Raw genomic sequence first — 442867 nt, 5'->3', positions numbered from 1 at the left:
TATGCGAAGAAGGCCGCAGGCCGGTGAGCTGCGGGGTTCGAGCGCGCATTGGTGGCACGGGCTCGCTGCTGGGTTTCACGTTGCTGGTTACGCTTTTGGCCGCCTTCGATCTTTCGGGGCTGATGCCCTGAGCGTGGCTCCTGGACGCCGCTGAGTTTCTTCTCGGGCCTCCCTTTCAGCCTCCCGAGCTGCCCGCTTCTCGGCCCGTCGCTCCTCCAGCAACTCCTTGAAGTCGATGATCGCGACTGTGGGGGCCGCCGGAGGGCGTCTACGATTGCGTGTTGGTTCAGGCGAGCGCTCCATTCGTCGCTGCCGATCCCGAAACTGGTCTATGTCGGCGCGGTCGAAGCGCTTGCGGATGCGCTTCTTGCCCATGCCGATCGCTATGTAGGCGATGTCTCCCCGGGCTACGTGCGCGTCGAAGGTCCGGCGCCCGATCCGCAGCAGCTTGGCCGCCTCGTCAGGTGTGAAGAGATCGGTTTCGGGCATAGGATCCTCCCAGCGGGATGGCCAATGCCCCGCACTCCAGCACAAGTGACCCAGGCTGACATCGCACGGGCGATCCGATCCCAAACAGCCTGCGAAGCCGTCCTGGCATCGTCAGCGTCGAGGACGTGGACGGCCAGCTCTGACCGTCATCCACGGCGATCACCGCGCAACTGCTCCACACGCCACCCGTTATCAGACACAATCAGAAACGGAGGCGGCTAATGAAATGGACGGCACTCATCTCCTTTACATTGGTGGCGACCCTCGGGCTCGCGGGCCCATCTCTAGCGAAAGAGGACAAGCCCGGCGCCGACTGGATCCCAGCCGATCAGGTCAAGCAGAAGCTCATGGGTGCAGGCTACTCCAGCATCACGGAGCTGGAAGCGGACGACGGGCACTGGGAAGGTGAGGGCATGAAGAACGGCGTGAAGATGGAGTTCCACGTCGATCCGAAGACCGGTGAGATCACAAAGGAGAAGCCCGATAAGGATTGACCCAACGGTCGGCGCTGACCGGAACCGGATCAAGGCAGGTCGGTGACGAAGTCGGCGAAGCGCACGGCTTACCTGATCGCGGTGCATCAGAAACGCGAGACTGTCCGCGTCTACGCCGTGCTTGCCCAATCCGCGGCGGCGGCTCTGGCGCTGGTCGGCAACTCAGCAACCGAGGACATGCAGGTCGAGGTGGTGGGCTCGCTCGGACGCGACATTGCCCGCCGCCTCGGCCTCAAGCCGGATGAAATGCGGCTCGTATAAGAAGCCCTTGCGACTCCCCCTCCTGCGCCGCACAGGGGCGAGGGTCAGGGCGCGTCACGTGGAAATCGGATCCTGGTCGCGGAGCGCCAACTCTCGACGCAGCTGCTCCTTCACAGCATCCCGCACAGCTGAACTATCAAGCTTTCTCTGAAGGCTTTCCTTCGTGTGCCCCTCAAACGGCCGCTCAGCCTGCCAACGCCGCCTCGTCATGCCGATAATAGACTCTGTCAGCATCCCGCTCCCCTCTCGCGAGCGCTGCTACTGCAACAGCCGGCGACCAGCCAGGACCGGCAGGCCACACAACACGATCGTGAGGACGTAGCCCCTACCCAACTCGGCCCCGCGCGCGTGTTTGGCCGGGCGGCCATACCATCACGGCTCGCCCGACCGGCTCATGATTGGATTGGGCGACGGGGCTCTTCAGCCTGCTCGCTTGGCACTCCAGCTGCCGCTGCACGCGACCAGTCCGCCGGACGTGCGCCATGTACCGCTGCCGCTGCCCTTTGCGGTCAGACTGCCGGCGATCGGCACCTTGTTCGCGCCGCTTGTAATCGTGGCCTGCACGGTCCCACCCGCCGACACGCCGCCGTCGATGTCGACCTCTTCCCCGGGGATTGAGGCGTCGCTTTCCTTGATCTGCACCTGATAGCTCGTGCTGGCCGAACAGGGCCCCTGAGCCGTAGTGGCGACGATGGTCCACGAGCCATCGTATTGGTTCGGCACACGCACCTTCTTCGTCGCAGCATCGGCTGGGCTCAGAACGACTGCCGTCAGGCTGGCGACAAGGATCAGGAGAGGGGTACGCGCCACGAACAGCTCCGACGGTTGCGCCGCCGGGATTGACCACGCCTCCGCAGAACGGAGGCATCGGCTGAATAGTTTCAGAGGTCGGCCAACGCGCGATCGAGCCGATAGATGGTTTGAAAACAGGACCTGGAACGGTACGAGGCATCCTGAGCAGCCGCGCATGGAAGCTGAGTGCTGGGATTGGCCGACGACGATGCACTGCGAGGGCTGCTCGCTCAGGTCGGCCGCGGCGATGCGGCAGCGCTTGCCCAGCTCTACGACCTGACCAGCCCGAAACTCTTCGGCGTCATCCTGCGTATCCAGAGGGATCGAGGCTTGGCTGAGGACGTCCTGCAGGATGTGTATTTGCGGATCTGGCAAGCGGCTGGACGCTACGATCCTGCGACCGGGCGCCCGCTTTCGTGGCTGTGTACCATCGCGCGCAACCGGGCGATCGAGGGTCGGTGCCGGAAAGGTACGGCCGAGGTCCAGGGGTCCCAGAAAGACGACGGCGAGGATTGGGTGGCGCGGCTGATGGACCCGCACGACGACGCGGCGGCGTTCATGGATCGGGACGCGCTCGGCACCTGCTTTGGCCGACTGGAGCCGATGCACCGGGACTGCGTGGTGCTGGCTTACTGCGAGGGCTATTCGCGGGAGGAGTTAGCTCTGCGCTACGACCGCCCAGTCAACACGATCAAGACCTGGCTTCACCGCGCGCTCGCGGCGCTGAAGTCCTGCTTGGAGACTGTGTCGTGAGCAGCGGCAACGGCGAGCCCGGCCCAGATCCCGACCTGCGTGCAGCCGAATACGTGCTCGGTACCCTTGATGCGGTCGAGTGGGCAGAGGTGGAGCACGAGATCGCCGTCGATCCTAGCAGGGCGCGTCAGGTAGAGATCTGGGAGCGACGGCTGGCGCCACTCCTCGATACAATCCCATCCACGGAGCCACCGCCGCGGGTGCGAGAGGCGCTGCTGCAGGCACTGCCGGTCAAGTCTAGCGGATCGCCCGACCCTCTCGCCCGCGACCCCCTGGCTCATCTGCGCCGACAGGTCCGGCGCTGGCGGATCGCCACCGCGGGGACCGGGTTACTGGCCGCAGGGCTAGCGCTGTTCGTGGCGGTCGGATCGCGGCTGGAGCCACAGGGCGGCCGCTACCTCGCAGTGGTCCAGGGCGGCGGAGCACTCCCGGCCTTGATCGTTCGCGTCGACACCCGCACCGGCACCGCGCAAGTCAGGCTGGTCGGTGCCGAGGCCCCCGCGGGACGAAACCTGGAACTTTGGTATGTCGGTGCCGAGGGGCCAAAACCGCTCGGCTTGGTGGGCGCGGCTGTGGGCCGAGTGACACTCCCGCGAGGAGCGTCGCCGGACGGGGTGATTGCCGTCTCTGTGGAGCCCCCTGGCGGTTCGCCGAGCGGCCTGCCGACCGGGCCGGTGGTCTATACCGGCAAGCTGCTCGCCGAGTAGCTGGAGGCGACGCAGTCAGAACCGCGCCGCCAGCAGCATCAGGGCATCAGCACGCCGTTGACGACGTGGATCACGCCGTTCGACTGCATCACGTTCGGAATCGTCACCGCGACGGTGTTGCCCTTCACGTCGGTGATGTAGACCTTCTTGCCCTGCGCCGAGACGCCAAGCGGCTCGCCCTCGACGGTGGTAATCTGGTTCTGGCCCTCGGGCTTCTTGGCCAGCGCCATCAGCTCCTTGGCCGTGTAGACGCCCGGAACCACGTGGTAAGTCAGGATCTTCGTCAGCGTCGGCTTGTTCTGCGGCTGCACGAGGCTCTCCACCGTGCCCGGCGGCAGCTTGGCGAAGGCGGCGTTCGTTGGCGCGAACACCGTGAAGGGACCTGGACCCGACAGGGTGTCCACGAGGCCGGCCGCCTTCACGGCGGCCACCAGGGTGGTGTGGTCCTTCGAGTTGACCGCGTTCTCGACGATGGTCTTGCTGGCGTACATCGGCGCGCCGCCCACCATTGGGTTCTTGGCCTGGGCCGCGCCGGCAGCCGTCAATGCGAGCGAAAGGGCGATGATCCGAGCGGCGGGACCGTGTGTGATTGCCTTGAGCATGCGAGGGTTCCTTCACATCGGCCCTTCGGAGCAGGGCCTCCCCGCCCTCTACGGGGCCACCTCGCGAGAAGTTTCGCTTAGGTGATCTGCTCGGAAAGCACCCCACCGAGATGGGTGCCAATCGGCGTCTCATGCCGACGCTGCTCTCCCTGAAACTTTGGCCGGACCTGTTCCGTAACGGACGTTGACGCCCAAACGTGGGTGCCGCGTGAAACGTCTGTTTCGCGGCACATATACTTGCGATTTATATTATTCTAAATAAAATAATAGATATTTAATGGGAACATGAAGACATAGTACTTGTTTTAGTGGCTAGTCCGGGCGCCAAGTCCGTTCGTAATAGGAGATTTCATATGAACAAGATGAAACTTGCCCTTGCCACTTCGGTCCTGCTTGGCGGCTTCGCTTTCGCCGGTTCCGCCTCGGCTACCCCGATGACCCCGAGCGGGATGCAGACCGACCAATCCGGCATCACCCAGGTCCGTATGATGCACGGCGACCGGATGATGATGAAGAAGCGCATGATGCATAAGCGGATGATGCGCCCTCACATGATGAAGAAGCGGATGATGCACCGCATGTGAGGCGCTCACCTTCAGCATCGGGAGGGCTCCTGTCGGAGTCCTTCCACCATCTACCGCTCTGCCGGATGAGACCGACGCCTTGTCCCGTACCTATAGGCTCGCGGTGAAGCCGTGCCCTTTGTACGGGGGTTGTTTCCGCTGGATCATCTCGTCCTCAGACGGCATCTTCTCTGAGCAGTCGGCCTATCGCTATGCAACTCGGGCGGCTGCCATGATCGTGGGCCGGATCCGGATGGCTGATATGAGTAGCGGCCAACAGGGAACGGAACCGCTGAACCTTCGATCGAAAATCTTTCGACGACCCCGGTCATGACCATGGTCCGGCGCAGGCCCGGTGTGGTGGCCTTGTTAGCCAGGAGCATCTTGGCCTACGGGTGCATCTCGATCGCCTTGGCCACGTCGATCCGGTGGCCGGACTTGAACGCGAACGGCTTGGCGCCCTCGTCCTTGAGGGAGGCATCCGTTGCAGCCTGGATCTCGTCGTCCGTGATTTCGGCCCTGCGGCGCAGGTCGCCGACGCTTGGAATTTCTTTCACCATGCCGGGGGCTATCGCGGCTCCCCTGCCCCGTCCATCACGCTTCCGGTAAAGCCCTCGCGCACTCTTCTAGGCACCACAGCCGGATCAGCCTTCTCGGCGAGCGTTCCAAAAAACAAACTGATCCTGGACGATATCGCGGATTTCTCGCCGGTAGGCGGTCCGGTAAAAGTATTGCCCCGTGGGCAAGAACGGCACCTGCGTCATGGCCGCCCCCTGCAGATCGCGAGCGATCCTCTGGCGAGCGGCATCGTCGGGTGCCTCGATCCAGGCCTCGCGCAGGGCTTCGATCTGCGGGATATCGGGCCAGCCGAAGAAGCCCTTCTGGCCGCCGCAGCGCAGGACCTGCTCGGCAACCGGGTTGGTCATGTCGAGCCCAGTCCAGGTGGTATTGAAGATGTTCCAGCCGCCCTGGTCTGGGGGCGCCTTGCTGGCGCGGCGGCTCACAAGGGTCCCCCAATCCGACACGGCGTATTGGACGTTCATGCCAAGGCGCTTGAGTAGATCGTTCATCACCGCGCCCAGCGCACCCAACACGGGATTGTCGCTTGCCGACATCAGCACCACGCGCTCGCCCTTGTAGCCCGCCGCGATCAGATCCTTCGTGGAGCGCGCTAGGTCGCGCTTGCGCGTCAGCACGTCGAGGCCCGCCTCGCTGGCCATCGGCGTTTCCGGGGTGAAGATGCCAACGCCGGTGCGCCAGAGCTTCGGGTCATCGCCCCCCGCCGCGGCCATGAAGTCTTCCTGCGACAGAGCTTCGAGTAGCACCCGCCGGACCGCCGGCTTGTCGAAGGGCGGGTAGAGGTGGTTCATCACCGCGGTGCCGAGATTGCCCAATCGGCCGGCGAGTTGCGTCACGATCTGCGGGCTGCCCTGGAGCGTTGGCAACAGGTCGTTAATCGGATTCTCCCACCAATCGACCTCGCCGTTCTGAAGTGCGGCGGCGGCGGTGCCGGGATCGGGCATCACCTGCCACTCGACCCGCTCGAAATAGACCCGCTTCGGCCCCGCGGCCCAGGAGACGACGCCGTCCTCCCGCGGCCGGTAATCCGGATTGCGGTCGTAGACGACCCGGGCACCAACCAGCCGTTCCTTGGTGTTGAACCGGAACGGTCCAGACCCGATCACCTCCGGGATCTGCTGCGCAGGATCGGTGCCGGCGAGGCGCTCCGGCATGATCACCAGGGCGGGCGGGCCGAGCTTAGCCAATGTCTCAAGCATCAACCCGTAGGGCCGGTTTAGCCGGATGACGAAGCTGCGGTCGTCCGGCGCGCTCATGGCGTCGGTGCGGGCCATCAACGCTTGGCCGAGGCTGTCGCGCTGGGCCCAGCGCCGGATCGACGCGATACAGTCGCGGCCTCGGACCGGCTCGCCATCGTGGAATTTCAGCCCCTCGCGAAGCCGGAAGCTCCAGAGCCGGCCGTCATCCGCGACAGTGTGGCCCTCGACCATCTGCGGCTGCGGCTTGAGCTGCGCGTCGAGCCCATAGAGCTGGTCGAACACCATCAAGGCATGATGGCGGGTGATGTAAGCGGTAGTGGTCACCGGATCGACGATGGTCAGGTCGGATTGCGGGACGAAGCGCAGCACGGTGGCGCGGCTGCCCTGCGCGTGCACGGGGCGCGGCGGCAGGAACGGCAGGGTGCCGGCCGCCGCCGCGCCGCTGAGAAAGGTTCGTCGCAGCATGGTTTCGAACTCCGAACGCGGCGTGCCGGCGTGGCGTCGGATCAGACTGCAAGAGACGTTCCCAATACGCCTCGAAGCGGTCCATGCTCTTCATCGGTCGCGTCGAGCTCAAAGCATCCACTGCACCGGCCGGGCGGCCATATCATCACGGCTCGCTCGGCCTCGCGCAATTCCGCTCGCATCTCGACTGGAAGCGATGCAGATCGGATGTGCGATCAAGAGCTCGTTTCCTTGAGACCGAACTTTGGTGAGGGGCCGCTCATCGCTCCAGCGATCTGCATCGCGACTCGGTCCGCTGCGGCGAGCAGAACCGCGTCGAGGTGGTGGATGTACCGCGACGTGACGCCAGGACCAGCATGACCGAGCATCGCGCCGATCGTCGAGTCGCTGTAGCCGAGGTCGCCGGCCGTCGAGGCGAACGAATGCCGAATGGTATGCGCTGTGACGCCCTCCAGCCCAGCCTTGCTCACGATGCGCTCCAGCGCATCGTCGAGGCTGGCGAAAGGCCCCTGCCCTCGTCGCGCTGTTGGCAGGACGTAGATCGAGCCAGGAACCCGCTGGAGACCGTCTAGGATCAACAGGACGGCTCGGCTGATCGGTCGAACGGAGGCGCCCTCCTTAGTATCCTCCAGCCGCAGGCAGGGTTCCGCCCAATCGATCTCGGACCACCGCAGCTTCACAATCTCGCTAAGCCTGCAACCGGTCAGCGCCAGCAACCGGATGCCGGCCACAGCCTGCCAGCGTTCCGCCCTGCCCTCTTCAATCTTGACCAGCGCTTGGCCGAGCAAGCCATACTCCTCAGGCGTGAGCCGACGCTTGCGCTTCTTGTCTGCGGGGCGCCTCACCCCTGCGGCCGGGTTTAGAGCGATGATCTGCTCACTGACTGCATAACTCAGGATGCCGCCGAGAAGCCCGACCGTGCGCGCAGCCGTGCCGGGCCCACCTTCGACGACCGCCTTGCCGCGGAAGCCGGTCTTGACCACGCCAGCGGTCTTTCCGGCCTGAACATCTCGCACAAAGCGCTGGATATCTGGGGCCGCCAGCTCAGCGACCAGCCTGCGGCCCAGGAGCGGCTTGATGTGTCGCTCGACCCGGCCCTTATCGACGTACAGGGTAGAGGCTTTCTTAGCTTGGCCGCCCTTCCCCATGATCAGGCCTTTGTCGGCTGCGGTGAGATAGGCGTCGCACAACTCGGCTACGGTTATCGAGCCGCGGCGTGTCGCGCGCTCCTCCGCCGGGTCCTCGCCTCGGGCGACTTGGCCGAGCAATGCCTTGGCCTCACGCCGGGCCTCCTCGGCAGTCAGTGCGCCGTGCAGCCCGATCGTGACGCGGCGGGACCGTCCGGCCGCTCGATACTGTACGAGGTAGCTGCGGCGACCGGAGGCGAACACTCGCAGGCCGAAGCCAGGCAGCTCATCGCACCACAGGAAGTAGTCGCGTCCCCGGGGTTCGGCCGCGTCTACCGTGCGCTTCGTGATCTTCGCCATGCCTGCCATCCGGCCTTGCGGAAGCACTGCGGAAGCATGCGGAAGCAAGCTCCGTCAATACCTGGTAATCATGGGAGCGCTCATTATAAGGATAAAACGTTTGCGTTCAGTACCTTGGTGGCGATTGGCTATCTCGGGTAATCACCGGAAAACATGCAAGGGTAATCCTCCGAAGGCAAAGGTCACACGTTCGAATCGTGTCGGGTGCGCCATTTTCTACAGAAACGCGAACACCGGGTGTCGCGGCTGAGCCTGCGTCAAGGCTGGCAGTTTCCAGGGCTGCCTTTCCGCCGACGATGCGGATGACATCCGCCCCGACCTCGACCCGGTCGACGATTGCCTGAAGCCGAGCCTTCCGGAACGGGATCTCTCCCGTCGTCACGGCCTCGCGCATCAGACGGCCGACTCGTTCGATGAACTCCGGAGCGATTTCCGCCGGCGGACACGCGTTGACGTGGATCCGGTCCATCGCCGCTTTGGCGCGGTCCCGCTCCTGTTTCAGCGCTGCAAGACGGTCTCTCAGGATGTCGTCGAGATCGGTCATCCCTTCCTCGATCATTCGGTACAGGCGCTTCAGCTTCTCCTCAGCGCCGGGGATCTCACGGCGCAGTGCCGCCACCCGCCCGTCGACCTGGATCGCCTTGTCCGCCCTCCCCGACCACAGCGAGGCGAGCGTCGCCCGCAGCCGGTCAGGGTGCAACAGCTCAGCCACGGGGTGGTCTGTGACCAACGCGTCGAGGGTGTCCATCCGGATCGATCGGCCGGTGCAGCTGGTCTTGCCTTGCCGGCCGTGGGTCGAGCAGCTGGAGTAGCGGTGGATCTTGCGGCTCACCGACGAGGGACTGCGGTTCTGGGAGCGAGTCGGTCCACATCTCGACGGGATCGAGGCCGCAGCACTGGATGCTGCGGGCAGCGCTCAGGCGGTGCGAGGCCGCCTGAGGGTGAACGTCGATCCGTTCTTCTCGCGCTGGGTCCTGTCACGGGAGCTGGCGCGCTTCCTCGCGCTCCATCGAGCCGCCAAGGTCCGTGCCTTCACCGAATGGTGCCTGCAGCTGCTCGGCGGCGACAACGATCTCGATGCCGCCGGGACGCGTTGAGCGGCGTCCCGGTGCTACAGCGCCGCCCGGCCGATCGAGGCGCCGCCATCGACGTAGAGGGTCTGCCCCGTCATGAACGCCGCCCCGTCCGACATCAGGAACGCGATGACGGCGGCGATCTCCTCCGGCCGGCCGAAGCGGCCCATCGGCACCCCGGCGCGGTAGCGCGTCTCGCCCTCGCTGCCCGGCGGGTTGTTGGCCCGGAACAGCTCGGTCTCGGTCGGCCCCGGCGCGACCGCGTTGACGGTGATCCCGGTCGTGGCGAGTTCGAGCGCCCAGGAGCGGGTGAAGCTGACGAGCGCGGCTTTCGCGGCCGCGTAGGCCGTGCGTTCGACGCTGCCGAGGACAGTCAGGCTGGCAATGTTGACGACCCGGCCCCAGCCGCGTCGGCGCATGCCGGGCAGCGTCGCCTGCACGGCCTGAAGCGCCGGATGGAGGTTGACGCGCAGGACCTCGTCGAGCGCGGGGATCTCGACCGCCCCGAGCCGCTGCGGCCGGACGAGGCCGACATTGTTGACCACGCCGTCGAAGGCGAAGCGTCCGGTGAGCTCGGCGAGGACCGCGTCGGTCGCCGCACCGTCGGCGAGGTCGACCGGCACGAGCGTGCCGGGGAAACCGTCGAGGCCACCGCGCGCGAGGCCGACGACGTGGTGGCCCGCGCCGGCGAGGTGGTATGCGAGGGCCAGCCCAATGCCCTTGCTGGCACCGGTCACGAGAAAGGTTCGGGACATCCTGGATCTCCTTGAGATTGCGCGGCCGGGAAGCCGTGTCCGATCAGGCGGGAACGGAGGCAGTGCGGCGGAGCGCCGGAAGCATGTCCGCGGGCTCGGGGCGGCGGGTGTAGTCCGGGTTCACCTCGGCGTAGCGGATCACGCCATCCTGTCCGACGACGAAGCGTCCCGGCATCGGCAGGGTCCAGCTCGGGTCGCCGTTGAACGCCGGCAGGTCGTTGTTCAGGCCCCGGTAGAGCTCGACCAGGTCATCGGGCAGCGCGAAGCGCAGGCCGAACGCCGCCGCGACAGCATTGTGCAGGTCCGACAGAATCGGGAAACCGAGCGCGTTCTGGCGGACCGACTTCCGGCTGTTGGCCGCCGTCTGCGGCGAGATGGCGATGAGGCCCGCCCCGAGGCTCTCGAAAAGCGGCACCATCCCCTGAAGCGCCTGGAGCTCCAGGTTGCAGTAGGGGCACCACACGCCGCGGTAGAAGCTGATCACGAGCGGCCCGCGTTTCAGCAGGGCCGCGGAGGAGATGCGCCGCCCCTCCGGATCGGTGAGCGTGAAGCTCGGCGCCCGGTCGCCAGCCTTCAGCGTACGGGTGGCGGCGCCGGAGGCGATCAGCTCCGCGGTAGCCCGGTGCATCGTCCGGATCACCGAGGGCGGGACGTTGTAGGGGGGCTTGCCCGCCTCGAAATCAGCTTTGAACGCGTCGAGCTTGGATTGCAGGGTCATGGCGCGGTGTCCCGAGACATAATCGCGGCAATGCGGTGACGACGGCCGGAGTGATGCGCCCCTCCCGATGGACAGGGCAGGCAGCACGAGGCGATAACGCTCATTCCAGGGAGGAATGGCGTGGACCGGTATCAGGCGATGGCCACCTTCGTGCGGGTCGTGGAGGCCGGCTCCTTCTCGGGCGCCGCGCGGCTCCTGCACGTCGGCCAGCCGGCCGTCTCCAAGACGATCGCGCAGCTGGAGAACCGGCTGCAGGTCAGCCTGCTCGTCCGCTCCACCCACGGCCTGAGCCCCACGGAGGCGGGCCTGCGCTTCTACGAGCGGGCACAGGCCGCCATCGCCGAGGCGGACGAGGCCGAGCGCGCCGCCCGCGGCGCGGGCGCCGGGCTCTCGGGGCGGCTGCGCGTCTCGGCGGCGACCACCTTCGCGCGGCTCCACGTGGTGCCGATGCTGCCGCGCTTCCTCGCCGAGCACCCGGACCTCGACATCGAGATCATCCTCGACGACCGGGTGATCGACCTCGTCAGCGAGGGGATCGACCTGTCGCTGCGCATGGGCGCTCTGCCGGATTCGGCCGCCGTCGCGCGCAAGATCGCAACGGGCAGCCGCTCGGTCCTCGCCAGCCCCGGCTATCTCGCCCGCGCGGGCGAGCCGCGCAGTCCCGCGGACCTCGCCGGGCACGAGGCGGTGATCTACAGCCAGCAGCCCGATGCCTGGTCCTTCACCCGGGACGGCGCCGAGGTCTCGGTCGCGGTGCACGGCCGCGTGCGGGTGAGCGCGGCCGAGGGCCTGCGGGCCGCGGTCCTGGCTGATATCGGCCTCACCGTCACGTCGGACTGGATGTTCGCCCCCGAACTGGCGAGCGGCGCGGTGCGGCGCCTGCTGGAGCCCTGGACGCTGCCGACGATCGACCTCTGGGCGGTCTTCCCCACCGGCCGCATGGCCAGTGCCAAGGCGCGGCTCTTCGCCGGCTTCGTCGAGGCGGCCCTGGCCGAAAACCGGGCGGCCCATTCCGCGCCGGCATAACCCTTATCGCCTCGGGCCATCGTCCGTCGCCGGTCGGAACTGGCTAACTCGTCCCCACGCCGACCGAACGGGGCCGGCCAGCACGAGGACAGCACCGATGGCCCGTTTCGAGACCTACCGCGACGCCTTCCCCAACGCCCGCCTGACCCGCAAGCCGAACGGCGTTCTGGAGGTCATGCTTCACACCGAGGGTGGCAAGCTCGTCTTCAACGGGCACACCCACGAGCAGTTCGTCGACCTGTTCCACGCCATCGGCGAGGACCGCGGCAACCGGGCGGTGATCCTGACCGGGGCGGGCGACGCGTTCATGGACGCGATCAGCCCCGAGGGCTTCGACTTCTTCACGCCGCAGGGCTACGACAAGATCCTGCGGGAGGGTCGCAAGGTGCTCGGCAACATCCTCGACATCGAGGTGCCGATGATCGCCGCGCTGAACGGCCCCGTCCTGCTGCACAGCGAGTACGCGCTGCTCACCGACATCGTGCTGGCGACACCCGAGACGGTGTTCCAGGACAAGCCCCACTTCGAGTTCGGCATCGTGCCGGGCGACGGCGTGCACATCCTGTGGCCCGAAGTGATCGGCTCGATCCGCGGCCGGTACTTCCTGCTGACGCGGCAGGTGCTGGACGCGCAGACCGCCAAGGATTGGGGCGTAATCAACGAGATCGTGCCGCGGGACCAGTTGCTGGCGCGGGCGCACGAGATCGCGGACGGCATCGCCGCTCTGCCGCCGCTCACCGGCCGCTACACCCGGATCGCGCTCACGCAGCGCCTGCGCCGGCTCGTCGAGGAGGGCACCGGCTACGGCCTGGCCCTGGAGGGCATCAGCGCCGCCGACGTGGCGCGGAGCATGGCGGCGCAGACCTGAGCCGTCAGCACCCGATCTCACGGAGAGTCCCATGGCCCAGATCCGTTACCGAACCGCCGACGTCGACGGCTTCACGATCTTCTACCGGGAGGCCGGAGACCCCGCGAAGCCGGCGCTTCTGCTGCTGCATGGCTTCCCCTCGTCCGGCCACATGTTCCGCGACCTGATCCCGCTCCTGGCGGACCGGTTCCACCTCGTCGCCCCCGACCTGCCGGGTTTTGGCCTGTCGGAGATCAAGCCGCGCGACGCCTTCACCTACAGCTTCGACGCGCTGGCGAAAGTGATCGGCCGCTTCACCGAGGTGATCGGGCTGGAGACCTACGCGCTCTACGTCTTCGACTACGGCGCGCCCACCGGTTTCCGGGTGGCCCTGGCGCATCCGGAGCGGGTGACGGCCATCATCTCGCAGAACGGCAACGCCTACGAGGAGGGGCTGAGCGCGGGCTGGAACCCAATCCAGCGCTACTGGCGGGACCCGAGCGACGCCAACCGCCAGGCGCTGCGCGAGTTGCTCACCCCGGCCTCGATCCGCTGGCAATACGAGCACGGCGTGCCGGATACGTCGCTGGTCTCGCCCGACGGGAGTGCCCTCGACGCGTGGTACATCCAGCGGCCCGAGGTCGACGAGATCCAGCTCGATCTGTTCGGCGACTATGCCAGCAACGTGGCGCTCTACCCCGCCTTCCAGGCCTATTTCCGGGAACACCGGCCGAAGCTGCTGGCGATCTGGGGGAGGAACGATCCCTTCTTCCTGCCCGCCGGGGCGGAGGCGTTCCGGCGCGATTTGCCGGATGCGCAGATGCGTTTCCTCGACACGGGGCACTTCGCCCTGGAGACCCATGCCGCGACCATCGCGGGGGCTATCGCCGGCTTCCTGAGTGCCTGAGCCGAAAGCATATCCAGGCCCTCCAGCGGGGACGGGCCCGGTGGGCAGGGGCTGCGCGCCACATCGTGCCGGCCCAGGCGCCCGCACTCGTTCTCTCGACCGCAGCATCCCATCTCACCTCTGAAGGAGCGGGACCATGCCGACACGGACGCTCCTGGCCGCAGCGACTGCCCTGACGGTCGGGCACGGGACGCCGCAGCCGCTTCCCTCGGTCTTGGCCACGACGACCTATCATCGGGTCGCGATCAACGGCGTGGGCATCTTCTACCGCGAGGCCGGCCCGCGGGACGCGCCCACGGTCCTGCTGCTGCACGGCTACCCGTCGTCGTCCCGGCAGTGGGATCCGCTGCTGCCGCTGCTCGCCGACCGCTACCACTTCATCGCCCCCGACTACCCGGGCTTCGGCCAGAGCGATGCGCCGTCCCCCGCGCAGTACACCTACACCTTCGACAACCTCGCCCAGACCATGGAGGCGTTGGTCGCCCATCTCGGGATCGAGCGGTACACGCTGGTCATGCAGGATTACGGCGGCCCGGTCGGCTTCCGCATGGCGCTGGCCCATCCCGAAAGGGTGAGCGCGCTGATCGTCCAGAACGCCAACGCCTATGCGGAGGGCCTGGGTGCCAAGTGGCAGGGCATCGCCCGGTACTGGGCCGACCCGGCGGCGCATCCCGAGCAGGTCGACGCCTTCACCGCGCTGGAGAGCGCCAGGCAGCGCCACCTCGGCACAAGCCCCAACAGCGAGCGGTACAATCCCGACACCTGGACGGACGAGTACGCCATCCTCGCACGGCCGGGCGAGCGGGAGATCCAGGCGGCGCTGCTCTACGACTACCGCACCAACGTCGCCGCCTACTCGGCTTGGCAGGCCTGGATGCGTAGCCATCCGCTGCCGACGCTCGTGCTGTGGGGCCGCCACGATCCCTCCTTCATCGTGCCGGGCGCGGACGCCTACCTGCGCGACATGCCGAAGGCGGAGCTGCACATCCTAGAGGCCGGGCACTTCGCCCTGGACGAGGCGACGGACGAGGTCGCCCGGCTCACCCGCGACTTCCTCGGCCGCGTCGAGACATCCGTTCCACCATCATCGGCCCGTCGCTGAAGCTCCGCCTGCATCGTCGAACGCTCGGTTCTCGCCTATCGACCGGGCTTTTGATCGACCTTTGCCGGCTGTCCGCTTCCGAGATGCCGCTGACGGCTGCCGCATAACCGGAATGGACGCAGTGCTGTCCGGCTGGTTTGACGTCCCTCGACGCGGAAGCCGAAGAGCCGAGGGCTCAAATCTCAGTCCCGTCCGTAAGCGTCAGCGCATCCTCGACATCGATGCGGAGGTCCCTAACCGTGCTCTCGATCTTGAGCCGGCGCGTCGCGATCTCGCGTGGCGCCTCGGCCCAGACGATCAGGTCACGGCGCAAGACAGCCGGCAGATCGAGATCTGCACCGTCATCGCGCGGATCATCCCGACGCGGAACGGAAGGCGCCGACACGACCGTGAGGCCACGGAGCGGCTCCGGATCGCGCGGCGAACCCGCCTCACGACGAATTGGACGGACCGGGTCGTACCGAATCGTCGTGGAGGGCGTTGCCCTCACGTCGAACCATCCGATGCAGCGGAAGAGCGCGCATCCGCCAAGACAGGCGGGATGGGGGAACGGAAGGAAACGAGATGTCCGAACACACGTTCGACGAGACCAACATCACTTGGCGGACCCTCGACTGGCTGCCGCACATCGCCTTCTTCGTCTACAAGGTCGACGAGGAGAACCGCATCGTCGACGTCGTGTTTAAGTTCGCCGCGAACCAGCGCGTGATGCTGCATCGCCATAAGAGCCCCTACGTCACGCTCGTCATGCAGGGCGAACTCAGGTTCTATCGACAGGACGGGTCCCTCAAGGAGATCCGTCCGACGGGCAGCTACGTCTCGGGCGTGGCGAACGGCGAACCGCACACGGAGGGCGGCGGCGACGAGGACGCCATCGTGTTCTTCAGCAACCGCAACATCGAGGATGCGCTTTACGAGTTCCTCGACGACGCGGGCAATCCCGTCCAGGTCCTTGGCATCGCGGACTTCAAGGCGCAGCTCGAAGAGCAGGTCGCGACGGGCACCTTCGAGAAGGTCACCGCCCGGGCGGCGTAGCGCTCGAAAGCACCGCGGATGCTTCAAGCCACCCCGATGCTCGCGGAAGTTCGAGACCCAGCGCTGCCGGAACGAACCTGCCCGGAAGCGATGGGATGCCGCGGATGTCCCACCCGTCGGCGCCCGGCATCCATGTCCTGAAGGACTCGGGGTGCTTCTCGTCGGGCCAGGTCTTACGGACAGGGTGCCGGACGATCTCGGCGCCGAACGGCTTGCCGATGAACGTCGCCCCCTCGGGCAGGTCGCCGGGTCCAGGCCTCGCCCGAAGCGCCCGCGATGTGCGGCCATCGCTCCGCGGTCTGCCGGGCCAACGCGAAGCCATGCCCATCCCCCGGCATGGGCACGTCGGTGAACAGCAGTTGCACCGCCTCGTGATTGCGTTCGAGGACCACCACGGCCTGGGCGATGCTCATCGCCTCCAGCACCCGGAACCCCGCATCCGCAAGGATGCTGGTCGCACCCATCAGGATCAGGGCGTCGTCGTCGACGACGAGGGCGTGGGGTGCATCGCCCTGGGCCTCACGGGTCACGGGGGTGAAATGGAGTTCGCGCGGGAAGGTTTCCCGTCGATGGATTCGCGATCGTGCATCTCGCGACCGGTCGGGCAACATCCGCGAGTCGCCCCCCGTTTGAGGGCATGACACAGCCTGCCCCGCTTCGGTTCGACCCGTCCTTCGAAACCATTCCAGCGGACGCGCAGGAGGTCCGGCTGGGCCTGACCGCGGCCAGGCTCTCGATCCAGGGGAAGACGCATGCCGATTCCGGCTACGCCCACGGGGCCGTCCACGCCAAGGCGCACGGCTACCTAGAGGCACGGTTCGAGGTCCCTGCCGGTCTTCCGCCGGCCCTCGCCCGGGGCTTGTTCGCGTTGTGGACAGGGTCGGCCGCGCATCGGCCGCTCCGCTCGATCATGCCCGCCCGTCGCCCCGCCTCCGCCGCAGCCCGCGAATACCGCTTCCGGGGGAACGAGGTCGATAGCCGCACGTCGGAGGAGTTGCCGATCCGTGCCGACCGATCAGCCGGCCAGCATGCGCTTGCGCCGGCGCCAGGTCGCGGCCTTGCGCAGGACACGGGAGAGCTGGTCCACGGAGTACGGCTTGTGCAGGAGCTCGAAGCCGTAGGTGCCATTCTGGGCGAGGACATGGCTGTAGCCTGAGGTCAGTACCACCGGTAGGTCGTGGTACAGACGCCGGATCTCCTGACCGAGCGCGATCCCGTCCATGCCGGGCATCACGACGTCGGAGAACACCACGTCGAAGCGGGCGGCGCTCCGGGCGAGTTCGGCGAGCGCCGCCTCGGCGTCGGCCGCCCAGACCGTGCCGTAGCCGAGCTCGGTCAGGGCCTGCGTGGCGAAGGTGCCGACGTCGACGTTGTCCTCCACCACGAGCACGCTTGTGCCGTGGCCATCCACCAGCGGTTCCGGCTCGCTGTCGACGACGCCGGCCCGGCTCATCCCCGCCACGCGCGGCAGGGACAGCGTGAAGGTCGTGCCCTGGCCGACTGTGCTCGCGACACGAATCTCCCCACCCGACTGCTTGGCGAAGCCGAACACCTGGCTGAGCCCGAGCCCGGTGCCGTGGCCGACACCCTTGGTGGTGAAGAACGGCTCGAAGATCCGCTCCAGGTCGGCCGGGATGATCCCGCAGCCCGTGTCCGTGATCGCGACCGTCACGAAGCCGCGGCTCGCAATTCCCTCCGCCACGCCCGTCACGACCGTGACCGCCAGCTCTCCCTCTCCCGCCATCGCGTCCCGGGCGTTCACCGCCAGGTTGACGATAGCGGTGTCGAACTGGCTGGGATCCGCGTCGATGAAGCAGGGCTCGTCGGGTACCCGGGTGGTGATCCGGATGCGGGCGCCGGTGAGCGAGCCGATCATGTCGGCGATGGCGGTCACGCTCTGCCCGACGTCGAACACCTCGGGCTTGAGGGCCTGGCGCCGCGCGAAGGCCAGGAGCTGCCCCGTGAGCTTGGCGGCGCGGGCGGCGGTGTCGGCGATGGCCTCGACGTAGCGCTGTCGCCGGTCCTCGGGCAGGTTCGGGCGGCGCAGGAGTTCGCTCGACGAACGGATCACGGTGAGAAGGTTGTTGAAGTCGTGCGCAACGCCGCCGGTCAATTGCCCGATGGCCTCCATCTTCTGGGCCTGACGCAGGGCATCCTCCGCCTGCATGCGCTCGCGCGTCGCCGCATCCAGGGCGGCGGCGCGCATGGCGAGGTCGCGTTCAAGCTCCGCGCTCGCGTGCGACAGCACCGCGTTGCGGGACCGGCGCTCCCGGTCGAGTTCGTCCTGGATACGCCCGTCGCGCAGGACCATCAGGCCCAGGCAGATGACCGTCAGCGAGACGAGGAGCGCCATCGCCATGCCGGGCCCGACGTGCCGGGCATCGGTTGTACGCAGCAGCACGGCGCCGGCCACGGGGATGAGCAGCGTCAGGCCGAGTTGGCGCCGGGTCGCGCCACCGCCCGCGAGGTCGGAGGCGATCACGGCGCCCCAGCCTCGGTCGGCACGCGCGACCACGGCGGCGAGTCCGAGCAGGAACAAACCGGCTGCGGTGTGCAGGGCCATGGTGCTGAAGGGGCTGAGGGCATAGAGGTCCTGCACGCCGTAGGCGTAGCCGACGAGCGCCAGGCCGCCGATGCCGGCGCCGATGACCGCACAGGCGTTGCTGAGGCTCACGCCCCGAATGTCGAGGCGTCCGTCGAACTGGAGGCTGGCGGCGACCAAGAGCAATCCGGCCGCCGTCGCGATGGACGTCCGGCCGGCGAGGTCCGGGTCATAGCCGAACAGTCCCTGCGCCAAGGGGCGGTTGATGATGTCGCCTCCTGCGAGGGCATAGCTCGCGAGGACCGCCAATGCCGTCAACGAGACGAAGCCGCCGATGGCGCGTGCCAGTCGGCGGCGTCCGAAGGTCTCGACCACGAGCGCGGCGCCAAGCAGGCCGAGTCCGCCGGCGGTCAGCACGGACATCGCCTGCAGGTCGGGAAGGAGCCGCGTGAGCACCAGCAGATGGAAGGTATAGCCGCACAGAACCGCGGATCCGGTCAGGATACCGAGGAACCCGGCGGTCCGGACGCCCCAGGCAAGCCGGCGCGCGAAGCTACCCGCTGCGGTCGAACCGGGCGCGTCGGGCAGCGGAAGCATCGTCACAGCGGTGACGTTCCTGCTCGTCTCGGCAAAGCGATCCTAAAGGCGGCCGCCGGTCTGGAACGGCTCATCGATGGGTCTCCGGGACGCCGAGCCGTCGCTTCGCGACGACGGCTCGTGGAACCCTAGCACCTTTATACCCGGGCGCGTCCGAATTCCGTTGTCGGGCGCGTCTCGATTGCATCCCACTCCCCCAGGGCCATGTGCTCATGCGTTCCGCAGGGCCGAAAAGTCTTCGCGCGTGGACGAAAACGGCCGAGGCGGTGTGGCCTCTCGGGGTTCACGCGTGGGTTACGCTCTGACTCAAGGCTGTCGTCCGGTGCTGCCGACGCAGCGGCCGAGCTTGATCGCATCGATGGTGCCGCGAACACGCAGCGGTGCCTCGCGCAGTGCTGGGGATGTGGTGAGAATGACCGCCGCGATGGCGACAGCGACGGAGCCATTGGAAGGCATGAGATACGTTTCTGCGAACTCACGTCGAAGAGCCATCCATCGATGAGCCCCAGGGAGAATGGGCTCACCTCTGATCGCTGCCCTGGCGTGTCGAGACGATAGGATCAGAGCTGCCGAGGGCAGGTTGCTAAAGCGGCGGTCAGCTCTCGTCTAGAATATTCAAAACAAAGACAAGTCATAACCAAGGTTCGCCCTTGCCAAACGACCAGTCTTCACGGGCAACGAACACCATTTTGATCATAATATCGTCCGGGCGAACGGACAGTTTGCTCCCGAGTTCGTCGGCGACGAACCGGTAGAAGTCGCGCTTCGAAGCCTGGTCATTGCCGACGGTGCTGGTGACCTGGATCAGGATGAAATCCGCGGAGCGGCTGGAGCCGAGGAATGTCGGATCGTAGATCAGATTTTCGGGGTCGTGCTCGTTGATGACAATGAATCGGTCGCCATCTGGGGCTTTTAGTACTTCGACAATGCCACTGTAGACAATGTCGGCCACGGCGGCGCGATACGCGGTGGATTTTCCTCTGATTAGATCGATGCGCGCAAATGGCATAGGGATCTCCATTTTGAGGGTTAGGATTAAACGAGCATGGCTCTTTGGGATCGGTATTTCACCGACAAGCTGCTCCCGGCGTCAAAGGGTCGGGTGCAGATCTCGAACTGGACTCTTGCCTTCCAGTAAAGCAGCGACGTGCAGGATCGTCGCCTCGGCCTGCCAGCTCCCCACCAGCTGCACGTTGATCGGCAGCCCCTCGCGGCTCGTCCCGAAGCGCATCGACAGACCTGGCAGGCCCGTCACGTTCAACGGCACGGTCGCGCCCTGGAGGTAGGTCAGGTCCACCGTCTCGCCGTTGACCACGAGCTCGTCGATGCCGTGCTTGTGCGCCGGGACCGGCAGCACCGGGGGCAGGAGGACGTCGTGGTCCTGGAAGTAAGCGGCATAGCCGTCCCGGAGCCGCTCCGCCGCCTGCTCGGCCGCGATGTACGCCTCCATCGACGTGTCGGGCAGCGACAGCATGGTCTTGGCCATCTTGTACATCTGGTCCTCATGCCCGGCGGTCGCCTCCCGGAAGGCGGGCTTCATCTCCATGACGTGGAGCTTGTCGAACACGTCGAGGGCGAAGTCGCGCTCCAGCGCCGGGATGCGCACCTCTTCGACGCGGTGGCCCGCATCCCCGAGGGCCTCGGCCGCCGCGCGCACGGTCGCGGCGACCTCCACGTCGATCGGGCCGAAGCCCGGACCGACCATCCAGCCGACCCTGAGCATGCGGTCCGGCGCGCCGCCCATGCCCGCGTCGAACGGGACGGCGCTCGACGCGAAGGCGTCGAGGCCGTCGGGACCGGCGAGCTGCGCGAAGGCGAGTGCGAGGTCGCGGATCGAGCGCGCCATCGGGCCGACATGCCAGAACCGGCGCGGTACGCGCGGCCAGATGCCGGTCATCGGCACACGGCCGTGGGTGGCCTTCAGCGAGACGATGCCGGTCTGCGCGGCCGGGCCCCGGATCGAGATGGCGAGGTCGGTGCCGAGACCGAGCGGCGACATGCCCGCCGCGATGGCCGCGGACTCGCCACCGCTCGACCCGCCGGGCGTGCGGGTCAGGTCCCAGGGATTGTTCGACCGGCCGGAGAGCAGGTTGTCGCTCTCGATCCAGTAGGAGAATTCGGGGAGGTTGGTCTTGGCCAGCAGGATGCCGCCGGCCTTCTTCATGCGGGCGACGCTGGTGGCGTCGGCATCCGGTATCCGGCCTCTGAAGATGGGCGAGCCGCGCTGCGTGAGCACGCCCGCCGTGTCGATGGAATCCTTCACGGTGAAGGGCACGCCGTGGAGCGGCCCGAGTTCCCCGCCCGCCATGACCACCGCCTCGGCCTCCCGCGCGGCGGCCAACGCCCCCTCGGCGACGGTGACGATGGCATTGACCTTGGGGTCGACGGCTTCGATGCGGTCGAGATGCGCCCTCACGACCTCCACCGGCGAGAGTTCCTTGGTCCGGATCAGCTCGGCCAGTCCGGTGGCGTCGGAGAAGACGATATTCTGGGGCAAGTGGCGTGCCTATCTGTCGTTAGGTCGCTCAGGGGCAGGTCTCAACTTTTCGGCTTTCAATGCCGAACTGACGATCGGTAAGCTTTCGTTTGGCCGTGTGAGGCAGTGATGAGCGTGAGTTCCAAGGATAGGATTTGGGCGCCGCACGGAGGACGGCTCAGGCGCACGGTTACGGGGGCTTGAGCTGCCGCGATCTCGCGGCTGACGTCGGCATCAAGGCGGCGAGCATCGACCACCACTTCGCCAGCAAGGCTGATCTCGGCGCGGCGGTCGCGCGGCGATACTGGCAGGATACGGCGGCCGAGCTCGACGCCATCCTGGCCGAGACCGGTGACCCGGTCCGCAGCCTGCAACGCTACCCCAACACCTTCCGGAGGTCGCTCGCCGACGGCAACAGGCTCTGCCTGTGCAGCGTCATGTCGGCGGAGTACGCCACCCTGCCGGACGTCGTGCAGCGGGAGGCGCGGGCCTTCGCCGACGTCAACATCGCGTGGATCGGCAAAGCGCTGGTTAACGCCAAGCTGGTCGATCCCAAGGACAGCGAAGCGCGGGCGCCGGCCATCTTCGCCGCGATTTCCGGCGCCCGGCTGTTGGCGAGGAGCCGCGCCGACAGCGCGCTGTTCGACACGCCGATCGAGCGTTATCGCGCTTCGGGCCTGCTGCCGGCTTGAGGCCGACCGCGCCGGACCGGATCGGGCGTCAGGCCGCCTACCTGAGCTTTTCGCGCAGGGCGCTGGGCAGGGATGCGAGCCACTGCTCCTCCTCACCCGGCTCCGGCAGCACGGTGCCGAACTCCAGGACGCCGATGGCCGGGATGTCCGAGATGTAGACCCAGACGTCCTGATCCGAGACGGCGAGGATCGCGCCGGTCTCCTGCATGATGCGCGTGAGCATCCTGGCCTTCTGCTCCCGGGTCCGTCCCGCCCGGATGTCGGCGCGTACCCAGACGTGGTCGGGTGAGGCCGGCGCGCCGCCGATGAACATCGCCCCGGGCTCGACCCTGTGGAAGATGACCTGCACGAAGTAGCGCGGCGCGGTCGCCTCGACCGCGTGGATGGCGGTAACGCTCTCGACGATCCGAGCGCGCTGCTCGGGCGTGATGTCCTTCGCGGTCGTGATGGCATAGGTCGGCATGTGCGTTCTCCCTGTCCGATGGCGGTCCGCGGGACTTTGACGGGGTTCCAGGCGCTATGACCGGTCATGGTCCCGCGCGAGATCTTCGCGTCGGCATGAGCTAAGCTGGAGGCCGGCTGGCCGTTCCCTCCCCGGCAGCCAATCGACCGACGCGTCCGACCGGCAATGTTCGCTGTCATGGAGGCGTCCCGTATCGGGTTGCTACTTCGGGCAGGCAGCACCGGTCTCGATCCACGCCTGCGTCAGTTCGCCGAGGATCTCCTGGGTCCCGGGGGCCGGTTCTCGACCCTTGCCGGGGTGCCAGCCCCAGCCGACCAGACCGTCAGTCGCGAGATGCTTATGGATGTCCGCCAGCGAGCGGTTGCCGTTCCGGGCCGGGTCCTTGAGCTGTACGCAGATCTCGGGCACCGACAGCCCGATCCAGGCCATGCTGGCTGGTGCCAACTGCCATGGATCATGGCCCGGTATGTCCCGGTCGTGGCCGACGACCGCCACGTTCTCAGACCCGTGGCACGAATTGCAATGCAGGCCGGCGGGGCCGAAGCTGGCCTCGTCGCCGCGAACCATCGGGGGATGATGAAGGCGCCGCTCGTCTCCCTGCCTGGGGATGTTATCGGCGGGATGGCAGTTCATGCAGCGCGGGTGCGTGATGACCTTCGCCATCTCCTCAAACAGGGCGACGGACCGTTCGGTCCTGTCTGGGATCACGTCGAAGGTCTCCGAGCGGCGCAGCTCGGCGCCGGCCGCGAGGGCCACGGTGGCGGACAGGGCCGCGGCCGCCGTCAGGATCACGACGCGCATGATCAGGCTCCCATCGCGGCGCGGACCGCCTCTGGGCGGATGGGAAGGTCGCGGACGCGAGCCCCGACGGCGGCGAAGATCGCGTTCCCGATGGCAGGCGCAATGGAGATGACCCCGGGCTCGCCCAGGCCAACCGGCATGTGGTCGTTGCGCAGAAACTCGATGTCGAGCTCGGGCACGTCGGTCATGCGCAAAGGCGTGTAGGTGTCGAGATTGAGGTCCCGGGGTACGCCGTTCTCGTACTCCGTGCCCTCGAACAGGGCGAGCGACAGGCCCCAGAGCATGCTTCCCTCGACCTGGGCCAACGCACCGTCCGGATGGGCCAGCGTGCCGGCATCGACGACGGACGTCAGCTTCTCGACCGTGACCGCACCGCTCGAGACGTCGACGAAGACATGCGCCACCGTGGCGATCCAAGTCGGCATCTCGCGCTCCTGTCCGGTTCCGAGTGCGAGACCCATCCCTCTGCCCGGCGGCAGCGCTTCCCGGCCGGACCACTCGGCCTTCTCCATGACGCGCTGCAGAACCGCCCGGAGGCGGTTGGCCCCGCCAACAGCGTGCGGGGCAACGCCTCCGTTACGGCCCGTCCCACCGAGCAGGGCAAGGCGGTACTCCGCGGGATCGCGACCGAGCTTATGGGCGAGCTCATCGATATGCGTCTCGACCGCCCATGTCGTGTACCCGGATGAGACCGACCGGAGGTAGCCAGGAAGTAGCGTCGCATGGACGAGGGCGTTGCGAATGGCCCGGATCCGCTGGCTCTCCGTATCGTACCAGTGGTCGGCACTGTTGATGGCGAACAGGTCGATCTTCCCCTGGCCGTCCAGGCTCGGCGCCAGAAGCTCCGGGGAGATCGAGTCGGTCGGCCATCCCGACGCGCAAGCGTGGTCGTAGGCGAGAAGTGCGCCCTTCTCGTCGGTCACTGAGCGCACCCTCTGCACGGTCGGCGAGCGCGGCTGGTCGAACTTGGTGTCATCCGACCGCGCGAAGATCAGTTTGACGGGTCGGCTCATCATCTGCGCGGTGAGCGCAGCCGGGACGATGTACTCGCAGTACAGGCGCCGGCCGAAGCCGCCCCCGAGGTAGGAGGTCTCGAACACGAGGTTGGCCTGATCGATCCCCAGCGCCTTGGCCACGAGCGGCAGCGTGACCGACTGCCACTGGTTGCCGGCGTGCACGCGCCAGGTATTCCCGTCCTGCCAGGCCAGGGCGTTGAGCGGTTCGAGAGGCATGTGCAGGGCTGAGTGCGTACGGTATGTGCCCTCGTGGACCTCGCCGGCACCGGCGCCGGCGATCCGTGTGAGGGGGTCACCCTCCTGGTAGAAGACACCGCCCGCATTCGGCTCTTCGACGAGGCGTGCACCTTCCGCGAGCATCTGCGCGTCGCTCGCCGCGCCGCCATCGGATTTGTACCTGACCTCGATGAGATCGGCTGCCTTGGCCGCGATGGGCCAGTTCTCCGCGACGGCGATGAGCCAGCCCTGGCAAGTCTTCGTCGGATCGACGATCTCGACGGTTCGGAGATAGCCCGGAAGCTTGCGGGCGGCCGTGTCGTCCCAGCTCAGGATGCTGTTGCCGTAGCGGGTCGGCGGCAGGACGGGCCGCGCGAACACCATGCCGTCGACCTTTCGATCGATGCCATAGACGGCGGTGCCGTTCACCTTCGACGGCACATCGCGTGCGACGGTGTCTCGGTTGAGGAACCGGCGCTCCGATGCCGGCTTCAAGGTTATCGCCTTGAGGTCCGCTTCCGTGAACTGGCGGGTGACCCTGCCGGAGGAGACGATGGTGGCGTAGCTGACCGCACGCGTGCCGTGCCGGACCTCGCTGTCGCGGGCGACGCACTCTTTCAGGGGGGCCCCGAGCATCCTCGCGCCGGCCTCCAGCAGCGCGATGCGGCCGGCGGCTCCGGCCCGGCTCAGCTGGTCGAAGCTCTTGTGCACGGACCAGGAGCCGCCCGTGATCATGACCCCCCAGCGCGGATCCGTGTCGACGTGGACGACCTCGACATGGTCCCAGTTCGCCTCAAGCTCCTCGGCGACGACGCGCGCGAGGGCGGTGCCGATGTGCTGGCCCATCTCCGCCCGGGTGACGTGAACCAGGATGCGCCCGTCACCGACGATCTCGTACCAGATCGTAGGATCGTAGCCCCCGGACGAGACACCGCCGAACAAGGGGCCGGCTTGCGCGCCCGCCGGGAGGAAGCCTGTCGCGACGGCTGCGCTTCCCAAGGAAGCGAGGAACCATCGTCGGGTGACGTCGACCCCTATCATTTCCGGCCCCCGTTCTGGGCCCGGACGGCCAGCTTGATCGCCTTCTTGATGCGTATGTACGCCATGCAGCGGCACAGGTTGGCGGCCATGCCGTTCCTGATGTCGTCGTCGGACGGATCGGGATTGTCACCCAGAAGTGCCGCGGCCTGCATCAGCTGGCCCGATTGGCAATACCCGCATTGCGGGGCCTGAGCCTCGATCCAGGCGGCCTGGAGGGGGTGGAGTTCACGCCCATCGCCCACAGTGGCGGCAAGGCTTTCAATTGTCGTGACAGCCGAGCCGGCGACGCTCGCCACCGGGGTGACGCAGGAACGCCGCGCCTGGCCATCGACGTGGACGGTGCAGGCCCCGCACTGCGCCACGCCGCATCCGAACTTGGTGCCCGTCAGGTTCAGCCAGTCCCGCAGGATCCAGAGAAGGGGCGTGTCGCCGGGCGCATCGACCTGGACGTCGACGTTGTTGACCGAGAACGAGATCACCGGGGACCTCCCACCGCGGCTCAAGGGCTTGCCGGAGACCCGCGGCAGAGCATCCTGAACCGTTCGCGGATCACTATAACCAACGCCACGCTTCAGTTTTGCCTGTTCCTGCCAAATTAAAGCCGGATCCTGCCAAAATCAATCGACATGCGGGTGGGTAGAAGTAACCGCGGCGCGTCAGGATTGCCGCCGCGCTTTGACATCCGTCGGGGTTACGTGGAAATGACGTTTGAATTCTCGGCTGAATTGCGAGCCGCTCTCGTAGCCGACCTGTCGCGCGACCGCACTGACATCGCGCGCCTCAGATTGAAGCAAGCTCATCGCCATGTTCAGTCGGACGATTTTGATGTATTGCAGCGGCGTTTTGCAGGTCGCCGCCTTGAACGCGCGATGGAAACTCCTGACGCTCATGCCTGCGACGGTCGCAAGCTCATCCACCGCGAGCGGTCTGGCAGGACTCCGATGGATCCTCGCGATTGCGCGGGCGATGCGTGCGTGCTGACTTGCCGGCCTCGTCAAGGCCAAGAGGGCGGCCCCATGCGTACCCTTCAGCGCACGGTACACGATCTCGTCGGCGGTCGAGGCGCCGAGCGCCAGCGTGTCGCTCGGTGAGCGAAGCATGCGAACGAGACGTCGGACGGCATCCGATAGCGCCGTGTCGACCGGTGCCGGTTGCAGGCCCGGCGGCAGAAATGTCGGCTCCTCCGTCGCCTGCGGGGACACCGCGCCTGGTATGTTCGCGAACCGGTTGAGAGCCGGGAGGTCGATGTCGATGGACATCCCGAGCAAGGGGTCACGCTCGGTGGCATCGCTGGCGCACTCGAACGGGACCGGCATGCTGACCACGAGGTAGTTGTCCTGGTCGTAGTTGATCCGCGCGCCGTCGAGATGCGCCGTCTTCCGGCCGCTGATCATGATGACGATGCTTTGGTTCGGGAGCGTTGGCGTCCTCTCGGTTTTCTCCGTCGACCAAAACAGCTTCACACGCGGCACCAGCGTCTGCACGGTCCCGGAGCGCGCCGGAAAATCGTAGACCCGTTGCAATCCTCTGAAGGTCTCTAAGGCGTCAGACATGGGAGTGCCTCTCTGCGTTGATGGGGCTGCCCGCGTGAGTCCCAGGACTCGGATCCGGCCGAACCTTCGTCGGCGCGTGCCGTGGGTCTGATGTGGGAGAGCCTCTTGGCAGCGGGGCGTTGCGAAGGTTTCGATGCAGCCGTTCAGTGGTTGGTTCTAGAAGGGCGTTCGATGGCTGCGCCGAGGGACAGCCGCGTCTCCGATGGCACCACGCCTTCGGCCCTCAGCGGTTCGCAAGCCGTTCGAGCAGACGCTCGGCCGCCGGTCCGGAGGAGGCCGGGTTTTGGCTGGTCATCAGCAAGCGGTTAACGAGCTTTACCGGTAGGCACTTGCCTCGGTAGTCGATACTGCCTTGTGATGTCTGCCACTTGCGCCAATAGTTCATCAATCGTTCGGCGTAGTTCAAGACAGGTTCAGCGAGATAGTCGGCGAGGGGCGTCTCGACGCACGCATTCCTCGAACCGAAATGGTGGTCGAACGCCCCCTTCAGGACCTGAGCCGCGACTAGAGTCTCGTTGAGCCCGACGTCCGAGAATCCCTTTGCACCCACGATGCCGGGTCCAGGATGCCCTGCCGGACGGCGATGTTGCCACTCTCGCGTGCCATGAGACGCATATAGCCCAAATTAGACCGGTCGTCTAGAGTGGCTGGTATTTTTTTCGGAAGCGGTCGTGAAGCCGCTCGATGACCGATGCACCCATGAGATCGCAGCCAAGCGAAGCTGCGCTAGACGAGGCGGCTTTTGCGCGCGCGATGACGTGATGGTTCGGTGGATGAACCAGGCCAAATAAACCGCAGCGACGATGTCTGCCCTCGGACGATCCCTGCACCGAGGCGGGCGGACGACGAACCATCCGACTCGGCGGTACGACTCCAGCTCATCGAGCTTCTGCGATGGATCGGAACCGCAATGGCTGTTCAAGGTGGATTTCTGCCGGTCTGCTTTGGGGCGGCTAAGCGGTATAATCAGAGGTCTTATACGATGAGGCAGTACAGCAGGTTGTCTTAGTTCATGGAGGGTGAGGCCCTACAGAAGAACCTCACCCTTCTAGTCGATAATAGAATTTCGATTAGCTTTGCTTCAGCTTCGTGATCGTCTCGGCCGGTACGCCGACGAAGTTGTTGGACACGAGATAGTTCGGGCTGGCTTTGATCCAAGCATCGAGGTCGATCTCCTCGAACTTGCCATTGTCCCAGGTCTGGATGATCTCCAGATCCTCGTCACCGACATTCTTGATCGCGTGGCCGAAGCCCATCGGGATGTAGGCCACATCGCCCGGATTGAACTCTGCGACCTTGCCGCGACCGCCCGAGCCGAATAGCGCCACTTGGCCCTTACCCTTTAGGTAGAAATGCCACTCGTTGGCATTCACGTTCCAGTGGAACTTGCGCATCTGGCCGGGCCGGATCGTCATGACGCCGCCCGACATCGACTTGGAAACCGGCCACTCGTCGACGGTCGCAAGACGGAAGGTCCCCCCGTCGAACTCGCGCACGGCGCGTGGGTCCTTCAGGAGCCGGAACTTGTGGGTGGATTCCTTCGGCCAGGGAGCATCGAGCGCCTGGGAGAGCGGAATGACCGGTCCGGCTTGGATGTAGGCCTCGCCCTTCGGGAAGGCGTTGAGCGCTTCCTTCGGAAGTCCAAAATTCTCCGCCAGCATGTCCTTCGGGGACACGTCGACCCAGTCGGTGATCGAGAAGGTGCCGTGCTCCGAGAAGGCGCCGTTGTCGAACGACAGGATGAAGTGGCAGGGCTTGTCGCCGATCGTCTGGATCGAGTGGCCGTGGCCCTTCGGGAAGAACCAGAGGTCGCCTGGCTCGTAATTGTTGATCTCGCTCGCCCCCGACGGATCGAGCACAACCGTCTGGCAGCGGCCGTCAATCACGTAGGCCCACTCGGCGGCGATGGCGTGCCAGTGCAGCTCGCGCGAAGCGCCGGGATCAAGGAACATATGGACGCCCGCGATCCCCTTGCTGATGGGGAACTGGTGAACGGTCGCTTCCTTGGCCCAGCCGCCCGACGTGATTTTCGGGACGTTGCCGTCGAGGGAGAAATGGAAATCGGGCATGGCGCCGACATCCTTAGGGTCGTGGTAGGCGACCTGCGCGCCCGGGGGGAGCTGCTGAACGTCACGGCCGAAGCCGCCCGCGCCCGGCGCGCCGTGATCCGTGGTCACTGCAGCAGCCTGCTGCGTCAGCGCCACTAGGCCACCGGCTCCAAGGGCGGCGGTTCCTAGGAATGCGCGTCGGTTAGCGTCCATCTTTTGTGTTCCCAAATTTCGCTGCAGCGAGCCCGACAGAGCTGGGTCCCTGCTGCGTTGCCGTACGTGAAATTTTGTATGCCAAAAACTCACGTAGTCGTGATGGATGATTACGGAGGATCGAACGTACGGGCGTGCCGTATGGCTGCTTTCGAGAAATGTCCGGCATGGTGCGAGCGGCTGGCATGGGTCGGGAGCGGGATGACCGCTCAGCGCCCATCCCGGTAATTCAGTGGGCTGAAACTGCATCTTGTCAGCGGACGCACCCGGCGCGATAGGCCATTCGCGCGCTTAGCCACCCACAACCGCGCCAATCGCTTCGCGACGTTCGGTTTCAGGCCGCTTCCTGACCACTTCCGCTCACCTAAGGACCACCTGGCCTATCGAACGATGCGCCGAGGCGAATTCAACGCGACGGCATCTGATTCAGGCCCACCCCACTCCGCCCGGGTCAGCGCGGCAGCAGCCTCTTCTTCAACACAAATTCAGCGGATCCAGCCAAGACAGCCCTTAACGGCGCAGCATCGGGGATTGTTCATGGGGCCTCCCCCGAGTCCGGATCGCGTGCGGACTAGCAGACTCGATTTCTGGCTCGCCCGGGGCGCCGTCGCCTGCATCGCCGGGTTGCAATTGCTCGTCGTCAACGATCTGTCGCTAGGGCCGCGATGGCTTGCCCCCGCCCTCGAAGTTGCGCTGCTCGTGCCGCTCACAACGATCACAGCCTGGAACCAGGGCCGTGCGCGGCGTGCCACAACGGACGCGCATTGGGCCGAGATCCACCATTTCCATCGCCGGATCCGACGGCTTGCCGTGGTGCTGACCGCGCTGGTCACCGTGGCCAACACGGCCGCCCTCGCAGCCCTGGTGCGCGCCCTCCTGAACGGCAAGGCGGCTGGCGGCTCTACCTTGCTTGTCGATGCCCTCAACATTTGGGGCACCAACGTCATCATCTTCGCCCTGTGGTTCTGGACCACAGACCGCGGCGGCGCGGCGTTGCGCGGCCATCCCAGGGCGCAAGATCCAGACTTCTTGTTCCCGCAGATGACGATGGCGCAAGACGATGCACGGGCGCGGTTCGTACCGGGCTTCGTGGACTACCTATTTTTAGCCTTCACCAACGCCACCGCCTTCTCGCCCACCGACACGCTGCCGCTGACGGCGCGCGCCAAGCTCCTGATGATGACGGAGGCGCTGATCTCGCTGTTGACCGTGGCGCTCGTCGCTGCCCGGGCCGTCAACATCCTGGCATAAGTCCGGGCAAGGCACCGGAGAACGGAAGAGTGCGTCCCGTATGCCCGCATGTACCATCACATGTACTACGAGCAGTCGGACCCGGATGCGTGTCTCATGACGGGATCGGTCGCTCCATCTTTCACACCGATGCGGTCGCTGGACGGTATCGGCCGGACACGCGCCAGTGTCGCTTCTTCCGTCGAATGCGTGTCACTATGGTAGCAGTCGATGTACGCACCACGAGTTCTGGCGAGCCTCATGCCTGTGCGACTGACCTTTGGGGGCGGAACGTTTGCCGCGCGCCGCTGACGGACCGTACGCGGCGATAATCGCATCCGCCCGGTCACGAACCGCAGGTCATCGCCCCTGGGCGGCGCATGCGATCCGCGCCGCATGCGCGGTCGACCTCGCACTTCGCTGCCTGACGCCGGCGACGTGCGCCGCGCAAAACGCGAACACGGGTGCGGGCGGCGATCCGCGCACGTCGGTGGCCCAGCCGGAGGTCTCGGGCAAACCGTCCGCCGTTGCAACCACCTCCATCCAGGCGACGCTGGGCGACGCGGCGGACCCGACCGGCCTTCGCCGTTTCCTGGCAAATCGCGGGATCGTCCTCAGCTTCAACGCCATCGCCGACATCCTCGGGGACACGAATGGCGGCACGCGGCGGACCGCGACGGTCGTCGGCCGCATCGACATGCAGCTCGACGTGGATCTCGACCGGCTGGCGGGGTGGAAGGGCCTGGCGTTCCGGGCCGAGGCCTATCAGATCAACGGAGCGGGACTGACCCGGGCGGCGGTGAACGACCTCGCCGTGGTGAGTGAGTTGGAGGCGCTTCCCTCGACCCGCCTGTACGAGTTGTGGGTCGAGCAGCAGGTCTTCGACAGCCGATTGTCGGTCAAGATCGGGCAGATCGCGGCCGACACTGAGTTCCTCGTCAGCCAGACCGCGACCTTGTTCATCAACTCGACCTTCGGCTGGCCGACCATCGCGGGCACGAACCTTCCGAGCGGCGGACCCGCCTACCCGTTCGGCGCGCCGGCCGTCCGGGCGAAATATCTCCCGACCCCCAACCTCTCCTTCCAGGTCGGATTGTTCGACGGTGACCCGGCTGGGCCGGCGCAGGCGTGGAAAGACCCGGACCCGCAACGACGCGATCGGACGGGGACGAACTTCCGGCTGTCGGACCCGCCGTTCCTAATCGCGGAGGCCGCCTACGCCTACAATTTCGAGGCGCGGGACCGATCCGGCCAGATCCTGGACGAGCCCGGGACGGTCACCTTCGGGGGCTGGCATCATTTCGGCCGGTTCGATTCGCTGCGGATCGACAGCACGGGGCGCTCCCTCGCGGATCCGTCGACAACCGGCATCGCGCGACGCTTCAGGGGCAACGACGGCCTCTACGCGATCATCGACCAGACCATCTTTCGCGAGCCGGGCAAGGATGACGAGGGCGCGAGCGCGTTCGTGCGCGCCGTGGGCTCCCCCGGGGACCGGAACCTGGTCGATCTCTACGTCGATGCGGGCATCGGCTACCGCGGCCTCCTTCCGACCCGTTCGAACGACACAGCCGGCGTGGCCGTGTCCTACGCGCGCATCTCCCCGTCGGCGCGGGGCTTCGACGGCGACACCATCCTGGCGACCGGCACCGCGATGCCGCGGCGCCGGTTCGAGGCCCTCGTCGAAGCGACATACCAAGCGGTCCTGGGGCCGGGCGTAACCGTGCAGCCGAACCTGCAGTATGTCTTCCATCCGGGCGGCAACATCCCCGATCCGCGCGATCCCACGGGACGGCCTATCAGGAACGCCACGGTTGTGGGTGTCCGGGCGACATTAACCTATTGAGGGACGTCGAAGGCCGGGCGGAACCGGCCGCATTGCGCATGGCGGTGTTCCGAGGGGCGGTCGAGGGCTTCACGGTCGTAAACGGACGGCACTCCAGCACGGAGACCGCGCCTTAACCGACCGCCTCCAGCGTGACGCGATATCCACCCCGGTGGAATCGGCCCGCCCGATGCGGTCCCGGCGACCCGGATCGATAGGATGACGCATGATAGACGGCGGCTCGTTCACGAGGCCACGGTGGCGACGTGGCGGCCAAACTGCGCTGTAAGCTGCGTCGGCTCGATGCCCGAGGCCGGACCTTCGGCTCTGCGCCTATTCCAGCCAGTCCCTGGCAGGCGGTTTGGCTCCAAGGCGGACGCTGCCGCTCTGGGCACGATCCGCTCCTGTTGGGTTGCGCGTCGCGAGCGGCGGCGTCCTTGTCTGGTTGCAGGGTACGATCAGCGCGCAGAAACGTTTGACCAAGCGACAGTATTTCGCTCTCAGGCCGGGAGTTCCTTGCCGGCGGTCTCAGGGGCGAGCCAGATTGTCGGCAAGCCGATCAGGTAGATCAGCGAGATGATCGATAGGGCCTCCGGGTACGATCCCGTCACGACCACGAGGGTGCCGACGATCGTCGGCCCGAGCGCGCCGAGGAGCCGTCCGAAGCTGAAGGCGAATCCGGACCCGAACGCCCGGCGGCTCGTCGGGAAGAGTTCAGGCAGCCAAATCGTGTAGAGCGAGAACACCGCGTTGGTGAAGAACCCGACGAGCGGCAGCAATGCGATGAACAGCGTGACGCTGTCGAGCCAGATGGCGGCGCCGAGATAAGCCACGAGGTTGATGGTGAACGCGCCGAGGAAGAAGGCGGTGGCCGTCCGGCGCCGGCTGCCGAACCAGGTCGCGATGAACGGCATCGCGAGGCAGCCGACGAGCGTGCCGATATTGGTGATGATGCCGCTGATCGCCGCCACCTTCTGCGCCGCGGCCGACGTTGATCCGGCTGCGACGAGCTTGCTGATCACCAAGGTTGGCGCCCAGTAGGTCGAGGACCACAGGCCCAGGATGATGCAGGACATCATGAGTCCGGCCGCCCAGGTCGTGCGGGCCTGCGGCCCCACGAACATCTCGGCGATGCTGGGCTGGGGGAGCCCGGATCCTGTTTGTGCGCGGCGCGCCCGGTCGGGCTCCGACACGGTCGCTCGGATGGCCACCACCAGGAGGGCGGGGAGAACGCCGAGCATGAACATGCCGCGCCAGCCGATCACCGGCGCAAGCAACGACGCCGCGGCGCCGAGCAACAGACCGGTCGGGGTCGCGGTGTGGAGCCAGCCCGCGAGCCGCACGCGCTGATGCTCGCTCACGGATTCGTGGAGCAACGGCGTGCCCGCCGCCCACTCGCCGCCGACGCCGAATCCCGCCAGGAACCGGAACACCGCGAAGGACGCGAGCCCGCCCGCGAGGCCGCAGAGTCCGGTAAAGATCGAGTAGACGAGGATCGTCAGGCACATCACCTTCACGCGCCCGATCCGGTCGGCGAGCCAGCCCCAGAACATCGAGCAGGCCCAGCCCAGCATGAAGATCGAGAAGAAGTAGCCGCCGTAGAGCGCGATCGTGCCGCGGGCGGGCTGGATGCCCCCGGCCGCGAGGAGTTCCGAGACCGCGGGGACCAGCACGAAGATGTAGATGGCCGAGTCGAAGCCATCGAGCATCCAGCCCGCCCAGGTGATCCAGAAGATCCGGGTGCTGGACGTCACCCCTCCGGCTGCGGCGCGGTCCGGAACCGCGGCGAGGCTCACGCGGTCCATGGGCGTCTCCGATCCGACATGGTGTCCCCCTCCTGACCGCCCGGTCTCGAGGCCGGGCTCGCAACCCTTCAGATCACCCGCTTCTCCCGCAGCTCCGCCACGGCGCCCGCGTCGAAGCCGAGATCACCGAGGATCGCGTCGGTCTGCGCACCGAGATCGGGGGCAGGCGTGCGTACCTGCCCGTGCGAGCGGGACATCCGGATCGGTTGCGCGACCAGGCCCAGCCGTCCGAGGCGCGGGTGCTCCACCGTCTCGGCCATGGTGAGGTGCTGGACCTGCGGGTCGGCGAAGACCTGATCCATCGTATAGACCGGCCCGCAGGCGACCTCGGCCGCGTTGAGGGCCTCGACCCAGTGGACGGCTGTTCGCGTGCGCGTCACCGCGGCGATCGCCGCCGCGAGGGCGTGGCGGTTCCGGCTGCGCGACGGCTGGTCGGCGAAGCGCGGGTCCTCGGCCCATTCGGGATGGCCGAGCACGCCGCACAGGCGCCGCCACATGGCCTCGCCGATCGGCGCGATGTTCACGTGCCCGTCGGCGGCCGGGAAGGCGCCCATGGGGCTGGCCGTCGGGTGCTGGTTGCCGATCTGGGGCGGGACCTCGTGGTCCATGGTCCAACGCGCCGCCTGGAAGTCGAGCAGCGCGATCTGCGCCTGCAGGAGTGAGGTCTGGACCCATTGCCCCTGGCCCGACTGCTCCCGCTCCAGGAGCGCCGTCAGGATCCCGAGGGCGCAGTACAGGCCGGCGCTCGAATCGGCCACCGCGATGCCGGCCCGCACCGGCCCCCCGCCGGCCTCCCCGGTGATCGACATCAGCCCGCCCATCCCTTGCGCGATCTGATCGAGGCCGGGGCGCATGCGGTAGGGGCCGTCCTGCCCGTAGCCGGAGATGCTGGCGTAGACGAGCCGGGGGTTCTCCGCCGCCAGCGCCGCGTAGCCGATGCCGAGGCGGTCCTTCACGTCCGGCCGGAAATTCTCGACGAGCACGTCGGCCGAGTGCGCGAGCCGCTTCAGCACCGCGACACCCTCGGGCTGCTTGAGGTCGAGGGTGAGGCTGCGCTTGTTGCGGTGCAGGTTCTGGAAGTCGGACCCGTCGCGGTTGCCGCCGATCCGGTCGCCCCCGGGCGGCTCGATCTTGATGACGTCGGCGCCCCAATCGGCGAGCTGGCGCACCGCCGTCGGGCCCGAGCGCACGCGGGTGAGATCCAGCACCGTGAAGCGGCTCAGCGCGGTGGCAGAGGGCATGGGCGTCTCCCGGTTTCGCGTGGCGTGGCAGGTCGGGGGCCGCTCAGCGGCCCTTGAAGTTCGGCGGCCGCTTCTCGCGGAAGGCGATCGGGCCCTCCCGGTAATCCTCGCTGGCGAAGCAGGCCTTGATCGCCCGGTCGATGGCGGCGAGGGCGTCCGGGCCGGGCTCGGTGGCGGCCGCGTCGATGGCGAGCTTCGCGGCCGCGATGGTCAGCGGCGCGTTGGCGGCGACGCGGGCGCAATAGGCGCGGACCTCCTCTTCGAGCGCGTCCTTGGCGACGACCCGGTTGATGAGCCCCATACCCAGCGCCTCGGAGGTCTCGAACTGGCGCGCCGAGTAGAAGATGTCCTTGGCCCGCGACGGGCCGACCACGTCGACCAGGCGGCGCATGCCGGCGTATCGGTAGCCGAGGCCGAGCTTGGCCGCCGGGATCGCGAACCGCGTGCCCTCGGCGGCGAAGCGCAGGTCGCAGGCCAGCGCGAGGCCGAGCCCGCCGCCGATGCAGTAGCCGCGGATCATGGCGAGGGTCGGCTTGGGACAGGTCTGGATCACCGCGGTCGCCGCGTCCGCGGCGGCGTTGTAGGCCGCCTGGGCCTCCCCCGAGCCGCGTTTCGTCTCGAACTCGGAAATGTCGGCTCCGGACACGAACGCCTTCTCGCCCGCCCCCTTCAGCGCCAGGATCCGGATATCCGGATCCTCCGTGAGGCCGGCGACCGCTTCGGGCACGCCGCTCCACATCTCGAAGGTCATGGCGTTGTGCTTGGCGGCATTGCTGAAGGTCAGCCAGCCGATCGGGCCGTCCCGCTGCACGATGAGTTGGGGGTCTGCCATGGGCTATCCTCTGTCGGCTGGGAGGGGTCGACGCCGCGCGCGCTGTCGGTCACGAGCCCCACGTGGCGGTGGGCTCGCTCTCCACGCGCTCCGAATCGAGGCTCGCCGTGCCGCCCTCCTTGAGGAAAAGCGTCGTGACGAGCGTGCAGGCGATGCAGGCACTGACGTAGTAGAAGAACAAACTCTCGTGGCCGAGATGCTTGAACCACAGGCCGACATACTCGGCGCTCCCGCCAAAGAGCGATGTCGCCAGGGTATAAGGAAGACCGACGCCGAGGACACGCACGCTCGTCGGGAAGAGTTCCGCCTTCACCACCGAGTTGACCGAGGTGTAGCCGGACACGATGACCAGGGCGATCATCAGCAGGATGAACGCCGACCACGGATCGTGCACCCCCGTCATCGCGCTCATGAGCGGCACGGTGCCGAGGGTGCCGAGCACGCCGAAGGCGAGGAGCAGGGGCTTGCGCCCGATCCGGTCCGACAGCGCACCGAGCACCGGCTGCAGCAGGGCGAAGATCAGCAGCGTCGCGCAGGAGACGAGCGTGGTCTGGTCCCGCGTCAGCCCTGCCGAGTTCGACAGGAAGCGGTGCATGTAGACGGTGTAGGTGAAGAACGCGACGGTGCCGCCGACGGTCATGCCCGCCACGAGAACCAGCGCGCGCGGATGGGCGAGGAGGCGCAGCGTCGGCCGCTCCGCCGTGCCCCGCCGCTGGAGCGCCTTGAACTGGTCCGTCTCGTCGATGTTCCGGCGCAGGGCGTAGCCGACGACCGCGCAGGCGGCGCCGATGGCGAACGGGATGCGCCAGCCCCAGGCGGCGATCTGCTCGGCGCTCAGCAGCGCTCGCATCACGACCAGCAGGAAGGTCGCGAGCAGCTGTCCGGAGATCAGCGTCACGTAGTTGAAGCTGCTGAAGAAGCCGCGGCGGCGGGCATCCGCGATCTCCGTCAGGTAGACCGAGCTCGCCCCGTATTCGCCGCCCAGGGACAGACCCTGCAGCATGCGCGCGAGCAGGAGCGCCGCTGGCGCCAGGATCCCAGCCTGCGCGTAGGTCGGGCAGACCGCGATCAGCAGTGAGCCCCCACACATCAGCGTCACGCACAGACTCAGCGCGGTACGTCGCCCGTGCCGGTCGGCGTAGATTCCGAAGATCCAGCTTCCGAGGGGCCGCAGCAGGAAGCCCAGGGCGAAGATCCCGGCCGCGTTGAGGAGCTGCACGTTCGGCGAGTCGCCGGGGAAGAATTGCGGCGCGAAGTAGAGGGAGAACGCCGTGTAGATGTGGAGGTCGAACCACTCGATCAGGTTGCCCACGGAGCCACCGAGAATCGAGGCGACGCGGCGATGGAGGGTGGGTCTCCCGGTCCCGAAGGCGGTGTCCGTGGCGAGCATCGCGGTCCCTCCCGTTATCGCGGCGCAGCGGCGGTGAGGCGCCGCTCGAAGGCGGGGGCGAGCAGGGCCTGCACGCCGCCCAGGAAGGCGACCGCGGCCAGGAACAGGAGGCCGTAGGAGAATTGGCCGGTCGCGTCCTTGATCCAGCCGACGAGGTAGGGGGGCAGGAAGCCGGAGAGGTTGCCGAGCGCGGTCACCATGGCGATCGAGCCGGCCGCCGCCGGCCCCGGGAAACGCTCCGTGTAGAGTGCCAGCGAGGGGCCCTTCAGCCCGTAGATCCCGATCATCACCACGCAGATCGCCGCGAACTGCGCCAGCGGCTCGGCGAGCCAGACCGAGACGGCGAGGCCGGCAGCGACCAGGAAGGTCATGGCGGCGGTCGGCACGATCCGGTCCGCGTGCCGGTCCGACCACCAACCGCCCAAAACCATCGCCAGCGTTCCGAACGCGTAGGGGATCGCGGTCACGAAGCCGGTTTGGGCATTGGTCAGGCCGGCGGACTTGATGATCTGCGGCAGCCACAGGCTCAGGCCGTAGCTCGCCGTCGTGACGTCGAAGAACAGCAGGGCGTAGAACAGCACCCTCGGATCGCGGATCGTCGCCCAGATGCTCGGCGCCGCGTGCGCGCGGGCGGGCTCGGCGGCCAGAGCCGTCCGCAGCCAGTCCCGCTGCTCGCGGCTGAGCCACGCGGCCTTCTCGGGATGATCTGTCAGGACGAAGAGCAGCAGCACGCCGAGGAACACCGCGGGCAGCCCTTCGAGGATGTACATCCACTGCCAGCCTGACAGGCCGAGCCACCCGTCGAGCCCGAGCAGGAGCCCGGAGATCGGCGCGCCGACGAGGCTCGAGACCGCCATGCCCACCAGCATGAGGCCGATGCAGCGGGCCCGGTACGCCTTCGGGTACCAGAGCGCGGCGAACAGGAGCAGGCCGGGGAAGAACCCGGCCTCCGCGACGCCGAGCAGGAACCGGGCGACGCAGAACGAGACGGGCCCGGTCACCAGCGCCATCCCGGCCGAGACGAAGCCCCAGGTGATCATGATGCGGGCGAGCCAGAGGCGCGCGCCGACCCGGCCCATCATCACGTTGCTCGGGTACTCGAACAGGAAGTAGCCGAGGAAAAAGATGCCCGCGCCCCAGCCGTAAGTCGTGGCGCTGAGGCCGAGGTCCTTGTTGGCCGTCAGCGCCGCGAAGCCGACATTCACCCGGTCGATGAACGAGACCATATAGGCCACGACGAGGATCGGCATGAACCTCCGGTTGATCCGGCGGATCGTGGCACTCTCCAGGTCCATCTCCCGAGCCAGCCGCGTGCCATCGTGTGTGGCGAGGCCGACGGGGATTGCCCGCGTGTCCATGCGCTGTCCTCCCTGGAGGCCGCCGGCCGATCTTGCGGCTCTGGCGGGTGTGTTGGTGCGGCCCGGCCGCCTAGTCCGGTACCGGCGGACCGACCCCGAGCCGCGCCACCGCCTCGGCCGACGCCGTGTCGAGGGTGCGCAGGGACGCGAGCAGATCGGCCGCCGCCGCTGCGCCGACCGCGGGCGCGGCGAGTTCGCGGAACTTGTCGGCGAGCTCGTCGTCGGTGAGCGGCGCGTCCGGGTCACCCTTGCGGGTCGGCTGCCGCTGCGTGAGGCGGCGCCCGTCCGTCAGCGCGACCGTCACGACGGCCGAGCGCCGGGCCGGGAACGCCCCCTCGCTCTCAGGGTCGACGACCATCTCCACGCGCCGCATCAACGCCTGGACCCGTGGATCGGCGAGACGCTCCGGGCTGAACGCATCCAGCCGCACGCTGCCGTGCACGAGGGCGCTCGCCACGGTGAAGGGCGTCGAGAACCGCCCCTCGAAGGGCGTCGCGACCGCGCGCCGGTCGGTGACGTCGAGGGCCGTCCGGTAGGTCCCGACCGTAATGTCCGCGATGGCGTCGAGGTCGAGATCCGGTCGCAGCACCAGGGCGGCGTCGATGGCCGCGAAGGCGTGGCCGCAGCAGCCGTGGTTCTTGAAGGTCATGGCGCAGATGTTGTAGCGGCGCCCCAGCTCATCGACGGCGTGGTCCCACGCGGCGCCCCGGCTCATCGCCGCCCCGAACCCGGCCTCCCCCTCCAGCACGTCCAGGGCGCCGGTGACGCCGCGGCCGGCCGCTAGGGCGGCCAGCGCCCCGGCCTCCGCGGCGTGACCGGCATGCAGCGGCTTCGACATGGCGTCCGAGCGGAAGGCCTGCTGCAGCCCGGCCGCCATGGTGGCGGCGGTGGCCAGCGCGTGGGCGGTGCGACCGGCATCGAGGCCGAGCAGGCTGGCGGTTGCGGCGGCCGCCCCGAACGTGCCGATCGTCCCGGTCGTGTGCCAGTAGCGGTAATGCGACGGCTGCACGGCGACGCCGATGCGCGTCGAGACCTCGTAGCCGACAACGATGGCCCGCAGCAGCGCCGCACCGTCCGCGCCCAGGGTCTGCGCGGCGGCGAGCGCCGCGCCGATCACCGGACAACCCGGATGGTAGATCGCATCGCGGAAGATGTCGTCGAACTCGACGATGTGGGAGGCGGTGGCGTTGATCAGCGCCGCCGTCCGCAGGGGCGCCCGGAGCCCGGTGCCGTAGACCACCGCGCGGCCGCCACCCGCCGCACCCCCGAACTCGTCGGCGAGCGCCGCGGCCAGCAGCGTCGCGGGTGGGAGGCGCGCGCCCGGCAGGAGTGCGGCGAACCAGTCGATCAGGGCGCGCTTGGCGTGGTGCAGCACGGTCTCCGGCAGCGGGTGCGCCCGCTCGGAGGCCGCGTAGGCCGCCAGCACCTCGATCACCGTGCCCGGGTGAGCCATGGTCACGGCGGTCAATCCCGGTAGGTCGGGTCGATCCGGTCGAGCTTGCGCAGGAGCGCCGGCCATTCGAGGACGCCGAACGGGCGGCGCACCTCGGGCCGGTAGAGGTGGTTGGTTTTGGCGATGACGTCGTCGGAGGGCAGGACCAGATCGGTGCTCGCCGCCATCGCCATCAGCTGCGCCTTGCAGGCCAGTTCCGCCCGGTAGATGTTGCTGAAGGCCTGCGGCACGGTCGGCCCGACCACCAGCAGGCCGTGGTTGCGCAGGATCATCAGATCCGCGTCGCCGAGGTCGTCCACGAGGCGCTTCTGCTCGTCGAGATCGACCGCCACGCCCTCGTAATCGTGGTAGGCGACCGTCGAGAAGCGCATCGCCGTCTGGGTCATCGGCAGGAGGCCGCACTTCATGGCGGAGATCGCCATGCCGGCCGGCGTGTGCGTGTGGATGACGCAATCGACCGCGTGCCGGGCCCGGTGGACCGCGCTGTGGATCACGAAGCCGGCACGGTTCACGCCATAGTCGAAGTCGGGCTTGTCGACGATGTTGCCGTCGAAATCGATCTTCACGAGGTTCGAGGCGGAGATCTCCTCGTAGAGCAGCCCGTAGGCATTGATCAGGAAATGCTCCGGCTCACCGGGGACGCGCACCGAGATGTGGTTCGCGATCATGTCGGTCATGTCCCAGAGGGCGACCAGCCGGTAGCAGGCCGCGAGGTTGATCCGCGCCTCCCACTCCTCCGGCGAGACCCGATCACGCATCGAGGGCAGATCGAGATCGTAGCGCTTCCCCCGAAGCTCGGCGATGCCGCTCGTCATCCGTCTCCTCCCGTCTTCGGCGCCGGCGCAGGCCACAGGGGTCCCGAAGCACCGGCGCGTCTTGACCGGAGGGTCGCTCAACTCCGAAAAATTTACAACCGTGAATTTTTCAGATCTGCGACCGGCGGGCCGACGATGCCGCGCAGGCCCGCGAGGATGCGCGCCCGGTTGGGTTCCAGGCGCGACAGGGGGCCGGCGACTCCGAGGACCGTGGCACGCCCGTCGGCCATCTTCGGCGCTAGCACCGCCATGGTCCCGGCGCCCTCGGTGACCTGATTGGCCGACCACGCGTAGCCGGCGGCGCGGACTGCCTGGAGGCCGTCCCAGAAGGCGTCGAGGTCGAGGGTCACGCCGCCGCGCCGGTCGAGCTGACGCACGAGGCGGGCGATCGCGTCGCGGGACTGGTGCGCCAGCAGCATTCGGCCGGCGGCTGTGGAGTGGATCGGCCGGAACGTGCCGGGATGCAGGTGGTAGCGCAGGAGGTGGCGAGCCTGGACGACGTGGATGTACTGGACGTGGAGGTCGTTCTGCATGCCGAGCACGACCGTTTCGCCGGTCGCCTCCTGCAGCGCCTCCATCAGCCGGATCAGCACCCCGTCGCGGAAGACGCAGGCCTGCACCCAGGCGCCCAGCATGGCGACCCGCATGGTCGGGCTGTAGGTGCGCCGCTCGAAATCGTACGAGAGGTAGTCGAGGGCGAGCAGGCTCTTGAGCAGGGCCAGGGTGCTGGAGGCCGGGTAGCCCAGGGCCCCCGCGATCTCGGTGAGCGATTGCGGGCATTGGACACGGTCGAAATGCTCCAGCACCTCGACCACCCGGCGCGCCGACTTCACGGCCGCGCCCTGCGACTCGGTCGGGACGTCCGCGCGCACCGTCACGGCGCCAGCACCGCACGAACGATATTCACATCCATGAAACACATGACCCGCATCGGTCCGGCTGGCCCGCCTCTTCGTCTGACCGGTCGGTGATACCGGAAGGCGGAGGGCGCCGGTAGCGCGGAGACTCACGGGAATCCGTAGAGCGCGGCCGGGTTGTCCACCAGGATGCGATGCAGGGCGCTGTCGTCCGTCCAGCGCCGGAGCGTCCGCAGCAGATCCGCGTCGGACGGGACGCCGTGGTCGCTCGCGCCGCCGAAGTAGTTGATGTGCGGCCAGTCGCTGCCCCAGACGAGGCGCTCCGGATTGGCCGCGATGAGTGCGGCGGCGAAGGGATCGACATCGCCGTAGGGCGGACCGGCTTCGGTGAGGCGGTCGGCACCCGAGATCTTGGTCCAGGCCGTGCCGTCCGCCACCAGCCGGCAGAGCAGCGCGAAGCCCGGATCAGCGACGCCCCGCGCCGTACTCATACGGCCCATATGATCGATCACCACCGGCATGCCGCAGGCTGTCAGGCTCGGCCAGAGCTCGGGCAGGTCCGGTGCGTGCAGCCACGCCTGGAGGTGCCATCCCCGCGCCCGCAACCGGGGCGCGAGCGTCCGCAGGGCGTCCAGCCCCATGCCGTTGCGGTAAACCTGGCGTCCGTTGCGGCGGAACAGGTTGACGCGTACGCCGCGCACGCCCGCCTCCGTCATGGCGTCGAGGTCGGCCTCGCCGACGCCTTCGGACAGGACCGCGACGCCGCGCAGCCGGTCCGGAGCCACCGCGAGCGCGTCCAGCATGGCGCGGTTGTCGTCGCCGTAGGCACTGGCGGTAACGATCACGCATCGGGCGAGGCCCATCGCGTCGAGCTGGCGCACCAGGGCGGCGCCGTCATTCTCCGGGGGCGTGTAGCTGCGGTCTTCCGCGAGGGGGGAGCGCGCATAGGGCCCGAAGACGTGGGTATGGCTGTCGCAGGCACCGTCAGGGAGCGCGAAGCCCGGGGGCTCGGGCGCCTCCGGAGGTAGGCAGTCGCGGCTCATCGGCATCCTCCGGCTCGTATCCGGTGCCCGTGATGGCCTGCTGCGGATTCGATCGCAATGCACAGATATGAAATAGTTCGATGCCGGCCCCGTACCGTTCAAGGATCAGATCTCAGGGTTCGCCAAGCCGCTCGTCAGTCCCAAGGAACGCTGGTTCGGTCCTCTCAGAGGGCGATGCGATCGGTCGTGCTCCGGCATCCGCCGCGTGCCTCGATCTGTGTCGCCCGTCGATGCCTATGGACAGCGAGCATCCAATCTTACACACTTGTGAAAGATACGGGCGTAACCCCGCCGCCCCCCGGTGCGGGGACGTCCAGCCCATCACCGGAATGGAGAGCGATGGCGTCAGGCGCCAAGAGACTGGCCGGCCATGCCGAGGCTGTCCCCGGAACGGCGGCGACCGAGACCGCCGCGGGGACGCGCCGGCCCGGCAAGCCGATCGCGCTGGCCCTGGCCGATTACGAGGCGGCGGCGCGGCGGCATCTGCCGCGGCCGGTCTTCGGCTACATCGCGGGCGCCGCGGAGACCAATGCCGCGATCGACGACAACCGGCAGGCGTTGCGCGAAGTTGGGTTTGTGCCGCGCGTGCTGGTCGGGGTCGGCGCGCGCACGACCGCCGCCACACTGTTCGGCCGGGACTATGCCGCGCCGTTCGGCATCGCCCCGATGGGCCTGAGCGCCCTGGCCGCCTATCGCGGGGACATCGCGCTGGCCGCGGCCGCGCGGGCGGCCCGGTTGCCGATGATCATGAGCGCGTCCTCGCTCATCCGCATGGAGGACGTGATCCCCCACAATCCGGAGGCGTGGTTCCAGGCCTACCTGCCCGGCGAGCCCGACCGGATCGTGGCTCTGATCGACCGGATCGCGGCCGCGGGCTTCAGCACGCTTGTGGTGACCGTCGACACCGTGATCTCCGGCAACCGCGAGAACATCACCCGCACCGGTTTCTCGACCCCGCTCCGGCCGAGCCTGCGGCTCGCCCTCGACGGGCTCCTGCGCCCGCGCTGGACCGTCGGCACGTTCCTGCGCACGCTGGCGTGCCACGGCATGCCGCATTTCGAGAATTCCCACGCGGCGCGGGGGGCGCCGATCCTGTCCGCCTCGGTGCTGCGGGATTTCGGCAACCGGGATCACCTGTGCTGGGATCACCTGCGGCTGGTGCGGGATCGCTGGCGCGGCCGGCTGGTCGTCAAGGGGATCATGGCGGCGGCCGACGCGGTCGCGGCCCGGGATCTCGGCGCCGACGGGGTGATCCTGTCGAACCACGGCGGCCGGCAGCTCGACGGGACGGTGTCGCCCCTGCGCACCCTGCCGGCGACGGTGGCTGCACTCGGCGGCACGATCCCGGTGATGATCGACAGCGGCTTCCGCCGCGGCACCGACGTGCTGAAGGCACTGGCGCTGGGCGCGTCTTTCGTCTTCGTCGGGCGGCCCTTCCTGTACGCCGCGTCCCTGGGCGGCAGCCCCGAGGTCGAAGGCGCGATCGCGATCCTGAAGGACGAGGTCGGGCGCAACATGGGCCTGCTCGGCGTGAACGCCCTGTCCGAACTCGGGCCTGACCGCCTGCACCGGATTCCGGCCGCGGCGAACACTTGACCCCTGCGAGGAAGGAGCGTGCATGAGCGATGAGGCGTCGCGGTCCGGCGGAGCGGGCGGGCCCAAGCCGGACGTGCTTCTGGCGATCGACCTCGCGCCCTTCGCCCTCGACCGGCTGCGGGCGCACTTCACCGTGCATCAGGCCCTCACGCCCGACGCCCGCGCAGAGGTCGCCGCGCGGGCCGGCGAGCGCGTCCGGGCGATCGTGACCAATGGCACGACGCTGATCCCGGCCGCCCTGATCGCGGCCCTGCCGAATCTCGGCATCATCTGCGCCCAGGGCGTTGGCTACGAGGGCGTCGACCTCGCGGCGGCCCGCGCGCGCGGGATCGTGGTCACGCACGGCACCGGCACCAACGCGGATTGCGTGGCCGACCACGCGCTCGCCCTGTTCCTGGCGGTGCTGCGCGACATCCCGCGCTTCGACGCCGCCGTGCGGGCGGGCCGCTGGCGGGAGGGCGGCACGGCCCGACCGGGCGCGCACGGGAAGCGCGCCGGCATCCTGGGGCTCGGCGGGATCGGGGGCCGGATCGCCAGGCGCTGCGCCGGCTTCGACATGGCGGTGCGCTACCACAACCGCCGGCCTGTCCCGGACGTCCCGTGGGACTACGCGCCGAGCCTCAGCGACCTCTGCGCCTGGGCGGACGTCCTGTTCGTGGCGCTGCCGGGCGGGGCTGCGACCCGCCACTGCGTCGGGGGCGCGGCCCTCGACGCGCTCGGGCCGGCCGGCTTCCTCGTCAATGTCGGGCGCGGCTCCGTGGTGGACACCGACGCCCTGGTCGAGGCCCTCGGTGCCGGCCGCCTCGCCGGCGCGGGGCTCGACGTGATCGAGGGCGAGCCCGTGGTGCCGGCGGCCCTGCGCGCCCTGCCCAACATCGTGCTGTCGCCCCATATCGCCGGCCGCTCGCCCGAGACCATGGAGGCGACGATCGGGCAGGTCGTCGGCAACCTCGCCGCCTTCTTTTCGGGCGCGGCCGTGCTCTCGCCGATCCCCGACCGCGCCTGAACCCCCCCCCCCGCTCCACCCGCCGTCCGGAGAACCGATGTCACACCGAGGCCACCTGATGGGACCGAGTCGCCGGGCCCTGCTGCAAGGCGCCGGTACCCTGCTGGGGACCGTGCCGCTGCGCGCCTCCGCGGCCGAAGGCACTGCCGGTGGGACCGTCAGCCCAATCATGGCCAAGCTCAGCGCCTATATGGGCGCGGCCGGAGACCGGGCGCTCCCGGACGCGGTCGTCGAGACGGCCAAGCACCACATCCTCGATACCTTCGCCGCCATGGTGTCGGGCTCCGGACTCCTACCGGCCAAGGCCGCCTACGGCTTCGCGGCCTCCTACGGCGGCTCCGGTGATGCGACGCTCGTCGCCTCCAGGGCCACGGCCGATCCGCTGGTGGCGGCCCTGGTCAACGGCATGCTGGCGCATTCGGACGAGACCGATGACTCGAACGAGTTCTCGCAGTCGCATCCGGGCGCGCCGATCGTGCCGGCGGCGCTGGCCGCCGCCGAGAAGTTCGGGATCGACGGCACGCGCTTCCTGCGCGCCGTGACGCTGGGCTACGACGTCGGCCCGCGGGTCACCCTCAGCTTCGACGCGATCCCGTTCCGCAACACCAGCCACAAAAGCACCCACGCCATCGCGGGCGCCTTCGGGGCCGCGGCGGCCGCCGCCTGCGCCGCCGGGTTCGACGCGCAGCAGATGCGCTGGGTCCTCGACTACGCGGCCCAGCAATCCTCCGGCATCGGCGCCTGGACCCGCGACACGCAGCACATCGAGAAGTCCTTCGTGTTCGCCGGCATGCCCGCGCGCAGCGGCCTCACCGCGGCGCTGATGGTGAAGGCGGGATGCACCGGCCTCGACGACATCTTCTCCGGACCGGACAATTACTTCCTGGCCTACGCGCCCGATGCCCGCCTGGACGCGCTGACGGCGGAGCTGGGCGAGCGCTACGAGATCGCCCGTACCAACATCAAGAAGTGGACGGTGGGCTCCCCGATCCAGGCGCCGCTGGATGCCCTGAGCAACATCCTGCAGCGCCGGTCCGTCGACGCCGAAGCCATCGAATCGGTCACCGTCCGCGTGGCCCATACCGAGGCGCGGGTCGTCGACAACCGCGACATGCCCGATATCTGCCTCCAGCACATGGTGGCGATCATGCTGCTCGACGGGACGGCCTCGTTCCAGGCGGCGCACGACAGGGACCGCATGGCCGATCCGACCGTGCTGCGGATGCGCGCCAAGGTCCGGCTGATCCCGAGCGACGCGCTGGAACGCCTCGAACCGGCCCGCGCCGCCATCGTGGAGATCGCGTTGAACGACGGGACAGTCCTGTCCGACAAAGTGCTGGCCGTCCGCGGCACGGCCGACAACCCGATGCCGCGCGCGGAGGTGGTCGCCAAGTGCCGCGACCTGATGGCGCCGGTCCTCGGCGCGGACAGGACGTCCCGGCTGATCGACGCCGTCCTAGCGATCGAGACGGTCGGGACCATGCGCGACGTCGCGGGCCTGCTGCGCCTGAGCTGAGCGAACTCGGGGACGCGTCGGAGACGGTGCGTCCCGCGCCACGCGACGAGACCCGAGCCGGGAGGATCCGATGATGACGTTGAGCCGCAAGCGATTTCTGTCCGGTCTGGCGGCGCTCGGCGCCGGGATGAGCCTCCTGCCCGGCGCGCGCCGACGCGCCTTCGCCGCGGATGCGCCGGCCGGCACCGCCGGGGTGACGGCGGAGATGGCCGCCTTCGTGGTCGCGGCCCGCTACGAGGACCTGCCGCCAGAACTCATCGCGCTCGGGAAGCAACACATCCTCGACGCGTTCGGCCTCGCCATCGCCGGCGAGAAGGCCGAGACCGGTCCGATCGTGCGCCGCTACCTCGCCGATCTCGGCGTGCTGAACGGTCCCTCCACCGTGCTCGGCACGACCCTGCAGGCCGCCCCGCGCTTCGCCGCCTTCGCCAACGGCGTCGCCATCCACGCCGACGATTTCGACGATACGCAACTCGCCGTCGCGAAGGACCGCGTCTACGGCCTGCTGACCCATCCCACGGTGCCGACCCTGCCGCCCGCCCTGGCGCTGTCAGAGGCCCTGAACAAGTCCGGCCGCGACTTCATGCTGGCCTATCATCTCGGCGTCGAGGTCGCCACGAAGCTCGCCGAGGCGATCGCGCCCCGCTCCTACGAGGGCGGCTTCCACTCCACCAGCATGTGCGGGGTGTTCGGCGCGGCGGCGGCCGCGGGGAAGCTGCGCGGCCTCGACGCCAAGCAGCTGCGCAACGCCTTCGGGGTGGCCGGCGCCGAGGCCGGCGGCCTGCGGGAGAATTTCGGCACGATGACCAAGCCGTTCCAGGCCGGCCATGCCGCCGAGGCGGGCATCGTGGCGACCGACCTCGCGGCCCTGGGCTGGACGGCGGCCGAGGACATCCTGGAGGCCAAGCGCGGCTTCTTCGCCGCCTTCGGGGGCGGCTGGGATCCCGGGGCGATCGTCGGCCGCCTGGGTCGGCCGTGGTCGCTGCGCTCGCCCGGCGTGTCGATCAAGCCCTATCCCTCGGGCTCGCTCACGCACCCCGCCATGGACGTGATGGCGGAGCTCATCGCGCAGCACGGCATCCGGGCGCAGGATGTGGCGCAGGTCCGGGTCGGCACCAACCGGCAGATGCTCAACACGCTGATCCATCACCAGCCGAGGACGGGCCTGCAGGCCAAGTTCAGCATGGAGTACTGCATGGCCGTGCTGCTGGTGCTCGGCAAGGCGGGTCTCGGGCAGTTCCAGGACGACGTGGTCAACCGGCCGGAGCTGCAGGCCATGGTCGAGCGGGTCGATTTCTACAACAACCCGGACGCCGACGCGGCCGGCGCCGACAAGATGCGCAGCTACGTCGAGGTCCGACTGACGGACGGGCGCTCGGTCTCGGGTCAGGGCGACTTCGCCCGCGGCAGCCCGGAGAAGCCGATGAGCTTCGACGACACCGTGGCCAAGTTCGAGGGCTGCGCCGACTTCGCCGGGCTGCCGCGCGAGCGGGCCGGGCGGATCGTGTCAACCGTCCGGAACCTGGAGGCGGTCCCCGACATGCGCGTGGTCCTCACGAGCCTCTTCGCCTGAGCCTCGGCGGCATCCGCGGCCTCGCCTCGCAGTCGGCTGGCAGCGGGCCGATCCGTAGCGGCGGCCTCTCCGTCCGTGCGAGTGCTGGCGCCGCGTTTCGACGGCGAGGGGTGATGGAGCGGATCGACTTCCTGGGCCTGCAGGCCTTCCTCAGCATCGCCAACTGGGGCAGCTTCAACCGGGCCGCGGCCAGCCTCAGCCTGTCGCAGGCGGCCTTGAGCCACCGCCTGAAGAAGCTGGAGGACGAACTCGGCGTCAGGCTGGTCGCCCGGACGACGCGGCAGGTGACGCTGACGCCCGCCGGCGTCGAGCTCCTGCCGAGCGTGCAGCGCATCGTCGACGAGCTGTCCCAGATCTTCGGGACGCTGCGGCGTCAGGGCCGCGAGAGCCAGGACGTCGTCCGGTTCGGCTGCCTACCGACGATCGCCGGGCACCACCTGCCCGTCATCCTGCAGGGGTTCAGCGCCGCTCACCCGGGCGTGCTGGTGCGTGTCCTCGATCAGTCGGCCACCGCGATCATCGAGCGCGTGCGGGCGGGCGAGGCCGAATTCGGCATCACCATCATGTCGGCCCAGCACTACGACCTCGATATCACCCCGATCCACCAGGAAGCCTTCGTGCTGGTGTGCCGGGCCGATCACGCGCTCGCCGACGCGAAGGTGGTGACGTGGTCCGCGCTGGACCGGGAGATCCTGATCAAGATCGGGGAGCAGACCGGCAACAACCTGCTCATCGCGGCGGGGCTGGGCGGACGCTACGCGGACGTGACCTGGGCCTACGAGGTGCACCGCGTCGCCACCGCCATCGGCATGGTCCGCGGGGGCCTGGGTGTGACCGTCGTGCCGCGCCTGGCCTTTCAGGCCGCCGACGAGGCAAAGATCGTCGCCGTGCCGCTCCGGGCGCCGAGCATCGCGCGGACGATCGGCATCGTGACGCGCCGCCATCACACCCTGTCAGCGGTGGCGGAGAGCCTGGCCCGGATGATCCAGGCCTACTTCAACGCGCTCTGACCGCGCAGCCTCCCGGCAGAACCGGGTGGCGGGGCATCGCGCCGGACCGTTCCGAACCGGCAGGTATTATTCGATCACGTGCATCAATAGCTTCAATCTAATCATTTGTTTGCTCGGGCGGGGGGCGCTAGCGCTGCATGCACAATAGTGCGCGCGAGGGGCGACGCACGCTTCGGGAGGGATGAGACATGGCGGCCGCAGCGCGATCGGGTCTCGTCGTGACAGCCCATCCGGGCGACTTTGTCTGGCGCGCCGGCGGCGCCATCGCCCTGCACGCGCGCAAGGGCTACCGGATGAAGATCGTCTGCCTGTCGTTCGGCGAGCGCGGCGAGAGCCAGTGGGCCTGGAAGAAGGCCGGCGTGCGCCTCGAGGACGTGAAAGCCCAGCGCCGCGCCGAGGCCGAAAAGGCGGCCGGCATCCTCGGCGCCACGATCGAGTTCCTCGACGTCAGCGACTATCCCCTGCGCGTCGACGAGGCCGTGCTCGACCGGCTGGTCGACGTCTACCGCGAGGAGCGTCCGGCCTTCGTACTGACCCACGCCCTCGAGGACCCGTACAACTTCGACCATCCGGTCGCCGCCCACGTGGCGCAGGAGGCCCGGGTGATCGCCCAGGCCGCCGGGCACAAGCCGGACCCGGACCGCAGCTACGCCGCGCCGCCGGTGTTCCTGTTCGAGCCGCACCAGCCGGAGCAGTGCAACTTCAAGCCCCAGGTCATCCTGAACATCGATGCCGTGTGGGAGACCAAATTCCGCGCGTTTCAGGTGCTCGCGGCGCAGAAACACCTCTGGGAATACTACACCCGCGTCGCCCTCAACCGCGGCGTCCAGGGCGGCCGCAACTCCGGGACGGCGATGACCTATGGCGAGGCCTATCAGCGCCTCTTCCCGATGACGCTGGAGGAGCTGGCATGAGCAACGTCGTCGTCCGCAACATCCCCCGCGTCGCGCCGGCCGTCGCCGCGACGCTCGCCGGGCACGGCGTCTCCACGGTCCACGAGGCGCAGGGGCGTACCGGCCTCCTGAAGACCTACATGCGCCCGATCTGGGAGGGCGCCGCGATCGCCGGCAGCGCCGTGACCGTGCTGGCGCAGCCCGGCGACAACTGGATGCTGCACGTGGCGATCGAGCAGTGCCGCCCCGGGGACGTCCTGGTGGTGGCCTGCACGACCGACAACACCGACGGCATGTTCGGCGACCTGCTGGCCACCTCGCTGAAGGCGCGCGGCGGCGTCGGCCTGGTGATCGACGCGGGCTGCCGCGACGTGCGCACGCTCAAGGCGATGGGCTTCCCGGTCTGGTCGCGGGCGATCTCCGCCAAGGGCACGGTCAAGGCGACTTTGGGCAGCGTCAACGTCCCCGTGGTCTGCGCGGGCGCCCTGGTCCGGCCGGGCGACGCGATCGTGGCGGATGACGACGGCGTGGTGGTCGTGCCCCATGCCGAGGCCGAAGCCGTCGCCGCGCAGGCGGAGGCGCGGGCCGCCAACGAGGTCGCCAAGCGCGCCCGGCTCGCGGCCGGGGAACTCGGCCTCGACCTCTATGCGATGCGCGACGCGCTGGCCGCCGCGGGCCTCGAATACGTGGACGATCGGCAGGACTGACGAACGCCGAAATAGAAGCCGGCAGACCGTCCGCGAAGAGACGGCACCGGTTCAACCGTGCAGCCCGCCCGGCCGGCAGCCCGAGCGGCGCACGATCCCGGATGGCCGGAGGAGACGCGTCATGAGGAAGCTCGGCTGGTACCACACGCTCGATCAGACCGAGCGCCGAACCTACTGGGCCTGCTTCGCAGGATTCGGTCTCGATGCCATGGACACGACGATCTACGCCCTCGTCATCCCAGCGCTGATCGCGACGCTCGGCCTGACGCAGGCCGAGGCCGGATACCTCGCCACGGCCTCCCTCGCCGGGGCCGCGGTCGGCGGCTGGGCCGCCGGCATCCTGGCCGACCGGATCGGTCGGGTCAGGATCCTGCAGGTCACCATCCTGATGGTCGCGGGTTTCACCTGCCTGGCGGCGTTCATGAGCGACTTCTGGTCCCTCGCCCTCGTCCGCTTCCTGCAGGGCCTCGGCTACGGGGGTGAGGCCGCGGTCGGCGGCGTCCTGATCAGCGAGGTGATCCGGCCGGCCCTGCGCGGGCGCGTCGCGGCCTCCGTCCAGAGCAGCTATGCGGTCGGCTACGCGATCTCGGTCAGCCTGCTGCCGGTCCTTGCGTCCCTGTTCTCCGAGGAGACGGGCTGGCGCGTCTTCTTCGCCATCGGCGTCATCCCGGCCGGGCTCGTCTTCTTCATCCGCCGGCTCGTCCCGGAATCCGGCATCTACGCCGAGGCGCGGGCTGCGCAGCGCGACGGCGCCGTGCCGCCGCCGTTCTGGACGATCTTCACCGGCCGGCACCTGCGCCGCACGGCCGCCGCCGCGATCATGTCGACCGGCATCTTCGGCGGCGCCTACGTGATGATCACGTGGCTGCCGACCTACCTGCGCACCGCCCTCGGCCTCTCGATCAAGTCGAGCACCGGCTACCTCGCGATGAACATCCTGGGCTCCCTCGTCGGGCCACTGCTCTACGGCTGGCTGTCGGACCGGATCGGCCGCCGCCCCGCCTTCATGACCTTCCTCGCGCTGCAGTCCGGCAACGTCGCGATTCTCCTGCTCGCGCCGATCGGCCTCACCACGACCATCGTCCTGAGCTTCTTCCTGGGCGCGTTCCAGGGGGCCCTGGCCTCGGGCATGCTGCCGACCTTCGCGGAGCTGTTCCCGACCGCGATCCGGGCGAGCGGCCAGGGCTTCTGCCTCGGGGGCGGCCGCGGCTTCGGCTCGGTCGTGCCCGCCACGGTGGGCATCCTGGCCGCAAGCCTGCCGCTCGGCACGGCGATGGGAGCCTGCGCCCTCTGCGCCTACGGGGTCGCCTTCTGCGCGGCCCTGGTCCTGCCCGAGACCGCCGGAACTGACCTCCATGAAACGGCCGGCGGCTCGGCGGCCGGGACGGGTCAACACAGACAGCCATCGGACATCGTGTCGGCATAATCGCGCCGCCGAGCGGCTGCTGATCCGTCTTTGCACCCGAAAGCGGCCATTCCGCTTTCGGCCACATGGCGCGATCGATGCAACTTGAAATAAGCGCAATATGTCGCAACTCAAGCGGATATCTGCGTCACGCCGGCATAATGGTGCGGCACATCAATGCATTCCGGGCTTTGGCCCTTTGCGAAAAATGCTTCGGCCTCGGAATACTGGTCTATTTTGATCAAGGCGGGCGCCTTCCGAAAACGTAACCGGCGGTTGTGAAATCATCAAACCCTAATCCAAATTAACGCGTTAGCGAATTCAATTTTGCCGATCTTAACCTATTATACGCCAGGCTGACCCGACCGAAAACAGACATACCATAGTGCAAAAGGTCAAAGCCATGCGCTTTATTTCCGATCTCAAGATAACGACCAAGATGACGGCCGCCTTCTTATCCCTCACCGCGGTCACGCTCGGAAGCAGCGCCTTGGGCTATGGACGGCTGAAGTCGATCGACGCAAACATCCGCATGACGGAACACACGTTTCAGGTTCTGCGGTCACTCGATGCTGCGACGACCGCTATGGTCAATCAAGAGACCGGTGTCCGCGGCTACCTCATCTCGGGCGACGCAAAGTTTCTAGCTCCGTATCGGTCAGGTCAGACTGAGTTCCGCGAGAGCTTCGAGCGGGTCAAGCAGCTAACGTCTGACAATCCCGACCAGCAGGGCCGACTCGTCAACCTGAAGCAGGCCGCGGACGCGTGGTCGGACGGGGTTGCCGCCCGAGAAATCGCCAGCGCCGAAGCTGGGCATCTCGAGAAGGCCCGGGAGATCGAGGCGAGTGGAGCTGGGAAGTCCTCTATGGATGCCCTCCGCGCCCGTGCCTCCGAAATTGCGCAGACGGAGCACGACCTCCTCGCTCGCCGCAGTGCCGAGCAGCAGCAAGCGTTCGATACGGCGTATTTCACCAGCATCGCTGGCAGCATCGCCAGCGTCTTCATCGCGCTGCTGCTGTCAGCCCTCGTGTTCGTCCTGATCGCCCGCCCTCTGGGCCGTCTGGTGTCGGTGCTGCAGCGGATGGCGCAGGGCGAGACCGATGCGCCCATCGCCGAAGCCCAGCGCGGCGACGAGATCGGCGCGGTCGGCAAAGCCGTCGAAGGTATCAAGGCCATGGTCGCCAAGACGGCGTCGGAGCAGGCCGATCTGCAACGAAGCGCCGACGCGGTAGCGGTCGCGGAGCGACGCCGGACGATGATCGAGCTCGCCGACAGCTTCGATCGTGCCGTGGGGGGCATCGTGGGCATGGTCTCGTCGTCCGCGACCGAATTGCAGGCCACCGCACAATCGATGACCGCGACGGCCACGGAAACTGCCAGTCAGTCCACGACCGTGGCGGCCGCGGCCGAAGAGGCGGCATCGAACGTCAATACCGTTGCGGCCGCGGCGGAGGAGCTTGGCTCGTCGGTGCAGGAAATCGGACGCCAGGTGAACGGCTCGGCCGAGCTCGCGCGCGTCGCCGTGGGTGAAGCCGATCAGGCCGGAATGCTCGTCCGCGAATTGAGTGCGTCGGTGGGTGAGATCGGCGATGTGGTCGGCCTGATTTCGAGCATTGCCAGCCAAACCAACCTCCTCGCGCTGAACGCGACGATCGAGGCGGCGCGGGCGGGCGTCGCCGGCAAGGGCTTCGCCGTGGTCGCTTCTGAGGTCAAGGCACTCGCTGAGCAAACCGCCAAAGCGACCCGCGATATCGCCGGGCAGATCACAAAGATCCAGAGCTCCACGGGTCATGCAGTCTCGTCGATTGGCGAGATCACGGGTCGGATCCGCGAAATCAGCGGTGTCGCGACGTCGATTGCCGCCGCCGTCGAGCAACAGGGGGCCGCGACGCAGGAGATCGTCCGCAATGTCAGCCAAGCTTCGGCGGGCACCTCTGAGGTCACGAGCAACATCAGCGGCGTCGCCGGCGCCGCCGAGGAAACCGGCGCCGCCGCCAGTCAGGTCCTGAATGCGGCATCGGAGTTGTCTCGCCAGTCCGAGAGCCTCAACGCCGAGGTCGGACGGTTCCTCGCCTCGATCCGCGCAGCCTAAAAAGGCATCCCGCGAAGACCGCGTGCGGACCTGCTCAAATCCGCACTGCGGCTCTCGCGCGGTATGGTGGCGCTGATTGCACCCAGCATGAGCAATAATACAGTTGCAGGGAATCGTCCGAGAGCGTTTGACGGCTGTACATCCATACGATTCCAATGCACGTCCGTCATGTGCGACCGCCCTTTGGATGATGCAAGAGAGAAAGACACCCCGTCGACACAACCCCATTATCCGCAGATCATGGGCGCCTGCGGATGTCCGAGATATGGCTTGATCAATCACACATATTCAAGTCGTCATTTTCGGATCTCGGAAGGACGGAGCCCGAGGGTGTGAACCGCATCAAGCATTTGCAGGCTCTGTGATGGTGTGACTCAGGGCCGCCGCGTGCAGCGCGTAGGCGGCAATGGCGGACCTGCTCTGGCTCTCGGATGGGCAGTGGGCGGTGATCGAACCGTTCCTGCCGAAGGATCAAACCGGACCGGCGCGCAAGGACGACCGGCAGATCATCTCCGGCATCCTGCACGTGCTCACCTCCGGCTGCCGCTGGCGCGACTGCCCGGCCGCGTATGGCCCACGCACCACCGTCTACAACCGCTTCGACAGGTGGTCACGGCGCGGCTTCTGGAGGGCCATGCTGGCGGCGTTGGTCCGAGCCGGATGGTCGGGCGAGGCAACGGCCATCGACAGCACCTCCGTGAAGGCGCATCGCTCCGCCCACGGCGGTGAAGGGGGGCGCGTGCGCAGGCCATTGGCCCGTCGCGCGGCGGCCGGACGACCAAGATCCACGCCCTCACAGATGTCCTCGGCCGGCGCGGCGTCCGCCTGCTGACGCCGGCAATGCCCGCGATGTCACCACCGCCCCCGCCGTCCTGGCCGACGCGCCCGGCCGGATCCGCCGCCTGAGCGCCGACAGGGGCTACGCCGCCGATCGGCTGCGCAAGGATCTGCGCGTGCGGAGCATCACGCTGATCATCCCGGGCCAGCGCGGCCGCAAGAGAAGGATCCGCCACGACAAAAGGCGCTATCGTGAACGCCGGCGCGTCGAGGCCCCTTCAATCGCCTCAAGGACCTCCGCCGCATCGCCACCCGCTACGACAAGCTCGCCCGCAACTACGCCTCAGCCGTCGCTCTGGCCGCCGTCATCGCCTTCGGGTGCTGATCGGGTCCAGACCCGAACTCGGGCGTCTCTCAAAAGGTCCCTTCCCCGGTCCGCAGCGGTCACGCATTCTGCCAACGCGATGTGACGTCCCGGAGCGCCGCATCGCCGTTCGCCTCCGAAGCCCCTTCCGAACCAAAGGAGCGAACCGACTGGCGCACGATCACGTCGTCACGCGTGATCGACCAATCAAACCGACCGGGCTCCTTCGTGGATGGTGTGACCCGCAGCTTGTGGGGGTTCGGTTTGAAGGTGATCATCTCTCTTAGTTGGTGAGCCGTGGGGCCATCCGTGAGAGGGTGGCCAAACAGCCGCGACCGCAATCGGCACGGTCGCCCGAGAAAATCCTGATGCCCCGGTCTGGACGGGTCTGCATGAAACCGTCTCGCGATGAAATCAGCCCCGGCAGCCCGTGATCAGATCGGGCGGCGGGGCTAACAGCCCGGCGAGGACGCCTGCCGGAGGCAACGATTCGTTAATCATAAGCACCGATACAGCTGTCAGCGATCGGCTGGGGGCTGAGCGCCGAAGGTGCAGCGCCGCGACCCGGAGATACGGTCTCGCGGTGCGGCTTCGTCGGCGCAGTCGCAACAAGCCCACACCTGGAACACCAGGGTGGGCGCTTTTCATCGCTTTCAGCGGCGGGATGTTCGGTTCCGGCCTGTGGTGCGCGGCAGGCTCGGCGGCAGCGCGTCGAGGCCGTCGTCCAGCGGCAGCAAGGTCTGCCGCTGGAGGCGACGATAACCGCCTCGTCTTCCAGGCTGAGCACCTTCGAGCGGGGCTCCTTCGGCCCCATCGGCGCTCTGGCTGGTCTGGCGTGAGCGCCACCTCTGCACCATCGTGGCGCTGTCGCGCTTGGCGGCGGCCCTCACCCTCTCTTGACCAGCTGGGATTGCCCGCCGGACCGTCTCAGGCGTCGTGGCGCTGCCGTGGAGAACCTGTCCCATGGCGCGTCCGTTCAAGCGGCATCGGTCGCACCACCACACAGCGGGACCGAACATCCAGGCAGATCCAGGGCTATGCCCGCATCTATGGCTGCGGTCCTACGCCGAGGCGGCAATCGGCCGATCGCATGCCTCTATCAGGCGTTCCTCGTCGGATCGCTCCGGCATGTCAGCAGCGACCTTCTCGACGCGGCTGCACTCTGGGGAGCGCCGGTGGCGGCTCGCGATCAATCCGCACGGTATTCCGACCAGCCGCTTTGGCGGCGTAGAGGGCCGCGTCGGCCCGGGTAAAAAGCTCGGCTGGAGCACCATCGCCGGAGCTGGCCTCGTTGTACGCGATGCCAACCGACGCGCCAGCGCGCAGCTGGCGCCCGCCGTCCGGGATCGGATGCCCGAGCGCTGCACGGATGCGCCAACCCAGCGCCTCCACCGCCCACCGATCAACGGGTTGAGCGATCAGCACCGCGAATTCGTCGCCGCCGATGCGGGCCACGAGCGCGGCATCCGGACAGGTTTCCTTGAGCCGTGCGGCCGAAACCTGGATACAAAGGTCGCCTGCTACGTGTCCGTAGGCATCGTTGATACCTTTGAAGCCATCGAGGTCTACGAGCAGCAGCGCGCCGATCGGAGCACGCCCAGCTGCCTCCGAAAGCCGCTGATCGAAGGCACCCCGATTGGCCAGACCGGTCAGGGCATCACGCTGAGCCTGCCTGCTGAGTTCGGCGAACCGAGTGATCTCCTCGGTGACGTCCTGCTTGAGCCCGAAAATCCGGACTGGCCGGCCACCCTCCGTCTCGACGGACGCCGTTATTCTGATCCAGCGGTGTCGCCCGCGGGCGGTGACGATCTCTGCGTCGAGGCGGAAATCCGCCCCGGTCGCCAGCGCCCGCCTCCGGATTGATGACAACAGGCGGAACGAGGCTGGTTCGTAGAAGTCGAGGATCCGTGCGCGCTGCAAGCGTGTACCACGCGGGATGTCGAACAGGTCGTAGACACCGCCCGTCCATTCGAGCGCCTCGTCGCGCAGACGGCACTCCCATAGACCCGCTGACGCTCGCGCCAGGGCTTCCTCGCGGCGCGACAGAAGGGCGGTCCGACGCAGCGGTAGGGCGTTCATTAAGAAGGTTCCGACGCGATCGCACACACGCGTGCTGTTCTTGCCACACCGGTCTTAAGCAAGCCTTAACTATGGCCTGCGTGGCAGCGATCCGGGTACGGCGCAAAGCACCAGGCCTTGCCCCCCTGCAAGATCAGCAAACCGTGATGCATCATACAGATAGCAAGGGCGTTGGTGTCGCGTGACAGGAGTTTCATCCCATGCCTTACAGCCGACCGACCGCTCGCCTCCTTCTGGCAGCGACCCTCTCGCTTGCTGGGCTCGTAGCCGCCCGAGCTGCGACTGTATCCGATGAGGACAAGGCCTTCGTCGCTAAAGTCTCGCAGGGTGGGATGTACGAGGTCGAGCTTGGAAAGCTCGCTGAGGGCAAAGGCGCTCGGCAGGATATCAAGGACCAGGGTAACACCGAGGCGCATGACCATGGCCTCGTGGGCGACAAGCTGAAGTCGATTGTCACCGGCGCCGGGCTCTCAGTTCCGGATACGTTGAACGCCGAGTTCCAGGGCCGGCTAGACCGGATGAAGGGGCTGTCGGGTGCGGCCTTCGACGCCGCCTACGTCAAGGACATGAAGGCGATCCACGATGCGGATGGTGCCGCTTTCGCCAAAGAGGCCAAATCCGGCACCAACCCGGATCTGAAGGCCTTCGCCACCGAAACCCATCGCATCGTCCAACGCCACCTCGGTGAACTCGGCGCCAAGACCAACTAGGGTCGCTTCGGCCTTGGTGGACGGTTGGGGGCTTGGCTGAGCAGAGCTTCGGATGACAGTTCACGATCTGTCTCCTGCTCGGAGACGGCGGGGGAGCGGTAGCCGAGCGCTGAGTGTCGGCGCAGCGGATCGTAGAGGCGCTCGAAGTCGCTGAACCAGGCCCTCCGAGCCTCCGCCTGTGAGCGGAAGCGTCGGTGGGCGAGCACTTCGCATTCGCGCGTGGAGAAGAGGCTTTCGGCCATGGCGTTGTCGTAGGCGCCGCCGACCGCGCTTATGGACGGGCGCATGCCTGCCTCACGGTATCGGTTGCCGATGGCGAGCGACCTGTCAGGCCTGGAACGTTCGGGTTCTGGGATGAACGGGGTCTATGCCCCTGTCGCCGCCCGCTCCTGCCATCGCCGCGCATAGGCTGCAATCCGCGCATCGGGCGCGGCGGCGCGGGTGGAAACGGCGCCGTCGGACATCCGGCCGAAATCGCCGGGTCGTGTCGCCAGCTGTGCGCAGCCCGTCGTGGTCCCGGCAAAGCCTGTCGAGGCCGTCACCGGGCGACCGGTGAGCGTCGCGAGCGCATCGAGGAAGACGTGGTTGCGGGCAAAGGGCCCCTCGACGACCGTGCCGCCCCCGGCATCGAGGATCTCCAGCATCCGCGCCGTCATGAGCGCGCAATAGAGGCTGGCGGCGGCCGTCCGCTGGCCGAGGGTGAGCTGGGCGGGATCCTGCGTCCAGGTGCCCGCGGCATCGGGATAGGGGCCCGTTCCGGGCGCGAAGCTCGGCAGCGCCATCACGGCGCCATCCAGCACCGCGGCGATATCGGCCGGCGTCGGAGAGACGGTGCCCGTGATCGTGAGCGCGTCGAACTCGCGCCCGCCCATGAAGCGGGCGGACGGCACGGCCCGGGCGAACGCATCGACATTGGCGAGGGTATCGCGGCGCGGATCGAGACGCCGCGTCGCGCCGCCCACGGCGAGGGCGATGATCCAGGTCCCGGTGGAGAGGACCGTGACGGGCGCCGGCGTGGCGCGCAGATAGGGCAGCAGCGAGGCGTTGGAATCGTGGATCCCGCAATGGACCGGGATCTTGCGCCCGCTCATCCCGATCGCATCGGCCCATGCGGGCTTCAGCGGACCCAGGACGTCGAAGGCGCTGCGCATCGGCGCCAGCAGCCGGTCCCAGCCGCGCTGCGTCGCGAGGGCGGAGACGCCGCCCTCCACCGGCATCCACAGATCGGTGTGGCAGCCGAGCGAGGTGACCTCGCAGGCGGCGACGCCGGTCAGCCGCCAGGCCCAGTATTGCGGATAGAACAGGATCCGGCGTGCGCGCGCGAAGGCCTGCGGGAACGTCTGTTCCTGCCAGTAGAGCTGCGCGCCGACATTCAGCCCGTTGGGCAGCCGGGGCGAACAGGTCTGCGAAAACGGCGGCCGGAGGCGGTCGTAGTCGGCCCGCAGGCTTTCGGGCGCGGCGCTCTCGTAGTCGAGGATCGGCAGGACCAGACCGTCGTCATCGACCAGGGCGACGCAGGCGCCATGGGTCGTGATCGAGATCGCGTCGATCGCATGGCCGCGCGCGCACTCGGCGAGCGCGGCCAGCAGGAAGCGCCACAACCGCTCCGTGTCGGCATGGGGATAGGGCCCGTCGCGCAGAACCGTGTTCGGCGTGGTCGCGACGAAGATGTCCTGGCCGGCCGCGAGATCGTGCAGCGCGAGCTTGGCGTTGGTCTTGCCGACGTCGATCACGGCGACGAAGCGCGGAGGATGCGCGCTCATGCCAGATGGAACAGGGTTTCGAGCGGCACCGCCACCGGCGCGTTGCCGGGCCCGACCGCCATCAGGTCGGCCATCGCGTCCCACCAGCGCTGCATGATCGCCGCCGTGGGCAGCGCGTCCATGCCGTGGTCCACGGGCCGCCAGAGAACCGCGAAGAGGTGGTTCGTCTCGGCGTCGAGATGAATCGAATAGTCGCGCACGCCCGCCTGGCGCAGCAGGGCGACGAGGTCCGGCCAGATCGCATCGTGCCGGGCGCGGTAGGCGGCCTCCGCCCCCGGCTTCAGGATCATGCGAAAGGCGATCTTCTCCAGCGCGGGAGTCGCGAGCGCGGGGGTCATGGCCGGCCCGCGGACACGCGGCGCCCGATGCCCCCGACGATGACGGGCAGCGCGATCACGCCGATGAGGAGCAGGCCGATGACGATCGACATGATGATGCCGGGCACGTTGAGGAGGCCGAGGCCGAAGGTGATGAGCCCCATGACGAAGGCCGCCAGGACGACGCCGACGATCGAGCCGGAGCCGCCGGTGATCGACACGCCGCCCAGAACCACCATGGTGACGATGTCGAGTTCCCAGCCGAGCGCGATGGAGGGTCGCGTCGAGCCCAGCCGGCTCGTCAGCATCACGGCGGCGAGCCCCGCGGCCAACCCGGTCACGACGAAGGCGAGGAACGTGATGCGCGCGACCCGGAGGCCGGAAAAGCGCGCCGCCGCCGGATTGTAGCCGATCGCCCGGACGCTCCGCCCGAGCGCGGTCCGATGGAGCACGAGACCGGCGGCGATCGCCAGGACGAGGAACGTGGCGAACTCGAAGGAGAGCCATTCCCAGACATAGCCCTGGCCGAAGAACGCGAAGCCGGCGGGATAGGCGGTGAAGGCGCCGTCGCCCAGGATCGCGTAGGCGAGGCCGCGGAACAGGCTCATCGTCCCGATCGTGGCCACGATCGAGGGCAGGCCGAGCGCGGTCACCAGCGCGCCGTTGACGATCCCGCAGAGGAGCCCGGTGCCGAGGCCGGCGAGCGCCACCGCCGGCATGGAGGCGCCCGTGCCGGCGAGCCAGCCCATGACGGTCGAGGCGAGCGCGATGGTGCCGGCCACCGAGATATCGATCTCGCCGCAGAGGATGACGAAGGCCAGCGCCAGGGCGACGATGGCTTTTTCGGTGACATTGAACGTCGCGTCGGAGATGTTCCAGATATCGAGGAAGTAGGGCGACGCCAGCGCGTTGGCGCAGAAGATCGCGACGAACAGGACGAAGAGCAACGCGTCCCAGCTGGTCGCGCGTTCGGCGAGCCGTGACCGGCCCCGGTCCGGCAGGCGGCGGAAAGCCGGCGCGGCCGGCGGGTCGGCCCGGACGGGCGAGAGGTCGGCGATGCTCATGCCCGAACCCCTTCCAGGCGATCGATCCGCTTGAGGATCACGCGGCCGCGGCTGCGCTCGGTCCGGGTGTTCAGGATGACGGCGGCGATGATGATCACGCCCGATATGGCCATCTGCCAGAACGGCGAGACGCCGAGCACGGGCAGCGCGTTCTTGAGGATGCCGAGGAATAGGGCGCCCAGGACCGCGCCGCCGACCGACCCGATGCCGCCGGCGATCGAGACGCCGCCGATGACGCAGGCCGCGATCACGTCGAGTTCGAAACCCGCGGCGACGTCCACATAGGCGACGGCGAAGCGCGAGACCCAGAGATAGCCGCAGAGGCCCGCCAGCATGCCCGAGAGGCAGAAGGCCAGGCAGGTCGTGCGCCCGGTGTCGATGCCCGCATAGGTGGCGGCGGTCGGATTGCCGCCGGTCGCGTAGAGCGCGCGTCCGAAGGTCGTCCAGCCGAACAGGATGGAGGCGCCGGCGATCGTGGCGATCGCCAGCCATGCCAGAACCGGCAGGCCGACCAGTTCCGTCCTCGGAAACGCGAGGAAGCGTTCCGACATCTGGAACGTGTTGATCCAGGCGCCCCCCGACAGGACGAAGGCGAGGCCGCGATAGATGCTGAGCGTGCCGAGGGTCACCACGATCGGCGGCAGCTTCAGGAGCCAGACGAGAAGCCCGTTCACCGCCCCCAGCGCGAGCCCGATCGCGAGGCAGGCGCCGACGACGACGCCGATCGGCAGGCCGGGATGGGCCGCGTTCAGCATGGCGGCGGCCATGCCGGTGAACGCCAGATTCGCCGCGACCGACAGATCGACCGAGCGCGTCATGATCACGGCCGCCTGTCGTTCGGAACCGGCGTCATGCGCAGCGGCACGGTCGATTCCCTGACGTAGCGGGCCACGTCCGGGGCGAAGGCGACGCCCACGGCGGCCCTGTCGGTGGCGACCTCGCTGACGAGGCGGGCGGGGTCGATCTGGGTGTACTGGTTGCGCGGCGCGCGGAAGCCCACCAGCCCGTAGAGGTAGGCCATGTCCTCCTCGTAGCGGCCGATATCCTTGAGCATCGCCTCGGCGGGCGACCCGAACGGCACGACCATGTGGTCGACGGTCTTCAGGCGCGGATCGGACCAGGACGTCACGTCGAGGCCCCTGTCGGCGCGGGTGATGAAGACGTAGCCGCTGCGATAATACGGCCGGGTGGCAAGCACCCGGGGATCGTCGCTGTCGAGGCCGACGACCACGTCGCAGAGGCCCTTCTCCAGCCCGTCGCGGACGAGGTAGATCGCGGGTTTGCTGAGCCAGACGAAGACCGGCTTCCGGCCCATCGCCTCGGCGACCGCCGCGGCGATCCGGTTCTCCAGGCCGGAGCCGTCCCGCAGCGACAGGGGGGGCTGCCTGTCGGAGGCGCAGATCCTCAGGGTCGCGGGATCGGCCGCCGGCGCCGCGGACGCCGTCGCGCCGTCGGACTGGATGGCCTGTGCCTCCGAGTCCTGGGCGCGGGGCTGCGCGCCCAGGGGCAGCAGGGCGAGGAGGGCTGCGGCGCAGGTCGCCGCACGAAGGGATCCGCCGAGGAGCGGCATGCGCGTCTGTCCCTGATGCTGTTCTGATTGTCGGCGCACCGGCCCGGACAGGGCGTGTCCGCGGGTTGTCGGCGTCACCCCGGAGACTTCGCCGGCCCGGAGGCCGGCGAAGTCCTGCGTCGCGGCTTACTTCGCAGCCTGCTGGTACTCGCCGACGTTCGGGTCGTCGTAGGGACCCTTGCCGTCCAGCGAGAACACGATCACGCCGCCGCCCATCTGGGTGTAGTTGGCGAGCTTCTTGAAGGCGCCGACCGCGCCGAGGCCGGCGGTCGGATCCTGAAGGTCGAACACCAGACCCACGCCCGGCCAGCCGCCCACGCCGTAATTGATCGCGACGTACTGCGTGCCCTTGTGGGTATAGGTGATCGGATACCCGATCGCCCCGGAGGGAAGCTTGAACTTCCACAGCAGGTCGCCGGTGTCGGAGTCCCGCGCCTTGATGAACCCGTCGAGGGTTCCGTAGAGCACGAGGTCGCCGGCGGTGGCGGTGGTGCCGCCCCAGACCGCGAAGCGCTCCATCTTCTCCCAGTTGAACTTGCCGGTGATGGCGTTGTAGCTCTTGATCTGGCCGAGGCCCTCGTAGTTCTGCCGGTCCCCCTTCGGGCCCGGATACATGTTCAGCGTCGCGCCGACGAAGAACTGGCCCGCCCGGTAGGGCAGCATGAACGGCTCCCAATCCATGCAGATGTGGTTGATGCCCATGAAGAAGGCCTGACGCTTCGGATCGTACGAATCGTGGCCCTGGTTGTGGTAGCCCATCGCCGAGGGGCAGATGTCCTTGGCGAGGTGATCCATCCGGGTGCCGTATTCCGGATCGCGGACCGGGGTGCCGGACTTCAGGTCCACCGACTTGAACACGTTGACCGTGTCGTCGATCTTGTTGGCCGAGACCAGGGAGCCGTCGGTCCGGTCGAGGGTGTAGACGATGCCGTTGCGGTCCGGATGGGTGAGGAGCTTGCGCAGCTTCCCGTCCTTGTCCTTCTGCTCGGACAGCATCATCACGTTGACGCCGGCATAGTCCCACTCGTCGTGGGGCGTCTTCTGGTAGCCGAAATGGGCCTCACCGGTATCGGCGTCGCGGCCGAAGATCGTCATGGTCCACTTGTTGTCGCCCGGCCGCATGGTCTCGTTCCACGGTGCCGGGTTGCCGGTGCCGAAGTAGATCATGTTCGTGCCCGGGTCGTAGGCGTACCAGCCCCAGTTGGTGCCGCCGCCGATCTTCCAGGCGTCGCCCTCCCAGGTCGCCGTGCCGAGGCCCTTCTGGCCGTAATGGGCGTTCCGGATGTTGAAGTCGTCGGCGAGCAGCAGGTCCTGGTCCGGCCCCGTGGCGTAGGCGCGCCAGACCTGGGCGCCGGTCTTCACGTCGTAGGCCGTGAGGTAGCCGCGCACGCCGAGCTCGGCGCCCGAAGAGCCGACGATCACCTTGTCCTTCACCACGTAGGGGGCGATGGTGAGCGTCGAGCCGACCTTGATGTCGGAATTCTCGATCTTCCACACCGTCTCGCCGGTCTGGGCGTTGAGCGCCGCGACATGGCCGTCGAGCTGTGTCTTCAGGATCAGCGGCGGCGTCTTGCCGTCGCCGGGCCAATAGGCGAGCCCGCGGTTGACGAGGTCGCAGCAGGCGACCGAGCGCGCGGCCGGGTTCTGCTTCGGCTTGTCCTGCCAGAGGATATGGCCCGGATCGTCGAGGTCGAGGGCGAAGGTGTAGTTCGGGAACGCGGTGTGGACATACATCTTGCCGTCCACCACCAGCGGCGCGCCCTCGTGGCCGTTGAGCAGGCCGGTGGAGAACGTCCAGGCCGGCTTCAACTGCTTGACGTTGGTTTTATTGACCTGCTTCAGATCGCTGAAGTTGTTCGAGTCGTAGTTCTTGCCGGGCATCACCCAGTTTTCGTCGCTCTTCGACAGGTCGCCGAGCTTGTCATCGGCGGTGGCGATGCCCGCCAGGCCGATCGGCGCAACCGCGACCATCGCCAGGATCGACGCCGATCGTGAAAACCTTCCCAATCTCATTGTGCATCTCCTCGCCGGGCCGCCGCGCCTTCTGGCCTCGCGGCAGGTGATTGTGCGACGCGAGATAAACGCCAAGTCTATCCCGATGAGCGTTCGCCTGATGCAAGAGCTTGACATTCAAAGCTTCTTAAAAAAGGCTTATTACGACCGGCATCGCTCACCGGTTTTACAGAAATTTTTTGCGGTATGTCTCCGGGATGTCGGTTATTTGTTTGCGGGACGTTTCGGCAATCGGCCATGGATCGTGTGGAACCTGCGCGCTGTGCTTGACGGGGCGACCCGCGGCGCTCACTCATGGTGGACATCAGCGAGGGCGCTCCCCGCCGAAATGGACGCCGGTTCGGCGGCAGGGGGCGCGTCGAAACACGGTGTCCGCGAGCCGTGACCGGGATGGGGGCGGGATGGGGGCGGGATGGGACGCGTGCGAGCGTGGCTGCGGGGCATCCGGCACCTTCCGATCCCCCTCGCCTTGGCGCTTGGCCTCGCGCCGTCGGCCCTCGCCGACGCCCGCTGGGCAGCGCTCTATCCGCAGGATGGCCGGCGGGACCTGACCGGCGCCGATCTCGACCGCTACAGGGGCGCAGGCGTACTCTGGTGCCGCCGACCGGACGGGGTTCCCCAGAAAGCCGCGGCCGCGTGGCTGGTGGCCGATCCATCCGTGGTCGTCCTCAACGCCCACAACTTCCGCGACCGGCGCCTCGAGCCGACGCGGGCGGTCTCGGAATGCTATTTCCAGATCGGGGGGCGCAACTACGCCTTCGCCCCCGACAGCCTCCTGCTCGGGACCGCCCCGGATTCCCGTGCCCTGCACATCACGGACGATTGGGCCATCCTGCGGCTGGCCAGTCCGGCGGACGCCGTGCCGCAGCCCCTGCCGGAACCGTCCGGCCTGCCGACCGGGGACGTGTCCGTGCGCGTGACCATGGTGTCGCCGGCCGGACACGAGAATTATCGAGGCCCGAGCAGCCTCGAAGGTTGCACCATCCGGCGGATCGATCCGCCGAGCGAGGACGACATCCGCCGGGCCCGCCACGATTGCAACGACGGCTACGGGGGATCCGGGTCGGGCCTGTTCGATGCAGCGGGCCGCCTGATCGCGCTGCAGAGTGCGTCGTCGGTGATGAATGCCAAGCGTGCGTTCGACCCCGAGTCCCACTACGGATCGGCGCTTCTCTTCGAAGGCCGGCTCGCCGCGGCGCTGAAGGACGTCCTGCACAGGCACGGCGATTGAGCTTCGCGGACCCACGACGGCGCGGTGGCGGCCCGCCGGCCGATCCGGGGGCGGCGGGCCCTCCGAGATCGGTCGCGTTCTGATGTGACGATTGTCGCATTCATCGAAGCGTCAGGTTCTGACCTCGATTGAGGCACGGCTGTCGAACCGAGCAGACCGCCCCGCTCAAAATCTCGATCCCTGTTTTGCAATGTTCGTCGAAGATCCCCGGAAATATCACCGTCGTTCTGTTCTCTTGGGCGGCCTGCGTCGTTGGTACGAAGCATTGACCCCTGCGACTGCGCTTTCCGTTCGCGTCAGTGCGATCTTGCTGAGTTCGCTGCTGGCGACATCGCTCTCGTATCTGGTATTTCTGCTGGTGCTGAGTTGAGCCCCCGGTCGTCGAACCCGGACGCGATGGCGCGCACGACCTTCGCACGGCTCACGGGCCTCTTTCCCGCCTCATTTGGACTGCGTAAGTAACAAGCTGGCAACAAATTAGAACCGGCGAAGGGGGGGGATATGGTTTTCGTCTTGATCGCGGCCATCGGCCTGGTCGCCGGACGCTGGCTGAACTGGTTCAGTGTCGCCGCCATCGCGATCATCCTCGCCGTCGCGGTCGGGATCGAGGGTGCGGTCCATGCCCGGCCCTTCTTGAAGGTGCTCCGGCGCTGCTTCGAGATGAACAGCGTCTTTCAGGGCGCTTACCTCGCCCAGGCCGTCTGCCTCGCCTACGGGCCTTACTGGCTCAGACGGCCGAGCAAGTAGCGCCCGCCGGCAAGCGCGGACGCGTGCCTGCATCGGGGTTCCCGCGCCGCGCCGTAACCTTTCGTTAACCACTTCGCGGTCCCCTGCCCCTCTGTCCGTCTGAGGGGTAAGCCCATGCCCGATCTCGATCTCGATCTCGATGTCCGCGCCGCGTTCGCCAAGCTGTGTGCCGATGCGCCCGCAGGTGATGCGGGCGGGGCGACCTATGAGGACACGCTCGGTCTCGCGGTTCAGCGCTTGGTGCGCCGGACCCGTGGGCCCCAGGCCGGTGTCTCGGCCCGCCCCCTGCGCGAGGCCGGTCCGCCCGAAACGGACTGCCCCTTCATGGTCACGGTGACGGCCCTGTCCTTCGAGAGCCTGACCCAGGGCTTTCATTGACGCGACCCTGCTCCCGCTGAGCGGCCCTCCGGCGCAGGGCAAGGGCTGCGGCGGACCGCGCTGTCGGGCACCATGAGGCCGACACGGGCGGTTACGGTCGCCCGGGACGGTAATGCGAGGGGCTCCGCGGGCGGAGACCGGAGGCGGCCTGCCGGCCGCGCCGGGCCGCCCGACATCCGTCAGCAACGCGGGCGGTCGACATCGCGTCCATGAGACCGATCCTCACTCCGGAGCGGCGCGGTACGAGCCGGCCGCCCGCAGCGCGTCGGGCCGTGTGCTGGTCCGTTCTGGCATGCCTGCTCCCGGCGCCGCAGCCCGGCCTGGCGCAGGGCATGGCCACGGCACCGCCCGTTCTCGGCATGGCGGTGGATCCGCCCGAATCCGGGATGGCGAATGCCCCGCCGGCGCCCGTTCCCGAGCCGCCCTCCGGCGGTGCGCGACCGCCATCGATGGACGCGCAGGCGCCGACGGCGGGGCCCGGCCGCAGGCGGTTCCGGGGGCCCGGAAGTGGGTTCGCGGAGGCCGAAGGCCGACTGCCGAACCAACGGACCGGCCGGCGCCACACGCATGTCGTGCGCGACATCTGCATCGGCTGCTAGGACCGGGCCCGATCGCAGGGCGACCGCCCTCCTCCCGGGACCGCCCTGCACCGTCAGCGTGTCCTGGACCGAGCCCTGGCAATCGCGACCTCGGCCTGACCGCAAGGGCGCGCGAGGCCCGGTGAACCCAGGGCGCGTCGGCCGACCGGCCGCGCCGTCCGGGCGGTCGGCGTGGCGGCCCTGCATCCCCGGCAAGTGTTGGCCTGTAGCAGTGTTCAAACTGGAACCATAAGCTCAGCCGTTCGTTCCTCGGCGATGGAACACTATAGGTCCACGCTGGCGATTGCTGGAGTTGCTGCTTTCGGTCTCGTGGCCGCGGCGCACATCCTCCATCCGGGTAATTACGAGGACCTTCCGCGGGGCGTGCAGGCGTCGGTCCCGCGGGCGGAGGCGCCCGTGCGATCGGTCGCGTGGACCAGCCCGCCGGCCCGTGCGGACGCCCTCAGCGCCTTGTCCAACGCGGTCGTTCCCGTGGCCCAGGCGGCGGAGACAGCGTCGCCTGGAACCGCGTCCCTCGCGTCGCGCCGCGCGGCCTTGAGCGATCCGGCGACCCCGGGGCGGCTGTCGGGCATCGAAGCGACGCGGCGGCGCAGGATCGCGCAGCGCCGATTCAAAGTCTACCAAGTCGCTTTGACGCAAAGACTTTCTGCCAATACCGCCAAAGACCGGCGGATGGCGGCACATGGTCGACCCGCCAGGTCTGTCGAAGGATTCAACCCGATCCGCACGTTGATCCACGGCCTGGGCCTGGATGGCTGAGCCGTGCCCCGCAGCTTCACGCATTGCTCAGGAGCCCCAATCATGATCCGGCCCATCCTGTTGATCACCGTCCTGGCCCTCGGGGCCACCGCCACCCCCGCGGCCGCGCTCACCACCAAGGACTGCTCGGTGAAGTATCAAGCAGCCAAGAAGGCCGGCACGCTCAACGGGCAGACGTGGAACGACTTCCGCAAGGCCGCGTGCGGCACGGCCCCGGATGCCGCCAGCAGCTCCGTACCGAATCCGGTCGCGCCGGCCCCCACGAAGACCGCGGCTCCGGCGCCGTCATCGAGCGCGGGCGCTCCGCCGCCGTCCCTCGGATCGGCGGCCTATCCCCGCGCGATCGACCCCAAATACGCCAAGGAGTCGGTCGGCAAGGCCCGGATGCATACCTGCCTGGACAGCTACAACGCGGCCAAGGCCGCGGGCACGCTGGGCGATGCCAAGTGGATCCAGAAGGGCGGTGGCTACTACTCGGCGTGCAACAGGCAGCTCAAAGGGTGAGGCCGAGCGGCTCGGGGCTTCCCGGGCCGCCCCCCACGCGACCCCGGCCAGATCCGCCCCGGGGGGCGCCGATACACGACGTGGTCCGACAGCCCGTGGCAAAAGTCCCTTCAGTGCGCCGTCGCCCGGGCCGGCCGGGCGCCGCGCCGGAACAGGCCGCGCAGGATCCGGAACGGCAGGAGCAGCAGCTTCAGGACCGCACGAACCGCCAGTACGGCGACGACGGTCAGGACGGCCAATCCGGTATTGAGCAAGGCGAGGCACTCCGCGGCGACATGAATACGGCGGCCCGCCACCGCCATCGGTGACAGGAAGCGCGTCGAACGCGGCGGCAGTGTGATGCCCCCGATCAGGCCCGCGTAACCGCGCGGCCTGGGCGGCCGTGATCCGGGCTGCGCCGGCCCGGGATCGGGCGCCCGGGCGGGAGACGGTCGCAAACAGGGCTACGCGCGAAACCGATTTATATATCCGCGTCTGCATCGAAGTTTTGAGCCATATTAACCTTTCCGGATCAGGTTTGACCCCGGTGGCTTCAGGCATTCCCGGCTCGATGGCTGCCGATCGAGGTACGCCGTGTCGCTTCACCCCCTGTCGATCCGCAACACGCTGATCCTGGCCTTCTCCATCCTGTCCCTGCTTCTCGTCGGGGTCGGCCTGTTGGGGCTCACAGGCATGCAGACGATGCGTGACCAGATCGTCGAGGTCGAGACGAACTGGCTGCCGAGCATTCGCGTGCTCGGCGAGATCGACACGTTGACCGCGCGCAGCTCCGCCCTGATGCTCCGCCACACCCAGGCGACGGATCCGACGCTGCTCGCGGGGATCGAGAAGGATTTCGGGCGCTTCGGGCAGCAGCTGCGCGAGAAGAGAGCCCTCTATGAGACGTTGATCAGCTCGCCCGAAGAGCGCGCGGTCTACGAGACATTCGCACAGCAGTACCGCGGCTTCGAGACCATTCGCGACGCGGTTCTCGACCTGTCGCGCAAGGGGCAGAAGGCCGAGGCGTTCGCCCTCTACGAGACCCGGGGCATCGTCCCGCGTCGCGCGGCTTCGGTCGCCCTCGACAGGCTGGCGCTCATGAACAACGAGGGGGCTGCGCAGGCGCAGAACCAAAGCAAGGCCACGTTCGAGACCACGCGGGCCTGGGGTCTGGCCGCCATGATCCTCGGCCTCGCCCTGTCCGCCATCGCCGCACTCGTGATCGTCCGCGGCGTGACGCGGGGCATCGCCTCCGTGGTGCGGCCGATGCAGGCGCTGATCGCCGGCGATCTGGGGGTCGAGATCCCGCATCGGGGCCAGAAGACCGAGATCGGTGCGATCGCGGACGCCGTCCAGGTGTTCAAGGAGGGCCTGATCCGCATGACGGCGCTGGAGGCTGAGACCGCACAGGCCCGCCTCGACGCCGAAGCGCAGCGCAAGGCCGGGATGCGCCAGATGGCCGATGGCTTCGAGCAGGCGGTCGGCGGTATCATCGGCATGGTGTCGTCGTCCTCGACCGAGCTGCAGGCCACCGCCCAGACGATGACGGCCACGGCGACCGAGACCGCCAGCCAGTCGACGACGGTCGCGGCGGCGGCCGAGGAGGCCGCCTCCAACGTCAACACCGTGGCCGCGGCCGCCGAGGAGCTGGGCTCGTCGGTGCAGGAGATCAGCCGCCAGGTCGCGGGCTCCGCCGAACTGGCGCAGCTCGCCGTGCGCGAGGCGGATCACACCGGCGCCCTGGTGCAGGAGCTGAGCGCCGCGGTCGCGCGCATCGGCGACGTGGTCGGGCTGATCTCGACCATCGCCGGGCAGACCAATCTCCTGGCGCTCAACGCGACCATCGAGGCGGCGCGGGCCGGCGAGGCGGGCAAGGGGTTCGCGGTGGTCGCCGCCGAGGTGAAGGCGCTGGCCGAGCAGACCGCGAAGGCGACGAGCGAGATCTCGGCGCAGATCACCCGAATCCAGGCCTCGACCGGCCAGGCCGTCACATCGATCGGCGGCATCACCGGGCGGATCCGCGAGATCAGCACCGTGGCCTCCTCGATCGCGGCCGCCGTCGAGGAGCAGGGTGCCGCGACGCAGGAGATCGTCCGCAACGTCGGCCAGGCCGCGATGGGGACCGGCGAGGTCACCAGCAACATCGCGGGTGTGGCGGGGGCGGCCGAGGAGACCGGCGCGGCGGCGAGCCAGGTGCTCGGGGCGGCCTCGGAACTGTCGCGTCAGTCCGAGCACCTCGCGGCCGAGGTCGAGCGCTTCCTCGCCACCGTGCGTGCGGCGTAAGGACGACGACGGCATCAGGAGGACGCTTCCCCATCGTCTGTCCGGCGGCGAGGGGGGGCGTTGGGACGGACCCTATGTCCGATTGACGCGTTGACGCGGATGAACGCCGAACCATCACCCCTGCGCGACCCCGCCCGCCTCGCCCTGACCGAGTCGGCTCTCGCGGCGGCGGATAGTCTCTGGCGGGCCGAGATGCGCCGAAACTACGGGCCGGACGGGGTGCTGCACTACGGCTACGCTCCGGAGGGTCAGGGCGGCCTCGGGACATCGCTGCGGCGGACCTATGAGGCGCGGCGCGTGGCCGTCGCGCTCTGGCGTCACGAGCGGAACCGGGCGACGTCGCGGCCCTGAGCGGCCGGATATCCGAGGCGCCGACCGCGACGCCGCATCGTCCGGCAGGATCAGGGAGCTGGACGGAACCCGTGCCGATACCGGCGGCCCGGATACCGCAGGCCAAGCATTGTCGCCCACGCAGACGACATCGTCTCTCCGATCATCTTGATTTCATCACCGTGATCCTGATGTACGCGTGACGCTCGGCGGATTCGAGCGGGTTTCAGGATCAAGGCAGGAATAAAGTGACAGAGACAAAATTTGGATACGCCCCAGATTTGACCGAGCTGACCGGCGGGATTGTTGCGGCGTACATTTCGCACAATCCGGTGCCGGTGGCTGAGCTTCCCAAGCTGATCCACAGCGTGCACGGGGCGATATCTCATCTGGTTTCCGGTGGCGCCACCGTTGCGGTCGCCTCCGAGATCAAGATCGACCGGCCCAACGCGGCCCAGATCCGCAAGTCGGTCCGGTCCGACGGGATCGTCAGCTTCCTCGACGGCAAGACCTACAAGACGCTCAAGCGCCACCTGACCAGCCACGGGCTCGACCCGCGCGGCTACCGCGACCGCTACGGCCTGCCAGCCGATTACCCCATGGTCGCCCCGAGCTACGCCGAGCAGCGCTCCGCCCTGGCCAAGGCGATCGGCCTCGGCGTCCCCGGCGGGCGTGTGGATCGGCCCAGGACCGGCACCAGGGGTTGAATGCGGGTCCGGCACGGCGCGGGCGACGGTGTCGGTCGGCGGGGCGATGCCGGAACTGCGCGCCCCGTGGGCCGGCCGAGCGCCGGGATATCGGTCCGGCTCGGCCATTAAGGGTCCGGATCCGGCTCGGGCGGGCGGTCACGTCGGCCCGGCCTGCCTGGATTGGCGCTCCGCGCCGAGACAGTGCATAAGGCGCCATCCCTCCGCGCAATCCCGTGCACTGGGCCACGATGCGGAGGCCGAGATGGCACGCGAACTCACGACCGGCAGAGCGCAAGCGGTCACACCCGAGGACTTCAACGAGCGCGTGAAGCGCCTGCTCGCTGACAAGCCGGATCCGCGCAAGGCGGAGCCGAGGGCCAAGGGCTTCAAGAACAGCAAGCCGCCCAAGAGCGACTGAGCCCCTGGGGGGGGCGTCGACCTCCCCCGCGTCGAGATCGACGACCGTGGATCGCCAGGACCTGCTTCCACGGCAGCGCAGCGGAACTGTATCGGGTCCTTACGGGTCCGGAGCCGGATTTCACCGCTGCTGCGCCCTAGTGCGGGGCGGTGCCGCAGAGGCTCGTCCCTCGCCTTCCAGACGGCTGTGGCGTGCGTCCAGGGCTGACGGGCCGGCGACGGCGCTTCCGCGCGAGGCGATCCGACGACGACCGGTGATGCGATGCGCTTCGCAGGACCGAGTGGCGCGGTCCAGGACGTACAGGCTCGCATGGCCGAGCAGGTCGACGCCCCGCAAGGGCTTCCCGGATCGCCCGACGGAGCGAGCCAGAGGGCTCGTGGATCAGGCTCGGCATGAGGCCTGCGGGGGCGGTTCAAGCCCTGCAACCGGCCGTCTTCGAGACGGACGCGCCCCCGCTGCCGCCGATCGCATTGGGCTCGGTGTCCAGGGGAAATGGATCTGAATCCCCCGCCTCCGGCCGAGGCGCCGGGGGCGGCGTATCGCGCGTGGTCAGGTCTCGCCGTCGTTCTCCGTGTCGGCGTCGCTGACCGGCGGCATCGCCTGCTGGGCAAGCTGATCGCCGATCAGCTTCAGGAGAATGCGAGCGGCCAATTGCATCTCGCGCGTTCCAGATTCCTGCACGGTCTCATAGGCGGCGATGCAGGCCCGCACCATCGCCTCATGCCTTTCGGTCGCTGTCATCTGGTCCGTCGGTCTTGGTTTTTTCAGCGCACCTATCATGGGTTGTATATTGGGGACAGCCGTCAATCGCAGAAGTCATCTGCCCTGCCTGCGTTTATGCATGCAAGGGTTGTGCTATCTCTATTGTGCGCAATCGAAAGCGAGCGTTACCATCGGGTCCTCCAGGATGAGGTGCGCCTTGCATACGAAGAGTCCTTCGCCGTTGCACGAGATTGCCCAGGCCTTGAATCTCCCTGTCGAGGCGTTCTTCGCCACCGCGCGGAGTGCCTTCGACCCGGCCGGGGGCGCCGAGCTGATACGGTGCTGGCAACAGATTTCCGACGCCGATGATCGGGAGCGGCTGCTGCGACTGGCACGGGAGCTCGCCGGCCGGTCGGAGAATTTCCGGCGCATGGCCGAATAGTGCCTGCCGCCTCGGACCGAAGGTCCGCTCTCGGCCGCCATCGCGTGGGGCGGTGAGCGCGACCAATGGGCTGCGTCGGCAGCCTCCGTCATCGAGCCGCGTTGAGTGGGTCACGGAGGACGACATGCTCAAGATCTTCACGGCGGGCGCCATGGTCCTGCTTCTCAGCCTGCCGGTGGCCGCACAGGGTAGCCGTGCGGGGAACGTGACCGCGACCGGGCAGACCAGACCGCCGAGCCGAGACGCGAGCCCCACCGCGCGCGACAACCCGAACCGTCGCACCAAGAACGATGAGCAGCAGGACAAGCTCAGCCGCGGCATCTGCATCGGGTGCAATGCGAAGTAGATCGCCGACTATGCCGGACCGTGATGAGCCCGACCCCGGAGTCGGGATCGGCGGGACTCTGCGGGGCAGAAAAAAGCCCGCCACGGCGTACCGGGCGGGCTGAACAGGTTCCGGTCTCGCTGTGGACCCGGTTACTTCCCGCTGGGCGCCGCCCCGCTGCCGGTCGCGCCGTTGCCCGTGCTGCTGTCACCCGCCGGTGCGCCTGACGTCGTCGTGTTGCTGGTGCCCGACTGGGCGATCGCCATCCCGGCGCTGGCGGCGACCAGCGTGAGGGCGAGAAGGGCGGACTGAACGCTTCGGCTGGTCATGGCACTCTCACATTACGGAAAACCGGTATACACCGGTATACCTCGGCCAACGTGGGCTCGGGGTCGTCGTTCCTGGCGTTGCCCTGGGTGATTGCGTCACCCCCCTGCGCCGGTTCCGCCGGCCGCCGGGACGTCCACGCGATCTGGCCGCTGAGCGGGACCTCCAGAGGTTTGAAGCGTCCCGTCATCGCCATCGCAGCGTGTGGGCGTCGGCGGCATCCACGACGTCGATCGGGGTCGCTCAGGGAGCGGGTTCCTCTGGGGGGCGGTCGCTGGTATCGGCATCACCGCGGTCACGAGTCGCTTTGCCGCGCAAGTCCGCGTGCGGGACCGGGCCGGGATAGCTGACCATGCCGAACACGTTTGGCCTGAACCGCACGCTGGGCAGCGCCATCGGCGTCATCGCGCTGGTGACGGTTCTGAGCAGTGGCGCGGTCCTGCTCACGGACAACCAGCTGCAGGAGGCGACCGATGCGCGCGACCGGTCCAGCCAGCTGATCCGGGCCCTCGACGGCTTCCGCGCGGCCATGCTCGACCAGGAGACAGGGCTGCGCGGCTACCTGCTCACCGGACGCGACGGCAGCCTCGAGCCGTATCGCGCCGGTCGCCCGGCTCTGGACGAGGCGATCAGCCGTCTCAGAGCCATGATCGGCGCGGATGCGGAGCGCACGCGCCTCCTGGCCGACGCCGCGGCGGCCGCGCGCAGTTGGCAGACCGATATCGGCGAGGCCGCCGTCCGGAGCGCGGCCGATCCGGCGACCCGCGCGGACGCGGTCCGGATTGAGGCGGACGGCAAAGGCAAGCAGTTGTTCGATACCTTCCGCGAGAAGCTCGCGGCCATCGAGAGCCTCGAGGAGACGGGCCGCACGGTCCAGGCCGGACGGGTCGCCCAGGCCCAGCGCGACGTGCGTGTCGCGCTGTGGGGCGGGACCCTGCTCACGCTCCTGATCTGCGCCGGCATCGGGGTCGCCATCAATCGCCTGATCGTCGGACCCCTCCTGCGGGTGATGGCCTTCGTCGCGCGCGTCGGCGGGGGCGACTTGTCGGGGCGGATCGAGGCGGGTGTCGGCGGAGAGGTCGGTCGTCTAGCGGGGACGCTGAACGCGATGGTTTCGGGGCTTTCGGAGCTTGCGCGGACCAACCGGGCGGCGACGGCCGACCTGAACGCGGCGGCGGCGGAGATCCGGGCGTCGGCGCAGGAGCAGGCGGCCTCGGTGGAGCAGCAATTTGCGGCCGTTCAGGAGACCGCCGCCACGGTCGACGAGATCACGCATTCGGGGGCGCAGATCAGCAAGCGGGCGACCGAGGTGATCGCCACCGCCCAGGCGACCGCGCAGACCTCGCGGCAGGGCCTGCGCGCGGTCTCGGACACCGCCCGGGCGATGGAGGCGATCCGCGAGCAGGCGGAGGCTGTGGCAGGCAACATCGTCGGCCTGTCGGAGAAGACCCAGACGATCGGGGACATCATCGAGACGGTCAACGACATCTCGGAGCGCACGCACCTGCTGGCGCTCAACGCGGCCATCGAGGCGGCCGCGGCCGGGGAGAGCGGGCGCAGCTTCGCGGTGGTGGCGTCCGAGATGAAGCTTTTGGCCGACCAGGCGAAGGCGGCCACCGGGCAGGTGCGCGGGCTTCTGGGGGAGATCCAGCGGGGGATCAACACCTCGGTGATGCTCACCGAGGAGGCGGTCAAGCGGGCCGCGTCGGGCAAGACCCGCTCGGACACGACGCAGCGGACCATCGAGGAGATCACCGCCCGGGTGGAGGAGAACGTGCAGACCTTCCAGCAGATCGTGGCCTCGACCAACCAGCAGCAGCTCGGCATCGAGCAGGTCATGGGCGCGCTCCAGAACATCCGGCAGGCCAGCCAGCAGACCGCGACCGGCACCCGCCAGGTCGAGACCGCCTCGGCCAACCTCACCGAACTCGCCCAGGCGCTCATGGCGCTCGCCGAACGATACCGCCACTGAGGTTGGCCGCGCCTTGCCCGACCCGTACGGCCCACCCGGCCCGGCAATCCGCGCTCGCCCCGCCCGAGGCCGAGCGGAACTTGCGCTCTGTGTGCGAAATGTCGCATTCATCCGGTCATCCGGACGATAGTGTTGGGACTGGCCTAAGCTGCTGGAAACACTCTGTTACGTCAGCGCTGCCGTCGAGTTCGCGCCAATGATCGACAGGGCATGGCACAGTTCAATTTCAGGATCGTTCCGCCGGGTCCGGAACTGGTACGCACATTTGCCCGTGTCGGCCGCATTCTCGTTCCGGACCTGTTTTCTGCTTGTCTGGACCATGATTGTCACCGCGGTGACGTATGGCCTGGTTGACCTGATGCCGTCCTGATGGTGCGCTGCAGTATTGGACCTGCTTGCTAAGCTTCAGCGGAGTAGTCTACCTAAGCAGACCGAATCGGCAGTCCGGCGGCCCGCATGCTCTTCATCGTGATCGCGTCTTTGGGCCTCGTCGCCGCCCGTGAGTTCTCGTGGTTCGGCGTGTTCGCCATCAGCACGGTCCTGGCCGTCGCTCTGGGTGTCGAAGGCGCCATCCATGATCGGACTATCCTAAAGGTGCTGCATCGTGACTGGGAGGTCATCGTCACCTTCCAGTCCGCCTATGTCGCGCACATCGTGTGGGACGCCTACGGTCCGCGTCTGATGGCCCGCCTCGGCCGGTAAAGGGCCCGGGACCGAGATCCATCTGCGCGAACCGCGCCGTGTGCGGGCGGTCGCCATCCGGCGCGGTGCGGTCAGGAGGTCTTCACCAGCTGCAGAGGGCCCCGCTGGGACGGCGCCGCCGCGGCCTGCGCGGCGGCCATGCGGGTCTGGTTGCGACCGCCGTGCTTCGCCTCGTAGAGGGCGCCGTCTGCCAAGCGGTACAGGTCCGGCGGCGCCGCGCCGCGTCCGCCGTCCGGCCCCGTACAGGCGAGGCCGATGCTCACCGTGACGGCGCCCGCTCCGATCCCCGCCGACCCGACCGCCAGCGCGGCGACCTCGGCATGGACCCTGTCGGCGATGCGCCCGGCGCCGGCCGCGTCGGTATCCGGCAGGAGGATGGCGAATTCCTCGCCGCCGATGCGGCTGACGAGATCCTGGGGACGGTGCACGCTCGCGGCGAGGCTGCGGGCCAGACCCTTCAGGATCTCGTCGCCCACCGGATGCCCGTACCGGTCGTTGTAGCGCTTGAAATGGTCCGCATCGACGATGAGCAGCGACAGCGGCTGGCCGCCGTGTCGCGCCGCCTCCGCGGCCCGGGTGAACCGGTCCTCGAAACAGCGGCGGTTCGGCAGGCCGGTCAGGGGGTCGGTGCGCGACAGCGCGGCCAGGGCGTCCTGCGCCGCCTCGCGGCGGCGCAGCTCTCGCCCGAACAGGAACGAGAGCGCGATCGTGAGGCCGCACAGCACCAGGACGATGCCGCCGATGACGACCGCCTTCGTCAACCAATCGGCCTCCACGTCCTGGGTGGCCAGGGCGACGTTCAGGATCAGCGGGAGGGCGCCGATCCGCGTGAAGGTGTAGGCGCGCTCGATCCCGTCGCGCACGGAGGTGCTGACGAAACGGCCCTGCCGCTCGCGCATGAACCGCTTGAAGGTCGCAGCCTTCGCGATGTTCGCCCCGAGGTCCGCGGCCTCGTAGGGATAGCGCATCAGGCGGGTGCCGTCGGTCAGGTACAGGTTGATCGCGCCGCGCGGACCGAGGTCGATCTCGCTGAACAGATGCGTGAAGTAGGACAGCTTCACGCTGCCCAGGACCACGCCTCCGAAGCGCCCGTCGGGCTTGTTGATGCGCCGGCTGAACGGGAGCATCGGCTCGCCGGTCAGGCGCGAGACGATCGGGCGGCCGACATAGAGGCCCAGCCCATCATGGTCCTCGTGGACCTTGAAATACGCGCGGTCCGCGTAGTTGCCCTGCCGCGGCGGCACGGCGCCGATGTCGTCGAGGATCTGGCCGTGCTCGTCGATGACCAGCATCACGCCCATGTCCCGGGCGGTCGCGGCGCGGTCGAACAGGATGAGCTGGCGCAGCCGCGGGCCGGCCTCCGCGAGACCGGGCGCAGCCAGGTTCTCCACGGCGGCCCGGAGCGAGAGATCGTAGATCTCGATGTTGCGGGCGATGTCGCGTTCCAGGACCTGCACGAGGTTCCTGGACGTCTGCTCGGCCCTGTCCCAGGCATCCTGACGCAGGTCGGCCAGCATCACCCCGGAGAGCGCGACCATGCCGATCGGCGCCAGAATGCCGAATGCGAGCCACGTTCGGGCTGAGCGGAGCCAGCCATGGAGGCGTCCCAACGAGATCATCGGCACGTCCACGTGAATTCGTCGTCGGACACCAGTATATGTCCAAATGTGACTTAAACGTTACTTTTATACCGCTACGGTTGATGAGCATTCTCGGGCAAAGCTCTGCCGTGCCGCGGGGGCCCCGCGAAGCGTCGGATTCCCGCGGGCCGCGATCAGTGACCCTGGAAAGGTTCGGCAATCCCGCGATCCGGCGGTGCAAGTATCCACAGTCAATGCGCGGGCGCGCAAGTCTGTACCGATACCGGGAAAGGCCCCGCGGACTTATGCTGCTCCGCATCGAAGTGGGAGAGTGGCATGTGGGATGAGGATGCTTTCGCCCAGGAGATCGCAGCCCTTCTGATCGCCGACATCAAGACGTCCGGCGCACGCAGCCGGGCCGAACTCGAGGAGGCCTGCCGGATCTCGCTCAGGAGCCTCCTGGGCGACGCCGAGGTACCGCATCAGATCGCCGTCCTGATGCCCATCGGCCTGGATCGCTGGCCGCGGGTGGTCGTGAAGGGGCGGCGCATCCCGGACCTCTGAGCGCTTGCCCTCCCGGCAGGATTGTTGAGAGCGTCGGTGGCCCCGCGACGGGCGATGCAGCCGAGGCGTCCGGCGCACTCGCGTAAGAGCCCGCTCCGATGGCTGAGTCAGCCGGATGCGCGTTCGATGATCGCCCGCCGTGGTTCCGGCCGGCGTCCGCAACGCTGTCGCCGGGTCGGAACCCGTATCAGATCCGCGAACGGACTCGTGTCGATCCAGCGCCGCGGACAGCCCGCAGGCAACGCCCGCCGAGGGCCGCCGACCCGCAGGTGCCAGGCACGCGCCCGGCCGCGGCAGGTGCGCCCGGACGGCCGGGTGGAATTCGGGCTCGCACGCGCGACAGATCGGGACGGCTGTTTGAGACGCTCAAATAGGCTCCTGAATAATTGAACTGTTGCTTGCAATGTTGAGTGAAATACGCAATATGCTGCCTCTTATGTCCGATGCTGTAACTGAGGCAAGATGCGAATGCTGGAGGTGATTTATAGAAATGCTCCCTTCGGAAAGAAAAATTTATATCTACTGATAAACTATTTTCTTAAAAGAACAGGAATATCATTTATAACACAAACAAGATATGGTTTCAAAATATATACTAACACAACTGACTTCATTCAGCGGGCGATATTTAACTTTGGCGTTTGGGAGCCGGATGTCTCGGCAGCCATTTCAAAAATGCTGAAACCGGGCGATTTGTTTGTCGATGTTGGTGCAAATATTGGATACTATACATTGCTTGCAAGCAAGATAGTTGGACGAACTGGAGAAGTTATTTCGATCGAAGCGCACCCTAATATATTTCGGCTGCTAAATAAAAATGTCGAACTCAACTCTGTCGACAATGTTACGACAATAAATATCGCGGTCAGTGATCTAGAGAAAGAGATCGAATTTTTTACAGGCCCTCAGAAAAGCCTCGGTGAAAGTACAACAGTCAGCAAAAGGGGATTTACGTCGATCGGCAAGGTGGCGGCCAAGCCAATCACACATATTATTTCTCACGATAAACTAAGCAAAATATCATTGATCAAAATTGATATCGAGGGAGCGGAAGCCGAAGTTTTGCGGGATATAATGTCAAATATAGAATTATTTCCCAAAGATCTCAAAATTATCTGCGAGATAGCGTCAGAATCAGAAGACCGGAACTACATTTTCGACACGTTGAAATCGCACGGGTTTCTGGCATACGCTGTGCACAACGACTATAGCGAGACATACTATTTCAACTGGGCCGCTGGTAAGGTTCCAGTCAGGATTTCCGAAATCCCCTTGGAACAGTGTGATATCATATTCAGCCGAAACGATATCTCAGGATTGATCGGAAGTAATCGCAAAAATTGAGTTCACGATGAAAGCCCCGTGCGATGCGTATGGCGACGATCATCGCGTCCGCCGGGGCCGACAAAGCGGGCGCAGAGGAGACGGTTACTTTTTGCCGGCCAGGGCAGAGTTTCATCAGCACGAAGATGGCCCCTGACGGGACGCTGCAGATCCGCGTCGGACGGGACGTCGTCCGGGCACGGGAAAGCGTGTTCCGCCCTCCCGTTGAGACGCCGACCGCGCGCAAGGTCGATGCGGGGTTGATGTGTGCGTGCGGCATCTCCGTGACTGAAGCACGCCGATCCAAGCCTCTTCAAAGCCAATCTGCCTGCCGATGGGGCGAAGCCGTGCCGCCCATCCGCCCTCCGATCCGCCCCGTCAGGCGGATGCCGTGGTTGCACCCGAGACAGAGCGGGACGGCCGGCTGAGGCGCCCGCCCCGGAGCCGGCTTCCCGAGGGCGCGGCCCTTACCGTCCGATCACCCCCGTACGGCCGATGGGGCCGATCGCGTTCGGGCCGGTATTCGGGGCCGGCTCCGCGGCCAGGTTCCGCTGGCTGTCCATGCGGAGCATGTCGGTCTGGGTGGTCTGGTCCTGCTGCAGGGCGCGCAACTGGCTGGTGCGCTCCATCGATTGGTTCGCGCCATTGGGATTGTTCTGCTGCACCTGAGCCAGGACGGGCGTGGCGACGGCCGGTGACAGGCAAAGGGCGGCGGCGATGAGGATGCGCATGGCGATGCTTCCACGGTGGAGGGTGTCATGGGTCCGACGGATCGAGGGCCCGCCGCGTTCCACGCGATCGCCTACGCGACGCGCTCCGGCAAGTTCGGCCATGCGACGACGTAACCCTGCCGCCGGCGCGACGCGGCCGTGCTCCGGAGACAGTCCCGTCGGGCGCATGGCGCACCGGCATGGTTAGCCGATCCCGCCCTCCCGGCCCGCCCCTTTACGTCTTGTTAACGGCTCCGGGCGAGTCTCTCGGCGACGAGCGGGAGAGTCGCCTGATGCGTGTCTTGACGGAGGAGGACGAGCAAGCGGTCGAGCGCCTGACGCTGCAGCTTCTTCACGACGCATATTGCGACCTCGCGGCCGTGCTCCGCGGTGCGCAGCCGCAGGCGGCCGCGGCGATCCTCGGTGCCATGGAGCAGCGGGTGACCGACGTCCTCGGCCGGATCTGCCGGCAGGGTTTGGAAGGGCCGGCCTCGGTGGCGATCGCGATCGCCGTCGGCGAGCGGATCGGCGCCATCATGGATCAGGCTCACGGTCGGGACGGGCGGCCGGCGCTCGCGGCATGAGGATCGGCGCGTCGGAAGGCCCTGAACGTCGGATCTCTTTGCGGGGCTGAGCCGAACGCGATCGCCGGGTTCGGAACGAGGTTCGAGAGACCTGCCCGGTTCGGCCGCGCGCGGCGGCGCCTCCGGCGGCCGGGTGGCCGGGAGATGATGTGCGGAGGGTCCGGGCCGCGCGCCCGTCCATCCGACGCTCGCATGCGACGCGGGGCGAAGCCGGTGCGTGACTTCACAGGAAAGCCGTGTGCGCCCATGCAACGTTCCAATGCTGATCGGTTGGTCGTCGACCTGGGCATGAACAACGGCGACGACACCGCCTACTATCTCAGGCAGGGCTTCAGAGTGGTGGCTGTCGAGGCCAATCCCGCCTTGGTAAAGGCCGCGGAGCGGCGCTTCGCGGCCGAGATTTCGGCGCGCAGGCTTGCCGTTCTGAATCGCGCGGTCTGGGACGAGCCGGGGTCGGTGACGTTCTACGTGAATGCCGACAACGATCACTGGAGCAGCATCGACGCGGGCTGGGCAGGCCGCGAGGACAGTCGCGTCGAAGCCATGCCGATCGAGACGATCAACCTCCGGGATCTATGTGCGGCGTTCGGAGTGCCGTACTATCTCAAGATCGATATCGAGGGCGCCGATCTGACGGCCCTTTGCCAGCTCGACCAACTGGCTGAACGTCCGGCTTTCGTGAGCGTCGAAGATTGCCGCTTCGGATTTGACTACATTTCCACATTGGGCGCCGCCGGGTACACGGCCTTCAAGCTGTCCGATCAGTCGATCGTCCCGAGCCTCCGCGATGAGACCACCGGGGCGAACTTTCCGCCGGGCGCGTCCGGCCCCTATGCCGATGCCCTTCCCGGCCCGTGGCGACCGAAGGACGACTTCATCGAGCACTATGCGCGGACCGTGCGGGATCGAGCCGGCCGACGTCTCGCGCCTCGGACGCAGTGGTGGGATATCCATGCGGCCCTGTGAGGCCGCCGCGTCGCGCGGATCGACTTTGCATTGAGTGCCAGGGCATGACGATTTCCGAGGTCGCGCTGAAGCGCACGTTGCGGGGCGGGCGTTATGCCCTCATCGGCGCCGGGCAACTCTGTGAGATGGCGCTCGATCTGTGGCCCGATCACGTGGCGCGCCCCGAATTCATACTGGATTCGCACAAGACCGGGACGCTGCGCGGTATCGCCATACGCGATCTGGCCGGACATCATCCCGTCGCGGGCGTGGCCTATCTCGTCAGTGCCTTCAAGATGTCCGCCCGGGATATCCGCGCCTGCCTCGAGCAGGTCGGCCAAGCCGAGATTCTGACGGCCTACGACCTGCTCGAAGAGTACACGCCCGAGACATTCACCAACGGCTGGCGCAACCTGTCCCCGCCGCCGGACATCCTGGCCGACGTCGCCCGGCTTCCGGACGCTTACGCCGATGCGGTCTCCCGCGGCATCTGCGAGGCGGCGAGCGCCTGGCGCTACGAGCGTCGTCTGGTGAGCGATTACCCGATCTGTCGGGAGGACGGGAAATACGATCTGCGCCTGCGCGGGCGGGCCGGCACGCATTACCGGTGTGTCTACGATTGCGGCTCCTACGATCTCAGCCTACCCGCCAGCCTTGCCCGCTCCGGCGTCACCTTCTCGCGTTTCGTCGCCCTGGAGCCCGATCCGAGGCGCTTCCAGGTCTGCGCCGCGCGGATGCCGGAGGTCGACACTGGGGCGGATGGCGTCTTCGATCTGCGCCGGGAGGCCGTCAGCGATCGTGAGGGGACCGAACCGTTCCTGGCCAATGGCCTCTTCTCCGCGCGCCTGGTGGACGCCCGTGTCGCCCACCCGGCCGTCATGCCGGTTCAGACCTGCACGTTGGACACCCTCGACGAGACCCTGTTCGGTCGGGATGCGGCCGGCGGCGGTCGGGTCCTGATCAAGCTGCACGTCGAGAGCGCAGAGTTCCCGGCCCTGCGCGGTGCCGAGCGCCTGTTGCGCGACGTGCCCTGCGACCTGCTCGTGAACCTGTCGCATGACGAAGTTTCGTACCTGAAGATCCCGCCTTACCTCGCATCGTTCGGCTGCTTCGATGTGACGTTGCACGCGCATGCCCTATTCGGCGAGGGCCTCACGCTCTTCGCACGTCACCGGCTCTGATACGCCGCAGACCGCGTGTCGCTGGTCCCGGCCGATGGCCGGGATCGGTGAGGTCCGGCGGACGGCCCCCGCCGCGCCGTCGCGGGGGCGGACCTCGATGAGCCGGGCGCATCAGGGTCCGGTATAAGCACCGCTCCGGACCGGGATGCGTCCGGAGCACCGGTGCCACGGGGTGCCGATGTCCGGAGCCGCTCCCCATCGACACGGCCGAGCGCTTCGCCGGCGCTGCGGCGATGCCGATCACAGGGACACGCCTTCCGTCCATCGTATCCGCCGCGCGGCGCGCGACTGCCGCCGGAGGGCCGAAGCGTTCATCAAGGACGCGCGACGGGCCTCCGGTCGGCGAGGCCAGGTTTTGGCCGTCCACGCATCGCGATCGCGCCGCCTCATAAAATTCGTCTGTTCCGGCGGAGCGGTAACGATTCGGTAACCGAATTTATACGAAATCAATGGGTTTAGCCGTGGTGCCTATTGGATTTCGGCTGTGCGTAGTGGTGGCTGGGTGATCTAGCCGCAATCATCGGGATCTGCGACGTCGAGGCCCGGTCGGGAAACAAGGTAGAGCGCTCATGAAAGCCCAGATCAAGCCGCGCATCAATCTTGAGGGACGCACGCCGCTCGAGACGGTTATTCCATTGGCGACCCCGTTCGTGGTCTTCGTTGATCCGGCGAGCGCCTGTAACTTTCAGTGCACGTTCTGCCCGACCGGTCACCGTGACATGATCCGCGACACGGGGCGCTATCAGGGCGCGATGCGCTACGAGGTCTTCACCAAGATTATCGACGATCTCAGCGAGTTCGAGAAGCCGATCCGGGTGCTGCGCCTATACAAGGACGGCGAGCCCTTCCTGAACAAACGGCTCGCCGACATGATCGCCTACGCGAAGGCGAGCGGGCGGGTCGAGTACATCGACACGACCACGAACGGGACGTTTCTGACGCCGGACCGCGTCGGCCCGGTGCTCGAAGCGGGGCTCGACAAGATCAACATCTCCGTCGATGGGATGACGAACGCCCAGTATCGCACCTTCACGGGCTTCGACTTCGATTTCGATCGCTTCGTCGAGAACATGAAGTGGCTCTATGCCAACAAGGGTCAGTGCGAGGTCGTCGTCAAGATCCCCGGTGAGTTGATCACGCAGGCGCAGCGCCAGGAATTCTACGACACCTTCGGCGACCATTGCGACCGCATTTTCATCGAGAACTTTGCCCCGTGCTGGCCGGAATTCGACATCGAGGCCCATACGGGTATCAAGATCACCGGCGGCATCTACCAGCAGCCGATCTCCCAGACCGACACCTGTCCCTACATCTTTTACAGCATCTCGGTGAACGCCGACGGCTTGGTCAGCTCCTGCTTTCTCGACTGGGGCCGTAAGCTCGTCGTCGGCGACGTGCGGCGGGACTCGCTGCGGGCGATCTGGTCATCGGATGCCCTGAATGACCTGCGGTTGCAGCATCTCGAAGGCCGGCGCTGCGAGAACGCCGTCTGCAACGCGTGCGGGCAATTGAGCCATTGCCTGCCCGACAACATCGACGCGCATCGGCCCCAGATCCTCGAGCGGTTCCGGGCTGCTCTGGCCGTGTCGGGCCCGCCGCCTGTGATCGCCGCGTGAGGATCCTCCACATCGCGCCCCATCTCGGCGGCGGCGTCGGCAAGGCGCACGCGACCGTGATGGAGGCGGAGCGGCGGGACGGGTCTTCGATCCGGCGCAGCTACGTCCTCTTGGAGGCGCCGCGCGACACGACCTATGCCGAGCGCGTCCGGGCGAGTGGTTGCGAGCTCCACGTGTCGCCGGCTCCAGCCGAGATCGCCGCCCTCGCCGCCGAGGCGGATATCGTCCAGATCGAGTGGTGGAACCATCCGCGCCTCTACGGTCTGCTCGCCTCCGAGGTTCTGCCGGCGCTGCGGCTCGTGCTCTGGACACACATCTCCGGGCTCGCCGCACCGCTCATCCCCCGACGTCTGGTCGAGACCGCGGACCACGTGCTGTTCACGTCGCCCTGCTCCCTCGACGCGCCGAACCTCAAGGGCGAGATCCGGGCGAGGCCCGGTGCCTTCGGCGTCGCCAACAGCGGCTTCGGCTTCGACGGCATCGTGCGGGCGGACCGGACGCCCGGAACGCCGCTGCGCTGCGGGTATATCGGGACCCTCGACTTCGTGAAGCTGCATCCGCGGCTCTTCGATTTCCTCGACGCGGTCGAGAGCCCGATCAATGTCGGCCTATGGGGGGAGCACGATCCGCAGGGTCCCGTCGCCGCCCGGGCGGCCGCGATGCGCCGACCGGGGCGCGTGCGTTTCGAAGGCTATGCCGACAGGCCGGCCAATGTGCTGGCTGACCTCGACCTCTTCGTCTACCTCCTCGCGCCGGGGCATTACGGCACCGGCGAGAACGCCCTCGTCGAGGCCATGTCGGCGGGGGCCGTCCCGATCGTCTGGGGCAATCCGGCCGAGGCGGCGATCGTCTCGGACGGTGAGACCGGCCGCGTCGTCCGGTCGGGCGAGGACTTCGTCGCGACCATCGCCGAACTGTCGGCCGCGCCCGCCCGCCTCGCGCGGTTGAGCGCTGCGGCCCGGATCGAGGCGGCCCGGCGCCATAGCCCGGCGGCCACCGCGCTCGCTTTGGCGGATGCCTACCGGGCCGCTCTGTCGGGCACGAAACGCAGCCGCCCGTTTCACGAGATTCTCGGCCTCGACGCGCGGGCCTGGTTCGAGTCCTCGGTTGCCGAACTGATGAGCGAGGGGGCCGTGCGGCTCGTGGCCTCGCTGGCTGCCGCCAAGGGCAGCCTCGCGCATTTTCGCGCCTGTTTTCCGGCCGATCCCAGCCTCGCCGGCTGGATGCCCGCCGGTTCTCAGGCCGGCGGGTACAGCCCCGTCAAGAGTTCGGGCTCGCTGATCACGAGGTTCGGCGCGTAGCCCCGATCCAGGCAGGTCTGCCGGTCCGAATCCCGGGCCAGGAAGACGATGGTGTGCTCGGGCAGGGCATCCTCCGGCGGGCTGGCGCCGGCGTTCAGCGCGATGCGCTCTTCGAGGCCGGCTTGGCGCAGGAGCGGCATGAGGTGAGCGGCCTCGGCGACCCCGACGAGTTCCAGGCGCTCGACCCCGCCGACCGCGTTGGCAAAGCGTGCCAGCTTCTGCATGACGAGCATCAGGGGCAGGCGCTCCATCCCGGGTATGTCGCGCACCAGGGCAGGGTCGCGATAGGCCAGGCGGCAGGCGATGTCATGCGCGTTCATGTAGTCGCCGCGCTCCAGCCAGAGCCGCAAGGCGACCTTCATCCGTTCGGCGATGAACTGGTCGATCATCTCCTGAACGGCTTTCCGGTTCTCATCCGCGAGCGACACGCCGTTGCGCTGGAGTATCGTGTAGACAAAATATTCGAGGCCGCCGCGATAGGTGTCCCATCCGGTCATCACCTCCTCGATACCGGCCTGATCCCGGTTCGCCCGGACCGACGTGTTGACCACCGAGCGATAGTAGGGCGCCTTCAGGAAGGCGATCTGTCCCTGTCCGATCGTGCCGGCAAGGAATACGAACGCCCAGAAACAGAAACGCGGCCATGCCATGATGCGGCGTACGGCGTCGGCACGGTAGATGACGATCTCCGGAAAGATGTGGCGTTCGATGATCAGGTTGAGGAGTTCGCCCTCCTGGCCAGGTCCGTAGAGCACGTCCCTGTCGATGGTGAAGAAGTCGCCGACGGCCCGCTTAGCGACATCGTCGTAGAGCTGCCACGGGGCATACGCGGCCCGAACGTCCGGATGGGCTGTCAGGAAGGCCATCGCCTCCTCGACGGCGGCCGGGTCCAGGAGATCGTCGTCGGCGAGGTACAGGACGTAGCGCCCGCTGGCGCGATGAAAGGCCGTGAGCAGGTTCGGGCCGCCGCCCTTGTTCTCGGTTTGACGATAGTAGCGGATCGGTAGACCGAGACCGGCGTGCTTGCGCACGACCGCCTCGGTATCGTCGGTCGAGGCGTTGTCGGTGATGAGGATCTCGTAGGGAAAGCTGAACGTCCAGGTCTCGGCGGCTTGGCCGAGCAGATACGCGAGGAAGTCTGCCCGGTTGTAGGTTGGCAGACAGATGCTGAGGAGAAGATCGGACATGGGCAACTCGTATTAGCCGGTCCCGACCGTCGCTCACGGGGCCCGCGGGCGAGGGATCGGGTTCTCAACCCCTCGATCTGGTCTCCCCGGCGCACCAAACGGGCGACTTACGCGCCGGAGACCTCGGATATCGTCGCGGAAGAGGCTCCTTGCGATTCGAGGGACGGCACGCCACGCATCAGGGAGATGATCGTGGACTGCGCACGATCTGTCGATGCGAAATCATGCGCCTGCGCTGGACGAGACGATCCGTGTATCGCGGCGCCGCAACGGCCTCGGAGGATGCGTCGAGAACGGTATCGGTGCCGCTCCGATTCTGACCGCACCGTTGCGCAACCCGCGTTCGGGTGCAGGGTCGGGACCTGCCCGACCGGCCCTCATGCGACAGAGGCGGGAGGGGCCATGACGGGCGCGATGACATCGGCCGCGCGATCGGATCCCTGCCGGTGCAGCCCGCGGAACGGCCCGACCCGGGCTGCGCGCGCTCAAGCCGGCCGCGGGGCGGGGACCGCCTATGCGGCCATGCCCCGGACCGGACCGGCTGCGGCCGTCACGTCCGCCCGGCCCGATCCGCCATCGCGGCGGCGGCGGCCCCGAGCCCCCACCGGACGAGATCCTGGGCGTCCCGCGCCGTCCTGGCCTCCGCGTAGCAGCGCAATTCGGGCGCGTTGCCCGACGCGCGGAAATGGATGGTCCGGCCCTGGTCCAGCCCGATCCTGATCCCGTCCTGCTGGTCGATGTCCTGCGGCACGCCAACCGGTCGCAGGAAGTCGGCCCGGAACGCGGCCTCGCGGAGCCGTTCGAGGAAGGCGCCGCTCCGCTCCGAGGGCGTGTCGGGCAGCCGGTCGCTCGCCATCTCGCCCGCATCGAGCGACGTCACGAGATCCGCCAGCGACGTCCCAGCCGCGCGCGCGGCGGCGAGCGTGGCCAGGATCGGCAGCATCGCGTCCCGCGTCGGCAGGGCGGGGAGGATCCGGCCGTCGCGGGCGACATCCGCGCCGAGCAGGAAGCCGCCATTCGCCTCGAAGCCGACAATGGTCCCCGCCCCGGCGGCCCTCGCCTGCTCCATGCCGGCGATGACGTAGGGCGACCCCACCCTGGTGCGCACGACCTGCCGGAAGCCGCCCGACCGCTCGAGGGCCGAGCCGGCGGTGACCGGCACCACGACCGCATCGGCATCGAGGAACCGCGCCGTGATCAGCCCGAGCACGTCGCCCCGCAGGATCCGCCCCGCGCCGTCCGCGATCAGGGGCCGGTCGGCGTCGCCGTCCGTGGTCACGAGGGCGTCGTAGGCGCCGGCCGCCATGACCTCGGCGATGAAGGCGATGTCCTCCGGGCGATGCGCCTCGGTGTCGATCGGCACGAAGGTGTCGGACCGGCCGATCGGCGTCACCCGCGCCCCGAACCCGGCGAGCAGGTCGGCCAGCAGGTCGCGGGCGACCGAACTCTGCTGGTAGACCGCGATGCGCAGGCCCTCCAGGATATCGGGCGCGAAGGCTTCGCCGTAGCGCTGGCGGTAGCGCGCGACGGCGCCGGGTTCGGGCGCGGCCGGGGGCGAGTCCGGCACCGCGCCGACGGCCGCGACGTCGCCGAGGGCCGCCAGGATGGCCGCCTCGTCGGTCTTGGTGATCTCGCCGTCGGGCCGGTAGAATTTGAGGCCGTTGCGGTCCTCCGGGATGTGGCTGCCCGTGACCATGACCGCGCAGGCGCCGCGCCGCATCGCCTCGAGGGCAAGCGCCGGCGTCGGCAGCGCGCCGCAATCGATCGCCGTGAAGCCGGCCGCCGCCGCCGCGGCCGCCACCGTCGCGGCGATGCCCGGACTGCTGTCGCGCAGGTCGCGCCCGATCACGACTTCGCGACGGCCGCCCTCGGCCGGGACCGATCGGAAGAACGCGCGGGCGTAGGCGTAGCTCGGCCCGCCGACGAGATCCGTCACGAGGCCGCGCAGGCCACTGGTTCCGAATTTCAGACTGCTCACGGCGATTCCAACGGCCCGGACTGCGATGGTCTTCCGCGACTGATGCCGCGAATCACCCCCGATCACAATGCCCGATCCGTGGCGGCGCGGCCTCGCCCGGGCAGACATATCATTGCCCCATGGACCGGCAGGGCCCTAGACCAATCTCCGCGCACGCCCCGCGCCGGGAACAGGTTGGCATGACGGTCGAGATCAAAGGCAACCTCAGCGCCAACACCCTCGTGCTGTCCGAGAAATTCCGGCGCTACTCCACGGGCAGCATCCTGTTCACCGGCGAGGGGGGCCGCGTCGAGATCGACGGGCCGGTGACCAGCGGCGACATCGCCCTCGCGGTCGGCTCGCACGCCACGGTCACGATCGGTCCGGACTGCGTCATCGGCCGGCTCAGCCTGAACGCGTTCGGCGAGGGCGCACGGATCGACATCGGACGCGAGGTCGGCTTCGCCGGCATCGTGAACCTCAGCACGCACGAGGGCGGCCGGATCAGCATCGGCGCGCGCTGCCTCATCGCCGGCGACACGGTCTTCAGCGCCTCGGACTTCCACGGGATCTTCGACGTCGCCACCGGCGAGCGCATCAACCTGGCCCGGGATATCCGGGTCGACGAGCATGTCTGGGTCGGGGCCCGGGCGATGGTGCTGAAGGGCGCGAACATCGGCCGCGACTCGGTCGTCGGCGCCGGCTCGATCGTCACCGGCAGCTTCGGGCCCAACAGCCTGATCGTCGGCAACCCGGCCCGGGTCGTGCGCGCGGGCGTCTGCTGGCGGCACTGACGCCCGGCGCCGGGCCGTCGGACGCACGCACCGCCGCCGGGCCGGTTGCCACGTCGGCGGAGCGCGCTTTAAGGACGTTCGAGACTGCTACGGGTGTTGTCCGGCCTCCGCACAATCGCACCGAGAGATTTCGTGAGGAACGGCCGCGGTTCGACGCCGTCGGTCCGGCCTCGGCGACAGGGGGAATGCGTGCGCCGCCAACAGGATCGGAGAGGGGCCGCCCGGCCCGGGATATCGGCCCCGGCCGGCGTTGAAACCGGGGTGGCCCGATGATCCGCCACACCCTCCTTCTGCGCTTCGACCACCGCACGCCGCCGCCCGCGTGCGATGCCGTCCTCCTGTCGCTGATCGCGCTGTGCGACCAAGTCGGGGAGGTCGACTCGATCGCGTTCGGTCCGGAAGCGGATCCGCAGGTCCGGGTGCAGGGCTTCACGCATGCCTTCACCGTCGTTTTCGGGAGTGAGGCGGCGCATGACGCGTTCCACGCGCTGCCGGGATACGCGGCCGCGCTCGAGCCGTTGCGGGCCGCGGAGGCCGTACAGGTCGCCCCCCCGGACTTTGGTGCGGGACGGTGAGAGGCCGTTCCGGCCGGGGCCGTCCGGGCTGCGCGGGCGCCGTCCGATTGTTGCCCGTCCTCGCGCAGACCGATTGACGTTGCGAACGGCTTATGGCCAAGCCCTTCTCCGCTACAGCTTTTCGAGAACGGGACGATGGCAGGAGACGACACGCTGGCGAAGGCCCTGGCTGATGTGCGTCAGCGGCGGGCTGATCTTCAGGCCGAGTACGAGCGCATCCAGACCGAGCTGAACAAGCTCCGGACGGCGGAGCGATCCCTGGCGGTGATCGTCGAGGGCGCCGTGCCGGAGGAGACGGACGCCTTTTCCGGTCCCGAGCCCTCGGACGAGGCCCCCGGCCGCCCCCGGCGGGCCACCGGCCGCGGCAGCCGCGGGCCCCGGACCAACTCCGCGAAGGGGCGGTTGAAGGCGCTTCTGGAAGAGACGGGGGCGCAGGGCCTGTCGCACGCCGAGATTGAGCGGCGCCTGCCCGACGTGGCGGCGAACACGCTGAACACGTATCTCAGCATGATGGTCACCGGGGGCGAGGCGGTGCGCAGGGGCGACTTCTACGTCATCGCCACGCCGGCCCAGTCGGACGACGAAGCCCCGACCGACGACGCATCGGACGAGAGCTAGGGCCTCGTCCCGACTATCGGGTACGGTCGACGCCGCGCGGACGGATAGGCCGGCCCGTCCGGGGCGGAGGGTGATCCGAGCCACTGCCTCATCCCGAGAGGCCCGCGCCGGCCGGCCGGAGGGTTCCTTCGAGGCCGCCGCTGCGCTCGGGCGCCTCAGGACGAGGGGGATGCGTGGGATCGTCCGGGGGCGACGTCAGGCCGCCAAGCCGGTCGATCCGGGGAGTCCTGCACCGGCGTCCGTGGCCGGACGCGGGCGTCGCAGGCGCTGGCGGAGCACCAGCAAGAGGAGAGCGGGCACGGCCAGGATGAGCCCGACGCCGAGGATGCCGACCTGGCCGGCGAGGTATCCGTAGAGGCCGCCCGTCACGCCATCGCGCCACGACGCCGCCGCCATGCCGACGGTCGCCAGGAGGAGACAGAGGGGGGCCTTGAACCACCAGGGCACGGCCTTGGCGGGGCTCCGCTCGGCGGCCGGAGCGCCCCCAGCGGGGATGGCCGTCTCCTGGCTGAGGAGCATGGCCATCTGGTCCTCGAAGTCCTGCTGCGCCGAACGGCCGCGCTGCAACGGCGTCGCCGGCGTCTCATCCCGGCCGCCCTGGGGCGCTGCGGAAGCCGGCGTCGACCCCTCCGTGAGCGGGCCCGGGATCGCGGCCTCGGCGGCGACCATCAGGCGGGCCTCGTGCCGGCGCATGAACAGCCACAGCGCCACCGCCCCGAGCAGGACGAAGGCCAGCAGGCCGAGGCCGACCGGCCCCATGACGTTCTCGATCGACCGTCCGCACAGGTAGGCGCCGAAGCCCATGATCGCCGCCCAGGCCACGCCGCCCAGGGCGTTGAAGGCCATGAAGCGGCGCGCATCGAGCTTGTTCACGCCGGCCAGCACCGCCGCGTAGGCACGCAGCATCGCGGTGAAGCGGCCGAAGAACACGATCTTCCCGCCGTGCCGGCGGAAGAGATACTGGCCGAGCTTGAGCCGGCCGTGGTCGAGGCCGATGAGGTGGCCTTTCCGGAGCAGCAGCGGCAGGCCCCAGCGGCGGCCGACCCAGTAGCCGGCATTGTCCCCCAGGATGGCGGCGGTCGCCGCGATCGCCACCACGGCGGCGATGTTGATGTTGCCGGTGCTGCCGGCATAGGCCGCCGAGGTCAGCAGGACCGTCTCGCCCGGCAGGGGCAGACCGGCGCTCTCCAGCGTGATGATGATGAAGATGGCGAGATAGCCATAATGCGCGATCAGGTCGGTGATCGGCAGATCGTGCAAGAAAGCCACCGGCGTCCCTTCGGTTTGCAGCGCGGAGACGGTTGGCCCCGGGAAGGTGGCGGTACTGAGGCGTGGCGGCCGATCGGTCCGGCCTCAGATCAGATCGTTGCGCCACGTCACGTTGCTGCGCAGGACCTTGGCCGGAACGCCGCCCACGAGCACGTTGGCCGGGACCGCGCCGCTCACCAGGGCATTGGCGGCGACGATCGAGCCGTCTCCGATCGTCGTGCCTTTCAGGAGCGTCGCCCGGGTCCCGAGCCAGACCCGATGCCCGACATGGATCGGCCGGGGCGGGTTCACGCGCTCGCCGGTATCCACATCGACGATCGAATGCATGTCGCTGACCGTGAAGCTCACCCCGCCCGCGATCAGGCAATTGTGGCCGATGGTGACGTCCCGCGCCTCGTGCGCGGCGATCGAGGCGTCACCCACGAAGGCGGTGTGTTCGCCAATGATCAGCTTGGCGGTGGCGAGCAGATAGACCCGGAGCGTCTCCAGGCGGACATGGTCGCCGACATGGATCGTCCCGTGCGACCGGCACAGGATCGCCAGGCCGTTGCCACTCGACCCACGCCCGATCGCCACGTGGTTGTGGTGGCCCTCGAACGTGATCGTTCCCTCGTAGGTCTCGAGGAACCCATCCGGTGCATCGACCTGATTGTTCGCACCGCGGTCGTCGATCGTGACAGGCATGGCTCTGAATGTTCTCGCGCCGAGGTCGCTGCGAACGGACGCCGGAGCTGCGCCGCCCGCGAGCAGCCGTCCCCGCTTGTCCGATACCGGCCAGGCCCCTCTCTGTGTCCCGGCCTTGATGATCCGATCCGGGGCAGCGGTCCAGATGGGGCCGCCGATCGGTCAGGGATACCGTGGGCGATCGGTCCCCTCCCCTCCGGGGGACGGCCGGGATTGGGCTCGCCGAACGCACCGCATCGCCAGCGGCCTTGCCCTCGCCCCAATGCCGGGGCACCTCGCCGGTTCGCGACGAACAGTTTCAGGATTGGCCATCAAGGCTACGAAAACAGGCTGATGCCTTCTAATAGCGTGCTCGGCGACGGCGTCGCTCAGCACGATTGATGTCGTATCCGCTACTGCGAGTGAACTATGCTGGAAGCCCTGGAACAGATGAACCACAACGGCCACTGGGTGGAGAGCATTCTCCACGTCGGGGCCAACGAGGGCCAGGAGCGGAACGACTACGAGGCGAGCGGCGCGAGCCCGTGCCTGTACGTCGAGCCCGTCGATTCGGCCTTCGCCATCCTCGAGGCCAACCTCGCCAGCATGCCGTTCCACCGGCCGATCCGTGCGGTGTGCGCGGAGCGGGCCGGTGACGAAGTCCTGTTCAATGTGGCCAGCAACGGCGGCCAGTCGTCGAGCCTGCTCGCGCTCGGCGCCCATGCCGAGCACCACCCGCACATCGTCTACACCGGTGCCCAACGGATGGTGACGACCACCGTCGATCGGATCGTCGCCGAGCACAGCCCGGACCGGGTGCCGAACCTCCTGGTGATCGACGCGCAGGGCTCCGACCTGCGGGTGCTCCAGGGGGCGACGCGGACCCTGACGGCCCTGGACGGGGTCTATATCGAGGTCAGCGAGACGCCGCTCTACGAGGGCGGGTGCACGCTGGACGAGGTCACCGCCTTCCTGAAGGGCTTCGATCTGCGCCTGCGCTGGCTGCGCCTCGACGGTGCGGGACATGGCGAGGCGTTCTATTGCCGGCCGAAGCGGGGCGGCATCAACCTGCCGGACTATGAGGGCGTGATCAGCGCGGGTAAGCCGGCGGCGCAGAGCAGCCTGTGCGAGTGGTCCTACTTCGACGTGGCGAACGGGCCGCAGGGCGGGGTGAACGGCCCGTTGACCGGTCGGCCCGGATTTCACACCGACATCGAGGACGCCCCCTGGTGGCAGGTGGATCTGGAGGCGATCCAGGCCCTGAACGAGGTGCGGGTCTACAACCGCATGGACTGCGCGCGGGAGCGTTCGCGGACGCTGCAGGTACTCCTGTCGAACGACGGAGAGACCTGGCGCCGCGTGCACGATCAGGCCGGCCGCACGTTCGGGGGCGCGGATGGCCGACCGCTGCAGGTTCCGCTCGCGGGTGAGCGTGCCCGGTACGTGCGCCTGCAATTGGCGGAGCGCGCATTCCTGCACCTCGATAAGGTGCATGTCTTCTGAGGGCCTGTGCCGTGACCGGGTGAGCGACGGGCCGGCGCGAGGGCCCCGCGTCCGGGGATTGGCGTTTGGCCCGGGAGTCCGGCGGAGCGCTGCGCCTGTCCCGCACCAGCCGTCGTGCGGCCCGTGACCCCGAAAGGGGGCGCCCCGATTGGGAAACGCGGAGGTGCCAACGAACGGCCCGGCTGCTACACTCTCGCCCTGCCCGAATGGGCCCTTGGACCGGTCGCCATGCGCCTGCTTCTGCTCGGCTGTTCACTCCTTCTCCTGCCGACGCCGGCCCTGGCGCTCTGTCGCTGCACCTGCGTCGAAGGCGTCTCGAGGCCGATCTGTCAGCCCACCGACCTGATGGTACCCCTCTGCCAGGATCTGTGCATGGACAGCGTCCGGCCGGAGCGGGTCACGCGTCCGCTGGCGGGCGGTCGCCCGGCCACGGAACCGATCCAGCCCTTCAATCCGGCCCCCGGCGGTCTCTCCGATCCGCAGCAGAATCTGGATACCGACGTGAACGGGTTGCCCCTGGGGACGTCCAGTACGTTGTCGGGCAATGTCGGCGGGTTCTCCGGAGGGGGCGGCCGCTGAGGCCGTTCCCGGACCCTTCGGTGCTGCCGGATCGGTCGAGGCGCCGGCCGGATCCTGACGGACGCGGCGCCGCTCGGCCCGGCCGTCGCGCGGCGCCGCGATGCCCGGCCCGCTACCCCGGCAGGCCGTGCGCGGCCTCGATCGCCTGGAGCCGGGCCGCATAGCGGCGCGCGATCGCTGCGACGCTGAAATCCTCCCGCACCCGGAGCCGCGCAGCCGTCGCGCGCGCCTGCCGCTCCGCGGGGGCGCTGTACACGGTCCGCATCGCCGTGGCCGCCGCGTCGATCGACGGCTCCGCCCAACGGCTCGCACGCTCGACATAGACGTAATCCGTCGGGAGCGGACGTTCCAACGTGTAATCGACCAGAAAGGCCGTCTGCGGCGAGCAGAAATCCATGTTGCCCGAATAGCCGGTCGCGATGACCGGCAACCCGATCTGCATGGCCTCCAGGAGGCCGAAGCCCCAGCCCTCGGAACGGTGCAGCGAGACATAGGCGTCACTGGACCTCTTGAGGCCGATGAGGGCGTCGTAGCTCAGCGTCTGATCGAGGATGGTGATCCGGGGGTCGCGGGCAGCGAGGGCGTCGATCGACGTCCAGGTCCGCAGCTGCTCGGCGCTCACGATGCGGCTCCGGTTCTGCGTTTTCAGAACGAGCGCCACCGGCTCGCCGGCGGAGGCTGGGAAAGCGGCCTGGAACGCCTTGAGCACGCCGAGCGGGTTCTTTCGCTCGACGAACGAGAACGAGTCGAACGTGGCGAGGAACACGAACGCCTCATCCGGTAATCCGAGGCCGGCGCGCGGCATGGGAGACACATCGGCGACCGCTTCCACGGCCATGCCGACGTTGTAGACGGGTGTCGCGGTCGCGCGCGCGTACGTCTCGCGATTGTATTCCGACGACACCCAGATCTCGTCCAGCAGATCGAGGGCGAGGCGGTGGCTTTCCGGAACGGTGTCGAGCTCCCAGAAGAAGTAGCCGATATTGTACGAATCCTGGGTGATGCGGCGATCCAGGAGGGCGAAGGCGTGGGGGACGACCTCTGCGTTGAGATGCATCAGGTTGATCCGACGCGGTCGTTCGAGACGGGGCGCTGGCGTCGCGCGGGCCGTGAACCCGATTGGGGCGGGATTGCCGGGGAAGAAATCGAGCTGTGCCGGTGATCGGCCGGCGCTCGCGAGGATCTCGAGGGACAGCCGCATGGCCTGGCCGAGCCCCGACGTCGCGCGTGTCGGGCCGATCACCGCGACTCCGGCTTCCGGACCGTCGCTGAACCGGGGATCGCGCAGAAACGGCAGGCCGGCCCCGCCTTCGAGGGGCGCAGGCCGGAGGGATGCGCGGGCATTCGGGCCGTGATCCCCGTATCGGGCGCGGATCCGGGCGCTCAGGCCTTCGGCGCGCGCGGAGTCCGGCGAACCCGGCTGTCCCAGGGCCACCGCCAGCAGATCCGTGAGGAGGGGGCTCCGATCGCGCTCAATGCTGTGCAGCAGGGGTGATACGGTGTTCCAGGGCAGAAGGCGCACGAGATGCGGCTTCTCCAGGGCGCGCAGCAGGACGATCGCCACCAGCGTCGCGCGTCCGGCGTCGGAATTCAGGTCCAGGGCCTGGAGGGCCGCGTCCGACGCGTGGTAGGTGCGCAGGAAATAGGTCAGCGCGAAATCGCGGGCTGCGGTGCTGTCGTCGGCGGCGCACAGCATCCGGACCTGGGCCGGCGTGATCAAATCGCCGCCGGGGCAGATCTGCGCTGCGCGCTCGACGGCCCACCAGTAGAGTGCCCGCCTCAGCGCGGCGACATCATGGAGATCGATGCCGGGCTCGAAGTCCTGCGTGATGAAGGCGTACGCGGCGATGCTCACCTCCGCGGCCAATCCGAGCAGCGGCATCGGCGCGTTGAGAAAGTCGATCTGGCTTCGAGAGAGCGGTACGGGCAGGCGGTGGTAGACGTTGCTCTCCGTCAGATACCAATACAACACCCGCATCCGCTCGATCAGGTCGCCATCCGGAACGAAGTCCCGATGGCGTTCCGACCGCGCCACTTCGAAGGCGACGTAGCGCGTGATCAGACCCTCGGGGTCCTGATCGGGCCGCGCCGTCTCGAGGAGCCGATCGAGCTGGCGCCGCGACCGATGTCGTGAACCTTCGGCGCTGCCTCCGCCGTCGCAACCGCTCACGACCGGCCTCCGGAGGCGGTCGAGAGGATGCGCACCGCTTCCGTGCGGAGCAGGTCGAGCGCCCTGCCGTTGCCGAGCGTGGCGATGCGGTTGAGCAGATCCGGCCGGAACGGCGAGCCGCCGAGTTCGAGTCCCAGGGAGACTTCGCGAACGTGGATCAGGCGTCTTCCGACGGCGCGACGGTCGAAGGCGAACTCGAAGCCGCAATAGCCGTCGTTCAGGCCGCTCGCGGCGACGTCCTGGCGGAACTGGTCGGCGACGAGCGTGGCCGTGAGATCGCCGGCGCTGACGGCGACGTGCAGACGCCGCCCCGGGATCGTCCGATCGTGGATCCAGCCGACGATGCGATTGCCATCCACGAAATCGATGTAGCCCTCGATCCCGCACGGGATCGGCGGGGCGGGCGCTCTGTCCGCTGCGGGATCGATCGGCGATCCCGCGAGCGGGGTTCCGGTCGAGGCCTCCCGGACGTGGATCAGGTCGCGCCCGGCGGCATCGAGATGCAGGGCTGCCGAGAAGCCGCAGAAGCCGTCGTTTCGGCCCGCCGCCGCCACGTCCTTGCGCTCCTCGTCGGCCGTCACCCTGAGGACGTCGTCACCGCTGACGATCTCGATACGGAGACGGCGCCCCGGTGCGCTGCGATCGTGGGCCCAGCCTGCAAGACGATGGCCGCTGAAGGTGTCGACGAAACCCTCGATGTCGCCGCCCGCCGATCCGGACGCCGCGCCGTCTGTGCTCGCGTGTTGAGGGGGGGGCGCTTGGATCATCGGGTCTGCTGCGGCGCGGCCTGGGGACTTGGAGGGATGCGACTGCGGCCAGGGATATGGGGGCGTATGCGCGTCGCAGGGGCGGCCCCGCCCGGGCGCTGAGCGCCGGTGTCCACTCCGGCGGAGGGCGCCCTAGCGCCCGTAGATATCCTCGACGCGGATGATGTCGTCCTCGCCGGTGTAGGAGCCGACCTGGACCTCGATCAGCTCCAGGGGGATCTTGCCCGGGTTGGCCAGGCGATGCATCGAGCCGATCGGCAGGTAGATCGCCTCGTTCTCGTGGACCAGAACCACCCGATCGTCGATCGTCACCTCGGCGGTGCCGCGCACCACCACCCAGTGCTCGGCCCGGTGGAAGTGCTTCTGCAGTGACAGCCGCCCCCCCGGCACCACCTGGATCCGCTTCACCTGGAACCGCTCGCCGATGTCGATCCGCTGGTACCAGCCCCAGGGCCGGTACATCCGCAGATGCGCGTCCGCCTCCGGTTCGCCGGCCGCCCGCAGCGCGTTGACCAGCTCCTTGACCTGACCCGAATGCGCCTTGGACGCCACCAGCACCGCGTCGGGGGTGGACACCACCACCACGTCCTCCAGGCCGACCACCGCGGTCAGCCCGCCGCCCTCGCTGTGCACGAGGCTGTTCCGCGTCCCGATCAGCGAGACCCGGCCGCGCACCGCGTTGCCGGCCGCGTCATGCTCCAGCACCTGCCAGACCGCGTCCCAGGTGCCGACATCCGACCACGGGAACGACACCGGCAGCACCCCGGCCCGGGCGGTCCGCTCCATCACCGCGTAGTCGATCGAGATCTTGGGCGCCTTCGCGAAGGCCTCGGCATCGAGCCGCACGAAGTCGAGGTCGGTCACCGCCGCCTCCAGGGCCGCGCGGGCGGCCGCCAGCACCTCGGGGGCGAACGCCTCGAGCTCGGCCAGCATCAGGTCGGCGCGGAACAGGAAGTAGCCGGAGTTCCACAGGGCACCCTCGGCGATCAGCGCCTCGGCGCCGGACCGGTCGGGCTTCTCGACGAAGCGGGCAACCCGGGCCGCGCCCGGGGCCTCCGGGATCGGCTCGCCGCGGCGGATGTAGCCGTAATCGGTGGCCGGCCGGTCGGGCTCGATGCCGAGCGTCATGGTGTAGCCGGCCCGGGCCCCGGCGGCGGCGCGGGCGACCGCCTCGACGAAGGCGGCGGTGTCGGGCACGACGTGGTCGGCGGCCATGATCAGGACCACGGCCTGCGGGTCGCGCGCCCCGGCGTGGAGCGCGGCCACCGCCACGGCGGCGGCGCTGTCGCGCCCCTGCGGCTCGAGCAGGATGTCGGCGGAAAGCCCGAGCTGGTCGCGCTGCTCGGCGACGATGAACCGGGCCTCGGCCGAGGCGATCACCGTCGGCCGGGCGAACACCGCCGCGTCCGACACCCGCGCCAGGGTCGCCTGGAAGGTCGAGGCTTGCGCATCCACCAGCCGGGCGAACTGCTTGGGCATGCTCTCCCGCGAGGCCGGCCACAGCCGCGTCCCCGTCCCGCCGCACAGGATCACGGGCCTGACAGTTTCGGTGGATCGGGACACCTGAAGGACTCCAGGATTGGGCGTCGGATCCCGCCGCCCGCGCTGGACGGGTGCAGGATCCGCCGCAAGACGGCAAGGGTGGATCGGTTCAGGCGTTGGCGCTGAGGCGCTTGATGTCGGCGTCGACCATCTCGGTGATGAGATCCTCGAGGCTGGTCTGCGCCGCCCAGCCGAAGGTCGCCTTCGCCTTGGCCGGGTCGCCCAGCAGCACCTCGACCTCCGCCGGACGGAAGAAGGCCGGGTCGATCACCAGGTGGTCGTCGATGTTCAGCCCGACATGCTTGAACGCGATCACGCACATGTCCCGCACCGTCGTCGTGCGGCCGGTGGCGATCACGTAATCGTCCGGCTTCTCCTGCTGCAGCATCAGCCACATTGCCTGCACGTAGTCCCGGGCGTGGCCCCAGTCGCGCTTGGCGTCGATGTTGCCGAGCCGCAGCTCCTTCTGCCGGCCCAGCTTGATCCGCGCCACCGCGTCCGTGACCTTGCGGGTCACGAACTCGACGCCCCGCAGCGGGCTCTCGTGGTTGAACAGGATCCCGTTCGAGGCGTGCAGCCCAAAACTCTCGCGGTAGTTGATCGTCATCCAGTGCGCGTAGAGCTTGGCCACGCCGTAGGGCGAGCGCGGGTAGAACGGCGTCGTCTCGCTCTGCTGGGCCTCCTGGATCAGGCCGAACATCTCCGAGGTCGAGGCCTGGTAGTAGCGCGCCTGCGGGGCGACCGAGCGCAGGCATTCGAGCATGTGCACCGCGCCCAGGCCGGTGACCTGGCCGGTGAGCAGCGGCTGCTGCCAGGAGGAGGTGACGAACGACTGCGCGGCGAGGTTGTAGATCTCGTCGGGCTTGGCGGTCTGAACGATGCGCAGCAGCGCCGACTGGTCGAGCAGGTTGCCGTCGACCAGCTCGACATCGTCGAGGATGCCCAGCCATTTCAGCCGGTGGTCGAACACGCCGGCATGGCTGGAGCGGCGTACGATCCCGGTGACCGCGTAGCCCTTCTGCAGGAGCAGCTGCGCCAGATACGCGCCGTCCTGGCCCGTGACACCCGTGATCAGCGCGCGCTTGTTGTTGGCCATGCTGTCGTCCATTCGCTCCAATGTCTACGATGCGGGCGCATCGAACGCGGCGCCGAACCTTGAAGGCTGCCGGGTACGCGCAGGAAACCGGCCTTCCGGCGCAGCGGCCAGCACCGCTCGTATCCTGTTGCGGACCGCAATAACGTCTGCGGCCGCGCAGGTCGAGGCTGCCGATTCTGCAAAGTCTCTATCGCACCGCGCTGGATACCGGAACCGGGACGATGCGCCGGCTTTTCGATTCGGATTGTCTTTCGTCCGAAGTCCCGCAGCCGCTCTCCGTTCGGGGCAAAGCCTCGATCGGGGCGCGGCCTACGGCGCGGCGACTTATCCAGCCCGTGAGCGTTCGGCGTCGGCAGGTCCTGGACCCGTCTCGGGCGCCGCGCCCGAACGCGGGGTCGCGCGCGCGTGCGGTTTGCCCCCGGGAGCCGCCCGATCTCAATCACCGTCGCCTTCGGGGAGCGGCATCGCCACGTCGCCCGGCATGAATCGGATCGCCCCGATCTCGACATCCTCGCCGGCCTCGACCGGCAGATCCAGCTTCGGCGGCTGTCGACCGGTCAGGATGGCGTGGACCGTGATCGCCCGGGAGGCGGCCGTGGGCTGCCCGCACACGGCCTGGAGATAGGCGATGTTCAGCCAGACGCCGCTCTCGCGCGGGACCGTCGATTTGAGGACGTCGAAGGCCCGGAAGGCGAGGCTGACGTTTCGGGTCAGCCCGAGGAAGAGGCCGTACTGGGCGAGCGCCGCCACATCGAGCTCCGGGTGCTGGCGGCAGAGCTGCGCGACCTCGTTCAGCCGGTCGGTCGCGACGAGATGCATCGCGAGGAGCAGCGTGTCCTCCGGCGTCCGAGTCCATGTCGCGTCGCGGGACGAGACAGTTTCGCCCCCATGCCCGACGAGGCCGCACAGGAGCGCGTTCCGGATCGACATCGCAGATGTCTCCTCTAGAGCATCATCCCGAAAGGTGGGTTCCGGCTTTCGGAAAAAATGATGCCAACCCAAAGACCTGGCGCATTGTCCTGATGCCGATGTTCAGGACGATGCGCGCGAGCGCCCGCCCGCCGAAGGGGATACCGGTTCGGCGGGCGCGCGCGTTGACTCACCGGCTCTCGCGGCGCAGCGGATCGAACTGCCACGTGCCGGCCATCTCCATGATCAGATCGACGACGGCAGCGCTGGTGTTGATCTGGTAGCGATGCGCCACCGTCGTCGTGTCGTGCGCGAGGCCGCGCCCCTCGGCATAGGCGAGGTAGCGCTGCGCCAGGGCCTGCGTCGCGGCGATGCCATCCAGCGCCGGCAATTCCGGCGCCCGGTCCGAGCGCCGCAGGGCCTCGAAGCTGGGGGCGAACCGCTGCAGGAACGTGTCGTGGAAATGCCTCCAGCTGCCGAAGTCCCAGCCCGCCCGGTGGGTGAGATGATGCATCGGGAAGCCGTCGATCCAGGCGGCCGTGTGACCCTCGGTCATGAAGGCCAGCGGCAGCATGTAGTCCCACCACGGCAGGCCGATCGTGAACGGGTCGCAGGCGAGCGCCGAGGCCTTGGCGATGTCGAAGAAGAACGCGTCGAAGCCGTTGTTGTACAGGACCCGCGGCCGTCCGAACGGGTGCTCGACCTCGTAGCGGCTGGCGAACAGGAGCGCGTGGCGCCCATCGAACGCCATCCGCGCGCCTACGTTCGAATCCGCCGCGTAGACGTCGGCGTTGACGATGCCCCCGTGGGGGGCGCCCGTGGCGCGCAGCGCCTGGATCATCTCGGCGAGGGGGATCAGCGGCTTGCCGCAGAGGGCCGCCATGTCCCGCTCGGCGGTCACGACCTCGACGTCCGGGAAGGCCGCCTTGACGAGGTCGACCTCGGCGGCCGCGTTGACGCTGAAGATCTCGAAGCCGTTCTCGCGCCAGCTCTGGATGCAGCGGTGCTGATAGAGGTGCCCGATCTCGCAATCCTCACCGACGTAGCGTTTGATGAACGGGGAGAGCGAGGTCGCGAGGGGGATGGATCGGGCCATGGAACACTCCGTCAAGCCGCGCCGGACGGCGTCGTGGTGAGGGCGGTGTTCAACTCCCGGGCGAATCGCCGGGCGTACAACTCGGTGTCGAAGAACGGGGCGTCGTGCAGCCCCTTCGCGATGCCGATCTTGTAGCTGGCCCAGTCTGCCGGGTCCTGCGCCAGCCGGCGCGCGGTGTCGACATAGCCGTCGATCGTGTCGGTCACCTGGTCCCCGAGGCCGAGCAGTTCGAGCAGGTCGGCCGACTGGTTCTCACGCTGGGTCAGCCCGCGCTTCGTCACGACCGGGATGCCGAGCCGCAGGGCGTCGAGGGACGACAGACCGCCACTGTGGGGAAAGCTGTCGAGGTAGATGTCGACCGTGGCGAGCAGCGTGCTGATGACCGAGGCCTCTTTCCAGGGCCCCGCGATCGTGACCCGGGCGGGGTCGACCCCGTGGGCGATCAACTGGCGGCTGAGCCGCCGGCAGAACCGCGCGATCGGGTAGGACGAATCCCAGTTGGGGTTGAACGGGTAGAGGACCAGCCGGCTGTTGGGCGTCGCCGCCAGGACGCGCGCCCAGGTCTCCGACAGGACCGGGTGGATCTTGTAGAAATTGGCTCCGCTGGCGAACAGCGTCGTGGTCGCCGGCGTGCGCAGCTCGGTCATGTCGAGCCACTGGCGGGACGGGCCGGTGCCGGCGTCCCGATCGAACACGAGGCAGGAGCCGGGCAGCCGCACGAGGCGCTCGGTGTATCCCTCCTGCGGGTCGGACCCGCTCTCCGAGATCTCGCCCGAGACATAGAGGTCGATCGCCGGAAACCCGGTCGTGAAGACGGCGCAGAAATTCACCGCCTGCCAGCGGGCGAGCCGGAGCGTGGCCAGCGCGACGTACTCGTTGTAGCCGAACGTGATGTTGTTCATGAAGATGAGGCAGTCGAGATCGAGCGCCCGGATCGCCGTCACCTTGTCCTTCAGGGCCGGCTTGCCGTTCAGGTTCTCGATGTCGTGGCTCAACGCCCGGATCGGGCCGATCAGCGTATCGGCATCGTCCGCCGGGGCGCCGAAATAGCCGTTGTGATGGATGATCGAGACCACGTGGAAGCCGTGCGCCTTGAGCCGGCGCGAGGACGCGACGCCGACGAAATTCTCGGTGCGGGCGTCGACGTCGTTCCAGAGCAGGCCGAGGCGGATCGGTCGGTCCGGGGGAAGCGGCTCGGGGCGGCCGGACTCCACCGGGTCGAGGCCGTGCTTGCGCCGGATATAGGCTCGGATCAGGCGGCTCTTGGCCTGCGCGAACGGCACGAGGTAGCCCTCGCACGAATAGATCGCACCGCTCTTGAGGGAGGCGACGCCGTGCTCCAGGAGCGGCCGGATCTGGCCCGGAGGCGATCGCTCCATCAGATCGGCGATGAGATTGTACAGCCTGACCGTATAGTCGAAATAGACCGTCCGCTCCTCATCCGTCCCGAAGCACTTCGGGTGCCAGGCGATGTAGCGCAGCAACAGGTCGTCGAAGCGCTGCTGCTCGATGAACAGGGTCAGTTCCGGCAACGCGTGCGGCGGCACGAGGAACAGGCCGGCGAAGAGCCGTCGCGCATCGCCCCTGGGCAGATCGTTCCAGGTCGCGACGATCTCCGCCGGGGCCGCCGGCAGTTCCAGGACGAAATCGATCAGCTTGGCGTCCTGCACCACCGCGTGGAACAGGGCGGACGAGCCGGTGCTCAGGAGACCCGCGGTCGCGTCCGGGTCATGGTGCAGGACGAGATGCACGAAGCGGTTCCGCGCCAGCGTGGCGAGGCTCGCATTGGCGGGGCTCGGTTCCTCGAAGGCGAGATCGACGCAGGCGCGGAGATGCCGGATCGCGTCGAAGACCGCGTCGGATGCGAGGCGCGTGCTCATGGGACCGCCGTCATGCCACCACGCGCACCGGCGCGTGGTCCGCGAGAGTGTGCAGGTAGGCCGCCACGGCCGCGTCGAGGCTCGCCCGGGCCCGCTCGACGCTCGGATGTGGCGAGGGCCGGGCGCTGACGCGACAGACACCGATCGACAGGCGGCGGGGATCGCCCAGACTCGGTCGGCCACCGAACGGCGCGTCGATGCGGAGTTCCGTGACACCCTGGTGATGGGGGGCCGCCGGGACCCGAAGCGTATAATAGTTCATTTCGACGGATTGCTGAACGGCCGTATTCTCCCGGACGAACGGCGTCGGGACGCCATCGACGGCGAAGCTGAGCGCATCCCACTTGTCGAAATCGATGATGTAGGGGACGTAGACCAAGATCTCTAAAGCGGCGCGCCGATCAACCGACAGCTCGATCGTCGCGCTCGACTCGCCACTCATCCAGCGGAAGTAATATTGGGGCGTCTTCTCAGTCGGAAACCAGCCCTTGCCACGGAAGCTGCCGTCGAAGAGCATGTCGCACTGGCGCGGCCGGCGCGTCTCCGGGCTGCCCCCGCGCTCCCTGTCCGGATCCCTCATCGCGTCATCCAAGCTCATCCGAGTTCAAACGGCGTACCGTCAACCCTGCCGACCGATCAGGACCACGCAGGTCCGCCCCGGGTGTCGTCAGGTTCGCGAAGCCGGATCAGCGATCGACCGGCGCATCCCGCCTGTCCATCCACGCGGTCTGTGGAACAGGGGGGCGCAGCGGCAGCGTGCTATAGAGCCTCGTTCTCATCCGGTCTACAGCCCCGAGGCACCCGACCCGTCCGCGGGGGCCGCGAAAGCCTCGAGGCGGTGCAGATAGGGCAGAGCCGGGGCCGTGAGGATCACGCGCTCGCGGTCCGGCGCCGCGTCGCCGAGGGGGCGAACCGTCAAGCGCGAGACCGCCACCGACAGGCGGCGCGGGTCGGCCGGGCTCGGCTGGACGGCGAAGGGCGCGGTGATGCCGACATCGAGGATGGAGCGGGCGAGGCCGTGACGGGACTCGGCCGCGGCGTTGGGGAACCGACCTTCGGCTTGGCCGTACAGCAGAAAATGCTCCCGCGGATCCTTGCCCGCGGCGGCCACGTCGGCGTAGCGGGCGAGGTACCACGCCGCGTCGATCTGCACGGCGAGGCCGTGGCGGGCCTCGGCGGCCGCGTTGGGGAACCGGTTCTCGGTGCGCCCGTACAGATCGTAGTGCTCGACCGGATCCTTGCCCGCGGCGGCCACGTCGGCGTAGCGGGCGAGGTACCACGCCGCGTCGACGGTGTCGGACGACGGATCCAGAGCCCCCGCCCCTGCCGCCCCCAGGGCCGGCGCGCGCATCACGAAGTGCCGTCCGCCATCGGTCCGCGCCTCGGCCTCGACCGGGCGGTCGTCGACGTGGAACGCGATCTCGCCCCAGCGGCCCGCGTCGATGATGTGCGCGACATGCACCCCGATCTCGAGGTCGGTGCGCCGGTCGATGACGATCCGGACCGTCGCCGTCGCGGTCGCGCCCATCCAGCGGAAGCCCGCGCCGTCAGCCTCGACGTCATGCCAATTGTGTCCGACCAGCGTGCGGTCGAATACGATATCGGCCTCGGTCGGGACGGCGATGCCGGTCAGAAGGTTCAAGGATGGTCGTCCCGGCGCGTCGCTGGGGCGGAGGGTGATCATACGGCTAACCCGGACCTCGCGGATGAGGCCTCGTTCTAGAGCCGTTCCCGATCGTGTTGCAATCGGGACCGGCTCCAAGTCCTTGTTCGGGTTCGCGCCCGCGCGCCGGGCCGGTTCTCGCTCCGGCGGGACGCCCTCACGGGCACCCCCACGAAGGCACGGCGGAACGGCCCCGGGGGGGGTCGGAACGCAGGCCGGGCGGTGTAAGCCAAGCCCACCGGGGCGAGCCCGGCGCGCGGGCCGCATCCCCGTCACGCCGCACCGCGCACCACCGCGGTCAATCCCGCGAAAACCTCGACATGCCGCTCGGCACAGGCCGCCCAGGTGAACCGCGCCGCCTCGGCCTCGGCCTCGGCCGCCAGGCGGCGACGCAGGGCGGGATCCGTGGCGATCGCCGTGATGGCGCCGGCTATGGCGGTCGGGTCGAGGGGATCGACCAGCACGGCCCCGGCCCGGGCGATCTCCCGCATGCTGGAGCGGTCCGATGTCACCACCGGCGTGCCGCAGGCGAACGATTCCACGATCGGGAAGCCGAACCCCTCCGCCAGCGACGGGAACACCGTGCAGACGGCGTTGGCGTACAGATCCCAGAGCTGCGCGTCCGGGACGCGACCCAGGAAGCGGATGCGCTGGCTCTCGCCACCCGCCAGAGCCGTCAGGTCGTGCGACGTGACCGACCAGCCCTCCTGACCGACGACCACCATCTCGAGGTCCCGCACGGCCGGGTCGGTGAGGCGGGCCATGGCGGCAATGACGGTGCGCAGGTTCTTGCGGGGTTCGATCGTCCCGACGCAGACGAAGTAGGGCCTGCCCTCCCGGCCGGCGCGGGGGCTGCGGCCCTGGTCACGGCCGGACTTGGCGCCGTCGACGCCGAGATGGGCCACGGACGAGGCGGCTCTCAGGGTTGGGAACGCCGCGTGCAGGGCGTCCTCGGTCGCCTTGGAGATGCACAGGACATGGTCGGCCCGCACCAGATTGTGCAGCTGCCTGCGGAAATTCGCGACCGCGACGGGCGAGAACCAGTCCGGATCGGTGAGCGGGAAGACGTCGCAGATCGTCAGGACATGCGGGCGATCGCGCAGGCGCGGATCGAGGCCGGCATAGGGGAAATAGGGATAGAACGCCACGCCGTCCGTGACCTGCGTGCCGGGCGCGAGGAACGCGGCGTCGGGCAGGGCACCGCTGTCGCGCAGCCGCGCGCCGCTCTCCGCCAATTCGGGGGCGTAGAAGAGGCGCAGGTCCACCCGAGGATCGCGGAGCAGCGCGTCGAGGACGTTCACCACGTAGCGGTGGACGCCGGTCGCGGCCTTCGGATCCGTGACCGCCATGCAGGGGACATCGACGTTCATGTAGACCGTCGTGCGCCCTGCCCCCGCGATCGCCGTCGTGCGGGCCGCGGCCTCGGCACGGGACCGGGCGCGCACGAACGCCCGCGACGGCCTTCGCCCGTCCTCGGCGATCCGCTGCAGCAGCCAGCGTTCGGGATCCGTGAGATCCGTGGTCGCCCGCGCGACGGCCTCCGGCGTCGGGTGTCGCAACAGCAGCGCGAGGAAATCCCGCCGGATCTCCGGCCGCGCGCGTACCTCCGCCCGGCGCAGCGCCTCGCTCAGGATCTCGGCGCGTCCGCGGCCGGCGCGGAGGGCCGCCGCCTGCGCCGCATGCTCGCGATCGGAGCCCGCCCGGCGCAGGATCACCGGGTAGAGCATGACCACGAAGTCGTCGTCCGGCAGGCCGAGGAGGATCTCGACATCCTCGGCCGCGCAGAGGGCGGGCTCCAGCGGCGGGAAGAAGTCGGCGTACGAAACGGTGCGGGGCCTCGCCTGGCGCAGGAACGCGACCGACCGGAGCAGGCGCGACCACGTGCGAAAGTCCGGCCGTTCGACGTGCTTGGCGAAGTAGCGAACCAGGGCGGTCGGAACCAGTTCCGGCGGGCAGTACCGGTCGAGGATCGACAGCAGCGGACGCGCGTAGTTGGCGGATCGGAGCGAGAACAGCCGCTGGTTGCGGGCTGCGAAGATTCCGTCCCCGGTCTCGGTGAAACGGTTGTAGAGCCGTGCCCGCGGGGCGATCCAGCGCGGGATGCCGGCCCGCTCGGCCCGCATCGTGAACTCGCTATCGGCATGGTAATGCGGCGTCGCCTTCGCGTCGTACAGGCCGATCCGCTCGAAGACGGACCGGTGGATCAGGGTCCCGTTGCCGCACAGATAATCCGCCGCGATCAGGCCGTTCGACTGTGCGGGCTCGGCGTCGACGGCATCGTCCCAGCGACTGGCCAGGCGCAATTGAAGGAAGGCGCCCGAACGCCACGCGTTATAGGCTCCGACGCCCCAGAGGCGGCCTGGATCTTCGACATACGCGATGACGCTGCCGACGATCTCGGCGGCGGCGGATACGGCGGCGTGGACGATGCCCGTGACGTAATCGTCGGGGACGATGGCATCATCGTTGATCGTGAGGATGTATTCGCAGCCGTCCTGCAGAGCCCGCGCGACGCCGAGATTTGTCGCGGCTGTCCAGTAGGCGGCGTCCGACGCGTCGAGGATGCTGACCTCAGGCAGCCCCAGCGCCCTGAGCGCGTCCGGCGTGCCGTCCGTCGAGGCCGAATCGACGACGTAGAGCCGGAAGACGGGATAATCTTGCCGGCCCAGCATCTGCGCGAAGCCGAGGGTCCATTTCCGCCGGTTGCGGACGGGCGTGACCACGCCGACGAGCGGATAATAGGGAAGGCGCTGTCGAGCGCGGGCGGGCGGGCGCGCGACCGGACCATTGATCGGCACGCACGCGGCGTTGGGGTAGCGGCCCTCGGCATATCCGCGCACCGCATAGTGCTCCGCCGCGTCGAGCCCGGTCCCGGCGATGTCGGGGTAGCGCGCCCGGTACCATTCGGCGTCGACATGCTCGGCGCGCCGGTGCCGGGCTTCGGCTTCGGCGTTCGGGAAGCGTCCCTCTGTGTGGCCGTAGAGCGCGTAATGCTCGCCGGGATCGGCCTCCGTCTCGGCGACATCGCCGTAGCGCGTCAGGTACCAGGCGGCGTCGACCGACAGGGCGCGCCGGTGCTGGGCCTCATGCTCGGGACTGGGGAAGCGCCCCTCATCCCGGCCGACGCGCGCGTAGTGCTCGCCGGGCGACAGGCCGGACGCCGCGACGTCGGGGTAACGCTCCGCGTACCACGCCGCATCGATCTCTCGATCGAGCGCGTCCCGGGCTTCGAACGCGGCGTTGGGGAAGCGCCCCTCGGCGTGCCCATACAGCACGAAGTGCTCGACCGCATCCGTGCCGGTCTGCGCGACATCCTCGTAGCGCGCCAGATACCAGGCGGGGTCGACCGAACGCCCGAGCGCGCCGGACTCCGACCCGGCACCCGCGCCCGGAGGATGTTCTTCTTCTTCGGCCATCTGACGCGTCGTTGCGAGCCCGGGCGTGCATACCTTGGGTGACGGTCGGCGGTCCACCCTTCGACCCCCGCGGGGTCAAACCAAGGCGGGGCTCGAAGAACCTCGGCAGCCCTGTACCTTCGGGAGTGCGTTCGCGCCGCCGCCGGCGCCTCCCGATGGGGGAACGCGATGGGCGCCGGATCTGTCAGGCCTTTGGTAAGCCGGCTGGGTCGGGGCCGTATGGTGTCTGTCGCCGGCTCAGGATCGCCGCGCCCCCGCTCAGCTCCGCAGGGTGGCGTGGTTGTCGAGGAACCAGGCGTAGGTCTGGCGCAGGCCGTCCTCCAGGCCGACCTCCGGCCGCCAGCCCATGGCTCTGAGCCGCGACACGTCCATCAGCTTGCGCGGCGTGCCGTCGGGCTTCGACGCGTCGAACTCCAGCGCGCCGTCGTAGCCGATCACCCGCGCCAGCGCCTCGGCCAGGTCCCGGATCGTGCAATCCTCCCCCGTGCCGACATTGATGTGCGACAGGTCCGGCCGGGTGTTGGCCGCGTAGACCGCGTCGTCCATCTCCATCACGAACACGCTGGCCCGCGCCATGTCGTCGACGTGCAGGAACTCGCGCATCGCCCGGCCCGTGCCCCAGACCGTGACCGCCGGGCGGCCCTCCGCCTTGGCCGCGTGCAGCCGGCGCATCAGCGCCGGCAGGACGTGGGCGTTCTCCGGGTGGAAGTTGTCGTTGGGCCCGTACAGGTTGGTCGGCATCACGCTGCGGTAGCGCCGCCCGTACTGGCGGTTGTAGCTCTCGCACATCTTGATGCCGGCGATCTTGGCGACGGCGTAGGGCTCGTTGGTCGGCTCCAGCACCCCGGTGAGCAGCGCGTCCTCGCGCATCGGCTGGGGCGCGTGCTTCGGGTAGATGCACGAGGAGCCCAGGAACAGCAGCCGGTCGACCCCGTTCCGATGCGCGGCGTCGATGATGTTGGCCTGGATCAGCAGGTTCTCGTGGATGAACGCGGCCGGATAGGTGTTGTTGGCGTGGATGCCGCCGACCTTGGCGGCGGCAAGGTAGACCTGATCGATCCGGTTCTCGGCGAAGAAGCGCCGGACCGCGGCTTGGTCGAGCAGGTCGAGGGCCTGCCGGTCGGCCGTCAGGATCCGCGCGCGGTCCCGCAGGCGGCGCACGATCGCCGAGCCCACCATGCCCCGGTGGCCCGCCACGAAGACCGTTCCAGCGCTGCCGGTCGCCATCCCATCCATTCCTTGCGAACATTTCTGGAAACGGCGCAAAAAGCGTGAGGCTGACGGCGAAAAGATGGCCAGGGGTTGCCGGGGTCGACGGGCCAGAGTGTCGGGCCGCACCCGCTCAGCCCGTTGCGGGTGATACTGGCTGGGCGACCATCCGTTCGCGCCAAGCCCTCACGGCAGTGTTGCGTTGAAGGGTTCGGAGCGGCCCGTTTCAAGATCTCGAGTCGTGTGTCCGAGTGGACGGGATCGACAGGGAGTGCCGCCGCCGATCGGGCCTCCGTCAGGAGCCCCAATGTTTATCGACAATATCTTTGATGGCGTCTGATATGGCGACGTCGAAGATGAGCATTTCTTCCACGGTCCGAATGGCACGTAGATGCTGAGCCAGGTCACGCACGGCGGCGGACGGCTCGGGGATCTCCGGGAGCGGTACGTCGAGGCCGAGCTGATCGAAGAGCGTCCGGGCGAAAGCCCCGAAGCGCGCCTTGTGCCCGACGATGCCGACCCGCGACAGGACCTCGATCGCCGCGATCGAATTGCCCGGATGTAGCCGGTCCTCCGGCATACGGGTTCCGAGCTGGCGGGTCAGCGGATTGTAGAGCAGCCGGTAGGCCGATTCCGGCAGCATGCGGAAGAAGCGCTTGAGGCTCTTCAAATCCGTGAGGTCGTAATCGTTCGTGAAGGCCGCGGCCTCGGCGAGCCCCGCGAGACGCCACCCGCGCGCAGGGTCGGCCGCATCGGCGGCGCGCGCTTTCAACCAATGCAGGCGCGTCGCCATCTCAATATAGGGATCCTGCACCAAGAGTGCCGTGAGCATCAGGTCCGGCGTCATGAAATTCTCGTACCGGGGGATCACCACGGCACCCGACAGGAGCACCGACCGCGCCGCATTCAAGAAGAGGCTGGTCAGGATCTCGTCCGACATTCGGTGCAGGCCGAAATAGCTGCGCTCGAAATGGGGGAAGAGGGCACTCTGAAGCACCGTCTCAGGATCGATCCCGGTGTTGATCAGGCACATGCGCATCTGGAGCAGGCTGTCCATGGGGACCCGCCGATGCACCAGCACGTTGGTGTCTGCATCGTACAATTCCAGCCGCTCCAGACCGGAGAGACCCGGTACGTCGGCTTCGGTCACGACGAAGATGCATTGACCCGTCGCGTGCCAACCGTTGTTCTTGAACGTTGGATCGGTCAGGCTCGCCGCGACCTGGGCAACGCGGCGCCCCTCGACGGACACGACCACATGGCTGGTCGCAAGCTGATTATCTGGCACGATCCAGCCACGGATCGAATGGCCGTCATCGTGATCGATGAAGAAGCGCACGGTCAGACTCTAATCATTTCTGCGTCGCGGGCGACTTTGGATGATGTGCGGGCGTGGTCCTATAGCTACTTTGGGTTCCAGTTGCGAGGGGGGAGCTCTCGGGCCGAATTGTAAACACGCGCGCTGCGCCGAAGCCGTTGCCGCGTCGGTGGAAATCACTTCGGTGCAGGTCCATGAACCCGATTTTTTATGACGGCATATCTATGGTGCTGATCAGAGGATGCGTTTGCTAAGCGCACCACGCACGGCGCTGATCGGCGTGTCCCGGGTTGAAATTTTGCTCACGCGGCTCGACAGCCTCAGAGGCTGAAGACCGTTGTGCCGGAGATTTATGCCGGCCGCTCTGTCTGAGGCTTGACGAAGCCCATCGTCAGAACGCTGTGCAGCCGCATCTCCTCGACGGGCATCGGGATTGCGGGATCAAGCCAATCATGGCGCTGGCGCACCGCGGACAGGTCATGCAAGCATTCGTCAACGCTTGGCAGCTCGTCGTTTCGGAGCAGTTCAAAGCCGGCATCCGTAAAGTTTTTAAGATAGCTTCGATTGCGCGGTGCGTGGTCGATGCTGTGTATCGTCACGCCGCCGGGCCGCATGACCCGAAATAATTCATTGCAAAAAGCGTCGCGGGGCTCTTCCTGCTCCTTTGGCCGATGATCCAAAGGCTCGCAATCAAAGTTCGTTTCAGACTGCCCGATATGCTCTATCACCGAGACCGTGAAAACGTAGTCGAACAGGTCTCCGGGGATGTCGCCGCTATCGACCCCCAACGCGCATCGGAAAACTTCGCACCGGTCTGGAATGTCGGGGGGAAGAATCGCGGCACCCATTCCTTCGAGTCCGTCGTAGGGATCGATGATGTACTTGTCTCCAGGAAATTGCTTTAATATTTCAAGATAATCGTTGGCGCCGACTTCGCAGAAATTTTTGCGATCATGGTATGATGCGCACAAGCGCATCATGTGGATGCGCTGAAACCATTTGGCGTATCCACTTGCGGGATGGTCAAGTTCATCTTTGGAAAAAATGTCGCTGCGAAGTAATTCTAGCATGATAGCACCGATTGAAGCTTCGTGGACTCGATTTATGTGACGCGCTTTGATTCGGCGCGCCCAGCTTCTGACAGGGCCCTATGCTTCTCCGAAACGGGTATTAAGACCTTTATCCTACGCCGGGGTTTCCTTCGGCGTCGGATCTTCCCATCTTGTGCTCGGTGAGATCTATACGCGCAAATGAGCGGCGGCGCGAGGGTTGTGGCCGGGACGGCGAAGACTCGATCCGGCCCACAGGTCTGACCGCGGCACGGCCTGCGGATCACGGAGGCGGTGACTTGGCTGGCAGCGACGCTGCCGATCTGTCAATCTGGCGGAGCGACGGTCAGCTCGATCCGTAGCGTTGTCGTGCGTAAAGCTCCAGATCCCATTGATCATCCGCGGGCCGGAACACGAAGCGTTCCGACATTTCCGCCAGCACGAGATCGGGGCGCACGCGCGCGATATAGCCGTAATCGAGCTGGGTGCTCCAGATGAAGTGCAATTCACGGAACGTCTCGGCCAGCAGAATAGTGAGGCCGATCGGCATGAAGTTGGCGTAACTGTCGCCGAACAGGACCACGCGTCGGGGGTCCGGTGCGCGCGCATTCTGATAAACAACGTGGGCGCCCGTGTGGAGCGATCCTTCCAGCCCACGTCGTTCCATGTCTTCAACGATCGGACTGGCATACACGCGTACGGCATCGCGCTGAACGTGATGCAGCGTGGTCCCTTCATAGCGGGGCGGAACGAAGGGCATGCCCAAATCCCCGGCCCAACCGGGGTGATAACTCGTTGGTCGCTCCCAGAAATCGCGGACGGGCTTTGCACCGATCGCGCGGCAGATCTCGCGATAGGCCACCAGCCGCCCGGCAAACGACAAGTGGCTGTCGGTGCGATAGAACAAGTCTTGCTCGTCCCTCCGGCGCCGCATCGGCCCGATCAGATCGATCATCGTGGCACGCCAGCGGGCGCGGCGCTGCAGATAACGGTTCACGCGGAGGCGACGGAGGGGGAATTTTTTATAATATTCATCTTCATGATATAGTCTAAATGCTAGCGAAAGACGCCATTCTATCTCGAAATCGATGAGAAGATTATCGTATATTGTAATTTTCTCGGGCATCAAGACATGTTTATAGGGTATGCCCAAGCTGCGGAGGCGGCGCGCTCGTTCAGAGATAACCAAGCGCCAATGGATCAGAAAGAATTGCGACTCGGGAGATCTGACATATTGGGAACTGACGTTGTTCGTTCCCTGCAGCAAGAATAGGAAATCATCTTTTCCAGTATGGATTTCCTCGATCGCGGCCATGAGGGCTTCCAAATTTCCGAGCGGATCACGGGTCCGTCGGGGCATGTCCCGTCGAGGCGTTCCGTGCACCGGATCCGGCGCCCCGAGGCCAGTGACCGCCCAGCCGTCACGGAGCCGTCCCGATCATCGGGGCACGCCCGCTCGGCGCGACGGCCGAGCGGGCGTGCCGTTTGGGGCTGTCACGACATCGATGCGGAGATCGCTGCGATCACGCGTTCGACGTCGGTGTCCGTCAGCTCGGGATACATCGGCAGCGACAGGATGACCCGCGCGCTGGCCTCGGTGTTCGGGAGTTCGCCGCCGGCGAGCGCGATGCGTCCGGCATAGGCAGGTTGGAGATGAACCGGGACGGGGTAATGCAGACCGGTCCCGATACCGCGTTCGGCCAGCCGCGCCTTGAGATCGTCCCGTCCCTCGGCGCGTATCACGTACTGATGGAAGACATGACCCGCCTGTGCGCGGCGTTGCGGACGCTCGATCGGAGCGGTGGCCAAGCCCTGATCGTAGAGCGCCGCAATGGCGCCGCGCCGCGCATTGTCCTCGGACAGGGACGCGAGCTTCACGCGCAGGATCGCCGCCTGCATCTCGTCGAGCCGAGAGTTCCGGCCGGCACTGGCGCTGACGAACCGCTCGCGCCAGCCGTACTGGCGACAGGCACGGCACTCGTCAGCGCGCGCCGCGACATCCGTGGTGATCATGCCGCCGTCGCCATAACCGCCGAGGTTCTTGGTGGGATAGAAGCTGTAGACGGCGGCCTGACCGTAACGGCCGACCTGTCTGCCCCCGAGGGTCGCGCCGTGCGCCTGCGAGCAATCTTCGAGGACCGGGACGGCGGCACGGGCGGCGGTTGCGCAGATCGGCTCCAGATCCGCCGCCTGACCGTACAGGTGGACGGGGATGACCGCGCCGACGCGCCGGCCCTCGCGGAGGCACGCGTCGAGGACGTGACTGAGCCCGGACGGATCCATGCCGTAGCAGGCATCGGTATCGACCAGGACGGGTACGGCACCGATCATCTCGATCGCCGAGACCGTCGCCACCGCCGTGTGCGAGACCGTGATCACACGATCCCCCGGTTGCACGCCGAGGGCGAGCAGACCGATCACCAATCCGTCCGTACCGTTGCCGACCGCGATCGCCTGCTCGGCCTCGGTCCACGCGGCGAATTCCGCCTCGAACGCCTCCATCTCGGATCCGAGGATATATTGTCCCCCCGACAGGACCCGCGTCACGGCCGCATCGATCTCGGCCTTGCGCCGGAGGTAGCCGGCACGCGGGTCGGTCTGGGGAATGGGTGGCGACTGGCTCATCGGAGAGGTTCCAGATAGGGGCGCCGATGCGCGTGGTAGAACTCGAGGGTCTGACGGAGCCCGTCCTCGAAGGACAGGCGGGGCGCCCATCCGGTCGCCGCCCGGAAGGCGGTGTCGTCGGCGCTGTAATCACCGACATCGATCAGGCTGCGGTCGGCGGGGAAGTCCTTGATGGCGAAGGCGGCCCCGGGCGTCGCAGCGACGAGGCGCCCGGCGAGGTCCTTCAGCGAAAGCCTGATCTCGCCGCCGACGTTGTAGATCTGCCCGATCGCCGGTTCCGCGACGGCCGCGATCAGCGCGTCGACGACGTTCTCGACGAAGGCGAGTTCCCGGATCTGGTGTCCCCCCCACACCTCGAACGGAACCCCCGAGAGCGCTTGGGCGATCCACCAGCCGAAGAACATCTGCCGGGCGTCTCGCACGCGCATGCGCGGGCCGTAGATGTTGGTCAGCCGGAGCACCGTCGGCCGTGATCCGTAGATCCGGCCATAGAGCAGATGATAGAACTCGCCGGAGATCTTGTTGATGGCGTTGACGTCCGGGGGCGCCAGCGGGTGGGACTCGTCGACCGGAATCTTGCCGGGGCGGCCGTAGACCTGGCGCGTCGAGGCATGGACCGTGCGGATCCGCGGGGCCACGCTCCGGCAGGCTTCCACGATGGCGAGCTGCGCGAGGGCGTTGATCTCGATGTCGGTGCGCGGATCGCGCATCGATTCCACGTGGGAGGTCTGCGCCGCGAGGTTGAACAGGACCTCCTGTCCCTCGAGCGCAGCGGTGATGGCGGGGGTATCGCGCACGTCGCCGCGCACGACGCGCAGACGATCGAGGTAACCGTCGAGGTTGAACAGCTCCGCCCCGTCGTTGGGCACGAACGCGTCGAAACAGGTGACCTGCGCGCCCGCATCGACGAGCCGGCGGGCGAGGTTCGATCCGACGAACCCGACCCCGCCGGTGATCAGCACGCGCCGTCCGGTCCAATCCAGGGGCTGCGGCGGAGGCAAACTCGTCATAGTGGAGGTTCCGAGGGCCATGCAGCCGGGACGGACGCATATGCACCTGATAAGGGTTTCGACCCGACTCCGGGTGGATCCCGTTCTCCCAGCACGCCGTCCACGAGGGGCGCTCTTAGCCTTTCGTGGACGATCAGGACAAGCGCGTCCGCCATGCCCGCTGGAGCCGGTACCGACGTCATGTGATGTCGGATCGCTCCGGCGGAAGCGGGGGATCCTGCGCCCCTCGACCTCAAGGGCTGCTTCGCGGGCGATCGAACGCCCATCGACGGGGCGCATTGTCGAATGATGTGGCACGGGCTCAAGCGCAAGTCCGAACCGTGTATCGAATCCCTGGCGGATAGGGCGCCCTCCCCCGGCGCATTCGGGTCACCTGGGCCAGCGTCACAGCAGCCGGGCATAGCGTTTGTCCCGTCGAGCCCGAGAAACCGTCCATGAAACCCTCGTGCCGCCGAGGGCGATGCCGGATCGGTCCAAGCGCGCGCGTCGGGTCAAGGGTTCTGGGCGCCGGTGAAGACCAGCCGTCGCGCGCATCACCAAACCCGGCCTGCGAGCGACGGCGAAAGGCGATGCGCTCGACACCGGCTCGGCACTGCCGTAGTGGCCCACGGAGGCGCCCGCCTGCCGGGCCTCGCTCCAGCGACCGAACAGAGGTTGTGCGATCGTGACGACGCCCGATGACCCGCTGATCGCATTCCGGGCGCGCATCGCCGCAGCGCCGAAGCCCGTCGAGCCGCGCACGGACGCCGAGATCTACGACGAGATCCGGGCCGCTTTCGCCGCGCTGTGGGGCACGATCGACGCCATGGATGCGATCGTGCGGGCTGGCTATCATCCCGAGGCGAAGGTCTACATCTGCATCCCGTTCGTCAATCGCATCAACGAGACGATGGTCGGCGAGTTTCGGGCGGAGCGGCCAGGCCACTCGCTGCAGGAGACACGCACGCGCGCGATCCCCTTCACGTTCCAGGGCAACGAGGTATGGATCAGGGATGGTGCCTTCAGCGATGTCGCCGACCTGCGCGGAGAAATGGGCGCGCGCTTCGCGGCGGCGTCACAGGACCGGCTGGCTGCCCGCTTGGCTGAGGTCGTCTCCGATTTCTTCGAGACCGGCTTGTGAGCGCGGTGTGACCTCTGAATCCACCCATTCGGTCCGCAATCGACCCCCGTCGCCCGGACGACCGGTTGAGCGGACATGCGCCTGACGATCCGGCCGCTCCACGACCTGCAGCGCGACGGCGATTGGTGGTTGGCAACGGGCGATGATCCTCAACTCCTGCTCGCACGCCCCTTCGGCCGCCAGATCGCGGCGGGCCGCTACCGGTTGACCGCCGAGCCCGGGCCTGGCCTGGAGGAGGCCGCGGGCGCCGAACTCTACGCGGATACCGGTCAGGGTTTCCGTGCCGAGGAGTGCCAGCCGATCCGCTTCAATCGGAGGGACGGGGAGACGACGGCCGTCATTGTCCTGGACCGGCCGGTCCGTCGGCTGCGCCTCGATCCCTTCGAGCGTGCGGGCCCCCGCTTCCGCCTGCGCCGGGTCACATTGCAGGCGGACCCTGCGGAGGTGCGTACCGCGCGTGCGGAGGACCGCACGGCGCAGGCGCCGTTGCCGCATCGGCGCCTGCGCGTGGCGCTGAACCTCGTTCGCCTCCTGCCGGAGAACCGGGGTTCCGGCGGTGCGGGCCGCCTCGCGCTGGCCCTCCTCGCCCATCTGCCCCGGCGGGTGGAATTGCGAGCCGCGATCCCCCCCTATTGGACGGATCTGATCGCGCGTTTTCCGGAGGTCGGCTTCAGCGTCGTCCAGTCGGACAACAACGTCGACCTGCGCCAGCTGATCGCGTGGTGCGAGTGCTACGTCGATCCCCTGAACGGCCTGCGGCCGACGACGATCGACCCGCGCGTCGCCGTGATCAGCCTCGTCCTCGACCTGCAGCACCTGCGCATGCCGTGGTTGTTCGCGCAGGCCGACATGAAATCCCGCGTGGCCGAATACAGCTACGCCATCGACCGCTCGGACCGGCTGGTGGCCATCTCCGCCTACGAGCGGGACAACCTGACGGCGTTCTACGGGGCAGACCGGATCACGGTCGCCCACCTCGCCGGTTTCATGGCCGAAGACAGCGGCCTGAGCGAGGACGAGGCGCGGAACCGACGCGCCGGGATCGGCGAGGGCGACCCCTATCTCGTCTATCCGGCCGTGCCATGGCCGCACAAGAACCACGAGATCCTCGTCCAGGCCGTGGCCGTTCTCGCGCGCCGCGGCGTGCGGATCCCCCTCGTGCTGACCAACACGGCGAGCCGGCCGGCGGCCCGCGACCGGCTCGCGCAGGTCGCGGCCGCCCTCGGCGTCGGCGACAGCGTCGATCTGCGCCCGTTCATGTCGGAATCCGAGCTGCTCGACCTCGTCACACGGGCGCGGGGCCTCGTGTTTCCGAGCCTGTACGAAGGGTTCGGCATCCCCCTCGTCGACGCGATGGCGCTGGGCGTCCCCGTTCTGACCACTCGGACCTCCGCGGTTCCGGAGATTTGCGGCGACGCGGTCGCCTATTTCGCCACCGCTGCGAACGCGGTGGCGATGGCCGACGATCTGGAGCGGTTCTGGACCGACGCGGAGGGCCGTCGCCACCTGGCCGCGAAGGGCTTCGTCCAGGCCCGACACTTCTCATCGGCCGCCATGGTCGGCAAGCTCGCCGAGGCGATCGAGGCGGCGGTGTCCGCCAAGGCCTCGGCGCCCGGAGGCCTGCCGGTTCCGAGCCGGTTCTCGCCCCCCCGCTATGCGGGGCTCGCGGTGTTCGTGATCTATGCCGACCTGACGCCGGCCGATCGGGCGGCACTGCGCGAGGCGGGCGACATCGACGCCCTGCACGCGGCGGCGTTCGGCGGTGAGGCCGATGTGACCGTGGGTCTGGAGATCGGCCTCGTCGACGACCCGGACCTTCGCGCCCTGTTCGCCCGCACGCGCAAGCTGATCTGCTTCGATCCTGCCCAATCTTCCAGCCGCGAGGCCGCGGTCGAGGATTTCAGCCTTCGCTACGATCACCGGGAATTCCAGCTCATCACGGCCTTTCGTGACGGGCGCCCCGGCTTCCATGGCGCGGCGGCGGTCGAGTCGGCCGTCATGGCGCTCCGGCTGTTCGGCGACGCCGATTACGCCGAATTCGACCCGCGCATCCAGGATTGCGCGGTCGACGCCGTGCCGGACGAGGGCGCCGGCGTGCTCGCCTACGATGAGCGGCGGCGGGACGGCCTCGTCGTCGCGGACGCGATCCTGCGGCGCAGTTCGGCCGACGATCGCCGGAACGGAACGGTGCCGTTCCTGTCGCGCTTCTGCACGGGCTACCGCCGGCTCCGGGTCCCGATCCCGCGCGTCTAGCGCGGGGCCGGGCCTCGCGACCGGCACCCCGCGCCGAGTCCGCTCGGGCTGCGTCTTGCCCTGAGAGCCTGCGCGACCTGTCTCAGGGGGCAACGCGTCCCGCAACCGGATACCTCCGATCGCCCCTCCCCCGGGGCCCCGCGTCTTTGCCGTTCGCGTGCCCTTCATGATAGGCGGCCGGCCGGCGGCGGACGGTGCCGCGATCGACCGCGCAGGATCTCCCGGATGACGCCCGTCCCCCCGCAACAGACCGACTACGAGAACCAGCTCCTGGTCGACGTCGTCTTCGAGAAGAGCCGCCGCGTCACCCCGGAGATGCTTTCGAGCTTCCCGAGCGATGCTTCGGCGCGCCGGGCCGTGGTGCTGGCGCAGGAGATGCTGGGTAAACCCGCCGCCGTGCGCGTCCTGGACTTCGGGGGCGCCTGCGGGTTGCACCACAGGATGGCCCGCGCGACGGGGATCGCCGTGAAATGGGCGGTCGTGGAGACGCCCGCGATGGTGCGGAAGGCCGCGAGCGCGGGGCTCGACCCGGATCTGCGCTACTTCGATACGATCGACGCCGCCCGCCGATGGCTGGGAGGCGTCGATTGCATCTACTCGTCGAGCGCCCTGCAATACGTCCCCGACGCGAAGGACACGGTGGCGCGCCTTCTCGCCCTGAGGGCTCCCGTCGTCGCCTGGGCGCGCCTCAACCTCACGGACGGGGTCACGCACAGTTTCGAGCAGGTCTCGCGCCTGGCCGACAACGGCCCCGGGCCGCTCCCGCCCGGATTCGAGGATTGCGAGATCCGCTACCTCTGCACGCAGATCGCCGAGCGCGACTTCCTGAGTTGGCACACCGGTTACGCGATGATCGAGCACCTCGGTCCGCTCGACAACGCGACCTACGTCTTCCGGCCTGTTCCGGAGCGGAAGACGGCCGGATCCCGCCTCTGGCCGTTCAGCCGCTGGTTCGCCGGGACCCGCTGAGCGTCGCGAGGCCCGCGCCACGACGGGGCCGCGGGCCGGGATCCTGCCGGCGGACGGTCAGAGATAGCGTTCGGCCACGGCGATCAACTCCTCGACGCGGTGATGGTAGGTGTGCTCGCGCATTACACGGGCTGTCCCGGCCTCGGCGATCGACCGGCGCTCGTCGTCGTGGGTGAGGTAGTGCCGCGCGAGCTGCACGGCGTCCTCCGGGCCCTCGAAAGCGAGGCATTCCCGACCGGGCACGAGGATGCGGTCCATGTTGACCTTGGCGTCCGTCAGGAGCAGCGCACCGCTGCCGCTCGCCTCGTAGAGGCGCAGGTTGTTGGCGAATTCCCCCGCGGCGTCGATGTGGCAGTTAAACACCATCCGGCTGTCGCGCATCGCCTGATACATCTCCAGACCCCACAGGGCCGGATGCAGGCGGGCCCGGGTGTCGGTCCCGAGCGCCTCCGCGCTGTCGCTGAACACGTCGATCTCCATGGCGGCGGCTAGGGCCCGCAGGGTCCGCGCGCGACCGCCATGCTCGTCCGTGACCTGCCCGGGGAAGATCAGACCGAAGCGGTCGCTCCCGGGCTTGAGATGGCGCAGCAGGCGCCGGTCGAAGGCGAGGCGGACCTCGTAGGCGTCGAGGCCGAGCCCCGCGAAGTAGCGCACTTGGTTGGGCAGCGACGAGATGATCGCCTGGTAGCCGGAATGGTCGCCCCACGGGATGGCCGCCGCGTGCTGGCCGATCGCCACGCCGTAATGGCCGGCGATCGAACGCAGGAAGGCCGTGTCGAACTCGAACAGGTTGCCGATCACGAGCACGTCCGGCCGGAAGCGGCGGATCTGCTCGCGCAGGATCCCGACGAAACCCGATTGCGCCCAGGGTTGCAGAAACGCCTCCGGTGTCGCATCCAGGGTCGCGTCGATCGGCGGGTTGGCGTCCGCGAACAGGTCGAGGGCGCCGTTCTCGACGCACCAGCGATGCTGGAGCGGCATGTAGTTCGCCCACACGTCGAGCACCGTATGGCCTTTGGCCTCGAGCGGCTCCGACCAGGAACTCAGCGTCGGGAAGCCGCCATCGACGGTCGCCCGGTACTGCGAAGCCCAGTCGCGGCGGTGGAGGCCGGTACCCTGATAAAGGTGGTTGACGTAGCCCTGATAGACGGTGTCGACGACGGCGTATTTCATGCGCGATCACTCCCCTCGCGCCGGAGCACGATGGTTCGGTGGTCGATACTCTCGACGCACCCCTGGATGTAGACGGAATCCGACCAGACGTATTCGTCGGCGACCGCCAGCCCGAGCCGGCCGAAAGCCTCGGCCAGTTCCCGCCGCTTGTGGACCCAGATCGGCCGCACCGAAGCGGATCCGCAGACGCGTCGGCGCGCCTGTAGGCCGTCATGGTCGGTGGTCGTATGAACGTCGAGGACGATCCAGGCCACCCCGCTTCCCCGGAGCAGCGCAAGGATCGCGGGCCAGTCCGCGCATTCCGACACGCGCGCGCCCGCCAGGATCACGCGAGGCGGCTCACGCAGGGCGTCGGCGAGGCTGCGGACGATCTCCAGACCGGGATAGGCCTCCGCGAGGTCTTCGGCCGGCACCGGCGCATCGAGCAGGCGGTAGCGCAGCGTCCGCGTTCCCCGGCGCCTGCGCGCCAGCGACAGGGCCGGCAGGCCGGCGCGGGCGCCCCCCCAATCGAGGACGTCGAGCGGGCCGCCGTCGACGGCATCGCGAAAGACACGGTCGAGGATCAGCTCGCGCACGGCGTCGGCATCGAGGAGGCGTCCACCGGGATCGACACGCCGTGCGGCGCCCGCGTCGCGTTCGGCCTCGGCCCTGGCGTCGGCCCGGCATGCCAGGGCGCGGTGCGGATCGATCTCGGGCGGCCGGTTCCACGCCGGCGCCTCCGAGACCTGATGCGACCAGGCGAAGCTATCGCGCCAGAGCGGCACCTGAACCGCGGCCTCGACCGTCTCGGGCTCCGCAAAGCCGAGGGTCTCGATCTCGGCCCGCGCATCCGCCAGGGCCAGGAGATACGGCAGGTAGATTGACCCGAAGATGACCGTACGGTCGAGGCCGGCCAGGTTCGGCACGTACTCATCGATGCCCATGCCCGACAGATCGAGTTCGGTCGTGCTCTTCAGCGCGTGGAAGTGATAGAAAATCAGCCGATCGTCATCGACGAAGACTTGACCGTCCCGCAGCGTGAGCCGGTCAGTGTCGATGTTCCAGGGCGCCACGTTGCAGCCGCGGTGACGCGCCTCGACCAGACGGCTGAACGTCTCGGGCCAGGCGTCGAGGTAGCGCTGGTCGGCGAAGCGGCCGTTCTCCAGGAAGGCGTAGCACCATTCGAGGCACCGCTCGCGGTACGTGTCGAGGCAGGCGCGCCCCTGGCGGTCGTTCCGCCATGTGACCCATCCAACGTTGTAGCGCCCATATTGTGCCCGATGTGCGTTGCGCTCGGAGAAGCGGTGTCCGATGATCAGTATCGACCGATCGCCGAGCTCGGAATACATTGGCTCTGGACTGCTGAAGAAAAGTATATCAGCATCAATATAGGTTATGAGATCAATCTCGGGATCGGCGGCGAGAATGAAGAGCGGCAGGGACGGTGTCAGGGTAAAATAATATTCGACGCGGCGGCGTCGGGCCCGGACCGCCGCCAGGGCCGGATCGAACCGCTCCAGATCAGGCAGCCGGATCGGCACGAGATGCGGCAGCGCCGCCCGATTGAGAGCGTCGTAGCAGGTGTCGTTCAGGCAGAGGACGTAGAGCCGGAACGCCGGGCAGTGACGGGCGAGCGAGCGGTACATCGCCAAGCCGCGCGAGAGGTAGCGCGCATCGAAGTAGGTGCAAAAATAGCGCATGGCTGGTCGGCTGATGAACCGCGCGGACCTTCGCCCACTGCGTGCGCTCCCTTTAATCCAGTCCGAGAACGGCGTCGATGCGAGCGCTGCCGATGTGACCGTGTCCAAATCATCCGTCGTGTCGAACGGGATGCTCCCGCGCGACGCTGGCCCCGGAACGCCGCCGCTTCGGAGTCGGGGTGGGAGTGCCTGACAGAACGGGCCCGCAATGGCACAGGCTAGAACAAATCATCAACGGCCTGCCCCTGTGGACAAGCGCGTGCGACGGCTCTGCGCACAACCGGCTTCGCCGCGACAACGGCTGACAACCGACTGCAATCCGATCAACGCCTTAGCGAAAGCTTGGCTGGGGCGCCAGGATTCGAACCTGGGAATGGCGGTACCAAAAACCGCTGCCTTACCACTTGGCGACGCCCCAATGCAGGCGGTCGCTGTCTAGACGGCGCGCTCCTGCCTGGCAAGCCGTTCGGCGGGCGCCTCAGCGGCGGTCGGGGACGCCGTCGATCCGGCGGGGCAGGCCCAGCGGATTGGCCGCCTGGAGCGCCGGCGGCAGCAGGGCGTCCGGGACGTCCTGATAGCTCACCGGGCGCAGGAACCGGTCGATCGCGAGGCTGCCCACCGAGGTCGTGCGCCCGTCCGAGGTCGCCGGGTAGGGGCCGCCGTGGACCATGGCGTGCGCCACCTCGACCCCGGTCCCGAAGCCGTCCACCAGGATGCGCCCGACCCGCCGCTCCAGGAGCGGCAGCAGGTCGCGCGCGGCCGCATGGTCCCCGGGGGCGAGGTGGAGCGAAGCGGTGAGCTGGCCCTCCAGATGCGCCAGCACCGCGCGCATCGCGGCGAAATCCGGGCAGCGGACGACCAGCGCCGCGGCGCCGAACATCTCCGCCTGCAGCGCCGGATCCGCCAGGAAGGCATCCGAATCGGTGGCGAACAGGCTGGCCCGGCCCTGCGTCGCCGTACCGTCCGGCCCTTCGGCGAGGCGCGTGACGCCCGCGTGCCCGGACACGCGCGCGACACCCTCACGATAGGCGCGCTGGATGCCCGGGGTCAGCATGGTCGCGGCCGGGCTCTCCCGCAGGGCCGCCCCGGCGGCCTCCAGGAAGGCATCGAGGCCTGGCCCCGGCAGCGCCAGGACCAGGCCTGGATTGGTGCAGAACTGCCCGGCGCCCAGCGTCAGCGAGGCCGCGAAGGCCCGCCCGATCGCCGCGCCGCGTTCCGCCAGCGCCCCCGGGAACAGCAGCACCGGGTTGATGCTGCTCATCTCGGCGTAGACCGGGACCGGTGTCGGGCGTCCGGCCGCGATCGCCATCAGGGCCGTGCCGCCCCGGCGCGAGCCGGTGAAGCCCACCGCGGCGATCCGGGGATCGGCCACCAGCGCCTGCCCGATCGACTGGCCGGCATCGAACAGCAGCGAGAACACCCCCTCCGGCAGGCCGCAGGCGGCAACCGCCTTCTGAACGGCCCGGCCGACCAGTTCCGAGGTGCCGGGATGGGCCGGATGCGCCTTGACGATCACCGGGCAGCCCGCCGCGAGCGCCGAGGCGGTGTCGCCGCCCGCCACCGAGAAGGCCAGCGGGAAGTTGCTCGCCCCGAACACCGCCACCGGGCCGACCGCGATGCGTCGCAGGCGCAGGTCCGGGCGCGGCAGCGGCGTGCGGTCCGGCAGGGCCGGGTCGATGCGGGCCTCGACGGCGCTGCCTTCGCGCACCACGCCGGCGAACAGGCGCAGCTGCCCGGCGGTCCGGGCGCGCTCGCCCTCGATCCGCGGTCGGGGCAGACCGGTCTCCGCCATGCAGCGGGTGACAAGGTCGTCGCCGATCGCCAGGATGTTCGCGGCGATCGCCTCCAGGAAGCCCGCCCGGGTCTCCGGATCGGTCTCGCGGTAGGTGTCGAAGGCCGCCTCCGCCAGGGCGCAGGCCCGGTCGAGGTCGGCGGGGCCCGCCCCCGGGAAGTCCGGCTCCAGGGATTGCCCGGTCGCCGCCTCCACGGCCCGGAAAGCCGCCTCGGTTCCCGGCCGGGACTCGGCGCCGATCAGGTTCTCGCCGCGCAGGGTCATGGGCTGGTCCTCTTCGTCTGGCATACGGGCCGGCAGTCAGCCCCGCTGGGCCGCCTGGGCCTTCGCGCGGATCGCCGCGAGGGTCATGGTCGGGGTCAGCGCCTCGGGGTCGACGCGGCAATGGATCATCGCCGGCAGGCCCGAGGCGAGGCTGCGCTCGAAGGCCGGGGCGAAGTCTTCGGTCCGTTCGACCGTCTCCCCGTGCCCGCCGCAGGCCCGGGCGAGCGCCGCGAAGTCGGGATTGCGCAGCTCGGTCGCCGAGACCCGGCCGGGATACTCACGCTCCTGGTGCATCCGGATCGTGCCGTACATGCCGTTGTCGAGGATGACGACGAGGATCGCGACGCCGTACTGCACGGCGGTGGCGAATTCCTGCACGGTCATCATCACGTCGCCGTCGCCGGCGAGCGCGACGACGATCCGCTCCGGATGGCTGCGCTTGGCCATCACGGCGGCCGGCAGCCCGTAGCCCATCGAGCCCGAGGTCGGCGCGAGCTGCGTGCCGTAGGCGCGGAACCGGTAGTAGCGGTGGATCCAAGTGGCGAAGTTGCCGGCGCCGTTGCAGATCACCGCGTCCGGCGGCAGCCGCTCCCGCAGCCACGTGATCGCCGCGCCGTACTGGAACGCCCCCGGCTTCGGCTCGGGCGTCTCCGACCACGCGCGGTAGGCGGCGTGGGCCTCGGCGGCGCGGCCGCTCCCGGTGGGCGAAAACTCTGGCAGGGCCGCGCAGAACGCCGCCGGGCTCGCCTGGATCGCCAGGGCGGGCTGGTAGACCCGGCCGAGTTCCTCCGGGTCCGGATGGACGTGGACCAGCGGCAGGCCGGGATCGGGGATGCCGAGCAGGCCGTAGGATTGCGCCGGCATCTCGGAGAGGCGCCCGCCGACCATGAGCAGGAGGTCGGACTCCTTGATCCGGGCGAGGAGCGCCGGGTTCGGGCCGATCCCCAACTCGCCGGCGAAGTTCGGGTGGTCGGCGGGGAAGAGCTGCGCCCGGCGGAACGACACCGCCACTGGCACGTCGTGGCGCTCCGCCCAGGCGGCGAGCGCCGCGCAGGTCTCCGCGCTCCAGCGCGCGCCGCCCAGCAGCGCCACCGGGCGCCGCGCCTCCGCCAGCATCGCCCGCAGGCGCTCCGCGTCGGCCTGGGACGGGGCGGGCTCGGCCGGGACCACGTGGGGGGCGTCGCCGACCGAAGCGACGTCGTCGAGCATGTCCTCCGGCAGGGCGATCACCACCGGGCCCGGACGCCCTTGCATGGCCACCCGGAAGGCCCGGGCCAGGATCTCCGGGATGCGGGCAGCGTCGTCGATCTCCACCGCCCATTTGGCGACGCCGCCGAACATCTGGCGATAGTCGATCTCCTGGAACGCCTCGCGGTCGCGCATGCCCCGGGCGATCTGCCCGACGAACAGGATCATCGGCGTCGAATCCTGGCGGGCGATGTGGATTCCGGCCGACGCGTTGGTGGCGCCGGGACCGCGCGTGACCATGCAGATACCCGGGCGTCCGGTGAGCTTGCCGGCCGCCTCCGCCATGATCGCGGCGCCCCCCTCCTGGCGGCAGACCAGGACGTCGATGCCGCTGTCGCGCAGCGCGTCGAGCACCGCGAGGTAGCTCTCGCCCGGGACGCAGGTGACGCGCGTGACCCCCTGCGCCAGCAGCTGATCGACCAGAATGCGCGCGCCGGTGCGTGGGGGCAATCCGCTCAAGCCGTCCTCCCTGGGGATCCCACCGTCCGGCCATCGGCCGAACAGGGCCCGTCATCCGGTCTGAGATGCCGGTGATATCTCAGCTGAGGATAGAGACCACCGGATCGCCGTCAACCTGTCAGACCAGCGGCCGGCGGTCGAGGGCCCTGCGTGTCATCTGGTCGAGAAAGTCGAACAGCGTCCCGATGCCGGAAAGCGCCGTATCGGCGTCGCGGGCCACGACACCCGCCACGATCCCCGCATGGATCCGGGCGCAGTCGAGGAAGCTCGCGGTCGGCTCGTAGGTGTACCAGAAGCGCCGGGACTGGGCGTGGAGCGCCGCCATGGTGCTGGTCAGGGTGGCGTTGTGGGCGGTCTTGACCATCGCCTCGTGCAACACCCGCTTGGTCCGGAAATAGGTTTCCCGATCCCGGGCCCCGGCGGCGGCGAGCAGCCCGGCGACCCCCTTCTCCAGCGCGGCGAGATCCTGGTCCGTGCCGCGCGCGATCACGCAGCGGGCCACCGTCTCGTCCAGGGGGCGCCGGACCTCGAGCAGTTCGAGATGCGTGATGATGTCGACGGGGGTGACCAGCACGCCGCGGCGCGGATGGACCTCGACGAAGCCGATGGTCTTGAGGCGGGCCAGCGCCTCGCGGACCGGGGTGCGGCCGAGCGCCAGCTCCTCGCCCAACTCGCCCTCCGAGACCATCGCCCCCGGGGCGAGGCGGCGGCTGATGATCATCTGCTCGATGGCGTCGTAGGCGGTCTCCGCGAGGGAGCGCGGACGTCCCGTCGCCGCGAGGCCCGTCTCGCGCGTTTCAATCGACACCAGTTCCGATCCCGCCAATACTCGCCCCGTCGGTTTCAGGATTGATCTGACGCCAAGCCGAGGAGTTGACAATGGCGAGGAACGGCGTGCTACTCAACCCCTGAGATATCAGTCGGCGCTCACGGCGGTTCCCCGGGAACCCGCGGCCGGGCGACACGACCATCGGGGAGGACGAGCGGATGTCGGGGCTGTCCGAGGAGACGCGCGCCAAGCTCAAGACCGTCAGCACGGCGACGCTGATGACCGCCCTGTACAAGCGCGGCTTCCGCAATCAGATGATCCAGGGCGTCCTGCCCCTCAAGAAGGGCGGCGCCACCATGGTCGGCGAGGCCTTCACCCTGCGCTACATGCCGGCCCGCGAGGACCTGAACCCGATCACGGTGTTCCGGGACCGGGCGCACCCGCAGCGCAAGGCCGTGGAGGAATGCCCGCCCGGCGCCGTGTTCGTAATCGACAGCCGCAAGGACGCCCGCGCCGCCTCGGCAGGCTCGATCCTGGCCACGCGCCTGATGGTGCGCGGCTGCGCCGGGCTGGTGACGGATGGCGGCTTCCGGGACGCCGACGAGATCGCGGCGCTCGCCATGCCGAGCTACCACGCGCGGCCCTCGGCGCCGACCAACCTCACCATCCACCAGGCGATCGACATCAACGTGCCGATCGGCTGCGGCGACGCCCCGGTCTTCCCCGGCGACGTGATCGTGGGTGACGGCGACGGCGTCGCGGTGATCCCGGCCCATATCGCCGACGAGGTCGCCGCCGAGGCGGTCGAGATGACCGCCTACGAGGATTTCGTCACCGAGGAGGTTCGCAAGGGCCGCTCGATCCTCGGCCTCTACCCGGCCACCGACGCGCAGAGCCTCGCCGACTTCGCCGCGTGGCGGACGCAGACCGGCCGCTGAGGGCGGGCCCCGGCCCCGGGCCGACACACGCACGATCAGAACAGGGAGGGCGCCATGGCGGCGGGCATTCCAGCGGTCCCGGCTTCGCCGGAGATCGAGCGGCGGACCATCTCCAAGGTCTCGTGGCGGCTCCTGCCGCTGATCGTGGTGATCTACTTCATCGCCTACATGGACCGCACGAATGTGGGCTTCGCCTCCTTCGGCCTGAACCGGGAGTTCGGCTTCTCGGCCACCCTGTACGGCTGGGGCGCGGGGATCTTCTTCCTCGGCTACTTCTTCTTCGAGGTGCCGAGCAACGTGCTGCTGGAGCGCACCGGGGCGCGGATCTGGATCGCCCGGATCATGATCACCTGGGGTCTGGTCGCGGGCGGCATGGCCTTCATCGCCGGCCCGGTGAGCTTCCTGGTGATGCGCTTCCTCCTCGGCGTGGCCGAGGCCGGGTTCTTCCCGGGCATGATCCTGTACTTCACCTACTGGTTCCCGCGGAAATACCGGGCCCGGGTGGTGGCGGCCCTGTTCCTGGCGGTGCCGGGCTCCAACGCCCTGACGGCGGTGATCTCCGGGGCGCTGCTCCAGCTCGACGGGGTGATGGGCGTCCACGGCTGGCAGTGGCTGTTCCTCGTCGAGGCCGCGCCCGCGATCGTGCTGGCCTTCGTGGTGCTCGCGCTGATGACCGACCGGCCCGCCAAGGCGACATGGCTCGCCGAGGACGAGCGCCGCTGGCTGGAGGACACGCTGGAGGCCGAGCGCCGCAGCACCGTCAAGACCCACGGCCATTTCACGCTCCGGCAGGCGCTGACCGACTCCCGCGTGCTGACGCTGGCGGCCCTCTACTTCACCATCGTCACGGCGACCTACGGCATCACCTTCTTCATGCCGCCGATTCTCAAGAGCCTGAAGCTCACCGATTGGGAGACGGGGCTCGCCACGGCTTTGCCCTACGTCATCGGCACCGTCGGCATGATCGCCTGGAGCTGGTCGTCGGACCGGCGCAACGAGCGGCGCTGGCACTTCGTGATCGCGGCGATCGTGGCGGCGATCGGGCTGATCGCCTCCGGCCCGCTGCTCGGCAGCCTCTGGGCGCTCGCGGCGATGTCGGTGGCCACCGTCGGCCTCTACGGCACCAAGCCGGCCTTCTGGCCCCTGCCGGCGGAGTTCCTGTCCGGACCGGCGGCGGCCGGCGGCATCGCGCTGATCAATTCGGTGGGCAATCTCGGCGGCTTCGTCGGCCCCTATGTCCTGGGCTGGCTGAAGGACACCACCGGCACCTACGAGGCCGGGCTCTACTTCCTGGCGGGCTGCGCCCTGGCCTCGGCGGCCCTCGCCTTCGCGACGGTTCGCGGGCAGGCTTCCGCCGCGGGCACGGCCGGCGCCGTCCGCCCCGCCCGCCCGAACGCGTGACACCGGAGAGATCGCGATGACCGCGCGCAAGAAGACCCTCGGCGAGCTGCGCAGCCAGCGCTGGTTCGGCGCCACCGACCTGCGCAGCTTCGGCCACCGCTCGCGCATGCTCCAGATGGGCTACGAGCGCGCCGACTTCAGCGACAAGCCGGTGGTCGGCATCATCAACACGTGGAGCGACATCAACCCCTGCCACCAGCACTTCAAGGCGCGGGTCGAGCACGTGAAGCGCGGCGTCTGGCAGGCGGGCGGCTTCCCGATCGAGTTGCCGGCGCTGTCGCTGTCCGAGAACTTCGTCAAGCCGACCACGATGCTCTACCGCAACCTCCTGGCCATGGAGGTGGAGGAGCTGCTGCGCCAGCATCCGGTCGACGGCGCGGTGCTGATGGGCGGCTGCGACAAGACCACGCCCGGCACCGTGATGGGCGGCATCTCCATGAACCTGCCGATCATCTTCCTTCCCGCCGGCCCGATGATGCGCGGGCATTCCGGCGGGACGATCCTCGGCTCGGGCTCCGACGTGTGGAAGTACTGGGCCGAGAAGGAGGCGGGCAATATCACCACCCAGGAATGGAACGACATGGAGGCCGGCATTGCCCGCTCGGCCGGCACCTGCATGACCATGGGCACGGCCTCGACCATGACGTCGATCACCGAGGCGATGGGCCTCAGCCTGCCGGGCGCGGCCTCGATCCCGGCGGCGGATGCCGACCATCCCCGCATGGCCGGTGCCTGCGGCCGGCGGATCGTGGAGATGATCTGGGAGGATCTGAAGCCCTCCGACATCCTCGACCGCCGCTCCATCGACAATGCGCTGGTGGTCCACAATGCGCTGGCCGGCTCGACCAACGCGATGATCCACCTCGTCGCCATGGCGGGCCGGGCCGGAATCCCGGTCAAGCTCACCGAGTTCGACGAGTTCGCCCAGCGTGTGCCGGTGATCGCCAATCTCCGCCCCTCCGGGCAGTGGCTGATGGAGGATTTCCACATCGCCGGCGGGATCCGCGCCCTGATGGCGCGCCTGTCCCCCCTCCTCCACCTCGACGCCCGCTCGGTGACCGGCGGCACGATCGGCGATGGGCTCGCGGGTGTCCGGGTCTACAACGACGACGTGATCCGACCCCTGGACCAGCCGATCGTATCGACCGGCGGCACCGCGATCCTCTACGGCAACCTCGCCCCGGACGGCTGCGTGATCAAGCCGCCGGCCGCCGACCCGCGCTTCCTGCAGCATACCGGCCCGGCGCTGGTCTTCGACGATTACGATTCCATGAACGCGGCGGTGAACGACCTCGACCTCGACGTCACCCCCGACCATGTGATGATCCTGCGCAATGCCGGCCCGATCGGCGGCCCCGGCATGCCGGAATGGGGCATGCTGCCGATCCCGAAGGTCCTGCTCCGGCAGGGGATCCGTGACATGGTCCGCATCTCGGACGCCCGGATGAGCGGCACGAGCTACGGCGCCTGCATCCTGCACGTCTCGCCGGAATCGGCCGCCGGCGGGCCGCTCGCGGCGGTGCGCAACGGCGATCTCATCACCGTCGACGTGCCCGGGCGGCGGATCCACCTGCACCTCGACGATGCGGCGATCGCCGAGCGGGTGACGGCGTTCCGGCCGCCGGACCGGGCCTATCCGCGCGGCTACAACCGGCTGTTCGCCCAGCACGTGCGGCAGGCCCACGAGGGCTGCGACTTCGATTTCCTGGAGGGCGCGGGCGGCATCCCCGAACCCGAGATTCACTGACAGGCCGAGCCGTCGAAGAACGGCGGGCCGACACGATAGGGAGGCCACATGGCGATGATCGCACGCAGGGGGCTGCTCGCCGGAGCAGCCCTGCTCGGAGCCGCGCGGGCGGCTGGGGCGGGTTGGGAGCCGTCCCAGCGCGTGCCCGACCCGGCCGTGGAGGTGCTCGATCCGGCGTTTGCCAAGTACCGCCTCGCCTCGGCGACGGTGGAGCGCGTCGCCACCGGCTTCCGCTGGGCGGAAGGGCCTGTCTGGTTCGGCGATATGGGCGCGCTGCTGTTCAGCGACGTGGTCAACAACCGGATCATGAAGTGGGAGGAGGCGACCGGCACGCTCTCGGTGTTCCGCAAGCCGTCGAACTACGCCAACGGCAACACCCGCGACCGGCAGGGCCGGCTGATCACCTGTCAGCACACGACGCGGAGCGTCACCCGCACCGAGCATGACGGCAGCCTCACCACGCTGCTGGACCGGTTCGACGGCAAGCCGCTCAACTCGCCGAACGATGTGGTCTGCCACTCCGACGGGGCCGTCTGGTTCACCGACCCGGCCTTCGGGCCGAATCCGCACGAGGGGATGGCGGCGCCGGAGCTGCCCGGCAACGTCTACCGGATCGATCCGAAGACCGGACAGGCCAGCGTCGCAGTCGAGGGCGTGGCCGGGCCGAACGGGCTCTGCTTCTCGCCGGACGAGACCAAGCTCTACGTCATCGAGGCCCGGGCCAAGCCCAACCGCCTGATCCGCGTCTACGACGTGGTCGAGAACGGCACGAAGACCGCCAACGGGCGCGTGTTCTACGACGCCGGCACCGGCACGCCGGACGGGTTCCGGGCCGATAGCGACGGCAATCTCTGGTGCGGCTGGGGGATGAGCGAGGCGGAGGACGGGGTGATCGTGCTCTCGCCGCAGGCCAAGCTGATCGGCCGGATCCGCCTGCCGGAGCGCTGCGCCAACCTGTGCTTCGGCGGCCTCAACCGCAACCTGTTGCTGATGACGGCCACACACTCGGTGTACGCGCTGTACGTGAATACGCGAGGCGCGGGGACCTGCTGAGGGCCAGTTTTGCGACCCGGATCATCGCTTCCGCGAAGGCTCCTGCGGGAGGCCAGCTTCGCCTTCTGCCAGCGCTGCATGCGCCGGGGAAAGGACCCCCGCAGGTTCAATCTGAGCCCGACCTCGTCTCTACGAGCGGAGCGAACCAATCCAGTTGCACCATGCCTTTCGGCGTCGCGCTTCCCTGGGTCGCTTCGCTGCGCTCGCGATGACGGGTCGCGGGGTCGACGCCCCCGCCCCTACTCGGCGGCTTCCACCAGGTACCGCGCCGGGTCATAGTTCAGGATCGGGCCGAGCCAGCGCTCGACCTCCCGGAGATCCATCCCCTTGCGGACCGCGTAATCCTCGACCTGATCCCGCTCCACCTTGGCGACGCCGAAGTAATGCGCCTGCGGGTGCGCCAGGTAGAGGCCCGAGACCGAGGAGCCCGGCCACATGGCGTAGGATTCGGTCAGCTTCACCCCGATCCGGCTCTCAGCCTTCAAGAGATCGAACAGCTGCGTCTTCTCCGTGTGGTCGGGCTGGGACGGGTAACCCGGGGCCGGGCGGATGCCGGCATAGGGCTCGGTGGCCAACTCCGCCGGCGTGTAGCTCTCCTCCGGCGCGTAGCCCCAGAACTCCCGGCGCACCCGCTCGTGCATCCGCTCGGCGAAGGCCTCGGCGATGCGGTCGGCCAGCGCCTTCACCAGGATCGCCCGGTAATCGTCGTTCGCCCGCTCGAAGCGTTCGGCGATGCGCACCTCCTCCAGCCCCGCCGTGACCACGAAGCCGCCGACATAGTCGGCGATGCCGGTCTCGGCCGGGGCCACGAAGTCCGACAGGCAGGTGTTGGGCCGGCCGTCGCGCTTCGAGAGCTGCTGGCGCAGGCCGTGGAAGGTCGCGAGCCGCTCCTGCCGGCTCTCGCCCGTGTAGAGCGCGATGTCGTCGCCGACGCTGTTGGCCGGCCAGAAGCCGATCACCGCCTTCGGGTTGAACCAGCGCTCCGCCACGATCTGCTTCAGCATACCTTGGGCATCCTCGTAGAGGGCGCGGGCGGCCGGACCCTGATCCGGGTCGTCCAGGATCGCCGGGAAGCGGCCCTTGAACTCATAGGTCTGCAGGAACGGCGTCCAGTCGATGTAGGGGACGAGGTCGGCGACCTCGTAGGAGCCGTAGACCCGGGTGCCGGTGAAGCTGGGCTTGGCCGGCGCGTAGCCGGACCAGTCGATCTTGAAGGCGTTGGCCCGGGCCTTCGTCAGGGGCAGCCGCTGCTTGTCGAGTTCCGAGCGGGCATGGGCGGCGGAGACCTTGGCGTACTCGGCCCGGACCTTCTCGATCGTGGCGCCGCGGGTCTCCTGGGAGATCAGGCTCGACACCACGCCGACCGCGCGGCTCGCGTCGGTGACGTAGACCGCCTGCCCCCTTGCATAAGCCGGGTGGATCTTCACCGCCGTGTGGACGCGGCTCGTGGTGGCGCCGCCGATCAGGAGCGGCACATCGAGGCCCTCGCGCTCCATCTCGCCGGCCACATGGACCATCTCGTCCAGCGACGGGGTGATCAGGCCGGACAGGCCGACGATGTCGACCTTCTCGCGCTTGGCGGTCTCCAGGATCTTGGCGGCCGGCACCATGACGCCGAGATCGATGATCTCGTAGTTGTTGCAGGCGAGCACGACGCCGACGATGTTCTTGCCGATGTCGTGGACGTCGCCCTTCACGGTGGCCATCAGCACCTTGCCGGCGGCCTGGCGCTTGCCGTCGCCGCCGTTGGCCAGCTTCTCGGCCTCCATGTAGGGCTCGAGATAGGCGACCGCCTGCTTCATCACCCGGGCGGACTTCACCACCTGCGGCAGGAACATCTTGCCGGCGCCGAACAGGTCGCCGACCACGTTCATGCCGGACATCAGCGGGCCCTCGATCACGTGGAGCGGCCGCGCCACGCCCTGCCGCGCCTCCTCGGTATCGGCGACGATGTATTCGGTGATGCCGTTGACCAGGGCGTGCTCGATGCGCTTGGCCACCGGGGCCTCGCGCCAGGTAAGGTCGGCGGTCTTGGCCTGGGCCGAGGCCCCGGTCTTGAACCGCTCGGCTGAGTCCAGCAGGCGCTCGGTGGAATCCTCGCGGCGGTTGAGGACCACGTCCTCGCAGAGCGCGCGCAGTTCCGCGGGGATCTCGTCGTAGACGGCGAGCTGGCCGGCATTGACGATGCCCATGTCCATCCCGGCCTGGATGCAGTGGTACAGGAACACCGCGTGCATCGCCTCGCGCACCGGCTCGTTGCCGCGGAAGGCGAAGGACAGGTTCGAGACGCCCCCCGAGATGTGGACGTGCGGCAGGGTCGCGCGGATCTCCCGCGTGGCCTCGATGAAGTCGACGCCGTAGTTGTTGTGCTCCTCGATGCCGGTGGCGACCGCGAAGATGTTCGGGTCGAAGATGATGTCCTCGGGGGGGAAGCCGACCTGCTCGGTGAGGATCAGGTAGGCGCGGGTGCAGATCTCGACCTTGCGCGCCTGCGTGTCGGCCTGCCCCTTCTCGTCGAAGGCCATCACCACCACGGCGGCGCCGTAGGAGCGGCAGATCTTGGCATCGTGGATAAACTTCGCCTCGCCCTCCTTCATGGAGATCGAGTTCACGATCGGCTTGCCCTGGATGCACTTCAAGCCCGCCTCGATCACCTCGAACTTGGAGGAATCGACCATCACGGGCACCCGGGCGATGTCGGGCTCGGCGGCGACGAGGTTCAGGAACTCGACCATCGCCTTCTGCGAGTCGAGCAGGCCCTCGTCCATGTTGACGTCGATCACCTGGGCGCCGGCGGCGACCTGATCGCGCGCCACATCGAGCGCGGCGGCGTAGTCGCCGTTGGTGATGAGCTTGCGGAACTTGGCCGAGCCGGTGACGTTCGTGCGCTCGCCGACGTTCACGAAGGGGATCTCCTTCGTCAGGACGAAGGGCTCCAGCCCCGAGAGCCGCATCAGCCGCGGGATCTCGGGGATCGGCCGCGGCGCCTTGCCGGCGACCGCCTCGGCTATCGCGCGGATGTGGTCCGGAGTCGTGCCGCAGCAGCCGCCGACCATGTTGACGAGGCCGGATTCGGCGAACTCGCCGACCAGCTTGCCCATCGCCTCCGGGCTCTCGTCGTAGAGGCCGAACTCGTTCGGCAGGCCGGCATTCGGATAGGCGCAGACCAGGGTGTCGCAGATCCGCGACAGCTCGGCGATGTGGCCGCGCATCTCGCGGGCGCCCAGCGCGCAATTGAGGCCGAAGGTCAGCGGATCGGAATGGCGCAGGGCGTGCCAGAAGGCCGCCGGGGTCTGGCCCGACAGGGTGCGGCCGGAGAGATCCGTGATCGTGCCGGAGATCTGGATCGGCAGGCGGATGCCGGTCTCGTCGAAGACCTGCCAGGCCGCCGCCACCGCCGCCTTGGCGTTCAGCGTGTCGAAGATGGTCTCGATCAGGATCAGCTCGGCGCCGCCGTCGATCAGGCCGCGGACCTGCTCCACGTAGGCCTGCTTCACCTGATCGAAGGTGACGGCCCGGAAGCCGGGATTGTTCACGTCCGGGGAGATCGACAGGGTGCGGTTCGTCGGGCCGATGGCGCCGGCCACGAAGCGGCGGCGGCCGTCCTGCTTTTCGGCAAGCTGGGCCGCTTCCCGAGCGAGCCGCGCGCCGGTGGCGTTCAGCTCGTGGATGATCGATTCCATGCCGTAATCGGCCTGGGCGATGGTGGTACCCGAGAAGGTGTTGGTCTCGCAGACGTCGGCGCCGGCCAGGAAGTAGTCGAGGTGGATCTGCCGGATCGCGTCGGGCTGGGTCAGGATCAGGAGGTCGTTGTTGCCCTTCTGATCGTGGCTATGATCCGTGAACCGGTCCCCGCGAAAGTCCTCTTCCGAGAATTTGAGGCGCTGGATCACCGTGCCCATCGCCCCGTCGAGGACGAGGATTTTCTCGGCCGCGCGCTGGCGCAGCGCCTGCGCGATCTCGGTGCCGTCGACGGGGGGAAAATCGGTCATCGGGTCATCCCATCGGCCACCTCGCCCTGAGGTGCCGCAGCGGAGAAGGCCTCGCAGGAGGTCTCCAGATGTCGTGTCGATCCCTGGAGCTCTCCGTCGAGGCCGCTCGCGCGGCACCTCAGGATGAGGTTGAGGGTGGGTTCTTCGGTCTCTCGTGCGTGCCCGGGCGGTCGGCCCGGGCACAGTTCCGTTTCTGCAAGCGGAGCGACGCCGCCTGGACGGTGCGCCGCTTCGACGTGGCCTCGTCGTGCGGTCAGCCCGTCTTTTCCAGGGCCGCGAGGCGCTTCTCGATCGCCTCCAAGCGCTCCTCCACTTCCGCAGCGGCGTAGCGGCCGAGGATCGATTCGCCGTTCACGGCCTGGCGTAGATTGTCGAAGCGCCGCTCGAGCTTATCGAAGCGCACGTCGTGGTCTTCAAGTTTCCTTGCGACGCGTTCGAAACCTGTATGCATCTCCGTCCTCATCTCCCGAAGGAGCGGAAGAATCATATCCTGCGGCTCGGCCATCGCGAACAACCCCATGCCGCGCCCGCACGGTGCGCGCCGCCTGAGTTTAAGCCGCCGCCTTGGCGGCCGCCAGCTTCGGCGCCTGCGCGCGCAGGCCGAGCAGGTGGCAGATCGCGTAGACGAGGTCGGAGCGGTTCATCGAGTAGAAGTGGAAGTCGTTGACCCCCTCGTCCACGAGGTCGAGCACCTGCTCGGCCGCCACCGCGCCGGCGACGAGGCGGCGGGTCTCGACGTCGTGCTCCAGCCCCTCGAACCGGGCGGCCAGCCAGTACGGGACCGAGGCGCCGGTGCGGCGGGCGAAGTTCGCCGCCTGCTTGAAGTTCTGCACCGGCAGGATGCCCGGGATGATCGGGATCGTGATCCCGGCGGCCCGGACCTTCTCCAGGTAACGCAGGTAGATCTCGTTCTCGAAGAAGAACTGGGTGATCGCCTGGTCGGCCCCGGCATCGACCTTGGCCTTCAGGGCGTCGATGTCGGCGTCGAGGGAGGCCGCCTCGGGGTGCTTCTCCGGGTAGGCCGAGACCGAGACCTTGAAGTCGCCGATGCGCTTGATCCCCTCGACCAGCTCGGCGGTCGAGGCGTAGCCCTCGGGATGGGGCCGGTAGGCGTGCCCGACGCCCTCGGCCGGATCGCCGCGGAGCGCCACGATGTGGCGCACGCCCGCGTCCCAGTAGGACTGCACCACCGCGTCGATCTCCTCGCGGGAGGCGTCCACGCAGGTGAGATGGGCGGCCGGCTTCAGGCTGGTCTCGCCGACCATCCGGGCGACCGTGTTGTGGGTGCGCTCCCGGGTCGAGCCGCCGGCCCCGTAGGTCACCGAGACAAAGCTCGGCTGGAGCGGCGCCAGACGCTCGATCGAGGCCCAGAGGATCTTCTCCATCTCGTCGGTCTTCGGCGGGAAGAACTCGATCGAGACGCGGATCGGGTGGTAGCCGTCGCGGCTGGCGCGGTGGGTGGAGCGGCGCATCGGATCTCGTCCTCTATGGCGATCGGTTCAGACGAAGGGTCTGCGATGAGGGGTGGGTCTCAGGCGACGGCGCGCCGGGGCTGTTCGATGTCGTCCTCGGCCAGCCCATCATCGGCGAGGCCGTCTTCCGCGCATCGGTCCTGGGCCAGCCAGAGCGTGACGGTGAGCTGACCCGATTCGCGCGGCGCGAGATCGCGGGTCGTGATCGTGGCGAGTCCGGCCTCGGCGAGCCAGCCGGAGACCTGCTCGGCCGAGAAGCCGAGCCGCCGGTGCGCCTGGCCTGTGCGCAGGAATTCCAGCTCGTGGGGTGCGAAATCCACCACCAGGAGCCGCCCCCCCGGGGCCACGAGCCGCGCGGCGCCGCGCAGGGCCCGGGCCGGGTCGTCGAGGTAGTGCAGCACCTGATGCACCAGCACGAGGTCGAAGCTCGCCCGGGCGAAGGGCGGCGCGTGGATGTCGCCCTGCCGCAGGTCGACCCGCGACAGGCCGCGCCGCTCCAGGTTGGCCCGGGCGACCGACAGCATGGCATGGCTCGAATCGAGCCCGGTGGCGCGCCCGGCGAGGGGCGCGAGCAGGCCGAGCATCCGCCCCGTGCCGGTGCCGAGATCGATCAGGCTGCCGATGGGGCGCTCGCCCAGCGCGTCGAGCACCGCCGCCTCGACGATTGTCTCGCAGATGTGCAGGGAGCGCAGCTCATCCCACTTCGGTGCCAGCCGGGCGAAGAAGGTCTGGGCCGTCTCGGCCCGCTGCGCCCGGACGGCGTCGAGCCGGGCGCGGTCCTCCGAGAGGGGCGGTGCCGCCCGGTCGAGCCCGGACAGGAGCGGATCGGCGAGCTCGGCCCGGGCTTCGCAGAGACGGAAGAACGCCCAGGCCCCCTCCCGGTGGCGCTCGACGAGGCCGGCCTCCACCAGCAGCTTGAGATGGCGTGAGATCCGCGGCTGCGACTGGCCGAGGATGTCGGTGAGGTCGGAGACCGACAGCTCGCCCTCGGCGAGCAGCGCCAGGATGCGCAGCCGCGTCTCCTCGGCGGCCGCGCGCAGGACGCCCAGGGCCTCGGAAAAAGGGATCGATCCCGTCTGCTGCCGACCTTCGATAGACATAAAGATATGTTTATGTGCGTTTCGACCGCGGCGCAAGCGCGATCTTGCGATCCGCGGCGGGGCCTGCGGACAGCCGGGCCGGTCGGCTGCGGGCAACGCGCGTGCCTCACCGCAGCCAGTACCCCTCCGGCGCCAGCGGCTCCGGCATCGGCTCGCCCAGGGCGTGGTGGACGATCCGGTCGACGGTGCGGACCATCGCGTCGAGGGGCAGGTCGTTCGGCTCGGTGCCGAAGGGCTCCTCGAGCTCGTCCCCGAGGGCGTCGAGGCCGAAGAACGTGTAGCCGACCAGCGCCACCACGATCGGCGTCCCCCAGCCCAGGGAGCCCGCGAGCCCCACCGGCAGGAGCAGGCAGTAGAGCCAGGCGGTGCGGTAGACCAGGAGCGTGTAGGCGAAGGGCAGCGGCGTATTGGCCAGCCGCTCGCAGGCGGTGTGGACCCCCGACAGCGCCTCGATCCGGGCTTCCAGGATCCCGAACTGGATGTCGCTGAGCCGACCGGCCTGTGTCAGCACGGCGAGGTCGCGGGTGATCGCCGCCAGGACCGCATCGGTGGGGTGAGGGCCGGACAGGTCCGCGTCGGGGGCCTTCGCGCGCACGGCCGCGGCCTCGTCGCGGTCTTGCAGGCGCGCCCGCAGGCCATGCGCGAAGGCCGACAGGCGCCGGAGCTGGATCCCCGCCTCCCCCTCCGGCAGCAGCGCCGGCAGGATCCGGGCGAGGTTGCGGACCTCGCCGATCAGGCTGCCCCAGTGCTTCCGGGCCTCCCACCAGCGCTCGTAGCAGGCGTTGTTGCGGAAGCTCAGGAAGATCGAGAGGGCGAGGCCGACCACCGTGAACGGCGTGACTCCGGCGCTCACCGGGAACAGAGCGGGCCAGCGCGCCTCCGCCCAGACCAGCGCGCAGGAGACCGCGACGATGCCGGCGAGTTTGGGCGCCACCCGCGGCAGGACCGAGCCGCGCATGGTGAACAGCAGGGTCAGCAGGTTGGGCCGGGTGCGGACGATCATCGGGGGCTCGGGGCTTGGGCGTGCCCTCCTGCCCCGCGCCCCCCGTCCCGGCAAGGACCATCTTGGTGACGGATCGCTCCGGCTCTGCGCCCCGCGGGAGCGATCCCCGGAATCACTCCGCGGCGGTTGCGAGGCAGACGCCGCCGGGTGCCGGGAGCGGCGACGCGCCGGTCTCGTTCGCCGCCGTGCCGGCCAGCATGGCCACCGAGGCCGGAGACCAGCAGGCGGGCCGCTTGTACACGAAGGCGCTGCGGGCCCGGTGATACGGTGAATCCGGCTGGTAGAAGTTCCTGTACATCTGCGTCAGCTCGGCGCGCCGATAGTGGGCGAGCGGCCGCTGCGCCTCGTCCGCGGCGCGCGCCGCCTGTTTGCGCCCGGTGATCGCGGCGTGCTCCCCCGCCCTGGCGGCGGCGAAGGCCTGCACGGCCCGGTCGAACGCCGCCGCGTCGCCGGCGAGCGCCTCGTCGGCGAGGCCGATCTGCGCGGCCCGCCGGGCGCTGATCGGCAGGCAGGCCTCGGTGAGCGTGACGGCCCGCTCCCATCCGACCCGGCGAGGCAGCAGATAGGTCCAGTATTCCGAGCCGTACAGCCAGCCGATGTTGCGGTAATGCGGGTTGAGCACCACGCCCTCGCGGACCAGCACGAAATCCGCCGCCAGCGGCAGGATCGCCCCGCCGGCGCCGACGTTGCGGCCGACCGCCGCCACCACCACCGTGTCGGTCGCCAGGATGATCTCGCGGATCAGATCGTCCATCGCCACGATGTTGGCCCAGGATTCCGCCGCGGCGTCCGCACTCGCCTCGATCTCGTTGAGGTGGATCCCGTTCGACCAGAGATCGTCGCCGCCCGCGAGTACGATGACCTTGGGCGCGTGTTCCCGTGCCTGGCGGAATGCCGCCTGGAGCGACCGGCACTGCGCGGAGCTCATCGCGCCGTTGTGGAAGTCGAAGCGCAGGCGGAGGACGTCGCCGTCGCGGTCGCTCCGCACCTCCGCGACCGGGTTCGGATAGGGGAGCTTCTCGGAGACGGCGGCGACGGGGAGGTCCGCCGGGAGCGCATCGCCCAGCACCTGGACGGCGGCGCGCTTGATCCCGCCACCCTCCTGCTTCGGCTTCAGCCGGCCGATCCAGACCGCCCCGTCGACCGTGGCGCGACAGAGGGCACCGCTCTCGGATCGGGCGATCACCTGGCCCGGCTCACCCCGCAGGCGCGGCTCGGCGCAGGCGGCATGCAGGTAGACGGCTCTGCCGAAGACCTCGTCGAGGACGCCCGGCACCCCGTCGGCCGCGTGGATGCGCGCGAGCACCTCGGCCGTCGCATGCCGGCTCCAGTCGATGCGGCGATCCGCCTGTTTCATGGACGGGCGCAGGCGGCCGAGGGCGGTCGGGGCGGAATAGTCGAGCGGCCGCGGTGCAAACCCGGACGTCTGAACGTTGGCCATCGCCTCCCACAGGCAGGCCACCGCACCGTCGATCACCTCGCGGCGGTAGACGCTGCTCTTGGGCGCCTGACGCAGCGGGAACGTCCGCGTCGCCCAGATCGGGCCGGCATCCATCTCGGCCTCGGCCTGCAGCAGGGTGACGCCCCAGCGGTCCCAGTGCTCCTGGATGGCCCAGTCGAGCGCCGACGGCCCGCGGTCGCCCTCGACGCCCGGATGCACGATCAGGGTGAGGTACGCGCGCCAGAGCCGCTCGGGGATCGCACGCGTCAGGAACGGAGCGATCGTCAGGTCCGGCCGGAAGGACACGAACGCCCCCTCGAGACGGCCCTCGTCGCCGGCGTAAATCTCGACCGCAACCTCATGGCCGGCGTCGGTCAATTCGACGAAGAACCGCTGCGTCATGCTGTTGAAAGCAGACGACACTAAAAGAACCCGCATCGACAATCCCCGAGAGGCGTTTTTCCTAAACCCGCTCGGATTTCCCCCTCATAAGGTTTTGTTTTTGTATTTTTAAGTCGTTATAAGACAAATAGTATCGAGACTGACTATTTTACTCGAATTTGTTTGTTGTCGAATCGACGGAAAACGCATGCGAATCGGAGCAACGAGGATTTTTACTCCGCGTTGCATCGACGCGCAAGAAGATGCGTGGAACTGTGTTTCAAAAGATCTTGGAAGGTCTGGCGGGGGCGTCGTCCTGAACGACGGCCGGCCCTGTCCCTGGCGGGTGCCCGCCACCGACGGGGCGGCCCCTCTCTCAATCGGCGTCCCACAGCCACGCCGCCCCGCGCACGCCCGAGGCATCGCCGTGCAGGCTCGCCCGCACCGGCGTGTCGAAGGCGTCGGAGAAGACGTGGGGGGCGATCGCGCCGGGCAGGCCGGCGATCAGTTCCGGGATCCGCGACAGGCCGCCGCCGATCACGATCACGTCCGGATCGAGGAGATTGACGACCTGCGCGGCCGCGCGCCCGAGCCGTTCGAGGTGGATCGCGAGCGTCGCCTGCGCGTCCGGCTCTCCCGCCCGCGCCGCGGCGACGACGGCCTCGGCGGTGAGGCCTGCGCCGGACAGCCGGGCGTGGTCGGCCGCGAGGCCGGGGCCGGACAGCCAGGTCTCGAGGCAGCCGCGCCGGCCGCAATAGCAGGGGGGACCCGGGCGCTCGTCGTCGCGTGCGCCGGGGAGCGGGCCGTGGCCCCACTCTCCCGCGATGCCGTTGCGGCCCGTAAGCACCCGCCCGTCGACGGCGATGCCCGAGCCGACACCGGTGCCGAGGATCACCGCCCAGACCACCCGCGCGCCGGCCCCGGCGCCGTCGATCGCCTCCGAGACCGCCAGGCAGTTGGCGTCGTTCTCGATCCGCAACGGCCGCGCCAGAAGCCGCGCGAGATCCGCCCCGAACGTCTGGCCGTTGAGCCAGTGCGAATTGGCGTTGCGCACGAGGCCGGTGGCCGGGGACAGGCTCCCCGGCATGCCGATGCCGACGGTGCAGGCCGTCCCCGCCTCGGCTTCGAGCCGCAGGGCCAGGGCGGCCACGGCCTCGACGGTGGCCCGGTAAGCGCCGCGCGGGGCGGCGACCCGCGCCTCGGCCAGCGTCGCGCCGTCACGGCCCAGGACGATGCCGGCGATCTTGGTCCCGCCGAGATCGATGCCGAGGCGCGCCCGACCCCTGGGCGGTCCCATCACTCGGCGGCGGCGACCTTGCCGTCGGTCGCCATCGGCTGGGGCGCCTCGTCGGCGATGTGGGTGCCGATGGAGATCGGGTGGGCCATGACCTCGTTGAGCTTGGCCACGTCGAGCTCGCCCTCCCAGCGGCTGACCACCACGCAGGCGACGCCGTTGCCCACGAGGTTGGTAAGCGCGCGGCACTCGGACATGAACTTGTCGATGCCGAGCACCAGGGTCATGGCGGCGACCGGGACCGGGCTGTTGGGGATCGCCGAGAGCGTCGCCGCCAGGGTGATGAAGCCCGCGCCGGTGACGCCCGAGGCGCCCTTCGAGGTCAGCATCGCCACCAGGATGATCGTCGCGTATTGCGCGAAGGTCAGGTCCGCCCCGACGGCCTGGGCCAGGAACAGCGTGGCCAGGGTCATGTAGATGTTGGTGCCGTCGAGGTTGAACGAGTAGCCCGTGGGCACCACGAGGCCGACCACCGAATCCGAGGCGCCGAGCCGGCGCATCTTGGTCATGAGCTGCGGCAGCACCGTCTCGGAGGAGGACGTGCCGACCACGATCAGGAGTTCGTCCTTGATGTAGGCGAGGAAGCGCAGGATCGAGAAGCCCGCCACCCGGGCGATCGCCCCGAGCACCACCAGCACGAACAGGATGGCGGTGGCGTAGAAGGTGCCGACCAGCCAGGCGAGGTCGTAGACCTTCTGGATGCCGTACTCGCCGATCGTGAACGCCATCGCGCCGAAGGCGCCGATGGGCGCGAGCTTCACCACGATGCCGATGATCTTGAAGAAGATCTGGCCGGCGGTGTCGATCACGTGGTTCACCGCGGAGGCGCGCTCGCCCAGGCCGGTCACCACGACGCCGGTGAGGATCGAGATCAGCAGCACCTGCAGCAGGTCGCCGGTGGCGAAGGGATCGAAGAAGCTCTTCGGGATGATCGCCAGGATGTGGGCGACGGTGGAATCGGCCGCGGCCTTGTTGGCGTAGGAGGCGACCTTGCTGGCATCGAGCTTCGACGGATCGGCGTTGAAGCCGGCGCCGGGCCGGATCACCTCGCCGACCAGCACGCCGACCAGCAGGGCCAGGGTGGAGACCAGCTCGAAATAGACCAGCGCCTTCACGCCGACGCGGCCGACTTTCTTGAGGTCGCCCACCGACGCGATGCCGTGCACGATGGTGCAGAAGATGATCGGCGCGATCATCATCTTGATCAGGCCGATGAAGGCGTCGCCGAGCCACTTCATCGCCTTGCCGGTGGCGGGATCGTACCAGCCGAGCAGCACGCCGAGCGCGATGGCGATCAGCACCTGGATGTAGAGGACCTTGTACCAGGGCTCCCGGGGCGCTGCGGCCGAACCTGTCGCGTGGATTGCCTGTGCCATATCCATCCCGTGCGACTGCCGCGCACCCTCCCGCTGTGCCGGCACGCTAGCGACTATCGTCCCGCGCCTCAACGGTCGCTCGGTAATCTGCGGGGAACCAATCGTGACAAAAACCTGTCGATTCCCGCCGCGAAGTACTTTTGCAATTCGATAATCGCGCTCATCCCGGAAAGCGCGGTTATTTTTCCAACTCCGCCGGATTTGGCCGTCCGTCCAGCGGCTTTCAGAGGCTTTTCGGAGGTGTTCCGTGGCTATGCGTCATTGGGCCGGGACCGCGTTGCTCGGCGGCCTCCTGGCCTGTGTCTTGTCCGCTCCGGCGACGGCCGGGGTCGTCGCGCGGATCGACCAATCGAACCAGCGGATGCGCGTCTTCGTCGACGGCTATCCCGCCTATGACTGGCCGGTCTCCACCGCCCGGAGCGGCTACGTCACGCCGAACGGCCGGTTCCGGGTCGGGCTGATGGCGCCGATGTGGCGCTCGCACAAGTATCACGGCTCGCCGATGCCGCACGCCATGTTCTTCCGCGGCGGCTACGCGATCCACGGCACCTACGCGACGGGTGCCCTCGGGCGCCGGGCGAGCCACGGCTGCATCCGCCTGTCGCCGGGCCACGCGGCCGCCCTGTTCCAGCTCGCCCGCAACCGCGGCGGGGCGGCGGTGGTGATCCGCAACTGAGACGGTTGCGCCGGCGGCCCGAGCGCCGCCGCCGATCCGGCACGAAAAAGGGCTGCGGCGCATCGTGCGCCACAGCCCCGATAGCGGCATCCGCGCCGGCCCGAGGTTCAGGTCTGCTGCTGGGTCCGGCGGGGACGCACGGTCCAGCGCTCGAACATCGACCCGGCCTCGTCACCCTTGGCGTCCTTGGACTCGGCCCCGTGCTCCGGCTGCTGATGGATCGCCGCGCCGAGCGCCTGCGACAGGCTCTCGATCACGTCGTCGATGCGGGTGTCGCCGTGCAGGGCATCCCCGCGCGGCATGTCCGGAGGGGCGGCCTGGGCCGCGGGGGCCTCGTGGTGGAGGGGCTCCGGGGCGGGCGCCGGATGCGCCTCCGGCTCGACATGGGGCTCGGGGATCGGCTCGGCGGGCATCGCCGCCACGGGCATGGGCGCGGGCTCCGCGGGTTCCGGTGCGGGGGCTGCCGCCGCGACGGCGGGGGCGGCCTGGACCGGGGCGGCCGGGGGCGGCGTCACGATCCGGCGCATCGCGCCGAGGGCGCCCTCGTCGGATTCCGCGGACCGGGCGCTGCTGCCGTAGCGGCCGAAGCCGAAGCGCGGCTCGATCAGATCGAGCACCGCGTCCAGGGCGGCGTTATTCAGGGGGATCTCCTCGGCGGCGGGGACGCCCTGGATCGCCAGGGATTGCCGCTCGAAGCTCGGATCGGCGCTGACCTCGCGCCCGAACCAGTTCGGCGCGTGGAAGCCCGCCGCCTCGCCGTCGTTGTCGAAGGCGATGCTGATCAGATCCAGGCTGCCGGGGCTGACATAGCGGTCGATGGCGATCTCGCGCCCGCCGACATTCAGGGTGGTGCGGTCATAGGCGGCCTTGCCGGGGCACACGTCGAGCAGCGCGTCGCCGTGGGCGCGCGGCACGTCGGTGCGCTCCTCGACCGGGATCCCGTCGGGCCCCTTGTTGACCAGCACCAGCTGGCATAGCTGCCCGTCGACCCGCACGAAGGAGGCCCGGCCGCCCTGCGGCGCGAAGTGCCCCTCGGTGATGCGGGCGCCGCCGCGCTCCTTGCGGATCAGGCGGACCAGGGACGGGGCGACCAGAAATCGGCGAACGGTGCTCATGAACTCAATACCCCTCCCGCTTGGTCGGCGGCGCGCCGATCCGGCGGACACCCTCCGGGCCGCCAGCCCGGGCTTGAGGACGCAAGTGGAACGGCAGCGAGCGGCGTACAAGCTGGACCGCAACGCCGTATTCGCCCGTACCCAACCGCTTCCTTCGCCAAACTCCGAGCGGCGACAACATGAGAGAATAGAGCGCTAAGCAAAAACGCGACGAAATCAAGACCGGACCGAGGCCAGGACTCGGTCAGGCCGATTCCTATCCCCGATATCCCGCATCCGCGCCCGGTTTTCTCAACCCAGGTTAAACCGGATCCGTATCCTTGCCTCGACGCGCCCGCTTGCGCCCCACCGGTCTCCCCTTCGGTGGCCGGCGCTCAGGCCGCCGGCTCGAAGGTCATCGCCGCGCCGTTCATGCAGTAGCGCAACCCGGTCGGGGCGGGGCCATCGTCGAAGACGTGGCCGAGATGGCCCTGGCAGCGGGCACAATGCACCTCGGTGCGGACCATCCAGTGGCTGCGGTCCACCGTGGTCGCGACGGCCCCGTCGAGGGGCTCGAAGAAGCTCGGCCAGCCGGTGCCAGACTCGAACTTGGTGCCCTGCTCGAACAGCGGCTGCCCGCATCCGGCGCAGGTGAAGGTGCCGGGGCGCTTCTCGGCGAGCAGGCAACTCGTGCCGGCCCGCTCGGTGCCGTGCTCGCGCAGGACCCGGTACTGCTCCGGCGTGAGGACGTCGCGCCACTCGGTGTCGCTGCGGGTATCGGGGCTGGTGGTTGGCGTATCCGCCATGGCAATCTCCCTTTTCGCGCCCTCATATAGGCGCGCGACGGGCCGTTCGGCAGTCCCGGCGCGCGCGGTCAGGCCGCCGCACCCACCGTATCGGCCATCCTGGCCCGCCGCCGCCCGATCGGCTGGGGCGCCCCCGTGGTGGTGTCGCGCCCGGTCTGATGCTCCAGCTCCGCGTTGATCTCGCCGCCGAGGAGCACGATGGTCGAGGAGATCCAGATCCAGGTCATGAAGCCGATGACCGCGCCCAGCGAACCGTAGGTCTCGTTGTAGGTGCCGAAATTGGCGACGTACCACGAGAACAGCAGCGAGGTGACGAGCCAGAGAAGGCCGGCGATGACGCTGCCGACCCCGACCCAGCGCCAGCGCGCACGCTCCCGGCTCGGACCGAACCGGTAGAGCACCGAGAGGCCGCCGAGCAGGACGACGAGGATCGCCGGCCAGCGCAGGGCTGCGAGCAGCCATGCGGTCGAGCCCAGGCCGAGGAAGTTCAGCACCACCGGCACCACCACGATCACGTTGAGCGCGATGATGATGAACAGCAGGGCGCCGATGGTGAAGGTCAGGGACCGGAGGTTCAGCCAGAAGAAGTTGCGCTTCTCCTCCTCCTCGTAGACGACGTTGAGCGCGTCGAACATCGCCTTCATGGCGGCGTTGGCGCTCCAGATCGACAAGAGCAGGCTGGAGAAGAACGTCACGCTGAGCGAGCCGCTGCCCCTGGCGGCGATGCGCTTGACCTGATCGCCGATCAGCTCGACGGCCCCGGTGGGCAGCATCGCGTGCAGCTGGGCGAGGTGGTCGTTGATGACGTTCACGTCGGCGAACAGGCCGTAGCAGGTCACGAGCGCGGCGATCGCCGGGAACAGCGACAGCAGGGTGTAGAAGGTCACGCCGGCCGCGACCGCCAGGACCCGGTCCTTGTTGAACTCCAGGTAGACCCGGACCACGATGTCCTTCCACCCGGCCCGGGTCATCTCGGTGGGGTCGTCGGCGGCGCGGCCACGCTCGGCCTGCGTCGCCACGGTGAACTGGGCGGCCCGCCCGGAGATCGAGCGTGCCCCGGGGGCGACACCCTTGCGCAGCGCCACGTCCCTCTCCGTGGATTCGGGATCGAGCGGCGGTTCCGCGGGGGGATGGAGGCCCGGCACGCCCCGCCGCGCCGGCGCCGCGGCGAGGGCGACCAGCGCCGACCCCAGCATCAGGATCCACAGGATCGAGCCGGTCTCGGCGGGTCCGGTCGAGCGCGAGGGCGACGGAGGCATGGGTCGGGGACGGCCGTACGCGCGGAACGGCCGCGCTCTCGGGTCTCAAACGTCGTCGCGCAGCGGCTGTTCCGCGCTTCGGTCGCGGGCACACCGGCGGCGCGGGCGCGTTCTGCCTCCTATGCGCGATCAGCCCCGCCTCGGATTCTGCTGCAAGTTCGTCCTGGACGAGCCGCCCGGCACCCACGCCACCCTGAAGGCGGAGCGCGCGGCGACGCTCCACATGAACCTGACCAGCGTGACGATGGCCCATCTCGCCAAGCTGGAGCCGGCCGCCCGGCGGGCGAAGCTCTCCGGTCTCGTCGCCCACAATCTCGACGCGCTGGCCCGCCAGATCGCCTGGGTCGGGGCGCGGCCGCCGCTGGAGCGCCTGCTGCGCATGGCGAGCAACGTCCTGCCCGGCTACACCCACCCGGTCGCGCAGGCCATCTACGCGGAGCCCGGGATGGCGGCCCTGGTCGAGCGCGGCCTCGCGGAGGCCGGGGCGCTGGCGCGCCGGCTCGGGGTGCGCCTGAGCTTCCATCCCGGCCCGTTCTGCCTGCTGGCGAGCCGGAACGCGGCGGCCGTCGAGAACGGCCTGTCGGAACTCGACTACCACGCCGAGATCTTCGACCGGATGGGCTACGGCGGCGGCTGGCACCCGCATGGGGCGCACATCAACATCCATGTCGGCGCGGGGGACCCGGGCGTTGCCGGCTTCCGCGCCACCCTGCCCCGGGCGAGCCGGGTGGCGCGCGACCTCGTCACGGTGGAGAACGACGAGAACGTCTTCGGCCTCGACGCCGTGCTGCAACTCGCCGACCTCGTGCCGGTGGTGCTCGACCTCCACCACCATTGGGTCCAGAGCGGCGGCGCCTATCTCGAACCGGACGAGCCCCGCATCGCCCGGGTGCAGGAGTCCTGGCGCGGGGTGCGGCCGGTCGCCCATATCAGCGTGTCGCGCGAGGCGGTCGCCGCCGAGTCCGACCCGGAGGCCCTGCCCGACTTCCCGGCCCTGCGCGCCGCCGGCCACGCGGTCCGGGACCTCGCCGCCCATTCCGACCTGATGTGGAACCGGGCGGTGAACGACCTCGTCGCCCGTCACCTCGCCTGGGCGGATTTCGAGATCGAGGCCAAGGCGAAGAACCACGCCTCCATGCAGATCGCCCGCTACATCACCGGGCTGGAGCGGGCGGATCCGATCGCGGCGGAATGACGGGTCTCGACGCCTCCGCCGGACCGCTTTAGGCATCCGGCCATGAAGACCGCCGATTGCGACATCCTCATCGTCCCGGGGCTCGGGGGGTCCGGGGAGGACCACTGGCAGGCCCGCTGGGCGGGCCGCCTCGCCACGGCGCGCGTGGTCGCGCAGGACGATTGGCACGCGCCGACCCCGGAGGCGTGGTGCGGACGGATCGCCGGGGCGGTCTCGGCCGCGACCCGGCCGGTGATCCTGATCGCCCACAGCCTCGGCGTGGTGGCGAGCGTCAAGGCGGTGCCGCGCTTCCCGGCGGGCGTGGTGCGCGGCGCCCTGCTGGTGGCCGTCCCCGACGTGGAGGAGGCCCCCGACCTGCCCGAGGCGGCGCGGGCCTTCGCGCCGCTGCCCTGGGATCCCCTGCCCTTCCCGTCGCTGCTGGTCGCCAGCCGGACCGATCCCTATTGCCGCTACGACCGCGCCGACGATATCGCCCATGCCTGGGGGGGCCTGACGGTCGATGCCGGCGAATCCGGCCACATCAACGCGGCGAGCGGGCACGGGCCGTGGCCCGAGGGGCTGATGCGGCTCGCGGAATTTTTGAAGGGGCTGTGACGCCTGCGGGATCCGGTCGCGTTGCACGGGATGGGGCCGCCGGCCTTCAGGTCGCGGTGGATCGGCCCGCCGCCGCGACGCGAGGCGCGCCAGGGATATCCGCACGCTGATTCAGGAGGGGCAGGCGGCGCCGTCAGCGACGCGAGCGTGGCTCTGGCCGGCCGGATGCTGGGCCCGGCTCCGGCTCGGGTCCGGGGCTTGAGACGCACGCCGCGTTAACGCGCCGTTTACCACGGCTGCCGTCAGTGGAGGCACGGGCGGTCCTTCGGCCCGAAGGCGCCCCTGGAGAGCACCGTGACGCGCAAAGAGCTTCTGGAACGACTCGACGCCGTCCAGGCCGCCCTCGGGCCCCGGGCGCAGGCCAATTTCAACAGCTCGCTGTTCAACGATATCGCGCTCCTCAAGCGCATCGAGGCCTTCGAGGCGAAGGTCGGCGAGGTCGAGAAGCCGAAGGTCGCCGACTACACCGGCAACATGTTCACCCGCATCGCCAACCGCCGCGCCGCGGCCGGCAAGTAAGCGCGCGCCGCATTCCTCTCCGGAAGCTGGCGGCGTCCTGCGGGACGCGGCCTCATGGCGTTTCGGCCTCGGCCGTGCGCAGCAACTCGCCGGCGACGTCCGCGAGCCGCGGCGGCGCCTGCCGGACGAAGGGCAGCGGCCGGCAGACATTGATGGCGGCGAGCCCGAACCGGGCGGTCATCAGCCCGTTGAGGACGCCCTCCCCCAGCTTGGCGGAGATCCGGGCGGCGATCCCGAGGCCCAGCACCTGCTGCATCACGCTCTCGCCGACCGCCATCCCGCCGGTGACGGTGAGGTGCGCCACGGCCGCCCGCGCCAGCCGCAGGAAGCCGAGGAAGCCCGGCCGCCCGCCGTAGATCGCCGCGATCCGGCGCAGCAGGCGCACCGCCGCGTAGACCACGAAGGCGACGTCCACGATCGCCCGCGGGCTCAGGGCCGTCACCGCCGAGACCTGCTTGGCCGCCGCCGCGACGGCGTTGCAGGCCTGCCGGTCGAGGCCCGCGAGCAATTCGTACTCGGCGAGCCCGATCCGATCGTCGACATCGAGGATCGCGTCGGCGGCGGCATCGATCCGGGCGCGGCCCGCCGACAGCGCGTCCCGATCGGCGTAGAAGGCCGAGAGCGCCTGCACCACCGCCTGCGCGCCGGTATGGTCGCGGCTGCCGAGGGCGTCGACGGCTGAATGGCGCAGGCGCTCGATCTTGCGCTCGCGCCGCAGGCCGGCGAGCTCCCGCACGACGATCGCCAGGAGCGCCAGGGCGGCGACGGCCAGCAGGGCGAGCGCCACCCAGCCGAGCCAGGGCGCGGCCTGAAAGAGATCGGCGATCATCCGCTCGACCGAGAGCCCGATGCCCAGCGAGACCAGGCCCCCGACCGCCGACAGGAACAGCGCCATCCAGGGCGACCGTCGCCGCGGCGCCACCGGCACCGCGACCCCGTCGGCGGCATCGACGATCTCGAAGGGCTCCTCCACGATCCGGGTCTGCGGCCGGGCCGAGAGGGGCGTGGTCGTCACGCGCGAGTCCGGCGGCGGCTCGGGGGTGATCCGGAAGGCGCGGGGTTTCTGTCCCGAGGTCATGGCTGAGGGCTCCTCAGGAAGCAGTGGCGCCCTCGCGTTCCGACGAGCGCGTTCGGCGATCTCTTGTGGATCTGAGCAAGAGCCGGATGCCCGCCTTTCCCTCCCCCGCAGAGGGGGGGAGAGAGAGACCGCGCGTCTGCGAGCGCCCCTCCGAGATCTGCCATCACGCCAGCCTGTCGCCGATCAGGAACTGCATCGCCCGGTCCAGCCGGATCTGCGGCAGGTGCCCGGGGCGGCCGAGGCCGTCGGGCCGCACCAGCGGCGGCCGGAACCGGGGGAAGCGCAGGGAGCCCGGCTCCACCGCCCCTTCGAGCACCGCCTCGGCGCGGGCGGGCAATTCCCCGGGGAAGATCGCGGCCTCGCCGTTGCCGTCGAACACCTCGTCGCCCACCACCTCGCCGGCCTCCGGGGTGCCGGCCACCGCCCGGAGGGTCTCGGCGCCGTCGTGGACCGTGGTCTCCCGGGTGGCGCGCACGGAGGCCAGCGCCACGGTGCCGACCCGGGCGCCCGCCGCCTCGGTCCGGCGCATGGCCCGGGACACGAGCAGCCGCAGCAGCGCCTCGAGCCGGTCGTGGCTGGTCTGATGGAGATGGTCGGCCTTGGTGGCGGCGAACAGAACCCGGTCGGCCCGGGGGGCGAACAGCCGGGACAGCACCGTGTTGCGGCCGATGTTGAGACTGAGCAGCACCGCGTCGAGGGCCTCCTCCAGCTCCGCCAGGGCCGCAGGGCCGGCATCGACCGCCGAGAGCACGTCGACCAGGACGATCTGCCGGTCGACCCGCTGGAAATGCTCGCGGAAGAACGGCGTCACCACCTTGGCCTTGTAGGCCTCGAAGCGCCGCTCCATCAGCCCGGCGAGGCTGTCGGGGGCGATGCTCTCGGAGAGGCGGTCGAGGGGCGCGAAGGTCAGCGCCGGGGAACCCGCGAGGTCGCCGGGCATCAGGAAGCGGCCCGGGGGCGTCGTGGCCACCGATTCCGGACCGGCCCGCAGGCCCGCGAGGTAGGCCTTGAACGCGTCGCTGGCGCGTTCGGCCGCGATCTCGTCGAGGGGGCCGTTCGGGTCGAAGCCCGTGAGCGCGTCGAGCCAGGGGGCCGCGACGGCGGCGCGGCCCGGCCGGCGGGTGCCGTTGATCGTGGACCGCGACCACGCCGTGTAGCTGGTCTCGATCAGGGCGAGGTCGAGGAGCCACTCGCCCGGATAGTCGACCACGTCGAGCATCAGGGTCGCCGGGCCCGAGCGCCACGCGGCGGTGCGCTCGTAGGCGATCTCCAGGCGGAACTGGCTGATCCGGTCGGTGGAGCGCGGCCAGCGCCGCGCCTCGGTGAGGGTGCCGAAATGCTCCTCGAAGGGGAAGCGCGGGACGTCGTCGTCGGGCTGCGGCACGAGGCGGGCGCGGCGCAGGCGGCCCTCCTGGGCGGGCGCGAAGGCCGGCAGGGCGTGCGTCTCCACGAGGTGGTGGATCAGCGCCGTGGTGAACACCGTCTTGCCCGAGCGCGCGAGCCCGGTGACGCCGAGCCTCAAGGTCGGCTGGACCAGCAGGTCGTGCGAGGCTTCGGCGAAGGCTTTGACGGCCGAGCCGGCGCGCGCGGCAAGGTCGGTCAGGGGCACGGGCGGGCTCGTCGTGAGGGGAACAGGCCGGGCACAGGTGGCGCGATTGCGGCCGAACCGCAAGGCTTGCGGCGCGGGCATCGTCCCGGACCGCACGGCGGCGGCTGTCTTTCGGGGCGATGCGCTACGGCGGCGCGCCCTCGGCGGCCGGCGTGAGCGGGCGCAGCCGGGTGATCGCCCCGGCGACGAGGTCGGGGCTGGCCCGGAGCGTGCCGAGTTCCACCGCCGACATCGCCAGCATGACCGGCGCGAGATGGGGGCGCGGCGCGCCGTCAGGCCCGAACAGGTCGAGATCGTCGCCGGGCTTCAGCCCGACGCTGCCGCTGATCCGGGCGGCATAGGCCTGGATCCGGCCCTCGTCGCCGCTGCAGAGCGGCGCCGGCAGGCGCAGGTCGAGGATGGGCATCCCGGCCGCGATGGCCGGCAGCAGCGCGGATTCCGCCACCATCCGGTCGGGGCTCGGAACGGGGCGGTCCGCCGCCCGGTCGAGGAGGGCGGCGGGGTCGGCGGCGCCGCGGACCGGGCGCGCCGGGCCCGCCGACGGGGCGATGCCGGCCGCGATATCGGGCACCGGCTGAAGCGCCGCCACATGCGGCACGGCCGGGCGCCGGGCCGGCCGCCCGGCCATCCGGGCGAGGGGTGACCAGGGCTGTACCCGCAGGGCCGACGCCCGGCGCCGGGGCGCTCCCCCGGGCCGGTGCGCCGCGAGGAAGCGGGCGCGGAGCGTCCGCCCGAGCCCCCTTGGCGCCAGGGCCGCCGAGATGGCGGGCGCGGCGCCCCCCCGGGCCGGTACGCCGCCGACGCGGCATTCCGCCGGCGCCCAGCGGCGCACGATGGCGAGCGCGGTCCGCCGCCCGTAATCGCGATAGTAGCGCCGCAGCAGGCTCGCCGCCGCGTCGGCGCCGTCGTCGAGGGTGGCGAAGGCGGTGTGGCCCTCCCCGTCGGCACCGATCTCGCCGGGCCAGCGGGCGGACTTGATGCACCAGCCGTTGTTGAGCCGCACGCAGCGGGCGACGTAGGGCGGGTCCGCGCTGAGACGGGCCGTGACGGCCAGCGCCCGCGGCAGCAGGTGCGTGCCGGTCTGCGCGTGCCAGTTGGAGACCGAGCGGGTGGCGGGGTCGAAGCGCGGCGGCGCCTCGACGGCGACGGCCGGCTCCGGGGGCGGCACGGCGTGCAGGAGCGCGTCGACGCCGGTCTCGGCGCGCGGGATCAGGCCCGTGAGCAGGACGAGCGCGTTCAGCAGCACGCGGACGGGCCCTCGCCGGCGTTCGCAGCGGCCTTCCCGTGTGGGCGATCGGAGGCGGAAACCCTCATCAAGCCACCCGACTGCCGGAACCCGGGCGTCTTCCGTCCCCCTGTCCTCCCGAGTTCATAAAGCGCGGTCGGAGACGGGGAGCAGCCGGCCGCGCGCCTCTCGCTTCCTGCTCTGCAGGCTACGGGATCCGCAGCTTTGACGCTGACCTCGATGGCGGAGCGCGGCAGGCTCCCTCTGCGGCTCGGGAGAGGGGTGGGGTGAGGGGCGGGAAGGATCAGGATCGGGCACACCATCGAGGCATGTTCGGGCCTGTCCGCCTCCGGTGAGGTCCCGCCTTTCACCCTGTCCACCGACCGTTCGTGACTGCACCGCGCCCCAAACCTGTGGAGGCCGTAGCTCCGCGTGGGAGGGAGGGCGCGGGGCCGGGTCCGCTGCTCCACCCTCACGGGTTCAGCACCTTCAGCGCCGCCGCGTGCAGCCGCGGATCTCCGGCCGCCACGATGCGCCCGCCGCCGGCCGCCGGGCCGCCGTCCCAGGCCGTGATCCGGCCCCCGGCCCCCTCGATGATCGGGATCAGCGCGACGATGTCGTAGGGCTTCAGCCCGGCCTCGACCACGAGGTCGATCTGGCCGGCCGCCAGCATGCAATAGGCGTAGCAATCGGCGCCGTAGCGGGACATCCGCACCCGTCCCTCCAGATCCCGGAACCGCTCGGCCTCCGCGCCGGCCGCGAACAGCCGCGGATCGGTGGTGGCCAGGATCGCCTGGGCGAGGTCCGCGCAGCGCCGGCTGCGCAGGGTGCGCGTACCGGCGGGTCCGCGCAGGCGGGCGCTGCGCCCGTCCCCGGTGAAGCGCTCGCCGAGATAGGGCTGGTGCATCATCCCGCGGACCGGCACGCCGGTGCGGGTGAGCCCGATCAGGGTGCCCCAGGTGGGCAGGCCCGCGATGAAGGCGCGGGTGCCGTCGATCGGGTCGAGCACCCAGACGCACTCGGCGTCGGTGCGCTCCGCGCCGAATTCCTCGCCCAGGATGCCGTGGCCCGGAAAGGTCTGGCCGATCATGGCCCGGAGCACGACCTCGGCCGCCCGGTCGGCCTCGGTGACCGGATCGAACGGCGCGCCGCCGCGGGCCTTGTCGTCGAGGCCGAACTGGGCGCGGAAGAACGGCAGGATCGCCTTGCCGGATGCGTCCGCGAGGTCGTCCAGGAATCGCCCGAGTTCGACCACGCTCATCGGATCACGTCCCCGTTCCATCTGCGGCCGGCCCGCTCGAGCGGCCGATGCGCGACGAAACCGGTGCGCCCCCCCGGCCGTCAAGTCCCCGGAGCGGTCCGGATTCATGCCTCGGCCGGGGCCGGCGCGCGGCTGGCCCCGTCGCGGCTCTCCGGACGGCGGGCCGCCCCGGCATCCGGCGCCTGCGCGGCGGCTAGGACGGCCTCCACCATCGCGCGCAGCGAACCGGCCTGCCGGTCCGCCTCCGTCATCGGCTCCGCCGCACCGGGTGCGGCCCCGTCGCCGGTCTGGGCGAGCCAGAGCCCGAGCAGCACCGGCACGCCGGGCATCCGCGCCTCCAGGCGCTGGACCAAGCGGCGCAGGTGGGTCGGCGCACCCTCGGGCGCCAGGGTGACCACGCAGGCCATCCGGGCCGGGCCGGGCTCGAATCGCCCGATCCGGGCCGCCGCCGCCTCGGCGAAGGGCACCGTGCGGACGCCGATCCCGCGCTTCTCCAGGATCTGAGCCAGGATCGCGGCGGCGGCCTCGTCGAGAAAGCCGCGCCCGGAGACGCAGAGCACCGTACCCGACCGCCTCCAGGCCTCCGGCAGGCCGTCCGGGGCCGGACCCATCGGCAGCGGGCTGCAGGCGCTCCCATTCCCCGCTCCGGCCGCCTCCGCGACCGCGTCGCTCCGGTCGGACAGGTCGGCGATCAGCTCGCCGAGGGCAGCGCGCATCGCCGCCTTCTGCCCGGCGGTCAGCACCCCCCGCGCGGCGTCCCGGGCGGCGAGTTCGAGGGCCTTGAGGACGACCTCGTCGTAGTAGGACGAGAGCGCGCAGTCCTGCAGGATCAATTCGGCATGGCCCAGCACCTCCTCGGCGTCACCCGCGAGGATCCGCTGGTAGAAATTCTGGACGGGCGTGAGCGCCGGCCGGTCGCCGAACAGCACGTCCAGGAATTCGAGGTGCTCCACATGGCGCCCGAGCACCACGAGGCAGGCGGTGAGCGGCGTCGAGAGCAGGAGCCCGACCGGCCCCCAGAGCCAGGTCCAGAACAGGGCCGAGACCAGCACGGCGAAGGGCGAGAGCCCGGTGGACTGGCCGTAGACGATCGGCTCGAACACCTGGCCGGTGAGCGGCTCCAGGACGACGAACAGGAGCGCCACCGCGATCATCATGTTCCAGCCGGGATCGACCGCGGCGGCGAGCGCCATCGGCAGGATCGCCGACAGCACGGCCCCGAGATAGGGGATGAAGCGCATCAGCGCCGAGAAGATCGCCCAGAGCGCCGGGTTCGGCACGCCGATCACCCAGAGCCCGATGCCGATGACGACCCCGAAGGCGGCGTTGAGGGCGAGCTGGACCACGAAGTAGCGGCTCAGCCGCTTGGCCGCGTCGTCGATCGCCCCGGTGGTCCGGTGCAGGTCGCTCGACCCCGCCAGCCGGATCATGCGGTCGCGCAGGTCCTCGCGCTGCATCAGCACGAACAGCAGCACCACGAAGACGATGCCCACGGTGGCCAGCGGCGGCATCACCGGCGACAGCACGGTCCGGAGCATCTCGATCGGACCCGGCGGCGTCGAGATCAGCTCGACCAGCACGGGCTTCTGCGCGGGCTGGGCCTGGTCCGGCGCCGGAGGCGGCGGGGCGGTCTGTCCCTGCGCGCCGGCCGGCTCCTGGCCGCCGCCGTGCAGCGCCTGTCCGGTCTTGGCGAGGGACTCGATCAGGTGTCCCGCGGGGGAATCGCGCAACCCGGCGAGCTTGCGCTCGATGGTCGCCCGGTAGCGCGGGGCGTCGCCCGCGAGGTCGGCCGCCTGGAAGCCGATCAGGGCCGCCAGGGTCGCGACGATCCCCAGGGTCAGCAGGACGCTCAGCCCCACCGCCACCAGCCGGGGCAGGCGCAGGCGCCGCAGGCGGTTCACCAGCGGCGTGAGTACGAAGGACAGGAGCAGCGCGATCGCGATCGGGATGAAGATCTCCCGGCCGAAATACAGGGCCGCGATGAGGGTGGCGGCGACCACCACCGGCGAGGCCATCGCGGCCCGCGGGGTCTCGGCGGCGGCGACGCGGGCCGCCCGCGGCGGAACCGGCGCGCGTTCAGGCTGCGCCCCGACCGGGGTTCTGGTGCCCATGCTGCGATCCACGCCCCGAACGCCACAGGCGGGCGCCCGCCGGGGTCGGACGAGGCCGCGCGCACGGGGAACGGCACGGGGCCGGAAAACGATCCCGCGGAGCGTTCGGCGGCTTACGCCCCCTGCACCCCCGCCCGGGCCACCGCGCCCGCATCCTCGAGATCGGGCAGCGACCAGCACAGCTGCATCACCCGCTTGGCCTGCGCCTCCGGCAGCACGCCGGCCGCGAGGTCGGCGAACTTCGCCTCCAGCTGCGCGTCGGACATCGGTGTCTCGACGCTGCCGATGGCGTGCGCGATGAACCGGTGGAACACCCGCCCGTCGTTCAGGGTCACGGTCATGTCGACCTGGGCGGCGTCGATGCCGGGGGTGACCACCGGCATCACCTTCCGGCGCAGAGCCACCACCCGCGGATCGTTCACCGCCCGGTCGCTGAACTGCTTCTCGCCGCCCGCCCCCTCCACGAAGGCCACCGCGGCCGCGTGGTAGATGCTGAACTTGCCCTCCAGGCCGGTCTTCGGGGCGGTCTTGCCGGTCAGCTCCAGGACGAGGGGGTGGACCTTCAGGTCGACGCGGGCGATGTCCTCGGGCCGGATGTGGTCCTGATCGCGGATCTGGACCGCCGCGTCGATCGTCGGGTGCATGACGATGCCGCAGGCGAAGGGCTTGTAGGTGTTCAGCAGGGACTCGTAGCGGGTGCCGAGGCCGTCGGTGATCTCGGACCAATCCTGCTTGGTGGAGATCGTGTTGGCCCAGCCGCGCCTGGCCTCGATCATCCCGTCCGAGGAGGTGTAGCCCTTGGCCGCCAGGATCGCCGCGAACAGGCCGTTCGCCGCCGCCCGGCCCGGGTTGAAGCTCTTGTTCATCGAGCCGAAGGATTCGCGCAGGCCCACCGGCTGCGAGGCGGCGAGCCCCAGCGCGTAGACCATCTGCTGCTCGGTCAGCCCCATCAGCTTGCCGGCGGCCGCGGCCGCGCCGAAGGGCCCGCAGGTGCCGGTGATGTGCCAGCCGGCATCGTAGTGGTTCGGATAGACGGCGTTGCCGATCCGGCACTCGGTCTCGATCCCCACCACCAGGGCGTCGAGGAAGGCCTTGCCGGAGACCGGCTTCATCTCGGCATAGGCCAAGATCGCCGAGGCGACCGGGCCGGCGGGGTGGATGATCGTCTTCAGGTGGGTGTCGTCGAAGTCGAAGATGTGGCTCGCCACGCCGTTGAGGAAGGCGGCGTTCATGATGTCGAACCGCTCGGTCCGGCCGAACAGCCCGGCCTGGGGCGGCCCCGAGAAGGGCTGGAGGGCTAAGACCGCCACGTCCACGGTCTCGTGGTGCGAACCGCCCACCGCCACGCCGACCCAGTTGAGGAAGCTGCGCACGCCTTCCCGGCGGACGGGCTCCGGCAGGGTGTCGTAGGAGGATCCGAGGATCCACTGCGCGAGGATTTTCGTGACGGGCGGCGGCGCCTTCGCGGCGGGCTTCGAAGCCTCGGCGGCCTGCGCCCCTTCGAGGGCCGGCCCCGCGAGGGCGAGGCCCGCGGCACCGATGAGCGAGCGGCGATTCATCGACATGGCGTTCTCCCGTGGGGGCGGCCGCGGACGGCGATCCCATTGGTCGACGCCATACCACTCCGCGCCGCCCGCCGTCAGCCGGCCGGTTTCACGCCGCGGCCGGTGAAACCGGCGCTCACACCACCACCGGCAGCGCCTCCTGTGCGCCCACGCCGAAAACCCGGCGGTAGCGGGCGATATCCTCGGCCGGACCCTGCGCCTTGGTGGGGTTGTCGGAGAGCTTGACGGTCGGCCGCCCGTTCGCCTCCGTGACCTTGCAGACGATCGAGACCGGGTCGAGCTTGCCGTCCGGAAGGAGGCCGCGGAAGTCGTTGGTGAGCAGGGTGCCCCAGCCGTAGCCGATGCGCATCCGCCCGTGGAACCGGGCGTGGATGCGCTCGATCTCGTCGATGTCGAGCCCGTCGGAGAAGATCGCGAGCTTGTCCCGGGGATCGTGCCCGCGGCCCTGCCAGAATCGGATCACCTCCTCGCCGCCTGCGATCGGGTCCTTCGAGTCGATGCGGATCCCGGTCCAGCCGCTCACCCATTCGGGGGCGTTCGCCAGGAAGCCGGTGGTGCCGTAGGTGTCGGGAAGGATCACCAGGAGGTTGCCGCCGTAATCCTCCTGCCAGTCGGCCAGCACCGCGTAGGGGGCGGCGGCGAGCGCCGCATCGTCCTCGGCGAGCGCCGCGTAGACCATCGGCAATTCGTGGGCGTTGGTGCCCACCGGCTCGACCTCCTGCCGGGCGGCGATCAGGCAGTTCGAGGTGCCGAGGAACGCGTTCCCCAGACCCTCCGCCATGGCCTGCACGCACCAATCCTGCCAGAGGAAGCCGTGGCGGCGGCGGGTGCCGAAATCCGCCACCGACAGGTCCGGCAGCTTCTGCAGCCGCTGGATCTTCTCCCAGACCCGGGTCATGGCCCGGGCGTAGAGCACCTGCAGGTCGAGCTTGCCCAGACCGCGCAGCACGGCCCGGGCCCGCAGCTCGTTGAGGATCGCCAGCGCCGGCACCTCCCATAGGGTGGTCTCGACCCAGGGGCCGTGGAAGGTCAGCTCGTACTGGCCGTCCTGGACGGCGAGTTCGTAGTCCGGGAGCCGGAAATCCTCCAACCACGCCACGAACTCGGGCTCGAGGATCCGGCCCTGGCCGCGGAAGACGTTGCCGCGCAGCCACGTCACCTCGCCCTTGCTGAGGCGCAGCGTGCGGGCGTGATCGAGCTGCTCGCGCAGCAGCCCGGCATCGACCTCGTCGGCGATGCGGATCCGCCGCGTCCGGTTGGTGATGCCGAAGGTGGTGCGGATGTCCGGGTGCCGGCGCAGGATCGATTGCGCCATCAGCAGCTTGTAGAAATCCGTGTCGAGCAGCGACCGCACGACCGGGTCGATGCGGAAGCTGTGATCGTAGACCCGCTTGGCCAGATCGAGCATTCTCTTGGCACTCTGCCGCGCTTCGATCGCGCAGAGCGCATGCCCCACCCGCCCGCGTCAAGAAAAAGGGCGGCCCGCCGATCCGGCGCGCCGCCCCCGAGACCCGCGTCGTCCGAACGCGAACGATCAGGCGAGATCGACCTTCTTGGTGTCGGTCTTGGGGCTCTCGCCGGTGAGCGAGGCCTTCACGTAGCCGTAGAGGTGCAGCATCGTGCTGTTGGGGCTGTCCCAGTACTCGCCCTTCTCCGGATGGACGCGGAGCAGCGCCACCTCGGGGTCGTTCTTGCCGTTCGGGAACCAGGTTTTGAGGCTCTCATTCCACTTCGCGTCGATCTTGGCCTGATCGCGGACGATCTCGGCCTTGCCGGCCACCGACACGTAGGTCTGGCTCGACGGGTCGGAATAGGCGAGGTTCACCTGGTTGTCCTTGCTGATCTCCTCGGTCTTGGGCGAGTGCAGCTTGGTGAAGAACCACAGGTCGCCGTTCTCGTCGGCGTCGTTGTTCCACATCGGGCGGCTGTTGAGCGTCCCGTCGGAATCGGTGGTGGTCATCATGGCGATCTTCACGTCCTTGATGAGCTCGAACAGCTTCTTCGCGCCCTCGTGGTCGCGGTGGTTGCCCTGATGCATGAATGTCGTCTCCTAACGCGTCTCGTCGGTCTGTCCGGACGGCGATTCGCCGGTGCGCGGGCGCGCGCCGGAGAGGTCCCCGCCTGAAGGCTGCCCCGACAACGGATCAATCTCCCGTTGGTTCAGCGTGCTCGCGCGGTGAGGGAGGTTCGCATGGGGGCCGTTCGGGTTGGAAACCGCAGTGCCACGCTGCTGGTGATGGGCGCGCTCGGCTTCCCCGTCCTGCCGGCGGCCGCGGAGGTGCGCTTCGGCGCGGGCGTGCGCATCGCCGGCCACGACTTCTCGCACCGGCGCTCCGGCAGCGTGCATATCGAGCGCGTGAAGCGGCTCCGCGGCCCGCTCGGCCGCCGCCACCAGCGCCACGGCCTCGACAGGCGCGGCGACGGGACCGTGGTGCGCGGCCCGATGGAAACCTACACCCTCATCGCGCGCCCGTCGGCGCGTTGAGCGTCCCGTCGTTTCACGAACCCGCTTTCGCGAACAGCGCCTCGATCTCAGCCATCGGCTTGAAGAGCCGGTCAGGCAGATCGGTCAACCGCAGGAATTCGTGGCGCTCGTAGAACGAGGCTGCGGCCGCGTCCTTCGCGTCGACGACGACCGCCAGGGTGGCTGCCTCGCTCCTGAGGCAGCGTCGGAACGCGTCGAGGAGAAGGAGCGTGCCGAAGCCCTCTCCGCGCCGCGTCCCATCGACCGCCAGTCGGCCAAGTAATGTCGCGGGCAGGATGGGGTAGCGCGGCAACTTCTTGACGAGCGTCGCCGGCAGCTCAGCCGACCGGATCGAGGTGTTCGAGAGGGTGTAGAACCCGATGACGGCGGCCGATGGCGGTTCCAGAAGAACGTAGGGGGCAGCCACGCGCCGCCGCGCATCCTGTCCGGCCTGCATGCAGAGGTAGCGGTCCAGCGCCTCGACGCCGCAGGCGAAACGGGACCGGTCGTGCCGCGCCGGGTCGAGGGCGGCGATGACCGGCATCGACGAGCCGTTCACGTCGCGTCGTCGCCCATCCGCGTCCGGAAGGTCGCGACCCGTTCCCGCATCCGCCGGCCCGGTTCGCGAGGCTCGACCAGGGCCTCCACGAAGGCGCGGGAGTCCCGGACACTCAATTCGATCATCGCGTGCTCGGCGATGGCGCGCTTGGCGGCATCCTGGAGGCTTGTCAGGACGAAATCGGTGACGCTGCGCCCTTCGAGGGCCGCAGCGTGCGTGATCAACGCCTTCTGTTCCGCCGTGACGCGCGTTTCCAGCCGTTCCGCCCGTCGCCGCCGCACACCGTCAGATCGCTCTGCATCGGCCATTGCCGCCTCCGATCGGGCAAAGTGTACGGCCAGCGACCGGATCTTTCCAGAGCGGATCGGCGCATCCTGCGTGAGAGCCCGGTCTGACCCGAATCGCTGTCCGGGGTCTGGTGTTCTCGCCGCGCTTAGTTACATGCAGCTGGCATACCGACTTTCCCCCGTGGAGGACGACTTGGCGATCACCCGCGACGACGTGCTGAAGGCGCTCGCCAGCGTCACCGTCGATGCCGCCGGCACCACTCTGCCCGGCTCGGGCCGGCTGTCGGAGGTCGTGGTCGATCCGAGCAATCGGGTGATGTTCTCGATCCTGGTCGATGCCAGCGAGGCCGAGCGGTTCGAGCCGGTGCGGCGGCAGGCGGAGGGGCGCGTCCTGCAGATGCCGGGCGTCTCGGGGGTGTTCGCGAGCCTGACCTCCGAGCGGGGCCCGGGCCATCCGGCCCAGAGCGGCGCCGCGCCGCGCCCCGTGACACCGCCCCCGGTCGCCCCGCCCCGGCCCGGCGCGCCGCCGAACCAGGGGCCGCAGATCGCCGGCGTGCGCCACATCGTGGCGGTCGCCTCCGGCAAGGGCGGCGTCGGCAAGTCCACGACCGCCTGCAACCTCGCCCTCGCGCTTCAGGCCCAGGGGCTGAAGGTCGGCCTGCTCGATGCCGACATCTACGGGCCGTCGGTGCCAAAACTGTTCGGCCTGTCGGGCAAGCCCAATGTCGTCGACAACAAGGCCATGGAGCCGATGGTCGGCTACGGCCTCAAGGTCATGTCGATCGGCTTCCTGATCGAGCCCGAGACGGCGATGATCTGGCGCGGCCCGATGGTGCAATCGGCCATCACCCAGATGCTGCGCGACGTGCTCTGGGGCGAACTCGACGTGCTCATCGTCGACATGCCCCCCGGCACCGGCGACGCGCAGCTCACCATGGCGCAGGCGACGCCGCTCTCGGGCGCCGTGATCGTCTCGACGCCCCAGGATCTCGCGCTGATCGACGCCCGCCGGGGCGTGACCATGTTCAAGAAGGTCGCGGTGCCGATCCTCGGCGTGATCGAGAACATGGCGACCTTCGTCTGCCCGAATTGCGGCCACGCCTCGCACATCTTCGGGCATGGCGGCGCGCGGATCGAGGCGCAGCGCCTCGGCGTGCCGTTCCTCGGCGAGGTGCCCCTCGACATGATCATCCGCGAGACCTCGGATTCCGGCCGGCCCGTGGTGGCGACCGATCCCGATGGGCCCCACGCCAAGGTCTACCGCGCCATCGCCGCCCAGCTCTGGGCGAACCTGTCCGGGGCGCCGGCCGGGCGGACGGCGCCGAAGATCGTCTTCGAGTGATCGTTTGGACCGCCCGCCGATCCTGGGTCTGATCCTCGCCGGCGGCCTCGGCCGGCGCATGGGCGGGGGCGACAAACCCCTGCTCCGGCTCGGCGGCCGGACCCTGCTGGAGCACGTCGTCGCGCGGCTCGGGCCGCAATGCGCGGCGGGCCTGGCGCTCAGCGCCAACGGCGATCCGGCGCGGTTTTCCGGGTTCCCGGGGCCGGTCCTGCCTGATCCCCTGCCGGGGACGCCCGGGCCGCTCGCCGGCATCCTCGCCGGGCTGGATCACGCCGCAGAAAGCGGCATCGCGCGGGTGATCAGCGTCTCGGGCGATACGCCTTTCCTGCCGGCCGATCTCATGACGCGGCTTTCGGCGGTCGCGCCTGAGGCCGGCATCGCGCTGGCGGCGTCCGGGGCGCGGCAGCACTACACGATCGCGCTCTGGCCGGCGGCCCTGCGCGGCGCTCTGCGGACCTATCTCGAACAGGGCGAGCGGCGCGTCGGCGCGTTCATCGCCCGCCACGGGGCGGCTTCGGCAACCTGGCCGGCCGAGCCCGTGGACCCGTTCCTGAACATCAACACGCCGGAGGATCTGGCGGCGGCGGAGGCCATCAGTCTCACAGCCGGCGTTTGAGGCGGTATCCCATCCGAGGCCTCAGGCCAGGATGCAGAGGGGTGAGATCGCCCGCGCGTGATCGAGCGGGCGATTCGAGGCTCAGGCCGCGCCGATCGTCGCCTTCACGATCTTGTCCGGGGAGCGCGGCGGCTCGCCCTTGTTGATCGTGTCGACCACGTCCATGCCCTCCACGACCTTGCCCCAGACGGTGTATTGCTTGTCGAGGAAGCGCGCGTCGTCGAAGCAGATGAAGAACTGCGAGTTCGCCGAGTGCGGGAAGTTGGTCCGCGCCATCGAGCAGGTGCCGCGCACGTGCGGCTCGGCGTTGAACTCGGCCTTCAGGTCCGGGAGCTCCGAGCCGCCCGAGCCGGTGCCGGTCGGGTCGCCGGTCTGGGCCATGAAGTTCTCGATCACCCGGTGGAACGGCACGCCGTCGTAGAAGCCCTGGGAAGCCAGGGTCTTGATCCGCTCCACGTGACCCGGGGCGAGGTCGGGGCGCAGCGCGATCACGACGCGGCCCTTGGTGGTCTCCAGCACGATGGTCTCGTTGTCGGCCATAGATCGATCCTTTTCCGGTTGGGGGAACTGTATCGGCGCGCGCCGGATCCGGCCAGCGCCTGTGAGGGGATCGCCGGCGCTCAGGCCGGCGGGCGATAGACGAAGCGCAGCGCCACCGGCCGCCCGGCGATGGCGCGGCCGAGGCCCAGGGTGATGTGGGCCGGGGTGCAGCGCGCCATCGCGTCGAGGGTGCCGCGCACCAGGGTGGTCCGCTGATCCGCGGAGACACCGGCCGCGTAGGTGACGCGCGGCGGCCCGATCAGGCTGCCGTCGCGGCGCAGCGACAGCCGGAGGGTGATCTCGATGTCGTCGGACTCAGGTGTCGGCCGTCCGAGCCCGGCCGGCACCTGCCAGCAGGCGGCGAGCGCCGGGTAGAGTTCGGCGAGGGTGTCGGCGGGCTTCGTCGCCACCCGGGAGACCGGCACCGCGATCGTGGCGCGCAGGGTCTGCGGCAGGCTCAGGGGATAGGCGCCGCCGGGTTCGAGGGCGTAGCCGTAGAAGGGCCCGCCCTCGTAGGCCCTGGCGACCGCCGGCGCGAAGGTCAGCAGGAGGATCGAGGCGGCGCGCCGGCCCAGCATCGAGCCTCTACTTGGCCTTCTCGGCCATCGTCATGCTGACGATCTTGTCGGGGTCCTGCACGGAGCCCCCCGGCGCGCCGGGGGCGGCCTTCTTGATCTTGTCGAGCACGTCGAGTCCGTCCGTGACGTTGCCCACGATCGTGTACTGGCCGTTCAGGTTCGGTGCGTCGGCCAGGCAGATGAAGAACTGCGAGTTCGCCGAGTTCGGATCCTGCGAGCGGGCCATGCCCACCGTGCCGCGGCGGAACTGGGCCGATTGCGAGAACTCCGCCGGGATGTTCGGCAGGCTGGAGCCGCCGGTGCCGTTGCCCTTCGGGTCGCCGGTCTGGGCCATGAACCCGTCGATCACCCGGTGGAACTTCAGGCCGTTGTAAAAGCCCTGGTTCACCAGCGTCTTGATCTGCTTGACGTGCTTGGGCGCGAGCTCGGGACGCAACTCGATGGTGATCCGTCCATCCTTGGTCTGGAGATAGACCGTGTTGGCGTCGGCGGCGCGGGCCGCCGTAGCGGTGCCGAGCGTCAGGGCGAGCGCGAGGAGGGCGTGGCGTCGGTTCATCGAAGGCCTTTCAGGTTCAGGACTGTGCGGTGAAGCGCTGCCGGAGGCGCGCGGCCACGGCGGCGGGCACGAAGGGCGAGACGTCCCCGCCCATGCCGGCGATCTGGCGCACCAGCGTCGCGGTGATCGGCCGCGCCTGCGTCGAGGCGGGCAGGAACACGGTCTGCACCTCCGGCGCCATGGCGCCGTTCATGCCGGCGAGCTGCATCTCGTAATCGAGATCCGTGCCGTCGCGCAGGCCGCGGATGAAGATCGTGGCGCCGCAGCGCCGGGCGGCCGAGACGGCGAGATCGTCGAAGGTGGCGATCTCGAGCGTCGCGCCCTCCGCGGCAGCCACCGGTCCGCAGGTCTCGGTGAGGAGCGCGGCCCGCTCCTCGGCCGAGAACAGCGGCGCCTTGCCGGGATGCACGCCGATGGCGATCACGAGGCGGTCCACCAGCCGGCAGGCTTGGCGGACAACGTCGAGATGGCCGTTCGTGACCGGATCGAACGAGCCGGCATAGAGGGCGGTGCGGGTCATCGGGGCCCGGCCTAGAGCATTTTTGCGCCGGACGGAACCTCGGGGTGAGACGGCCGGGGCCTCACACCTCCTCGGGGCCGCCCTCCAGGCCGCCCTCAATGCCGCCCTCAATGCCGCCCTCTGGGCCAACCTCCGCGCCACCCTCGTCCTCACCCTCGATGTGCTCCACCGAGACGACCTTCTCATCCTTGGCGGTGTTGAACACCGTGACGCCCTGCGAGGCGCGGCCGACGATGCGGATGTCGTCCACCGGCACCCGGATCAGCTGGCCGCCATCGGTGACCAGCATGATCTGGTCGGTGGCCTCGACCGGGAAGGAGCCGACGAGGCTGCCGTTGCGGTCGTTGACCCGCATGGCCGTGATGCCCTTACCCCCGCGGCCCGAGGTCCGGTACTCGAAGGACGAGGAGCGCTTGCCATAGCCTCGCTCCGAGAGCGTGAGCACGTATTGCTCGGCCGCGCCCATCTCGGCGTAGCGCTCCGGCGAGATCGCGGCGGCCTCGGCGCCGTCCTCGGCCTCGATCTCGGCGCCCTCCTCCGCCTCGCCGGTGACGGCACGGCGCATCTTCAGGTAGCCGGTCCGCTCCTCGGCGCTGGCGTCGAAGGCGTTCAGGATCGTCATGGAGATGACCCGGTCGTCCGGGGCGAGCAGGATGCCGCGCACGCCGGTGGAATCGCGGCCCTTGAACACGCGCACGTCCTCCACGGGGAAGCGGATGCACTGCCCCTTGGCGGTGGTGAGCAGCACGTTCTGGTCCGGCCGGCAGATCTCGACATGGACGATGTGGTCGCCCGGATCGAGCTTCATGGCGATCTTGCCGTTGCGGTTCACCGTGGTGAAGTCCGACAGCTTGTTGCGCCGGACATTGCCGCTGGCGGTCGCGAACATCACGTCCAGCGTCTCCCAGGAGGCCTCGTCCTCCGGCAGCGGCATGATCGTGGTGATGCGCTCGGAGGTGTCCTGCAATTGCAGGATGTTGACCAGCGCCTTGCCGCGGGCGTTCGGGGCGGCCATCGGCAGGCGCCAGACCTTCTCCTTGTAGGCCTGGCCCTGGCTGGAGAAGAACAGCACCGGCGTGTGCGTGTTGGCCACGAACAGGCGGGTGACGAAATCCTCGTCCCGGGTCGCCATGCCGGAGCGGCCCTTGCCGCCCCGGCGCTGGGCCCGGTAGGTCGAGAGCGGCACGCGCTTGACGTAGCCGGCGTGGGACACGGTCACCACCATGTCCTCGCGGGCGATCAGGTCCTCGTCCTCGACGCTGCCGTCGAAGTCGACGATCTCGGTCCGGCGCGGGGTGGCGAACTGCTCGCGCACCTCGACCAGTTCCCGCTTCACGATCGCCTGGATGCGCACCCGGGAGCGCAGGATGTCGAGATAGTCGGCGATCTCGTCGGCGAGCGTCTTCAGCTCGTCGCCGACCTCGTCGCGGCCCAGGGCGGTGAGGCGCTGCAGGCGGAGGTCGAGGATGGCCCGGGCCTGGGTCTCGGACAGGCGGTAGGTCCCGTCCTCGGCGACCCGGTGGCGCGGGTCGTCGACCAGCGCGATCAGCGGCGCGATGTCGTGGGCCGGCCAGTCGCGGCCCATCAGCGCCTCGCGGGCCGAATTCGGGTCCGGCGATGTCCGGATCAGCCGGATCACCTCGTCGATGTTGGCGACCGCGATGGCGAGGCCGCACAAGACGTGGGCGCGCTCGCGGGCCTTGCCGAGCAGGAACTTGGTGCGCCGGGAGACGACCTCCTCGCGGAAGTCCACGAAGGCCTCGAGCAGGTCCTTCAGGTTCATCAGCTCGGGGCGGCCGCCGTTCAGCGCCACCATGTTGCAGCCGAACGAGGATTGCAGCGGCGTGAACCGGTAGAGCTGGTTGAGCACGACATCCGCCATGGCGTCGCGCTTGATCTCCACGACGATGCGCATGCCGGTGCGGTCGGATTCATCGCGCAGGTCGGAGATACCCTCGACGCGCTTCTCCTTCACCAGCTCGGCGATCTTCTCGACCAGCGTCGCCTTGTTCACCTGATAGGGGATCTCGGTGAAGATCAGCGCCTCGCGCTCCTTGCGCAGCTCCTCGACATGCGACTTGGCGCGCATGATCACCGAGCCGCGTCCCGTCGCGTAGGCCTGCCGGGTGCCGGCCCGACCGAGGATCATGCCGCCGGTGGGGAAGTCCGGCCCGGGGACGATCTCGGTGAGCTGCTCGATGGTCAGCCCCGGATCGTCGATCAGCGCCATGCAGGCGTCGATCAGCTCGCCGAGGTTGTGCGGCGGGATGTTGGTCGCCATGCCGACCGCGATGCCGCCGGCGCCGTTGGCCAGGAGGTTCGGGAACCGGGCCGGGAGGACCTTGGGCTCCTCCCGCGATTCGTCGTAGTTCGGCTGGAAATCGACGGTGTTCTTGTCGATGTCGGCGAGCAGCGCGGTCGCGGGCTTGGCCAGGCGCGATTCGGTGTAGCGCATGGCCGCCGGCGGATCGCCGTCGACCGAGCCGAAATTGCCCTGCCCGTCGATGAGCATCAGGCGCATGGAGAAATCCTGCGCCATCCGCACCAGGGCGTCGTAGATCGATTGGTCGCCGTGCGGGTGGTAGAGACCGATCACGTCGCCGACGATGCGCGCCGACTTGACGTATTTCCGCTCGGGCAGATGCCCGGATTCGAAGGCGGAATAGAGGATGCGCCGGTGGACCGGCTTGAGGCCGTCGCGGGCGTCGGGAAGCGCCCGGCTCACGATCACGCTCATCGCGTAATCGAGGTAGGAGCGGCGCATCTCGTCGGTGATGGAGACGGGGCGGATGTCGCTGGCGGGCGGGGCGGTGCCAGTCGGATCGTTCTCGGCCAAGTCGATTTCCGTTCTGAAGCCCGGATGGGCGGTGCTCGCGGCCGTCGACCGACGCGCGATGCGCCGGGACGGTCCCGCGGAAGAGCAGTGATATCAGACGGTTAAATAAAGTTTTCCGAGGCCCCCCGCAAGGCCGCCTCCCGGCCTGTCCGGGCCGGGCGGCGGGTCGGTCGGCTCAGTAGAACGTGAGGTTCCGGTGGCCGACGGCGCGGCCGGGCCGGGCGTGATGCGGGCGGACGTGATGAAGGCGGTGCCCGTGATGGCGATGCCAGTGGTGACGGTGGCGGCGGTGATGCCAGTGGCGCCGCCCGTGATGGCGCCGGTGCCAGTGGCGCCGGTAGTGCCAGCGGGCCAGCTGCACCTCCGGGGCGGGCGCGGCCGCCTCGGCGATCGCCGGGACCGGAAGGGGGGCCGCACGCGCGGGCACCCCCGCCAGCCCGCCGATCAGGGCGGCAAGGAGGACCAGGATAGGCCAGGGTCGCATCGTCTCTCTCCCGTGTTGGCGCCCGGACGATCCTGCGGATCCGGGCCGGCACGAGGCTCGCGCCGCGGGCAGAAACGGCCAAGGTCGGCCAACGGTTCGCCGGTCATGACTGCGCAGATCGGAAACCCGCCCCGGCCCGCCGCCGCACCGCCCTTGCGCCCCGGGGCGGAACGCCCAGTTTCCCGATGCCCCGCCCGGGCCGTTCGCCGCCCGGGCCCCCGACGAGCCCGCGCCAGATCTCCATGCCCTTCGCGTTCCCCGACACATTCCGGGCCCTCCTGCCGCGCCGGTTCCGGAACCGCCGCCCGCGGGTCGCCGTGGTCCGGCTCTCCGGCACGATCGGGGCGGTCTCGCCGATCCGCCCGGGCCTCTCGATCGCCAGCGTGGCGGGCAGCCTGGAGCGGGCCTTCGGGATGCCCGGGGTCAAGGCCGTGGCGATCGTGATCAACTCGCCCGGCGGCGCGCCCGCGCAGTCGCACCTGATCCACCGCCGGATCCGGGCGCTGGCCGCGGAAAAAAGCCTGCCGGTGGTCGCCTTCGTGGAGGATGTCGCGGCCTCGGGCGGCTACATGATCGCCTGCGCGGCCGACGAGATCGTCGCCGACCCGACCTCGATCGTCGGCTCGATCGGGGTCGTGTCCGCCGGGTTCGGCTTCCACGGCCTCCTGGAGAAGCTCGGCGTTGAGCGCCGGGTGCACACCCAGGGCGAGGCGAAGTCCATGCTCGACCCGTTCCGCCCCGAGGACCCCGCCGATGTGGAGCGGCTGAAGCGCATCCAGGCCGACATCCAGGACCTGTTCACCGGCCTCGTCACGGCCCGGCGCCCGGCCCTGTCTCCGACCGAGAACCTGTTCACCGGGGCCGTGTGGACCGGCCGGCAGGCGCTGCCGCTCGGCCTTGTGGATGCCCTGGGCGACCTCCGCACGACGATGCGCGCGCGCTTCGGCGAGACGGTCGACCTGCGCCTCGTCGCGGAGGCGCGGGGCGGGCTGGTCGCCCGCCTTCTGCGCCGGGGTGGGGCGCCGGGCGGGATTGCCGCGGGCGCCCTGGCCGCGTTGGAGGAGCGCGCCGCCTTCGGCCGGTTCGGTCTCTAGGCGCGGGCGTCTCAGCCCCGCCCCGCGCGCCGGGCGGAGACGCGGGCCAGGGCGGCGAGGTCCTTCTCGCCGTCGCCGTGGGTGATCGCCTCGATCAGGCCGTCGCGCAGGACGCTGGCGAAGGGCATCGGCACGCCCGCGCCCTCGGCGGCCTGGAGCGCGAGGCGCACGTCCTTGGCCCCGAGCTTGAGGATGAAGCCCGGCGGCTCGTAGCGGTTCTGGGCGATCGAGGCGCCGTAGCCCTTGTAGACCGGCGAGGCGAACAGGGTGTTGGTCATCAGGTCGAGGAAGTCGGCGCCCGCGACTCCGTGGCCCTCGGTGAGGGCGCAGGCCTCGCCCATGGCCTCGATCGCCGAGATCAGCATGAAGTTGCCGGCCAGCTTGACGGCGTTCGCCCGCACCGGATCGTCCCCGAACCGCCAGGTCTTGGCGCCCATGGCGTCGAGCAGCGGGCCGGCCCGGTCAATCAGCTCCGCAGCCCCGGCGGCCACGATGTTGAGTTTGCCGGCCTCCGCCACGTCCGGTCGCCCGAAGACCGGCGCCGAAATGTAGGGGACGGCCGCCCGGTCGTGCACGGCCGCGAACTGCTTGGCGAGCGCCACCGAGACGGTGCTCATGCCGATATGCAGGCCCGGGCGCTCCGGCCGGTCGAGCAGGCCGCCGGCCACGATCACGGCCTCGAGCGCCGCGTCGTCCGCCAGCATGGTGACGACGGCGTCGCCCGCAAAAGCCTCCGCGGCGCTGCCCACCGGGGTCACCCCCGCGATACCCTGCGCCGCTGCCGGCGTGCGGTTCCAGGCCCGGACCCGGTGTCCGGCCCGCGCGAGGCTGGCGGCCATGCCCCGGCCCATCCGCCCCATCCCGATGAATCCGACGTCCATGGCGTGCTCCTCGCTGCGTCCGCCGTATCGACCCGGACCGGGCTGCGACGGCGCAGGCGGGGATTTGTCCCGATCGCCGGACATGGCAAGCTCGCGTCATGCTGCGCAATCGCATCACAGACATTCCCGGCCTGCGGGTCGGCCACGCCAGCGACCTGACGCTCGCCAGCGGCGTCACCGCGATCCTGTTCGACGCGCCGGTGGTCGCCTCCGTCGATGTGCGTGGCGGCGGGCCCGGCACCCGCGAGACCGATCTGCTCGATCCCGAACGCACCGTGGAGCGGATCGACGCTCTGGTCCTCTCGGGCGGCTCGGCCTTCGGGCTCGACGCGGCGGCGGGCGTGACCGCGTGGCTCGCCGAGGCCGGGCGCGGCTTCCCGGTGGGCACCATGCGCGTGCCGATCGTGCCGGGCGCGATTCTGTTCGATCTCCTGAACGGCGGCGACAAGGCCTGGGGCCGCTACCCGCCCTATCGCGAGCTGGGCTTTGCGGCGGCCGCGGCGGCGGCCGTGGATTTCGATCTGGGCTCCGTGGGGGCCGGGACCGGGGCCCGCACCGGGCGCCTGAAGGGCGGGATCGGCTCGGCCTCGGCCCTGGTGGCGGGCACTGGCTTCCGGGTCGGGGCGCTCGTGGCCGTCAACGCCTTCGGCAACGCGACGATCGGCGACGGGCCGCATTTCTGGGCGGCGCCGTTCGAACAGGCGGAAGAATTCGGCGGCCTGGGCTCGCCGGCCCGGGTGCCGGACGATGCCCTCGCCTTCCCGGCCCGGACGTTGCCGGGGGCCGCCACGACGCTCGCCGTGGTGGCGACCGACGCGGCGCTGACCAAGGCGCAATGCCGCCGCCTCGCGGTGGCGGCCCAGGACGGCCTCGCCCGCGCCCTCGTGCCGGCGCATACGCCGCTGGACGGCGATCTGGTGTTTGCCGCGGCCACCGGCGCCGTGCCGCTCGCCGACCCGGTGGCGGACCTTGCCCACCTGGGCGATGCAGCCGCGCGGGTGCTGGCGCGGGCCGTGGCGCGGGGGGTTTTTTGCGCCACGCGGCTGCCGGGTCATGCGGTGGCGTCGCCACTGGCCTGGACGGGTTTGCCGCCGGCTTGGGGTGACGTGTTTCGGGGCGTTCAAGTTTAGAAATTGCGCACGCGGGACTTGTCAGTTCGGCGCCAGGAGGAACCACTTGTCTGGCGCGAAGCGTATCACCTTGCCCTCGAACCGATCGTAGAATTCCGGCACCGTGTTGAACACGACTTCGCGTCCAGCAAGGATCTGGATGGCATGCTCGATTCTTGGTCGTTCCGACATGCCGAAGAAGCTTACGATGACGTGGCTCCAGGATCGCCCACCGCATCCCATCGTTCTGCAGCATCAACACACCAAATCCCTCAGCGCGGCATCCAGCCCGCGATGAGGGGCCGTCTCACACCTCCCCGCGGGCATCCTCGATCAGCTGTGCCAGCCCGGCATCGACCTCCGCGCCGAGCATCTTCCGCTCGGCGTCGGTGAGATCCTTGGCCCAGGCGGTGCCGCCAAACCCCTCCGCGCAACGCGCCCGCTCGGAGGCGATGTAGGCCTCGGTCTCGGCGGGCCGCGTCTTCATGGCGTGGACGAGGCCGAACCACGCCGCCCGCTCCACCACGGCGAGCCGCGCCCGCAGGCGGATTGCCGCCGCCTTGTTCGGATCGATGCCTTCAACGCTCATGGCCGCTCCTGCGTATCCTGTTCGGCGAGCCGCGCGATCAGACCCTGGAGTTGTCCAGGCACCGGCTCGCTCGCCGAACGCGCGTAGAGCACGCGCAGTTGCCGGCCGATCTCGGCGAGGCTCATGGAGCCCTTGGCGATCACCCGGTCGGCCTGCTTGTTCAGGCTCTCCTTCTCGGCATGGGTGATCTCCTTGGCGGTGAGCACCACCACCGGCACGTCGCCGTCGGGCCGGGCGCGCAGGGCCCGCAGGAAGCCGAACCCGTCCATCTCGGGCATCATCAGGTCGAGGAGGATCAGGCTCGGGCGGGCCTGGCTGAACCGGTCCAGGGCGATGCGGCCGTTCTCGGCCTCGTCGACGGTCCAGCCCTCCCGGCCGAGCGACCGGCGCAGGCGCTCGCGGGCATCGGCGTCGTCGTCGACCACCAGCACCCGGGCCTCGTTGGGCGCCGCCGGCCGGTAGCGCTCCATCAGCCCCTTGAGCCGGTCCCAGTCGATCGGCTTGACGAAGTAGTCGGTGGCGCCGAGCGCCTGGCCGAGGCCCTGTTCGGCCACCACCGAGGTCATGATCACCGGCGTTCCGACCAGATCGGGATCGCTGCGCACCGCGTGCAGCACCGCCCAGCCGTCCATGCGCGGCATCTCGACGTCGAGCAGGATCGCCCGCGGCTTCAGGGCCCGGGCGAGGGTCAGGCCGGCGCGCCCGTCATTGGCGCTGCGGACGTGGAAACCCTCGCGTTCGAGGAAGCGCTGGAGCAGCTCGCGGGCGGCCGGATCGTCGTCGACCAGCAGCACCGTCTCGTGCTGCTCGTGCGGCTCGACCGGTTTGTGGGCCTCGACCTCGGCCGCGGGCGACTCCTCGGGACTGAGCGTCGCGGGCAGGCGGATCGTGAAGGTCGCGCCCGCGCCCGGGACGCTGGTGACGTCGATGTCGCCGCCCATCGTCTGGCAGAAGGCGCGGGTGATGGCGAGCCCGAGGCCGGTGCCGCCGAACTGGCGGGTGGTCGATTCGTCGGCCTGCACGAAGCGCTCGAACAGCCGTTCGATCTGCTCCGCGCTCATGCCGATGCCGGTATCGGTCACCGCGAAGGACAGCCAGTCCGCCTCCGCCTCCCGGTGCCGGCGCACCGTCAGGGTGATGGTCCCCGTCTCGGTGAACTTGGCGGCGTTGCCGATCAGGTTCAGGAGGCACTGGCGGATCTTGGTCTGATCCTGGTGCATGGAGCCCAGTTCGGCCCCCGCGTCCTCGCCCGCGTCGAGCACGAAGCGGTTGCCCTTCTTCTCCACCAGGGAGCCGGTGGAGTCGGAGACGTCCCGGAGCAGGTCCGACACCGAGAAGGTCTCGGCCGAGGCGGTCATGCGCCCGGCCTCGATCTTGGAGATGTCGAGCACGTCGTTGATCAGCGACAGGAGGTGGCGGGCCGCCGCCTCGATCTTGCGCAGGTCCGGCAGGAGGGCGGCCTGGCCGATATCCTCCAATTCCTCGCCGAGCATCTCGGAATAGCCGATCACCGCCGAGAGCGGGGTCCGCAGCTCGTGGCTCATGTTGGCGATGAACTGGCTCTTGGCGCGGTTGGCCGCCTCGGCGGCCTGCCGGGCCCGCTCCACCGCCTCCTCGGCCTCCCTGCGCTCGGTGACGTCGATGCAGGTGCCGACCCATTCCCGCAGGGTTCCGTCCTCGGCGAGCACCGGCACGCCGCGCACCTCCATGGCGCGCCACGCGCCGTCGTGGCGGCGCAGGCGGTACTCGACCTCGTAGGTCCGGCGCGCCTCCACGCAGGCCGCCCAGGTATCGGCGGCCTGCGCCCGGTCGTCGGGATGGACCGCGTCCAGCCAGCCCCAGCCCTGATAGGCCTCCTCGGTCTGCCCGGTATAGGTGCTCCAGCGGACCTGCGGCGGCATCAGCTCCCCCGCCGCGTTGGTGTTCCAGATCACCGCCGCCGAGGCGTCGACCAGAGCCCGGAAGCGCTGCTCGGAATGGCGCAGGCGCTCCTCGATCGCCCGCCGCCCGGAGATGTCGGTGTTGGTCCCGTACCAGCGCAGGATCCGCCCGGACGCGTCCCGGTGGGGCCGCGCCTTCGACAGGAACCAGCGGTAGGTCCCGTCCTGGCCCCGCAGGGGGAACGTGTCCTCCCAGGTGCTCCCGAGGGCGATGGCGGCCTGGTAGCGCTCGGTCACCGCCGCGACGTGGTCGGGATGGTGGACGGTGCGCCAGCCCCAGCCGCGCATCTCCGCGAGGGACGTGCCGGTGTAGTCGTACCAGCGCTGATTGTACCAGACGATGGTGCCGTCCGCCTCGGCGATCCAGGCGAGCTGCGGCAGCGTCTCGGCGAGAATCCGGTAATCGGCATCCGTGACGGCCTGCGCGCCGCCCTCAGTCTCGCTCATCGGCTAAGCGCTATCCCCTCATCCGCCCGCGGCGGCCCTGTACCGGTATGCCTTATACACGCATCCCGTCCGGATCCGATCGCAACCGCGCGGGCGCGGCGTTGCGGCGGTCGCGCAGGGCGTCGATCGTGTAGAGGGCGAGCGCCGCCCAGATCAGGGCGAGCATCGCCGCCCGCGGCGGCGCCACCCGCTCGCCGAAGGCCAGCACGCTGAGGCCGAGCAGGCAGGTCGGGGCGACGTATTGCAGCAGCCCGAGGGTGGTCAGGCGCAGCCGCACCGCGGCGGCGGCGAACCAGATCAGCGGCAGGGCGGTGGTGAGCCCCGTGAGCATCAGGAGCGCGAGGCCCGCCGTCTCCGCGGGCAGGAACGGCTCCGGGGACAGGGCCAGCCACACCACCGCCGCCGGCAGGAGCACCAGGGTCTCGGCCAGGAACCCGACCAGCGCGTCGACCCCGACGATCTTCCGGACGAGCCCGTAGAGGGCGAAGGTCACGGCCAGCGACAGGGACAGGACCGGCAATTCGCCGGCCCACACCACCGCGATGGCCACGCCCGCCGTCGCGACGGCGACCGCCGCGGCCTGCATCGGCCGCAGGCGCTCGCCGAGCACCACCCGCCCCAGCGCCACGCTGACCAGGGGGTTGATGTAGTAGCCGAGGCTCGCGTCGAGCAGGTGCCCGCTGCTGACCGCGGAGAGGTAGAGCAGCCAGTTCACGCCGATCATCGCCGCGGAGAGCAGTAGCAGGGCGTGGCGTGGCCGCAGGGGCAGCGGCAGGTTGAGGCGGTGGCGCGCCGCGAGCACCAGCGCCAGCGTACCGGCGAACAGGCTCGACCAGACGATCCGCTCGGCCAGGATGTGGTTCGGGCTGTAGGCGCCGAGCAGCCGGAAATGCAACGGGACCAGGAGGCCCCAGCTGAGGTAGGCGGCGAGCGCGTAGACGAGGCCCACGGGTTCCTCCCGGCCGGCCCGGCGGGCAGCCGGGTGCCGGGGCTTTAGCCCGGGGCCGCGGCCCCGGTCAGGTGGGGCGGCGCAGGGCTGCCATCCCGGCGACCGGCGCTCAGGCGGCCCGGAGCGTGGCGAGGAAGCGCCGCACCTCGCCGCCGAGATCCTCCGACTGGCACGCCAGCGCGGCGGCGGCGGCCAGGACCTGATCGGCGGCCGCGCCGGTCGCCTCCGACGCCTCGGCCACGCCCGCCATGTTGCCGGTGACCTCGCTGGTGCCGGTGGCGGCCTGCGCGACGTTGCGGACGATCTCCTGGGTGGCGGCGCCCTGCTCCTCCACGGCGGCTGCGATCGAGGAGGCCACCATGTCGATCTCGCGGATCCGCGCCGTGATCGTGGCGATTACCGAGACCGCCTGGCCGGTCGCCCCCTGGATGCGGCCGATCTGCTCGGAAATGTCGCCGGTCGCCCGGGCCGCCTGGGCGGCGAGCACCTTGACCTCCCCCGCCACGACCGCGAAGCCGCGGCCGGCCTCCCCGGCCCGGGCCGCCTCGATGGTGGCGTTCAGCGCCAGGAGGTTGGTCTGGCTCGCGATGGCGGCGATCAGCTCCACGACGGTGCCGACCTTGGCGGCGGCGGCGCTGAGGTCCTGCACCAGGGCGGCGGTCCGGGCGGCCTCCGAGACGGCGTTCTGCGCGAGCGTCGCGGAGCCGCTGACCTGCCGGCCGATCTCCAGGACCGAGGAGCCGAGCTGCTCGGCCGCGCTCGCCACCGTGTTGACGTTGGCGGCGGCCTGCTCGGCGGCGGCGGCCACGGTGGTGGACCGGTCGGCGGTCCGCGCGGCGGTCTCGGTCATGGTCCGGGCGGTGGCCTGCAAGGTGGCCACCGAGGCGGAGACCAGGCCGATGATCCGGCCGACCGTGTCCTCGAAGCCGCCGGCGAGCTCCAGCAGGGTCCGGCTGCGCGCGGCGGCGGCCGCCTCGTCCGTCAGCCGTTTGCTCTCGGCCCGCTCGGCCGCGTTGCCGGTGACCAGCGCCTTGATGCCCTCCACGGCCTTGCCGATGGCGCCGATCTCGTCCCCGCGCCGCGCCTCCGGAACCTCGGTGCCGAGGTCCCCCTGCGCCATCGCCTTCAGGGCGGCCGTCAGCCGGCCGAGGGGGCGCGTGACGCCGAAATTCACCACCAGCAGGCCGACCAGGATGCTCGCCGCGATGCCGCCCGCCGGCAGGCCGATCACCCAGAACAGGGTGGTCTGCGTCTCCGCACCCAGCGTCGCGGACCCCGTCTGGATCGCCGCGCCCAGGTCGTCGGCGAAGGTATCGAGTTCGGCAAACAGCGTCTTCTGGAGGGGATCCACCTTCCTGTGGGCGAGGGTCAGCGCCTGGGCGCTCATGCCCTTCTTGACCATCGCGCACATCTCGCCCGTGAGCGTGACGTAGCTGTCGAGCAGAGCCGCGATCCGGTCGGTCCGCTCGTGGAAGGCCGGCGCGTTCCGGCGCACGCCATCCACGAGCTTCGCGGCTTCGGCCGGCAGCGGCTCGAAGGCGGCGCCGATCCGGTCCGACTCGCCCGGATCGGCCTCGCCGAGGGCGCGGAAGGCGACGTAGCTCATCTGATAGACGACGCGGCCGAGGCGCGCGGCCATCGTGGCCGCCGTGGCGTCGTTCTCCAGATAGGCGTTATAGGCCGCGTCGACCGCGACCGTACGCTTCGAGATATACCATAGATACCCGACGGAATTGGCAGCAATAAAAGCAAAGGCGAATGCAATCTTCAGGGAGATTGAATTTTTCAACAAACGATGCACGGCCGATGCTCAGGTCGGATGCAGCTTAGATCCGGCAAACTAACCAAGTCGATAACAATGCTGAACCCTGGCACGGTTCGGCTCGAAAATGAGACGCTGCCAACAGGTGCACTATCTTGAGATGGCAATGCGCTTGACGATGCAACTTTCAGCGCAGAACGTTGCCACGCTCCGATTCTGCTGACGGATCCTGCGCGGATACGGGACGCGACACAGGCCCGGGCGGGCTCCGGCGGCCGTCCGGCCCCATCGTCCGTGGTGCCTTCGCGAATCGGGCGCCTCAGGGCGCGCGCCACGCCCCGTGCCAGCCGGCCTCGCGCCGGTCCCACGCCGCCCGGCGGTGGCCGCGCCGGTCGAGGTAGAGGAAGTCCAGCCGCTCGGCCCGGACCAGCACGGCGGCGAAGTTCGGGCGGCCGGTCGCGGCGGCGGAGGTCTCGTCCGGCAGCGCGTAGGCGCCCCCCGCCGGGAGTGCGGTCCCGGGGCCGGGCTCGGCCCCGTAGCAGACCCGGCTCATCGCCCGGGATCCGTCCCAGGCCGCCTCGGCCACGGCGTCGTCGGTGTGCAGCGTGGCGCGGCCCTCGACGCGGATCTGGACCTTCGCGGCCGCGTCATAGGCGGCGAGCGCGCAGGCCGATTTCGCGCCGAGCTCGGCCGCCTTGTCGGAGCGGCGGTCGCAGTGGAACCGGAGGGTGCCGGATTCCGGGTCGGCGGCGCGCAGCACCACGGTGCGCAGCCGCGGCGCGCCGTCCGGGCCGATCGTCGCCAGGGCCGGCAGATGGAATCCGCCGCGGCCCTGCGCGGCGCCCTCGGCCAGGAGCCGCCACGCCTCGGCGAAGGTGGCGTCGAGGTCGTCGTAGAAGGCGGGCAGCGGCGCGCGGATCACGCGGCCCCCCGCTTCCGCCGGTGCTCGCGAAAGATCAGCGCGAGGTTGCGCAGATAGATGCCGGTGGAGAGACCCTGGCCGATGATGATCACCGGCTCGCGCCGCACGAAGCCGTAGACCAGGGTCATCAGGCCGCCGAGGATCGACAGGAACCAGAACGACAGCGGCATCACGCTCCGCCCCGCCCGCTCGCTGGCGATCCATTGCAGGATGAAGCGCGAGCCGAACACCAGCTGGGCGACGATGCCGAAGACCAACCAGAAATCCATCCGCGTGACGAACACGTCGTAGAAGTAGTCCGGCAGGTCGTGGGCGAGCTGGATCAGCATCCGACATCCTGGTCTGCCGGCGCGGGGGCCGGGATCGCGATCTCCGCCGGCCGCGGATCCGCGCGCTTGCGCCGGATCAGCCACCAGACGCCCGCGAGATCGAGGAGCCCGACCCAGAGACGGTCGAACAGCCCGTAATTGGAGACCCCCGTCAGGCGGGGCCGGTCGACCACGTCCCGGTGGACCACCGAAAACCCCTCCCGCGCCACTAGGGCCGGCATGAACCGGTGCAGGGCGTCGAAATAGGGCAGCCGGAGGTAGACGGCCCGGCGGAACACCTTGAGACCGCAGCCGGTGTCGCGGGTGGAATCCTTCAGAATCCGCCCGCGCACGCCGTTGGCGATGCGCGACTGGAGCATCTTGAAGCGCCCGTCCCGGCGCCCGCGCCGCTGGCCCTGGGCGAGCCCGGTCCCGGGGCCGGCCGCGTCCAGGGCGGCGAGCAGGATCGGGATGAAGGCGGGGTCGTTCTGGCCGTCGCCGTCGAGGGTCGCGACGGTGTCGCCCCTCGCCGCCAGGACGCCGCTGCGCACGGCGGCGGACTGGCCGCCGCTCCGGGCGTGGCGCAGGACCCGCAACCAGGGCCGCCCCGCCCGCGCCGCCGCGAGGGCCGCCGGGGTGCCGTCGGTGGAGCCGTCATCGACATAGATCAACTCGAAGGCGAGACCCGCGCAGGCGGCCGCGATCTCCGCCACGAGGGGCGCGATGTTGCCGGCCTCGTTTCGCACCGGCACGACGACGCTGAGCCGCGGGCCGTCGCCGAGCTGCGGGGCATCGTTCACGGGGTCACCGCGTAGGCCGTCACGAAGACCCGCCGGCCGGTGTTGAGATTGAAGCCCTCGACCTCGGCCTGCGGTGCCGGCGCCCCGCGCCCCACCGGCCAGGCCGCGTTGAACTCGTCCCGGTCCCGGGCCTCGACGAACAGCAGCCGGCAGCCGCCACCCTCCAGGAAGTCCCGGGCGGCGGGGCCGTCCGGCGGCAGGACGAGCCCGGTGCCGATCAGGAACACCAGGCTCGGCTCCCGGTAGCCGAGGCTCGCCACGCGCGGGTCTGCGCAGGGCATCCGGTCCCGCAGGGCGGCGAGACGCGGTGAGACCTTGAGGGCGGGCAGCGACAGCTGCGCCACGCCCAGCACCGCCGGCCCGAGCAGGGCGGAGGCCAGCACGCCGAGCACCAGGGCGCGCTCGGCGGAGCCCTGCGCGAAGGCGAGCCACGCCAGCGCCGCCACCGCGCAGGCGGCGGCGAGCAGCGGCAGCGCCGGCCAGGGGATCGTGTGGCCGTCGAGGCGCCACCCGACCACGCACAGGCCGAGGGTCAATCCGACCGGGATCGCCGGCACCAGCAAAGCGGTCAGGCGCGCGCCGCGCAGCCGCGGGTCCAGCGCCCCCCGCGACAGCGCCAGCAGGGTCAGGATCGCCAGCCAGGGCATCAGCGGCAGGACGTAGTGGGGCAGCTTGGTCGGCACCGCCTCGAAGATCAGCCAGGCCGGCAGCACCGTGGCGATCAGGAACGCCACCGCGGGTTCGCGCCGCGCCCGCCACGCGAAGGGGAGGCTCATGGCGGCGAAGGCCGCCCCCGGCCAGAAGGTGGCGAAGACAGCGAGCGCGTAGGCGCCGGGCGGCCCCCAGTGCCGCTCGGCCGCGCCGCCGAGCTTGCCGAGCATGTCGTGCCCGACCGCCTCGGCGTAGAAGGCGCCGCCGCTCTTCCAGGCGATGGCGGCGAACCAGGGGGCCACGATCACCAGCGTCAGGGCGAGGCCCGGCAGCGGCCGCAGCGGCAGCAGCCAGCGCCCGGAGCGCGCCACGGCCGACAATCCGAGCGCCGGGAGGGCGACGAAGAGCGGGACCATCGGGCCTTTCACGAGGATGCCGACGGCCATCCCGAGCCAGAAGGCCGCGAAGACGGCGCGCCCGGGCGCATGCGCCCTCCCTCCCCCCTCTGCGGGGCTCCCATGTTCGCGCTGCGGCGTCTGCCAAGCGCGACCGGCCCCCTCTCCCGTGCGGGAGAGGGGACTTGCGCCCCGTTCTGCGACCGCGTCCCCGCGCGGGATGCGCAGATCCCGTCGCTCTGCGGGGGCAGAGAGAGGTGCGTATCGCCGGCCGTCGGCCTCGTTCGTCGGCGTTGTGAGCCGGTCGTCGGCGCGCAGGCGGAGCGGATGCGCGGCCAGCCAGACCCGGGCCAGCGCCCCGAGGCTTGCCGTGGCGCAGGCGGCGAGCAGCGCGTCGGTCTTGGCGAGATGCGCCTCGGCCGTGAGCATCAGGCTGGCGCCGAAGAGGGCGGCGGCCAGCAGCGCCGACCGCCGGGGCAGGACGGCGAGCGCCGCCCAGTAGGCCAGCAGCACCGAGGCGGCGGCGCCGATCAGCGAGGGGATGCGGTAGAGGGCGATCTGCGTGCGCGCCCCCGGCACGCCGAGCGCTTCGCCTGCCGCCACCGCGGCGGCCTGCGCCCAGTAGATCCCGACCGGCTTCTTGTTCCGCGCCTCGCCCTGGAAGCGGATATTCACCAGATCGCCGGTCTCCAGCATCTGCTTCGAGGCCTGGGCGAAGCGCGGCTCGTCCCGGTCCATCGGCTGCAGCGAGATCTGGCCCGGCAGGAACAGGATCAGGCACAGCGCGATCAGGGCCGCCACGGCCCGGGCGTGGGTGAGGCTCAGGGCGTCGAGCCCGCGCCCGATCCGGTCGGCGGGGGCGAGGCGCGCGGGGCCGCCGGCGGAGAGGCTCGTGGTCATGCCAGGCCGGTCAATCAGGATCGTGCGGGCGCGTCAAATGCACCGCCGCGCGGTTCGTCGGCCTCAGGCGGTCAGGAGGGGCCGCAATGCGCGCATGTCGGCGACCGTCTCGAGGGCGTTGACCTGCGCGATCAGGCGCTCGGTCGCGTCCGGGCCGAGCACCGGTGCCATCAGGTCCCGCGCCTTGGCGTTCACCGCCTCCGTGCTCAGCGGATTCTCCTTGGTGCCGGGGGGATGCCGGGTGTGGTGCTCGACGATCCGGCCGTCCGCCAGGGTCATCGTCACCACGGCGCCCCGCGGGGCGGCGGGGTCCATCAGGGCCGGATCGCCCGCCAGCTCGACCTTGGCCTGCTCGGCCGCGATCACGGGATCGTGCATCAGGCCGGCATCGTGGCTGTCGGCGAAGGAGACCGCGCCCTTGACCAGCGCCAGGGCGACGAGGTGCTGGCAGCTGACATCGGGCATGGCGCTCGACCCGACGATGCCGACCGCGTCGGTGGGCAGCCGCACCAGGATGTGCCGCACGGCCTCGGGCGTCAGGCCGTATTGCCGGCGCAGCGTCAGGGTCGCGTCCAGAGGCGACTGGATCGGGTAGCCGACCGAATAGGTCTTGATCGCCGTCTCGGTGACGAAGAAGCGGCTGCCCAGCCCCTCCAGCATCAGCTCCGGCCTCGGCGCGGTGGAGAGGGCGTTCAGCAGGTTGTGGCGGCCGTCGAGCACGTCGGCGACGCCGGTCAGCCCGGCCTCGACCATGCCCACCGCCGTGACGCCGTTGCGCGCGCCCATACCGGCGAAGTCGAAGGCCTTCTCGACATGGTCGTGGTCGCGCACCCAGCTCCACAGGCCGGAGACCTGCTGGGCCCCGTAGGAGAGCGCGAAGCGCATGCCGCGCTCGTCGAGGCGGGCCAGGGCGGCGGCGGCGCCCAGCGCCCCGAAGGTGGAACTGGTGCCCTCGGCGCTGCGATGGGTGCCGCGCACGAGGTCGGGTCCGAGCGCCAGCAGCAGGCGGCAGCAGAGATCGTAGCCGAGCGCCACGGCCCGGACGAACTCGGCGCCGGAATTCCCGTGCTGCTCGGCGAGCGCCAGGGCCGCCGGCACGGTGGCGCAGCCGGGATGGGCCTTGGTCACCGGCTCGAAATCGTCGGTCTCGTCGGCATGGGCGCACATGGCGTTGGCCAGCGCCGCGTTCACCGTGGTGGTCCGGAAGCCGGAGGCCACGACCCCCGCCTGCTCGGCGCCGCCGAGGGTTCGGACGTAAGTCAGCGCCATCTCACCCGGCCGCATCCGGGCACCCGAGACCATGGCGGCCAGGGTGTCGAGGATCCGGTGCTTGCAGGCGGTCAGCACCTCGGGCGGCAGGTCTTGCCCCCGGGCGGCCGCCATGTAGCGGGCGAGCCGCCCGGTCACATCCGTCTCCGCGGCGGTCACGGGAAGGCCACCCGCGAGGGTGAGCGCCCCAACGCCCTGGATCAGACGGCGCCGGGTCGGCGCGCTCACGCGGCCGCCCGCAGGCGCGCGAAGCCGGCGTCGAGATCGGCCTTGAGGTCGGCCACGTCCTCGAGCCCGATGTGGAAGCGCAGGGCCGGTCCGCCGGGCGCCCATTGCGTGGCGGTCCGGTAGCCGGCGCAGTCGAACGGGATCACGAGGCTCTCGAAGCCCCCCCAGGAGAAGCCCATCCCGAACAGCTCCAACCCGTCCAGCATCGCGGCCAGAGCCGCCTCGGGGACGGGCTTCAGGATCACCCCGAACAGCCCGGAGGCGCCGGAGAAGTCGCGCGTCCAGATGGCGTGGCCGGGATCCTCCGGCAGGCCGGGATGGAGCACCCGCAGCACCTCGGGCCGCGCCTGGAGCCAGCGGGCCATCTCCAGCCCGGCGCGGCCGTGCTCGCGCAGCCGCAGCGCCATGGTCCGCATGCCGCGCAACGCCAGGAAGATGTCCTCCGCGCCGGCACACATGGCGAAATGGTCGAAGGTCCGGCGCACGGCCGGGAAGTACTGGGCGTTGGCCGAGGTCAGCCCGATCAGCAGGTCGGAGCCGCCGCTCAGGTACTTGGTCCCGGCCTCCACGGCGATGTCGACGCCCCGTTCGTGCGGCGGGAACAGCAGCGGCGTCGCCCAGGTGTTGTCCATGATCACGCAGGCGCCGCCGGCATGCGCCACCGCGGCGATGGCCGGGACGTCCTGCATCTCGAAGCTCTGCGAGCCGGGCGCCTCGACCAGCACGGCCTTCGTGTTCGGCCGCATCAGGTCGGCGATGCCGGCTCCCACGGTGGGGTCATAGTAGGTGACCGCGACACCGAAGCGGGCCAGCACACCGTCGCAGAACTGCCGGGTCGGCCGGTAGGCGGAATCGGTCACGAGAAGGTGGTCCCCCGCCGAGACCGCGGCCATCAGCGCGACGGTGAGGGCCGCGAGGCCGGAGGGCGTCACGACGGTGCCGGCCGCGCCGGCGAGTTCCGTCCAGGCGCCGGTCAGCGCGTCCATCGTGGGCGTCGCCGAGGTGCCGTAATTGTAGCGCCCGCGCCGGTGCTTGATCGCGTCGTAGGTCGGGTAGAGGACCGTGGAGCCGCGGTAGATCGGCGTGTTGACGAAACCGTGCTGCTCGCCCGGATCCCGGCCCGCATGGACGAGGCGCGTCGCGGGGGCGAAACTCTGCTTGGACTCGGGCGAGGGCTTCAGGGACATCGGGGACCGGGGCTCGCGTCGGGAAGGCGCCGCACGAAGCGCCCGGCGCCGGGCGAGGTCAAGCCTAGGCGGACCGTGCGAAAGTCCGGGCGCGCCGGGGTTTCCGCCTTAGGCCGTCTCGGGCGGATCGGAGGCTGCGGCCTCCTCGTAAGCTTGCATCCAGCCGGCATAGTCCTCGGAGCCCTCCGGATAGGGACATTCGCTCACGGGCTTGCCGTAGAGGCGCGCGTTGCGACCCTGGATGAACGGGCTGTCGCTCGCGGTGGCCTGGACGTTGGTCAATATCGCCTCCCGAAGATTTGGGGTGGGGCTTCGTTAACGGCCCCGCGCCTATTCTGTTGCCGTCTCAAGTCGCGTCCCGGGTCATCGCGTGCCTGTCCTGCGTTCCCTCTTCGGCGGCGTCCTGATCCTGGCCTCGACGGCGATCGTCGTGTTCGTCAGCGCCGACCGGCTCGCCCATCTGGCGCCCAGTCCGGTGGTGCGCGCGGCCCAGGTCGAGCCGTCCGCCACCGGTTCGCTGCCGGCGCCGGCCAAGGCCGCGCCCGCGCCGAAGCCGGCCATGCCGAGCATCCCGAATGGGTTCGACACGGAGCGGCTCCACGCGCTGATGCGCGGCGATCCGATCCTGCCGCGGCGCTGACCGGGTGTCTCGGGGCTCCGCGCCCCGAACCCCGCCGACGCGCTCGGCCTTCGTGACCCTCTACCGGGCCGTGCGGAACACCTGGAGGTCGAGGTCGCGGACCTTCTTGCGCAGGGTGTTGCGGTTGACCCCGAGCAGCTCCGCCGCGCGGATCTGATTGCCGCGGGTGGCGGCGAGCGCCGCGCCGATCAGCGGGCCTTCGATCTCCCGCAGGATCCGGTGATACAGCCCGGGGGGCGGCAGCGTGTCCCGGTAACCCGAGAAATAGTCCGAGAGGTGCCGCTCCACCGCGCTGGACAGGCTCTCGGCATCGGCGCCGGACTTGCGCGCCCCGCCGTTGAGGGCCGGCGTCGAGGGCGTCGCCAGCGGCAGGGTGTCGAGCTCCGCCTCGATCACCGGGCCGGTGATCGTCTCCTGCGGGTAGAGGGCGGCGAGCCGCCGGACGAGGTTCTCCAGCTCGCGGACGTTGCCGGGCCAGCGGTAGCGCTTGAGCCGCTCCATGGCGTCGCCGTCGAGCATCTTGCGGGTCAGACCCTCGCGCTCGACCTGTACGAAGAAGTGGCGGACGAGGTCCGGCACGTCCTCCGAGCGCTCGCGCAGGGCCGGCAGCCGCAGGGGCACGACGTTCAGGCGGAAGAACAGGTCCTCGCGGAAGATGCCCTGCTGGATCGAGACCCGCAGGTCCTTGTTGGTGGCCGCGATGATCCGGACGTTGGTGCGGATCGGGACGCGTCCGCCCACCGTGGTGTACTCGCCCTGCTGGAGGACGCGCAGCAGCCGGGTCTGCGCCTCCATGGGCATGTCGCCGATCTCGTCGAGGAACAGCGTGCCGCCCTCGGCCTGCTCGAAGCGGCCGGCGGAGCGCTGGAGGGCGCCGGTGAAGGCCCCCTTCTCGTGGCCGAACAGCTCGGACTCGATCAGGTCCCGCGGGATCGCCGCCATGTTGACGGGCACGAACGGGCCGGTGCGGCGGCGGCCGTAATCGTGCAGCGCCCGCGCCACCAGCTCCTTGCCGGTGCCGGATTCGCCGGTGATCATCACCGTGAGGTCGGTGGGCATCAGCCGGGCGAGCGCCCGGTAGATCTCCTGCATGGCCGGGGAGCGCCCGACCAGCGGGATGTCCTCGTTCTCGGGCGGTCCGCCGGGGGCGGGCGCCCCGCGCGGACGGGAGAGGGCGCGGCCCACGATGGCGATCAGCTCCTTCAGGTCGAAGGGCTTCGGCAGGTACTCGTAGGCACCCCGCTCCGAGGCGCGGATCGCCGTCATGAAGGTGTTCTGCGCGCTCATCACGATGATCGGCAGTTCCGGCCGCACCCGCTTGATGCGCGGCAGCAGGTCGAACACGTTCTCGTCGGGCATGACCACGTCGGTGATGACGAGGTCGCCCTCCCCCTGCGCGACCCAGCGCCAGAGGGTCGCGCAATTGCCCGTCGAGCGGACCTCGTAGCCCGCCCGGGACAGCGCCTGGTTCAGCACGGTGCGGATGGCAGCGTCGTCGTCGGCGACGATGATGTGGCCGTTCGGCATGACTCTCTACTCAGACCTCCGACGGGGAGCCGACTCACAAAACGTGATCATGGGTCGACCGCCGATTCGCGCCCGTCCCGGGCACTCGACATCGGCAGAAGGATGCGGAACGTCGTGCGGCGGGGGGCGGGATCGCACTCGACGATGCCTCCGTGATCGCCGACGATCTTGGCCACCAATGCAAGACCGAGGCCGGAGCCCTGCGCCTTGGTGGTGACGAATGGGTCGAACAGGTCGGGCAGGAGATCGGCCGAGATGCCCGGGCCGTTGTCGCGGATCGCGACCTCGATCGGCAGGCTGACCCGCTCCCGGGAGCCCGGCACCTGGAGGCGCAGGCCGGTCCGGAAGGCGGTCGACAGGGTGATCTCGCCCTCGACCGCGTCCTGGCCGATCGCCTCGGCGGCGTTCTTCACGAGGTTCAGGATCACCTGGATCAGCTGGTCGCGGCTGCCCAGCACCGGCGGCAGCGACGGGTCGTAGGTCTCGACGAAGCGGATGTGCCGGGCGAACCCCGACTGCGCGGAGCGCTTCACCTGGTCGAGCACCCCGTGGACGTTGACGGCGCCGCGATCGGCCGGACGCTCGTCGCCAAACAGCTCCATGCGCTCGACGATCCGGACGATCCGGTCGGACTCGTCGCAGATCAGCCGGGTGAGCAGCCGGTCCTCCTCGGCGCCGGTGCTCTCCAGGAGCTGCGCGGCACCGCGGATCCCGGCCAGCGGGTTCTTGATCTCGTGGGCCAGCATCGCGCCGAGCGCCACCATCGAGCGCGCGGCGCCGCGATGGGTGAGCTGGCGGTTCATCTTGTCGGCGATGGTGCGCTCCTGGAGCATCATCACCACGGCGTCGCCGTCGTCGCCCAGCGGGGTCGCGAACACGTCGACGCTGCGCTCCAGCCCGAGCCGGGGCTGGGTCAGCTCCACCCGGTACTCGCTGACGCTGGCGCGGCGGCGGCGCACCTCGGTCACCAGGGCGATGATCGGCGAGGCGAAGGGGATGATGTCGCGCAGGCGGCGGCGCTGCATCAGCCGTGCGGAATAGTCGAAGAACGCCTCCGCGGCGTGGTTGCAGTGGAGGATCCGCTCGTCGCCGCCGATGGTCAGGACCGGCAGCGGCAGGGCGTTGAGCACGGCCTCGGCGGCCGTGTCGCGCCGGCTCTCCGGCTCCTGCAGAACGGGTTCGTCGCTCATGCGGCCTCCCGGATCGGATCCTGCGCCCCGGCGAAGGCCTGGGCCAGCAGCGTCAGCGCGGCGTCGGGATCGGCGGTGGTGAGGAGCGCGGTACGCTCCGCCGGGTCCAGGCCCCCGCCGGTCTCGGCGTAGGCGGCGAGGTGCTTGCGCGCGTGGCGCACGCCCATGGCGCGGCCGTAGAGGGACAGGAGCCCGGCATAATGCTCGGCCGCCAGGGCGGCCTGCTCGGCCCGCGACGGCGCCGGGGCCGGCCGGCCGGCGAGCGCCGCCGCGACCTGACCGACCAGCCAGGGACGGCCCGTGGCGGCCCGGCCGATCATCACCCCCGCGGCCGACGATTCCGCCAGGCAGGCCCGGGCGCCGGCGAGGTCGGTCACGTCGCCGTTGGCGATCACCGGGATCGACACCGCCTCCACCACCGCGCGGATCGCGGCCCAGTCGGCCGTGCCCGTGTAGAATTGCTGCCGGGTCCGGCCGTGGACCGTGACGGCGTTGAGCCCGAGGCGCTCGGCGCGGGCCGCGAGGTCGGCGGCGTTGCGACTCGCATCGTCCCAGCCCAGGCGCATCTTGACCGTCACCGGCACCGAGACCGCCCCGCGTACCGCGGCGAGCAGCCGCGTCGCATGGTCGAGGTCGCGCATCAAGGCCGAGCCCGAGGCGATCCCGGTGACGATCTTGGCCGGGCAACCCATGTTCACGTCGATCACGTCGGCGCCCCCGGCCTCCGCGAGCCGCGCGGCCTCGGCCATCGGCCCGACCTCGCAGCCCGCGAGCTGGACCACGTGGAGATCGACGCCGGAGCCCTCCGCGCGCAGGACCGCCTCGCCGGCGCCGCGGGCGAGCTCGCGCGCCGCCACCATCTCGGAGACCACGGCATCGGCGCCGCAGCGGCGGGCGATCCGGCGCATGTGCAGGTCGGTGACGCCGGACAGGGGGGCGAGCAGGCAGAGCGGAGCGCGCTCCCCCTCCCCGTCCACGGGTCGTCCCCGGCGCAGCGCGCTCAAATAATGATCAGTCGCCATTCTGCACAACAATGAGGCAAACGCGGCCCGCTGGCAAGCGGGGCGACGCGTTGATTTCGGGCCCTCCCCCGCTTAAACGACGGGCATCCTCACCGGCAGGGCATCGGCGGACCGTCTGGCCTGCGTCCGGGCCCTAGCCTGCTCTCCAGATCCCACGAGTTTGCCGCCCATGTCCGCCACCGGCACGCCTGCCAACGGACCCGCCCGCGCGGGGGCCGGCGTCGCCGCGGTGGTGGTGGCGGCCGGGCGCGGGATCCGCATCGGCGGCGGTACGCCCAAGCAGTATCGGCGCGTGGGCGGTCAGGCGGTCCTGACCCGCACGCTGGCCGCCCTCGCCGCCCAGGATTCCATCGACCGGATCCAGCCGGTGATCGCCGCCGACGCGGCCGCGTTCTTTGAGGAGTGCCTCGCGGAACTCGCCGCCGAACTCCGAGACAAAATTGCCGCGCCCGTGGAGGGCGGCACGACGCGCCAGCTCTCCGTCCGGGCCGGCCTCGAAGCCCTGGCCGTCGGCGCGGCGCCCGAGATCGTGCTGGTGCACGACGCCGCCCGCCCCTACGTCGACGCGGCGCTCATCGCCCGGGCGATCGGGGCCGGGCGCGACCACGGCGCCGCCGTGCCCGGCGTGCCGGTGACCGACACGGTCAAGCGCGTCGTCGACATCGCCCCGGGCATCGGCCGGGTGCACGAGACCCCGCCCCGCGAGCATCTGCGCGCGGTGCAGACGCCCCAGGCCTTCGCCTTCGCCCCGCTGCTCGGCGCCCATCGCGCGGCCGCCGCGGCGGGGCTCGACGGCTTCACCGACGACGGCGCCCTCGCCGAATGGGCGGACCTGCCGGTGGTGGTGTTCGCCGGCGACGTCGCCAACCGCAAGATCACCCAACCCGCCGACCTCATCGAGGCCGACCGCGCCTTCGCGGGCGGCACCGCCGAAACCCCAGCGCCGGGAGCCCGCCCCATGACCGCCTACGTCACCCGTGTCGGCACCGGATTCGATGTGCACGCCTTCACCACCGGGGACCATGTCTGGCTCGGCGGCGTGAACATCCCGGCCGACCGGGGGGTGCTCGCCCATTCCGACGGCGACGTGGCCCTGCACGCGCTGACCGACGCCCTGCTCGGCGCCATCGCGGACGGTGATATCGGCACCCACTTCCCGCCCTCTGAGGAGCGCTGGCGCGGGGCCTCGTCCGACCAGTTCCTGGCCCATGCCTGCGGGCTGGTCCGCGCCCGGGGCGGCCGGATCGACCACCTCGACATCACCGTGCTGGCCGAAGCACCGCGGATCGGCCAGCACCGGGAGGCGATCCGGGCGCGCATCGCCGCCATCGCGGGCGTGCCGCTGACGGCGGTCTCCATCAAGGCGACGACCACCGAGAAGCTCGGCTTCGTCGGCCGGGCGGAGGGGCTCGCCGCCCAGGCCGCCGCGACGGTCCGGCTCCCGGAGGAGGACGGCCCCGCACTCGACGCCGAGGCGGAAACCGCCATGCGCCAGGGGTGAGGCTCAGGCCACCCGCAGCAGCAGCGCGATGGCGGCGATGCCCAGCGCCGCGAGGGTCAGCAGGATGCCGCCGCCCCGGCAGGCGAACTGGCGCGGGGAGTTCGGGGCCGCGAACATGCCGATCGGGTGCAGGATCCGTCCGACCAGGAGGGCGATCAGCAGGCCCTGCACGAGCCCGTGGCCGGCGCCCCCCGCCTCCAGCAGACCGACGAGGATCAGCGTCAGGGGCACGTATTCCGAGAAGTTGGCGTGCGACCTGGCCCGTTTGAGCAGCGCCGCGTCACCCCCGTCGCCGAACAGCACGTTGCCGGAGACCCGGCTCGCCATGACCCAGCCCGAGAGGCCGAGATACACCAGGGCGAGCAGCGCGCCGTAGAGCGCCGTGGTCGCGGGGAAGATCATCGCGTCGTGTCTCCTGTGGGGCCTGCCGGTCCTTGAGCCGGCACCGGCCATACGTCACAACACGAGATAGGGCGACGGCGCCCGAGGGGAGCCCGTTCGCGATGATCGACGACGCAGAGCTTCTCGCGCGCGCGGAGGCGCTGGTGGCGGCCTACGCGGCGGCCGGCCGCACGGTCGCCACGGCCGAATCCTGCACCGGCGGCCTCGTGGCCGGCCTGCTCACCGCAGTGCCGGGCTCCTCGGCCGTCCTGGAGCGCGGGTTCGTCACCTACTCGAACGCCGCCAAGGCCGAGGCGATCGGCGTGCCGATGGACCTCATCAACCAGCACGGCGCCGTCAGCGCGCCGGTGGCGCGGGCGATGGCCGTGGGGGCGCTCTCCGCCTCCCGGGCCTCCGTGGCGGTGGCGATCACCGGTATCGCCGGCCCCGGCGGCGGCAGCGCCGAGAAGCCGGTCGGGCTGGTCCATTTCGGGCTCGCCCTGGGGGATGGCGGCGTGCGCCATCTGGAGCGGCGCTACGGCGATCTCGGGCGCGCGGGCGTCCGCCGGGCCGCCGTCGCCGACGCCCTCGGTCTCCTGGAGGAGGCCCTCGGGGCCTGACGATGGAGGGACGGTCCATGGAGACGGTGACGACCCGCCTCTGCATCGTCGGCGGCGGCCCCGCCGGGATGATGGCCGGGCTGCTCTTCGCCCGCGCCGGGCTCGCCGTCACCGTGCTGGAGAAGCACGCGGATTTCCTGCGTGATTTCCGCGGCGACACGATCCATCCCTCCACCCTCGACCTGATGAACGAACTCGGCCTGTCCGAGCGCTTCCACGCCCTGCCCCAGCGGCGCGTCGAGCACTTCTCCGGCGTCGTGAACGGCCGAAGCTATCGGGTCGCCGATTTCAGCCGGCTGCCGACCCGCAACCGCTTCCTGTCCTTCATGCCGCAATGGGATTTTTTGGACTTTTTGGCCGGTGAAGCGGCCGGCTATCCGGGGTTCCAATTGATCCGCCGTACCGAGGCTCGCGACCTCATCGCGGCCGAGGGCCGGGTCGCGGGCGTGCGGGCCGAGGGGCCGGACGGACCGGTGGAGGTCCGCGCCGATCTGGTGCTCTGCGCGGACGGGCGCCACTCAGGGATGCGCGAGCGTGCCGGGTTCACGCCCCGCGCCTTCGGTGCCCCGATCGACGTCCTGTGGTTCCGTCTGCCGCGCCGGGACGGCGATCCGGAGGCGGCGGCCGGACGCTTCGGGCCGGGACGCATCCTGATCACCCTCGACCGGGGCGATGCCTGGCAATGCGCCTACGTGGTGCCGAAGGGCGGCGACGCGGCCCTGCGCGCCGGGGGCCTGCCGGCCTTCCGGGCGGTGGTCGCCGAGATCGCGCCGTTCCTGGCCGACCGCACCGATTCCATCTCCGACTGGGACTGCGTCAAGCTCCTGACCGTCACGGTCGACCGGCTGGACCGCTGGCACCGGCCCGGCCTGCTCTGCATCGGCGATGCCGCCCACGCCATGTCGCCGGTGGGCGGGGTCGGGATCAACCTCGCGATCCAGGATGCGGTGGCGGCGGCCAACATCCTGGCCGGGCCCCTGCGCTCCGGGCCGGTGGCCGAGGCCGTCCTCGCCCGGGTCCAGGCCCGGCGGATGGTCCCGGTGCGGGTGACCCAGACGCTCCAGCGGGTGATCCAGTCCCGGGTGATCGCGGCCTCGCTGGCGGCGCACGCCCCGTTCCGGGCGCCCCTGGCGCTCCGGATCCTCGACGCGCTGCCGCCGCTCCAGGCCCTGCCCGCCCGGATCATCGGGATGGGCGTGCGGCCGGAGCACGTGCACGCGCAGGGCAGTTTCTGACCCGTGGTGACCGCCCTGCCGGCTCGAACGACGCCTACAGCAGGTGCCAATCGGCCAGACGGTCGTTCACGAAGACCAACTCCAGCCTGTTGCCGGCGCCCCGGGCCTTGGCGGATTGGGCCGCCGAGGCGGCGGCGATGGTCTCGACACCGTCGACGGCGCTGCCCGCCCGGTAGAGGGCTTCGCCCGCGCTCGACCCGAAGGGAGTCAGGGACGCGATGACGCCGAGGGTTTCACCGACCCCAGACTTGACCGCCTCGGGCCGGATATAGGTCATGACGCTGCGGTCTCCCGACGGGGAGGCGACGTTGTCCCGGCTCGCCGGAGGCCCGTACAGCGCCAGGACCTCGCCGACCGTGGTGCGCCTCACTTTGAGATGAGCGTGGATGAAGGACGGGCTGAACCGGTCGCCGGCCAGGACGACGGCGCCTGCCGCGGGGCCCGCGCCGGCGGCGGCCGTCGCCGGCGCGGAATTCGATCCCGTGCTGTTGCAGGCCGACAGGGCCGTCATGGCCGCTATGGCGAGCGGGATGGCGAACAGTGTCTCCCCGTATTTCATGGTATAACCCCCAACAACTGAAAATACAGCGCCAGATTGGATCCGGTCACCGCGCGTTCTGCTGGCATGGGTTGATGGATCTGTAAAGTTGAAGGTCGCAGCGTGCGTGCCGGGTCGCCGGCTATTACCGATATAGCAATTTATTTGTAGCGCGTAATTACTTATTGTCTCTGCGAAATTAATTCAGATGTTCATCAAACGAACATGCACGGTGTACAATAACTGAAAAGCGGCTGTCTCAGATGGATGTCTTTGTCAAGTCGGTCGCCCGGTCTATGCCGCGGAGACCTTAATCTCAGGGCGGTGTGGCAGTCGGGCCCGCTCGGGGAGCCGGATGTCGGGCTCACCGATCCTCGAAGCCGACACCGCACCGGCGGTCTGCCGCCGCGGTCAGTAAAGACGCCAGCCGATCCGTTCAGAGTTCAGGAATACCATCTGCAGCCTGTCCCCCCGGCCCTGGGCATGGGATGCGGAAAAGCCGGATGTCGGGTCCATCCGCCTGTCATCCTCGACCACGCTGCGAGTCCGATGGGGTGGGTCACCGTCGGGCATGTTCGGGGACGGGTGGGCATCGAGGGCGCGGCTGGGCGTGTTCGGCACCGGTTTGGTGCGGAGGTAGGTCAGGATCGTCACGTCCCCGGCGGGAGGGATGTCCCGGCACGACGGATCTCCATCGAGGGCGTCAACCCAAGAGATGGTCGTCGATCCGATCGGACGATACGCATTGCTGCATGCGTCGCTGAACCGGTCCTCATACGGGACCGTGCTGGCCGGGCTTCGGTCGACCGCTCCCTCCGAGGGCGCCTCCGCGGGGCGGATGGCGTCGGCGTCGCTGCATGACGACAGGGCGTGCGTGGCCATCAGCGCAAGGGCCATGGCGGCGAGAGCGTGTCCGTATCGCAAGGCCAATTCCCGCCGCTCTCGGCGCAATCGCAGATTGCGTGCGTCCGTGGCCTGGCTCGGTGTCGGGGGGGCGGAGATGTGAATTCGACAGCGGCGGAAGTTTTAGAGAGATTTTGTAGGAGAGAGAGTAAAGCTCGTCAGAAACAGAACGGAATTTGCAAAGATACAAATATCAAATCAACATGATATCAGCCCTTGCTCTGCTGGGGTGTGTCCGCCTGGGGCGCTTTCCCGTGTCAAGGTGGTCCCCCGCTCCAGGCCGCCGGCATGGGATCCTGCCGGCGGCATGCCGGCTGCGACCGCTCAAGCGGCTCCGTAGATCCGGTCCGCCCGGCCCTCGAAGGCGTCGGTGAACTTGCGGAAGGCGCGGTCGAACATCGTACCCATCAGCAACCCGAGGGTCCGGCTCTTGAACTCGTAGGTGATGAAGAAGTCGACGGCGCAACCGCCGTTCGGCGCCTCCTTGAACGACCAGCGGTTCTCGAGGTGGCGGAACGGGCCGTCGATATACTCGGCGACGATCTTGTGGTGCGCCGGATCCAGGCTGACCCGGGTGGTGAAGCGCTCGCGGATCGCCTTGTAGCCGACGCCCATCTCTGCGATCAGCACCTGCCCGCCCTCCGGCATATCCTGGTGCTGGACATCCTGGCGGCGGATCACCCGCAGGGATTCGCACAGCGGCAGGAACTCCGGGTAGCGCTCCACATCGGCGACGAGATCATACATCTGCTGCGGCGAATGCCGCACCACGCGGGTAACCCGGAAGGACGGCATTTCTGTTCCGACGTGCTCAGGCCGAGAGGGCGGGGGCGTGCGAGGACGCATGTTTGGCGAGCCGGGCCGCCCGAAGCTTGGCAAAGTCTTCGCCGGCATGGTGCGACGAGCGGGTGAGCGGCGTCGCCGAGACCAGCAGGAAGCCCTTGGCGTAGGCGGTGGTCTCGTAGGTCTTGAACTCGTCCGGCGGCACGAAGCGCACCACTTCGTGGTGCTTCTTGGACGGCTGCAGGTACTGGCCGATGGTGAGGAAATCGACCTCGGCCGAGCGCAGGTCGTCCATGAGCTGGAGCACCTCGTTCCGCTCCTCGCCGAGCCCGACCATGATGCCGGACTTGGTGAAGATCGTCGGGTCGAGCTCCTTCACCCGCTGGAGCAGGCGCACCGAGTGGAAGTAGCGGGCGCCCGGCCGCACCGTCAGGTACTTGGCCGGCACCGTCTCCAAGTTGTGGTTGAACACGTCGGGCTTGGCCGCGACCACGACCTCGAGCGCCCCGTCCTTGCGCAGGAAGTCCGGCGTCAGGATCTCCACCGTGGTGCCGGGGCTCGCCCGCCGGATCGCCGCGATGGTCCGGGCGAAATGCTGGGCGCCGCCATCCTTCAGGTCGTCCCGGTCCACCGAGGTGATGACCACGTGGTGCAGCCCGAGCTTGGCCACCGAGTCGCCGATTTTTTCCGGCTCCAGGGCGTCGAGGGCGTCGGGCAGGCCGGTGCGGACGTTGCAGAAGGCGCAGGCCCGCGTGCAGGTGTCGCCCATGATCATGAAGGTGGCGTGGCGCTTCTCCCAGCACTCGCCGATATTCGGGCAGCCGGCCTCCTCGCAGACCGTGACCAAGCCGTGCTCGCGCACGATCTTCTGGGTCTCGGTCCAGGCCTTTGAGCCGGGCGCCTTGACGCGGATCCAGTCCGGCTTCTTGGCCTGGACCGGCTGGTCCGGCCGGTGGGCCTTCTCCGGGTGGCGCAGCCGCGCGGCGCGCGGATCATTCGTCAGGATGTCGAGGACGACGGCCATGGGTCGGGGGCTGCCACACCGCGGTGAAGCGCCCGGGGGCGCGGTCGATCAATGAGGACTGACTTAGAGGTTCTGCTGGCCTCCCGCAAACCGGCGCGACGCTGCAGCGCGTCCGGCGGCCCGTGCGTTTCCCCCGATCCAACGATCCGGTGCGTGATGCAACGTCGATGAGACGCATGACCTTCAAAGGCCGTGGCATCGGCGTTAGAATGCCGCTCCTTCAGATGAGTGGCACGCCATGGCCAAGCCTGGTCAACATGTGGTCCCGAGCGGTTCGAAATGGAGCCTCCGGCGGGCGGGTGCCGCAAGGGCGTCGAGCACGTTCGCTACGCAGGCCGAAGCGATCGCCAAGGGGCGCGAACTCGCGCAGAAACAGAAGACCGAACTGTTCATTCACGGGCGGGACGGTCGTATCCGGGAGCGCGACTTCTACGGAGCTGATCCGCATCCGCCCAAAGGTTGACGGTGGCAGACGCCGCCTTCGAGCGATCGGTTTTCATCAACTGCCCGTTCGACGAAGCCTACGAACCTATTCTTCAGGCAATCCTGTTCTGCGTGGTCTATCTCGGCTTCCAGCCGCGGATCGCGCGGGAGCGGAACGACTCGGCAGATGTCCGGATCGAGAAGGTCATCGGCCTGATCGAGGCCTGTAAGTTCTCGATCCACGATCTCAGTCGAGCTCAAGCGACAAAGGTCGGCGAATATTATCGCCTCAACATGCCGTTCGAGTACGGGATCGATTGGGCCTGCCGCCGGTGGTTCGGCTCTGGGCGCGACACCAAACGCCTCCTTGTTCTGGAGGAGAAGCCGTACCGATACCAAGCCACCCTGTCCGACATGGCCGGGTCGGACATCCAGTATCATGAAGCCGACTTTCAGGTCGCCGTGCGGAAGGTGCGCAACTGGCTCGTCAGCGAGGCCGGGATCGAAGCACCCGGCGCCGCTCGGATCCTGGCCCGCTACGCTGACTTCCAGGGCTGGCACTACAAAAAGCGATTGGCTGCCGGCTTTTCCGATGCGGACATCAAGGATTATCCGACTCCGGAATTGCTCCAGGCAATGCTCGATTGGGTCGGGCTCGGCCAGCCGATCTTCATCGCGTAAAGCCGCCAAGGACGGCCTGATCTGCGGTCGCGGCCAAACCCAGCCGCGTCACGCGCCGTTCGAGGAAGCCGCGCACGCCTATTCAGATCCCAAGCCCCCGCACCAGCAGCCCCGCCAGCGCTGCCCCGACCACCGGGCCGGCCACCGGGATCAGCGCGTAGCCCCAGTCGGAGGAGCCCTTGCCGGCGATCGGCAGCACCGCGTGGGCGATGCGCGGCCCGAGGTCGCGGGCGGGGTTGATGGCGTAGCCGGTGGTGCCGCCGAGCGAGAGGCCGATGCCCCAGACCAGCATGCCGACCATGTAGGGCGCGACGCCCCGCGGGATGGCGCCGCTGGCGCCCAGGGTGTTGGTCACCAGCGCCGAGATGGTGAGGATCAGGAAGAAGGTGGCGATGATCTCCGAGGTCCAGTTGGCCTTGGCGTCCCGGATCGCCGGCCCGGTGCAGAAGCAGGCGAGCTTCAGGTCCTGTTCCGGGGTCGCCGCCCAATGCGGCAGGTAGTGCAGCCAGACGATCGCCGCGCCCACGAAGGCGCCGAGCATCTGCGCCGGCACGTAGACCGCGAGCTTCGAGACATCCCCCGAACTGACGGCGCCGGCCACGGTCACGGCCGGGTTGAGATGCGCGTCCGGGCTGCCGGTGGCGGTGGCGACGAAGATCCCGGCGAGCACCGCGAAGGCCCAGCCGGCGGTGATGGCGATCCAGCCGGCGTTCTCGGCCTTCGAGCGCTTCAGCAGGGCGCCGGCGACGATGCCGTCTCCCAGCACGATCAGCGTCATCGTGCCCAGGAATTCGCCCAGGAATGGTGAGGTCATGGTTTGGTCTCCCCCAATTGTTGTTGCTTTTGACAGTTCCGGCCCCGCGCGGTGCGCGAGGCCCGGTGGTTGCGTACCCGTCTCCGGCTTGGCGCCCGCCCTCCCTCGCGGAGCTACGCCTACGCAGGGCTCCATCTTTGAGCAGGCAACGGCATGACTCATGACCGGCGCGGGTCCCCCCTCCCGCACGGGAGAGGGGGGGGGGGGCGTTGCGGTTTGCCGGAGCGACAGCGCCCCGGCCCGGGTCGGCGGTAGATCGCTAAGGGGCGTGGGAAAGGGGCCCGTCCTCCTCAATCCTCGTCGCGCTTCCAGTCGAAGGAGCGCTGCACCGCCCGGCCCCAGGCGGCGGCGATCTTTTCGCGCTGGCCGGCATCCATCTTCGGCGTCCAGCGCTTGTCGACGCCCCAGTTGCCCTTGAGGTCGTCGATGCCCTTCCAATAGCCGACGGCGAGGCCGGCCGCGTAGGCGGCGCCGAGCGCGGTGGTCTCGGCCACCTTCGGGCGCACCACCGGCACGTCGAGCAGGTCGGACTGGAACTGCATCAGCGTGTTGTTGGCGACCATGCCGCCGTCGGCGCGGAGTTCCTTGACCGGGATGCCGGAATCCTGGGCCATCGCCTGCAGCACCTCGCGGGTCTGGAAGGCGGTCGCCTCCAGCACCGAGCGGGCGATGTGGCCGCGGTTGACGTAGCGGGTCAGGCCGATGATCAGGCCGCGGGCGCCCTCGTTCCAGTGCGGGGCGTAGAGGCCCGAGAAGGCCGGCACGAAATAGACGCCGCCATTGTCCTCGACGGTGGTGGCGAGGGTCTCGACCTCCGCGGAGTCCTTGATCATGTGCAGGTTGTCGCGCAGCCACTGCACCAGGGCGCCCGTGATGGCGATGGAACCCTCCAGCGCGTAGGCCGGCTTCTGGCCGTCGAGGCGGTAGGCGAGCGTGGTGACCAAGCCGGCCTTCGACGGGACCGGCTCGGTGCCGGTGTTCATCAGCGCGAAGCAGCCGGTGCCGTAGGTGTTCTTGGCCTCGCCCGGGCTAAAGCAGGTCTGGCCGAACAGGGCCGCCTGCTGGTCCCCGAGGATGCCGGCGATTGGCACGCCCGAAAACGGCGCCCGGGTCTCGCCGTAGACCTCGCTCGACGAGGCGATCCGGGGGAGCATCGCCCGCGGGATGCCGAAGGCCGACAGCATGCCGTCGTCCCAGTCCAGGGTCTTGAGCGACATGAGCTGCGTGCGGCTGGCATTGGTCACGTCGGTGACGTGGAGGCCGCCCTCGGTGCCGCCGGTGAGGTTCCAGACCAGCCAGGTGTCGATGTTGCCGAACAGCACGTCGCCGGCCTCGGCCTTCTCCCGGGCGCCGTCCACGTGGTCGAGCAGCCAGCGCAGCTTGAGCCCCGAAAAATAGCTCGCCAGCGGCAGGCCGGTGAGGTCGCGGAATCGGTCGCGGCCGCCGTCGCGGGCGAACTCGGCCACCAGCCGGTCGTTGCGGGTGTCCTGCCAGACCAGGGCGTTGTGCAGGGGCTTGCCGGTGCGCCGGTCCCAGATCAGCGTGGTCTCGCGCTGGTTGGTGATCCCCACCGCGGCGAGATCGGAGGGCTGGAGCCCGCTCTTCTCCAGCGCCTCGCGCATCACCCCTTGCGTCTTGGTCCAGATCTCGGCGGCATCGTGCTCGACATGGCCGGGGGCCGGGTAGATCTGCGCGTGCTCGGCCTGGGCGAGCGTGATGACGCTGCCCGCGCGGTCGAACACGATGAATCGGCTGCTCGTGGTGCCCTGGTCGATGGCCCCGACGTAACGGCTCATCGTTCCCTCCCGTGTTAAGCCCGACCGGTCTCGCGCCGGCTCGGGTCCGAAAAAATCAGGCCGCCTCGGCCCTGCGGTCGAGATAGGCGGAGAGCCGTGCGGCGCTCTCCGCGCCCGTGCGCAGGCCGAGCTTCGAGCGCCGCCACAGGATGTCCTCCGCGGTGACGGCCCATTCCTCGGTCCGGAGGTAATCGACCTCGGCCGCCGTGAGCCCGCCGTCGAAGGCCTCGCCGAGATCGGCCAGGGACTGCACCGTGCCGACGATATCCCGCGCCCGGGTGCCGTAGGCGCGGGCGAGCCGGCGCGCGGTCTCCTCCGGCAGGAACGGCTTTTCCGCCCGGAACTCGGCGAGGAACGGGTCGAAATCCGCGTTCGTCATGGCGCCGCCGGGCAGCACCGCGTCGCCGGTCCAGGGCGTCTTGAGCGCCGGGAAGTACGGGGCCAGCTTGTCCAGGGCGTGCTCGGCCAGGCGCCGGTAGGTGGTGATCTTGCCGCCGAAGACCGACAGCACCGCCGCCTTGCCGCCCTGGTCCTCCACGTCGAGGACGTAATCGCGGGTCACGGCGGAGGCGTTCTCGGCCGCGTCGTCGTAGAGGGGGCGCACGCCCGAATAGCTCCAGACCACGTCGGCCGGGGTGATCGTCGCGTCGAAGGAGCGGTTGATGCAGCCGCAGAGGTAGTCGGTCTCCTCCGGGGAGATCGAGACCGGTCCGGGCTCGCCATCATAGGGCACGTCGGTGGTGCCGATCAGGGTGAAGTCGCGCTCGTAGGGGATCGCGAAGATGATGCGCTTGTCGGGCTGCTGCAGGATGTAGGCCTGGTCGCCGTCGAACAGGCGCTTGACCACGATGTGGCTGCCCTTGATCAGGCGCACCGCCGCGCGGCTGTTGATGCCAAGCGTGCCGCCCAGCGTCGCGCTGACCCAGGGGCCGGCGGCGTTGACCACGGCCTTGGCCCGGACGGTCCGCTCGGCGTTGCTGCGCTCGTCGCGCAGGGTCGCGATCCAGCCGTCACCCGCGCGCCGCGCCGAGACGACGCCCGTGCGCGTGAGGACCGCGGCGCCGCGCTCCCGGGCGTCCATGGCGTTGAGGACCACGAGGCGGCTGTCCTCGACCCAGCAGTCGGAATAGACGAAGCCGCGGGTCAGCCGCTTCTGCAGCGGGGCGCCGTAAGCCGAGCGGCGCAGGTCCACCGAGGTCGAGCCCGGCAGCGTCCGCAGCCGCGCGAGATGATCGTACAGGAACAGGCCGAGCCGCAGCATCCAGGCCGGGCGCAGGCCCTCGTCGTGGGGCAGCACGAAGCGCAGCGGCCAGATCACGTGGGGCGCCTGCCGCAGCAGCCGTTCGCGCTCCGCCAGCGCCTCCCGGACGAGCCGGAACTCGTAATATTCCAGGTAGCGCAGGCCGCCGTGGATCAGCTTCGTCGAGGACGAGGAGGTGAAGCCGGCCAGGTCCCCGCGTTCGGCCAGCAGGACCGACAGGCCGCGGCCGGCGGCGTCCCGGGCGATGCCGGTGCCGTTGATGCCGCCGCCGATGACCAAAAGGTCGTAGGCGTCGGCCGGCTCGCGCTGGCGCGTTGCTGCCGCCATGGGTCCTCCAATCCCGCCCTCGCGGCGGGTTGGAACTATATTAAGCCGGCCGCGAATTTTCGCAAGCGAAAAAACGCGTGTTCGTTACGGTTCGTCCGCCGCCCCGGCGATCACCAGGGCGACGCCCAGCCGCCCGAGCAGGGCGGCGATCTCGGGCGGGGGCTGCCGGTCGGTGAAGAAGGTGTCGATCTGGTCGAGCCGCCCGACCTGGACCATCGGCCGGCGGGTGAACTTGGTGTGGTCGGCCACCAGGAAGGTTTTCCGGGCATGGGCCAGGATGGTCTGCGTCGCCCGCACCTCCTCGTAATCGTAGTCGAGGAGCGCCCCGTCCGCGTCGATCCCGCTGATTCCGATCACCGCCACGTCGACCCGGAACTGGCTGAGCGTGTCGCAGGTGAGCTGGCCGAGCACGGCCCCGTCGCGGTTGCGCACGGTGCCCCCCGCCACCACGATCCGAAACTCCGTGGCCTCGGCCAGCGACAGGGCGACGTTGAGGTTGTTGGTGATGATGCTGAGGTCGTCGTGCCGGGTCAGCTCCCGGGCGACCGCCTCCGGTGTCGTGCCGATGTTGATGAAGACCGAGCAATGCGACGGGATCCGGCTCGCCGCCAGGCGCGCGATCCGGGTCTTCTCCGGCAGCAGGGTCACCCGGCGGTCGGCGTAGTCGATGTTCTCGACGCTCGAGGGCAGGCCGCCGCCGCCGCGGTAGCGTTCGAGCCGGCCCTCGGCGCTCAGCTCGTTGAGGTCGCGGCGGATCGTCTGGACGGTGACACCGAACTGCGCGGCCAGCGCTTCGATGGTGACGAAGCCCCGGTGGCGCACCGCCGCCACGATGGCGCTGCGCCGCCCCTCGACTCCCGTCGCCTCGATCCTGTCCTCGGACCTGCGGTCGAGCGGTCGCGACATCGATTACCCCTCAAAGCTGTCCCTGGACCGATCGTCGGCCCACCTTCCGTGCGGCGATGTTCGTTTTCGAACATCTTTCGACTGCGTTCGACGGAGGCGGTGCGCGAACGAACCTGGCCTGCGGGCGCGTGGCCGGCAAGACCCCGACCTGATCGGCGTCGGTACCATCGGGAGGAATTATGGTTCCGGCAGGCGCGCGGAGGACCGAACATGAAAAAGGCCTGCCGCGGATGCGACAGGCCGGATCGTTCGGGCTCGGCCGCCCTTCGGCGGCGAAGCGGGACCGATCACATCTGGTGATGCATCCGGTGATGGTGGCGCATCCGCTTGTGCTTCATGCGCTTGCGCATCATGGGCCGGGGTGCCGGCGCAGCGCCCTGCTCCATCGCCGCACCCTCGCCGGCGCGCTCCATGCCGCCGCGCGGGCCGCCGGCCTGCGAGCCGGAATTGTTGTAGGGCGCGTTGCCCTGGGCGTAGGCGGAGCCCGCCAGGAGCGTCAGCGACGCGGCGGCCAAAAGAAGTTTCCTCATCGTCAATCCCTGGCATAGACCGGCGCAGGCGAAGCGCCGCCCCTTGTCGGGAGCGTTGCCGCTGCGTCGGAAAATAAGCGGCTGAGGCGAGACTTGGTTCCCCGCGTCCGGTCGCGGGGATCGGGGGGGAGCGGGCGATTGCCGCCGGCACCAACTCGGCCTATGTCGCGACCCGGCTCGGACCGGGCAAGGACAGGGAGGGGTGGCGTTGCCCAGCAGCGGTTCGGCCTATCTCCTCCTCGACGTGGCGGGCACGCCCTGCGCCCTGCCCCGGGCCGCGGTCGCGGAAGTGCTGCCGCTGCCGGACCTCCACAGCCCGCCCGCCGCGGGCGGCTGGCTCGTCGGCTTCCTGAATCTCGGCGGGCGCCCGGTTCCGGTGATCGACCTCGCGGCCCTGCTCGGGCTCCGACCGGACGCCGCCGAGCCCGGCCGGTACGCGCATCTCGTCCTCACCCGCGGCGAGGGCCTCGCCTATCGCGTCGACCGGGCCGCCGACCTCGTCACCGTGCCGGCGGACGCGATCCGCCCCGTGGTCGAATCGGGGACCTTCAATGGCTGCGTCGCGGCCGAACTCGTCCTCGGCGAGCGCCTGATCCATGCCCTGGCGCCGGAGCGCCTCATGATCGTCGAGGAACGGGCCCGGGTCGCGGCGCTGTCGCGGACCGCCGCCGATCGCCTCGCCGCCCTGCCCGAGCCCGTCTGACCCCGCGATGCCCCGTCCGGGTCCTCCCCGCCCCGATCCGGGTGCCGATCCCGCCTACGCGGCCCTGAAGACGCGGATCATCGCGCGCACCGGTCACCATTATTATGCCGACAAGGACGATCTGCTGATCGAGCGTCTGCGCCGGCGCTTCCGCGACGCCGCGGCGGCCGATTGCGCGGCCTACGCCGCCCTCCTGTCGGACGCGGTGCTGGGCGAGGCGGAATGGGCGCGCCTGGAGGCCGAGATCACCGTCGGCGAGACGTTCTTCTTCCGCTATGCCGAGCAGTTCCAGGCGCTCCGCGTGCGGATCCTGCCGGCGCTGATCGCGGCCCGGGCCTCCGAGCGCGTGCTGCGGATCTGGAGCGCCGGCTGCTCGACGGGGGCCGAGCCGTACTCCCTGGCGATCCTGGTCCAGGAACTCCTCGGCGACGCGCTGCCCGACTGGCGGGTCTCGATCCTCGGCACCGATATCAGCCACGAGGCGCTCGCGGTCGCCCGCTCCGCCGAGTACGGCCGCTGGGCCCTGCGCACGATGCCGCCGGCGGAGCGGCTGCGCTACTTCACCCGGCTGCCCGCCGCCCCCGGGATCCGGCGGGAGGGCGGCTACGCCCTGCGCCCGGAATATCGCGGTCTGGTGCGGTTCGAGCGCGGCAACCTGCTGACGCTCGTCGAACCGGTGCGGCCGGAGGGCGAGCGATACGACCTGATCCTGTGCCGCAACGTCCTGATCTACTTCGACGCCCGGATGGTCGCGGCCGTGGTGCGCGGCCTGGCCCGCCGCCTCAAGGAGGACGGCTGGCTGCTCCTCGGCCACGCCGAGCCGAGCCCGGCCTTCTCGGGATTCCTCGACGCCGTCAGCCTGCCCGGGACGGTGGCCTATCGCGCCCGGTCGGAGGCGCCGCCGCCCCTCGCCCCGCCGGCCGGACCGGCCCAGCCGGAAAGGCCGCCGGGCGGCTGCGGCGCGGACGTGGCGGATCGGGACGCATCGGCCGGCCCCGGTGACGAATCCCCGGTGATCCCGGCCGACGAGCCGGCGCCGCGCGAAGCCCCACCGGCCGTCGCGTTGGCGCGCCCGCCGGATGACCCGCCCGACCGCGCCGAGCCCGTGGACCCCGCGGAGGACTCGGACGCCGTCCTCGACCGGATCCGCATCCTCGCGGATGCCGGGGAGACCGGCGCCGCCTGGCGGGCGTTGCGCCGCGCCCTCGACCGTGACCCGACCGATTCCGGCCTGCGCTTCTACGAGGGCCTCCTCGCCCGGACCCTCGGCCGCGACGCGGAGGCCGAACGGGCGCTGCGGGCGGCCCTCTACCTCGACCGGGGCTTCGTGATGGCCCACTACCATCTCGGGCTGCTCCTGATCGCGCGCGGCCGTCCGGCCGATGCCGCCCGCGCCCTCGACAACGCCATCGCCCTCAGCCAAGCCCTGATCCAGGTTCTCGGGCCGGATACGGCGCTGCCCGAGGGCGACGGCGCGTCCGCCGGGGAGATCGCCGCCGGCGCATCCGCGGCCCGCGCCGCCCTCGACCGCGGCGGCAGGAGATCCTGATGGAGGCAACCCCGAGTCCGCAGGCGGGCCGCGCGCCGACGCGGCCCCGCACGGAGCGGGACCTCCGGGCCGAGCGCACCGCGGCGCTGGCCCGGCGCGGCGTCGCCGCGGCGTCCTCCGATGCCGGCCTCGAGCACCTCGTCTGCGCCTGCGGCGGCGAGCGCTACGGCCTGCCCCTGACGGCCGTCGCGCAGATCCTGCCGATGCGGCCCAGCACGCCCATGCCGGGCGCGGTGCCGGCGCTGATCGGCCTCATCGCCCTCTCGGGCCGGATCGTCGGCGTCCTCGGCCTGGCCCGGGCCCTCGGCCGGCCGGATTCCGAGACCGAGACGGGGCATCTCGTGGTGCTGCGCGGGGCCCCGGCCCACCAGCTCATCGCCCTGGCGGTCGACCGGGTGCTGGGGATCGCCCGCGCCCCCGGTTCCGCCGCCGTCAGCCCGCCGGCTGCCGCCGATCCCGACGGGTTGGGCAACGAAGCGACTTCGGGCTATGCCCCCGGGGCGGCGGGCGGCAGCGGCCCGGATTTCGTCATCGTCGACCTGCCCCGCCTCCTGCGCCGCGCCCTGCCCTGACGGCCCCCGCATCCCCAAACCGGAGCCAGCCCAGCCCGTGATTCTGTCGATCGGACGACGCATCCTCCTCGGCTTCTTCGCCGTCACGGTGGTGATCATGGCGCTCGGGCTCTACGCGCTGGAGCAGATCGGGGCGGTGCGCGACACGACCGACGCGATCGTGCGGCGGGACATGACCGTGCTGCGCCAGCTCGACGACCTCGGCAACGAGGCCCGCGACCTCGGGCTCCTCCGCCGCAGCGCCGTGATCGCCATGCTGACCCAGAGCCAGGGGCGGCCGGCCCGCACGGACGACATCGCGGCCGCGTGGCGCCAGACCGCCACCCAGGTGGAGAATCGCCTCGCCACCACGGTCCAGCTCGCCACCGAGTACCGGGCTGCCTCGGCCTCCCCCGAGCGCGTCGCGTCTTGGGATCGGATCATCACGGCGGTCGGCGAGGTCCAGCGCGCCTTCCGGGACGTCAGGAGCCTCAGCGAGCTGCAGTTCGCCGCCATCGCCGCGCGGGATGCCGCCGCGGTGGAGGCCCGCAACGACGAGATCACCCGCCTCCAAGCGCCCTTCCTCGATGGGATCAAGACTCTCAGGAGCCTGCTCGATGGCGGCATGGCCCTGGGTCAGCGCGCCGTCCAACAGGTCTACGACCGCTCGCGCCTCTCGATCTACCTGACCCTCGCCGCTGCGGTGCTGCTGGCGATCCTGATCACGTGGCTGATCAGCCGCGCGGTGGTGCGCCCCCTGGAGACCGTCATGGCCTTCGTGGGCCGGGTCGGGGACGGCGACCTGTCGGGCCGGCTGGAGAACCGCGGGCAGGACGAGGTCGGTCGTCTAGCGGGGACGCTGAACGCGATGGTTTCGGGGCTTTCGGAGCTTGCGCGGACCAACCGGGCGGCGACGGCCGACCTGAACGCGGCGGCGGCGGAGATCCGGGCGTCGGCGCAGGAGCAGGCGGCCTCGGTGGAGCAGCAATTTGCGGCCGTTCAGGAGACCGCCGCCACGGTCGACGAGATCACGCATTCGGGGGCGCAGATCAGCAAGCGGGCGACCGAGGTGATCGCCACCGCCCAGGCGACCGCGCAGACCTCGCGGCAGGGCCTGCGCGCGGTCTCGGACACCGCCCGGGCGATGGAGGCGATCCGCGAGCAGGCGGAGGCTGTGGCAGGCAACATCGTCGGCCTGTCGGAGAAGACCCAGACGATCGGGGACATCATCGAGACGGTCAACGACATCTCGGAGCGCACGCACCTGCTGGCGCTCAACGCGGCCATCGAGGCGGCCGCGGCCGGGGAGAGCGGGCGCAGCTTCGCGGTGGTGGCCTCGGAGATGAAGCTTTTGGCCGACCAGGCGAAGGCGGCCACCGGGCAGGTGCGCGGGCTTCTGGGGGAGATCCAACGGGGGATCAACACCTCGGTGATGCTCACCGAGGAGGCGGTCAAGCGGGCCGCGTCCGGCAAGACCCGCTCGGACACGACGCAGCGGACCATCGAGGAGATCACCGCCCGGGTGGAGGAGAACGTGCAGACCTTCCAGCAGATCGTGGCCTCGACCAACCAGCAGCAGCTCGGCATCGAGCAGGTCATGGGCGCGCTCCAGAACATCCGGCAGGCCAGCCAGCAGACCGCGGCCGGCACCCGCCAGGTCGAGACCGCCTCGGCCAACCTCACCGAACTCGCCCAGGCGCTCATGGCGCTCGCCGAACGATACCGCCACTGAGGTTGGCCGCGCCTTGCCCGAGGACATCCGCCAGCTCCTGCTCGCCGCCTTCGATGTCGAGCACCGGGAGCACATCACGGCGATCCGCGGGGCGCTCGGCAGCGCCGCCCCGGACTGGAACGACGTGTTCCGCCGCGCCCACAGCCTGAAGGGCGCCTCGCGCGCCGTCGATCTGCCCGCCGTCGAGGCGGTCGCCCACCGCCTGGAGACGCTGTTCGAGAAGGTCCGGACCGGCGCGACCGCCCTCGACCGGGACGCGGCCAACGCCGTCCACCTCGCCCTCGACCGGATCGAGGCCTACGTGGCCGGGCTCCAGGACGGCGCCGGACCCGCCATGCCGGCCGATGCCCTGGCGGCCCTGGGCCAGGTCCTCGGGCTCCCGGGCGAGGCGTCGCAGGCCGCACCGGCGGCCGGGCCGCCGCCCCAACCGCCGCGGCCCTCCGGCCCGGCTCCGGAGCCGGTCGCTCCCGCGCCGCCGCCGGAGCCGGCCGATCCCGCCGCCGCCTTCCTGCGGGTGCCCGGCGAGGCCGTGGAGGCCGTGGTCCGGGCGAGCCACGACCTCACCAGCACCCTCGCCGGCCGCCTGTCGGCGGCCGAGAGCCTCGCGCGCCTGGCCAGGCTCGCCCGGGACCTGCGCGCCGGCGCGGAGGCGCTCGCCGCCGGGGCGGAGTCGGAGCGGCCCGAATGGCGCGCCTTCGCGGCCGAGATCGGCAGCTTCGCCCGGGAGGCCTCGGACCTGTCCCGGCGCCAGGCCGCCGTCGCCAGCGGGATCGAGGGGGCCGCCGCCCGGGTCCGCACCGCCGCCGAGCGCCTCGCCCTGGTTCCGGCCGAGACGGTGCTGGCCCCGCTGGCGCGGTCGCTGCGCGAGACCGCCCGGGAACAGGGCCGCGAGGTCGATCTCGACCTGCGCGGCCTCGACCTGCCCGTGGAGCGCGGCACCCTCCAGGCGCTGAAGGACCCGCTGCTCCACGCCCTGCGCAACGCCCTGAGCCACGGCTGGCAGAGCCCGGAGCGGCGCCGGGCCGCCGGCAAGCCCGAGGCCCTGGCGCTCGGGCTCGAGGTGGCGGTGCGCGGCGCCCGGCTCCAGGTCACGGTGTTCGACGACGGGCCCGGTCCGGATCTCGCCCGGATCGAGGCCGTGGCCCGGCAGAGCGGCCTCCTCGCCCCGGGGGCGGGCGCCGATCCCGAGACCCTGCTGCGCCTCGTCTTCGAGCCCGGCTTCTCCACCGCGGAGGCGGTCGACACCCTGTCGGGGCGCGGCTACGGACTCGCGGTGGCGGCGGATGCGGCCCGCCAGCTCCTGGGCAGCGTCCGCCTGGAGCCGCGCGCGCCCGCCGGCACCGCCCTGGTCTTCACCCTGCCGCTCTCGGCCGCCCGGCGCAGCCTGCTCCTGGTCGAGGCGGGGGGCCGCAGCTACGCCCTGCCGGGGGGCAGCGTGGAGCGCCTGCTGCGCCTGAAGCGGGCCGACCTGCCGGTGGCGATGGGACGCACGATCCTGCGGCTCGGCGCGGGCGACACGGCCACCAGCCACCCGGTCAGCGCGCTCGCCGCGCTCCTGGGCCAGCCCGCAGCGCCGGAGGAGTCCGAGACCCTGCTGGCCGTCGTGCTGCGGGCCGGGGGCGGCCGGCTGGCGCTCGCCGTCGATCGCCTGCACGATGTCCGTTCGCTCCTCGTCCTCCCGGCCCCCGCCTTCGGGGCCGATCCGGGTCTGATCGCCGGCACGGCCATCCTGCCCGGCGACGTCCCGGTGCTGGTCCTCGACCCCGACGGGCTCGCGGCGCGGGCGGCTGTGGCACCGGCGTTCGGAACGATGGGGCAAGCCCCACGTTCGACGACACGCGCGACGGGTGATGCCGCATCGCGGGCCGCCGCGCGGGCGACCATCCTGGTCGTCGATGATTCGATCACCACCCGGACCTTGGAGAAGGGCATCTTGGAAGCCGCCGGCTACCGCGTGGTCGTCTGCGTCGACGGCCAGGACGCCCTCGAACGGCTGCGCGCCGAGATCGAGCCCGTGGACCTCGTCCTCGCCGACGTCGAGATGCCGCGCCTCGACGGGTTCGGCCTGGTCCAGGCGCTGCGGGCCGACGAGCGGTTCGCCCGGCTGCCGACGATCCTGATGACCTCCCGCGGGGACGCCGCCGACGTGGCCCGGGGCCTCGACCTCGGCGCCGACGCGTACCTGACCAAGCAGAAATTCGACCAGCGCCAGCTCCTGGACACGATCGGACAGCTCCTGTGACCCCGGTCCGCGTCATGCTCGTGGAGGACAGTCTCGTGGTGCGCGAGCTCCTCCGCCACATCGTCTCGCGCGATCCGCGGCTCGAGATCGTCGCCGCGGTCGCCTCCGGCGAGGAGGCCCTCGATCGGCTCCGGACCGCCCGCCCTGACGTCATCTCGATGGATATCCGCCTGCCCGGCATCGACGGGCTGGAGACGACCCGGCGGATCATGGCCGAGCATCCGACCCCGATCGTCGTGGTGGCGGACTCTGTCGAGGATTCGTCGCTCCGCATCTCCATGAACGCGCTCCGGGCCGGGGCCCTGTCGGTGGTCGAGAAGCCCGTGGCCACGACCCATGCCGGCTACGAGGGCGTGGCCGGCGAGATCTGCACGCAGCTGCGGATCATGGCCCAGGTGCCGGTGATCCGCCGCCGCCCGATCGGCGCGGAATGGGCCGGACGCACCACCGCCGCGGTCTCTCCGATGCCGGTGGAGATGCCCGGACAGGCGCCCAGCCTCCTCGGGATCGCGGCCTCCACGGGCGGCCCCCCGGCCCTGGCCCGGGTGATCGGCGCCCTGCCGCGGACCTTTCCCCTGCCGGTGCTGGTGGTCCAGCACATGGGCCCCGCCTTCATGGACGGGTTCGCGAGCTGGCTCGACAGCGTCGTGACCCTGCCGGTCGGGCTGGCCCGGGACGGGGAGCGGGCCGAGCCCGGCCGCGTCTACGTGGCGCCGGGGGACCGGCATCTGGAGATCGGCTCGGGCCGGATTCTCCGGGTGATCGATTCGGCGCCGGTCTCGGGGCAGCGGCCGGCCGCCACCGTTCTGTTCCGCTCGATGGCCCGGCAGGCCGGAGCCTCCGGGATCGGCGTGCTCCTGACCGGCATGGGCGAGGACGGGGCCGTGGGCCTCGCCGACATGCAGAAGGCCGGCGCCCAGACCGTGGCCGAGCACGAGAGCACCGCGGTGGTCTACGGCATGCCGGCGGCGGCGGTGCGGCTCGGAGCGGCTCGGGCCATCCTCCCCCTCGACCGGGTCGCCGACCACGTCCTGCGCCTCGTCGAACCGGGGGCGCGGCCGTGACGGAATCGGCCGGTTCGCCCGAGGGGCCCGCCCGGATCCTGCTCGTGGAGGATTCGGAGACGCAGGCCCTGGAGCTGCGCCTGCTCCTGGAGGCCCACGGCTTCTCGGTGGAACGCTGCGCCTCGTCCGAGACCGCCCTCGATCACCTGAATCGCAGCCAGCCCGACCTCGTGGTGGCCGATTACCACCTGCCGGGCATGAACGGCGACGAGCTGATCCGGCAGATGCGCCTGTCCCTGCGCACCCGGGCGCTGCCGGTGCTGATGCTCACGGGCGGCACCGGCGGCGAGCGCCAGGGGCTGGAGAGCGGCGCCGACGCCTACCTGCCGAAATCCGCCGACCGCGACCTGATGATCCTGCGCATCCGCGCCCTGCTGCGCGAGCGCCGCTCGGCCGGCGACGGCGAAGGCCCGGGGGCGGCCGCCTTCCGGCGCGGCCGGATCCTGGTGATCGACGGCAGCGCCACCTACCGGACCTTCCTGGCCGGCCTGATGAGCCAGGACGGGCACCACGTGACCAGCGCCGACGGGCCGGAGGCGGCGCTCGCCGCCCTGGACGGGGATGCGGGGGGCGAGGCCTTCGACTGCGTCACGGTCGATCTCCTGGGCCACGCCTATGACGGGCTCGCCCTGTGCCGGGCGATCAGCCAGCGCCGGGCCGGCCGGGCGGCCGGGGCCGGCTTCCACCTCGTCGGCATCGCCGGCAGCGATCCGGCCAAGGATTTCCTGGTCGAGGCCTTCGCGGCCGGCGCCGACGACGTCATCGCCAAGACCGATGCCGAGGTCCTGGCGCTGCGGGTCCGCGGCTTCGTGCGCCGCCGCCTGCTGGAAGAGGACGACCGGCGCATCGCCGGCCAGTTCGGCGAGCGCGAGCGGGCGGTGGAGCGCGCCCGGGCCGAGGCCGAGGCGGCGGAGGCCCGGGCCCGGCTCGCCGACGCCCTGGAGCGGGCCAACCGCGACCTCGCCAACGCCAACCGGCAGCTCACCGACGCGCAGGCCAAGCTGGTCCAGGCCGCCAAGATGGCCTCGCTCGGCGAACTGGTGGCCGGCATCGCCCACGAGATCAACAATCCCCTGGCCTTCATCCTGGCGCATCAGGGCACGGTCGAGCGCCTGCTCGGCGACTTGCCCGAGGCGCCGCCGGAGGCCGCCGGGCGCCTCGTCGAGAAGGCGCGCCAGCGGGTCGGCTCGATGCGGATGGGCCTGACCCGCATCCAGGACCTCGTGCTGAACCTGAGGAAGTTCTCGCGCCTCGACGAGGGCGAGCGTGCGCTCGTCAACGTGCCGGAGGCGATCGAGACCGTGCTCGCCCTGATCCAGCACAAGCTCGGCGACCGGATCGCGGTGGAGCGCACCTTCGCGGGCCGGGCCGAGATCCACTGCACCCCGGCGCTGCTCAACCAGGTGGTGATGAACATCCTGGGCAACGCCGCCGACGCCATGCCGGCGGGCGGCACGGTTCGAATCACGACCTGCTCGAGCCCGGATCTCGACGAGATCCGGATCAGCGATACCGGTCCCGGCATCCCGGATACCCTGCGCGAGAAGATCTTCGAGCCGTTCTTCACGACCAAGCCGGTGGGATCGGGGACCGGCCTCGGCTTGGCGATTGCCTACAGCGTCGTTCAGGCGCATAGCGGCTCGCTCACCGTGGAGACGGCGCCGGGTGGGGGAGCCTGCTTCGTGATCGGGATCCCGCGGCAGGCAGCCAGTGCATGAGTGACGGTACGGCAGGTGTAGGGACGATCCTGGCCGTCGACGACGAGCCGGACATCCTGATCGCCCTGGAGGACCTGTTCGAGGATTCCTACCGGGTGCTGACGACCTCGCGCCCCGCCGAGGCGCTGGAGATCCTGCGCGCCGAGCCCGACATCGCCGTGGTGCTCTCGGACCAGCGCATGCCCGGCCTCACCGGCGATGCTCTGCTCGCCGAGGCCCGCGGCTTCCACGACGCGCAGGCGATCCTGCTCACCGGCTATGCGGACATCACCGCGGTGATCGCCGCCCTCAACCGCGGCGGCATCGTCGGCTACGTGACGAAACCCTGGGATGCGGGCCTGCTGCGCTCGACCGTGCGGCAGGCCTTCGAGCGCCACCGCCTCGGCCGGGACCTCGCCACCGAGCGCGCGCTGCTCCGCGGCCTCCTCGATCACGCCCAGGACGCGATCAGCTTCAAGGACGCGGACGGCCGCTTCGTGCGTCTGAACGCCCGCAAGGCGGCGCTGCTCGGCCGTGACGTCGCCGCCTGCCTCGGGCGGCGCGAGGACGAGGTCCTCGGCGCTCCGGGCATCCCGGCGACCGAGGCGGACGCGGCGGCGATCCGGGCCGGCACGGTGGCCGAGACCCTCACCAGCGACGGCCCGACCGGGGCCGAGCAGTGGAGCCACGTCACCCGGGTGCCGATCCGCGACGCGGGCGGCGCGATCAGCCACCTAGCGGTGATCGAGCGGGACGTCACCGAGCAGCGGAGCCTGGAGGCGCGGCTGCGCCAGTCCGACAAGATGCAGGCGCTCGGCACCCTGGCCGGCGGCATCGCCCACGACTTCAACAACCTGCTGACCGCGATCCTCGGCAGCCTGGAACTGGCCGCCCCGAAGGTCGCGGGCGAGCCCCGGGTCCAGCGCCTGATCGAGAACGCCCGCGGGGCGGCCGAGCGCGGCGCCTCCCTCACGAAGCGGCTCCTCAGCTTCAGCCGGGCCCACGATCTGCAGGCCCGGGCGGTGGATGTGAACGCCCTGATCGTCGGGATGAGCGACCTGTTCGGGCGCAGCCTCGGCGGCCTCGTCACCGTGCGGACCGACCTGGAGGACGGCCAGCCGGCGGTCCAGGTCGATCCCGAACAGCTCGAACTCGCCGTGCTCAACCTGTGCATCAACGCCCGGGACGCGATGCCCGAGGGCGGCACCATCACGGTGGCGACCCGGCGCCTCGGCATCAGCGGGGATCCCGAGATCGCCGACGGCGCCTATCTCGGGATCAGCGTGACCGATGTGGGCACCGGCATTCCGGAGGAGATCCTGCGCCGGGTGTGCGAGCCGTTCTTCACGACGAAGGCGGTGGGCCAGGGGACGGGGCTCGGGCTCGCCATGGTGTTCGGCCTCGCGCAGCAATCAAAGGGCCGGCTGGTGATCGACAGCGCGGTCGGCCGCGGCACCCGCGTCGAGCTGGCGCTCCCCTTCGCGGAGGCCGGGCCGGAGCGGGTCGCCCCGGTGGCCGATCCGGCGCCCATCTCCGGCCGGCGGGCACGGATCCTGATCGTCGACGACGATCCCCAGGTTCGGCATGTCACGGCCTCGTTCCTCACCGGCTTCGGCCACAGCGTGACGGAGGCGGCCGACGGCGCGGCGGCCCTGCGCGACCTCGACCGCGACCGCTTCGACATCGTCGTGGCCGACCTGGCCATGCCGGGCATGAGCGGCGTCGAGCTCGCCGCCGCGATCCGCGACCGGACCCCGAGCCTGCCGGTGCTGATCCTCACCGGCCATGCCGACGCCATGCAGATCCCCGAGGATCTGCCGGTCCTGTCCAAGCCGTTCCGCTCGGCCGACCTCGCCGACCGGGTCGGCACGCTCCTCGACCAGGCCGATAGCCGACCCCGCTGAGCCGGCCCCGCTGAGCTGGCCCATGTTGCCGGTTCAGCGTCCCTCCGCGGGCCCTGTGGCACCCGGGTTCCAGAGCGACGGTGGACCCTCAAACGCGAGAAGCCGCCCCGGATGGCCCGGAGCGGCTTCTGGCGTTTGATCAGGGACGCCGGATGGCGCCCCCGTGATGGATCAGGCCGCCTCGGCAACCTGGCTCGGACCGGAATCCTTGCCGCGGGCCTCGACGTCGCGGTCGACGAATTCGATCACCGCCAGCGGGGCGTTGTCGCCCTGGCGGAAGCCCGCCTTCATGATGCGGCAGTAACCGCCCGGACGGCCCTTGTAGCGCGGGCCGAGCACGGTGAAGAGCTTCTTGACCATGTCGGCATCGCGCAGCTGCGCCATGGCGAGACGGCGGGTGTGGACGCTGTCGATGCGGCCCAGCGTGATCAGCTTCTCGACCACGGGACGCAGGTCCTTGGCCTTGGGCAGGGTGGTGACGATCTGCTCGTGCTTCAGCAGCGCGACCGACATGTTGGCGAACATCGCCTTGCGATGCTCGGCGGTGCGGTTGAAACGGCGACCGCGATAACCGTGACGCATGGTTCTGGCTTCCTTCTGGTCTCGGCCGCCGTGCCACGGTACGGCCGGGCGCCCCAAAAGCGGGGCTGTTCATTCCGCATGACCCCGCGGCGGGAACTCCAACCCGGAACCCTCATCCTGCGGTGCCCGCGTCAGCGGGCCTCGAAGGAGGGCTCCAGGGATCGCTGTGGTCACGGAAGGCCTCCTAGAGGCTCCCGCTGCGCTCCGGCACCTCAGGATGAGGGCGGAGCTGGGAAGTCCGGCCTAATAGTGCTCCTCGAAGCGCTTGGCGAGATCCTCGATGTTCTCCGGCGGCCAGCCGGGGATGTCCATGCCGAGGTGCAGGCCCATGCCGGCGAGCACTTCCTTGATCTCGTTGAGCGACTTGCGGCCGAAGTTCGGGGTCCGCAGCATCTCGCCCTCGGACTTCTGGATGAGATCGCCGATGTAGACGATGTTGTCGTTCTTCAGGCAGTTCGCCGAGCGGACCGACAGCTCCAGCTCGTCGACCTTCTTGAGCAGCGCCGGGTTGAAGGGCAGCTGCGGCGCGAGCGGAGCGGCCTCTTCCTTGCGCGGATCCTCGAAGTTCACGAAGACCTGCAACTGGTCCTGGATGATCCGCGCCGCGTAGGCGAGCGAATCCTCCGGCGAGACCGCGCCGTTGGTCTCGACCGTCATGGTCAGCTTGTCCTTGTCGAGATCCTGACCCTCGCGGGTGGTCTCGACGCGGTAGCTGACCTTGGTGACCGGCGAGAACAGCGCATCCACCGGGATCAGGCCGATGGGTGCGTCCTCGGGGCGGTTGCGCTCGGCCGGGACGTAGCCCTTGCCGGTGGCGACCGTGAACTCCATCCGGATCTCGGCGCCGTCATCGAGCGTGCAGATCACGAGTTCGGGGTTCAGGATCTGGATATCGCCGACCGTGCCGATGTCCCCGGCGGTGACGAGGCCCGGGCCGGTCTTGCGCAGGGTCATGCGCTTGGGTGCGTCCGTCTGCGAGCGGATCGCGATGGTCTTGATGTTGAGGACGATGTCGGTGACGTCCTCGCGCACGCCCGGGATCGACGAGAACTCGTGCAGCACGCCGTCGATCTGCACCGAGGTCACGGCCGCGCCCTGGAGGGACGACAGGAGCACCCGGCGCAGGGCGTTGCCGAGCGTCGTGCCGAAACCGCGCTCCAGCGGCTCGGCGACGACGGTGGCAACCCGCTTCGGGTCGTCGCCGGTCGTGACCTGCAGCTTGTTCGGCTTGATCAGTTCCTGCCAGTTCTTCTGAATGACCACGATCCTACCTCTCGTCCATGCCCGGGACCCGCGACGCCCGTCCCCCGTGCTTCGGCCGTCCGGCGCAGTCCCCTGGCGCTCCGGACGGTCCCTGAATTCACTGTCTGTTATTCGCCACCGACCCAGAGAGCCGGCACGAAGCTGTAGCCCGCCCCGTCCCGGTCGACGTAGCCGAGGGCCGGGAATTCGAGATGGCCGCCGGCGATGAGCGTCCGCTCGCGGGCCACCTGGTCCAGGATCGTCTTGCGCGTCTCCCGCGCCTGGTCGCCGTCGACGTCGAAGCCGACGCCGGCCTCCGGGTTCTTGAACTGGATCGCCGGCATGTGCACCACGTCGGTCCACATCATCAGCGCCTGTCCACCGGAGACGATGCGGAACCCGCAATGGCCCGGCGTATGGCCGGGCAGGTGGACCGCCGTGATCCCGGGAAGCACCTCGCCGCCCCGGTGCTCGCGCACCCGACCGGCATAGGGCGCCACCGCCTTACGCGCGCCCTCGAAATAGGGCTTGGCTCCCTCGGGCGCCTTGGCGAGCGCCTCGTCCGGAAGCCAATGCGCGGCCTCGTCGGCGTGCAGCACGATCTCGGCGTTCGGGTAGCGCGCCGCCCCGTCCTTCACGAGCCCGCCCACATGGTCGGGGTGCAGGTGGCTGACGAGCACCGCGCCGATCTCTTCCGGCGCGACGCCGGTGAGCGCGAGCGCCGCCCCGGCCCGGCCGAGGGTCGGAGCCGGCGCCAGATCGCCGTAGCCCGTGTCGATCAGGGTCGGCTTGAGGCCGGGGCCCGTGATCAGGAAGGCGTTCAGCGTGATCTTGGGCTGCTCGGTGCGAAAGCCGGCCCGCTGCAGCCGCCCGGCCTCCTCCTTCGAGATGCCCGTGACCAGATCGAGGCTCGCCTGAAACCAGCCGTCGTTGAGCGCGGTGACCGTGAGGTCGCCGAGGTTCCAACGCAGCACGCCCGGAAGCGGCTTCGATCCTGTCATGTGCTTCTCCGTCAAAGGGTTTCGCCGGCTTCGATCAGACCCGGCGCCGCTTGCGCGGGCGGCAGCCGTTGTGCGGGATCGAGGTAACGTCGCGGATCGAGGTCACCGTGAAGCCCGCGGCCTGGAGGGCGCGCAGGGCCGATTCACGACCCGAACCCGGGCCCGACACCTCGACCTCGAGGGTGCGCATGCCGTGCTCGGAGGCCTTGCGGGCGGCGTCCTCGGCAGCGACCTGCGCGGCGTAGGGCGTCGACTTCCGCGAGCCCTTGAAGCCCATGGCGCCGGCCGACGACCACGAGATCGTGTTGCCCTGCGCGTCGGTGATGGTGATCATCGTGTTGTTGAACGAGGCGTTCACGTGGGCGACGCCCGACACGATGTTCTTGCGTTCGCGGCGACGGACGCGTTGCGGTTCCTTGGCCATTCGGGTCTCACTCTTCCTTCAAGCGCGCCCGTAATTCCAGGCGCTCGGGATTCTTCTTGGGACTTGGCTGCGGCGCCCGTGCAGGGCGGTCGAGCCTGTGCCGGGGCCGTTGCGGGACACCCAGCGCGACGGAAGAAGGCCGCGCGACGCACGGCCTTCCAGGGGCAGGACTTACTTCTTCTTGCCGGCGATCGGCTTCGCCTTGCCCTTGCGGGTGCGGGCGTTGGTGTGCGTGCGCTGGCCGCGGACGGGCAGCTGCTTGCGGTGACGCAGGCCGCGATAGGCGCCGAGATCCATCAGGCGCTTGATGTTCATCGAGACTTCGCGGCGCAGGTCGCCTTCCACCAGGTAGTCCCGGTCGATCGTCTCGCGGATCTGGAGAACCTCGGCGTCGGTCAGCTGGTTGACCCGGCGCTCGGCGGGGATGTTCACCTTCTGGGTGATCTCCTCGGCCTTCTTGGCGCCGATGCCGTGAATGTACTGGAGCGCGATGACGACGCGCTTGTTGGTCGGGATATTGACGCCTGCGATACGAGCCACGATCACTCTCCATGTCGGGCCCGGGGATCCGGGCCGGTGCCGTGCGCGTCCGGTGGAGGCCGGCCCCTGCGCACGTGAAACGACGACGCGGCCCGCAGGCAGCCCTGGACAGGGCACCGCAGACCACCGTTCGGCTGGACGAAGGAGGGCCTGCTAGCGTGCGTGCGGGCCGATGTCAACGACTGAACCCCGAATCCTCGTGCCGCCATGCGTCGCGTGCGGGGCCGAAGCGGGGAAACGGGAGCGGGGATGACGATTGTGACCAGTGACGGCGCCACCCTGCGGGCCTTCGCGGAGGCCGTGCTGCGGGCCGCCACCGAGACCCTGGACGAGGTGGCGCCGGTCGTGATGGCGGTGATCGGCGGAGTCCTCGCCGAGGCCGAGCCCGGCTCCATCGCACTCCAGAGTCAGGACGGCGGCCCCGGCCTGCTCTGGGCGACCTTCGCGGGCCGCAGGATCGTATTCCGCTACAACGCCATGACGGCGATGATCGAGCTGCGCGCCGATACGGCCGAGGGCTTCCCGCTGCGCCTGTTCGGCCGCCGGTCGCTCCAGATGGATATCGTCAACTTCTTCGGTGCGCTCCACCGCGAACGCCGGTCGGATCTCTGACGGCCGTGCGTCAGCGAAATCCCTGATTCTGCAAGCGGCAATAGCCGCCCGTATCCCGGTAGCCGGCCGGGCAGCGGCGGACACAGGTCCCCGCGGCGTATTTGAGCGGCGGGCGGCAGGCGTGCTTGAACCGCTTCTGCCCGTAGGCGAAGGATTGGGCCGGACTCTGCGCCGCGGCCGGCAAGGCTGGGAACGCCACGGCGAACAGAAGCGCTGCAATGGCAACGATGCGCATGGGCGTGGGGTGTCCGATCGCCGTTGCACCCGTCAAACCCGCAGAGGTGTGACGCGTTCGGAAGAAGGGTCCGACCGGCAATCGGCAGGCCCCTACGAAGCGACCGGTTCCTCGTGCGGCTCCAGGACCGCCATCAGGTCGGCCGTGACCTTGTCGATCGGCTGCATGCCGTCGATGGTCTCGAGCATGCCCGTCCCGGCATAGTAGGCCGAGAGCGGGGCCGTCTGCGCGCGGTAGGCCTCCAGGCGCTGCTTGAACACCTCGGGCGTGTCGTCCTTGCGGACGGCCTGGCCGCGGGCCTGAGTCTCGGCGGCCCGCCGCTCGATCCGGCCGACGAGCGCCGTCTCGTCCACCTTCAACTCGATCACCGCCGACAGGGTGAGGCCCTTGCCGTCGAGCATGGCCTCCAGGGCCTTCGCCTGTGCCACAGTGCGCGGGAAGCCGTCGAGGATGAAGCCACGCCGGGCGTCCGGCTCCTCGATCCGGTCGGCGACGATCCCGACCACGATACGGTCGGAGACGAGGCCACCCGCTTCCATCACCGCCTTGGCCTCGAGCCCGACCGGGGTGCCGGCCGCGACGGCGGCGCGCAGCATGTCGCCGGTGGAGAGCTGCGGGATCCCGAAGCGCTGCACGATCCGCTCGGATTGCGTCCCCTTCCCCGCACCGGGCGGCCCGAGCAGAATGATGCGCATGGCGTTATCCTCGTCCGTCCCGACACGGTCGGGCGCAAGCGGCGGTGGCGAAGCCTCCCTGGCATCGCCTGGGTCTGGGTTTTCTAGCCGGTCCGGGCCACGGAAGCATCCGGACCTTGGTGCCAGAGGCCGGCGCGTTCTTAATGCCGGGCCGCCTCTGTAGCAGGGTCAGCGCCGGCGTTGCGTGGTCGAGGCGCCACGCAGCTTGGCCTTCTTCACGAGGCCCTCGTACTGATGCGCCATCAGGTGCCCGTGGATCTGCGCCACCGTGTCCATCGTCACCGAGACCACGATCAGCAGCGAGGTGCCGCCGAAGCCCAGGCTCGCCGAGGCGTAGGAGGACAGGATCTCCGGGCACAGGCAGACCAGGGTCAGATACAGGGCGCCGATCACGGTGATGCGGGTCAGCACCTTGTCGATGAAGGCCGCGGTGCGCTCGCCCGGGCGGATGCCCGGGATGAAGCCGCCATGCTTCTTCAGGTTGTCGGCCGTCTCCTGCGGATTGAACACCACCGCGGTGTAGAAGAACGTGAAGAAGATGATCAGCGCCGCGTAGAGCACCAGGAACAGCGGCGTGCCATGGCCGAGATAGGCCGTGACCGTGCCGAGCCAGCCGGCACTGCCACCATTGGCCGAGAAGCTCGCGGCGGTGGCCGGCAGGAGCAGCAGCGACGAGGCGAAGATCGGCGGGATCACGCCCGAGGTGTTGAGCTTAAGCGGCAGGAACGAGGTCTGGCCCTCGTACATGCGGTTGCCGACCTGGCGCTTCGGGTAGTTGATCAGGAGCCGGCGCTGGGCGCGCTCCATGAACACGATGAAGTAGACCAGCGCCACCGCGGCCACGGCCACGCCCAGGATGATCGCCGGCGACAGCGCGCCGGTGCGGCCGAGTTCGAGGGCGCCCGCGATCGCCACCGGCAGGTGGGCGACGATGCCGGCGAAGATGATCAGCGACGAGCCGTTGCCGATGCCGCGCGAGGTGATCTGCTCACCGAGCCACATCAGGAACAGGGTGCCGCCGGTCAGCGTGATCACGGTCGAGGCCAGGAAGAACGGGCCGGGGTCGATGGCTGCCGACGAGCTCTGCAGGCCGATGGCGATGCCCCAGGACTGCACCAGGGCCAGGACCACCGTCAGATAGCGGGTGTACTGGTTGATGACCTTGCGGCCGGATTCGCCCTCCTTCTTCAGTGCCTCCAGGCTCGGGATCACCGAGGTCAGGAGCTGCACGATGATCGAGGCCGAAATGTACGGCATGATGTTGAGGGCGAAGATCGCCATGCGCTCGACGGCGCCGCCCGAGAACATGTTGAACAGGCCGAGCACGCCGCCGGACTGCTGCTGGAAGTTCCGGGCGAACTGCTCCGGGTCGATGCCGGGGATCGGGATGTAGGTGCCCAGCCGGAACACTACGAGCGCGCCGAGGGTGAACCAGATGCGCTTCTTCAGCTCATCGGCCTTGGCGATCGCGCCGAAATTGAGATTGGCGGCAAGCTGCTCGGCGGCTGAGGCCATAAGCGTCGCGTCCTGGACATGTCGCCGGGCGATCGGGCCCGGATGAAATGAAAGCGGCGGCCCGCGTGGTCGCAGGGCCGCCGCTCGAAGGAGTGGCTTAAAGGGTGCGCGGAGCCCGCGCAACGGGTCCCGCGGTCGCCCCTTCGGCCGCCGTCAGGCCGTGGCCGCCTCGCTGCCGCCACGGGTGGAGGCACCCTGGGCGTAGACGACGCTGACCGAGCCGCCGGCCTTCTCGACCGCCTCGACGGCGGACTTGGAGGCGCGGGTCACCTCGAAGCTGAGCTTCGCGGTGATCTCGCCGAAGCCGAGCAGCTTCACGCCGTCACGGCGACGGGCGATGATGCCGGCGGCGACGAGGCTCTCCACCGTCACGGTGGCGGTCTTGTCGAGCTTGCCGGCGTCGACCGCCTCCTGGATCCGGCCGAGGTTCACCTCATTCAGATCCTGGGCGTAGAGGTTGTTGAAGCCGCGCTTCGGCAGGCGCCGGTGGAGCGGCATCTGACCGCCCTCGAAGCCCTTGATGGAAACGCCGGTCCGGGCCTTCTGACCCTTCACGCCGCGGCCCGCGGTCTTGCCCTTGCCGGAGCCGATGCCCCGACCGACACGCATCCGGTCCTTGGTGGCGCCGGGATTGTCGCTGATCTCGTTGAGCTTCATCGGAACCTCCTCACGCCACGTCGCCGTGGACGCGCACGAGGTGCGCAACCTTGCGGATCATGCCGCGCACGGAGGGGGTATCCTCCAGCTCGGACACGCGGTGGAGCTTGTTGAGCTTGAGGCCGATCAGCGTCTGGCGCTGGCTGGCCTCGCGGCGGATCGGCGAGCCGATCTGTTCGATACGGACGGTCTTCTGTGCCATCGGACCCTCCCTTACGCGACCGCGGCTTCGGACTGGTCGGCCGGATCGGCATCGCGGCGGCGCGACTGGAGCGTCGACACCTTGATGCCGCGGCGGGCCGCCACGGAGCGCGGGCTGTCCTCGTTCTTGAGCGCCTCGAAGGTGGCGCGCACGAGGTTGTAGGGGTTCGACGAACCCAGCGACTTGGCGACCACGTCCTGCATGCCCAGCGTCTCGAACACGGCGCGCATCGGACCGCCGGCGATGATGCCGGTGCCCTGCGGGGCCGCGCGGAGGATCACCTTGCCTGCCCCGTGACGTCCGTTGACGTCGTGGTGCAGGGTCCGGCCCTCGCGGAGCGAGACGCGGATGAGGCCGCGCTTGGCCGCCTCGGTGGCCTTGCGGATCGCCTCCGGCACCTCACGGGCCTTGCCGTGGCCGAAGCCGACGCGGCCCTTCTGGTCGCCGACGACGACGAGGGCCGCGAAGCCGAAGCGACGGCCGCCCTTCACCACCTTGGCGACGCGGTTGATGTGGACGAGCTTGTCCACGAACTCGCTGTCGCGCTCCTCGCGATCGTCGCGGCGGCCACGGCCCCCGCCTTCCCGTTCACGTGCCATCGTTTTCTACCTGTTCATCTCACTGGCGCAGGCCCGAAGACCCACTCGCTCGATTTTCCCCTCCCCCGTGCGGGGAGGGGTAAGGGGTGGGGGTGGTGCAGACAGCACCGGAGTGCCTCACCCGCACCGCCCCGACCTCCGGCTCCTCCCCGCAAGGGGATGGAGAGGTTCCTCAGAACTCCAGGCCGCCTTCGCGGGCGGCCTCGGCGACGGCCGCGACGCGGCCGTGATAGATGTAGCCGGAGCGGTCGAAGATCACCTTCGTGACGCCCGCGGCCTTTGCGCGCTCGGCGACGAGCTTGCCCACCGCCTTGGCGGCGGCGACGTCGGCGCCGGTCTTAAGTTCGCCCTTGAGTGCCTTGTCGATCGACGAGGCGGCGGCCAGCGTCTTGCCGGCCGCGTCGTCGATGACCTGCACGTAGATCTGCTTCGACGAGCGGAACACCGAGAGCCGCGGACGGCCGTTGGCGGCCGCCCGCAGCGCGCGGCGGACGCGCGCCTTGCGGCGATCGAGGGCTTCGAGCTTGCGAGACATGATGCCCTCCTTACTTCTTCTTGCCTTCCTTGCGGAAGATGAACTCGCCCGCGTACTTCACGCCCTTACCCTTGTAGGGCTCGGGTCCGCGGTAATCGCGGATCTCGGCGGCGACCTGACCGACCTGCTGGCGGTTGATCCCGGTGATCGTGATCTCGGTGGGCTTCGGGGTAACGATCGTGATCCCCGTGGGGATCGCGTATTCGATGTCGTGGCTGTAGCCGAGCGACAGCTTGAGGGCCTTGCCGGCCATCGCCGCACGATAGCCGACGCCCGTGATCTCGAGCTTCTTCTCGAAGCCCTTCGACACGCCCTCGGCGATGTTGGCGATCTGCGCCCGCGACGTGCCCCACAGGGACCGCGCCGGCTTGGACTGGTTGACCGGCTCCACGGCGATGGCGCCGTCCTTCATCGCCACGCTCACCAGAGCGGGGACGACGAATTCCAGCTCGCCCTTGGAGCCCTTCATCTTGACGGTCTGGCCCGTGACGGTGGCGGTGACGCCGGCCGGCACGGGAACGGGCTTCTTGCCTACGCGAGACATGGGATAACCTCCTCCGTCCCGATCAGAACACGGTGCAGAGCACTTCACCGCCGACGTTGCGCTCGCGCGCCTCGTGGTCGGCCATGACGCCCTGCGGGGTGGAAACGATGGTGACGCCGAGGCCGTCGGCCACGTGCGGCAGCTCGCCAACCGACGAGTAGACCCGGCGGCCGGGTTTCGACACGCGCTTGATCTCGCGGATCACCGGGCGGCCGTCGTAGTACTTGAGCTCGATGGCGAACTCGGTGCGGCCGTTGCCGAGGTCGGTGGCCGCGTAGTCGCGGATGTAACCCTCGGACCTCAGCACGTTGAGGACGCTGGCGCGCAGGCGCGAGCCGGGCGTCTGGACCACGTTGCGACGGCGCAGCTGGCCGTTGCGGATGCGGGTGAGCATGTCGCCCACGGGATCGTTGACCATGGGGACCTCCTTACCAGCTCGACTTGACCAGGCCGGGGATCAGCCCCCGGTTGCCAAGCTCGCGCAGCGCCACGCGCGAGATGCCCATCTTGCGGTAGAAGGCGCGCGGACGGCCGGTGATGCCGCAGCGATTGCGGATCCGGGTGGCCGACGAGTTGCGCGGCAGTTCCGCGAGCTTGAGGCGCGCCTCGAAGCGCTCCTCCATCTCGAGGCCATCGTTGTTGGCGATCTCGAGGAGCGCCTTCCGCTTGGCCGCGAAGCGCTTCACCAGCGCCTTGCGGGCCTCGTTCTTCTCGACTGAGCTTTTCTTCGACATGGGATCTATCTCCGGTGTCCGCGTCTGAGGCCCGAGGGCCTCACTGCCGGAACGGGAACTGGAAGGCGGCGAGCAGGGCCTTGGCTTCGGCATCGGTCTTGGCGGTGGTCGCCACGACGATGTCCATGCCCCAAGTCTGCTCGGCCTTGTCGTAGGAGATCTCCGGGAACACGAGGTGCTCCTTGAGACCCAGCGCGTAGTTGCCGCGGCCGTCGAACGAGCGCGGATTCAGGCCCCGGAAGTCACGCACGCGCGGCAGCGCGATGGTGATAAGCCGATCCATGAACTCGTACATGCGCTGCTTGCGCAGCGTCACCTTGCAGCCGATCGGCATGCCCTCGCGGACCTTGAAGGTCGCGATGGCTTTCCGGGCCCGGGTGATCACCGGCTTCTGGCCGGCGATGAGCGAGAGGTCGCCCGCCGCAACGGTGGCCTTCTTCGAATCCGCGGTGGATTCGCCGACGCCCATGTTGATCACGATCTTCGTGATCTGCGGCACTTCCATCGGGTTCTTGTAGCCGAACTCCTCGATGAGCTTCTGGCGAACCACCTCATCGTAATGCTTGCGCATACGCGGGGTGTAGGCGTTCTTGTCGGCCTCAGCCATCGATCTGATCCCCCGTGGTCTTGGCGAACCGGACCTTGCGCCCGTCTTCGAGGATGCGGAAACCCACGCGGGTCGGCTTGCCGTTGGCATCCGCGACCGCGATGTTCGAGAGCTGGATGGCGGCCTCCTTGGAGATGATGCCGCCTTCCTGGTTCTGGGTCTGCTTCTGGTGCTTCTTGACCAGGTTGACGCCGCGCACGAAGGCCCGGCCTTCCTTCGGCAGAACCTGGATCACCTCGCCCGAGCGGCCGGTATCGCGGCCGGTGAGGACGACGACCGTGTCGCCCTTCTTGATCTTCGCGGCCATCACAGCACCTCCGGGGCCAGGGAGATGATCTTCATGTGGTTGCGCGCGCGCAGCTCCCGCGGCACCGGTCCGAAGATGCGGGTGCCGATCGGCTCCTTCTGATTGTTGATCAGAACGGCGGCGTTCTTGTCGAAGCGGATCACTGATCCGTCGACGCGCTTCACGGCCTTGGCCGTCCGAACGACGACCGCCTTCATGACGTCGCCCTTCTTGACGCGACCGCGCGGGATCGCCTCCTTCACGGAAACGACGATGACATCGCCGACGCCGGCATATTTGCGCTTCGACCCGCCGAGAACCTTGATGCACATTACACGGCGTGCACCCGAGTTGTCGGCGACGTCCAGATTCGTCTGCATCTGGATCACGTGCGTGACTCCTTGTTTCAGGCGGGTTTCCGCACACGGGCGGTATTGCCCGGCGGACGACGCCTGATGGGGATGTTAAATCCCCGGCTCATGTGTTCGACCGCGCTGGCGGTGTCGTGAGACACCGGCGCGGTCACCGCGTTCACAGGGTGCGAGCACCCATCGGAAATGTCGCGAAGGCCGGGCGCATACTACGCTCAGCCGGGGATGGCAAGCGTGACGGACCGTAATCCGAAGGGCGCGGGCGCGGCGGAGACGCGGTTTTACGGCCGGCGGACTGCGGCCCCGGCCTAACCAGCTACGGGCAATACGCCTACGGAGACGGCGTTCGATTGTTGGGAAAAGGTCGCCGCCGGGAACGGGGCTGGCTCGTTACGGGGAACGTGCCTGGCGGGACAGATATGACCGGCGCGCATCGCGGCGCGCCGAGCCTTCCTGCGGGCGGACCTCGACGAGTTGGGATCGCCGAGGCCCGGTATTCGGGGGCGATCAGGCAGGCTGGCCGGTCGGCTCGAACAGGAAGCCTTCCAGGCTCGGAATGGTCACCGCCGTGCCGCAGGCGGGTTTCGACAGGCGCCAGGGATGCTCGGAGCGGGCGCGGATCGCCTCGGAGGGACGCAGCCGCCGGACGGTCCCATCCGCCCGCAGCTCCTCGATCGCCAGGAAGCCGTAGACCTGGAGGCGCGAGGCCGTGAGCTTGGTCGCGCGGTCGTCGGCCGCCAGAACCATGCTGCCGGTGGCATAGACCGCGTCCAGCAGCGACCGCTGCTCGCTGCGGCGGCGATCCCGCGCGTCCCGCTCACTGGGGGCCTGGGCGGGGATGGGCCGCCGGAACGGAACGACGTTGCTGACGGCGACGCAACCCATACGCAGAATCCTTGACGCGAACCCGGGGCACCGTTCCGGCCGCCCGACGATCGCGACATTTCGACGGATCGCTTTAATCTTCCGTAGACCGTGACGGCGCGCCCCTGCCCCGATCCGGCACGGTACCGGCGCGACACGCCGTTGCGACCCGGATCCTGCGGCTCCGAACGCGGCACCGCGTGGGGAGATACAACGCGGCGGAGATGGGACAGTCGAAGGCGCCGAGAGAATCGCCGCTCCCCGCCGATCCGACTCACATCACACCGGCCCTCGTGTGCGTAAGCAGTTCTGAAGTCTACGAGAGGTTTTGCATTGAAGATCGTCCGCCTCTCTCGTTCGACCGTCAGATCCCGCGAGCCGAAAGGAGGCCCTTCAACAATACGTGGTGCTGTTCCGGCATTGCCGAATGTGGATCGAGCCGACGCGATCTCCGGAATGAACGTCAGCGTTGTGTCACCGCACCCGGTAAGCGCCAGGGCGTCGCCGAACAGGCTGACGACTCAGATCCGATCCACCCTGCTCAGAACCGCTGGAGTTGCCGGGGCGCGGGCCTCCGGTGGTCCGAAATGCCGATCTTCGCCAGACCCGGATCGACCGTGCCGGAGACCGGCCGCTCGACGTGATTCGCTGATGTGCCGGGGCGTACCCCTTTGATCACGCCGCGCTCGCCGGCATCCCACCACGGATCGAATCGCCTGAGATTGACGACCCCGGTGGTCGCGGCGGATTATTCGAAATCGGGCACGTTCGTCACGCGCGTCACCACGCCTTGACCGATCTTTAACCTCCTGCGCGGCGCAGATTTCTGCCCTCGGTGCATTGACCTGCCGGGCAACCGCGTCTAGAAGCGCGTCCACTTCGGACGGCCATCGGCTGCCGACGGTCCCTCGGGTTTGCCCTCGGAAACCGTCGCCATCGCCCGCGCACCGAGGGATCAAATCGCCTGACGCTGTAAGTCAGATCCGTAGGTACGAGCGCGTCCGTTTCGGGCGTGCTCCTCTACCCACACCGCGCCGAGGGTCCGTGACAGGGCCTCCGGCGCATATTCGTTTTGCGGATTGCCCTGGGCAATCCGGCCAAGGTGACCGAGGAAGAGGGCACAGGATGCCGACGATCAACCAGCTGATCGCCCAGCCGCGGAAGATCCAGCGGAGCCGCAACAAGGTTCCGGCGCTCGACGCTTGCCCGCAGAAGCGCGGCGTCTGCACCCGGGTCTACACGACGACCCCGAAGAAGCCGAACTCGGCCCTTCGTAAGGTCGCCAAGGTCCGCTTGACCAACGGCTTCGAGGTGATCGGCTACATCCCGGGCGAGGGCCACAACCTTCAGGAGCACTCCGTGGTGATGATCCGCGGCGGCCGCGTGAAGGATCTTCCGGGCGTGCGCTACCACATTCTGCGCGGCGTGCTCGACACGCAGGGCGTGAAGAACCGCAAGCAGCGCCGCTCCAAGTACGGCGCCAAGCGGCCGAAGTAAGACCGGCGACCAGAGCTTATCCGGTCGTTTCCAAGCGTTTCCACGGCCTCGTAAGGATGTCGCCGGCTTTCTCCGGAAAGCCAAGGCGGCCTGCGCGGGGTGCTTAAGTCAGACTCGTTTGAGAGTTGTAAGAGATGTCCCGTCGCCACTCTGCCGAGAAGCGTGAGATCATCCCGGACCCGAAGTACGGGGACGTGGTGCTGACGAAGTTCATGAATTCGATCATGTACGAGGGCAAGAAGTCGACCGCCGAGCGGATCGTCTACGGTGCCTTCGACATCGTCGAGAACCGCGCCCGCGCCAACCCGATCGAGGTGTTCCGCGCCGCCCTCGACAACGTCGCCCCGATGATCGAGGTCCGCTCCCGTCGCGTCGGCGGCGCGACCTACCAGGTCCCGGTCGAGGTCCGGACCGAGCGCCGCCAGGCCCTGGCGATCCGCTGGCTGATCCAGGCTGCCCGGTCGCGCAACGACCGTACCATGGTCGAGCGGCTCTCCGCCGAACTGCTCGACGCCGCCAACAACCGCGGCAACGCCGTCAAGAAGCGGGAAGACACGCACCGGATGGCGGAAGCCAACCGCGCCTTCTCGCACTACCGCTGGTAAGCGGTTCCGCCGTCTCTCAGGAGCAATCCGATGCCCCGCACGCACGCGATCGAGGACTACCGCAACTTCGGCATCATGGCCCACATCGATGCCGGCAAGACCACGACCACGGAGCGGATCCTCTACTACACCGGAAAGTCCCATAAGATCGGCGAGGTCCATGAGGGCGCCGCCACGATGGACTGGATGGAGCAGGAGCAGGAGCGTGGCATCACGATCACGTCCGCCGCGACGACGTGCTTCTGGCGCGACAAGCGCCTGAACATCATCGACACCCCCGGCCACGTGGATTTCACCATCGAGGTGGAGCGTTCGCTCCGCGTGCTCGACGGCGCCGTGTGCGTGCTCGACGGCAACCAGGGCGTCGAGCCCCAGACCGAGACCGTGTGGCGCCAGGCCGACAAGTACGACGTGCCGCGCGTCGTGTTCGTCAACAAGATGGACAAGATCGGCGCCGACTTCTTCAAGTGCGTGGCCGACATCATCGACCGCGTCGCCGGCAAGCCGGTGTGCCTGCAGCTGCCGATCGGTTCGGAGTCGAACTTCCAGGGCGTGATCGACCTCATCAAGATGAAGGCGATCGTCTGGTCGGGTGAAGCGCTGGGCGCCAATTTCGACGAGATCGAGATCCCGGCCGACCTGAAGGATCAGGCCGTCGAGTATCGGACCAAGCTGGTTGAGGCCTGCGTCGAGCTGGACGACGAGGCCATGGGCGCCTACCTCGACGGCACCGAGCCGGACGAGGCCAGCATGCGCAAGCTCGTGCGCAAGGCCGTGCAGCTGCGCGCCTTCCATCCGGTGCTGTGCGGCTCGGCCTTCAAGAACAAGGGCGTGCAGCCGCTCCTCGACGCCGTCGTGGATTACCTGCCCTCCCCGGCCGACCGCGGCGAGATCAAGGGCATCGACTTCAAGACCGAGGAAGAGACTGTCCGTCACCCGACGGATTCGGATCCCTTCTCCATGCTCGCCTTCAAGATCATGGACGATCCCCACGTCGGTACGATCACCTTCTGCCGCGTGTATTCGGGCAAGGTCGATTCGGGCGCCAACGTGCTCAACTCCTCGCGCGACAAGAAGGAGCGCGTCGGCCGCATGCTCCTGATGCACGCCAACAACCGTGAGGACATCAAGGAGGCCTTCGCCGGCGACATCGTCGCCCTGGCCGGCCTCAAGGATACCCGCACGGGCGACACCCTCTGCGATCCGCAGAAGGCTGTCATCCTCGAGAAGATGGAGTTCCCCGAGCCCGTCATCGAGATCGCCGTCGAGCCCAAGTCGAAGGCAGATCAGGAGAAGCTCGGTATCGCGCTGGCGAAGCTCGCCGCCGAGGATCCGTCGTTCCGCGTCTCCACCGACCAGGAATCGGGCCAGACCATCCTTAAGGGGATGGGCGAGCTCCACCTGGACATCAAGGTCGACATCCTGCGCCGTACCTACAAGGTCGACGCGAATATCGGCCAGCCGCAGGTGGCCTATCGCGAGAAGCTGACCCGCCGTCAGGAGATTGACTACACGCACAAGAAGCAGACCGGCGGTACCGGCCAGTTCGCTCGCGTGAAGTTCGTGGTCGAGCCGAACGAGCCGGGCGCCGGCTTCGCCTTCGAGTCGAAGATCGTCGGCGGCGCGGTGCCGAAGGAGTACATCCCCGGCGTCGAGAAGGGCCTGAACTCAGTCCTGGGCGCGGGCGTGCTCGCCGGCTTCCCGGTGGTCGACGTGAAGGTCGAACTGATCGACGGTGCCTATCACGACGTCGACTCGTCGGCGCTGGCCTTCGAGATCGCCTCCCGCGCCGCCTTCCGCGAAGCCCTGCAGAAGGGCGGCTCGGTGCTGCTCGAGCCGGTGATGAAGGTCGAGGTCGTCTCGCCGGAGGAATACACCGGTTCGGTCATCGGCGATCTGAACTCCCGCCGCGGCCAGATCCAGGGCCAGGACATGCGCGGCAACGCCAACGTCATCAACGCGATGGTGCCGCTGGCCAACATGTTCGGCTACGTGAACCAGCTGCGCTCCTTCTCCCAGGGCCGCGCCAACTTCACGATGCAGTTCGACCACTACGAAGAGGTGCCGCGCGGTGAGGCCGACAAGGTCATCGCCAAGTACGCCTAAGGTTTTACGCCTAGACATCTCTTCATCCGCAACACGAATTCGAATTTAGGAGGCTCTGATGGGCAAGGAAAAGTTCGCTCGCACCAAGCCGCACTGCAACATCGGCACGATCGGGCACGTGGATCACGGCAAGACGTCTTTGACGGCGGCGATCACGAAGGTCCTGGCCGAGACGGGCGGGGCGACGTTCACGGCCTACGACCAGATCGACAAGGCGCCGGAGGAGAAGGCGCGCGGGATCACGATCTCGACGGCGCACGTGGAGTACGAGACGGCCAACCGGCACTACGCCCACGTCGATTGCCCCGGCCACGCCGACTACGTGAAGAACATGATCACCGGGGCGGCGCAGATGGACGGCGCGATCCTGGTGGTGTCGGCGGCCGACGGCCCGATGCCGCAGACCCGCGAGCACATCCTGCTGGCCCGCCAGGTCGGCGTCCCGGCGCTGGTGGTGTTCCTCAACAAGGTCGACATGGTCGACGACGAGGAGCTGCTGGAGCTGGTCGAGCTCGAGGTGCGCGAGCTCCTGTCGAAGTACGACTTCCCGGGCGACGACATCCCGATCACCAAGGGCTCGGCGCTGATGGCGCTGGAGGACAAGGAGCCCAAGATCGGCAAGGAGGCGGTGCTGGCGCTGATGGCCACCGTCGACAGCTACATCCCGCAGCCGGAGCGGCCGATCGACCTGCCGTTCCTGATGCCGATCGAGGACGTGTTCTCGATCTCGGGGCGCGGCACGGTGGTGACGGGCCGGGTCGAGCGCGGGATCGTGAAGGTCGGCGAGACGGTGGAGATCGTCGGCATCCGCGACACGCAGACCACGACGGTGACCGGCGTGGAGATGTTCCGCAAGCTGCTCGACCAGGGCCAGGCGGGCGACAACGTCGGCGTGCTGCTGCGCGGCACGAAGCGCGAGGACGTGGAGCGCGGCCAGGTCGTGTGCAAGCCGGGTTCGGTGAAGCCGCACGCCAAGTTCAAGGCCGAGGCCTACATCCTGACCAAGGAAGAGGGCGGGCGGCACACGCCGTTCTTCACGAACTACCGGCCGCAATTCTACTTCCGCACGACGGACGTGACCGGGATCGTGACCCTGCCGGAGGGCACCGAGATGGTGATGCCGGGCGACAACGTGACCATGGACGTGGTGCTGATCGTGCCGGTGGCCATGGAGGAGAAGCTGCGCTTCGCCATCCGCGAGGGCGGCCGCACCGTCGGCGCCGGCGTCGTCGCCGCCATCAACGATTGATAGCAGAGAAGCATCCTTAGCAGGGCGCGGCGGGGGCTTGCCTCCGCACTCCCCGCCGTCCCTCTCAAGGTTCCAGGAACATGAACGGTCAGAACATCCGCATCCGCCTGAAGGCGTTCGATCACCGCATCCTCGATGCGTCGACCAAGGAGATCGTCTCCACGGCCCGGCGCACCGGCGCGACCATCCGGGGCCCGATCCCGCTTCCGACGCATATCGAGAAGTTCACCGTCAACCGCTCGCCGCACATCGACAAGAAGTCGCGCGAGCAGTTCGAGATGCGCACGCACAAGCGTGTGCTCGATATCGTCGATCCGACGCCGCAGACCGTGGACGCGCTGATGAAGCTCGACCTCGCCGCCGGCGTGGACGTGGAGATCAAGCTCTGAGTCCCGCCGGGACTTAGAGCTTACCGTTTCATCGCGCGAGGGAGACACCTATGCGCTCAGGCGTCATCGCACAGAAGGTCGGGATGACCCGCGTCTTTACGGACGCGGGGGAACATGTCCCCGTCACCGTGCTCAAGATCGATCAATGCCAGGTGGTTGCCCACCGCACCGTCGAGAAGAACGGCTATGTCGCGCTGCAGGTCGGCGTCGGCAAGGCCAAGGTCAAGAACGTCTCGGCCGCCGAGCGGGGCCGATTCGCGGTCGCCAAGGTCGAGCCGAAGAAGAAGCTGGCCGAGTTCCGCGTGTCAGAGGACGCGCTGATCCCGGTCGGCGCGGAGATCACCGCGGACCACTTCATCCCCGGCCAGTTCGTGGATGTCACCGGCACCACCACCGGTAAGGGCTTCGCGGGCGGCATCAAGCGCTGGAACTTCGGCGGCTTGCGCGCCACCCACGGCGTTTCGATCTCGCATCGGTCGATCGGTTCGACCGGCGGCCGTCAGGATCCGGGCAAGACCTTCAAGAACAAGAAGATGCCGGGTCACCTCGGTGTCGAGCGGGTCACGACCCAGAACCTGCGCGTGGTGCGCACCGATCCCGAGCGCGGCCTGATCCTGGTCGAGGGCGCGGTTCCGGGCGTCGCCGGCGGCTGGATCCAGATCCGCGACGCGGTGAAGCGCAAGCTCCCCGCCGACGTGCCGCTGCCGGGCAAGTTCCGTGAGAACGGCGCTGCCCCCGAGTCCGCCCAGACTGCCCCCGAGGCCCCTGCGGCTGAGGAGACCGCCTGATGAAGCTCGATATCACCACCCTCGACGGCGCCGGCGCCGGTTCGGTCGAGCTGAACGAGGACATCTTCGGCCTTGAGCCGCGGGCCGACCTCCTTCAGCGCATGGTCCGCTGGCAGCTGGCCAAGCGCCGGGCCGGCACCCATGCCGTGAAGAACCGCTCGGCTGTGAACCGGACCCGCAAGAAGCTGTACAAGCAGAAGGGCACCGGCAACGCCCGCCACGGCGCGGCCTCGGCTCCGCAGTTCCGCGGCGGCGGCCGGGCCTTCGGTCCGGTCGTTCGCGACCACAGCCACGACCTGCCCAAGAAGGTCCGGGCGCTGGCTCTGCGTCACGCCCTCTCGGCCAAGGCCAAGGCCTCGACCCTGATCGTCGTCGACGACATCAAGATCGAGGATCACAAGACCAAGGGTCTCGTCGAGCGCTTCGGCAAGATGGGCCTCTCCAACGCGCTGATCATCGGCGGTGCCGAGGTCGACGTGAACTTCGGCCGGGCCGCCCGCGCCATCCCGCAGATCGACGTGCTGCCCGTGCAGGGCATCAACGTCTACGACATCCTGCGCCGCGACACGCTCGTCCTGACCAAGGCCGCCGTCGACGCGCTGGAGGAGCGTTTCAAATGAGTGCCGATCTGCGCCACTACGACATCATCGTCTCCCCGGTCATCACCGAGAAGGCGACGAACCTGACCGAGCAGAACAAGGTTGTCTTCCGGGTCGCCCCCAAGGCGACCAAGCCTCAGATCAAGGAGGCGGTGGAGAAGCTGTTCGACGTGAAGGTCACGGCCGTGAACACCCTTGTCACCAAGGGAAAGAAGAAGATTTTCCGCGGACTCCGCGGACAGCGCTCCGACGTGAAGAAGGCGATTGTGACCCTGGCCGAGGGCCACACGATCGACGTCACGACCGGGCTCTGAGGACGGGTTTTAGGGATCCAAGCCGATGGCCTTGAAGACATTCAAACCGGTCACGCCGAGCCTGCGCCAGCTCGTGCTCGTCGACCGCCGTGAGCTCTACAAGGGCAAGCCGGTGAAGGCGCTGACGGAGGGCAAGTCGTCCTCCGGCGGCCGGAACAACCTTGGCCGGATTACCGTCCGCTTCCGCGGCGGTGGCCACAAGCGCGTGCTGCGCAACGTCGACTTCAAGCGTCGCGAGCAGCTCGGTGTCGTCGCGACCGTGGAGCGGATCGAGTACGATCCGAACCGCACGGCGTTCATCGCGCTGATCAACTTCCCCGATGGGAAGCAGAGCTACATCCTGGCCCCGCAGCGGCTGCAGCCGGGCGACAAGGTCGTGGCCGGCGAGGGTGTCGACATCAAGCCGGGCAATGCCGGTCCGGTCGGCTCGATGCCGGTGGGCACCATCGTCCACAACATCGAGCTGAAGATCGGCAAGGGCGGCGCGATCGCCCGCTCGGCCGGCAACTACGCGCAGATCGTGGGCCGCGACCAGGGCTACGTGACGCTCCGCCTGAATTCCGGCGAGCAGCGCCTGGTCCACGGCCAGTGCTTCGCCAGCGTGGGCGCGGTCTCGAACCCGGACCACATGAACATCTCGCTCGGCAAGGCCGGGCGCAACCGGTGGCTCGGCAAGCGCCCGCATAACCGCGGCGTGGCTATGAACCCGGTGGATCACCCGCACGGCGGCGGCGAGGGTCGCACATCGGGCGGCCGCAACCCGGTCACGCCCTGGGGCGTGCCCACCAAGGGGAAGAAGACCCGGTCCAACAAGCGGACCGACGTGTTCATCCTGTCCAGCCGCCACAACCGCAAGAAGTAATCGCTATGGCACGCTCTCTCTGGAAGGGGCCGTTCGTCGACGGCTACCTCTTCAAGAAGGCCGAGGCGGCGCGGGGCTCCTCGCGCTCCGAGGTCATCAAGATCTGGAGCCGCCGCTCCACGATCCTCCCGCAGTTCGTCGGGCTCACCTTCGGTGTGCACAACGGGCAGAAGCACATCCCGGTCTACGTCACCGAGGAAATGGTCGGGCACAAGTTCGGCGAATTCTCGCCGACCCGCACCTTCCCGGGCCACGCGGCCGACAAGAAGGCGAAGAGGCGCTGAGATGGGCAAGCAAGCCACCCCCCGCGCGCTCCCCGAGAACGAGGCCAAGGCGGTCGCGCGCATGCTGCGCGTCAGCCCGCAGAAGCTCAACCTCGTGGCGCAGATGATCCGCGGCAAGAAGGTCGACACCGCGTTGGCCGACCTGCAGTTCTCGCGCAAGCGGATCTCCACCGAGGTCAAGAAGTGCCTCGAGAGCGCCATCGCGAACGCCGAGAACAACCACGATCTGGACGTAGACGACCTCGTCGTCTCCCAGGCCTTCGTGGGCAAGGCGCTGGTTCTCAAGCGCTTTCACGCCCGCGCCCGCGGCCGCGGCGCGCGTATCCTGAAGCCCTTCTCGAACCTCACCATCGTGGTTCGCGAAGTCCGCCAGGCCGAAGCGGCCTGAGGAGGATCTGATGGGCCAGAAAGTCAATCCGATCGGTCTCCGGCTCGGTATCAACCGGACCTGGGATTCCCGCTGGTTCGCCACCAAGGGCGACTACGCGAAGCTCATGCACGAGGACGTCGCGATCCGCGCCGCCCTCATGAAGCAGCTCAAGCAGGCGGCGGTCTCCAAGATCGTCATCGAGCGACCGCACCGGAAGTGCCGCGTCACCATCCACTCGGGCCGTCCGGGCGTGGTGATCGGCAAGAAGGGCGCGGATATCGAGAAGCTGCGCAAGCTCGTCGGCACCATGACCAAGGCCGACGTGACCATCAACATCGTCGAGGTGCGCAAGCCCGAGATCGACGCCACCCTGGTGGCTGACTCGATCGCCCAGCAGCTCGAGCGCCGCGTCGCCTTCCGGCGGGCCATGAAGCGCGCCGTCCAGTCGGCGATGCGTCTGGGCGCCGAGGGCATCCGGATCAACTGCTCGGGCCGTCTCGGCGGCGCCGAGATCGCCCGCCAGGAATGGTACCGCGAGGGCCGCGTCCCGCTGCACACCCTGCGCGCGGACGTGGATTACGGGACCGCCACGGCGTTCACGACCTACGGGACCTGCGGCATCAAGGTGTGGGTGTTCAAGGGCGAGATCCTCGAGCACGACCCGATGGCCCAGGACAAGAAGGCCCAGGAAGAGGGCGGCCGCTCCGGCGGGCGCCGCGAGCGCGATGGCGAGGGCGGCCGCGAGCGCGGACGCCGCGAGCGCGAGCACGCGTAAGGTAGGAAGCCATGCTGCAACCGAAAAAGACCCGCTTCCGCAAGCAGTTCAAGGGCCGCATTCACGGTGCGGCCAAGGGCGGCTTCGAGCTGAACTTCGGCCAGTTCGGCCTGAAGGCGGTGGAGCCCGAGCGCGTCACCGCCCGCCAGATCGAGGCGGCCCGCCGCGCGATCACCCGCGAGATGAAGCGCCAGGGCCGCGTCTGGATCCGGGTGTTCCCGGATGTGCCGGTCTCCTCGAAGCCGACCGAGGTCCGCATGGGCTCCGGCAAGGGCGCCCCGGACTATTGGGCCGCCCGGGTGCATCCCGGCCGGATCATGTTCGAGGTCGACGGCGTCGCCGAGGCCATCGCCAAGGAGGCGCTTCGCCTTGGTGCCGCGAAGCTCCCGATCCGCACGCGGGTCGTCCAACGCATCGCCGACTGAACGGAGGCTATCGTGAAGTCGACCCAGAGAGTGTCTGATCTCAAGGCGTTGTCGCCGGATCAGTTGAACGACGAGTTGCTGAACCTCAAGAAGGAGCAGTTCAACCTGCGCTTCCAGGGGGCCACCGGCCAGCTCGAGAACGTCGCCCGCGTCCGTGAGGTTCGCCGCGACATCGCCCGCGTCCGCACCCTGCAGCGTTCGAAGACGCTGCAGGCGGCCAAGAGCTGACGAAGGGCTTAGGAGAACATCATGCCGAAGCGCGTCCTGCAGGGCACCGTCGTCAGCGACAAGGGCGAGAAGACCATCGTGGTGAAGGTGGAGCGCCGCTTCACGCACCCGGTGATGAAGAAGACCGTGCGCCGCTCGAAGAACTACCACGCCCATGACGAGGCGAATGTCGCCAAGGTCGGGCAGACGGTGTTCATCGAGGAGTGCCGTCCGTTCTCGAAGACCAAGACCTGGAAGCTGGTCGAAGGCGAGGCCGCCCAGGCTGAGGCCGGCGAAGCTGCCTGATCCGGACGGGGTCGGGTCGCGGGTGGCCCGATGCATTCTGGTCCCGCGAAGGCTCTCGGGAAGCGATCGGTGGAAGCCTCGCGGCGATGCGGGGCTTTCGCGTTTGCGCCGTCGGTGACGGTCCGGATGTCGCGCGCTCCGTCATCGCGAGCGCAGCACGGTGACCGGCGCGCGCGCGGACCGGGACGCGTCTGACGCAAACGGCCCCGGAGAGGCTCCGGGGCCGGCATAGCGTTCGCGTCGTTGACTCTGCCGCGATCCTCTCGGACTGGCGGCGGCGCGGCTTAAGCCTCGCCCTCGTCGAGCTCGTCCGGCGTCGGCGCGGCGTTCTCAAGGATCTTCTCGGCGACGAGTCCCGAGTTCTGCCGGATCGAGGTCTCGATCTCGGCTGCGATCTTCGGGTTGTCGCGCAGGAAGCCCTTCGAGTTCTCGCGGCCCTGGCCGAGGCGCTGGCTGTTGTACGAGAACCAGGCCCCGGACTTCTCGACGATCCCGGCCTTCACACCGAGGTCGATGAGCTCGCCGACCTTCGACACGCCCTCGCCAAACATGATGTCGAACTCGACCTGCTTGAACGGCGGGGCGACCTTGTTCTTCACCACCTTGACGCGGACCTGGTTGCCGATCGCCTCGTCGCGGTCCTTCAGGGTCGAGATGCGGCGAATGTCGAGGCGCACCGAGGCGTAGAACTTCAGGGCGTTGCCGCCCGTGGTGGTCTCCGGGCTGCCGTACATCACGCCGATCTTCATCCGGATCTGGTTGATGAAGATCACCATGCAGTTCGAGCGCGAGATCGAACCGGTGAGCTTTCGCAGGGCCTGGCTCATCAGCCGCGCCTGGAGGCCGGGCTGGCTCTCGCCCATCTCGCCCTCGATCTCGGCCCGCGGGGTCAGCGCGGCCACCGAATCGACCACCAGCACGTCGATGGCGCCGGAGCGCACCAGCGTGTCGGTGATCTCGAGGGCCTGCTCGCCCGTGTCGGGCTGGGAGATCAGCAGGTCGTCGAGATTGACGCCGAGCTTGCGGGCATAGACCGGGTCGAGGGCGTGCTCCGCGTCGATGAAGGCGCAGACGCCGCCCTTCTTCTGGGCTTCCGCGATGGTGTGGAGCGCCAGGGTCGTCTTGCCGGACGATTCGGGGCCGTAGATCTCGACCACCCGTCCGCGGGGAAGGCCGCCGACGCCGAGCGCGATGTCGAGCCCCAGCGAGCCGGTGGAGATCGTCTCGACCTCCTGCACCTTGTCGTTCTTACCGAGCCGCATGATCGAGCCCTTGCCGAAGGCGCGCTCGATCTGGGACAGGGCGGCGTCGATCGCCTTGGACTTGTCCTTGTCCTTATCCTTGTCCACGGGGGGCATGTCGGCCACTTTCAATGCGGGCTGGGCCATCTGGCGGGCTCCTTATGAAGGGGTTGGGCGCCATTCACAACGCGCGGCAACACCGCGTCTTTGTGCCCGTTTTGTTCTATTTTTGCAAGGGCGCGACGATGGCGATGTCGCCGCGATGCCGGCGATGCGCCGGTTCTCCACCGCGGCGAACCGCGCCGGGCCGTTCCCGGCCCTGCGCCCTCCCCCTCAATCGGCCATGGTCTTCTTCACGGTCTCGACGAGCTGCTTCAGGCTGAACGGCTTGGGCAGGAAGTTGAAGGTCTCGCCCTCCGGCAGGTTCTTGCGGAAGGCGTCCTCGGCGTAGCCGGAGACGAAGATCACCTTCAGGTCGGGCTGGTGCTTGCGCACCTCCCGCAGGAGTGTCGGGCCGTCCATCTCGGGCATGACCACGTCGGAGACCACGAGGTCGATCGGCTGGGCGCCCTCGCGGACGATCGCCAGGGCTTCCAGGCCCGAGGCCGCCTCCAGCACCGTGTAGCCGCGGGCCGAGAGGGCCCGGCTGTTGACCGCCCGCACCGGATCCTCGTCCTCCACGAGCAGGATGATTCCCTGCCCCGTATGGTCGGCGGCGGGCTTGCGCGGTGCGGGCCTGTCGGGCTTGCCGGACGGGTCGCCGGCGGCCACGCCGGCGTCGCCGCGCCCGCCCTGCTCCGGCGCCGTGAACGGTCCGGTCCGCGGCAGGGCCGCGACCGGCGGCGGCACCTCCTCCGGCTCGGCCACGGGGACGTGGCGCGGCAGGTAGATGCGGAAGGCCGTGCCCGACCCCATCGTCGATTGCACGTCGATGGTGCCGCCGGATTGCTTGACGATGCCGAACACCGTCGAGAGCCCCAGCCCCGTACCCTTGCCGATCTCCTTGGTGGTGAAGAACGGCTCGAAGATCTTCTCCATCAGCTCGGGGGGGATGCCCTGGCCGGTGTCGCGGACCTCGATCAGCACGTGGTCGCCCGTCGGTGCCCCGCCGCGCCCCTCGACCGCCGAGGCCGGCCCCGGATCGGTGACGTTCTCGGTGCGGATCACCAGCTTGCCGCCCTCCGGCATCGCATCCCGGGCGTTGACCGCGAGATTCACGATCACCTGCTCGAACTGGTTGACGTCGGCCTTCACGGGCCAGACCTCGCGGCCGTGCTTCAGCTCCAGGGCGACCCGCTCGCCGAGCAGGCGCTTGAGCAGGAGGGTCAGTTCCGAGAGCGCCTCCCCGACATTCATCACCTCCGGCCGCAGGGTCTGGCGGCGGGAGAACGCCAGGAGCTGGCGGACGAGGCCCGCCGCCCGGTTGGCGTTCTGCTTGATCTGCATGATGTCCTGGAAGGCCGGATCGGTCGGCCGGTGGCTCGCCAGCAGCAGGTCCGAATAGCCGATGATCGCCTGCAGCACGTTGTTGAAGTCGTGGGCGATGCCGCCCGCGAGCTGGCCCACGGCGTTCATCTTTTGGGCCTGGGCGACCTGCTGCTCCAGCTGGCGCTGGGCCGTGGTGTCGAGGGCGTACAGGATCACCCGCTCGGCCTCGTCGGTCTTCTGCCCCGGGTCGCCGCCGTCGGCCGGGCTGAGCCAGACCCGCGCCGAGCGGCCGCCCGGACCGTTGAGCTGGACCTCGATCGGCTCGGGGTCGGTCCGGCCGCTCGCCGCGCGGGCGAGCCCGGCCTCCAGGGCGGTGCGATCAGTCACCGAGTCGGCGACGTTGGGCTCGGCCCGGGCCGTGCCGTCCCCGTCGAGCGCGCCGTCCTCGGCCTGGCGCGGGACCGTGCCGAACAGCCGGGTGAACGAGGCGTTGGCCCGGGCGATCCGCCCGGTCCGGTCGAGGGTCGCGATGGCGATCGGCGAATTGTTGAGGAACCGGGCGAGGCGCACCTCGGCGGCGCGCTGCGGCTCGTCGGTCTCGGCCCCGGCGGAGCGGTTGATCACGAAGGTCCGGGAGGATCCGGGCTTGCCGTCCTTGCCGAAGGCGATCCGGTGGTAGAGCCGCACCGGCAGGGTGTGGCCGTTGCGGCGGCGCAGGTCGAGGTCGAAGCGGTCGGTGCGGACCTCCCCGGGCAGGCCGGCGGCGCGCACGAGGACATCCGCCTCCGGGGCGATCTCGGTGAGGTGTGGGCCGCCGTGGCCGACGCTCGCCAGATCGTAGCCGAGCCAGGCCGCCAGGGTGGCGTTCATGTAGACGATGGCGCCGGCCGGATCGATCGACAGGAAGCCCGCCGGGGCGTGGTCCAGGTAGTCGATCGCGTGCTGGAGTTCCTGGAAGACGTTCTCCTGCCGCTCGCGCTCGGCGGTGATGTCGGCCACCGTCCAGAGCGAGGCGGCCCGGCGCGGGCGCGCGAGCGGCCGGACCGAGACCCGGTACCATCCGAAGCTGCGCTCGCCGGCGACCGGGCCCAGCGGCGGCGACATCCGGACCTCCTCGGTATGGGCCCGGGCGTCGCGCGAGGCCTGAGACAGGCGGTAGACCGCCTCGGAGACCTCCGGCGGCCCGACCAGGATGCGCTCCATGGGCACGAGGTTCGAGAAGGTGTCGCCGCCGGCGATCCGCAGATAGGCCTCGTTCGCGTAGATCAGCCGGCCGCCATCCTCGACGACCAGCGCCCCGTCGGGCGAGGCGTCGACGATGCCCTTGGTGATGTCGTCCCGGGCGGCGCTGCCACTGAGCTGGAGCGCCCCGATCGCCAGGGCGAACAGGAAGAACACCCCCGCCATCGCCAGCAGGGCCAGCAGCCAGACGATCAGCGACTGCGCCTGCTCGTTCGCCACGAACGACAGGCCGATGGCGGCCCCGACCAGCAGGCCCGCCAGCACCAGCAGCAGACCGACCCGGCCCGGCTGTTCCGAGCGGTCGATGGATCCGGTCGCCTGCGGCGCAGCCGCCGGCGAACCCGGACCCTGCGTGCCGGGGACCGGCAGCCCGGGATTCTGCGGGCCCGCGGCGGGCGCCGGAGGTCCAGTGACGTCGGCCATCGGCTTCATTCCAGAACGAGTCCCCCGTTAGGCCCGCCGGCCCTATCAGGGCAAGGGCGGCGCGGCACTACGCGCGTCGCGCCAAGTTTCAGTTCAGCCTCGCGAAAAAAGGTGGACGAAGCGTGGCTTTCCGTACCCCGCGTCCGCGGCCGTGATCGTCGCGCGCCTGGACCGGAGGCTAGCGCATCAGGCCGGACACCGGAACCGGCACGATGCGCTAGATTATTGATCGGCATCGTCTTTTTCCGGAAGCCGGCAGCCACCTCCCGGGGCGATGCCCTAGGTATATGGTCCCGGGATGAGGTGTGACGGGTCGATCCTGAAGCGATTAGGCTCTTTCGTCCAGGCGTTCAGGATGAACTTGATGGGTGTCAGGCCCCGCAGGGTCTTGAGCCTGCGGGCGTGATTGCCGGCATCGACGAACAGGTGCAGATGCGTTTGAAGCTGGTCGTGGCTGTCGTAGTGGTAGCGCTGGACCGTCGCATCCTTGATCGTGCGGTTCATTCGCTCGACCTGTCCGTTGGTCCAAGGATGGTTCACCTTGGTCAGCCGATCCCTCGCAGCATGGTGGTCAACCGTATCACCACACCACGGGATCAAACACCTTGAGGTTCCTCGGCCGGCCGCCCTTGCGCCCACGGGCGAGCGCCACCTTCAGGCCCTCCATGGTGCGCTCGCGGTTGAGGTCGAGGAAGTACTCGGCCATGGCCCCTTGCATCTGCAGGGCGAAGCGGCCGTGGGCGGTGGCGCTGTCGAACTGCTCGGTGAGCGAGCGGAAATGCACGTCCTTCACCCACAGCCCGTCGATATGAACTCGGTAGGTGTATGGCCGCGTAAGGTCTTGAATCTATTGGCATGGTTATAGATATTGACAATTAAAGACATTTTATTTCTAAGACAATAATTGTCATCATAATAATGATAAATTATAATTAATTCCACCCGCCGCCCAGTGATTTATAAAGCGTAACGATATTTTGAGCTGCAGCGAGACGATCGCTGATCAGCGTCAGTCGCGCGTTGAACAGGGAACTTTGGGCGACGAGAACGTTGAGATATGTATCGGCTCCCGACTGGAAGCGCGATTTTGATAGGTCGGTGTAGCGCGATGAGGATTCAACCAAGCGTTCCTGCGCATTCACCTGTGCCACATAGTTGGAACGTGCAATTAGAGCGTCCGATACGTCGTGGAAGGCCGATTGAATGGCTTTGTCGTAGTTCGCCTGCTCAATCCGTTTCTGCGTCTCGGCGATATCGAGATTAGCAAGGTTGGTCCCAGCGTCGAAGATCGGAACCGTCACGTTGGGCTCGAATGACCATGAGCCCTGGCCGGGCCGAAAAAGTCGCTTCAACCCGCTGCTAGCCGTCCCGCCGCTTGCCGTCAGCGTGACCTGGGGGAAGAACGCGGCCCGGGCAGCACCGATATCGGCATTGGCGCCAATCAAGGTGTGCTCGGCCGCGCGGATATCTGGCCTGCGGGTCAGTAGATCGGCGGGCAGGCCGGGCCGCAGAATTGGAAACCGCGCGCCGGCATCAAGCCCGTGCGCGTGCGACATTCGTCCCACGAGGGCCTCCGGGAGAGAACATCCAACCAGCAAGACAATCTGGTCCAGATCCTGCCCGACTTGGCGGGTATATTGCGCGACGCTCGATTGCGCAGTGCGCAGAGTGATATCCGCCTGGGCCAATTCGAGGTCGGTCGATGTCCCGGTTGTGGCCTTCGCGCGGGTCAGACGCACCGACTCGGTTTGAGCCCGCACGGTGGATTCGGCGACGCTCAATGCTTCACGGTCGGCAAGCCAGGTGAGATAAGCGGAGGCGATCTGCGCGCTCAAAGACAGCTCGGTGCTCCGGCGTGTCTCTACATCCGCGAGGAAGGTCTGGCGCGACTGTTCGGCCTGACTGCGGATACGCCCGAAGAAATCGAGTTCCCAGGAGGCGGCGCTCGCACCGAAGCTGTATTCCCGTATGCGCTGGGGACTGGTGGAGCCGTAGATATCCCCCGGCGTTGTCGACTGCAAGTAGGATGTCTTTGCGTCGATACTTGGAAAAAGGCTTGCGCGACTTACGGCGTAGGACGCCAACGCCGATTGCACGTTGAGAGCGGCGACCCTCAAATCCCGGTTGTTGGCAATGCCGAGGGCAATCAAGTCCTGCGTGGTGGGATCGCGAAAGAAGTCGCGCCAATCGAGAGGCGTGCCCGGCTCCGAGACCACCTCGACCGTCTTTGCCAGCCGTCCTGGATAGTTTGCCGCGACCGGCAGGAGCGGGGACTGATAGTCTGGGACCAAGCTACATCCGGCCAGGGCTAGAGCAAGGCAACTGAGGGGGACGAGGGCGCGCACGTCTCAAACCTCTTCAAGGGCGAGAGCCGGGGCCGTGCGCCGTGGTTTGACGCGGAAGAGGGTGAGGACGCTCACGAAAAAGACCGGCACGAAGAGGATCACCAGGAAGGTTGCGGTGACCATTCCGCCGACCACCGCTGTGCCGATTGCCACGCGGCTCGCCGCGCCGGCGCCCGTCGCGAAGGCCAGAGGGAGCGTCCCGAAGACGAAGGCGATCGAGGTCATCAGGATCGGGCGCAGCCGTTCCTGTGCGGCTTTCAAAGCGGCTTCGGGTAGTGCGGTTCCGGAATCAAAGAACGCCTTCGCGAACTCGACGATGAGGATCGCGTTCTTGACCGCCAGACCCACGGTGGTCAGCAAGCCGACCTGAAAATAGACGTCGTTGGCGAGGCCATGCAGCAACGTCGCAAGGATGGCTCCGAGCGCCCCAAGAGGCACCACCAGCAGCACCGCCAGCGGCACCGGCCAGCTCTCATAAATCGCGGCCAGGCACAGCAGTACCGCCACGAAAGAGATGGCATAGAGCGGAGCTGTCTGCGAACCGGACTGGACTTGCTCGTAAGACAGCCCTGTCCATTCATATCCGATGCCGGGGGGAAGCGCCGCCGCGATGGCCTCGATTGCCGCCATCGCAGTACCGCTGCTGACTCCCGGCGCTGGCATACCGAGGATTTCGCTGGAAATCAGGCCGTTATAACCCTCGACCTTCTGCGCGCCCGTGGTCCAGCTAGCTGATAGAAAGGCGTCGAAAGGCACCATCCCGCCGGAGCTGTTGCGCACATACCAGCGTGCGAGATCTGAGGGCAGCATCCGGCTGTCCGCATTTCCCTGCACGTATACCTGCTTCACGCGGCCGGAGCGGTTGAACTGATTGACGTAGGTCGATCCGAAGGCCCCCTGAATCGTCGCGTTTATATCTGCAGTCGCGACACCGAGGGCGTTGGCCTTGGCGTGGTCGATCTCGAGCCGGTATTGCGGCGCGTCCTCTAGCCCATTAGGTCGCACACCGACGAGGCCTTGAGTGCGGGCGGCCGCGCCTAACAACTGGTTGCGTGCCGCGATCAGGGCTGCGCGACCGACTTGCCCACGGTCCTCAAGCTGGAGGTCGAACCCTGTCGCGTTGCCGAGCTCCATTACCGCAGGCGGCTGAAAAGCAAAGATCATCGCCTCCCGAGCCGACCCGAAATGCTGCATCAGCCTGCCCGCCACGGCGGCGGCCGCTTGTGCTGGTGCCGTGCGTACGGACCAGTCCTTCAGCTTGACCACCAGGAAGCCGGCATTCTGTGCCTGGCCGGAGAAGTTGAAGCCCACCACAGAGAGCACGGAATCAACATTCTTCGTCTCGGAGCGGAGTAGGTAATCTACCACTCGAGCGTTGACGGCCGCGGTTTGTTCGGCAGTCGCGCCCTGTGGCAGCGCCACCTGTCCGAACAACATCGCCTGGTCTTCATCCGGTAAAAAGCCCGATGGCAGTTTCAGGAACAGCGCTGCCGCGGCCGCGGAAAGGACAGCAAAGCCGAGTAAGGCGAGGCGGCGGCGGCGCACGAGCTTAGCGACGATGTGCGCGTAGCGGCCGTTGACCGCGTCAAAACCTCGGTTGAAGGCTGCGCCCAGTCCCCTTTCAGTGGTCGTTTCGACATGAGGCTTCAGTAAGGCCGCGCACAGCGCCGGAGTCAGAACCAAGGCGACGGCCACTGAGAGAAGCATCGCCGCGATGATCGTGACAGAAAACTGCCGGTAGATCACACCCGTAGATCCACCGAAGAACGCCATGGGAAGGAACACGGCCGACAGGACCAGACTGATGCCGATCAAGGCGCCGGAGATCTCGTCCATCGACGCGCGGGTAGCGTCACGGGGCGAGAGATTACGCTCCCGCATTAGGCGCTCGACATTCTCGACGACGACGATGGCATCGTCAACGAGTAGGCCGACGGCAAGTACCATGGCGAGCATGGTCAAGGTGTTGATTGAGTAGCCGAATGCTATCAGGACACCGAAGGTGCCGAGAAGCACGACCGGCACCGCGATTGTCGGGATCAGCGTGGCGCGAAGGTTCTGAAGGAAGACCAGCATCACCACAAAGACGAGGGCGATTGCTTCAAGCAGCGTCTTCACCACCTCCTCGATCGACAGGGTGATGAATGGCTCGGTGTCGAGGGGATAGACGAGTTCTAGGCCGGGCGGGAAGAAGCGAGATAGGCGATCAAGTTCTGCCTTCGCAGCGCGTTCCGTAGTGAGCTGGTTGGCGCCCGCTGCGAGTTTCAACGCGAGCGCGCCCGCGGGTTTGCCGTTGTAGGACGAGGTAGTGGCGTAACTCTGCGCGCCGATTTCAATTCGCGCCACGTCTCGCAGGAGCACCTCCGACCCACCCTGCGCGACCTTCAGCAGAATGGCACCGAATTGTTCGGCCGTGGTCAGGCGCGCCGGACCGATGATCGTGGCATTCAGGCGCTGACCGGCCCGCGCGGGGAGGCCACCCAGTTCGCCCGCAGAGACTTGGATGTTCTGGGCGTTCAGCGCCGTGGTGACATCGGAGATCGTGAGCGCGTACTTGAAGAGCTTATCGGGATCAAGCCATATCCGCATGGCGTACTCGGCGCCGAAAAGCGTAAAATCGCCAACACCGGGAATTCGCGTTAAAGCGTCTTGAAGATTAGAGGCGATGTAATCATTGATGTCATAGCCGGACATGCTGCCGTCGACGGATCGAAGCCCTACAATGAGCATGAAGTTGCGCGTCGCCTTGGCGACCCGGATCCCCTGCTGCGTGACCTCGCTGGGAAGGCTCGCCTGGGCTAGGGAAAGCTTGTTCTGAACCTGCACCTGAGCAATGTTGGGATCTGTTCCCTGTACGAAGGTGCAATCGATCTCCATAGAGCCGTTCGCCTGCGTCGAGGAGGCGATGTACTGCAGACCGTCGAGCCCAGTCATTTGCTGCAGGATTGGCCGCACGACGGTGTCGGCCACGGTCTCGGCGGAGGCACCAGGGTAGGTGACCGAAATCGAGATCTGTGGCGCTGCGATGCTCGGATACTGGGCGATTGGCAAACGGGTAATCGATAGTCCGCCGATCAGCATGACGGCAAGGCCCATGACCCAGGCGAAGACCGGTCGATCGATGAAAAAATGCGACATTGATGTCTTCCGACTAATCAAATTCTCGGAGCGACGCTCTCGATTAAGGCTGGAGCGGATCCAACGGCGCACTGGCGGACGGGGCCGGTTGCACCCGGGCACCCGGCCGCACCTTCATCAGATTGTCGGCGATGACCTTGTCGCCGGCCTTGAGGCCGCCGGTGATCAGCCAATCGGTGCCGATAGCCGGCCCGGCCTGGATCGCCCGCAACTGCGCGGTATCGCCATCGCCGAGCACGAGGACTGTGGGATCACCGTGAGCGTTGCGCGACACCACCGTCTGCGGCAGTAAGATGCCCTGGTGGTCGACGCCTTCCTGTATTTCCGCCCGCACGTACATGCCGGGCAGAAGAAGGTGATCGGGGTTCGGGAACACCGCTCGGACGAGCACGGTGCCGGTCCCCTGGTCGACGGTGACTTCACTGAAGGCGAGCTTGCCGGCTTGAGGATAGAGACTGCCGTCTTCGAGCAGTAGGGTTACCTTGGCACCCCCGTCTGAGTCGCGAGCGATCTCGCCAGACGCTAGTTCGCGGCGGAGCCGGAGCAGGGTCACCGTCGATTGATTCAGGTCGACATAGATTGGATCGAGCTTGGTAATGGTTGCCAGCGCGCTGGTCTGATTGGACACGGCAAGCGAGCCCGCCGTGACAGTCGACCGGCCGATGCGTCCAGAGATCGGCGCCAGGACCTTAGTGTATTCAAGGTTGATCCGTGCCTGCTCTACACTCGCACGCGCCGTTTGAATATCAGCAGTCGCCTCTTTCGCGCTCGCGACGGCGTCATCGTAATCCTGGGAGCTGACCGCCCGCATGCCGACGAGGGACTTGTAGCGGCCAGACTTGACCGTCGCCGTGGTGAGGCTCGCCTCGTTATGGGCAAGTGTTCCCCGCGCGCTGTCGAGCGCGGCTTGATAGGTTGCCGGGTCGATTTGATAGAGTTGCTGCCCCTCGGTGACGTCAGATCCCTCGATAAAAAGGCGCTTCAGGATCACACCGCTGACCTGGGGCCGCACGTCGGCCGTCATAGTGGCCGCCGTGCGGCCCGGAATCGTGATTGTGCGTGCAACGGACCGGGGCGTAACCGTCAATACCGATACGTTCGGAGGCCCGCCTTGGCCGGGATCGCCAGGCGGATTTCCGTTGGGCTGGCAGGCAGCCAAGCCGGCAGCCAGCAGGCCGCAGCCGACCAGAACTACAGCGGCTGGATATAAATTTTCGCAAGTAACGAATTTCATCACCCATCACCTCGTGGCAAAATTTTTAGCGGGAGACGCGGCTTAGGAAACGGATTTGACGCTGATACGCGAAGATCCGCTCAGACCGCTCCCGTTGCGCGATGAGGAGGGGCTCAAAAGCATGCGTGAAGCAGTCGAAAATCGCTGCCCCTGTCTCCTCGCAATTACCAGCTGATATCTCTCCGGCTTGCATGCCTTGCCTAATTAGACGCACGAAAGCTTCTTTAATGGAGGCGCGAAAATCTTCGATGAAGCGCCACTTGTTCGTAAACCGTGCCACTTCGACGTCGATCAATCCGACGATGAACTCGGCGTCAGTCGCCGCGTCAGGTGCCAAGGATTGACGATCGAGAAAGTGATCGAGTCGCATCACGATTTTCTCAATTCGATCCCAAATGGAGGAGTCCATCGCGACGACCAACTCAATCTCTTTCAGGACCACGGCGGTTTTTCGAATACCGATAGCTTCGAGAATTTCACTCTTGCTGCTGAAATGCTTGTAAACATTGGCCGGCGACATGGCCAAGTCACGGGCGATGTCGGCAATGGTCATCTTTGCCGGTCCGAAGCGACGCGCCAGTACATCGGCTGAGTCGAGAATGCGCTCGCGCATACCGACCGCGATAGAGCTCGACTGTACGGGGCTCATGCGTCCGCCTCAGTGTCAGGTGACGAATTTCGTCACCTCCCTACAGGATGCGTGGTGGTTTGGATAGAGTGCGTTCGGAGTTGGCCCTGGACGCTTTGGAGTGAGCCGTCACCCAGCGCAGGCCCCGTGACGAGATTCCTCCTACGGACCAGGGTATACGAACTGGCCTTCGGCAGCCTCTGTAACGAGGCGAGCGCGCTGGGCCTGTCGCAAACGCGTGGCGTTTACCCCGCGTTAACCATCCGGCCTGCATGGCGCCTCCGTTTTCGGAGGCCGACCATGATCCTGTCCGCCGTTGCAGAACCGCCTACTTGAGTTCTGCTTCGGACCTCAGGTGGTTAACAAAACCCAACAACAAGACGAACCGTGCCTCTGCTGCGACCTGCCTCTCGGTTTGCGACAGGCTCCGCACGATTGCCGGACGCGAGCGGACCGGACGCAATGTGCGTGAATATCGGTTCTGATCCCGAGTTGCCCTGGATATCGCGTGCCGTAAGGACCGCGAGGTGGGTGTCACAGGCGCCGACCCGTATCCCGGGCGTATGCTAACGGCGCCTGCCACGAACGCGGCTGCCGGGGCGCGGTGTGCAACGCACAGTACGCCTCGTTCCGAAGCGTGCCCTTATGCGAATGCAGCACTACCTAGGCCGCCCGTTTCCGCAGGCGCAGGACGAAGCCGATCACCTCGGCCACCGCGCGGTAGTGCTCGGCCGGGATCTCGCGGTCGATCTCCACGGTGGCGTGCAGCGCGCGGGCGAGCGGCGGGTTCTCGATCACCGCGACGCCGTGCTCGGCCGCCACCGCGCGGATTCGCAGGGCGAGGCTGTCGATGCCCTTGGCGACGCAGATCGGCGCCGCCATCCCGGTCTCGTAGCGCAGGGCCACCGCGAAGTGGGTTGGGTTGGTCACCACCACGGTGGCGGTGGGCACCGCGGCCATCATCCGCTTCTTCACCCGGGCCATCCGCAGCTGCCGCAGGCGCCCCTTGACCTCCGGGTTGCCGTCCGACTCCTTCATCTCCTGCTTCAGCTCCTCCTTCGACATGCGGTGGCGCTTGCGCCAGCGGAACCGCGCGTAGAGGGCGTCGCCCAGCGTGATCGCCAGGTGCATGCACAGCATGCCGACGAGCAGCCGCAGGCTGAGGGACAGGATCGCCGGCAGGGACGTGGCGGGGTCGATCTGGGCGAACGCCTCCAGCCGGTCGCGGTCGTTCCACAGGAGGACGCCGCCGACCACGCCCACGGCGCCGATCTTGGCCAGCCCCTTGCCGAACTGGAACCACGCCTCGACGCCGAGCAGGCGCTTCACGCCGGCCATGGGCGAGAGACGCTCGAATTTCGGCATCAGCGTCTCGGGGCTGAAGACCAGCGGGTGCTGCAGGAGGCCGGCCGCGAGGCCCGCGGCGGCGGCGAGACTCACCGGCACGGCCACCGCCTGGAGCCACAGCCAGAGGCCCTGCACCGCCGCCGCCCGCATGGAGGCGGCGTCGTCCGGGAGGGTATGGGCGTTCGCCAGATAGGCCTTGAGCCCGTGCAGCAGGGTCCGGGCGATGCCCGGCGCCGCGAGCATCAGCGCGAGGGTGAAGGCCCCCAGGATCGCGAAGGTGTTGATCTCGGTGCTGCTCGCGACGTCGCCGCGCTCGATCGCCTGGTCGAGCCGCCGCTGGGACGGCGCCTCGGTCTTGTCCTCGTCGTCCGCGCCCTCGGCCATCCCGCGTCTACCTCAGCGCCCCACCGACTCGGCGAGATACCGCCCCATGTCGTCCAGAAAGACGCCCATCATGACGCCGAGGCAGCCGATCAGGATCACCGTGCCGACCAGCACCGAGGCCGGGACCGCCAGGAAGAACACCTGGAGCTGGGGCATCAGCCGCGACAGCACGCCGAGCCCGAGGTTGAACAGGATGCCGAAGGCGATGAACGGCCCGGAGATCTGCATCGCCAGGGTGAAGCCGCGGGCGAGCGCCCGGGTCGCCAGCATCAGCGCGTCCGAGAAGGCCGGAACCCCGTCGGGGGGCAGCACCACATAGCTGTGGGCCAGGCCCTCGATGGCGAGGTGGTGCAGGTCGGTGGCGAAGATCAGCGTGATCCCGAGGAGCGACAGGAAGTTGCCGATCGCCACCTGCTGGCCGCCCTGGCTCGGATCCACCGTCATCGCGTAGGACAGGCCGAGCTGCGCCGAGATGATCATGCCGGCGGTCTGAAGGGCCGCCAGCACCATCCGCACTGAGAGGCCGAGGACCAGCCCGACGATCGTCTCCCCGAACAGGAGACCGATCAGGCGGGGTCCCGCGAGGCCCTCCGTGCCGCCGAGCAGCGGGCGCACGGTCGGGAACAGCACCAGGGTGGTGAGCAGCGCGAAGGCCAGCCGCAGGCGCGGCGACACCATCTGCTCGCCGATCCCGGGCATCAGCATGATCAGCGTGCCGACGCGCGCGAAGGTGATCAGGAAGGCCGAGGCGATCCCGGGCAGGAGCAGGTTCATCGCCGCCCCTATGGCACGCCGATTGGGACCCTGTCGTGACCGGAGCGGGCCTCACTGGCCCGTCGCGATCCGGGCGGCGATGCGGGTCATGTAGCCGGCCATGGCGTCGCCGATGAAGGGCAGCATCAGCAGCAGCGCGGCGAACACCGCCACGACCTTCGGCACGTAGATCAGGGTCTGCTCCTGGATCTGGGTCAGGGCCTGGACCAGCGAGACCGCGAGGCCCACCGCGAGCGAGACCAGCATCAGCGGTCCGGCGATCTTCAGGAACACGAAGATGCCGTCGCGGGCGACGTCGAGGATGGCGAGTCCGGTCATGGTGACGACGGGTCCGAACGGAGGAAAGTCATGGATTCAAAAGGTCCGGGACCCTTTGCGGGTGCAGGGTGGCGCCCTGTTGTCGGCCTATGCCCGACCATACCAGGGCTCCGCCCCGATGCCCCGCCAAAGGGCTTGCCCTTTGGGATTCCCATCAGATCTGCATCCGCATGATCTCCTCGTAGGCGGAGATCATGCGGTCGCGGACGGCGACCATGGTCTGGAGGGCGGTCTCGCTCTCGGCCACGGCGGTGACCACGTCCACGACGTTGGCCTTGCCGGCGGCGGCCGAGACCGCCTGCGCGTCGGCCCGGCGCCCGGCATCGCCGACGCTGTCCAGGGTCTGCCCCAGGAACTGCGTGAAGTCGGTACCGGTCTCGGCGGCCGACGGCACCTTGGGAACCGGCCGGCCGGCGGCGAGGCCCTGGACGGCCGCGTAGGCGCCCGCGGCGAAGTTGCTCGAAGCCATCGCTACGCGTCCTCCCCGATCACTTCAGGATCCCGAGCGTCTGGGACAGCATCTTGCGCGTGGCGGTGACCATGTTGAGGTTCGCCTCGTAGGAGCGCTGGGCCTCGCGCAGGTCCATGTTCTCGATCAGCGCGTTGACGTTGGGCATTTGCACCTCGCCCCGGGCATTGGCCGCGAGGTTGCCGGGCTCGAACTTGGTCCGGAAGGCGGAGGGGTCGCGCCGGACCCGGCCCGCCTCCACGAGCCGCGCGCCGGTCTCGTCGTCGAGATGGCTGGTGAAGCTCGGGATCTTGCGCCGATAGGGCTCCGCCCCGGCCGAGGCCGGCGCGGAATCGGCGTTGGCGATGTTCTCGGCGATGATCCGCATCCGGCCCGACTGGGCCTTGAGGCCGGCCGCCGCCACCGCCATCGACTTGCTGAATTCCATGGTTCAGGCCCCTCCTGCCGCTTCCGGGCGCTCGACGTCGCGGACGCTCAGCTCTTGCCGATGGCGATCTTCAGGGTCGTCAGGCTGTGCTGGTAGAGGGAGGCGGCGAGCTGATAGTCCGACTGGTTGTCGCCGGCCTTCATCATCTCGTCCTCGAGGTTGACGCCGTTGCCGCTCGGCCGGATCTCGAAGCCCTTGGCGCGCTTGGATTCGGTGCTGTCCCCCCCCTGCCCGGCGGGGGCCAGATGGGCCGGGCTCGTCAGCGCCAGGGTGGTCGAGCCGGAGGCCAGGGCCCCCGTGGCCCGGTCGAAGCGCGGCTCCACGAGGTCGCGCGGCTTGAAGCCCGGCATGTCGGCATTGGCCACGTTCTCGGCGATCAGGCCCTGGCGGGCCTGGGCCCATTGCATCCGGGTGCGCAGCATGCCGAGCACGGGCAGGTCGGTGAGGGCCATGGTCGACTCCGGTCTGGCGTCGCCCCGCGCCGGAACGAGCGGGCTCGGCAAAATCTGCCGTGCCCATGGTTAACGGCGCGTTAAGCCCGCCTCTCCCACGGGGTCGGAACCGGAATCGGCCTCGTCGCAGCGGGCGAAGAAGCAGCCGGGCACAGGGGCGGCTTCGGGCGCGTAGTGGCCGAAGGGGCTCGACTCCCCGTAGGGCGCGATCGGCGCGTCCAGGCGCGCGGCGATCGCGACATCCCGGCCGTAGTCGCAATTCGGCGCATAGGCGATCGCGCAGACCGCCCGGACCTGCCGGTTGCAGTCGTTGTAGACCTGGAAGACGTACCACCGGGCATCGCCGGCCCTCTGGGCGCCGCGCCTGTAGGCCAGGCACCGGGCGGGAGCCCCGTCGGTCCGCGCGCCGCGCTCGTAGGTGGTCCAGTTCGGAGGCTGCGGTGCCGCCGCGGCCGGCAGGTTCGCGGCCAGGAGGATGAGGAGAGGGGCCGGGCGGGTGCGGTGCATCTCGGGAGGCTGTCGGCTACCCGCGGGGGCGGGCGAACGCCCCGGGTCTGCCCGCCCGATGTATCGCGGATGTCTCCGGCCTCTGCTGGCCGGGAGCCATGCCGCCCGTCCGATCCGAAGCCCGCGCGGCTTCGGCAACGCTTCACCGCCGCGACGGGCGTCGCGCGGTCGATGCGGCTTCGCCGAGACCGCGAGATGACGGCCCAAAGCATCATTTCACGACGTATTGTCTTGATAGCGATGATTTAAAAGGTCTGTTAACGACCCCTTAACGTCGTTTGCCCTGCAGCCCCCCTGGCGTGGTATGGACAAGCCCTTGCCGGGCGCGGACCTGCGGCGGCCGGAACGTGCGAGTGCGTAACCTTGCGATGGCTGCAATCCGTGTTCGGTTCTGACGGCTCCCCCATCGTGCAATATGTCGTGATCTTCGCCGTCATCTTCACGGCGCTCGCGGCCATCGTCTTCACGGTACGCCGCCTGACCGGTCGCAGCGTGGCGTTGCCCGGGCGCGGCGGCGGCCGGGGGCGCCAGCCGCGGCTCGGGATCGTCGACGTCTACGAGCTCGACCGCGCCCGTCAGCTGATCCTGCTGCGCCGGGACAATGTCGAGCATCTGCTCCTCGTCGGCGGGCCCAACGACGTCGTGGTCGAGCGCAACATCCAGCGCGCCCAGCGCCCGCTGCCGGAGGCGTCCCTGCGCGGGGACGCGGGCACGGAGTCCCTGGACGAGCCGTTGCCGGACCCGCTGGTGCAGGGGGGACGCCTCCCCGAGCCGCCGCGCGCGCTGCCCGAGACGGCCGGGCGGCGCGGCGAGCCCCTGTTCGATCCGGGCTTCGAGATGCCGGTGATCGTGCCGCCCCCCGTGCCGCGCTCCGCGGCCGGCCCGTCCCTGACCCTGCCCCTGGATCCCGCGCTGCTCGGCGGCGACGAGCCGGGCCAGGATGTCTCCGCGCCCCTGTCGCCCGCGCCGCCCGTCGCCGCGCCGCCGGCCGCGCCGGTCCGGGAGCCCGCCGCCCCGCGCCGGATCCTGAGCCGGACCGCGCCGCCCCTCGTCGATCCGCGGCCGGCCACGGTCTCCGAGCGCCCCCCCGAGGCCGTGCCGGCCGCGGAGCCGGCGGCGCGGCCTGCCCCGAGCCTCGCCGTTCCATCCGATCGCCGAACCGTCGATCCGGCGGTCCTCTCCGATATGGCCCGCCAGCTCCAGGCGGCGCTGTCGCGCCCCACCTCCGCGGTCACCCCGGCGCCGCCGGCTGCCCCGTCGCCCCTCGCCCCGGCCCCCCTCGCCCCGTCGCCCCTCGCCCCGCCGCAACCGGACCCTCCCGCCCCGCCGGACGCTGTCGATCCGCTGGCCGCCGCGATGGCGTCCGCCCCGCCGGTCGCGCCGGCCGAACCGGTGCCGACCGTCGCCACCCCCGCGCCGCCGGTCCTCCCGGCCGCTGTTCCGGCTGCCCAGCAGAAACCGCAGCCGCCGCAGCCGCCGTCCCCCGCCCCGATCGCGCTCCCGCCCGCAGTGCCGCCGAAGGCACCGCCGGTGTTCCGGCCGCCATCCGCGCCGCAGCCGGCACCATCGGCGCCCAAACCCGACGCCAAGACCTCGGGCAACCCGTTCTCCGTCGAGGAGATCGAGGCCGAGTTCGCCCGCCTTCTGGGGCGCCCGCTGGACAAGCAGGGCTGACGGTTTTCTCCGGGCCTGACGATGTCCGCCTCGGGGACCGGGGAGGCCTCCGTTGGAGGGCACGGATCGCACCGGGACGCTCGATCCCGCACCAATCCGGTTCCCTGGCGGCCGATGTTCACGCGGCGCTGCCGGATAGGGGTGACGGCGGGTGCGAGGCGCGTCTCCCCCTCCCCCCTTTCGGGTGAGGGTGGCCCCTGCGTCGGCTGGGGTCGGCCCGGGACAAGGTCCCGCAAGAGGAGAACCCGGTTTCCGAAGAAGGCAGAGCCGATGTGAAGGCTCGCGCCTTGTGCTGAAGCGTCGCTCCCCTCCCCCGCCCTCCTTCGGGGGCCGCACTCCCCCGCAGAGGCTACCGGATCCACACGTCTCCGGCTGACACCAACATCGTGAAAGGAAGGCGCTGTTCCCCTCCCCCTTGCCGGGAGGGGTCAGGGGTGGGGGTGGTGCAGACGGCACCGCACCGTTCGATCCTGCACCACCTCCAACGCCTCGGATGGCCCCGGCCGCGCCGATGCGGGCCGGGCGCACGCCGTTCACGATCGGTTAACCCTCTGCTGGAACGCTCCGGTGCGATGGAGGAGCCGATGCTCGCGTTGAATGCCGATACCGCCCGTCGCAGCCGCGCTTATCGGGCGTTCAAGCTCGACCGCGCCGGACGCGTCGCCTCCGCCGAGATCGTCGCGGCCGAGGACGACGGCCAGGCGCGCCGTCAGGTCCGCGCCATGGTGGGGCGCTGCACGATCGAGCTCTGGGAGCGGACCCGGTTCCTCGGCCGCTTCGAGCCCGCCGCGCCGGGGCGGCCCTGAGCCGGGCCGCGCCACTCAGCGGCCGGATGTCTCCGGCATGGCCAGGACCGCGAGGAAGCTGAGGATCGCGGCGGCGGCCAGATAGACTCCGACGAAGCCGATTCCCCCGACCGCGACGAGTTCCTGGGCGATGTAGGGCGCCCCGGAAGCCCCCAGGATCCCGGCGAGGTTGTAGGTGACCGAGGCCCCGGTATAGCGGACCCGGGTCGGGAACAGCTCCGGCAGGACGGCGCCCATCGGGCCGAACACCCAGCCCATGGCCAGGAGGCTGAGGCAGAGGAAGCCGAGGACCGGTGGCCATGACCCGGTCCCGGCGGCCGTGCCCAGCATCGGCCCCATGAGGAAGCCCAGCAGGAACACCGCACCCATCCCGGACAGAAGGACCGGCCTGCGACCGAACCGGTCCGCCGCCGCACCCGACACGACGATGCCCAAGGCCATGAAGCAGACCGCGATGCATTCGAACAGCAAGAAGGTCGGCCGCGGGTAGCCGAGGGTGCCGGTGCCGTAGCCCAGGGCGAACACGGTGGAGAGGTAGAACACCGCGTAGACCGCCACCATCGCGAAGGTGCCGACCAGGACCGCGCGCCCGTGCTGCGTCAGCATGGTGGCGAAGGGCACGCGCTCCGGGCGCGCCTGGCTGAGGGCCGCCCTGAAGGCCGGCGTCTCGGTGAGCTTCAGCCGGACGTAGAGCCCGACGCCCACGAGCGCGGCCGAGGCCAGGAACGGCAGGCGCCAGCCCCAGGCCTGGAAGCTCTCGGAGGACAGGCCGAAGCTCAGGGCCAGGAAGCCGAGATTGGCCAGGACGAAGCCCACTGGCGCGCCGAGCTGGGGGAAGATGCCGTACCACGCGCGCCGGCCCGGCGGCGCGTTCTCCACGGCGAGCAACGCCGCCCCGCCCCATTCCCCGCCGAAGCCGATGCCCTGGCCGCAGCGCAGCACGCACAGGGCCGCCGGCGCCCACCAGCCGACGGCGGCGTAGCTCGGCAGGCAGCCGATCAGGACGGTGGAGAGGCCCATGATCAGGAGCGAGGCCACCAGGGTCGCCTTGCGGCCGACCCGGTCGCCGAAATGCCCGAACAGGGCCGCCCCCACGGGGCGCGCCACGAAGGCGATCGCGAAGGTTGCGAAGGCGCTGAGCTGCTGCACGCCCGGCGCCCCGGCCGGGAAGAAGACCGGTCCGATCACCAGCGCGGCGGCAGTGGCGTAGATGTAGAAATCGAAGAACTCGATCGCCGTGCCGACGAAGCTCGCGGCCAGGATCCGGCCGGCACTCGGTGCCGCGCCTGTCGCGTCGGCGGTCTCTACGGTCTGCAGCATGGTTCTGGCGGAAACGGATCGGGATTGGTCGCGGCGCTTTCGCACGCGGCGGGTCGCGCGGGAACCCTGAATCCGGCTGGCTGGGCCTGAGAAGGGCCGCGTTCGCAGACTGACGCGCGCCTGCTCAGGGTTATGATCGAGCGCGGGTTCCCGGCGGAAAACCGCGGGGCTCCTGTGCGAAACCCGCTCGGGTCGCTGTGCGGTGCACCCGCGCCGGCCTTGCGTTCCCCGGTCCCGTTCGCCAAGCTGAACGGCCATATTCCGCGACGGATGCCGGCCGCGGCGCCGTCCCCACCACTCGAGTATTGCGATGAGAGTCACTGTCGAGCGCGCGGCCCTGCTCAGGTCGCTCGGCCACGTGCACCGGGTCGTCGAGCGCCGCAACACGATCCCGATCCTCTCCAACGTGCTCCTGCGCTCGGAGGGTTCGAGCCTGCAGCTGCGGGCGACCGATCTCGACATCGAGGTCACCGAGAGCGTGCCGGCCGACGTCGCCGATGCCGGCGCCACCACCGTGCCGGCGCACGTGATCTACGACATCGTCCGCAAGCTCCCCGACGGCGCCCAGGTCTCCCTGGAGACCGGCGGCGAATCCGGCCAGATGACGATCCGCTCCGGACGTTCGCGCTTCGCCCTGGGCGCCCTGCCGGAGGGCGATTTCCCGGATCTCGCCGCCGGCGAGATGCCCCACGGCTTCGAGATCGCGAGCGCCGACCTCAAGCGCCTGATCGACAAGACGCAGTTCGCGATCTCCACCGAGGAGACGCGCTACTATCTGAACGGCATCTACCTGCACACGCTGGAGACCGAGGGCGGCCCGGTGATGCGCGCGGTGGCCACCGACGGACACCGGCTGGCCCGGGTCGAGATCCCGGCCCCGCAGGGCAGCGTCGGCATGCCGGGCGTGATCGTGCCCCGCAAGGCGGTAGCCGAGATCCAGAAGCTCCTCGACGACGGCGGCGAGACCGTGGCGGTCGACCTGTCGCCCGCCAAGATCCGCCTGCGCTTCGCGGGCGGCCTGACCCTGATCTCCAAGCTGATCGACGGCACCTTCCCGGATTACCAGCGGGTGATCCCGGCCAACAACGACAAGCGTCTGACCATCGAGCGCGACGCCTTCGCCAAGGCGGTGGACCGGGTCTCGACGATCTCGTCCGAGCGCGGGCGGGCGGTGAAGCTCGGGCTCAGCGAGGGGCGCCTGGCGCTCTCGGTCAACAACCCGGATTCGGGCAGCGCCACGGAGGAGCTCGACGTCGACTACGAGGCGGCCGGCCTCGATATCGGCTTCAATGCCCGGTACCTCCTCGACATCACCGCGCAGCTCGAGGGCGACACCGCGCTGTTCAAGCTCGCCGATCCGGGCTCGCCGACGCTGATCCAGGACCGCGAGGGGGCGCCGGCGCTCTACGTGCTGATGCCGATGCGGGTGTAGGTGCAGGCTGCCATGCCGAAAACCGTCATCCGCGATCCCGGTCAGGAAGCCTCACGCGATCGCCTGATCGCGGCGGGGCGCTACGGTTCGCCGGAGGAGGCGGTGGCGGCCGGTGTCGCGTTGTTCCGCCCGCACGAGGATCGCCTTGCGACGCTGCCTGAGGCTTGGCGGGAGGGAGTCGCGAGTGGAGATTACGAGCCGCTCGACGCCACGCCGGATGCCTCGGCGGCGCGCTATGCCGCCATGGAAAAGGCCGGCCCTTGAGGCCTATCGTCGTGTGGCGGCGAGCCCGAACCGATCTGCGCGAGATCGGTGACTTCATGGCGGCCGACAATCCGACGCGCGCCCGCAGCGTCGTCCCGGAGTGCGCACCCGTTGTCAGGCGCGCGGTCGCCGGCCGATGATGGGCAGGCCCGCGCCGGAGATTGCTCTCACCGTACGGATCCTCAGATTCCGATCTTCCCTGATCCTTCATCGCAACCTCGACGACCGCATTTCGATCGATCGCGTGCTGCACTCGGCGCGCGACCGCTCCATCGTGCCGCCTTATGAGTGAACTCGACACGGCTCGATCCACACGCCTCACCCGGTTGATCGCCCGCGACTTCCGCAATCACGCCGATCTCGAACTGAACCCCGGCGCCCGCTTCGTGGCCCTGGTCGGCGAGAACGGCGCCGGCAAGACCAACCTGCTGGAGGCGATCTCCCTGTTCGTGCCGGGCCGGGGCCTGCGCCGGGCCGAGTTCGCCACCATGGCGCGATCGGGCGGTCCCGGGGGCTTCGCGGTGTCGCTCACCCTCGACCGGGACGGCGCCGAGCACCGGCTCGGCACGGGGCTGGAGCCGCCGGGTCCGGACGGCCGCACGAGCCGGCTCTGCCGGATCGACGGCGCCCCGGCCTCCTCTCCGGTGGCCTTCAGCGAATTCGTCCGGGTGGTCTGGCTGACGCCGGATCTCGACGGCCTGTTCCGCGGCGCGGCGGGCGACCGGCGCCGGTTCCTCGATCGCCTCGTGCTGGCGGTGGATGCCGGCCACGGCGCCCGGGTCTCCGCGATGGAGCGGGCCCTGCGCTCGCGCAACCGCCTCCTGGAGGACCGGACCGACGACGATCGCTGGCTCGACGCGGTGGAGCGGGAGGTGGCCGAACTCGGCGTCGCGGTGGCGCTCGCCCGCCGCGAGACCGCGGAGCGCCTGGACCGGCTGATCGCCGAGACCCGGGACGATGCGCAGCCCTTCCCCTGGGCGTCGATCCGCCTGGAGGGCGACCTCGACGACCTCGTGGCGGTCTGGCCGGCCATCGAGGCCGAGGACCGCTTCCGCCTCGCCCTACGCAACGGCCGCCACCGGGACCGGGCGGCGGGCCGCACGCTGATCGGGCCGCAGACCAGCGATCTCGTGGTCCGTCACGGCCCCAAGGACGTGCCGGCGGGCACTGCCTCGACCGGCGAGCAGAAGGCCCTGCTGATCGGCCTCGTCCTCGCCCATGCCCGGCTGGTGCGGGCGATGAGCGGCATCGCCCCCGTGATCCTGCTCGACGAGGTGGCGGCGCATCTCGATCCGCGCCGCCGGGCCGGCCTGTTCGAGGCGCTCGATGCCCTGCCCGGCCAGGTCTGGATGACCGGCGCTGACCCGGCTGCCTTCGCGCAGGCCGGCGACCGGACCGAGGTGCTGCGGATCGGAGCCTAGATTCCCGGCAGAGCCGCCGGAACGGTGGGGGTTGGTCTCGTGACGCTGCGCTAAGCGGCCCGGATCGTGGCCAGGAAGCGGGACACCTCGGCGCTGAGATACTCGGACTGGCGCGACAACTCGCCGGCCGCGCCGAGCACCTGGCTGGCGGCCGCACCGGTGGCTTCCGAGGCCTGGGCCACCCCCGTGATGTTGCTCGTCACCTGATCCGTTCCGGTGGCCGCCTGGGAGACGTTGCGGACGATCTCCTGCGTCGCCGCGCCCTGCTCCTCCACGGCGGCCGCGATGGTCGTGGCGACCCCGTTGATCTCCCGGATGCGCGCGGTGATCGTGTCGATGGCCGAGACCGCCTGACCGGTCGTCCCCTGGATCTGGCCGATCTGCTGGCTGATCTCCTCCGTGGCCTTGGCGGTCTGCGCTGCCAGTTCCTTGACCTCGGCCGCCACCACGGCGAAGCCGCGGCCGGCTTCACCGGCGCGCGCCGCCTCAATCGTGGCGTTGAGCGCCAGGAGGTTCGTCTGGCTCGCGATGTTGGAGATCAGCCCGACCACCTCGCCGATGCGGCTGGCCGCCTGGCTCAGCTCCTGCACGAGGTGCTGGGTCTGGTCGGCCTCGCCGACGGCCGTCTGGGCGAGGTTGGCCGAGCCGAGCACCTGCCGGCCGATCTCCTGCACCGACGAGCCCAATTCCTCGGCGGCCGCCGCCACGGTCTGCACGTTGGCGGAGGCCTGCTCGGCCGCCGCCGCGACGGTGGTGGACTGGCTGGCCGTCTCGGTGGCGCTCGACGTCATGCTCTGGGCGGTGGCCTGCAGTTCCGTGGCCGAGGATGAGACCAGCCCGACGATGCCGCCGACCGCCCGCTCGAATCCGTCCGCCAGCTCCAGCATGGTGCGCTTCCGCTCGGCCATGGCGGCCTCGTCGGCGCGCCGCTTGACCTCCGCCTCCTCGGCCGCCTTCCGCGCCACCATCGCCTTGATGCCCTCGACCGCCTTGCCGACGGCGCCGATCTCGTCGCGGCGGGCCGCTTCGGCGATCTCGGCCTCGATCTCGCCCTTTGCCATGCGCTGCAGGACCTTGACCAGGCGATCGAGCGGGCGCGTGATGCCGAATACCGCGATGAACACCGCAGCGACCAGGCCTGCCAGCATCCCCAGGGCGCTGAAGATCATCAGGTTCTGCCGCGTTTCATTAGTCTGATTTGTCAGGTCGTCCGACGATTTCGACGTATAGGCCGCAATGTCCAGGGCGAGCTGGCTGCCGTCGGCCAGCAAGATCGAGAAGATCGGATCGATCGCCGCATGGACTAGCGCAATGGCCTTGTCGTTCTGGTTGGCGGAGCCGAGTCGGCGCACCTCGCTCACGTCGCGCAGGTAGCGTTCGATGCGGGTCGCCTGTTCATCGATGCGCGTCGCGAAAGTCGGCGCATGAGAACGCAGGACGGGCAGCAACGCCTTCACCTTGGGCACCGCGGCCTCGAAGCCTTTATTGGCGTCCTGAATCTGATCCGGTTCGGTCTCCGCGATGACGCGATAGATCCAGTAGTTGAGTTCCGTCATCAGGCGGTTCAGGTAGCGGGTCTCGGCGACGGCCGCCGCCTCGTTGACGGTGAAGCTGCTGTATGCGTCGTCGATCTTCGTCATGCGCGATTGTGCGTACCAGACGCATCCGCCGACGATCAGGCTGATCAGTGCGATGACGGCCGCCAGCTTGGGCAGCACTTTGATGTTCGACAGCCGCAGCATGGCCTTGCCCTCCGGGTTTGGCACTGTGAGACGGATTCCGTCCTGTGTAGATTCTGTATCTTAAAAATCTGCGAAAAATCGAATTATGCGGTCAATATATTTACAAATATCTATGGCGATCTATATCAATATACATGCTCTTGATCGAATAACTTCCGCGATATACCCGAATTTTCTGGAATTTCGACGACTATAAATCCGGAGTCGGACGGTTCTTGCGAAAGAGATACTGAAAGCGCGCGTTCGGGAACGATCGACCGGCATGCTCGAGACCCCGACAGCGGCTTGTGCCGATCTGTCCGTCCCCTGATGGGCCGGGATGGAGGTGGCGGAACCGGTGCGCGGCCCTCTCACCCGCCGGGCGCGATGATCCTCCGGAACGACCGCTCTTTCCGCCGGCGCGGTCCGGCGCCACATGTGCCGGGCACCGCCCTCTCCGCCAGAACACGGAACTGTCGAAGCATGTCCAAGCCCGTCCACGCCATGATCCGCGTCCTCGACGAGACGCGTGCGCGCGACTACTACGCCCGCGCCTTCGGACTGGAGGTGTCGGACCGCTACGATTTCCCGGACTTCACCCTCGTCTACCTGCGCGATCCCGCCTCGCCGTTCGAGCTGGAGCTGACGGTGAACAAGGACCGGGACAAGCCCTACGACCTGGGCGACGGCTACGGCCACATCGCCTTCGTGGTCGACGACGTGGAGGCCGAGCACGCGCGGCACCGGCGCGAGGGCTTCACGGCCACGGACGTGAAGTCGCTCAAGCACGGCGCGGATGTGCTGGCGCGGTTCTTCTTCGCGACGGATCCGGACGGGTACAAGATCGAGGTCATTCAGCGCGGCGGCCGCTTCGCCTGACCGCATCCGGATCGGCGGCCATCCGCCGGGGAGCCGCGCGCATCGTCCCGAACAGCGGGTCCAGGCCGTCGGGAAAAGTCGGTCTGCGTCGAAAAGCCAGCGCATCGTCCCGGTTCCGATTTCCGGGACGATGCGCTAGCCGGGATCCATGCCGCACAAGACCCGCATCGTCTGCATCCGCCACGGACAATCGACCTTCAACGCCGCCCACCGGCTCGGGGGTGGTGATCCCGGCTTGCCCGACGCGCGGCTGACGCCCGAGGGCCGCGCCCAGGCCCGGGCCGCGCGGGATCGGCTGCACGCGGTCCCGTTCGATCTGGTGGTGGTGTCGCCGCTGACCCGGGCGATCGAGACCGCCGCGATCCTGTTCGGCGACCATCCGCGCCGGCCGCGGGTGCTGGTCGAGGTGCTGCACCGCGAGTGCCAGGAGAGCAGCTGCGACGTGGGGCGGGCCGCCTCGGAGATCGCGGCCGAGTTCCCGCATCTCGATGTCGGGCATCTGCCCGAGGTCTGGTGGCATGCCGAGCCCGGCTGCGAGATCGGCGGCTATCCGGTGGAGCCGCGTCCCCTGTTCGATGCCCGGGTCGCGGCGTTCCGGGACTGGCTGCGGGCGCGGCCCGAGGACACCATCGTGGTCGTGGGGCACGGCACGTTCTTCTATCACCTCACCGGCACGTTCCTGGAGAATTGCGGTTCGATCGAGCTCGACCTCGACGCCGCACCCGCCGCCGCGTGATCAGGCCGGGGTTAGCGCCCGCGCCGCATCGAGGCGCTCCCGGGCTCCCGCGAGGGCGATCTCCGGCGCCTGCCGTCCGATCGACAGGGCCGCGTCGAGGATCGCGCAGGCCCGAAGCCACGTGTCGGGCATGAAGGGGGCGGCCTCCTCGGCGACCTCGGCGGCGCAGCGCGCATCCGCCCCCGCGGACTGGGCCGCCGTGGCGGTCCGGGAAACGGCCGCGGTCAGGGCGCCGGCGCGCCAGCGCCGTGCCCGGGCCGCCGCCTCGGACAACGTCCCGGCGCGCCATGCCGCCGCCTTGGCGGCCGCCAGCGCCGCTTCCAGGTCCGGCGCTCCGGTGCAGGCCGCCGCGTCCTCGGCCATGCCGGCCAGGACGCAGAGGGGCGCGAGAATCGCGCGGACGCTGTCCAGGGCGAGGCGTCCGGTCCGGGCGCTCTCGACCGCGGGGGTATCGGCGCTGCCCGCGAGGCGCAGCACGAAGGCGATCAGGTGCGGTCGGACCACGTCCGGCATGGCGTCGTTGAGCCCCAGGGCGTAGGCCGCGATCGGCCGCGAGAAGCACGGCGGACAATCCGCGCTGGAGCGGATCGCCCGGTAGGGCAGGCCCGCGGCCACGATCGCCGCCTCGTTGATGCAGGTCCCGCCGTCCGGGCCGGGGAAGGGATGCGACCCGGGCAGCAGGCGCCAGTTCAGGATCGGCTCGAAGTCGGCGTGCATCGGCGCTGCCCTCGTCGGAGGCGACCAGCCTCGCACGGCGCGGACCCGTTGGCGAGGGCCCTCAGCCGCCCAGGCCCGGCGCGCGGCCGGAGAGCATCGCGACCCCGAGCACCAGCACGAAGGCGGCGGCCAGGAGTTCCAGGCCGCCGAGCGCCAGGATCCCCGCCCGACCCCGCCCGCCGGCGAGGCGCAGCGCCGCACGCTTGGCGAAGACCGCGAGGCAGGCGAGCGCCGTGGTGGTCAGCGCCGTGCCCAGCGCCATGGCCAGGACCGCCAGGATCCCCGCCCCCGGCACGCCCTGCGACACCGCGAAGACCAGGACCAGCACCGCCCCCGCGCAGGGGCGCGATCCCGCGGCCAGGACCACCCCGGCCCGGGCCCGCCAGGTCTCCAGGGTGTCGAGGGCCTCCGGCCCCGGCAGATGGCTGCAGCCGGGGCCGCAGGCGGCGCCGAGACCGGCGAGGCGCCCGGCCTTGCGCCAGGTCAGAACCAGCCCGACCAGGGCTACGAGCGTGAAGCTCATCGTCTCGATCAGCGTCCCGGCCCGGGTGATGCTCGCCGCGGTGGCGTCGAGGATCAGGCTGCCGATCCCGACGATCGCCCCGGCCACGCAGGCCTGGAGCAGGGCGGCGCAGAGGCTCAGCGCGCAGCCGCGCCGGAGCGCCCGCTCCCCCGCCAGGATGTAACCGGCGATCACCGCCTTGCCGTGGCCGGGGCCGGCGGCGTGGAACACCCCGTAGGCGAAGGCGAGCCCGATCAGCGGGCGCCAGTCGCCACCGCCCCTGAGCGCGCTCACCGCGACGTTGAGGCTGCGGGAAAAGCTCGCCTGCAGGGCCAGGATGATTCCGCCGAGGCCGGTCGTGACCGGGGCGGCTTCGCGAAAACCGATCCCGAAGGGCGAACGTGGCGGCGGCACGGCGAGGCCCGGGGCGACGAGCCACGCGATTCCGGCGGCCAGGAGCGCGGCCAGTCCGACGGCGAGGGCCATGAGGCCGAGCCTCAGCGCCAGACGCCCCGTCCCGGCGATCCCGATGCCCAGCGCATCGCCCCCGTCCGAAAGCCGGCGGCCATCCTTCGGGGCGATGCCTAGGGACATGCCACCAGCACCCGGCTGGCGAACTGCACCCCGTAGCCGGAGGCGGCGGTGAGCGCCTCGAAGAACGCCTCGGTCATGCCCGGGGACCCGGCCTCCGCGGTCTCGGGCTGCGCGATTTTGGGCGGCTCGGTCTTCGGGCGCGTGACGGTGGCCGCGCAGCCCTGGGGGGCGCCGGCGAGGGTGGCCGCGTCGGACCCGTCCGCGAACGCGAACGCGACGAAGTAGGTCGGGTCGTAGACCTCCAGGGCGGCGACCCCCCGGCCCTGCTGGACCGGGTTCTTCAGCGGCAGCAGGAAGGTCATGACCAGGGCCCCGTCCTCCATCCGCGCCGCCGGCTCCTTCGGTTCGGCGAAGGCCTGCTCCCGGCCGCCGACCTTCAGCTTCGTGAAGTAGCCGAACTCGGCGAGGTTGGCGGCGTTCTCGGCCGCGAGCCCGGCGAGTTCGTCCGGGCTGAGGGTGCCGTCCTTGTTGGCGTCGAGGCCCTGCGTGACGAAGGCGGTGTATTCCGGATCGAAGCGCCAGGTGTCGCGCACGCCGACCAGCCTGCCGTCCGCATAGACGAGCTGCGCCTTGGCGGTCACCCAGACATGGGGATGGGCCGAGGCCGCCGAGGCGGCGCAGGCAAGGGCTGCGGCGAGGAGCGCTCGCAGGGTCGGGCGGTGCGCGGCGATCAGCATGGGGCGGGGCACGCTCGCGGCGGGTGGGAGGCTGTCGAAGCGGTCCCTCCTCGCCCGCCGGTGGGGCGAAAGCGAGGCGCACCGGCCGCTCACTCCCCCGTGTCGAGGCCCATCAGCTGGAAGCTCACCCGCAGGTCGTTCGACATCGGAATGTCGAGGCGTTCCCCGTTCGGCAGGCGTTTGAGGAACCAGCGCTCGTAGGTCCAGCGCAGGGCCCGGGATTCCGCCAGCCGGGTGAAGGTCTGAGTGACGATCCCGGCCAGTTCCGGATCGTCCTTGCGGAACATGATGCCGTAGGGCTCGTAGGAGAGCTTGTCGGGCAGCACCGTGTAGTTCGCCCCGTCCCGGGCGTCGGTGGCGATCAGCCCGTAGAGCAGCACGTCGTCGGTGGCGAATGCATCCGCCTGGCCGGCCTTCACCATCGCGTAGGAGGCGGCGTGGTCGGGGGCCGTCACCACCTTCGCGTCGATCTTGAGCCGGCCGAGCAGGTCGCGCACGGCCTTCTCGTTGGTGGTGCCGGCGGTGACCACCACGGTCCTGCCGCCGAGGTCGCGATAGGAGGCGATCCCCCCTGCCCGCTTCACGAGCAGCTGCGTGGCGCTGATATAGTCCACCGGCGAGAAGGCGACCTGCCGGCGCCGCTCGGCATTGGCCGTGGTCGAGCCGCATTCGAGGTCGATCTGGCCGGATGTCACCGCGGCAATGCGGTTCTCGGCGGTGATCGGCGCGTAGCGGATCTTCACCGGCCGGCCGATCGCCGCCTGGACGTCGTCGGCGACCTCGCCGCAGAGGTCGAGGGCGTAGCCGATCGCCCGGGGCGCACCGTCCGGGTTCTTGCCCTCCACGAAGGAGAACGGCACCGAACTTTCCCGGTAGCCGAGCACGATCTCGCCGCGCTCGGCGACGCTCTTCAGGGTGCCGGTGAGCACCTCGACCGCCGCGGCCGGGTGCGCGCCCGCCAGCGCCAGGACCAGAACAGCCACGGACCGCATCGCCATCACCCGCCCTCCCAACCGCGCCCCGCCGCTATTCCGCCGGCGACGGCACGGTGCCGACATGGTCGAGGCGCTGGTCGGTGGCGGTGAGCTGCCCCTCCCACTTGGCCACCGCCACGGTGGCGACGCTGTTGCCCAGCACGTTGGTGGCCGAGCGGCCCATGTCGAGGAACTGGTCGATGCCGATGATCAGCAGCAGCCCGGCCTCCGGGATGTTGAACTGCGCCAGGGTCGCCGAGATGACCACCAGCGAGGCGCGCGGCACGCCGGCCATGCCCTTCGAGGTGACCATCAGCAGGAACAGCATCGTGAGCTGCTGACCCCAGGTCAGCGGGATGTTGTAGGCCTGGGCGATGAACATCACCGCGAAGGTGCAGTACATCATCGAGCCGTCGAGGTTGAACGAGTAGCCCATCGGCAGCACGAAGGACGTGATGCGGTTGGGCACGCCGAATTCCTCGAGGTTGGTCAGCATCTTCGGGTAGGCCGCCTCGCTCGACGCGGTCGAGAAGGCGAGCACGAACGGCTCCTTGATCAGGTTAATCAGCCGCATGATGCCGTTGCCCCCGAGCATCAGGAAGCCGACGAACATCAGCAGCGACCAGAGCACCCCGAGGCCGATGTAAAATTCGATGAGGAACTTGCCGTAGGTGATCAGCACGCCGATTCCCTGCGTGGTGATCGTCGCGGCGATCGCCGCGAACACCGCCACCGGGGCGAACATCATCACGTAGCCCGTCACCTTGAGCATGACGTCGGCCAGGCCCTCGATGCCCTTGGCCAGGAATTGGCCCTTCTCGCCGAGCGCGGCGAGCCCCACGCCGAAGAAGATCGAGAAGACCACGATCTGCAGGATCTCGTTGTTGGCCATCGCCTCCACGGCGCTCTTGGGCACGAGGTGGGTGACGAACTCCTTGAGCGAGAGCGAGGCGGTCTTGAGGCCGGTGCCGGCCCCGACATCGGGCAGCGGCAGGTTCAGGTTCACGCCCGGCTGCATGAGATTCACGAGGATCAGGCCCAGCATCAGCGAGCAGAACGAGGCGCCGACGAACCACAGCAGCGCCTTGCCGCCGACGCGGCCCACCGCGGCCGTATCCCCGAGATGGGCGATGCCGACCACCAGCGTCGAGAACACGAGCGGCGCGATGATCATCTTGATCAGCCGCAGGAACACGTCGGAGATCAGCGCGATGTAGCCGGCGATCTCCTTGGCGGTCTGCGGATCGGGCCAGGTGATGCTGCAGGCGTAGCCCACCGCTATCCCCAGGAGCATGCCGATGAAAATCATCGTCGTGAGCCGCGAACCCGTCATCGGTACTGCTCCTCGCCTGGGCTCGGGATGATCGAGCATAAAGTTCGTTAACGTGAAGCACGATCTACGCCATACGCAAGCCCATCCGGGGGATGTTACTGGGCTAGTCGACTGTTTTCACGCGACGCCCGCGCGGGGATGAAACCTGTGGCCCTCGTGCTACGGCTGCGGTACGGGATTTGCCCCGCCGTGCGGCCTGCGCTCCGCGCGGGCGGCACTGAAACCAGCGTGCGCGAGAGTTCATGGACGTCTTCGTACAGCAGTTGATCAACGGGCTGACCCTCGGCTCGATCTACGGCCTGATCGCCATCGGCTACACCATGGTGTTCGGCATCATCGGCATGGTGAATTTCGCCCACGGCGACGTCTTCATGGTTTCGTGCTTCATCGCCCTGATCACCTTCCTGATCCTGACTACGTGGCTCGGGGTCAGTTCCATCGCCCTGGCCTTCCTGGTGGTTCTGGTGGTCGCCATGGTGCTCACCGCCCTGTGGGGCTGGGCGATCGAGCGCGTGGCCTACCGGCCGCTGCGCGGCTCGTTCCGGCTGGCGCCGCTGATCTCGGCGATCGGCGTGTCGATCTTCCTGTCGAACTTCGTCCAGGTGGTGCAGGGCGCGCGCAACAAGCCGACGCCGCCGATGCTGTCGGGGGGGATCACCCTGTTCGAGCGCGACGGCTACGCGGTGTTCCTCGCCTGGAAGCAGGTGCTGATCATGGTGGTGACCGCGGTGCTGCTCACGGGGTTCTGGTACCTCGTGCAGCGGACCCCGTTCGGACGGGCGCAGCGCGCCTGCGAGCAGGACCGCAAGATGGCGGCGCTCCTGGGCATCGACGTCGACCGCACGATCTCCCTGACCTTCGTGCTCGGCGCCGCGCTGGCGGCGGTCGCGGGCGTCCTCTACCTGATGTATTACGGCGTCGTGTCGTTCTCGGACGGCTTCGTGCCCGGGGTGAAGGCCTTCACCGCGGCGGTGCTCGGCGGCATCGGCTCGCTGCCCGGGGCGGTGCTCGGCGGGCTGATCATCGGCCTGATCGAGACCTTCTGGTCCGCCTATTTCTCCATCGAGTACAAGGACGTCGCCGCCTTCTCGATCCTGGCGATCGTGCTGATCTTCATGCCCTCGGGCATTCTGGGCCGGCCGGAGGTCGAGAAGGTCTGATGGCCCGTTCCCAGACTGCGCTCCCCGGCTCGGTGATGGCCGGAATCCTGCGCGACGCCGGGCTCTACGCCCTCGTGGCCTTCGGCCTGTGCGTACCGATCATCACCTACCGCACCGATCCGGGCCCCGGAACCGACCTGGTGCTGGTGCCGCGCTGGGGGCTCGTGGCGGCCCTGTGCGCGGCGATCTTCGTGGTCCGCCTCATCCAGCGGCTCGTGCTCCTGCGCCGGGACGCCCGGCGGGCCCTGAGCCCGGCCCCGACTCAGGCCACCGAGGCGGTTCATGGCGAGCCGGATGCGGGCCAGAAGAACGCCAAGCTCGGCGTCTGGCTGTTCATCGGCATCGCCCTGACCCTGCCGATGATCGCGGCGCTCGCCACCGGCGGCCTGTCCTCGGCCCGCTACTGGATCGACCTCGGCATCCTGATCCTCACCTACGTGATGCTCGGCTGGGGCCTGAACATCGTGGTCGGCCTCGCCGGCCTCCTCGACCTCGGCTACGTGGCCTTCTACGCCGTCGGCGCCTATTCCTACGCCCTGCTGTCGACCACCTTCGGCCTGTCGTTCTGGATCTGCCTGCCGCTGGCGGGCCTGTTCGCCGGGCTGTGGGGCATGATCCTCGGCTTCCCGGTGCTGCGCCTGCGCGGCGACTACCTCGCCATCGTGACCCTGGCCTTCGGCGAGATCATCCGCCTCGTGCTGATCAACTGGACCGACGTGACCGGGGGCGGGGCCGGCATCTCGTCGATCCCGCGGGCGACCTTCTTCGGGATCCCGTTCACCGCGGGGGAGGACGGATTCGCGGCCCGGTTCGGCATCCCCTACGATTCGATGCACCGGCTCGTGTTCCTGTACTACCTGATCCTCGGGCTCGCCCTGATCACCAACTTCGTCACCCTGCGCCTGCGCCGCCTGCCGATCGGCCGGGCCTGGGAGGCTTTGCGCGAGGACGAGATCGCCTGCCGGTCGCTCGGCATCGACACCACGGCCACGAAGCTCACCGCCTTCGCCCTGGGGGCGGCCTTCGGGGGCGTGGCCGGCTCGTTCTTCGCCGTGCGTCAGGGCTTCATCAGCCCCGAGAGCTTCAACTTTTTGGAGAGCGCCATCATCCTGGCGATCGTCGTGCTGGGCGGCATGGGCAGCCAGGTCGGCGTCGCCATCGCCGCGGTGGCGATGGTCGGCGGGCCGGAGATGCTGCGCAACCTCGGCTTCCTCAAGGCCGTGTTCGGCGAGGGCTTCGATCCCAACGAGTACCGGCTGCTTCTGTTCGGCCTCGCCATGGTGGCCATGATGGTCTGGCGGCCCCGCGGGCTGATCTCGGTGCGCCTGCCCTCTGTGTCGCTCGGCGAGCGCCGCGCCGTCTCGGGGGCCCACGTGAGCGAGGGGCACGGCTGATGGCACATCAACCGGATCCCCGGGCGGCGGCGCAGGCCCCCGCCCCGCCGGTGCTCGCCGTCGAGCACCTGACCATGCGGTTCGGCGGCCTGACCGCCGTCTCCGACCTGTCCTTCGTGGCAAGGCGCGGCGACATCACCGCGCTGATCGGCCCGAACGGGGCCGGCAAGACCACCGTGTTCAACTGCATCACCGGCTTCTACAAACCCACCGAGGGCATGCTGAGCCTCGCCCACGCCGACGGCGCGACGCATCTCCTGGAGCGCCTGCCGAACCATGCGGTGAACAGCACCGCCCGGGTGGCCCGCACCTTCCAGAACATCCGCCTGTTCCAGGGCATGACCGTGCTGGAGAACCTGCTGGTCGCCCAGCACAAGCCGCTGATGCGGGCCTCGGGCTACACGATCCTGGGGCTGCTCGGCCTGAAGACCTACCGCGACGCGCAGGCCGCCGCGATCGAGCGGGCCAAGGCCTGGCTCACCCGCATCGACCTGATGGACCGGGCCGACGACCCGGCGGGCGCCCTGCCCTACGGCGCGCAGCGGCGGCTCGAGATCGCCCGGGCGATGTGCACCGACCCGGTCCTGCTCTGCCTCGACGAGCCGGCCGCCGGCCTCAACCCGCGGGAATCGGCGGAGCTGAACGGGCTCCTGCGCCACATCCGCGACGCGCACGACACCTCCGTGCTGCTGATCGAGCACGACATGTCGGTGGTCATGCAGATCTCCGACCACGTGGTCGTGCTGGATTACGGCCAGAAGATCGCCGACGGCACGCCCGCGGAGGTGCAGTCCGACCCGAAGGTGATCGCCGCCTATCTCGGCGTCGAGGACGAGGAGGTGGAGGCCGTGGAGGCCGAGGTCGGCATCACCGTGCCGCATGCCGCGGGCCCGCGGGCCGGCGCACCGGCAGGAGCGTCCGTATGAGCGTCGCCGGCATCAACGTCCTCGTCGAGGAGACCCGGGCGATCCAGGCGGGGGCCAAGCCGCCGCTCCTCGCGGTCCGGGACGTCTCCACCTATTACGGCAGCGTCGCGGCGCTGCGGGGCGTCGATCTCGACGTGGCCGAGGGCGAGATCGTCACGCTGATCGGCGCCAACGGCGCCGGCAAGTCGACCCTGATGATGACGGTGTTCGGCAGTCCCCAGGCGCGCTCGGGGACGATCACCTATGACGGGCGCGACATCACCCGGCTGCCGACCCACGCCATCGCCCGGCTGGGCATCGCCCAGTCGCCGGAGGGCCGCCGGGTCTTCCCGCGGATGAGCGTCTACGAGAACCTCCAGATGGGTGCTGCCCTCCATGACGGCCGCTTCTTCGCCGAGGATCTGGAGAAGGTCTGCACCCTGTTCCCGCGGGTGAAGGAGCGCCTGAACCAGCGGGCCGGCACCATGTCGGGGGGCGAGCAGCAGATGCTGGCCATCGCCCGGGCGCTGATGAGCCGCCCGCGCCTGCTCCTCCTCGACGAGCCGTCGCTCGGCCTCGCCCCGCTGGTGGTGAAGGGCATCTTCGACGCGATCCGGGAACTGAACCGGACCGAGGGGATGACGATCTTCCTCGTCGAGCAGAACGCCTACCACGCCCTCAAGCTCGCCCATCGCGGCTACGTTCTGGTCAACGGCCGGGTGACGATGAGCGGCACCGGGCGGGCGCTCCTCGACGATCCGAACGTCAAGGCGGCCTATCTGGAAGGGGGCCATGCCGGCCCGGTGGGGGCATGAGCATGTTGCAGGGGCTCCTGTACGAGGAGGACTCGGCCTGGCTGTTCCTGTTCGTCACCGTGGTGATGGGCGGCTGGGCCGGCTGGATGGCGGCGCGCGGCATCGCCCGGGGCTGGCGGCCGTTCTGGCACTGCGCCCTGGCGCTGCTGCTCGTGGCGGCCGCCGTGCGCTTCATCCACTACGCCCTGTTTTCCGGCACACTGCTGTCGCTGCACTACTATGCGGTCGACGCGGTCGTCGTCATGATCATCGGCGCGGCGGGCTTCCGCTACACGCGGACGCGCCAGATGACGAGCCAGTACCGCTGGCTCTACGAGAAGACCTCACCGCTGACGTGGCGTGCGCGTGCACCCGAGGCGGGCGAGGTCGTATGAGTGCGGCCGGATCCGCACGTGCGGTCCTAACAACATGGGGATGTACGCGATGAGATCGATTCTGCTCGCCGGGCTCGCGCTCGGCGCCATGGCGGCGGCCGCGCAGGCCGCCGAGGTCAAGCTCGGCATCGCCGCGCCGATCACCGGCAACAGCGCCGCCATCGGCGCACAGCTCAAGAACGGCGCGAGCCAGGCGGTGGAGGACCTCAACAAGGCCGGCACCCTCAAGGGCACGACGCTCTCCGTCACCGTGGGCGACGACGCCTCCGATCCGAAGCAGGGCGTCTCGGTGGCCAACAAGTTCGCCAGCGACGGCGTCAAGGTGGTCGTCGGGGACTACAATTCCGGCGTCTCGATCCCGGCCTCCGACGTCTATCTCGACGCCGGCATCATCCAGGTCACCCCCGCCTCCACGAACGTGAAGTTCACCGAGCGCGGCATGTGGAACACGTTCCGCACCTGCGGCCGCGACGACCAGCAGGGTGCGGTGGCCGGCACCTATCTCGCCACGCACTTCAAGGACAAGAAGATCGCCTTCGTCCACGACAAGACCCCCTATGGCAAGGGTCTGGCCGACGAGACCCTGATGGTGCTCAAGGCCAAGGGGATCAAGCCGGTGATGTTCGAGGGTATCAATCCCGGCGAGAAGGATTACTCGGCGCTGGTCTCGAAGCTGAAGTCGGCGAATGTCGACGTGGTCTATTTCGGCGGCTATTACACCGAGGCCGGGCTGATCCTGCGCCAGATGCGCGACCAGGGCCTCAAGGCGCCGATGATGGGCGGCGACGGCATGGTCGACCGCGAGCTCGTGTCGATCGCGGGTCCCGCCGCCGAGGGCACCCTGACCACCTTCCCGCCGGACGCCCGCAAGAACCCGAACGCCAAGGGGGCGCTCGCCGCCTTCAAGGCCAAGAACATCGATCCCGAGGGCTATACGCTCTACTCCTACGCGGCCGTGCAGGTGCTGGCCAAGGCGATGGCCGAGACCGGCTCCAGCGACGGCAAGAAGCTCGCCGACTGGCTGCATCAGGGCAAGGCCGTGGAGACCGTGGTCGGCCCGATCGCCTATGACAAGAAGGGCGACATCACCCGGCCGGATTACGTCATGTACGAGTGGAAGAAGGGCGCCGACGGCAAGATCGACTACAGCGGCAACGAACTGACGAAGTAAGCCGCCACGGCGTCCCGCGCCGCCAACCAGGCTGCCGCCGTCCCGTGCCACCGCGCGGGGCGGCGGCGTCGTTTCGGATGCGGTGAATTCGTCAGCCTTGATGGGCGATCCGGTCTCGACACCGGGTGCGTCCGCCTAAGAAGTGTGCATGATGCAGCCGGCGCGGGCGACAGGTCGGCTCGGCCGCCGGGAGATGGCCATGGGGACGGCAGGGATCGCCGCGGCGGGCATCCGCATGAGCTTGGCTGCGGCAGCTCCGTACTCGGCCGCAGTTTCCCGCGGCGCCTCGACCCGCCTCCCGGCACCATCATTGCAAAGGCGTCGCCCGAGCGGGCAGGCGCATGCGCCCGGCCGCCAGCCGACGCCGTTCGGCCTGATCCAGGAGTTCCGTACCGATGCAGTCTGATATCGCTCGCCGCGGCGTTGCCGCGGCGCTGGGCTTGGCCCTCGCCTTCGCCCCCCTGAGCCTGCGGGCCGAGGATCTCACCGGCACCCTCAAGAAGGTGAAGGAGACGGGCGCCATCACGATCGGCTACCGCGACGCGTCCGTCCCGTTCTCGTATCTCAGCGGCGACCAGAAGCCGATCGGCTACGCGATGGACATCTGCTACAAGATCGCCGACGCGGTGAAGGCCAATCTGGGCCTTCCCAACCTCGAGGTGAAGCTCAACCCGGTCACCTCCGCCACGCGTATCCCGCTGATGGCGAACGGCACGATCGACCTCGAATGCGGCTCGACGACCAACAACACCGAGCGCGAGAAGCAGGTGTGGTTCACCAACTCGCACTTCCTCACCGCGACCCGCTACGTCTCGAAGAAATCGGCCAACCTGCACACGATCGAGGACCTGAAAGGCAAGACCGTCGTCTCGACCTCGGGCACCACGAACATCAAGCAGATCAACGAGGCCAACACGGAGCGGAAGCTCGGCCTGACGATCCTGCCGGCCAAGGACCATGCCGAGGCGTTCCTGATGGTCGAGACCGGCCGCGCGGCGGCCTTCGTGATGGACGACGTGCTGCTCGCCTCGCTGGCCGCCTCCTCGAAGGACCCCTCGGCCTACGAGATCTCCACCGAGGCCCTGTCGAAGCCCGAGCCCTACGGGATCATGCTGCGCAAGGACGATACGGCCTTCAAGAAGGTCGCGGACGACGCCACCGCCAAGCTCTACACCAGCCCCGCCGGCAAGGCTCTCTATGACACGTGGTTCACCAAGCCGATCCCGCCGCGCAACATCAACCTCAACCTGCCGATGAGCGCGGATATGAAGAAGCAGTTCACGACGCCGATCGCCAGCCCGGATCCGGCGGCCTACTGAGATCGCGACGACGCAATGACGTGCACCGCGGAGCCCGGCTCCGCGGTGCACCTTTGTAAGATCAGGGCAGAAGCGGCGCGATGAACTACAATTGGAACTGGCGGATCTTCTTCGACGCCTCGCCTGAGGGTAACGGCACCTATCTCGACATGCTGCTCTCCGGGCTCATGTGGACGATCGCGACCGCCCTCTGCGCCTGGGTGATCGCCTTCTTCCTGGGCTCCCTGGTCGGCGTGCTGCGCACCCTGCCGTCGAAACCCGCGAACGCGATCGGCACGGCCTATGTCGAGCTGTTCCGCAACGTGCCGCTGCTGGTGCAGATGTTCCTCTGGTACTTCGTGCTGCCGGAGGTCGTCCCGACCCGGCTCGGCGACGCGATCAAGCAGATGCCCGATGCGCCGTTCTACACGGCGGTGGTCTGCCTCGGCTTCTTCACCGCCTCGCGGGTGGCCGAGCAGGTTCGCGCCGGCATCCAGGCGCTGCCCCGCGGCCAGGGCATGGCCGGCACCGCGATGGGCTTTACCACCTACCAGACCTACCGCTACGTGCTGCTGCCGAACGCCTACCGGATCATCCTGCCGCCGATGACCTCGGAATTCCTCAACAACCTCAAGAACACCTCGGTGGCCCTGACCATCGGCCTTCTGGAACTCACCGCCCGGGCCCGCTCGATGCAGGAATTCTCGTTCCAGGTGTTCGAGGCGTTCACGGCGGCCACCCTGCTCTACGTGATCATCAACCTCGTGGTCGTCACGGCGGCGACCTTCCTGGAAAAGGCGGTCGCCATCCCCGGCCAGCGCTGAGGACCGCCCGCACCCGATCCTCCGGCGCCGCCCGACGGCCACCGCGAACAGGCCCCGATGCTCTCGAATTTCGACTACTCCGTCATCCTGTCGTCCCTGCCCTACCTGTTCGGACAGGGCATGGTCTTCACCGTGACGCTCACCGCCATGGCGGCCGCGGGCGGCGTGGTCATCGGCACCCTGCTGGCGATGGCGCGGCTCTCGGGCATCCCCGGCCTCAGCCATGTCGCCAAGGGCTATGTCGAGCTGTGCCGCTCGCTGCCCCTCGTGCTGGTGATCTTCTGGTTCTACTTCCTGGTGCCGTATATCGGCGCCTACGTGACCGGCGCCACGACGCCGATCCAGGTCGGGGCCTTCCCGTCGGCGCTCATCACCTTCATGGCGTTCGAGGCGGCCTACTTCTCGGAGATCATGCGCGCCGGCATCCAGTCGATCGCCAAGGGCCAGACCGCCGCCGCGCAGGCGCTCGGGATGAATTACTGGCAGACCATGGGCAACGTCGTCCTGCCCCAGGCCTTCCGCAACATGCTGCCGCTGCTGCTGACGCAGACAATCGTGCTCTTCCAGGACACGTCCCTGGTCTACGTGCTCTCGCTCACCGATTTCATGGGGGCCGCCTCGAAGGTGGCCCAGCGCGACGGCCGGCTCGTCGAGATGTATATCTTCGCGGCGATCGTCTACTTCGCGATCTGCTTCTCGGCCTCGTTCCTGGTGCGCCGCCTGCAGCGCCGCGTCGCCATCATCCGCTGACCGACACTGGAGACCGCGTATGACCTCGTCCCCGATGCCGGCCCCGCATGCCGCCGAGCCCGCCCTCGACGCCGCGCACGCCCCGGCGGATGTCGGCCTGCAGCCGGGCGGCCTCGTCTCCGCCGTGCCCGCGGCGGCGCCCGGCGAGACGATGATCGCCATCGACGCCATCAACAAATGGTACGGCGACTTCCAGGTGCTGACGAACTGCACCACCAAGGTCGCCAAGGGCGAGGTGGTTGTGGTGTGCGGCCCCTCCGGCTCGGGCAAGTCCACCCTGATCAAGTGCGTCAACGCCCTGGAGCCGTTCCAGAAGGGCCAGATCACGGTCGCCGGCACCAAGGTCGCCGACAAGGCGACCAACCTGCCCAAGCTCCGCTCGCGGGTCGGCATGGTGTTCCAGCATTTCGAGCTGTTCCCGCACCTGTCGATCACCGACAACCTCACCATCGCCCAGCGCAAGGTCCTGGGACGGAGCGCCGAGGACGCGAAGAAGCGCGGGCTCGACCTGCTCGCTCGGGTGGGCCTCGGTGCCCATGCCACCAAGTTCCCGGGCCAGCTCTCCGGCGGCCAGCAGCAGCGTGTGGCCATCGCCCGGGCGCTCGCCATGAACCCGGTGGTGATGCTGTTCGACGAGCCGACCTCGGCGCTGGACCCCGAGATGGTCGGCGAGGTGCTCGACGTGATGGTGGAGCTCGCCAAGGAGGGCATGACCATGATGGTCGTGACCCACGAGATGGGTTTCGCCCGCAAGGTCGCCGACCGGGTGATCTTCATGGACCGGGGCGAGATCGTCGAGGACGCCAAGAAGGAGGACTTCTTCGGCAGCCCCCGCTCCGAGCGCGCCCAGACCTTCCTGTCGAAGATCCTGCAGCATTGAGGGTCTGAGTTGGTCCAGAGCCAATCGATCGGGATGGCTCGAAACGATGGTGCCGCCACCGCGGAACTTGCCGGGTTTTCCGGCCGCTGTGCGGGTGCGGCCGAAGACGTCCCGGCCCGGTGGTGGTTTGCGGATGCGCTGGAAAGACGCGAGCGGCGCGATCTACGAATGGGACTACCAGCACGGGCACGTTGAGAAATATGATGTGCGCGGCAGCCATCTCGGCGGGTTCGACGCTGCCACTGGTGAGCCGATGTCGCGAGCTGACAGCAAGAGGCGCGTAGAGCCATGAACGTCGGGCATATCGTGGCCGGATATGACAAGGCCACGGAACGCCTCACCATCGAGCATGATGTTCCTCTCACACTCTTCGCAGAGGTGCGAAGCCTTGCCGAAGTGCCTGATACGGACCGTCAGGCGCTCGGATCGTATCCGCTCAGCCTGTCCGCGGTTCGCAAGATTGCTTCCAAAATGCCGGCTTCCCTGAACGTGGATGCCTACGATTGGTTTTTGGAGCCCGTGCGTTCAGAACTTTGATGGCTCTCAGCGGGAGGCGTGCGACGGTTAAGCCAAAGCCTCCTGCGCAACCCGATAGTCCCGCCCGTGCCGGCAATAGCCCTCGACGATGCGGATCATGGTGGCGCGCTTCTCGGCATCGAGGGGGGCGAGGATCCGCGCCGGACGGCCGCCCCACAGGTACCCGGCCTCCAGGATCTGGCCGGGATCGGTGGTCGCGCCAGCGGCCAGCATCACGTCGTCGGCGATCAGGGTGCCGGGCGCGATCGCGGCGCCGATCCCGATGAGCGCCCGGGCGCCGATCCGGCTGTCGGCGATCCGCACGTTGTGAGCGATCGTCGTATCGCGCCCGATCACGACGCCGTCGCCCCGTGTGCGGATGAGGGTGTTGTCCTGGATGTTGGTGTCGGCGCCGATCACGATCGGGCCGACCTCGGCGTTGAGATCGCAGCAGAACAGCACGCTCGAACCCGCACCCAGGCTCACCCGGCCGCGCAGGGTCGCGGTGCGGGCCACGAACACGCTCTCGTCGACCTCCGGCGGCTCTCCGGCCGGCGGAAGGGCGGGGCCGTCGCCCATCCGCTCGCGCAGGCGCTCGGCGCGCTCGGCCACGTCCTCGGGGCTCACCGGCTGGCGCGGTCGCGCCGGGCTTCCCGCATAGGCGTGGCCGCCGGGGAGCTGCGCCCGCGGGAACACCGTGGACCCCGCCTCGATCACCGCACCGTCGCCGATCTCCGCCCCGTCGAGGATGACCACGTCGTCCTCGATCACCACGTCGGAGCCGACCGTGCAGGCATGCACGACGCTGTTGCGCCCGACCGTCACGCGGTCGCCGACCTGCGTGCCCCGCACCAGGGTGGCGATGTGCACCGTGGAGCGGTGACCCAGCCAGAACCGGTCGCCGAGGGTGACGCTCTGCCCGTCCGCCCGGATCACGGCCTCGTCGCCGATCCAGGCCTGGGCGCCGATGCGGGCGGCCCCGATCACCGTGCTGCCGCGGCCGCACCAGACCGGTCGGCTGGCGAAGTCGGGCTGGACGCCGTCGTAGGGCAGGATCAGGTCGGGGGTCACGCGGATATCCTTCTCCACCGCCGGTCGGGGCTCGCGGGGTGATCCGAGCCGGCGGCGAACGATGCGGGGCCAGCGGGGCGCGGCGGACCGTCTCATATAGAGCCGCGCCGCGGTGTGACAGGCGCGGGGCTGGTCGGCGGCGCTCCGGACCCCTATGGACCGGAGGATGAGCGCGCCCGTTCCGAGCGTCGGCATCCAGGCCGAGCCCTTCGACACCGCGACCGAGATCGCCCGGGTGAGCGCTGTCCTCGGGGGGCGGGCCGGCGCCGTCGTGACCTTCTCGGGCCTGTGCCGCGACGAGGACGGCCGCCTGGCGGCCCTGGAGCTGGAACATTATCCCGGCATGGCCGAGGCGGAGATCCTCCGGGTCGCCGAGGAGGCCGCTGCGCGCTGGCCGCTCCAGGCCCTGCGGGTGATCCACCGGCACGGGCGCGTGCACCCGGGCGACGGCATCGTGCTGGTGATCACCGCCTCCAGCCACCGGGTCGCCGCCTTCGAGGCGGCGAGCTTCCTGATGGATTACCTCAAGACCCGGGCGCCGTTCTGGAAGCGCGAGCACCTCGTCGACGGCACCGTCGGCACCTGGGTCGAGGCCATGGCGCAGGACGACGCCGCGGCCGACCGCTGGCGTTGAGCCCGTCTAAACGATCAGCGCGTTGAGCAGCACCGCGAGGGCGCCCCCCGCGATGGCGATGCCCATCAGGATCACGCTGCTGAGCTGATCGCCGGTATCGACTGTCCGGCCGGGGCCGAGGGAGCGGCTCGGCGTCTCGCCATAGGGATCCATCATACCGTCTCTCCTGCCCGCGTCGGCGCTCCGACGCCGGCGACCAACGCGCGAACGGCGTTTCGGTCCCATGCACTGTCGGCGGCCTCGGACGCGCCGGCGGCGCCCCGGCATGCACACGTCCCCCGCCCGCCGCACTTGACCCTGGCGGATCCGCGGCGTTCGTGGGGCCAGGGCTCAGGAGCGGTGATGTCAGACGGACAGGTGCAGGAACTCAAGGGTCCGGTCGGGCCCTGGCGCGGGACGCTTCCGCTCGCCGCCTCGGGCATCGCGGTGGTCTGCTTCGCGGCGGCGCTCGCGCTGGCCTGGATGTCGGTGGGCACGCTGCTGCTGATCTTCGCCGGCGTGCTGCTCGGGGTCTTCCTGGACGGTCTGACCCGCGGGCTCGGCCGGGTCCTGCCCCTACCCCGGGCCCTGCGGCTGACCATCGCCAGCCTCGCGGTGGCGGTCGCGGTGGTCGGCTTCGGCAGCTACGGCGGCGCCACCGTCGTCCAGCAGGGGCGCGATCTCGGCACCACGATCAAGGATCAGGCCGGAACGGTTTCGGGCTGGCTCGCCGAGCGGGGCATCGACGTCCCGAGCCTCGCACCGCAGGGGGGCGGCAAGGACGGCTCGACCGAATCCGGGCAGCGGGAGGGCGGCCTCGGCGGCCTCGCCAACGGCCTGCTGAAGGGCAGCAGCTCGATCGTCTCGGATGCCGGCAGCGTGCTGGGGCCGGCCGCGGCCGTGATCCTCGGGCTGTTCGACGCCCTCGGCAATCTCCTGGTGATCGCCTTCCTGGGGCTCGCCTTCGCGGCCGATCCGAAGGCCTACCGGGACGGGGTGCTGCGCTTCGTGCCGCCGCAGAAGCGCCGGCGCGCGGCCAAGGTCCTCGACGGCGCCGGCGAGACCCTGCGCCACTGGCTGTTCGGCCAGTTGATCATCATGGCCGTGATCTTCCTCTGCACCTGGGCCGGGCTGGCCTTCCTGGGGATCGGCGGCGCGCTGATCCTCGGCCTCCAGGCCGGGCTACTGGCCTTCGTGCCGACCGTAGGACCGCTGGTGGCCGGCATCGTGATCATCCTGGCGGCCCTGGCCTCGGGCCTCAAGGCGGTGATCGGCGCCGTGGGCGTCTACCTGGCGGTGCAGTGCCTGGAGAGCTACGGCCTGACCCCGTTCATCCAGAAGCGGGCGCTGGACATCCCGCCGGCCACGATCTTCGCCGGGCAGCTGATCCTGGGTGTGATCTTCGGCCTCTGGGGCATCGCCCTGGCGCTGCCGATGATGGCGGTGATCAAGGTGCTGCTGGAGCAGCTCTACGTGGAGGATACCCTCCACGAGCAGCCGAGCAGCTGACCGGCGCGCCGCTCAGCGGCGCAGCGCCGCCTCGATCATCCCGGCGACCGCCAGCGCGCGGCCGTCGTCTCCGAAGCGGCCGATCACCTGCACGCCCACCGGCAGGCGCTCGCCCGGCACCGGTACGTTCACGCAGGGCACGCCCATCAGGGTCCAGAGCTGGTTGAAGCGCGGATCGCCCGTCGAGGCCAGGGTCGCGGGGGCCGGGCCGGGGGCCGAGAAGGTCAGGATCGCGTCGTAATCGGCCAACAGGCCCTTGAGCACCCGGCGGGCCCGGTGGGCATGGCGGCGGGCATCGTCGTAGGTGGCCGGGCCGATCGCCGCGCCGGCGTCGAGGTGCTCCCGGACCCGCGGCGGAAGGGCATCGGCCTGGGTGTCGTATTCCCAGGCGAGCGCCAGCCGTCCCTCGTAGTTCTGGATGATCCGGTGCCGCTCCCAGGCCTCCGCAAGCTCCGCCGGGAGCGCGAGGTCGGTGACCTGCGCGCCGGCCCGCTCGGCGGCCTGCCGGGCGCGCGTCAGCGCGGCCTCGGCGGCGGGCTCCGGCGCCTCCGCAAAATCCTGCCGCACGAGGCCGATCCGGGGCGCGGATCCGGTCGCGCCGCCCTCGATCTCCGGCCGGCCGGTGATCAGCGCCAGGGCATGGGCGACGTCCGCGACCCCGGCGGCGAACAGCCCGACCGTGTCGAGGGCCCAGGAATAGGTCTTCACTCCGACCGTGGGGATCAGCCGGAACGAGGGCTTCACCGCCGCGCAGCCGCAATAGCTCGCGGGCCGGATCACGGAGCCCGCCGTCTGGGTGCCCAGCGCGAGTGGCAGCATGCCGGCGCCGACCGCGGCGGCCGAGCCGGCCGAGGAGCCGCCGGGCGTGTGGCCGGGATCGTGCGGATTGACCGTCTCCGTCGGATCGCTGCTCGCGAAGGCCGTGGTGGTGGTCTTGGCCAGCGCCACGGCGCCGAGCTGCTTCAGCCGCGCCACGATGGCGGCGTCGCCCCGCGGATGCCAGCCCGCATAGATCGACGAGCCCATCTGGGTCGGCAGGCCGGCGCTATCGATGATGTCCTTCACGCCGACCGCGATCCCGGCCAGCGGCCCGGCCTCCGGGATGGCGGGCGACGCGTCGAGGGTGACCAGCGCGTGCAGCGCCGGCTCCCGCGCGGCGATCGCCGCGCGGCACAGGTCGATCGCGCCCGTCGGCGTCAGGGTGCCGGCTGCGATGCGGGCGCGGAGGTCGATGAGCGAGAGCATTCTGTATTCACCCGTTGTTTGCCGGGCCTGTCAACCGGCCCGCCACAGGGCGCCGCATTCCCGAAACGCCGTTGACGAACGCTTTACGGGACCGTGCGCATCGTCCGGACCATGTGGCGTGGCGTATCCCTGTTCTCGGCCCTGGCGCTGTTCGGCGCGGGGCTCACCGCGTGCTCGATCAACCATTTCGAGCGGCGCGACCCGTGGCGCGATCAGGCGGAGCAGGTCTGCCTGGCCAAGAAGCTCGTCGAACCCTCGGACTACATCACGCCGATCGCCGCCATGAACGGCCCGGGGCCCTGCGGCATGCAGCAGCCCTTCCGGGTGACCCGGCTGGCCGGCGGCTCCGTGATCCTGAAGCAGCGGATGACCCTGGGCTGCCCGGCCCTCGCCGAGGCGGAGGCCTGGCTGGCCGACACGATCCAGCCCGCCGCCAATCTCTACTTCGGCGTGCCGGTCGCGGAGATCAACGCCGGCTCCTATTCCTGTCGCGGCCGCAACAACCAGCCCGGCGCCAAGCTCTCCGAGCACGGCTTCGGCAACGCCATCGACGTCATGTCGGTGAAGCTCGCCGACGGCCACGTGATCACCGTCAAGGGCGGCTGGCACGGGACGGAGGCCGAGCAGGGCTTCCTGCGGGAGATCTTCCTGGGGGCCTGCCAGCGCTTCACCACCGTGCTGGCCCCTGGCTCGAACGTGTTCCATTACGACCACATCCACGTGGACCTCGCCCGGCACGACCCCCGCGGCCTGCGGCGGATCTGCCAGCCGCTGATCAAGTTCACGCCGCAGCTCGGGACCGGCATCGAGCGGCCCCTGTCGCGCCCGGTGCCGCCGCCGCGCCAGCCGGCCGCGCCGCAGGCCCCGGTGGATATCGAGGAGGACGATCCCTACGGCCTCTCGCCGATGTCGAAGGCCGGGAGCCCGACCCAGGTCGCCCACGCCCCGGCGCGCCCGCCCGCCGCCTCCGCCTACACGGCCGCGCCGCCGGTGCGGCCGGCGCCGCGGGTCGCCACGGCCGTGCCCGAGGAGCCCGCTCAGGATTACGACGAGCCGCTCCAGCTCGGCGCGCCGCCGCCGAGCACGGGGCCGATCTACTGAACGGGGTCTGCGGGCCTCCCCATCGACCCCTCCGTCGGCGGCCGGTCACTGTAGCGGCCGCGCCGCACCGCGCGGCAAAGCGTCGTCGCGGCCGAGCTTGCGCTTGACTGGCGGTGCGGCCGGTTCATCGTTCCGGGATGCAGGACCGCACATCCGCCGAGACCCGCGCCATGCGCCCGATCCGTCACGGCCTCGCCCTCGGGCTGGCCCTCCTCGCCCTGGCGCAGCCGGCGCTGGCACGCACGGCCCGCGAGGATATCGAGCCCGCCGAGGAGCGGGAATTCCCGTTCGACGCGCAGATCCCGGGCTGCCAGGACCCGTCGGTGCTGGAGCGGGTCTCGACCAACTTCGCCGAGAAGGAGGCGAAGTACTGGAACTCGTCGATGACGATCCTGTCCTTCGACACGATCGAGCGCACCGCCTGGCGGCCCTGGGGCCTCGACACCTACCCGCGCCGGTTCTGCAGCGCTACCGTGACCACCTCGGACGGCGTGCGCCGGAAGGTCGACTATTCCGTGCGCGAGAGCCTCGGCATCATCGGCGCGACCTGGGGCGTCGAGTTCTGCGTGCACGGCCTCGACCGCGATCTGGCCTACGCCTACGCCACGGCCTGCCGGATGGCGCGTCCCTGAGGATGCGCGGCCCCGCCGCCTGCCTCGCCGCCCTGCTGCTGGCCGGGCCGGCCACCGCCCAGGATTACGGCGGCTTCACCCGCCGCGGCACCCCCGGCGAGTTCGATTTCTACGTGCTGGCCCTCTCGTGGTCGCCGAACTTCTGCGCCGGGGCGGGCGGGCATCGGGACGACGTCCAGTGCACCCCGGGCCGCGGCCTAGGCTTCGTCGTCCACGGGCTGTGGCCGCAAGACAGCCGGGGCTTTCCCGAGGGCTGCTCCGCTTCGGTGCGCGCGCCGACCCGACAGGCGATCGAGGTGGCCGGGCAGGTCTATCCGAGCGAGGGGCTCGCCCGGCACGAATGGCGCACGCACGGCACCTGCTCGGGGCTCGACCCCGTGGCCTATTTCACCGCCGCCCGGGATGCCCGGCTGGCCGTGACGATCCCCGACGGCCTCAAGGGCGGTTCCCCGCCGCAGACCTTGGCGCCCATCGAGATCGCCCGGCAATTCGTGGCCGCCAATCGCGGCCTGCGCCCCGACATGATGGCGGTCACCTGCACGCACGGCCAGTTGCAGGAGGTCCGGATCTGCTTCGGCAAGGACCTGCACGGCTTCACCCCCTGCCCCGAGGTCGCCCGCGGCAATTGCCGGGCGCCGGAGATCACCCTCGACGCCGCGCGCTGAGATTTTTTGGGGCCCCTCGGCGTTCGGCGCTGGACCCTGGCGGCCGGATCGGCTTCACCGCGCTCCCATGAATTATCGGCATGCCTTCCACGCCGGCAACCACGCCGACGTGCTCAAGCACCTCGTGCTGGCGCGGGTGCTCGACCACCTGCGCCTCAAGGACAAGCCGTTCCGCGCGCTCGACGCCTTCGCGGGCCTCGGCGTCTACGACCTCGCGGCCGACGAGGCGACCCGCACCGGCGAATGGCGGGACGGCTGGGGCCGGATGGACGCGCCCTTCGCGCCCCCCGTGGAGGCGCTGCTCGCCCCCTACCGGGCGGCGGTCGCGGCGGTGCGGGCGCGCCACGGCGCCACCGCCTATCCGGGCTCGCCCGCGCTGATCCGCGAGGCGCTGCGGCCCGGGGACAAGGGCGTGTTCGTGGAACTGCACCCGGCGGACGCCGACATCCTGCGGGCGCGGTACGCGCGCGACCCGCGCACCAAGGTCATGAGCCTCGATGGCTGGACGGCGGTCAACGCCCAGGTCCCGCCGCCCGAGCGGCGCGGCCTCGTGCTGATCGATCCCCCCTACGAGGTGCCTGGCGAGATCGAGCGGCTCGGCGCCCACCTCGCCCGGGCGGTGACGAAATGGCCGACCGGCCTGTTCCTGGCGTGGTACCCGATCAAGGATGCAGCCGCCCTCGACCGCATGATCCGGGACCTCGACGGCGCCCTGCCCCGCCCGGCGCTCCGACTCGACCTGCTGATCGATCGGCCGGACGACCCGACGCGCCTCACCGGCAGCGGGCTGATCGTGGTCAACCCGCCCTGGCGTCTTGCGGAGGAGGCGACGGTCTTCCTGCCGGCACTGGCCGAACGTCTGGCTTTGCAGGACTTCGGCGGCTTTCGCTGCGACCCGATCGGCCGGAATGATTGATTCGCCAACATCGAGCCGCGTTCCAGGACGCTGATTCCTTCGATCGGACGAAGATGAGGGTTCGCCCGCGATTCTGATTGTTGCGGCAACGACACATTTCTCCGGCGAACGTGTCCTCGAGCACAAAATTGCTCAAAAAATATGCAACTGCTCCTTGTTTGATTTTGTGTCATTTATCTCTTGATGTCAGCTTGGCTGTGAGTGAACCGGAACGAGCTGCGACCCATGCTGAAGCGATCCACCCTGGCCGGCCTGGCGACCCTGCTGTTGTCCTCGACCAGCATCCTCGCGGCGGATCTGGCGGCGCCCGCCCCCGCCCCCGTGGCGCCCCCGGCGGAACCCTGCAAGGCCACGCTGCTCGGCCCGACCTACGGCGGCGTGATCAAGGCCAACCCGACGCCGACCTGCTTCGCGGCCGGCCCGCTCGGAGACCTCTATGTCGGCGGCGCGGTGACGGGTTACGGCTACGTCCAGACCAACCCGTTCGCGTCGTTCTCGACCCCCGCCGCGCCCAACGACCGGGACCGGGCCGCGCGGTTCGACTTCTCCAACATCCAGGGCGTCATCCAGAAGCCCGAGGGCGGGTTCCAGTTCTACGTCCAGGCGGGCGGCTACTCGATCCCGCAGCTTGGCTTCCCGACGCTGGGCACCTTCACCCAGACCGATCTGCTCTTCGGGCCGGTCCCGGTCGCCTACGGTAAGGTCCAGATCAACGACGAGTGGTCGATCCAGGGCGGACGGATGTTCACCCTGATCGGGACCGAACTGCTGTTCACCTATCAGAACCTGAACATCAACCGCGGCCTGCTGTTCGTGCAGGAGAACTTCATCAACCAGGGCGTGCAGGTCAATTACAGCAGCGGCCCGCTCTCGGTGTCGCTGGCCGGCACGGACGGGTTCTTCTCCAACGAGATCACGTGGTTCACCGGCAACGTCGCCTACAAGCTCGACGACTTCAACACCATCGGCGTCAACGGCGGCCTGAACCTCGGCCGCACCAACGCCCTGGCCCGCAGCCCGCGCTACCAGTTCGCCACGCCGAACCTCCAGCAGAACAGCGGCATCTTCGACATCAACTACACCTACGCGAACGGTCCGTGGATCGTCTCGCCGTACTTCCAGTTCACCAACGTCGAGCGGGATCCGCGGGTGGGGATCTACAACTCCGCCTCCACCTACAGCGGCGCGCTGCTGGCGGCCTACTCGTTCACCGACCACTTCTCCCTTGCCGGCCGCGTCGAGTACATCGAGCAGACGGGCGTGCGGGGCTCCGGCACCACGAACCTGCTCGGCTTCGGCGCCGGCAGCAACGCCTTCTCGGTGACCGTCACGCCGACCTTCACGTTCGACCGGTTCTTCTTCCGGGTCGAGTACGCGCATGTCGAGCTCGGCGGCATCACCCGGGCGAACATCTCGGATACGGGCCTGCTCACGCCCGGCACCGGCTTCGGCCGCACCGGCAACCGCACCGCGCAGGACCGCTACATGGTCGAGACCGGCATCACCTTCTGATCCGATTCGCATCCCGGCCGCGAGGCTGGTTCGAACAAGCCCCCGGCCTGAAGCCGGGGGCTTTTTTGTTGCTTGTAATGACTCGCAGTACATGCGATCCAATATTTCTTAAAGCGGCAGCAATATCTCGGTGTTGACCAAGTTAGGCATAGGCGTTTGATTATCGCTGTCGCCGATGGGACTTGAGCTGCGGCGACCGGTTCTGCCGAACACTTGAAATGTCACCGCTCCGCCATGTATTCCTCGCCCTGCGCCGGCCGTGGCCGGATCGGGGGGCGAGTGAATGACTTCGATCGAGGCTCTGTCGGCGACCCTGTGGAGGGTGGCGGCGCCAGGCATGACGCCGAAGGCGCTGCGCGCCGCTGTCCGCGAACACCATCCGGAGGCGTCCAAGAAGGATGTCGTTCGCGCCGCCTTCTACGCCCTGATCGACGCCCGCTCCCAGGATGGCCTGACCTTGGACGCGTTGCATGGGTTCGCCCTCAACGAGCGCACGCCTTCCGACGAACCGCCGGTGACGATCGGCAAGTCTCGGAGGCAGAAGCACCGCCGTAGCCCCGAGCGGGCCGTTCTCGAGGCCCCCGCGGTCTCAGAAGCCTCCGAGCGTCCCGAGGCCGCTGCGGCGGCCTGAGGGGCACGGTCGCCGGGTCCGCTGCGCGGAGGCGCGCCCACGCCCTGAACCGGCCGCCGATCGAGGGCGGGGATCGGGGCATCGTCCCGGAGACGAGACCCCTGTCCGGACGATGCGCTAGGCCCGCCGGAGCAGACGGCGGCCGGGGCGGTGGCCCTCCTCGCCCGTATCGCGGAAGCCGAGTTTTTCCAGCAGCCCCCAGGACGCGATGTTGGCGGGGCGGCACTCCGCCACGATGGTGCGGCCGGGGAACCGGCCGCACAGGAGGCCGATGATCGCCGCCACCGCCTCGAACGCGAAGCCGCGCCCCCGCGCGGCGCCGCCGATCCAGTAGCCGATCTCGATCGCGCCCGTTCCCCGCAGGTGCGTGCCCACCACGCCGACAAGTTCGCGCCCGACCGGATCGGATGGCGTCTGCGTATCGCCTTCACCGCGAAGCCAGGCGCCGAGAAAGCAGTCCTGGCCCCGCGCGCCGCTGCGGATCAGGTCCTGGGCGTCCTGCAGGGTGAACGGCGACGGCAGGAAGTCCACCGCCGCGGTGATCGCGGGGTCGTCCGTGAGCCGGCGCAGGGCGTCCGCGTCCTGGATGTGCAGGGCCGCGATCGACAGGCGCGGGGTTTCGATCCCGGGCAGGTCGACGAGGCTGGCACGGGCGGCGCGGATGGTAAACATCCCTCGGATGTGGGGTGCCCGCCGGTGCGGAAAAGGCACGTGTCTGGCCCCCACCCTCATCCCCGGGACGCGGCGAGGACGCCCTGTCGTCCTTCGTGCGACGGTCGCAGACAGGCCGGACGGGAACGGTTGCTTAACCTGAATCCGTCTTCATTGGGGCATCAAGTTGCGTCAGGCAAACGGGTGCGTCGATGCGGGTGCGCGGTACGGGTCAGATGTTGCGGACGCTGTCGCGCGTCGCCCTCATCGGCATCATCGGCGGGGCTGCGGCCGCCTGTTCGTCGGATGCCTCGCGGCTGAGCAATCCGTTCACGAACCCATTCGAGGGGGAGCCCGCCGCCACCGGCAGCCTGCCGGACGGCAGCCTCAAGCCGGCACCGGTGATCCGCACCGGCCGCATCCAGTCGGAGGCGCTGAGCCCACCGGCAGCCTCGCGTCCGGTCTCCGCGGCGAATCCGGTGGCGACCCATGCCGCCGCGCCGGCGACCCGCGTCGCCTCGACCGGACCGGTCGGCTGGAGCGCCCAGGGCGGCACGCAGATCACCGTGTCGCAGAACGACAGCCTGAACCAGATGTCCACCCGGTTCGGCGTCCCCGCCTCGGCGATCCTGTCGGCCAACGGCCTGACCAGCGCCAGCCAGATCACCCCCGGCCGGCAGATCGTGATCCCGGTCTACAACGCGTCGGGCATGAATCCCGCCGCGGCCCCCATGACCGCCCGCCCGGCCCGGGCGGCGGAGGAGAAGCGCGAGGACGCCAAGCAGGTCGAGGGCAAGCTCGCCGCCAAGCGCGAGGAGGCCGCCCGGGACGCCAAGCGCGAAGAAGCCAAGCGGGACGAGGCCAAACGCGAGGAGGCCAAACGCGAGGAGGCCAAGCGCGAGGAGGCCAAGGAAGCCGCCAAGGAAGCCACGCGGCGGGCTGCCGACAAGGAGGCGGACCGCAAGGAGGCGCTGGCCCGCGATGCCGCTGCCCGGAAGGTCGCCGACGCCAAGACCCACAAGGAGGTGGCGAAGGCCGACGACAAGCCGCGCCACGTGCGTCCCGGCCAGGTCGCCAAGGCCGAGGAGCCTAAGGCGGATCCGAAGGCCGAGGCCAAGGCAAGCGCCAAGGCGGACGCGAAGGCCAAGGCCGACGCGAAGGCCGCCGAGGCGAAGGTCGAGGCCAAGGCCGCCGCGAAGGCGGAGGCGGTCCAGAAGCTCGCCGAGGCCAAGGCCGCCAAGGAGGCCGCGCAGAAGGCTGCCGCGGCGGAGAAGGTCGCCGCCAAGGAAGCGCCGAAGCCGGTCGCGCCCGTGGCCCAGGCCAAGCCCGAGCCCGCCGCCACCGGCTCGGTGGCCGATGCCGCCGCCTCGGAGAGCTTCCGCTGGCCCGCAAAGGGCCGGGTGATCTCGGGTTACGGCAGCTCCGGCAACGAGGGCATCAACATCGCGGTGCCGGAGGGGACCCCGGTGAAGGCCGCCGAGGAGGGCACGGTCGCCTATGCCGGATCGGACGTGAAGGGCTACGGCAAGCTCGTGCTGGTGCGCCACGCCAACGGCTTCGTCTCGGCCTATGCCCATAACGGCGAGATCGACGTGAAGCCCGGTGACAAGGTCAAGCGCGGCCAGGTGATCGCCAAGTCCGGCGCCTCGGGCAACGTGACCTCGCCGCAGCTGCACTTCGAGATCCGCAAGGGCGGCGCGCCGGTCGATCCGATGTCCCAGCTCGCCAGCAACTGAACGGCGCCTGCAGTCTGAGATCAGCGGCGGTCCCGGAAGGGGCCGCCGTTTTCGTTGGCCGCCCCTAGGATTTGGGCTCCTGCAGCGTGCCGTCGGGGCTGTGGTGATCCACCGCCTGCGGCAGCGTCTGGGCGAGGGTCGGGAACAGCTGATCCACCGGGACGCCGAGCTTCTGCGCCATCTGGCGAACCTGCTCGTTGTCCAGGACCTTGCGCAGGTCGTCGGCGGTGATCGGCTCGTTGGGGCCGCGGCCCAGCCAGGAATTCACCTGGCTCTCGTAGCCGGAGCGGCGGAGCTGGTCGAGCAGCGCGTTGAGGCCGCCGGGCAGCACCTGCTGGATGACGCCCGGCAGCGCCTTGAGTGCCATCTGCCCCAGCGAGCCACCGAGGGAATCGAGCAGACTCATCCTGTTCTCCTGTCGGTCACGCCGTCCCATCGGATTTTAGGGCGGCCTCCGGGAAACGGGAGAGGGCGCGGGCCGCCGCGTCGCGTGAACCGCAATTTAATCGACAGCGCCTGGATGTTGGCCCGGTATGCCGGCTCGGAATCCATCCACGGTCATGCGGTCATGCGATCTCTGGTGCTGTCTGTCGTGCTGATCGTCGCGGCCGACGCGGCGCTGGCGGTGCCCGACGAGATGTCCCGTCCGGTCCACGTGGAGCGGGCCCTCGCGGACGCCGTCTTCGTCCGGCCGCTCTACGGCGTGTACCGGCATTGCGGCGGGGCCTGCCTCAAGAGCGGCGCGCTGACCTGGTACTGCTTCGCCAAGCAGAGCTGTTCCCTGAGCTGCGCGACGGCGCCGCCCCAGATGAAATGCGCGACCCCCTAGTGCCGCGCCCCCGGAACGACGCCGGCCTGTCAGGGCCCGCTCAGCGCACCTGAGTGCTGAAGTTCGGCTGTGGCTTCAGCCGGCCGTCCACACTCTGCCCGGCGACCGCGGCCGGCAGGAACTCCGAGAGGGCCGTGGCGACGCGGCCCTCCGGCAGGCCGAGATCGTAGGCGAGGCGCTCGGTGACCGCCTTGGGCAGACAGGTCGCCATGGCGGCGGCCGGGACGGTCTGCCGTTCCCCGGGGGACAGCCAGGAATCGACGGCGGCCCCGTGGCCATCCGCGCGCAGGCGGTCGAGGAGGCCCACGAGGCCCCCGGGATAGAACTTCGCCAGCGCCATCGGGAGCTTGCCGCTGCCGGTCTCCTCGAGCGCGCGGTCGACCGCTGCGACGACATCGCCGATCAGATTCTTCGCACCGTCGAGCAGACCCATGATTCTCCACCGCATCGAGCTTCGAGGGCTTCGAGAATTCGGGCGTGACCGGCCGCCGGCAAGCGCGTGCGGCAATTGCGCGGTGGATCGCCGCGCGGGTCCCGCACGCAGGCGAGCACCGGCTCGCTCCGGGCGCGCGACCGATCAAAGGCTTAGCCGGGGTTGCGATGGCAACACATTCGCGCCCGGTTCTGAAGCCTCGTCCCGAAAGGTGGCCGCGGGCGTTCGGAGAAGGACGACGCGGAACCGAGGACCCACAGCCTCGTGCCGGGCCCAGTTCCCGAAAAAAAATGATGCAAGACCAACGACCTAGCGCATCGTCCTGATTCCGCTGGTCAGGACGTTGCGCTAGGATGCGCGCCTCGAAGCTCCGGGAGCCATCCATGAAGCGCGTGCACGCGGGCGTCTTGGACGTCGCCTATCGGGAGGTCGGACCGCCGGACGGGCCGCCCGCGGTGCTGCTCCACGGATTCCCCTACGACGTCCACGCCTGCGACGCGGCGGCCGAGCACCTGGCCGGCGCCGGGGTGCGCTGCCTGATCCCGTCCCTGCGCGGCTACGGGCCGACCCGGTTCCTCGACCCCGCGACGCCCCGCTCGGGCGAGCAGGCGGCGCTCGGGGCCGATCTCCTGGCCTTCCTGGACGCCCTCGGGATCGAGCGGGCCGTTCTCGCCGGCTACGATTGGGGCGGCCGGGCGGCCTGCGTGGTCGCGGCGCTTTGGCCGGACCGGGCCAGGGGTCTCGTCAGCTGCGGCGTCGGCTACAACATCCAGAACATCCCGGCCTCCGGGCAGCCCGTCGCCCCGGAGGCCGAGCACCGGCTCTGGTACCAGTACTACCTGCACGGGGAGCGCGGCCGGGCCGGGCTCGCGGCGAACCGCGAGGCCTTCTGCGGCCTGCTCTGGCGCCTGTGGTCCCCGACCTGGGCGTTCGACGCGGCGACCTTCGCGGCGACCGCCCGATCCTTCGACAACCCGGATTTCGTCGACGTGGTGGTGCATTCCTACCGGCACCGCTTCGGCCTGGTGGCGGGCGATCCTGCCCTTGCGGAGATCGAGGCGCGGCTGGCCGCGCAACCGGAGATCGCGGTGCCGTCGATCGTGCTGCTCGGCGCCGACGACGGCGTCGGGCCGCCGCCTGAGACCGACACGGATGCCCGCCACTTCACCGGACCGTATCGGCGCGCGATCGTCCCGGGGATCGGGCACAATTTCCCCCAGGAGGCGCCGGAGGCCTTCGCGGCGGCGGTGCGCGCCCTGCTGTGACGGCGATTCGGCCGCGCGTCGCTTCGGCGTTGCTTTCGGGAAGCCCCTGGCTATAGTCCGCGCGCTTTTCGACAGGTCTGCAGACGCCGCAACCGGCGGCAGGCCTGCGTGCCAATCGCAGGAGACGCTCGTTGATCACCCCCGCCTTCGCGCAAGGGGCCGCTACGGCCGCTGGCGGAGCGGAGATCGCCTTTCAGGTGATCCCGTTCGTCCTGATCTTCGTGATCATGTATTTCCTGATCCTGCGGCCGCAGCAGAAGCGGGTCAAGGACCACCAGGTGCTGCTCAAATCCGTGCGCCGGGACGACACGATCGTCACCAACGGCGGCCTGGTCGGGCGTGTGGTCAAGGCGGTGGACGAGCAGCCGGAGATCGAGGTCGAGATCGCCCCGAACGTCCGTGTGCGGGTCGTGCGGACGATGATCTCCGAGGTCCGGGCCAAGGGCTCGGTGAAGGCCGCCTGAACTTCCAGTTGAACCGGCCGGCGTAACGCGCCGGCCCACAAGAGAAAAAGACGGCCGATGCTGCGCTTCTCCCGTGCGAAGATCATCGCGACGCTGGGCCTGATCCTGGTCGGCCTGATGCTGGCCGTGCCGAGCTTCTTCTCGCCCGAGCAGCGCAAGGGCTTCGTCGCCAGCCTGCCCTCCTGGTTCCCGAGTTGGGTGGTGCCGACCCGCGCCATCGTGCTCGGCCTCGATCTCCAGGGCGGCTCGCAACTGCTCCTGGAGGTCGATCAGAACGAGCTGATCGCCTCCCAGGCCAAGGCCCTGCGTGACGACGTCCGCCGGGTGCTCCAGCAGGAGAGCGTCCGCGCCGACGGCGGCATCGGCCTGCTCCAGCGCGGCGTCCAGGTGAAGATCGCGGATGACGCGGCCCGCGCCAAGGTGCTGCCGAAGCTGCAGGAACTGGCCCTCCCAATCACCACCTCGCTGGGCCAGACCGCCGCCCGTACCCTGGACGTGTCCGAGCAGCCGGGCGGCCTGGTCCGCCTGACACTCACCGATGCCGGCATCACCGACCGCACCCGCCGCGCGGTGAGCCAGGGCATTGAAGTCATTCGGCGGCGCCTGGATTCCACCGGCACCACCGAGCCCTCGATCCAGCAGCAGGGCGCCGACCGCATCCTGATCCAGGTGCCGGGCGAGCAGAACCCGGAGCGGCTGGAGAAGCTCCTCGGCTCCACCGCCAAGCTCGAATTTCGCATGCTCGCCGACAGCCCCTCGGGCGATGTCGACATGCTGCCCTCCAAGGATGAGAAGGGCGCCAAGGTCCCGGTCGAGCGCCGGGTCATGGCCGATGGCGGCGAGCTGACCGACGCGCAGCCGGCCTTCGATCAGCAATCCCATGAGCCGATGGTGAGCTTCAAGTTCAACCTGCGCGGGGCACAGCGGTTCGGCCAGGCGACCTCCGAGAATGTCGGTCGGCGCATGGCGATCGTTCTGGACAACGAGGTGGTCTCGGCCCCGGTGATCCGCTCGGCGATCACCGGCGGCTCCGGCCAGATCACCGGCAACTTCACCGTGCAGCAGGCCAACGACCTGTCCGTCCTGCTGCGGGCGGGCGCGCTGCCGGCGAAGTTCACCGTAGTCGAGCGCCGCGTCGTCGGGCCGGGGCTCGGCCGCGATTCCATCGAGGCTGGCAAGCTCGCGACCCTCGTCGCGGCGGGCCTCGTCGTGGCCTTCATGTTCGCGACCTACGGGACCTTCGGCTTCATCGCCAACATCGCCCTGATGGTCCATGTCGGGCTAATCCTGGGCCTGATGTCGGTGCTCGAAGCCACCATGACGCTTCCGGGCATCGCCGGCATCGTCCTCACCATCGGCACTGCGGTCGATTCCAACGTGCTGATCTACGAGCGCATGCGCGAGGAGAGCCACGCGGGCCGCTCGCTGATCTCGGCGCTCCAGGCGGGCTTCGACCGGGCCTTCGCCACCATCATCGACTCGAACTCGACCATGGCGATCGCCGCCCTGATCCTGTTCTTCCTCGGCTCGGGCCCGGTGAAGGGTTTTGCCGTGGTCTTCATCCTCGGCATCCTGACCACGGTCATCACCGCGGTGACGCTGACCCGGATGATGATCGCGGTGTGGTACAAGACCTTCCGGCCGAAGGCCCTGCCGTTCTGAACGCGTTCATTTTCGGGAGATCGATCACCGTCGGCAAAGGCTGCTCCAAACCACGCCCTCATCCTGAGGTGCCCGCGCCAGCGGGCCTCGAAGGAGCCCTCCAGCAGGCGCCGTGAGCTCTGGAAGCCTCCTTCGAGGCCTCCGCTGCGCTCCGGCACCTCAGGATGAGGGTGAGGATGGGATGAGCGGGTCGGCGCTGAGACTCCCCAAACGTTAGGTCCGAAACGATGCGCCTGCTCCGCCTCTGGCCCGATGAATCGCATTTCGACTTCATGCGATTCCGGCGCTTCACCTTCCCGCTCTCGGCGGTGCTCTCGCTCGCCACCGTGGTGCTGTTCCTGACCGTCGGGCTGAACTTCGGCATCGACTTCAAGGGCGGCACCCTGGTGGAGCTGCAGGCCAAGTCCGGCACCGCGGATGTCGCGGCGATCCGGCACACGGCCGTCGGCTTCGGCTACGGTGAGCCGGAGGTGCAGGAACTCGGCAACCAGGGCACCGTGCTGGTCCGCCTGCCGCTCCAGCCCGGCGAGCAGGGCCAGACCGCGGTGATGAACAAGGCCCACGCCGCCTTCGACCAGGATTACGATTTCCGCCGCACCGAGACCGTCGGCCCGCGCGTCTCCGGCGAACTGGTCCAGTCCGGCACGCTCGGCGTCGTGCTCTCGGTCGTGGCGGTGCTGCTCTACCTCTGGTTCCGGTTCGAGCGGGAGCTGGCGCTCGGCGCCATCGTGGGCACGCTCCACGACATCGTGCTCACCGTGGGTGTGTTCATCATCACCCGGATCGAGTTCAACATGACCTCGATCGCCGCGATCCTGACCATCGTCGGCTACTCGCTCAACGAGACCGTGGTGGTGTTCGACCGGACCCGCGAGCTGATGCGCCGGTACAAGACCATCCCGACCGTCGACCTGCTAAACCTGTCGATCAACTCGACCATGTCGCGCACGGTGATGACCTCGATCTCCTCGGGCCTGTCGCTGCTGGCGCTGGTCCTGTTCGGCGGCGAGGCGATCAAGGGTTTTGCCACCGTGATGCTCTGCGGCGTCCTGATCTGCACCTACTCGGCGATCTTCATCTCGACGCCGGTGCTGATCTATCTGGGCCTGATACTCTCCGGCGCCCGCGCGGCCGCCGAGCGCGCCAGCGTCCCCCAACCGGCGGAGTAGCGTGTTTCGGACATGGCCGAGCAGGAGACCTCGAACGGCTTCGAATCCGGCTTCGTGCCCGGGCGCCACATCATCGACACCTACGGCAACGGCGGCTTCCGCTTCGCCGGGATGTCGCATCGGGGCTCGATCCTGCTCCTGCCCTCGGGGGTGCGCGCCTGGGACGTGACCGCACCCCGGGCGATCGACCGGACGGCCCTGCGCCCGGTCCAGGCTGAGGCCGCCGGAATCGAGCTGCTGCTGGTCGGCACCGGTCTCGACATCGCGGCGATCGACCCGAGCCTACGCGGCTGGCTCAAGGATTTCGGCGTCGGCCTCGACGTGATGCAGACCGGCGCCGCCGCCCGCACCTACAACATTCTGGTGGCCGAGAACCGCAAGGTCGCGGCCGCCCTGATCGTGGTCGATTGATGCCGGAGGTCGGCGACAAGCCCGCGGAGAGCGGCTTGGCCTTCGCACAGTCCCATTGCGAGCAGCTTGTCCGGGAGGGCGACCCCGACCGCTACTACGCGACCCTGTTCGCCCCGGCCGCCGCCCGCCCGCACCTCTTCGCGCTCTACGCCTTCAGCCTGACCGTCGCCCGGGTGCGCGAGGCCGCCTCGAACCCGATGGCCGGCGAGATCCGCCTGCAATGGTGGCGCGACGCCCTCCAGGGTGAGGCCCGGGGCGACGTCCGCGCCAACCCGGTGGCGGCCGCCCTCGAAGAGGCGATCCGCGTGAACCGCCTCGGCCGCCAGCCCTTCGTGGACCTGATCGACGCGCGGGTGTTCGACCTCTACGAGGACCCGATGCCCCGGGTGAACGACCTGGAGGGCTATTGCGGCGAGACCGCCTCGGCCCTGTTCCGGCTGGCGAGCCTCGTGATCGGCACCGGCGCCGAGCCGGGCGGCGCCGGTGCGGCCGGGCATGCCGGCGTCGCCTACGGGATCACCGGGCTGCTGCGCGCCCTGCCCTGGCACGCCCGTTCGGGCCAGGTCTACCTGCCCTCCGACATCCTCGGCCGCTACGGTGTCACCCGCGAAGACATCACCAGCGGCCGTGGCGGCCCGGGCCTGCGCCGAGCCTGCGCCGAGCTGCGCGACCTCGCCCGGACCCATCTCACAGCGTTCGAGGCCGCCCGCCCGGCCATCGCGCCGCTCGCCGGCACGGCATTCCTGCCGGTGGCCCTGGTCGAACCCTACCTCGCCGCCATGGAGCGGGCCTCCTACGACCCGCTCAACACGCTCATCGACCTCCCGCGCTGGCGGCGGCTGTGGCGACTGTGGCGGGCGTCCCGGCGGATCGGGTGAGCGCCTTCGGAGGTCCCACTTCCCGCCCCAACCTGAGATGCCCAGCGGTCGAACATCGCCGCCGGGCGTCGGAGGAGCCCTCCAGGAATCGCCGCGATACCCCGGGGGGGGCCTTCGACGCTGAAGCCACGCTTCGGCATCTCGGGATGAGGGGGGGATTTGGAGATCCGGATTTCTTGGTCGTCTCCGATGGTAAGGCCCACACCGTCCCTTCGAGCATAGCGAGGCAAGCCACGGCAACGCGCGATCTCAGAACGTCGGCGTTTCCCTGTGTCGCGTCGCCGTGCCCAATGACGGCACGAAGCAGGCGGCCTTACAGCACCCGCGCCAGCCCCGGCACCAGCGCCCCTAAACGCGTCGGCGGGCCGAGTTCCGGTTCAGCCTCGGGGGTCGCCAGGGTCGCGATCCGGCATCGGCCGCCCTGGGTGAGGCCCGTCACCAGCCGTCCGCCCGGTTCCAGGGCGGCGCGCCAGTGCGGCGGGATCGCGTCGACGCTGCCCTGGACCAGGATGCGGTCGAAACCCCCGTCCGGCAGCTCCGGGGCGAGACCGTCGGCCCGGACGACATGCACCTCCGACAGGGCGGCGAGCCGCGCCGCGGCGTCGGCGGCGAGGGTGGCGTAGCGCTCCAAACTCAGAACCGCGCCGGCCCCGAGCCGGGCGAGCAGCGCCGTCACGTAGCCCGAGCCGGTGCCGATCTCCAGGACACGCTGGCCGGCCTCGAGCCGCAGCAGCGCCAGCATCACCGCCACCGTCGAAGGCGCCGTCATGGACGCGCCGCAGGGCAGCGGCAGGCCGATGTCCCGCCGCGCGTGATCCCGATGCCGGGGCGGCGCGAAGGCCTCCCGCGGCACCTGCTCCATCGCCCGGAGCACCGCGGTGTCCCGCAGGCCCCGGCCCCGGAGCGCCATCACGAAGGCCGCGTTCCCGGCAGCCGCCTCCAGGCTGCCGAGGTCGATCACGCGTCGAAGGCCTGGGCGAAGCGCGTCAGCGTCGGCTCGTCGGTGAGGTCGAGGCGCAGGGGCGTCACCGAGATGCGTTTCTCGGCGATGGCCTTCAGGTCCGAGCCGTGGCCCGGCTCGAACCGGGCCTTGGCGAAGGCCAGCCAGAAATACGGGTTGCCGCGCCCGTCGACCCGGGCGTCGATCGACAGCAGCGCCTGATTGCGGAACCCCTGCGCCGCCACCGCGATGCCCTGCACGGCGTCGGGCTCGCAATCGGGGAAATTGACGTTGACCAGGATGCCGGGCTCGATCCCGGTCTCAAGGATCTTGCGCACCACCGTCGGCCCGTGCGTCCGGGCGCAGTCCCATTTGAGGGCGCCGCGCCCGCCCGCCCCGTAGGCCTGGCTCATCGCGATGGAGCGGATGCCCAGGATCGTCCCCTCCATGGCGGCCGCGATGGTGCCCGAATAGGTCACATCCTCGGCGACGTTCTGGCCGCGATTGACCCCCGACAGGACGAGGTCCGGCCCGTGCTCGGCCAGGATGTGGCGCACGCCCAGGATCACGCAGTCGGAGGGCGTGCCCTTGACGGCGAAGCGCTGCTCCGAGACCGGCCGCAGGCGCAGAGGGTCGTTGAGGGACAGCGAGTGCGACACGCCGGACTGGTCGCTCTCCGGCGCCACCACCCAGACGTCGTCGGACAGCTCCCGGGCGATCTCCTCCAGGGTGGCGAGCCCCGGCGCGTGGATGCCGTCGTCGTTCGTGACCAGGATGCGCATCAGCGGGCCCCTTCGATCCGGTTGAGCCCGCCCATGTAGGGCTGGAGCACCGACGGGATCGTGATGCTCCCGTCCGGGTTCTGGTAGTTCTCCATCACGGCGATGAGCGCGCGGCCGACCGCGACCCCCGAGCCGTTGAGGGTGTGGACATAGGCGGGCTTGCCGTCCTTGCCCCGGTAACGGGCGTTCATCCGCCGGGCCTGGAACTCGCCGCAGACGGAACACGACGAGATCTCGCGGTGCGTGCGCTGGCCCGGCACCCAGACCTCGATGTCGTAGGTTTTCTGGCTCGCGAAGCCCATGTCGCCGGTGCACAGCGTCATCACCCGGTACGGCAGATCCAGCTTCTTCAGGACCGCCTCCGCGCAGGTGAGCATCCGCTCGTGCTCGTTGACGGATTCCTCCGGCGTCGTGATCGAGACCAGCTCGACCTTGTTGAACTGGTGCTGGCGCAGCATGCCGCGGGTATCCCGCCCCGCCGCCCCGGCCTCGGCCCGGAAGCAGGGGGTGAGCGCGGTGAAGCGGAGGGGGAGTTCGTCCGCGGAAAGAATCGACTCGCGGACGAGGTTCGTCAGCGGGACCTCGGCGGTGGGGATGAGCCAAAGGCGGCCAAACAGATCGCTTGGGAGCTCGGTCTCGCTCACGAACGATAATGGTGCCTCAACAAATGCCCGGGCCTCGTCAAAGCCATCCTGAACTGCCTTATCGAGAGCAAAAGTCCCTCCATTGCGGACAGCATGGAGATAAGAATCTCGCAAACCCGCCCCGCTCTGAATAGCAAATTGGTCATCGAAAAATTTCGGCAGCTGTGCCGTGCCGAACATGGCGGCGTCGCGCACCAGCACCGGCGGCGCGACTTCCAAATACCCGTGCTCCTGCGTGTGCAGGTCGAGCATGAACTGGCCGAGCGCGCGCTCCAGCCGGGCGAGCTGGCCCTTCAGCACCACGAAGCGCGAGCCCGACAGCTTGGCCGCCGCCTCGAAATCCATCAGCCCGGCAGCCTCGCCGAGCTCGAAATGCTCGCGGCCCTCGGTCAGCCGCTCGCGGGTCGAGGCGTGGCTGCGATAGAGGACGTTGCCGTGCTCGTCCGCGCCGTCCGGCACGTCGGCCTTGGGCCGGTTCGGGATCGCGGCGAGTTTTTCGGCCAGCGCCGCGTCCGCCCCGTCCTGCGCCGCCTTCAGTTCCGGCTCGGCGCTTTTCAGCGCGGCGACCTCCGCCATCAGGGCGGCGGCGCGGTCCTCGTCCTTCGCCTTCTTGGCGCCGCCGATCTCCTTGGCCATTGCGTTGCGCCGCTCCTGGTTGGCCTGCGCGGCCGAGACCGCCGACTTCCGCGCCTCGTCGAGGGCGATCAGCGCGGCCGAGAGCGGCGCGAGGCCCCGGCGGGCGAGGTCGCGGTCGAAGGCGTCCGGGTTGTCCCGGATGGCGCGGATGTCGTGCATGGACTCGGCTCGGGTCGTCGGCGCGGCGTCGGCGCGCGGGCCCCGCTTTGCCGCATCGCGTCCGGTGGGACAAGCGCGAGGGCGTCAGGCCTTCGGGGGCGCGATCTTGAGCTGATCGATCGCCCAGAGCCAGGTGCCGTCCGCCTGCTCCCGGGCGAGCTCCACCGACAGTGCCCCGTTGGGCAGCAGCGCGAAGGTCATGGCGAGGGGACCGTTGCGCAGGGGCGGCAGCGTCTCCGGCAACGCGAAGTCGGATTTCCGCGCCAGGAGGTCGGCGTAGAAGCGCCGGATCTCGGCATGGCCGGTGGCCACGACCCGGCCGGCAGCCAGCACTGCGTCGGGCTCGTAGAGGGCGACGAGACCCTCGACGTCGCCCGCATTGGCCCGGCGGTTGAACAATCCGGCCAGCGCCTCCGGCGCGCGGGCGGGCTCTCGCGTCTCATCCGACATGGCGTCTCCTCGTCCGGTCGCCGCGACCGGTTCGTGCTGCGGGAATGCGCCGGGTGGCCGTTCTTTCCGCGGGGCGGGTCATTTCAGGCGCGTGCCGTCGCGATCCGTCACCGAGACGGCCACCGGGATCCCGGCCTTCACGCTCTCCGAGACGGTGCAGAACCGCTCGAACTGCTCCAGGACCCGGTCGATCCGCGGCATCTCCGCGATCGCAGCGCCGAGCCGGATGCGCACGTCGATCCCGGCGAGGCGGAGACGGCCCTCGGCGTTACGCGCCACCCGGCATTCCGCCTCGGCGGCGACGCCCCGCGCATCCTGCCTGAATTTGCCCAGGGCGAAGACCAGGCTGGCGCAGAGGCAGTTCGCCACGCCGGAGATCAGCAGCTGCTCGGGGACGGGCCCGGTCCCGCCGCCGATCGGAGTCGCCTCGTCGGTGAGCAGGTCGGGCAGGGCGGCGCCGAAATCGACGGTGAAGACGTAAGCCCCGACCTGAGTGATCCGGATCGTCGGTCCCGCGTCCATCGGCGCCCTCCCGGGCTCCCGCCCTCGCGGAGGATCCAACGCCCGATCCGGGGCCGCGTTCGGCACCGGGTCGAAGCCATCGTCGGCCGGGTGATTTCCGCAGCCGAACGCCGTAGTACGGTCGCGCGACAGAACCGGCAGCGAACCCCCCGATCCGATGACGAGCCCCGCGACCCTCGACACCCTGATGCCGCTCCTGGAGCGCATCGCCGCCGCGCTGGAGCGGGCCGCCCCCCCTGCCCCGCCTGCCTTCGACCCCGACGCGGCCGACGCCTTCCTGTGGGGCCCGGAGCGCCGGCTCACCCCGGTGCCCCAGGTGGCCCGGGTGGAGATGGGGCTGCTCACCGGCATCGACCGGGCGCGCGACACCCTGGTGGAGAATACCGAGCGCTTCGCCCGGGGCCTGCCGGCCAACAACGCCCTGCTGTGGGGCGCCCGCGGCATGGGCAAGTCCTCCCTGGTCAAGGCGGCGCATGCCGAGATCAACGCCCGCCGCCCCGCGGGCAGCCGGCCGATGAAGCTCGTGGAGATCCACCGCGAGGACATCGAGGCCCTGCCGGACCTGATGGCCCTGCTCCGGCCGGACCCGCATCGCTGGCTCGTCTACTGCGACGACCTCTCCTTCGACGGCGACGACACCTCCTACAAGTCGCTCAAGACCGCGCTCGACGGCGGCATCGAGGGCCGACCGGCCAACGTCCTGTTCTACGCCACGTCCAACCGCCGCCACCTGCTCGCCCGCGACATGGTCGAGAACGAGCGCTCGACCGCGATCAACCCCGGCGAGGCGGTGGAGGAGAAGGTCTCGCTCTCGGACCGGTTCGGCCTCTGGCTCGGCTTCCACAAATGCAGCCAGGACGAGTATCTGGCGATGATCCGCGCCTATGCCGACCGCTACGGCCTGGACCTGCCGCCGGAGCGGCTGCGCGCCGAGGCGCTGGAATGGGCGACCACCCGGGGCTCCCGCTCGGGCCGCACCGCCTTCCAGTTCATCCAGGATCTGGCGGGGCGGCTGGGCAAGGTGATGGATTGAGACGGCGAGCCGGCTCGACGCGCGAAATCCAACGCTCACCCACGTCCTGTTCCAAGCTCACCCTCCTTCGAGGTCTCCGCCGCGCTCCGGCGCCTCGGGATGGCGGCGTGGATGGGAAGGACCCCTCCGATGCGCGCTTGATCCGGATCGCGCTCCACCGTCGCGTCTCAGAAATCGACCGCGGCCGACAACCACACCGTCCGCGGCGCCCCGAGGATGAAAGCGCCGTTCGGGTTGCCGATCCAGAAGTGGTTGTCGGCGACGTTCGTCACGGTCGCGCGCAGCGTGACCGGCTTGTCCTGCATCAGGGTCGCGTAGCGCAGGCCGAGATCCACCGTCGTCCAATCGGGGATCTTCGAGAAGGCGGCGGCGGTCAGGGTCGTGCCGACGTAGGACTGGCCGGTGTAGACCACCGTGGCGAGGGCCGTGAGACCGCGCAGGAACGGCGTGTCCCATTCGAGCCCGGTGGTCGCCTGGAAGCGCGGTGCGCCGGTGGCGGGGTTGCCGTCGTAGAGGCCGCCCCGGGTCCGGCGCCAGCGGGCATCGAGCAGGGTCGCGCCGGCGATGACGCGCAGGTCCGCGGCGATCTCGCCGAAGACCGTCGCCTCGAAACCGCGGTTGCGCTGGCTGCCGCCGACCCCGAAGGTGTTGGTCAGGGCGTCGATGCTGCCGGCCGGCTGGGTGATCTGGAAGGCGGCGAGGGTCGCCCCGAAGGTCTTGAAGTCGAGCTTCGCGCCGATCTCGTATTGCCGCGACCGGGCCGGTGCGAAGGTCTGGGTGCTGTTGATCGCGCTGCCGGGCGCCCGCAGAGCCGTCAGGCCCTGAACGGCGTTGGCGTAGAGCGCGAGCGCCTCGGTCGGCCGCACCACGAGGCCGAAGGCCGGGGTCGTCGCGGTCTTGTCGTAGGCGGTGCTCAGGAGGCCCGTGGTCGGCGCGTAATTGCCGAGCTCGATCTCCTGCCGCCGCGCCCCGATCATGAACTCGACGAGGCCGTCGGCGACCGACATCGTGTCGGCCACGGCGTAGCTCGTCATCCGGTCGTAGCTCGCTCGGCCGCGGGGATAGGTGCCGTTTGGCTTCGGTTGCCCCGGCCAAGCCAGGCGGACCGGCGCGTAGAGGTTCGACGCGTAGTCCGGATAGGTGATCTGGCCGAGCGTCAGATCCTGGTCGAGGCGCGTCGTGGTGAACACGGCCTCGTGCCGGATCCAGCCCGTGTCGAACCGCGCCCGGGCCCCCGCCTCCCCCGACAGCGTCGCGGTATCGCCGGTCTGGAAGACCGAGTTGACCGTGGTGGTGCCGCGGGCATCCAGGAGCGTGAAGGCGGGATTCTCCCGCTTGGCGTAGCTGAAGCGGTTGGCGCCGAGGGCCGCGAACAGCGTGATGTCCGAGGTCAGGTCGAATTCCGCCCGCCCGAGCCCGGTGAGGCTGTCGGCCCGGGAGAAGTCGAAGCGCTGGGACATGTTCCGGCGCGGGTCGGGCGCCCTGGGGATGCGCAGGCCCGGCACCGGGTTACCGCCCCGGGTCTGGCTGTCATAGGCATCGTGCTGATAGATGACGTCGGCGTAGAGCCGGAGCCGGTCGCCGGTATAGTCGAGGGCCAGCGAGCCGACGCCGTTGCGCTGTCCGGTATGGTCGATCGGCGTCTCGCCGCCGATCCCCGCGCCGTTGATGCGGATGCCGATCTCATGTCCCTCGCCGTAGCGCCGCGCCACGTCGAACCCGCCCCCGCCGCGGGTGGTCGACACGTAGTCGACGCCCGCCCGCGTCAGCGGCGCGTCGCCCGCGCGCTTGGTGACGACGTTCACCGTGCCGGCGACGCTGCCTAAGATCGGCGTGCCGAACAGGAACGCCGCCGGACCCTTGAGCACCTCGACGCGCTCGAGGGGGGCTGGGTCGATCCGGTAGTCCGGCACGAGGCCGTACAGCCCGTTCAGGGCGAACTCCCGGTTGTCGACCCGAAAGCCGCGGATGTTCAGCGCGTCGTAGCGGTTGCCGCTGCCGATCGCGGCGCGGACCGAGGGGTCGGTGCGGGTCAGGAGGTCGCCGACGCTGATCGCCTGCGTGTCGCGGATGGTCGTCTCGGTGTAGCTCGCCGTGCCGAACGGCGTCTCCATGTAGTCCCGGTTGCCGAGCAGGCCGAGTCGGCCGCCGCGGGCCACCTGGGCGCCGGCAAAGGCGGGCGGCAAATCGCCCGCCCTCGCGGGGCCGCGCGCCTCCACGGACAGCGTATCGAGCCGGACCGAGGCGCCGGCCTCGTCGCCGGGCGCGGTCTCGGCCCGAGCCGCGGGCGCGATGGCCGCGACGCCCGTCAACAGCATGGCGCACCGCAAAAACCGTTTGCCTCGCGTCCTTGCGAAGTCGTTTATGGATTTCGGCGCAATTTCGCGCTGCATGTCGTCTCGCAATTCAATGCAGAAGTTCGGCCAAGGATTTTTTTGATGCTGCGACCTTGATCTTATCGGCCGGTATCAGCCCATATCCGGTCCGGCAAGATAAAAAACCTAGATTTTATTCAATCAAAAAACGAAAGACGGAGAGTTATGGAGCAATAATTTGATCAAAATTGAACTTTGAAAGAGATTAATACTGAAAAAAACAACGAGACTGCAGCGATACCAATCGTCGAATTGCTTTGGCGCATCGATCCGAAAAAGCAGCAAGCGGGATCAGACGCTCGATCGTGGTGACGCCTCGCGATGTCTCGAAGGCCGGCACTGCCCCTCGGGGCGACGCATTGTGAGATGGGGGATCATGGTCCCAACCCCGGAGGCCGGCGGATGGGCCGGCCCGACGCATCGGATGCCGCTTGGCGGTGGCGGGGACGACACGAGGCGGCCTCGGCGCACCCGGGGGCCGGATCCGGTCGGGCGATGGATCGCCCGAGCCCAGCCGGCGGATCAGCGCCCGCTCGATCCGAACCCGTCCGATCCGCGCCCCGAGCCGGGGCCGGGGTCGCCCGCCAGCACGGTCAGCACCGGCCGGGCGATCCGCGTGAACACGAGCTGGGCGATCCGCTCGCCCGGCTCGATCCGGACCGGGTCCGCCGGGTCCCGGTTCCAGGCGGAGATCAGGAGCGGCCCCTCGTAATCCGCGTCGATGACGCCGGTGCCGTTGCCCAGGACCAGCCCCTCGCGGTGGCCGCGCCCGGAGCGCGGAAACACCAGCCCGCACCAGGCCGGATCGCGGATCAGCACGCAGAACCCCGCCGGGATCAGCACCGGCCGGCTCCGGGGCTCCAGGACCAGGGGCGCGTCCAGGCAGGCATGCAGGTCGAGACCCGCCGCGGCGGCGGATCCCCAGCACGGAAAGCCCCAGCCCGGCAGCCGCGGGTCGAGGAGGCGCAGGCCGATTTCGGGCAGGTTCACGTGGGGCAGGTCGCTCACGCGCCGAGCCGCGCGATCGCGTCGGCGAGGGCCAGTGTCCGCCGGGCCGCCTCGACGTGGAGGCGCTCGATCATCCTGCCATCCACCGCGACGACACCGCGGGTGCGGTTCTCCGGCGCTTCGAAGACATCCATCAGGCGGCGCGCCTGCGCGATCGCGTCGGCACCCGGCCCGAAGGCGGTGTTGGCCGGGCCGATCTGGTTCGGATGGATCAGCATCTTGCCGTCGAAGCCGAGGTCCCGCCCCTGGGCGCACTCGGCTTCGAAGCCGGCCGCATCGTGGAGGTCGGTGAAGACGCCGTCGATCGCCTCGATCTCGTAGGCCCGGGCGGCGGCGAGCACGGTCATCAGCCAGGGGACGAGGGCCGCGCGCCCCGGCGGCGGGATCCGGGCCGCCTTCAGCAGATCGTTCGGGCCGATCACCAGGGCCGCGAGCCGCCCGTCGACGTCCCGGGCCGCGCCGGCGATCTCGGCGGCGTTCACCACCGCCATCGGCGTCTCGATCATCGCCCAGACCCGGGTCGCCTGCGGCGCCCCGAGCCGGCGCAGGCGCGAGCCCACGGCGATCAGCGTGTCCGAACTGCGCACCTTCGGCACCAGGATCGCGTCCGGGGCGGCCGAAGCGAGGGCCACGAGATCGGCCTCGCCGTCCTCGGTCTCGGGCGGGTTGATCCGGACCACGACCTCGCGCCGTCCGAAGCCCCGGGCGGCCAAAGCGGCGGCGACCTGCACGCGGGCCGCTTCCTTGGCCGCCGGAGCGGTCCCGTCCTCCAGGTCGATCAGGATCACGTCGGCGGGGAGCGTCCGCGCCTTTTCCAGCGCCCGGGCGTTGGAGCCGGGCATCGCCAGGACGCTGCGGCGGGGACGGATCTCGCTCATCACGCTATTCCCGGATCGGCGGCGACGCGCACGCGCTGCGGATAGCCGTCCGCGCCGACCCGGACAAGGACGCAGCGCGGGCGGGGTTCCACGGGGAGAGGATCGCGATGGCGCGGTGGGTGGCGGGGCTGGACGGCTGCCGGGGGGCCTGGGCGGGGGCGCTGATCGATCTCGACGACCCCACCCGGCACCGCTGCGCCCTATTCCCGGACGTGGCCGCCCTCCTCGATGGGCCGGAACGCCCCCTCGTGATCGGGATTGACGTCCCGATCGGCCTCCCCGACCGGATCCTCGGCGGCGGCCGCTCCGCCGACCGGGCCGCGCGCGCCCGTCTGGGACCGGGGCGCGCCTCGGTCTTCCCGATGCCGTCCCGGGCGGCCGTCTACGCGCCCGATTACGAGGCCGCCAAGGCCGCCGCGCGGGCCTCGAGCGATCCGCCCTTCGCGCCCTCGATCCAGGGCTACAACATCTTCCGCTACGTCCGCGCGGTCGACGGGCTCCTGCGGGCCCGGCCGGAGCTGCGCGACCGCGTCCATGAGGTCCACCCGGAGGTGGCCTTCCACGCCCTCAACGGCGGTCGGCCGCTCGGCCTACCCAAGAAGGGACCCCGCGCCCGGGACGGGCTCGACCTGCGGCGGAAGCTCCTCGCCGCCGCGGGCCTGCCCGGCGCCTTGATCGGCCTCCGGACCCGGGGCGTCCCGGAGGACGATCACCTCGACGCCCTGGCGGCCCTGGTCGTGGCCCGCGACATCCTCGCCGGCCGCGCCGTGCCGCTCCCGGAGGCGCCGGAGCGCGACGCGTACGGCCTGCCGGTGGTGATCTGGGCGCCGGCCGAGCGGCGCGATGGGCCCGAGACGCCGTAGGGCCGGCCTTTCGCGCGCGACGCGAGTGTCCATCCGCGCCCTGGCGCGCTAGCTGTCTCCCCATGAGCGCATCCTCGCCCCTTCCGATTCGCCACGTGGCCCGGGCGATCGTCCTCGATCCGGAGGACCGGATCCTGCTGATCGCCTACGCTTCGGTCCACGCCAAGGGACCGGACGGCGCGCCGCTCCGGTTCTGGTTCATGCCCGGCGGTGGCCTGGAGCCCGGCGAGGACCACGTCACCGCCTGCCGCCGGGAGCTGGAGGAGGAGATCGGCCGCGGCGACGCCGCGATCGGCCCGCAGGTCGCCGCCTGCGACGGCCCGTTCCACCTGTTCCGCCAGCCCCGGGATGCCCGCGAACGCTATTTCCTCGTCCGCCTGCCCGACGATCGGGTCGATACCGGCCGGCTGGCCGAGACCGAGGACAACCCGGTGCTCGGCACCCGCTGGTGGCCGATCGCGGAACTGCGGGCGAGCGGCGAACGGGTCGAGCCGGCCGGCCTCGCCGATCTGGCGGCCGATCTCGCCCGCGGGATTATGCCCGCCGCGCCCCGCGTTCTGGCATGGCGACAACCCTGAACTCGGCCGCGCCGAGGCGAATGGTTCAACCGGAGGTGATGCGATGTTTCCCATATACCTGACTGAGGGCTACCGGTCGTTCCTGCAGGAGCGGTTTCCCTCCGAGCGCCGCCGCTTCGCGCAGCTGGCCGACTCGCAGAAGCCGGAGATCCTGGTCATCAGCTGCTGCGACAGCCGGGTCTCCCCCAGCGCGATCTTCGATGCCGGGCCGGGCGAGCTGTTCACGATCCGCAACGTCGCCAACCTCGTGCCGCCCTACATGCCGGACGAGCATTACCACGGCACCTCGGCGGCACTCGAATTCGCCGTCCAGGCCCTGGAGGTGAAGCACATCGTCGTGCTCGGCCACGCCACCTGCGGCGGCGTGAAGGCCTATGCCAACAGGGCCAAGCCGCTCTCCCCCGGCGATTTCATCGGCAAGTGGGTCTCCCTCGTGGGGCAGGCCGAGGCGAAGGCCGGCGATCCCGGGACGCCCGACTATCTCACCCGCCTGGAATACGCCGTCGTCGCGCAGGGGCTCGAGAACCTGATGACCTTCCCGTTCGTGAAGGAGCGGGTCGACGATGGCCGCCTCGAACTGCACGGGGCGCATTTCGGCGTGGCCAGCGGATCCCTGCTCGTGCGCGACGCGCAGACGGGGCAGTTCGTCTCGCCGATCGACCGGACCGGCCTTCCGGTCCGCTCGGTCGCCGCCATCGCGTGCGATTGAGACGCGCCGCGCGTGGAATCACGGATCGAGGTCTTGGCTCTTGCCCGGCGGCCCTCGCTTCGATTCCCGCGCGGGTGCGGGTATGTCCTCTCCCCGCAAGCAGGGCTACCGGATCCACACGGCTCAGTCTGACACCACCACCCTGGAAAAAAGAGCGCTTTTCCCCTCCCCCTTGCGGGGAGGGGCCAGGGGTGGGGGTGGTGCAGAAGGCACCGCACCGCACCATCCTGCACGACCCCCGCCGCCAACGCTTCCCCGCAAGGGCCACGGGCGACACAGGTTTAAGGCACGCGGCCCATGACGCAGCGCGACAGGCCCCCTCTCCCATACGGGAGAGGGGGCCCGCCCGAGATGCGGTGTCGAGAGGCCTCCCTCGAAGCCGGCCTCGCCGTGGACCGGACGCACGAAAAAGGGCGGCCCGCTCGCGCCGGCCGCCCATTCTTGGGGACCGGCCGGAGCCGTTCCCACGTTGAAGCGCTATGACTTACATCGCGCCCGGCAGGCGCTGGGCCTGGTCGTAGTGCATCTGCAGCGCCGGCAGGGCCTGCTGGGCGTAGTTGCGCAGGGCCGGGTTCGGGCCGCCCTGGGCGTAGGCCTGGGTCATCGCGATGGTCATCTGATGGGCCTGGATCTGCTGGGTCGCGTACAGCCGGTCGAAGCGCGGGCCGGCCGGGGTCGCCGACAGCTCGGACAGCATCGCCTGCTGCTCCGGATTCGGCGGCACGATCGTGGAGGCGCCGGTCGCCATCATCTCGCCGCGGCCGAGCTGACCGCCCGCCGCAGCCCCGTTCGCCGCACCGGCACCCGCGCCCTGGAGGCCGCCGACCGGACCGCCGGAGAGGGTACCGCCGACCACGCCGGTCGCCGCGCCCACGCCCGCGCCGACGGCGCTGCCCGCCACCGCGATCGGGGCCGTGATCAGGCCGCCGAGGCCCGGATCGCCGGCCGCCATGGCGCCGGACTGACCACCGGCGAGCGCCACATTGGCGGCGCGGTGATCGCGGATCACCTCCTGGGCGTAGGACCGGACCCGCGGGTTGCGCGACTTCGACAGGGCGATCTGCGACGACTGAACCTCGTAGGCGTTCGCCTGCATCGACTGCACGCGGAAGTCATTGGCGCTCTGCGCCAGAGCCGGGCTCGACAGGGTCAGGACCAGCGCGGAGGCGGCAGCGTAATTCTTCAGCATCAGGAACCTCGTTTCGGAATGGACGCGCGAACTGGCATGGGATGCCACATGCGGAGATCGAGAAACCTCTCGCCGAACGTTCGCGAATTGGTGCGTCAACGGGGCCATCGGCCTATGGTTCCTGTCGTTTTCGCTTCGGACCGTCGCCCCGGATGAGAATCTTGCGCCTCGCGACCCCGGGGGGTGGGACGACGCCGTGGCCCGGTCGCGGCTCGCCGGCGGCGCGACACCTTTCGCAGCTCGACCTGCGGCCGAGCGCCCGATGATCCTCGTCCCGATCCAAATCCTGCGCGCCCTCGCCGCCCTGATGGTGGTCTGGCACCATGCCCGGCACGAGGCGGGATTGTTGGCCGAGCGCGGCGCCGGCCGAGCCCTCGATCCCGGCACGCTTTTGCCCTGGTGGGGCGGCGTCGACCTGTTCTTCGTCATTTCCGGCTGCGTCATCGTCCTGGCGAGCGGGCGCCTGTTCCGGGTGCCCGGGGCCCGGGGCCGCTTCCTCGCCCACCGGATCGCCCGGGTCGTGCCGCTCTACTGGCTGGTGAGCCTCCTCTACCTCGCCCTCGCCCTGGCGCGACCCGATCTCCTCGGCGAGGCCGCCGCCCTGGTCCGCGAGCCCGCCGCGCTCCTGGCCGGCTTCCTGTTCTGGCCGGCCGCCCGGCCTGACGGCATCGTCCAGCCGCTCTACGGGCTGGGCTGGACCCTGAACTACGAGGCCTTCTTCTACGTTCTCTTCGCCGCCGGCCTCGGCCTCGGCCGGCGGGGCGCCGTTGCGTGGCTCGTCGCCGTCCTGGCGCTCCTCGTGGCCGCCGGGGCCGTCCTGCCGGACCTGCCCCTGCCCCTGCGGTTCTGGGCGAACCCGATCGTGCTCGAATTCGCCGCCGGCGCCGGCCTCGCCTTCGCCTATCGGGCGGGTGTCCGGCCAGCGCCGTCGGCCCGAATCGCCCTGGCGGTGCTCGGACTCCTCGGCCTGATCCTGGCGGCCCGCCTGCTCGCCGGACTCGGCGAGGCCGACGGCGTCCTGCGCCCGCTCCTCGTCGGGGTGCCGGCGGCCCTGCTCGTGGCGGCCGCCCTCGGGCCTGAGCGCGACGCCGCGCAGGTGGCGCGGCTGCCGGGCCCGAGGCGTGCCCTCGTGCATCTCGGGGACGCGTCCTACGCCCTCTACCTCGTGCATCCCTTCGCGCTGCGCCTCGTGCGCGAGGGTCTGCTCCGGCTCGGCGTCGCGCCCGCCCTGCACCCGTTCGGCGCCATGCTCCTGATGCTCGCGGCGGGCGTCGCGGCCGCCATCCTGGTCCACCGGTTCATCGAGAGGCCGCTGACCCGCCGTCTCCGGGGCTGGCTCGATCCCGGCGACGCGCGAAACCGTGTGCGCGCCGCGCCGGTCCCGGTTCCCCGCGGGGGCCGCCGGGATTAGGGCATCGTCCCGAACGGCGGCCGCCGGCTTTCGGAAAAGACGATGCGGCTCAGAAAGCTACGCATCGTGCCGGTTCCGGTATCCGGGCCGATGCGCTAGCCTCGCCCCCGAGGAGGACATTGCCATGAAGACCCTGCTCGTTCCCGTCGCGATGCACGACGCCCTGCCCTCCGTGTTCGAGACGACGCGGCTCGCGGCGACGCGCTTCGGCAGCCTGATCGAGGGCGTGTCCCTGCGCCCCGCCCTGGCCGAGTACGTGCCGGTCGACATGGTCGGCGGCATGACTTGGCTGCGCGACGAGGAGGCCGACCGGGCCGAGGCCGAGGAGGCGGGCGGGCGCTTCGTCGCCTTCATGGATGCGGCCGGCATTCCCCGTCATGCCCGCGACGGGTTGTGCATACCGGAACGGGTGCCGGATGCCGGACCGCGCTACCGGTGGCGGCAGGACGTGCCGACCGGCGACGCCTTCCTGGGCCAGTATGCGCGGCTGTTCTCGGCGACGGTGGTCGGCCGCCCCGGTACCACCGACAACGCGCCCCGGATGACCACCTTCGAGACCGCCCTGTTCGAGAGCGGCCGCCCGATCCTCCTCGCCCCGCCGGCCCCGCCCGCGAGCCTCGGCACGGCGATCCTGGTCGCCTGGAACGGCTCCACCGAGACCGCCCGGGCCTTGGCCTTCGCGATGCCGTTCCTGCGCAAGGCCGAGCGCGTGCTGGTCCTCAGCGTCGAAGGCGGCATGGTGCCCGGGCCCACCGCCCAGGACCTTGCCCAGGCCCTCGCCTGCGAGGGTGTGGACGCCGCGCACCGCGCCCTGCCGGCAGGCCGGCGCGCCCCCGGCGAGACGTTCCTGGCCGAAGCCCAGGCCTTCGGTTGCGACCTGCTGATCAAGGGCGCCTACACCCAGAGCCGCCTGCGCCAGATGATCTTCGGCGGCGTCACCAGCCACGTGCTGGCGCATGCCGACATGCCGGTGCTGATGGCGCATTGAGCGTCCGGCGGCATCTGCGGGGAACGTCGGTGTTTGGCTTGGCGTTCGGCCCCCGCATCCGGACCGAACCATCAAGAAGGATCCCCGTGACGAGCCCCGTGAAACGCCTCCTCACCGCCCTCCTGGTCATGACCGCCAGCGCCCCCGCCGTCCGGGCGGAGCCGATCGGCATGCGGTTCCGCGGCACGGTCCTCCGGGCGGAGGCCGACCGCCTGGAGATCCGCCGCTCCACCGGGAGCACCCTCACCCTGCGGATGGATCCGCGGACCCGCGTCTACGCGGTGAACCAGACCGACCTGCGGGCGATCAAGCCCGAGAGCTACGTCAGCGTGGTCGGTGCCGCGGGATCGGAGCCCCGGCGGGTCACGGCGGTGACGCTGTATTCGCCCTCCGAACGCGGCTTCGAGGCGGGGAGCCAGCCCTGGGACACCGCCCCCGGCGCGACGCTGACGGCCGGCTGGGTGGCCGATCTGCGGCGCGGCGCGACCCTGCGGCTGGCGCTCGCCTATGGCGGTGGCCAGTCGGCCTTCGAGATCCCCGGGGACACGCCGGTGACCCAATTCTCCCCCGGCGAGAAGGCCCTGCTCGAGCCGGGCGCGGCCGTCACGGTCTTCGCCCGGTCGGATGCGGACGGGGCCCTCGATGCGGGGACGATCGCGGTGGGCCGGCAGGGCGCCGTGCCGGGCCTCTGACGGGCCGACCGCTCGCCCCGGCGGATGGCCTGGGCGGATGCGTCACCGTTCCCGCCGCCGGACCGCGCGCCCGGCGCGAAGCTGCGCTACATCGGTCGATCATGACCGATTCCGCCTTCACCCTCGATCCGCGACTGGCCGCCGACACCGTCGAGATGGGCGACCTCGCCCTGTGCCGCGTGCTGCTGATGGACGATGCCCGGTTCCCCTGGCTGATCCTGGTGCCGCGCCGCGCCGACGTCACCGAGATCATCGATCTGTCCGGTCCGGACTCGGACGCCCTGTGGCACGAGATCCGCCTCGCCACCGGGGTCATGCAGGGGCTGGCCAAGCCCGACAAGGTCAACGTCGCCGCCCTCGGCAACGTCGTGGCCCAGCTCCATGTCCACGTGGTCGGCCGCTTCCGCTCGGATCCGGCCTGGCCCGGTCCGGTCTGGGGCGTCGGGACCCGCACGCCCTACCCGCTCCACGCCCGTGCCCAGCTCATCGAGCGCGCCGGCGCCCTGTTCTCCGCAGCCTGATCCCTCGCATGACCGATCCCCGCGACACCCTGGGCTTCGTCCGGAACCGCCTCGACCGCCATTCGGCCGAGCAGCCTGAGGAGGCCGTGCCCGCCTTCGATGCGCCCGATGCCCACCTGGTCCTCCTGTGCGGCGACAGGATCGTCCTGCGTGGCGCCACCGCGCTGATCGCCCCCGGCGACGCCGCCGACCTCGCCGACGGCCCGCGGGTCTTCCTCGGCCATCGGGACGGGCGGCCGGTCTTCGCGGCCGCCGCTCCGGCCGAGGTCGCGGAGCGCTTCGCGGGCGACGAGGTCCGGACCCTCGACCTGCGCAGCATCGCCACGGAATCGGCCGTGGAGGCGGAGGAGCTGGGCCTCCTGGCGGTGGCCAAGTCGATGCTCGACTGGCACGCCCGCCACGGCTTCTGCGCCAATTGCGGCACCGCGACCGTGGTGCGGGCCGGGGGCTTCCGTCGGGAATGCCCCACCTGTGCCGCGCACCACTTCCCCCGGGTCGATCCCGTGGTGATCATGCTGGTGCGCCGGGGCGATGCCTGCCTGCTCGGCCGCGGCCCGCACTTCCGACCGCAGATGTATTCCTGCCTCGCGGGCTTCCTGGAGCCCGGCGAGACGATTGAGGACGCGGTGCGCCGCGAGGTGTTCGAGGAAACGCGCATCCGCGTCGGTGCCGTCACCTACCGGACCTCGCAGCCCTGGCCGTTCCCGTCCTCGCTGATGCTGGGCTGCGCCGCGGAGGCCCTCGACGAGGCCATCGTGACCGATCCGAAGGAGCTGGAGGATGCGCGATGGTTCGACCGCGCCGCCGTCGCCGCGATGCTGGCGGGGAGCCATCCCGAGGGGATCCAGGCCCCGCCGCCCATGGCGATCGCCCACTACCTGATGCGGGCCTTCGTGGCCGGCGAGACCTGATCGTTCCGCGGCCGGGTCAGCCCGGACCGCCGCTGCGCCGGCTCGGATCGTCGGCGGGGTCGATGTAGTTCAGCCCGAACGGGCCGGAGCCGTTGACCTGCAGCTCCACCGGCTCGTCGGTGGTCCAGAGGGAATGCGGCATGTCCTCCGGCAGGTAGACGAAGCCACCCGCCGTCAGCGCCGCGCCCTTCGTCCTGTCCAGGGTGCGCCCGTGCGCGTGGTAGATCGACCCCGACAGGATCGTCAGCGTTTCGGGCTTCGCATGCGTGTGCGGCGCGATCACCGTGTGGGCCGGGAACTTGAGCCGCAGCACGAACGGCCCGGGCTGGGCCGGATCCCCGGCGACGCGGCTGATCAGCGTGCCCTTGGGCAGGTTCGGCGGCCCCGGCTCGTAGCGGACCGACGCCGCGTCGGGCTTCACCACCATCCCGCCCGCGTCCTGGTCCGCCGCCAGGGCCGGACCGGCCACCGCGAGCAGGGCCGCAGCACCGAGCCAAAACTGTTTTCTCATCGCGCGCCTCCCGGATCTCTTGAGGGTTCTGTCGCGAGGGTCCAGGCCCCCGGCCCTGTTCTGGTGCAGGCCCGGCGGCTTCACAGCACCGGCTGACGAAACACATCGTCGCGGGCCCGCCCATCGTGACCGCGGCCTCCTCGAACCTGCTGCTGCGTGGCGCGACACTCGTCGCGTCCGGGCCATCCGGTACACCGCTTCCCGGCGGTGCTTGGCGGCCGCGATCTCGGTGATCGCCGCGTCGCTGACACGGGAGACCCGCTCAACGCCGCGCGGCATCGGCGATCAGATCCATCATCGCCTCGTAGGCGGCGGGCGCGACCATGTGGGCCATCACCCGGTTGTGGTTGAGGATCGCGACCGTTTCACCCTGCGCCTCGCTCACCACGGCGGCGGGGCTCCTCTTCAGGTCTGATACGCTGGCAGCCACGTTCGCCAGGACGGTCTGCGTCTCACGCCCCGCCGGGTGCTGCGTCGAGCACATTCGATACCGGTTTCAGGGCCGGAATCTGGCGCGGTGCGCGAAGGCTTCAAACCACTTCAGATCGCCACCCGCTCCGGCGCGGTCTCGACCTGCGCGGCACCCCGCATCTCCGAGAACGCCTCGCCGACCATCAGCAGCGCCGGCCCGTCGAGGCCCGCGGCCTCGACGCGGTCGGCGAGGTCGGCCGCGGTGCCGCGCAGGGCCTGCTGGTTCGGGCGGGTGGCGTTGAAGACCAGGAGCGCCGGGGTCGAGGGGGCCAGCCCCTCCGCCACCGCCCGGGCGAGCAGCGCCCGCAGGGTGCGCTTGGGCATGTAGACCACGGTCGTGACGCTCGGATCGGCCAGCGCCCCCCAGTTCAGGTCGTCCGGGAGGTCGCCGCGGCGGTCATGGCCGGTGACGAACTGGAGCCGGCGCGCGGCGTCGCGATGGGTCAGGGACAGGCCGAGGGAGGCCGCCGCCCCCTGCGCCGCCGAGACCCCCGGCACCACGGTAACCGGGATGCCGGCGGCCCGGCAGGCCTCGATCTCCTCGCCGGCCCGGCCGAAGACCAGCGGATCGCCGGATTTGAGCCGCACCACCTGCTTGCCCGTGCGGGCGAGCTGCACCATCAGCGCGTTGATGTCGTCCTGGCGGCAGGACGGGCCGTGGCCGGTCTTGCCGACGAGCATCGTCCGCGCCTCGCGGCGGGCGTAGTCCAGGATCTCAGGGGCGACGAGGTCGTCGTACAGGATCACGTCGGCGTTGCGGAGCGCCCGGAGCGCCTTGAGGGTCAGGAGTTCCGCGTCCCCGGGGCCGGCCCCAACCAGCGTCACCGCACCGCCCTTCGGTGCGGCCTCGGTCTCCCCGAGCAGCTCGGCGAGGTCCTGCTCCGAGGGTGCCCGGTCGGGCTCCGCGAAGGCGCGCTCGGTGAAGCGCTCCCAGAAGACGCGCCGTTCGGCGAACCCGTGGAAGCGCGCCGTGACGCCGTCGCGCCAGTCCCGGGCGGCCGCGACCCAGCGGGCGAAGCCCCGGGGCAGCATCGCCTCGATCCGGGCCCGCACGGTCTGGCCGAAGACCGGGGCGGCGCCCTCCGTGGAGATGCCCACCACCAGCGGCGAGCGGTTGACGATGGCGCCGAACTTCACGTCGCAGAGATGCGGCCGGTCGACCGCGTTGACGATGGCCCCGGCCCCGCGGGCAGCCACCACGAAGGCGACGCACTCGGCCTCGTCCTCCAGGGCGCCGATGCAGAAGGCCGCGCCCCAGAGGTCGTCGGGGGTCCAGGCGCGCTCGTGCAGCACCACCTGCCCGTCGACGATCTCGCCCGGGACCGCGCGCAGCTCCTCGCCGGGCTCGGGGGCGTAGACGTCGACATGGGCGCCGGCCGCGGCCAGCACCTTCACCTTCCAGGGTGCCCCGCCGGAGGAGCCGGCCAGGACCACGCGCTTGCCGCGCAGGGGCACGAAGACGGGCAGCACCGCCAGCGGCTCCAGGCCGGCGGCCTTGGTCTCGCGGGGCGCGCGGGCGGCGCGCAGGGGGGTATCGGTCACGGCTCTGTCCTGAAGTCTGCCTCGTGCCGGTCATCCCGCCGGACACCCTCGTCCTGGGGCGCCGCTTCGCGTCCGCACCCTAAGAGGAGGGGCTGGCGGGACGGGCCGATCGGTCCTCACCGGCGAATATACCAAACAATCACGCCGCGCGGGCGGTTTGCCCGGCGAGCATCTTGCGGATCTCCGGTATGCAGGAGCCGCAATTCGTGCCGGCCTTGCAGGCGGCGCCCACCGTCTCCACGGATCCGGCCCCCGCGGCGATCGTCGCGGTGATCACGTCGGCGCCGACCCCGTGACAGGCGCAGACCACGGGCCCCGCCGAGGCGGTCGCGGCCCGGCCCGAGAGCAGCGCCCGTCGCTCGGCGCTCTCGGGTTCCTCGGCGGCGAACAGGGCCTTGGCCGCCTCCCAGTCCGGCCGCTCCGCCGCGGGCGCGTAGGCGAGGCACGCGACGAGGCGCGCGCCGTCATAGACCGCGCAGCGGTACCGGTCCCGGGCGTGATCGGCATATTCCGCCAGTTCGCAGCCCGCCAGGGCCTCGCTCTGGATCAGGCCGCGCACCATCAGCGCCACGGCCCGGGAGCTGTCCTGCGTGGCGAACTGCACGCCCCAGCCGCCGGTGATCGCCGCCCGCGCCCACCACCAGCCCTCGGGCAAATCCACCTGCCGGCGGGTCATCAGGAAGCCGCGGGCCCGGTAGGCCACCGGCGCCACGGCGGCCGGCGTCGCCTTCAGCTCGGGCTGGCCGGACACCGGATCGGGCATGCCGCGCACCAGGGCGCCGACCCGGGCCCGCGACGCGAAGGCGCCGCCCCAGTGCATCGGCATGAACACGTTGCCCGGCACCACCGTGTCGGTGACCGTCACCTCCAGCTCCGCCTCGCCGTGCGCGGTGGTCAGCCGCGCGATGCCGCCGTCGGCGAGGCCATGGGCCGCCGCGTCGTCCGGGTGGACCTCGACGAACGGGACCGCGCGGTGTGCGGACAGGCGCTGGCTCTTCCCGGTGCGGGTCATGGTGTGCCAGTGGTCGCGCACCCGGCCAGTGTTGAGCACGAACGGGAACGCCTCCGAGACCGCCAGGGCGAGGCCGGGCGGCTGCACCGCCACGAAGCGGGCCCTCTGGTCGAAGGTGTAGAACCGCCCGTCGCCGAACAGCCGGGCCTTGCCCTGCGGGGCGCCGCGCGGCCCGGAGCGCTTCGGGATCGGCCACTGCACCGGCAGGTTCACGTCGTAGGCGGCGTCGCTGAGGTCGGCGAGCGCGCCGAGGTCGAAGTCGCGCGTGCCGTTGTTCTCGTAGGCCGAGAGCCCGGCATGCTCGCGGAAGATCGCGGCGGCGGAGTCGAACGCGAAGGCCCGGCCGTGGCCGAGCCGGCGGCCGACCTCCGCGAGCACCGCCCAGTCGGGGCGGGCCTCGCCGGGGCTGTCGAGGAAGCGGCGCTGGCGGGAGATCCGCCGCTCGGAATTGGTGACGGTGCCGTCCTTCTCGCCCCAGCCCTGCGCGGGCAGCAGCACCGTCGTCTTGCCGAGGCCGCGGGCGGTGTCGGAATCCGCCACCGCCTCGGAGACCACGTAGAGGTCGAGGCCGCCGAGCGCATCCCGGATCAGGTCGGCCCGCGGCATCGAGACCAGCGGGTTGGTGCCCATCACCCAGAGGGCCTTGATCTTGCCCTTGGCGACCGCCTCGAACAGGGCGACCGCCTTCATGCCCTCGCCGGTGATGATCCGGGGCGCGCCCCAGAAGCGGCGCACCCGGTCGACCTCCTCGGGGGCGAAGTGCATGTGCGCGGCCAGCATGTTGGCCAGCCCGCCGACCTCGCGCCCGCCCATGGCGTTGGGCTGGCCGGTCAGCGAGAACGGCCCCATCCCGGTCTCGCCGATGCGGCCGGTGATCAGGTGGCAGTTGATGATGCTGTTGCCCTTGTCGGTCCCCTGTGCCGACTGGTTCACCCCCTGCGAGAAGGCCGTGACCACCCGGCGGGTGCCGGAAAACAGGGCGTAGAACGCCGCGATGTCGGCCTCCGGCACCCCCGTCGCGGCGGCGACGGCCGCGGCGTCCGGTGCGATCAGGCGGGCGCGCTCCAGGGCGCCGTCGAGCCCGGCCGTGTGGGACTCCACGAAGGCGCGATCGCGAAACCCGTTATCCGACAGGTAGACGAGGAGCCCCGAGAACAGGGCCACGTCGGTGCCCGGCCGGATCCCGAGGAACAGGTCGGATTCCTGCGCGGTCTGGGTCCGGCGGGGGTCGATCACCACGAACTTGGTGCCCCGCCTTGCCTTCGCGTCGGCCATGCGCCGGAACAGGACCGGATGGCACCAGGCGGTGTTGGAGCCGACCAGCACGATCAGGTCGGCCTCGTCGAGATCCTCGTAGCAGCCCGGCACGGTGTCGGAGCCGAAGGCCCGGCGGTGGGCCGCGACCGCGCTCGACATGCACAGCCGCGAATTGGTGTCCACGTGCGGCGTGCCGATGAAGCCCTTCGCGAGCTTGTTGGCGACGTAGTAATCCTCGGTGAGCAATTGCCCCGAGAGGTAGAAGGCGATGGCGTCCGGCCCGTGCTCATCGGCGACCGCGCGGAGCTTTCCCACCACGGTGTCGAGGGCCGCGTCCCACGAGACCCGCGCCCCGTCGACCTGTGGGTGGAGCAGGCGGTTCTCCAGCGACAGGGTCTCGCCCAGCGCCGAGCCCTTGGAGCACAGGCGGCCGTAATTGGCCGGGTGCTCGGCATCGCCCGCGATGGCGGCGCCCCCCTGCCCGTCCGGTGTCGCGAGCACGCCGCATCCGACCCCGCAATAGGGGCAGGTGGTCCGCACTGCCGGGTCTGCCACGGGCTGAAGCATGGCTGGGTCCTCGAAAGTCTCGTGTCCGACGGCGCCCGCAAGAGGCGGGCCGCGTGCTCCCTCCCCCCTCTGCGGGGGAGGGTGGCCCCCGCGTCAGCGAGGGTCGGGAGAGGGGAGCGCCGGATCCGGAGGGGTCGCGTCGGAAGCCAGATCCTGAACCGTCGCGCTGCCCCTCTCCCGCCCCGCATCCGCCGGGCACCCTTCCCCACAGAGGGGGGGGGAGGGTTTTGGCTGATCAGTACACGTCGGCCTGGTAGCGCCCGGCCTTCTTCAGCGCGGCGAAATATGCCACCGCATCCTCGGGGTTCTTGCCGCCGTGGCTGGCCGCCACGTCGATGATCGCCCGCTCCACGTCCTTGGCCATGCGCTTGGCATCGCCGCAGACGTAGAAATGCGCGCCGCCCTCCAGCCACTTCCACAGCTCGGCGCCGTTCTCGCGCATCCGGTCCTGGACGTAGGTCTTCTCCGTGCCGTCCCGGGACCAGGCGAGCGACAGGCGGGTGAGCACCTTGTCGTCCTTCAGCCTGGTCAGCTCGTCCTTGTAGAAGAAGTCCGAGGCCTGCCGCTGGTGGCCGTAGAACAGCCAGTTCCGGCCGGATGCCTGCGTCGCGGCGCGCTCGCGCAAAAACGCCCGGAACGGCGCGATGCCGGTGCCGGGGCCGCACATGATCACGTCCTTCGACAGGTCGGCCGGCAGCCCGAAGCCGTGGGCCTTCTGGAGGTAGACCTTGACCCGGGTCTGCTCGGGGAGTCGCTCGCCGAGATGGGTCGAGGCCACCCCGAGCCGCAGCCGCGAGCGGTGGTTGTAGCGCACCGCGTCCACCGTCAGGGACACCCGGCCGACGTCCATCTTGGGCGAGGACGAGATCGAGTAGAGGCGCGGCTGGAGCTCGTCCAGCGCCTCCAGGAAGACCTCCGCGTCGGGCCGCGCGCCGGGGAACTTGTGCAGGGCGCCGAGCACGTCGAGATAGGTGGCGTCGCCGTCGGGATCCTCGCCGGAGGCCAAGGCCTGCGCTTTCTTGCGGGCCGCCCCCGAGGTGAGGAGCGACAGGAGCTGGTAGAGATTGTCGGGTGCCGCGCCCAGGGCGTAGTTGATCAGCAGGTGCTCGCGCAGGGTCCTGGCGCCGATGACCCGTTCCGGGCGGGCGCCCAGCTCGGCGATCACCGCGTCCACCAGCGCCGGGGCGTTGGCGGGGAACAGGCCCAGGGAATCGCCGACCTCGTACCGGATCGGCGTGTCGTCGAGGCCGATCTCGATATGCCACGTCTCCTTCTCGCCGCCCGGCTCGTTGAGGCGGCGGCGGGACAGGAACAGCGCCTCCACCGGGTTCTCGCGGCAATAGCCGAGCGGCCCGAGATCGGTGGCGGCCGTCGGGGACTTGTCGTCCGCCTTCGGAGCAGCGGGTGCGCCGGAGGCGGCGCCGAATTCCTCCTCCAGCTTCTTGAGCATGCGCAGGGTCTCCTTGCCGCCGGGCTGGCAAAGATTCAGGCGCGCCTCGTTCTTGAGGAAGATCGCGTTGGCATAGTCGGCGCAGTTGTAGCCGCACTGGCCGCAATCCTGCTGGGCCATGGCGGCCATGAGCTTCTGCGGCTCGGGCCGGTCCTTGGCCATGTCCATCCGGTCGCCGATCGGGACGGAGGGGTCGTGCCAGGGTGCATCGTCGTTGTCGGCCAGCCGCGGGCCGCCGGGCGGGGCCTCACCCGGCGCCAGCGCGGTGGCACCCGCGACGGCCGGGCCGAGGAGCGCCGCGAAGTAGCCCGAGAGCCAAGCGCGCTGGTCCTCGTTGAACGGGGCGGTCTCGGGGATCAGGACGAGGGGCGGCGAGACGTGCTGGCTCATGCGGCGACCTTTAGGGCGGGCTGGTCCTCGGCGGCGTCGCGGAGCGCCTCCGCACCGGTGCGGCCGGTGAAGGCCTGGAAGCTCTCCTCGGGCCCCTGGCGGCGGTCGAGATAGGCGCGCAGCAGCGCCTCGACGCGGGAGGGGCAATCCTCGGCCTTCACGGCCTTCCAGATCTCGGTGCCGATCTTCGGGTTCTCGGCGAAGCCGCCGCCGACCACGATGTCGTAGCCCTCGACGGTATCGCCCTCTTCCGAGACGACGACCTTGGCGCCGATCAGCCCGATATCGCCGATATAGTGCTGGGCGCAGCTGTGATGGCAGCCGGTGAGGTGGACGTTCACGGGCACGTCGAGGTCCGGGACGGCCGCCTCGACATGGTCGGCGATGACCAGGGCGTGGCCCTTCGTGTCCGAGGCGGCGAACTTGCAGCCCCGGGCGCCCGTGCAGGCCACGAGGCCGGAGCGGATGCCCGCCGCCCTGGTGGAGAGCCCCAGCGCCTCGACCCGGGCCTCGACCTCGGCGACCCTCGCGTCCGGCACGCCGGAGAAGATGAAGTTCTGCCAGACGGTGAGACGGATCTGGCCGTCGCCGCAGTCGCGGGCGATCTCGGCCAGCGCCCGGACCTGATCGCTGGTCATCTTGCCGACCGGCAGGACCACGCCGATCCAGTTGAGGCCCGGCTGCTTCTGCGCGTGGACGCCGACATGGGCGTAGCGGTCGGTGGGCTTGCGCGGCGCCACGTGCTCCGGCGCGACCCGGTCGAATTTGCGACCGAGCTTCTCCTCGACGGCGGCGAGGTACGTGTCGAAACCCCAGGCGTCGAGGACGTACTTCATCCGGCTCTTGTTGCGGTTGGTCCGGTCGCCGTTCTCGATGAACACCCGGATGATCGCGTCCGCGACCGCGTTGCACGCCTCGGGCTTGAGCACGATGCCGGTGTCGCGGGCGAGGTCCCGGTGACCCGAGATGCCCCCGAGGACGAGGCGCATGTAAATGCCCGGCGGCACCGCGGCGCCCTCCAGCACCTCCACCGCCTGGAAGCCGATATCGTTGGTCTCCTCCAGCGTCGGCATCACGCCGCTGCCGTCGAAGGCGACGTTGAATTTGCGCGGCAGGCCGTAGAGCGAGCGGTCGTTGAGGATCCAATTGTGCCAGGACTTGGCGAGCGGGCGCGTGTCCAGCAGTTCCTGCGCGTCGATCCCGGCCGTGGACGAGCCGGTGACGTTTCGGATGTTGTCGGCGCCCGAGCCCCGGGCGGTCAGGCCGATATCGGTGAGCCCGTCGAGGAACGGCTGGGCGTGTTCCGGGCCGATCTCGCGCACCTGAAGGTTGGCCCGCGTCGTCACGTGGACATAGCCGCCGCCATGCTGGTCAGCGAGGTCGGCGACGCCGGCGAATTGCCAATGGTGCAGGATCCCGTTCGGGATCCGCAGCCGGCACATGTACGAGACCTGGTTCGGCGCGACCCAGAACAGGCCGTGGTAGCGCCAGCGGAAATTGTCCTCGGGCTTCGGCTGCTTGCCGGCGGCGGCCTCCTGGATCAGGCGGTTGTGACCCTCGAAGGGACTCTCCGCGCGCTTCCACTTCTCCTGCTCGCAGAGCTTGCCGCCGTCCTTGACGGTCTTGTCCTGCGCCTTGATGTGGATCGCGTCCGGGCCGGTGGGCTCGGCGGGCGGCGCGGCCGCCCCGGCGCCGCCGGCCAGGCCGCCGGTCATGCGGATTGCGGCGATGCCGGACGCGAAGCCTTCGAGGTAGCGCTTCTGCTCCGCGTCGAAGGCGCTCGCTTCGGTCTGTGTCGGGGTCTCGGACATCCGCGCCTCCTCTAAGCGGCCAGCGGCTCGGACGCGGGGCGCCCGAACATCAGATCGTCGACGTTCTCGATGGGGTCGCCGGAGCGGATCAGGCCCTTGCAGGCGCCCTGCTCGGCGATGTCGCCCACGAAGACGGCACCGATCAGTTTTCCGTCCCGCAGCAGCAGCTTGCGGTAGAGGCCGGCGCCGGGATCGGACAGCACGATCGCCTCGGCATCGTCCGGGGTGTCGACGGTCCCGGCGGAGAAGACCGGAAGGCCCGAGACCTTGAGGCTGGTGGAGAGCGCGGTGCCCCGGTACTCGGCCGGCTGGCCGGCGAGGTGGCGGGCGAGCGTTTCGGCGTGCTCGTAGGCGGGCTCGACCAGCCCGTAGACGAGCCCGCGGTGCTCGGCGCACTCGCCCAGGGCGAAGATGCGCGGGTCCGAGGTGGTCAACCGGTCGTCGACCTTGATGCCGCGGCCGATCTCCAAACCCGCCGCCTGCGCCAGCCCCACGGACGGCCGCACGCCCACCGACATCACCACGAGCCCGGCCGGGAGCACGGTCCCGTCCTTCAGGACGAGGCGTTCGACCCGGCCATCGCCTTCGATCCGGTCGGTGTCGGCCTGCAGGATCACCCGGACGCCCCGGGCCTCCATGGCACGTTTGACCAGCCCGGCGGCGTGGTGATCGAGCTGGCGCTCCATCAGCCGGTCCATGACGTGGAGCAGGGTCGTGTCGACACCCAGGCGCGCCAGCCCGACCGCGGCCTCGAGGCCGAGCAGGCCCCCGCCGATGACGATCGCCCGGGCATGCTGGACGGCCGCCCGGCGGATCGCCGCCACGTCGGCCAGATCGCGGAAGGTAATCACCCCCGGGAGGTCCATCCCGGGTTTCGGCAGGCGGATCGGGAGCGACCCGACCGCCAGGACCAGCTTGTCGAAGGGAAGGACATGGGTCTCGCCGACCATGACCAGGGCGTTCTCCCGGTCGATCTGCGTGACCGGCGCGCCGGTGATCAGGCGGATGCCGTGGGCCGCGTACCAGTCGAGGCCGCGGAATTCGCAGGCTGCCTCATCGACTTCGCCGCCGAGCAGCGAGGAGAGCAGGACCCGGTTGTAGGCGGCCTGCGGTTCGGCGCCGACGCAGGTGACGTCGAAACGGTCGCGGCAATCCTCGGTCAGGCGCTCGAGGAAGCGCAGCGAGGCCATGCCGTTGCCGACGACGACGAGTCTCTCACGCGGCAGGCCGGTTTCGGCGCGCGCGTCGGGTACGCGGGTGTCCAAAGGGGATGTCGCCATCGCTCGTTCGTGTCTGGAACCTCGATTGCAGGGTCGTTGGCGGACCGCCCACGAAAAAGCCGCTGCCGGTGATCTCCCAGCCGGCTTCAGCCTCAGGAGAACCGGATCAGCGGCCTCGCTGACGGCGCTGCCCGTCGCCGTTGACGGACCCATGTGAGGTAGCAGCTTCCGTGCCAGAGACGGCGCCAGGTGCTTAAGTCGCGGACCGGAAAGGCAGGATGCGTTTCGGCCGCAGGGCCGGGATCCGCCCGGGCCCGCCCTGTGCGCTGCACAAAAAGCGGGCGCACGCCGGTTAAATGATCAGTCGCCCGTTACCTGAACGACAGCGCGCGGCACCGGGGTGCGCCGGGTCTGGTCCGGAGACGCCGCATGGACGCGACGTTGAGTCCGCAGCCTCCGAGCGCATCGGGGCAGGCGCGAGGAATCAGTCCGGTCAGACCGGAGATTCTGATCAGATGAGGGTGGAGAGAACCGCCAGCAGGCCGAGGGTCGGCATCGCTCCGACCAAGAGGACCCAGTACCAGTTGCGGTTGGTACCGGCGCGCCGGTTATCGTTGCTCGCCCGCGGGGTCCTGCCGCCCCGCTGGACGTGACGGCGAAGCTCGTCGCGCATCCGCGGATGCGACGGGTACGAGCCAGTATCGAGTTTGCGGCATCCGGGCATGGCATCGACACAACGGGTCGGGCCGCACGACGTTCCAGTCCATGTCGCCCTGATGAGGCCCGCCGGTGACGAAAATCAGCGGCTGTCGCGCGCCTCAGAGGTCGTCCGCCGCCACCCGATAGAGATCGGGCCTGTAGACCGTGGGGATCGCGGCTTCGAAACCGGTCGGATCGACCACCTGCCGCGCGGCCTGCATCTGCGCGAGGAGCCATCGCGCGTCCGCGAAACGCGGCTCCTGGATTGCGGCGCCGAAGCCGAGGGCCGCGCCGGTGGCCGCCGGGGCCGGCGCCCCGCCCGGCAGGGAAAGGCCGACGATCGCCTCATCGAGGTCGAGGTAGCTCCGCCGTGCGAGGCGGTGCGCCAGTTCCGTGCGGTTGTCCGGATCGGCGCACCACCGCCCGGCCCGGGCCACCGCCCGGACCAGCGGGAGGATCGTGCCGTCGAGGCGCTCGGACACCGCCAGCACCTTCTCGGGGGCGTCCGGGGCCAGCGCGCTGCCGAGCACCGCGATCCGCCCGTGCCCGGCTGCCACCGCCACGTCGTTCCACGGGGCACCCGCGCAGAACCCGTCGACCAGGCCCCGGGCGAGGGTCTCGACGCTGTACTGGGGCGGGACCACGACGGTGCGGAACGCGCCCGGGTCGAGCCCGCCGGCCTCCGCAAACAGCCGCAGCTGGTAGCTGTGGCACGAGAACGGGTGGACGGTGCCCAGGGTCAGCGGCCGGCCCGCGGCGCGGCGCGCCTCCGCCTCCCGGGCGAAGGCCCGGGCGACGTCGCCGGGACGCTCGCTTTCCGGCGCCATCGCGGCCCAGAGGCTGCGCGACAGGGTGATGGCGTTGCCGTTGACGCTCAGCTGCATCGGAACGATCAGGTCGGAGGGCGGACCCGACAGGGACAGGCGGCTCGCCAGCGCCAGCGGTGCCAGCATGTGGGCGCCGTCGAGGTGCCCGAGCGCCAGCCGGTCGCGCAGGGTCGCCCAGGACGGCTCGGCCGTGAGGTCGAGTTCGAGGCCCTCGGCCCGGGCGAAGCCGAGTTCGTGCGCCGCGATCAGGGGGGCGGCGTCGCAGAGCGGGACGTAGCCGAGCTGGAGCCTCATCCGAGCAGGTCCGCGGTGGTGACGATCGCCCGGGCGATGTCGGCGATCTTGCGCTTCTCGTTCATGGCCTTGCGGCGCAGCTGCTTGTACGCCTCGTCCTCCGAGAGGCCCTTCAGGCTCATCAGGATCCCCTTGGCCCGCTCGATCAGCTTGCGGTCGGCGAGCTCGCCCCGGGCCTCCGACAACTCACGCTGCAGGCGCGCGAAGGCGTTGAAGCGGAGGATCGCGATGTCGAGGATCGACTTGATCCGCTCCGCCCGCAGCCCGTCCACCACGTAGGCCGAGATCCCGGCATCCACGGCGGCCTGCATCATGGTGGTGTCCGAGCGGTCGACGAACATGGCGACGGGCCGCTCCACCTGCCGCGAGACCCCCGACATCTGCTCCAGGATGTCCCGGCTCGGGCTCTCCAGGTGGATCACCACCACGTCGGGCTTGAGGGCGGTCACGCGCTCCATCAGGTCGACGGTGTCGGGGATGACCACCACGCGGCCGACCCCGGCCGCGCGCAGTCCCTCCTCCAGGATTGCCGCGCGGGCGCGGCTCGGATCGATCACGGCGACGGTCAGGCTTGATTCGGTCATCGGGGCCCGGTTCGGGGCGGGTCGTCTCGGCGGCCCGGTGCGGGCGGGCCGGGCCAAGCAAGGGATATGCCCCCCACCGGGGTTCCGGGAAAGCGCGATCGGGTTTTCTCCCCAACCCTGACCAACCCCCGATCCGAGGCGGCTTGCAACGCCCGCGAAAAGAAACGGTCCCGTTTCCGCCGCATTGTCGGCCCCTCCTGCGGGCATCGAAGCGATCAGGGAGATCGGTGAATCGGATGCGCAGGCCAGATCAGCCCGCCCTCACGGACGCCGGCACCGCCCGGGTCTCGATGCCCTTCCTGCCCACGCTGATCGTCGTTGCCGTGCTGGGCGCGGCCTCGCTCTATTGCCCGTCGTCAAATCCGGCCCGCCCGGCCTCGCGGGCGGATCTCGCACTGTCCGATCCGCTGACGACGGAATCCCTCGCGCCGGTCGCGTCCGCACCCACCCCGACCGCCTTCGCGCCGATGACCGCGATTCCCGCCGGACCCGGCCGCCTCCCGGCCGCTCTGGTCTTCGCCGAAGCCTTCCCGCTCGACGCCTCGGCGCCGCGAGCAACCGCGTCGACCCTCCACGCCGGGGTGCCGACCCGACCGGCGCCGCGCCTCGCCGCCGCGACCCGGCGTCCCTGCCCGGGCCGCCGGTGCCCGGAGGCGCCCCAGCGCGGTGCCGATCCATTCGCGGCCGCCCATGCGGAGGCCGCGGAACCGGTGGAGAGCGGCGCGATCCCGCATCCGGCCCTGCCCTTCGCCGACACGGTCGCCGAGACCCTGGCGCCCGCCGCCGAGGTCCTGGGCGACGCGGCCGAACTGATGCGCAGCGGCGCTGCTGCGGTCCAGGGCTCCGTCTCCCTCGCGGTGGCCGACTGCCTGCGCTGACCGGCCGCCGCCGGGGGCGATCCCCCTGGATCTGCCGGCCGCCCGTCCTAGGTGCATTGCAGCGGACGGTCCTAGCCGGACGCGGACCGGAGCCGGGGCCGGATGGCTGCACGCATCGAGGATTACGCACTCGTCGGCGATTGCCGCAGCGCCGCGCTGATCAGCCGGCAGGGCAGCGTCGACTGGCTCTGCTGGCCGCGCTTCGACGCGGCGGCCCTGTTCACCAGCCTGCTCGGGACCGAGGCGCACGGGTTCTGGAAGATCTTCCCCGAAGCGGAGCACGTCGAGACGCGCTGGTCCTATCGGCCGGGCAGCCTCGTGCTCGAGACGCGCCACGCCACGCGGCTGGGGGAGGTCCTGGTCACCGACTTCATGCCGGTGGGCGACGGATCGCATCTCGTGCGCCTGGTCGAGGGCATCCACGGGCGCGTCGCCATGCGGATGGAGATGGCGGTCCGCTTCGATTACGGCTCGGCGGTGCCCTGGGTGTCCCGCTCGGAACTCGGTGACCTGCGCGCCGTCTCGGGCCCCCACAAGGTCGTGCTGCGCACCGATGTCCACCTCAAAGGCTCGGACGCACAGACCACGACGGCCGAATTCACCGTCCATGCCGGGCAGAAGCACCGGTTCGTCCTGAGCTACGGCCCCTCCCACGAGGACGATCCGGTGGCGATCGAACCGCGCAGGGCGCTCGACGCCACGGATCAGCACTGGCGCGAATGGTCGAGCCGCTGCACCGGCGGCACGGCCTGGGATCAGATGCTCCAGCGCTCGCTTCTGACCCTCAAGGCGCTGATCTACGACCCCACCGGCGGCATCGTGGCGGCGCCGACCGCCTCCCTGCCGGAGGGTCTCGGCGGCGAGCGCAACTGGGATTACCGCTTCTGCTGGCTGCGCGACTCGACGCTGACGCTGATCGCCCTGATGGACGGCGGCTATATCGACGAGGCGCGCGACTGGCTCGGCTGGCTGCAGCGGGCGGTGGCCGGAAATCCGGAACAGGCGCACATCCTCTACGGGATCGGCGGCGAGCGGCTGCTGCCCGAGATCGAGCTCGACTGGCTGCCCGGCTACGAGAATTCGCGGCCCGTCCGCATCGGCAACGCGGCCGCCGGCCAGTTCCAGATCGACGTCTACGGCGAGCTGTTCGACGCGCTCTACCAGGCCCATGCCCGCGGCCTGCCGGTGAGCGCGGACGGGCTACGGGTCGGCCTGGCGATCCTCGGCCACCTCGAACGCGCCTGGCGCCGGCCCGACGAGGGCATCTGGGAGGTGCGCGGGGGCGCGCGCCACTTCACCCATTCCAAGGTGATGGCCTGGGTGGCGTTCGACCGCGCCCTGCGCATGCACGAGATGCACGAATCGGGCGCCACGGAGGAGCACGCGAAGCGCTGGCGCGCCGTCCGGGACGAGATCCACGCGGAGGTCTGCGCGAAGGGGTTCGACCCCGCGCTGAACAGCTTCGTCCAATCCTACGGGTCGAAGGCCCTGGACGCGAGTTTGCTCCTCATCGCCCATACCGGATTCCTGCCGCAGGACGATCCCCGGGTGGTCGGTACCGTCGAGGCGATCGGCAAGGGGCTGATGCGGGACGGCTTCATCCTCCGCTACGAGACCGAAGGGCAGGTCACCGACGGCCTGTCGGGCAACGAGGGGGCCTTCCTGCCCTGCACGTTCTGGTACGTCGACAACCTGATCGGCCTGGGCCGGCGGGACGAGGCAAGGGCGATCATCGAGCGCCTCATCGGCATCTGCACCGATCTCGGCCTCGTCAGCGAGGAATACGACGTGCATGCCAAGCGCCTTGTGGGTAACTATCCGCAGGCGTTCACCCACGTCGCGCTCGTCAACACGCTGCTCAGCTATACGCGCGGCGAAGGGCCGGCGGACCGTCAGGGTGGTAAGGCCAACGGAGCCCCTCCCGCCGTCCTTCGGCAGCGCGAAGCCGCGAAGCGGACCGCGAGAGGCGAACTGGAAGACGCGACATCATGAGCGGTGCTGACACCCCGGCCAAGGCGGCCCTCGCTGAGATCGATACGCTCAGCATCAACACGATCCGGACGCTGGCGATCGACGCGGTGCAGAAGGCCAATTCCGGCCATGCCGGCGCGCCGATGGGCCTCGCCCCCGTGGCCTACACCCTCTGGAACCGCTACCTGCGCTACGACCCGGCGCACCCGCATTGGCCGAATCGCGACCGCTTCGTCCTATCCTGCGGCCACGCCTCGATGCTGCTCTACGCGCTGCTGCATCTGGCCAACGTCGCCGAGAGCGACGGCGGCAACGCCCCGGCGGTGGCGCTGGAGGACATCAAGAAGTTCCGCCAGCTCGACAGCCGCACGCCCGGCCATCCGGAATACCACTTCACCACCGGCGTCGAGACCACCACCGGGCCCCTCGGCCAGGGCGTGGCCAACTCGGTCGGCATGGCGATGGGCAGCCGCTTCCTCAGCCAGCACCTCAACCGGCCGAACCTGCCGCTGTTCGACTACAACGTCTACGCGATCTGCTCGGACGGCGACCTGATGGAGGGTGTGGCCTCCGAGGCGGCGTCGCTGGCCGGCCACCTGCGGTTGGCCAACCTCTGCTGGATCTACGACGACAACGCCGTCACCATCGAGGGCCACACCGAGCTGGCCTTCGGCGAGGAGGTCGCGACCCGCTTCCTGGCCTATGGCTGGCAGGTGCTCCGCGTCGCCGATGCCAACGACCTGCACGCGATCACCGGCTCGCTTGACACGTTCCTCGCCACCCATGACCGGCCGACGCTGATCATCGTCAAGTCGGTGATCGGCTACGGCGCGCCGAACAAGCAGGGGACGTCCAAGGCCCATTCGGACGCGCTGGGCGTGGACGAGGTCAAGGGCGCCAAGCGCGCCTATGGCTGGCCGGAGGACGCCCAGTTCCTGGTCCCGGACGGCGTCCACGAGAATTTTCGCGATGGCATCGGCCAGCGCGGCGCCGCCCTCTACGACGCGTGGCAGGGCCTCCTGACCCAGGCCCGGGAGGCGGATGCCGCCCACGCCGAGGATCTCGCCGCCCTGCTGGAGGGGCGCCTGCCCGAGGGCTGGGACAAGGACATTCCGGTCTTCGAACCCGACGCCAAGGGGATGGCGACGCGCGAATCCTCCGGCAAGGTGCTCAACGCCATCGCGCAGCACGTGCCGTTCATGTTCGGCGGCTCCGCCGACCTGGCCCCGTCCAACAAGTCGAACCTGACCTTCGAGGGCGCGGGCTCGTTCGGGCCGTTCTCGCCCGGCGGCCGCAACCTGCATTTCGGCGTGCGCGAGCATGCCATGGGGTCGATCGTGAACGGGCTCGGCCTCTCCGGCCTGCGCGCCTACGGGGCGACCTTCCTGGTCTTCGCCGACTACATGCGCCCGCCGATCCGGCTCGCCTCGCTCATGGAGCTCCCGGTCTTCCACATTTTCACCCACGACTCGATCGGCGTGGGCGAGGACGGGCCGACCCACCAGCCGGTGGAACAGCTCCTGTCGCTGCGCTGCATCCCGGGCCTCGTCACCCTGCGTCCGGCCGACGCCAACGAGGTCGCCGAATCCTACCGGGTGATCTTCTCGCTTAAGAACCAGCCTGCCGTGCTCGCCCTCTCCCGCCAGCCGCTGCCGACCCTGGACCGCACCAAGTTCGGCGCGGCCTCCGGCACCGCCAAGGGCGGCTACGTTCTGGCCGATTGCGCGGGCACGCCGGAGGTGATCCTGCTCGGCTCGGGCTCCGAGGTGCAGCTGTGCGTCGGCGCCTACGAGGCGCTGACGGCCGAGGGCGTGAAGGCCCGGGTGGTGTCGATGCCCTCCTGGGACCTGTTCGAGCGGCAGGACGAGGCCTACCGCCATGCGGTGCTGTCGCCGGCCGTCAAGGCGCGGGTCGCCGTCGAGCAGGGCAGCATCATCGGCTGGGACCGCTATGCCGGCTCCGAGGGCGCGATCATCGGCATGAGCACCTTCGGCGCCTCGGCGCCGATCAAGGATCTCCAGTCCAAGTTCGGTTTCACCCCCGAGAAGGTTCTGGAAGCCGCCAGGGCGCAGGTGGCCAAGCACAAGCGGTAACGACTGATACGCGACGGCCCCCTCCCCCCTCTGCGGGGGAGGGTGGCCCCCGAAGGGGGGCGGGAGAGGGGAGCGACGGTGCAGGATCGGGCATTGCCCTTCGTGCTGGTCACACCCTTTCCTGAAGCCGGGTTCCCCTCTCCCGACCCTCGCTGACGCGAGGGCCACCCTCCCCCGCAAAGGGGGGAGGGAGGGCGCCCGGCAAAAAGCGGCACGCGAGACGAGGAAACGACATGAACGCGCTCAAGGCCCTGCACGACGAACAGGATCAAGCGGTCTGGCTCGATTTCGTGGCCCGCGGCTTCATCCAGAAGGGCGAGCTGAAGCGGCTCGTCGAGACGGACGGCCTGCGGGGCGTCACCTCCAACCCGTCGATCTTCGAGAAGGCGATCGGCCACTCGGACGAGTACGATGCCAGCCTCCGGGCCGTGCAGGAGACCGGCGACAGCCGCGTGATCGATCTCTACGAGGGTCTGGCCATCGCCGATATCCAGGCGGCGGCCGACGTGCTCCGCCCGGTCTACGAGGCGAGCGACGGGGCCGACGGCTACGTCAGCCTGGAGGTCTCCCCCTATCTGGCGCTGGACACCGAGGAGACGCTGACCGAGGCGCGGCGCCTGCACAAGGCGGTCTCGCGCGACAACCTGATGGTGAAGGTGCCCGCCACCCCCGAGGGCATCCCGGCGATCCGCCAGCTCACGGAAGAGGGCATCTCGATCAACGTCACCCTCCTGTTCTCGCAGGAGGCCTACGCGGCGGTGGCCCGCGCCTTCATCGACGGGCTCGACGCGCGGGCGAAGGCCGGCCACGACGTCTCGCGGATCGCCAGCGTGGCGAGCTTCTTCATCAGCCGCATCGACGTGCTGGTCGACAAGCAACTGGACGAGAAGATCGCGCAAGCCAACGACCCCGACGAGAAGCTCGCCCTGGAGCAGCTCAAGGGCAAGGTCGCGATCGCCAACGCCAAGCTCGCCTACCAGCGCTACAAGCGCATCTTCGCGGAGTCCAAGTGGACCGCGCTGGCCGAGAAGGGCGCCAAGGCGCAGCGGCTGCTCTGGGCCTCCACGGGGGTGAAGAACAAGGCCTATTCCGACGTGCTCTACGTCGAGGAGCTGATCGGCCCGAACACCGTCAACACCATGCCGCCGGCCACCATGGACGCGTTCCGCGACCATGGCACCGCGCGGGCGACCATCGAGGAGGACGTGCCGGGGGCGGAAGCCGTCATGGCCCGCCTCGCCCGGGCGGGCATCGACATCGAGGCGGTGGCCGAGCAGCTGGTGCGCGAGGGCGTGCAGCTCTTCATCGACGCGGCCGACAACCTCCTGGGCGCGGTCGCGGGCAAGCGCGCCGCGCTCCTGGGCCACCGGCTCGACGGCCAGACCCTCGTGATGGACGACGCGCTGGCGGCCGAGGCGAAGAAGACCGTCGAGTCCTGGCGCGCCAGCGGCTCGATCCGCCGCCTCTGGGCGGGGGACGCCTCGGTCTGGTCCGGGCACGACGAGGCGCGCTGGCTCGGCTGGCTCCACATCGTCGAGAGGGAGCTGGAGAAGGCCGCCGACTACGCCGCCTTCTCGGACTGGGTCAGGGCGGAGGGCTTCACCGACGCCGTCGTGCTGGGCATGGGCGGGTCGAGCCTCGGCCCGGAGGTGCTGAGCCTGACCTACGGCCCGCGCGAGGGTTTCCCGAAGCTCCAGATCCTCGATTCCACCCATCCCGATCAGGTGCGCGCCCTCGAGGCGAGCATCGATCTCGGGAAGACGCTGTTCATCGTCGCGTCCAAGTCCGGCTCGACGCTGGAGCCGAACGTGTTCCGCGACTACTTCCTGGGGCGGGTGAAGGAGACGCTCGGCGACCGGGCCGGCGATCACTTCGTCGCCGTCACCGATCCTGGCTCCGACATGGAGCGCGCGGCGCAGGCTGATCGGTTCAAGAAAATCTTCTACGGGGTGAAGCAGATCGGCGGGCGCTACTCGGTGCTCTCGGCCTTCGGACTCGTCCCGGCCGCCGCCATGGGGCTCGACGTCAAGGCGCTCCTCGAGACGGCGCGCATCATGGTCCGTTCCTGCGGCCCGGCCGTGCCGCCGTCCCAGAATCCGGGCGTGCTGCTCGGCACCGCCCTGGGCGCGGCGGCGCTCGCCGGGCGCGACAAGGTGACGGTCGTCGCCTCGCCGCCGCTCGCGAGCTTCGGCGCCTGGGCCGAGCAGCTCATCGCCGAATCGACCGGCAAGCAGGGCAAGGGCCTCGTGCCGGTGGACGGCGAGCCGGTCGGCGTCCCCGCGGTCTACGGACGCGACCGGTTCTTCCTCTACCTGCGCCTGGACGGGCATGCCGAGGCGGCGCAGGACGAAGCCCTGCGCGCCCTGGAGCGGGACGGTCACCCGATCGCCCGCATCACCCTCGATTCCATCGAGCAGATGCCCCAGGAATTCTACCGCCTGGAGATGGCCACCGCCGTGGCCGGCGCGGTGCTCGGCATCAACCCGTTCGACCAGCCCGACGTCGAGGCCAGCAAGGTCGAGACCAAGAAGCTGTTCGCGGAGGCCGAAGCCAAGGGCGCCCTCCCCGGGGAGACGCCGCTCTTCGAGGACGACGCGCTCGCCCTCTACGCCGACCCGCAGAATGCCGAGAGCCTGAAGGCGGCGCCCGAGGGACTTGCGGCGGCGCTCAAGGCCCAGCTCGCCCGGCTCAAGGACGGCGACTATCTCGCGCTGCTGGCCTACGTGCCCCGCGACGCCGACACGGCGGCGGTCCTTCAAGAAGCGCGGATCGCGGTGCGCGACGCCCGCAAGGTCGCGACCTGCCTGGAATTCGGGCCGCGGTTCCTGCACTCGACGGGACAGGCCTACAAGGGCGGCCCGAACACCGGCGTGTTCCTGCAGATCACCTCCGAGCCGGCACAGGACCTGCCGATCCCCGGCCGGTCCCTGGGCTTCGCCACGGTGGTGGCCGCGCAGGCGCGCGGCGACTTCGCCGTGCTTGCCGAGCGTGGACGGCGGGCGCTGCGGGTCCACATCAAGGGCGATCTCGGTGCCGGTCTGAAGCGGGTTGCGGCGGCGCTGAAGGCGGCGGTTGCGTAGGTCCCCTCAGGCTCCTCCCTGCCCCCAGCGCCCTGCGGGGGGAGGGAGAGGCTCTGGGATTGGCCCGTCCTAGGGAGCCGCCGTCAAATCAGGCGCCCTGAGCCATAGGGAGAGCCGCGGGTGGTTCCGAACTGAACAGGACGGTGCCGCCAGCCGCACCAACATCCTAGTCCGCTCCCCGCAACGGGGAGGGGAAACCCCGAGGAGACCACGGCAATGCAACTCGGCATGATCGGCCTCGGCCGGATGGGCGGCAACATCGTCCGGCGCCTCCTGCGGGACGGGCACACGGCGGTGGTGTTCGACCAGAACCCCGCGGCGGTCGCGGCGCTGGTGGAGGCTGGCGCGGTCGGCGCATCGAGCCTCGAGGATCTGGTTTCCAAGCTGGAACTGCCGCGCGCGGCCTGGGTGATGCTCCCGGCGGGCGCGATCACCGAGGCGGCCGTCCAGACCCTCGCGGGCCTGATGCAATCCGGCGACTGCATCATCGACGGCGGCAATTCCTTCTACGGCGACGATGTCCGCCGGGGGATCGCCTTCAAGGAGAAGGGCCTGCACTACGTGGATGTCGGCACCTCGGGTGGCGTCTGGGGGCTGGAGCGCGGCTATTGCATGATGATCGGCGGCGACGCCGAGACCGTCGACCGCCTCGACCCGATCTTCAAGACCCTGGCGCCCGGCATCGGCGACATCCCGCGGACGCCGGGCCGCGAGGGCCGTGATCCCCGCGCCGAGCAGGGCTATATTCATGCCGGTCCGACCGGGGCGGGCCATTTCGTGAAGATGGTCCACAACGGCATCGAGTACGGCCTCATGCAGGCCTACGCCGAGGGCTTCGACATCCTCCGCCACGCCAATACCGAGGCCCTGCCGGCCGAGCGGCGGTTCGACCTCGACCTGGGCGATGTCGCCGAAGTCTGGCGGCGCGGCAGCGTCGTCTCCTCCTGGCTCCTCGACCTGACCGCCCAGGCCCTGGCCGGCGACGCGCAGCTCACCGAGTTCTCCGGCCACGTCGACGATTCCGGCGAGGGCCGGTGGACGATCAACGCTGCCATCGAGGAGGGCGTGCCGGCCACGGTCCTCTCCGCCGCGCTCTACCGCCGGTTCCGCTCCCGGGAGCACGAGAGCTACGCCGACAAGCTGCTCTCGGCGATGCGCAAGGGCTTCGGCGGCCATCAGGAGCCGAAGACGTAGGGGCACCCCATGAGCCTTCCCGCCGGCACCCATATCCTGCCCGACCCGCAGGCGGTCGCCCAGGCGGCGGCCGAGCGGCTGATCGCGGCCTGCGGCGAGAACCACTCCGAGCGGATCGCGATCTGCCTGTCCGGTGGATCGACCCCGAAGGTGCTCTACGGTCTGCTCGCCGGACCCGACTGGGCCGGGCACGTGCCCTGGGAGCGGATCCACTGGTTCTTCGGGGATGACCGCGTCGTCCCCTGGGACGACCCGCGCAGCAACGTCCGGATGGTCCGCGAGGCGTTCGGCCACGGCTCCCGGATCGCGCCGACCCACCTGCATTTCATCCCCTCCGACGCGGGGGCGGAGATCGGTGCCCGCGCCTACGAGCGCACGCTGCTGGACTTCTATGGCGCCGACGGCCTCGCGCCGGACCGGCCGCTGTTCGACCTCGTCCTGCTGGGCCTCGGCGAGGACGGGCACACCGCCTCGCTGTTCCCCGGCAAGCCAGCGGTGGACGAGGCGCGGCGACTGGTCGCCCCCGTGCCGGAGGCCGGCCTCGCCCCCTTCGTGCCGCGCATCACCCTGACTGTCCCGGCGCTCGCCTCCGCCCGGCACGTGCTGTTCCTGGTCACCGGCGCGGGCAAGCGGGCGCCCCTCGCCCGCCTCGCCGCCGGGGAGGACCTTCCGGCGGGCCGCGTGACCGGCGCGGGCGCGGTGGCCTGGCTGCTCGACGCCGCGGCCGCGGGCTGACCTCCGGCCGCCGCCGATACGCTCTGGCAAGTTCGCCGCATTATCCTACACTGAACCGAAGCGCCGCACCGTCCGAGTGCGGCGCCGACTTCGCACACGGTCACGTCGGGTGAGATGCACGCGGGCACCCTCGTCCTCTACACCGACCAGCCGCAGGGCCGCGCCGACCTGATCCGCGCCCTCGAGCAGATCGCCCCCTGTGCGGTCCTGCGCGCCGCCGAGGGGCCGCCCCCCGGCCCCTGCCTCGCCCTCATCGCCGACCTCGACCTGTTGCAGCCCTCGCCGCTCATCGGCCTGCGGGCCCTGATCGCGGCCACCCCCGCCCTGCCCCGCGTCTTCCTGATGCGCAGCATGGGCGAACGGAGCCTGTCGGCGGCGCGCGGTCTGGGCGGGCGGCTCTGCCTGCCCATGGACACGCCGGTCGAGACCGTGATGGAAGCACTCCGGGCGCAGCTCCAGCCCGGGGACGCCACGCGCAGGTCGGTCCGGTCGAAGGCCGGGGAGCCGCTGGTCGTCCAGGCCGCCGACGCGGCGGGCGCGGTCATCGCCGACCTGCTCGACGCCGCGCGCAGGTCCGGAACCGTCGATGCCGCACGCCTCGACGCGGGACTGGACCCGATCCTCGGGGCGATCCGCGCGGGCGGCCTCGCATCCTGGCTCGAGACCGTGCGCGCCTACGACGACGCCACCTACCAGCATTGCCTGCTGGTGGCGGGCCTCGCCGCGGCCTTCGCCATCGACCTCGGCTTCTCGGAGGCGGACCGCCAGCAACTCGTGCGCGCCGCCCTCGTCCACGATGTCGGTAAGGCCAAGATCCCCCTGGCGATCCTGAACAAACCGGGCCCCCTCGATGCGGACGAGCGCGCCGTGATGCGCGCGCACCCGGCCCTGGGCCACGCGATCCTCGTCCAGGCGGGCGGGTTCGACGAGGCCGTGCTCACCGTGGTCCGCAACCACCACGAGATGCTCGACGGTTCGGGCTATCCGGACGGGCTGCGGGCCGATGCCATCCCCGACATCGTCCGGCTCATCACCGTGTGCGACGTCTACGCGGCCCTGGTGGAACGCCGCCCGTACCGACCGCCGATGTCGGCCGCCGAGGCCATGGGGATCCTCCGCGGCATGGACGGCAAGCTCGACCGGATCCTGGTCGACGCCTTCGAGCGGTCTGTCGCCGGGTCCTGATCCTTCGGCGTGGCGACGGCGATCCACACCCTGCCGGGCCCGCGCAATCACGTTTCTCGCAGAGGCCGGATCACGCAATGGCGGCGCCGGGAACGGCGGTCTCGGCGTGAAGAACGCAAACATCTGACGGGCGGCACGCGATAAGATCTTTCCAGCCCCAACGAGCGGGGCGCAGGAGATCCCCGATGGTGCCGTCGATCACGTCCGCCGCGGTCGAGGCGATGTTGTCGGATCTCGCTGGATCGGCCCGCCGCGCGCCCGAGGCCTATCTCGCCGCCGCCCGGTCGACGCTGCTGCGCATCCTGTCCCGGCCTGAGCTGCTCGACCCATCGCGGCTGGTCGGCCGGGGCGAGGGCCTGAGCCGCAATCTGCTGTTCGGCACGGAGGCGATCAGCGTCTGGGCGATGGTCTGGCCACCCGGCGTCGCGACGCCGGTCCACGATCACCATTGCTCATGCTGCTTCGGCCTGCTGCGCGGTGCCCTGCGCGAGACCTGGTACCGGCCGATCAGCGACACCCACGCTGTGGCGACCCTGGACGCCGTCCGCCAGCCCGGCTTCGTCGCCTGCATGATGCCGTCCGGGCCGAACCTGCACCGGATCGCCAATGACGGACCGGAGGCGGCCGTGTCGATCCACGTCTACGGCTACGATCACCGGGTGCAGGCCTCCTCGATCCACCGGACCTACGAGATCGCCGAGGGCTGACGGGCGGGGCCGGCCCGCTCAGGCCATGTAGAGCGTCGGGACGGCGGTCGTGTACTTCATCTCCTCCATGGCGATGGAGGAGGACAGGTTCGAGAAGTCGAGCTTGGCGATGAGCCGCTGGTAGACGGCATCGTAGGCCTCGATATCGGGCACCACGATGCGCAGCAGGTAGTCGATCTCGCCGGTGAGGCGCCACGCCTCGACGATCTCGGGGAAATCGGCGACGATCCGCCGGAACGCCTCGGACCAGTCGGCGGCGTGGCGCGGCGCCTTGACGGCCACGAACACCGTCGTCGGGACATTGACCTTGCGGCGGTCGACCAGCGCGACCCGGCGCCGGATCACGCCCGTCGCTTCGAGCTTCTTCACCCGCCGCCAGCACGGCGCCGCGCTGATGCCGACCCGCTCGGCGAGTTCGGCCACGGGGAGCGTGGCATCCTGCTGGAGGATGTCCAGGATCTTCCGGTCCACCGCGTCCATGCGATCGATGCGTCCGGCTGGCGCTAGAGGAAGAAGTGCTTCGAGAGCTTCAGGCCCTGGGCCTGGTAGTTCGAGCCCGCGCCCGCCCCGTAGAGCGTCTCCGGCTCGGCCAGCATGCGCTCGTAGACGAGGCGGCCGACGATCTGGCCGTCCTCCAGCAGGAACGGCACGTCGCGGGAGCGGACCTCCAGCACGGCGCGGCTGCCCGCGCCCCCCGCCCCGGCATAGCCGAAGCCCGGATCGAAGAAGCCCGCGTAATGGACCCGGAACTCCCCGACCAGGGGATCGAACGGCACCATCTCGGCGGCGTGGTCCGGGGGGACCTGGACCGATTCCTTCGAGGCCAGGATGTAGAACTGGCCGGGATCGAGGATCAGGCTACCCGATCCGTCGGCGGCGAGCGGCTCCCAGAAATCGGCGGCGCGGTGGCGCCCGGGGGCGTCGACGTCGACGAGGCCGGTGTGTCGCTTGGCCCGGTAGCCGATCAGCCCGTCGAATCCGGACAGGTCCACCGAGACCGCGACGCCGCCCTGGAAGGACGGGCTGCCCACGTCGACCAGGGCCGAGCGGGCGTGGAGCCGGCCGAGTTCGGCCTCGCTCAGCCGCGGCGCTCCGCGGCGGAAGCGGATCTGGGACAGGCGCGAGCCGGTGCGGACCAGGACCGGGAAGGTGCGCGGGGAGATCTCGGCGTAGAGCGGGCCGTCGTAGCCGGGCTCGACCTGATCGAACGCCTCGCCCCGGTCGGTGATCACCCGGGTGAACACGTCGATGCGCCCGGTGGAACTCTTCGGATTCGCCGCCGCCGCGAGATCGCCGGGCAGCGACAGGCGCTCCTGCAACTCCGCGATGTAGACGCATCCGGTCTCGAGGACCGCCCCGGGGCGCAGGTCGATCCGGTGCAGCGACAGGTGCTCGACGCAGGCCTGGACCGTGCGTCCCGCACCCGGCAGGAAACTCGTGCGCACCCGATAGGCCGTGTCGCCGAGGCGCAGATCGATACTGGCGGGCTGGATCTGATCGGCCGCGAACGGGTGCGCGGTGCGGATCCCGCCCGCCTGTGCCAGGGCCGCGATGGCCTGGGCCGGCAGGATGCCGCCGCGGCTCTCCGGGCCCGAATCGGCAGCCCCCGTGCCTGCGCCCGCTGTCATCGCGCCCGTCTCTCCCTCGCGTGCCGCCGGCCGGTCCGCGGCGACCGCCTATTTCTGCCGGGACTGGCTAACGCGGCCTTAATCTGGTCTCCCACCCGGCACAGCGCGTCCCGAGTCGAACCCGCGGCGGCACCCGTCCGGCGTCCGGACCGGGACCGCGCGAGGTAGTCCGCCGCAATTGACGGCGATTCCGCCGCCAACTACCACCGCGCAGGAAGCGCGTTTCATTCTGCTTCAGCGAATCGCATTGTCCGAAAGAAGGGCCAAATAGGGCGATGTACAAGGCCGAGACGCGGGGAATTAGTGTGACCGTTCAGTCCCGTTTCGTCGAGGAGGAATCTTCGCCGAACGAGAGCCGTTATTTCTTCGCCTACACGGTGGAGATCGTGAATAACGGCAGCGAGCAGGTCCAGCTCCGCTCGCGGCATTGGCGCATCATCGACGGGCACGGCGCCTGCCAGGAAGTGCGGGGGACCGGCGTGGTCGGCAAGCAGCCGGTGCTGGAGCCCGGCGAGTCCTTCTGCTACACCAGCGGCTGCCCGCTGAACACGCCCGACGGGCTGATGGCCGGCAGCTACACCATGGCGACGGTGGCCGGTGAGAGCTTCGAGGCCGAGATCCCCGCCTTCTCCCTCGACAGCCCGCACGTCCGCCGAAGCCTTCACTGAGGTCCCGGGCCGGGGCCTCGCCCCGGAGGAACCCATGCCCGCGACCGGCGAGCGGCTGAGCCCGCTCGACATGCTGGCCCGCCTCGTGTCCTTCGACACCGAGAGCGACTCGTCCAACCTCCCGCTGATCGAGGCCGTCTGCGACTACCTCGACGGCTGGGGCGTCCCGTACCTGCACCTGCCGAATGCGGGCTTCGACAAGGCCGCCGTCCTCGCAACGATCGGCCCGATGGTCGATGGCGGCGTCGTGCTGTCCGGCCATACCGACGTGGTCCCGACATTGGGCCAGGCCTGGAGCAGCGACCCGTTCACGCTGCGCGTTGCCGACGGGCGGGCCTACGGCCGCGGCGCGGTCGACATGAAGGGCTTCGATGCCCTGGTCCTGGCGCTGGTGCCCGACATGCTGGCGGCCGACCTGAAGCGGCCGATCCACATCCTGCTGTCCTACGACGAGGAGACCACCTGCCTCGGCTCGATGGACGGGATCGCGCGGTTCGGCGCCGACCTGCCGAGGCCCGGCGCGGTGATCGTGGGCGAGCCCACCGGCATGGAGGTGGCGGACGCGCACAAGAGCATCGTCACCTGCCTCACCACCGTCCACGGCCGTGAGGCCCACTCGGCCCGGCCGGCCCTCGGGGCCAATGCGGTGGCGGCCGCCTGCGACCTCGTCGCCGGCCTCAACCGGATCGCCGACGCCATGATCGAGCGCGGCGACGCCTCCGGCCGGTTCGATCCGGCCGCCACCACGGTCCATGTCGGGACGATCCAGGGCGGCACCGCCCGGAACATCATCGCCAAGGAGTGCCGCTTCCACTGGGAGTATCGCGGCCTTCCGGATCTCGACCCGGCCGAGATCCCGCGGCTCTTCGCCGAGGAGACCGCGCGGGTGACCCGGGAGCGCCTCAACCGCTACGGCGATTTCGGGCGGATCGAGACGCTGCAGGAGGTCGATATCCCGGGGCTGGCCCCCGAGCCCGGCTCGGAGGCCGAGCGGCTGTGCCTGCGGCTCGCCGGGCGCAACCATACCGTCGCGGTGCCCTACGCCACCGAGGCCGGGCGGTTCCAGGCGGCGGGCATCCCGACCGTCGTCTGCGGGCCCGGCGACATCGCCCAGGCCCATCAGCCCGACGAGTTCATCACCCTCGAGGCCCTCGGCCAGGGTGAGCGGTTCCTGCGTAACCTGATCGAGGCCTGTGCGTGATGAACGCGCTCATCGGAGTCACTATCAAGCTGCGGCCGCTGGAGCGGGAGGACCTGCGCTTCGTCCACCAGCTCAACAACAACGACAGCATCATGCGCTACTGGTTCGAGGAGGCCTACGAGTCCTTCGCCGAACTGCAGCAGCTCTACGAGCGCAACATCCACAACCAGACCGAGCGGCGCTTCATCGTGGCCGATCCGACCGGCGAGCCGGCCGGGCTGATCGAGCTGGTGGAGATCAACCACCTGCACCGGCGCTGCGAGTTCCAGATCGCGATCCATCCCAACTTCCAGGGCCGCGGCTATGCCTGGCAGGCCACGCGGATCGCCATGGATTACGCGTTCAGCGTGCTCAACATTCACAAGCTCTACCTGCACGTGGACCGGGACAATGCCCGGGCCGTGCGCATCTACGAGCGCTGCGGCTTCCGTCCCGAGGGCGTGCTCAAGGACGAGTTCTTCGTGAACGGGCGCTACCGCGACGCCGTGCGGATGTGCCTGTTCCAGCCGGATTATCTCAAGGCCCGCGGCAGCGGCGACATCGCCGAGCCCGTGCTCAAGGTGTGAGCGGATCCGGGGCGTGCCGCGGATGGCGGGGTGATCGGCCGCTTCTCCCGGGGACGGTTTATACGTCGTGTTCGGGATTCTCGCGCGGTCGATGCGTCTGGCCGCCCGGAACTGCCAAGCGCCTGCTCTCCCCCGCAGCGACGAGATTCAAACGTCGCTTCCGAATGAGGGCAGCGGTCGAGCCCATACGCGCCCTCCTTCACAGTCGCGCGCGCGTCAGGCAGCCCAATGCATACCGGAATTCATCCGTTCCGCACGGTAATCCCGACCCTAATATCGTAAAGAAACGCTGCCATCTCCATCGTGAAGGCAGTGTCTACTGACGAGGCTGCTCCGCGATCTCGGCCTCGACCGCCTGCGGGTCGAGTTCATAGCGCCGCGAGCAGAATTCGCAGGTGATCACGATGCGCCCGTCATCCGCCACCATGTCATGCCGCTCCTGCGGGGAGAAGGAGCGGATCATGCCCATCACCCGCGCCTGCGAGCAGCGGCAGGTCTCCTGCACGGTCTGGCGGTCGAACACCCGCACGCCGCGCTCGTGGAACAGCCGGTAGAGCAGGCGCTCGCTCGACACGTTGGGGTCGACCAGCTCGTGATCCTCGACCGTCGCCACCAGGGAGCGTGCCTCGACCCAGGCATCGTCCTCCGGCGCCCCCCCCGAGAGGTGCACGTGGCCCTCCGGGATGTCCCCCGGCGGCAGGTCGGCGAGGCGGGCCCGGTCCACCGACTGGGGCAGGAACTGCACGATCAGCCCCCCGGCCCGCCAGCGCCCGGTGCTCTCCTCAAGCGACTCGGCGACCGCGAGGCGCACCTGCGTCGGGATCTGCTCGGACTGGCGGAAATACTGATGCGCCGCTTCCTCCAGGCTCTGGCCATCCAGGGCGACGACGCCCTGGTAGCGGCTGGAGGCGGTGCCCTGGTCGATGGTCATGGCGAGATGGCCCGCCCCGATCAGGTCGCGATCCTTCAGCGGACCCGCACCGAGGGCTGCGACCCGCTCCGGCGCGAAGCGCGCGGTGGCGCGCAGGCGGTCCGGCGCCTCGAAATCCACCACGATCATCGCCACCGGCCCGTCGGTCTTGGTCTGCAACTGGAACCGGCCGTCGAACTTCAGCGAGGAGCCCAGCAGCACCGTGAGCGCGGCGGCCTCGCCGAGCAGCCGCGCGACCGGGTCCGGATAGCCGTGGCGGCGCAGGATCGTGTCCACGGCGGGGCCGAGCCGGACGATGCGCCCGCGCACGTCGAGCGCCTCCACCGCGAAGGGCAGCACCGCGTCGTCTTCACCCGCGTGGCCGTTCCCGGTCGCTGCGTGCTGCGGCTGGGATTGCGATTGATGTCCTGACGTCATGCCCTCTCCGATCGATCCGTCCCGGCGAGGCGTGGGTTCCTCGTCCCGAGGGGCGGGGCGGCGTGAGGAAATGACCTTGGCGGTGCGATCGGATCCCTCAGCCCCGCCTGCGCCCCCGCGGGAGAACGGGCGCGATGCGCCAGATCCGTTGCCGGGATGCCGCCTGCCGGCAGCCGTGATGGGGATGCGGGCCGCCTGCGCGGCCCGCTCAGCCTATATGGTGCGCCGGTCCCGCGAGCGCGAGCCCGGGATCAGAGCCCGCTGGCCCGCAGGCACCAAGCCAGGATCCCCTTCTGCGCGTGCAGGCGGTTCTCGGCCTCATCGAACACCACGGAGCGCGGGCCGTCCATCACCTCGGCGGTCACCTCTTCGCCGCGATGGGCCGGCAGGCAATGCATGAAGATCGCGTCCGGGTTCGCCGCGGCCATCAATTTGGCATTGACCTGATAGGGGCTCAGCAGGTTGTGGCGGTGGGCCTCGTCGTCGTCGCCCATCGAGACCCAGCAATCCGTCACCACGGCATCGGCGCCGGCCACGGCCGCGAACGCGTCGGTCGTCACGTGGACGGCGGCGCCTTCCTGCTTCGCCCAGGCGAGGAGCCCCGGCGGCGGCGCGAGTTCTGGGGGGCTGGCGACGTTCAGGGTGAAGTCGAACCGCGCGGCCGCGTGGACCCAGCTCGCCAGCACGTTGTTGGCATCGCCCGACCACGCCACGGTGCGGCCCTTGATCGGCCCGCGATGCTCCTCGAAGGTCAGCACGTCGGCCATGATCTGGCAGGGATGCGAGACCTTGGTCAGGGCGTTGATCACCGGCACCGTGGCGTGCTCGGCCAGTTCCAGCATCTGCCCGTGGTCGAGGATGCGGATCATGATCGCGTCGACGAAGCGGGACAGCACCTGCGCGGTGTCGCCGATGGTCTCGCCGCGGCCGAGCTGCATCTCTGAGCCGGTGAGCATCAGGGTCTCGCCGCCGAGCTCGCGCATGGCCACGTCGAAGGAGACGCGGGTGCGGGTCGAGGGCCGGTCGAACACCATCGCGAGGGTCTTGCCGGTGAGCGGGCGCTCGGCCGCTCGCTCGCCCTTGCGGCGGCGCGCCTTGATGGCGGCGCTGGCGTCGAGGACCCGGCGCAGCTCCGCCCCGGACAAATCCGTGAGATCGAGGAAGTGGCGAGGGCCGGCACCGTTCAGGTGCGGGGCCGGGGCCTCGGCCCGGCCATTCATCTGGGCTTTCATCGCGTCACAATAACTAGAGTCAGCTCAACGATCACCTGATCATGAACGGCACTCTATCTCCTTGCAGGGGCATTCCCGTCAGACACGGCGGGATCGACCGTATCCGGAAACGCTTCAGGCCGCCCGCCGCGGGGCGGCGGACGGTGTTCGACGGTCCGGGAATCGGACCTATTCGGCCGCGCCGCGCACGGCCTCGAAACCAGAGGCGGCCGCGTCGAGGCGGCGGACCGCCTCGTCGATCTCGGCATCGCCGATGGTGAGCGGCGGCAGCAGGCGGACGATGTTGTCGCCCGCCGGGATCACCAGCAGATGCGCGTCCCGGGCCGCGGCGGCGAAATCGGTGTTGGGCACGCCGAGCTTGAGGCCGAGCATCAGCCCCTCGCCGCGGATTTCCTGGAACACGTGGGGGTGGCGGTCGCGCAGGGCCGCGAGCTTCTGCTTGAGCAGCAGGCCGGAGTGGGCGACGCGGTCGAGGAAGCCGTCCGCCAGGACGACGTCCAGCACCGCGTTGCCCACCGCCATCGCCAGCGGATTGCCCCCGAAGGTGGTGCCGTGCGTGCCCGCGGTCATGCCGCGTGCGGCCTCGCGGGTCGCCAGGCAGGCGCCCATCGGGAAGCCGCCGCCGATGCCCTTGGCCACGCTCATGATGTCCGGGGTGATGCCGGACCATTCATGGGCGAACAGGCGGCCGGTCCGGCCGACGCCGGTCTGGACCTCGTCCATGATCAGGAGCAGGCCGTGCGCGTCGCAGATCTCCCGCAGGCGACGGAGCTCCGCGTGGGGAATCACCCGCACGCCGCCCTCCCCTTGGATCGGCTCGATCATCAGCGCCGCCGTCTCGGGCCCGATGACGGCCTCCAGGGCGGCGAGATCACCGGTCGGAACCTGGTCGAATCCCTCGACCCGGGGCCCGAAGCCCTCCAGGTATTTCTGCTGGCCGCCGGCCGCGAGGGTCGCCAGCGTCCGCCCGTGGAAGGCGCCCGCGAAGGTGACGATCCGGTAGCGTTCCGGATTGCCCCCGGCCGCGTGGTACTTGCGGGCGATCTTGATCGCCGCCTCGTTGGCCTCCGCGCCCGAGTTGCAGAAGAAGACCACGTCCGCGAAGGTCGCGTCCGCCAAGCGCTGCCCGAGGTGCTCGCCGCCGGGGATCTCGAACAGGTTCGAGGTGTGCCAGATCCGATTCGCCTGCTCGGTGAGCGCGCCGACGAGGTGCGGATGGGCGTGGCCCAGGCCGTTCACCGCGATGCCCGCGCCGAAGTCGAGATATCGCTCGCCGCCCTCGGTCTCGAGCCAGGCGCCCGCGCCGCGCGCGAAGGCGAGCGGCGCGCGGACGTAGGTCGGCAGAAGGGCTGACGTCACGGGTCCCGTCTCCGTCTCTCGTAATGGCTGGAGCAAGCGTAGCCGGCTCCAAATGAAAGTGCCGCCTCAGTCATGGGCGGCACGCGCGCGATTACTATGAAAGTGCGCGGCGCTGTCAACGTTTCAATGGTCTTCCGCCCCGCGCGGCAGGTCTGCGCGAAGCCCGGGACGGCGCGGTTCTAGCCTGCCCATGGGGTGGCAGCGGGGCGCGGCGGCCATCCGGGATCTGCCGTGCGCCCCCTTGCGCCGCGGGGGACGGCCGTGCTCCTGACGGGCACGGATTCGCGGGAACCGAGGGAAGGTCCGATGAGCACGGTCAAGGAACGCCTGGAAACGCTGGGCCTCGCCCTGCCGAAGGCGGCGGCGCCGGTGGCCAACTACGTGCCGTTCGTGCGCACCGGCAACCTCGTGGTGATCTCCGGCCAGGTCTGTTTCGGCGCGGACGGCGCCATCGCGGCCGAGCACACGGGCAAGGTCGGCGGCGGCGTCTCCCCGGAGGCCGGCAAGGCCGCCGCCCGGCTCTGCGCCCTGAACGTCCTCGCCCAGCTCGAGGCGGCGGTGGGCGACCTCGACCGCGCCCTGGTCCAATGCGTGCGGCTCGGCGGCTTCATCAACGCGGCCCCGGGCTTCTCGGCGGTCGCGGGCGTGATGAACGGTGCCTCCGACTTGATGGTCGCGCTGCTCGGCGACCGCGGGCGCCATGCCCGCTCCACCGTCGGCGTGGCGGAACTCCCCCTCGACGCCGCCGTCGAGGTCGAGGCGATGTTCGAGGTCCGCTAGCGTGGCCGCCCCCGACTGGCTGACCGCGCGGCCGATCGCCCATCGCGGGTTGCACGACCGGGGGGCGGGCCGGCCGGAGAACACCCTGGCGGCCGCCCGCGCCGCGGTCGCCGGCGGGTTCGCGATCGAGTGCGACGTGCAGCTGAGCGCCGACGGCGAGGCAATGGTGTTCCACGACGCCGCCCTGGGCCGGCTCACGGAGGCGCGCGAGGCGGTGGCGGAGCGCTCGGCGGCCGAACTCGGGACGCTCGCCGTCGCCGGGACCGCGGAGACGATCCCGACCCTGCCGGCCTTCCTGGCGGCGGCGGCCGGGGCGGTGCCGGTGGTGATCGAGGTGAAGTCGCGCTACGACGGCGACCTGCGGCTCGCGACCCGCGCCGCACAGGTCGCTGCCGCCTATGAGGGCCCGGTGGCGCTGAAATCCTTCGACCCGCAGGTGGTGGCAGGCCTACGCCCCCTGTGTCCGGCCACGATCCCCCGGGGCATCGTGGCGGAGACCACCCAGGACGATCCGGTCTACGCGGCGCTGCCGCCGAGCGCCCGCCTGGCCCTGTCCAACCTGCTGCACTTCGCCGAGACCCGGCCCGACTTCCTGTCCTGGCGGGTGGACGACCTGCCCTGTGCGCCGACCTATCTCTGCCGGCTGCTCGGGCGGATCCCCGTTATGGCCTGGACCGTGAGGACCGAGGAGCAGCGCGCCCGCGCGGGCGCGCACGCGGACCAGATGGTGTTCGAGGGGTTCGTGCCGTGAGCCGACCGGCCCTGCCCCGTCGGGTCCCCGATCGCGTCCGTGTTGGCGCGCTCCGGATGGACCTGCGGCTGACGCCGCAGTTTCGGACAGGGCCCCGCTGAAAGGCTTCCCGCGCTGCCGCGCGCATCCGCCCGCTTGCCCCTCCTCCGGGTCGGACTAGACTAGGTGCCATGAAGCAAGCACCCGGGCCGATGCCGGAGACCGCCGCGCTCACCGTGCGCGCGCTTCCCGGATTGAAGGAGATCGGCGCGGCGGATTGGGATGCCTGCGCCTTCTCCCCCGAGACCCTGGCGGCCGGCGACGAGACCCACAACCCGTTCGTCTCGCACGCCTTCCTCTCGGCGCTGGAGGATTCGGGCTGCGTCTCGCGCCGGACCGGCTGGCTGCCGCTCCACGTCTCCGTCGAGCGCGACGGCCGGCGGCTCGGCGTCGCGCCCTGCTACCTGAAATCGCACAGCCAGGGCGAATACGTGTTCGACCACGGCTGGGCCGACGCCTATGAGCGCGCCGGCGGGTCGTACTACCCGAAGCTCCAGGTCAGCGTGCCGTTCACGCCGGTGACCGGCCCGCGCTTCCTGATTGCCCCGGGTGCCGATCCGGACGAGGCCACCGCCGGCCTGATCGCCGGCCTGCGGGCGCTGCGGGGCGAGACCAAGGCCTCCTCGGTCCACGTGACCTTCATGCGGGAAGCCGAGTGGGACCGGGCCGGCGAGGCGGGCTTCCTGCAACGCACCGACCAGCAGTTCCACTGGGAGAACGACGGCTACGCGGGCTTCGAGGACTTCCTCGCCGCCCTCGCCTCGCGGAAACGGAAGAACATCCGCAAGGAACGCCGCGACGCGCTGGCCCCCGGCATCACCGTCGAGCACCTCACCGGCGCCGCCATCACCGAGGCGCATTGGGACGCGTTCTACGCCTTCTATACGGATACCGGCTCCCGGAAATGGGGGCGGCCCTACCTGAACCGCCGGTTCTTCTCGCTGCTCTCGGAGCGCATGGCCGACCGGGTGCTGCTGGTGATGGCCAAGCGGTCCGGCGCCTACATCGCCGGCGCCATCAATCTGATCGGCGACACGGCGCTCTACGGGCGCAACTGGGGCTGCGTCGAGGACCATCCGTTCCTGCATTTCGAGGTCTGCTACTATCAGGCGATCGACTTCGCGATCGCCCGGGGCTTGAAGCGGGTCGAGGCCGGGGCGCAGGGGGAGCACAAGCTCGCCCGGGGCTATCGCCCGGTGCTGATGCACTCGGCCCACGACATCGCCGACCCGGCGCTCCGCCGCGCGGTGGCCGATTACTTGCAGCGAGAGCGCGCCCACGTCGCCGAGGCGGTGGACGTCCTCGACACGCTGACGCCGTTCCGGCGCACCGACGGGGACGGTGCCTGCGGCGGCGCGGCGGCGCCCGAGACGTCCGCTTCCGACAGGTCCCCCGAGAGTTCCGACACATGAGCCCGATCGACCGCATCAACACCTATGCCGACGCGCTGACGGCGCTCCGCCGCGACCTGCACGCCCATCCCGAACTCGGCTTCGAGGAGGTGCGCACCGCCGGCATCGTCGCCGACATGCTGGAGACATTCGGCTGCGAGGTGCATCGCGGCGTCGGCGGCACCGGGGTGGTCGGCCTGCTCAAGGGCCGCACCGATAACGGCCGGCGGATCGGCCTGCGCGCGGACATGGACGCCCTGCCGATCGAGGAGGAGACCAACCTCCCCTATCGCTCCACCTATGCCGGCAAGATGCACGCCTGCGGCCATGACGGCCACACCACGATGCTGCTCGGCGCCGCGCGCTACCTCGCCGAGACCCGCGACTTCGACGGCACCGCGGTCTTCGTGTTCCAGCCCGCGGAGGAAGGGCGGGGCGGCGCCCGGGCCATGCTGAAGGACGGGCTGTTCGAGCGGTTCCCCTGCGACGAGATCTACGGGCTGCACAACCAGCCCGGCGGCGGTGCGGGCACGATCAAGCTGCGTCCCGGACCGATCATGGCGGCGGCCGATTTCTTCGACATCCATATCCGCGGCACCGGCGCCCACGCCGCCCAGCCCCATCGCGGCGTTGACCCGATCGTGGTCGCCACAGGCCTCGCCCAGGCGCTGCAATCGATCGTCTCGCGCAACGCCGACCCGCTGAAGTCGATCGTGCTGTCGATCACCCGGATCGAGGCGGGCTCCGCCTACAACGTCATCCCGGAAACGGCCCACCTCGCCGGGACGATCCGGACCTTCGACCCGGAGATCCGCGCGCTCGCCGGGACGCGGATGCGGGAACTCGCGGCGGGCTTCGCCGCGGCCTACGGCGCCGAGGTGACGGTCGATCTGCAGGACGTGTTCTCGGTCCTGGAGAACGCCCCCGAGCAGGCCGCCGCCGCCGCCGAGGTCGCGACCGAACTGCTCGGCGCCGACAAGGTCGAGGCGAACGTCGTCCCGAAGATGGGCAGCGAGGATTTCGCCGACATGACCCGGGTGGTGCCCGGCGCCTATGTCTGGCTCGGCGCCGGCCCCGGTCCGGGCCTGCACAATGCGGGCTACAATTTCGACGATTCGATCATCCCGACCGGCAGCGCCTTCCTGGCCCGGATGGTCGAGCGCCGCACCGCCGCCTGAGCCCGCGCCTCAAGCGGTCGCGATCCGTGACCGCAGCGTGGCGAGCCTGCGGGTGAAGAGCGCCGGATCGTCCAGAGCCCGCGCCAGGACGATCGCCCCCTGGATCTGCGCCACGACCTCCTCCGCCAGCGCCGTGCTGGCGGATTCGCCATGCCCGGCGCGGCGCAGGGACGCGGCCAGGGCCTCGATCCACCGGGCGAAGTAGCTCCGCACCGCCGCGCCGAACCGATCCCGGCCGGTGCCCAGCGCCAGGACGCCGACCAGGCAGACGCGCTGTCCGGACCGGAAGTAGCGCTCCACCGCCTCGAACATCGCCGACACGGCCTCCCCGGGGGGCTCCCCCTGCCGCAGGGGTGCGAAGATCTCGGACTCGAACCAGCCATCGATCGCGTCGAGCACGCAGGCGGCCATCTCGTCCTTCCCCCCCGGGAAGAGGCGGTAGAGGCTGCCCTTGCCCAGGCCGGTCGCCTGCGTGATCCGCGACAGGCTCGCCCCCTCGTAGCCGTGCTGGCGGAACGCCTCGGCGAGGGCCGGAAGGATCTCGGCCCGCATGGCTGTCAGAGGTCGAGATCGCTCAGGCCGGGATGATCGTCGGGCCGCCGGCCCAGGGGCCAGTGGAATTTCCGGTCGGCCTCGGGGATCGCCAGATCGTTGATGCTGGCGATCCGGCGGCGCATCAGCCCCTGCGCATCGAACTGCCAGTTCTCGTTGCCGTAGGAGCGGAACCATTGCCCGGCCGCATCGTGCCACTCGTAGGCGAAGCGCACCGCGATCCGGTCGCCGCCGAAGGTCCAGACTTCCTTGATCAGCCGGTACTCGAGCTCCCGCGCCCATTTGCGCTGGAGGAAGGCGACGATCGCCGGGCGCCCCGTCAGGAATTCGCTGCGGTTCCGCCACACGCTGTCCGGCGTGTAGGCCAGCGAGACGCGCTCCGGATCGCGCCCGTTCCAGGCTTCCTCGGCCATGCGGGCTTTCTGGGCGGCGGTCTCGGCGGTGAAGGGCGGGACGGGCGGGCGGTCCGACATGGCGCGGGCTCTCGAATCTGTACCGATCGGTACAGAGGCGCCTATCGGGTGTCGCGCGTCAAGCGATCTCTGTCCGGGATCAGGACGGGCGGCGACGGTCACGGAAGGCGGCCGGGGGCGTTCCGACCCGCCGGCGGAACAGGCCGGTGATCCGTTCGGCACGTACGCCCGAGCCGGTCAAAACCGGCGCCGGATCGGCCAAGCCATGTGCGGACGCGCCCTGATCGATGTCGACAGGGGGCGACATCGGTGCGAATCTCCGGCTCGCGGTATCGCGCACAGCCAGCATCGAGACGGGGAGGCCCATGTCGCCGGAAATACGGGAATCGCGCGCCGCCCTCATCCTCCTGGCCGCGTCGGTCGGCGCCGTGCTGGTCTTCGGCGCGTTCACGCTGCTGACCCAGATCGGGTAGCGCCGTCCCAGCTGCCCACGGAGACCGGCCGGCTGCGGCGTCAGATCGCCACCGCGGGACGCAGCAGGCCGATGCCCGCCGGGTCGAAGGCGGCGCTCTTGACGATCGCGTGGACCGGTTGCCCGACCGCGAGCCCGAGGTCCCGGACCGCGGCCACGGTCAGGCGCGCCACCAGATGCGCGCCGTTGCAATCGATCTCCACGGACATCTCCGCGCCCGACGGGACCATCCCGGAGATCCGTCCGGCCAGGACGTTGCGGGCGCTGAGGCCCTGGGGACGGATGGTGGCGACCAGCACGTCGCGGGCGGGGATCCGCACCCGCAGGCGCGTCCCGGCCGGGCGCATCAGCCCCGGCACCAGCAGGCGCCCGGCCGCGCCGGTCAGGCAGGTGAGGCCGGTTGCCGGATCGGTCGCCGCCACGACCATGTCGAGGAGGGCGCCGGCCTCGGCATCATGGACCGGCACGAGATCGGCCCGGCGCAGGATCGCCTCCGCCGGGCCGGCGGCGGCCACGCGCCCCGCCTCGAGCACCACCACCGTGTTGGCGAGCCGCGCCACCTCCGAGACCGCGTGGCTGACATAGACGATCGGCACCCCGGCCTCGTCGCGCAGGCGCTCGACATAGGGGAGGATCTCGGCCTTGCGGGCCTCGTCCAGCGCCGCCAGGGGCTCGTCCATCAGCAGGAGGCGCGGCCGCGCGAGGAGCGCCCGGCCGATGGCGATCCGCTGGCGCTCGCCCCCGGAGAGACCGGCGGGCCGGCGGTCGAGCAGAGGGCCGATGCCGAGCATGCCGGTCACCGCCGCGAAGGTCGCCGGGTCGGCCCGGTGCCGGGCGACGAGGCGGCCGTACTCGAGGTTAGTCCGCACGCTGAGATGGGGGAACAGCCGCGCATCCTGGAACACCACGCCGATCCGCCGCCGGTGGGGCGGGAGGAACAGCTCGGCGGCCGTATCGACCAGGGTCGCGCCGTCGGCGACGATCCGGCCCCGGTCCGGCCGGGCGAGGCCGGCGATCAGGTCGATCAGCGTCGTCTTCCCCGAGCCCGAGCGGCCGAACAGGGCGGTGAGCCCCGGCCCGGCCTCGAAGGCCGCGTCGAGGGCGAAGGCTCCCCGGCGGAGGGTGACATCGACCTGAATGCTCACGGCGTGCGACTCGGGTAAGAGCGAGCGCGGCGCGGGCCTGCGCCGGCCGGGACACAGCCCCGATGATCACCGTCCACCATCTCGAGAACAGCCGCTCGCAGCGCGTCCTCTGGCTCCTGGAGGAACTCGGCCTGGCCTACACGGTGAAGCGCTACGCGCGCGATCCGCAGACCCTGCGGGCGCCTCCGGAACTGGTCGCCGTCCATCCCCTGGGCAAGTCGCCGGTGATCACCGACGACCGGATCGTGGTCGCGGAGACGGGTGCGATCGTCAGCTATCTTACCGCCAAGGCCGGGGGCGGGCTGGTGCCGGCCCCGGGGACGGACGCGCACGCCCGCTACGTCTACTGGCTGCACTACGCGGAGGGCTCGGCGATGCCGCCGCTCCTCCTCAAGCTGATCTTCTCCCGCCTGGCACCCGGCAGCCCGTGGCTCCTGCGTCCCCTGGTCCGCCGGATCGCCGACACCGTGCTGCGGAGCTTCGTCGACCCCGATCTGCGCCGGCACGCGGCGTTCTGGGAGGCGGAGCTCGCCGACCGACCGTATCTCTGCGGTGCGGATTTCACCGCCGCCGACATCATGATGAGCTTCCCGCTGGAGGCGTTCGCGGCGCGGGGCACCGGGCTCGGCCCGCAGGTCCGGGCATGGCTCGGGCGCGTCCAGGCCCGCCCGGCTTATCGGCGGGCGCTGGATGCGGGCGGCCCCTACGCCTACGCCGGGGCGGGCGCGGCCCATACCGGCTAAGGTCCGGGTCACCGGGCCAGCGGCCGTCGCCGGGATGAGGGGTGCGACCGGGGCGGCCATGCGTCAGCCCGCGCCCAGCCGCCGCCCGGCACGGTTCGCCAGGAACTCGGAGACCAGCAGGGCCGTCACCGATATGGCGATCGACACCAGGGTGAGGCGCAGGGCCGGGCCCTCGCCGCCGGGAACCTGGGTCAGCGTGTAGATCGCCGAGGGCAGCGTCTGGGTCTCGCCCGGGATGTTCGACACGAAGGTGATGGTGGCGCCGAACTCGCCCATCGCCTTGGCGAAGGCCAGCACGGCGCCCGCGATGCAGCCCGGCAGGCTCAGCGGCAGCGTCACCGTGAGGAACACCGTGAACGGGCTGGCGCCCAGCGTCCCGGCCGCCTGCTCCAACCGGCGATCCACAGCCTCGATCGACAGCCGCATCGCCCGCACCATCAGGGGGAAGCCCATCACCGCGCAGGCCAGCGCCGCCCCCGTCCAGCGGAAGGCGAGGACGATCCCGATCTCCGCCAGCGCGCCGCCGAGCGGGCCCCGCCGGCCGAAGGCGAGCAGCAGAAGGTAGCCGGTCACCACCGGGGGCAGGATCAGCGGCAGGTGGACCAGACCATCGAGGAGTGCCCGCCCGGGGAACCGGCGCCGCGCCAGGAGCCACGCGATCGCGAGGCCGGGGACGAGGCTCGCCAGCGTCGCCACCGTGGCGACCCGCAGGCTCAGGGCGACGGCGGTCCATTCCTCCGGGGTGAGACCCAGCACGGCGGCCGAGCCGCTAGGGGCTGGCTTTGGGCGGCGCGACGACCGTGAAGCCCTGGCGCTCGAAGGCCCCCCGGGCGGCCGGGCTTCGCAGGGCGGTCAGCAGGGCGGCGGCATCGGGATTGTGCGAGTCGCGGATGACGGAAGCCGGGTAGACGATCGGCGGGTGGCTGTCGGCCGGAAAGGTCGCCAGCACGTGGACGCTCGAATCGGCGGCGGCGTCCGTGGCGTAGACGATGCCGAGCGGGGCCTCGCCGCGGGCGACCAGCAGCAGGGCGGCGCGGACATTCTCGGCCTGGGCCACCTGACCCTTCACGGCCTCCCAGGCTCCGAGCTTCTCCAGGGCGGCCTTGCCGTATTTGCCGGCCGGCACGGCATCGATCGTCGCCATGGCGAGCTTGCCGCCGCCGAGCAGTTTCGGCAGCGTCGTCCCGAGATCGGGCGCCAGGGCGATCTGCGGATCGGAGCCGGCGTTCTCGGGGCCCGGCGCGATCAGCACCAGCGCGTTGCGCAGGAGGTCGACCCGCGAGCCCGGCTTCAGGAGCCCGGCCCGCTCGACGTAATCCATCCAGGCCTGATCCGCCGAGATGAACAGGTCGGCCGGCGCCCCCGCCTCGATCTGCTTGGCGAGGGCGTTCGAGCCCGCATAGGAGATCCGGGCCGTCTTACCGGACTCTTTCGTCCAGGCCGCCGCCGCGTCGTCCAGCGCATTCTTCAGGCTCGCCGCGGCGAACACCACCACAGGCTCCGCCGCACGCGCCGGCCGGGATGCGGGGGGCACCGCCAGCATGCCGAGCGCGAGCGCGGCCAGGATCCATCGGGTCAGGCGCATGGAAGCTTCCCTGTCGCGGGCCGTTATATCCGGCCGGGTATGACGGGGATCATAGGGTTGTCGCCGCGCGCGGCCAAGGTCCGCCCGGCCGCGTCCCATCCGGCTGGCGGTGTCCTGTTTTCGAGGGTGTTCCGCCCGGTCTCAGCCGTGCGGGGTCTCACGGGGCTCTGGCGGCGCGGCTTCCGCGCGGTGCAGGCGGCTGAGGAGGACGAGGAGGTGGCCGGGCAGGGGGCCGTCCGGCGTCGGCGCGCCGAAGAGCCGGTCGCGCGGCCGCGACGGTCCGGACGCCTCGTTGACCACCACGGGCCCGCGGGGGCCGGAACGCCTGGACTTGGTCACGCGGTACGCACCCTGCTCAATCGTGATTCACGGCCGAAGCCCGCAAAAACGTGGCGCTGCGCAGCGAGTTCCGCGCGATTCGCCGGAACCTGTGGTTAACGCGTAGACACCATGCCGCATTCCTGGGCGGCCGATCGTGCGAATCCCGGACGCGACCGATCACCAGGTCCGGAGGTCGGGTTTTTCCGTCGATCCGACGTCCGGCTGCCTGTTCATGCCGACCGCCACCAGGAGCCCCCAGAGCCAAGCCGCTCCAGCGGTCGCGAACGCGAAGGCAACGCTGATGAGGAGGGGCGAGGTCATGGATCGCTGGTGCCTGTCAAAACCGGCGTGCCGCCGCGGAATGGACGGCGCGCCCGAGTTGAGGGTTCGGGCTTCGGGAAGCCGAGACTGACTAAGCACAGACTGCGGCCCCGAACACTGATCTGGCTGGCTCGAAAGACAAGTATTTCGACTTGTGTCCAACCGGCAACAAATGGGCGCCCTGGCCCGGTCGCGCGCCCGGCTCCGGCCCCGGGGAGGATTTTTTCGCGTCGGCCGCCCCTTGCCCCCTGTGATGTCGCGCGCCCGGGCGTTACAGCCCGGCACCATGCTCGAAGGCCTTCCGCCCCACCGCCCGTCCCACGTCCTGCGCCTGCTGACCGACGAGCGCTCGGCGCGGGCGATGACCGATCTGCTGGGGGAGATGTTCGATCCCACCGAGACCGCCGTGGCGGCGTTCGAGGATGCGGACGGGTGCACGTGGCGGCTGGAGGCCTACTTCGCCGATGCGCCCGACGAGGATTACGTCCGCGCGCTGATCCGACCCGTGATCGGCGCTGCAGCCGACACCGCGGAGTTCCGCACCATCGAACAGCAGGACTGGGTCCGGGCCTCGCTCGAGGGGCTGAAGCCGGTCCGGGCCGGGCGGTTCCTCGTCCACGGCGCGCATGACCGCGATGCGGTGCGCGCCAACGACCTGCCCATCGAGATTGAGGCGGCGTTGGCCTTCGGCACCGGTCATCACGGCACGACCCTGGGCTGCCTCCGGGCGCTGGTCGACGTGCTGAAGCGGCGGCGGCCGGTGCGCGTCCTGGATGTCGGCACGGGGACCGGGATCCTCGCCTTCGCGGCCGCCAAGGCGCTCCGGCAGCCCGTGGTGGCCGGCGACCTCGACGCGGAGGCGGTGCACACGGCGCGGGAGAATGCCCGGGCCAACGGCCTCGGCCCCTATCTCAAGCTCTATCACGGCCCCGGGGTGCGCCACCGGCTCGCGTCCCGGCCCCGCCACTTCGATCTGGTCTTCGCCAACATCCTGGCGCGGCCGCTGCGGCTCCTCGCCCCGTCGCTGACGCGGGTGGTCGCGCCCGGCGGCGTGCTGGTCCTGTCCGGGCTGATCGAGCGCGACGTTCCGGGCGTGCTCTCGGCCTACCGTCTGCAGGGTTTCGCGCTGGTGCGCCGGGGCCTGATCGAGGGCTGGGTCGCCCTCGTGCTGAGACGCGGCGGTGCGGCCGAACGGCCCCTCGGCTGAACTGCGCCCGGGCCGGCACGTTGTCCGGTCATGAGCCAGACGCCGCTCCACGACCCGTCGCCGGATCCGATCAGCGAGGGGGCCCATGCCCGGGCGCGCGGCCGTCCCAGGGACGCCTGTCCGTATCCGGCGAATTCCGAACCCCGGACCGCTTGGCTGGAGGGGTACGACGGCGTGCCGTTCGACCGCGTCCCCGACCCGCCGCACAGAGGCGGCTGAGCCGCCCTGGTCCAGGGCCGCTCAGGCCGCGCGGACCGAGGCCAGGAAGCGACCGACCTCCTGCCCGAGGGTCTCGAACTCGGCCGACAGTTCGGAGGCGGAGGCCAGGACGCCGTTCGCGGTCGCTCCGGTCGCCTCGACGGTCACGGCGACCGCCGCGACGGTGGAGCTGACGGCGCCGGTGCCGCTCGCCGCCTCGGCGACGCTGCGGACGATCCGCTCGGCGGCGGCGCCCTGGTCGCGGACGGATGCGGTGATCTGCGTGGCGAGCGCATTCATGTCGCGGATGCGGACCGTGATCGCGTTCACCGCCGTGACCGCCCGGTGCGTGGAGGTCTGGATCCGCCCGACCTGCTGGCCGATATCCTCTGTGGCCTTGGCGGTCTGACTGGCCAGTTCCTTCACCTCGGCGGCGACGACCGCGAAGCCCCGGCCCGCCGTGCCGGCCCGGGCGGCCTCGATCGTGGCGTTCAAGGCCAGCAGGTTGGTCTGGGCGGCCACCGTCGAGATCAACGCCACCACGTCGCCGATCCGCTCGGCGGCCGCGCTCAGTTCCTGGACCAGGGGGACCGCGTCCGCCGCCTCGGCGGCGGTGACGTTGGCGAGCTCTGCGGATCCGCTCACCTGCCGCTCGATCTCGCCCAGCGAGGCGCCGAGCTGGGCCGTGGCCGCGGCCGCGGTCTCGGCCGTCTGCGCCGCGTCCCCGGCCGCGGAGGCCACCTCCGACGACCGGCGTGCGGAGTCCGAAGCCGTCGCGGACATGTTGGCGGCAGCCCTGCGCAGGCTCGTCGCCGCCGTCGAGACGTGAGCCAGAATGCCGCCGACGGTCGTCTCGAAGGTCTGGGCCAGCTGCTCGGTGGTGCTCCGCCGGGCCGCATCGAGGGAGCTATGCGCGTCCGCGTTCTCGCGCTCCAGAACGCTGGCGCGGGCAAGCTGGGCCTGCGCCTCCTTCTCGGATCGGCCGAGGGCCTCGAACGACCGGACCGTCATCCGGCAGACCCAGATCAGGATGGCGGCCTCCGTCACCACGATCGCCGCGTGCAGCGCGACGCGCCCGAGGTCGCTGGCGGCGTCCGGGAAGACCAGCGCCGGAATCGCCAGATCCAGGGCGAGATGATGGACCGCGGTGGCCAGTGTCGCCGCCAGGATCACGCGCCAGTCGCACCAGCCGACGAGCACGGCCAGGCAGGCGAAGAAGTACATGTGCAGATCGATCTGCCAGGGATGACCGGTGAAGACGGTCAGGAACACGGCCGCCATGCTGATCAGGGCAAGGCCGCTGACGATGCGCGTGGCTTGGCCGATCGGGTCGCGGCGCCACAGCAGGGTCGCGGTCCCGGCCAGGATCACCACGGCCGCGATCGGGCCCGGCGCCGGCAGCCCGCCGGTCAGGGCGACTTCGGCGCCCGCGACGATCGGCACATGCGCCCACAGGGTCGCGATGAGCGTGCGGCCGAAGCTGCGCCGGAGGGCGTCGAGATGGTTCATCGCGTAAAATGTCCGGTGTTGGTGTCGTCTCGAGGGGTGAGCGCGGCGCCCTGTCGTCCGCAGCCGTCGGCGAGGCGTCCGTCGAGGACGAGCCAAGCCCCCGCCGCGTAGAGGCGTCCGACGAAGCCGTCGCTGTCCGAGCGGGCGATCAGGATATCTGGCCGGCCGCTGACATTCACGATCGACCCGCCCGCTTCGGCGACCATGCGGGCGAGGTCGGCGGCGTCGGATCCCGGGCCGCGCACGAGGGCCACGACGTCCGATCGGGGGGCGGCGAGGAGCATCAGCGGTACGACGAGGGCGACGGCGCTTCCGAGCACGCCGAAAGCCGTTCGATGCCGGGCGCGCGCAGGGCCTTCCCCGGATCCTGAATCGATTGCCGCCGCCATGCTCGCCCGCCACATCCTTCATCGTCGGGAGATCTGAATCAGCCTATCGGCTTGCGGTGACGATCCACCGACAGGACTAAACCGACAGTTTATGGCCGAAAGGATTTTTTGGGTAGATTTTTTTGGCGAAGAAATCAGATTTTTTATACTGAAGACCTGTCGATGAACACGCATAGATGCGTTTATTGGTGATTTTTATTGTTGTTCTCGCAATGTATAGTTGTCTAATAAAACGATTTCTGCTCCGTCAATATAGGAATATGCAGCGATCTTCACGATCACTTCGAGCCTTTCAAGGCCGTGGCCGCGCCGGGGTGCTGGTCCGGCGCCGTGGCGCTGGAGCGCGGCCCGTTTCCCGCCGGCATGGCGCGGCGCGCATTCTGCTTCCCGTCACGGCTGGGTGGCGAAGGGCTCGGTCGCCGGGGGGGGGGCCGGGCGCGCCACGGCGGAGCGGGACGTCTGGAACGAGCCTGACAAGCGATGCGTCCCGCTCATCGACTCAGGTCCTGTGTGAGGCAGACATTGGCACCATCGACGACACAGTCCTGGCCCGCGGATCCCTGGGAGACCGTCGATCCCGGAGAGGCCGGGTTCGATCTCGCCCGCCTCGCGGAGGCGGTGGGGTATGCCGCTGCGAACGAGAGCGCGTGGCCCCGCAGCCTGTTCTACCCGGACGGGCGCTACGTCGGGATCGTCGAGTGGAACGAGACCGGACCATGGAGCGACATTGTCGGGCCGGTGCGCCCGCGGGGCGGTCCGGCGGGCGTGATCCTCAAGGACGGACGCCGCGTCGCCGCCTGGGGCGATACGGGCCGGCCGGACATGACCTTCTCCATCGCCAAGAGCTACCTGGCGGTGCTGGCGGGCCTCGCCCACGATGACGGGTTGATCCCCGACGTGGACGCGCCGGTGCGGGACAGCGTGCCCGACCCGTGTCTCGAGGGGCCGCATAACGGGGCGATCACGTGGCGCCACCTGCTGCAGCAATCGAGCGAGTGGCAGGGAACGCTGTTCGGCAAGTCCGATCAGGTCGACCATTTCCGGCAGATCGGTCCGGGGGCGGACAACAGCCGCAAGGGCCAGCGGCGCGCGCCGAACCCGCCGGGCACCTATTACGAGTACAACGACGTGCGGGTGAACCTGCTATCCTATTGCCTGATGCGGCGCTTCGGCCGCCCCCTGCCGGAGGTGCTGCGCGAGCGGATCCTGGATCCGATCGGCGCCTCCCGCGACTGGGCGTGGCACGGCTACGACACCAGCTGGGTCACGGTCGACGGCGCGCGGATCCAGTCGGTGCCGGGGGGCGGACATTGGGGCGGCGGCCTGTTCATCGGCGCCGACGATCATGCCCGCTTCGGGCTGCTCATCAACCGCGGCGGGGCCTGGAACGGTCGGCGGCTGCTGTCGGAGCGCTGGATCCGCGCCATGCTGACCCCGTCGCCGACCCTCGACAGCTACGGCTATCTCTGGTGGCTCAACCGGGGCGCGACCGCGAAGCCGCATTTGCCGGCCACGTCGTTCAGCGCGCTCGGCGCCGGCAACAACGTGATCTGGTGCGATCCGGACCACGATCTGGTGGCGGTGCTGCGCTGGATCGACAAATCCGCCCTCGACGGTTTCCTGCTGCGCCTCGCGGCGGCCCTGCGCGTCTGAGCGGGTCTCGCGCGGGCGGCGCCAGAGGATCGGCGAAGGCCCGCGCGGGTTCGAAGGGCCGGAGCATCGCCCCGTGAGTTCAGATTCCCTCAGCCCTCCGCCAGCGCCGCGATGGTCTGCGCCATCGCCCGCGCGCGGGGGACGAGGCTCGCCACCTCCAGGTACTCCTCGGGCGAGTGGGCCTTGCCGCCCACCGGGCCGACCGCGCAGAGGGTCGGGCAGCCGACGCTGGCGGTGAAGCCGGAATCGGCGCAGCCCCCGGCGAACTCGCCCGCGACGGGATGGCCCTGCCCCGCGCTCACGCCAGCATAGGTCTCGAACAGCGCCCGGGAGGCCGCGTCCTGGACGAGTGGAAGGAACGCGCCCTTGACGGTCAGGTGCGCGGTCGTGCCCGGCACCGTGGCATCCGCCACGATGGCGGCAATCCGGTCCATCGCCGCCTCCCGGTCGGGCGGGGTGACGTAGCGCAGGTCGATCTCGCAGGTCGCCCGGGGCGCGACGGTGTTCACCGACTGGCCGCCGGAGACGAGCCCGACATTCACCGTCGTCCCCCTGTCGAGGTCGGTGATCGCGTGGAGCGCGACGGTCTTGTGGGCCAGCGCCAGGATGGCGCTCCGTCCGTCCGCGTAATTGCCACCGGAATGGGCGGCCTTGCCCAGCACCTCCAGGTGCATGAATACGCCGTCCTTGCGGCCGGTGACGACGTTGCCGGTCGGCCGCCCCGGCTCGGAATTCAGCACGGCCCGGGCGCCGCGGGCGATTTCCTCGATGATCGGCCGGCAGGCCGGGGAACCGATCTCCTCGTCGCTGGTGAACAGGCCGGTGAGCGGCACCCGCGCACCGCCCGCCCGGTGGTAGGCCGCGAGCACGAAGGCGTTCATCACGAGGCCCGCCTTCATGTCGGCGACCCCCGGCCCGTAGGCGCGCCCCGCGGCGATCCGGAACGGCCGCTGCGCGGCCTCGCCCTTCGGGAAGACGGTGTCGCGGTGGCCCATGAGCACGACCGGACGGTTCCCGCCCCCGGAACCGGCGACCTGGGCCCGCAGCGCGTCGCCAAAACCCTCCACCGGGACCGTGGTGACCGGGATGCCGTGGCCGGCGAGGAAGTCCGCGATGCGGGCGCCGACGGCATCGACCCCGGCCTTGTCGTAGGAACCGGAATCGATGTTCACCAGCTCCTCCAGCAGGGCCAGCATCGCGCCCTCCTGCCCGTCGAGCCAGCGGAGGGCGTCGGAGTCGGTTTCGGTCATGGGCTGCGCATACCGTTTCCTGCGGGATCGGGCCGCACGCAAGGACGGCGCCGCGTCCGGCCGGCGCGGCTATTCCACGGTGACAGACTTGGCCAGATTCCGCGGCTGGTCGACGTCTTTCCCCATGAACACCGCCGTGTGGTAGGCGAGCAGCTGGATCGGCACCGCGTACACGATCGGCGCCACGGTGGCGTCGACCGCCGGCATGGTGAAGGTCGCGAGGGTGTCGAGCCCATGCTCGGCCGCACCCTTGGCGTCGCCGATCAGCACGATCCGCCCGCCGCGGGCGGCGACCTCCTGCATGTTCGAGACGGTCTTCTCGAACACCGCGTCGTGGGGCGCGATCACGATCACGGGAACGCTCTCGTCGATCAGGGCGATCGGCCCGTGCTTCAGCTCGCCCGCCGCGTAGCCCTCCGCGTGGATGTAGCTGATCTCCTTGAGCTTCAGCGCGCCCTCCAGCGCCATCGGGTAGCTGGTGCCGCGGCCGAGATAGAGGACGTCCCGCGCCTTCGCGATCTCCCGGGCGAGGCCCTCGATCTCCGGCTCGTGGGACAGCGCCTCGGCCATCAGGCCCGGCGCCTTGATCAGCGCGTCGACGAGGCGCCGCTCGCCGGCCGCGTCGAGGGTGCCGCGCGCCCGGCCGGCCGCGATCGCCAGGCAGAGCAGCACGGTGAGCTGGCACGAGAACGCCTTCGTGGAGGCGACGCCGATCTCCGGTCCGGCCAGGGTCGGCATCACCACGGAGGATTCCCGCGCGATGGTCGAGGTCGGGACGTTGACCACGCAGAGCGTGTGCTGGCCCTGGCTCTTCGCGTAGCGCAGGGAGGCGAGCGTATCGGCGGTCTCGCCCGATTGCGAGATGACCAGCGTCAACCCGTCCTTCTCCAGGGGCGCCTCGCGGTAGCGGGCCTCGGAGGCGACGTCGATCTCCACCGGCAGGCGCGCCACCTGCTCGAACCAGTAGCGCGCGACGAGACCGGCATAGAAGGCGGTGCCGCAGGCCGTGATATAGACGCGGCTGAGCTTGGCGAAGTCGAAGGGCAGCGCCTCGGGCAGCATCACCCGCCCCTGCGCCAGGTCGACGTAATGGGCGAGCGTGCGGCCCACCACCTCGGGCTGCTCGTGGATCTCCTTGGCCATGAAGTGGCGGTACTCGCCCTTGTCGATCCGGTAGGCCTGCGTGGCGATTTTTTGGCGCGGGCGCTCGACGTGGGCGCCAGCCTGGTCGCGGATCTCGGCGCCGTCCCGGGTCAGGATCGCCCAGTCGCCCTCGTCGAGGTAGGTGATGGCGTCGGTGAAGGGGGCCAGCGCCAGGGCGTCGGAGCCGAGATAGGTCTCGCCCTGGCCGAAGCCGACCGCGAGCGGGGCGCCGTGGCGGGCGCCGATCAGCAGATTCTCCTCGCCGGCGAACAGGAAACCCAGGGCGAAGGCGCCGCGCAGCCGCGGCAGGGCGGCGGCCACCGCCTCGACGGGCCCCATCTTCCGGTCCATGTTGCGGCTGACGAGCTGGGCGACGACCTCGGTGTCGGTCTCGGTCTCGAAGACGATGCCGTCGGCCTCCAGCTCCTGCTTCAGCTCGCGGAAATTCTCGATGATGCCGTTATGGACGACCGCGAGCCGCCGGGTGGCGTGCGGATGGGCGTTGGTCTCGTTGGGCCGGCCATGGGTCGCCCAGCGGGTGTGGCCGATGCCGATCGTCCCGGTGAGCGGCTCGCGCTCCAGCCGGTTCTCCAGGTTGACGAGCTTGCCGGATGCCCGGCGCCGCTCCAGCCGCCCGTGCTCCAGGGTGGCGATGCCGGCGGAATCGTAGCCGCGGTATTCGAGGCGCCGCAGGGCCTCGATCACCTGACCCGCCACCGCGTCGCGCCCGACGATGCCGACGATGCCGCACATGGGATTGTCTCTCGCTCCGACGCCCGGGAGGCCCTGCGCGCAAGGTCCGGGCCGCTCCGCGCAGGGCGCGTCCAAGGGTGGCTTGTACCGGATCCGAGCCGCGCAGGGCCAGCCCCGGCCAGTACAGCAGGGGCCGGAGGCCGCGGCGCGTCACGCCTTCTTGCGTAAAGCCTTCTCGGCCAGCAACGCGGCGCGCTTCAGCTTCGCCCAGCCGGGCTTCACCGCCTGCCGGCCGCGGGCGACCGCCATGGCGTCGGCCGGGACGTCGTCGGTGATCACGGAGCCCGAGGCGACGTAGGCCCCCTCCCCCACGGTGACCGGGGCGACCAGGGCCGAGTTCGAGCCGATGAACGCGCTGGCGCCGATCGTGGTCCGGTGCTTGAGCACACCATCGTAATTGCAGGTGATCGTGCCGGCGCCGATATTGGCCTTCGCGCCGATCTCCGCGTCCCCGAGATAGGTGAGATGCGCGGCCTTGGCGCCCGCCCCCATCCGGGTGTTCTTCAGTTCGACGAAGTTGCCGAGTTCCGCGCCGGTCTCCAGCACCGCGTGCCCGCGCAGCCGCACGAACGGGCCGATCGTCACGCTCGACGCCATCTCGGTCTCGGTGAGGTGCGCGAAGGCCCGGACCGTGCAGCCGTCGCCGACCCGCACCCCCGGCCCGAACACGACGTTGGGTTCCACGACCACGTCGCGCCCGAGGACCGTGTCGTAGCTGAGGAACACCGTCTCGGGGGCGACCAGGGTGGCCCCGCCCAGCATGGCGGCGCGGCGCAGGCGGGCCTGGATCGCCGCCTCGGCGACGCCGAGCTGCACCCGGTCGTTGACACCCTGCGCCTCCGCCTCGTCCACCGGCACGGTGGTGACCGACAGCCCGTCCGCCACCGCGAGCGCCACGGCGTCCGGGAGGTAATACTCCCCCGCGGCATTGTCGTTGCCGATCCGGGTGAGCAGGGCCAGAGCGTGCCGCCCGGCGAGCGCCATCAGGCCGGCATTGCACAGGGTCACGGCCCGCTCGGCCGGGCTCGCATCCTTCTCCTCGCGGATCGCCAGGACGCGGTTCCCGGCGGTGAGAACGCGACCGTATCCCGCCGGCGTCGCGCTCTCGAAGGCCAACACGGCGACGGCCGCGCCGTCGGCCAGGGGCGCGCGCAGGCGCAGAAAGGTCTCGGCGGTGATGAGCGGCGTGTCGCCGAACGCGATGATCACGTCGTCGTCCGGATCGGTCAGCACCGCACGGGCGGCCAGCACGGCGTGGGCGGTCCCCAGCCGCTCGGCCTGCGGGAAGACCTGCGCGCCGGGGGCCGCCTTCGCGATCTCGGCGGCCACGTCGTCGCGGCCGGGCTCGGCCACGACGGCGATCCGGCCGGCGCCGGCCGCCTGTACGGCGGCGAGGACGTGGCCGAGCATGCTGCGCCCGGCGATCCGGTGCAGCACCTTCGGCAGGTCCGAGCGCATCCGCGTGCCCTTCCCGGCCGCGAGCACGATGGCGGTGAGGCTGCGCGGGGTCGTTCCGGTGGGAGTCATCGCGGATCCAGGCATCGTGAGACGACGGCACGGATGGGCCGGACCGGCGCGGCGCGCAAGCCCGGGCGATCGGCGGCGCGAGACGTCCGGCCTCATCCGGCTGGGCGAACGAACCCTGGACGATCACGAAACTCGCCGCCCTCATCCGGGCGGCCACCGATCTGGCCGGTGGCCGATCGCCCACAGGACGGGAAACCCGTCACCGGCGTGGACGCCCCCAGACGATGATGATTGGATGGCTCCCCGAGCAGTTAAGTCATAGCTCAATGTCTGCAATGGCTTACCTCCCGCACCGGTCATCCACGCCATTATTGCTTTCTAACGGAAATTCTCGATGCCTCCCGCACCGATCCGCTGAGGGGACGCGGATCGGTGCGTCGCTCGAATAGCGCGGATGGGTTCCCCGCCCTCGCCTTTCTGGAGCACGGATCCAACCATGCGCGATGTGATGATCGACCTCGAAACTATGTCGACGCGGCCGGATGCCATGATCCGGTCGATCGGTGCGGTCGCCTTCGGGCCTGACGGTCTCGGCGCCGAGCTGTCTCTGGTGATCGACCCGGCTGGGGCTATCGGACACATGGATCCGGAGACGGTCGCGTGGTGGCTCGGTCAGAAAGGCGACGCCCGGCACGTCTTAAGCGCGGGCTATTCCGGTCGGCGTACGCATATCGCCCACGCGTTGCAGGAGTTTCGCTGGTTCTGGGATGCCCTCAAGGCGCCACCGGCAGAGATCCGTATCTGGGGTCACGGCGCGTCGTTCGACCTCCCGATCCTTGAAAGCGCGTTTCGCGCCGTTGGCCATCCGATCCCGTGGGGGCATCGCGCGATCCGCGACACGCGGACCATTCTTGAGCTGGCCGACGTCAAGATCGCCACCCCGGAGGAGGCGAAGCACGATGCCCTCGGCGATGCCCGCGCCCAGGCGCTGGCGGTGATCAAAGCGGGCCGCCGCCTCGGCCCGCACCGGCTTTGGCCCGAGGTCGCCGTTTAGGCGGAGGGGATCACCACCGCTTATGCGAAACGCTGGATCTAGGCGTAGTAGAAGTAGATGGGATAGAACGGATCGTGATCAGATTGCTGGGGGGGGTGAAACATGGATGCTAAGACTTCGACCAAATGGCGACCGCCATCAACAAAGCCCAGCACCGCGCCGGATCGCTTCATGGCGAAAGCGCTACCTGAACCCAATTCAGGCTGCTGGCTTTGGACCGGCACTGTGGCTGGAAACGGGTATGGAAGCATCCACGATGGCGAACGAATTGTGGGCGCGCATCGCTACTCTTACAGACTTCATCACGGGACTGTGCCGAAAGGCATGTACGTCTGCCATCGTTGCGACGAGAGAACCTGTGTGAATCCGGACCATCTTTTTGCTGATACGCCGGGCGCTAATCAAGCAGATATGGTGAAAAAGGGAAGAGAGCGAGGCGGCAGGCCGGAGTGGCGTCACTCAATAAATTTAAAGGAGAAAGTACGGCGCGATACCCGCCCCTATCGCATCATCGCTGAGGAATACGGATTGAAGTTTAATACAGTCAAGAATTTCAAATCCGCCGAAGGAAGAGGCCATAGGGCGCCGCGCGTCGAGAGCTTGCGGATTGAGGTTGACCGCCTCAGGACTGCGCTTCAACGGATCACAAAAATGACCCAGGCTGACGAAATGGTGGCGGCAGCTACCGAAGCGCTGAATAATAAGTAAGGATTCTCGCCGGTAGCTAGAAAGCGATGACCCAGCGCATTCCATATTCGGCCACATAACGGAAGACGGCTGCGTCGAATTTTTGAATTGCGGCCGACAGACCGCACCTTGCACTCGTTAACGCAATAGCTTTCAATGTGGCTGTGGCGGAACTAACTCATATTTGAGTTTACCAGTGGATGATTGTACAATGAACGTGACGAACCCCCTTGTATTTTTGAGTTACACCACTGCCGACCGTGATCGCGTTACTCCATTTTATGACCATTTAATTACATCGGGGATTTCTGCCTGGATTGACTATAAATACATCAAACCTGGACAAAACTGGGACTTTGAGATACGGAGAGCGCTTATTGGCGCTACTATTATTATGATATTCGTGTCTCATAATTCCGTTGGCAAGCGAGGATATGTTCAGCGTGAACTAAGGCAAGCTCTTGATAGCTTAAAGGAAAAGCTTATTGATGATATTTATCTTTTGCCAGTCTTGCTCGATGACGATGTTGTTGTTCCTAATGAATTAGCTTCTGTGCAGTATACCCGAGCTTCCTCTGCGCAGTGTTTTGATGAGATCACAAGTGCGGTAAATTCACAGATCGAAAAAACCGGATCGCAAACCGGTAACACGGGAGGCGCTTCGCCGGTTCGTTGGAGACAACTTACTTATAAAGACTCAGGTGACGGGCTTCCTGGGTATGATTTCGAATTCTCCATACCGCTTTTAAGTTCCGACGATTATGCGCGGTTGCATGAAATTTCAGATCTTATCAAGGGCGATTGCTTGAGGGCTTCTATGTCATATCGAGCGATAAAATTCGAACCTGACGTCTCTCAATTCAATTATGGGCAGGCGAAATGGGCTCGCGTAAATACTTTCTCGGCGACATGCGCCGAGCCAATTATCTGCGGGAAGTGTATTAGTATAGTGTGCGTTCATGATTATTATTTTGCTCGTGCAGCGCATCCAAATATGGAGTACAGAACCTATGTGTTCGTCCTTGATCCCCTATTTATGATTCACAATCTTAAGCAGATTTTTGATGATTCAGAGGCTGCGTTTCCTTTAATTCGAGACGCAGTTCGGGAGGAACTTTTAAAGACAAGGCCAGATGACCCAAACGGCGAAAATTATTCGTTGGAAAAGGAGTTCGTAGAGCCAGGGACGGCAACCTGGGAACATTTTGCGCAGTTTGTGTTTCGCGATGTAGGGTTGGAGGTTTTGCTCTCGACCTATCAAGTCGCTTCGTATGCGCACGGACCCCAATCCGCTTTGGTGTCGTATGATGTGTTTGCGCACTTGATCAGCGATGGATATCTTTTTGCTTTAGATCTCGACAGATTTGTTTGGGAAAAGCAGCGCCGGGCCGATCCTACTTAGGAGCTATTACCTAGCGCTTTCGCTGTTCAATTACTCACCACGTTGGCGGAATTGTGGGCCGTTGCATTTGACTGCACACCGCCGGGATGCACATTCATATGCGTCAGAGCCCCAGGCCGCTCGCGCCTGCGCAGCACCCGGCAGGCTTGGCGTAGCGTGATCTCGTTGCGCGGATAGGCGTCCTTCACCGCCTCGAACGCGGCGATCGCCCCGTTGAGTGGATAGATCCCGGCGAGCCGGGCCTAGACGCGGCCGCGGGCGTCCCACACTACGTTTACTAATAGCCCGCTGGCCAACACGCGCCGACGTGAACAATACGATTACGGCTGCATCAAGATAGTCACTTAACGCCCAGCAAACATCCGCTATCACAATTTATGACCTGGTACTCGCTTTCTGTTTAAAAAGGTGCTCTTATTCCAATATGTTTTCGGGAGGTGCTTGCAATGCGAGTTCCTGTTAGACGATCTGTCATCACGGGTTTTTTTGCCCTTGCGTATTGTTGGCCAGATGCGGATCCTATTGCACAGACTGATGATTTTGACAGAGAAGGTATAGGTCTGGCACTAATCAAAATTGATTGGAATACTTTGTTTGGCGGAATTTCTGCAAGTATTGCTGCAATACAAGTCATAAGAGATTATATAAGTTCGAGGCTACAACCTGCAAAAATCGTCTGTACGATTCCGCAGTATCAGATTGGAGCTCTACAGCGGCAGTTGCTGCTGACATCAACCTATTTACTCAACAGCGATCTCGAGCCGGTGTCATTGGGCGGAAATGGTGGCGCTCTATTTTGCGCCAAAGCATATTTGGAGAAGCCCTCGCGCAAGAGTGCGAATGAATTTCAAAACGCGTTGCGGCTGTTTTTAGAGCGCGCAACAGACTTGCTCGAAGCTGTAAATTCTTACTCGTTGATACTAGCCAGTGTAAATCTGATTGAAGCTCAACAGACGCTCAAAAAAATTGCCACGAGCTTGAGCGAGATAAACGGAGCAAAGCAACTCCTTTCTCAGGGGCCGCCTAAGAACGGGTTGTTGCCGCCTAGAATAGTGAACGATATCACGGGGCATATGTCGGATCTTGTGGAATCGCTATCTAAAGCGAGAGATGATTGTCGTCAAATTATAACTGAGAGACAGGGCACAAAATGTCCATAGTTGCATAGTTTTAATCAGTCGTATTTCAGTTTTAGCTGATCCGTTGCTGTCACGCCAGCTGACGCAGCCGCATACAAGGTATCTCCACCGGCATAGCGAGTGTTCGAGGCCCGATAAACTGATACCGAGGGCATGCGGCGTTCGTTGATATATTGCAGACGCCGATCTGAGGTTTCCAAAGCAGCGAGGATACGGAAAACTGACTACGCAGCTATCTCAGACCAGCATCTTCGACTTTTGGGCTCACGTGCCAGGCAGTGCGCGCATGCATCCAGCTGACGCGCCCGTCTTCTCACGTTTTGCCCGCGACGGTCAGCCGACACACGGCTTCGATCTTCGCTGCCTGCCATCCCATATCGATGGTCCGCTGCGCACGGCGCGCGTGGTGCTGCTCTACCTATCGCCGGGGATGGACGAGCGTGATGTCGAGGAGGCGGACTGGCCCGAATCGCAGCGCAAATATGCGGAGCGACGGACAGGCACCGCCCCGTTGCGTGGGCCTGACGATCACAACCGAGGGCATGTGTGGTGGACAGCGCGCACCAAGCGGTTTGGCTGCTGGCAGGACCTCCAGCATCATATGGCCGTGCTGAACATCGGCGCCTATCACTCGAAATCTTTCACTGATCACGCGATGCTCGCCGCCTTGCCCTCATCACGCGTTTGCCTCGATTGGGCTCAGAGTGTGCTGTTCCCCCAGGCTGAGCGGGGCGAGCGCGTCGTTATCTGCCTGCGCGCGCCAACTTTCTGGGGGCTCGGAGGCGCCGGCCGATTTGGTGAAGGTCTCTTCGTGCCTCGGGTCAACCGAAGCGGCCATATGCTGGCGGACGGCGATAAAGTAGCTTCGCGCGACGATGTCGTTGAAGCGGTGCGTGCGGCGCTTGCCCGTGGCCCCTTACCCAAGTGAGGACTTCGATGTCTGACGTCCCGACGATCAACGCCGGTCAGGGCGCCGGGCCGCGCAACATCGAGATGCGTTTCACGATGCGGGAAGCGCTCATCGTGCACCAAGCGTTGCGCGACAAGGAGGCGACGCTGCGCAAGGAGGCGTGGTGGCTCAGCGAGCGCGGCGGCCAAGACGGCGCGGTTCCCCTCAAGCAGCAAGCCGAGGAGCATGCTCACGCGGCTGACCGGATCTTCCGGATCATCGAGGGAATGATGGAGATCCGTCAATGACTGCCGCTGGCGGTGATCGCCTACCGCAGCGGGATCGCCGCCCAGATCCGGCTGGGCATCTGGATCTGCGCGCAGTTTGCGGACCGGGACGCGGTCGCCTCGAACTGAGGCGCCACCGAACCGCCGTGCGGTTGCCGCCTTTCTAAGCTTTCGGATAGATTGCTCTCGGGCCCAGTTGGCTCATCAGCGCGTGAAGCTGACTGAGCCGCCCGGATCCAACGGCCGGCGCAACGTTGGGGTTACCCGTTTGATCCGTCTGTCATCTCTGGTCCTGGCGATCGTGTGCCTCGCCGCCGTTTCATCAGCGCACGCAGCGTCAGCCATCACGGCCGCAGCCATCGCCACCGGACGCCTCTACATCGTTGGGACGACCGACGAGCCCCACACGAGCGTGTCCCTCGACGGCAAGTTCACAGCGGAGTCGGACGACACGGGCAAGTTTCAGTTCGCGCTCGTCTACCACCCCGTCGGCTGCGTCGTTCGAGCGACGATCGACGGCAAGACCATCGAGGCTAAGGTTGAGCAGTGCGGCGAGATTTGTGAGCCGGCACTGCAGGCGCAGGCTCCTCGGGGACTGACCCTCGGCTCCGCTCGACTGCTGCCCGCACAGCAGTCCGCAGCTCCAGAGGCGCCCGCAACCACCAGCGCACTCAGACCGCCTGCGCTTGCCGTTCCGCGACCGGGGGCGGACAGCGTTGGCGTGCCGATTCTTGACCCGCCGCTGCCGCCACCACGGCCAACGAACCTGTCGATGGCTTCGGCGAAGCCCGCGGTCCCGGCTCCGAGCCTCGAACGGCCGGCGACGAAGCCCAGGTTCAAACCGCAGCCGCCACAGCCGGATGCGCCGGACGATCGGCCGCGTGCGGAGCCGCCCGACGCCCCCGAGGGATCAGACACCTACTAGGCATGGCTTCGGCGCCTGAGCGGCTGTTTCGTTAGGCTCCGCCCAGATCGGCGTCGACATGGGTCGGCTGACCCGGCCGCTCCCGCCGGCGAACCACGCGCGCGGCCTGCCGCAGCGTGATCTCGTTGCGCGGATAGGCCTGCTTCACCGCCTCGAACGCGGCGAGCGCTCCGTCGAGCGGGTAGATGACGGCGAGCCGCAGCTCGACCCGGCCGCGCTCGTCCCAGACCTCGATCGCGAACGGCCGGCCGGGCGGGACCGGCGCCTCCAGGCTCACCGCCGTCGGCAGCCGAAGGGTGGCGAGGCACTGGCTCTCGTACTTGCGCGCGACCGCCGCCCCGGGATCGCGCTGATGCCGGCAAGAGGCGGTGAGCGCGCGTAGTAGGGCGAGCGTCGTGATCTCCGGGCCGAAACGGGCCATCAGGCCGTCGAGTCGGTAGCTGCCGTGACGACGGCATGTTGCGCAGTCTACGGTAAGCCGGTCGCCGGCGATGTCACCCAGGCGCTGCATCGCGTCAGCCGTTTAAACGGCCACGCGCGTAGCCGTGGGAGACCAGACGCCCCTGCCCGGCCGCATGGCGCTCGGCCGCATCGAGATCGGCGAGTGCGTCCGTGATCGCCCGCACGAGCGCCGACCAGCCGTCGCGTCCGGCGGCCGTATAGTAGTCCAGCGCGATCGCCTCGGCCTCGGTCAAGCGTATGTCCACAGGCGGTTCGTGCGGTTGAGCGTGCATCGCGGTTCGAATCCCTGCTAGAACATATGAAGAACAAAGCCCAGGAACGGCCGCGGTTCAACCGCTCGATCGAGCGGCGCCCGGATCGCTGTGGAGCGCTGTGGACGACGCACGGAAAGGCCAATGCCAGCCAAGCTTTACCGCTTCCACTGCACGGACGGACGCGAGCTGGTCACCGATGGCGCCGGCAGGCGGATGCCGAGCGTATCGCAGATGCGCGTTCACGCCGAGCGGGTCGCGCTCGCGTTGATGGAGCAGGTCACCGAGCGATTCGATTGGTCGTGCTGGCAGGTGGACGTCTACGACGCGAAGGGCCGGCGGGTGTGGGTGACGGCCTTCGTCGATGTCGACGCCGATCTCGTAGCGGCGTGAGGGGAGGATGGGATCATGGCGCTCAAGACGACGTTCATCGTGCAGCCGTTTGAGGTCCATCGGAAGCGGCTGCGGCCGGCGCGCCAGGAGCCGGCGACCACAGAGTTCGGCGCGTGCAAGAAGGCGGAGAACCTCGCCAAACGCGTCCCCGGTGCTGCGGCGTTGCGGGTCGTCGCAGACGACGAGACCGGCGAACTGGAGGGCGTGACGATCCTCGGGCAGTGGGGTGAGGTGCCGGAGGATTTCGCCGAGAACCTTCAGGGCGGTTGACGCTCAGCGACGCCCGGCGAACTCCCAGATCGGGATGCCCGGCGTCTGACTCTTTAGGAAGCGGTAGCCGGAGGTCTGGGTGAGCGAGGTGCGGGGTTAGCTGGGCGGTCGAAGCCGGGCCCAGGTGCTCTACATGCTCGGCATGCCCATGCTCGGCCTCACGCTCCCCCTCCGCATCTGCATCCTCGATGACGCGGCCTGCGTCGAGGACGCCAACGGCCGGCGTACCGGGTTCGTCGCCTGGTCGGATGGTGGTGGCGACGCTGGCGATGAACCGTTCACGCGTGCCGAGGCTATCGAGCAAGTCCGCCTTATCGCGAGCGCCTGGGCCAACGCGTTGGTCAGCAGCGGCACGCTCGATACCGGCCCAGCCCCCGAACCCGGCGCGGCCGGTGCTGAACCATCGACAGAAGGCTGAGGGCGCTCGAAGCCGCCGCCGTCATCCTCATCGAGGAGAACGGCGACGGGCCGGGGGGCGGCTGAGAAAAACCTCGATCAATGCCGCGGCGGGTTTAAAATGATACGCAAACATACTGTATTTGTGATCGGTGCTGGTTCTGGCTTTGACATAGAAATGCCGTTGGGCGTTCAACTGGCCAAAAGCATTTCGAGATCTACGGACATTAAAACTTCGCATCACGGAGTAGTAATGGACGGGAGTAATGAATTTATAGAAACTATAAAACAACTTGCATTAACGCAAGGCGGCAATAACTGGGGCGGCCACGTCCTCTCACTTGCTAGAACATGCAAACAAATAAGCGGGGGGATCAGCCTAACAAACTCGATAGACGATTATGTGAACATCCATCAAGGCAATGTCGATTTAGTTTTGTGCGCCAAAGCAGCAATTTCATACAACATCCTGCGCGCGGAAAGGCGTTGCAAGCTGTACGCCGAAGTACATAAAGGTGAGGAAATTAAGTTCAGTAAGTTGGGAGAAATATGGTATGCAGATCTATTTAAGGCCATCAGTCACGGCGTATCTTTGCAATTCATCGGTGATTTGTTTGCAAATGTCACATTTATAAACTTCAATTACGACAGATGTCTTGAGCACTACTTGATTGAAGCGATCAAAAGGTTGTACATGTGTGAGCATAAGTTTGCGACCGACCTCGTTTCGGCGGCCCAGATTTTTCATCCGTATGGACAGATTGGTCATCTACCGGGCATGCCGCAAGGATCTCTTCAGGAAGTCAGATTTGGTGGCGACGACTATAACAAAATTGAGAGCCTGTCCGCCTCGAAATCCATTCTTACCTACACCGAGCAAGTAAAAGACGCATCAATGGTCGATGCTATGAAGCATGCTGTGGCAATTTGCAAGCACATGGTTTTTCTTGGTTTTGGCTTCCACGAGCAAAATATGGCGTTGCTTAAACCAAACGATAACATACAAATTGCAATGAAGAATATTTATGCGACTGCAATCGGTATATCTGATGATAATCTGTATCACATTACGAATGACCTCTCTGATATCACCGGGAAAGGTGGATCGTCCGAGCGTAATGTCCAATTAGAAGTCGGATCAAGTTGCTCGAAACTGCTCCGGGACTATGACAGATCAATACGGTCTACGTGAGGCTATTCAGCGCCTGACTTTTCATGCACGCTCGACATTGCCATCCCGGCGGCTCAGGGTCCGACAGAATTGATAGGCTCGTCGGGCCCGTGCGTCGGCGGGATAATCCGCTGAACCTCGACCACATCGTGCTGGACCGACGTCAACCGACCGCCCTTATCGTAGGCGTAGGCATAGCGGACCATGCAGGCGAGTGCAGAGCCTGGCACGATCGGTACCGCACCCGCCCGAAACCGTTGCAGCCACACCTCGTCGAGGATCGCGGCCGTCACGGTGTCCCGCCCGTGCTTGAACTCCCACTTAGCCTCGCCGAGGTAGTCCGGCCGCCTGACCAGCAGCTGCATCGGCAGGACACCGCTCGACATGCTGCCCTCGGCTTCGGTGACGAATTCGCTCGGCCGCTTGGTCTCGGTGACGTTGGCTTCGTACACCCCGGCATCCGTGGTCAGCAGCAAGCGGTCGCCCGGAGACAGCGCCGCCTTACCGGCCTGGATCTGATCGAGTGGCCTCACGAGATCATGCAGCTCGATCTGGGCAGGCTGCGGCAGGTGTCGGATCGGCGACGATTCGGCGAGCGCCTGAAGATCGTCCCGTAGCTGGCCAAGGCGTTGCCCTTCGTTCTCCGCGTGTTTCGTGTCGAGGTATTCCAGCGCGCGGTGCTTGCCCTTCACCAGGATTGAGCCGACCGCCTTCTTCCAGTCACCCGATTTCAGCACCTCGTCGTCGGACTGGCGCAACCGCGTTCGCACCCACGCGGTGATCGAGGCTGCCTCCACGTCCTCCAGCACCATCAACGGTACGATGCGCGGGTCGAGCGCCGAGATGACGACGCGATCCAACGCCTCTAGCCCTTCGAGGATCGTCACCAGCCCACCGAACACTCGGCGCGGGCTGGCGGTGCCCTTGGCGAAGTCGATGGTAACGCCGAGATCTGCGTCGGCAGGCTTCATGATGGGCGTCTCGGAATGGATCAGCCGAGGCATGATACCTGCAACCTTGGGTAAGACGAGGGTGCCGAATGCCGTCGCCTCATCGTTGTGGACTTTCCGCCATCGACACAACGGGAGGTAGGCTTATCGTCCCCGCCATGCGCACAGCCCTCGCCGCCCTCGCTCTCGTCGTCGCTGCCGGTGGAGCGAGCGCTCAGCAGCAACTGCCGACGGTTCCGGAACTGCTGACCGCGGAGCTGAAGGCGGTCCTAGCTTGTGACGGCTCTGGGGATCCGGCTGTCACCCGTGAGCAGTGCCGCCTCCGGGATCGGCTGAGCGGTCGCCTGGCGCAGGCTGGCTACTGCTATGGCCGGAAGGGGCAGACTGATGAGAAAAAGGAGTGGCACGCCTGCCAACCCGACTCGATTTACGAGGATGATATCGAGGCGGTTCAGCGCTGACGGTAGCTTCTGCTTGGATGGCTCAGGCGTCAGTGATGGGTACGTCGGGCCCATCTTCTCTGGGTGTGCCGTCATAGCCGTCCATCCATGCTCGACGCTCCGGCATATCTGCATGATAGGGGCAGCTATCCTTCGGCAGGCCGACCGCTCGCGCGTGCGCTCCCTCGGCGATCGCTTCAAAGATGGTGGGGTGACGCGTGTCCATCGCGTTGTCGCCCTCTACAGTATCGAGCCGTTTCGTGAACCGGATGATTCGCCCGGCACAGTCCCACAGGGTCGCAGATCCTGCGCGATTGGCAATGAGGCTGCCCACGCGCACGCCGAAAAGCTGCAGGACCTTCGAGCACGAAAAAGCCCGCGCCGGCGAACCGGGCGGGCTGAGTAGGTCCGTGGTCTCAGGAACGAACTGGATGCGCGGGCGCAAAGTCCGTTCCGCAGATGTGGCTGAAGGATCACTTCCCGCTGGGAGCAGCGCCGCTACCGGTGGAGCCATTACCGGTGCTGCTGTCACCAGCGGGTGCACCAGAAGTCGAGGTGTTGCCGTTGGGGGTGCTCTGGGCGGCAGCCATCCCGGCGCTGGCGGCGACGAGGGCGAGGGCGAGAAGGGCGGACTGAACGCTTCGGCTGGTCATGGCACTTTCAGATTGCGATGAACCGAGCAATGTCGGCACGGCCTGATCAACCGGCTTTACCTGCTGGCGTTCCTTTCCGAGCCTGGTTGATAGAGTCGCGCCCCACCATTCGTCTTTGCCGCCGGCCGTTCGCGGTTCTACCCACTCGGCGCCGCCATGATCTGCTCACGGGGCGGGGGAGGCGTTACCGATCTGAGCCGCTGAGCAGCTTCTCGATCGTGCCCAAGCCGGCGGCTTGGGCTTTTGCTTCAGTCGGATAGCTGCGGTCGGATCGCTGGGCGAGCTTGCCGTGCTTTCGGATTGCCCAGTTGTAGGCACCACCTTCTTCTCTCGGAGGAGTGACCTCCAGCGTGTAGGGATAGATGTTCGTCTCACTCTGGTTCATGACCGCGTCATGCCACGCGTGCTCAGCGGCGCCAAGGTTGATCTGTCTTCCAGCTGTGCCCACGGGGTGGGGAGCGTCCAATCTCATTTGCCGACCTTGCTGCAGCGGCTATCCTACCGCTATGCGCACAGTCCTTGCCGCCGGGAAGCGCCCTCTGACTGCCGCGGGATGATCATGAGAGCCGCGCTGATCAGATGGCTCTTGGTAGCGCTTACGGTCAGCATGAGCACTGCAGCTGTCGCGCAGCGAAGGCGGCCCCGTAGGATTGGTCCTGATGGGACGATCGAAGCGCCGCAGTTCGCAGACCCTCGACTGCCGACCAGGGGGCTACGACCTCCCGATGACGGCATCATCCATTGGAACACGCCGAACAAGGACGGCAACCTCGGCGGTCCTGGGGCGGGTGGAAGTGGCGGTGGCGGCGGCTAAGCTATTCAGCCTTCGTAATCTGCCGCCCGGAGCTCTGCACCATGTCGAGGATACGGCACGCTACCATAATCGCGTTGGCATGACGCAGGAACGGACCCCACAGCGACCAGTTGGCCTCGTCCAAGAACAGGGCTGGCTGAAGCCAGATCCTCGGCTACTGGAGTGCTGAAATGGCGAACGCTGGCAAACACGGGATGCACCCTGGGGCCCAGGGCAAGGGCTCTGGTGCGGGTGCGATGACCGAACTGCCGGAAGGTGTACTCGGTGAGAATGAGGTGTTGAGCAACCGAGACAAATCTCAGCATGACGACGAGCGTGGCCTCGATGGCAAGGCGGTGCAAACGGAGCAGTACCAGGACCATTCGGCCAATAGAGCGGCCAGCGACGAGGCCGGTGTGAAGCCAGAGCAGCCGTAGGAAGCGCTCGCTCCAGCGAAGGCGAAGCGTCACGATGAACGCAGCGCACGAAAAAGCCCGCGCCAGCGAACCGGGCGGGCTAAGTTGGTCTAGGGAAGAGACCCTTTCCTACATTATCGCTAAATCGTTACCTCGCCATTTGACACATTCCTCGCCTCCGCGAAACACGCACCGGTTCCGCCCGCGCAGTCGGCCATCTAAGTAAGAGCTTGAAAGCTTGGAGCACTTCAAGAAGAGGCCGACTCAAGAGTGCATGAAGGCTGACAAAGAAAAAGCCCGGCCCCGCATCACGCGAGGGCCGGGCGAAGGGTTGAGCCGAGGAGATCGGGGGCTGAGATCGCCGGCTCGTTACGGGGTGAATCCGCGAGCGTGACCGTTGGTTCCCGTCACGCCGAGCGTTTGATCGCGGCACCCTCGATGCGCCGGACCACGAAGTCGAGGCGCTCGAACAATGTCTCCGGTGCGCCGTCGTTGAGGACGGGGTAGGCGTCTTGGATCCCTGCCTCGGAGACGTGGCCGCCGGCGATCCGGGTGAGGCCCGGCCGATCGAGGCGCAGTACGGTGCCGCCGAGTGCCCGCACGGCCGCAGCCTCGTTCTCGAACCGGCAGTCTTCGGCCACCACGCCCCAGGCGCCGCGCTCCATCGCGGCGACCGACGCGTTCTGCCACGCCTCGACCCAGAAGTCGGGATGCATCAGGTCCCGGCCGAAGCCGGTGCCGAGGTGCTGCATGGCGTAGCGCGGCGAGCGGCCCGCCAGATACGGGCTGGGCAGCTCCTTGAGGCCGCCCTCGATCATCGCCTCGGCCACGCTCGGCCCGACGCCGATCTCCGCGAGATAGGCGCGCAGCATGGCCTTGAGCGGGCCGGCGAAGCGCACGCGGGCAAACCCGTGGCGTTCGGCGAGGTAGGCGGCGGCGGTGCTTTTGCCGCTCCCGGCAAGCCCGGACAGACCTATGATCACGCTGCGGCCTCCTCGGTGTCGCCGGCGTCGTCGATCGGCACGACGGATCGTCCGTACTCGCCGCGACTCCGGTGATAGGTGATGATCGGGATCGAGCGGCCCGACAGGAAACCACTGCCGAAATGCCACGCGTCCTGCGGGACGGGCGAGCGATGCACTTCCGTGATCACGCCCTCGCCCTCGGTGGCGAGCTTGGCGGTGTGATGCAGGTGGAAGGTGTGGATGTAGCGGTGCCGGGTCTCGCCCCAATCCGCCGCCCGGCGGTGGGCCATGATGCCGGCCATCGCCGCCGCCTTGACGGTGTGGCCATGCGTGGCGCCGAGCAGCACCTTGCCCCACCGGAACCACCAGAACAGCGACGGGTCGAGGTCGACGGTCACACGCGGCTCGGCGCGGAACCACGCGGCGAGGAAGTAGGCGACGGCGACCGCCGAGTTCTCATCGTGGTTGCCCGGCAGGATGCGGACCGTCACGCGCCGGTGGCGCGCGAGGCTCAGCTCGACCGTGCGAACCATCAGCCGGCAGGCGGCCATCAGCACCTTAGGCCAACGGCCGTCGACCTGGAGGGCGTTGCCCGAGCGGGCCGTGCGGTTCTCGGAGTTGTCCGCGTGCAGCAGGTCGCCACCGCCGAGCACGACGCACTCAGCCGAGGCGGGCGAGCGCTCGATCGCCTCGGCGACCGCGCGACCGATCACCTCCTCGGCGAGCTTGAGATCCCAATTCGCGCCGGCCTCGGCGCCCCACGCGTACATCCCGACATGCCAGTCGGCCGCGGGCAACAGGGTGAGCAGATCCTCGCTCACAGCCCGCGGCGCGCGCTTGGGATAGGCCCGCGCCGGATAGTCGGCGAACGCCGCCTTGATCGTCTCGACCGTGTCGGCCGGCGAGAGGCCGGGCTTATACCGGATCCACTCGCGCTCCAGCTTGCCGTCGCCTCGGACGGCGGCCGTCACCTTGGTCTGCACCTGCCCCTTGGGCATGACGAAGGCGCGCGGCGTGGCGGGGCCCTGCGTGATCGTCTCGCCCGCGAACGCGCCGTCCTTATCGCGGCGCGTCTTGACCTGCTTCATCTCCCAACCCGGGAGCACCGGCTCGGTGCCCAACTCGCCGCGGCTGGCCGGGATCGACCAGTCCGGGGCGATCTCGAACGCGCGGAAGTAGGCGCCGGGCTCCCTCGGCTTGCCGATCCGGTAGGCGAACGACACGCGGTTGATGCCGAGCGTGTCGGCCGCCATGCGCACGGCCGAGCGGGTGGTGTTGTCGCCGGATCGCGCCTCGACCGGATAGCCGAGCCTGAGGAAGTGATCGACGCGGGCGACGTGCGCCTCGGCCTCTTCTTTCGTGACGTTGAGATGGGCGGCCATGGTCTCACCCGTGCTTGACGGCGAAGGCGGCGGCCGCGGCGATCGCCGTGAACACCAGCCCGAGGACGGAGCGGATCACCCACGTCTGGTTGCCCTCGACGAGGCCGAGGCGGCGCTTGACCTCCTCGACCTCGGTCTCTGTGGCCCTCTCGGCGACGTCGGCGTCGAGCGAGGTCAGACGCGTGTTGAGGCCGGCGAACGTCTGATCCAGCTCCCGGCGCGGGACGAAGTTGTCCATCGCCTGCTTGATGTTGGCGTGCCGGTGCTCGGCCGCCTCGGCCGAGGCTGACATGCGTTCCTCGATCCGGATCAGGGAAAATTTGATCTCCATCACGTCGTTGGGCGTGACGGGCGGTCGCTCGCCGAGGATCGGCAACGGCTCGGGCATGACTGGAATCCCCCGGCCGGCCGGGTTTCCCGGTCGCGACCCGTCGTGCGTGCGGGCCGCCCGGGATGGGCGGCCCGTAGTTCGGACTGGGCCGCCTATGCGGCTGTGGTGACGGGCTGCTGTGAGTGTCAGGCGCTCGCCGTCACGCCCAGCGCAGCCGCGCTGGCCGCCGGCTCCAGGTGCAGGGCCGCGAAGATCTTGGCCTTGATCGCGTCCTCGCCTCCGAGGAGCTTGAGCGCGAAGGGCACCTCGTTGACGATCCACTGCAGGGCGCGGGCGAGCACCGCGTTGCCGACGTCGATGGAAAGCGGCTCGCCCTTGGCCGCGCCGGGCACGGCATTCAGTGCGAGGCTCACGGCCTGGTTGATCAGCTTGTCCTCGCCGTAGAGCTTCAGCGCCCACAGGACCGGCCCGGGCAGCTTGTTCTTTGAGACGGCCCACAGGGCGGCGAGCAGCGACAGCAGGAGGTTGCGGGCGGAGGCGGTCCAGTCCGACACCGGCAGGCTGATGCTGCGGTCGGCGGATGCCTCGGGGGCGGCGACCTTGACCACCACCTGCTGCGGGGTCGCGGGGGAGGCCAGCATCAGCGGCTGGGGCGGCGGCTCCAGCGCGGAGAGCAGCGCCGAGGCCTTATGGGCGGGCGCGGCCGCGGCCGGCAGACTGAGGCCGACGAGGATGAGACCCGAGGCGGCGAGCGCGGCGGGGACGAGCGCGATGAGGCTCCGGCGGCCCGCGCACAGGCCGTGGCCGACGATGGTGAGTGCGCCGAAGACGGTCACGGCTTGGACTGCCGTCGCGCCGAGGGCGCCGTAGAGCAGGACAGTGACGAGGGCGGCGCACGCGAGCGCGGCCGCATGTACGAGCAAGCGGTTCATGGATCCGATCCGTGGTGTGAGGATGCGCCGGGAGCCGCCGGCGTGCGGGGTTGGGTCAGCGGCCTCAGGCGGCCTTGCCGGGGAGAAGCGCGCGCAGGCCGCCGGCGAGCGTGGCGAGTAGGCCGGGTGCGGGTGCAGGTGCTGCGGGGCGCGCGTCAGGGGTGATGAACATCGCCGCCTCGCGCTTGCGGCGGGCGACGAGGCCGGGGAGCACGCGGCCGGCCGCCTTGGTCCACATGGCGAAGGCCATGGCGGCGCCGGCGCGGTCGCCGGCGTTGAGCAGCCGGACGACGGACGAGCCGGCGAAGTTGGCCGGCCCGATGTTGAAGCAGAGGTCGACGCAGGCGTCGAACTCGTGCTGGCTCATCGTCACCGTCACCGCCCGCATCACGGCGCTCTCGAATCGGGCGAGGTCGGCGGCGAGGATCTGATCGGCCTGGGCTGCGGTGATCACCATGCCGGGGGCGACCTTGGGCACGCCGGCCGCGGACGTGTGCCCGTAGCCGATCGTCCACGGCTCGCCGCCGGTGGCGGGGTCTGGATACGCCTTCAGGCGCAGGCCCTCCGCGCTCTCGACGAGCTGGCGGCCTTCGAGGTCGGTCTTCATCGATCGCTCCGGGCGGGATCAGCGGGTGGTGCGGCGCTCGCACAGCGTGCGGGGGTAGGCGCCGTCGGACAGGCGCGCGGGATCGCGGGCCAGGGTGGCTTGGGAGGCCATCGCGCAGGCCATCGGAGTGGGCGCGCCGGGCAGCGCCACCACGTCGAGCGCGGTCTCCCGCGTGCAGTCCTGGACGGGCACGCTGGCCGCGCACACGAGGACGATGGCGACCAGGGGTCCCATGGGCGTCTCGCTCAGAAGTGGACGGTGAGGCGCGCGTGCAGCGGGGCGAGGTCGTCCAGCTCCAGCGTGCGCAAGGCCCCGCCGGGCGCCGCGATCAGCAGGCCGGCGGGCGTGATGTCCGGGGCCCGGGCGAGGCTCGCGAGCGGCGTCCGGCCGGGGCTGCGCTGGCCGAGGGCGGCGTGACCGGCGTGCGCGGGCACCGCGGACGTGGCGAGGTGAAGGGCGGCGGCGATCGCGGCCAGGGTGGTGGTGCGCATCACGGCCGCCCCGCCAGATGCAGGCGCCCGAGGCTGGGCCCGAGCACGGTGATTCGCGCGCGGACGACGCCGCGACGCAGGATGCCGAGCTGGCGGGCCGCGCCGCGGGCGAGGTCGAGTTCCCGGCGCAGCTTCCGGTTCGGGCCGCGGTCGTTGACCCGGACCTCGACGCTGTGACCGGTGGTGAGGTCGGTGACCCGCAGTCGGGTGTTGCAGGCGAGCGTCCAGTGCGCGGCCGTCAGGCCCTCGGGCTCGAACGGCTCGCCGCAGGCCGTCTTGCGGCGGGCCTGGCCGTGCTCGGGGCCGTAGAACGACACCTTGCCCTCGAAGGCCCGGGCCGGCGGGGAGGCGAACCACAGCGCGCACGCGACTGCGGCCCGCAGCGCGAGGCGCTGCAGGAGCATGATGGATCTCCGAAACGAGACGTGGAAAGCGGGGACGGCCGCGCTGCCGCACCGATCCGATCAGCGTTCGGCGCGTTCCGGTGAAGGTGACCGGAGGCGACGATGTCGGCGTGGGTGGTTCGTCAGTGGCAGGTGCAGCGCGATCGGGTCGCGCTGGGGATCATCATCGCGGGCGCGCTGGCGAACATGGCGCTGCTCGGCGCCGTCGGCTTCGGTGTCTTGTACGAGGTCGGCCGCAGCATCGGGCTGACCTACGAGCGGCTCGGATAGCGGCGTAAGGCTTGGTCGGATCCGATCACGTCGCCGTCAGATGACGCGACCGTGAGACGCAATTGTCTCGTCTATAGGTCAGAACAGTCCCAATATTCTTTGATTCGAGGGCCGCCGTGGCCGATGCCCCATCCGACCCAAGAGACGTGGCGCTCGCCACGCTCACCAACCTGATCCGGCTGATGGGTGCCGAACTAGTGGCGGGGCGCCATCGCGACGACCTCGGCTTATTGGAGCGTGCCGTGCGAGACCGGTTGGCGGAGACAGCCACACCGGCTTGCTCGTCCGAGGTCGCAGAAGCCGGCCTGCAGCTTGCCGGACGCTGCATCGAGCAGGCGCTGGCCCAAGTTCGGGCGCAGTCCGCCGATCTCGGGGGCGCGGCAGAGCCGGAGCCGATCAAGGGCGGCGAGGCGCCGAAAAAGAGCCTGCACTGATCGGACGCTCGGGTCAGATCACCCGCCGCGGTGAGCGGACGCTCCTGTGCCGTGTGGCGAAAGCGCCATAGGCGTCAGGCAGGGTGTCTGCGTAGTTTGCCCTGGGGCGTGGAGCGATGCCGTGCGGCGTAAGGCAGTGTGTGCGACGATCGTCGCCCTGGCTCTTGGTGGGTGCCTGGGCCCGGAGGCCGTTCCATCCGCCACCGGCAGCCTGAGTCCGATGCCGGGCGCGCGTGATCCGACGAGACCTGCGGTGGGACCCAAGCCTACCCTCGCCGACGCCGTCACAGCGTGCCTGGACCGCGGGACGCCCGTGCAGACTACAGCCTTCCGCAATTGTGTGATCGAGGCACAGCGGTCGGCGGGGCCTCGCGCTAACCCGACCATGCAAGCTGGCGCACTCGCGAGGTAGGCCCTTGATCAGGCCGCCCTGGCTTATGTCTTAGGTTGTCGGTGAGGTGGGCCGGGCTCTTGTGGGAGCGGCACGGCCCGGTATTTTCGGAAACGTCGAGCTACCGAAGAATGGGACGATGATGCGCCTTACCAGCCAAGGAGCCAAGCGCAGAACACAACGCCGAGCGTCGGCAGCACGCATCCGCCGATGAACATCCCCACGATGCCAGTTACAAAAAACCATCGAGGGACCATGCTCGGCTTACCTGTTGAAACAGTGAACGAGTGGGCCAATCGTGCCTACATCGCATTTGGTGTTGTAGCTATCTTCGCAACCGCCTTTGCTTTGATTGCTTCGGCCTTTATTTGGCGCACAGGCGCAATACAATCGCGGATTAGTGATGAAATGATCGCTACGCTACGCGATCGTGCTGCGCAAGCCGAGGAACGTACAGCCCGGGTGGAGCAAGCTACCGCTTGGCGAACCCTGACGCCAGCTATGAGGCACGAGCTACTGAGATCGCTGCGAAGTGAGCCCGGCGGCAAAGTTGATCTGTCCTATCCAGCCAATGATCCGGAAGCGCTCGCGCTCGCTTTTCAGTTAGAGCAGGTTTTCCAATCGGCCAATGGGTCGGTCGGTCACGCATTGTGGCTTATACAGCCACAGCCTCGCATGTTTTCGAAGGGTATATTTGCTGATATCCGTATTTATGGAAACAATGCCAGCGCCGTGGCATCTGTCCGTGATGCATTTAAGAAAGCAAGCATTGTAAATTTTCCGGATGCAATTCCGGATCTTATAACTGACATCCCGGGGATAACCATCGGCGGCCCCGGCCCGTCAGATGTCACGATTTACGTAGGATCGAAACGTCCGCCATTTTAGGCAATAAATCTTGCTGTTGCGAAGTATTGCGACAGCCTATCTCACCTCCGAAATCCGGCACTTTGCCAAGGCATTCCAAGTCCCGCCTGTGACTGTGACCGAGACGTTCGGGCCGCCTGTCGTCGTGTCGACGGCGATCGAGGGCGTGATCTTGCCGGACGCTCCAGACGTGACGGCGCCCGCTCGAAAGGTGCCGCCCACGAGGATCGTGCTTGACACCCCCGTACCCCGGATCAGCAAAGCCGCATCGACCCCGGCCATGACGAACAGCGCGGCGTCCTGCCCAGTCGTGGAATGCACGAGCACCGTGCATTCGAGCTTCATCACCGTGTTGTCATAAGGCAGGCCCAGCGAATTGGCGCCCGAGGCTGCGTTGGGGTCGGCGAGCAGGCGTGTGGCCGTCGTCGTGGTGATCTTGGCACGCAGGGTCGCGAACCCTGCCTGCGCATCGCCCTTCACCGAGATCAGGCCGTTGCCGTACATGATCGCACCGACGCGCGGCCCGGCGTCGATGAACTGGCCCATGGTGTACGAGAACGCGCCCGCGCACTCGTTCCACTGGCCTCCGATGATGTAGGCGTCAGCACCGCCCGCGCGGTTGTTCATGCCGCCGATGATCATCGAGCGGGCCTGTCCGGCGACGTAATCGTAGCCGGGCCGGATAAACTGGAGGTCGATCGCGTTGGCGCCGCGGTTGCCACCGCCGAGGGCCGTGCCGTCCGGGAGGCCGAGGCAGATCGAGTTGTTCAGGGCCGTGAAGAAGGTCGCCGGGTTGCTGGCGCTGTTCGTCAGCGTCGGCATCGGCGTCGCGTTGCTGGTATCCAGCTTCAGGAACCGATTGTCCGAGGTCAGCGAACCGTCGAGGCTGATCGGGGCGCCGTTGGTGTTGAGATAGCCGAAGACGTTGGCGCCGTTGAACTGCGGCGAGACCGACTTGATCAGCAGGGCACCGCCGCCGGTCGAACCGAGGCGGAACAGATCGACCATGTTGAAGTGGTTGTTGTCGGTCGAGAGAAGCTTGATGCCCCAGCCGTTGCGCGTCGCACCGACGATGCGGCGGAACAGGTTGAGGCTGACGTTGCCGACGATCTTCGTGCCATTGGACAGTGACGCGTCGCCGGTCTCCTGCAACACCAGACCATCGCCGTCGGTGTTGTTGTTCCAGAAGTAAAAGTTCCCATCGTTCATCTGCCAGTCGTTCCCCTCGGCGAGGGGGACGGTGTCGAGGATGAACGATGCGGTGACGGCGTTGCGCGACCCGACATCGAAGGTCGAGTTGCGCACCGAGGCCGAGAGCAGCGAGGTCGCCGCGATGCTGTTGGCATCGAGCAGGACGCCGCGGATACCGGCGTTGTAGAGCCGTATGCCGCTCGCGGTGTTGGCCACGGGCGCGATGGTGAGCATCGTGGCGCCGGAAGCGCCGGTCCATTTCAGGCGCGTGCCGGGGACGGGTCCGACCGCATCGTCTTGCGCGGCGCCGACGCCTGTTCCAACGAGGTTGACGTTCGAGGCGCGGTGCGTGATCGGCACGGTCTGAAGGCCGGTGCCGGGCGGCAATGTCAGCTCGCCACCGCCGGTCACCGCACTGAGCGCCGTGATGCCGGCCTGGACGGCGAGACCGTCGATCTCGTCGGTGAGTGCGGTCGCGGTCGGATAGACGGCCTGCGCCGCCGCCAGCGTCGAGAAGCGCGACGACAGCGGGTGGCTTGCGCCGTCGAAGAAGGCGCCGAACCAGCGGACGTCCATGCCGCGGCCGGAAGCCATGCGGAGCCAACGCCCGGCGCCGGTCACGCCGGTCGGTGCGATGATGGTGCCCCCGTCGTCGGTGGCGGTCGACGTCGCAGACCAGAGAAACACGCCCCCGCCGCCATCGCCGGCCGAGGCATAGCCGGCGACGGAGGCCGCAAACCCTGACGCGAACACGATGTACGGGTAGGCCCGCAGCGCGGCGATCGAGAGAACCGACGCCGCGACGCCAAGATTGGCCAGCGCACCTGCGACGGTGCGCCCGCCATGGCCGCCCATCTTGATCGGAACCGAAGGCATGCGGGCGCCCACGAAAAAGGGCCACCCGCGAGGGCAGCCCTGTGATGAACCGGATGGGGTGAGGTCAGGCCGGGCGCGCGGCCCGGGCCGTCAGTACGTGTAGGTTGCCGCCACCACGTCGGTGGTCTCCAGCGGATAGCCCGCATTGGTGGGCGACCACGTGAGGGTCGTGCCGGAGAAGGTGAAGGCCGGGGAGGCGCCGCCGCTCGGGACGATGATCCCGTTGACGTTCAAGGTGAGCTTGCGCCCGTCCGGCGTGCGGGAGAGGGCGGACAGCGTGTTGAGCGCGGTCACCGTCAGGTTGTCGGACTGCTCGCGCCAGCCGTAGGCCGCCGGGTCCGGGCCGACGTGGCGAGCGCGCACGCCGATGAAGGCCGTGGACGGCAGGGCGTCGAAGCTGAAGACGTAGTTGAACTCCAGGTCGAGCACCTTGCTCGCCGGCATGGCGAAGGCGGTCTCGACGCCCGCGATCTTCGAGAAGTAGGCCTGCGTCCACACCGCGCCCGCGACCGAGAGGCGGCCATAGACGTCGTTGCCGTTGCCGTCCTGCATGTTCAGGCCGGTGGCGCCGTCGAACACGAGCACGTCGTTGAACGGAGCGGTGACGCAGAAGCCCTGCGCGCCGAACTGCGAGCCGACCCGGAGCGAGCCGGCCTGGAGCGGCACGGCCTTACCGCCGTCGCCGGCCGAGGACACGAGGGTGGTGAGGATCGCGGTGACGGGCTCGGACGAGCCGCCCGCGGACTGGAAACCGGTCGCGCCGATCGGCGCCAGGATCGGCTTGATAAGCTGTTTTGCGACGGCCATGGCGGGGCTCCTTACGTGTAGCGCAGGACGACCCTGTCGCTGGTCTCAAGCTGGAAGGCGGGGTTGGCCCAGGTGACGCCGCTCACGCCGACCGTGATGTCGGGGGCGAAGTATTCCTCGCCGTTGACGATCAGGTGGACGGTCGAGAGCGAGACCGGCGGGTGCTGGACCGGATACGGGATCGCCGTCTGGCCATCCTGGGCGATGGCCACGGGATAGGTGTTGATCACCGAGCCGGCGGGCCCCTGCGGGCCGACCTGAAGCGCGGGAAGTGTCGCGCTGCCCCCCGGCTGCCCGGCGGTAAGCACCGCCTGGAACCCGCCGCCCGCGGCCAGCACGCCCGGCGCATCCGTCCCCGGCAGCACGAGCACCGAGGAGCGGCCGAGCCATTCGTCCCGGGTCGAGCCCGCCGTCGTGCGGTGGACGTCGAAGAACACGGTCACGGGCCCGGGCAGGCCGTTCGGCCCGATGGCGGCCCAGCCGCCCCGGACAGCCTCCGGCACGCCGATCAGCAGGTAGCTCGTGAGCGGGACGCCGCCGGGCCCGGTGGTGTCCGCCGTCCACGTGATCGAGCCGTTGGCGCTGTCGAGCACGGCGGCCGGCGCCCCGCCGAACGAGCCCGTCATCGTGGCGGTGAGCCGGGATCCGGTGAGGTTCAGCGCGGGCTTGAGCGGGACGACGAGCGACCAGTCCGCCGTGTCGATGACGGTGGTGGCCATGCGGGGAGACCTCGTTCAGGCGCGGGGGTGCGGTCGGAGCGCAGTGGGGCGCTCCGCGATGACGTCAGGGGCGGCAAGCCGCGATCCCGGCGACCGTGCGATGACTGGCTAAAAAGTTACCGGCTCGACGCCGTACTCACTTTGTGCGAGACGCGTCTGCATGACTGATTTTAATATTGATCATCACAACGCCGCGCACGCTGGCGCGCACTCCGAGCAGTTTTGGGCCACGCGAGAGCACGCCAATTCAGCTTATATTGAGGGGTACTGGAACACGCGCGTGAAGCGTGCTCACGCCGAGATCGCTAAATCCGTCGCGGCGCTCGACGCGCAGCGGGTGCTCGAAATCGGCGCGCATTGCGGACCGAACCTTTGGGCCATCGGCCAAGAGCGGTCGTTCGACTGGCTCGTGGGCGTCGATATCTCACCGTTCGTTGTAGCGGAGGGGCAGCGGCTGCTCGCGCAACATCTGGCCGTGCCGCACGCCCTGCACGTCACGAATGGCGACGACCTGCCGTACCCCGACAACTCCTTCGACGTCGTGCTGGCGGGTGTGGTCCTCGTGTGCGTCGGGCCGGACAAGATCGAGCGGGTATTGCGCGAGATGTGCCGGGTGAGCCGACGCTATCTCGTCCTCGCCGAACCGTTCGATGATACGCCCGAGTTGGCGACGGCAGAGGGCCGCATCGATCCCTATCCGAACACGACGTACTGGGTCCGGAATTACGCCGGTTTGGTCGCCGATCTGTACCCAGGTTCAGAGCAGATCGCCGTCACCCACCTCGATAAGGCCGACTGGCAAGGGCACCTCGACAGCGTCCAGACGATCCGCCTCGCGAAAGGCTGAGCGTCACATCCGCGGCGATGGCGGCTTAAAGCCGGCAGAAGGCGATGGCAGCCGGCGGCGTAGTTCTCGTCCTCAAGGCTCACCCATGAGGGTAAAGCTGCCGGTGAAGTTGCCCGAGCTGGCGAGCAGGCGCAGGAGCGTGGCGCGTGCCATCGCGCCCGTCGTCCCGCCCGTGTACTCGATGCCGGACTGGAACAGGTTGCGGGGCGAGCCGTCGTAGAAGTAGCTCTGCCCCAGCATTTCTGGGTTCGAGCCGGTGGCCCCAGGCCAGATCTGGAAGTCGAGGATGCCCTTCGTCGCCTGCCCGCCGTCGGTCGCGGTGAGCATGATGTAGCCGAACGCATCGGGCAGCGATCGGCCCTGGACCGTGCTGCCGAAAGACTGGGTGCGCTGGCTGACGTAGTCGGAGGCGCCCGCCTTGACCCCGCCGGCATCGCCGAACCGGACACCGAAGCTGGCCCCGGATGTGGCGAGTGCGACGTTGGCGCCGCGCAGGCGGAACCGGGAGTAGCCGGCCGGCAGGACGAGATCCGCGGACGCGACCGCCGCGGTGATCAGCCCGTTCGTCGTGCCGTCCACGAGGATCGGCGTGCGCTCGATCCAGTCGGTGACGTAGGCGCTCGGGCCGATCTGGAGGAGCCGCGCCCGCTGATAGGGAAACAGCGCCGTGGTGCCGTTCGTCACCCCGTCGAGCGTGGCGCCCGCCGGCACCGCCAGGGTGACGACGCCGGCGACCGTATTGGCGTTCTTGATCGACCCGGTGCGCCAGCCCGCCCCGCCGTTCGGCGCGGTGAGGGTCGGCGAGCCCGTCAGCAGCGCCGGCCGGTCGAAATCGGTGACGGCCAGCGGTGTGTTGGCGGACGCGACGACCGGCGCCTGCTTCAGGTTGGCCAGGGCTTGGCCGACGCTCGCCACGTCCGACAGGTTGTTGGAGGCCAAGAGCGCGCCGGCGCCGACGAGGCTGGTGTAGCCGGTGGGCCAAGCGCCCGAGGCCTTCGGCCCGTAGAGACGGGTGTTGGCCGTGTCGAGGTAGAAGTCGCCGTTGGCGCCGAGGCTGTTGGCCGGCGCGCCGGAACCGTTCTGGATCCCGTTCCCGGCCGCCCCGGCCGGGGCGAGCGGGAGCCAGTATCCGGCGGCGAGGTCGGTGGCGAAGGACGCCGAGGCGATGTTGGAGACGGCGCAGACGTAGGACCCGCCGTTGACCGAGACGGTCGTGGCGGGCGCCGACGCCACGCACAGGAGCCCCTGGGCCCAAGGCACGATCGGCGCGTAGGCCGCGGGTCCGGCCGCGCCGACATCGCCGCGGGGAATGATGAGGTCGATGACTTGGTTGGGTGCCGTGCCGGAGACGGTCGCGGAGGCGGCGGACCCGGCGGGCCCGGTCAGGATGGACCGGATCGTGAGAACGTTGGCCGGGCCGGGCGCGCCGCCCGGGCCGCCCATGAACAGGCGGCGGCGAGGGTCATTCGACATCGCGCGTCCTCAATCCTGGGGCTGGAACACGGCGCCGTGGGTGATCAGCCCGTAGAAGGCGACCACACGCCGCCCGGTGGCGGGGTCGGCGGCGAAGATGGTGTAGGGGTAGGTCGGGTCGGACGGCGGGCAGGCCGCCATCGTCGCCTGCGGCACCGCCATCGCCACCGTGCCGGCCGGGCCGCCGTTGAGGATGGTCGGGGTCGAGCCGTTCGTCGGCGCCGAGGTCGCCCGCAGCGCGTAGGTGAGCGAGGCCGGCGACAGCCGCGCGTCCAGCGTGAACACGAGCCCGGTGAGATCGACCGGGACCGGAAGGGTGGCCAGCGCGAAACTGTCCCCCACGCTGAGCGCGGCCTGCCCCGCCGCCTGATCGACCCGGAAGGTCACGCCGGCCGCGTAGGCTGGTAGGCCGACGACGCCCTCGCCCGTGAGCGTCCCGTCGAGGTCGGCGACCGAGAGCAGCGTCTGGCCGCCGTTGACCGCGGTGACCGTGGCGATCTGGGCACCCGCGAGATCCGCGCCGGCATCGACCGCGAGGATGGTAGCCGCGCCCCGCCCGACGTTGGCCGCGCCCGCCACCGCGCCACCGGGCCCGGGCTGGGCGATCAGGGGCAGGCCGGCGAGCCAATCGACGAGCTGGCAGGTCGTGAAGTCGTACCGCTGGGGCTGGATCAGGGCGATGTTCGACACGGGCGCCTCGCGGGGGACGGGGTCGGGGCGGGTCGCCTCAGGCCGGGTTGGCGGGCCAGAGGGCCGCGTCGATCTGGGCCGTGGTGGTCACCTGCGGCGGGCTCGCGTTGATGGCCGCGTCGAGCCCGTCCTCGACGTTGAACGCGGCCTGCACGTGCGCGTAGACGGCGAGGGCGATCGCCTTGACCTGATCGAAGGTCAGATCGATCCAGCCGGAGGCGGCCTTGAACTTGATCGAGGTCGCGCCGGAGAGCGCCATGCCGGCGTAGGCGTTGGCGATCATGGCCTGGCTGTCGCGGTCGGTCGCCACCGTCAGCCCGTTGAGCGAGAGGCCGCCGGTCTCGACCGCGAACCGCTTGGCCGCGGCGTAATCGAGGAGCGCCTGGGTCGGCGACACCGGGGGGGCGCTCGCATCGTGGGTCGAGGCCAGCGCCACCACCTTCGCCCAGTCGGCGTCCGACGTGGCGGGCAGCCGGGTGATCCCGTCGTTGTTCCAGGAGCACAGGCCTTCGAGCCCGGCCGCCACGATCTGGCCGGCGAAGGTGAGGCCGATCGGCTTGGCGAACGTGTCCATGAGGTGCTCGCGCGCGAGGGTCGGGCGCCCGGCCCGCTCGATGTGGCGGGCCGGGCGGCGAGGGGCGTGACGGGGCGGTGGGGCCGGCTCTCGGATCCCGCGGATCAGATCGAGCCGTCGAGCCGGATGTACTGGCCGTCGGTGAAGTAGCCGAGGAAGGAGGCCAGCGTCGGCAGGCCGGAGAAGGCCTGCAGGATCGCCATGCCGCCCTCGGAGAAGTCGCCGGAGCGGTCGAACGAGATGTTCGGGCTCGACTGGGCGAAGTAGGTGAAGCCCGGCAGCATGATCCGGGCCGGCCCGGTCAGGCTGGCGACCGGTCCGCGCGCCATCGGCACGAGGAACTTGAGCTTGGCCACGACCTGGATGCCCGACTGGTCCGAGAACGCGTCGAAGTGGGTCAGCGTCTGGAAGAACCGCATCGCGTCCGCGGAGCTGCGGAGGAAGCTCGGCTGGTCGTAGGCGGGCAGCGCCGTGCCGACGTGGGCGCGGGGCGCGGCGATGTCGTAGACGCCGCCCGCGCTCGCCATGGCGTTGGTCTGCCCCGCGGCCGCCAGCACGTTGCCGCCCTGCCAGCCCGGCGCGCCGATGAGCCCGGCGCCGGCCGCCAGCGTGACCACGAGCGACAGGCCGCGCACGCCCTTGGCCGTCTGCCACGCCCCGCTCTGATCGCCCGGGAAGGTGACCGTCTTGAGCGTGCCGGTGGCGCCGTCGGCGGCGACCGTGACGCTCACCGGGTTCGAGCGGGTCGCGCTCGCGCCGAAGCCGTTCTGGACCGCGAGGCTGAACACGGTGCCGGCCGGGAAGCGCGTGTCGAGGCCGACGGTGAGCGGCTTGGCCGCCGCTGTGCCCCAGGCGAGGTCGGCGATGTCAACGCCCTCGATCGGGATGACCCAGCCGAGGAAGTCGTTGGAGCCGGGCGAGGCGTTGGCCGCGTTGACGGCGATGCGCTGCCAGAACGCGCCGCCGCTGGCCGAGGGGCCCGGGATGCGCTGGACGGAGGCTGCCCCGTTCTGACCGACCCGCAGGGCGTAGGTGCAATCGGAGGCGAAGGTCGCCACGCCCGAAGCCAGCGCCAGGGCGGGCGAGAAGTTCGGGGTGCCCGGGTAGGACGACAGGGTGTCCGGCAGGACGCGCAGGACGGAGAGGAAGCCGGGATCGTAGACCCGGTTGCGGCCGGAGGCGCTGGGCGCCGCGCCGCCGCCCGAGGCCTGATCGCTGGCGACCCGCTCTGCGAACCGCCAATTGCCGCTGGTGTCCTCGTAGAACGGGAACGGGATCCCGACGGGCACGTCGCCCACGGCGGGCGCCGTGCCGTCGCGTTTGAGCAGCGGCGCGATCTTGGCTCCGGTCGCCGTGCCGATCCCCGTCACCGTCAGGCTGACGTTGGTCGAGGTGTTGGTCTGCGAGGCGATGCCCCACATCCGCATCCACGGCTGGAGGTTCGCCAGATACGGGCGCGGGGTGAAGCTCGGATCGACGCCCGCGCCGATCGTGCCGTTGAGCGCGTTCGGGTTGGCGCCGAGGGAGCCGACCCAGATGCCGCGGCCGATGTCCTGGGCGAGCTGGGTGACGTCGTCGTTGGTCGGCAGGTTGCCGGCGGCCAGATGCGCGTTCTGCAGTTCGCGCTGGGTGTACTCGATCGCGCCCTTGGGCACCTTCGAGCCGTCGGTGCCCGCGGGCACGTTGAGCCCGACGTAAGGGTCGTCCGTGCCGGTTGCACCGGAGGGCGGCAGGTAGCGCGACACGGGCGGATCTCCGGGCGTGAGGGCGTGCGAGCGCGCGGCCCTCGGCGGCCGGCGGCTCAAGCGATGGCGGGGCGCGGGCGGCGGGCTCGGGCCGTCAGAGGTCGAGGCGGAACACGAGCACGGTGTGGGTCGGGCAGACGCGGTCGAGCACGCACATGAGGTCGGCCGGCGTGATCAGCCCCTCCAGCGGGTCGCCCTGGCCGGGGACGCCGGTGAGCTGATCCCCCACCATCGAGTCCTCGGAGAGCACGCCCTCGTCGATCTTGAAGAAGGTCTCGCCGAGCGCGGCGACGTGGACCACCCAGTATTTCCACGCCGTCTCGTCGCAGAGCGGCACGAGGCGCGCGGCGGTCAGGGGATCGAGCGGGCGGACCTGCACGCCCTGGGGCGTGGTCATCAGCGAGTCCTCGGCCAATTCGCTCGCGTCGATCGCGAACTGGTCCGGCTCCTCGATCGTGATCGTGTAGCCGAGCGAGGCCGCCAGACACACCATGTAGGCGCCGGACTGACCGCCGACGCTCGCGTATTTCGAGCGCACGGCGGCCAGCCGGGCGGGGGTGCCGCCCTGCCCCGAATTGCACGGGTCGGGCAGGCCCAGCTCCCGCTCCCAGTCGGGCAGCGTGAACGTGATCGCGCTCGGGAACACCTGCGTGGCGGCGGTGAAGTCGAGGCCGAGGTGATCGGCCGCCCAGGCGGCGAGCGCCCGCCAGACGCCGCGCTGGACGGGGGAGGCGCCGGAGCCGTCGCCGACCTCGTCCGTGCCCCAGGCCGGCCCGCGCGGGGTCAGCGCGAGGATCTGCGGCAGCAGGCTGTCGGCGGTCGGCTGCGCCTCCAGGTCGAGGACGGAGGGCGGCACGGCAGGCAGGCCGGCGCAGGGCCAGCCGCTCGGGATGTCGGTCACGCGGGCGGCCCCCGTCAGGGTTGGTAGGCGATCGAGCCCAGCACCGGCAGTTGGCCGCTGGTGAAGATCAGGTCGCCGGGGCCGACCAGGTCGTGGCTGTCCTCGCCGGTCGCCCGGGAGATCGCCTCGTCGAGCCAGGAGGCGCTGAACGCGAAGGCGGCCGACGGCGTGCCGGGCTGGGCGCGATCGACGAAGGTCGCGGCGACCTCGGCCTCGATCGAGGCGCGGATGTCCGGGGTGTCCGGGTAGAGCTTGCCGATGACCACGTCGACCGGGGCGGCCTCCGGCGCGGAGACGAACACGCGGGCGGTCACCGGGCGGCGCAAGCTGGCGCCCTGATAGGTCTCGTCGATGTAGGCCTGGGCGGCGGCGACCTGACCGGCCGACGGGATGCCGTTCGGCTGGTCGGTCACGATGAACTGGATCCAGACGGCGCGGGCATCGTTCGAGAAGCTGTCGACGTAGACCGCGCGGGCGGTCGGGACCGCCGCCTGCACCCACGTGACGTAGTCTACGCCGGCCCCGCCCTGCGGCGGGTTGCGCTTGCGGTAGAGCACCACAGCGCGAAACGCCTCCTTGTCCTGCGCGTCGGCGCCGCCGGACAGGCCCGAGCCGTCGGCCGCGGCCGCGACCGTGCAGGTCTTGGCCATGCCGGGCGGGCCGTCGTCGGGGTCGACCAGAGTGAGCACCGTGCCGGCGGGCGTGTTGCCGGCAGCACCGGCCGCGTCGGCCTCCAGGGTCAGGGTGACGCTGTTGCCGGCCGCGGACGCGGCGGCCGCGGTGGTGAAGGTCGCCCCGTCCCCGCGGGCGTACTGCAGGCCGGCGGGCACGGCGGTGTTCGGGGGCGCGCTCGCGGTGGCGGTGCCGAGCGCGGCGGTCGCGGCGCCGGGCTGCAGGCCCAGCTCGAAGCCGTGGCGGATTAGCCAGGGGTAATCGGCCGTCGAGGCGAATTGCTGGCGCACGAGCCACGCGCGGCGCTGCTCCAGCTCGAAGCCGGCGAGCGCCAGCACCTTGCCGAACACCGTGAAGGTGTTGGCCCAGACGCTGGCGACCGCGCCCTGCACCGACTGGGTGAAGTAGCCGCGCGCGAGCTGCGACAGCGCGGAGAGGCTGCGCACGGGGTAACCGGCCATGTCGTCGAGCCCCTTACGTCAGACCCTGCCGCACCAGATCCCAGAGCGGTTCGAATTTCCCGGCGAAGAGCCGCGTGCCGTCCCGGGCGTAGAGCCCGACGTCGAGGATCGCGCGGTCGGCGATCAGATCGACCGCGCAGGATGCGGTCACGGTCGCGACCGCGGCCTGCCCGACCAGCGGGCGCAAGGTCCGGCGCGCCTCAGCCTCCAGCTCCAGGCCGATCTGCGGGGACAGCTCCGCGCGGCGGTAGACCCAGAAATACGAGCCGAGCGCGGCCTCGCCCTGGGCCGCCTGCACGTCGAAACCGTCGCCGGGCCAGCCGCGGGCGTCCCTGATGCCGAAGCGCCGCAGCAGCGCGGGCGGCGGGGCTGCGTCGGTCCACATCAGCATGTGGACGGCGGTGGCCAGCGGCATGCGCGCGACGAGGCCGCCGGTCCCGCCCTGCGCCTGACTCGTGGCCACCGCGAAATCGTAAGCCACGCCGTACTCGCCGGGCACGCAGGGCGTGCCGTCGAGCCGGAGCATGACGAGGTCGGGCGGGAGCGTCGCCGCGCCGAGGTCGGCCAGCGGCGTGATGTCGAGCTGCATGGCGCCCCGCAGGTGATGAGCGGTCTCAGGTGACGGCAAACACGCGGGAGGACGGCCCGTTGGCCGTCATCACGGGCGCGGCGTTCTGCTCGCCCCCGAGGTAGACCTTGCCGCCCTTGAGCACGACCTCGGTGCCGTCGGTGAGCCGCACCGTGGTCTGGTCATGGCCCTCGACCACGGTGGCGTTCTTGCCCGTGACCCGCAGCTCCTTCTGGACCAGCGAGATCAGGTTGCCGTTGGCATCGTAGAGCGCCGAGGAGCCGACCTCGCGCTTGCGCGGGCGGTAGCGCGGGTCCTCGCCGCCGAGGAAGGCGTTGAGGGTGCGCCCGCCGTAGCCGAACTGCAGGGCCATGCCGTGGCTGCCCTGAGGCACGTTCGAGTGGAAGCCGAACGGCTGGAGGCGGTGGACCTTCTTCAAGGTCTCGCCGTACTGGCCGAGCAGCGTCACCGTCTGAAGGTCGCCCGCGTCGTCGGCGTCGACGTGCTCGGCCCGGAACAGTCGCCCCAGCGCGTGCATCAGGCGTGCCCCGTCTTTCCGTAGCTGCCGTAGTCGACGAGCGCGTCGTCGAGCTTGTCGTCGTCGAGCCCGGCGCCGAAGTCCGAGCCCTCCTCGCCGCCGCCGCCGCCCGCACCCGAACCGGAGCCCTTGCCGGCCCCATCGCCGCCGAGCGTGCGAGGGTCGACCAGCGTGAGGTCCGCCCAGGTGCCGGCCTCGGCCTCGCCCTCGCCCGCGGTCTGGTTGAACACCACGGTCGAGATCGCGAGGTCCTGGTCGATCTCCTCGTCGTCCCACTGGACGGCGACGAGGTGACCCGGCTCCCAGAGCTTGCCCGCCTCGTCGCGCCACGTGGCGACCTTGACCTGGATCGAGATACCGGAGCCGGAGCGACGCAGCATCTCCCAGTCGGCGCGGCGCTTCAGCTCCTTGTCGACGTGGTCACCCTCGTGGTGGACGATCAGCGGGCGGTGGCGCCCGACGCTGTCGTCCTCGGCGGTCTGCTCCTGGCGCAGCGCGTCCGCGCCGGCGCCGAGCGCGCGCTGGCCGCGCACGTGGACCTTCGAGCGCTTGTTCTCGATCGTGCAGTTGAGCTTCCACCGCTTGCACGGCGCCTCGCCGTGCGCGAGCACGCCGGTGTGGCGGTTCTTGCCGGCGCGGGTGATCTTCACGCCGCCGTCGGGCTGGCCGGTGAGCAGGACGCCGCAGTGGCGCGCCTCCCGCTCCAGCGTGCCGAACATCGACTCGCCCGGCACGAGCTGGATCGCGCGCAGCTTCGACAGCACCTGATCCGAGGTGAAATTGATCCCCCACTCGTCGAAGGCCTTGGCCGCCTCCAGCAGGGTCTTGTTCTCTTCCAGCCCGGTCTTGTGCTTGACCGGCGGGCAATCGATGGCGTCGCCCGCCTTCGACCGCCCGGAGATCCCGACCTCGTGCGAGCCGGGTGCGCTCTCGACCTCGTAGTCGTCGGCGTAGCCGGTGCAGAGCAGGTCAGCCTTGGCCGCGCTAAACGACCCGAATGCATCCTCGCCGTCGAGCGGCGCGGTGAAGATCTGGACCTGCTTGCCCCGCCGCACGAGCCGGGCCTGGTCGGACCACGCCGGGTTCGAGGCCTGTAGCGAGAAGCTGATCGCGGCAGCCTTGGCCGAGCGCGTGACATGCACGCCCTGCCAGCCCTGCAGCGCGTGCCCGTCGACCGCGAGGGTGACGAGTTCCGGTTGAAAGCCCATGGTGCCCTCAGGGTCGGCGTGGTCGGGGTCAGCGCGCCGACGGGGTCAGCGCCTCGAAGGCGGTGGGCATGAACAGGCTCGTGCCGCAGCTATTCCGCGCGACCAGATCCGTGGCCCGGGACGGGTCGCGGTAGAGGCCCCAAGCGAGCGCGGTGGACGGCATCGAGCGCGCCGTGGTCACCCGCGCGATCGGCTGGAGCGTCGAGGCCTCTGCCACGAGGAAGGCGCTGGTCTCCCGCGCGGCGGTGCCCAGCACTTCCAGCGCGGCTTGGCCCAGGGCCGCCGCGATGCGGTCGCTCGCGCCGTCCATGGCGGCACCGATGCGGGCGCGGGCGGCGGTGGCCGACTGCCGGTCGGCGAAGTCGGTGCGGGCCTCGGCGAGGAAGGCCTCGCCCAGCGCCGCGGCCTCCACGCCGACGCACAAGGCGCGGGCCAGCGCGTAGGCCTGGGTCAGGGCGGGGGAGGCCGAGGTCGGCGCGCACCCTTGCGTGGCGGCCGCCGCCGCGTAGAGGCCGGCGGCCGCGTCCGCGGGGGCGCAGTCCCGGGCGAGCGATTGGAGGGCGCCGACGAGGGCGCCGACGATCGCTGCGGCGGCCCCCAGGGTCACGAGGCGCGGCGCTTGAATGAAGTTGACCCGGCGCGCGGTGGCGACCGCCGCCTGCGCGGAGGCGGCCGGCACCGGCAGCGTCCGGGCAAGGTCGTCGAGCACGCCAGCGAGCGCCTGCGCCGCCACCGCCGCGCCGGCGAGGGCCGAGGACGGGGGCGAGGCCATGCGGGCTCCGATCTCAGGGCGAGAGGGGCAGACCGATCGGGGGCAGGAAGCCCGCGATCGGGTCGGGGATGAAGCTCTCGATCGCGTCCGACACCACGTCGGCCAGGGTGTCGAGCGCGCCCTGCGCGATGCGGTCGCCGATCGGGATGGCGGGGTAGCCGCCCTGGCCGCCGGCCGCGCCGCCGGCCTCGACGAACTCCAGATCCAGCGCGGCCTTGCCCTGCTGGCTCTTGTCGAAGTTCCAGGCGGCGTTGACCGGCCGGACCGTGACCGGCCGCGTCATCGGCAGGATCAGGTCGCCGGTCCCGCCGGTCGACATCTCCTCCAGGAAGGCGTCGGCTTGGGTGTCCGCATCGTCGCCTACGATGTAGGCGGTGACGCGGTAGCGCCGGACCTTGCGGCCGGTGTCCTCGGTGTCGTGGACCTCGGCCCCGGCGTAGGTGTGGACGGCGACGAAGCGGCCCGCGCCGTCGCCGCCCTCGCGCTCGACCTCGAACGGCAGCCCCCGGAACGAGGCGCCCGGGACCGTCTTCGGCCAGTTGCGCATCTACCGCGTGCCTCCGGGCAGGAGCTTCATCAGCTCGGCGGCGATCTCGCCCGGCAGGTCCCGCTCGATCGTGTCGAGGAAGGCCTTGCGGGTTTCGCCGTCGACCATCTCGTAGGGGATCCAAAGGCCCGACTTCTCGACGCGCAGGTCCTCCTTCCGCCCCCACTTGCCGGAGGTCGAGTAGAACACCTGCCCGTTGAGCCGCCGGACCATGTGCCGATTGGGCGCCTTGCCCGACCGGCGGAAGTAGTGGCCCGACAGCGTCTCGACGTGGCCGCGCTCGGTGTACTGGACGCCGCCCGCGACCTCGTGCGCCCCGAAGTAGCGCAATGACACCTCGCCGCCTTTGGTCCAGAGATAGCCGCGCGCCCCGTTCATGGGCGAGGCGCGGGCCATCTGCACCGCCTTGACGATGATGCGCTTGGACAGACCCGTCTGCTGGACGAGGGCGGGGATGACCCGCGCCTTCGTCTTGGTCAGCACGCGGTTGACCACGAGCGCCTGCGCGTTCGGGAGCTTCGGCCCGAAGGCCGAGAGATCCCGGGCGAGCCGGGCGATCGCCGCGTTGTCGGCGGACACGTCGAGCATGGCCGCCTCCCCGCGGTGATCGGGAAACCGGGCGGCTACCCGATCTCGGTCTGCGGCATCGACACGCCGACGTTGCCGCGGACCGGCCCGTCGGTCTGGATGCGCATGCGCTTTGTCCGCGTGGTCAGCCCCGGCGCCGCGTTCACCTCGACGGTGTGGTGCGAGCGCCAGGACATGTCGCCCAGCCGGTCGATGTGCCGGCCGAGGTCGGCGACATGCTCGCGCATCTCGCTATGTCCGCCCGCGCCCGCCTTCGGCGCGTCGGGCACCGCGCGCTCCGGCATCCGCGGCGACCCGCCCCCGCTCGTGATCGAGCGGATCGAGCCGTCAGGCATTTTCATCGTGCCGTCGCCGAGGTCGAGCCCTTCCTTGCCGTCGAGCCCGCGCACGAGGTGTGGGTCGAGGGCGGCGGGATCCTTGGCCGGGGCCGCACCAGGGAGATCCCTGGCGGCGACGGGGCCGGCGACGGCATCGGCGCCGAACCGCGCCCGCTCGCCTCGGCGCAGTGCGCTGGCCACCTTCGGCGTCCAGTTGCCGATGCCGCTGCCCCGCAGCAGGTACAGAGCGACGCGCGCCTGATCGGCGTGGCTCGCGGACATGGCGTTGGGTGCCGTGATCCCGAGTTTCGGCGCGATGTTGCGCCAGTTCGTGTTGGTGATCTGGTAGTAGCCCTGCGCGGTGTGGCGCCGATCAAACATATAGTTCGGGACGTTTCGACCGCCGCTCTCGTACTTTTGGATGATCCCGAGCTTGTTGCGCTCGGCGTCGCTCGCCTGAACCGATGCGGGGATCTCCAGCGCCGATCCGCCGCCGCCACCGCCGCCGCCGCCACCCGATCCACCGCCCAGGCCACCGCCCAGGCCGCCGCCCAAACCACCGCCGCCCAGGGAAGCCTTGCGGATCATGCCGCCGAGGCCACCTTCGCCGCCGCCGAAGCTCGCCGTCTGGATCCCGGAGCCGCCACCCATGCCCGAGCCGTCGAAGCTCATCTGCAGCGGGATCGCGATGCCCTGCTTGAAGATCCGGGACAGCGCGTCGAACAGGCTCTGCGCCTGATCGACGACCTCCGGGGCTTTCTCGCGGATGCCGGTCTTGATGCCGTCGCCGGCCTTCTGTCCGGCTTCCGTGCCCTTCGCCTGCGCGGCCGTAGCCAACTCCGGACCGAGCCCCGGCAGCTCGTCGCCGGGATTGAGCGGCGCCGCCCCCTTGCGCGCCTCGGCGAGGCCGCGGGCGTACCGGTCGGCGTCGCGCTTGGCCAAGGCCTCGGGGCTCATAGCGCCGCCGAGCCCGAAGCCGTTCAGTCCCGATCCGCCGAGTTCCAAGGGGGCGTCCGGCCGGGTCAGCGTCATGCTCGGGATCGCCTTGGTGCGATCGCCCAAGAACTTGTTGCCGAAGTTCGGGTCGAGGAAGTTGAGCCCCGAGCGCAGCAACCCATCGTCGAGGTTCGGCATCTCGAAGATGTGGTGCTCCTGCGCGGCCTCGGCCAGCGGTTCCAGCGCGAGCGCGCCGGCGACGTTGAGGCCGAACTTCGCGATCCGCCCGAACTTCCCGCCCTTGACGCCGGCCTTTCCCGGCACCTCGCCGGGGACGCCGGGCAGACCGCCCGAAGCGCCGAGCTTCACGGCCGCCGCCTCCAGGGCGAGCGCGGAGTGGTCGAGCGCGACGGCCGAGCCCTTCAGACCGAAACCGCCGTTGAACGCCTTCCACATCGCGACCGAGGCCGCGCCGGAGCCCAGCAGGCCCGCGGTGGCCGCGGCCGGCGCGACCGCTTTGGCGAGGTCCGGATGCTCCTTGTTGAAGGCGGCGAGCCTCACGGACCAGCCGGAGATCGCGGTGGCGACATCGTCCAGGCCATGGGCGGCCTGCACCATGATGGGCGCAGTGACGACGCCGAGGAAGGTCTCCAGCGACTTCGACACGGCACCCATCGCCGCGTTCGGGTCGGACCTGTTGTACTTCGTCCCGTCGAGGCCGCTGGCCTCCCCGTACATCCGGGCGTGCGCCTCGAAGCTCTCCCGCTGCTGGATCAGCTTGGCGATGACGTTGGCGCCGGTGCCGGTGAAGTTCTTCTGCGCCCAGGCGAGCTGATCGTTTTCGGATTTGATGCCGTGGCTCTCCAGCGCCGGCAGCAGATAGGTGTAGACCCATTTGTCCAGGTCGGAGGCCGCGAGGTCGTCGCCCTTCACCGCATGCTTGACGCCCGCCTTCGTGCCCTTGACCTCGCCGGTCTTGAGGATGTCGAGGTTCTTGGGGTCGATCAGCCCGACGCGCGCGAACTCCTTGGCCTTGGAGTGCAGGTTCTGCATCCCGCCGACGATCTGCTTCGTGGCGACGTCGATCGAGTTGCCGGCGGTCGAGCCGCCCAGTTCCTGGCCCAAGGATTGGGCCGTGGTCATGATGAAGCGGTCCGACCAACGCCCGCCGGACGTCTTCGAGTACTTCTGCATCTCATAGATGCCCTCCGGGGTCACCGTCGAGCCCATGACCTGCATGGCCTTGATGTAGCCGTCGAGGAGCTTGGTGAACCGGGCCGGATCCTTGGCCGCGCCGATCGCCTCCGCTCCCTTGACCAGCATGTTGAGGCCGTGACTGGCCGTGCCGGTCTTGTCGTTGGCGTCGAGGAGGGATTTCGCCCGCACCATCGGGTCGATGATGTGATCGACCTCGTGCGGGTCGGTCATCACCGACCGCATCTCCTTCCAGAGTTCCATCACGGAAGCCTGGGTGACGTTCTTGTACTGCGCGGCCAGCCGCAGCGACTCGTCGGTGATGTGCTGGCGCTCGCCGAAGCCGATGCCGGCCTTGGCCATGTTGACGCGCTCGCTCTGCACCTCGGCGCCGGCCTTCAGGGCGTGCCCGATCACGTGGGTGACGCCGTGGACGCCGACCGCGCCGGTGGCGAGCGCGCCCGCCGCACCGACCACGCCGTGCTGGCGCATGTGCTTGGCGGCCTCGGCCTGCTCTTGGGCGTGGTGGCGCGCAGTGCGGGCCGCCTGCTCCTCGACGCGGATCTGGCGGCGCATCGCCTCCGAGGTCCGGTCGAACTCCTGCGCGAGGTGGCGCTGGTGCTGTTCGAGTGCCTGCAGCGGCACGTTGACGGCCGTCGCAGCCTTTTCGGTCTCGTGCAGCGCCCGCGTCTGCTGCTCGTAAGCTCGCGTGGCTTGGGCGACCTCGCGAGCCGCGGACTTCTCGGCCTTCTCAGCCTGACCGAGGGCTTTGGCCGCCTCGGTCATCTGCTTGGCCAGCTCGGAGCCCTTCGCGGGCTTCACACCCTCGAAGGCCGTGAGAGCCACGCGCGCCTTGTCGAGCGCGGTCTTCGCATCCCCGTAGGCCGCGGTAACCTTGTGCAGGTTGGCCTCTGCCGTGGCGGCAGCGCTTCTTGACCCCATCACCGCGTTGACGGCGGCCTGGCTCTTCTCGACGTCGAGCAGCGCCTTGGCGACCCGCTCGGCCCCCTTGGACACGCCCTTGCCGGCCTTCTCGGCCTGCTCGTAGGCCTTGACCACCTGCATCACGGCAGCCGACGCACCCGCGTCCTTGCCGCCCAGGACGAGCTGCGCCTCTACCGTCTTGATCGGCATGGTGGGCGCTCCCCGTCAGCGGCCGCGCCGCACGCGCCGCAGCGCCTCCTCGCGTTCCTGCGCGCGGCGCTCGGCGTGCTCACAGGCCTGGGTGTGCTCGTAGATCAGGTCCTCGACCGTCAGATCGAGGATGTCGCCGTTTCGCCAGCCGAAGTCGTATCGGAGTTCGCTGGCGAGGTCGTCGAGCCATCGTCCGCGGGGCGCCGCTCCAGAAGCGGGTCCGCGTCGAGGAAAAAATCCAGGATCGCGTCCTTGACCTTGTTTGTGTCTTCGATCCCGAGCAGGTGCAGGTCGGTCGCGGCGGCCTTGCCCTCACCCGTCACGAGCAGGCGCTCGGCGTAGGCCTGGACCCGCTCCCAGATCGGCACGATCTGGTAGAAGCCGGGGCGGGCCGGCGAGGGTGCGCGGACGTAGGGCTCGCCGCCGACCTCCATGATCGCCCGCCACGTCGGGTCCTTGAACGCCAGCTCGCGGATGACGGCGTGGCCCACGATGGGCTTCGAGAGCGCGATGGTCTTGGTGGCCACGGGTCAGTTCCAGTCGCTGGCGTCGCGGGAGGGGTGAGGGCCGGAGGCGCCGACCTCAGACCGCGGCCTGCCGGTAGGCGTCGGACTTGAGCGACACGCCGGAGACCTCGCCGGTCTCGGTGTCGATCGTCGGCTTGCCGACCTTGGCGGCGGCGGTGAGGTAGTGGGTCACGCCGGCGTCCATCTCGACGATGGTCACGTTCTCGTCCTTGAGCATGAAGTCCTGGGTCCAGGGCAATCCCCTGCCCCGGTCGAACGACAGCTGCACGGCGGCCAGCTCGGGCTTGACGGTCTTGTAGCCCTTGCCGGACCAGTTGACGCCGGCGTCCACGCTCACGAGCGAGGGATCGACCTGGCACTTGCCGCGGCAGTCGTAGGTGGTGCTGCCGATGGTGACCTGGAGGCGTCCGCCCTGTGTATCCACGGGTCAGCCCTTTCGATGCGGATGTTGCGGGGATCGGCGCGAGGCGCCGGTTACGGGGGCGCCCGGCGCGGATCGCGCGCCGGGCCCGGGGCTCAGAGGCCGGAGGGATCCTGCTCGGCCAGGTCGGCAAACAGCGTCTCGTTGACGGCGAACACCATGAGGCCGGGGGTCACCGCGGTCGGCAGGTAGAAGTTCGCCCGCTGGTTGTCGTAGTCGAAGTCGACGACGACGCTCGCGGCGAACAGGTCGGGCTGCCGCACGACGCCGGCGGTGTGCATGGCGTTGTACTCATGGACCACCACCGCCCGCGCCTGGGGCGGGGTGACCGCGCCCTGGATCGAGCCCGGGTTGTCCTCCATCATCGCCGCGCGCGGATACGCGCCGAGCAGCGCGTTTTTCATGCGCCGCTTGACGTAGACGCCGCCGAACACCTTGCCGATGTCGAGGAAGCCAGTGTCGGCGAGCCCCGCCGCGTTGGTCTGGTAGGTCGTGATGATGCGGTCGCAGGCGACCTGACCGTCGGGCGTGCGCACGAAGGTCGAGATCCCGTTGCGCAGCAGCGAGTCCCGGTCGGCCGGGGCGAAGTCGTTGTTGGGATCGTGCGACGGTCGCAGGCCCGAGAGGACGATCGTCTGCATCGGCCGCACGATCTCGATCGCGGTCTTGAGGTCGCGCCCGAGGTTCTTCGAGAAGGCCACCGCGCCGGCAAGCGCGCCGATCCAGCACCACAGCGGGTGCGGGACGAGGTTCACGCCGAGGATCGTGGCGTGCGGGTCGTTGCGGCCGTCGCCAAAGGCGGTGAGCGCCGACAGGTTGCCGTTCAGGGCGGTGAAGTAGTGCCCGTCGAGGCCGACCATCGGCGAGGCGCGGCCGGCGCCGATCACCGCGAGGAAGTCCCGCACGTCGTTGAGCTGGCCCGTCGAGGCGTAGGGCGCGCCGATGAAGTCGGCCGGCTGGTTGCCGAACTTGGCGAGCAGCGTCGCCATCACCGCGTCGCCCACGCCGTTGGCCATCGCGGTCACGGTCGCGGTGATGCCGGGGACCTCGGCCTCGTCGCCGTCGAGGCCGGCTAGGATGGTGATGCCGTTGCCCTCGGTGCCGGGATGGTTGGCGGTGAGGGTGACCGAGGTGGCCTGGGCGGTGCCGCCCGCGGCCACGGTCGCCGCGACCGGGGCGCCCATCGCGCGGTTGAACTTGGTGTAGCCGCCCGCGATCTCGGCGACCAGGGCGGCGGCGACCACGGCCGCAGTGTCGCCGGTGTCGACGTTCACGTCGTAGCGCTCGCCGCCGATGTAGCGGGTGAGCGTGCCGGGGCTGGTAGCGGTGCCGGCGAGCGCGACCGTGCCGGAGGCGGCGACGGCACCCGCGATGGCGCCGCGGTCGAGCAGGTAGATCTCGCCCAGCGGGTTCATCTGGCGGGCGTAGAGCAGCATCTCGGCCAGGATCGAGCCGGTGCCGCACAGCACGTTCGGATCGGTGAAGCCGGCGTTGTAGAGCTTCCCGTAGAGTGCCACCGCCGAGCCCGCCTTGGCCGGACCGATCAGCACGAGCGGGGACTTCGACGAGTAGGTCGGGGGGCCGGCGTTGATCTCAGCCGCGAACAGCGGGACGCGGATGTCGCCGGAGACGTAATTGAAGGCGACCTGGGAAGCGACCATGGGCGCGGGCTCCAAAGAGAAGGGCCGCTCGATGGCGGCCCGCGTGGGTGGTTCGGAAGGGTTGGGGGGGGGGCGGCCTCAGCCGTGCGCGGCCTCGGGCGCGGGCTCGGCCTCGACGGCGTGCGCGGCCTCGGGCCCAGCGATCGCCGCAGGTTCGGGCTCGGCCGCGACCTCTGCGATGTCGGTCACGGTGATGTCCTCGCGCATCTCCAGGCGGGCCCAGTAGGCCGACCACGTCACGTCGGCGCCGGTGGGCGGCAGCTTCCGGTTGCGTGCCGGGTCGAGGATGGTCGCGCGCGGGTGCGCGGGCGTGACGTGCTTGCGCATCAAGGGGTCTCCGCGGGCGGGAACGGGAAGGTGATGGCCGGGACCGGATCGTCCGGCACCGGCGTGCCGGTGCCATCCGGGTTGAAGGCGCCGGACTGGATCGGCCTCGGCGGGGTGAGCAGGCCGGCGAGCGCCGCCGCCTCAAGCTTGCACACCATCTCGGCGTAGGAGCCGGGCTTGGCCGCCCGCGCCACCGTGCGCAGCGGGTCGGGCAGCACGGCGTAGGGATCGGTCGGGGACGCGCCCAGGGTGGGGGCGTCGTTCTTGAGTTCCACCCGATAGGTCAGCAGGTGGATCGCGAACTTGACCCCGGTCTCGTCCGTGGCGAAGCGCGCGCTCGACCGCTCCGGGACCCGCCGGAGGACCTGGCGCACCAAGAGGTTCCCCTCGGGCGTCGGCCCGCTGGCGATCGGGTGGACGCGCCCCTGCGTGAGCATCACGTCGGCGCACCACGCGTAGCGGTTGAGCCGCGCCTCGCTCGCGCCATCGATGGCGGGCACGAGGATCTCGGTGCCGGCCTCGCCGTCGAGCGTGGCCCGCAACGCGATCTCCAGGCACAGGTTGCAATGGTCGTTGAACGGCAGGCCGCCGTTGTTGCGGGAGTAGGCCTCGCCCTTCAGCTCCTCGGTGGTCACGACGATCACCGGGATCGGCTGGCTCGCCTTGAAATCCCCGAACGCCGAGTCGTAGATCCGGCCCTGGCACTCGCGCGCGAGCACCGGGTGCGAGTTCAGGGCCGCGATCGTGGCGAGCCGCAGGGCGGTCAGCGCGTAGCTCATCCGACCTCCGCGAGGTGCGCGAACCCGCGCCCGAACTGCTGCGGCACGACCTTGGTGATCGCGTAGCGCCGACCCGTGCGCGTCCGAGTCAGCACATCGTCGGGTTCGACAGCCGTGCCGATCGCGTCGAGCTGCAGGATCGCGATCGGGCACTCGGCCACGATCGGGCGGGTGGTGGAGTCGGCCATGCTGCGTCCGTGGGCGTGCAGCGGCGCCCCCTTGTCGAGGAGCACGGCCTGGACCGGAAGCATCGGCCGGTAGGGGTCGGCGATGGTCGCCTGGTTCACGTCAGGGACCTCAAGGCCGCCGGCGACCGTCATGGTCGGCCGGGTCTGAGGCTCCAGCAGGAACGGCTCCATCTCGTTGAAGTGGACGAGCAGGTCGCTCGACCGCGCGGCCCACGCCGACTCGAACGGGGATGGCATGGGCTCAGCCTCCGGGCCGCGCGGCCGGCTATGATCAGGCGGCGGGCGGGGCCTTGGGGGCCGCGACGGCCTTCGGCTCCTCGTAGAGTTCGGCCTTCTTGGCCTCGATCAGGGCGTCGGCCTCGTCGGCGTCGATCTCGACGGGCGTGCCGGGGGGCACCTCCTTGATGACGTACTTGCCGCCGGTCACGCCGCCGTTGGCGTCGATCGTGAACGGCTTGTGGCCGGCGCCGGGCAGGTGCAGCGTGACGTTGGCGCGGATGGTCTTGGTCGCCATGGGGCGGCTCCGAGTTCGAGGGATCGGTCAGGTCGGCGCGAGCCGGTGGGCGACGGGCGCCCGCGCGAGGTGGGCCGGCGCTCACGCCGGCCCGGTCGAGCCTCAGTTGACGGTCGCGGCCAGCGAGGCGTTGATCCAGCCGAACAGCGGCAGGGGCGCGGAGGCCATGTTCTGCAGCGTGGTGGCCGGCTCCTCGACGTCCCACACCTTGGGGAAGCGCGGCATGGCCTTGAAGCCGGCACGCCGGTCGCGCACGGCGCCGTAGGTCTTGATGCCCTGGAGCGCGTCGACGTTGGCGAGGATCACCGTGTTGTTCGGCATGAACTGCTGAATGTTGCCGGCGTCGTCCTCGTAGAGTTCCTGGTACTGCCAGAAGTCGAACTCGGGCAGCGAGCCGAGGTAGGCGACTTCCTGGCCGACCGCGCCGCCGGTGGTCTTGCCGGCCAGGTCGATGTTGCCGGCGGTCTGGCGGAACGAGTTCATCACCTTCGTGACGGTCGAGGAGTTGATCAGCATGTCGCCGGCCAGCGGGTCGAGCAGGACCGTGCGCGGCTTGAAGCCGGACACGCGCTGCACCTGGGTCGACCACGCGCGGATGTTCTGGAGCGGATCCACCCCGGACTGACCCCAGCGCAGCGCGCCGGTGAGCTGGATCGTCAGGCTCGGATCGCGGCCCATGCTGAGGGTCTTGGACGGGTACTTCGGGCCCTGGCAGATCACGGAGCCGGTGAGCAGGAGCTGGAGCGCCATCCAGATCTCGGTCCGGGTGATCGCGTCGTCCTGCAGCAGCATGTTGTCGAGGATGGTCAGGTCGAAGCGCTGCTCGGGGGTCAGCTCGCCGAGCAGGCGCTCACCGACGCGGCGCTTGAGCGCCTTGAACGGCTCGACCACGTGCTTCGGGCGCACCGTCGGAGGGGTGAAGCTCTTGGTCGAGTAGCCGCGCGAGGGCAGGATCTGCCCCTCGACCGTATCGGCCACGAACGCGGCCAGACGCCGGGCGCGCTGCACCTGGTCGAAGAACACCTCCTCGGTGTCGAACTGCTGGAAGAACTTGAAGAAGGTGTCGAGGATGAACCGGCTCGGCCGGTCGAGGACGCCGAAGGCGCCGAGCAACTGGGCGGTGGAGTTGGTATCGAGCGGCATGAACGCGGGCTCCGAACGCGAAGGGCCCGCGCGGGGCCCTGGAAGGTTGCCGGGAGGGGTGAGGGTCGGGTCAGCCGGGACCGTTCAGGTCGGCCTGGGTTCGGATCAGCCGAGCGTGCCGGCCTTGCGGACGTAGATCTTCGAGCCGGCGGCGCGCAGCGCGGCCTCCAGCGTGTCGATCGTCCAGCTCGGGTCGAGGGTCAGCAGCTCGGCGACGAACTCGCCGTCGTCGTAGCCCGAGCAGGCGACATCGGCCGCCGAGGCGTCGATGTTGAAGGCGAGCACCATCGCCGGGGCCTGGGAGCCGTCGGAGGCCGTCTTGACGCAGGGCACGTACTTGTCGGACGCGGTGATGCGACCGAGCACGGTGCCGCGCATCAGCAGGACGCCCGAGGCATTGGCGCCCGACGCGACGGTGATGGCGCGGTCGCGCTGGTGCTCGCCGGCGCGCAGCGAGGTCGGGTTGTACGGGGGATAATCGGTCATCGCGGCGCTCTCCGGCGGCGGAAGGGGTGGGGGTGAGGCGCGGGCGGCCCGCTCAGCGCAGGCCGATCAGCGCCTTGGCTTCGGCCGCGCCGCGGTCGGCGTCGGACATGTTGGCCGGGTTCTGGCCACCGCTGGCGCCCAGCTCGATCGCCTTCTCGCCGGCCATGTCGGAGGCGAGGTTCGGCTTGGCCGGCTCGGGGGCGGCGGCCTTCGGAGCCTTGGCGAGCGCGGCGAGCGCGGCCGCGGCCGGCAGGTCGCTGTCAAAGGCGAAGTGCTGGGCCAGATCCTCGCGGCCCTTGGCCTCCTCGGAGCCGAGGATCTCCTTGATCCGGGTCTTGGCGTCGGTGGCGCCCGCGGTCTGACCGGCGGTCTGGCCGGCCGCCAGGGCCTCGGCCCGCGCGCTGGCGAGGGCCGCGTCGTGGGCCGCCTGGGTGATGTCGGACATGCTCTCGTCGTCCTCTGCGTCGGTGGAAAGGTCCGCCGCAAAGGCGGCGACGGCGTCCTCCAGGGAGCCGATTGCGTCGGCGAGCCCGACCGTGATGGCTTGGCTCGCCCCATAGGTCAGGGCCTCGGTCGCCCGGACCGCGTCGGGTTCCATCGCCCGGTTGCGGGCGACCGTGTCGACGAACACGGCCATCAGCTCGTCGACCCGCGCCTGCCAGCGCGCCTTGACGTCGTCGGGCAGCGGCTCGGCCGAGTTGCCGTCGACCTTGTGCTTGCCGGCGTAGATGAACGTGATTTTGAGCCCGGCCTTCTCCAGCGCGGCCGAGGCGTCGGTGTGGCTCACCACGATGCCGATCGAGCCGACGGTGCCGGTGCGGGCGACCCAGATCTGGTCGGCGGCCGAGGCGATCGAGTAGGCCGCCGACGCCGCACGCTCGTGGGCGAACGCCCGGAGCGGCTTCTGTCCGCGCGCGGCGAAGATCGCATCGACGAGGTCGAAATTGCCCGCGACCTCGCCGCCCGGGCTGTCACACAGGAAGGCGATCCCCTTGACGCCCGGGTCGGCCAGCCCGCGCTCCAGGGCGCGGCGGATGTAGACGTAGCCGGTGGCGTATGTGGCGACCGCAAAGCTCAGGTTGGCGAGCAGGATGCCCTTGACCGGGATCTGGAGCACGCCGCCCGCGACCACGTAGGGGCGGTAGGCGTTCATCCAGTGGCCGGGCGCGGGCCAGAAGCCGTCATCGGCCACCGCCAGCGCCGCCTGACCGGCGAGCAGGTCGGCGGCGTGCGGATCGGCCACGAGCGCGGCCAGACAGGCGGAGACCTCGCCGGCGGCCGCGCCATCGACGAGGCAGGGCCGGCCCTCGGGGAACAGGGCCGCCATCAGGTTCGACATGGCTGAAAACCTCGGGCGGGCGGCCCGGGGCCGCATCAGGTGTCGTCGTCCTCGGACTTCGGCGCCGCGTCGTTCCCTTCGGCCTTGCGCGCGGGGGTTCCGCGCGCCGCGTCCGGGTCGAGGCCGAGGCGGATGAGGTAGCGGCGCTCGCGCGCCTGCTGCTGGGCATCCTCCTCCCAGTCGGCGCCCTGCTCGGCCGCCTCCCGCTCGCGGGTGGACAGGCCGGCGGCGGTGCGCTCGATCGCGGCGGAGGCCTCTTTCAGCGGGTCGACCCAGCCGCGGGCAGGCCCGATCCACTTGGCCGCGCAGTAGGCCGCCTTCTTCGCCCGGAAGTCCGGTGCGCCCTTCGGGGCTTTGACGATGCCACGGTCGAGCGCCTCCTCCAGCCATGCCGCGTAGATCGGCTGCATGAACTGGGTGGCGAAGTGCTCCTTGCGCGCGGTGAAGCCGCGCCAGACTTCGAGCAGGGCCGCCCGGGCGGACGAGTAGTTCACCTGCCCCCGGTCAATTAAACTTAATTAAAACAATGCGTTAGATAGAAATGTCGCGTTTTTGTCGCGTCGGCTTACGGGTGACGGGCCGTCAGTGGCGGGATCAGTCGCCCCGGATCAAGCAGTGCGGCCGAGGCGTGGATCGCTTTGCGGCTCGTGCCGTCGTCCCGGAACATGTGCCCGTACACGTCCATGGTCATGGCGATCGAGCTGTGCCCCACGAGCGTCTTGATGTTGAACGGCTGCAGCCCGACCGAGGCGAGGATCGACACGTTGAAGTGCCGCAGCGCGTGCAGCGTATAGAGCGGCTTGTCCACCGGGTCGGTAAGGCCTGCCTTTTTAAGAAGCCGCACGAAATTGAACCAAAGCGCGTTCACCTCGAACGGTCTGCCCTTGGCGTTGAGCAGCACGTAGCCGGTCGGCGCTGGGCCGCACTCGACGTGGAGCGCCCGTAGGAACGCCGACACCTGCGGCGCGAGCGGCACCGTCCGGTTGCCCGCCGCGCTCTTCGGCCCCTTGAGACCATCATAGTGCGACTGGCTGTGCCGGACGTGCAGCTCGTCGGCCTCGAAGTCGATGTTCTCCCATTGCAAGGCGCAGATCTCGCCGCGCCGCAGGCCGGCGAAGGTCGAGAGCAGCACGAGGGCGAGCGTCGCCCGGAAGGCGGCGCGCTGCTCACGCGGCTCGCGCCGACAAGCGGCTTCGAGGATGCGGCGCATCTCGTCCTTCGACGGGATCTTTTTGCGCGTCGGGCGGCGGTTCGGCACCCGCAGCGCCCGACCCGTGAGCGGGCTGAGAACTAGTGTGTTCTGCGCCACCGCGAACTTGAGCACCTGCTTGAGCGCCACGCAGATGTTGTCGACCGTGCCCGCCATCAGCGTCTCGGCCTTGGCATTCACAAAGCTCTGCAGGACGGCGAACGTCAGTTCGGGGAGCCGGTGCTGGCCGAGCGCCGGGAGAATGTGAGCGCGCACGCTGCCCCGGTATTTGGCGAGCGTACCGCCGGCCATCTTGTCGTCGATCCGGTGGCGACGCTCACAGTCGTTGAGCCAACGCTCGGCGGCATCGGCGAGCGTCGTCGATTGCGAAGCGGCGACATGCGTGCCGTGATCGAGTTCCTCCTCGATCTTTCGTCGAAGCGCATCGGCATCCTTCTTGAGGCCGCTCTTCGGAGTGGCGCGGCGGCGCTTGCCGCTCGCGTCGGTGTACTCCACCACCCACGGGAATTTGCCCTCGCGGTTCGGTGTCGTGAGCTTGCGAACGCTCGCCATGTCAGCGCCCTCCCTCGATCGGGAACAGGGTGCCCTGCGCGGCCTTAACGTTCGATTCAAGAACCGCCAGCATGGCCGGCGTCATCGGCAGGCCGAGCTTAGGCCACAGCTCACGCGCGGCGGCCTTGCCGTAGCTGCGGCGCGCCTCGGTCACGAGGTTGCAGGCGGTGCCGTAGGCGATATCGGGCGAAGCCTCCGGCTCGGCCGTGACGCCGAAGGCACGCGCCAGCACCCGGTAAGCCTCGCGCTGATAGGCGAGCGCCTTCTCGCGCGTGGACTCATGCCGGATGCGGTTGGTGTCGACGGTGAACAGCCAGCCGTTGACGAGGTCGAGGCGCAGGCATGCCGCCTCCTGCGTGCCGCCCCGGCTAAAAGGTATGGTCATCATGGCCATACCTTCAGACAGGATCGGATCGCGCTTCACCCGGCGGAGCTGCGCAGTCCAGTCGAGGCCCATTGCCTCGACGATCGGCTTGAGGGCGACGTACTCGCCATCTTCGCGGCGGAAGCCGTAAAGTTCGTCTCCACGGAAGTTCACGGTCACGATCTGACCCACGGGAAGTCTCCTAAATTGTCGGAAAATCCGATGATTGGTGGAGCGCGTTCAAACCTGAGCGCCGCACAGGTTTCGAACGAGAAAGGCCCGGCCGCAGGATTGCGGCCGGGCCAAGGTGTCGTCAGACCATGCGCATGAGGTCGAGCATCACGGCGTGGGCCACGTCCATATCGTATGCGTGGCCGCCCTGACGCTTGATATCACTGCGCAAATCGAACCAGCCGCTGTCAGGATCGTCGCTGAGGGCGAACGCCCTCACCTTGAGCAGAACATCCGGCAGTCCGTTGCAGGGTTGGAGTGCGATCGCCGCTCGTAGCTCTCCGCAGGCCGTGATCAGACGACTAGTCTCCTCACTCCAAGTCCGGTCGATACCGTCGAGCCTGTCCATTTCGTCGTGAAGAGCGCGGTGATCGGCCTCGTACTTCTGCACGAGGCGCAGCAGCGAAGTTGATGCTATTGCCGAAGCGGGCTGCGGGATCGGCGCTAGTGGCGCCGCGAGGATGGCGCCGAGGGTGGCGCGGCGGGTCGAGGAGGTCATTGGCTGCCCTCCCCGCTCGGTCGGACCAGATCCCAAGCGCGTTCCCAGTCCCGTTCGACGCGTTCAGCGACGGCACGCATCGCTGGGCCGACGATGAGAAGGCAATCGCTTGGATCGTTGTCGGTAGAGCCCAGCGCGAAGACGACATCCGCCCATTTGATGAGGTCGCGGACATCACCTTCCATGCTGAAGATGAGGCCGGGAAGGTCCTCCCGGCGATGATCTTGGTTCATCGTCCGCCCTCCCCTGCATCGTGCGCCAGGGAGCCTTGCCCGGTGTAGAACGCCTGTTCGCACAAGCCGACCCACTCGGGGGCGTTCGCCTCCATGTCGTGATCTGGCTCGCCGTCCGTATCGGGTTCGCGCTCGTCGTCGCCCTCGGGACCTTCGGCCGGATCGTCCTCCCGGTCGTCGCCGCTGCCATAGGCCCAATCCAGGGCCGGGCCGGCGGTGAACGGGTTCGGCGCGCCTAGGCTCGGCTCGAAGTCCGGATCACCGCCGAGAAGGTCGAGGGTGGCGATGTCCGTCTCGATCCGGTCGGCGAGCGCCCGGCGGAGTGCCAGGAGGCCGGGGTTGCGGGCGAAGTGGGGGTCACTCGCCCGCAGGGTCATGATCGCCTCAGCGAGGCCGCCGGAAGCCGGCAAGGGGTGTGCATGGCGATGGGGGTGCATCAGCGCCTCCCCGCCTTGATCGCCGCGGCGACCTCTTGATCAGCCATCCAGCGCTCAAGGGTGACCTTGCGCACGCAGATGGTCGAGCCGATGCGGAATGACGGGATCAGCCCGCGACTGCATCGGTGTCTCGCCTGCGATTCCCGCATCCCGAGGAAACGGGCGATGTCTGGCACGCCCACGAGGAGCGCGCCCTCGAGCTGGTCGGTGGCCGTCACTTCACTCGGCCTTGGGAGCCGCGCAGTGGGTTGGGCCGTCCGCTCGGCCGCAGCCTGAGCGTCCGCCTCCAGCGCGTCGATGCGCTCGCGCATCTCGGCGATCACGCGATCCCGTTCCTGGAGGGCGATGAAGCCGCCGCCGGTGGCGATCTCCTCCCGCCCGCGCCGGAATTCGGCGAACACCCGCAGGATGCGCGTGCGCGTCGCCGAGGCGACGTTGCCCGACACGAGGTCGCAGACGGCAAGCGCCTGCATCTCGGTCAGCCAGTAGCCAACGAGCGGTCGGCCGTGGTTGCCGCGGGCCGGTGCGGCCCCCGAACTGCTGAGGATGCGGCCGAGGCCCGACAGCGCCGCCCGGTGCGAGCGCACGAGGTTGCGCACCGGCAGCGGGTCGCGGAAGCCGAGCTGGACGCCCACGCGCTCGTCATAGACGCGCGGCTCGCTATCCTGCGCGGTGCTGAGATCAGAGACTGTCAGCGCCACCGTACCGGGGAGCCAAGCGCCCTTGTACTTCGGCCGAACGTGCGGGGCGGCGCCGATCAACGCCACGCGCTGACGGAGTTCGGCTACCTCCGAGGCGAGATGCGCCAGCGTCTGCGCGGCCTCGTGCTCCACCGGGAGCTGTCCCCGCCGGTAGGCGAGGAACACCTCGATAACCGCCTTGCGGACCAGGGCGGCCTGCGGGGTGCGGGAGAGAGCGCAGATGACGAGAGCTTGGCCCTCGTTGAGCCAGTACTCTTTGCCGGGCCGCCCCCTGCCGCTCGGATCGGTGTTTTCCGCCGCCGTGGCGGAAATCTCTCCATGGGTCGAAAGCTCACCGGCGTTCCGGGCGATAAGCGCGCGGATCTTGTGAGGATCTGTGAAGCCCAAGCGATGGGCTAACTCAAGGTCCCGCACGCGGGGTTCTCCATCGGCGTCACGCAACGCGGATGGGTCGAACGCTGATGCACTGCTGTCGTGCACCAGCGCGAGGCTGGTTCTAGTCATCAGGGATCGTCTCTGGGATTCGACCCGGCTTTCCACGGCCGGGGGTTTCCCCCATGGCGGGGAAAACCATGCCAGCGGACAGCGCTGGCGCCGGGAGGGTGGAAACACGCCCAGAGAACGTGCGCGGCGATCTTTACCCCGAGGGGCTGTTGTATCGCGGCCGAGAGTTACCTCTTGACCGTATCGCCGCACTCCCGGCATAGTGAGCCGGTCGCGCTCACCGGGAGGTGAGCACGTTCATTACGGGGCTCTTCACCCGGCAAGGTGACGAACTTCCGCTCTGGACTGAACCGCCAACCCTTGCAGGGGTCCGGTTCGGGAGTTTCCACGCTCCGCAGAAATCATGACACGAACACCCCGCGCCCGGCAAGGCGGCGGGGGTTTCGTGCGTGCGCGCTTGACAGGTTGCGGGGCGCCGCACGACCTGTCCGACCCCCATCTGGCGCCTCCATGGCGCTTTGATACGCAAGCTACGCTTACTGGCGGCGCCTCGTGAAACGGCCAAAAACCCGTGCGGCTTCCCCCACAATGATTGGTTACGATAGAATTCGATTCGTCGCCGCCACAGAGCGACCGTAGGGATGGATGCGCCATGCGACACGCCGAGCAGATTGTGTTCAAGACGGTGTCCGCGACACCGAAGGAATTCGACTTCAATGGTTGCTGGCACAACGAGTTGGGCTCCACGATGGAGCTTAAGGTGGAGGAAGAAAAGCTCACCGGCTCCTACACGAGCAACGTAAGCAACGACGGCGGCCCGACCGAGCCATTCTCGCTGATCGGCACCGTTTCCGGTGACTTGTTTTCTTTTACGGTCAACTGGGGTCCCGAGATTACGACTTGGATTGGCCACCACGTCGAGCAAGACGGCAGTGCGAAACTGCTAACTTTATGGCATATCGTCCAGGCAGTTGCTGACGAGACAGATCCGCAAAAACAGTGGAAGATGATCCTGTCGGGGGCTGACGAGTTCTACCGCTAGATCTGCGAGTTGGTCTGAAACCCTGCCGCCCGGTAAGGCGCGCGCCTTTGCGTTCGCCGCACTCGACTCCCTCAATCCGCGCCGTCATCGTCCTGCTCAGCATCCCGAGGAGGACCGCATGGCCAAGGCTCAAGATGACGGCGCGAACCACTCGCTGCCGATCGCGGCCTTAACAGAGCGCCATCGAGCCGAGCTTGAGGCAATCGGCTGGACGGTGATCCTGTTGAGCGACGAACAAGGCGGCTCGCTCTGCCTGCACGCCACACGCAACGGCGAGGTCGACAAACTTCCGACCGTTATGCTCGCCTATCACCCGATCAAGTACACGCTGGTGCCGGTCGACTCGGGCCGCTTCGAGCGACGCGACGTTCGCCAGATGCTGAAGCCGTGGGCGGTCAACACGCGACGCGGCGGCCAGGGCGGCCAGTGGAAGGACGAGGCGCTGGCCGTCGAGGCGTTCTTACGAGAAGCGTCGACCTTTTCGTGAACGCGGACCCGCCGCGCGGTAAGGAGTGCGAGTTTTTGCGTACTGACCCACTTAACTCCGCGGCGGCAGGGTTATCGTGGCACGCGGCACCTGGTTTCGGCTGCGGTGCTTTGTCGTCCCACGATGAGCTATGGCTCCCTCAGAAAATGCAAATCTTTCGCAACCTACGCAGTACGGAGGAACGCTGGTGCGCAGAATGAAAAGCTGGCTTCAGCCGCTCGCAGCGCAATTGTATGTTCCGCTCAGAGGCTTACATCAAGCAACTCGCCAGCGGCGCGCGGCGCACGAATTGAGGGTCTAGTATGTCATCAGCCGCAGGCGCTGTGTCTTTGGGATATGAACTGATAAAAATCGCAAAGCGAGAAGGTTGGTTTGAAGACGCGTTAGATTATTTCCGCACCAAGCACAAAGTATTGCTTCTTGGGTCGAGTGGCGTTGGCAAGACACAATTCGGAGACTCAATTAATAACCCGCAGTCAACACCACTGTCGATCGCAAATCGGACCGAGTTCGCGAATGAAGGTAGATATGATATTGGAGGCTTACTGTTTGAACTGACCGATACCCCAGGTCAATTAGAGCATCAAGAGCGTCGACGTCGCGCGCTAGCTAAATCTATTCGCGAAGGATTTGGTGGAGTTGCTAACTTTGTTTGTTATGGATACCATGAATACGGAGTGCCGGCCGCCTCTGTACTGAAAGACGAGGGTGTTATATTGGAATATTTGAGCGAACATCGGCAAAAGGAAATAGAACTTCTGTCCGAATGGGCGACCGTAATGACTTCGGAGTGGGTTCTTACTGTAGTTACTAAAGCCGATATTTGGTGGGATAGCCGCGAGGAGGTTCTAGATTATTATACCAAAGGTCCATATGCCCACCGAATCCAAAATTTATTCCCTGGCAGCATTCACATTGTTAGACCATATTCTTCGTTATCAGAGAGATTCTACGGTAAGATTGGAGGTTCGAGCGAGTTCGGAGATAAAACCCGCCGCGACATGAGGAACGAGGTGCTTCGCGTTTTCACCGAATCGACGCGTCAAATTGGCGGAAAATAATTATGATGCTTGAGACCGACTCTCCTGAGATCGATGAATATCTTGGGCGCCTAACCAAGATTACGCAGTTGCTTAGATCAAAAGCAACAACCTTAGTTGGTTTGGGCTGTTTGAATCTAGGGTTGTTAGGGATAGCATTTCTTGATTACCGTGGGGCCATAAATGTGCCCGCCATTATGTTGGTCACAACAGAAACCATTGTATTCATGGCAATTTATGCTTATATATTCAGTTTTGAATTATCTGTTAGGGCTGGAGACACGATTTACAACGAAATAAGTGACGAACTTCAGTGGGATATCAGAGTGAAGTTCAGAACATCTAGTAGTGACGCTCCTGCTTCCAGACCCGTCATGAAGCATCGTGTGATACTGCGGGATTTCATCAAGAGTTCTGATTTGCCCTTTATGCAGGGCCAAAAAGGCAGAGCCGTGTGGATGCTCGAATCATTATTGATATGGATAAGTGTAGTTCTACTTATTAGGCTGTAATGTATCCTGTTGTTGACAAGTCTTCATATTGTCGACTATTCGATGGACGCTGCTTTTTCCGATGCCCAATTGCGCTGCAATCGCGCTCAAACTTAGCCCTTTGATCGCCAGGGCTTCAATCTCTGCTGTCTTTGCCCGCGCCGTCGGCTTCCGGCCCTTGTAAAGGCCGGCGACCTTTGCCTTGGTGATCCCCTCGCGCTGACGCTCAAGCATCATCTCCCGCTCGAACTGCGCCACGCCGCCGAGCACTGCTAACATCAGCTTGCCGGTGGGTGTGCCGGTGTCGACCCCGAGATTGGCGACCCGCAGGGCTATGCTCTTGGCTGTAAGGGCGTCGAGAAGCGCGCCGAGGTGAGTGACCGAGCGTGCAAGCCGATCGAGTTTGGTCACCACCAACGTGTCACCCTCGCGCAGGAAGGCAAGTGCTGCGTCGAGCTGCGGCCGGATGCCGACCGCCGACACCTGCTCTTGGAACAGCCGCTCGCAGCCGAGAGCCGTCAGGTCGCGGATCTGCGCGTCGAGGCCCGCCTCCTGGTCAAGCGTCGAGGTGCGGGCGTAGCCAACAAGCATGGCAGGTTCGTCCGTTCCGATAGGGTTTGAGAGTTGATGCGCCGAACCGTTCCATAGCTGGTCAGGACTTCAACGGGACGGCAGATGCCAAGGCGGCGTTCCGTTGACGACCGTTCCACTAGGGCCTGCCTTATCGGAACAACCAACATACGGCTGTAGGTACCTAGAATTCCCTGTGGTCACAGCCATCTACGGTTTGCATTCAGGCGTGGCGAATCGGGCTCAGAAGTCTTGGCCTATTTAATTTGAGGATGTCGATCAGATGGCAGTTTGGTTCATCGTACGAGTCGAGCTTCATAAGGATCCCAACGGTCCTGTGATCTCAAGTGAGGAGTACAATGATCTGCATAATTTAATGCAGCAGAGTCATTTCTCTCGCCAAGTAGTGGCCGATGATGGGACGGTCTATCAGCTCCCTCCGGCTGAGTATTTCTTCAACGGCCGCGATAATGTCACAGCTGCGGTGTTGCGCGACATTCTAGAATCTATTCTACAGTACTTCAGACTAAACTCATCAATACTGGTAACAGAGACGCACTCGCTAGCTTGGGCAGGTTTGGCTCCAGTCCGTCACGCTACTGGGATACCCCCCCGCTGATTCCGCAATCAGCCGCTCTGATGTCCAGTGTACCCTATCGTACACGGACATCCTGCTGTAAAAGCACAGTGAAAATGGCAAATCTGGTTATGGAATGATGGATGCCACACACACCGAACCTTAGTTCATTATCTTTGGCAGCGACCACTCCGGGGCAACTAGTATCCTTTGGCGACCGTGGCGCTAATCGCATGGCTGTTGTCATACAACCTGTGAGCGGTCAGGCAACGGCGGATTTGGTTTTGCTTCCTCACCCAAAGGTTGATCCGGCGGAAGCATATGCCTATTTTCCAATGCATTTTTTCACGGGCATATCTGCTTTGGTGTATGACGATCCGATCATACAAGTGGCGCCTGACGCTTCAGATGTTGAGTACGACCAGCATCAAAGTAGACGCGGTGGCTGGTTGTATCTCATTGAACGAGAATTTTTTATCTGCGCAACTTCGCCTTCGGGCATATTACCTGCTCAAAGGCGGCTTTTCAGCTTGAACGATGGTAGGCAATTGATCGGACATCAAGGTTCAATAGTTGGCTTCCGAGCGTGGCGATTCGCGACACCTTTAACCGAGCAGGCCCCGGTAATCCTGTTCGACTCGACAAAGTAGGTCGCTGCAGAGATTGAGAGCAGCGCCGCGTCAGCAGGCTACACCCTGCCGTACAACCGTCCCGTCAATGTCACCGCCTCGCGCGGGCCGTCGCGCTCGGTCCTTAACGACCGAAGCGCCGCCGTTGTACTCCGCGGCCGCATGGCCGGACGTCAGGCCCTCACGCTTCCGCGCAGGCCGCCATAGGGCGCCCCGTAGAAGGTGGTGGAGCCTCCGCTGCTGACGTTCTCGATCGCCTGCAGGAAGTGCGCGCCGAGCAAGTTGCCGGACCAAGAGGCCACTACATCGGTGAACTGAACGCTCGATGAGCTGTTGGCGCCGGTGCCGTTGATGGCACTGGGCGCGGCAGCCGTCGTGCTGTCCAGCCCCAAAGACGTTACCGCGGTGAGCGTGCTGGCCGGGTTGCAGTTTGTCTTGTAGGTGGCCTCGACGGCATCTTCCGTGACGCCGACGACGAACGTGATCCGGTTGCTGTTGCTGCCGTTAATCGAACGGAGACCGTTGCCGCCGGCGTAAGACCAGCTCGCCGTAGTGTCCTGCACGAACGGCCGGAAGAGCCGCCGCTCGAAGGCGTTCCAGACGTTGAGGATGGCCGCCTGCGAGCCATTGGAAGCTGAACCGCCAAGGCTCCACGACACCGTGGCGCCGCTCAGATCCGTGGCGATGGTGCCGACGTACACGCCCATGCCGGCGGCCGGGCCGTTCGTGATCGAGAACGCGTTGACGAGGGCGCCGAAGACCCGGGTGAGCGCGGTCGAGCCGGCCCCGGTGCCGCGCGCCGTGTTCGATCCCGCACCGGCACCGGCCGACCAAGCCGGGCCGCGCGTGACGCGGAACGTACCGCCGTCATTCCAGGCGAAGTAATCGTAGACCTGCCCGGCCGCCGCCGCGCTCGGGCTCTTCGTGGCGTCGGAGAGGGCCTGGGAGACCTCGCTGAAGAACGCCGGCACGGGCGGCGTCGAGAGACCTGTTCCGACCAGGGCCAAACGACCGAGTGGGGTATAGTAGACCGTGCTGGCTGCAGAGACGGCGGAGGTCATCACCGGCGTGCCGGAGGTCAGCGTCAGGCGCCCTTGGGGTTGCGTCATCAGGCCGAGGCTCGCCTGCGCGGCGATCGGGCTCGACACGTCCGACAGGTTGTTGGCGGCGAGCAGCGCCCCGGCGCCGACGAGGCCGGTGTAGCCGGTGGGCCAAGCGCCGCCGGCCTTCGGCCCGTAGAGCCGGGTGTTGGCCGTGTCGAGGTAGAAGTCGCCGTTGGCGCCGAGGCTGTTGGCCGGTGCGCCGGAACCGTTCTGGATCCCGTTCCCGGCCGCGCCGGCCGGGGCGAGCGGGAGCCAGTATCCGGCGGCGAGGTCGGTGGCGAAGGACGCCGAGGCGATGTTGGAGACGGCGCAGACGTAGGACCCGCCGTTGACCGAGACGGTCGTGGCGGGCGCGGAGGCCACGCACAGGAGCCCCTGGGCCCAAGGCACGATCGGCGCGTAGGCCGCGGGTCCGGCCGCGCCGACATCGCCGCGGGGAATGATGAGGTCGATGACTTGGTTGGGTGCCGTGCCGGAAACGGTCGCGGAGGCGGCGGACCCGGCGGGCCCGGTCAGGATGGACCGGATCGTGAGAACGTTGGCCGGGCCGGGCGCGCCGCCCGGGCCGCTCATGAACAGGCGCTTACTGGGACCAGGCATCGTTTCAATCCTCTTCGATGCGAGCCACGGAACCGCAAAAACGAAAGCCCCACCCGGGGTGCCGGGCGGGGCTCAATCGATTTGGGTGTCTGATGAAGTGACCGCCTACCCGATTTCGGTCTGCAGCATGCTGACCCCGACGTTGCCGCGAACCGGACCGTCATCGAAGCGGCGCATTTTCTTCACCCGAGCGCTATCACGGCCGGAGCCGGTCAACTCGATGGTGTGGTGGGTACGGACCGACATCTGCTCCATGCGCTCGGCTGCGGCATGCATGCGGTCGGCCGCCGCCTGCATGTCGGCCGCCGAGCCTCCGCCGGATCCATAGCGCGGCACGTCGGGCACGGCGCGGTCTGGCATCCTGGTCGGAATCGAGCGGATTGCGCCGGAGGGTATCCGCATCGTCCCGTTGCCGAGGTCGAGCCCTGGCTGTCCGTCGAGACCTTTCAGGAATGCGGATCGAGGGGCAGCCGGGTACTTGGTCCCTTTGGATCGATTGCGATATTTTGTGAGCTTCTTGCAAGGTAGTAGGATTCCAGTTAAGATTTGCAGAGCCGTTCATGAGGTGAGTCATGGGCCCTTATCGTCGGCAATTGATCTCAGGGTGCGTAAGCACTATTGCATTGAATATTTTTGCTCTCAGATCATTTGCCCAAAGCGATAATTATGACAGAGAGGGCCTAGGACTTGCACTCGTAAAATTCGATCTAAATGTAATATTTGGCGGCATTTCAGCGGCAATCGCGGCTGTTCAGGCTTTGAGAGACTATTTTTTTTCGACCGATAAAGTGCAAAGTCATTACGTCTGCTCGATTTCACCGTATCAATTGAGCAACTTTGAGCATCAATCTTTCATCGTTTCGGTGTACTTATATAATATGGATCTCATGCCGGTGATCGATGGCGGCAACGGCGGCGCATTGTATCAGGCCCAAGCGTATGTCAAAAATCCAACACGGAAGAACGCGGGGGAATTTCAAAATGCACTGTCTCTGCTAATTGAACAAGTAGTTCAGTTTCTAGATAGTGCGAAAGCTTTTAATCTTTTGTACGCGAGTATTGACTTTGAGGACGCACGCGCGAACATTGCGATAGTAGAGGATGCGCTAAATTCTATTAAATACGCAAGATCTATGCTTTCTACAGGTATACCATCGAATGGGAAGCTTCCCGCTCAACCAGTGAATACGCTCGTATCAAGCATGGTTTCTGCAACCACTGCGCTATTCAAATCACGCGACACATGTCGACAGCTTCGGGAAAAGCGTCAACAAGCTAAATGCTGATAGCAAAAGCAGATGCGTGTGTCGTAAATGTATTTTTTGGAGAATTGATAATATCGAATCAATTTTTAGCTTTTAGCTTTCGCGGGTTATAGAGCTAGTGTTGGCTATTATCCCCAAATAGATTAAAATTATAGTTGAAAGACGCATTGATTCCGAATGGTTTTTTGTCAATCCCTGGAGGGGCGCGGCCGTGTCCAGCTTGACTGCCATATCCGGTCGAGAGCCGGTGCGGGGCGCAGAGCTGGACTTCCCGATATTCGACGGGCCGCGGGCGCCGTCAGAGAGTGCCCCGCACTTCGTGCGGCCGTTCGGCCGTCATTCCTTCCCGAGGAGGCGGCGCGCCTCGGCGGCGCCAGCCGCGGCATCGGATCCACCGGCCGCCAGACCAGTGCCCTGCGCCGCGCGGTTGGCGCGCTGCTCCTCCGGCGTGCCTATCAGCTCGATCACCGCGGCCTCGCCCCGGGCGCGGTGTTCATCGGCGGTGCTGGACGCGGCCGGACGTGGGGCAGTGGTGGCCTCGAAGGGAGAAGCCATAGCCTCGCCGGAGAGCAGGGCGCGGGCCGCAGCGGCGCCGCGGTCGTGATCTGTCTCGTGCTGGCTCTTGCCCTGGCCCTGCGGATGGTTCTGCGCGGCACTGGAGACGGGGACGGTCGCGCGGGGCGCGGGTCCGCTAATCTCGGCGGCACCGGTCGGCGTGACGCCTTGGCTCCTGGGCTCCGTCTGCCGGTACGGTCGCGCCTCGTCTTGGGTGCGCCGCGCGGCGTGCGCCTCAGCGTTGGCCTTGATCTGAGCCTCGGCTGCGGCCTTCAGCTTGTCCCGGTAGGCCGGGGTTTTCACCTCGCCCACGGTGGCGGGTTGAGGGATCGGGAGCTGTTGTGCCCCGTAGGCCGCAGCCGGGATCTTGATTCCCCACGGGTTGGCCGGGACGGCGGCGAATACGTTGGTCATGGTCACTGCACTCCAGTGAGGGCTCAGGCACGGGTGGATCTCAACGGCGGGGCGGCCAGAAGTTTGGCTCGGTGCGCGTGACCGGCGGCAGCACGACCGTGGTCGCCAGGGGGATCGTGCCGTAGCAGTGCGCCTCCGGCGGATGTCGGAAATCCTCGTAATCCGGCACACGCACCTCGCCTTCCGGCGGCTCGCCGGCCGCGCTGATGATCGCCTGGAGGCCGGCGAGTTGTTCCAGCGCCCCGGCGATCGTCTGAGCTGCCGGACCGTACACCTCACGCACGATGCGCTCGGCCTCGGCACGGGCCTTCACGGCCTTGGCGTGCTTCCGCCGCCGCTCCGGCTGCGCCGCCCGCTCGCGTTCGGCCAGCTCGGCGAAGCGGGCTTCGGCGGCTTCGATGACAGCCGCAGCGCGTTCGACCCGAACGCGGGCGGTCGCAAGCTCATCATCGAGCTTCCGGATCATCTCAATGGTGGCGCTCGCGAGAATGCGGCGGCGCTCGCGCTCCAGATCGGGAACCTGGAGCGCGGCGGCGGCGTGTTCCTGCCGCCAGCGGTGAAGGTCGCCGTCCGTTTCGATCCGGGTCGGCAACGGCAACGGCACCGGATCGAAGTGCAGGGTGCGATCGTCGGCGAAGCTGGAATTCTGGATGGGGTCTAACATGTATCAAGTCTCCGGGTGAACGGGTTCGGCCCGCAGGGAGCGCGGGAGAGAGCGGGGCGGGACGCGATTTTTTGGTCCGGCCGGATTGGCTGGAATCGACCGCCGGGAGGCGTGTCAGGGTCCGCCGGGCACCACGCCGGCAGCGTCGGCCGCGTCGAGCTGGTCTTTGGGTAGGCCGAGGCCTTCCGCCAGGGCGCGGCGGTAGGCAGAGAGTGCTTCCTCCCGTAGCTTGCGCAGGTACGGGCGGATGACGTGAGGCCCGACGCCGGCCGCCTGCGCGAGGTCGGGGGCTACCTGTGCCGCCGTCATGTCGAAGGCGCCGCGAAACAGGGTGATGGCTTCGTGAGCGGCGGCGATCACGCCTTCTCGCGGCACGAGCTTGCCCTGCATCTCGTCCAGTTCGATCCTACTGCGCTCGGCCTCGTTCTTCGTCTTCTCCGCCCGGGCCTCGGCATAGGCGCGCGCGGCGTCCGAGGTAGGGCGGCTAGTCGTTCCGGGGCGGTCGCGCAGGCGGTCGTACTGCGCGACGTTGACCCGGGCAACGCGGCCGCGGGAATCGCGCTCGACTGTCAGGTCATATTGCTCGACAAGTCGTTTGACGATGCCGGACACGGATGGTCGAGATGTGCCGTCACGATCGGCGATTTCCGCCACTGTGAGCATTGCAGATGACGCAATGGTCTTAGTCACCACAGCCCCCTATTAGCCTGTTAGGCGTGATTTCGACATCACGCTACTAGAAAGAACCTGCGCCTCTATAGCCCGCAATTCGTTTTTGACCCCAGAGGGACCCAAAGACGCCGGGGGCTCCCGATCGGCCGGGCTCTTACCCGCCCCTCCCGCACCATCCGGCCGCGGCGGCCCGATGGTCTCGCCATCCGCGGCGGTCGCCCGACGCGGCGCTGCCGCCTGCCCGCTACAGCCGTCGCTAGCGCGCCGCCCTTCCGGTGGCGTTCCTGAATGGTAAACAGAAGAATAAGAATAGAGCTATCCGCGCGGGCGCGCGTGCGTGCGCGTACCCGCGTGAAGTTGGGCAGGTCCGCCGGGTTCGCCAAAGCTCTGGATTGCAACGGGGATCTCGGCGGCAACCTCATCAGGGCTGGTTAGCCGAGGTTGGCCGCGCGGATCAGTTGGCCGCGTCAGGATCAGGACTGTACAGCCAATCAATCGGTTGGCCAAGCGCTGCCTCAAACGCGTCGCGGCAGGCCTTCAGGGCCGGCAACACGTAGTGATAGACCCGCCGTCCCTCCCCGCCATCGTAGACGGTCCGGCGGTCGTTCCGTAGTCCAGGCACGAGGCGGTTCAGCGCCATACCGAACTCAGTCTCGGCCGCGCGGCGACGCACGCCGATCTTGTCCGACACGGTGAGATAATCGCCGAACAGCTTGGCGCGCGGGACCTCCCGTTCCCATCCGTCCGCGTCGGCGGTCGATATCCCGGCGTCGAGGCGCCCGTACCACCAACTGTCGATCGGGTTGAGGGAACGGATCTTCTGCTCCAGCAGTGCGGGCGTGGCCGGGATGCGCCGGACGTTCACGGTGCTGAGATCAAAGTGTAGCAGGTCGTAGAGAAGGGCCTCGCGCCCGCCATCCGCCAATTCTCGGTCCATAGTGGCGAAGTATTCGTGGTTCTGTGCGCAGTGATCGCCCACGTCAATTACGCAAAAACGTCGCTCTTCCTTCCCGGCTGGGACGATCCAGTCCTCGTTGCTGGTCATGATTAGGTGGACGAAGTTGTCCATCTGGAACGGATCGAGGCCCTTGCCCTCGATCATCTGCGTCGAGGAGGTCACGAGGCTCTTGAGCCGGCCCTCGGCCTCCTTGTCGCCCGCCCAGACCGCCTCCTCGGCCTGAAGCAGCAAGCAGCTCGCCATGTGCGCGTTGAACTGGCCGACGACGTAGCGGCCATCGTCCACCAGGGAGAAGTGCGAGGGGAACAGGCTGCCGCCGATCTCGCCGACCTTCGTCTTGCCGGTGCCCATCCGGCCGCGCAGGACGAGCGCCGTGCCGACCCGCTCACGGGGCCGCTGAACCATGTGGGCGAACCAGCCGAACACCCAAGCGCACAACCGCGGATCGCCCCGGCAAACGTTGGTGAGGAGATGATCGGCAAAGGTTGGATAGCCGAGATCCTTTCGGATCGGCGTCACGGCGAAGCCGCGCCACAGGTTGAGATAGCCGTCCGAGCCGATAGCTCGACCGGGATCCGGCCGAAACTCGACGCCGACGTACTGGCGCCGCTCGGGGCTCGCGAGCCACGCGGCCGACCACGGCACCTTGCGCACCGTCCCGTCGGCCTCGGTGATCTCCATGTGGCGGTTGGCGAGCCACGCCTTGAACGCGTCGATCGTCAGAAAGCGCAGGCGATCCTTAATCGGGCCGTTCGTCTGCTCACGCATGATGACGGCGCGGTTGCCGATCAACACGAGCGCCCACTCGGCGTTCATACGCTCGACGCTGTAGCCGTTCGTGCGGATCGTCTCACCGCCAGTCGCCGCGCCGAACGCGTCAGCAGACCTCGAATTTTGGCCCGTGGCAGCCACGGTGACGTTTTCGCCAACTCCAGCTGCCGTCCCCGCGTCGGTTGCCGCCCTTGGCCTTCCCACGCGATTTCTCGGGACCGGCTACGTCCCCCTGGCTCATAGCGCCGGGACTCGTGGCAGCTTGGATGGTCTCGACGATCCGATCGATTGCGTCAGGCATAGGGGTGGATCCCGATCATGCGGGCGACGAGGAGCGCGGCATCGGGCCGGCCGAGCTGGTGGAGGAAGCCGGCGAGGTCGATCAGATCGCGGCCATGCGCGCCGGTCTCGGGATCGTCCCACTCGCCGGCCGGCTCGATCCGCAGGACGGTGCCGCCCGAGGATCGCGGGTTGCCGGCTCTCCACCCGAGGTCCTGGCGGCAGAGGTCGGGTAGCCAAGCGGTAAGCAGCGGCTCGGCGCGACGTGCGGCATCGCGCGCGATCCGGCCAAAGGCCAGACGACGGTGGAGGATCATGGCGGCTCGCGGGCAGGTGTCCGACCCGGCGGCCGGCTCGATCAGGCGGAAGCGTTTCGCTCAGTTTTGAGCGGAAGCGGCAGGTCGTCGGCGCGGATGACGGCGATGCGCTCGCCGGGGCCGATCGCTAGCAGCGTCGCCCCGACGCGTGCCGGATAGGGCAGTACCAGCGTGCGCGGCTCGCGGGTCGGGTCGGGTATGTGGCCGCTGGCGGCGTAGAGCGGACCGCCGAAGGCCTCAATGCGGACGAGGAGCGAAGCGCGATCCTCCAGAGGGCCGCATGGCGCCATCGGTTGACGCGCCGCGACGGTAGGGAGGTCGCCGGCTTCGAGGGTAGCGCCCGCCAGGACCTGCGGAGCGGCGGCGAAGTCACTGCGGCGGTATATCTCGACGCGGGCCACCGTCACGGGCGATCCTCGGATGTGCCCTCAGTCGAAGGTGCCTCGCGTCGCGCGGCAGCCTCTTGCTCGGCGAGCCAGCGGGCGCACCCCGATTTGCTCCAGGCCGTCTTCCCGCCGATCTTGAACAGCGGGAGGGTGCCATTGGCATGCAGGTGGTAGACCTGCGCGGGCTTGAGGTTCATGTGGCGGGCGATGGCCGGCACGCCATAGAGCAGATCGCCTTCTTCGGCCTGCATGTCGCGTCTCCAAGTCGCGTTTATGTCGCGTTGAGTTGCCGGGAGGCGGTCCCGGACCGTCATAAGCCGTTGAAATTATTTGGCAGCGGCCGAAAGCTTGGCAGAAACAAGCGAGCCGCCCAAAGGCGGCTCAAGTTATTGTAAACGCATTGATTTTCGACGTTCGATATTGACCTGCCCCCAGTCGTTCGAGAGCTGCTCGTAGGTGGTGCCGAGCGCGGAGGCGACGTTGCGCAGGCCCGCGCGCTGGAAGTGCTCGAACACCGAGTTCGGGTGGCTCGGGTTGGTCAGCGTCACCTTCTCGCCGGGCGCCGTGAAGTTGACCTTCACGCCACCGAGGCGCATCGGCGCGGCGTCGTGGAAGCCGAGCCGCATCTTCTGGTAGGCCGACAGGCTCTCCTCGGGCTCGTCGCCCATCATCGAGGCGAGCTGTTCGTGGTCGAACGGGCTCTCGATGAAGGCGGCCAGCACCGCGTTGAGCACGGCAGCCTGCAGCTCGGCCTCGTCGTAGCGGCCGAGCATCTTGAGCTTTTTGACCACCGAGGCGAGCGGCGGCACACCGCGCACGGCCTCGCCGCGGTCGGCCTCGAAGGCGTGGACGACGACGCGGCGCCCGAACCGCGTCTCCCGCGGCACGCGCTCCCAGCGCCACGGCTCCATGCCGACATACCAGTCGCCGGGGTGGGCCACGCGGATGTGGTAGGCGATCGGCGCGCCGTCGGCGTCCATCTCGACGCCCTGGCGCAGGCCCTTCTGCTCGTAGAGCCCCTGCGGGTTCGAGAGCCGGTCCGGGTCGATCACCTGCACTGCGGTGGCGAACGGACCGCCGCGCGGGCGCCACAGGATCGCGGCCAGCGCCTCGCCATCCATCATCCGGTGGCGGAACGCGAGGGCGAGGATCCCGCCCATGCCGGTGCGGCGGCCGACGTCACACCAGCAGTCCGGATCGTCGGCGTAATCCTTCCACGCCGCCTCGATGTCCGAGGCGAACTCGTCGGCGGCGTCGTAATCGACCTCGCCCTTGGGGGTCCGGAGGCCGAGCGAGCGGGCGTTCGGCTTGGCCGAGAGGCGCCAGCCGGCGCCGATGATGCTGTCGACGATGCGGGTCACGCCGCCCGAGGCCCAGCCATCGTTGCGGGCCAGATCGTGGACCCGCGCGATCAGCGGATCGCGCTCGCCGAGCAGGGCGGAGGCGCCCGACGGGTTGTGGGGCTCCCACGTCACGAGGTCGGTGTCGTGGCGCGAGGCGCCGGTGAACGAGGTCGCCATCGCCCGGCTTGAGCGGGCGAGGCCGCGGGCCGCGGCCGGCAGCGTGGGGGCGGATCGGGCCACCGGCAGGCCGTCGGGCCCGAGGATCTGGGGGCCGCTCATCCGAACAGCACCCGACGGCCGCGCGTGCGCCGCAGGCCGGTGCGCTGATCGAGCGGAACCCCGAGCTGCGCCTCCAGGCTGTTGATGTAGGCGAGCAACTGCCCGGCCTGGACGGCCGAGTAGCGCATGTAGCCCTGCCCCTCGTGGCGGATCTCCACGAGCTGGCGGCCGGTCATGAGATCCTGATAGGCCGCGCGGGCGGCATCGAGCATCGCCTGCGTGACCATCGGTTCACCTGCGGTTGAGGGCGGCGAGCGCCGCCATGCCCCGGGGCTTGTCAGCCTCGGGCTTGGCGCCGGCCGCGGGCTGCGGGGCGAGGCCGAACATGGCCGGGAGCTTGCGCGGGGCGTTGCCGACCTCCGGCAACACCTCGGGTGCCACCGGGTCGGACGCCTCGCTCGCGGCGACCGGATCGGCGGCCGTGAACAGGTCCGGTGCGGCGGCGACCGCACAGCGTTGCCGCCACAGCCGCGCCCAGCGCTCGGCCGAGAAGCCGTCGACGCCGATGCCGATGGCCAGCGCACGTGCGCCGACGACGCAGTCGAGCGCCTCGTTGGCTTGGCCGACCTTCTTCATCCACTCGCGCCGGTCGCCCGAGCGCTGGTGGAGCGCTCGGCGGGCGTTGCCCTTGGCCTCCTCGCGCGGGTCGATCAGGATCTCCGCCGTGAGCTGGCGGCACTGGTCCTCGTCGATCAGCTCGGCGCACAGGTGCAGGGTCTCGGCCGGGAACTTGCCGCCCGCGTCGCGCCCGGCGACGAGGTTGGCGAGCCCCTGGTAGATGCGGCTCTTGATCCCGAAATTGCCGATGAGGTTCAGCGGCACCTTCTCGATCACCCGCCCGTGCTTGTCGTGGATCTTGCCCTCGGTGCGGCGGTTGGGCAGCGCGTCCGGACGGTTGGCGCCCTTGCACGCGATCAGGCGGTGCGAGCGGCCCTTGACGCGCAGGTACAGCTCGGTCGCCTTGTTGCCGGTGTCGATGCCCCAGCGGTCGACTAGGATCTGACCGCCGCCTTGCGTCGGGTACGTCCGGATCAGCAGCTCGTCGACCTCATCCCAGGCCTCGTCGCGCTCGGGCGGGTGGGCGATGATGCCCCGGTCGACGATCCAGCCCTCGGCGCGCGGTCCCCAGGCCCAGACCGCCCATTCCAGGCGGTCGTTCTGCACGTCGATGAAGCCGGTGAGCACGGCGGCAGGGTACGGCACGACCCGCGGGGCGTACTCCTCGCGGGCGGCGTGGAGCTTGTCGGCGTCGGGCGCGTCGGATTTCGGTTCGTAGGGTTCGCCCAGGTCCTGCTGGACGTGGGACTTCATGAGCACCGGGTTGGCTTTTGACGCCTGCCCACGCCGCCAGATGTCGGTCCAGGCCTCCAGCGGCGAGTAGGCCGCCCAGATGGCGTAGCTCGGCTGCCACGCGCGGCACCGGCCGGTGCAGGGGTCGCACAGCCACGCCGCGATCGCCTCGGCCGGGATGACCTCCGGGACGGCGGGCTGGCCCGGCTCGACCCGCGTGGGCACCCAGTGGCCGGCGGCCAGCATGTCGCTCCGATCGGCCTGCTCGATCAGCGCGCCGCAGTCGGAGGCCTGACACGTGAACGTCGTGCGCCAGCCGGTCGAGGCGGCCGGCGCCTGCATCCGCTCGGGCACGAGCATCTGGAAGGCGCCGCAGTGCGGGCACGGCACGTAGCGGCGGCGGCGGTCGCCGGCCTCGTACATCGCCGTGATGCGGCACCGGCCGGCGATGCCGGGGGTCGAGCAGTTCAGCTCCTTGGCGAGCCCCAGGCCCGTGTAGGCCTTGAGGCGCGCACGCGACTGCTCGATCGGGTCGCCGCGGCCGTCGGTGTCGAAAGGGTACTCGGAGACCTCGTCGCGAGCCATGTACCGGATGGAGACCATCTGCAGCCCCTTCGAGGAGCTGGCGGTCACGATCTGGTTGAAGCCGCCGACGAAGCGCTTGAACGAGGTGGTCGAGGCGGCCTCGTCGCGCGAGTTCTCGGCCGCGACGCGGTGGCGGATCTTCGGGCTGGCGTCGATCGCCGGCTGCAGCTTGACCCGGTTGAACTTGATCGCCTCGTCGAGCGAGGGGAGCATGGTCATCATCGGGCCGGCGGCGCGGTCGACGATGAAGCAGAACCAGTTGACGACGATCTCGGACTTGCCGATCTGCGCCGAGCACTTGAGCGTGACGCTGGCTGCCGGATGGTCCGGGTGCAGGCAGTCCATCGGCTCGCGCAGATGGGGCATCCGGTCGGTGCGCCACGGCCCCGGGAAGGGCGAGCCCGACTCGGCCGCCACGATCCGGAAGCGGTCGGCGTGCTGGGAGACGGTCAGCTCCTCGACCGGCTCGCTCGCCTCCAGCAGGGCGCCGAACAGCACCTCGCGGCCGAGCGGCAGGTCGGCCACCCGCGCCTGAAGTGTCCTCGCCATGGGCCGGCCTCTCTCCGGCGCGGTTGAGGCCCCTAGGCCTGGGCGCCCTGGCGCCAGATCCACGGGCCGGAGCGGCGCAGCCGCTCGCGGAAGGTCGAACGGTGCGCCCGCGAGGCCGCAGTGCGCACGCGATGGGCGGCGAGCACGTCGGCGAGCGCGTAGCGCCACAGACGGGGCACCAGAACGAAGGCGACGATCAGCGCGAGGAACACGTAGCCCATGGATCCACTCCGGCGCGGGCAGAACCGCCCGAGGTCAGACGCCGGCCGCCTCCCCCGCCTCGATCTGAAGGCCGGCGGTGAGCGAACGGCGGAACTCGTCGAGCGCCTGCTCCTTGAGCTTGCGCAGGTGCGGGCGGATCACCCGGGGGTCGGCGCCGGTCGCGCCGGCGAGCCGGTCGGCCGTGTCTTGAAGCGCGATGTCGAAGGCGCCGCTCATCTTGGCGATCGCCTCCAGGCCGGCGGCGCGCACTTCGGTGACCGAGGTGAGCAGACCGCGCCGCTCGGCGAGGTCCATCTCGCGCAGTCCGGCGTCGGCCTCCTCTTTGCGCGCCTTGGCGGCCGCGCCGTGCTTGCGATCGGCGTAGGGGGCCTCGTCGGCGACGTTCAGGTTCTCGCCGCGATGCGCCACGAAGGCCGCGTACGACACCAGGGTGTCGCGGCCCTGGCGCACGGGGTTGAGCGCGTCGGCGTAGCGCGTCACGTAGCGCGACAGCGTCGAGCGGTTGGTCTTCTGGCCGGCCTCGGTCAGGCGGCGATGCAGCTCCGAGATCGAGACCAGATCTGTGCGATCCGTGCTCATGTCTGTGCCGTTCTGTGCATCGGTTTGAAAACCGAGCCACTAGAAAAAACCTGCGCCTTTAAAGCCCGCAAGACCGGCGAGCCCGGGAGGGACCCGCGCCCGGGGCCGGGGGCTCCCGACTGTGGCAGGCCCGCAACAGAGTGTGACCGGTCGGCCACGCGCTGTCCGGGCCGGGGAAGTTCACCCTCGGCCGCCCGTGGATCGGGCGACCGAGGGGCGCAGCCGTGCGCCTCCGCTGACAGCGTGAGGAGGCCGTTGGCTGGCGTCTCGAATGTCTCAGGTCAGGTCCGGCGGGGCGTGAGCCGCTTGGCCAGATCCTGCGCGTCCCGGTTGAGCGACCGGGCGATTGTCTGCGCGCCGCGCGCTGCCGTCCGTGCGTCCGCCCGACCGATGGCGCGGGCGATGCCCCGAAGGGCGTCACGGCGCTCGGCGCAGCGGCAGCCCATGGCGGACATCCAGACTTGTGAGGTAATGCCCGGCGCAGGCGGGCGCCCGTGCGGTGCGCCTACGAACCGACAGGCGGCGCCTCGTCGGGGCCGCGCCGGGCGGGCTCAACGAAAAACCCCGCCGGGCGAACCGACGGGGTTGTTCAGGTCATGAAGACCCTAGCCCGTTGCTATCAAAACATCTGTCATACTGTCAAGCTGTCACCACGTGCCGAACCGGCGAATTTTTGCGGATCGGGCGCGCAAGGGCGCGGGGAAGGCCCGCAGGCGCGGCAAACTCAGTCTGGGGCATGGGTGTCGGGTCGACACGATCCTTTAGCGGCTTGAGCCGGCGGCCGCGCAGAATGCGAGGGGTAAAGGCGACATCGTCCATCCAAGGCCGCGCCGGGCGGACCGGTGGCTCGATCGCGAAGCGCTCCAGCTTGTCCACAAGCTCGGCGTGCAGGAGGTGGAGCGCGGCCACGTAGATCTCGTGCTGGCCGCGGTCGACGATACCCTCCACCGGGTTCGGGGAGAGGTATGGCTTCTGGTAGGCATCGGGGAACGGCATGCGCCGCTTGCGGTCGAAACCGTCGACCTCGATCTCATAAGGACCGTCCGCGCCCTGCACGAGTTCGCGCCGGAACCAGCCCGGTCGGCCCTTGCCGACGCAGACCATCTTGACCGCAGGCGGCTCGATCTCCCAGCCGGGCTCTCCGTTGAGCACCGCGAAGCGCATCACGAGGCGGCGCACGCCGCCCTTGAGCGTTCGGTCGCCCTTGGCGTCCACCGCAGTCAGATCGGCGAGCGCTTCATCGACCGCCGCACGGCCGAGCCGGCCCGCGTCGAGGTCGATGCGGTGGAGCAGGCCCACGTCGCCCAGATCCGTGATCGGGTTCCAATCGCCGGGCAGACAGAGTTCTAGCACGTCGAGGGATTCCATTGCTTCGGCGGCCCGGATGGCATCCGGGTGCGGGTCGTCGTTCGCATACCGGTCGGGGATCACGCCCCAGCGGTTCTCGCGGGCGTAGTCCACCAGTGCGCCGACCTCGGCCATCGCGATCACGCCGCCCATGCCTGACCCGAACCCGGCCGGCCCGACGTCGCCTACCTCGCACTGCGCCTTAGGCAGCTCGTCCCGGTAAGCCCACTTGAGGAACGCCTCGATCCCGATCCGCTTGCGCATGGTGAGCCTCGCTCGGGCCAGCGCGGGCGGTTTGCGGCGCGGGCTAGGATCGAAGCGTAGAGCGGGAATATTATCGAAGGCTTTCAAAAGCTTAGCCGCGTTGGGCGCGGCGGTTCTGTCCTACCTGTCCTACTTCTCGAAGATCTTAAAAAGAAGGTGGGACACGCTAACTCGCTGATTTCATTGGCGCCGTCCTACCTGTCCTACCTGTCCCACCTGTTTCTCCCGTGAATCACATTTCGAGCGCCGGTTCGCCGCTGCGGGAGATCGGGATCGAAGGGGGGAGCGCGTTTCGCGCGCGCGGGCGCGAAAAAAGGTAGGACAGGTAGGACAGGTAGGACAGTGCCAATAAAATCAACGACTTGGCCTGACCCACCTCCCCCGGGTGTCCTACCTCGACGTGGGACAGAGCGGATCGGGAGAGGTCGATTCCCCCCTTAGCTCCCGGTCTCTCCAGGCTTCGGGTCCTCATCCCAAGCCACAGGCTGGGAGAGTTCGGTCTCGAACAGGACGCGGGCGTCGTCGAGCGGGGGCAGCACGTAGCACCACAGGCGCTTCAGGCCAACGTGGCCGTCGCTGACGCTGATGCGCTCGCGTTTCAGCCCCGGCACGAGCCGGCGCATCTTGATCCCGAAGCTCGTGATCTCGGACTTGCGCTTGATCCCGATCTTGTCCGCGCTGGCGATGTAGTCGTCGAACAATTCGTCGATCGGCATGTCGCAGCGCCAGTACTCCATCTTGGCGGTCGGTGTGCCGGCAGCGAGCCGCTCGAACCACCAGCTCTCGACGGCGTCGAGCGAGCGCAGCTTCTGTTCGAGCAGCGCCTCGGTCTTCGGGATCTGGCGTAGGTTCACGCTCGACAGGTCGAAGTGCAGGAGGTCGTGGAGCAACGCCTCGCGGCCGCCGTCGGCGAGCTGCTTGTGCAGCTCGGCAAAGTACTCGCCGTTTTGGGCGCATCCGTCGCCGACGTCGATCACGCCGAAGCGACGTTCGTCCTTGCCGGCCGGGATCACCCAGTCGTTGTTCGAGGTGATGAGCAGGCGCACGTAGTTCTTGAGTCGGATCGGATCGACGCCCTTGGATTCGATCATCTGCGTCTCGGCCGTCACCAGCCCCTTGAGCCTGCCCTCGGCCGCTTTGTCGCCGGCCCAGAATCCCTCATCCGCCTGGAGCAGCAGGCAGCTCGCCATGTGGGCGTTGAACTGGCCCACGAGGTAGCGGGGATCGTCGACCAGGAAGTAGTGGCTGGCGATCAGGGAGCCCATCACCTCGCCGATCGTCGACTTGCCGGTGCCCATCTTGCCGCGGAAGACGAGGGCCGTGCCGATCCGCTCGCGCGGGCGCTGCATGATGTGGGCGAACCAGCCGAACACCCAGGTGGCCAGCGTCTTCGAGCCGCCGCAGACGTTGGTGAGTAGGTGATCGTAGAAGATCGAGTAGCCGCTGGATTTCGCCTGCGGCGTGACCGTGAAGCCCTGCCAGAGGTTGAAGTAGCCCTCGGTATTGGGAGCATTCTCCGGGTCCGGGTAGAACTCGATCCCGCGATACTGGCGGCGCGAGCGGGCAACGAGCCACGCGGCGGCCCAGGTCGTGCGCTTGATCTTGCCGTCC

General features: G+C 69.2%; 449 protein-coding genes, 1 tRNA gene and 8 pseudogenes (2 of these 458 running past the window's edge). 185 read left to right on the top strand and 273 right to left on the bottom strand.

What is annotated here, in order from left to right; all coding sequences use genetic code 11:
- A protein-coding gene (locus tag AC3IF3_RS22835) for a hypothetical protein (protein ID WP_489230430.1) crosses the window boundary here: on the top strand, positions 1-27 show its 3' portion. Its footprint begins 366 nt before the window's first position; the window shows 27 of its 393 coding nt (coding positions 367-393); its start codon lies beyond the left edge, outside the window; the stop codon is at positions 25-27.
- A gap of 60 nt (positions 28-87) precedes the next feature.
- Here the strand turns inward: AC3IF3_RS22835 and AC3IF3_RS22830 are convergent, their stop codons facing one another.
- The gene (locus tag AC3IF3_RS22830) at positions 88-489 is read right to left on the bottom strand and encodes a helix-turn-helix domain-containing protein (protein ID WP_489230429.1); all 402 of its coding nucleotides are present in this window, start codon (positions 487-489) and stop codon (positions 88-90) included.
- Between the two features lie 221 nt (positions 490-710).
- Here AC3IF3_RS22830 and AC3IF3_RS22825 point away from each other — a divergent pair, with 221 nt between their 5' ends.
- Together AC3IF3_RS22825 and AC3IF3_RS22820 are read left to right on the top strand one after the other, a co-directional pair.
- Positions 711-983 (top strand): PepSY domain-containing protein, encoded by a 273-nt coding sequence (locus AC3IF3_RS22825; protein WP_489230428.1) that lies wholly within the window; start codon positions 711-713, stop codon positions 981-983.
- Positions 984-1025: 42 nt separating this feature from the next.
- A complete protein-coding gene (locus AC3IF3_RS22820; protein ID WP_489230427.1) occupies positions 1026-1244 on the top strand; it encodes a hypothetical protein in 219 nt (72 codons plus the stop codon).
- A 420-nt stretch (positions 1245-1664) separates the two neighbouring features.
- Here the strand turns inward: AC3IF3_RS22820 and AC3IF3_RS22815 are convergent, their stop codons facing one another.
- Positions 1665-2054 carry a heme utilization protein gene (locus AC3IF3_RS22815; protein WP_489230426.1) on the bottom strand — a complete coding sequence of 130 codons (390 nt, stop codon included), beginning with the start codon at positions 2052-2054 and terminating at the stop codon, positions 1665-1667.
- 177 nt (positions 2055-2231) lie between these two features.
- On the opposite strand from AC3IF3_RS22815, the gene AC3IF3_RS22810 reads away from it, so the two are divergent.
- The gene (locus AC3IF3_RS22810) at positions 2232-2789 is read left to right on the top strand and encodes a sigma-70 family RNA polymerase sigma factor (RefSeq protein WP_489230425.1); all 558 of its coding nucleotides are present in this window, start codon (positions 2232-2234) and stop codon (positions 2787-2789) included.
- The gene (locus tag AC3IF3_RS22805; RefSeq protein WP_489230424.1) at positions 2786-3496 is read left to right on the top strand and encodes an anti-sigma factor; all 711 of its coding nucleotides are present in this window, start codon (positions 2786-2788) and stop codon (positions 3494-3496) included. Before AC3IF3_RS22810 ends, AC3IF3_RS22805 begins: the two co-directional genes overlap by 4 nt.
- 38 nt (positions 3497-3534) lie before the next feature.
- Here AC3IF3_RS22805 and AC3IF3_RS22800 read toward each other — a convergent pair whose 3' ends face one another.
- Positions 3535-4098 (bottom strand): fasciclin domain-containing protein, encoded by a 564-nt coding sequence (locus tag AC3IF3_RS22800; protein ID WP_489230423.1) that lies wholly within the window; start codon positions 4096-4098, stop codon positions 3535-3537.
- A 353-nt stretch (positions 4099-4451) separates the two neighbouring features.
- Between AC3IF3_RS22800 and AC3IF3_RS22795 the strand changes: the two genes are divergently transcribed.
- Positions 4452-4682, top strand: coding sequence for a hypothetical protein (locus AC3IF3_RS22795; protein WP_489230422.1), 231 nt, complete (start codon positions 4452-4454; stop codon positions 4680-4682).
- A gap of 368 nt (positions 4683-5050) precedes the next feature.
- On the opposite strand, the gene AC3IF3_RS22790 is transcribed toward AC3IF3_RS22795, so the two are convergent.
- The 4 genes from AC3IF3_RS22790 to AC3IF3_RS22775 all read right to left on the bottom strand — a co-directional run bounded on the left by AC3IF3_RS22790 (position 5051) and on the right by AC3IF3_RS22775 (position 9139).
- Entirely contained in the window at positions 5051-5221 is a 171-nt protein-coding gene (locus AC3IF3_RS22790) for a hypothetical protein (protein ID WP_489230420.1), read from the bottom strand.
- Positions 5222-5305: 84 nt separating this feature from the next.
- A complete protein-coding gene (locus AC3IF3_RS22785) occupies positions 5306-6904 on the bottom strand; it encodes an ABC transporter substrate-binding protein (protein WP_489230419.1) in 1599 nt (532 codons plus the stop codon).
- Positions 6905-7119: 215 nt separating this feature from the next.
- Positions 7120-8391, bottom strand: coding sequence for a tyrosine-type recombinase/integrase (locus AC3IF3_RS22780; protein ID WP_489230418.1), 1272 nt, complete (start codon positions 8389-8391; stop codon positions 7120-7122).
- Positions 8392-8497: 106 nt separating this feature from the next.
- Positions 8498-9139, bottom strand: a complete 642-nt coding sequence (locus tag AC3IF3_RS22775; RefSeq protein WP_489230417.1) for a hypothetical protein — start codon at positions 9137-9139, stop codon at positions 8498-8500.
- Between the two features lie 73 nt (positions 9140-9212).
- Between AC3IF3_RS22775 and AC3IF3_RS22770 the strand changes: the two genes are divergently transcribed.
- Positions 9213-9488, top strand: coding sequence for a hypothetical protein (locus AC3IF3_RS22770; protein WP_489230416.1), 276 nt, complete (start codon positions 9213-9215; stop codon positions 9486-9488).
- 14 nt (positions 9489-9502) lie between these two features.
- Here AC3IF3_RS22770 and AC3IF3_RS22765 read toward each other — a convergent pair whose 3' ends face one another.
- Positions 9503-10219: an SDR family oxidoreductase gene (locus tag AC3IF3_RS22765; RefSeq protein ID WP_489230415.1), complete on the bottom strand. Its 717-nt coding sequence runs from the start codon at positions 10217-10219 to the stop codon at positions 9503-9505.
- A 43-nt stretch (positions 10220-10262) separates the two neighbouring features.
- Positions 10263-10937, bottom strand: coding sequence for a peroxiredoxin-like family protein (locus tag AC3IF3_RS22760; RefSeq protein WP_489230414.1), 675 nt, complete (start codon positions 10935-10937; stop codon positions 10263-10265).
- 120 nt (positions 10938-11057) lie between these two features.
- Between AC3IF3_RS22760 and AC3IF3_RS22755 the strand changes: the two genes are divergently transcribed.
- The 4 genes from AC3IF3_RS22755 to AC3IF3_RS22740 all read left to right on the top strand — a co-directional run bounded on the left by AC3IF3_RS22755 (position 11058) and on the right by AC3IF3_RS22740 (position 14819).
- Complete coding sequence (locus AC3IF3_RS22755; RefSeq protein WP_489230413.1) at positions 11058-11963, top strand: LysR family transcriptional regulator; 906 nt, start codon at positions 11058-11060, stop codon at positions 11961-11963.
- A gap of 97 nt (positions 11964-12060) precedes the next feature.
- On the top strand, positions 12061-12831 hold the full coding sequence (locus AC3IF3_RS22750; protein ID WP_489230412.1) for an enoyl-CoA hydratase/isomerase family protein: 771 nt from the start codon (positions 12061-12063) through the stop codon (positions 12829-12831).
- Between the two features lie 31 nt (positions 12832-12862).
- The gene (locus AC3IF3_RS22745; protein ID WP_489230411.1) at positions 12863-13717 is read left to right on the top strand and encodes an alpha/beta fold hydrolase; all 855 of its coding nucleotides are present in this window, start codon (positions 12863-12865) and stop codon (positions 13715-13717) included.
- Between the two features lie 136 nt (positions 13718-13853).
- The gene (locus AC3IF3_RS22740) at positions 13854-14819 is read left to right on the top strand and encodes an alpha/beta fold hydrolase (RefSeq protein WP_489230410.1); all 966 of its coding nucleotides are present in this window, start codon (positions 13854-13856) and stop codon (positions 14817-14819) included.
- 175 nt (positions 14820-14994) lie between these two features.
- Here the strand turns inward: AC3IF3_RS22740 and AC3IF3_RS22735 are convergent, their stop codons facing one another.
- The gene (locus AC3IF3_RS22735; protein WP_489230409.1) at positions 14995-15309 is read right to left on the bottom strand and encodes a hypothetical protein; all 315 of its coding nucleotides are present in this window, start codon (positions 15307-15309) and stop codon (positions 14995-14997) included.
- A gap of 74 nt (positions 15310-15383) precedes the next feature.
- Between AC3IF3_RS22735 and AC3IF3_RS22730 the strand changes: the two genes are divergently transcribed.
- Entirely contained in the window at positions 15384-15854 is a 471-nt protein-coding gene (locus AC3IF3_RS22730) for a cupin domain-containing protein (protein WP_243966038.1), read from the top strand.
- A 173-nt stretch (positions 15855-16027) separates the two neighbouring features.
- Here the strand turns inward: AC3IF3_RS22730 and AC3IF3_RS22725 are convergent, their stop codons facing one another.
- The 4 genes from AC3IF3_RS22725 to AC3IF3_RS22710 all read right to left on the bottom strand — a co-directional run bounded on the left by AC3IF3_RS22725 (position 16028) and on the right by AC3IF3_RS22710 (position 21490).
- On the bottom strand, positions 16028-16384 hold the full coding sequence (locus AC3IF3_RS22725; RefSeq protein WP_489230408.1) for a response regulator: 357 nt from the start codon (positions 16382-16384) through the stop codon (positions 16028-16030).
- Between the two features lie 485 nt (positions 16385-16869).
- Positions 16870-18993: an ATP-binding protein gene (locus AC3IF3_RS22720; protein WP_243966129.1), complete on the bottom strand. Its 2124-nt coding sequence runs from the start codon at positions 18991-18993 to the stop codon at positions 16870-16872.
- Between the two features lie 631 nt (positions 18994-19624).
- The gene (locus AC3IF3_RS22715; RefSeq protein WP_489230407.1) at positions 19625-20002 is read right to left on the bottom strand and encodes a tautomerase family protein; all 378 of its coding nucleotides are present in this window, start codon (positions 20000-20002) and stop codon (positions 19625-19627) included.
- A gap of 81 nt (positions 20003-20083) precedes the next feature.
- Complete coding sequence (locus tag AC3IF3_RS22710) at positions 20084-21490, bottom strand: amidase (RefSeq protein ID WP_489230406.1); 1407 nt, start codon at positions 21488-21490, stop codon at positions 20084-20086.
- A 179-nt stretch (positions 21491-21669) separates the two neighbouring features.
- Here AC3IF3_RS22710 and AC3IF3_RS22705 point away from each other — a divergent pair, with 179 nt between their 5' ends.
- The gene (locus AC3IF3_RS22705) at positions 21670-22161 is read left to right on the top strand and encodes a TetR/AcrR family transcriptional regulator (RefSeq protein ID WP_489230405.1); all 492 of its coding nucleotides are present in this window, start codon (positions 21670-21672) and stop codon (positions 22159-22161) included.
- A gap of 37 nt (positions 22162-22198) precedes the next feature.
- Here AC3IF3_RS22705 and AC3IF3_RS22700 read toward each other — a convergent pair whose 3' ends face one another.
- From AC3IF3_RS22700 to AC3IF3_RS22670, 7 genes are all read right to left on the bottom strand, one after another.
- The gene (locus AC3IF3_RS22700) at positions 22199-22624 is read right to left on the bottom strand and encodes a tautomerase family protein (protein WP_489230403.1); all 426 of its coding nucleotides are present in this window, start codon (positions 22622-22624) and stop codon (positions 22199-22201) included.
- Positions 22625-22825: 201 nt separating this feature from the next.
- Positions 22826-23425, bottom strand: a complete 600-nt coding sequence (locus tag AC3IF3_RS22695) for an Isoquinoline 1-oxidoreductase subunit (protein ID WP_489218328.1) — start codon at positions 23423-23425, stop codon at positions 22826-22828.
- A 2-nt stretch (positions 23426-23427) separates the two neighbouring features.
- The gene (locus AC3IF3_RS22690) at positions 23428-25773 is read right to left on the bottom strand and encodes a xanthine dehydrogenase family protein molybdopterin-binding subunit (RefSeq protein ID WP_489230402.1); all 2346 of its coding nucleotides are present in this window, start codon (positions 25771-25773) and stop codon (positions 23428-23430) included.
- Positions 25695-26177, bottom strand: a complete 483-nt coding sequence (locus tag AC3IF3_RS22685) for a (2Fe-2S)-binding protein (protein WP_489230401.1) — start codon at positions 26175-26177, stop codon at positions 25695-25697. The genes AC3IF3_RS22690 and AC3IF3_RS22685 overlap by 79 nt, the downstream gene beginning before the upstream one ends.
- Before the next feature lie 177 nt (positions 26178-26354).
- Positions 26355-27251: an AraC family transcriptional regulator gene (locus tag AC3IF3_RS22680; RefSeq protein ID WP_489230400.1), complete on the bottom strand. Its 897-nt coding sequence runs from the start codon at positions 27249-27251 to the stop codon at positions 26355-26357.
- A 223-nt stretch (positions 27252-27474) separates the two neighbouring features.
- Positions 27475-27801, bottom strand: a complete 327-nt coding sequence (locus AC3IF3_RS22675) for a hypothetical protein (RefSeq protein WP_489230398.1) — start codon at positions 27799-27801, stop codon at positions 27475-27477.
- Between the two features lie 520 nt (positions 27802-28321).
- On the bottom strand, positions 28322-29455 hold the full coding sequence (locus AC3IF3_RS22670) for a cupin domain-containing protein (RefSeq protein WP_489230397.1): 1134 nt from the start codon (positions 29453-29455) through the stop codon (positions 28322-28324).
- A 594-nt stretch (positions 29456-30049) separates the two neighbouring features.
- On the opposite strand from AC3IF3_RS22670, the gene AC3IF3_RS22665 reads away from it, so the two are divergent.
- Positions 30050-30763 (top strand): hypothetical protein, encoded by a 714-nt coding sequence (locus tag AC3IF3_RS22665; RefSeq protein ID WP_489230396.1) that lies wholly within the window; start codon positions 30050-30052, stop codon positions 30761-30763.
- A gap of 364 nt (positions 30764-31127) precedes the next feature.
- A complete protein-coding gene (locus AC3IF3_RS22660; protein ID WP_489231355.1) occupies positions 31128-32588 on the top strand; it encodes a carbohydrate porin in 1461 nt (486 codons plus the stop codon).
- 479 nt (positions 32589-33067) lie between these two features.
- On the opposite strand, the gene AC3IF3_RS22655 is transcribed toward AC3IF3_RS22660, so the two are convergent.
- The 9 genes from AC3IF3_RS22655 to AC3IF3_RS22615 form a co-directional block, all read right to left on the bottom strand.
- Positions 33068-34372, bottom strand: a complete 1305-nt coding sequence (locus tag AC3IF3_RS22655) for an MFS transporter (RefSeq protein WP_489230395.1) — start codon at positions 34370-34372, stop codon at positions 33068-33070.
- A 68-nt stretch (positions 34373-34440) separates the two neighbouring features.
- On the bottom strand, positions 34441-35613 hold the full coding sequence (locus AC3IF3_RS22650) for a CaiB/BaiF CoA transferase family protein (protein WP_489230394.1): 1173 nt from the start codon (positions 35611-35613) through the stop codon (positions 34441-34443).
- 43 nt (positions 35614-35656) lie between these two features.
- Positions 35657-36445, bottom strand: a complete 789-nt coding sequence (locus tag AC3IF3_RS22645; RefSeq protein WP_489230393.1) for an enoyl-CoA hydratase — start codon at positions 36443-36445, stop codon at positions 35657-35659.
- Positions 36446-36494: 49 nt separating this feature from the next.
- Positions 36495-37835, bottom strand: a complete 1341-nt coding sequence (locus AC3IF3_RS22640; RefSeq protein ID WP_489218318.1) for an MFS transporter — start codon at positions 37833-37835, stop codon at positions 36495-36497.
- A 14-nt stretch (positions 37836-37849) separates the two neighbouring features.
- A complete protein-coding gene (locus tag AC3IF3_RS22635; protein ID WP_489230391.1) occupies positions 37850-39193 on the bottom strand; it encodes an MFS transporter in 1344 nt (447 codons plus the stop codon).
- Positions 39194-39263: 70 nt separating this feature from the next.
- A complete protein-coding gene (locus AC3IF3_RS22630) occupies positions 39264-40646 on the bottom strand; it encodes an MmgE/PrpD family protein (protein WP_243966130.1) in 1383 nt (460 codons plus the stop codon).
- A gap of 11 nt (positions 40647-40657) precedes the next feature.
- Entirely contained in the window at positions 40658-41461 is an 804-nt protein-coding gene (locus tag AC3IF3_RS22625; RefSeq protein WP_243966104.1) for a class II aldolase/adducin family protein, read from the bottom strand.
- Between the two features lie 92 nt (positions 41462-41553).
- A complete protein-coding gene (locus tag AC3IF3_RS22620; protein ID WP_243966113.1) occupies positions 41554-42339 on the bottom strand; it encodes an IclR family transcriptional regulator in 786 nt (261 codons plus the stop codon).
- Between the two features lie 128 nt (positions 42340-42467).
- Entirely contained in the window at positions 42468-43361 is an 894-nt protein-coding gene (locus AC3IF3_RS22615) for an amidohydrolase family protein (protein ID WP_489230390.1), read from the bottom strand.
- A gap of 339 nt (positions 43362-43700) precedes the next feature.
- Here AC3IF3_RS22615 and AC3IF3_RS22610 point away from each other — a divergent pair, with 339 nt between their 5' ends.
- The 10 genes and pseudogenes from AC3IF3_RS22610 (at position 43701) to AC3IF3_RS22565 (ending at position 56321) form a co-directional block, all read left to right on the top strand.
- Positions 43701-44957 carry an alpha-hydroxy acid oxidase gene (locus AC3IF3_RS22610; RefSeq protein WP_489230389.1) on the top strand — a complete coding sequence of 419 codons (1257 nt, stop codon included), beginning with the start codon at positions 43701-43703 and terminating at the stop codon, positions 44955-44957.
- A 22-nt stretch (positions 44958-44979) separates the two neighbouring features.
- Positions 44980-45963, top strand: a complete 984-nt coding sequence (locus AC3IF3_RS22605) for a 2-hydroxyacid dehydrogenase (protein WP_489230388.1) — start codon at positions 44980-44982, stop codon at positions 45961-45963.
- A 58-nt stretch (positions 45964-46021) separates the two neighbouring features.
- Positions 46022-47479, top strand: coding sequence for an MmgE/PrpD family protein (locus tag AC3IF3_RS22600; protein ID WP_489230387.1), 1458 nt, complete (start codon positions 46022-46024; stop codon positions 47477-47479).
- A gap of 70 nt (positions 47480-47549) precedes the next feature.
- The gene (locus AC3IF3_RS22595) at positions 47550-49052 is read left to right on the top strand and encodes an MmgE/PrpD family protein (RefSeq protein ID WP_489230386.1); all 1503 of its coding nucleotides are present in this window, start codon (positions 47550-47552) and stop codon (positions 49050-49052) included.
- 113 nt (positions 49053-49165) lie between these two features.
- Positions 49166-50062 carry a LysR family transcriptional regulator gene (locus AC3IF3_RS22590; protein ID WP_489230385.1) on the top strand — a complete coding sequence of 299 codons (897 nt, stop codon included), beginning with the start codon at positions 49166-49168 and terminating at the stop codon, positions 50060-50062.
- A gap of 188 nt (positions 50063-50250) precedes the next feature.
- Complete coding sequence (locus AC3IF3_RS22585) at positions 50251-50976, top strand: PIG-L deacetylase family protein (RefSeq protein WP_489230384.1); 726 nt, start codon at positions 50251-50253, stop codon at positions 50974-50976.
- A complete protein-coding gene (locus tag AC3IF3_RS22580) occupies positions 50973-51662 on the top strand; it encodes a 4-carboxy-4-hydroxy-2-oxoadipate aldolase/oxaloacetate decarboxylase (protein WP_489230383.1) in 690 nt (229 codons plus the stop codon). Before AC3IF3_RS22585 ends, AC3IF3_RS22580 begins: the two co-directional genes overlap by 4 nt.
- A 121-nt stretch (positions 51663-51783) precedes the next feature.
- Positions 51784-53088 (top strand): MFS transporter, encoded by a 1305-nt coding sequence (locus AC3IF3_RS22575; protein ID WP_489230382.1) that lies wholly within the window; start codon positions 51784-51786, stop codon positions 53086-53088.
- A gap of 382 nt (positions 53089-53470) precedes the next feature.
- Positions 53471-55159 (top strand): methyl-accepting chemotaxis protein, encoded by a 1689-nt coding sequence (locus AC3IF3_RS22570; protein WP_489231354.1) that lies wholly within the window; start codon positions 53471-53473, stop codon positions 55157-55159.
- A 406-nt stretch (positions 55160-55565) separates the two neighbouring features.
- Positions 55566-56321 (top strand): annotated as a pseudogene (locus tag AC3IF3_RS22565) (IS5 family transposase).
- Positions 56322-56380: 59 nt separating this feature from the next.
- Here the strand turns inward: AC3IF3_RS22565 and AC3IF3_RS22560 are convergent.
- The 3 genes and pseudogenes from AC3IF3_RS22560 to AC3IF3_RS22550 all read right to left on the bottom strand — a co-directional run bounded on the left by AC3IF3_RS22560 (position 56381) and on the right by AC3IF3_RS22550 (position 58379).
- A complete protein-coding gene (locus tag AC3IF3_RS22560) occupies positions 56381-56578 on the bottom strand; it encodes a hypothetical protein (protein ID WP_243967434.1) in 198 nt (65 codons plus the stop codon).
- A gap of 402 nt (positions 56579-56980) precedes the next feature.
- Positions 56981-57265: pseudogene (locus AC3IF3_RS22555) on the bottom strand (IS481 family transposase); the annotation flags it as partial.
- A 166-nt stretch (positions 57266-57431) separates the two neighbouring features.
- Positions 57432-58379, bottom strand: a complete 948-nt coding sequence (locus tag AC3IF3_RS22550; protein ID WP_489230380.1) for a diguanylate cyclase domain-containing protein — start codon at positions 58377-58379, stop codon at positions 57432-57434.
- Positions 58380-58579: 200 nt separating this feature from the next.
- Here AC3IF3_RS22550 and AC3IF3_RS22545 point away from each other — a divergent pair, with 200 nt between their 5' ends.
- On the top strand, positions 58580-59089 hold the full coding sequence (locus AC3IF3_RS22545; protein WP_489218308.1) for a DUF4142 domain-containing protein: 510 nt from the start codon (positions 58580-58582) through the stop codon (positions 59087-59089).
- A gap of 71 nt (positions 59090-59160) precedes the next feature.
- Here AC3IF3_RS22545 and AC3IF3_RS22540 read toward each other — a convergent pair.
- The 7 genes and pseudogenes from AC3IF3_RS22540 to AC3IF3_RS22510 all read right to left on the bottom strand — a co-directional run.
- Positions 59161-59412: pseudogene (locus AC3IF3_RS22540) on the bottom strand (integrase core domain-containing protein); the annotation flags it as partial.
- A gap of 42 nt (positions 59413-59454) precedes the next feature.
- Positions 59455-60852: an FGGY-family carbohydrate kinase gene (locus AC3IF3_RS22535; RefSeq protein WP_489230379.1), complete on the bottom strand. Its 1398-nt coding sequence runs from the start codon at positions 60850-60852 to the stop codon at positions 59455-59457.
- Positions 60849-61190, bottom strand: coding sequence for an L-rhamnose mutarotase (locus AC3IF3_RS22530; protein WP_489230378.1), 342 nt, complete (start codon positions 61188-61190; stop codon positions 60849-60851). Before AC3IF3_RS22530 ends, AC3IF3_RS22535 begins: the two co-directional genes overlap by 4 nt.
- Positions 61187-62233 carry an ABC transporter permease gene (locus AC3IF3_RS22525; RefSeq protein WP_489230377.1) on the bottom strand — a complete coding sequence of 349 codons (1047 nt, stop codon included), beginning with the start codon at positions 62231-62233 and terminating at the stop codon, positions 61187-61189. The genes AC3IF3_RS22530 and AC3IF3_RS22525 overlap by 4 nt, the downstream gene beginning before the upstream one ends.
- Positions 62230-63066: pseudogene (locus tag AC3IF3_RS22520) on the bottom strand (ABC transporter permease); the annotation flags it as partial. The gene AC3IF3_RS22525 and the pseudogene AC3IF3_RS22520, both read right to left, overlap by 4 nt.
- Positions 63066-63803 (bottom strand): annotated as a pseudogene (gene moxJ / locus AC3IF3_RS22515) (methanol oxidation system protein MoxJ); the annotation flags it as partial. The pseudogenes AC3IF3_RS22520 and moxJ, both read right to left, overlap by 1 nt.
- Positions 63804-63929: 126 nt before the next feature.
- Positions 63930-65810 (bottom strand): methanol/ethanol family PQQ-dependent dehydrogenase, encoded by a 1881-nt coding sequence (locus AC3IF3_RS22510; protein WP_243967444.1) that lies wholly within the window; start codon positions 65808-65810, stop codon positions 63930-63932.
- Between AC3IF3_RS22510 and AC3IF3_RS22505 the strand changes: the two genes are divergently transcribed.
- The 7 genes from AC3IF3_RS22505 to AC3IF3_RS22475 all read left to right on the top strand — a co-directional run bounded on the left by AC3IF3_RS22505 (position 65734) and on the right by AC3IF3_RS22475 (position 70034).
- Complete coding sequence (locus tag AC3IF3_RS22505) at positions 65734-66201, top strand: hypothetical protein (protein WP_489231388.1); 468 nt, start codon at positions 65734-65736, stop codon at positions 66199-66201. The genes AC3IF3_RS22510 and AC3IF3_RS22505 overlap by 77 nt on opposite strands.
- A gap of 27 nt (positions 66202-66228) precedes the next feature.
- The gene (locus tag AC3IF3_RS22500; RefSeq protein ID WP_243967419.1) at positions 66229-67047 is read left to right on the top strand and encodes a S1 family peptidase; all 819 of its coding nucleotides are present in this window, start codon (positions 66229-66231) and stop codon (positions 67045-67047) included.
- Positions 67048-67138: 91 nt separating this feature from the next.
- The gene (locus tag AC3IF3_RS22495; RefSeq protein WP_489218276.1) at positions 67139-67417 is read left to right on the top strand and encodes a hypothetical protein; all 279 of its coding nucleotides are present in this window, start codon (positions 67139-67141) and stop codon (positions 67415-67417) included.
- Positions 67418-67548: 131 nt separating this feature from the next.
- Entirely contained in the window at positions 67549-67794 is a 246-nt protein-coding gene (locus AC3IF3_RS22490) for a hypothetical protein (RefSeq protein WP_243967418.1), read from the top strand.
- Between the two features lie 114 nt (positions 67795-67908).
- A complete protein-coding gene (locus AC3IF3_RS22485; RefSeq protein WP_243967417.1) occupies positions 67909-68172 on the top strand; it encodes a hypothetical protein in 264 nt (87 codons plus the stop codon).
- An 854-nt stretch (positions 68173-69026) separates the two neighbouring features.
- Complete coding sequence (locus AC3IF3_RS22480; RefSeq protein ID WP_489230376.1) at positions 69027-69530, top strand: hypothetical protein; 504 nt, start codon at positions 69027-69029, stop codon at positions 69528-69530.
- Positions 69531-69572: 42 nt separating this feature from the next.
- Positions 69573-70034 (top strand): hypothetical protein, encoded by a 462-nt coding sequence (locus tag AC3IF3_RS22475; RefSeq protein WP_489230375.1) that lies wholly within the window; start codon positions 69573-69575, stop codon positions 70032-70034.
- 110 nt (positions 70035-70144) lie between these two features.
- On the opposite strand, the gene AC3IF3_RS22470 is transcribed toward AC3IF3_RS22475, so the two are convergent.
- Positions 70145-70288 carry a hypothetical protein gene (locus AC3IF3_RS22470; protein WP_243967414.1) on the bottom strand — a complete coding sequence of 48 codons (144 nt, stop codon included), beginning with the start codon at positions 70286-70288 and terminating at the stop codon, positions 70145-70147.
- Between the two features lie 319 nt (positions 70289-70607).
- On the opposite strand from AC3IF3_RS22470, the gene AC3IF3_RS22465 reads away from it, so the two are divergent.
- From AC3IF3_RS22465 to AC3IF3_RS22450, 4 genes are all read left to right on the top strand, one after another.
- Positions 70608-72296: a methyl-accepting chemotaxis protein gene (locus tag AC3IF3_RS22465; protein ID WP_489230374.1), complete on the top strand. Its 1689-nt coding sequence runs from the start codon at positions 70608-70610 to the stop codon at positions 72294-72296.
- Positions 72297-72395: 99 nt separating this feature from the next.
- Positions 72396-72647 (top strand): hypothetical protein, encoded by a 252-nt coding sequence (locus AC3IF3_RS22460; RefSeq protein ID WP_243967412.1) that lies wholly within the window; start codon positions 72396-72398, stop codon positions 72645-72647.
- Between the two features lie 227 nt (positions 72648-72874).
- On the top strand, positions 72875-73333 hold the full coding sequence (locus tag AC3IF3_RS22455; protein ID WP_489218272.1) for a Ros/MucR family transcriptional regulator: 459 nt from the start codon (positions 72875-72877) through the stop codon (positions 73331-73333).
- A gap of 244 nt (positions 73334-73577) precedes the next feature.
- Positions 73578-73733 (top strand): hypothetical protein, encoded by a 156-nt coding sequence (locus tag AC3IF3_RS22450; RefSeq protein ID WP_243973842.1) that lies wholly within the window; start codon positions 73578-73580, stop codon positions 73731-73733.
- 549 nt (positions 73734-74282) lie between these two features.
- On the opposite strand, the gene AC3IF3_RS22445 is transcribed toward AC3IF3_RS22450, so the two are convergent.
- Positions 74283-74513: a hypothetical protein gene (locus AC3IF3_RS22445; protein WP_489230373.1), complete on the bottom strand. Its 231-nt coding sequence runs from the start codon at positions 74511-74513 to the stop codon at positions 74283-74285.
- Positions 74514-74676: 163 nt separating this feature from the next.
- Here AC3IF3_RS22445 and AC3IF3_RS22440 point away from each other — a divergent pair, with 163 nt between their 5' ends.
- Complete coding sequence (locus AC3IF3_RS22440; RefSeq protein WP_489230372.1) at positions 74677-74877, top strand: hypothetical protein; 201 nt, start codon at positions 74677-74679, stop codon at positions 74875-74877.
- A 124-nt stretch (positions 74878-75001) separates the two neighbouring features.
- Positions 75002-75223, top strand: a complete 222-nt coding sequence (locus tag AC3IF3_RS22435) for a hypothetical protein (RefSeq protein ID WP_243973839.1) — start codon at positions 75002-75004, stop codon at positions 75221-75223.
- 131 nt (positions 75224-75354) lie between these two features.
- Here the strand turns inward: AC3IF3_RS22435 and AC3IF3_RS22430 are convergent, their stop codons facing one another.
- Positions 75355-75531 carry a hypothetical protein gene (locus AC3IF3_RS22430; protein WP_489230371.1) on the bottom strand — a complete coding sequence of 59 codons (177 nt, stop codon included), beginning with the start codon at positions 75529-75531 and terminating at the stop codon, positions 75355-75357.
- A 350-nt stretch (positions 75532-75881) separates the two neighbouring features.
- On the opposite strand from AC3IF3_RS22430, the gene AC3IF3_RS22425 reads away from it, so the two are divergent.
- Together AC3IF3_RS22425 and AC3IF3_RS22420 are read left to right on the top strand one after the other, a co-directional pair.
- Positions 75882-77501: a methyl-accepting chemotaxis protein gene (locus AC3IF3_RS22425; protein ID WP_489230370.1), complete on the top strand. Its 1620-nt coding sequence runs from the start codon at positions 75882-75884 to the stop codon at positions 77499-77501.
- 456 nt (positions 77502-77957) lie between these two features.
- Positions 77958-78203, top strand: a complete 246-nt coding sequence (locus AC3IF3_RS22420; protein WP_243967646.1) for a hypothetical protein — start codon at positions 77958-77960, stop codon at positions 78201-78203.
- Between the two features lie 71 nt (positions 78204-78274).
- On the opposite strand, the gene AC3IF3_RS22415 is transcribed toward AC3IF3_RS22420, so the two are convergent.
- Positions 78275-79822 carry a sensor domain-containing diguanylate cyclase gene (locus tag AC3IF3_RS22415; protein WP_489230369.1) on the bottom strand — a complete coding sequence of 516 codons (1548 nt, stop codon included), beginning with the start codon at positions 79820-79822 and terminating at the stop codon, positions 78275-78277.
- 297 nt (positions 79823-80119) lie between these two features.
- Here AC3IF3_RS22415 and AC3IF3_RS22410 point away from each other — a divergent pair, with 297 nt between their 5' ends.
- Both AC3IF3_RS22410 and AC3IF3_RS22405 read left to right on the top strand, forming a co-directional pair.
- Positions 80120-80347 (top strand): hypothetical protein, encoded by a 228-nt coding sequence (locus AC3IF3_RS22410; protein ID WP_489218265.1) that lies wholly within the window; start codon positions 80120-80122, stop codon positions 80345-80347.
- Between the two features lie 468 nt (positions 80348-80815).
- Complete coding sequence (locus AC3IF3_RS22405) at positions 80816-81691, top strand: FkbM family methyltransferase (protein WP_489230368.1); 876 nt, start codon at positions 80816-80818, stop codon at positions 81689-81691.
- A 446-nt stretch (positions 81692-82137) separates the two neighbouring features.
- Here the strand turns inward: AC3IF3_RS22405 and AC3IF3_RS22400 are convergent, their stop codons facing one another.
- On the bottom strand, positions 82138-82401 hold the full coding sequence (locus AC3IF3_RS22400) for a hypothetical protein (RefSeq protein ID WP_489230367.1): 264 nt from the start codon (positions 82399-82401) through the stop codon (positions 82138-82140).
- A 272-nt stretch (positions 82402-82673) separates the two neighbouring features.
- Between AC3IF3_RS22400 and AC3IF3_RS22395 the strand changes: the two genes are divergently transcribed.
- The 5 genes from AC3IF3_RS22395 (at position 82674) to AC3IF3_RS22375 (ending at position 88007) form a co-directional block, all read left to right on the top strand.
- Positions 82674-82964, top strand: coding sequence for a BTB/POZ domain-containing protein (locus AC3IF3_RS22395; RefSeq protein WP_243967656.1), 291 nt, complete (start codon positions 82674-82676; stop codon positions 82962-82964).
- Between the two features lie 246 nt (positions 82965-83210).
- Complete coding sequence (locus AC3IF3_RS22390; protein ID WP_489230366.1) at positions 83211-83930, top strand: FkbM family methyltransferase; 720 nt, start codon at positions 83211-83213, stop codon at positions 83928-83930.
- Positions 83931-83974: 44 nt separating this feature from the next.
- Complete coding sequence (locus tag AC3IF3_RS22385; RefSeq protein WP_489230365.1) at positions 83975-85090, top strand: class I SAM-dependent methyltransferase; 1116 nt, start codon at positions 83975-83977, stop codon at positions 85088-85090.
- A gap of 569 nt (positions 85091-85659) precedes the next feature.
- Positions 85660-86706, top strand: coding sequence for a radical SAM/SPASM domain-containing protein (locus AC3IF3_RS22380; RefSeq protein WP_243967663.1), 1047 nt, complete (start codon positions 85660-85662; stop codon positions 86704-86706).
- Positions 86703-88007 (top strand): glycosyltransferase, encoded by a 1305-nt coding sequence (locus tag AC3IF3_RS22375; RefSeq protein ID WP_489230364.1) that lies wholly within the window; start codon positions 86703-86705, stop codon positions 88005-88007. Before AC3IF3_RS22380 ends, AC3IF3_RS22375 begins: the two co-directional genes overlap by 4 nt.
- On the opposite strand, the gene AC3IF3_RS22370 is transcribed toward AC3IF3_RS22375, so the two are convergent.
- Both AC3IF3_RS22370 and AC3IF3_RS22365 read right to left on the bottom strand, forming a co-directional pair.
- On the bottom strand, positions 87944-89194 hold the full coding sequence (locus AC3IF3_RS22370) for a glycosyltransferase family 2 protein (protein ID WP_489230363.1): 1251 nt from the start codon (positions 89192-89194) through the stop codon (positions 87944-87946). The genes AC3IF3_RS22375 and AC3IF3_RS22370 overlap by 64 nt on opposite strands.
- Before the next feature lie 550 nt (positions 89195-89744).
- A complete protein-coding gene (locus tag AC3IF3_RS22365) occupies positions 89745-91172 on the bottom strand; it encodes a phosphohexomutase domain-containing protein (protein WP_489230362.1) in 1428 nt (475 codons plus the stop codon).
- Positions 91173-91351: 179 nt separating this feature from the next.
- Here AC3IF3_RS22365 and AC3IF3_RS22360 point away from each other — a divergent pair, with 179 nt between their 5' ends.
- The 3 genes from AC3IF3_RS22360 (at position 91352) to AC3IF3_RS22350 (ending at position 93138) form a co-directional block, all read left to right on the top strand.
- Positions 91352-91945, top strand: a complete 594-nt coding sequence (locus AC3IF3_RS22360; protein ID WP_489230361.1) for an acyltransferase — start codon at positions 91352-91354, stop codon at positions 91943-91945.
- Between the two features lie 269 nt (positions 91946-92214).
- Positions 92215-92520 carry a Dabb family protein gene (locus AC3IF3_RS22355; RefSeq protein ID WP_243967672.1) on the top strand — a complete coding sequence of 102 codons (306 nt, stop codon included), beginning with the start codon at positions 92215-92217 and terminating at the stop codon, positions 92518-92520.
- A 135-nt stretch (positions 92521-92655) separates the two neighbouring features.
- Positions 92656-93138 carry a hypothetical protein gene (locus AC3IF3_RS22350; RefSeq protein WP_243967673.1) on the top strand — a complete coding sequence of 161 codons (483 nt, stop codon included), beginning with the start codon at positions 92656-92658 and terminating at the stop codon, positions 93136-93138.
- 630 nt (positions 93139-93768) lie between these two features.
- Here AC3IF3_RS22350 and AC3IF3_RS22345 read toward each other — a convergent pair.
- Positions 93769-94407: pseudogene (locus AC3IF3_RS22345) on the bottom strand (DedA family protein); the annotation flags it as partial.
- An 84-nt stretch (positions 94408-94491) separates the two neighbouring features.
- Complete coding sequence (locus AC3IF3_RS22340; protein ID WP_489218256.1) at positions 94492-95091, bottom strand: acyltransferase; 600 nt, start codon at positions 95089-95091, stop codon at positions 94492-94494.
- Between the two features lie 408 nt (positions 95092-95499).
- Between AC3IF3_RS22340 and AC3IF3_RS22335 the strand changes: the two genes are divergently transcribed.
- The gene (locus AC3IF3_RS22335) at positions 95500-96573 is read left to right on the top strand and encodes an FkbM family methyltransferase (RefSeq protein WP_243967677.1); all 1074 of its coding nucleotides are present in this window, start codon (positions 95500-95502) and stop codon (positions 96571-96573) included.
- 228 nt (positions 96574-96801) lie between these two features.
- A complete protein-coding gene (locus AC3IF3_RS22330; protein ID WP_243967679.1) occupies positions 96802-97152 on the top strand; it encodes a hypothetical protein in 351 nt (116 codons plus the stop codon).
- Between the two features lie 112 nt (positions 97153-97264).
- Here the strand turns inward: AC3IF3_RS22330 and AC3IF3_RS22325 are convergent, their stop codons facing one another.
- The 16 genes from AC3IF3_RS22325 to AC3IF3_RS22250 form a co-directional block, all read right to left on the bottom strand.
- The gene (locus AC3IF3_RS22325; RefSeq protein WP_489230360.1) at positions 97265-99322 is read right to left on the bottom strand and encodes a glycosyltransferase; all 2058 of its coding nucleotides are present in this window, start codon (positions 99320-99322) and stop codon (positions 97265-97267) included.
- Complete coding sequence (locus AC3IF3_RS22320) at positions 99319-99903, bottom strand: hypothetical protein (RefSeq protein ID WP_489230359.1); 585 nt, start codon at positions 99901-99903, stop codon at positions 99319-99321. Before AC3IF3_RS22320 ends, AC3IF3_RS22325 begins: the two co-directional genes overlap by 4 nt.
- Before the next feature lie 318 nt (positions 99904-100221).
- Entirely contained in the window at positions 100222-101652 is a 1431-nt protein-coding gene (locus AC3IF3_RS22315) for a mannose-1-phosphate guanylyltransferase/mannose-6-phosphate isomerase (RefSeq protein ID WP_489230358.1), read from the bottom strand.
- Positions 101653-101740: 88 nt separating this feature from the next.
- On the bottom strand, positions 101741-102739 hold the full coding sequence (gene gmd / locus AC3IF3_RS22310) for a GDP-mannose 4,6-dehydratase (protein ID WP_489218252.1): 999 nt from the start codon (positions 102737-102739) through the stop codon (positions 101741-101743).
- A 423-nt stretch (positions 102740-103162) separates the two neighbouring features.
- The gene (locus tag AC3IF3_RS22305) at positions 103163-103657 is read right to left on the bottom strand and encodes a hypothetical protein (RefSeq protein WP_489230357.1); all 495 of its coding nucleotides are present in this window, start codon (positions 103655-103657) and stop codon (positions 103163-103165) included.
- Between the two features lie 169 nt (positions 103658-103826).
- Complete coding sequence (locus AC3IF3_RS22300; protein ID WP_489230355.1) at positions 103827-104732, bottom strand: hypothetical protein; 906 nt, start codon at positions 104730-104732, stop codon at positions 103827-103829.
- Positions 104733-104743: 11 nt separating this feature from the next.
- On the bottom strand, positions 104744-106612 hold the full coding sequence (locus tag AC3IF3_RS22295) for an O-linked N-acetylglucosamine transferase family protein (protein ID WP_489218250.1): 1869 nt from the start codon (positions 106610-106612) through the stop codon (positions 104744-104746).
- Between the two features lie 10 nt (positions 106613-106622).
- Positions 106623-107129 (bottom strand): hypothetical protein, encoded by a 507-nt coding sequence (locus tag AC3IF3_RS22290; protein ID WP_489218249.1) that lies wholly within the window; start codon positions 107127-107129, stop codon positions 106623-106625.
- A 267-nt stretch (positions 107130-107396) separates the two neighbouring features.
- Positions 107397-108254: a hypothetical protein gene (locus AC3IF3_RS22285; RefSeq protein WP_489230354.1), complete on the bottom strand. Its 858-nt coding sequence runs from the start codon at positions 108252-108254 to the stop codon at positions 107397-107399.
- Positions 108255-108547: 293 nt separating this feature from the next.
- Complete coding sequence (locus AC3IF3_RS22280) at positions 108548-111691, bottom strand: glycosyltransferase (protein WP_489230352.1); 3144 nt, start codon at positions 111689-111691, stop codon at positions 108548-108550.
- A gap of 258 nt (positions 111692-111949) precedes the next feature.
- A complete protein-coding gene (gene fcl, locus AC3IF3_RS22275; RefSeq protein ID WP_489230350.1) occupies positions 111950-112918 on the bottom strand; it encodes a GDP-L-fucose synthase in 969 nt (322 codons plus the stop codon).
- Positions 112919-113195: 277 nt separating this feature from the next.
- Entirely contained in the window at positions 113196-114239 is a 1044-nt protein-coding gene (locus AC3IF3_RS22270; protein WP_489230349.1) for a hypothetical protein, read from the bottom strand.
- 329 nt (positions 114240-114568) lie between these two features.
- Positions 114569-115288, bottom strand: a complete 720-nt coding sequence (locus AC3IF3_RS22265; RefSeq protein ID WP_489230348.1) for a class I SAM-dependent methyltransferase — start codon at positions 115286-115288, stop codon at positions 114569-114571.
- Positions 115289-115613: 325 nt separating this feature from the next.
- Positions 115614-116582 (bottom strand): alginate O-acetyltransferase AlgX-related protein, encoded by a 969-nt coding sequence (locus AC3IF3_RS22260; protein ID WP_489230347.1) that lies wholly within the window; start codon positions 116580-116582, stop codon positions 115614-115616.
- Positions 116583-116761: 179 nt separating this feature from the next.
- On the bottom strand, positions 116762-117892 hold the full coding sequence (locus tag AC3IF3_RS22255) for a DegT/DnrJ/EryC1/StrS family aminotransferase (RefSeq protein WP_489230346.1): 1131 nt from the start codon (positions 117890-117892) through the stop codon (positions 116762-116764).
- Entirely contained in the window at positions 117889-118902 is a 1014-nt protein-coding gene (locus tag AC3IF3_RS22250; protein WP_489230345.1) for an NAD-dependent epimerase/dehydratase family protein, read from the bottom strand. The genes AC3IF3_RS22255 and AC3IF3_RS22250 overlap by 4 nt, the downstream gene beginning before the upstream one ends.
- A gap of 664 nt (positions 118903-119566) precedes the next feature.
- Here AC3IF3_RS22250 and AC3IF3_RS22245 point away from each other — a divergent pair.
- The 3 genes from AC3IF3_RS22245 to AC3IF3_RS22235 all read left to right on the top strand — a co-directional run bounded on the left by AC3IF3_RS22245 (position 119567) and on the right by AC3IF3_RS22235 (position 123244).
- Complete coding sequence (locus tag AC3IF3_RS22245) at positions 119567-120022, top strand: hypothetical protein (protein ID WP_489230344.1); 456 nt, start codon at positions 119567-119569, stop codon at positions 120020-120022.
- A 75-nt stretch (positions 120023-120097) separates the two neighbouring features.
- Positions 120098-122275, top strand: a complete 2178-nt coding sequence (locus tag AC3IF3_RS22240; RefSeq protein ID WP_489230343.1) for a glycosyltransferase family 4 protein — start codon at positions 120098-120100, stop codon at positions 122273-122275.
- A 225-nt stretch (positions 122276-122500) separates the two neighbouring features.
- Positions 122501-123244, top strand: coding sequence for a class I SAM-dependent methyltransferase (locus AC3IF3_RS22235; protein WP_489230342.1), 744 nt, complete (start codon positions 122501-122503; stop codon positions 123242-123244).
- Between the two features lie 57 nt (positions 123245-123301).
- On the opposite strand, the gene AC3IF3_RS22230 is transcribed toward AC3IF3_RS22235, so the two are convergent.
- The 6 genes from AC3IF3_RS22230 to AC3IF3_RS22205 form a co-directional block, all read right to left on the bottom strand.
- Entirely contained in the window at positions 123302-124417 is a 1116-nt protein-coding gene (locus tag AC3IF3_RS22230; RefSeq protein WP_489230341.1) for a glycosyltransferase family protein, read from the bottom strand.
- Positions 124414-126096, bottom strand: a complete 1683-nt coding sequence (locus tag AC3IF3_RS22225) for a hypothetical protein (RefSeq protein ID WP_489230340.1) — start codon at positions 126094-126096, stop codon at positions 124414-124416. Before AC3IF3_RS22225 ends, AC3IF3_RS22230 begins: the two co-directional genes overlap by 4 nt.
- A 343-nt stretch (positions 126097-126439) precedes the next feature.
- A tRNA-Gln gene (locus tag AC3IF3_RS22220) sits at positions 126440-126514 on the bottom strand.
- A 60-nt stretch (positions 126515-126574) separates the two neighbouring features.
- Positions 126575-128152 carry an aldehyde dehydrogenase (NADP(+)) gene (locus AC3IF3_RS22215; protein WP_489230339.1) on the bottom strand — a complete coding sequence of 526 codons (1578 nt, stop codon included), beginning with the start codon at positions 128150-128152 and terminating at the stop codon, positions 126575-126577.
- Positions 128153-128188: 36 nt separating this feature from the next.
- Positions 128189-129859 (bottom strand): thiamine pyrophosphate-binding protein, encoded by a 1671-nt coding sequence (locus AC3IF3_RS22210; protein WP_489230337.1) that lies wholly within the window; start codon positions 129857-129859, stop codon positions 128189-128191.
- A gap of 118 nt (positions 129860-129977) precedes the next feature.
- On the bottom strand, positions 129978-130667 hold the full coding sequence (locus AC3IF3_RS22205) for a GntR family transcriptional regulator (protein ID WP_489230336.1): 690 nt from the start codon (positions 130665-130667) through the stop codon (positions 129978-129980).
- A gap of 179 nt (positions 130668-130846) precedes the next feature.
- Between AC3IF3_RS22205 and AC3IF3_RS22200 the strand changes: the two genes are divergently transcribed.
- The 4 genes from AC3IF3_RS22200 to AC3IF3_RS22185 are packed head-to-tail and all read left to right on the top strand — an operon-like array spanning position 130847 to position 135767.
- Positions 130847-131566: a ribonuclease activity regulator RraA gene (locus AC3IF3_RS22200; protein WP_243966529.1), complete on the top strand. Its 720-nt coding sequence runs from the start codon at positions 130847-130849 to the stop codon at positions 131564-131566.
- 54 nt (positions 131567-131620) lie between these two features.
- The gene (locus AC3IF3_RS22195) at positions 131621-132967 is read left to right on the top strand and encodes an MFS transporter (protein ID WP_489218232.1); all 1347 of its coding nucleotides are present in this window, start codon (positions 131621-131623) and stop codon (positions 132965-132967) included.
- A 16-nt stretch (positions 132968-132983) separates the two neighbouring features.
- Positions 132984-134714 carry an L-arabinonate dehydratase gene (araD, locus tag AC3IF3_RS22190; RefSeq protein ID WP_489218231.1) on the top strand — a complete coding sequence of 577 codons (1731 nt, stop codon included), beginning with the start codon at positions 132984-132986 and terminating at the stop codon, positions 134712-134714.
- 48 nt (positions 134715-134762) lie between these two features.
- Complete coding sequence (locus AC3IF3_RS22185) at positions 134763-135767, top strand: SMP-30/gluconolactonase/LRE family protein (RefSeq protein WP_489230334.1); 1005 nt, start codon at positions 134763-134765, stop codon at positions 135765-135767.
- Between the two features lie 239 nt (positions 135768-136006).
- Here the strand turns inward: AC3IF3_RS22185 and metH are convergent, their stop codons facing one another.
- The 8 genes from metH to AC3IF3_RS22145 form a co-directional block, all read right to left on the bottom strand.
- The gene (gene metH / locus AC3IF3_RS22180) at positions 136007-139759 is read right to left on the bottom strand and encodes a methionine synthase (protein WP_489230333.1); all 3753 of its coding nucleotides are present in this window, start codon (positions 139757-139759) and stop codon (positions 136007-136009) included.
- A 253-nt stretch (positions 139760-140012) separates the two neighbouring features.
- On the bottom strand, positions 140013-140264 hold the full coding sequence (locus AC3IF3_RS22175) for a hypothetical protein (RefSeq protein WP_489218228.1): 252 nt from the start codon (positions 140262-140264) through the stop codon (positions 140013-140015).
- 46 nt (positions 140265-140310) lie between these two features.
- Complete coding sequence (gene metF, locus AC3IF3_RS22170; protein WP_243966505.1) at positions 140311-141231, bottom strand: methylenetetrahydrofolate reductase [NAD(P)H]; 921 nt, start codon at positions 141229-141231, stop codon at positions 140311-140313.
- Positions 141232-141290: 59 nt separating this feature from the next.
- Positions 141291-142331 carry an ArsR/SmtB family transcription factor gene (locus AC3IF3_RS22165; protein WP_489218227.1) on the bottom strand — a complete coding sequence of 347 codons (1041 nt, stop codon included), beginning with the start codon at positions 142329-142331 and terminating at the stop codon, positions 141291-141293.
- Between the two features lie 106 nt (positions 142332-142437).
- Positions 142438-143334 carry a bestrophin family protein gene (locus AC3IF3_RS22160; protein ID WP_489230332.1) on the bottom strand — a complete coding sequence of 299 codons (897 nt, stop codon included), beginning with the start codon at positions 143332-143334 and terminating at the stop codon, positions 142438-142440.
- A 112-nt stretch (positions 143335-143446) separates the two neighbouring features.
- The gene (locus tag AC3IF3_RS22155; protein ID WP_489230331.1) at positions 143447-145198 is read right to left on the bottom strand and encodes a hydrogenase maturation protein; all 1752 of its coding nucleotides are present in this window, start codon (positions 145196-145198) and stop codon (positions 143447-143449) included.
- A 334-nt stretch (positions 145199-145532) separates the two neighbouring features.
- Entirely contained in the window at positions 145533-146453 is a 921-nt protein-coding gene (locus AC3IF3_RS22150) for an ROK family protein (RefSeq protein WP_489230329.1), read from the bottom strand.
- Complete coding sequence (locus AC3IF3_RS22145) at positions 146453-147826, bottom strand: dicarboxylate/amino acid:cation symporter (protein ID WP_243966495.1); 1374 nt, start codon at positions 147824-147826, stop codon at positions 146453-146455. Before AC3IF3_RS22145 ends, AC3IF3_RS22150 begins: the two co-directional genes overlap by 1 nt.
- Positions 147827-148079: 253 nt before the next feature.
- On the opposite strand from AC3IF3_RS22145, the gene AC3IF3_RS22140 reads away from it, so the two are divergent.
- On the top strand, positions 148080-148502 hold the full coding sequence (locus AC3IF3_RS22140) for a L,D-transpeptidase (protein WP_489220395.1): 423 nt from the start codon (positions 148080-148082) through the stop codon (positions 148500-148502).
- 107 nt (positions 148503-148609) lie between these two features.
- On the opposite strand, the gene AC3IF3_RS22135 is transcribed toward AC3IF3_RS22140, so the two are convergent.
- From AC3IF3_RS22135 to AC3IF3_RS22125, 3 genes are all read right to left on the bottom strand, one after another.
- Entirely contained in the window at positions 148610-149617 is a 1008-nt protein-coding gene (locus AC3IF3_RS22135) for a hypothetical protein (RefSeq protein WP_489230328.1), read from the bottom strand.
- Between the two features lie 374 nt (positions 149618-149991).
- On the bottom strand, positions 149992-150402 hold the full coding sequence (msrB, locus tag AC3IF3_RS22130) for a peptide-methionine (R)-S-oxide reductase MsrB (protein WP_489218221.1): 411 nt from the start codon (positions 150400-150402) through the stop codon (positions 149992-149994).
- Between the two features lie 68 nt (positions 150403-150470).
- Positions 150471-151661: a YihY/virulence factor BrkB family protein gene (locus tag AC3IF3_RS22125; protein ID WP_243966424.1), complete on the bottom strand. Its 1191-nt coding sequence runs from the start codon at positions 151659-151661 to the stop codon at positions 150471-150473.
- 121 nt (positions 151662-151782) lie between these two features.
- On the opposite strand from AC3IF3_RS22125, the gene AC3IF3_RS22120 reads away from it, so the two are divergent.
- The 3 genes from AC3IF3_RS22120 (at position 151783) to AC3IF3_RS22110 (ending at position 153969) form a co-directional block, all read left to right on the top strand.
- Positions 151783-152856: an apurinic/apyrimidinic endonuclease family protein gene (locus AC3IF3_RS22120; RefSeq protein WP_243966422.1), complete on the top strand. Its 1074-nt coding sequence runs from the start codon at positions 151783-151785 to the stop codon at positions 152854-152856.
- Between the two features lie 42 nt (positions 152857-152898).
- Entirely contained in the window at positions 152899-153450 is a 552-nt protein-coding gene (locus tag AC3IF3_RS22115) for an RBBP9/YdeN family alpha/beta hydrolase (protein WP_489230326.1), read from the top strand.
- Between the two features lie 294 nt (positions 153451-153744).
- A complete protein-coding gene (locus AC3IF3_RS22110; RefSeq protein ID WP_243966409.1) occupies positions 153745-153969 on the top strand; it encodes a hypothetical protein in 225 nt (74 codons plus the stop codon).
- A gap of 52 nt (positions 153970-154021) precedes the next feature.
- On the opposite strand, the gene AC3IF3_RS22105 is transcribed toward AC3IF3_RS22110, so the two are convergent.
- From AC3IF3_RS22105 to AC3IF3_RS22070, 8 genes are all read right to left on the bottom strand, one after another.
- Positions 154022-155047, bottom strand: coding sequence for a YcjF family protein (locus AC3IF3_RS22105; protein WP_489230324.1), 1026 nt, complete (start codon positions 155045-155047; stop codon positions 154022-154024).
- A gap of 163 nt (positions 155048-155210) precedes the next feature.
- Positions 155211-156656, bottom strand: coding sequence for a YcjX family GTP-binding protein (locus AC3IF3_RS22100; protein ID WP_489230323.1), 1446 nt, complete (start codon positions 156654-156656; stop codon positions 155211-155213).
- 124 nt (positions 156657-156780) lie between these two features.
- Complete coding sequence (locus AC3IF3_RS22095; protein ID WP_489230322.1) at positions 156781-157902, bottom strand: hypothetical protein; 1122 nt, start codon at positions 157900-157902, stop codon at positions 156781-156783.
- Between the two features lie 451 nt (positions 157903-158353).
- Positions 158354-159142, bottom strand: a complete 789-nt coding sequence (gene hisN, locus AC3IF3_RS22090) for a histidinol-phosphatase (protein WP_489230321.1) — start codon at positions 159140-159142, stop codon at positions 158354-158356.
- Positions 159143-159246: 104 nt separating this feature from the next.
- Positions 159247-161253: an AI-2E family transporter gene (locus AC3IF3_RS22085; protein WP_489230320.1), complete on the bottom strand. Its 2007-nt coding sequence runs from the start codon at positions 161251-161253 to the stop codon at positions 159247-159249.
- 113 nt (positions 161254-161366) lie between these two features.
- A complete protein-coding gene (locus tag AC3IF3_RS22080) occupies positions 161367-162818 on the bottom strand; it encodes an MmgE/PrpD family protein (RefSeq protein ID WP_489230318.1) in 1452 nt (483 codons plus the stop codon).
- 115 nt (positions 162819-162933) lie between these two features.
- On the bottom strand, positions 162934-164226 hold the full coding sequence (gene pncB, locus AC3IF3_RS22075; protein ID WP_489230316.1) for a nicotinate phosphoribosyltransferase: 1293 nt from the start codon (positions 164224-164226) through the stop codon (positions 162934-162936).
- Positions 164227-164352: 126 nt separating this feature from the next.
- Positions 164353-164856 carry a pyridoxamine 5'-phosphate oxidase family protein gene (locus AC3IF3_RS22070; RefSeq protein WP_243969658.1) on the bottom strand — a complete coding sequence of 168 codons (504 nt, stop codon included), beginning with the start codon at positions 164854-164856 and terminating at the stop codon, positions 164353-164355.
- A 198-nt stretch (positions 164857-165054) separates the two neighbouring features.
- Here AC3IF3_RS22070 and AC3IF3_RS22065 point away from each other — a divergent pair, with 198 nt between their 5' ends.
- The gene (locus tag AC3IF3_RS22065; protein ID WP_489231353.1) at positions 165055-165303 is read left to right on the top strand and encodes a hypothetical protein; all 249 of its coding nucleotides are present in this window, start codon (positions 165055-165057) and stop codon (positions 165301-165303) included.
- 13 nt (positions 165304-165316) lie between these two features.
- Here the strand turns inward: AC3IF3_RS22065 and AC3IF3_RS22060 are convergent, their stop codons facing one another.
- Both AC3IF3_RS22060 and AC3IF3_RS22055 read right to left on the bottom strand, forming a co-directional pair.
- A complete protein-coding gene (locus tag AC3IF3_RS22060; protein ID WP_489218210.1) occupies positions 165317-165841 on the bottom strand; it encodes a GNAT family N-acetyltransferase in 525 nt (174 codons plus the stop codon).
- Complete coding sequence (locus AC3IF3_RS22055; RefSeq protein ID WP_489218209.1) at positions 165838-166149, bottom strand: type II toxin-antitoxin system TacA family antitoxin; 312 nt, start codon at positions 166147-166149, stop codon at positions 165838-165840. Before AC3IF3_RS22055 ends, AC3IF3_RS22060 begins: the two co-directional genes overlap by 4 nt.
- A 172-nt stretch (positions 166150-166321) precedes the next feature.
- On the opposite strand from AC3IF3_RS22055, the gene AC3IF3_RS22050 reads away from it, so the two are divergent.
- Positions 166322-167470 carry an Mrp/NBP35 family ATP-binding protein gene (locus AC3IF3_RS22050; RefSeq protein ID WP_489230315.1) on the top strand — a complete coding sequence of 383 codons (1149 nt, stop codon included), beginning with the start codon at positions 166322-166324 and terminating at the stop codon, positions 167468-167470.
- A 4-nt stretch (positions 167471-167474) separates the two neighbouring features.
- Positions 167475-168086, top strand: a complete 612-nt coding sequence (mobA, locus tag AC3IF3_RS22045) for a molybdenum cofactor guanylyltransferase MobA (protein WP_489230314.1) — start codon at positions 167475-167477, stop codon at positions 168084-168086.
- 81 nt (positions 168087-168167) lie between these two features.
- Here the strand turns inward: mobA and AC3IF3_RS22040 are convergent, their stop codons facing one another.
- The 6 genes from AC3IF3_RS22040 to AC3IF3_RS22015 all read right to left on the bottom strand — a co-directional run bounded on the left by AC3IF3_RS22040 (position 168168) and on the right by AC3IF3_RS22015 (position 173600).
- Positions 168168-168626 (bottom strand): peptidylprolyl isomerase, encoded by a 459-nt coding sequence (locus tag AC3IF3_RS22040; protein WP_243969650.1) that lies wholly within the window; start codon positions 168624-168626, stop codon positions 168168-168170.
- Positions 168627-168706: 80 nt separating this feature from the next.
- Positions 168707-169204 (bottom strand): hypothetical protein, encoded by a 498-nt coding sequence (locus AC3IF3_RS22035; protein WP_489230313.1) that lies wholly within the window; start codon positions 169202-169204, stop codon positions 168707-168709.
- 7 nt (positions 169205-169211) lie between these two features.
- Positions 169212-169760: a peptidylprolyl isomerase gene (locus AC3IF3_RS22030; RefSeq protein WP_489218204.1), complete on the bottom strand. Its 549-nt coding sequence runs from the start codon at positions 169758-169760 to the stop codon at positions 169212-169214.
- Between the two features lie 16 nt (positions 169761-169776).
- Positions 169777-170280, bottom strand: coding sequence for a pantetheine-phosphate adenylyltransferase (gene coaD / locus AC3IF3_RS22025; protein WP_489230312.1), 504 nt, complete (start codon positions 170278-170280; stop codon positions 169777-169779).
- Positions 170281-170341: 61 nt separating this feature from the next.
- The gene (gene gyrA / locus AC3IF3_RS22020) at positions 170342-173116 is read right to left on the bottom strand and encodes a DNA gyrase subunit A (RefSeq protein WP_489230311.1); all 2775 of its coding nucleotides are present in this window, start codon (positions 173114-173116) and stop codon (positions 170342-170344) included.
- A gap of 175 nt (positions 173117-173291) precedes the next feature.
- Positions 173292-173600, bottom strand: a complete 309-nt coding sequence (locus AC3IF3_RS22015) for a hypothetical protein (protein ID WP_489230310.1) — start codon at positions 173598-173600, stop codon at positions 173292-173294.
- Positions 173601-173842: 242 nt separating this feature from the next.
- Between AC3IF3_RS22015 and AC3IF3_RS22010 the strand changes: the two genes are divergently transcribed.
- On the top strand, positions 173843-174694 hold the full coding sequence (locus AC3IF3_RS22010; RefSeq protein ID WP_489230309.1) for a S49 family peptidase: 852 nt from the start codon (positions 173843-173845) through the stop codon (positions 174692-174694).
- A gap of 11 nt (positions 174695-174705) precedes the next feature.
- On the opposite strand, the gene AC3IF3_RS22005 is transcribed toward AC3IF3_RS22010, so the two are convergent.
- The gene (locus AC3IF3_RS22005; protein WP_489230308.1) at positions 174706-175575 is read right to left on the bottom strand and encodes an NAD(P)-dependent oxidoreductase; all 870 of its coding nucleotides are present in this window, start codon (positions 175573-175575) and stop codon (positions 174706-174708) included.
- 98 nt (positions 175576-175673) lie between these two features.
- On the opposite strand from AC3IF3_RS22005, the gene AC3IF3_RS22000 reads away from it, so the two are divergent.
- The gene (locus tag AC3IF3_RS22000) at positions 175674-176705 is read left to right on the top strand and encodes a P1 family peptidase (RefSeq protein ID WP_489230307.1); all 1032 of its coding nucleotides are present in this window, start codon (positions 175674-175676) and stop codon (positions 176703-176705) included.
- A 21-nt stretch (positions 176706-176726) separates the two neighbouring features.
- Here AC3IF3_RS22000 and AC3IF3_RS21995 read toward each other — a convergent pair whose 3' ends face one another.
- The 12 genes from AC3IF3_RS21995 to AC3IF3_RS21940 all read right to left on the bottom strand — a co-directional run bounded on the left by AC3IF3_RS21995 (position 176727) and on the right by AC3IF3_RS21940 (position 189313).
- Positions 176727-176876, bottom strand: a complete 150-nt coding sequence (locus AC3IF3_RS21995; protein ID WP_489230306.1) for a hypothetical protein — start codon at positions 176874-176876, stop codon at positions 176727-176729.
- Between the two features lie 115 nt (positions 176877-176991).
- A complete protein-coding gene (locus AC3IF3_RS21990) occupies positions 176992-177273 on the bottom strand; it encodes a hypothetical protein (RefSeq protein ID WP_489230305.1) in 282 nt (93 codons plus the stop codon).
- The gene (locus AC3IF3_RS21985) at positions 177270-179660 is read right to left on the bottom strand and encodes a hybrid sensor histidine kinase/response regulator (RefSeq protein ID WP_489230304.1); all 2391 of its coding nucleotides are present in this window, start codon (positions 179658-179660) and stop codon (positions 177270-177272) included. Before AC3IF3_RS21985 ends, AC3IF3_RS21990 begins: the two co-directional genes overlap by 4 nt.
- Before the next feature lie 52 nt (positions 179661-179712).
- Positions 179713-180609 carry an EamA family transporter RarD gene (rarD, locus tag AC3IF3_RS21980; RefSeq protein ID WP_489230303.1) on the bottom strand — a complete coding sequence of 299 codons (897 nt, stop codon included), beginning with the start codon at positions 180607-180609 and terminating at the stop codon, positions 179713-179715.
- 109 nt (positions 180610-180718) lie between these two features.
- The gene (locus AC3IF3_RS21975; RefSeq protein WP_489231352.1) at positions 180719-182401 is read right to left on the bottom strand and encodes a methyl-accepting chemotaxis protein; all 1683 of its coding nucleotides are present in this window, start codon (positions 182399-182401) and stop codon (positions 180719-180721) included.
- Positions 182402-182690: 289 nt separating this feature from the next.
- Entirely contained in the window at positions 182691-183293 is a 603-nt protein-coding gene (locus AC3IF3_RS21970; protein ID WP_489230302.1) for a pyridoxamine 5'-phosphate oxidase family protein, read from the bottom strand.
- Positions 183290-183622 carry a lipid-A-disaccharide synthase N-terminal domain-containing protein gene (locus AC3IF3_RS21965; RefSeq protein WP_243969625.1) on the bottom strand — a complete coding sequence of 111 codons (333 nt, stop codon included), beginning with the start codon at positions 183620-183622 and terminating at the stop codon, positions 183290-183292. Before AC3IF3_RS21965 ends, AC3IF3_RS21970 begins: the two co-directional genes overlap by 4 nt.
- Positions 183616-184401, bottom strand: coding sequence for a glycosyltransferase family 2 protein (locus AC3IF3_RS21960; RefSeq protein WP_489230301.1), 786 nt, complete (start codon positions 184399-184401; stop codon positions 183616-183618). The genes AC3IF3_RS21965 and AC3IF3_RS21960 overlap by 7 nt, the downstream gene beginning before the upstream one ends.
- Entirely contained in the window at positions 184398-186347 is a 1950-nt protein-coding gene (locus AC3IF3_RS21955; RefSeq protein ID WP_489230300.1) for an ArnT family glycosyltransferase, read from the bottom strand. The genes AC3IF3_RS21960 and AC3IF3_RS21955 overlap by 4 nt, the downstream gene beginning before the upstream one ends.
- A 63-nt stretch (positions 186348-186410) precedes the next feature.
- Positions 186411-187844, bottom strand: a complete 1434-nt coding sequence (locus AC3IF3_RS21950; RefSeq protein ID WP_489230299.1) for an MmgE/PrpD family protein — start codon at positions 187842-187844, stop codon at positions 186411-186413.
- Positions 187841-189031, bottom strand: a complete 1191-nt coding sequence (gene metC, locus AC3IF3_RS21945; RefSeq protein WP_243969618.1) for a cystathionine beta-lyase — start codon at positions 189029-189031, stop codon at positions 187841-187843. The genes AC3IF3_RS21950 and metC overlap by 4 nt, the downstream gene beginning before the upstream one ends.
- A 108-nt stretch (positions 189032-189139) precedes the next feature.
- The gene (locus tag AC3IF3_RS21940) at positions 189140-189313 is read right to left on the bottom strand and encodes a hypothetical protein (RefSeq protein ID WP_243969616.1); all 174 of its coding nucleotides are present in this window, start codon (positions 189311-189313) and stop codon (positions 189140-189142) included.
- A gap of 88 nt (positions 189314-189401) precedes the next feature.
- On the opposite strand from AC3IF3_RS21940, the gene AC3IF3_RS21935 reads away from it, so the two are divergent.
- On the top strand, positions 189402-189671 hold the full coding sequence (locus AC3IF3_RS21935; RefSeq protein ID WP_243969614.1) for a hypothetical protein: 270 nt from the start codon (positions 189402-189404) through the stop codon (positions 189669-189671).
- Positions 189672-189731: 60 nt separating this feature from the next.
- Here AC3IF3_RS21935 and ntrC read toward each other — a convergent pair whose 3' ends face one another.
- Genes ntrC through dusB form a run of 3 tightly spaced genes read right to left on the bottom strand, consistent with a single transcriptional unit; the run spans position 189732 to position 193410 of the window.
- Complete coding sequence (gene ntrC / locus AC3IF3_RS21930) at positions 189732-191198, bottom strand: nitrogen regulation protein NR(I) (RefSeq protein ID WP_489218190.1); 1467 nt, start codon at positions 191196-191198, stop codon at positions 189732-189734.
- A gap of 47 nt (positions 191199-191245) precedes the next feature.
- Positions 191246-192388 (bottom strand): two-component system sensor histidine kinase NtrB, encoded by a 1143-nt coding sequence (locus AC3IF3_RS21925; RefSeq protein WP_243969610.1) that lies wholly within the window; start codon positions 192386-192388, stop codon positions 191246-191248.
- Complete coding sequence (dusB, locus tag AC3IF3_RS21920) at positions 192385-193410, bottom strand: tRNA dihydrouridine synthase DusB (RefSeq protein ID WP_489230298.1); 1026 nt, start codon at positions 193408-193410, stop codon at positions 192385-192387. Before dusB ends, AC3IF3_RS21925 begins: the two co-directional genes overlap by 4 nt.
- A 169-nt stretch (positions 193411-193579) precedes the next feature.
- Here dusB and AC3IF3_RS21915 point away from each other — a divergent pair, with 169 nt between their 5' ends.
- Complete coding sequence (locus AC3IF3_RS21915; protein ID WP_489230297.1) at positions 193580-194911, top strand: bifunctional 2-C-methyl-D-erythritol 4-phosphate cytidylyltransferase/2-C-methyl-D-erythritol 2,4-cyclodiphosphate synthase; 1332 nt, start codon at positions 193580-193582, stop codon at positions 194909-194911.
- A gap of 3 nt (positions 194912-194914) precedes the next feature.
- Here the strand turns inward: AC3IF3_RS21915 and AC3IF3_RS21910 are convergent, their stop codons facing one another.
- Positions 194915-195313 carry an MAPEG family protein gene (locus AC3IF3_RS21910; protein WP_489230296.1) on the bottom strand — a complete coding sequence of 133 codons (399 nt, stop codon included), beginning with the start codon at positions 195311-195313 and terminating at the stop codon, positions 194915-194917.
- 101 nt (positions 195314-195414) lie between these two features.
- On the opposite strand from AC3IF3_RS21910, the gene AC3IF3_RS21905 reads away from it, so the two are divergent.
- Both AC3IF3_RS21905 and AC3IF3_RS21900 read left to right on the top strand, forming a co-directional pair.
- Positions 195415-195912 carry a CinA family protein gene (locus tag AC3IF3_RS21905; protein ID WP_489230295.1) on the top strand — a complete coding sequence of 166 codons (498 nt, stop codon included), beginning with the start codon at positions 195415-195417 and terminating at the stop codon, positions 195910-195912.
- Positions 195913-195929: 17 nt separating this feature from the next.
- Positions 195930-197147, top strand: a complete 1218-nt coding sequence (locus AC3IF3_RS21900; RefSeq protein ID WP_489230294.1) for an FAD-dependent oxidoreductase — start codon at positions 195930-195932, stop codon at positions 197145-197147.
- Between the two features lie 34 nt (positions 197148-197181).
- Here the strand turns inward: AC3IF3_RS21900 and AC3IF3_RS21895 are convergent, their stop codons facing one another.
- The 4 genes from AC3IF3_RS21895 to lipA form a co-directional block, all read right to left on the bottom strand.
- Positions 197182-197706 carry a hypothetical protein gene (locus tag AC3IF3_RS21895; RefSeq protein WP_489230293.1) on the bottom strand — a complete coding sequence of 175 codons (525 nt, stop codon included), beginning with the start codon at positions 197704-197706 and terminating at the stop codon, positions 197182-197184.
- 390 nt (positions 197707-198096) lie between these two features.
- Positions 198097-198582 (bottom strand): hypothetical protein, encoded by a 486-nt coding sequence (locus AC3IF3_RS21890; RefSeq protein ID WP_489230292.1) that lies wholly within the window; start codon positions 198580-198582, stop codon positions 198097-198099.
- A gap of 330 nt (positions 198583-198912) precedes the next feature.
- Positions 198913-199383: a type II toxin-antitoxin system RatA family toxin gene (locus tag AC3IF3_RS21885; protein WP_243969597.1), complete on the bottom strand. Its 471-nt coding sequence runs from the start codon at positions 199381-199383 to the stop codon at positions 198913-198915.
- 16 nt (positions 199384-199399) lie between these two features.
- Positions 199400-200395, bottom strand: coding sequence for a lipoyl synthase (gene lipA / locus AC3IF3_RS21880; protein ID WP_243969595.1), 996 nt, complete (start codon positions 200393-200395; stop codon positions 199400-199402).
- 238 nt (positions 200396-200633) lie between these two features.
- Between lipA and AC3IF3_RS21875 the strand changes: the two genes are divergently transcribed.
- Entirely contained in the window at positions 200634-200858 is a 225-nt protein-coding gene (locus AC3IF3_RS21875; protein WP_489230291.1) for a DUF2188 domain-containing protein, read from the top strand.
- Positions 200859-200860: 2 nt separating this feature from the next.
- Positions 200861-201499, top strand: coding sequence for a hypothetical protein (locus tag AC3IF3_RS21870; protein ID WP_489230290.1), 639 nt, complete (start codon positions 200861-200863; stop codon positions 201497-201499).
- 82 nt (positions 201500-201581) lie between these two features.
- On the opposite strand, the gene AC3IF3_RS21865 is transcribed toward AC3IF3_RS21870, so the two are convergent.
- The 5 genes from AC3IF3_RS21865 to AC3IF3_RS21845 form a co-directional block, all read right to left on the bottom strand.
- Complete coding sequence (locus AC3IF3_RS21865; protein WP_243969593.1) at positions 201582-202313, bottom strand: MIP/aquaporin family protein; 732 nt, start codon at positions 202311-202313, stop codon at positions 201582-201584.
- Positions 202314-202603: 290 nt separating this feature from the next.
- The gene (glpK, locus tag AC3IF3_RS21860; protein WP_489230289.1) at positions 202604-204109 is read right to left on the bottom strand and encodes a glycerol kinase GlpK; all 1506 of its coding nucleotides are present in this window, start codon (positions 204107-204109) and stop codon (positions 202604-202606) included.
- A gap of 55 nt (positions 204110-204164) precedes the next feature.
- Entirely contained in the window at positions 204165-205697 is a 1533-nt protein-coding gene (gene glpD / locus AC3IF3_RS21855) for a glycerol-3-phosphate dehydrogenase (protein WP_489230288.1), read from the bottom strand.
- An 84-nt stretch (positions 205698-205781) separates the two neighbouring features.
- Positions 205782-206603 carry a DeoR/GlpR family DNA-binding transcription regulator gene (locus tag AC3IF3_RS21850; RefSeq protein ID WP_489230287.1) on the bottom strand — a complete coding sequence of 274 codons (822 nt, stop codon included), beginning with the start codon at positions 206601-206603 and terminating at the stop codon, positions 205782-205784.
- A 287-nt stretch (positions 206604-206890) separates the two neighbouring features.
- On the bottom strand, positions 206891-207133 hold the full coding sequence (locus AC3IF3_RS21845) for a hypothetical protein (RefSeq protein WP_243969585.1): 243 nt from the start codon (positions 207131-207133) through the stop codon (positions 206891-206893).
- Between the two features lie 208 nt (positions 207134-207341).
- Here AC3IF3_RS21845 and AC3IF3_RS21840 point away from each other — a divergent pair, with 208 nt between their 5' ends.
- The 8 genes from AC3IF3_RS21840 to AC3IF3_RS21805 are packed head-to-tail and all read left to right on the top strand — an operon-like array spanning position 207342 to position 218575.
- On the top strand, positions 207342-207836 hold the full coding sequence (locus AC3IF3_RS21840; protein ID WP_489231351.1) for a chemotaxis protein CheW: 495 nt from the start codon (positions 207342-207344) through the stop codon (positions 207834-207836).
- Positions 207837-207843: 7 nt separating this feature from the next.
- Entirely contained in the window at positions 207844-209385 is a 1542-nt protein-coding gene (locus AC3IF3_RS21835) for a CheR family methyltransferase (protein ID WP_489230286.1), read from the top strand.
- The gene (locus tag AC3IF3_RS21830) at positions 209385-209957 is read left to right on the top strand and encodes a chemotaxis protein CheW (RefSeq protein WP_489230285.1); all 573 of its coding nucleotides are present in this window, start codon (positions 209385-209387) and stop codon (positions 209955-209957) included. The genes AC3IF3_RS21835 and AC3IF3_RS21830 overlap by 1 nt, the downstream gene beginning before the upstream one ends.
- Before the next feature lie 37 nt (positions 209958-209994).
- Positions 209995-211668, top strand: a complete 1674-nt coding sequence (locus tag AC3IF3_RS21825; RefSeq protein WP_489230284.1) for a methyl-accepting chemotaxis protein — start codon at positions 209995-209997, stop codon at positions 211666-211668.
- 13 nt (positions 211669-211681) lie between these two features.
- Positions 211682-213910 carry a hybrid sensor histidine kinase/response regulator gene (locus tag AC3IF3_RS21820; protein ID WP_489230283.1) on the top strand — a complete coding sequence of 743 codons (2229 nt, stop codon included), beginning with the start codon at positions 211682-211684 and terminating at the stop codon, positions 213908-213910.
- Positions 213911-213924: 14 nt separating this feature from the next.
- Complete coding sequence (gene cheB, locus AC3IF3_RS21815; protein WP_489231350.1) at positions 213925-214974, top strand: chemotaxis-specific protein-glutamate methyltransferase CheB; 1050 nt, start codon at positions 213925-213927, stop codon at positions 214972-214974.
- Positions 214971-216692: a response regulator gene (locus tag AC3IF3_RS21810; protein ID WP_489230282.1), complete on the top strand. Its 1722-nt coding sequence runs from the start codon at positions 214971-214973 to the stop codon at positions 216690-216692. The genes cheB and AC3IF3_RS21810 overlap by 4 nt, the downstream gene beginning before the upstream one ends.
- Positions 216689-218575 (top strand): response regulator, encoded by a 1887-nt coding sequence (locus AC3IF3_RS21805; RefSeq protein ID WP_489230281.1) that lies wholly within the window; start codon positions 216689-216691, stop codon positions 218573-218575. The genes AC3IF3_RS21810 and AC3IF3_RS21805 overlap by 4 nt, the downstream gene beginning before the upstream one ends.
- Before the next feature lie 171 nt (positions 218576-218746).
- Here AC3IF3_RS21805 and rplQ read toward each other — a convergent pair whose 3' ends face one another.
- The 5 genes from rplQ to rpsM all read right to left on the bottom strand — a co-directional run bounded on the left by rplQ (position 218747) and on the right by rpsM (position 222364).
- A complete protein-coding gene (gene rplQ / locus AC3IF3_RS21800) occupies positions 218747-219157 on the bottom strand; it encodes a 50S ribosomal protein L17 (protein WP_243965067.1) in 411 nt (136 codons plus the stop codon).
- A 243-nt stretch (positions 219158-219400) separates the two neighbouring features.
- Entirely contained in the window at positions 219401-220420 is a 1020-nt protein-coding gene (locus AC3IF3_RS21795; protein ID WP_243920233.1) for a DNA-directed RNA polymerase subunit alpha, read from the bottom strand.
- Between the two features lie 107 nt (positions 220421-220527).
- Complete coding sequence (locus AC3IF3_RS21790; RefSeq protein ID WP_489230280.1) at positions 220528-221400, bottom strand: MBL fold metallo-hydrolase; 873 nt, start codon at positions 221398-221400, stop codon at positions 220528-220530.
- 34 nt (positions 221401-221434) lie between these two features.
- Entirely contained in the window at positions 221435-221824 is a 390-nt protein-coding gene (gene rpsK, locus AC3IF3_RS21785) for a 30S ribosomal protein S11 (protein ID WP_007557606.1), read from the bottom strand.
- A gap of 171 nt (positions 221825-221995) precedes the next feature.
- Positions 221996-222364 carry a 30S ribosomal protein S13 gene (gene rpsM, locus AC3IF3_RS21780; RefSeq protein WP_012319166.1) on the bottom strand — a complete coding sequence of 123 codons (369 nt, stop codon included), beginning with the start codon at positions 222362-222364 and terminating at the stop codon, positions 221996-221998.
- 249 nt (positions 222365-222613) lie between these two features.
- On the opposite strand from rpsM, the gene AC3IF3_RS21775 reads away from it, so the two are divergent.
- Positions 222614-222976: a hypothetical protein gene (locus AC3IF3_RS21775; RefSeq protein ID WP_243965071.1), complete on the top strand. Its 363-nt coding sequence runs from the start codon at positions 222614-222616 to the stop codon at positions 222974-222976.
- A gap of 10 nt (positions 222977-222986) precedes the next feature.
- On the opposite strand, the gene AC3IF3_RS21770 is transcribed toward AC3IF3_RS21775, so the two are convergent.
- The 14 genes from AC3IF3_RS21770 to AC3IF3_RS21705 all read right to left on the bottom strand — a co-directional run bounded on the left by AC3IF3_RS21770 (position 222987) and on the right by AC3IF3_RS21705 (position 230841).
- On the bottom strand, positions 222987-223211 hold the full coding sequence (locus AC3IF3_RS21770; RefSeq protein WP_243965072.1) for a hypothetical protein: 225 nt from the start codon (positions 223209-223211) through the stop codon (positions 222987-222989).
- Positions 223212-223303: 92 nt separating this feature from the next.
- Positions 223304-223906, bottom strand: coding sequence for an adenylate kinase (locus tag AC3IF3_RS21765; protein WP_243965074.1), 603 nt, complete (start codon positions 223904-223906; stop codon positions 223304-223306).
- 168 nt (positions 223907-224074) lie between these two features.
- Positions 224075-225421 carry a preprotein translocase subunit SecY gene (secY, locus tag AC3IF3_RS21760; protein ID WP_489218166.1) on the bottom strand — a complete coding sequence of 449 codons (1347 nt, stop codon included), beginning with the start codon at positions 225419-225421 and terminating at the stop codon, positions 224075-224077.
- A gap of 153 nt (positions 225422-225574) precedes the next feature.
- The gene (rplO, locus tag AC3IF3_RS21755) at positions 225575-226078 is read right to left on the bottom strand and encodes a 50S ribosomal protein L15 (RefSeq protein ID WP_489230279.1); all 504 of its coding nucleotides are present in this window, start codon (positions 226076-226078) and stop codon (positions 225575-225577) included.
- A 10-nt stretch (positions 226079-226088) separates the two neighbouring features.
- Positions 226089-226280 (bottom strand): 50S ribosomal protein L30, encoded by a 192-nt coding sequence (gene rpmD, locus AC3IF3_RS21750; RefSeq protein ID WP_020096280.1) that lies wholly within the window; start codon positions 226278-226280, stop codon positions 226089-226091.
- A gap of 11 nt (positions 226281-226291) precedes the next feature.
- A complete protein-coding gene (gene rpsE / locus AC3IF3_RS21745) occupies positions 226292-226879 on the bottom strand; it encodes a 30S ribosomal protein S5 (protein WP_043355033.1) in 588 nt (195 codons plus the stop codon).
- A gap of 172 nt (positions 226880-227051) precedes the next feature.
- Complete coding sequence (rplR, locus tag AC3IF3_RS21740) at positions 227052-227414, bottom strand: 50S ribosomal protein L18 (RefSeq protein WP_238293230.1); 363 nt, start codon at positions 227412-227414, stop codon at positions 227052-227054.
- Between the two features lie 10 nt (positions 227415-227424).
- On the bottom strand, positions 227425-227958 hold the full coding sequence (gene rplF / locus AC3IF3_RS21735) for a 50S ribosomal protein L6 (protein ID WP_243965079.1): 534 nt from the start codon (positions 227956-227958) through the stop codon (positions 227425-227427).
- Positions 227959-227980: 22 nt separating this feature from the next.
- A complete protein-coding gene (rpsH, locus tag AC3IF3_RS21730; RefSeq protein ID WP_243965080.1) occupies positions 227981-228376 on the bottom strand; it encodes a 30S ribosomal protein S8 in 396 nt (131 codons plus the stop codon).
- A 10-nt stretch (positions 228377-228386) separates the two neighbouring features.
- Complete coding sequence (gene rpsN, locus AC3IF3_RS21725) at positions 228387-228692, bottom strand: 30S ribosomal protein S14 (protein WP_243965082.1); 306 nt, start codon at positions 228690-228692, stop codon at positions 228387-228389.
- Positions 228693-228732: 40 nt separating this feature from the next.
- Positions 228733-229299, bottom strand: a complete 567-nt coding sequence (rplE, locus tag AC3IF3_RS21720; RefSeq protein ID WP_243965083.1) for a 50S ribosomal protein L5 — start codon at positions 229297-229299, stop codon at positions 228733-228735.
- Complete coding sequence (rplX, locus tag AC3IF3_RS21715; protein ID WP_243965084.1) at positions 229292-229606, bottom strand: 50S ribosomal protein L24; 315 nt, start codon at positions 229604-229606, stop codon at positions 229292-229294. The genes rplE and rplX overlap by 8 nt, the downstream gene beginning before the upstream one ends.
- Entirely contained in the window at positions 229606-229974 is a 369-nt protein-coding gene (rplN, locus tag AC3IF3_RS21710; RefSeq protein WP_007557579.1) for a 50S ribosomal protein L14, read from the bottom strand. Before rplN ends, rplX begins: the two co-directional genes overlap by 1 nt.
- Before the next feature lie 489 nt (positions 229975-230463).
- Entirely contained in the window at positions 230464-230841 is a 378-nt protein-coding gene (locus AC3IF3_RS21705; protein WP_489230278.1) for a hypothetical protein, read from the bottom strand.
- Positions 230842-231945: 1104 nt separating this feature from the next.
- Here AC3IF3_RS21705 and rpsL point away from each other — a divergent pair.
- The 15 genes from rpsL to rpsQ all read left to right on the top strand — a co-directional run bounded on the left by rpsL (position 231946) and on the right by rpsQ (position 241596).
- Entirely contained in the window at positions 231946-232317 is a 372-nt protein-coding gene (gene rpsL, locus AC3IF3_RS21700) for a 30S ribosomal protein S12 (protein WP_007557568.1), read from the top strand.
- 134 nt (positions 232318-232451) lie between these two features.
- Positions 232452-232922, top strand: coding sequence for a 30S ribosomal protein S7 (rpsG, locus tag AC3IF3_RS21695; protein ID WP_012319183.1), 471 nt, complete (start codon positions 232452-232454; stop codon positions 232920-232922).
- 30 nt (positions 232923-232952) lie between these two features.
- The gene (gene fusA / locus AC3IF3_RS21690) at positions 232953-235028 is read left to right on the top strand and encodes an elongation factor G (protein ID WP_489218162.1); all 2076 of its coding nucleotides are present in this window, start codon (positions 232953-232955) and stop codon (positions 235026-235028) included.
- Between the two features lie 58 nt (positions 235029-235086).
- Complete coding sequence (gene tuf, locus AC3IF3_RS21685; protein WP_489216691.1) at positions 235087-236277, top strand: elongation factor Tu; 1191 nt, start codon at positions 235087-235089, stop codon at positions 236275-236277.
- Positions 236278-236357: 80 nt separating this feature from the next.
- Complete coding sequence (gene rpsJ / locus AC3IF3_RS21680; protein WP_043351245.1) at positions 236358-236666, top strand: 30S ribosomal protein S10; 309 nt, start codon at positions 236358-236360, stop codon at positions 236664-236666.
- Between the two features lie 50 nt (positions 236667-236716).
- On the top strand, positions 236717-237454 hold the full coding sequence (gene rplC, locus AC3IF3_RS21675) for a 50S ribosomal protein L3 (protein WP_489218160.1): 738 nt from the start codon (positions 236717-236719) through the stop codon (positions 237452-237454).
- On the top strand, positions 237454-238074 hold the full coding sequence (gene rplD / locus AC3IF3_RS21670; RefSeq protein WP_489218159.1) for a 50S ribosomal protein L4: 621 nt from the start codon (positions 237454-237456) through the stop codon (positions 238072-238074). The genes rplC and rplD overlap by 1 nt, the downstream gene beginning before the upstream one ends.
- Positions 238071-238367: a 50S ribosomal protein L23 gene (locus tag AC3IF3_RS21665; RefSeq protein WP_489230277.1), complete on the top strand. Its 297-nt coding sequence runs from the start codon at positions 238071-238073 to the stop codon at positions 238365-238367. The genes rplD and AC3IF3_RS21665 overlap by 4 nt, the downstream gene beginning before the upstream one ends.
- 25 nt (positions 238368-238392) lie before the next feature.
- Positions 238393-239229: a 50S ribosomal protein L2 gene (rplB, locus tag AC3IF3_RS21660; RefSeq protein WP_243967302.1), complete on the top strand. Its 837-nt coding sequence runs from the start codon at positions 238393-238395 to the stop codon at positions 239227-239229.
- A gap of 5 nt (positions 239230-239234) precedes the next feature.
- Complete coding sequence (rpsS, locus tag AC3IF3_RS21655; RefSeq protein WP_012319190.1) at positions 239235-239513, top strand: 30S ribosomal protein S19; 279 nt, start codon at positions 239235-239237, stop codon at positions 239511-239513.
- Between the two features lies 1 nt (position 239514).
- Positions 239515-239901 carry a 50S ribosomal protein L22 gene (rplV, locus tag AC3IF3_RS21650; protein ID WP_058194329.1) on the top strand — a complete coding sequence of 129 codons (387 nt, stop codon included), beginning with the start codon at positions 239515-239517 and terminating at the stop codon, positions 239899-239901.
- A 10-nt stretch (positions 239902-239911) separates the two neighbouring features.
- A complete protein-coding gene (gene rpsC, locus AC3IF3_RS21645) occupies positions 239912-240658 on the top strand; it encodes a 30S ribosomal protein S3 (protein WP_243967303.1) in 747 nt (248 codons plus the stop codon).
- A gap of 11 nt (positions 240659-240669) precedes the next feature.
- Complete coding sequence (rplP, locus tag AC3IF3_RS21640; protein WP_091719330.1) at positions 240670-241083, top strand: 50S ribosomal protein L16; 414 nt, start codon at positions 240670-240672, stop codon at positions 241081-241083.
- A gap of 12 nt (positions 241084-241095) precedes the next feature.
- Positions 241096-241311 carry a 50S ribosomal protein L29 gene (gene rpmC, locus AC3IF3_RS21635; RefSeq protein ID WP_243971952.1) on the top strand — a complete coding sequence of 72 codons (216 nt, stop codon included), beginning with the start codon at positions 241096-241098 and terminating at the stop codon, positions 241309-241311.
- Positions 241312-241332: 21 nt separating this feature from the next.
- Positions 241333-241596: a 30S ribosomal protein S17 gene (gene rpsQ, locus AC3IF3_RS21630; protein WP_489230276.1), complete on the top strand. Its 264-nt coding sequence runs from the start codon at positions 241333-241335 to the stop codon at positions 241594-241596.
- 284 nt (positions 241597-241880) lie between these two features.
- Here the strand turns inward: rpsQ and recA are convergent, their stop codons facing one another.
- The 15 genes and pseudogenes from recA to AC3IF3_RS21555 form a co-directional block, all read right to left on the bottom strand.
- Entirely contained in the window at positions 241881-242954 is a 1074-nt protein-coding gene (gene recA / locus AC3IF3_RS21625) for a recombinase RecA (protein ID WP_409564788.1), read from the bottom strand.
- A gap of 216 nt (positions 242955-243170) precedes the next feature.
- A complete protein-coding gene (gene cckA / locus AC3IF3_RS21620; protein ID WP_489230275.1) occupies positions 243171-245930 on the bottom strand; it encodes a cell cycle histidine kinase CckA in 2760 nt (919 codons plus the stop codon).
- A gap of 279 nt (positions 245931-246209) precedes the next feature.
- Positions 246210-246488, bottom strand: a pseudogene (locus tag AC3IF3_RS21615) (integrase core domain-containing protein); the annotation flags it as partial.
- A 37-nt stretch (positions 246489-246525) separates the two neighbouring features.
- A pseudogene (locus AC3IF3_RS21610) lies at positions 246526-246738 on the bottom strand (recombinase family protein); the annotation flags it as partial.
- Positions 246739-246862: 124 nt separating this feature from the next.
- A complete protein-coding gene (locus tag AC3IF3_RS21605; RefSeq protein ID WP_489230274.1) occupies positions 246863-248275 on the bottom strand; it encodes an efflux transporter outer membrane subunit in 1413 nt (470 codons plus the stop codon).
- A 3-nt stretch (positions 248276-248278) separates the two neighbouring features.
- The gene (locus tag AC3IF3_RS21600) at positions 248279-251413 is read right to left on the bottom strand and encodes an efflux RND transporter permease subunit (RefSeq protein WP_489230273.1); all 3135 of its coding nucleotides are present in this window, start codon (positions 251411-251413) and stop codon (positions 248279-248281) included.
- Positions 251414-251456: 43 nt separating this feature from the next.
- Entirely contained in the window at positions 251457-252647 is a 1191-nt protein-coding gene (locus AC3IF3_RS21595) for an efflux RND transporter periplasmic adaptor subunit (protein ID WP_489230271.1), read from the bottom strand.
- A gap of 25 nt (positions 252648-252672) precedes the next feature.
- The gene (locus AC3IF3_RS21590; protein ID WP_243967311.1) at positions 252673-253296 is read right to left on the bottom strand and encodes a TetR/AcrR family transcriptional regulator; all 624 of its coding nucleotides are present in this window, start codon (positions 253294-253296) and stop codon (positions 252673-252675) included.
- Between the two features lie 642 nt (positions 253297-253938).
- Entirely contained in the window at positions 253939-255006 is a 1068-nt protein-coding gene (gene flhB / locus AC3IF3_RS21585) for a flagellar biosynthesis protein FlhB (RefSeq protein WP_489230270.1), read from the bottom strand.
- A 12-nt stretch (positions 255007-255018) separates the two neighbouring features.
- A complete protein-coding gene (fliR, locus tag AC3IF3_RS21580) occupies positions 255019-255780 on the bottom strand; it encodes a flagellar biosynthetic protein FliR (protein ID WP_243967313.1) in 762 nt (253 codons plus the stop codon).
- 51 nt (positions 255781-255831) lie between these two features.
- The gene (fliQ, locus tag AC3IF3_RS21575; RefSeq protein ID WP_489230269.1) at positions 255832-256098 is read right to left on the bottom strand and encodes a flagellar biosynthesis protein FliQ; all 267 of its coding nucleotides are present in this window, start codon (positions 256096-256098) and stop codon (positions 255832-255834) included.
- Between the two features lie 154 nt (positions 256099-256252).
- On the bottom strand, positions 256253-256567 hold the full coding sequence (fliE, locus tag AC3IF3_RS21570) for a flagellar hook-basal body complex protein FliE (RefSeq protein WP_243967315.1): 315 nt from the start codon (positions 256565-256567) through the stop codon (positions 256253-256255).
- 19 nt (positions 256568-256586) lie between these two features.
- Complete coding sequence (flgC, locus tag AC3IF3_RS21565; RefSeq protein WP_489230268.1) at positions 256587-256994, bottom strand: flagellar basal body rod protein FlgC; 408 nt, start codon at positions 256992-256994, stop codon at positions 256587-256589.
- 47 nt (positions 256995-257041) lie between these two features.
- On the bottom strand, positions 257042-257446 hold the full coding sequence (flgB, locus tag AC3IF3_RS21560; protein WP_489218150.1) for a flagellar basal body rod protein FlgB: 405 nt from the start codon (positions 257444-257446) through the stop codon (positions 257042-257044).
- A 69-nt stretch (positions 257447-257515) separates the two neighbouring features.
- On the bottom strand, positions 257516-257953 hold the full coding sequence (locus tag AC3IF3_RS21555) for a hypothetical protein (protein WP_489230267.1): 438 nt from the start codon (positions 257951-257953) through the stop codon (positions 257516-257518).
- A 381-nt stretch (positions 257954-258334) separates the two neighbouring features.
- Here AC3IF3_RS21555 and AC3IF3_RS21550 point away from each other — a divergent pair, with 381 nt between their 5' ends.
- Both AC3IF3_RS21550 and AC3IF3_RS21545 read left to right on the top strand, forming a co-directional pair.
- Positions 258335-259627 carry a hypothetical protein gene (locus tag AC3IF3_RS21550; protein ID WP_489230266.1) on the top strand — a complete coding sequence of 431 codons (1293 nt, stop codon included), beginning with the start codon at positions 258335-258337 and terminating at the stop codon, positions 259625-259627.
- A 584-nt stretch (positions 259628-260211) separates the two neighbouring features.
- A complete protein-coding gene (locus tag AC3IF3_RS21545; protein WP_243968151.1) occupies positions 260212-260433 on the top strand; it encodes a hypothetical protein in 222 nt (73 codons plus the stop codon).
- Between the two features lie 15 nt (positions 260434-260448).
- Here the strand turns inward: AC3IF3_RS21545 and AC3IF3_RS21540 are convergent, their stop codons facing one another.
- The gene (locus tag AC3IF3_RS21540) at positions 260449-261753 is read right to left on the bottom strand and encodes an MFS transporter (protein ID WP_489230265.1); all 1305 of its coding nucleotides are present in this window, start codon (positions 261751-261753) and stop codon (positions 260449-260451) included.
- 310 nt (positions 261754-262063) lie between these two features.
- On the opposite strand from AC3IF3_RS21540, the gene dnaN reads away from it, so the two are divergent.
- The 3 genes from dnaN to recF all read left to right on the top strand — a co-directional run bounded on the left by dnaN (position 262064) and on the right by recF (position 264870).
- Positions 262064-263185: a DNA polymerase III subunit beta gene (dnaN, locus tag AC3IF3_RS21535; RefSeq protein ID WP_243968153.1), complete on the top strand. Its 1122-nt coding sequence runs from the start codon at positions 262064-262066 to the stop codon at positions 263183-263185.
- A gap of 12 nt (positions 263186-263197) precedes the next feature.
- Entirely contained in the window at positions 263198-263449 is a 252-nt protein-coding gene (locus AC3IF3_RS21530; protein WP_489230264.1) for a type II toxin-antitoxin system ParD family antitoxin, read from the top strand.
- A 284-nt stretch (positions 263450-263733) separates the two neighbouring features.
- On the top strand, positions 263734-264870 hold the full coding sequence (gene recF, locus AC3IF3_RS21525) for a DNA replication/repair protein RecF (RefSeq protein ID WP_243968157.1): 1137 nt from the start codon (positions 263734-263736) through the stop codon (positions 264868-264870).
- A 50-nt stretch (positions 264871-264920) separates the two neighbouring features.
- On the opposite strand, the gene AC3IF3_RS21520 is transcribed toward recF, so the two are convergent.
- Positions 264921-266612, bottom strand: a complete 1692-nt coding sequence (locus AC3IF3_RS21520) for a methyl-accepting chemotaxis protein (protein WP_489230263.1) — start codon at positions 266610-266612, stop codon at positions 264921-264923.
- A gap of 462 nt (positions 266613-267074) precedes the next feature.
- Between AC3IF3_RS21520 and AC3IF3_RS21515 the strand changes: the two genes are divergently transcribed.
- Together AC3IF3_RS21515 and AC3IF3_RS21510 are read left to right on the top strand one after the other, a co-directional pair.
- The gene (locus AC3IF3_RS21515) at positions 267075-267470 is read left to right on the top strand and encodes a VOC family protein (protein ID WP_243968159.1); all 396 of its coding nucleotides are present in this window, start codon (positions 267075-267077) and stop codon (positions 267468-267470) included.
- A 148-nt stretch (positions 267471-267618) separates the two neighbouring features.
- A complete protein-coding gene (locus AC3IF3_RS21510) occupies positions 267619-268206 on the top strand; it encodes a histidine phosphatase family protein (protein WP_489230262.1) in 588 nt (195 codons plus the stop codon).
- Here AC3IF3_RS21510 and AC3IF3_RS21505 read toward each other — a convergent pair whose 3' ends face one another.
- From AC3IF3_RS21505 to AC3IF3_RS21485, 5 genes are all read right to left on the bottom strand, one after another.
- The gene (locus tag AC3IF3_RS21505; protein WP_489230261.1) at positions 268207-268923 is read right to left on the bottom strand and encodes a hypothetical protein; all 717 of its coding nucleotides are present in this window, start codon (positions 268921-268923) and stop codon (positions 268207-268209) included.
- 61 nt (positions 268924-268984) lie between these two features.
- Positions 268985-269911 carry a nickel/cobalt transporter gene (locus tag AC3IF3_RS21500; protein WP_489231349.1) on the bottom strand — a complete coding sequence of 309 codons (927 nt, stop codon included), beginning with the start codon at positions 269909-269911 and terminating at the stop codon, positions 268985-268987.
- Between the two features lie 98 nt (positions 269912-270009).
- Positions 270010-270696, bottom strand: coding sequence for a DUF1007 family protein (locus AC3IF3_RS21495; RefSeq protein ID WP_489230260.1), 687 nt, complete (start codon positions 270694-270696; stop codon positions 270010-270012).
- 89 nt (positions 270697-270785) lie between these two features.
- Positions 270786-271694 carry an amino acid ABC transporter substrate-binding protein gene (locus AC3IF3_RS21490; RefSeq protein WP_489230259.1) on the bottom strand — a complete coding sequence of 303 codons (909 nt, stop codon included), beginning with the start codon at positions 271692-271694 and terminating at the stop codon, positions 270786-270788.
- A 28-nt stretch (positions 271695-271722) separates the two neighbouring features.
- Positions 271723-273003 carry a dicarboxylate/amino acid:cation symporter gene (locus tag AC3IF3_RS21485; protein WP_489218136.1) on the bottom strand — a complete coding sequence of 427 codons (1281 nt, stop codon included), beginning with the start codon at positions 273001-273003 and terminating at the stop codon, positions 271723-271725.
- Positions 273004-273245: 242 nt separating this feature from the next.
- Between AC3IF3_RS21485 and AC3IF3_RS21480 the strand changes: the two genes are divergently transcribed.
- The 12 genes from AC3IF3_RS21480 (at position 273246) to AC3IF3_RS21425 (ending at position 283111) form a co-directional block, all read left to right on the top strand.
- Positions 273246-274163: a branched-chain amino acid ABC transporter permease gene (locus tag AC3IF3_RS21480; RefSeq protein ID WP_243968166.1), complete on the top strand. Its 918-nt coding sequence runs from the start codon at positions 273246-273248 to the stop codon at positions 274161-274163.
- On the top strand, positions 274163-275557 hold the full coding sequence (gene livM, locus AC3IF3_RS21475) for a high-affinity branched-chain amino acid ABC transporter permease LivM (RefSeq protein WP_489230258.1): 1395 nt from the start codon (positions 274163-274165) through the stop codon (positions 275555-275557). Before AC3IF3_RS21480 ends, livM begins: the two co-directional genes overlap by 1 nt.
- Positions 275557-276483, top strand: a complete 927-nt coding sequence (locus tag AC3IF3_RS21470; RefSeq protein ID WP_243968168.1) for an ABC transporter ATP-binding protein — start codon at positions 275557-275559, stop codon at positions 276481-276483. The genes livM and AC3IF3_RS21470 overlap by 1 nt, the downstream gene beginning before the upstream one ends.
- Positions 276480-277277, top strand: a complete 798-nt coding sequence (locus AC3IF3_RS21465) for an ABC transporter ATP-binding protein (protein WP_243968169.1) — start codon at positions 276480-276482, stop codon at positions 277275-277277. Before AC3IF3_RS21470 ends, AC3IF3_RS21465 begins: the two co-directional genes overlap by 4 nt.
- A gap of 5 nt (positions 277278-277282) precedes the next feature.
- Complete coding sequence (locus tag AC3IF3_RS21460; RefSeq protein ID WP_243968219.1) at positions 277283-277651, top strand: DUF6867 family protein; 369 nt, start codon at positions 277283-277285, stop codon at positions 277649-277651.
- 49 nt (positions 277652-277700) lie between these two features.
- Positions 277701-278822 (top strand): branched-chain amino acid ABC transporter substrate-binding protein, encoded by a 1122-nt coding sequence (locus AC3IF3_RS21455; protein WP_489218134.1) that lies wholly within the window; start codon positions 277701-277703, stop codon positions 278820-278822.
- A gap of 395 nt (positions 278823-279217) precedes the next feature.
- Positions 279218-280141: an amino acid ABC transporter substrate-binding protein gene (locus tag AC3IF3_RS21450; RefSeq protein WP_489230257.1), complete on the top strand. Its 924-nt coding sequence runs from the start codon at positions 279218-279220 to the stop codon at positions 280139-280141.
- Between the two features lie 80 nt (positions 280142-280221).
- The gene (locus tag AC3IF3_RS21445; RefSeq protein ID WP_243968172.1) at positions 280222-280944 is read left to right on the top strand and encodes an amino acid ABC transporter permease; all 723 of its coding nucleotides are present in this window, start codon (positions 280222-280224) and stop codon (positions 280942-280944) included.
- 57 nt (positions 280945-281001) lie between these two features.
- Positions 281002-281694, top strand: coding sequence for an amino acid ABC transporter permease (locus AC3IF3_RS21440; RefSeq protein WP_243968174.1), 693 nt, complete (start codon positions 281002-281004; stop codon positions 281692-281694).
- 151 nt (positions 281695-281845) lie between these two features.
- A complete protein-coding gene (locus AC3IF3_RS21435; RefSeq protein WP_243968221.1) occupies positions 281846-282574 on the top strand; it encodes an amino acid ABC transporter ATP-binding protein in 729 nt (242 codons plus the stop codon).
- A 46-nt stretch (positions 282575-282620) separates the two neighbouring features.
- Positions 282621-282866 (top strand): colicin E3/pyocin S6 family cytotoxin, encoded by a 246-nt coding sequence (locus AC3IF3_RS21430; protein ID WP_489230256.1) that lies wholly within the window; start codon positions 282621-282623, stop codon positions 282864-282866.
- Positions 282863-283111: a DUF7683 domain-containing protein gene (locus AC3IF3_RS21425; protein WP_243968176.1), complete on the top strand. Its 249-nt coding sequence runs from the start codon at positions 282863-282865 to the stop codon at positions 283109-283111. Before AC3IF3_RS21430 ends, AC3IF3_RS21425 begins: the two co-directional genes overlap by 4 nt.
- Before the next feature lie 27 nt (positions 283112-283138).
- Here the strand turns inward: AC3IF3_RS21425 and AC3IF3_RS21420 are convergent, their stop codons facing one another.
- Positions 283139-284161 carry a gamma carbonic anhydrase family protein gene (locus AC3IF3_RS21420; protein ID WP_489230255.1) on the bottom strand — a complete coding sequence of 341 codons (1023 nt, stop codon included), beginning with the start codon at positions 284159-284161 and terminating at the stop codon, positions 283139-283141.
- Positions 284162-284327: 166 nt separating this feature from the next.
- On the opposite strand from AC3IF3_RS21420, the gene AC3IF3_RS21415 reads away from it, so the two are divergent.
- Complete coding sequence (locus tag AC3IF3_RS21415) at positions 284328-284795, top strand: molybdenum cofactor biosynthesis protein MoaE (RefSeq protein ID WP_489230254.1); 468 nt, start codon at positions 284328-284330, stop codon at positions 284793-284795.
- Positions 284796-284801: 6 nt separating this feature from the next.
- Here the strand turns inward: AC3IF3_RS21415 and AC3IF3_RS21410 are convergent, their stop codons facing one another.
- On the bottom strand, positions 284802-284951 hold the full coding sequence (locus tag AC3IF3_RS21410; protein WP_243968227.1) for a hypothetical protein: 150 nt from the start codon (positions 284949-284951) through the stop codon (positions 284802-284804).
- A 186-nt stretch (positions 284952-285137) separates the two neighbouring features.
- On the opposite strand from AC3IF3_RS21410, the gene AC3IF3_RS21405 reads away from it, so the two are divergent.
- Positions 285138-286283: an AI-2E family transporter gene (locus tag AC3IF3_RS21405; protein ID WP_243968179.1), complete on the top strand. Its 1146-nt coding sequence runs from the start codon at positions 285138-285140 to the stop codon at positions 286281-286283.
- 12 nt (positions 286284-286295) lie between these two features.
- On the opposite strand, the gene AC3IF3_RS21400 is transcribed toward AC3IF3_RS21405, so the two are convergent.
- Positions 286296-287528, bottom strand: a complete 1233-nt coding sequence (locus AC3IF3_RS21400; RefSeq protein ID WP_489230253.1) for an amidase — start codon at positions 287526-287528, stop codon at positions 286296-286298.
- A 111-nt stretch (positions 287529-287639) separates the two neighbouring features.
- Here AC3IF3_RS21400 and AC3IF3_RS21395 point away from each other — a divergent pair, with 111 nt between their 5' ends.
- The 6 genes from AC3IF3_RS21395 (at position 287640) to AC3IF3_RS21370 (ending at position 292985) form a co-directional block, all read left to right on the top strand.
- Positions 287640-288629 (top strand): extensin-like domain-containing protein, encoded by a 990-nt coding sequence (locus tag AC3IF3_RS21395; RefSeq protein ID WP_489230252.1) that lies wholly within the window; start codon positions 287640-287642, stop codon positions 288627-288629.
- 170 nt (positions 288630-288799) lie between these two features.
- Positions 288800-289261, top strand: a complete 462-nt coding sequence (locus AC3IF3_RS21390) for a hypothetical protein (RefSeq protein WP_243968181.1) — start codon at positions 288800-288802, stop codon at positions 289259-289261.
- 2 nt (positions 289262-289263) lie between these two features.
- Positions 289264-289926, top strand: a complete 663-nt coding sequence (locus AC3IF3_RS21385) for a ribonuclease T2 family protein (RefSeq protein ID WP_489230251.1) — start codon at positions 289264-289266, stop codon at positions 289924-289926.
- Positions 289927-289993: 67 nt separating this feature from the next.
- Positions 289994-290842 carry a 23S rRNA (adenine(2030)-N(6))-methyltransferase RlmJ gene (locus AC3IF3_RS21380; protein WP_243968183.1) on the top strand — a complete coding sequence of 283 codons (849 nt, stop codon included), beginning with the start codon at positions 289994-289996 and terminating at the stop codon, positions 290840-290842.
- 225 nt (positions 290843-291067) lie between these two features.
- A complete protein-coding gene (locus AC3IF3_RS21375) occupies positions 291068-292354 on the top strand; it encodes an outer membrane beta-barrel protein (RefSeq protein ID WP_243968184.1) in 1287 nt (428 codons plus the stop codon).
- Positions 292355-292637: 283 nt separating this feature from the next.
- Positions 292638-292985: a hypothetical protein gene (locus tag AC3IF3_RS21370; protein WP_489230250.1), complete on the top strand. Its 348-nt coding sequence runs from the start codon at positions 292638-292640 to the stop codon at positions 292983-292985.
- 117 nt (positions 292986-293102) lie between these two features.
- Here AC3IF3_RS21370 and AC3IF3_RS21365 read toward each other — a convergent pair whose 3' ends face one another.
- Positions 293103-293657: a GNAT family N-acetyltransferase gene (locus tag AC3IF3_RS21365; protein WP_489230249.1), complete on the bottom strand. Its 555-nt coding sequence runs from the start codon at positions 293655-293657 to the stop codon at positions 293103-293105.
- Between the two features lie 191 nt (positions 293658-293848).
- Between AC3IF3_RS21365 and AC3IF3_RS21360 the strand changes: the two genes are divergently transcribed.
- Positions 293849-295372, top strand: coding sequence for a peptidoglycan DD-metalloendopeptidase family protein (locus AC3IF3_RS21360; RefSeq protein ID WP_489230248.1), 1524 nt, complete (start codon positions 293849-293851; stop codon positions 295370-295372).
- A gap of 64 nt (positions 295373-295436) precedes the next feature.
- Here AC3IF3_RS21360 and AC3IF3_RS21355 read toward each other — a convergent pair whose 3' ends face one another.
- Entirely contained in the window at positions 295437-295778 is a 342-nt protein-coding gene (locus AC3IF3_RS21355) for a YidB family protein (RefSeq protein ID WP_243968189.1), read from the bottom strand.
- A gap of 174 nt (positions 295779-295952) precedes the next feature.
- On the opposite strand from AC3IF3_RS21355, the gene AC3IF3_RS21350 reads away from it, so the two are divergent.
- On the top strand, positions 295953-296201 hold the full coding sequence (locus AC3IF3_RS21350; protein ID WP_409564802.1) for a hypothetical protein: 249 nt from the start codon (positions 295953-295955) through the stop codon (positions 296199-296201).
- Between the two features lie 40 nt (positions 296202-296241).
- On the opposite strand, the gene AC3IF3_RS21345 is transcribed toward AC3IF3_RS21350, so the two are convergent.
- Positions 296242-296634 (bottom strand): YidB family protein, encoded by a 393-nt coding sequence (locus AC3IF3_RS21345; protein ID WP_243968191.1) that lies wholly within the window; start codon positions 296632-296634, stop codon positions 296242-296244.
- Positions 296635-297017: 383 nt separating this feature from the next.
- Here AC3IF3_RS21345 and AC3IF3_RS21340 point away from each other — a divergent pair, with 383 nt between their 5' ends.
- From AC3IF3_RS21340 to AC3IF3_RS21315, 6 genes are all read left to right on the top strand, one after another.
- Positions 297018-297899: an alpha/beta fold hydrolase gene (locus tag AC3IF3_RS21340; RefSeq protein WP_489230247.1), complete on the top strand. Its 882-nt coding sequence runs from the start codon at positions 297018-297020 to the stop codon at positions 297897-297899.
- Positions 297900-298030: 131 nt separating this feature from the next.
- Positions 298031-298363: a preprotein translocase subunit YajC gene (gene yajC / locus AC3IF3_RS21335; protein WP_489230246.1), complete on the top strand. Its 333-nt coding sequence runs from the start codon at positions 298031-298033 to the stop codon at positions 298361-298363.
- Between the two features lie 57 nt (positions 298364-298420).
- Entirely contained in the window at positions 298421-300025 is a 1605-nt protein-coding gene (secD, locus tag AC3IF3_RS21330) for a protein translocase subunit SecD (protein WP_243968194.1), read from the top strand.
- A 227-nt stretch (positions 300026-300252) separates the two neighbouring features.
- On the top strand, positions 300253-301194 hold the full coding sequence (secF, locus tag AC3IF3_RS21325; RefSeq protein WP_489230245.1) for a protein translocase subunit SecF: 942 nt from the start codon (positions 300253-300255) through the stop codon (positions 301192-301194).
- Positions 301195-301206: 12 nt separating this feature from the next.
- Positions 301207-301605 (top strand): Mth938-like domain-containing protein, encoded by a 399-nt coding sequence (locus tag AC3IF3_RS21320; protein WP_489218122.1) that lies wholly within the window; start codon positions 301207-301209, stop codon positions 301603-301605.
- Positions 301605-302483 carry a phytoene/squalene synthase family protein gene (locus tag AC3IF3_RS21315; protein WP_489230243.1) on the top strand — a complete coding sequence of 293 codons (879 nt, stop codon included), beginning with the start codon at positions 301605-301607 and terminating at the stop codon, positions 302481-302483. Before AC3IF3_RS21320 ends, AC3IF3_RS21315 begins: the two co-directional genes overlap by 1 nt.
- A gap of 313 nt (positions 302484-302796) precedes the next feature.
- Here AC3IF3_RS21315 and AC3IF3_RS21310 read toward each other — a convergent pair whose 3' ends face one another.
- The 5 genes from AC3IF3_RS21310 to AC3IF3_RS21290 all read right to left on the bottom strand — a co-directional run bounded on the left by AC3IF3_RS21310 (position 302797) and on the right by AC3IF3_RS21290 (position 306616).
- A complete protein-coding gene (locus AC3IF3_RS21310) occupies positions 302797-303444 on the bottom strand; it encodes a protein-L-isoaspartate O-methyltransferase family protein (protein WP_489230242.1) in 648 nt (215 codons plus the stop codon).
- Positions 303441-304205: a 5'/3'-nucleotidase SurE gene (gene surE, locus AC3IF3_RS21305; RefSeq protein WP_489230241.1), complete on the bottom strand. Its 765-nt coding sequence runs from the start codon at positions 304203-304205 to the stop codon at positions 303441-303443. Before surE ends, AC3IF3_RS21310 begins: the two co-directional genes overlap by 4 nt.
- Positions 304205-305644, bottom strand: coding sequence for a serine--tRNA ligase (gene serS / locus AC3IF3_RS21300; RefSeq protein ID WP_489230240.1), 1440 nt, complete (start codon positions 305642-305644; stop codon positions 304205-304207). Before serS ends, surE begins: the two co-directional genes overlap by 1 nt.
- Positions 305645-305728: 84 nt before the next feature.
- Positions 305729-306094: a YybH family protein gene (locus tag AC3IF3_RS21295; protein ID WP_489230239.1), complete on the bottom strand. Its 366-nt coding sequence runs from the start codon at positions 306092-306094 to the stop codon at positions 305729-305731.
- 78 nt (positions 306095-306172) lie between these two features.
- Complete coding sequence (locus AC3IF3_RS21290) at positions 306173-306616, bottom strand: OsmC family protein (RefSeq protein WP_489230238.1); 444 nt, start codon at positions 306614-306616, stop codon at positions 306173-306175.
- Positions 306617-306773: 157 nt separating this feature from the next.
- Here AC3IF3_RS21290 and AC3IF3_RS21285 point away from each other — a divergent pair, with 157 nt between their 5' ends.
- Positions 306774-307649, top strand: a complete 876-nt coding sequence (locus tag AC3IF3_RS21285) for an ATP-binding protein (protein ID WP_243968203.1) — start codon at positions 306774-306776, stop codon at positions 307647-307649.
- 167 nt (positions 307650-307816) lie between these two features.
- On the opposite strand, the gene AC3IF3_RS21280 is transcribed toward AC3IF3_RS21285, so the two are convergent.
- From AC3IF3_RS21280 to AC3IF3_RS21270, 3 genes are all read right to left on the bottom strand, one after another.
- Entirely contained in the window at positions 307817-309967 is a 2151-nt protein-coding gene (locus tag AC3IF3_RS21280) for a TonB-dependent receptor (RefSeq protein ID WP_489230237.1), read from the bottom strand.
- A gap of 579 nt (positions 309968-310546) precedes the next feature.
- On the bottom strand, positions 310547-311032 hold the full coding sequence (gene dut / locus AC3IF3_RS21275) for a dUTP diphosphatase (protein ID WP_243968205.1): 486 nt from the start codon (positions 311030-311032) through the stop codon (positions 310547-310549).
- Positions 311029-311910 carry an HpcH/HpaI aldolase/citrate lyase family protein gene (locus AC3IF3_RS21270; protein ID WP_489230236.1) on the bottom strand — a complete coding sequence of 294 codons (882 nt, stop codon included), beginning with the start codon at positions 311908-311910 and terminating at the stop codon, positions 311029-311031. Before AC3IF3_RS21270 ends, dut begins: the two co-directional genes overlap by 4 nt.
- A gap of 107 nt (positions 311911-312017) precedes the next feature.
- Here AC3IF3_RS21270 and AC3IF3_RS21265 point away from each other — a divergent pair, with 107 nt between their 5' ends.
- The 3 genes from AC3IF3_RS21265 (at position 312018) to AC3IF3_RS21255 (ending at position 314060) form a co-directional block, all read left to right on the top strand.
- Entirely contained in the window at positions 312018-312773 is a 756-nt protein-coding gene (locus AC3IF3_RS21265) for a DUF429 domain-containing protein (protein WP_489230235.1), read from the top strand.
- Between the two features lie 62 nt (positions 312774-312835).
- Positions 312836-313351 carry an NUDIX hydrolase gene (locus AC3IF3_RS21260; protein WP_489218112.1) on the top strand — a complete coding sequence of 172 codons (516 nt, stop codon included), beginning with the start codon at positions 312836-312838 and terminating at the stop codon, positions 313349-313351.
- Positions 313352-313394: 43 nt separating this feature from the next.
- Positions 313395-314060: a carbonic anhydrase gene (locus AC3IF3_RS21255; protein WP_489230234.1), complete on the top strand. Its 666-nt coding sequence runs from the start codon at positions 313395-313397 to the stop codon at positions 314058-314060.
- Positions 314061-314544: 484 nt separating this feature from the next.
- On the opposite strand, the gene AC3IF3_RS21250 is transcribed toward AC3IF3_RS21255, so the two are convergent.
- Entirely contained in the window at positions 314545-315249 is a 705-nt protein-coding gene (locus AC3IF3_RS21250; protein ID WP_489230233.1) for a DUF4142 domain-containing protein, read from the bottom strand.
- A 262-nt stretch (positions 315250-315511) separates the two neighbouring features.
- On the opposite strand from AC3IF3_RS21250, the gene AC3IF3_RS21245 reads away from it, so the two are divergent.
- The 5 genes from AC3IF3_RS21245 to nudC all read left to right on the top strand — a co-directional run bounded on the left by AC3IF3_RS21245 (position 315512) and on the right by nudC (position 319772).
- Complete coding sequence (locus tag AC3IF3_RS21245) at positions 315512-316660, top strand: acyltransferase family protein (protein WP_489230231.1); 1149 nt, start codon at positions 315512-315514, stop codon at positions 316658-316660.
- 124 nt (positions 316661-316784) lie between these two features.
- The gene (locus tag AC3IF3_RS21240) at positions 316785-317648 is read left to right on the top strand and encodes a universal stress protein (RefSeq protein WP_243968214.1); all 864 of its coding nucleotides are present in this window, start codon (positions 316785-316787) and stop codon (positions 317646-317648) included.
- 98 nt (positions 317649-317746) lie between these two features.
- Positions 317747-318340, top strand: coding sequence for a hypothetical protein (locus tag AC3IF3_RS21235; protein ID WP_489230230.1), 594 nt, complete (start codon positions 317747-317749; stop codon positions 318338-318340).
- A 101-nt stretch (positions 318341-318441) separates the two neighbouring features.
- Complete coding sequence (locus AC3IF3_RS21230; protein WP_489230229.1) at positions 318442-318861, top strand: HIT domain-containing protein; 420 nt, start codon at positions 318442-318444, stop codon at positions 318859-318861.
- An 8-nt stretch (positions 318862-318869) separates the two neighbouring features.
- Positions 318870-319772: an NAD(+) diphosphatase gene (gene nudC / locus AC3IF3_RS21225; protein WP_489230228.1), complete on the top strand. Its 903-nt coding sequence runs from the start codon at positions 318870-318872 to the stop codon at positions 319770-319772.
- Between the two features lie 16 nt (positions 319773-319788).
- Here the strand turns inward: nudC and AC3IF3_RS21220 are convergent, their stop codons facing one another.
- From AC3IF3_RS21220 to AC3IF3_RS21175, 10 genes are all read right to left on the bottom strand, one after another.
- Positions 319789-320283 (bottom strand): cupin domain-containing protein, encoded by a 495-nt coding sequence (locus tag AC3IF3_RS21220; RefSeq protein ID WP_489230227.1) that lies wholly within the window; start codon positions 320281-320283, stop codon positions 319789-319791.
- A gap of 262 nt (positions 320284-320545) precedes the next feature.
- Positions 320546-320671, bottom strand: coding sequence for a hypothetical protein (locus AC3IF3_RS21215; protein ID WP_489230225.1), 126 nt, complete (start codon positions 320669-320671; stop codon positions 320546-320548).
- Positions 320672-320823: 152 nt separating this feature from the next.
- The gene (gene cysG, locus AC3IF3_RS21210; RefSeq protein ID WP_489218105.1) at positions 320824-322296 is read right to left on the bottom strand and encodes a siroheme synthase CysG; all 1473 of its coding nucleotides are present in this window, start codon (positions 322294-322296) and stop codon (positions 320824-320826) included.
- A gap of 139 nt (positions 322297-322435) precedes the next feature.
- On the bottom strand, positions 322436-325132 hold the full coding sequence (locus tag AC3IF3_RS21205; RefSeq protein WP_489230224.1) for a nitrate reductase: 2697 nt from the start codon (positions 325130-325132) through the stop codon (positions 322436-322438).
- 235 nt (positions 325133-325367) lie between these two features.
- Positions 325368-326972: a sulfite reductase subunit alpha gene (locus AC3IF3_RS21200; protein WP_489230223.1), complete on the bottom strand. Its 1605-nt coding sequence runs from the start codon at positions 326970-326972 to the stop codon at positions 325368-325370.
- Positions 326969-328783: a NirA family protein gene (locus AC3IF3_RS21195; RefSeq protein ID WP_243967553.1), complete on the bottom strand. Its 1815-nt coding sequence runs from the start codon at positions 328781-328783 to the stop codon at positions 326969-326971. Before AC3IF3_RS21195 ends, AC3IF3_RS21200 begins: the two co-directional genes overlap by 4 nt.
- A gap of 11 nt (positions 328784-328794) precedes the next feature.
- A complete protein-coding gene (locus tag AC3IF3_RS21190) occupies positions 328795-330063 on the bottom strand; it encodes an NAD(P)/FAD-dependent oxidoreductase (RefSeq protein ID WP_489230222.1) in 1269 nt (422 codons plus the stop codon).
- 451 nt (positions 330064-330514) lie between these two features.
- Positions 330515-330676 (bottom strand): hypothetical protein, encoded by a 162-nt coding sequence (locus AC3IF3_RS21185; RefSeq protein ID WP_243967555.1) that lies wholly within the window; start codon positions 330674-330676, stop codon positions 330515-330517.
- Between the two features lie 145 nt (positions 330677-330821).
- The gene (locus tag AC3IF3_RS21180) at positions 330822-331823 is read right to left on the bottom strand and encodes a CmpA/NrtA family ABC transporter substrate-binding protein (protein WP_243967557.1); all 1002 of its coding nucleotides are present in this window, start codon (positions 331821-331823) and stop codon (positions 330822-330824) included.
- On the bottom strand, positions 331820-332407 hold the full coding sequence (locus tag AC3IF3_RS21175; RefSeq protein ID WP_243967558.1) for an ANTAR domain-containing response regulator: 588 nt from the start codon (positions 332405-332407) through the stop codon (positions 331820-331822). The genes AC3IF3_RS21180 and AC3IF3_RS21175 overlap by 4 nt, the downstream gene beginning before the upstream one ends.
- A 236-nt stretch (positions 332408-332643) precedes the next feature.
- Here AC3IF3_RS21175 and AC3IF3_RS21170 point away from each other — a divergent pair, with 236 nt between their 5' ends.
- The 8 genes from AC3IF3_RS21170 (at position 332644) to AC3IF3_RS21135 (ending at position 344250) form a co-directional block, all read left to right on the top strand.
- Entirely contained in the window at positions 332644-333285 is a 642-nt protein-coding gene (locus AC3IF3_RS21170; protein ID WP_489218095.1) for a hypothetical protein, read from the top strand.
- A 102-nt stretch (positions 333286-333387) separates the two neighbouring features.
- Positions 333388-335277, top strand: coding sequence for a glycoside hydrolase family 15 protein (locus AC3IF3_RS21165; protein WP_489230221.1), 1890 nt, complete (start codon positions 333388-333390; stop codon positions 335275-335277).
- The gene (gene tkt, locus AC3IF3_RS21160; RefSeq protein WP_489230220.1) at positions 335274-337349 is read left to right on the top strand and encodes a transketolase; all 2076 of its coding nucleotides are present in this window, start codon (positions 335274-335276) and stop codon (positions 337347-337349) included. Before AC3IF3_RS21165 ends, tkt begins: the two co-directional genes overlap by 4 nt.
- Before the next feature lie 233 nt (positions 337350-337582).
- Entirely contained in the window at positions 337583-340429 is a 2847-nt protein-coding gene (locus AC3IF3_RS21155; protein ID WP_489230219.1) for a bifunctional transaldolase/phosoglucose isomerase, read from the top strand.
- A gap of 216 nt (positions 340430-340645) precedes the next feature.
- Positions 340646-341623, top strand: coding sequence for a phosphogluconate dehydrogenase (NAD(+)-dependent, decarboxylating) (gene gnd, locus AC3IF3_RS21150; protein WP_489230218.1), 978 nt, complete (start codon positions 340646-340648; stop codon positions 341621-341623).
- 9 nt (positions 341624-341632) lie between these two features.
- A complete protein-coding gene (pgl, locus tag AC3IF3_RS21145; RefSeq protein ID WP_489230217.1) occupies positions 341633-342358 on the top strand; it encodes a 6-phosphogluconolactonase in 726 nt (241 codons plus the stop codon).
- Between the two features lie 114 nt (positions 342359-342472).
- The gene (locus AC3IF3_RS21140; protein WP_489230216.1) at positions 342473-343543 is read left to right on the top strand and encodes an HD-GYP domain-containing protein; all 1071 of its coding nucleotides are present in this window, start codon (positions 342473-342475) and stop codon (positions 343541-343543) included.
- Between the two features lie 185 nt (positions 343544-343728).
- Complete coding sequence (locus AC3IF3_RS21135) at positions 343729-344250, top strand: cysteine dioxygenase (RefSeq protein WP_489230214.1); 522 nt, start codon at positions 343729-343731, stop codon at positions 344248-344250.
- 18 nt (positions 344251-344268) lie between these two features.
- On the opposite strand, the gene AC3IF3_RS21130 is transcribed toward AC3IF3_RS21135, so the two are convergent.
- Complete coding sequence (locus AC3IF3_RS21130; protein ID WP_243967568.1) at positions 344269-344730, bottom strand: Lrp/AsnC family transcriptional regulator; 462 nt, start codon at positions 344728-344730, stop codon at positions 344269-344271.
- 23 nt (positions 344731-344753) lie between these two features.
- Positions 344754-345878, bottom strand: coding sequence for a 2'-deoxycytidine 5'-triphosphate deaminase (locus AC3IF3_RS21125; RefSeq protein ID WP_243967569.1), 1125 nt, complete (start codon positions 345876-345878; stop codon positions 344754-344756).
- Between the two features lie 275 nt (positions 345879-346153).
- Here AC3IF3_RS21125 and apaG point away from each other — a divergent pair, with 275 nt between their 5' ends.
- From apaG to speG, 3 genes are read left to right on the top strand one after another with little or no spacing between them, the layout of a single operon-like run.
- On the top strand, positions 346154-346546 hold the full coding sequence (gene apaG, locus AC3IF3_RS21120) for a Co2+/Mg2+ efflux protein ApaG (RefSeq protein WP_043355208.1): 393 nt from the start codon (positions 346154-346156) through the stop codon (positions 346544-346546).
- 34 nt (positions 346547-346580) lie between these two features.
- On the top strand, positions 346581-347747 hold the full coding sequence (gene argE / locus AC3IF3_RS21115) for an acetylornithine deacetylase (RefSeq protein WP_489230213.1): 1167 nt from the start codon (positions 346581-346583) through the stop codon (positions 347745-347747).
- Complete coding sequence (gene speG / locus AC3IF3_RS21110) at positions 347747-348313, top strand: spermidine N1-acetyltransferase (protein ID WP_489230212.1); 567 nt, start codon at positions 347747-347749, stop codon at positions 348311-348313. Before argE ends, speG begins: the two co-directional genes overlap by 1 nt.
- A gap of 316 nt (positions 348314-348629) precedes the next feature.
- On the opposite strand, the gene AC3IF3_RS21105 is transcribed toward speG, so the two are convergent.
- From AC3IF3_RS21105 to AC3IF3_RS21095, 3 genes are all read right to left on the bottom strand, one after another.
- A complete protein-coding gene (locus tag AC3IF3_RS21105; protein ID WP_243967573.1) occupies positions 348630-349661 on the bottom strand; it encodes an Hsp33 family molecular chaperone in 1032 nt (343 codons plus the stop codon).
- Positions 349662-349912: 251 nt separating this feature from the next.
- Complete coding sequence (gene argF / locus AC3IF3_RS21100; protein ID WP_489230211.1) at positions 349913-350893, bottom strand: ornithine carbamoyltransferase; 981 nt, start codon at positions 350891-350893, stop codon at positions 349913-349915.
- Between the two features lie 168 nt (positions 350894-351061).
- Positions 351062-352252, bottom strand: a complete 1191-nt coding sequence (locus tag AC3IF3_RS21095) for an aspartate aminotransferase family protein (RefSeq protein WP_489230210.1) — start codon at positions 352250-352252, stop codon at positions 351062-351064.
- A gap of 306 nt (positions 352253-352558) precedes the next feature.
- On the opposite strand from AC3IF3_RS21095, the gene AC3IF3_RS21090 reads away from it, so the two are divergent.
- From AC3IF3_RS21090 to AC3IF3_RS21075, 4 genes are all read left to right on the top strand, one after another.
- On the top strand, positions 352559-353032 hold the full coding sequence (locus tag AC3IF3_RS21090) for a RidA family protein (protein ID WP_489218077.1): 474 nt from the start codon (positions 352559-352561) through the stop codon (positions 353030-353032).
- A 1-nt stretch (position 353033) separates the two neighbouring features.
- Entirely contained in the window at positions 353034-353783 is a 750-nt protein-coding gene (locus AC3IF3_RS21085; RefSeq protein WP_489230208.1) for a glycerophosphodiester phosphodiesterase family protein, read from the top strand.
- A 170-nt stretch (positions 353784-353953) separates the two neighbouring features.
- The gene (locus AC3IF3_RS21080; RefSeq protein WP_489230207.1) at positions 353954-355234 is read left to right on the top strand and encodes a GNAT family N-acetyltransferase; all 1281 of its coding nucleotides are present in this window, start codon (positions 353954-353956) and stop codon (positions 355232-355234) included.
- The gene (locus tag AC3IF3_RS21075; protein WP_243967579.1) at positions 355231-356391 is read left to right on the top strand and encodes a M20 aminoacylase family protein; all 1161 of its coding nucleotides are present in this window, start codon (positions 355231-355233) and stop codon (positions 356389-356391) included. Before AC3IF3_RS21080 ends, AC3IF3_RS21075 begins: the two co-directional genes overlap by 4 nt.
- Before the next feature lie 9 nt (positions 356392-356400).
- On the opposite strand, the gene AC3IF3_RS21070 is transcribed toward AC3IF3_RS21075, so the two are convergent.
- From AC3IF3_RS21070 to modC, 4 genes are all read right to left on the bottom strand, one after another.
- Positions 356401-356943 (bottom strand): TetR/AcrR family transcriptional regulator, encoded by a 543-nt coding sequence (locus AC3IF3_RS21070; protein ID WP_489230206.1) that lies wholly within the window; start codon positions 356941-356943, stop codon positions 356401-356403.
- Positions 356944-356948: 5 nt separating this feature from the next.
- Positions 356949-357416: a nuclear transport factor 2 family protein gene (locus AC3IF3_RS21065; RefSeq protein WP_489230205.1), complete on the bottom strand. Its 468-nt coding sequence runs from the start codon at positions 357414-357416 to the stop codon at positions 356949-356951.
- A 79-nt stretch (positions 357417-357495) separates the two neighbouring features.
- A complete protein-coding gene (locus AC3IF3_RS21060; protein WP_489230204.1) occupies positions 357496-357807 on the bottom strand; it encodes a hypothetical protein in 312 nt (103 codons plus the stop codon).
- A 62-nt stretch (positions 357808-357869) separates the two neighbouring features.
- Complete coding sequence (gene modC, locus AC3IF3_RS21055; protein ID WP_489230203.1) at positions 357870-358973, bottom strand: molybdenum ABC transporter ATP-binding protein; 1104 nt, start codon at positions 358971-358973, stop codon at positions 357870-357872.
- A 62-nt stretch (positions 358974-359035) separates the two neighbouring features.
- Between modC and AC3IF3_RS21050 the strand changes: the two genes are divergently transcribed.
- Positions 359036-359716 carry a glutathione S-transferase gene (locus tag AC3IF3_RS21050; protein ID WP_489230202.1) on the top strand — a complete coding sequence of 227 codons (681 nt, stop codon included), beginning with the start codon at positions 359036-359038 and terminating at the stop codon, positions 359714-359716.
- Positions 359717-359779: 63 nt separating this feature from the next.
- Here the strand turns inward: AC3IF3_RS21050 and modB are convergent, their stop codons facing one another.
- The 4 genes from modB to AC3IF3_RS21030 all read right to left on the bottom strand — a co-directional run bounded on the left by modB (position 359780) and on the right by AC3IF3_RS21030 (position 361943).
- A complete protein-coding gene (gene modB / locus AC3IF3_RS21045; RefSeq protein WP_243967585.1) occupies positions 359780-360472 on the bottom strand; it encodes a molybdate ABC transporter permease subunit in 693 nt (230 codons plus the stop codon).
- Positions 360473-360485: 13 nt separating this feature from the next.
- A complete protein-coding gene (gene modA / locus AC3IF3_RS21040; RefSeq protein ID WP_489230201.1) occupies positions 360486-361301 on the bottom strand; it encodes a molybdate ABC transporter substrate-binding protein in 816 nt (271 codons plus the stop codon).
- Between the two features lie 141 nt (positions 361302-361442).
- Positions 361443-361640 (bottom strand): hypothetical protein, encoded by a 198-nt coding sequence (locus AC3IF3_RS21035; protein ID WP_243967587.1) that lies wholly within the window; start codon positions 361638-361640, stop codon positions 361443-361445.
- A 159-nt stretch (positions 361641-361799) separates the two neighbouring features.
- The gene (locus AC3IF3_RS21030) at positions 361800-361943 is read right to left on the bottom strand and encodes a hypothetical protein (RefSeq protein ID WP_243967588.1); all 144 of its coding nucleotides are present in this window, start codon (positions 361941-361943) and stop codon (positions 361800-361802) included.
- Positions 361944-362229: 286 nt separating this feature from the next.
- Here AC3IF3_RS21030 and AC3IF3_RS21025 point away from each other — a divergent pair, with 286 nt between their 5' ends.
- Together AC3IF3_RS21025 and AC3IF3_RS21020 are read left to right on the top strand one after the other, a co-directional pair.
- Complete coding sequence (locus tag AC3IF3_RS21025) at positions 362230-363150, top strand: 50S ribosomal protein L11 methyltransferase (RefSeq protein WP_489230200.1); 921 nt, start codon at positions 362230-362232, stop codon at positions 363148-363150.
- 30 nt (positions 363151-363180) lie between these two features.
- Positions 363181-363369: a ribosome modulation factor gene (locus tag AC3IF3_RS21020; protein ID WP_243967590.1), complete on the top strand. Its 189-nt coding sequence runs from the start codon at positions 363181-363183 to the stop codon at positions 363367-363369.
- Positions 363370-363390: 21 nt separating this feature from the next.
- Here the strand turns inward: AC3IF3_RS21020 and AC3IF3_RS21015 are convergent, their stop codons facing one another.
- A complete protein-coding gene (locus AC3IF3_RS21015; RefSeq protein ID WP_489230199.1) occupies positions 363391-364857 on the bottom strand; it encodes a methyl-accepting chemotaxis protein in 1467 nt (488 codons plus the stop codon).
- Positions 364854-365177, bottom strand: a complete 324-nt coding sequence (locus tag AC3IF3_RS21010; protein WP_489230198.1) for a hypothetical protein — start codon at positions 365175-365177, stop codon at positions 364854-364856. Before AC3IF3_RS21010 ends, AC3IF3_RS21015 begins: the two co-directional genes overlap by 4 nt.
- A gap of 591 nt (positions 365178-365768) precedes the next feature.
- Here AC3IF3_RS21010 and AC3IF3_RS21005 point away from each other — a divergent pair.
- The gene (locus AC3IF3_RS21005) at positions 365769-366899 is read left to right on the top strand and encodes a serine hydrolase domain-containing protein (RefSeq protein WP_489230197.1); all 1131 of its coding nucleotides are present in this window, start codon (positions 365769-365771) and stop codon (positions 366897-366899) included.
- Positions 366900-366988: 89 nt separating this feature from the next.
- On the opposite strand, the gene AC3IF3_RS21000 is transcribed toward AC3IF3_RS21005, so the two are convergent.
- From AC3IF3_RS21000 to glmU, 3 genes are all read right to left on the bottom strand, one after another.
- Positions 366989-368149 carry a M20 family metallopeptidase gene (locus AC3IF3_RS21000; RefSeq protein ID WP_489230196.1) on the bottom strand — a complete coding sequence of 387 codons (1161 nt, stop codon included), beginning with the start codon at positions 368147-368149 and terminating at the stop codon, positions 366989-366991.
- A 69-nt stretch (positions 368150-368218) separates the two neighbouring features.
- On the bottom strand, positions 368219-370045 hold the full coding sequence (glmS, locus tag AC3IF3_RS20995) for a glutamine--fructose-6-phosphate transaminase (isomerizing) (protein WP_489230195.1): 1827 nt from the start codon (positions 370043-370045) through the stop codon (positions 368219-368221).
- Positions 370046-370195: 150 nt separating this feature from the next.
- Entirely contained in the window at positions 370196-371572 is a 1377-nt protein-coding gene (gene glmU / locus AC3IF3_RS20990) for a bifunctional UDP-N-acetylglucosamine diphosphorylase/glucosamine-1-phosphate N-acetyltransferase GlmU (protein ID WP_489230194.1), read from the bottom strand.
- A gap of 436 nt (positions 371573-372008) precedes the next feature.
- On the opposite strand from glmU, the gene AC3IF3_RS20985 reads away from it, so the two are divergent.
- The 7 genes from AC3IF3_RS20985 (at position 372009) to AC3IF3_RS20955 (ending at position 377895) form a co-directional block, all read left to right on the top strand.
- Complete coding sequence (locus AC3IF3_RS20985; protein ID WP_489230193.1) at positions 372009-372566, top strand: 3'-5' exonuclease; 558 nt, start codon at positions 372009-372011, stop codon at positions 372564-372566.
- 171 nt (positions 372567-372737) lie between these two features.
- On the top strand, positions 372738-373274 hold the full coding sequence (locus AC3IF3_RS20980; RefSeq protein ID WP_489230192.1) for an HNH endonuclease signature motif containing protein: 537 nt from the start codon (positions 372738-372740) through the stop codon (positions 373272-373274).
- 190 nt (positions 373275-373464) lie between these two features.
- Positions 373465-374655: a TIR domain-containing protein gene (locus AC3IF3_RS20975; protein ID WP_489230190.1), complete on the top strand. Its 1191-nt coding sequence runs from the start codon at positions 373465-373467 to the stop codon at positions 374653-374655.
- 446 nt (positions 374656-375101) lie between these two features.
- Positions 375102-375815, top strand: a complete 714-nt coding sequence (locus AC3IF3_RS20970) for a hypothetical protein (protein ID WP_489230188.1) — start codon at positions 375102-375104, stop codon at positions 375813-375815.
- A gap of 265 nt (positions 375816-376080) precedes the next feature.
- Positions 376081-376722 carry a hypothetical protein gene (locus tag AC3IF3_RS20965; protein ID WP_489230187.1) on the top strand — a complete coding sequence of 214 codons (642 nt, stop codon included), beginning with the start codon at positions 376081-376083 and terminating at the stop codon, positions 376720-376722.
- A gap of 8 nt (positions 376723-376730) precedes the next feature.
- The gene (locus AC3IF3_RS20960; RefSeq protein WP_489230185.1) at positions 376731-376991 is read left to right on the top strand and encodes a hypothetical protein; all 261 of its coding nucleotides are present in this window, start codon (positions 376731-376733) and stop codon (positions 376989-376991) included.
- A 190-nt stretch (positions 376992-377181) separates the two neighbouring features.
- Positions 377182-377895, top strand: coding sequence for a hypothetical protein (locus AC3IF3_RS20955; protein ID WP_489230183.1), 714 nt, complete (start codon positions 377182-377184; stop codon positions 377893-377895).
- A gap of 31 nt (positions 377896-377926) precedes the next feature.
- Here the strand turns inward: AC3IF3_RS20955 and AC3IF3_RS20950 are convergent, their stop codons facing one another.
- Together AC3IF3_RS20950 and AC3IF3_RS20945 are read right to left on the bottom strand one after the other, a co-directional pair.
- The gene (locus AC3IF3_RS20950) at positions 377927-378316 is read right to left on the bottom strand and encodes a hypothetical protein (RefSeq protein WP_489230182.1); all 390 of its coding nucleotides are present in this window, start codon (positions 378314-378316) and stop codon (positions 377927-377929) included.
- A gap of 94 nt (positions 378317-378410) precedes the next feature.
- Positions 378411-378590 (bottom strand): hypothetical protein, encoded by a 180-nt coding sequence (locus AC3IF3_RS20945; protein ID WP_489230181.1) that lies wholly within the window; start codon positions 378588-378590, stop codon positions 378411-378413.
- Positions 378591-378752: 162 nt separating this feature from the next.
- On the opposite strand from AC3IF3_RS20945, the gene AC3IF3_RS20940 reads away from it, so the two are divergent.
- From AC3IF3_RS20940 to AC3IF3_RS20925, 4 genes are all read left to right on the top strand, one after another.
- Positions 378753-379001, top strand: coding sequence for a DUF6894 family protein (locus AC3IF3_RS20940; RefSeq protein WP_489230180.1), 249 nt, complete (start codon positions 378753-378755; stop codon positions 378999-379001).
- Positions 379002-379016: 15 nt separating this feature from the next.
- Positions 379017-379271, top strand: coding sequence for a hypothetical protein (locus AC3IF3_RS20935; protein WP_489230178.1), 255 nt, complete (start codon positions 379017-379019; stop codon positions 379269-379271).
- A gap of 133 nt (positions 379272-379404) precedes the next feature.
- Entirely contained in the window at positions 379405-379689 is a 285-nt protein-coding gene (locus tag AC3IF3_RS20930) for a hypothetical protein (RefSeq protein ID WP_489231348.1), read from the top strand.
- Positions 379690-379788: 99 nt separating this feature from the next.
- Positions 379789-380859 carry a hypothetical protein gene (locus AC3IF3_RS20925; RefSeq protein ID WP_489230176.1) on the top strand — a complete coding sequence of 357 codons (1071 nt, stop codon included), beginning with the start codon at positions 379789-379791 and terminating at the stop codon, positions 380857-380859.
- A 53-nt stretch (positions 380860-380912) separates the two neighbouring features.
- Here AC3IF3_RS20925 and AC3IF3_RS20920 read toward each other — a convergent pair whose 3' ends face one another.
- Positions 380913-381809: a hypothetical protein gene (locus AC3IF3_RS20920; protein ID WP_489230175.1), complete on the bottom strand. Its 897-nt coding sequence runs from the start codon at positions 381807-381809 to the stop codon at positions 380913-380915.
- Between the two features lie 137 nt (positions 381810-381946).
- On the opposite strand from AC3IF3_RS20920, the gene AC3IF3_RS20915 reads away from it, so the two are divergent.
- The gene (locus tag AC3IF3_RS20915; RefSeq protein ID WP_489230174.1) at positions 381947-382249 is read left to right on the top strand and encodes a hypothetical protein; all 303 of its coding nucleotides are present in this window, start codon (positions 381947-381949) and stop codon (positions 382247-382249) included.
- A gap of 22 nt (positions 382250-382271) precedes the next feature.
- On the opposite strand, the gene AC3IF3_RS20910 is transcribed toward AC3IF3_RS20915, so the two are convergent.
- Both AC3IF3_RS20910 and AC3IF3_RS20905 read right to left on the bottom strand, forming a co-directional pair.
- On the bottom strand, positions 382272-382673 hold the full coding sequence (locus tag AC3IF3_RS20910; RefSeq protein WP_489230173.1) for a ribosome modulation factor: 402 nt from the start codon (positions 382671-382673) through the stop codon (positions 382272-382274).
- A 392-nt stretch (positions 382674-383065) separates the two neighbouring features.
- Positions 383066-383266 carry a hypothetical protein gene (locus AC3IF3_RS20905; protein WP_489218034.1) on the bottom strand — a complete coding sequence of 67 codons (201 nt, stop codon included), beginning with the start codon at positions 383264-383266 and terminating at the stop codon, positions 383066-383068.
- A gap of 599 nt (positions 383267-383865) precedes the next feature.
- Between AC3IF3_RS20905 and AC3IF3_RS20900 the strand changes: the two genes are divergently transcribed.
- A complete protein-coding gene (locus AC3IF3_RS20900; protein WP_489217831.1) occupies positions 383866-384111 on the top strand; it encodes a hypothetical protein in 246 nt (81 codons plus the stop codon).
- Positions 384112-384497: 386 nt separating this feature from the next.
- Here AC3IF3_RS20900 and AC3IF3_RS20895 read toward each other — a convergent pair whose 3' ends face one another.
- The 8 genes from AC3IF3_RS20895 to AC3IF3_RS20860 form a co-directional block, all read right to left on the bottom strand.
- Positions 384498-385073 (bottom strand): deoxynucleotide monophosphate kinase family protein, encoded by a 576-nt coding sequence (locus AC3IF3_RS20895; protein ID WP_489230172.1) that lies wholly within the window; start codon positions 385071-385073, stop codon positions 384498-384500.
- Positions 385070-386437: a hypothetical protein gene (locus AC3IF3_RS20890; RefSeq protein WP_489230171.1), complete on the bottom strand. Its 1368-nt coding sequence runs from the start codon at positions 386435-386437 to the stop codon at positions 385070-385072. Before AC3IF3_RS20890 ends, AC3IF3_RS20895 begins: the two co-directional genes overlap by 4 nt.
- A gap of 4 nt (positions 386438-386441) precedes the next feature.
- Entirely contained in the window at positions 386442-386825 is a 384-nt protein-coding gene (locus AC3IF3_RS20885) for a hypothetical protein (protein WP_489230170.1), read from the bottom strand.
- Positions 386826-386953: 128 nt separating this feature from the next.
- The gene (locus AC3IF3_RS20880; RefSeq protein WP_489230169.1) at positions 386954-387700 is read right to left on the bottom strand and encodes a hypothetical protein; all 747 of its coding nucleotides are present in this window, start codon (positions 387698-387700) and stop codon (positions 386954-386956) included.
- Between the two features lie 64 nt (positions 387701-387764).
- Positions 387765-388307 (bottom strand): lysozyme, encoded by a 543-nt coding sequence (locus tag AC3IF3_RS20875; protein WP_489230168.1) that lies wholly within the window; start codon positions 388305-388307, stop codon positions 387765-387767.
- Positions 388308-388325: 18 nt separating this feature from the next.
- Entirely contained in the window at positions 388326-388541 is a 216-nt protein-coding gene (locus tag AC3IF3_RS20870; RefSeq protein WP_489230167.1) for a hypothetical protein, read from the bottom strand.
- An 11-nt stretch (positions 388542-388552) separates the two neighbouring features.
- Positions 388553-388798, bottom strand: a complete 246-nt coding sequence (locus AC3IF3_RS20865) for a hypothetical protein (protein WP_489230166.1) — start codon at positions 388796-388798, stop codon at positions 388553-388555.
- Positions 388798-389202 carry a septal ring lytic transglycosylase RlpA family protein gene (locus AC3IF3_RS20860; RefSeq protein WP_489230165.1) on the bottom strand — a complete coding sequence of 135 codons (405 nt, stop codon included), beginning with the start codon at positions 389200-389202 and terminating at the stop codon, positions 388798-388800. The genes AC3IF3_RS20865 and AC3IF3_RS20860 overlap by 1 nt, the downstream gene beginning before the upstream one ends.
- A gap of 102 nt (positions 389203-389304) precedes the next feature.
- Between AC3IF3_RS20860 and AC3IF3_RS20855 the strand changes: the two genes are divergently transcribed.
- The 3 genes from AC3IF3_RS20855 (at position 389305) to AC3IF3_RS20845 (ending at position 391185) form a co-directional block, all read left to right on the top strand.
- The gene (locus AC3IF3_RS20855) at positions 389305-389472 is read left to right on the top strand and encodes a hypothetical protein (RefSeq protein ID WP_489230164.1); all 168 of its coding nucleotides are present in this window, start codon (positions 389305-389307) and stop codon (positions 389470-389472) included.
- A gap of 146 nt (positions 389473-389618) precedes the next feature.
- Positions 389619-389906: a hypothetical protein gene (locus AC3IF3_RS20850; RefSeq protein ID WP_489230162.1), complete on the top strand. Its 288-nt coding sequence runs from the start codon at positions 389619-389621 to the stop codon at positions 389904-389906.
- A 601-nt stretch (positions 389907-390507) separates the two neighbouring features.
- A complete protein-coding gene (locus tag AC3IF3_RS20845; RefSeq protein ID WP_489230161.1) occupies positions 390508-391185 on the top strand; it encodes a hypothetical protein in 678 nt (225 codons plus the stop codon).
- Positions 391186-391221: 36 nt separating this feature from the next.
- On the opposite strand, the gene AC3IF3_RS20840 is transcribed toward AC3IF3_RS20845, so the two are convergent.
- The 3 genes from AC3IF3_RS20840 to AC3IF3_RS20830 all read right to left on the bottom strand — a co-directional run bounded on the left by AC3IF3_RS20840 (position 391222) and on the right by AC3IF3_RS20830 (position 394757).
- Positions 391222-393231 (bottom strand): hypothetical protein, encoded by a 2010-nt coding sequence (locus AC3IF3_RS20840; RefSeq protein WP_489230160.1) that lies wholly within the window; start codon positions 393229-393231, stop codon positions 391222-391224.
- Between the two features lie 90 nt (positions 393232-393321).
- A complete protein-coding gene (locus AC3IF3_RS20835; protein WP_489230159.1) occupies positions 393322-394038 on the bottom strand; it encodes a hypothetical protein in 717 nt (238 codons plus the stop codon).
- 11 nt (positions 394039-394049) lie between these two features.
- Positions 394050-394757, bottom strand: coding sequence for a hypothetical protein (locus AC3IF3_RS20830; protein ID WP_489230158.1), 708 nt, complete (start codon positions 394755-394757; stop codon positions 394050-394052).
- Between the two features lie 160 nt (positions 394758-394917).
- Between AC3IF3_RS20830 and AC3IF3_RS20825 the strand changes: the two genes are divergently transcribed.
- Positions 394918-395604, top strand: coding sequence for a class I SAM-dependent methyltransferase (locus AC3IF3_RS20825; protein ID WP_489230157.1), 687 nt, complete (start codon positions 394918-394920; stop codon positions 395602-395604).
- A 72-nt stretch (positions 395605-395676) separates the two neighbouring features.
- Here the strand turns inward: AC3IF3_RS20825 and AC3IF3_RS20820 are convergent, their stop codons facing one another.
- From AC3IF3_RS20820 to AC3IF3_RS20675, 30 genes are all read right to left on the bottom strand, one after another.
- Entirely contained in the window at positions 395677-397077 is a 1401-nt protein-coding gene (locus tag AC3IF3_RS20820) for a hypothetical protein (RefSeq protein ID WP_489230156.1), read from the bottom strand.
- 9 nt (positions 397078-397086) lie between these two features.
- Positions 397087-397767, bottom strand: a complete 681-nt coding sequence (locus AC3IF3_RS20815) for a hypothetical protein (protein WP_489230155.1) — start codon at positions 397765-397767, stop codon at positions 397087-397089.
- Positions 397768-397804: 37 nt separating this feature from the next.
- Positions 397805-398341 carry a DUF4376 domain-containing protein gene (locus AC3IF3_RS20810; RefSeq protein ID WP_489230153.1) on the bottom strand — a complete coding sequence of 179 codons (537 nt, stop codon included), beginning with the start codon at positions 398339-398341 and terminating at the stop codon, positions 397805-397807.
- 104 nt (positions 398342-398445) lie between these two features.
- Positions 398446-400086 (bottom strand): hypothetical protein, encoded by a 1641-nt coding sequence (locus AC3IF3_RS20805; RefSeq protein ID WP_489230152.1) that lies wholly within the window; start codon positions 400084-400086, stop codon positions 398446-398448.
- 94 nt (positions 400087-400180) lie between these two features.
- Entirely contained in the window at positions 400181-400987 is an 807-nt protein-coding gene (locus AC3IF3_RS20800) for a putative phage tail protein (protein WP_489230151.1), read from the bottom strand.
- Between the two features lie 14 nt (positions 400988-401001).
- Positions 401002-402120 carry a baseplate J/gp47 family protein gene (locus AC3IF3_RS20795; protein ID WP_489230150.1) on the bottom strand — a complete coding sequence of 373 codons (1119 nt, stop codon included), beginning with the start codon at positions 402118-402120 and terminating at the stop codon, positions 401002-401004.
- 13 nt (positions 402121-402133) lie between these two features.
- Positions 402134-402709: a phage GP46 family protein gene (locus tag AC3IF3_RS20790; protein ID WP_489230149.1), complete on the bottom strand. Its 576-nt coding sequence runs from the start codon at positions 402707-402709 to the stop codon at positions 402134-402136.
- Between the two features lie 25 nt (positions 402710-402734).
- Positions 402735-403226: a phage baseplate assembly protein domain-containing protein gene (locus AC3IF3_RS20785; RefSeq protein WP_489230148.1), complete on the bottom strand. Its 492-nt coding sequence runs from the start codon at positions 403224-403226 to the stop codon at positions 402735-402737.
- A complete protein-coding gene (locus AC3IF3_RS20780; RefSeq protein ID WP_489230147.1) occupies positions 403226-404434 on the bottom strand; it encodes a phage baseplate assembly protein in 1209 nt (402 codons plus the stop codon). Before AC3IF3_RS20780 ends, AC3IF3_RS20785 begins: the two co-directional genes overlap by 1 nt.
- Before the next feature lie 28 nt (positions 404435-404462).
- A complete protein-coding gene (locus AC3IF3_RS20775; protein ID WP_489230146.1) occupies positions 404463-405206 on the bottom strand; it encodes a hypothetical protein in 744 nt (247 codons plus the stop codon).
- Between the two features lie 13 nt (positions 405207-405219).
- A complete protein-coding gene (locus tag AC3IF3_RS20770; RefSeq protein WP_489230145.1) occupies positions 405220-405753 on the bottom strand; it encodes a DNA circularization N-terminal domain-containing protein in 534 nt (177 codons plus the stop codon).
- The gene (locus tag AC3IF3_RS20765) at positions 405754-406341 is read right to left on the bottom strand and encodes a hypothetical protein (RefSeq protein ID WP_489230144.1); all 588 of its coding nucleotides are present in this window, start codon (positions 406339-406341) and stop codon (positions 405754-405756) included.
- Between the two features lie 35 nt (positions 406342-406376).
- Entirely contained in the window at positions 406377-409922 is a 3546-nt protein-coding gene (locus AC3IF3_RS20760; RefSeq protein WP_489230143.1) for a cell envelope integrity TolA family protein, read from the bottom strand.
- A 119-nt stretch (positions 409923-410041) separates the two neighbouring features.
- Positions 410042-410449 (bottom strand): hypothetical protein, encoded by a 408-nt coding sequence (locus AC3IF3_RS20755; RefSeq protein ID WP_489230142.1) that lies wholly within the window; start codon positions 410447-410449, stop codon positions 410042-410044.
- A gap of 55 nt (positions 410450-410504) precedes the next feature.
- Positions 410505-410873 (bottom strand): phage tail tube protein, encoded by a 369-nt coding sequence (locus tag AC3IF3_RS20750; RefSeq protein WP_489230141.1) that lies wholly within the window; start codon positions 410871-410873, stop codon positions 410505-410507.
- A gap of 92 nt (positions 410874-410965) precedes the next feature.
- Positions 410966-412531, bottom strand: a complete 1566-nt coding sequence (locus AC3IF3_RS20745) for a phage tail sheath subtilisin-like domain-containing protein (protein WP_489230140.1) — start codon at positions 412529-412531, stop codon at positions 410966-410968.
- Between the two features lie 78 nt (positions 412532-412609).
- Positions 412610-412858 carry a hypothetical protein gene (locus tag AC3IF3_RS20740; protein ID WP_489230139.1) on the bottom strand — a complete coding sequence of 83 codons (249 nt, stop codon included), beginning with the start codon at positions 412856-412858 and terminating at the stop codon, positions 412610-412612.
- Positions 412858-413637, bottom strand: coding sequence for a hypothetical protein (locus tag AC3IF3_RS20735; RefSeq protein WP_489230138.1), 780 nt, complete (start codon positions 413635-413637; stop codon positions 412858-412860). Before AC3IF3_RS20735 ends, AC3IF3_RS20740 begins: the two co-directional genes overlap by 1 nt.
- Entirely contained in the window at positions 413634-414062 is a 429-nt protein-coding gene (locus AC3IF3_RS20730; RefSeq protein ID WP_489230137.1) for a hypothetical protein, read from the bottom strand. Before AC3IF3_RS20730 ends, AC3IF3_RS20735 begins: the two co-directional genes overlap by 4 nt.
- Positions 414063-414096: 34 nt before the next feature.
- A complete protein-coding gene (locus AC3IF3_RS20725) occupies positions 414097-414339 on the bottom strand; it encodes a hypothetical protein (protein ID WP_489230136.1) in 243 nt (80 codons plus the stop codon).
- A 102-nt stretch (positions 414340-414441) separates the two neighbouring features.
- A complete protein-coding gene (locus AC3IF3_RS20720; protein WP_489230135.1) occupies positions 414442-415482 on the bottom strand; it encodes a major capsid protein in 1041 nt (346 codons plus the stop codon).
- A 105-nt stretch (positions 415483-415587) separates the two neighbouring features.
- Positions 415588-415968 (bottom strand): head decoration protein, encoded by a 381-nt coding sequence (locus AC3IF3_RS20715; protein ID WP_489230134.1) that lies wholly within the window; start codon positions 415966-415968, stop codon positions 415588-415590.
- A gap of 52 nt (positions 415969-416020) precedes the next feature.
- Positions 416021-417307: a S49 family peptidase gene (locus AC3IF3_RS20710; RefSeq protein ID WP_489230133.1), complete on the bottom strand. Its 1287-nt coding sequence runs from the start codon at positions 417305-417307 to the stop codon at positions 416021-416023.
- Between the two features lie 35 nt (positions 417308-417342).
- Positions 417343-417801, bottom strand: a complete 459-nt coding sequence (locus AC3IF3_RS20705) for a hypothetical protein (RefSeq protein WP_489230132.1) — start codon at positions 417799-417801, stop codon at positions 417343-417345.
- A gap of 71 nt (positions 417802-417872) precedes the next feature.
- Entirely contained in the window at positions 417873-419069 is a 1197-nt protein-coding gene (locus AC3IF3_RS20700; protein WP_489230131.1) for a tyrosine-type recombinase/integrase, read from the bottom strand.
- A 1-nt stretch (position 419070) separates the two neighbouring features.
- A complete protein-coding gene (locus AC3IF3_RS20695) occupies positions 419071-419625 on the bottom strand; it encodes a phage antirepressor N-terminal domain-containing protein (RefSeq protein WP_489230130.1) in 555 nt (184 codons plus the stop codon).
- 121 nt (positions 419626-419746) lie between these two features.
- Complete coding sequence (locus tag AC3IF3_RS20690; RefSeq protein ID WP_489230129.1) at positions 419747-420163, bottom strand: hypothetical protein; 417 nt, start codon at positions 420161-420163, stop codon at positions 419747-419749.
- Positions 420160-420396, bottom strand: coding sequence for a hypothetical protein (locus AC3IF3_RS20685; RefSeq protein ID WP_489230128.1), 237 nt, complete (start codon positions 420394-420396; stop codon positions 420160-420162). The genes AC3IF3_RS20690 and AC3IF3_RS20685 overlap by 4 nt, the downstream gene beginning before the upstream one ends.
- Entirely contained in the window at positions 420393-420833 is a 441-nt protein-coding gene (locus AC3IF3_RS20680) for a hypothetical protein (protein WP_489230127.1), read from the bottom strand. The genes AC3IF3_RS20685 and AC3IF3_RS20680 overlap by 4 nt, the downstream gene beginning before the upstream one ends.
- Complete coding sequence (locus tag AC3IF3_RS20675; protein WP_489230126.1) at positions 420833-422074, bottom strand: helix-turn-helix domain-containing protein; 1242 nt, start codon at positions 422072-422074, stop codon at positions 420833-420835. Before AC3IF3_RS20675 ends, AC3IF3_RS20680 begins: the two co-directional genes overlap by 1 nt.
- Positions 422075-422630: 556 nt before the next feature.
- Here AC3IF3_RS20675 and AC3IF3_RS20670 point away from each other — a divergent pair.
- The 4 genes from AC3IF3_RS20670 to AC3IF3_RS20655 all read left to right on the top strand — a co-directional run bounded on the left by AC3IF3_RS20670 (position 422631) and on the right by AC3IF3_RS20655 (position 425059).
- Positions 422631-423020 (top strand): avidin/streptavidin family protein, encoded by a 390-nt coding sequence (locus AC3IF3_RS20670; RefSeq protein WP_489230125.1) that lies wholly within the window; start codon positions 422631-422633, stop codon positions 423018-423020.
- A gap of 118 nt (positions 423021-423138) precedes the next feature.
- On the top strand, positions 423139-423507 hold the full coding sequence (locus AC3IF3_RS20665) for a hypothetical protein (RefSeq protein WP_489230124.1): 369 nt from the start codon (positions 423139-423141) through the stop codon (positions 423505-423507).
- A gap of 302 nt (positions 423508-423809) precedes the next feature.
- Positions 423810-424568, top strand: a complete 759-nt coding sequence (locus AC3IF3_RS20660; protein WP_489230123.1) for a GTPase domain-containing protein — start codon at positions 423810-423812, stop codon at positions 424566-424568.
- Between the two features lie 2 nt (positions 424569-424570).
- On the top strand, positions 424571-425059 hold the full coding sequence (locus AC3IF3_RS20655; protein ID WP_489230122.1) for a hypothetical protein: 489 nt from the start codon (positions 424571-424573) through the stop codon (positions 425057-425059).
- Here AC3IF3_RS20655 and AC3IF3_RS20650 read toward each other — a convergent pair.
- Entirely contained in the window at positions 425042-425629 is a 588-nt protein-coding gene (locus tag AC3IF3_RS20650; RefSeq protein ID WP_489230121.1) for a recombinase family protein, read from the bottom strand. The two genes, AC3IF3_RS20655 and AC3IF3_RS20650, sit on opposite strands and share 18 nt — an antisense overlap.
- Positions 425630-426328: 699 nt before the next feature.
- On the opposite strand from AC3IF3_RS20650, the gene AC3IF3_RS20645 reads away from it, so the two are divergent.
- Complete coding sequence (locus AC3IF3_RS20645; protein ID WP_489230120.1) at positions 426329-426835, top strand: hypothetical protein; 507 nt, start codon at positions 426329-426331, stop codon at positions 426833-426835.
- Between the two features lie 152 nt (positions 426836-426987).
- Here the strand turns inward: AC3IF3_RS20645 and AC3IF3_RS20640 are convergent, their stop codons facing one another.
- Together AC3IF3_RS20640 and AC3IF3_RS20635 are read right to left on the bottom strand one after the other, a co-directional pair.
- The gene (locus AC3IF3_RS20640; protein WP_489230119.1) at positions 426988-428517 is read right to left on the bottom strand and encodes a hypothetical protein; all 1530 of its coding nucleotides are present in this window, start codon (positions 428515-428517) and stop codon (positions 426988-426990) included.
- 105 nt (positions 428518-428622) lie between these two features.
- The gene (locus AC3IF3_RS20635) at positions 428623-428862 is read right to left on the bottom strand and encodes a hypothetical protein (RefSeq protein ID WP_489230118.1); all 240 of its coding nucleotides are present in this window, start codon (positions 428860-428862) and stop codon (positions 428623-428625) included.
- Positions 428863-429089: 227 nt separating this feature from the next.
- On the opposite strand from AC3IF3_RS20635, the gene AC3IF3_RS20630 reads away from it, so the two are divergent.
- The gene (locus AC3IF3_RS20630) at positions 429090-429803 is read left to right on the top strand and encodes a hypothetical protein (protein WP_489230117.1); all 714 of its coding nucleotides are present in this window, start codon (positions 429090-429092) and stop codon (positions 429801-429803) included.
- Positions 429804-430118: 315 nt separating this feature from the next.
- Here the strand turns inward: AC3IF3_RS20630 and AC3IF3_RS20625 are convergent, their stop codons facing one another.
- The 16 genes from AC3IF3_RS20625 to AC3IF3_RS20550 all read right to left on the bottom strand — a co-directional run.
- Positions 430119-430757 carry a hypothetical protein gene (locus AC3IF3_RS20625; RefSeq protein ID WP_489230116.1) on the bottom strand — a complete coding sequence of 213 codons (639 nt, stop codon included), beginning with the start codon at positions 430755-430757 and terminating at the stop codon, positions 430119-430121.
- A 34-nt stretch (positions 430758-430791) separates the two neighbouring features.
- Positions 430792-431349 carry a hypothetical protein gene (locus AC3IF3_RS20620; RefSeq protein ID WP_489230115.1) on the bottom strand — a complete coding sequence of 186 codons (558 nt, stop codon included), beginning with the start codon at positions 431347-431349 and terminating at the stop codon, positions 430792-430794.
- A 180-nt stretch (positions 431350-431529) separates the two neighbouring features.
- Entirely contained in the window at positions 431530-432105 is a 576-nt protein-coding gene (locus AC3IF3_RS20615; RefSeq protein ID WP_489230114.1) for a MarR family transcriptional regulator, read from the bottom strand.
- 436 nt (positions 432106-432541) lie between these two features.
- Complete coding sequence (locus AC3IF3_RS20610; protein ID WP_489230113.1) at positions 432542-433957, bottom strand: DUF5906 domain-containing protein; 1416 nt, start codon at positions 433955-433957, stop codon at positions 432542-432544.
- Positions 433958-434109: 152 nt separating this feature from the next.
- Positions 434110-434412, bottom strand: a complete 303-nt coding sequence (locus AC3IF3_RS20605) for a hypothetical protein (protein ID WP_489230112.1) — start codon at positions 434410-434412, stop codon at positions 434110-434112.
- Between the two features lie 41 nt (positions 434413-434453).
- Positions 434454-434819, bottom strand: coding sequence for a hypothetical protein (locus AC3IF3_RS20600; RefSeq protein ID WP_489230111.1), 366 nt, complete (start codon positions 434817-434819; stop codon positions 434454-434456).
- The gene (locus AC3IF3_RS20595) at positions 434816-435049 is read right to left on the bottom strand and encodes a helix-turn-helix transcriptional regulator (protein WP_489230110.1); all 234 of its coding nucleotides are present in this window, start codon (positions 435047-435049) and stop codon (positions 434816-434818) included. Before AC3IF3_RS20595 ends, AC3IF3_RS20600 begins: the two co-directional genes overlap by 4 nt.
- Positions 435050-435184: 135 nt before the next feature.
- A complete protein-coding gene (locus AC3IF3_RS20590) occupies positions 435185-436420 on the bottom strand; it encodes a phage portal protein (RefSeq protein WP_489230109.1) in 1236 nt (411 codons plus the stop codon).
- Positions 436417-436647 (bottom strand): gpW family head-tail joining protein, encoded by a 231-nt coding sequence (gene gpW, locus AC3IF3_RS20585; RefSeq protein WP_489217980.1) that lies wholly within the window; start codon positions 436645-436647, stop codon positions 436417-436419. The genes AC3IF3_RS20590 and gpW overlap by 4 nt, the downstream gene beginning before the upstream one ends.
- 4 nt (positions 436648-436651) lie before the next feature.
- Complete coding sequence (locus AC3IF3_RS20580; RefSeq protein WP_489230107.1) at positions 436652-438844, bottom strand: terminase gpA endonuclease subunit; 2193 nt, start codon at positions 438842-438844, stop codon at positions 436652-436654.
- Positions 438845-438876: 32 nt separating this feature from the next.
- Complete coding sequence (locus AC3IF3_RS20575) at positions 438877-439065, bottom strand: hypothetical protein (RefSeq protein ID WP_489230106.1); 189 nt, start codon at positions 439063-439065, stop codon at positions 438877-438879.
- Positions 439066-439099: 34 nt separating this feature from the next.
- Positions 439100-439645, bottom strand: coding sequence for a hypothetical protein (locus AC3IF3_RS20570; RefSeq protein WP_489230105.1), 546 nt, complete (start codon positions 439643-439645; stop codon positions 439100-439102).
- A gap of 281 nt (positions 439646-439926) precedes the next feature.
- A complete protein-coding gene (locus tag AC3IF3_RS20565; RefSeq protein ID WP_489230104.1) occupies positions 439927-440091 on the bottom strand; it encodes a hypothetical protein in 165 nt (54 codons plus the stop codon).
- A gap of 193 nt (positions 440092-440284) precedes the next feature.
- Positions 440285-441256: a hypothetical protein gene (locus AC3IF3_RS20560; protein WP_489230103.1), complete on the bottom strand. Its 972-nt coding sequence runs from the start codon at positions 441254-441256 to the stop codon at positions 440285-440287.
- Between the two features lie 232 nt (positions 441257-441488).
- The gene (locus AC3IF3_RS20555; protein WP_489230102.1) at positions 441489-441632 is read right to left on the bottom strand and encodes a hypothetical protein; all 144 of its coding nucleotides are present in this window, start codon (positions 441630-441632) and stop codon (positions 441489-441491) included.
- 61 nt (positions 441633-441693) lie between these two features.
- Positions 441694-442867, bottom strand: the 3' portion of a protein-coding gene (locus tag AC3IF3_RS20550) for a DUF5906 domain-containing protein (protein ID WP_489230100.1). Its footprint extends 344 nt past the window's final position; only the last 1174 of its 1518 coding nucleotides appear in the window; the start codon falls outside the window, past its right edge — the gene reads right to left on this strand; its stop codon occupies positions 441694-441696.

The organism is Methylobacterium sp. J-118 (assembly GCF_057836565.1).
The sequence above is the reverse complement of the archived record's forward strand: the minus strand, read 5'-3'. Positions and strand labels throughout refer to the sequence as shown.

Coding starts and splice junctions, on each gene's coding strand:
- AC3IF3_RS22215 (WP_489230339.1), bottom strand. CDS start 128,152: ATGACCCTGCGCGGCGAGAACCTGATCGGCGCCGAGTCCCGGCCGGGA.
- AC3IF3_RS21555 (WP_489230267.1), bottom strand. CDS start 257,953: ATGCACCGCACCCGCCCGGCCCCTCTCCTCATCCTCCTGGCCGCGAAC.
- AC3IF3_RS21500 (WP_489231349.1), bottom strand. CDS start 269,911: ATGGCCCTCGCCGTCGGACTGGCCGCGCTCCTGGCCGCCGGAATCGCG.
- AC3IF3_RS21030 (WP_243967588.1), bottom strand. CDS start 361,943: ATGACCTCGCCCCTCCTCATCAGCGTTGCCTTCGCGTTCGCGACCGCT.
- AC3IF3_RS21020 (WP_243967590.1), top strand. CDS start 363,181: ATGAGCCAGACGCCGCTCCACGACCCGTCGCCGGATCCGATCAGCGAG.
- AC3IF3_RS21200 (WP_489230223.1), bottom strand. CDS start 326,972: ATGAGCCAGCACGTCTCGCCGCCCCTCGTCCTGATCCCCGAGACCGCC.
- AC3IF3_RS22295 (WP_489218250.1), bottom strand. CDS start 106,612: ATGAGCACGCGCCTCGCATCCGACGCGGTCTTCGACGCGATCCGGCAT.
- AC3IF3_RS20645 (WP_489230120.1), top strand. CDS start 426,329: ATGCCACACACACCGAACCTTAGTTCATTATCTTTGGCAGCGACCACT.
- rplP (WP_091719330.1), top strand. CDS start 240,670: ATGCTGCAACCGAAAAAGACCCGCTTCCGCAAGCAGTTCAAGGGCCGC.
- AC3IF3_RS22330 (WP_243967679.1), top strand. CDS start 96,802: ATGCGCCTGCTTCTGCTCGGCTGTTCACTCCTTCTCCTGCCGACGCCG.
- rplF (WP_243965079.1), bottom strand. CDS start 227,958: ATGTCTCGCGTAGGCAAGAAGCCCGTTCCCGTGCCGGCCGGCGTCACC.
- AC3IF3_RS20950 (WP_489230182.1), bottom strand. CDS start 378,316: ATGGCCCGTTTCGGCCCGGAGATCACGACGCTCGCCCTACTACGCGCG.
- cheB (WP_489231350.1), top strand. CDS start 213,925: ATGCTCGTGGAGGACAGTCTCGTGGTGCGCGAGCTCCTCCGCCACATC.
- AC3IF3_RS22780 (WP_489230418.1), bottom strand. CDS start 8,391: ATGGCGAAGATCACGAAGCGCACGGTAGACGCGGCCGAACCCCGGGGA.
- rplE (WP_243965083.1), bottom strand. CDS start 229,299: ATGGCTGAGGCCGACAAGAACGCCTACACCCCGCGTATGCGCAAGCAT.
- AC3IF3_RS22380 (WP_243967663.1), top strand. CDS start 85,660: ATGAAAGCCCAGATCAAGCCGCGCATCAATCTTGAGGGACGCACGCCG.
- AC3IF3_RS21195 (WP_243967553.1), bottom strand. CDS start 328,783: ATGTCCGAGACCCCGACACAGACCGAAGCGAGCGCCTTCGACGCGGAG.
- serS (WP_489230240.1), bottom strand. CDS start 305,644: ATGCACGACATCCGCGCCATCCGGGACAACCCGGACGCCTTCGACCGC.
- AC3IF3_RS20920 (WP_489230175.1), bottom strand. CDS start 381,809: ATGAAGCCTGCCGACGCAGATCTCGGCGTTACCATCGACTTCGCCAAG.
- AC3IF3_RS22150 (WP_489230329.1), bottom strand. CDS start 146,453: ATGGGACCGCCCAGGGGTCGGGCGCGCCTCGGCATCGATCTCGGCGGG.
- AC3IF3_RS21025 (WP_489230200.1), top strand. CDS start 362,230: ATGCTCGAAGGCCTTCCGCCCCACCGCCCGTCCCACGTCCTGCGCCTG.
- rpsN (WP_243965082.1), bottom strand. CDS start 228,692: ATGTCGAAGAAAAGCTCAGTCGAGAAGAACGAGGCCCGCAAGGCGCTG.
- AC3IF3_RS22135 (WP_489230328.1), bottom strand. CDS start 149,617: ATGAGCACCGTTCGCCGATTTCTGGTCGCCCCGTCCCTGGTCCGCCTG.
- AC3IF3_RS22065 (WP_489231353.1), top strand. CDS start 165,055: ATGGGCGCGCTCGGCTTCCCCGTCCTGCCGGCGGCCGCGGAGGTGCGC.
- AC3IF3_RS21365 (WP_489230249.1), bottom strand. CDS start 293,657: ATGTTTACCATCCGCGCCGCCCGTGCCAGCCTCGTCGACCTGCCCGGG.
- AC3IF3_RS20770 (WP_489230145.1), bottom strand. CDS start 405,753: ATGCGCAACTGGCCGAAGACGGTCCCGGGCGCCTCGTTCCGGGGGCTG.
- AC3IF3_RS22645 (WP_489230393.1), bottom strand. CDS start 36,445: ATGGCAGACCCCCAACTCATCGTGCAGCGGGACGGCCCGATCGGCTGG.
- cckA (WP_489230275.1), bottom strand. CDS start 245,930: ATGGCCGACGTCACTGGACCTCCGGCGCCCGCCGCGGGCCCGCAGAAT.
- AC3IF3_RS21125 (WP_243967569.1), bottom strand. CDS start 345,878: ATGACAGCGGGCGCAGGCACGGGGGCTGCCGATTCGGGCCCGGAGAGC.
- AC3IF3_RS20670 (WP_489230125.1), top strand. CDS start 422,631: ATGCGACACGCCGAGCAGATTGTGTTCAAGACGGTGTCCGCGACACCG.
- AC3IF3_RS20680 (WP_489230127.1), bottom strand. CDS start 420,833: ATGCACCCCCATCGCCATGCACACCCCTTGCCGGCTTCCGGCGGCCTC.
- fcl (WP_489230350.1), bottom strand. CDS start 112,918: ATGGCGACCGGCAGCGCTGGAACGGTCTTCGTGGCGGGCCACCGGGGC.
- AC3IF3_RS20885 (WP_489230170.1), bottom strand. CDS start 386,825: ATGCCCGAGCCGTTGCCGATCCTCGGCGAGCGACCGCCCGTCACGCCC.
- AC3IF3_RS22445 (WP_489230373.1), bottom strand. CDS start 74,513: ATGATAGGTGCGCTGAAAAAACCAAGACCGACGGACCAGATGACAGCG.
- AC3IF3_RS21295 (WP_489230239.1), bottom strand. CDS start 306,094: ATGTCGGATGAGACGCGAGAGCCCGCCCGCGCGCCGGAGGCGCTGGCC.
- AC3IF3_RS21220 (WP_489230227.1), bottom strand. CDS start 320,283: ATGAGAAAACAGTTTTGGCTCGGTGCTGCGGCCCTGCTCGCGGTGGCC.
- AC3IF3_RS21415 (WP_489230254.1), top strand. CDS start 284,328: ATGAGCGCGCCCGTTCCGAGCGTCGGCATCCAGGCCGAGCCCTTCGAC.
- AC3IF3_RS21140 (WP_489230216.1), top strand. CDS start 342,473: ATGCACGCGGGCACCCTCGTCCTCTACACCGACCAGCCGCAGGGCCGC.
- tkt (WP_489230220.1), top strand. CDS start 335,274: ATGAGCGGTGCTGACACCCCGGCCAAGGCGGCCCTCGCTGAGATCGAT.
- AC3IF3_RS22160 (WP_489230332.1), bottom strand. CDS start 143,334: ATGATCGTCCGCACCCGGCCCAACCTGCTGACCCTGCTGTTCACCATG.
- AC3IF3_RS21395 (WP_489230252.1), top strand. CDS start 287,640: ATGTGGCGTGGCGTATCCCTGTTCTCGGCCCTGGCGCTGTTCGGCGCG.
- recA (WP_409564788.1), bottom strand. CDS start 242,954: ATGCCCCCCGTGGACAAGGATAAGGACAAGGACAAGTCCAAGGCGATC.
- AC3IF3_RS22595 (WP_489230386.1), top strand. CDS start 47,550: ATGATGACGTTGAGCCGCAAGCGATTTCTGTCCGGTCTGGCGGCGCTC.
- AC3IF3_RS22300 (WP_489230355.1), bottom strand. CDS start 104,732: ATGGCCCGATCCATCCCCCTCGCGACCTCGCTCTCCCCGTTCATCAAA.
- AC3IF3_RS21425 (WP_243968176.1), top strand. CDS start 282,863: ATGAACGTCGGGCATATCGTGGCCGGATATGACAAGGCCACGGAACGC.
- AC3IF3_RS21850 (WP_489230287.1), bottom strand. CDS start 206,603: ATGTCGCGACCGCTCGACCGCAGGTCCGAGGACAGGATCGAGGCGACG.
- AC3IF3_RS22070 (WP_243969658.1), bottom strand. CDS start 164,856: ATGCATCAGGGCAACCACCGCGACCACGAGGGCGCGAAGAAGCTGTTC.
- AC3IF3_RS20630 (WP_489230117.1), top strand. CDS start 429,090: ATGGGCCCTTATCGTCGGCAATTGATCTCAGGGTGCGTAAGCACTATT.
- AC3IF3_RS22000 (WP_489230307.1), top strand. CDS start 175,674: ATGCTGCGCAATCGCATCACAGACATTCCCGGCCTGCGGGTCGGCCAC.
- AC3IF3_RS22145 (WP_243966495.1), bottom strand. CDS start 147,826: ATGGCACAGGCAATCCACGCGACAGGTTCGGCCGCAGCGCCCCGGGAG.
- AC3IF3_RS20735 (WP_489230138.1), bottom strand. CDS start 413,637: ATGAGCTACGCGCTGACCGCCCTGCGGCTCGCCACGATCGCGGCCCTG.
- glmU (WP_489230194.1), bottom strand. CDS start 371,572: ATGACTCCCACCGGAACGACCCCGCGCAGCCTCACCGCCATCGTGCTC.
- AC3IF3_RS21105 (WP_243967573.1), bottom strand. CDS start 349,661: ATGACGTCAGGACATCAATCGCAATCCCAGCCGCAGCACGCAGCGACC.
- AC3IF3_RS21470 (WP_243968168.1), top strand. CDS start 275,557: ATGGCACATCAACCGGATCCCCGGGCGGCGGCGCAGGCCCCCGCCCCG.
- AC3IF3_RS20835 (WP_489230159.1), bottom strand. CDS start 394,038: ATGGCCGTCGCAAAACAGCTTATCAAGCCGATCCTGGCGCCGATCGGC.
- AC3IF3_RS21375 (WP_243968184.1), top strand. CDS start 291,068: ATGCTGAAGCGATCCACCCTGGCCGGCCTGGCGACCCTGCTGTTGTCC.
- AC3IF3_RS22485 (WP_243967417.1), top strand. CDS start 67,909: ATGCCCGATCTCGATCTCGATCTCGATGTCCGCGCCGCGTTCGCCAAG.
- AC3IF3_RS21965 (WP_243969625.1), bottom strand. CDS start 183,622: ATGCTGATCCAGCTCGCCCACGACCTGCCGGACTACTTCTACGACGTG.
- AC3IF3_RS20795 (WP_489230150.1), bottom strand. CDS start 402,120: ATGGCCGGTTACCCCGTGCGCAGCCTCTCCGCGCTGTCGCAGCTCGCG.
- AC3IF3_RS20935 (WP_489230178.1), top strand. CDS start 379,017: ATGGCGCTCAAGACGACGTTCATCGTGCAGCCGTTTGAGGTCCATCGG.
- AC3IF3_RS21175 (WP_243967558.1), bottom strand. CDS start 332,407: ATGACCGAATCAAGCCTGACCGTCGCCGTGATCGATCCGAGCCGCGCC.
- AC3IF3_RS21520 (WP_489230263.1), bottom strand. CDS start 266,612: ATGCTGCGGCTGTCGAACATCAAAGTGCTGCCCAAGCTGGCGGCCGTC.
- AC3IF3_RS20595 (WP_489230110.1), bottom strand. CDS start 435,049: ATGCAGGCCGAAGAAGGCGATCTGCTCTATGGCGTGCCGGCCATCGCC.
- AC3IF3_RS21445 (WP_243968172.1), top strand. CDS start 280,222: ATGAACTACAATTGGAACTGGCGGATCTTCTTCGACGCCTCGCCTGAG.
- AC3IF3_RS21510 (WP_489230262.1), top strand. CDS start 267,619: ATGCCGCACAAGACCCGCATCGTCTGCATCCGCCACGGACAATCGACC.
- AC3IF3_RS20570 (WP_489230105.1), bottom strand. CDS start 439,645: ATGAGCACGGATCGCACAGATCTGGTCTCGATCTCGGAGCTGCATCGC.
- AC3IF3_RS20980 (WP_489230192.1), top strand. CDS start 372,738: ATGGCGAAAGCGCTACCTGAACCCAATTCAGGCTGCTGGCTTTGGACC.
- gmd (WP_489218252.1), bottom strand. CDS start 102,739: ATGGACGACAGCATGGCCAACAACAAGCGCGCGCTGATCACGGGTGTC.
- AC3IF3_RS21915 (WP_489230297.1), top strand. CDS start 193,580: ATGTCCGCCACCGGCACGCCTGCCAACGGACCCGCCCGCGCGGGGGCC.
- rplD (WP_489218159.1), top strand. CDS start 237,454: ATGAAGCTCGATATCACCACCCTCGACGGCGCCGGCGCCGGTTCGGTC.
- AC3IF3_RS21165 (WP_489230221.1), top strand. CDS start 333,388: ATGGCTGCACGCATCGAGGATTACGCACTCGTCGGCGATTGCCGCAGC.
- AC3IF3_RS21545 (WP_243968151.1), top strand. CDS start 260,212: ATGCTCGCGTTGAATGCCGATACCGCCCGTCGCAGCCGCGCTTATCGG.
- rpsE (WP_043355033.1), bottom strand. CDS start 226,879: ATGGCACGTGAACGGGAAGGCGGGGGCCGTGGCCGCCGCGACGATCGC.
- AC3IF3_RS22490 (WP_243967418.1), top strand. CDS start 67,549: ATGGTTTTCGTCTTGATCGCGGCCATCGGCCTGGTCGCCGGACGCTGG.
- AC3IF3_RS22255 (WP_489230346.1), bottom strand. CDS start 117,892: ATGAGCCAGTCGCCACCCATTCCCCAGACCGACCCGCGTGCCGGCTAC.
- AC3IF3_RS22500 (WP_243967419.1), top strand. CDS start 66,229: ATGGGACGCGTGCGAGCGTGGCTGCGGGGCATCCGGCACCTTCCGATC.
- AC3IF3_RS21240 (WP_243968214.1), top strand. CDS start 316,785: ATGAAGACCCTGCTCGTTCCCGTCGCGATGCACGACGCCCTGCCCTCC.
- AC3IF3_RS22650 (WP_489230394.1), bottom strand. CDS start 35,613: ATGCCCTCTGCCACCGCGCTGAGCCGCTTCACGGTGCTGGATCTCACC.
- AC3IF3_RS20560 (WP_489230103.1), bottom strand. CDS start 441,256: ATGCGCAAGCGGATCGGGATCGAGGCGTTCCTCAAGTGGGCTTACCGG.
- AC3IF3_RS21990 (WP_489230305.1), bottom strand. CDS start 177,273: ATGAGCGTTGAAGGCATCGATCCGAACAAGGCGGCGGCAATCCGCCTG.
- AC3IF3_RS21955 (WP_489230300.1), bottom strand. CDS start 186,347: ATGACCACGAGCCTCTCCGCCGGCGGCCCCGCGCGCCTCGCCCCCGCC.
- apaG (WP_043355208.1), top strand. CDS start 346,154: ATGTACAAGGCCGAGACGCGGGGAATTAGTGTGACCGTTCAGTCCCGT.
- AC3IF3_RS21480 (WP_243968166.1), top strand. CDS start 273,246: ATGGACGTCTTCGTACAGCAGTTGATCAACGGGCTGACCCTCGGCTCG.
- AC3IF3_RS22450 (WP_243973842.1), top strand. CDS start 73,578: ATGGCACGCGAACTCACGACCGGCAGAGCGCAAGCGGTCACACCCGAG.
- AC3IF3_RS21190 (WP_489230222.1), bottom strand. CDS start 330,063: ATGGCGACATCCCCTTTGGACACCCGCGTACCCGACGCGCGCGCCGAA.
- AC3IF3_RS21495 (WP_489230260.1), bottom strand. CDS start 270,696: ATGCTGATCGCCGCGCACCGCCCGACCCTGCGAGCGCTCCTCGCCGCA.
- AC3IF3_RS22120 (WP_243966422.1), top strand. CDS start 151,783: ATGCGCGATCAGCCCCGCCTCGGATTCTGCTGCAAGTTCGTCCTGGAC.
- AC3IF3_RS22585 (WP_489230384.1), top strand. CDS start 50,251: ATGGCGGCCGCAGCGCGATCGGGTCTCGTCGTGACAGCCCATCCGGGC.
- AC3IF3_RS22800 (WP_489230423.1), bottom strand. CDS start 4,098: ATGCTCAAGGCAATCACACACGGTCCCGCCGCTCGGATCATCGCCCTT.
- AC3IF3_RS21530 (WP_489230264.1), top strand. CDS start 263,198: ATGCCGAAAACCGTCATCCGCGATCCCGGTCAGGAAGCCTCACGCGAT.
- rplB (WP_243967302.1), top strand. CDS start 238,393: ATGGCCTTGAAGACATTCAAACCGGTCACGCCGAGCCTGCGCCAGCTC.
- AC3IF3_RS21265 (WP_489230235.1), top strand. CDS start 312,018: ATGGCGCGGTGGGTGGCGGGGCTGGACGGCTGCCGGGGGGCCTGGGCG.
- AC3IF3_RS21905 (WP_489230295.1), top strand. CDS start 195,415: ATGATCGACGACGCAGAGCTTCTCGCGCGCGCGGAGGCGCTGGTGGCG.
- AC3IF3_RS22715 (WP_489230407.1), bottom strand. CDS start 20,002: ATGCCATTTGCGCGCATCGATCTAATCAGAGGAAAATCCACCGCGTAT.
- AC3IF3_RS21255 (WP_489230234.1), top strand. CDS start 313,395: ATGTTTCCCATATACCTGACTGAGGGCTACCGGTCGTTCCTGCAGGAG.
- AC3IF3_RS20765 (WP_489230144.1), bottom strand. CDS start 406,341: ATGCTCGACGTGTCCGCCGACAACGCGGCGATCGCCCGGCTCGCCCGG.
- AC3IF3_RS22055 (WP_489218209.1), bottom strand. CDS start 166,149: ATGGCCGATGCAGAGCGATCTGACGGTGTGCGGCGGCGACGGGCGGAA.
- gnd (WP_489230218.1), top strand. CDS start 340,646: ATGCAACTCGGCATGATCGGCCTCGGCCGGATGGGCGGCAACATCGTC.
- AC3IF3_RS22765 (WP_489230415.1), bottom strand. CDS start 10,219: ATGTCCCGAACCTTTCTCGTGACCGGTGCCAGCAAGGGCATTGGGCTG.
- AC3IF3_RS22230 (WP_489230341.1), bottom strand. CDS start 124,417: ATGAAATACGCCGTCGTCGACACCGTCTATCAGGGCTACGTCAACCAC.
- dnaN (WP_243968153.1), top strand. CDS start 262,064: ATGAGAGTCACTGTCGAGCGCGCGGCCCTGCTCAGGTCGCTCGGCCAC.
- AC3IF3_RS20700 (WP_489230131.1), bottom strand. CDS start 419,069: ATGGCGAGCGTTCGCAAGCTCACGACACCGAACCGCGAGGGCAAATTC.
- nudC (WP_489230228.1), top strand. CDS start 318,870: ATGACCGATCCCCGCGACACCCTGGGCTTCGTCCGGAACCGCCTCGAC.
- AC3IF3_RS22395 (WP_243967656.1), top strand. CDS start 82,674: ATGCGTGTCTTGACGGAGGAGGACGAGCAAGCGGTCGAGCGCCTGACG.
- AC3IF3_RS21385 (WP_489230251.1), top strand. CDS start 289,264: ATGCGCGGCCCCGCCGCCTGCCTCGCCGCCCTGCTGCTGGCCGGGCCG.
- AC3IF3_RS20875 (WP_489230168.1), bottom strand. CDS start 388,307: ATGAAGACCGACCTCGAAGGCCGCCAGCTCGTCGAGAGCGCGGAGGGC.
- AC3IF3_RS22460 (WP_243967412.1), top strand. CDS start 72,396: ATGAACGCCGAACCATCACCCCTGCGCGACCCCGCCCGCCTCGCCCTG.
- AC3IF3_RS20810 (WP_489230153.1), bottom strand. CDS start 398,341: ATGGACACGTTCGCCAAGCCGATCGGCCTCACCTTCGCCGGCCAGATC.
- ntrC (WP_489218190.1), bottom strand. CDS start 191,198: ATGCCGAACGGCCACATCATCGTCGCCGACGACGACGCTGCCATCCGC.
- rpsH (WP_243965080.1), bottom strand. CDS start 228,376: ATGGTCAACGATCCCGTGGGCGACATGCTCACCCGCATCCGCAACGGC.
- AC3IF3_RS21435 (WP_243968221.1), top strand. CDS start 281,846: ATGATCGCCATCGACGCCATCAACAAATGGTACGGCGACTTCCAGGTG.
- AC3IF3_RS21540 (WP_489230265.1), bottom strand. CDS start 261,753: ATGCTGCAGACCGTAGAGACCGCCGACGCGACAGGCGCGGCACCGAGT.
- AC3IF3_RS21285 (WP_243968203.1), top strand. CDS start 306,774: ATGACGAGCCCCGCGACCCTCGACACCCTGATGCCGCTCCTGGAGCGC.
- AC3IF3_RS22560 (WP_243967434.1), bottom strand. CDS start 56,578: ATGATCACCTTCAAACCGAACCCCCACAAGCTGCGGGTCACACCATCC.
- AC3IF3_RS21505 (WP_489230261.1), bottom strand. CDS start 268,923: ATGCACGCCGACTTCGAGCCGATCCTGAACTGGCGCCTGCTGCCCGGG.
- AC3IF3_RS20590 (WP_489230109.1), bottom strand. CDS start 436,420: ATGAGCGGCCCCCAGATCCTCGGGCCCGACGGCCTGCCGGTGGCCCGA.
- AC3IF3_RS20915 (WP_489230174.1), top strand. CDS start 381,947: ATGCGCACAGCCCTCGCCGCCCTCGCTCTCGTCGTCGCTGCCGGTGGA.
- AC3IF3_RS22745 (WP_489230411.1), top strand. CDS start 12,863: ATGGCCCAGATCCGTTACCGAACCGCCGACGTCGACGGCTTCACGATC.
- AC3IF3_RS22305 (WP_489230357.1), bottom strand. CDS start 103,657: ATGTCGATCCGGAACGCGCTCCTGTGCGGCCTCGTCGGGCATGGGGGC.
- AC3IF3_RS22830 (WP_489230429.1), bottom strand. CDS start 489: ATGCCCGAAACCGATCTCTTCACACCTGACGAGGCGGCCAAGCTGCTG.
- AC3IF3_RS21340 (WP_489230247.1), top strand. CDS start 297,018: ATGAAGCGCGTGCACGCGGGCGTCTTGGACGTCGCCTATCGGGAGGTC.
- flhB (WP_489230270.1), bottom strand. CDS start 255,006: ATGGCCGAGGGCGCGGACGACGAGGACAAGACCGAGGCGCCGTCCCAG.
- AC3IF3_RS22535 (WP_489230379.1), bottom strand. CDS start 60,852: ATGAGCGCGCATCCTCCGCGCTTCGTCGCCGTGATCGACGTCGGCAAG.
- AC3IF3_RS20905 (WP_489218034.1), bottom strand. CDS start 383,266: ATGAACCAGAGTGAGACGAACATCTATCCCTACACGCTGGAGGTCACT.
- AC3IF3_RS20685 (WP_489230128.1), bottom strand. CDS start 420,396: ATGAACCAAGATCATCGCCGGGAGGACCTTCCCGGCCTCATCTTCAGC.
- AC3IF3_RS21405 (WP_243968179.1), top strand. CDS start 285,138: ATGTCAGACGGACAGGTGCAGGAACTCAAGGGTCCGGTCGGGCCCTGG.
- AC3IF3_RS22250 (WP_489230345.1), bottom strand. CDS start 118,902: ATGACGAGTTTGCCTCCGCCGCAGCCCCTGGATTGGACCGGACGGCGC.
- AC3IF3_RS20665 (WP_489230124.1), top strand. CDS start 423,139: ATGGCCAAGGCTCAAGATGACGGCGCGAACCACTCGCTGCCGATCGCG.
- AC3IF3_RS21370 (WP_489230250.1), top strand. CDS start 292,638: ATGACTTCGATCGAGGCTCTGTCGGCGACCCTGTGGAGGGTGGCGGCG.
- AC3IF3_RS21450 (WP_489230257.1), top strand. CDS start 279,218: ATGCAGTCTGATATCGCTCGCCGCGGCGTTGCCGCGGCGCTGGGCTTG.
- AC3IF3_RS20975 (WP_489230190.1), top strand. CDS start 373,465: ATGAACGTGACGAACCCCCTTGTATTTTTGAGTTACACCACTGCCGAC.
- rpsL (WP_007557568.1), top strand. CDS start 231,946: ATGCCGACGATCAACCAGCTGATCGCCCAGCCGCGGAAGATCCAGCGG.
- metF (WP_243966505.1), bottom strand. CDS start 141,231: ATGCGCCGCTCCACCCACCGCGCCAGCCGCGACGGCTACCACCCGATC.
- AC3IF3_RS20655 (WP_489230122.1), top strand. CDS start 424,571: ATGATGCTTGAGACCGACTCTCCTGAGATCGATGAATATCTTGGGCGC.
- AC3IF3_RS20745 (WP_489230140.1), bottom strand. CDS start 412,531: ATGGTCGCTTCCCAGGTCGCCTTCAATTACGTCTCCGGCGACATCCGC.
- AC3IF3_RS22200 (WP_243966529.1), top strand. CDS start 130,847: ATGTCGGGGCTGTCCGAGGAGACGCGCGCCAAGCTCAAGACCGTCAGC.
- secF (WP_489230245.1), top strand. CDS start 300,253: ATGCGCCTGCTCCGCCTCTGGCCCGATGAATCGCATTTCGACTTCATG.
- hisN (WP_489230321.1), bottom strand. CDS start 159,142: ATGAGCGTGGTCGAACTCGGGCGATTCCTGGACGACCTCGCGGACGCA.
- speG (WP_489230212.1), top strand. CDS start 347,747: ATGAACGCGCTCATCGGAGTCACTATCAAGCTGCGGCCGCTGGAGCGG.
- AC3IF3_RS22590 (WP_489230385.1), top strand. CDS start 49,166: ATGGAGCGGATCGACTTCCTGGGCCTGCAGGCCTTCCTCAGCATCGCC.
- rpmD (WP_020096280.1), bottom strand. CDS start 226,280: ATGGCACAGAAGACCGTCCGTATCGAACAGATCGGCTCGCCGATCCGC.
- AC3IF3_RS22235 (WP_489230342.1), top strand. CDS start 122,501: ATGACGCCCGTCCCCCCGCAACAGACCGACTACGAGAACCAGCTCCTG.
- AC3IF3_RS20575 (WP_489230106.1), bottom strand. CDS start 439,065: ATGGGCTACGTGTTCCTCGCGCTGATCGTCGCCTTCGTTCTGGTGCCC.
- AC3IF3_RS21360 (WP_489230248.1), top strand. CDS start 293,849: ATGCGGGTGCGCGGTACGGGTCAGATGTTGCGGACGCTGTCGCGCGTC.
- AC3IF3_RS22035 (WP_489230313.1), bottom strand. CDS start 169,204: ATGCTGGGCCGGCGCGCCGCCTCGATCCTCCTGCTGACCTTCGCGCCG.
- rplV (WP_058194329.1), top strand. CDS start 239,515: ATGGGCAAGCAAGCCACCCCCCGCGCGCTCCCCGAGAACGAGGCCAAG.
- fusA (WP_489218162.1), top strand. CDS start 232,953: ATGCCCCGCACGCACGCGATCGAGGACTACCGCAACTTCGGCATCATG.
- AC3IF3_RS20660 (WP_489230123.1), top strand. CDS start 423,810: ATGTCATCAGCCGCAGGCGCTGTGTCTTTGGGATATGAACTGATAAAA.
- AC3IF3_RS20710 (WP_489230133.1), bottom strand. CDS start 417,307: ATGTCGAACCTGATGGCGGCCCTGTTCCCCGAGGGCCGGCCCTGCCTC.
- fliE (WP_243967315.1), bottom strand. CDS start 256,567: ATGGCTTCGAGCAACTTCGCCGCGGGCGCCTACGCGGCCGTCCAGGGC.
- AC3IF3_RS20900 (WP_489217831.1), top strand. CDS start 383,866: ATGGCGAACGCTGGCAAACACGGGATGCACCCTGGGGCCCAGGGCAAG.
- rplX (WP_243965084.1), bottom strand. CDS start 229,606: ATGGCCGCGAAGATCAAGAAGGGCGACACGGTCGTCGTCCTCACCGGC.
- metH (WP_489230333.1), bottom strand. CDS start 139,759: ATGACCGATTTTCCCCCCGTCGACGGCACCGAGATCGCGCAGGCGCTG.
- AC3IF3_RS22385 (WP_489230365.1), top strand. CDS start 83,975: ATGACGATTTCCGAGGTCGCGCTGAAGCGCACGTTGCGGGGCGGGCGT.
- araD (WP_489218231.1), top strand. CDS start 132,984: ATGACCGCGCGCAAGAAGACCCTCGGCGAGCTGCGCAGCCAGCGCTGG.
- pncB (WP_489230316.1), bottom strand. CDS start 164,226: ATGCTCGATCTGGCCAAGCGGGTCTACGATCACAGCTTCCGCATCGAC.
- AC3IF3_RS22425 (WP_489230370.1), top strand. CDS start 75,882: ATGCCGAACACGTTTGGCCTGAACCGCACGCTGGGCAGCGCCATCGGC.
- rplO (WP_489230279.1), bottom strand. CDS start 226,078: ATGAAGCTCAACGAGATCAGCGACAATCCCGGCGCCACCAAGGACCGG.
- AC3IF3_RS22415 (WP_489230369.1), bottom strand. CDS start 79,822: ATGATCTCGTTGGGACGCCTCCATGGCTGGCTCCGCTCAGCCCGAACG.
- AC3IF3_RS21390 (WP_243968181.1), top strand. CDS start 288,800: ATGCGCCCGATCCGTCACGGCCTCGCCCTCGGGCTGGCCCTCCTCGCC.
- AC3IF3_RS21280 (WP_489230237.1), bottom strand. CDS start 309,967: ATGCTGTTGACGGGCGTCGCGGCCATCGCGCCCGCGGCTCGGGCCGAG.
- AC3IF3_RS21430 (WP_489230256.1), top strand. CDS start 282,621: ATGGTGCCGCCACCGCGGAACTTGCCGGGTTTTCCGGCCGCTGTGCGG.
- AC3IF3_RS22355 (WP_243967672.1), top strand. CDS start 92,215: ATGATCCGCCACACCCTCCTTCTGCGCTTCGACCACCGCACGCCGCCG.
- recF (WP_243968157.1), top strand. CDS start 263,734: ATGAGTGAACTCGACACGGCTCGATCCACACGCCTCACCCGGTTGATC.
- AC3IF3_RS22760 (WP_489230414.1), bottom strand. CDS start 10,937: ATGACCCTGCAATCCAAGCTCGACGCGTTCAAAGCTGATTTCGAGGCG.
- AC3IF3_RS22390 (WP_489230366.1), top strand. CDS start 83,211: ATGCAACGTTCCAATGCTGATCGGTTGGTCGTCGACCTGGGCATGAAC.
- AC3IF3_RS20925 (WP_489230176.1), top strand. CDS start 379,789: ATGATACGCAAACATACTGTATTTGTGATCGGTGCTGGTTCTGGCTTT.
- AC3IF3_RS21320 (WP_489218122.1), top strand. CDS start 301,207: ATGGCCGAGCAGGAGACCTCGAACGGCTTCGAATCCGGCTTCGTGCCC.
- AC3IF3_RS22630 (WP_243966130.1), bottom strand. CDS start 40,646: ATGGCTCACCCGGGCACGGTGATCGAGGTGCTGGCGGCCTACGCGGCC.
- AC3IF3_RS21290 (WP_489230238.1), bottom strand. CDS start 306,616: ATGGACGCGGGACCGACGATCCGGATCACTCAGGTCGGGGCTTACGTC.
- fliR (WP_243967313.1), bottom strand. CDS start 255,780: ATGAACCTGCTCCTGCCCGGGATCGCCTCGGCCTTCCTGATCACCTTC.
- AC3IF3_RS22635 (WP_489230391.1), bottom strand. CDS start 39,193: ATGGACACGCGGGCAATCCCCGTCGGCCTCGCCACACACGATGGCACG.
- AC3IF3_RS22750 (WP_489230412.1), top strand. CDS start 12,061: ATGGCCCGTTTCGAGACCTACCGCGACGCCTTCCCCAACGCCCGCCTG.
- AC3IF3_RS21600 (WP_489230273.1), bottom strand. CDS start 251,413: ATGTCGCATTTTTTCATCGATCGACCGGTCTTCGCCTGGGTCATGGGC.
- AC3IF3_RS21245 (WP_489230231.1), top strand. CDS start 315,512: ATGATCCTCGTCCCGATCCAAATCCTGCGCGCCCTCGCCGCCCTGATG.
- AC3IF3_RS22430 (WP_489230371.1), bottom strand. CDS start 75,531: ATGACCAGCCGAAGCGTTCAGTCCGCCCTTCTCGCCCTCACGCTGGTC.
- AC3IF3_RS21865 (WP_243969593.1), bottom strand. CDS start 202,313: ATGACCTCACCATTCCTGGGCGAATTCCTGGGCACGATGACGCTGATC.
- AC3IF3_RS20720 (WP_489230135.1), bottom strand. CDS start 415,482: ATGCCGCTCGATACCAACTCCACCGCCCAGTTGCTCGGCGCCTTCGGC.
- AC3IF3_RS21080 (WP_489230207.1), top strand. CDS start 353,954: ATGAAGCAAGCACCCGGGCCGATGCCGGAGACCGCCGCGCTCACCGTG.
- AC3IF3_RS21775 (WP_243965071.1), top strand. CDS start 222,614: ATGACGATTGTGACCAGTGACGGCGCCACCCTGCGGGCCTTCGCGGAG.
- AC3IF3_RS20870 (WP_489230167.1), bottom strand. CDS start 388,541: ATGGGACCCCTGGTCGCCATCGTCCTCGTGTGCGCGGCCAGCGTGCCC.
- AC3IF3_RS21205 (WP_489230224.1), bottom strand. CDS start 325,132: ATGCTTCAGCCCGTGGCAGACCCGGCAGTGCGGACCACCTGCCCCTAT.
- argF (WP_489230211.1), bottom strand. CDS start 350,893: ATGAAAGCCCAGATGAATGGCCGGGCCGAGGCCCCGGCCCCGCACCTG.
- AC3IF3_RS22175 (WP_489218228.1), bottom strand. CDS start 140,264: ATGGCCGAGCCGCAGGATATGATTCTTCCGCTCCTTCGGGAGATGAGG.
- AC3IF3_RS22615 (WP_489230390.1), bottom strand. CDS start 43,361: ATGAGCCGCGACTGCCTACCTCCGGAGGCGCCCGAGCCCCCGGGCTTC.
- AC3IF3_RS21440 (WP_243968174.1), top strand. CDS start 281,002: ATGCTCTCGAATTTCGACTACTCCGTCATCCTGTCGTCCCTGCCCTAC.
- dusB (WP_489230298.1), bottom strand. CDS start 193,410: ATGGCGACTGATCATTATTTGAGCGCGCTGCGCCGGGGACGACCCGTG.
- AC3IF3_RS22225 (WP_489230340.1), bottom strand. CDS start 126,096: ATGCGCTATTTTTGCACCTACTTCGATGCGCGCTACCTCTCGCGCGGC.
- AC3IF3_RS21830 (WP_489230285.1), top strand. CDS start 209,385: ATGGAGGCAACCCCGAGTCCGCAGGCGGGCCGCGCGCCGACGCGGCCC.
- AC3IF3_RS22420 (WP_243967646.1), top strand. CDS start 77,958: ATGCTCTTCATCGTGATCGCGTCTTTGGGCCTCGTCGCCGCCCGTGAG.
- AC3IF3_RS21900 (WP_489230294.1), top strand. CDS start 195,930: ATGGAGACGGTGACGACCCGCCTCTGCATCGTCGGCGGCGGCCCCGCC.
- rplR (WP_238293230.1), bottom strand. CDS start 227,414: ATGTCTCGCAAGCTCGAAGCCCTCGATCGCCGCAAGGCGCGCGTCCGC.
- fliQ (WP_489230269.1), bottom strand. CDS start 256,098: ATGACCGGACTCGCCATCCTCGACGTCGCCCGCGACGGCATCTTCGTG.
- AC3IF3_RS21345 (WP_243968191.1), bottom strand. CDS start 296,634: ATGGGTCTGCTCGACGGTGCGAAGAATCTGATCGGCGATGTCGTCGCA.
- AC3IF3_RS21845 (WP_243969585.1), bottom strand. CDS start 207,133: ATGAGGAAACTTCTTTTGGCCGCCGCGTCGCTGACGCTCCTGGCGGGC.
- AC3IF3_RS21270 (WP_489230236.1), bottom strand. CDS start 311,910: ATGAGCGAGATCCGTCCCCGCCGCAGCGTCCTGGCGATGCCCGGCTCC.
- AC3IF3_RS20725 (WP_489230136.1), bottom strand. CDS start 414,339: ATGGCGACCAAGACCATCCGCGCCAACGTCACGCTGCACCTGCCCGGC.
- AC3IF3_RS21835 (WP_489230286.1), top strand. CDS start 207,844: ATGCCCCGTCCGGGTCCTCCCCGCCCCGATCCGGGTGCCGATCCCGCC.
- AC3IF3_RS21230 (WP_489230229.1), top strand. CDS start 318,442: ATGACCGATTCCGCCTTCACCCTCGATCCGCGACTGGCCGCCGACACC.
- AC3IF3_RS20985 (WP_489230193.1), top strand. CDS start 372,009: ATGCGCGATGTGATGATCGACCTCGAAACTATGTCGACGCGGCCGGAT.
- AC3IF3_RS22790 (WP_489230420.1), bottom strand. CDS start 5,221: ATGGTGAAAGAAATTCCAAGCGTCGGCGACCTGCGCCGCAGGGCCGAA.
- AC3IF3_RS22700 (WP_489230403.1), bottom strand. CDS start 22,624: ATGCCGACCTATGCCATCACGACCGCGAAGGACATCACGCCCGAGCAG.
- gpW (WP_489217980.1), bottom strand. CDS start 436,647: ATGGTCACGCAGGCGATGCTCGATGCCGCCCGCGCGGCCTATCAGGAT.
- AC3IF3_RS22410 (WP_489218265.1), top strand. CDS start 80,120: ATGTGGGATGAGGATGCTTTCGCCCAGGAGATCGCAGCCCTTCTGATC.
- AC3IF3_RS21185 (WP_243967555.1), bottom strand. CDS start 330,676: ATGCGCGACGAGCTTCGCCGTCACGTCCAGCGGGGCGGCAGGACCCCG.
- AC3IF3_RS22340 (WP_489218256.1), bottom strand. CDS start 95,091: ATGCCTGTCACGATCGACGACCGCGGTGCGAACAATCAGGTCGATGCA.
- AC3IF3_RS20650 (WP_489230121.1), bottom strand. CDS start 425,629: ATGCTTGTTGGCTACGCCCGCACCTCGACGCTTGACCAGGAGGCGGGC.
- AC3IF3_RS22195 (WP_489218232.1), top strand. CDS start 131,621: ATGGCGGCGGGCATTCCAGCGGTCCCGGCTTCGCCGGAGATCGAGCGG.
- AC3IF3_RS21485 (WP_489218136.1), bottom strand. CDS start 273,003: ATGACGGGTTCGCGGCTCACGACGATGATTTTCATCGGCATGCTCCTG.
- AC3IF3_RS20640 (WP_489230119.1), bottom strand. CDS start 428,517: ATGCCTGGTCCCAGTAAGCGCCTGTTCATGAGCGGCCCGGGCGGCGCG.
- argE (WP_489230213.1), top strand. CDS start 346,581: ATGCCCGCGACCGGCGAGCGGCTGAGCCCGCTCGACATGCTGGCCCGC.
- AC3IF3_RS22350 (WP_243967673.1), top strand. CDS start 92,656: ATGGCAGGAGACGACACGCTGGCGAAGGCCCTGGCTGATGTGCGTCAG.
- AC3IF3_RS21465 (WP_243968169.1), top strand. CDS start 276,480: ATGAGCGTCGCCGGCATCAACGTCCTCGTCGAGGAGACCCGGGCGATC.
- AC3IF3_RS22360 (WP_489230361.1), top strand. CDS start 91,352: ATGACGGTCGAGATCAAAGGCAACCTCAGCGCCAACACCCTCGTGCTG.
- rpsC (WP_243967303.1), top strand. CDS start 239,912: ATGGGCCAGAAAGTCAATCCGATCGGTCTCCGGCTCGGTATCAACCGG.
- flgC (WP_489230268.1), bottom strand. CDS start 256,994: ATGGAATTCAGCAAGTCGATGGCGGTGGCGGCGGCCGGCCTCAAGGCC.
- rplC (WP_489218160.1), top strand. CDS start 236,717: ATGCGCTCAGGCGTCATCGCACAGAAGGTCGGGATGACCCGCGTCTTT.
- AC3IF3_RS22475 (WP_489230375.1), top strand. CDS start 69,573: ATGATCCGGCCCATCCTGTTGATCACCGTCCTGGCCCTCGGGGCCACC.
- AC3IF3_RS22010 (WP_489230309.1), top strand. CDS start 173,843: ATGCCCTTCGCGTTCCCCGACACATTCCGGGCCCTCCTGCCGCGCCGG.
- modA (WP_489230201.1), bottom strand. CDS start 361,301: ATGCGCCTGACCCGATGGATCCTGGCCGCGCTCGCGCTCGGCATGCTG.
- AC3IF3_RS22260 (WP_489230347.1), bottom strand. CDS start 116,582: ATGGCCGCGATCGAGGAAATCCATACTGGAAAAGATGATTTCCTATTC.
- rpsQ (WP_489230276.1), top strand. CDS start 241,333: ATGCCGAAGCGCGTCCTGCAGGGCACCGTCGTCAGCGACAAGGGCGAG.
- AC3IF3_RS20960 (WP_489230185.1), top strand. CDS start 376,731: ATGTCTGACGTCCCGACGATCAACGCCGGTCAGGGCGCCGGGCCGCGC.
- AC3IF3_RS22400 (WP_489230367.1), bottom strand. CDS start 82,401: ATGCGCATCCTCATCGCCGCCGCCCTTTGCCTGTCACCGGCCGTCGCC.
- AC3IF3_RS22015 (WP_489230310.1), bottom strand. CDS start 173,600: ATGCGACCCTGGCCTATCCTGGTCCTCCTTGCCGCCCTGATCGGCGGG.
- AC3IF3_RS20860 (WP_489230165.1), bottom strand. CDS start 389,202: ATGCTCCTGCAGCGCCTCGCGCTGCGGGCCGCAGTCGCGTGCGCGCTG.
- AC3IF3_RS22785 (WP_489230419.1), bottom strand. CDS start 6,904: ATGCTGCGACGAACCTTTCTCAGCGGCGCGGCGGCGGCCGGCACCCTG.
- AC3IF3_RS21895 (WP_489230293.1), bottom strand. CDS start 197,706: ATGAAATACGGGGAGACACTGTTCGCCATCCCGCTCGCCATAGCGGCC.
- AC3IF3_RS22610 (WP_489230389.1), top strand. CDS start 43,701: ATGGCGTCAGGCGCCAAGAGACTGGCCGGCCATGCCGAGGCTGTCCCC.
- AC3IF3_RS20880 (WP_489230169.1), bottom strand. CDS start 387,700: ATGAACCGCTTGCTCGTACATGCGGCCGCGCTCGCGTGCGCCGCCCTC.
- secD (WP_243968194.1), top strand. CDS start 298,421: ATGCTGCGCTTCTCCCGTGCGAAGATCATCGCGACGCTGGGCCTGATC.
- AC3IF3_RS21315 (WP_489230243.1), top strand. CDS start 301,605: ATGCCGGAGGTCGGCGACAAGCCCGCGGAGAGCGGCTTGGCCTTCGCA.
- AC3IF3_RS22575 (WP_489230382.1), top strand. CDS start 51,784: ATGAGGAAGCTCGGCTGGTACCACACGCTCGATCAGACCGAGCGCCGA.
- AC3IF3_RS20760 (WP_489230143.1), bottom strand. CDS start 409,922: ATGCCGATCAAGACGGTAGAGGCGCAGCTCGTCCTGGGCGGCAAGGAC.
- AC3IF3_RS22105 (WP_489230324.1), bottom strand. CDS start 155,047: ATGACCTCGGGACAGAAACCCCGCGCCTTCCGGATCACCCCCGAGCCG.
- AC3IF3_RS22290 (WP_489218249.1), bottom strand. CDS start 107,129: ATGCTCTTCGACGGCAGCTTCCGTGGCAAGGGCTGGTTTCCGACTGAG.
- AC3IF3_RS22550 (WP_489230380.1), bottom strand. CDS start 58,379: ATGAACGCCCTACCGCTGCGTCGGACCGCCCTTCTGTCGCGCCGCGAG.
- AC3IF3_RS20605 (WP_489230112.1), bottom strand. CDS start 434,412: ATGATCCTCCACCGTCGTCTGGCCTTTGGCCGGATCGCGCGCGATGCC.
- AC3IF3_RS22605 (WP_489230388.1), top strand. CDS start 44,980: ATGAGCGATGAGGCGTCGCGGTCCGGCGGAGCGGGCGGGCCCAAGCCG.
- livM (WP_489230258.1), top strand. CDS start 274,163: ATGGCCCGTTCCCAGACTGCGCTCCCCGGCTCGGTGATGGCCGGAATC.
- AC3IF3_RS21155 (WP_489230219.1), top strand. CDS start 337,583: ATGAACGCGCTCAAGGCCCTGCACGACGAACAGGATCAAGCGGTCTGG.
- AC3IF3_RS22005 (WP_489230308.1), bottom strand. CDS start 175,575: ATGGACGTCGGATTCATCGGGATGGGGCGGATGGGCCGGGGCATGGCC.
- AC3IF3_RS22040 (WP_243969650.1), bottom strand. CDS start 168,626: ATGGCCGACAACGAGACCATCGTGCTGGAGACCACCAAGGGCCGCGTC.
- AC3IF3_RS21410 (WP_243968227.1), bottom strand. CDS start 284,951: ATGATGGATCCCTATGGCGAGACGCCGAGCCGCTCCCTCGGCCCCGGC.
- AC3IF3_RS22125 (WP_243966424.1), bottom strand. CDS start 151,661: ATGCCTCCGTCGCCCTCGCGCTCGACCGGACCCGCCGAGACCGGCTCG.
- AC3IF3_RS22265 (WP_489230348.1), bottom strand. CDS start 115,288: ATGCTAGAATTACTTCGCAGCGACATTTTTTCCAAAGATGAACTTGAC.
- AC3IF3_RS22370 (WP_489230363.1), bottom strand. CDS start 89,194: ATGTCCGATCTTCTCCTCAGCATCTGTCTGCCAACCTACAACCGGGCA.
- AC3IF3_RS21455 (WP_489218134.1), top strand. CDS start 277,701: ATGAGATCGATTCTGCTCGCCGGGCTCGCGCTCGGCGCCATGGCGGCG.
- AC3IF3_RS22580 (WP_489230383.1), top strand. CDS start 50,973: ATGAGCAACGTCGTCGTCCGCAACATCCCCCGCGTCGCGCCGGCCGTC.
- AC3IF3_RS21665 (WP_489230277.1), top strand. CDS start 238,071: ATGAGTGCCGATCTGCGCCACTACGACATCATCGTCTCCCCGGTCATC.
- AC3IF3_RS20565 (WP_489230104.1), bottom strand. CDS start 440,091: ATGGGCTGCCGCTGCGCCGAGCGCCGTGACGCCCTTCGGGGCATCGCC.
- rplQ (WP_243965067.1), bottom strand. CDS start 219,157: ATGCGTCACGGTTATCGCGGTCGCCGTTTCAACCGCACCGCCGAGCAT.
- AC3IF3_RS20690 (WP_489230129.1), bottom strand. CDS start 420,163: ATGACCTCCTCGACCCGCCGCGCCACCCTCGGCGCCATCCTCGCGGCG.
- AC3IF3_RS22570 (WP_489231354.1), top strand. CDS start 53,471: ATGCGCTTTATTTCCGATCTCAAGATAACGACCAAGATGACGGCCGCC.
- AC3IF3_RS22720 (WP_243966129.1), bottom strand. CDS start 18,993: ATGCTTCCGCTGCCCGACGCGCCCGGTTCGACCGCAGCGGGTAGCTTC.
- AC3IF3_RS22480 (WP_489230376.1), top strand. CDS start 69,027: ATGGAACACTATAGGTCCACGCTGGCGATTGCTGGAGTTGCTGCTTTC.
- AC3IF3_RS21595 (WP_489230271.1), bottom strand. CDS start 252,647: ATGAAATTCGTTACTTGCGAAAATTTATATCCAGCCGCTGTAGTTCTG.
- AC3IF3_RS22740 (WP_489230410.1), top strand. CDS start 13,854: ATGCCGACACGGACGCTCCTGGCCGCAGCGACTGCCCTGACGGTCGGG.
- AC3IF3_RS22600 (WP_489230387.1), top strand. CDS start 46,022: ATGGGACCGAGTCGCCGGGCCCTGCTGCAAGGCGCCGGTACCCTGCTG.
- AC3IF3_RS22775 (WP_489230417.1), bottom strand. CDS start 9,139: ATGGACACCCTCGACGCGTTGGTCACAGACCACCCCGTGGCTGAGCTG.
- AC3IF3_RS20865 (WP_489230166.1), bottom strand. CDS start 388,798: ATGCGCACCACCACCCTGGCCGCGATCGCCGCCGCCCTTCACCTCGCC.
- flgB (WP_489218150.1), bottom strand. CDS start 257,446: ATGGCCCTCACCGACCTGCCCGTGCTCGGCATGCTGCGCACCCGGATG.
- AC3IF3_RS21995 (WP_489230306.1), bottom strand. CDS start 176,876: ATGTCGGAACGACCAAGAATCGAGCATGCCATCCAGATCCTTGCTGGA.
- AC3IF3_RS21130 (WP_243967568.1), bottom strand. CDS start 344,730: ATGGACGCGGTGGACCGGAAGATCCTGGACATCCTCCAGCAGGATGCC.
- AC3IF3_RS22680 (WP_489230400.1), bottom strand. CDS start 27,251: ATGTCTGACGCCTTAGAGACCTTCAGAGGATTGCAACGGGTCTACGAT.
- AC3IF3_RS22525 (WP_489230377.1), bottom strand. CDS start 62,233: ATGAGCATCGCCGACCTCTCGCCCGTCCGGGCCGACCCGCCGGCCGCG.
- glmS (WP_489230195.1), bottom strand. CDS start 370,045: ATGTGCGGCATCGTCGGCATCGTCGGGCGCGACGCGGTGGCGGGTCAG.
- secY (WP_489218166.1), bottom strand. CDS start 225,421: ATGGCCTCAGCCGCCGAGCAGCTTGCCGCCAATCTCAATTTCGGCGCG.
- AC3IF3_RS21910 (WP_489230296.1), bottom strand. CDS start 195,313: ATGATCTTCCCCGCGACCACGGCGCTCTACGGCGCGCTGCTCGCCCTG.
- AC3IF3_RS21070 (WP_489230206.1), bottom strand. CDS start 356,943: ATGCGGGCCGAGATCCTTCCGGCCCTCGCCGAGGCGTTCCGCCAGCAC.
- AC3IF3_RS21885 (WP_243969597.1), bottom strand. CDS start 199,383: ATGCCGTCCTTCCGGGTTACCCGCGTGGTGCGGCATTCGCCGCAGCAG.
- AC3IF3_RS21380 (WP_243968183.1), top strand. CDS start 289,994: ATGAATTATCGGCATGCCTTCCACGCCGGCAACCACGCCGACGTGCTC.
- AC3IF3_RS22140 (WP_489220395.1), top strand. CDS start 148,080: ATGCGTCATTGGGCCGGGACCGCGTTGCTCGGCGGCCTCCTGGCCTGT.
- AC3IF3_RS21875 (WP_489230291.1), top strand. CDS start 200,634: ATGGCCAAGCCTGGTCAACATGTGGTCCCGAGCGGTTCGAAATGGAGC.
- AC3IF3_RS20845 (WP_489230161.1), top strand. CDS start 390,508: ATGAACATCCCCACGATGCCAGTTACAAAAAACCATCGAGGGACCATG.
- AC3IF3_RS20940 (WP_489230180.1), top strand. CDS start 378,753: ATGCCAGCCAAGCTTTACCGCTTCCACTGCACGGACGGACGCGAGCTG.
- AC3IF3_RS21925 (WP_243969610.1), bottom strand. CDS start 192,388: ATGAGCGACGAACCCGTTCTGCAGGAGCCGGAGAGCCGGCGCGACACG.
- AC3IF3_RS20740 (WP_489230139.1), bottom strand. CDS start 412,858: ATGCGCAAGCACGTCACGCCCGCGCACCCGCGCGCGACCATCCTCGAC.
- AC3IF3_RS20780 (WP_489230147.1), bottom strand. CDS start 404,434: ATGGGCTTTCAACCGGAACTCGTCACCCTCGCGGTCGACGGGCACGCG.
- AC3IF3_RS21090 (WP_489218077.1), top strand. CDS start 352,559: ATGAGCACGGTCAAGGAACGCCTGGAAACGCTGGGCCTCGCCCTGCCG.
- AC3IF3_RS21705 (WP_489230278.1), bottom strand. CDS start 230,841: ATGGGTTGCGTCGCCGTCAGCAACGTCGTTCCGTTCCGGCGGCCCATC.
- AC3IF3_RS20580 (WP_489230107.1), bottom strand. CDS start 438,844: ATGGCGAGGACACTTCAGGCGCGGGTGGCCGACCTGCCGCTCGGCCGC.
- tuf (WP_489216691.1), top strand. CDS start 235,087: ATGGGCAAGGAAAAGTTCGCTCGCACCAAGCCGCACTGCAACATCGGC.
- AC3IF3_RS20930 (WP_489231348.1), top strand. CDS start 379,405: ATGCTCGGCATGCCCATGCTCGGCCTCACGCTCCCCCTCCGCATCTGC.
- AC3IF3_RS20715 (WP_489230134.1), bottom strand. CDS start 415,968: ATGACCGATTATCCCCCGTACAACCCGACCTCGCTGCGCGCCGGCGAG.
- AC3IF3_RS21985 (WP_489230304.1), bottom strand. CDS start 179,660: ATGAGCGAGACTGAGGGCGGCGCGCAGGCCGTCACGGATGCCGATTAC.
- AC3IF3_RS21015 (WP_489230199.1), bottom strand. CDS start 364,857: ATGAACCATCTCGACGCCCTCCGGCGCAGCTTCGGCCGCACGCTCATC.
- rpsJ (WP_043351245.1), top strand. CDS start 236,358: ATGAACGGTCAGAACATCCGCATCCGCCTGAAGGCGTTCGATCACCGC.
- AC3IF3_RS21890 (WP_489230292.1), bottom strand. CDS start 198,582: ATGGCCCTTGCGCTGATGGCCACGCACGCCCTGTCGTCATGCAGCGAC.
- AC3IF3_RS21490 (WP_489230259.1), bottom strand. CDS start 271,694: ATGGCGATGCGGTCCGTGGCTGTTCTGGTCCTGGCGCTGGCGGGCGCG.
- AC3IF3_RS21135 (WP_489230214.1), top strand. CDS start 343,729: ATGGTGCCGTCGATCACGTCCGCCGCGGTCGAGGCGATGTTGTCGGAT.
- AC3IF3_RS22795 (WP_489230422.1), top strand. CDS start 4,452: ATGAACAAGATGAAACTTGCCCTTGCCACTTCGGTCCTGCTTGGCGGC.
- AC3IF3_RS22280 (WP_489230352.1), bottom strand. CDS start 111,691: ATGGCCGAAGAAGAAGAACATCCTCCGGGCGCGGGTGCCGGGTCGGAG.
- AC3IF3_RS21075 (WP_243967579.1), top strand. CDS start 355,231: ATGAGCCCGATCGACCGCATCAACACCTATGCCGACGCGCTGACGGCG.
- glpD (WP_489230288.1), bottom strand. CDS start 205,697: ATGGCGGCAGCAACGCGCCAGCGCGAGCCGGCCGACGCCTACGACCTT.
- AC3IF3_RS21590 (WP_243967311.1), bottom strand. CDS start 253,296: ATGAGCCCCGTACAGTCGAGCTCTATCGCGGTCGGTATGCGCGAGCGC.
- surE (WP_489230241.1), bottom strand. CDS start 304,205: ATGCGCATCCTGGTCACGAACGACGACGGCATCCACGCGCCGGGGCTC.
- AC3IF3_RS21515 (WP_243968159.1), top strand. CDS start 267,075: ATGTCCAAGCCCGTCCACGCCATGATCCGCGTCCTCGACGAGACGCGT.
- rpsS (WP_012319190.1), top strand. CDS start 239,235: ATGGCACGCTCTCTCTGGAAGGGGCCGTTCGTCGACGGCTACCTCTTC.
- AC3IF3_RS22655 (WP_489230395.1), bottom strand. CDS start 34,372: ATGGACCGCGTGAGCCTCGCCGCGGTTCCGGACCGCGCCGCAGCCGGA.
- AC3IF3_RS20970 (WP_489230188.1), top strand. CDS start 375,102: ATGCGAGTTCCTGTTAGACGATCTGTCATCACGGGTTTTTTTGCCCTT.
- AC3IF3_RS20790 (WP_489230149.1), bottom strand. CDS start 402,709: ATGCAGCTCGACATCACGCCGCTGGCCGACCTCGGCGCGGCGACGCTC.
- AC3IF3_RS21765 (WP_243965074.1), bottom strand. CDS start 223,906: ATGCGCATCATTCTGCTCGGGCCGCCCGGTGCGGGGAAGGGGACGCAA.
- AC3IF3_RS22405 (WP_489230368.1), top strand. CDS start 80,816: ATGCTGGAGGTGATTTATAGAAATGCTCCCTTCGGAAAGAAAAATTTA.
- AC3IF3_RS21065 (WP_489230205.1), bottom strand. CDS start 357,416: ATGTCGGACCGCCCGCCCGTCCCGCCCTTCACCGCCGAGACCGCCGCC.
- AC3IF3_RS21180 (WP_243967557.1), bottom strand. CDS start 331,823: ATGAGGCTCCAGCTCGGCTACGTCCCGCTCTGCGACGCCGCCCCCCTG.
- AC3IF3_RS22085 (WP_489230320.1), bottom strand. CDS start 161,253: ATGGGCACCAGAACCCCGGTCGGGGCGCAGCCTGAACGCGCGCCGGTT.
- AC3IF3_RS22665 (WP_489230396.1), top strand. CDS start 30,050: ATGGGGCCTCCCCCGAGTCCGGATCGCGTGCGGACTAGCAGACTCGAT.
- AC3IF3_RS20825 (WP_489230157.1), top strand. CDS start 394,918: ATGACTGATTTTAATATTGATCATCACAACGCCGCGCACGCTGGCGCG.
- AC3IF3_RS21250 (WP_489230233.1), bottom strand. CDS start 315,249: ATGCTGAAGAATTACGCTGCCGCCTCCGCGCTGGTCCTGACCCTGTCG.
- AC3IF3_RS21000 (WP_489230196.1), bottom strand. CDS start 368,149: ATGACCGAAACCGACTCCGACGCCCTCCGCTGGCTCGACGGGCAGGAG.
- AC3IF3_RS21770 (WP_243965072.1), bottom strand. CDS start 223,211: ATGCGCATCGTTGCCATTGCAGCGCTTCTGTTCGCCGTGGCGTTCCCA.
- AC3IF3_RS20785 (WP_489230148.1), bottom strand. CDS start 403,226: ATGCACGCGCTGGGGCGACTGTTCCGGGCCGAGCACGTCGACGCCGAC.
- AC3IF3_RS22080 (WP_489230318.1), bottom strand. CDS start 162,818: ATGTCGATGAATCGCCGCTCGCTCATCGGTGCCGCGGGCCTCGCCCTC.
- AC3IF3_RS22435 (WP_243973839.1), top strand. CDS start 75,002: ATGCTCAAGATCTTCACGGCGGGCGCCATGGTCCTGCTTCTCAGCCTG.
- AC3IF3_RS21260 (WP_489218112.1), top strand. CDS start 312,836: ATGAGCGCATCCTCGCCCCTTCCGATTCGCCACGTGGCCCGGGCGATC.
- pgl (WP_489230217.1), top strand. CDS start 341,633: ATGAGCCTTCCCGCCGGCACCCATATCCTGCCCGACCCGCAGGCGGTC.
- AC3IF3_RS22335 (WP_243967677.1), top strand. CDS start 95,500: ATGCTGGAAGCCCTGGAACAGATGAACCACAACGGCCACTGGGTGGAG.
- lipA (WP_243969595.1), bottom strand. CDS start 200,395: ATGGCCGTCGTCCTCGACATCCTGACGAATGATCCGCGCGCCGCGCGG.
- AC3IF3_RS20775 (WP_489230146.1), bottom strand. CDS start 405,206: ATGGCCTCGCCCCCGTCCTCGGCCCTCGCCGGCGCGGCGGTGGCGGCG.
- AC3IF3_RS21050 (WP_489230202.1), top strand. CDS start 359,036: ATGATCACCGTCCACCATCTCGAGAACAGCCGCTCGCAGCGCGTCCTC.
- rpsG (WP_012319183.1), top strand. CDS start 232,452: ATGTCCCGTCGCCACTCTGCCGAGAAGCGTGAGATCATCCCGGACCCG.
- AC3IF3_RS22730 (WP_243966038.1), top strand. CDS start 15,384: ATGTCCGAACACACGTTCGACGAGACCAACATCACTTGGCGGACCCTC.
- metC (WP_243969618.1), bottom strand. CDS start 189,031: ATGTCCCTGAAGCCCTCGCCCGAGTCCAAGCAGAGTTTCGCCCCCGCG.
- AC3IF3_RS20820 (WP_489230156.1), bottom strand. CDS start 397,077: ATGTCGAATGACCCTCGCCGCCGCCTGTTCATGGGCGGCCCGGGCGGC.
- AC3IF3_RS20830 (WP_489230158.1), bottom strand. CDS start 394,757: ATGGCCACCACCGTCATCGACACGGCGGACTGGTCGCTCGTCGTCCCG.
- AC3IF3_RS22030 (WP_489218204.1), bottom strand. CDS start 169,760: ATGAACCGACGCCACGCCCTCCTCGCGCTCGCCCTGACGCTCGGCACC.
- glpK (WP_489230289.1), bottom strand. CDS start 204,109: ATGAGCCGTTACGTCGGGGCCATCGACCAGGGCACCACGAGCAGCCGA.
- coaD (WP_489230312.1), bottom strand. CDS start 170,280: ATGACCCGCACCGCCCTCTATGCCGGCTCGTTCGATCCGGTCACGAAC.
- AC3IF3_RS22530 (WP_489230378.1), bottom strand. CDS start 61,190: ATGACCCCCGCGCTCGCGACTCCCGCGCTGGAGAAGATCGCCTTTCGC.
- AC3IF3_RS21170 (WP_489218095.1), top strand. CDS start 332,644: ATGCGCAGGCCAGATCAGCCCGCCCTCACGGACGCCGGCACCGCCCGG.
- AC3IF3_RS21805 (WP_489230281.1), top strand. CDS start 216,689: ATGAGTGACGGTACGGCAGGTGTAGGGACGATCCTGGCCGTCGACGAC.
- AC3IF3_RS22545 (WP_489218308.1), top strand. CDS start 58,580: ATGCCTTACAGCCGACCGACCGCTCGCCTCCTTCTGGCAGCGACCCTC.
- AC3IF3_RS22165 (WP_489218227.1), bottom strand. CDS start 142,331: ATGTCTATCGAAGGTCGGCAGCAGACGGGATCGATCCCTTTTTCCGAG.
- AC3IF3_RS22115 (WP_489230326.1), top strand. CDS start 152,899: ATGAAGACCGCCGATTGCGACATCCTCATCGTCCCGGGGCTCGGGGGG.
- AC3IF3_RS20965 (WP_489230187.1), top strand. CDS start 376,081: ATGCATCCAGCTGACGCGCCCGTCTTCTCACGTTTTGCCCGCGACGGT.
- msrB (WP_489218221.1), bottom strand. CDS start 150,402: ATGGCGGATACGCCAACCACCAGCCCCGATACCCGCAGCGACACCGAG.
- AC3IF3_RS21355 (WP_243968189.1), bottom strand. CDS start 295,778: ATGAGTCTGCTCGATTCCCTCGGTGGCTCGCTGGGGCAGATGGCACTC.
- rpsK (WP_007557606.1), bottom strand. CDS start 221,824: ATGGCCAAGGAACCGCAACGCGTCCGTCGCCGCGAACGCAAGAACATC.
- AC3IF3_RS22625 (WP_243966104.1), bottom strand. CDS start 41,461: ATGACGAGCGGCATCGCCGAGCTTCGGGGGAAGCGCTACGATCTCGAT.
- AC3IF3_RS21790 (WP_489230280.1), bottom strand. CDS start 221,400: ATGACAGGATCGAAGCCGCTTCCGGGCGTGCTGCGTTGGAACCTCGGC.
- AC3IF3_RS22185 (WP_489230334.1), top strand. CDS start 134,763: ATGGCGATGATCGCACGCAGGGGGCTGCTCGCCGGAGCAGCCCTGCTC.
- AC3IF3_RS22695 (WP_489218328.1), bottom strand. CDS start 23,425: ATGCGCGTCGTGATCCTGACGGCGGCCGCGGCCCTGTCCGCCACCGTG.
- AC3IF3_RS21400 (WP_489230253.1), bottom strand. CDS start 287,528: ATGCTCTCGCTCATCGACCTCCGCGCCCGCATCGCAGCCGGCACCCTG.
- AC3IF3_RS22240 (WP_489230343.1), top strand. CDS start 120,098: ATGCGCCTGACGATCCGGCCGCTCCACGACCTGCAGCGCGACGGCGAT.
- AC3IF3_RS20840 (WP_489230160.1), bottom strand. CDS start 393,231: ATGCCTTCGGTTCCGATCAAGATGGGCGGCCATGGCGGGCGCACCGTC.
- AC3IF3_RS22825 (WP_489230428.1), top strand. CDS start 711: ATGAAATGGACGGCACTCATCTCCTTTACATTGGTGGCGACCCTCGGG.
- AC3IF3_RS20855 (WP_489230164.1), top strand. CDS start 389,305: ATGTCGGCGTGGGTGGTTCGTCAGTGGCAGGTGCAGCGCGATCGGGTC.
- AC3IF3_RS20890 (WP_489230171.1), bottom strand. CDS start 386,437: ATGGCCGCCCATCTCAACGTCACGAAAGAAGAGGCCGAGGCGCACGTC.
- AC3IF3_RS22640 (WP_489218318.1), bottom strand. CDS start 37,835: ATGCTCGCCACGGACACCGCCTTCGGGACCGGGAGACCCACCCTCCAT.
- AC3IF3_RS20730 (WP_489230137.1), bottom strand. CDS start 414,062: ATGCCATCCCCGTTCGAGTCGGCGTGGGCCGCGCGGTCGAGCGACCTG.